Genomic DNA, 391,383 nt, shown 5'->3' with positions numbered 1-391,383 from the left:
ACTGGCTCACCTGGCTGGCGATCTCGCGGATCGAGATCGAGAGCTCCTCGGTGGCGGCCGCCACCGTCTGCACGTTCGACGAGGTCTGCTGCACCGCCGAGGCGACGCCAACCGATTGCTGGGTCGTCTGGTTGGCAACAGCCGTCATGGACTGGGCGGTGGCTTCCATCTCGGTGGCCGCCGAGGAAAGCCCCTGCGTCAGCGCCGACACGTTCATCTCGAAGCGCTTCGTCAGCTGGTCGAGCAGCTCGGCCCGACGGGTTTTGGCATCAGTTTCCAGTGCTGCCGCCTCGTCCGCCTGCTTCTTGGCGATCAGTGCATCCTTGAACACCTGCACGGACCCGGCCATGACCCCGATCTCATCCCGGCGCGACGCGCCCTCGATCGGCACGCTGAGGTCGCCTCCGGCGAGCGCACGCATGTTCTCCACCAATCTTTGGATCGGTTTCGAGATGCTGCGGCCAAGGACGAAGGCGATGAGCAGGAGGAGCGCTGCAGCACCAGCGACGAGTGCCAGGAACAGGTTGCGATAGGAAGCGGCAAGGACTGCGAGATCATCGATGTACACGCCACTGCCGATCACCCAGCCCCATTTGTCGAAGTTCGCCGCATAGGAGAGCTTGGGAAGAGGCTCCGGCTGGTTCGGCTTCGGGAAAAGATAGGCGACGAAGCCGCCGCCGGCCCGACCCGCATTGCCGATCTCCTTGAGGAATGCAACGCCATTGGCGTCCTTCACCGCGGAATTGTCCTTTCCTTCCAGGGTCTTGCTGAAGGGATGCATCAGCATCACCGTCTGATAATCCTGGATGAAGAAATATTCAGAGCCGCCATAGCGCAGAATGCGCAGCGTCTCGGAGGCGCGCTTCTTCGCTTCGTCCTCGGAGAGCTCGCCTCGCTTAGCGCGGGCTTCGAAATCGGCCACGATGCTGACGGCCGTCTCCACGAGATGCTTCAGCTCACCCTTCTTCTGCTCGGTCAGAATGGTCGAGATCGTGACGGAACCGAAGATCGCGAGAGCAATCAGGGCCACGATTCCCGCCGCGATGCCGGCATAGAACCGGCCCGCAACGCCGGAGAGCGAACGCGTCAGCGTGTTTCGAATGGTAGAACTCTTATCAGTCATTTTTCTTTGTGAACCTGCCCGCATCACCACGGGGGGCGCGTGCCCCCACGACACGCTCTACCAGGCCCTCAAAGTCTGAAAGAGATTTAAGCTATGTCAATAAGTGGAAACACTTATGCATACTGTGGATATTATTAACCTATTGTTAATAATTCAGTATTGTGTGGTCTTGGCTAAGAATATTGGCCTTATACTAAAGAAGAAGCCGCGGACCTATTCATGTCCGCGGCTCGTTGCATTGAAGGCAATCGCAAAACGGCGGCGGTGTCTTACCGCCCCCAACGCAGGACCATCGGGTCGACCCGTCGGGCGACCTCGATCAGGCCCTTGCGGGTCTCCGGATGCAGGGATTGCAGTGGATGGCGCACGGTTTCCGATCGAATGACGCCGCCTTCCTTCATGAGTACCTTGGCGGCAAGAAGTCCGCATTGCCGGTTTTCGTAGTTGATCAGCGGAAGCCAGCGTTCGTAAGCCGCCGCCGCCTCTTCCTTGTTGCCCGCCACGTATGGATCGATGATCTTGCGGATGCCGTCCGGATAGGCTCCGCCCGTCATCGCGCCCGTAGCACCGGCATCGAGATCGGCCATGAGGGTGATCGCTTCCTCGCCATCCCACGGACCTTCGATGGCATCTCCGCCAAGGGCGATCAGATCGCGCAGCTTGGACGCGGTGCCGGGCACCTCGATCTTGAAGTAGGATACGTTGGCGATCTCCTTAGCCATGCGCGCGAGGAAGGGCGCCGACAGGGAGGTGCCGGCCATGGGCGCGTCCTGGATCATGACCGGAATGCTGATGGCATCCGAGACCCTGCGGAAGAACTCGTAGATCCCGGCCTCCGACACCCGCAGCGTCGCACCGAAGAACGGCGGCATGATCATGACCATGGCGGCGCCTGCCGCCTCTGCCCGCTTGCTGCGCTCGACGCAGATCTCGGTCGAGAAATGGCTGGTGGTGACGATGACCGGAACGCGCCCTGCGACGTGATCGAGCACCGTCGTCATCACGGCCTCACGTTCGCTGTCGGTCAGCACGAACTGTTCGGAAAAGTTCGCGAGGATGCAGATGCCGTCGGACCCCGCATCGATCATGAAGTCGATGGCGCGCTTCTGCCCTTCGAGATCGAGCCTGCCGTTGTCGTCGAAAATGGTGGGGGCCACCGGAAATACGCCGCGATAAGGGCGTGAGGCAATCTTGCCGGACGAGGACATATTTTCTCCCTTCGGTATCTACTGTGCCGTGTTCAATGGTTGTCGCGCGGAACGGGCGAGCCTGTCCGTCCGACGAGAAAGTCCAGATCGACACCTTTGTCGGCCTGCAGAACGTGGTCGATATAGAGCTTGGCCCAACCGCGATCCGCATGAGGCGCCGGCGGAACCCAGGCGGCGCGCCGGCGCTCCATCTCCTCGGCCTCGACGTGAAGATGCAAGCTGCGAGCTGCCACGTCCAGAGTGATCAGATCACCGTTCTGCACGAGCGCCAGCGGGCCGCCGGCCGCCGCCTCGGGCGCCACGTGCAGCACCACCGTGCCGTAAGCCGTGCCAGACATGCGTGCATCCGAGATGCGGATCATGTCACGGACGCCCTTCTTGAGCAGCTTCTGCGGCAGCGGCATGTTGCCGACCTCGGCCATACCCGGATAGCCTTTCGGGCCGCAGTTCTTCAGCACCATGATGCAGGTCTCGTCGATGTCGAGATCCTCGTCGTCGATGCGATGATGCAGATCCTCAATGGTCTCGAACACGACCGCACGGCCCGTATGCTGCATGAGTTCGGGAGACGCAGCCGACGGCTTGATGACGGCACCGTTCGGCGCAAGGTTGCCCTTCAGGATCGCGATGCCGGCTTCCGGCTTGAAGGGCTCCTCGAAGGTTGTGATCACCTCGCGATTCCAGCACGGCGCGTCCTTCACGTTCTCCCAGATCGGCTTGCCGTTGACCGTGAGCGCATCCTTGTGCAGCAGGCCGCGCTCGCCCAGCGTGCGCAGCACCACCGGCAGGCCGCCGGCGTAGTAGAAATCCTCCATGAGAAAGCGGCCGGAGGGCATGAGATCGACGAGGCAGTGAACGTCACGCCCGAGCCTGTCGAAATCGTCCAGCGTCAGGTCGCTGCCGACGCGGCCTGCAATGGCGAGAAGATGCACGACCGCGTTGGTCGAGCCGCCGATGGCGGCCAATGTGCGAATGGCGTTCTCGAAAGCCTGGCGGGTCATCACCTTTGACAGCACAAGATCTTCGTTCACCATCTCGACGATGCGCCGCCCGGCCATGCGGGCGAGATGATTGCGCCGTGCGTCGGCTGCCGGGATCGCGGCGTTCTCCGGCAGGCCGACGCCGAGAGCCTCGACCATGGACGCCATGGTGGAGCCGGTGCCCATGGTCATGCAGTGACCGGCGGAGCGGTTCATGCCGCCTTCCGCCTCATGGAATTCCTGCAGCGTCACCTCGCCGGCGCGCAGCTGCTCGCTCATGGAAATGATGTTGGTGCCCGAGCCGATATACTTGCCGCGATAGACGCCGCGCAGCTGCGGGCCGCCCGACACGCCGATGGTGGGCAGATCCGCCGAGGCCGCGCCCATCAGCAGGGCAGGGGTAGTCTTGTCGCAGCCCATGAGGAGAACGACGCCGTCGAGAGGATGGGCGCGGATGGCTTCTTCCACATCCATGGCGGCGAGATTGCGGAACAGCATGGCCGTCGGGCGCATGGTGACTTCGCCGAGCGAGGAGACGGGGAATTCGAGCGGGAAGCCGCCGGCATCGAGCACGCCGTATTTCACATGCTCGGCAATAGTGCGGAAATGCGCGTTGCAGGGCGTCAGCTCCGACCAGGTGTTGCAGATGCCGATGACGGGCCTGCCTTCGAACTGGTCCTGCGGGAAGCCGCTGTTCTTCAAGAAAGAGCGGTAATAGAAGCCCATCTTGTCCTGACGGCCGAACCAGGCTTGGCTGCGCAGCGGGCGTTTCTTGTCTTCGGTCATTTCCTCGGTGCCTTCGAAACTGTGTAGCGCCCCGCCGGGCGAGGCATATTAAGAACGCGACTTTGGTTGAATAGGCGCTCAGTTTGATTCATATAATAGTACTAATAGTCAGCTGATAAGGCTGCTAAAGTCGAAGAGCAACGACAATTTTAGGGAGAAAGCTCATGAAGGCCCGTCATCTTCTGACGACAATCGGCATGGCTGCGCTGATGCTGTCCTCAGGCGCCGCCTATGCCCAAAACAAAATGACCATCGGCTTCTCTCAGGTCGGATCGGAATCCGGCTGGCGGGCCGCTGAGACGAAGGTCTCGAAAATTGAAGCTGAGAAGCGGGGCGTCGAGCTGAAGATCTCCGACGCCCAGCAGAAGCAGGAAAATCAGATCCGGGCCGTGCGCTCCTTCATCGCCCAAGGCGTGGACGCAATCTTCATCGCACCCGTCGTGTCCACGGGCTGGGACGCGGTCCTGAAAGAGGCCAAGGACGCCAAGATCCCGGTCGTGCTGCTCGACCGCTCCATCGATACGAAGGACGAGTCTCTCTATCTCACCGCCGTGACTTCCGACACGGTCTATGAGGGTAAGGTCGCCGGCGAGTGGCTGGCTAAGGAGACCGGCGGCAAGTGCAACGTGGTGGAGCTGCAGGGCACCGTCGGCTCGAGCCCCGCCATCAACCGCAAGAAGGGCTTCGATCAGGTCGTTGCCGCAAATCCCGGCATGAAGATCATCCGCACCCAGTCCGGCGACTTTACCCGCACCAAGGGTAAGGAAGTGATGGAAAGCTTCATCAAGGCCGAAGGCGGCGGCAAGAACATCTGTGCCGTCTACGCGCATAATGACGACATGGCGATCGGCGCCATTCAGGCCATCAAGGAGGCGGGCCTGAAGCCCGGCAAGGATATCAAGATCGTCTCCATCGACGCCGTTCCGGATATCTTCAAGGCCATGGCCGACGGCGAGGCCAACGTCACGGTCGAGCTGACGCCGAACATGGCCGGGCCTGCGCTCGACGCACTCATGGCCTTCAAGAAGGACGGCACGGCACCGAAGAAGTGGATCCAGACGGAATCCAAGGTCTACACGCCCGAGACGGCGAAGGCCGAATACGAGAAGCGCAAGGACCTCTACTGAGATCTGCAGGTAATCGGGGCAGCAGGCGGGCGATCGCCTGCTGTTTCGCGTATCGACCGGCGAGGATTTGATGTCATCAGCGACAGACCAGCCCGAGCTTCTCGAGATCAGAGGTCTCACGAAAGGCTTTCCGGGCGTGCAGGCGCTCGATCACGTGGACTTTACGCTGCATGCGGGCGAGATCCACGGCCTGCTCGGCGAGAACGGGGCCGGCAAGTCGACGTTGATCAAGGTGCTGACCGGCGTCTTCAAGCGCGACGCCGGCACCATCCGCCTCGACGGCCAGGAGATCGAAGCCCGCGATCCTGCCGACGCGCTCTCACTCGGCATCGGCACCGTCTATCAGGAGGTCAATCTTCTGCCGAACCTGTCGGTGGCGGAAAACCTCTTCATCGGCCGTCAGCCGCACCGCTTCGGACTCGTACGCACCGGTGAGATGCGCCGCCGCTCCGAGGAGCTTCTGGCAGGCTACGGCCTCGACATCGATGTCGCCAATCCTCTGAGCACCTATTCCGTGGCCGTTCAGCAGATCGTCGCCATCGCCCGCGCGGTCGACCTCTCGGCCAAGGTGCTGATCCTCGACGAACCGACGGCGAGCCTCGACATGCATGAGGTCGAGACTCTTTTCAGGATCCTGAGGGATCTTAAGAGCCGCGGCATCGGGATCGTGTTCGTCACACATTTCCTCGACCAGGTCTATGCGGTCTGCGACCGGATCACCGTGCTCCGCAACGGACGTCTCGTGGGCTCCCGTCCCATCGCCGAGTTGCCGCGCATCGAGCTCGTCTCCATGATGCTCGGGCGCGAACTCGCCGCGGAAGCCCTCCATCGCAACCAGCGCGCTGCCGTCACCGGAGAACCGCTGGTCGCGTTCAAGGATTACGGCAGGCGCCGCCTCCTGGAGCCGTTCGATTTGGCGGTGCGTCCGGGCGAGGTGGTGGGGCTTGCAGGTCTTCTCGGCTCCGGGCGAACGGAAACGGCCAAGCTGGTCTTCGGGATCGAGCGCGCCGACAGCGGGCAGGCCTTTGTGGACGGAAAGCCCGTGCGCATCGCCACGCCGCGCGATGCCGCGCGCCTGCGCTTCGGCTTTACGCCTGAGGATCGCAAAACGGAAGGCATCGTGGCGGAATTGTCCGTTCGCGAAAACATCATCCTGGCGCTTCAGGCGCAACGGGGCTGGCTGCGCCTGATCCCACGGCGCAGGCAGGAGGAGATCGCCGATCGCTTCATCAAGCTCCTCGACATTCGTACGCCGGATGCGGAAAAGCCTATCGGGCTTCTGTCAGGGGGCAATCAGCAGAAGGCGCTCCTCGCCCGGTGGCTCGCCACTGAGCCGCGCTTCCTCATTCTCGACGAGCCGACGCGCGGCATCGACGTGGGGGCGCATGCGGAGATCATCCGCCTGATCGAGCGCCTGTGCGAGGATGGGCTCGCCCTTCTCGTCATCTCCTCGGAGCTGGAGGAGATCGCCTCCTACAGCGACCGTGTCGTCGTCCTGCGCGACCGGCGGCACGTGCGCGAACTCTCGGGATCCGAGGTGAGCGCCAATACCATCATGACAACCATCGCGGGCCATTGAATGAGCGGCATGATTCAAGTTAGTCGCCCTCGCACCCTTCCGAAGGGGCTTCCGCAGGTCGCGGCGCTCCTTATCGTCTTTCTCGTCAACTGGCTCGTCTTCCGCGACTTCTTCGCCCTGCGCCTGCAGGACGGGCGGCTCTTCGGCAGCCTCATCGACGTCCTGAATCGTGGAGCCCCGGTCGCCATCCTGGCTCTCGGAATGACGCTTGTCATCGCGACCCGCGGCATCGATCTCTCCGTCGGCGCCGTCATGGCGATTGCCGGTGCGATGGCCGCGACATTGACGGCGCAGGGCTATCCGCTCCCTGTTGCTTTGGCCGCCGCCGCCGGTATCGGCCTGGCCTGCGGCCTGTGGAACGGCTTCCTGGTCGCCGTGCTCGAAATCCAGCCCTTCGTGGCGACCCTGATCCTGATGGTGGCCGGGCGCGGTTTCGCGCAATTGATCACCGAGGGACAGATCATCACCTTCGTGAGCGAAGGCTTCGCCGCCATCGGCGGCGGCTCCTTCCTGATGCTGCCGATGCCGGTCGTGATCGCCATCGTGATGCTGATCATCACGCACTTCATCGTCCGCTACACAGCCCTGGGTCTCTTCATCGAGTCCATCGGCGCCAATGTCCGCTCGAGCGCCTATGCCGGGATCGGCACCAAGGTCGTGACGATCGCGGTCTATATGTGGTGCGGCCTGTGCGCGGCGATCGCCGGACTGATCGTGACAGCGGACATCCGCGGAGCGGACGCCAACAATGCCGGGCTCTGGCTCGAGCTCGATGCGATCCTCGCCGTGGTGATCGGCGGTACGTCCCTGTTCGGCGGCCGCTTCAGCCTCGGCCTCTCCGTCGTCGGGGCTCTGATCATCCAGGCCATGAACACCGGCATCCTGCTGAGCGGCTATCCGCCGGAATACAACCTCATCGTGAAAGCCATCGTGGTGCTTGCCGTGCTCCTCGCCCAGTCGCCGGTTCTGTCGGCCCTCCGTTCCGTCTGGAAGGCAAGAGCATGATCAGGCGTCATCTTCCCGTCCTCATCACGCTCGCCGTCTTCATTGCGGGCTATCTGATCTGCCTCGCGCAGTTTCCGAGCTTCGCCTCGACCCGGGTGATCGGCAATCTTCTGACCGACAATGCTTTCCTCGGCATCGTGGCGGTCGGTATGACCTTCGTGATCCTGTCCGGCGGCATCGATCTCTCGGTCGGCTCGGTTGTCGCCTTCACCGGCGTGTTCCTTGCCGTCACCATCGAGAAGTACGGCGTCAATCCTTACGTCGCCTTCGTCCTCATCTTAGGCATCGCGGCCCTGTTCGGGGCCGGCATGGGATTCCTGATCCATACATTCCAGATTCCGGCCTTCATCGTCACTCTGGCCGGCATGTTCCTGGCGCGCGGCCTGTGCTTCGTGCTCACCACGGATTCGATCCCGATCAATGCGCCCGCCTACGGCCAGATCACCGACATCGCCTTTGGCCTGCCAGGTGGCGGCCGGCTGACCTTCATCGCCATGGTCATGCTGCTGACCTTCGTGGTCGGCATCGTCCTGGCGCATTACACCCGCTTCGGCGCCAATGTGTATGCGCTCGGCGGCAACCGGACCTCCGCGGAACTCATGGGAGTGCCCGTGGGGAAGACGACGATCCGCATCTATATGCTGTCCAGTTTCCTCGCGGCCTTGGCCGGAATCGTCTTTTCCTTCTATACCTCCGCGGGATATTCCTTGGCGGCGACCGGCGTCGAGCTCGACACGATCGCGGCGGTGGTCATCGGCGGCACCCTGCTCACGGGAGGCTACGGAACGATCATCGGCACGCTCGTGGGGGTGCTCATCCAGGGATTGATCCAGACCTACATCACGTTCGAGGGGACTCTGAGTTCGTGGTGGACCAAGATCGCCATCGGGGCTCTGCTGTTCGCGTTCATCGTATTGCAGCGGGGCCTGTCGGCGGCGTCGCTTCGAACGCGGTAGAAGAAGGAGAATGGTGTTGCTGAACGATGTCCAGAGGCCTGCGAGAGCGCGATCAGCCCACGATCTCGTCGCCCATGGGATCGGCCAGAACATCATGCAGGGTCGTTTCCCCATCGGCAGTACGCTCCCGGGCGACGCGGAACTGATGGAGCTGTTCGGAGTCTCGCGAACGGCTCTACGCGAGGCGATGAAGACCTTGGCTGCGAAGGGCCTGATCGAGTCGAAGACAAAGGTCGGCACGAAGGTTCTCGACCGCAACAACTGGAATATGTTCGATGCCGACATCATCGAATGGCATCTCGAGATGGGGGTCGATGCCCGGTTCCTCGGGTGGCTTTTCGAGATCCGGCAGATGCTCGAGCCCCTGGCCTGCGCCACCGCGGCCGTGCGGCGCACGGAGGAGCAGCTCAAGGAGATGCACAGGGCGCTCCAGGCCATGTACCAGTGCGAGAGCAGCCGGCAGGGCTTCACCAAGGCCGATCTCGCCTTCCACCAAGCCATTCTGGAAGCGTCCGGCAATCCCTTCCTGCAATCGATCGGGTCAGTCATCGGCGCGGCGCTCGCCACGTCGTTTACGATCAGCTCCCCGGTATCCAGCGACGAGCGCTTCCGGGAGGTGATGCGCCAGCATCAGGCGGTGTTCGACGGCATCCTGCAGGCCAATCCCGCGGCTGCAAGCGAAGCCATGTCCGACCTGATCCTGCAGGCAGCCGAGCGGGTTCAGATCAAACATGTGGAAAGCTCCCTGGCGAACGTCCAGATCCATGCCTTCACGGGAGTGGAATGAGGGAGCCGGTGATGCACTCCTGCCAGAGAAAATCACAAGCTTTGACGCTCATCAGAAGCCTTGCTGGACAAATTAGTATTATAGTATGATTTATAGGCTGGCGTGAGAGATCTAACACTCCGCCGGCGAAACGGGGAGGTGGGGCTGTCCTAAGGACAGGCTCTGCCTTAATCATAGGATCCGAAGGGCCTGCCGGAAGGGACCGGACGCTGCAAGCCGACTGAAGGCACAGAGCCCTGGAATGAAGAATACGGAATATGCGCCGGGCGAAATGATGCCGCTCCGGGCATGGACGAGAGGGAGAACGACCTTGAAGACATTCACGACCACATTGGCGGCCGTGGCTCTTGGAGCCTTCGGCATGCTTGGCGCCGCCCAGGCGCAGGATAAGGGCACGGTTGGCGTGGCCATGCCGACGAAGTCGTCCGCGCGCTGGATCGACGACGGCAACAACATGGTCAAAGCGCTCAAAGAGAAGGGCTACAACGTCGATCTGCAATACGCGGAAGACGATATCCCGAACCAGCTCTCGCAGATCGAGAACATGATCACCAAGGGCTCCAAGGTCCTCGTGATCGCGGCCATCGACGGCACGACTCTGTCCGACGCGCTGCAGCAGGCTGCCGATAAGGGCATCAAGGTCATCGCCTATGACCGCCTGATCCGCAATTCCAAGAACGTCGACTACTATGCGACCTTCGACAACTTCCAGGTCGGCGTGCTCCAGGGCGGCTACATCGAGAAGGCGCTCGGCCTGAAGGAAGGCAAGGGCCCGTTCAACATCGAGCTGTTCGGCGGCTCGCCGGACGACAACAACGCCTACTTCTTCTACAACGGCGCCATGTCCGTGCTCGAACCCTACATCAAGAGCGGCAAGCTCAAGGTTCAGAGCGGCCAGACCGGCATGGATAAGGTCTCGACCCTGCGCTGGGACGGCGCGGTCGCCCAAGCCCGCATGGACAACCTTTTGTCCGCTTTCTACACCGACAAGCGCGTCGATGCCGTTCTCTCGCCCTATGACGGCCTGAGCATCGGCATCATTTCCTCGCTCAAGGGCGTGGGCTATGGCACGCCGAAGCAGCCGATGCCGGTGATCACCGGTCAGGATGCGGAAGTGCAGTCCGTCAAGTCGATCCTCGCCAAGGAGCAGACCTCGACGGTGTTCAAGGACACCCGCGAACTTGCCAAGATCGCGGCCAACATGGTTGACGCCGTGCTCTCGGGCAAGCAGCCCGAGGTCAACGACACCAAGACCTATGAGAACGGCGTGAAGGTGGTCCCGTCCTACCTGCTGAAGCCGGTCAGCGTCGATGCCTCGAACTGGAAGGAAGTTCTGGTCGGCAGCGGCTACTACAAGGAAGACCAGTTCAAGTAAGTGACGGGCTTCAAGAATGGACCCTGCGTGCCCGCGCAGGGTCCTTGCTCATTTCTGGAAGGCTCTTGCCTGAGGTCATGCGATGAATGCGATCCTTGAGATGCGGGGGATCACCAAGACGTTCCCGGGCGTGAAGGCGCTCGACAACGTCAACATTACGGTCAAGGCCGGCGAGATCCACGCCCTGGTGGGCGAGAACGGCGCCGGCAAGTCGACGTTGATGAAGGTCCTCAGCGGCGTCTATCCGTACGGCTCCTATTCCGGCGAGATCCATTACGAGGGCGAGGAGCGGCGCTTCTCGGGCATCGCAGACAGCGAGAAGCTCGGTATCATCATCATCCACCAGGAGCTCGCCCTGGTGCCGCTCCTGTCGATCGCGGAAAACATCTTCCTCGGCAACGAGCAGGCCAAGTACGGCGTCATCGACTGGTCGGTCGCATTCGCGCGAACCAAGGAGCTGCTGAAGCTCGTGGGCTTGAATGAATCGCCCGAGGAGCTGATCACCAATCTGGGCGTCGGCAAGCAGCAGCTGGTCGAAATCGCCAAAGCCCTCTCGAAGCGGGTGAAGCTCCTCATCCTGGACGAGCCCACCGCCAGCCTCAACGAGAAGGACAGCGACGCGCTCCTGAACCTGCTGCTCCGGTTCAAGGAGCAGGGCATCTCCTCGATCCTGATCTCGCACAAGCTCAACGAGATCTCGAAGGTGGCCGATTCCATCACGGTCCTGCGCGACGGCGGCACGGTCGAGACGCTCGATTGCCGGGCCGAGGCCGTCAGCGAGGATCGCATCATCCGCGGCATGGTGGGTCGCACCATGGAGGACCGGTACCCGAAGCGCGAGCCGAAGATCGGCGGGCCCATCTTCCAGGTGGAGAACTGGTCCGCCTATCACCCGCTCCACAACCACGTGCAGGTGGTCAAGAACGTCAACCTGAACATCCGGCGCGGCGAGATCGTCGGCATCGCCGGGCTGATGGGGGCAGGGCGGACCGAGTTCGCCATGAGCCTGTTCGGCCGCAGCTACGGCCAGAACATCTCCGGCCGAGTGGCACTGCACGGCAAGGAGATCGACGTGAGCACGGTCGAGAAGGCCGTTTCCAACGGGATCGCCTATGCCACCGAGGACCGGAAGACCTACGGCCTCGTCCTGGCCGAGGACATCCGCAAGAATGTGACGCTCGCCAACCTCGAGGGCGTCTCCAAGAACCTGGTCATCGACGACATCCAGGAGCTTGCGGTCGCCAACGACTACCGTGGCAAGATGCGAATCCGCTGCTCCAATGTTTTCCAGGAGGCCGTCAATCTCTCGGGCGGAAACCAGCAGAAGGTGGTCTTGAGCAAGTGGCTCTTCTCCGACCCGGAGATCCTGATCCTGGACGAGCCGACCCGCGGCATCGACGTCGGCGCGAAATACGAAATCTATACGATCATCAACAGGCTGGCCGATGCCGGCAAGGGGGTTCTCATGATATCCTCGGAGATGCCGGAATTGCTCGGCATGTGCGACCGGATCTATGTCATGAACGAAGGCTCCCTGATCGCCGAGCTCGACATTGCCGAGGCATCCCAGGAAAAGATCATGCACGCTATCGTTAAGTCGGGGAGACGCTGAGATGGACACGAGAACCGCTGACGAGATCCAGGTTCCCCAGCAGAAGACGTCGTGGACGGCGTTCGTCAAAACCCATTTCCGCGATTACGGCATGCTGCTGTCGCTGCTGGTCATCATGCTGTTCTTCCAGGTGGTGACCGACGGCACGCTCCTGCGGCCGCTCAACCTTACGAACCTGGTGCTGCAGAACAGCTATATCGTCATCATGGCGCTGGGCATGCTGCTCGTCATCGTGGCTGGGCATATCGACCTCTCGGTCGGCTCCATCGTCGGCTTCGTCGGAGGCCTCGCGGCCATGATGATGGTGCGCTGGGGCTTCGATCCCGTGACGACCACCATCGCGTGCCTCGTCGTCGGCGGCCTTATCGGCGCCGCTCAAGGCTATTGGGTGGCGTATTTCAAGGTGCCGTCCTTCATCGTCACGCTGGCCGGCATGCTCGTCTTCAAGGGCCTGACCCTGGCGCTTCTCGGCGGCATGTCGGTCGGTCCGTTCCCTGTGGTGTTCCAGCGCCTGAGCTCCGGCTTCATCCCGGATGTTTTCGGCGGCGAGGGCTTCAACTACACGGCGCTGTTCCTCGGCGCCGCCAGTGTCGCGGTGATCATCTATTTCAGCTTCCGCAGCCGCGCCAACCAGCTCAAGCACGCCGTTGAGACGGCGCCCTTCGGCCTGTTCGCCTTCAAGAACGCGCTCCTCGCCGTTCTCGTGGTCGCGTTCTGCTACCTGATGGCGACCTATCGCGGCCTGCCGAACGTACTCGTCATCATGGCGCTTCTGATCGCGCTCTATGCCTTCGTGACCAATCGCACCACGATCGGCCGGCGCATCTATGCCCTGGGCGGCAACGAGAAAGCGGCCAAGCTGTCCGGCATTAAGACGGAGCGCCTGACCTTCCTCACCTTCGTCAATATGGGCGTTCTGGCAGGCCTCGCCGGCCTCATCTTCGCTGCCCGCCTCAACACCGCGACCCCGAAGGCGGGCCTAGGCTTCGAGCTCGACGTGATCGCGGCGGTGTTCATCGGCGGCGCCTCCGCCACCGGCGGCGTCGGCAAGGTGACCGGCGCGGTCATCGGAGCCTTCGTCATGGGCGTGATGAACAACGGTATGTCGATCCTCGGCATCGGCATCGACTACCAGCAGGTCATCAAGGGCCTCGTGCTGCTCGCGGCCGTGTCCCTCGACGTCTACAACCGGAAGAAGTAAGCGGACTTCCTCCTACAGCACTCAGCGGAACGGCGAGCCTCGGGCTCGCCGTTTCCGTTTCAAGCATCGCTGAAAGAGGCAGTCTTAGCGGGCTTCCGCCGACATGCCGGCGGCTTCCGGGACTGGGCTCTTGGTCAGGGTCATCTTGCTGCTGCCGCGGTCGCAGGAGACCGTCACGAAGCCGTCCGAAGCGTTGATGCGAACCGTGACCACGTCGCTCGTGCTGACAAGCTTGACCGGCTCCTCGTCCACGTCCTGAGCGGCCTCGTTGATGATGGACAGGCACTCGCCGAAAGGCATGGATGCAATCCGGGTATCGGCCGACTGAGCTGCAGAGCCGGCAGCGAAGGCACCCAGGGTGCCGAGCATGATTGCAACCAAAATGGAGCGCATGGCCCAATTCTCCCAACGCTCGGAGATCACCACGCCCGAGAGTTTTCCGCTGTGTCCTATCGCACAGGGAAGGAACGTGCCTCACCAGGGCCCGTTCCTCGTTGTCAATGTCGCAGGGGAGGGTGGCCGCCGTCAGGACCGATATCGCATGGCCAATGTTAGAGAAGGATGAAGAAGCTCAGCCGCTCGATCCCTTTTGATGCCCCGACATCTGACGCCCTCGTTGCTCGGCCCTTTCCAGAGCTTCGGCCAGAAGGCGGCGACTCTGCATCAAGGCGTGTTCATCGGGCATCGCCGCACTCAACGTGGCGAGGATCCGCTCGGCCTCCATCTCGTGACGGGTCTCAGGCATGACGATCTCCAGCAAGCTATGCTGATGCAATCGCCTGGGCATTTCCAAGTTCCTGCAGGGCACGCCGGCTGGAGGAGGGAACATATTTCCGACGTAATAGCGTTTATCTTGATTGCCATTGCCCGACCGCTTCGGGGACTATGTTCCTGAGGCAAAACCGATTAGTGCTTGATCTCTCACATTGCACGTTCACACATGATTCATCCCAAGATTGTCAGGGATGGTCCCATGACGACCAGCGGACCAGACCCTCTGAAGGACGCTCTCGCTCTCCAGGCTCGGGTGAGGGGCTTGCAGGCCCTGCTTGAATTGCAGCTTTGGCAGATCGAGTTGCTCAACAACCGGCTCTATTCGCACGAACCGGGCGGCATCGCGGCACGGCGCCTGCTGGCCATCAAACGACGGGAGTCCGACCGGGACGGGTTCAAGGTGCCGAAAGGCGTGAACGATCCCTGATGCGGCGATCATGCGAGAAAGGCCCGATGCTGTCACCGGGCCTTTCGCTTTTCAAAGACTGCGCTTGATCAGTTGAATTTGTAGTTCACGCCGGCGCGGAACACGCCGAATTCCGCATCGCGGTCCACGTTGACGCGGCCGCCGCGGTCGTAATTGTCCTTCGTATCGAGATCGACGTATAGACCTTCGACCTTGGCAGTGAAGTTGTTGGTGATGGCGTATTCCAAGCCGCCGCCCAAGGTCCAGCCCCAGTTGATCTCGTCGCCACTGTGATAGCCGAGCAGCGGGTCGTAGCCCCGGTTGCCGCCGATATCGCCATAGGCGAAGCCGCCGGTGCCATAGACGAGGGCGCGGTCGAAGGCGACGCCGGCGCGGGCGCGGATCGTCCCGAAGAAGCCGTCGGACTCGCCCGGATAGTAGATGGTGCCGTAGGACGCGCCTTTGTTGCCGACGGCGGCATATTGCAGATCCGTCTCGGCGCCGGCCACGAACATGCCGAACTGGTAATTGTAGCCAGCCTGGGCGCCGCCGACGAAGCCGCCGCCGCGGCGACCGCTGACCGTGCCGAAGGCCGGGTCGTAATAGCGGCTGTCACCCGCATTCCAGCCATAGCCGGCATTCAGACCGGCGTAGAAACCCGTCCAGGTGAAGACCGGAAGCGCATTGTAGGCCGGAGCCGGAGAATAGCGGCCCGGCAGGTCAGCCGCGTGGGCCGTCGAGGCCGCAATGGCGAGAGCCGCCGTGGCAGCGAGCAGTCCAAGAGCAGAGGTACGCATTACTGTATTCCGTGCTTAACGACAGAGGTCAGATAGGCATTTATTGCCTGTCACGGATCTAATAAGGGGTGACGAGAGATTGTTGCAATATCGGCGGCGGTCACCATTCGAAACATGATTGACGGATGATGAACGTTTACTGTCCGTCAACCATGACAGCCATGCCCGACTTGAGATCATGAGCCGAGTATGCGCAGATCATAGGGTGAAGTTCGGCCGCGAGGCCCCAAAGCAAGAGACAAAACTTGGCCTCGCCTTTTCGAGGCGAGGCCTTTTTGTTTTGCCCTTGATCCTCAGGAATCGTTCAGGTTCGAGGCCCAGGCGAGAGCCCGTCGGGCAATCACGTCCACATCCACACTCATCGGCAAAAGGTCCGGATCGAGAGCGGCAATGGGGAACCAGTTTGCCTCGAGGGCATCGTCCCCTGCGACGGGCTCGCCTGCGATCCAACGGCAGAGCACGGCAATCAGAATGTAGTGCTGCTGGAGATCGCCGGATGAATCCCGCACCAGGATATCGAGGGTGGTGAGCACGTCCCGGGCTTCCGCACGGATGGCGGTCTCCTCAAGAAGCTCCCGTGCGGCCGCGTCCTTGACCGTTTCGCCGAACTCGATCTTGCCGCCGGGGAAACCCCAAAGGCCGGCATCGGGTGGGTTGGCCCGCCGAACGAGCAGGGTATGACCGTCACGGATGACGACGGCGATGACTGCAGGGATGGGTGAGAGGGACATGAAAAAGGCCCGACCGAGGAAGGCCGAGCCTTAACGCATGGGATCGCGGCTGGGTAGCTTGTTCAGCGACCCGACCGGTTCAACGCAGACTGCAGGGGCTCCAGGCTCTTGGTGAACCAAAGTGCCGTGGTCTCGGCGATATCCTTCCACTGGGCGGAAACCGCCTCGTAGGCTTGGTGCGTCGTCTGGCTCTGTGCCTTGAAGACCTCAGGCAGAGGGGAGGGGCTGATGGCCGAGCGCCAGAGATCGAGAGCCACATGGCGCTGCGTGTTCACGGCCTCGATGATCTTGTCGTTCACTTCGAGAGCGCCCTTGGCCGATGCGGCCACGGCCTCGCTCATGGCTTGGCGGAGGACGTCACTCTGCTTCTTGGCAGATGAGAAGATGGCCCCTGCCTCCACGGGAGCTGCGGCAGTTGCAGGAAGCGAAATGGGCTTCGCCTCTGTGACGGCCGCCACGGTCTCGGCTGCCGGGATGGCTGCCATCTCGACCAGATCGTCGGCCTTCTGCACGCTCTTGTTTGTGCTCTTGGCTCTGGGCTTCTTCACTTCCGCCATCGTGACGTCCTCGCAAGGGTTAAGAGAGAAGGAGGTTACTTCTTGGATCCCGGCTGCTTCATGGCCGATTGGGCCAGGGAGCCGAATTCCTTCATCTGGGTCTGCATCGCCTCGAACTGGGTCCGGACGAACTCGGCCTGGATCTGCATAGCCTCCTGCATGTCCTTCGCACGCACCATCCTCTGGGCGAGATCGAAGGCGGCCGAGAGGTTCTGCTCGGTATAGGCGAAGGTCTTGCGCGCGGCGTCCTTGGCACTGGCCTGGACGGTGTTCGCCGAGCCTTCGAACGTGTCGGCGGTCTTCTGAGCGGCGCTCATGAAGCCATCGATGGCCTTGCGGGCCTGTTCGACGCTTTTCTCGGCGAAATCGCGCATCTCCGGGGGAATTTCATAACCTTGGGTCGGGTTCGTGGCCATGGACTGCTCCTTGTCGTTAAGGCATTTGTGCAGTGCAATATCACATTGTGCGCTGCAAAATCAACTCCCTCATGCCTCGTCTTATTAAGGTTACCTGAAAGTAAAAGGATTCAAGTGTTCCGCCTTGCATGCTTGACCGCGGATATTAGTCTAGAAGCTCTCCCAGAGACGCCTCTGAGGCAGTTCACAGCAAGGGCCGTTGATGACGGGTGGTTCCAACCCATTTGAAGCGCTGATCGCGCGGCTCGCTGCCGAGCCGGATCTGGGCTTTTTGGCCCGGCCCGGAGCAGGCGTGCTCGTCTGGGATCAGTCCGGGGAGAGGCTGCTCTGGACATCGCCGGCCGCCGAGGGATTGCGTAACGCCTTTGCCGACGAGGCCGGCCAAGTGATCCCAGGCTTCCGAGCCCATGATCGCATCAAGGCCCTGGCCGGCGGCCTCGCGCCACGGCAAGGCGCCCGTCAGGAGCGCCTGCGGCTCGACCCGAGCCGCCCCTGGCTGCCAGTCGCAACCCTGTGTCGCCTAGCGTTCCTGGAGAGCGGGGAGGTCGTTCTCGTGACGGCATTCACGGGACCGGTGCCGAAGGCGTCGGCGACCCCTCGTCCGGCCCAGCAGGCTGAACCTGTCGGTCCGGAGCCCGTGGCACAAGCCGAAGCCGAGGCGGCTCCTCAAGCGGAGACGCGTCCCGGTCCGATCCGTTTCATTTGGCACACGGATGCGGCAAGTCGTTTCACCGATGTCTCACCCGAGCTTGCCCAGGCCGTCGGCGCCACGGCCGGCACTATCGTCGGATTCACCTGGGAGGAGGTGGCCCGCTCGGTCGTCGAGGATCCCGACGGAGTCGTTGCAGACCTCTTTGCTCGCCGCGAAACCTGGAGCGGGCGCACGATCCTCTGGAGCATCGACAATTCGCGTCAGCAGGTGCCCGTCGATTGGGCCGGCATGCCGGTCTTTGGTCCGGGCCGCGAACTCATCGGCTTCCGGGGCTTCGGTCTCCTGCGCATGGATGCCATCCAGGAGCGGGAGGCTCCGGACGAGGCCTCGAGCGCCGCCGCGGATCTGATCGCGCAAAGCCTGGTCAATGACGAGACGCTGCCGTTCCGCCCGCCCGAGGAAATGCCCGCAGAAGAGCCGGCGGAAGCCGAGCCATCTGGGGAGGAAAACTGGTTCTCGAACCTGCGTGATCAGGTGGCTGAAGCGCTGTCCGGCAGCAATCCGCCTGAATCGGAACCCACGGGACGGAACCGGTCCGCCGAGAAACCGCCTCAGACATCGGGCCTCTCCAATGCGGAGCGCAACGCCTTTCGCGAGATCGCGCGCGCTCTGGGAGCGCGCCTCGAACAGGACACACCTGCCCGGGATGACGCCGCTTCCGACGAGGTGGCGCCTGCGGCCGAGATCGAACCGACGCTTTCGCGCCAGCCGGAAACCCCGGATAACGGCGACCGGGTGCTCGACCGCCTGCCGATCGGTGTCCTGGTTCACCGCGGCGAGGCTGTCCTGTTCGCCAACCGCTTCCTCCTCGACCTGACCGGCTATGACGACGTCGAGCAGATTCGGACCGATGGAGGGCTCGTTCATCTGTTCCGCGGCTCTCCGGCGCTCGGCGGGACGGGCCAGGAGGACTCAGCCCTTGCGCTCACGAGCCGCCGAAACGAGAACATCGCCGTGACCGTGCGCTCCTCGTCCGCCGAGTGGAACGGCGAGCCGGCGGACCTGATGGTCATCCGCAGGATGTCCAGCGTTGAAGCTTCGCCGCCCTCACGAGAGAGCCGGGTCCATGAGCTCGAGGCGATCCTCGACACGGCGACGGACGGCGTCATCGTGCTGAACGAAACGGGACGTATCCTCTCGCTCAACCGCTCGGCCGAAGCGCTCTTCGGCTATGACGAGCAGGCGGTGGCGGGCGATGCGATTACCGTGCTTCTCGCCCCTGAGAGCCACATGGTGGCCCTCGACTATCTTGAGAGCCTTCGTTCTCCTGGGGTTCGGAGTCTGCTCAACGACGGGCGCGAAGTCATGGGCCGGGAGCGCCAGGGCGGCTCGATCCCGTTGTTCATGACCATGGGCCGCTTGGGCGACGGGCCGGACCGCCGGTTCTGCGCCGTCCTTCGCGACATCACGGCCTTTAAGAGGGCCGAGGGCGAGCTGATCGGCGCCAAGCACGCGGCCGAGGAGGCGAGCGCCCAGAAATCGGACCTTCTGGCCAAGATCAGTCATGAAATCCGGACGCCGCTGAATGCGATTCTCGGCTTTGCCGAGGTCATGCTCGAGGAGCGGTTCGGGGCCATCGGTAACGACCGTTACAAGGAGTACCTCAAGGACGTCCACGTTTCTGGTTCCCATGTGATCAGCCTCGTGAACGATCTGCTCGATCTGGCGAAGATCGAGGCTGGCCGGCTGGAGCTGTCCTTCACGGGGGTCAGCCTCAACGAACTGGTCTCGTCCTGCGTGACCCTGCTCCAGCCGCAAGCCGCGCGAGACCGCATCGTCATGCGCATGAGCTTCGCGCCCAAGCTGCCGCCGGTTGTGGCCGACGAGCGCTCCATGCGCCAGATTGTGCTCAATCTCGTGTCCAACGCCATCAAGTTCACGGATGCGGGCGGGCAAGTCATTGTCTCCACGGCCATGACTGACCGGGGCGAGGTGGCTTTCCGGGTGCGCGATACGGGCATCGGCATGTCGCCGGAGGAGGTTGAGGCGGCTCTTGAGCCGTTCCGCCAGCTTGCCACGTCGCGCAAGCGCGGCGGCACGGGTCTCGGATTGCCGCTGACCAAAGCGCTCGTCGAAGCGAACCGGGGGGCGCTGCAGATTGCGAGCCAGCCGAGCGAGGGAACGCTCGTCGAGGTGATCTTCCCGCCGACGCGGGTTCTGGCGGAATAGTGGCTCGCTTCACTCTCCGCCGCGCCGCTCTTCCGGATATGACAGCCATCGCGCGTCTGAACCGCCACGTGCGCAAGACTTGCCTCCCTTACCTGCCGGATCTGCATACACCGGATGAGGATCTGGCCTTCTTCCAGGAGCAGGTTTTCCCGACATCCGAGGTCTGGATCGCCGAGGCAGGAGTGCAGCTGATCGGGTTTGCCGGAGCCCGGCTGGACTGGCTCGATCATCTTTATGTGGACCCGGATTGGCATGGCCAGGGTGTCGGATCGGCTCTCCTGTCCGCGGTCAGCGACAACCGCGCCGAGCTGAACCTCTGGACGTTTCAAGAGAATGCCCAAGCGCGCCGCTTCTATGAGCGACAGGGCTTCGGCCTGATCGCCTTGACCGACGGTTCAGGCAATGAAGAGCGTTGTCCGGACGCCCATTATCGCTGGATACGTCATCAATCTAGGCCGGATCAGCGATAGAGGAATTTGGTAGGGCGCTTCGCCCGTGGCTGCATTGCGATCGATCAACGGCAGCGGAGCATATTGTGGTTATGAGAGGCTGCGATACCTACTGACCTTGTATTCCCCCATGGGACGAAGGATTGTCATGTCTACCTATCGCCTCGACAAGCTGTTGGCTCCCCGCTCCATCGCGGTGGTTGGGGCAAGCCCGCGTCCCGGCTCACTCGGCCTGACTTTCTTGCGCAATCTCATCGCAGGCGGCTTCGGGGGCGAGCTGTTTCCCGTCAATCCGCACCATATCGAGGTCGAGGGAAGGCCCTGCTTCGCCTCCCTGTCCCAGCTCCCCGAAACACCGGACCTCATCGTCGTCGCGGTGCCGCCGGAGAGAGTGCTCGGCGTGATCGAAGAAGCCGGGCAGATAGGGGTGAGCGCCGCCATCGTGGCTACGGCGGGAATGGGATACGGGCCGGGCTCGCTGGGCGACCGGGTCAGGCTTGCGGCACGCCTGCATGGCCTGCGCATCGTCGGCCCCAACTGCATCGGCGTGCTGGCCCCACGCGCCAAGATGAATGCCAGCTTCGCAGCTCACAGCGTCAAGCCCGGGGACCTCGCTCTCGTGTCGCAATCGGGCGCGGTAGCGGCGGGTTTGGTGGAATGGGCGGTGCAGCGGCAGGTGGGCTTCTCGGCCATCGTTTCGCTGGGCGACAAGGTCGACGTGGATTTCAGCGATTGCCTGGATTTCTTCTCCGCGGACAGCGGCACCCGGGCGATCCTCCTCTACATCGAGTCCATCGACAACGCGCAGAAGTTCATGTCGGCCGCCCGCGCCGCGGCGCGCGTGAAGCCGGTGGTGGTCATCAAGGCCGGGCGGCATGCGCCAGGGGCGAGGGCGGCTGCAACCCACACAGGGGCGCTCGCCGGCTCCGACGCCGTCTACGATGCCGCGTTCCGCCGAGCCGGGCTGCTGCGGGTGCTCGATCTCGATCAGCTCTTCGCCGCAGCGGAGACGCTCGGACGGCAGAAGCCGTTTCCTGGCAGCCGATTGGCAGTTCTTACCAATGGGGGTGGTATCGGGGTTCTCGCCGTCGATCGATTGGTCGATCTCGGCGGGACGCTCGCTACCCTGTCGGAGAAGACGCGCAGTTCCCTCGACGCCATCCTGCCGCCCACCTGGTCCCATGCCAATCCCATCGATATCATCGGCGATGCCGATCCCGCCCGTTATGCGGGCGCCCTCGAGGCGCTGCTGGCGGATCCCGAGAACGATGCCGTTCTGATCCTCAATGTGCCGACGGCCATTGCGGGAGCCTCCGACGTGGCCGCAGCCATTGCCGATGTGGTCAGGCGGGACCGCGCCCGGGGCTATCGCCAGAAGCCGGTTTTTGCCGCCTGGATCGGGGAGGATCCGGACTCGGCCCGCGTCTTCGAGGAGGCCCGGATTCCTCACTATGCGACCGAGGCGGATGCGATCCGTGGCTTCATGCAGCTCGTGCGCTACCGGGAGGCGCAGGACGAGCTGATGGAGACACCGGACAACCTGCCCCATGACTTCGAACCGGAGACGGAGGCCGCCCGGGCTGTCGTCGAGCATGTGCTGGCGCAGAACCGCCGCTGGCTCGATCCGCTCGAGGTCAATGCATTGCTCCGGGCCTACGATATTCCGACAGCCCCGGTGACCCTCGCCACTACGCCGGACGAGGCGGCGGAGGCCGCCCGGCCCGTCATCGCCGAGGGCGGCACGGTGGCGGTCAAAGTTCTCTCGCCCGATATCGTGCACAAGTCCGACATCGGCGGCGTGAAGCTCGACCTGACGACCGAGGAGGCGGTGCGAAAAGCCGCTGCCGAGATCTTCGAGCGCGCCGCCCGCCTGAAGCCGCAGGCTCACGTGACCGGCGTCACCGTCCAGCCCATGGTGCGGCGGGCCAAAGCCCGCGAACTGATCGTGGGCCTTGCCGACGATCCCTCCTTCGGTCCCGTCGTGCTCTTCGGGCGCGGCGGCACGGCTGTGGAGGTGATCAACGACAAGGCGCTCGCCCTGCCGCCGCTCGATCTCAAACTTGCCAACGACCTGATCGCCCGCACGCGTGTGTCGCGGCGCCTGAAGGCCTATCGCGACGTTCCGGCAGCCGACGAGGGCGCGATCGCCCTCACCCTGGTGAAGCTGGCGCAGATGGCGGCGGATATCCCCGAGATCCGCGAGCTCGACATCAATCCGCTGCTGGCCGACCAGACCGGCGTGATCGCGGTCGATGCCCGTGTGGCGGTCGCACCCGAGACCCGAAAGGGCAGCGGCCATCCGCGCTTCGCCGTAAGGCCGTATCCGAAGGAGTGGGAGCGCACGATTAGGCTGCGCAACGGGCGAAGCGCCTTCGTGCGGCCCGTGCGACCCGAGGACGAGGAGGAGTTCCGGCGCTTCTTCGGGAAGATCACCCCGGAGGATCTGCGCCTGCGCTTCTTCGCACCCGTGCGCGACTTCAGCCACACCTTCCTGGCCCGCCTGACGCAGCTCGATTATGCCCGCGCCATCGCCTTCGTCGCCTTCGATGAGGAGACAGGCGAGATGATGGGCGCGGTCCGCCTCCACGCGGATGCCAACCACGAGACCGGCGAATACGGCATCCTGCTCCGCTCCGATCTCAAGGGGCTCGGGCTGGGCTGGGAGCTGATGCGTCTGATGATCGAATGGGCCAAGGCGGAAGGCCTGCGCGAGATCGACGGGCAGGTCCTGCGCGAGAACTCCACCATGCTCGACATGTGCCGCAGCCTCGGCTTCTCCATCCGCGTCGATCCGGACGATCCGGAGCTGCGCCTCGTCACCCTGCCGATCGCCTCGATCCACGAACCGGAAAAGCTCGCCCAGCCGGCGTGAAACGAAAACGGCCCGTCTCAAGGCGGGCCGTGTCCTGCATCGGATGATGCGAAATCCTAGTCGTGACCGTCTTCGAGCCCGCCGATATGCTTCTGGGCGTAGAGCTCGATGCCGACCTGCTCGACGAGGTTGATCTGGGTCTCGAGGAAGTCGATATGGCCTTCCTCATCGGCCATCAGTTCCTCGAACAGGTTCTTCGACACCCGGTCGCCGATGCTGTCGCAATAGGCGGCGGCCTCGCCGTAGAGATTGCGGGCGTCGTACTCCGCCGCCAGGTCGGATTCGAGGATTTCCTGGATGTTCTGGCCGATGCGCAGGGGATCGAGCACCTGCAGGTTGGCGAAGCCCTCGAGGAAGATGATGCGCTCGATGAAGCGATCCGCGTGGTGCATCTCCTCGATGGATTCCTTGCGCCAGGTTTTCGCAAGCTCCTTGTAGCCCCAATCGTCCAGCAGCCGGTAATGCAGCCAGTATTGGTTAACCGCCGTCAGCTCGCTGCGCAGGCCGCGATTGAGATACTCGATTACCTTGGGATCACCCTTCATCCTAACCCTCTCGTCCAAACGGCGCCGGACGCGCCGGATCACTCTTTAGAGGATTTATGAACTAGGGTGAAAGCTCTTTTCTTCAAAGGGTGGGTTCGGCAGCGGCTTTTTCCAGCACGGTCGGGCAGCAGCCGCGGTTGCAGGCCGCGATGGGCTCGACGCCCGCATCCAGCAGGGCCTGGTCCATGATGGCGCGGATCGTCCGGGCGCAGCGCCCGCAATTGGGGCTGCAGCCGAGGCAGCGATAGACCTGCGCCGGAGTGCGGGGGCATTCCGGTCCCGGCTTCAGGCACGCTTTGACATCACCGTCGGAGAGGATGTTGCAGGAGCAGACGATCATTTGTTGTTCTAGTTTAGAATGACTAAAAACTACGTGTGATTTCAAAGACTTACTGGAAAATGAGATCAGACGCCAGCTTTATTCCCTGTGCCCAGATGTCACGGCCAAGCCGGGGCGCTTATCCGAGGCGCTTGAACAATCCGGGATAATCGAGAACGAAGCCGTCCTCATCAACGGGAAGATCCGCGGCAAAGCCGCTCTCCAGGCTTTGGAAACGGTAGAGCGAGCCTGCTTCGAGCGCCGTGTAGCGCTGGTTTTCGGGCGCAACGGTCAGATGAGGCACGGTGATGTAGCAGAGGCGGATGTCCATGCGCTCGCCGGTCTCCAGATCGAGCCGACGGATGGGCAAGGTGTTGGTGAGCGGCGTCGCCTGGATGTCGACATCGATGCAGCCCTGGAGATCCGGCCGGTCTTTGCCGTTCTCCTGCCACGAACCTTTTCCGTTACTTTCGAGATGCAGCACATGGCCCGAGGTGGTTCTGATGCGAACCTCCTTCGTGTGCCACAGGGCGTCCAGCTTGAGGTGGTAAGAGAGGCCGAAATCTGTCTCGTCGTCTTCGGCGATCACGACACCCGAAATGTGGAGCCCGCCATCAGCCGGGCGGATGTCCACATGCTCCATTCCTGCCGCGCAGCCGGCCCAGGCCGACCAGCGGATGGTGCGGAAAATCAGTGTCGGGATGGACATGCCTGTAAGCCCCGCGGGTAGTGAGGTTCTGGGACGAACAATATGGCTCAGCTAGGGAGCCTGTCGACTCCGGTCAGCTTTTCTCAGGGATCGAGGTCATCGGACTTCTGCACGATGGCTGTTGTCGCAACCATGGCGACAAGTGCAGAGACAATTGCGAGCGTCGTGAGATAAGGATCAAAATATAGAATACTTTTGGCCATTGCCATCGAGTATTCTTTCAAAAAATTAGTGGAAGGGCTGCCCCAGATATATACATGAGTAACGAACCTGGTGATCCCCGGCGTAAGCAGTATCGAGAAATAATGTAGGATTACGATAAGGAGGCCCGATATTATTGCCTTCCTATGCGTCGAGGCTGATAGAACATATTTCGGAATAAAGATTGCTCCGATAACGAGAGAAACGAGGTAAAAATTCGGGAGCTTGATCAATAGATATTTCGTAATGTCTTCCCATTCGAATTGCAGCTCCATTGCCCAAATGTCGAGGAAGATCACAGTCGTGACGACGCCCGAATGCAGAGCAGCAAAAAGAGTTGCTGCCCGGTAAACGGTGCTTGCACTTAGGAGCGGGACGAGGAAAACAAAGATACCAAAAAGCAGGATTCCAACGACCAGAGGCAAACTGCTCGCGTAAAAGCCGGACATAGTTCCCCTCCTCTTGGAGGGAATATATGTGTTAACGTTGCATATCTGTCAGTGCTCAGTCGCACACCACGATCACATGCAGCCGCCGCGGGCCATGAGCGCCGAGCAGCAGGGTCTGCTCGATGTCGCCGGAGCGGGATGGGCCGGTGATCCAATTCACCGTGCGCGGCATGGCGCCCTTGCCGTAGGCGAAGCGGACCCGGTTCCAGACGGATTCGTAATCGCTCGCGATGTCCTTGGCCGAGACCACGATGATGTGGTTGTCGGGCAGGAAGTTGAGGGTCGAGGGATTCTCGGGGCCCGACACCATGGCGAGCGTGCCGGATTCTGCGATGCCCCCGAAGGCATGGCTCACCGCATTGAGATCGCGGCCTTCACTCGGCCCATGGGCGATCTCGAGCGCCGTCTCGGACCAGGGCATGGCCTTCAGGCGTGGATCGTCGCCCATGCGCAGGGTCGCTGGCAGGTTGTGGTTGCGCAGGAACAGGGCAATGGATTGCGGCACCTCCGCCGGGGAGGCGACCTCCGTGACCGTGGCCAGCGCCGTCTCGACCATGGTCTTGAAGAGGGCAATCCGCTCCTCGCCCGCAACCTGTCCGCGCTTGGGGATCACACCCTTGGGCGCACGCTCCAGGCGGTCCGCCACGATCTGCTGCCGGATCGTCTCGCTGCCTTTGATGCCAAGCGAACGGCGGATATTGGCGAAGATGTCATCGCGGGCGCTCATGCGCGGGCTCCCCGGCGCTCGCGCTTCCAGCGCTGCTGGAACGTCTCGCCCTGCGGGGCCGGGAAGTCGCGGTACTTGGTCCAGCCCTTGGCCATGGGCAGCCAAGAGAAGCGGCCGCGCTGGCGGCCCGCTAGGGCGAGCGCGCCCATGGCCGCGCGGGTCGCCAGCCGGTAGAGGGCAGGGCGGCGGGCGAAGAAGCCCCAGAGCTGGAGGCCGGAGCGGACGGTGGCCGGCGTCAGGTGTCGCTCGAATTCCCGCTCCCGCCAGTGGCGCATGAGCTTGGGCAGGGGAATGCGCACCGGACACACGCTCTCACAGCGCCCGCAGAAAGTGGAGGCGTTGGGCAGGTGGCCCGCCTTGTCGACGCCGATCAGCGAGGGAGTCAGCACCGCGCCCATGGGGCCGGGATAGACCCAGCCATAGGCGTGCCCGCCGACCGCATGATAGACCGGGCAATGGTTCATGCAGGCGCCGCAGCGGATGCAGCGCAGCATCTCCTCGAAGCTCGTGCCGAGCATGGAGGAGCGGCCGTTGTCGAGGATGACCACGTGGTAGTTCTCGGGCCCATCCGCATCGGCGTTGCGGCGGGGACCGGTGGAGAAGGTGGTGTAGACCGACAGCTCCTGGCCCGTGGCCGAGCGGGCGAGCACGCGCAGGAGCTGGCTTGCATCCTCGAGGGTCGGAACGAGCTTCTCGATGGAGGCGAGCACGATATGGGTCTTCGGCAGAATCTGGGTCAGATCGCCGTTGCCCTCGTTCGTCACGATGATCGAGGTGCCGGTCTCGGCGACGAGAAAGTTGGCGCCGGTGATTCCCACATCCGCGGCAAGAAACCGCTCGCGCAGCACGGCGCGGGCTTCGGTGAGAAGCTGCACGGGCTCCGAGAGGTCGCGTTTGGCGTCGAGATGGGTGTGAACACGCCGGAAATCCTCCTCCACCTGGGTGGCGTTGAGGTGGACGGCGGGGGCGATGATGTGGCTCGGCAGCTCGCCCCGCAGTTGGATGATGTATTCGCCGAGATCCGTCTCGACCGGCCGGATGCCGTTCGCTTCCAGGTGATGGTTGATCCCGATCTCCTCCGAGATCATGGACTTGCCCTTCGTGACCGTCTTCGCGCCTGCGTCGCGGCAGATGCCGAGAATGATGTCGCGGGCCTCGTCGGCGTTGCGGGCGAAATGCACATGCCCGCCGGAGGCCTTCACCTTCTCCTCGTAGGCTTCGAGGTAGAGGTCGAGATGCTCCAGCGTGTGGTTCTTGATGTCCCGCGCCGCATCCCGCAACGCCTCGAATTCCGGCAGCTTGGCGGCCGCCATCTGGCGCTTGTCGATGAAGCCCTGCTTCACATTGCCGAGCGCCTTCTGCAGCTGACCATCGTTCAGCGCCTGCGCGGCATTCTGCTTGAACTGGGGAGAAGTGGAATGAACGGTCATGATCGACATCTACTTGACGGCGGCTGCTTTGGCGACACCGATCGGCGGTTCGTCGGTCATGCCGGCGAGAATCTCCGCCACGTGGCGCACCTGAACCGGCGTGCCGTCGCGGGTGAGCTTGCCGGCCATGTTCATGAGGCAGCCGAGATCGCCCGCGAGCAGGGTGGGCGCATGGGCCGCCTCGACGTTCTTGGCCTTAGCATCGACGATGGCACCCGAGATGTCGCTGTATTTGACGGCGAATGTGCCGCCGAAGCCGCAGCAGACGTCGCTGTCCCTCATCTCGACGAGGGACAGGCCCTCCACGCTGGCGAGAAGCCGGCGCGGCTGGGCCTGCACGCCGAGTTCCCTGAGGCCCGAGCAGGAATCGTGATAAGTGACGGTTCCATCGAAGGAGGCATCGACCTTGGTGACCCCGAGCACGTCGACGAGGAAGCTCGTCAGCTCGTAGGTCTTGGCCGCGAGCGCATCGGCCTTAGCGCGCCAGTTCGGATCTTCCTCGAAGAGTTCCGGGTAGTGGGCCTTGATCATGCCGGCGCAGGAGCCGGAGGGAGCGACCACGTAATCATACCCGTGAAAGGCGTCGATCACCTGCATGGCGAGATCCCGCGTCGTACCGCGATCGCCCGAATTGTAGGCCGGCTGCCCGCAGCAGGTCTGGACGGGAACATCGACGACGCAGCCGGCATCCTCCAGAAGCTTGACGGCGGCAAATCCCACGGAGGGGCGCATCAGGTCGACGAGGCAGGTAACGAAAAGGCCGACGCGGGTCTGTCTCGGGGCCATGTTCACGGTTCTAAGATCTCGCATGATTTTTGAGATCGTACCATGAACGTAAATCCGCCAGGGTCAAGTGTGGCACCGTCAGGCCTGTCATGTGGCAAAGGAACAGCCGGACCTCTGGGCCCGGCTGCCATGTTCGCGGTGCGATCCAACTATGAAATAAGCAGAAAATCGGACGCGCGAAGCTCGACAGACCCGGCAAGAGAGGCAAACTGCACCGCCTCGGACGCGCCGTTGCCGTCCGCGTCATAGAGAAGTGCGCCTTCGTCCTGATCGTAGAGAATATGTTGGCTCGACGTCGCCGCTTCTGCGCCAAGAGCAAACGCGTCGTCGCTCAGCAGATCGCCCGGGCTGCCGCTCAAGGCGGTGAAGGCACCGAGGCTCAGTTCGAAATGGTCGCCCTGGTCGAGAGCGCCGTCGACGTCAGGGACATAGTTGAAGTCGGATACGACATCGACGCTGCCATCGAGGCGGTCAAAGCGGAACGTATCCTCGCCAAAGCCGCCAACAAGCTCATCATTCCCGTTGCCTCCGATGACGGTGTCGTTGCCGAAGCCGCCGCTGACCTTATCGACACCGTCACCGCCGTGCAGGAAGTCGTTGCCGCTGTCGCCGTTGATCTTGTCGCCGCCAGTGCCGCCATAAGCCTGGTCGTCGTCGCTGCCACCGTGGAACAGATTACCGGAGTTGCCGCCGTGAAGCTCGTCATTCCCCTCGTCCCCGTAGAGACGGTCGAAGCCATCGCCGGACGTGTGGATAATGTCATCGCCGGCTTTGCCGTAGACGGTATCGCTTCCGCCACGCGCGTCGATCACGTCGCCGGAATCCGTACCGGTCAAGCTCTCATCCGCATCCGTTCCGACGATCGGATCCTGGTGCGGTGCGGGTGGCTCAGCAGGGGGATCCGTGGGACCCATGAGGCGGGAAAGCATGTCGGATACAAAAGGTATGCCGGACAGCTTGGACAGGTCAGGCGTATCGATATTGGCCATACGGTCTTTGATGTCGTCGAAGATACTCAACATCTCTATCGCTCCTTCGATTGCCGGATTGAGCACCTTTGAGCGCTCGGCATGAGGAGCCAACAGACGAACCAATATATAGTTTCATATGGCTCAGTCTCAGGTGCCGGTGTTCTGGCTTCGATCCCACAGCGTAGAGACAAAAAAACCTGGCTCCGCCTTGCCGTTGCGACGGAAGCGGAGCCTTTGGATACCTGCATTGCACAACGTGCAATGCGAGCTTTACCGTAGCCTTTACTGCGTCTTCTTGCCCGAAGCGTCGAATTGCTTGAGATAGGCCACAAGGTCGTTGATCCGCTGCTCGTCCTTGAGGCCGGCATAGACCATCTTGGTGCCGGGGATTTTGGCGCGTGGGTTCTGGATGTATTCCTTGAAGGTCGCCTCATCCCACGTGATGCCGGAATTCTTGTTGGCTGGCGAATAGTTGTAGCCTTCAATGGATCCCGAGTGGCGGCCGAAGAGGCCGTTCAGCACCGGGCCTACGGCATTCTTCGCGCTTTCTCCGACTTGATGGCAGGCCCGGCATTGCGCGAACACCTTCTCGCCGGCGGCCGCATCCTGTGCCTGGGCGGACCCGATCCCGGCGAGAAGCAGGGCAGCGGATAGAACGAAGGAACGCATCAAAAACTCCTTTGCTGGACACCTGTCCCATCTTAGAGACATTCTACATTATTGGAAAAAGTCACCAGGGAAAGCCGCCTTATTGTTAAGGTAGCCATTCCTTGAACGCAGCGACGATTCCTTGAGGGAGGGTGCCATGACCATTGCATTTCCGAAACCGGACAAGGCGGTTCTGGCGCGCCGGAAGGAGATCGTCGAGGGTTTGGGACGCCTTGTCGCGTCCGAGGCGCTGATCGTATCCGAGGACGAGCGCCGCGCTTTCGAGACGGACGGGCTCACCGCCTACCGCCAGATGCCGCTCGCCGTCGTGCTGCCTTCCACGACGGAGGAGGTCTCGGCCATCCTGCGCTTCTGCCATGAGCACGGCGTCAAGGTGGTGCCGCGCGGGGCGGGAACCTCGCTCTGCGGCGGCGCGATCCCGCAGGAGGATGCCATCGTGCTCGGTGTCGCCAAGATGAACCGGGTGCTGGACGTCAATTTCGAGGGACGCACGGCGCGGGTTCAGGCAGGGATCACCAATCTCGGCATCAGCCAGGCGGTGGCCCATGAGGGCTTCTTCTACGCGCCCGATCCGTCGAGCCAGCTCGCCTGCACGATTGCCGGCAACATCGCCATGAATTCGGGCGGGGCGCATTGCCTGAAATACGGCGTGACCACCAACAATCTTTTAGGCGTCACCATGGTGCTCCTCGACGGCACCGTTGTGGAGATCGGCGGCGAGCATCTGGACAGCGCAGGTTACGATCTCCTCGGCCTCATCTGCGGGTCGGAAGGCCAGCTCGGCGTGGTGACGGAAGCGGTGGTGCGGATCCTGCGCGCCGCGGAAGGCGCGCGCCCGGCTCTCTTCGGCTTCGAGAGGGCGGAGGATGCGGGCGCCTGCGTGGCGGCGATCATCGGGGCAGGCATCATTCCGGTGGCGCTCGAATACATGGACAAGCCGGCGATCCAGATCTGCGAGGCCTTCGCCCATGCGGGCTATCCGCTCGACGTGGAGGCTATGCTGATCGTAGAGGTCGAGGGCTCGGACCAGGAGATCGACGACATGCTCCGGCGCATCGTCGCCATCGCCGAGCCGTTCAGGCCGAAGACTATGAAGGTCTCGCAATCGGAGGCCGAGAGCGCGGCGATCTGGAAGGGCCGCAAGTCGGCCTTCGGGGCCACCGGGCGCGTGGCCGATTACATCTGCATGGACGGCACGATCCCGACCGGCCAGTTGCCTTACGTGCTCAAGCGCATCGACGAGATCGTGAAGTCCTACGGGCTCGGCGTCGCCAACGTGTTCCATGCAGGCGACGGCAACCTGCATCCGCTCGTCATGTTCAACACCAACGTGCCGGGCGAGATGGAGAAGGCCGAGAAGGCCGGCGAGGACATCCTCAAGCTCTGCGTCGAGGTCGGAGGCTGCCTCACGGGCGAGCATGGGGTCGGCATCGAGAAACGCGATCTCATGACCTACCAGTTCAACGCGGTGGATCTGGAACAGCAGATGCGCGTGCGCGGCGTGTTCGATCCCGGCTGGCTGCTGAACCCGGCGAAGGTGTTCCCGCTCGAAGGAAGGTTCGCCGCGTGACGACCCATGCCCCCCGCGACGAGCAGGACGTTTCCATCATCATCCGCGAGGCCGCCGACACAGGTACGCTTCTGAATGTTTCCGGCAACGGCACGAAGGCTCCGATGGGCCGGCCGAACCAGACCGACGCCTCGATCTCGTCGTCTGGCCTGACCGGCATCACGCTCTACGAGCCGGCGGAGCTGGTGATCTCCGCCCGCAGCGGCACGCCGGTGCTGGAGGTCATGCGGGTGCTGGCCGCCAAAGGCCAGGAGCTGCCGTTCGAGCCGATGGATTACCGCGCGCTCCTCGGCACGAAGGGCGAGCCGACGATCGGCGCGGTGGCGGCCATGAACATCTCCGGCCCGCGCCGCATCATGGCGGGCGCCGCCCGCGACAGCCTGATCGGCGTGCGCTTCGTCAACGGGCGTGGCGAGGTGGTGAAGTCCGGCGGCCGCGTGATGAAGAACGTCACGGGGCTCGATCTCGTGAAGCTCATGGCAGGCTCCTGGGGCACGCTGGGCTTCCTCACCGAGGTCACCTTCAAGGTGCTGCCCAAGCAGGAGCGCATGGCGACCCTCGTCATCCGGGACCTCGACGACCGCCAGGCCATCGAGGCCCTGTCGACGGCTCTCGGATCACCCTTCGACGTGACCGGCGCCGCGCACGTCCCGGCGCGCAACCGGAGCGGCGGCAGCACGCTGATCCGGCTCGAGGGCTTCAGGGTCTCGGTCGATTACCGCATGAACGAGCTCAAGCGCCTGCTGAAGCGCTTCCGGTTCATGGATATTCTCGAGGGCGTCGGGGCGGAGGCGCTCTGGCAATCGGTGCGCGACGCGACGCTGCTGACGGATCAGGGCAATCGGGCGGTCTGGCGCGTGTCCACCGCGCCCCCGAAAGGGCCGGATCTGGTTGCCCAGGTTGCGCGGTCGCTCGATGCGCAATGGTTCTACGACTGGGGCGGCGGCCTCGTCTGGATCTCGACGCCGATCGACGGCGATGCGGGTGCCTCGGTCCTGCGCGAGGCGACCAGAATCTTCGGCGGACATGCGACGCTCGTGCGCGCACCGGCCGAGATCCGCTCGACCCTCGACGTGTTCGAGCCGCAAACCGACGCGCTGATGACGCTCACCCGCGGCATCAAGGCGTCGTTCGATCCGGCCGGCATTCTCAATCCAGGCCGGATGTATGCGGGGATCTGAGATGGCAGGCACCGTATCCCTCGCGCCGCAGGCAAGGACACCGAGCGGCGCGCGGACAATGCTCGTCGCCGGCATTGCTCTCGCGCTCATCGTGCTCACCGCCGCCATTCTTCTGATGATGGGCCGCACGCCGATCTGCACCTGCGGCACCGTCGAGCTGTGGCACGGGGCCGTGAAGGATTCCGGCAACTCCCAGCACCTGACCGATTGGTACACGCCCTCTCACATCATCCACGGTTTTCTGTTCTATGCAGGAGCTTGGATGATCGGTATCCTGCGTGGAAAGGCGCTTCCGCTCGGTGTCGCGCTGCTTCTCGCCATCGGCCTGGAGGCCACCTGGGAGATCGCCGAGAACACCGATGCTGTCATCGAGCGATATCGTGCCACGACCATCGCGCTCGACTATTATGGCGACAGCGTCATCAACTCGGTGTCGGACACTCTCGCCATGATCGCCGGGTTCGTCCTGGCGCGGCTCTGGCCAGTCTGGCTGACGGTTCTCGTGGCGGCGGTCATGGAAGCCTTCGTCGGGTTCTGGATTCGCGACAACCTGATCCTGAACGTCATCATGCTGATCCATCCCGTTGACGCCATCAACCGATGGCAAGGGGCGATATGAGACAAAACGATGCAAACCAATTTCACGCCCGATCAGCTCAGAGATCCCGCCATGGCCAGTTCGGAGGAGATCCTCCGGACCTGCGTTCATTGCGGCTTCTGCACCGCTACCTGCCCGACCTATCTCCTGCTCGGGGACGAGCTCGATTCCCCGCGCGGGCGCATCTACCTGATGAAGGATATGCTGGAGAGCGGAAAGCCTGCTTCTCCAGAGGTCGTGAAGCATATCGACCGCTGCCTCTCGTGCCTGTCCTGCATGACCACCTGTCCGTCCGGCGTGCATTACATGCACCTGGTCGATCATGCCCGCGCCTATATCGAGGCCACCTATACGCGACCCTGGCACGACCGGCTCCTGCGCTGGGTTCTCGCCACGGTGCTCCCCTATCCGAACCGCTTCCGCTTCGCGCTGGGCGCGGCGATGCTGGCCAAACCCTTCAGGGGCGTGATCGGTGCGCTGCCGCTCCTTGGCAATCGCCTGCAGGCGATGATCGATCTGGCACCCGTGAAGGCTCCCGCCCGCTCGCCTTTCGACCAGCCCGGCACCTTCAAGGCGCAGGGGGAACGTCGAGGCCGGGTCGCCATCCTGTCCGGCTGCGCTCAGCCGGTGCTCAAGCCGGGCTTCAACGAGGCGGCCGTCCGGCTCCTCAACCGCCATGGCGTCGAGGTCGTCCAGCCTAAGGGGGAGGGGTGCTGCGGCGCGCTCGTCCACCATATGGGCCGCGACGAGGATGCCCATGGCTTCGCCAAGCGCAACATCGACGCCTGGGTCGCCGAGATGGACGGGGAGGGGCTCGACGCCATCGTCATCACGGCCTCGGGCTGCGGCACGACGATCAAGGATTACGGCTTCATGTTCCGGGAGGATCCGGGCTATGCCGAGAAGGCAGCTCGGGTGTCCGCCATCGCCAAGGACGTCACTGAATACGTCACCTCCCTGAAGCTCATGGAGCCGGTGCGGGAGACGGACCTGGTGGTGGCCTACCATTCCGCATGCTCCATGCAGCACGGACAGGCGATCCGCACCGAACCGAAGACCCTGCTGAAGCAGGCGGGCTTCACCGTGAAGGATGTGCCGGAAGGGCATATCTGCTGCGGCTCCGCCGGCACCTACAACCTGCTCCAGCCGGAGATCGCCGCCCAGCTCCGGGCCCGCAAGGTGGCCAATATCGAGCGCACCAAGCCCGATCTCATCGCCACCGGCAATATCGGCTGCATGACCCAGATCGGGAAGGGCACCGAGATCCCCATCGTCCATACGGTCGAGCTTCTCGACTGGGCGACCGGCGGCCCCATGCCGGAAACCCTGGAGGCGGCAGGGTTCCAGAAGCGCCCCTCCGGGCCGTTAACCATCGCAGCAGAGTGAAGCTGCTACATTCTTACGCAACGAAATTTTATTTCCAAACTGCTCCCATCTGAGCTAAAAGTTAGGAAAGTGTAAATTTCAGGGGCGTAAGGGCCGGCACATGTCTTCGGGTTGGACGTCTTTCAGAAACCGGTTTGGCAGGAAACAGGATGAGGCTGGCACCAGCGCCCTGCCTGAGGGGGCCAGGGCCGTCGAGGCCGCGGTGGCGTCTGTTGCGCCAGCGTCGGAAAAGGGCGAGACGATCGTCGTCCGGCCCAACGGAGCGCTCGATTCCGTTGGCCAGAAGAACGAGCTGATTCGCGTCCGATTCGCCAACATGATCGACCGGCTGGAGGAGATCCGCAGCCTCAAGGAGGATTTCACTCTCCTCAACGAGCCGGTGAACGATCTCATCCGCAGCTATCCGCAGCTTCAATCGCGTCTCCTCGAAACCGAGGCGGTGCTCAAGCAGGAAACCGAGACAACCTTGGCTCTGCGCCGGGAGCTCGGCGATCTCAGCAGCCTCCATGCCCGGACAGTGGACGACCTGAATGCTGCCGTGTCCCAGCTGCGGAAGGCGGAAACGAGGCTCCGCGACCAGGATTCCTTCATCGAGGATCTGCGCCTCAACGTGAAGGACAAGGAGGCGATCGTCGCCGACCTGGAGAACCAGCTTGCCATCGAGACCGAGCGCGCCCGCAACATCACCGAGGAAAATCAAGCCCTGCGCCTGGAAGCCCAGGAGGCCGACCAGACGGTGGCCCGCGCCGAGCGCGAGCTTATCGAGACCCGCGAGCGCAACGGCCTGCTCGATCACGAGGTCAAGCGCTTGCAGAAGGTGGCGGAGGAGCAGAACTATCGTCTCTCCAGCCTGACCAACCGCTACGGCGAGCTGGAAAACCAGCTCGAGGCCACCCGCCAGCGCGCTTCCGAGCTCGAAACCAAGCTCATGGCCGAGCAGGTGTTGCGCCAGCGTCTGGAGACCCAGATCGACTCCGAGCGCTCAGCCCACCAGACCGATCTCTCGGCGCTCGACATGAAGATCGAGGGTCTGAACTCGCGCCTCTCCGCCACGGACAAGATCCTGACCCATACCCGCGATCAGCTGCGCGACAAGAACGAGGCGCTGCGCGGGGTCGAGCGTACCCTCAAGGAGACCACGATCGAGAAGAACACCCTCGACCGCCGTCTCGAAGCGACCCAGCAGGAGGTCGAGCGCCAGGTCGCCATGGTCAACGAGCTTCAGCGCTCGCGCATCGAGCTGCAGGAGCGTGTCGAGATGCTCAACAAGGCCATCGCGGCCAAGGACTTTCAGATCGAGAGCTCCGACAACAAGCTGGCGAGCCTCACCGAGCGCATCGATCAGCTCACCAAGCGCTTCGATCAGGAGCGCAGCACCCTGGAGGCCGCCAACCGCCGCCTCACGGAGGAGCTGCAGAACGAGAAGGCCGAGCGCTCCCTCGTCCAGGGTGCACTCGAGATCGCCCGCGAGAGCCGCACCAAGATCCAGAAGAAATACGTCGCCCTGCGCAAGAAGACACGTCTCGACACGCAGGAAGACGACCCGACGCTCTTCGACGAAGACGAGGTCGAGACCAATGTCCGGCCTCTGAAATCGCCGGACGCGGAGTAGAGCGTTGGCTTCCATGGGCCCCGCAGAGATGCGGGGCTTTCTTTATGGGCAGGGTTCGTCACACCTGTCTTTGAAGTGCATACCGGGACCAGCCGAATACGTCGTCACTTCCATACGTGATGTGAGACCGATGCGTGTGGCGCCTGCAAGGCATCCAACGACCAGCTTCCTGCACCGAATGCGACGAGGAGCAGGAAGCCGCCTGCAATCGAGAGATCCTTGGTAAAGTGAATAAATTCGCTGATCTCCCCGATGTTCCTATGGAAGAGGAGGGCTGTCAGGAGACAGAAGCCCGCAAGCGCCAGCGCAGCCAGACGCGTTTTGAAGCCCGCAGCGATCAGCAGGCCGCCACCCAGTTCCGTTACAATCACGAGAGGCAAAAGCTGTCCCGGTACGCCATGGTCTTCCATGTATTGTACCGTTCCCTCGTAAGTCGCGATCTTGCTCCAGCCTTCGACAATGAAGATGAAGGCCAGCATGAGCCTCGCCACCAACACCACCGGCGCCTGAAGCTTGATCATCGTGATCGTCCCATAACGGGGCTGGTTCCACTTGCGTGGAAGCAGCTCTCTTCTTTGAAGGACTGCTCCTTTTCGACGGCTGACCGCATCCTATTCGCCAACAACCGAAAGGCACCGGAGGCCGGGCGCCCTGGCGAGATGATCGTCAACCTCCCGCCGCTTCACCGCGGGGCGGCCTCAATAGCCTCGGCCAGATCGCGGTATTCCTCGCATTCGGTTCCACACAAGGCCTGGATGATCTGCAACTGCTCCCGCGCGAGATCGAGCTTGCCCTGGATGACATAGGCTTCGCCAAGGTACTCCCGCACCTGGGCATATTGCGGGTCCATGGCGACGGACTTGAGATAATAACCGATTCCCTCTTCGGTTCGTCCGAGCTTTCGCGTGATGTATCCGCGGTAATTGAGCGCCTTCGGCGTATCCGGATTCTTGACCATGTCGAGCACCTCGAGCGCCTCATCGAAGCGCTCGGCCTGCGCGAGAGCGAAGGCGTAATCCGTCACGGCCTCGTCGGTCAAAATCTCGCTCCGAACCTGCACGCATCGACGGGACCTCTGGCTATAGATCTGGCCCCGCGGACACGTCGTCATGTTGGTGTCGCTGCTGCGTCCGCCCTGGCTGCCGTCGCTTCCACCCCCGGCGCTGCCGCCCCCGGAGCTTCCGCTTTCGCCTGCGCCCATGGCAGGCGTGAGAAAGCACGCCGTGCCAATCGATACAACGAAAGCTCCTGCCAACAAGCCGAGACGGTGTATTGCTTCACTGCGAGGTTTCATGGCGCTCTCCTGTGATGGATCGTCCGGTTTCTCAAAGACAGCGCGGCCCTGGGCCTTATTCCACCTGACGGCCCGTGATCGCATTTTCCTGATGAATTTATCTGCACTTTGCTCTTTGGCGCATCGCAGATCCGCCCGGGTCCTGCCATCCAGTCTCCCTATCGTCTTCTCCCATAGATTTTTGCCCAATTCAGGGCGCCTCCGATCGCCAGGGGAGTCCGCGAAACGGTTCGACAGCCCTTGGCGAATGCGCCTTTGCGCGCCAATTTGGGCTCACCTCGATTCGCCTCGACGGCCGCATGACGGCCGGCCCGGCGGCATTCCTCAAGCGCAATCAAAGGATCCCAGCGATGGCCCAGCATCCTGCAATCGCCCCCAACCGCGTCGCCGTCGTCACAGGAGCCGCGAGCGGCATCGGGCTTGCGGCGGCCAGGCGGTTCGCGGAGCTCGGCATGAAGGTCTGCCTGGTGGATCTCGACGGCGAGGTGCTCCGGCGCAGCGCGGAGGACGTGGCGCGGGTTGCCGGCAGACCGGAGAACGTGCTGGCGGTCGCGACCGATGTCGGCCGACTGGAGGATGTGGAGAGGCTCAGGGAGAAGGTCTATGGCACCTTCGGCGAGGTGGCCGTGCTGATGAACAACGCCGGAACCGAGGGCGGCGGAGAGATGTTCGGCGATCTGCAGCGCTGGCGCGCCATTCTCGAGACCAATCTCTGGGGCGTCATCAACGGCGTGCAGGTCTTTGCACCCTCCATGATCGACCAGAACGCCCCTTGCGCGATCATCAATACGGGTTCCAAGCAGGGCATCACCACGCCGCCCGGCAACACCGCCTACAACATCTCCAAGGCCGGGGTGAAAGTCTTCACCGAGGCTCTCGCGCACGACCTGCGCAACCGGCCCGACTGCCGGGTGAGCGCGCATCTCCTCATCCCTGGCTTCGTCTATACGGGCTTCACCAAGGCGAGAGGCATCACCGAGAAGCCGGCCGGCGCCTGGGAGCCGGAGCAAGTCGTCGACTTTCTGCTCCCGGCCTTGGAGCGAGGCGACTTCTACGTCCTCTGCCCCGACAACGAGACGACGCGGGAGATGGACGAGAAGCGCATCCGCTGGGCCGCCGAGGACCTGATCGAGAACCGCCCGCCGCTCTCGCGCTGGCATCCCGACCACAAGGACGCTTTCGCGAAGGTGATGGAAGGCTAAACGGGGTTGGAGCCCTCATCCGTGAGCTTCGATCCGGCAGCCTTCCGGCATCAGATCAGGGCAATCCTGGACGGCCATGCGCGGGCCTTCGATGTGCCGCAGGAGCGGCACGCGCTTCTGCGGCGTCAGATCGCGAACGGGCACGACCTTCACTCCCGCGGCACGCTTCCCGGACATGTCACCACATCGGCGTTCATCCTCGATCAAACGGGCGAGCGGATCCTCCTGATCCATCACCGCTCCCTGGGGCGCTGGCTCCAGCCCGGCGGCCATTACGAGCCGCCGGAGGATCTCGCAGGCTCCGCCCTGCGCGAGGCGATCGAAGAAACGGGGCTGCACGGCCTTGTGATCGACCCCTGGCATACGAGATCCGGCCTGCCCGTCGACATCGACAGCCATCGCATCCCGGCACGTTCCGAACGGGGTGAGCCGGAGCACTGGCATCACGATTTCCGCTATGTGCTAAGAGCAGAGGATGGTGATGTTCTTCGGCCGGATCTGCGGGAGGTGCATGGCGCCGCGTGGCGCGATCTTCACGACTTGGGCGGCATCGCCCCACAGGCCCTGCGGAATATGCGGGAACTCGGCCTTGTCCGCCCCTGACAAAACCGGGGGCCGTGCTTACATCCCTGCCAGCAAGCCTTGAAGGAGACATGCCATGAACGATCAGGAACGCCAGGTCATCAGCGACATCTTCCGACGCCTCGAGCAGGTGGCGGACCAGCCGCGCGATCCGGAGGCCGAGCGCTTCATCGCCGAAAAGCTGCGGCAGCAACCCTATGCGCCCTACGCCCTGGCGCAGGCCGTCTTCGTTCAGGAACAGGCCCTGGCCAATCTCCAGGCCGAGAACGAGCACCTGCGCGGCGAACTCGATCGGGCGAGCCGCCAGCCGCAAACCGGCGGCTTCCTCTCCAGCATCTTCGGCGGCGGTCATGCATCGCGTCCGCCCGGACCTGCCTACAACACGCCGCCGGCCCGCCAGGCCTCGCCCTGGGGCCAGCCTCAAGCCCATCCGCAGCAGCATCACGGCGCCCCGCAAGGTGGCATGATGGGCGGCGCACCCGGCCCCTGGGGCGGCGGCATGATGCAGCGCGGCGGTGGAGGCAGCTTCCTCGGAACCGCTCTCTCGACAGCAGCGGGCGTGGCCGGTGGTGTGATGATCGCCAACGCCTTGACGAACGCCTTCAGCGGCGACAACAATCCCCTGAGTGATGTCGCGTCCGCGGCCGGTCTCGGCGGTGCCGATAAGGCGGCCGATGCGGGTGCGGCCGATGCGAGCAATGCCGGCATCACGGACTCGCTCTACCAGGACGCGAACCAGCAGGAAAACCAGGGCGATTTCTCCGACTTCGGCGGTGATGGCGGAGACGAAGGCGACTGGGCCTAATAGACCCGTCATCTGTATTTGGAAGCGCCCGCCGACAGGCGGGCGTTTTCGTTTTAATGCCCGGCCGTCTTCGAGAAGAGATTGATCACCAGCACGCCTGCGAGAATGAGCGCCATGCCGATGAGCGCCGGCGCATCGAGCGGCTGGCGGTAGAGCAGCACACCCACGAGAGCGATCAGCACGATGCCGACGCCGGACCAGATCGCATAGGCGATGCCGATGGGGATCGTGCGCATGGTCAGGGACAAGCAATAGAAAGCAACCCCATAGCCGACGAGTACGATCACCGAGGGCCAGAATCGCGTGAAGCCCTCTGCCGCCTTGAGAGCCGAGGTCGCGACGACTTCACTGACGATGGCAGCGAAGAGATAGACGTAGTTCATGGCATCTCTCATGCGTCCGATGGTGCTGCTTACATCGGACAGCGGGCGATTCTCAAAAGAGAATGGCCGGGACATGCCCGGCCACCACGAACGACGATGAGCGTCGAGAGTGTGCGATCAGATCACGATCACGGGTGTTCCGACCCGCACGCGATTGTAGAGATCGACCACGTCTTCGTTGAGCATGCGGATGCAGCCGGAGGAGACCGCCTGGCCGATGGTGTGCGGCTCGTTGGTGCCATGGATGCGGTAGAGCGAGGAGCCGAGATAGAGTGCCCGGGCGCCGAGGGGATTGTCCGGGCCGCCTTCCATGAAGCGGGGAAGGTCGGGGCGGCGGCGCAGCATCTCGGCCGGCGGGCGCCAAGACGGCCACTCGCGCTTCATGGACACCGTCTGGCGCCCGCTCCACTCGAACCCTTCGCGGCCGACGCCGATGCCGTAACGGATCGCGCGGCCACCCGGCTGCACGAGATAGAGGAATTTGTTGTTGGTATCGACCACGATCGTACCCGGACGCTCAGCGCCTCGATACGACACGAGCTGGCGCTGGAACTCGGGCGCAATCGCATAGTCGATGCTGTTGTCGTAGCCCGTGTCGTTGCCGTAATCCTGCGGCAGGGAGGCCACCGTGCTGCCGGTGGAGCGGACGTCGTAGGGATAACCGGCCATGCGCTCGGCACGATAGGCCCGCGCAGCCGGGCGCGTCACGAGAGGATAGCTCTCGGCATAACCGTCCTCGGCGCGGGCATAGGGATAATCGTACCCCGGTGAGACATAGGTGTTGCCGTAGAAATTGCCGTTTCTGTAGACCGGCTGGGCGGAGGCCGCGGCGGGCAGGAGGGTCGCCAGAAGCAGTGCAGAGCAAGGGATCCAAGCGCGCATCGAAGTGTCCTGTCTAGGTGTTTTGCAGAATAAACGGGAAGCGCGGCTTTTGTTTCCGCCAAGCTCGCTGAATTTAAGCTGAATCCTGAGGATCGCTTTCCTGTCGATACCTTAGAAAGAGGGGTGAAGCCGTGCGGAAAGTGCTGTAAAAGCCTCCATTCTTGACGGCGCTCATCCCGGACGCCTGCTCCACATCGTCGTGACATCATGAAATTCGGTCCCGCCCTGCGGGCGGCCGCGGGCATCGCGGTTCTGTCCATCATGGATGCGGTCATCAAGGGGATGTCCGCCTATTATCCGACCTTCCAGGTCGCCTTCCTGCGCTTCATGTGCGGAAGCCTCGTCGTGGCCGGTGTCGTGGCCGTGCTGCGGCCCGGCTGGCCGAACCGCGAGACCGTTGCGGCCAACGCGATCCGCTCCGTGATCGCGGTCGTCACGGCTTTGAGCTTCTTCTACGCCCTGGGGCAGTTGCCGCTCGCCGAGACCCTCGTCCTGTCCTTCCTGTCGCCGATGTTCATCGCCCTGTTCGGCATGCTGATGCTGCGGGAGCGGGTCGATGCCCGGATCGTCGGCGCCATTGCCATCGGGTTCATCGGGACCCTCGTGGTCGTGTTCGGGCAGACGGAGGAGACCGGAGCGGCCCGGTCCTGGACCGGCGTCGCGGCGGCCCTGGTCTCGGCGATCACCTACGCCCTGAGTCTCGTGCTGCTGCGCCAGCGCGCCCAACGGGACAAGTTCCTGCACATCGTCATCTTCCAAAATATCGGGCCGTTCGTCCTGGTGGCGCCGTTCGGTCTCTGGGCGTGGCAGCCCCTGGACTACGCGCACCTGGCCTGGTTCATGCTCATGGGTGTGCTGGGCGTGATCGGCCACGTGCTCATGGCGACCGCCTATGCCAAGGCCGAGGCGGCGCGGCTGGCGCCGCTCGAGTACACCGCCCTGATCTGGGCGGTGCTGATCGGCTACGGGGTGTTCAGCGAGATCCCGACCTGGGCGACCCTCGGCGGCGGCGTCCTCATCGTCGCCGCGGCGATGCTCACGTCTAGGCGCTAAGCGGCCTTGCGGGCGGCCGCGTCGAAGATCATGCAGGTTTCCGTGCCATGGGCGAGGAGCCGCCCCTTGGCATCGAAGAGCTTGCCCTCGGAGGTTGCCAGCGTACCGCCGCGATGGATGAGAACGCCCTCGCAGGTGACCTTGCCCGTGCCCGGCAGGATCGGCCTGACGAAGTTCAGCTTCATTTCAACGGTCGTGTAGCCCTGGCCGGCCGCCAGGGTGGTATGGACCGCGCAGGCCATGGCGCTGTCGAGGATGGCCGAGGTCCAGCCGCCGTGGATGGTGCCGAGCGGGTTGAAGAAGGCCTCCGTCGGCTCCCCCTCGAAGGTGACGCGGCCTTCCTCCACATGGGTCATGTACACGTTGGTCGAGCGCGAAAAGGGCGGGGCCGGATGGCGGCCCTCGAGCATGCTGCGCAGGAAGGCGAGACCCGGCTCGGCCGTCAGGACGTCCCGCGATACGATTCCGTGAACCCGCTCGAGCATCGAGGCCTCCATCTGTGCAGATGCACAGTACGGCAGAGCTCGCACCGGCGCAATGGTCTAAGCAGGGTAGGCAGCCTTCCGGAGGGCCCGCATGGCCCGGCGCGCTTCTTCTGCGTTCGTGTCCTTGAGTTTTCCTTCCAACTCGGTTTGGGCGCTTTGCCAGAGAGGGATGGCCGCCTCCAGAATGGCCTGTCCGGCCGGCGTCAGCCGGTGCCGCAAGCCTCGGCCGTCGCCGGCCACAGGCTCGATCCAGCCGTTCTGGGCCAGAACCTTCAGATTGCGCACCAGGGTCGTGCGTTCGAGCCCCAGCCTTTCGGCGAGCACCGTCTCGGAGGCCGTCGTGCCGTGGCCGATGGCGCCGAGGATGCCGAACTGGGGCAGTTTGAGGCCCAAGGGGCGGAGCGCCGCCTCGTAGGTCCGGCTCAAGAGCCGGGCCGTCATGCGGGCATGGAGGGCGAAACAGGTCTTGCCGATGGCTTCCAGGTCGGTCATGAAACGATCATGGACCGCTCCTAAGAGGGGTCAAGGGTCACTTTCTGATGCTGACCCAAAGTCAGGCGTCTTGACTCCCTCCACGGATATGCCTATCTCGCCGCCAGCGTTAGCACTCGCCAAGGGACAGTGCTAACAGCGAAGAGACCAGGTGCGGCCAAAGGGGCTGCACCCATCGTCAAAGGGGAAGTTCCATGAAGTTCCGTCCGCTGCACGACCGCGTCGTCGTCCGCCGCATCGAAGCCGAAGAGAAGACGGCCGGCGGCATCATCATCCCGGACACCGCCAAGGAAAAGCCGCAAGAGGGCGAAGTCATCGCCGTCGGCCCCGGCGCCCGTGACGAGAGCGGCAAGGTTGCTGCCCTCGACGTGAAGGCCGGCGACCGCGTGCTGTTCGGCAAGTGGTCCGGCACCGAGGTGCGGATCGACGGTCAGGATCTCCTGATCATGAAGGAATCCGACATCATGGGCATCGTCGGCTAACCGGCCGCCATCGCCCTGACATCAAGAATTTTCCAATTTAACTGGAGGCTTAGCCCATGGCTGCCAAAGACGTTAAGTTTTCCTCGGACGCTCGCGACAAGATGCTCCGTGGCGTCGACATCCTCGCCGATGCCGTGAAGGTCACGCTCGGTCCCAAGGGCCGCAACGTGGTGATCGAGAAGAGCTTCGGCGCTCCGCGCATCACCAAGGACGGCGTCACCGTCGCCAAGGAGATCGAGCTCGCCGACAAGTTCGAGAACATGGGCGCCCAGATGGTGCGCGAAGTGGCCTCGAAGACCAACGACATCGCCGGCGACGGCACCACCACGGCGACGGTTCTGGCCCAGGCCATCGTCCGTGAGGGCGCCAAGGCTGTGGCCGCCGGCATGAACCCGATGGACCTCAAGCGCGGAATCGACCTCGCCACCGCCGAGGCCGTGAAGGACATCCAGTCCCGCGCCAAGAAGGTGAAGTCCTCCGACGAGGTCGCCCAGGTCGGCACCATCTCGGCCAACGGCGACAAGGACATCGGCGAGATGATCGCCCATGCCATGCAGAAGGTCGGCAACGAGGGTGTCATCACCGTCGAGGAGGCCAAGACCGCCGAGACCGAGCTCGACGTGGTTGAAGGCATGCAGTTCGACCGCGGCTACCTTTCGCCGTACTTCATCACCAACGCCGAGAAGATGGTGGCCGAGCTCGAGGATCCCTACATCCTCATCCACGAGAAGAAGCTCTCCTCGCTTCAGCCCATGCTGCCGATCCTCGAGGCTGTCGTTCAGACCGGCAAGCCGCTGCTGATCATCGCCGAGGACGTGGAAGGCGAGGCTCTCGCCACCCTCGTGGTCAACAAGCTCCGTGGCGGCCTGAAGATCGCCGCCGTGAAGGCTCCGGGCTTCGGCGACCGCCGCAAGGCCATGCTCGAGGACATCGCCGTCCTCACCGCCGGCCAGACGATCTCCGAAGACCTCGGCATCAAGCTCGAGACCGTCTCGCTCCCGATGCTCGGCCGCGCCAAGCGCGTCCGCATCGAGAAGGAAAACACCACGATCATCGACGGCGCCGGCCAGAAGACCGACATCGAGGCCCGCGTTTCGCAGATCAAGGCGCAGATCGAGGAGACCACCTCGGACTACGACCGTGAGAAGCTGCAGGAGCGTCTGGCCAAGCTCGCCGGCGGCGTCGCGGTGATCCGCGTCGGTGGCGCGACCGAAGTCGAGGTGAAGGAGAAGAAGGACCGCGTCGACGACGCTCTGAACGCCACCCGCGCTGCGGTGGAAGAGGGCATCGTTCCCGGCGGCGGCACGGCTCTCCTGCGCGCCAAGGCTGCGGTCTCCAAGCTCCAGAGCGACAATGCCGACGTGAATGCCGGCATCAAGATCGTGCTGCGCGCCCTTGAGGCTCCGATCCGCCAGATCGCCGAGAACGCCGGCGTCGAAGGCTCGATCGTGGTCGGCAAGATCAGCGACAACACGAAGTCCGACACCTTCGGCTTCAATGCCCAGACCGAAGAGTTCGTGGATATGCTCCAGGCCGGCATCGTCGATCCGGCGAAGGTCGTCCGCACGGCTCTGCAGGACGCGGCCTCGGTCGCCGGCCTGCTCGTCACCACCGAGGCCATGGTCGCGGAGGCTCCCAAGCGCGAATCCGCTCCGGCCATGCCGGGCGGCGGCATGGGCGGCATGGGCGGCATGGACTTCTAAGTCCCGCCTGAACGGCTCTGACTTAACGGAAAGCCCCGGAGGAAACTCCGGGGCTTTTTTGTTGCTACGAGGTCCGAGGTTTCTGTTGTCAAGCTATATGATATAATATAAAAATTAGGACAGAATTCAAAGGAATTGCCCGTGACTGTCTATGTGATCGACCCTTCTAACCCACTCACCACCACGGGAGACTATAAGCATGCGCTTCAGATTGATGAGGGCGATACGGTTCTTTTAGCAGAAGGTGCCCATATCCGGGCGTTCGGCTACATGGCGAATAGCATCAACGCCTCCGGCCGGGTCACTGTGTTTATCGATGGACGAATTCATTGCGCTCAGTCCATCGGGATTGCCATGGGCGGCACGCTTTCAATCGGCCAGTCCGGGAGCGTTCTAGGGGTGGAGGGAGTGCTCCTCGGAGGAGTCGATGACCTCAGCAGCATCGTCAATAATGCGGGCATAATCTTTGGAGGTGATGCCGGCATTTATGTCGAGGCGAAGCAGGCCGTCATCAACAATTCCGGCACGATCACAGGCGGCGGTGGTATCTGGACCTATCCCACAAACAGCGGCACCGCGTCCCTGACGGTCACCAATACCGGTGTGATTGAGGGAACAGGTGGTTGGGCGATTTCCGGCAGCGCTCATGGGAAGAACGTCGTCATCAATTCGGGCCTCATCAAAGGGTCGGTGTTCCTCAGCTTTGGCAACGATGTCTATGACGGACGCGGCGGCAGCATCACGGGCGACGTCCATCTTCTCAGCGGCGACGATGTCGCTTTCGGCGGTGGAGGCTCTGAGACATTCCATATCAAGGGCGGCACGCACTTCATCGACGGCGGCGCCGGCATCGATACTATTCGCTTCGATCGTCAGGCCTTCGTGGATCTGCGGGTCACCGATGAGCAGAAGACATCCGAAACGGCGTGGGACACCATTCGGAACGTCGAGAACCTGATCGGCAGCCGTTTGGCGGATCGTTTGTACGGGAGCGATGATGACAACACCCTGGCTGGAATCTATGGCAATGATCTGCTCGAGGGCAATGACGGCAATGATCTGCTCATCGGCGGGGCAGGGAATGACTCCCTTTCCGGAGGCTTCGGGGCCGATGTCTCCGAATACAGCGGGAACTTCGCGGATTACACCATTCGCAAGCAGGCTGATGGCAGCTATTCGATCGTGGATAATAGCACTGGCCCGAACGACGGCTCCGACGTTCTGATCGGGATCGAATACGCTCAATTCGCCGACCGTACGATTGCCCTGACAGCGACGACCAACTCCGCGCCAACCTCGCTCAGCCTCGACGACACGAGCATCGACGCAAGCGCCAAGCCCGGCGCGCTCGTCGGCCGCCTGAGCGGCGTCGATCCGGATGGTGATGCGCTCGGCTATCACCTCGTCACCAACCCCGGCAGCCATTTCCGCATCCATGGCGACCAGCTCATCGTCGACAAGGCTTTCGCCTCCACGGACACGGCCTTCGACATCGTCGTGCGGGCGAGCGACCCCAAGGGCGCATCGCTCGACATGCATTTCATCATCACGGTGACGGCCAACGGCGTGACGGTCCTTCCCTCCGACGGCCCATCGGAGCCCAGCGCATACCCGGAGGCGCGCGTGCTGCGGGGCGGCAAGCGCGCCGATATCCTCGCTGGCGGCGATGGCGACGACCATCTCAATGGCAGGTTCGGCAGGGACAAGCTGACGGGCGGTTCAGGCGATGACGTGTTCGCCTTCACGACCAGGCTCAGCAAGACGAACGTGGACCGGATCCTCGATTTCACGTCTTCAGAGGATACGATCCATCTCGCATCGAAGATCTTCGGCCGGCTCGATAAAGGCGCGCTCTCGCAGGAGGCGTTCCACGTCGGAAGGAAAGCCGCCGAGGCGGACGATCGCATCGTCTTCAACGCCAAGACAGGCGCCCTGTCCTATGACGCGGACGGTTCGGGCACGAAATATGCAGCGATCAAATTCGCGCAGCTTAAAACGAAGACGCTGCTGACGGCCGACGACTTCTTCGTCGGGTAATCGTTTCGTCGTTCGTCAGCCCCAACGAAAAGGCCCCGGAGCGATCCGGGGCCTTTCGCATTGAGAGGCGGATGATCGATTATGCCGCCTTCTTCGTCAGGCCTTCGGCCTCCAGCGCCTGCTGCACGCTCGGGCGCGCCGCAATGCGGGCCTGGAAGGCCTTCAGGTTCGGGAAGGGCGAGATGTCGACGTTATGGAAGTTCGTCCAGTTCACGACCGTAAAGAGATAGGCATCGGCGATCGTGAAGGTCTCGCCCATCAGGTAGGGCTGCTTGGCGAGGATCTCGTCGAGATAGGCGAAACGCGTGGCGAGGCGCTCCTTCGTGGCGGCCTTCACCTCATCCGGCGTGGCCGGGTTCCACAACGGGCCGAAGCCCTTGTGGATCTCGGTGCTGATGAAGCCGAGCCATTCCAGGAGGCGGTAGCGCTCCTGGGTGCCGTGGGCCGGCGCGAGATCCGTCCCGGGCTGCTGATCGGCCAGGTACTGGACGATGGCGCTGGCCTCGGTGAGCACGGAGCCGTCCTGCAGGCCGAGAGCCGGGACATAGCCCTTCGGGTTGATGGTCGCGTAATTCGCTCCCGATTCCGTGGTGCGATTGGCGAGATCGACCTTCTCCAGGCTGACGGGAATGCCGGCCTCGCGGGCGACGATATGGGGCGCGAGCGAGCAGGCGCCCGGATAGTAATAGAGCTTCATGGGTCTTCTCCAGGGTGAAGGGGAATCAGGCTGCGGCCTTGAGAGGGGATGCAGCAGGGGCGAGCGCAAGAGGGCGGGAGGGCTTCAGGGCGTAGGCTCCGTCACCGAGAAGGGCCTGTGCAACGGACAGGACGATCAGGTAAAGCGGGTATTCCCAGCCGCCGCCTTCCGCCGAGAAGACCCAGCCGTTGCCGATATGGACCCAGGTGGCGCCGAACAGGACCGGCAGCAGGCTCAAGGCGACCCAGCGGCTCTGCACGCCGAGCACGAGCAGCACGCCGCCGACGAACTCGGCGAAGAACGTCGCATAGGCGAGGGCGCCGGGCAGGCCGAGAGACTCGAAATATTGCGCCGTGCCTGCGAGGGTGAAGGTCATCCATTTCAGGACGACGCTGTGGGCGATGTACATGATGCCGAGCGAGACGCGCAGGAGCAGTGCCGCATAGTCTGAACTGGAGGGATAGGCGTGTGACATTGCAATTCTCCATGCAAGTGCATAGACTTTTGATGCAACTGCATGGATCTGTCAATTTATATGCATATGCATAGAAACCAACTGAGGTTTGCCCGGATGCAAGAACCGTCTGCCGCCGTCATCAGGGCCTGGGGCCGTCTGATCCGTGCCGAGCGCACGGTGGTCGCCCGCATCGAGGCGGAACTCAAAAGGGCGGGCTTCCCGTCGCTGCACTGGTACGACGTGCTGCTGGAAGTGAAGCGCGGGCCCGGCGGGCGGCTCACGCCGCGCGAGATCGAAGAGGCTGTGCTGTTCGAGCAGTACAACCTCTCGCGGCTTCTCGACCGCATGGAAGCCGAGGGCTTGGTGCGCCGCATCCCGTTCCCGGGGGACAAGCGCCGTCAGCTGGTCGAGATCACCGACGAGGGACGGGCGCTGCAGGAACACATGTGGCCGGTCTACGGCGCCGCCATCAACCGGTACTTCGGGGACAAGCTCGGAGAGAAGGAGGCCGGACAGCTGTCGGCCCTGCTGCTCAAGCTGTTGCAGTCCGAGAATACCTGACGTTCAAAGAACGAACTGGACCGAAGGGCGTTCATGAGAGAAGACGGCTAAGTTCCGGCGACCGACGAGGGATTCTCCGTGATACCAAGCTCCTCTTCCTTCACCTTCCCGCGGCGCAGCATTCTTGCCGGCCTTCTCGTCCTTCTCGCAGCCGTTCAGGTCGCGGACTGTCCTGCGACACAGGCACAATCGGCACCGACGTCGCGCTCCAGCTCCACGTCCATCCGGACGCCGGATTTCGACGAGAGCGTGCGCTGGTACCAGGACACACTCGGGTTTCGGCTGATCGGCAGTCAGAGCCTCGTTCCCGGGCGCCGGGCCGTGCTGGAGCGGAGCGGCTTCCTGTTGGAAATCACCGAGGTCGATCACCTGTTGGCGGCCAATCAGGATCCACACGCGACGGGCAACGTCGCGGCGACCCCATTGCCGGTCATCAGTTTCCTCGTGCCGGATGTGGACAAGGAGATCGAGCGCCTGCGGAAGGCCGGCGTGGAAATTCTCCAAAGTCCCGAGGACGAGCTCGACGGCCGCTATCGCACGGCGCAGATCCGCGACAACGGCCGCCATCGGATCGAGCTGCGCGAGCCCATCGACGAGAACGGCTTCAACGCCATGGGGCGCTGACGGAAATTTTTCGCGACCGGGAATAAGGCCGAGCGTGGCGTGTCTCTGAAGTTGTGGTCATCGACCTCAGGAGGACACCCATGAAGCTGTTTCTGCGTCCGGCCATCCTGGCAGGAGCCCTCGTCGCCGCATCCATCGCGTTCGCGCAATCTGCCGCTCCTGCGAAGGTCGCGGATACGAGCAAGGGAAAGGCTCTCGTCGATGCCAAGGGTATGACCCTCTACACCTTCGATCGCGACACCGCCGGCAAGTCGTCCTGCAACGGCCAATGCGCCCAGAACTGGCCGCCGCTCATGGCGGCCGCGGGCGCTGCCGCGTCGGGCGAGTGGAGCGTGATCACCCGCGACGATGGCTCCAAGCAATGGGCTTACAAGGGAAAGCCGCTCTACCTCTGGGTCAAGGACACCAAGCCGGGTGAAGTCACGGGTGACGGCGTCAACAATGTCTGGCATGTCGCGGCGCCTTGAACTTGCAGGGACGTTCGGTTCGTCGTTGAATGGCCCTGCCAGCTGAGAATTGACCTTGGACGAGATCGCTTCCCTTCTCGAGCCGCAGATCCCAGGCTTGCGACGCTACGCCTGGGCTCTTCTGCGCGACTGCGAAGCCGCGGACGACCTCGTCCAGGACACCCTGGAGCGGGCGATCAGCCGCTGGAGCCAGCGGCGCGACGGTGATCTGAGGGCCTGGCTCTTCACGATCCAGCGCAACCTGTTCATCAACGGCGTGCGCCAGCGGAAGGTTCGCGGCACGCGCGTGGGTGAGGAGGCCCTGAACGATGTTCAGGCGCCCGACATGAGCCCGGAAGCTCATGCCGGACTGCACGATGTTCTGAGAGGGCTCGATGCTCTGCCCGAGGAGCAGCGCTCCATCCTGCTGCTCGTGGGCGTCGAGGACCTGTCCTACGAGCAGGCCGCACAGGTGCTGGGCATCCCGCTCGGCACGGTGATGTCCCGCCTGAGCCGGGCTCGGGCGCACCTGAGAGAGTTCATGGAGAACGGGCGCGGCGCCGTTCTGAGGAGAGTGAAGTGACGGGCGAGCGACCCATCGGTGAGGACGATCTGCAGGCCTTCGTCGACGGCAGGCTCCCGCCTTCGCGGCGGGAGGCGGTGAAGGCATATCTCGCCGACCATCCGGCAGCGGCCGCGCAGGTGGAGCGCGAAACCGAGCAGCGCGAGGCCTTGCGGGCGAGGCTGTCGTTCAAGGCTCGGGAGCCCATTCCGTCACGCCTGCGTATCGCCAATCTCATGGCCGACCGGCAGCGTTCATCGCGGATCCGTCCCGCCGCCATCGCGGCCGCATTGGCGTGGCTTGCGGTCGGCGGGATCCTTGGAGGTTGGGGCGGGGTCTGGTGGGCTTCGCGTTCTCAGAGGCAGGCCGAGGCCATGAGCGTTGCCGACAACGCCATTGCAGCGCATCGCATCTATGTCAGCGAGCGGTTGCACCCCGTTGAAGTTCCCGCCGATCAGGAAGCGCATCTCGTGCAGTGGCTCTCGCGCCGCGTCGGCAAGCCATTGACGGCTCCGAACCTGAATGCCCAGGGCTATCGTCTGATCGGTGGGCGGCTGCTGCCCGACAGCGGCGCCGCGGCCGCGCAGTTCATGTACGAGAATACCGGCGGCAACCGCCTCACGCTCTATGCGCGTTCGGGAGGAAACGAGACGCAGACGTCCTTCCGCTTCGAAGAGCAGGATGAGGTGTCGGCATTCTCCTGGATCGACAGGGGCTTGTCCTACGTGGTCTCGGCCAAGGCGGACCGGTCCCAACTGCTGACGATTGCAGAGACGATCTACCAGCAGTTCGAGGCCGCAAGCGACCCGGCGAAGGGTCGCTTGTAGCACCGATCGTCGTGCTCAGCCGAAGACGGCCGGATCAGGGCCGACACGCCCCGAGGCATCGTCGAGCGCTTCGATCGCGCGCATGTCTTCAGCATCGAGCTTGAAGTCGAACACGTCGATGTTCTCGCGCATGCGAGCGGGCGTCACGGTTTTCGGGATGACGACGAGGCCGTTGTCGAGATGCCAGCGCAGGATGACCTGGGCCGGCGTCTTGCCGTATTTGCGGCCGATCGCGGCAAGTGTCTCATCGGCCATGAGGGTCCCTTGGCCCAGCGGGCTCCAGGATTCCGTGACGATCCCATTCTTGGCATGGAACGCCCGCAGTTCCTTCTGCTGGAAGCGCGGATGCAGTTCGATCTGGTTGACGGCAGGCGTCACGCCGCTCTCGTCGGTCAGGCGCTGCAGATGCTGCACCATGAAGTTCGACACGCCGATGGACTTGGCGCGCCCGTCCTGCTTCAGCTTGATCAGCGCGCGCCAGGTATCGCGATACGCCTCGCTGCCCGCGACAGGCCAGTGGATGAGATAGAGATCGACCTGGTCGAGCTGGAGGCGCGCCAGGCTCTCGTCGAAGGCACGCAATGTCTCATCGTAGCCTTGACGATCGTTCCAGACCTTCGTGGTGATGAAGAGTTCCTCACGCGAGACAGGCGCCGCCTTGATGGCCTGTCCGACGCCTTCCTCGTTGCCGTAGATGGCCGCCGTATCGATGGAGCGGTAGCCTGCCTTGATGGCCTCGCCGACCGCGCCCGCGGCTTCCTCGTTGGTGACCCGCCAGACACCGTAGCCGAATTGCGGCATGGCGTTCCCGTCGTTCAGGCGGACAGTGGGGGTAGTCGACATTGGCTGCTCCCTTGATCGTGCGGCAGGTAGGTAGGGCTCGTTGAGGCTAAGCAAATAGTGATTGCCTCCGGCCGGCGCCATGCCGGAACCGGCATGGCCACCCTGCGTTGCAGGCTTGGCACCTCACTTCCTTGCAACGGGAGCTCGCCTTGTCCATTCCAGAAGCGCGGAAGGGCACGCCCGATCCGACCCTCGACCAGGCCGAGTTCCGCAAAAGGTTCCTCCAGCAGTTCGAGGATCCGGCCTACGAGCCTCTAGAGGACGAGCTCCAGCGAATTGCCGATGCCGCCTGGGATGCCTACAGCCATCATCGGAAGAGCCCCAAGACTCGCAAGGCGGGTCCAGGCTTTTCCGATCCCGATTACGATCTCGCTGTCGATTGGATTGCTGCAAAGGAAGCGATCGATCTCGCGCAGAAGCGGCATGAAGACAAGGCGGGGCCGGCCCGATTTCTCCTCGTCTCGGCGTCATCCCGCAGCGAGCACACTTGTCCGGGCGAGATGTCGAAAAGCTATCGCCTCGTGGAGATTGCCCGTCAGGTTCTTGCCAAAGCCGGAAACGCCGAAGTCGACGTGCTCGAATTGAGCCGCCTTACGTCCGAGTACGGCCGTCATATCCATCCCTGCAAAGCCTGCTTCTCGACGGCGGCCGCTTTGTGCCACTGGCCCTGTTCCTGCTATCCGAACTACTCGCTTGGCCAGACGCAGGACTGGATGAACGAGATCTATCCGAAATGGGTGGCCGCCCACGGCGTCATGATCGTCACTCCGGTCAACTGGTATCAGGTCTCGTCTCCGTTGAAGCTGATGATGGACCGGCTCGTCTGCGCCGATGGCGGCAATCCGGACCCGACTTCGACTCAGGGCAAGAAGACGGACATCGCAAAGGATCTCGAACTGAAAGGCTGGGACTATCCCAAGCATCTGGCCGGCAGGCTCTTCTCCGTGATCGTTCACGGCGATACCGAAGGTGCCGGTAGCGTCCGCCACAGCCTCTCCGACTGGCTGCGCGCCATGGACCTCGAGCCTGCGGGCGGGGCGGCAGAGTTCGACCGCTATATCGGCTACTGGAAGCCTTACGCCACCAGCCACGAGGAACTCGATCAGGATCAGGCGGTGCAGGACGAGGTGCGAAACGCCGCCTGGACACTGCTGGAAGCCGTGAGTGCCAAGCGAGATGGAAGGCACGTCGCCGCGGGAGAGAACCTGAAGGAGCCGCGGCAGAAATGAAAAAGCCGGCCCAGAGGACCGGCTTTCGCATTTAGTCAGATTCGGCTTCTCACCAGCTGGTGAGAACCGAGCCCTTGAACTTCTCCTCGATGAACTGCTTCACCTCGGGCGTGTGATAGCTCTCGACGAGGGCCTTCACCCAAGGCTTGTTCTTGTCCTCGCTGCGCACGGCGATGAGGTTCACGTAAGGACCCTTCGGGTTTTCGCGAGCAATCGGGTCCTTCACCGGATCCAGGCCGCCCGACGTGGCATAATTGGTGTTGATGATGGCGGCATCCACGTCTGCGAGCACGCGCGGACCCTGGGCCGCTTCGATCTCGACGAACTTGATCTTCTTCGGATTGTCCGTCACGTCGAGCGGGGTCGGCTTATAGCCCGTGCCTTCCTTCAGTTTGATCAGGCCCTTGTCCTGCAGAAGGATGAGCGCACGACCGCCGTTCGTCGGATCGTTGGGGATTGAGATGGTCGCCCCGTTCGGCAGAGCGTCGAGGCTCTTGTGCTTCTTCGAGTAGATCCCGATCGGGAAGTTCACGGTGAGTGCGACGCTCTCGATCTTGAAGCCGCGATCCGCGACCTGGTTGTCGAGATAGGGCTGGTTCTGGAACGAGTTCGCCTCGATGTCGCCGGCGGCAAGCGCCGTGTTCGGCACCACGTAGTCGGAGAACTCGACGATCTTGATGTCGAGGCCCTTCTTGGCCGCGATCGGCTTGACCGCTTCCAGGATCTGCGCGTGCGGACCGGGCGTCGCGCCGATGCGGATGGTCTGCGTCTGCTGTGCGAAAGCGGGCAGGGCGGCAAACGACAGGAGGGCGGCGAGGCCCAGCTTCTTCAGGGACATGGTGGTGCTCCTTGTGCGATGTTTTTATGAAAGTTAGGCGTGACGGATGCGCTTGTTGAGGCGGCGTGCGAGGCGGTCCCCGATGCTCTGCACCGCTTGGACCAGGACGATGAGCACGACCACGACCGCGAGCATCATTTCCGGCATGAAGCGCTGGTAGCCGTAGCGGATGCCGAGATCGCCCAGGCCGCCGCCGCCCACGGCGCCGACCATGGCCGAGAAGCCGAGGAGCGACACGACTGCGAGCGTCAGGCCGAGCGCGATGCCGGGCAGCGCCTCGGGGATCAGCACCTTGCGCACGATCTGGATCGGGCTGGCGCCGAAGGCCCGCGCCGCTTCGATCAAGCCCTGATCCACCTCGCGGATCGCCCCTTCGATGAGGCGCGCGATGAACGGAGTGGCGGCAATCGTCAGCGGCACGATGGCGGCATTGGTGCCGATGGACGTGCCGGCGATCAGTCGCGTGAAGGGGATGATCGCCACAACGAGAATGATGAACGGGGTCGAACGCGTCGCGTTGACGATGACGCCGAGCACCCGGTTGACCCAGGGCGCGGCGAACAACTCGCCCTTGCCGGACGTAGCGAGAAACACGCCGAGCGGCAGACCGAAGATCGTGGCGATCAGCGCCGAGACGGCAACCATGTAGAGGGTTTCGCCAGTGGAATTGGCGATGAGGCGTATCATCTCAGGCGACATAGCCGAGAACCTCCGTGTCGAGACCGTGCTTGTTCAAGAAGTCGAGGGTTGCGGCGAGGGACTGCCCTGGCACCCCGACCACGAGGGTGCCGAAGGGCCGGCCGGCGATTTCATCCACCGAGCCCGACAGGATGTTGGTCTCGATGTTGAGGTCGCGGGCAAGCCGCGCGAGAACCGGATCCGTCGCGTGCGGGCCGCGGAAGCCGATGCGCACGACCGCTTGGCTGCCGGGTGTCGCCTCGGACCGGAGCCTGCTCTGTACATAAGGCGGAAGCGCGCGGCCGGATTCGTCGGCCAGAAAGGAGCGGGTCACTTCGTGCTGGGGACGGGTGAAGATCTCGAACACGTCGCCCTGCTCGACAATCCGCCCGCCTTCGATCACCGCGACCTCGCGGGCGATGTTGCGGATCACGGCCATCTCGTGGGTGATGAGCAGGATGGTCAGGCCGAGCTCGTCATTGATGCGACCAAGAAGGTCGAGGATCGAGCGGGTTGTTTCCGGGTCGAGAGCCGACGTGGCCTCGTCCGATAGGAGGACTTTGGGCTTGGTGGCCAGAGCACGGGCGATGCCGACGCGCTGCTTCTGGCCGCCGGAGAGTTCGGACGGATAGCGGTTGCGCTTGTCGGAGAGGCCGACGAGGGCCAGAAGCTCCTCCACGCGGGTCTTGATCTCGGCCTTATCGTAACCGGCCACTTCGAGCGGCAGCGCGATGTTCTGGGCCGCCGTGCGCGAGGACAGCAGGTTGAAATGCTGGAAGATCATGCCGATGGAGCGGCGGGCATGGCGAAGGGCAGCTTCGGGGAGCGCAGCGATGTCGGCGCCGTCAACGATGACCTTGCCGGAAGAGGGCTTTTCCAGTCCGTTCACCAGGCGGATCAGGGTCGACTTGCCGGCACCGGAACGGCCGATCACGCCGAGGATGGAGCCCTGAGTGACGGCGAGGTTGATTTCCCGAAGAGCCGTGACAGGTTGGCCGTCGCGCCCCGGAAAGGTCTTCGATACCTTCTCCAGCCGCACGATGGGCTCCGCCGGGATCAGGCGCTGGGCAGTCTGGCTGCCGAGATAGCCGAGAGGGGCGTTCATGAAGTCGCCTTTGCAGTGACGTCAGGGATGTCGATATGACACATGAAACATCCCGTTCTGTAAGTCAATTGTTTCGTTCTTTAAATAGGACAATCTGTTTTGAAGAACATATTGAGCCTTCTAGCGAGCTGTCGCTGTCCTCACAAGACTGCTATCGCTTCGAACCAGGGGAAGTTCCTCCTTTCTTTCGCCACAAGCGCCGTTGATCCGGCTGCTTCGGGTTTGTATGGGCCGGGCAGGGTTCTCGGTAGGAGATGTGTATGATCAAGGCGAGCATTGCGCTGGCACTCGTAGGGCTCGGCGTCCTCATGGCTTCCCTGTCCGGGGCGGTCGGGGTTCCGTTCTATCTGCCCCTCTCGACCTTGGCCTTGGCCGGGATCGTCTTCGTCGCGAAGGACATCCCGAAGTTCCTGCGCATCTTCGTCGTGATGCTCTCGGCAACCCACCTCGTGCTCGTCGCACTTATCCTCGGTGCAACCGCAGGGGTGATCACGGGCGACTACACCGGATATGTTCCGCCGCCATCGGCGGCGCTCGGCGCCACGGCCTTCGGAGCCATCATCTATGGCCTGTCCTACGTGCCCGTCGTCCGCACCATCTGCCGCATCACCGATCTTTATCTCGCCTCCCAGGCCGACAGCGTCATCCGCATCCCCTTCATCGGCCTCGTGCGGGCGCGTGAAGGCGTCATCGGCACCTGGATGATCGGCATCCTGATTGCGATCAACCTCGCTCAGGTCGCGCTGAACGTCCGCCTCAGCTTCTTTTCGCGCGACATGTTCAATGCGCTCGAGGCCAAGGATGCCGCAGCCTTCTGGTATCAGCTCTTCGTCATCTTCACGCCGCTGGCCGCCGTGTTCGTGGCCATCGCCCTGACCGAGGTGCTGCTGCAGAACGTGCTTACCATCCGCTGGCGCGCCTTTCTCAACACCTATTATCTGCGTGAGTGGCTCGGCGACGGGACCCATTACCGGATGCAGATCATGGGCCGGGGCGCGGACAACCCGGATCAGCGAATCTCGGAAGACCTGCGCAAGTTCGTCGAGAGCACCTATTCCCTGTCCGTCGGCCTCATGAACCAGGCCGCAACCCTCGTCTCCTTCGTGGCCATCCTCTGGACCATCTCGGCCGGGTTCACCTTCCCGGGCACCAATGTGGAGGTTCCGGGTCTGCTGGTGTGGGTCTGCGCGGCCTATGCCATTCTCGGCACCTGGGTGACGCATCTCATCGGTCGGCCGCTGATCGCCCTGAACTTCGAACAGGAGCGCGTGGAGGCGAACTACCGCTTCTCCCTGGCACGCCTGCGCGAATACACGGAGCAGGTCGCGCTTCTCTCCGGCGAGCCGGCCGAGCGGGAGGGCTTGGGACGGCGGTTCGGGCAGATCGTCGACAACTACATGCGGATCGTGGTGCGCCTCATCAAGCTCAATACCTTCACCTCGGCCTATTTCCAGGCCAACGTGGTGGTGCCCTATATTCTGACTGCGCCTTACTACTTCATCGGGAAGATCTCCCTGGGCCAGATGCAGCAGGTGGTCGGCGCGTTCTCGCGGGTGGAGTCGGCGCTCACCTATTTCATCACGATCTATACGACGCTCGCCGACTACAAGGCCGTGCTCGACCGTCTCACCACCTTCGAGGGCGCCATCGCGTCGGCCCAGCGCGTCGGCGGCGAGAGCAAGCTGGCGATCACACCGAAGGCGAGCCGGGAACTGCGTCTGGAGGATCTGGACGTGCGCCTTCCGGACGGCAGCGCCCTGCTGCGCGCGGACGCACTGGCCTTCCGGCCGGGCGAGCGCACCCTGATGACGGGTCCGTCGGGCTCGGGCAAATCGACCCTGTTCCGCGCCATCGCGGGCATCTGGCCCTTCGGCGAGGGGCAGATCCTCGTGCCGGAGGGGCAAAGCATGATGCTCCTGCCGCAACGCCCCTACATTCCCATGGGGACGCTGCGCGATGCGGTAACCTATCCGGGCAAGATCGACGCCTATTCGGACGCCGAGATGGCGGAGGCCCTGCGCACCGCCAGGCTCCCGCAGATTGCGGATCGGCTCGACGAGGAGCGCAACTGGGGCCAGACCCTGTCCCTCGGCGAGCAGCAGCGCCTCGCGGTGGCCCGGGCGCTCCTCGCCAAGCCGGACTGGCTGTTCCTGGACGAAGCCACGGCCGCCCTCGATGAGCCCACGGAGGCGGAGATCTACCGGATCATCAAGGAGAAGTTGCCGAACACAACGGTCGTCTCCATTGGCCACCGCTCGACGCTCGCCGCCTACCACGACCGACGCATCGACATGAAGAAAACCGAAAGCGGCCTTTCGACCCCGGTCGATCTGCGCCAGGCCGAGCCGGCGGAGTAGGTCGAGCGCTTTCAACAACTCCTCTCGCGTCATCACCGCCCCCGGACGTGTTCCGGGGATCAGTCTCGGTGATCCCGATGATGTGAGGCGCAGCGCTTTTCCGATCGGGATGGCCGGGATGGGCCCGGCCATGACGAGGAGGATGTCGGGATGGCTGAGAAGCCATGGCGCAGGTCTGGCGAGCGCGGGCATCTTGCTGTGTTGCTGTCAACGAGCCAGCACCTTCAGGCCCAGGGCTGGTGAGCCCTGAGCCGGAAGGACGATCGAGGGTGGCGCGAGTGGCAGCCCGGCTCGATGATGATGGTGGGAGATGGAAGAGCCGGACGGCGCCTCGCGCACGGTTCTTTTCAGGCGGACCAGCTGGGACGACACCCAAGGTCGGCCTCCTGCGCTCCCAGGCGTGCGAGGCCTGCCGCAGGACCGTGCCGGCTCCCGTCACTGCGACGCCTCGCGAGCGCGCCCCTCGCAGGAACCGATCTGCACAAGGGTATAGCTCAGATGCAACCCTGTGTCAAGAACAAAGTGAGAACATTACGGTCTCAAACATCACGGTCTCACGCCTGCTCACCGCTCCTGCTACCCGTCCCATCATCACCGGCCTTGTGCCGGTGATCCCAATCCGAGAGGCGCCGTGCTCCCCAGCATCGGGATGGCCGGGACAGGCCCGGCCATGACGGCGAGGGTATTCCCGCGGGGGAACTCTTTCCGGCCATAACGAGCCGGGAATGACAAGAGCAACAAAAAAGCCGGCGCGAGGCCGGCCTTTTTGTTCGATCTCAGGGAATGGCTTAGAGCGAGCGCTCCAGGATCAACCGTCCACCGTTCTGGGTCTGGATGATCAGGTTGCGGCCCTGGATGTCCCACTTGCCGGAGGAGCGGAGCGCCACGAGGAAAGCCTGCTCGAGGGCCATGGTGGTCTTGTCGCAGCTCTTCTTCGTCAAGGCGAAGGGACCGACGGCCAAGCCCTGCTCGCGCAGGGGATAGGCCGCGGTGGCGTAGGTGTTGCAGCCGCTGAAACCCGTGGCCCGGAGCTGGTCGTCGAGCTTGAAACTCGGACGCTCCCCGGTGAACGGCTTGCCGTTCAGGCTGACGGCCACCCAGGAGGAGTTCAGCGGGAAGACCTTGCCTCCCTCACCCGGCTGCGGGACCTTGTTGTCCACCTGACGGGTCGGGCCGGCCGGCCGGCCGAGCGTCGCCGCCGTCTGGGCATGAGCTGCAGACACGGTGGCGAGGGCCGCCAGGAGTGTTGCAAGTCGAAGGGCGTTCATCGGGACCTCTTCATCGAAAAACGCAGGGACCATAAGGGGCCTTGAGCGCCGAAGCAACGCCCAAGGTGATGTTGTCCTGTCGCTGCGCATGAACCACGTGAAACCTGAAATGTTCGTGAAAGCGACACCGCAACCGCCCTATCCGATCCGCCGCAGGAGCCGCTCGGTGAGGGCATTGGTGGGACGGAACAGGTAGTCGAAGGCACGCACCGAGATGTCCTGCGCGCCGATGCCCTGCAGGGCCGCCACGATCTCGAACACCGTCGCGGCCCGGCAATGCAGCACGACCTCGCGGCCCAGGGCATTGCCGTAGGGGAGGGAGGCGCCGTGATCCCTCGCAAGCGCCACGAGGGCGGAGGCCCGGGCCGGATCGAGCGCCGCCCGCACTTCGCGGCTGGTGCGGGCCTCTTCCTCGGCGGCGATGCGCGTCAGCACGGCGGTCGCGGCAGCCTGGGCCCGGTCCGTCCAGGGGGCGCGGACCGAGGCCACGAGATTGGCCTCGGAGCGCAGCATCACGCCGTCATCGAGGATCTTCAGGGCATTCGCCGAGAGCGTCGCCCCGGTCGTGGTAATGTCGACGATGAGCTCTGCGGAACCGGCGCCCGGCGCGCCCTCGGTGGCGCCCAGGCTCTCGACGATCCGGTAATCCGCCACGCCCTTCTCGGCGAAGAAACGGCGGGTGAGGTTCACGTATTTGGTTGCCACCCGCATCTTGGTGCCGTGGCGGGCGCGCAGATCGGCCGCCACCTCGTCGAGATCGGCCATGGTTCGCACGTCGATCCAGGCCTGCGGCACGGCGACGACCACGTTGGCATGGCCGAAGCCCAGCGGGGTCAGCATCTCCACCGCCTCGTCCGCGTCGGCGATCTGCTCGCGGATCAGGTCCTCGCCGGTGATGCCGAGATGGGCCGTGCCGCTGGCGAGCTGGTTGACGATCTCGGAGGCCGACAGGAAGGCGACCTCCACGTCGGGCACGCCCGCGAGGGTTCCGCGATAGTCGCGGGCGCCGCGGGACTGGGTGAAGACGAGGCCGGCCCGGGCGAAGAACGCGGCCGCGTTCTCCTGCAGGCGCCCCTTGGAAGGAACGGCCAGGATGAGAGGGGAATCGGTCATCACGGCCTCCCCACGATGCGGTCGAGCCAGAACGAGCAGCCGACCGCCGGGATCGGAGCCACGGCTCCTAGATGCTCGAGCAGTCGGTCGTAGCGGCCACCGCCCACGATCGGCTTGCCGTCGCCACGGCGCGGGTCCTGCACCTCGAAGATGAAGCCGGTGTAGTAATCGAGATTGCGGGCGAAGGTCGCGGCAAAGGAGAAGGCGCCCACCTCGAGCCCGCGTGCCGCCATGAAGCCGGTGCGCTCCTCGAAAAGGCTCAGTGCCCCGGTGAGATCGAGCCCCACGTCCCTGGCGAGGGTCCTGATCGCGTGGGCCGCCTGATCGGGATCGCCCGCAATGGTGAGATAGCGCTCCAGGATCTGCCGCGCCTCCTCGGACAGGCCGGTCCGGTTCGCCGCGCGGGCCAGGAACCGCTCGGCGATCTCGCCGGCGCTGCGCCCGCCGACACGGGCAATGCCGGCAATCGACAGGATGTCCTCCACGAACGCCTTGGCGGCCTGGGGCGCTTGGCCTTCGATGGCGGCGAGAAGGCCCGCATGCTCCTGGGAGCCCGGCCCGTCGGAGTCGCTCAGGCTCGCCAGGCCCTGGCCCGACACGATTGCCCGGATCACCCGCCGTTTCGCCGCGGGGGCGATGCCCAGGGCATCGATCAGCCCATGGAGAAGACCCATGTCACCGAGCTTCACGATGGGTGCCGGACTGCCGATCTGCTTGAGGCCGTCCAGGGCGAGGGCGAGAATCTCGGCATCGACGGCGGACACATCCGTTCGGCCGATGGATTCGAGGCCCGCCTGCAGGAACTCGCCGCTCTCGCCCGCACGCATGCGGAAGACGGGACCGCCGTAGGAATAGCCGGAGGGCTGGGCGCCATGCCGGGAGAGATGCTGAAGGCAGACCGGGATCGTGTATTCGGGCCGCAGGCACAGCTCCGTGCCCGAGGCATCCTGCGTCACGAACATGCGCCGCCGGATGTCTTCGCCGGAGAGATCGATGAACACGTCCGCCGGCTGCAGCACCGGCGGCTCGATCCGCGCATAACCTTCACGCTCGAAAAGCGCGATCAGCGCAACAATGGCATCCGTCTCCGTCACTGGCCCCGCCCGATCCTTGTACCGGCATGCTCTCTAGCAATGCTGAGGCACGAAGGCGATTGTTTTTGAACGGAAGGGTGAATGGGACGGCAGCGGAAATCCGGGATCCGGCGGTAAAGCGAGATGTTTCCGCTCGCGTCATCATCGGCCTCGTGCCGGCGATGTCGACCGAAGAGGGCGGGGCGCTCCCCAGACGCGAGATGGCCGGGACTGATCCCCGGATCAAGTCCGGGGACGGCCATGACGGAAAGGCGGTCTTCAACGATTGCGGCCTAGTGCTTCCCGGCCGTGTCGCTCTTGGCCGGGTCGCTCTTGGTCGTGTCGCTCTTGGCAGCCTTGGCCTTGGTCGTCCTGCTCTTGCTGGTGTCGCTGGAGCGCTGGACGTATTTGACCTTCTTCGGCTCGGACGTGCCTCCCCTGTCAGCGCCACCCTCGTCGCCGACGAGGCTGGCAGGCAGAAAGTGGCGGGCGGCCTCCGTCACCACGCCGGCAACGGCGCCGGCGGCGGTTTGCGTCAGGTCGGCGGTCTGGGAGCCTGCATCCGCGACAGCCGCGCCGGCCTTCTTGGCCGTGCGGGTCCTGGTGAGGGCGGCTGCAGCCGCGCCGGCCGCGGCGATCAGCGCGTCGGCAAGGATCTCACGGCCGAGGTTGGTGTTGATCAAGTCCATGAGGCCGGACTTCTTCGCCGATTTCGCCAGCTTAGAACCCGCGCTCTTGCCGGAATCCTTTTTTGCTTTGGATGTGCTCTTTTTGTCTTTGGCCTTCGCCATAGTCATCTCCTGATGGTCAAGCTTGAGAGACAACCCCGATGAAACCATAGGGGTTCCCAAAGGCCAAGCTTATCCGAAGTGACGGCCCAGAACCTCGCGCACGGCCTTCACCAGATCCGCTTCAGGCGCCGAGAACTGCGCCGGGCGGGCGGCCTTCCATTCCTCGTTGGAGGCGATGGCCTGAGCCGCCATGGCCCCTTCGATCAGGTCCTTGATCTCGACCTCGCCGCGCTCGCGCTCATTGGAGCCCTGGATCACCACGCAGGGGCTCTGACGCCGGTCGGCATATTTCATCTGCGCCTTCATGCCCGAGGAGCCGAGATAGAGCTCGGCGCGGATGCCCGCCTGGCGCAGGGTCGAGACCATGCGCTGGTAGGCGGCGACCTGGTCCTTGTCCATGACGAGCACGACTACCGGACCGGGCTTCTCGGCCCCGGCGACGATGGGGCTCTTGACCATTTGCAGGGCCGAGAGAAGGCGCGAGACGCCGATGGAGAAACCGGTAGCCGGAACGGGCTCGGAGCGGAACCGGCCCACGAGGCCGTCATAGCGCCCGCCGCCGCCCACGGAGCCGAAACGAACGGGGCGCCCGTCCTCGTCCTGGACCTGGAACGTCAGCTCCGCCTCGTAGACGGGACCGGTGTAGTATTCGAGGCCGCGCACCACGGAGGGGTCGATAGTGACGCGATCTTCGTAACCGGAAGAAGCGACCAGGGAGGCGATCTCCGCCAGTTCGTCCGCGCCTTCCAGGCCGCGGGCGGAGGTGCCGACCACCTTGCGCAGGTTTTCGACGGTGGTCGCATTGTTCGCGCCTTTGGCATCCGTGAAGGCGAGCACGCGCGCGATGGCGTCGGGCTCGAGCCCCGCACCCTTGGTGAAGTCGCCGCTCTCGTCCTTGCGGCCGGCGCCGAGAAGCTGGCTCACGCCCTCCGGGCCGAGGCGGTCGAGCTTGTCGATGGCGCGCAGCACGGTGAGGCGCTGGCCCGCCCTGTCCTCGCCGCCGAGTCCGATGGCCTCGAGCACACCGTCGAGGACCTTGCGATTGTTGACCTTGATGATGAAGTCATCCCGCTTGAGGCCGAGCTTTTCCAGCGTGTCGGCGGCCATCATGCAGATCTCGGCATCCGCCGCGACGGAGGCGGCACCCACGGTGTCGGCGTCGAACTGCATGAACTGACGGAACCGCCCGGGGCCCGGCTTCTCATTGCGGAACACCCAGCCGACCCGATAGCTGCGGTAGGGCTTCGGCAGGGCGTCGAAGTTCTCCGCCACGTAGCGGGCGAGCGGCGCGGTCAGGTCGTAGCGGAGCGACAGCCACTGCTCGTCGTCGTCCTGGAACGAGAACACGCCCTCGTTCGGCCGATCCTGATCGGGCAGGAACTTGCCCAGCGAGTCGGTGTATTCGACGAAGGGCGTCTCGACGCCCTCGAAGCCGTAGAGCTCGTAGGAGTCGCGGATCGCCGCAAGCATGCGCTCGGTGGCGGCGAGATCGGCGGGAGTGCGGTCGGCAAAGCCGCGCGGGGCGCGGGCCTTGATCTTGTCGGCCTTGGACATGGATTTTACAGCAGCCGTTGGTTGGGAAAACGTGCTGCGGTCCTACTCCCTAGGGCCGGGAGGGGCAAGAGATGTTGGTGTATATGCAACATCAGCCGTCATCCCGGACGGAGCGTAGCGAAGATCCGGGATCGCAAGACGAGTGAAGCGCGGGAACACCTCTCCCACTGGGAGAGGTCGTGCCGGAGGCGCGGGTGAGGGGTTGCGCCATCTCCGGATAGACCTGTAACCCCTCACCCCAACCCTCTCCCTCAGGGAGAGGGAGTCTACCGTTTCATCCAGCACCCGATCCCGGATCGGCTTACGCCGTCCGGGATGACGTTGCTCGAGAGATGGCTCTTAAGCCACCGCCCTGATCACCTTGGTCAGCTTGTCGACGATCTCGCCGATCTGCTCCTCGGTGATGACGAGCGGCGGGGAGAGGGCGATGGTGTCGCCGGTGATGCGCATCATCAGGCCGTATTCCTGGAACGCGCGGTCCATCGCCTCGAAGGCGCGCTTGCCCACCGCGTCGGGCCGGGAGGCGAGGTCGATGGCGCCCACGAGGCCGATGGTGCGGATGTCGAGCACGTTCGGCAGGTCCTTGAGCGAATGGATCGCGTCAGCCCAGACCGGCTCCAGGGTCTTGGCGCGCTCGAACAGCTTCTCGTCCCGGTAGATGTCCTGGGTCGCAAGCGCCGCCGCGCAGGCCAGCGGGTGAGCGGAATAGGTATAGCCGTGGAACAGCTCGATCATGTGCTCGGGGCCGTTCATGAAGGCATCGTACAAACCTTCGCGCACCAGCACGCCGCCCATGGGCACGGTGCCGGAATTCACGCCCTTGGCGAAGGTGATCATGTCCGGAATGACCCCGTAGCGCTCGGCGGCGAACGCCGTTCCGAGGCGGCCGAAGCCCGAGATCACCTCGTCGAAGATGAGCAGGATGCCGTGCTTGTCGCAGATCTCGCGCAGGCGCTTGAGATAGCCTTTCGGCGGGGGCAGCACGCCCGTGGATCCCGCCATCGGCTCGACGATCACGGCCGCGATGGTCGAGGCGTCGTGGAGGGCCACGATCCGCTCCAGCTCGTCGGCCAGATGCGCGCCCCATTCCGGCTCGCCGCGGGAGAAGGCCTGCTCGGCCCGGTTATAGGTATGCGGCAGGTGGTCGACGCCCGCCAGGAGAGAGCCAAAGAACTGGCGGTTCTTGACGATGCCGCCCACCGAGATGCCGCCGAAGCCGACGCCGTGATAGCCGCGCTCGCGGCCGATGAGGCGCGTCTTGCTGCCCTGGCCCTTCACGTTCCAATAGGCCAGCGCCACCTTGAGCGCCGTGTCCACCGCCTCGGAGCCGGAGTTGCAGAAGAAGACGTGGTTGAGGTCGCCCGGCGCGAGCTGGGCAAGGCGCGACGCGAGGGCGAAGCCGCCCGCATGGCCGAACTGGAAGGCCGGCGAATAGTCGAGCTCCTGTGCCTGGGCCTGGATGGCCGCCGTGATCTCGTCCCGGTTATGGCCGGCATTGCAGCACCAGAGGCCGGCGGCACCGTCGATTACTTCCCGGCCATCAGGGGTGTAGTAGTACATGCCCTTGGCGCGGGCGATCATCCGGGGACGCTGCTTGAAGGAGCGGTTGGCCGTGAACGGAAGCCACCAGGCATCCAAATCGTTTGGTGCGATGAGGTCGTTGGCGGCTCTGGATGTCTGTGCGGTCATCATGGTCCCCGAAGTGTCTGGCACGAAGGAACCTATCAGCCGTTTTCAGGCGCCGCAAAAAGAACTTTCGGCAAAGCCATGAGCCGGAGGCAACCCTCGTCTCATCCCGTCATGGCGCGGGCTTCATAGCCGGCAGCGTCGAGGGCGCGCGCCACCTCGACACTCTGAGCCTGGGTCGTGACATGGACGCGCCCGTGCTCCAGATCCACCTCCACCCTGGCGCCGGGATCGAGGCGTTGAATCGCCCGGGTGACCGAATTGACACATCCCTGGCAGGTCATGCCGTCGACCTGCATCAGCAGATCCTTGCGGGGCTCTTCCATCGGTCAACCTCTTTGAAATTCCATCAGGATTCTGCGCAGGCAACGCGCGACCGCGAAAAAATGTCCATTGCGGGAATGCGAAACTTGCACCGCGATTCGCGCTGATTCATTGTCTGTTAACACACTGATTCGCGCATATTCGCCGAGCCAGGGGAGCGGGGGCACCCATGGTGACGAACAAGAAAAAAATTCCAGTCCTGAGGGACAGGAAGGCGGCTCTTCTCGCCTTCACACCAGCCTTTCTGACGGCTGCCGCTTCGGCCTCTGTGCCGATGGAGGCGAGCCTTGTCCTGCCGGTTTTCGGCTTCCTGGTCATGGCCGTCTTCTTCGGCCTTGTCTTCCTGTGGTGGCAGGCCGAGACGGAGCGGCAGAACCTGGCCGTGCAGCTCGCGGGCCTCACGCAGGAAGACCAGGCGCCGGCCGTGCCGCTGGTTCTGCGCCCGCCCGTGCGGGCAGGCAGCCCGACGGCCGTTCTGCGGGAGCTGGCGCTCTCGGCCGGCGCGGAACCGAGCGTGGAGATCGGCGCGCCGCCGCTCGCTCTGGCGCAGACCGTCCGCTTCCCCGAGCCGTCCCTGCTGCCTTCCATGCGCAGCTCCTCGACCGCGGAGATCGGCCGCATGCGGTTGGTCACCCAGGCGTACGAGGCCGATCGGATCGAGCTGCATCTGCAGCCCGTCGTGTCTCTGCCGCATTGTAAGATCCGTTTCTATGAGGCGCTGGCGCGGCTGCGACTGGCAGACGGCACCCTGCTGGGACCGGCTGAGTTCCTGCCGGTCCTCGAAGCGTCCGGCCGCGCGTCGGATTTCGACCGCCGGGTTCTGATCCGCTCCATGGCCATTGCCCGCCATCTCGTCGCCCGCGGCAGCGAGGCCATCGTGGGGGTGAACCTTACGGCGCATTCCATCGCCGAGCCCGGGTTCCTGTGGTCGCTTGCAGGCCTTATCGACACCAGTCCCGATCTTCTCGGCAAGATCGTCCTGGAAATGCCCCAGCACAGCTGGCGTCACCTCGATGCGGATCTCAGGGCCGCGCTCGCCGCGTTGCGCGAGCGGGGCGTGCCGTTCTCCCTCGACCGCGCCGCCGACCTGCGGTTCGATCCCGAGGCGCTGGCCGAAATCGGCATCCGCTTCATGAAGCTGCCGGCCGATCTCATGATCAAGGCGGCCGAGCAGGCGGATGGCCGCTATGCCGGTCCGGAACTCGACGTACGCGATTTCGCCTCGGCGCTGCGCCGCCAGGGAATCCGGCTCGTCGCCGAGCGGGTGGACGCGGACGACATGGTCCCGGTGCTCTGCGATCTCGGCGTGCCGCTGGCGCAAGGCTTCGCCTTCGCGGCTCCGCGTCCGGTCAAGCCGGAGATCGCCGGCGAGCAGGCGCCGCCGCGGCCCTTCGGCCTGGATGATGCCCCGACCCTTCTGCGGCGCGCCGGGTGACCTGGGCGGCGCAAGGGCCTGCCCGCCCGGTTTCGTCATCAGCGATCGGACCCAAAATTGGATTTCCACTTTTGGGATCGAATCCGGTGCTCATCATCTTGACTTGTGCATCATTTGGCGCGGAAAACCGGGCCCACTTTTCACCAACGTGGCCCTTCGGGTCCGCACGATGCGCTAGTGAGACCCCATGACCGCCCTGTCCCGCCCCGCCCACGTCGAGGGCCTGCAATCTCTCGCCGATCGCTACGATCTCGTCCTGTGCGACGTGTGGGGCGTGCTGCATAACGGCGTCAAAGCCTATGAGACAGCGAGCGATGCGCTTACCCGCTTTCGCGCCAAGGGTGGGCGAGTCGTCCTCGTCTCCAATGCGCCGCGACCCGGGGCCTCCGTCGGGACGCAGCTCGACGGCTTCGGCGTGCCGCGCACAGCCTATGACGCCATCGTCACCTCCGGCGACCTGACGCGGCTTGCGATCCAAGAGCGCATCGACCGGATCGTCCATCATATCGGTCCGCCTCGCGACATGCCGATCTATGCCGGCCTCGATGTGCGCTTCGGCTCCATCGACGAAGCCGATTACGTGATCTGCTCCGGCTTCGACAACGACGAGGAGGAGACGGTCGAGGATTATCGGGCGCAGCTCGAGGCCATGCGCCGGCGGGGCCTCCTGATGGTCTGCGCCAATCCGGATCTCATCGTCGAACGCGGCACCATGATCCTGCCTTGCGCGGGGACGATCGCTCTGGCCTACGAGGAAATGGGCGGCAAGGTCTTCTATGCCGGTAAGCCCCATGGACCCGTCTATGACCGGGCTCTCGCGGTCGCGGCTGAACTGACCGGTCGTCCCATTCCAAAGGCCAGGGTGCTCGCGGTCGGCGACGCGATCCGCACCGACATCGCGGGCGCCGTGGGCTTCGGCATCGACTCGCTGATGATCGCCCGCGGCATCCACGCGGAGGAGCTGGGTCTTCACAATGGCGGTCTGGTCTCGGATCACGTGCAGGACTGGGTCGACCGGCAGCCCGTCAGGCCGACGGCCTTCACGGAAGTCCTGTGCTGGTAGGATCGTCAGGGATCCTTATACGGAGGTCTCGCTCCTTCACAGCGAAGCTGCGCCGAATTCCAGATCCCGCCTGCATCGATGCATGAATCGGCCCGGCCGGCTTCGGTGTAGTTCCCCCATATGAAGAGACCAGCCCACAGAAGGCCAAAGGTCGCCAAAACGGCTGCAAACGCTTTCAGCATCAGCCTCTCGGGCATTTGCCAGGGACTTGTAACATAATAAGCCTGCGGCTTGGGAGAGTCGAGGGAGCGGGCTTGACCCGTAAGACGCTTTTCGACAGGGTCGCGCCCGCACCGATATCCGCCAGATGAGTTCCGAGGTTTCTCCCCGATGCCTACCCCGTTCGCGATCTGCCGCGATGGCGAGCCCGTGCCCGAGAGCCTCAAGGGGGCCATGGCGGCCATCGGCAATTTCGACGGGGTGCACCGGGGGCACCAGCACCTCCTGAAGATGGCTCAGGCCTCCGGCCGTCCGTCCGCGGCCGTGACCTTCGAGCCGCATCCACGCACCTTCTTCCAGCCCGAGAGGCCGCTGTTCCGCCTGACGCCCGAGCCGGTGAAGCTCAAGATCTTCGCCCGCCTCGGCCTCGACGGCGTCTTCCAGAGGCGTTTCAGCAGTGACCTCGCGGCCCTCACGGCGGCTGGCTTCGTGGACCTTCTGGCGCAGGACCTGCAGCTCTCCGGGGTAGTGATCGGCCACGATTTTCATTTCGGCCGCGGGCGCGAGGGTAATCCGGCGCGCATGGCGGAGCTCTGCCGCGAGCGGGGGCTCGACTGCCTGATCGCTCCGGCCATCGTCGAGGGAACGGAGCCTGTTTCCTCCAGCGCCATCCGCGCCGCCCTGGAGGAGGGCGACATCGCCACGGCCAACCGGCTCCTCGGCTACCGCTGGTTCGTCCAGGCAGAGGTGCGCCACGGCGACAAGCGTGGGCGGGTGCTCGGCTACCCAACGGCCAATATGCGCCTTCCCGACGATTGCCGCCTCCGACACGGGATCTACGCCGTCAGGGCTGCGGTGGCCGGCAGGCCCGTCGACGGCGTCGCCAGCTTCGGCCGCCGTCCGACCTTCGACAACGGCGCTCCGCTCCTCGAGGTGCATCTCTTCGATTTCTCCGGCGATCTCTACGGGCAGAGTCTCGACGTGGAGTTCGTCGGCTGGATTCGCGGCGAGGAGCGCTTCGAGGGCATCGAGGCGTTGATAGCCCAGATGGATCGGGATTCCGTCAAGGCGAAGCGGATGCTTGCCGAGGACAGGACGGTGTCGATGATCGGATGACCGCGTCTCAGACGGCGGGCTTCAGCGCCTGTGCGGCCATGGCGTAGCCGCCCATGGCGCCGTCGACGAAATGGATGTGGTCGCTGCGGGTGGCTGACGGCACGAAGCAGGTCATGAGGGCGGCCTCCTGCCGGTGCAGGCCGTAATGGGCGATTCCCTTCTGGCGCCCCTCCATCAGCACAGCTTCCAGCCGGTCGGCGAGGGCAGGGGTACAGTCGAGGGTCATGCGCAGGCCGTCGTCGAACTTGCGGAAGTCCGTGTTCTCCACGAGCTGGTGCCGGTAACGGGCCGGATCGAATCGGCCGACCGTCCATCCGAACCGGAAGATCAGGAAGGAGATCAGCCGTCCGCCCGCCAGCTTCGCCAAGGCTCCGAGACGCGATCCGTCCTTCTTGACCGTTTTCGCCTCGATCCCGAAGCCCTTGAACGGCGTGGTCAGGGGCGGTCCATTCTCGGGCATAGGCCGGCCCGCTTCCCGGCCCTCGGCCAGGGACAAAACCTGCCCGACAAGCGCGTTGAAGGCGTCCATGCTCGCTTTTGGCTCCGGAAGCAGGATCAGGGACAGAATGACGCCGCGCTGGGGGGTGATCTCGTCGAAGCGGCAGGTCAGTCCCGTAAGGTCGGGCAGGGTGCCGGGCTGTGCCGGAGGAAGGGTGAAGGCGCCCTCTTTCATCCGCTGTTCGGCATAGGCGAGGCCGCCGCCCGAGAACATGGCATAGGAGACGTCGGAAGAGGCCGCGAAACGGGCGATCCGCACGTCATGGCCCTGGGCCCGGATCTCCGCAACGGGAACGACGGCGATGCGCAGCTCGAAACCGAAGGAATCCCGCACCCAGGCTGCCACGGCGGCAAGCGCTTCCCGCGCGAGATCGGATTGCGAGGCGGGCAGGGCGAAGCTCGCCCCGTCGCCCCCGAACACGAAGGGAAACTCGCTCGTGCCGAGCTTGTTGGAAACGGCCGCGATGACCGAGGCCGCCGCCGTGTTGACCTCCTTGTAGCGCCCGGCCCCGATGGCGGAGGTCGAGCGCACGATGTCGCTGAGGCCGAGCACCCAATCGTCCGGCACGGGCATGTAGAGCCCGGGATCGGTCAATTGGGAGAAATGGTCGAAGACGGGCAGGCGGGCGTAGAAATCCGACTCCGCCCCGTTGCCCATCTTGCGGCTAGTGGTGTCCATGGTGCGGCCTCAGCCCACCACTTCACCCTCCGGCGCCCCTCGTCCCAGCTCGTCCGGCAGCGGATCGCCTTCGGCGATGAAGCGCATGGAGACCGAATTCATGCAGTAACGCTCGCCGGTCGGCGGCGGGCCGTCGTTGAACACGTGGCCGAGATGACCCTCGCAGCGGGCGCAGCGGATCTCGGTACGGACTATGCCGTAGCTGGTGTCGCGAACGAAGGCGATGTGCGAGCGGTCGATGGGATCGAAGAAGCTCGGCCAGCCGGTGCCGGATTCGAACTTGGTGCCTGCGTTGAACAGGGGCAGCCCGCAGAGGCGGCAGCAATAGGTGCCCTTCTCCTTGGCCTCGTTGAAGATGCCGCAGAAGGGCCGCTCGGTGCCGTGTTCGAGCAGGACCCGGCGCTCCTCGTCGTCGAGGTTCGCCACCAGGGCATGCAACTGCTCGGAGCTGGGCGGGGTGAGGTCGAAGCCGGCCTTGGAGCGCCGTTCGGCCGTAGAGGTCGAGTCTGCCATGGGTCAATCCTTCCTGCCCTCGGAATGCTTGTGAGACTATAGGGCCGGTTTCTGCCCATAAATAGGGATCCAACCCGGCAATCACCACGCTTTATTATCCGGCTCGGCGCTGCTAAAAGGCTCGTCATGTCCATGGCTTCTCAGGCTCCGCTGGCGGCCCGCATAGGCGCTGCGCGAATTATCGGCCCGGCTTTCGCATGACCTGCGAAGGTCCGGGATCCTAGCCGTTCGCCCCCGACAGAAGCCCGATGCGCCCGCCTGATTTACGGGCCACACAAGACCGATTGACCGTTATGACCGACAAGCCCGAAAGCGCCGCCCGCGACTACTCCGAAACCCTGTTCCTGCCTCAGACCGAGTTCCCCATGCGGGCCGGCCTGCCGCAGCGGGAGCCGCAGCTCCTGCAGCGCTGGAACGAGAACAGACTCTACGAGCGCCTGCGCGAGGTCCAGAAGGGCCGCCCGCGCTTCGTGCTGCATGACGGCCCGCCCTATGCCAACGGCAACATCCATATCGGCCATGCGCTCAACAAGATCCTGAAGGACATGGTGGTCCGCTCGCAGGGCATGCTGGGCTTCGATTCCAACTACGTGCCCGGCTGGGACTGCCACGGCCTGCCGATCGAGTGGAAGATCGAGGAGGAGTATCGCGCCAAGGGCAAGAACAAGGACGATGTGGACATCGTCGAGTTCCGTCGCGAGTGCCGGGCCTTCGCCGAAAAGTGGATCGACGTGCAACGCGAGGAGTTCAAACGCCTCGGCGTCGAAGGCGACTGGACGAATCCGTACCAGACCATGTCCTATGACGCGGAAGCGCAGATCGCCCGCGAGATCATGAAGTTCGCGGTGAGCGACCAGCTCTATCGCGGTTCCAAGCCGGTCATGTGGTCCTCCGTCGAGAGAACCGCGCTGGCCGAGGCCGAGGTCGAGTATCACGAGAAGACCTCCACGACGATCTGGGTGAAATTCAAGATCACCAACACGCTCGACGGTGATCTCGACGGCGCATCCGTGGTGATCTGGACGACGACTCCCTGGACGATCCCGGCCAACCGCGCCATCGCCTATGGGGAGAACATCGCCTATGGCCTCTACGAGGTCACGGAGGCGGCGGAGGACAATTGGGCCAAGGTGGGCGACCGGCTCGTCATCGCCGACAAGCTCGCGGCCGATGTCTTCGCCGCCGCGCGTGTCGCCGAATACAGGCGCGTGAAGGACGTGCTGCCGGTGATGCTTGAGCGCTGCGCGCACCCGTTCCGCGGCCTTGAGGGAGCGAACGGTTATTGGGATTTCGGCGTGCCTGTGCTGCCGGCCGATTACGTGACCGACGATGCCGGTACGGGTTTCGTGCACACGGCTCCCGGCCACGGTGCCGACGACTACAACACCTACGTGAAGCACCGCGATGTGTTCGCAGCCTGCGGCACGAAAGAGGTGCCGCACACGGTCTCGCCGGATTCGTCCTATTTCCCCGACGTGCCGTTCTTCGCGGGCGAGCGCATCTACGACGACAAGGGCAAGGATGCAGGTGCCAACGAGGCGGTGATCAAGAAGCTCGTCGAGGTCGGCGCGCTCATCGCGCGCGGGCGTCTCAAGCACCAGTATCCCCATTCCTGGCGCTCGAAGGGGCCGCTGATCTTCCGCAACACGCCGCAATGGTTCATCTCCATGGACAAGCCGCTCGACGACAAGGGCGACACCCTGCGTCAGCGCGCGCTCCATGGCATCAAGACCGTCGAGTGGGTGCCCGAGACCGGCGAGAACCGCATCACCGGCATGATCGAGAACCGGCCCGACTGGGTGGTGTCGCGCCAGCGCGCCTGGGGCGTGCCGATCGCAGTGTTCGTGAGGAAAGGCACCAACGAGATCCTCAAGGACGAACGGGTCAACGATTCCATCGCGGAAGCCTTCGAGAAGGAGGGCGCGGATGCGTGGTATGCGGATGACGGTTCGCGCTTCCTGAAGGCCGGCGGCTACGATCTCGATGATTTCGACAAGATCAACGACATCCTCGACGTGTGGTTCGATTCCGGCTGCACCCATGCCTTCGCGCTCGAGAAGCGCGAGGATCTGAAGGTGACGCGCAAGGTGGATGGCGGGCCCGATCAGGTTATGTACCTCGAAGGCTCGGACCAGCATCGCGGCTGGTTCCATTCGTCCCTGCTCGAGAGTTGCGGGACGCGTGGCCGCGCGCCCTACGACATCGTTTTGACCCACGGCTTCGTCCTCGACGAAAAGGGGCAGAAGATGTCGAAGTCGCTCGGCAACGTGGTCGCGCCGCAGAAAGTGATCCAGGATTCCGGCGCCGACATCCTGCGCCTATGGGTGGCGGCGTCCGACTACTCGGACGATCTGCGCATCGGCCCGGAAATCCTGAAGACCTTCGTCGAGACCTATCGCAAGCTGCGCAACACGATCCGCTGGATGCTGGGCTCGCTGGCGCATTTCCGCGAGGCGGACAAGGTTGCATACAACGAGATGCCGGAGCTGGAGCGCTTCGTCCTGCATCGCCTCGCCGAACTCGACGGCGAGATGCGCGAGGCTTACTCCACCTTCGACTACAAGCGGGTGATCGCGCTTCTCAACTCGTTCATGACCACGGATCTGTCGGCCTTCTATTTCGACATCCGCAAGGACGCGCTCTATTGCGATCCGATCTCCGGCAAGGTGCGCAAGAGCGCGCTTACCGTGATCGACCAGACCTTCCGCTGCGTGGCGACCTGGATCGCGCCGATCCTCGCCTTCACGGCCGAGGAGGCCTGGCTCGCGCGTTACCCGCAAGCAGAATCGGTTCATCTGGAAACCTTCCCGCAGGTACCGGCGGAATGGCGCGACGAGGCGCTTGCCGAGCGTTGGGCGAAAGTCCGCCGCGTGCGCCGCGTGGTCACCGGTGCGCTGGAGATCGAGCGTGCGCAGAAGCGCATCGGAGCGAGCCTCGAGGCGGCGCCTGTCCTCCACATCGCCGACCGGAGCCTGTTCGAGGCCGTCCAGGGTCTCGACCTCGCCGAGATCTGCATTACGTCCGGCATCCAGGTGGTGCAGGGCGAAGGCCCTGCCGAGGCCTTCCGGCTCGAGGACGTGAAGGGCGTGGCCGTCGTGCCGGCTCTCGCCAGGGGCCGCAAATGTGCCCGCTCCTGGAAGGTCACGCCGGATGTGGGCACCGATCCCGATTATCCGGACGTGACGCCCCGCGATGCGGCGGCCCTGCGCGAATGGGATCAACTGAAGGCGGCGGCCGAATGAGCAAGTCCGACGACACCAGTGCACCGCTGACCGATGCCGGGATGACGTCTCAACCCGGTGCGCCGCGACCACGCGCGGCCGACCGGGCACGGGCTCCGAAAGGGGCGGGCAGGAGGCGTGCTGCCCAGAAGGGCCTGTCGGTCGCTACGATCCTGGGCTTCTCCGCGGCCCTGATCACCCTCCTCCTCGATCAGGCGACGAAGCTCTACACCCTGTTCATCTACGACCTGCCCGTGAAGGAGCCGGTCGCGTTCGCTCCCTTCGTCAACCTGATCGTGGTGTGGAACCGGGGCATTTCCTACGGTCTGTTGCAGCAGAATTCCGAGCTCGGCCGCTGGGGGCTGATCGTCATCTCCGTCCTGGCCGCCATCGGCCTGTCCCTTTGGATCCGCCGTACCTCGGCCAAGCTGCTCGCCGTTTCCCTGGGCCTCATCGCGGGGGGGGCGATTGGCAACGTCATCGACCGGCTGGCCTACGGGGCCGTGTTCGATTTCATCCAGATCCACGTGGGATCCTGGTCCTGGTACGTCTTCAACGTGGCGGATGCCGCCATCGTTGCGGGGGTGGTCGGTTTGCTTTATGACTCCTTCGTCCTGGAGGGGCGTCGGGCGAAATAATGATATTGCGTGGCGGCTTCTGCCATATGTTCGCCAGAATGAGCGATCAGGCCTTCCGGCCACAATGAGAAACGAATGGTGGGTGCCATGAAGGGAATGAAAATCATAGGCCGCGCGGGGGCCTTGGCGCTTCTGATCGTCGCCACCGGCGCTTCGGCCCAGGAAGGCGAGGCGGTGAAGAGCATCCTCGGCGCCATCGGCATCATTCCCAAGGAAAAGGCGCCAATCACCTACAACGAGCGCGCTCCGCTCGTGCTTCCGCCCAAGATGGACCTGCCGGCTCCGGCCCCGGGCGGCGGTGCCGAGGCGCGCAATGGCAACTGGCCCAAGGATCCGGACGTGGCTGCGCGCCGCAAGGCTGCGGCAGAGGCCCGCACGCCCTATACGAGCTCCGAATACTACAAGAACGTGGAGGGCAAGCGCCTCTCCATCGAGGAGATGCGTGCCGGACGCAATCCCAATGCCTCGGCCGGCCCTCAAATGCCCGTCGGTCGTCAGGCCGATATCAGCCGCATGAGCCCCGACGAACTGCGCGCCTTTTCGAAGGATGAGAAGCCCGAGTTGCAGGGCAACGGCCTTGACCGCCGCTACCTCAGCGATCCTCCGAGCGACCTGCTCAGGGCCCAGGGCGGCGGACGGCTCAAGGCCTCTGCCGAACCGGTCGTGTCGGGTGATCCCGACAGCCCGTCGGCCTATCTCCGCCAGCAGCAGAGCAGGCAGTAAGCATTGTCTCTTCCCTCTTTCTTCAGGCGAACGGGTTTACCCGCTTCGCCTGAAAACGTTATGGGGCTCTCAAAAGCCAAGCCTGTTCTGACGTTCCGAGCAGAAGGTGCCGCACAGGAAAGATCAGCGGCCTCGCTTGCATAGCCTCCTAATTTGACTATCCCGTAGGAATCATCCTGCGAAACGATTTGATGTCGCCAAGGTTGAAACGTCATGGACACTGCCTCAAAGCCTCTTCTTCGCGCCGACGCCGCCTCCTTCGGGCGGGCGGAAGGCAGTGGTCCGAACTTATCGTCCTTCACGCTCGACAATGGACTTGATGTCGTGGTCATTCCGGATCGCCGGGTTCCCGTCGTCACCCATATGATCTGGTACCGCAACGGCTCCGCGGATGATCCGCTTGGACAATCGGGCATCGCGCACTTCCTCGAACATCTGATGTTCAAGGGCACCGAGAAGCATCCGGCCGGCGAGTTCTCGAAGGTGGTCTCGGGTCTCGGCGGACAGGAGAATGCATTCACGTCCTTCGACTACACGGCCTATTTCCAGCGCGTCGCCCGCGAAAACCTGAAGACCATGATGGAGTTCGAGGCTGACCGCATGACGAACCTCCTCCTGGAGGAATCCGTCATCGGCCCGGAGCGCGACGTGGTGCTGGAAGAGCGCCGCATGCGTGTTGAGACCGATCCGTCGGCTCAGCTCTCGGAAGCGATGGCGGCGTCGCTCTTCGTTCATCATCCTTACGGCATTCCGATCATCGGCTGGATGCACGAGATCGAGACACTCAATCGCGACCATGCACTCGACTACTACCGACGCTTCTACACGCCCGAGAACGGCATTCTCGTCGTTGCAGGCGACGTGAACGAGGACGAGGTGCGCCGCCTGGCCGATGCCACCTACGGCCGCATCGCGCCGCAAGGCAAGCGCCCGGTGCGCGTTCGTCCGCGCGAGCCCGAGCCCGTGGCGGCGCGTCACATCACCGTGGCCGATCCGAAGGTCGAGCAGCCGACCATGCAGCGGCTCTATCTCGTGCCGTCCTGCCGCACGGCCTCGCAGCGCGACTGCTATTCGCTCGAGCTTCTTGCCGAGGTGATCGGCGGCGGCCCGACCTCGTATCTCTACCGCAAGCTCGTGATGGAGCGTGGCATCGCCGTGAATGCCGGCGCTTGGTACATGTCCTCCGCCATGGAGGATACGCGCTTCTGCGTCTATGCGGTGCCGGCCGAAGGCGTGTCGCTGCAGGCTCTGGAAGAAGTCGTCGATCAGGTGCTCAAGACGATTCCCGCCGAGGCGCTCGATTCGGATTCCATCGAGCGGGCGAAGACGCGCCTCGTCGCCGAGACGATCTATTCCACCGACAGCCAATCCTCTCTCGCCCGCATCTACGGCTCGGCGCTCGCCATCGGCGAAACGATCGAGGAGGTGCGGCGCTGGCCGGTCGAGATCGAGACCGTTCTGAAGGACGATCTCGCCTCCGCGGCCGAGCGCTATCTCATCCCCCGCCGTTCCGTGACGGGCTATCTGCAGAAGCCGGCCTCTTAAAGCCCGCCTGCACAAGAACCGAGGTAATCATGACAGCTTCTGTCGAAACCATGTCCTCGTCTCCGACCACGGTGAATGCGCTGACCTCAGCCCGTGGGGTCGAGGCATGGCACGTCGAATCCGACGTGGTCCCGCTGATCGCCGTCTCGTTCATTTTCGAAGGCGGTTCGGCGCACGATCCTGCGGACAAGCCCGGCGTGGCGCAGATGCTCGCGCGCCTGCTCGATGAAGGTGCGGGCGAACACGATTCCGACGCGTTCCAGGAGCGTCTGGCAGCGCGCGCGATCGAGCTGTCCTTCAATGCAGGAAACGATGCTCTCGGCGGTTCCCTGAAGACTCTGGTCAAGCATGCGGACGAAGCGTTCGAACTGCTGCGCCTCGCTCTCGCCGAGCCGCGCTTCGATCAGGATTCCATCGAGCGCGTGCGCGCTCAGACCATCGCGGGCCTCAAGTACCAGCAGAACGATCCGGGCGTCATGGCAACGCGCCGCTTCTTCGAGGAGGGCTTTGCCGGCCACCCCTACGGCCGCCCGACCTCCGGCACGCCGGAGAGCGTGGCGGCGATCACGCGGGATGATCTCATCGCCATGCACAAGGCGATCATCGCCCGCGGACGTGTGAAGATCGCCGTCGTCGGTGCGATCAGCGGCGACAATCTCGCAGCTCTGCTCGACAAGGTATTCGGCTCCCTGCCTGAGGCAAAGGCGCTCAGCATGATCGAGCCCGCCTCGCTGCAGAAGCTTGGATCGCGGATCGTGGTGGATCTCGACGTGCCGCAATCGGTCATCCGCTTCGGCATGAACGGCATTGCCTGGCGTGATCCGGGCTTCATCCCGGCCTATGTGCTCAACCACATCCTCGGTGGCGGCGCTTTCACCTCGCGCCTGTTCCAGGAAGTGCGCGAGAAGCGCGGCCTAGCCTACAGCGTCGGCACATCGCTGGTGAGCTATCGCTCGGCGAGCATGACCTGGGGCTACACGGCCACCAAGAACGAGCGCGTGGTCGAGGCCCTCGACGTCATCGCCGACGAGATGGCGAATCTGACGAGCGAAGGCCCGTCCGACGAGGAGCTGCAGAAGGCGAAGGATTATCTCGTCGGCTCCTATGCGCTCGGCTTCGACACCTCGACCAAGATCGCCCATACCTTGGCGCAGATTGCCTTCGAGGGTCTCGGCATCGACTATATCGCCCGCCGCAACGGTTTGGTCGCGGCCGTCACGCAAACCGACATCCGCAAGGCCGCCGAGCGCATCTTCGGCGACGGCCGGATGCTGACGGTGATCGCTGGACGCCCGACAGGGGTGTGACGCCTCATCTGCGGATGCGGGCCTGTCCTAAGCGTCCGGTCTGAAATCCGCGTCCGTCGTCATCACCGGGCTTGTCCCGGTGATGACGATCGCATGAAGTGCCGAGCCCTTCCTCATCGGGATAGCCGGCACAAGGCCGGCCATGACGCCGTAGCATGTCGTTCCCGACCAGCCACCGAGAGCGACGCCTCAGGCTCATTGCCACGACCCTAGCCTCAAGGCCCTCTCTGCCCTAATCTTTCGCTCCTGCTTTGAACGAGTCGGAGTAAGCTCATGGTCCTGCAGCAATCGATCGATCTTGCCCTTGAAGCCAATATCGGGGGAGGCGGTCTGCCGCAGGCGGCGCTCGACGAGGCGCTCGGGCTCGTGGGCGATGCCATGAAGCGGCTGGCCGAGGACGATGCCTCCGGCCGGCTGCCGCTGCTCCACATGCCGCGCACCACGGACGATCTGGCGAGCATCCGCGAGGCGGCCGCCTTTCTGCGCGACGACGCGACGGATGTGGTCATTCTCGGCGTCGGAGGATCGAGCCTCGGCGGGCAGACCCTGGCGCAGCTGAAGGATTATGCGGTGCCGGGCACGGGCCGCTTCACCGAGAGCCCGCGCATCCACTTCCTCGACAATCTCGATCCCGTCACCTTCGACCGCGTCCTGCACAAGCTGCCGCTTTCCTCGACGAAGTGGGTCTCGATTTCGAAGTCCGGCGGCACGGGCGAGACCCTGATGCAGACGATCGCCGTGCTCACGGCCCTGGAGAAGGCGGGTCTGCATTCGCACCCGAAGGATCTGTTCCTGGGTCTGTCCGAGCCGCGCAAGAACGGCGGCAAGAACGCTCTGCGAGATCTTCTCGAGCCGGAGGACGTCCGCTTCCTCGAACACCACACCGGCATCGGCGGACGCTATTCGGTGCTGACCAATGTGGGCCTCCTCCCTGCCGCTGCGCTCGGTCTCGACATCGCGGCGATCCGTCAGGGCGCGGCGGATGCCTACGAGCCCTTCCGCAACGGCGCTGCGGCCAAGGATGCTCCGTCGGCCCTGGGCGCTGCGCTCAACATCGCCGCCGCCAAGGCGGGCAAAGGCATCGCGGTGACCATGGCCTATGCGGACAGACTCGAGCGCTTCACCCGCTGGTGGGTCCAGCTCTGGGCCGAGAGCGTCGGCAAGGACGGCAAGGGCACGCAGCCCGTTGCCGCCATCGGACCGGTGGACCAGCACAGCCAGCAGCAGCTTTATCTTGCCGGGCCCAACGACAAGCTCTTCACGGTGCTGACCACCGGCGTGGCCGGGAAGGGGCCCGCAATGGACGGCGGCCTAGCCAAGCGCGCGGGCCAGCCGGACTTTGCGGGCAAGACCATCGGCGATCTCGTGGCCGCCCAGGGCCGGGCCATGGCCGACACCTTCGCCAAGAATGGCCGTCCGACCCGTCAGATCCATATCGAGACCCTGAACGAGCGCGCCTTGGGCGAGCTTCTCATGCATTTCATGCTGGAGACGATCCTAGCCGGCTATGCCATGGGCGTCGATCCGTTCGACCAGCCTGCCGTCGAAGAGGCCAAGATCCTGGCGAAGGAGTATCTGGCGCAGGGGTAAGGGATTATCCTTCCATGTCATGGCCGGCCTTGTGCCGGCCATCTCGATAAGGAGAGGCTCGGCGCTTCATGCGATCGGGATCACCGGGACAAGCCCGGTGATGAAGGCAATCGGTATGGCCATCCTGGGTCCGATCCCGAATCGGCTGCGCTGTCCGGGACGATACGTGAAGTCAGCAGGGGAATAACGTCGCGCGTTCTGGTTTCCGCCGCCTTCCGCCCCTATCTTCTCCTCTTCGATTCTGAAGGTCAGACGCTTCGCATGCACGTTCGCCGCCTCGATCCCATCCTCGTCGACCGCATTGCTGCGGGCGAGGTCGTCGAGCGCCCGGCGGCCGCCGTGAAGGAGCTTGTGGAGAACGCGGTCGATGCGGGCGCAACCTCCATCGAGGTCACGGTCGAGGCCGGTGGGCGGCGCCTGATCCGCATTGTCGATGACGGCCGCGGCATGACGCCGGAGGATCTGGAACTGGCGGTCGAGCGCCACGCCACCTCGAAGCTGCCGGACGGGGATCTGTTCTCGATCAACACCCTGGGTTTCCGTGGCGAGGCCCTGCCGTCCATCGGCGCCGTCGCGCGCCTGTCCATCGTCACCCGCACGGCGGAGGCCGAGACCGGCTCATCCATCGTCGTGGAGGCGGGCGTCAAAGGTCCCGTCCGCCCGGCACCCGCGCCGAAGGGCACCCGGGTCGAGGTGACGGATCTGTTTGCCGCCACGCCCGCGCGCCTGAAGTTCCTGAAAAGTGATCGCTCGGAAGCGCAGGCGGTCGCCGAGATCGTCAAGCGCCTCGCCATCGCCCACCCCACGATCCGCTTCACCCTGTCGGGTGAGCACATCACGGCTTTCACTTATCCGCCGGAGGAACCCGGCGAGCATGGATTCCTGCGCCGCCTCTCGCGGGTGCTCGGGGCGGAGTTCCACGAGAACGCCATGGCCATCGGCGTCGAGCGCGAGGACGTGCGGCTCACAGGCTTTGCGAGCCTGCCGACCTATCACCGCGGGACCGGGGCGGCGATCCATTTCGTGGTCAACGGGCGGCCCGTGCGCGACAAGCTGCTGCTCGGCGCCGTGCGCGGCGCCTATGCGGACGTGATGGCCTCCGATCGACACCCGGTGCTCGCCATCATGATCGACCTCGATCCGCGCGCGGTGGACGTCAACGTGCATCCGGCCAAGACGGAAGTGCGCTTCCGCGACCCTGCCTTCGTACGAGGCTTCGTGGTGGGCGCGCTGAAGGAGGCGATCACCCGCTATGCCTTCCGCGCCTCGTCCACGGGCGGAACCCGCACGTTGGAAAGCCTGCGCCCACAGGGTGTGCTGCCGTCGCGTCCGGCCTATCCGCACCGCACGCACGCGATCCGTCCGACCAGTGCCTTCGCCAGTTGGCAGGCGCCGCTCGATGCGCCAGAGCGATCCCACACGCCTGGCTCCGGCCTTGCAGAGCGGCAGACGAGCCTGCCCGATCTCGCAAGCCCCTCTGCCGACAGCCGCGCGACCCTTCACGAGATTGATCCGGAAACGGAGGAGGCTCCTCTCGGCGCCGCCCGCGCGCAGCTGCACGGGACCTATATCGTTGCGCAGACGCAGGACGGCATCGTCATCGTCGATCAGCATGCGGCCCATGAACGCCTCGTCTACGAGCGACTGAAGCGCGAGCGTGCCTCCTCCGGCATCGCCCGGCAATTGCTGCTGATCCCCGAGGTGGTCGATCTCGATCCCGTGGACGCGGATCGCGTACTGGCAGAGGCTTCTTCCCTCGAGAGCCTCGGCCTCGTGGTCGAGCCCTTCGGCCATGGCGCTCTGCTCGTGCGCGAGGTGCCCTCCGCTCTCGCTGGCGGGCGCATCAAGGCGCTGGTGCAGGACGTGGCCGATGCCCTGGCCGAGTGGGGGCAGGGAGGTGCGAGTCCACTGGAAGAGCGTCTCGACGCCGTTCTCTCGCGCATGTCCTGCCACGGTTCCATTCGTGCCGGACGGCGCATGCGGCCCGAGGAGATGAACGCCCTGCTGCGCGAGATGGAAGCGACGCCGCTCTCGGGCCAATGCAACCACGGGCGGCCGACTTACGTCGAGCTCAAGCTGACGGATATCGAGCGGCTGTTTGGGCGGCGCTAGGAAACACGGCCGCCGGAATCCGCGTTCTCAGTGTAAGGCGTGATACTGCGCTGAAGTTGCTAGAGCTGAGCTCGGTTTCCGTCCCGTACAGCCTCGCTTTAATTGGCCTTCGTCATCACATCAGCGTGACGGGCATCGAACGGTTACAAGCAGCACTAATTAACCTCAGGCCAACCCTTCGAAACAGGAGAATGGCAATGAAGGTCGCGAGAATCGTTGGTGTCTCTCTCCTCGGTGCCGCGCTGGCGGTCGGCGGCGCCTTCGCGCAGGGCAAGAAGTGGGAAACCGTCAAGATCGCCACGGAAGGCGCCTATGCGCCGTGGAACTTCACGGGTGCGGGCGGCAGGCTCGAGGGCTTCGAGATCGACCTCGCCAACGAGCTGTGCGCGCGCATGAAGGTGAAGTGCGAGATCGTAGCGCAGGACTGGGACGGCATCATCCCGGCGCTCCAGGCCAAGAAGTACGACGCCATCATGGCCGGCATGAGCATCACGGACGAGCGCAAGAAGACCATCGACTTTTCGAACCCCTATGCCGCCGGACCCAACGGCTTCCTCGTTCCCAAGGATTCATCGCTCGCCAAGATGCCGGGTACCGGCCAGGCCTTTAATCTGTCGACGCAGCAAGCGGCCGCCGAGAAAGCCATCACCGAATTGAAGCCGCTCCTGAAGGGCAAGACCATCGGCGTGCAGACCTCGACCATCCATTCCAACTTCGCCGACAAGTACCTGAAGGATGTCGCCGAGATCCGTGAGTACAAGACCACGGAGCAGCATGATCTCGATCTCGCGGCCGGCCGCATCGATGCGGTGCTGGCGGATGCGACGGCCTTAAGCGGAACGCTGAGCAAGCCCGAGTTCAAGGACTTCGCGCTGGTCGGTCCGTCGATCACCGGCGGCCTCTTGGGCCCCGGCGTCGGCGCAGGCTTACGTCAGGAGGACGCCGATCTGAAGGCCATGTTCAACGATGCGATAGCGGCCGCCAAGGCGGACGGCACGATCAAGAAGCTGTCCGAGAAGTGGTTCAAGATCGACATTACGCCAACGACTTGAACGGCCTAGCAAACTGATGAAGCGGGGTTCGGTCAGACCGTGGTGCGGTAGAGCTTGAGATCCTTGCGCGCCGGAGCGGACGCGAGATGGGCCGGCATGGCTGCCTGGTCGAGGCAATCCTCGAACCGCAACGCCTGGTCGGCATGAACGGCCGGGGTCATGTCGGCCTCCTCGGCGCTGAACGCGACGCCTGCGAAATCGCCATGGCGCCAGCACACCCGTGCGCGACGGACCTGCAGGTCATGGGCGGCGATGTACAGCTCGAAGGTTTCCGGCAGGTCCATGTGCCGCTTGACCGCAATCCTCGCCCCGCCGGTCGAAATGTCCTTCACCATGCAGGAGATCATTGCCTCGGGCCCCAGCATGATCTTTGCCGGGTGATGCGAGGGAAAGCGTCTGGCTTGCCGACGGTTATCGAGGGCGGTGGCGGGAACCATGAAGCGACCTTAGGTCAAATGGCCAATGAAGCTTTGCATTAACCATTTGTTAACCGACTTCTCAAGCCCCTCCTAAGAGGTATTCGCCTAAATGCTAAGGCTTTTCCCGTACATCATCGGGACGGGCCCTTCCGCTCGGCCGAGGCCGCCCAGATGTTCAGGTTGCCCTCGCCGGCGTACCGATCGATCTCGGCAAGTTCCTCGGCCGTGAACGACGGGTTCTTGAGCGCCCCGACACAGTCGACCACCTGCTCGGGGCGGCTCGCGCCGATGAGCGCCGAGGTGACGCGCCCGCCGCGCAGGACCCAGGCGAGAGCCATCTGGGCCAGGGTCTGACCGCGCCGCTCGGCGACACCGTTGAGACCACGGATGCGGGCGATGTTGTCCTCGTTGAGGAAGCTTGTGCGCAGGGACTTGCCCTGGGCCGCGCGGCTCTCCTCCGGAATGCCGTTGAGATATTTCGTCGTCAGCATGCCCTGCGCCAGGGGCGAGAACACGATCGAGCCCATGCCGAGGTCGTCGAGCGTGTCGAGCAGCCCATCCTCCTCGATCCAGCGATTGAGCATGGAATAGCTCGGCTGATGGATGATGCAGGGCGTCTTGAGCTCGCGCAGGATGGCCAGCGCCTCGCGGGTGCGCTGGCTGTTGTAGGACGACAGGCCGACATAGAGCGCCTTCCCCTGCCGTACGGCGGAATCGAGCGCCAGCATGGTCTCTTCGAGCGGCGTGTCCGGATCGAAGCGGTGAGAATAGAAGATGTCGACATAGTCGAGCCCCATACGCTTGAGGCTCTGGTCGAGGCTGGAGAGGAGATATTTGCGGCTGCCCCATTCGCCATAGGGGCCGGGCCACATGCGGTAGCCCGCCTTGGTGGAGATCACCAGCTCGTCGCGCAGCCCGTGGAAATCGTTGCGCAGGATCTCGCCGAACAGGGTCTCGGCCGAGCCCGGGGGAGGGCCGTAATTGTTCGCGAGGTCGAAATGCGTGATGCCGAGATCGAAAGCCGTCCGGCAGATCTCCCGCGCGGTCGCCGCCGACTTGTCCTCGCCGAAATTGTGCCAGAGGCCGAGCGAGATCGCCGGCAGCATCAGCCCGCTGCGGCCGCACCGATTGTAGATCATCTCGTCGTAGCGGTTCTCGGCGGGCAGGTAGGCCATTGATTCCTCCGGGGACTTTTCTGCAACAGGCTGATACCTGTGTCGTGCGGGCGCTAAATCCAGTTGCTCAAGCAAAGCGCGTGATGACGCTGATGCCAAGGCCCTCGAACCGGTCCATGGCCATGAGCGCGGCGGGCGCTTCGTCGAGGCTGATGTGCTTGCCGACGAGCTTCTGGGGCGTGAGCTTGCCGGTGCGGATCATGGCCATCATGTCCTGGTAGCGGAAGGCCTGCATGCCGTGGCTGCCGTAGACCTCAAGCTCATGCGCGATGATCTGCGCCATCGGCACCGATGCACGGGCATGCTCTCCCACCATCAGGCCGACCTGCACGTGTCGCCCGCGACGGCGCAGATTGGCGATCGAATTGAAGCAGGTCGCCGGATGGCCCAGCGCATCGATGGACACATGCGCGCCACCCTTGGTGATCTCCCGGACGGCGCCGACCACGTCCTTGCCGTCGCGCGCGTTCACCGTCGCCACGGCGCCCATCGCTTCCGCGAATGCGAGCTTCTCGTCCGTGAGATCGACGGCGATCACATTCGCCCCCATGGCGGTGGCGATCATGATCGCCGACAGGCCCACCCCGCCGCAGCCGTGCACGGCCACCCATTCGCCGGGCTTCACGCGGCCCTGGTCGACGATAGCGCGGAACGACGTGACAAAGCGGCAGCCGAGGCTCGCGGCGGTGGCGAAGTCGAGTTCCTCCGGCAGCGCCACGAGGTTGGTGTCGGCGTAATCGACCGCCACATATTCGGCAAACGAGCCCCAGGCGGTGAAGCCCGGCTGGAACTGCTGCTCGCAGACCTGGTGGTTGCCGGAATGGCATTCATGACAATGGCCACAGCCGCCGACGAACGGCACCGTGACCCGGTCACCCTTCCTCCAGCGCGTGACTTGGCTCCCGGTGGCAAGCACCGTACCGGCAAGTTCGTGGCCCGGCACATGCGGCAGCACCACGTCGGGATCGTGCCCCATCCAGCCATGCCAGTCGCTCCGGCACAGGCCCGTGGCCTCCACCTTGATCACCACGCCTTCCGCCGACGGTGTCGGATCCGGCACGTTCTGCACGCGCGGCGGCTGGCCGAACTGCTCGAAGAGAACCGCTTTCATGGGAGGCCTTCCGTGCGCAGGAGGAGAGAGGGCCGGTATAGCGGGCAGACGCTGAGGGGACAATTGCAGAGGGCCTGCAAGGTGAAGAACGTTAGGCGCGATACCGCCCGAACACCACCTGGGTCTCCCCATAATCCCGCCGCTCGATCTCCTCGAAACCTTCCGGCAGCGCAACCTCGGTGCCCTGCGCCTCTTCCACGATCACCAACGCATCGGGCGCGAGCCAGCCACCCTCCGCACAGGAGCGCAAGGCTTTGGGCGCCAGGTCCCGGCCGTAGGGCGGATCGCAGAAGACAATCGAAAAGGGAGCGTTGGGAGCGGCGTCTCCCATGCGGGTGGCGTCGCGGCGGAAGAGGCGGGTGGCGCCGCCGGCGCCGAGGGCTTCCACGTTCTCGCGGATGATGCCGCGGGACTGCGCGCCGTCGTCCACGAAGAGCGCGAAGGCTGCGCCGCGCGAGAGCGCCTCCAGCCCTAGGGCGCCGGTGCCGGCGAAGAGATCGAGCACGCGTGCGCCCTCGATGGGGTCGTCATAGCCGTGCTGGAGGATGTTGAAGAGCGTCTCGCGCAGGCGGTCCGAGGTCGGGCGGATCGCATCCGAACTCGGCCCCTTGAGCGAGCGGCCGCGCCAGCGCCCGCCCACGATTCTCATGGCTTAACCCTCATCAACGGCGGCCGCGCGGACCGCCCTTGGACCCACCGCCTTTGAAGCCGCCCTTCGAGGCTCCACCTTTGGATGCGCCTCTCGGACCGCCCTTGAAGCCGCCGCCCCTCGGACCGCCCCGCGAGGGTGCATCCCCGCGCGGAGGCCCGCGACGGGGACGGTCATCGTCACCGCGGGCGCGGAAAGGACGATCGCCCTGCGGCTTGCGCGGACGGTCGTCGCCTCCCTCGCGGGAGCGGAACGGGCGCTCACCTTGCGGCCTGCGAGGACGATCCTCGGCTCCTTCGGAGCGCGCACGGAAGGGCCGGTCTCCGGCTGGACGCCGTGGCCGCTCGTCATCCCGACGCGAAGGGCGTTCGCCCCCCTCGCGGCTGCGGCGGACCGGAGCCGCATCGCGGTCGTCGCGGCGGCGCTGGCGAGGATCGCCAGCGGCAGCGCCACGGCCCCTGCGCGGAGCAGGCGCTTCCTCGTCCTGAGGCTGGCGCACGAGGCGCTCCACCACGACCTTGCGGCCTTCTCTCGACGCGATCGCGCCGACACGCTCGCGCTCGCGCTCTGCGCTGGCCGCACGCGCTTCCTTCGGATCGGCTCCGCGGCGTGGAACCTTCCGGCGCGGAGCATCCTCGTCCGTCTCGCCGGCGCGCCACACGCTCGTCTTCACATCGAGGCGGGAGGGGCGCTTCCTGGGCTCCTCGTCCTCGCGCTCGAGACGGTCGGCACCACGGCCGCGCGACGGCCGCTCATCATCGGTGCGGCGGCGGCGCGGACGATCTTCGTCCCGGTCGCGGCCGAAGCGGGCAGGACGCTCGCTGCGCTCGTCACGGTCCTGCTGCTTCGGGGAGCCGAAGGGGGCGATGGGCTCGCGCACCGGGCTTTCGAAATCGACGCCGGCTTCGGCCGCGAGCGCGTCCCCGAGCTGATCCTTCAGCACCTTGGTGCGCACCTCTTCCACGAGGCCGACCTCGAGATCGCCGAGCTGGAATGGGCCGAAGGACATGCGGATCAGACGGTTCACCTGTACGCCCATATGCTCGAGGATGCGCTTGATCTCGCGGTTCTTGCCTTCGCGCAGACCCATCGTGATCCACGCGTTGTCGCCCTGCACCCGGTCGAGACGCGCCTCGATGGGGCCGTAATCGATGCCGTCGATGGTGATGCCGTCGCGTAAGCGGTCGAGATCCGCCTGATTGATCTCGCCATGGGCCCGCACCTTGTAGCGGCGCAGCCAGCCGGTATCGGGATGGGCGATCACGCGGGCAAGGCCGCCATCGTTGGTCAGCAGCAGTAGGCCTTCCGTGTTGATGTCGAGCCGGCCGACCGCCACAACCCGGGGGAGGTCCTCCGGCAGGTTCTCGAACACGGTCGGGCGGCCTTCCGGGTCACGGGCCGTGGTCACGAGGCCACGCGGCTTGTGGAAGAGCCACAGGCGCGTGCGCTCCTTGGCGGGCAGGGGCTCGCCGTCCACCGTGATCTTGTCGGCCGGCGTCACGTTGACCGCCGGGGATTCCAGCACCTTGCCGTTGAGGGTGACGCGGCCCTCCGCGATCAGCACCTCCGCATCGCGGCGGGATGCGATGCCGGCACGGGCAATGACCTTGGCGATCCGATCCTCGGTGGGCTCCTGCGGCTCGGCCTGCACCTCGGGGCGGTCTTCGCGGGTGCGCCGCGGACGATCCTCCGAGGCGCGATCGAAGCGCCGTGGGCGCTCGTCGCCCGACCGGCCGCGGAAAGGCTTGTCGCCACCCTCGCCACGGGGGCGGAAGGACTTCTTGTCCCCGCTCTCGAAGCGGCGGGGCCGCTCATCGCCGTCGCGGCTGCGAAATGGTCTGTCGCCGCCCTCACGGGGCTTGCGCGGGCGGTCGTCGTCACCTCGGGCGCGGAAGGGGCGGTCGCCCCCCTCGCGGGGTTTGCGGAAGGGCTTGTCCCCGGAAGTGCGGCTGCGGTCGGAGCGTCCGGAGGAGCGGCCCTTGCGATTATCGTCGTTGCGGTCGGTCATGGGAGCCTGATAGCAGAGGAGGACCAGAGAAGCGAGGACTAAGGAACGAGCCGATTGACCGATAACGCCAATCAGGAACCGCTTGATCCGGGACGGCTGGATCCCTTGAGCGTGGCCTTCGACGAGGCCCGTGCCGCGGCCGCCCGCGGGGAGGTGCCGGTGGGAGCCGCCATCGTCAAGGACGGCCGGGTCATCGCCATGGCGGGCAACCGACCGCGGGAACTGCGCGACCCCTCGGCCCATGCGGAGATGCTCGCCATCCGGCGTGCCTGCGAGGCTTTGGACGACGAGCGGCTTTCCGGCTGTGACCTCTACGTCACGCTTGAGCCCTGCACCATGTGCGCGGCTGCCATTTCCTTCGCCCGCATCCGGCGCGTTTATTATGCGGCCTATGATCCGAAGGGCGGCGCGGTCGACAGCGGGGTGCGCTTCTTCGACCAGCCCACCTGTCACCATGCGCCTGAGGTCTACGGAGGCATCCGGGAAAGGGAGGCGGCGGCTCTGCTGAAGGAGTTTTTCGAAGGGAGACGGTGAGGGGGCGAAAAGCCCGGAGCAGATGGCTCTGGGCTTTCCGTCTTCATCGATGATGAATTAGCGATTGGTGTCCGTGGTGCCGGTGCGGGAAACGCTATTGCCGCGCTCGTCGTCCACCTCGACTTCGGTCTTGCGGACCGTGTCGGAGATCGTCTCGGTGCGCTGGTCGGCTTCCTTGCGCACGACGACCTCCTCGACCACGCGGGCCTCCTTCGAGACCACCGCTTCCTCGGCCCGTTCCTCCATCTCGATGGTGCGCTCGCGGAAGAGATCGCCATCATTGAGGGTCCCGGCGCGCACGGAGCCTTCGACCGGACGGCGCTCCACTGCTACACGTTCCTCGGAGAGGGTCACCTGCTCCTGGACGGGGCGCTCGATCACATGAGAGCGGATGCGCACGCGGCCGTGGCTGACTTCGCGCTTGCCCACGTGCAGCTCTTCCTCGGCCACGGGAATGACCTCGTCGCGGCCGGTGCTGCGATCCTGGGCATAGAGGCGATCGTCTTCCATTCTGTCACGGTCGCGCATGTCGCCGCCGCTCGGGAGGCCTGCGCTTCCCATCATGCCGGCGGATGTCGTCGCGCTTCCGGTACCGATATCGGTGACGCCGGAGCCGTAATCGCTCCACCCTTCCGAACGCCACGCATTCTGCCGCTCATCGAGATCGAGGACGTTGTCGTTGTCGAGAATGTCGACGACGCGATCGACCTCATCGTCGTCGCAGCGCACCGCAATCAGAGCGTGGCCACGGCGGACGCCCTCGGCATAGGCGTGAGCGTCGTCGCGAGGCACGCCGTTGCTGGTGAGATAATGCTCGACCCGATCGTGATGCGCCCCGCCAGAGCTTTCGTCGAAGCTGCTGGTTCCATCCCAGAACCGATTGTCACCTGAATTGCTGAACAGGCAGATCTTGCCCTGCGAGATCCCGGATTGCTCGAGCTCGCGGACAATAGCGGAAGCTTGAGAGTCGCTGCCGAACAGGCAGGTTACAGTTTTAGCCATGGCAAAAATCTCCAGAAAGCACGCAGAGGATGCAGCGCGACTGTTAAGCGACAGGTCTTTCGAGGAGCCGTTGCCGCGTCAGCAGAAGATCGCGGAACCGGCGCACTGACCTACCAATAGCGTCTCTGCCGACTTCGTTCCCCGCAGCATGCACAAACACGCGACAATTCACGTGCCGTTGTTCGTTTCATCATCGTCGACCGGGATATGCTCAACGATGGCTCGCTGCTTGCGAAGCTCGACCGGAACTTCGACAGCTTCCGTCGTCGTCCTTTTGCGCACGTGCAGCTCCTCCTTGAGGACGAGCCGCTTCTCGACGACCAGAACTTCCTCAAGAACAGGGATGATCGTCACATCGCCCTCGGTGCGGATATCCGGTGCCCGATCGACCATGCGGTCAATGGGAACCCGCGTCACTTCGACGGTTTCTCCATCGAGCGTGGCCTTCGCCAGCTCCGTCTCGACTTCAGTCGTGGTGCGGACACGCACTCGGCCCGTGGTCACCGTACGCTTGTCGAGGCGCACTTCCTCTTCCACAAGAGGAATGACCTCGGTTTCCGAAGACACATCCCGCACATCAAGCGGATCAGCTTTAAGGTTTGTCATGAAAATGGACCTGTCTGGACCGGTGAACGTGCCGCCGATCAGACAGGTTCCTCAGGCAACAGCACGAATGACCGATGCGGCGCAGAAGGTCCTAGCTCTGCAGGAAGCCCTGCAGGGCTTCCAAGGTCGCGCTTGGATTTTCTTCCGCTACGAAGTGTCCTGATGTCACACCGATGCCGGTCGCTCCAGGAGCGAAACTCTTGTGCCAGATTTCGAGCGGCTGCTGCCTGTCGCCGACAGGGCCGCTGACGAGATAATAATCGCTCCAGACCACATAGGTCGGGCACTGGATCGTCTTGCCGGCGGCAAGGTCCGCTTCGTCAGCCTCGACGTCCCGGGTGGCACCGGCCCGATAATCCTCGCAGAAGGCATGGATGCGGCCGGGTTCGTTGCAGCTCTGCCAATAGGCGTGCAGTGCGCGAGGGTCGAAGGCGCTGAGATCGCCCGCGGCCGACCATTGCCGCATCAGGCCCTCGAAATAGGGGATCGGGTCGCGCCCGATCTCTTCTTCCGGCTTTGGATAGGCTTGTGAGAGATAACCCCAGTGGACTTCCGGAATCGTTCCAGCATGCATCTGCTCCCACACATGGTAGGTCGGCAGGATGTCGAGAAGGGCGAGCCGCTCCACCCGACCGGGATGGTCGAGCGCGAGCCGGTAGGCCACGCGGGCTCCGCGATCGTGTCCAGCCACGGCGAAATGCACATGCCCGAGCGCCTCCATCACTTGGACGACGTCTCGACCCATGGCGCGTTTGGAATAGGTCTCGTGCTTCGGATCGCCCTTGGGTGCAACGGACCAGCCATAGCCGCGCAGATCCATGCAGACGACCTTGTGGGTCTCGGCCAATGCCGGCGCGAGGTGGTGCCACATGGCATGCGTTTGAGGAAAACCGTGCAGCAGGACGAGCGGTTTTCCGCTGCCTTTCGAGCGCGCGAAGATGCGCCCGACCTCCGTGTCGATCCAGTGGCTTTCGAAATCGGGAAAGAGATCGTCGCTCATGGATGCCGCTCGCTGGTTGCAAAAAAGAATGCTGAGAAGCTAGAGCATTCTCCTGCGAAAGGGATGAGGCAACTTAGGAAAAAAAAGAGTTACAACTATCAGTGGAGAAACTTCCGTTTCGTCATCCTCCAATGGAATCAGGCGTCACTCCGCTCCGCTCGCGTTCGACCGCGCGCCAGCCGATGTCCTTGCGGCAGAAGCCCTCCGGCCATTCGATCCTGGCAACCGCTTCATAGGCCTTCCTTTGCGCGTCGGAGATCGTGCGGCCCAACGCCGTGACGTTGAGCACGCGTCCGCCATTGGCAACGATCCTGTCGCCGTCGCGTTTCGTGCCCGCGTGAAAGACGATGACGTCGTCAAGCTCTTCAGCCTTGTCGATGCCGCTGATGGTCGAGCCCTTCTCGACCGCACCCGGGTAGCCTTGAGCCGCCATGACGACGGTGAGCGCCGCCTGTTCGGACCATTGCAGCGAGATGCTGTTCAGCACACCGTCGCAGGCGGCGAGCAGCGCCGTCACCAGATCGGATTTCAGGCGCGGCAGCAGGACCTGGGTCTCGGGATCGCCAAGCCGGGCATTGTACTCGATGAGCTGAGGGCCGTCCTTGGTGAGCATCAATCCCGCATAAAGGATGCCGGTATAGGGCGTGCCGCGTGCCTTCATGCCGGCCAGCGTCGGCTCGATGATCTCGCGCATGGCGCGGGCCTGAAGCTCGGGCGTCATCACGGCTGCCGGCGAATAGGCTCCCATGCCGCCGGTGTTGGGTCCCTTGTCGCCGTCGAAGACGCGCTTGTGGTCCTGCGCCGTGCCGAAGGGGATCGCGTGCGTGCCGTCGCAGAGCGCGAAGAAGCTCGCTTCCTCGCCCTCGAGGAAAGCCTCGATCACCACCTCGGCTCCGGCCGCGCCCAAACCGCCGCCGATCATCATATCGATGGCTTCCTCGGCCTCTTCGAAGGACGTGGCCACGACCACCCCCTTGCCGGCGGCAAGCCCGTCCGCCTTCACCACGATCGGCACCCCGTAATTGCGAATGTAGGTTTTGGCTGCGTCCGCGTCGGTGAAGCGCCTGTAGGCAGCGGTGGGGATGTTGAACTCCGCGCAGAGATCCTTGGTGAAGGCCTTCGAGCCTTCGAGCTGGGCGGCGGCCCTGCTCGGCCCGAAGGCCTTGATGCCTGCAGCCGTGAGATCGTCCACGAGACCGGCCACCAGGGGGGCCTCCGGTCCGACCACGACGAAGCCGACCTGCATCACCCGGCACAGATCGATCACAGCCCGATGGTCCGTCACATCGAGCACCACATTGGTGCCGTGCTGCGCCGTGCCGGGATTGCCGGGGGCGACGAGAAGCTTGTCGCAGAGAGGGCTCGCTGCGAGGCTCCTGGCCAATGCGTGCTCGCGTCCGCCCGATCCGATGAGAAGGATGTTCATGCCTGCCGCCTTGCTGTGACAGGCTGCTCTTAACCGGACGGAGGCTCGCCTTCAACTGGGCATCGTCTCGCCGACATTCTCAACCATCCCTCGCGCTCCCTTGCGGGGACGGACCCCGGGAAACACCCGAGATCCGTCGACGCGAGAGCTGGGCGAGCCTCAAAGGACGAAGAAGTCCGTCTCGGTCAGCTTGAGATCCCTGGATAACGTGGCAATCTGGATGGCTTCCTTGCCCCCCTTGCCGTCGGCGTCGTAGGACAGGGCTCCTGTCTTCTTGTTGTAGATGACGTGATCGTTGCCGTCGTGCGCCTTGGCGCCGATGTGGAACTCCTTCTTGGCCAGCACACCCTTCTTGGTAAGGCCCTTGAAGGCCCCTTTCGAAAGCCAGATCGTGTCGTCGATCACGGAGAAATCGGTGATCTTGTCGCTGTTCTGCTTCTTGTTCAGGGCATTGGTCTTGGACAGCTTCTTGTCGAACACGAACACATCCTGTCCCGCTCCGCCGGTGAGCACGTCGTTGCCGAGCCCTCCATAGAGCATGTCGTTGCCGCCGTTGCCGTGCAACGTGTCCTTGTTCGCAAGGCCCTTGATCACGTCGTTGCCGTCCCGGCCGCTGAGGGAATCCCGTTTCGGGGTGCCGATCAGAACGAGAGGATTGGCTGGTTCTGTGGGATTGGAAGGACCCGTAGGCTGGGTGGGACCGCCAGGATCGCCGGCTGTGTCGTTCACATCCGTGATGTTGATCGTCACCTTTTTGGACGTTATCCCGCCAAAGGCATCGACCGCTTCGATGGTGATCGTGTGCTGACGACGCTGCGTCTCGTAGTCGAGCGCCTTGATCAAGATCAGATGGTTGCCGTCGATGTTGAAGTAGCCGTGGTAATCCGAGATTCTGAACGTAACGGCGTCGCCGTCGGCATCATGCGCGGACAGATCCGCCACGATGGTGTTCACGAGCGTGTTTTCGGCGACGCTCGTGTTCGAGATGGTGATGGAATCGGGAGCCGTGTTGGTCCCGACCGTACCGTCTGCAAATTTGAGCGTCTTGATATGCTTGAGCGTATCCTTGCCTTCCGCGCCGGTCTTGTCCTCGACGAAGATGACACCGCTTTGATCGCGCGTGATCGTGTAGTTGGATTTGCCCTTCGTGTAGACGGCGGCGTTGAAGTGGGAGTCGTTAAAGCCGTCCCCGCCGCCGACGAGCGTATCATTGCCTTGTCCGCCTAAGAGGGTGTCGTCACCCCTGCCGCCGGTCAGTGAGTCCGCTCCTTCCCCGCCTAGAATGGAATCTGCCCCGTATCCGCCGCGCAGATCGTTCCCGTCGTCGTTCCCCATGATCGTATCGTTGAAAGGGGAGCCCAGGATGCCGGCGATGTTGATGAAGTGATCTCCCGCGGCGTCTCCGGTGTTCTGGTCCTTATGGGCCATGTGAACCGTCAGACCGCTCGACGCATTCTCGTAGGAGGCGATGCTCGTCCCGTCGCTTCCATCCAGTGTGTCCCTTCCGGCGCCTCCAAGCAGGAGATTGAAGCCTCCACCTGCGACAAGCAGGTCCTCGCCTTCGCCACCTCGGAAGTAGTCGTCGGCCGTGCCCCCAAGGGCCGTGTCGTTGCCTTGTCCGAGTTCGATCGACCCGGAGGCTTTGCCGCCTTGGCTGCTGTCGTAGAGGTCCTTTCCTCCGCCCAAGTCGACCGTCATGGGACCATTGCTTGTCAGGGTATCCTTGTTGATGACGATGTCATCGCTCATTGCGCTCGCAATGGCGTGGAACCCGCCCGAGATCGTGCCTTCGTTCGTGATGTTGAGCGGACCGAAGTGATAGTCCTGGATGTAATTGTGATGGATCCCGAAGCGATCGCCGTGAATGATTCCATTGTTCATGTTCACAACGGTCAGGGCTCCCGAGCCCTCGATGGCGTCGATAGAACCAATGATCGAGCGATGGTTTTCGACGGTCGCCGACATGGCGTAATAGAAGCCAGTATCGCCACTGACCCGTCCTGTTGCGCCGACGATCATCTTGCCGCTGGAAATGGAAACGGCTTCACTGCCGGTGCTGGAAACGGACCCGTTGACCGTGACCTCGGTATATCTCGATGAATTGACGATAAGGATCCCTCTATCAGAGGCGGTGACGCTGCCCGACTCTTTCACCAGGACATAGACATTCGCTTCGGAAGTTGGCGTGAAATTCTGAGTGCCGGTCCGTTGATCCTCGATGGTATAGCGTAAATCGATGGCCATGATTGGCTCCCCTTGTTGCTACAAAACATGACGGCAATGTTATTTCGTAAAGTAAGTTCCATCGGAGCGCGCAAAGAGGATGCCTGTAACGACCGTTACGTGCGAAACCGCACATGAGCCTGCGACCGGAAGGCTGTGCGCAGTGCGTTTCGGACCCTTGGCAGACCTGGGGCAGGGGGATTAGGTTCTCGTCATGTTCGCAGCAAAAGCTCCCTCGAATGCTCCCGAATGGTCGGTGTCCGATCTGGCGGGCGCCCTCAAGCGCACCCTGGAAGATGCGTTCGGCCACGTGCGCCTGCGGGGCGAGGTGTCGGGCTACCGGGGCCCGCATTCATCGGGGCATGCCTATTTCTGCCTGAAGGACCAGAATGCCCGCATCGATGCGGTCATTTGGAAAGGGGCATTCGCCAAGCTCAGGATCCGCCCCGAGGAGGGGATGGAGGTCATCGCCACCGGGCGTATCACTACCTTTCCGGGCTCGTCCAAGTACCAGATCGTCATCGAGACGCTTGAGCCCGCCGGCATCGGAGCGCTCATGGCGCTGCTCGAGGAGCGCCGCCGCAAGCTCAATGCGGAAGGGCTGTTCGCCCAGGAGCGCAAGCGCCGGCTACCCTTCCTGCCGCAGGTGATCGGCGTCGTCACGTCGCCGACCGGCGCGGTGATCCGCGACATCCTTCACCGGCTGGAGGACCGTTTCCCGCGCCGGGTGCTGGTCTGGCCCGTGCGCGTGCAGGGCGAGACCTGCGCGGTGGAGGTGGCGGCCGCCATCCGGGGCTTCAATGCGCTGGAACCCGGCGGTCGGATCCCGCGGCCGGACGTGCTGATCGTCGCCCGCGGGGGCGGATCCATCGAGGATCTGTGGGGCTTCAACGAGGAGATCGTGGTGAGGGCGGCGGCCGAGAGCGGCATCCCGCTCGTCTCGGCGGTCGGCCACGAGACCGATTGGACCCTCATCGACCATGTGGCCGACATGCGGGCCCCGACGCCCACGGGGGCCGCCGAGATGGTGGTGCCGGTGCGGGTCGAGCTCATGGCCGCCGTGAACGACCTTTCCCGGCGCCATGTGGAGGCGGCCCTTCGCTTCGTGGAGCGCCGCCGGTCGGATCTGCGCGCCACGGCCCGGGCCCTGCCGACCCCCGAGGCCCTGGTCTCGCCCAAGCGCCAGCGGCTCGATCTTGCCGCCACCAAGCTCTATCCGGCGCTGGCCCGCAACGCCCGCGGCCATGAGGAGCGGCTGCTCAAGGTGGCGCGCCAGCTCGCCCATGTCTCGCCGGTGGCCAACGTCGCCCGCATGCGCGCAAGGCTCGATGCGGTGGGGCCGCGCCCCTACAACGCGGTCTGCCGCTCCGTCCTGCTGCGCGAGGAGAGCCTGAAGCAGATCGGCCGCCGCCTGGTGGTGTCCCGGGAGACGCTGCTGCGTGCCGAGCGTGCCCGTCTTGCTCAGTCTCATGAACTTGCGCAGCGGGTTGCCGAGCGCCTCGGGCCGGCACTGCAGGGCCAGATCGCCCGCAAGGCCGACAGGCTGGAGGCCGTGTCCAAGCTCTTCGATAGCCTGAACTACAAGTCCGTGCTCAAGCGCGGCTTCGCCCTCGTCCGCGATGCGGACGGGCAGCCGCTCAATTCGGCGGATGCGGTTCTGGACGGCCAAGCTCTCGTGCTCGAATTCGCCGATGGCAAGGCGGACGCGACCGGAGGACGGATCGGCACGAGACCGCGGGTGGCCAAGCCGAAGCTCGTCGTGGCGGAGGAGCAGGGTGCCTTGTTCTGATTGAGGAGTGGAAATCGTCGTCGAGCCTGCTTAAGTGGAAGAAGGCGCAACGCATTCCTTGATGTCATCGATGTTGAACAAGATCGAACGCAGCGGCGGCGAAGCCGTCGTGCAATATCTCGACAGCAATCTCCGGATCGTGAAGCCGGGGGCCTATGTGCGCTGCGCAGTGACGGGCGTCGAGATCCCCCTCGAAGAGCTGAAATACTGGAGCGTCGAGCGGCAGGAGGCCTATGCGTCGCCTGAGGCCGTGATGACGCGCATCACCGGCGGGATTGCGCCCCGGAAATAGCACCGCCCCTCAGGCGACATGCAGCCGCCTTTCGTTGATGCGGCGCAGGAGCAGGTTGCGCAGGCCCGCCTCGTTCTCGATCCGAAGCCGCACCGGCAAGACCATCAGGTCCGCCCAAGGCTCGGCATTCCTCACCGCAGCCACCCGGGCAAGATCCTTTTCCGTCGTCACGGCCTGAAGCCCGCGTGCCGCCGCCTCACGGCGCAGTGCCGTCAGTTCGGCCGCCTTATAGCGATGGTGGTCGGGAAACGAACGGGCGGCTTCGACAACGGCGCCGCAGGCGCGCAGGGTCTCGAAGAATTTTTCGGGCCGCCCGATGCCCGCAAAGGCCAGCACTCTTTTGCCTTTGAGGAACTTGGCGGCCTCCAGGGCCGGCTCGAGGGTGGCTTCGAACACGCGCTTGTCGCGCCGTTCCGCCTCCTCGGCAATCCGCCGCCCCGGCGCCCCCTGGCCGATAACGATGACCGCATCGACCTTGGGCCACTGCCACGCCATGGGTGCGCGCAGCGGCCCTGCAGGCAGAGGCAAGCCGTTCCCGATCCCGGTCGTCCCGTCCACGACCGCGATGGCGCAATCCTTGATCAGGGAGGGATTCTGGAGCCCATCATCCATGACGACGACCGTTGCTCCGATCTCGTAAGCCAACCGCGCTCCGGCAGGGCGGTCGCTGGACACCATGGTCGGCGCTATGCCGGAGAGCAAGATGGGTTCATCGCCCACGTCGAAGGCCGTGTGGTCCGCCCGGACCTGTGCCGGGCCGCGTAGGGAGCCGCCATAGCCCCGTGACAGAAACGCCGGACTCTCGCCCGCGGCATTGAGGAGCCTTGCGACGGCAGCGGCCGTCGGCGTCTTGCCGGCGCCACCCGCGGTGAAATTCCCGATGCAGACGACAGGAAGATCCGCCCTCTCTCCGTGCCGCCGCATCCGACGCGCCGCGATGGAGGTATAGAGAGCGCCAGCCGGGCGCAGCAGCCTGGCCTGGAACGAGAGGGAGGGCTCCCACCAGAAGCGCGGTGCGCGCATCAGCGGCGCGCTCCCAGCTTCGCCTGCACGATGAAGGGCTCGACCGATTGCATGGTCCGGTCCACGGCGCCGCCGAGGGCCTGCACGGCCTCTCCCGCCTTGCGGGCCATGTCGCGCGTGAGGGCCACGTTGTTCAGCATTTCGTTGACGGCCCGTGCCAGGGTGGCGCTGTCCTTCACCATCACGGCGCCCCGCGACCGGTCGAGGGCCTCATAGATCTCGGCCGCGGTATGAACATGGGGGCCATGCAGGATGGCCGCACCCAGCTTGGCCGGCTCGATCGGATTATGTCCGCCGATGGGCACCAGAGTGCCTCCCATGAGGACAATCGGAGAGAGGCGGTAGAACAAGCCCATCTCGCCGATCGTGTCGATCACATAGACGTCCGTCGCCCGGTCGGGGTGAATGCCCTCGGAGCGCCGGCTCGCCCGCAATCCGGCCTGCCCGGCGAGGCCGGCAACCTCCGGCCCACGATGAGGATGCCGTGGGGCGATGATGGTGAGCAGGTGAGGGTAACGCTTGGTCAAGGCGCGGTGCACGGCGATGATTGCACTTTCCTCGCCGTGATGCGTGCTGGCGGCAAGCCAGACCGGACGTCCCGCGATCAGCCCCGACAGATGCGCGACCACCCGCGGATCGGCCGGCGGAGGAGCGGCGTCGAACTTGATGTTGCCCGTCACGATCACCCGAGGGGCGCCGAGCCGCGCCAGCCGCTCGGCATCTTCGGCCGTCTGGGCAAGGCAGAGGGCAAACCGCTCGAGAAGGCCTCTGATGATCCCCGGCATCTTCTGCCAGCGCCGATACGATCGATCCGACATGCGGCCGTTGACCATGACGAGCGGGATCTCGCGTTCCGACAGCGCCATGATCGTGTTCGGCCAAATTTCGGATTCCGCGATCAGGGCGAGGTCGGGCTGCCAGTGCTCCAGAAAGCGCTTTATATAACGTGGCACATCGAGCGGAACAAACTGGTGGATCGCACCTGGCGGAAGGCGCCGGGCGATCAGAGAGGCGGACGTCTTCGTGCCCGACGTCACGAGGACCGCAAGGCCGCGCTGGGTCATTCGCTCCACGATGGGCAGCAGGGACAGAGTCTCGCCGATGCTGGCACCGTGAACCCAGATCAGATGGCCTTTAGGCCGCTGTCGGCTCGGATGCCCCTGACGCTCCCCGAGCCGCGTTCTGTCCTCGCGCCCCTTGTGCCGGCGCCAATAGAGGAGACCGAGCACGGCCGGCTCCATGACGGACACCAGGGCACGGTAAGTCTTGAAGATGATCGGGAAGCTCATGCCCGGGAGCCTCCCATGAGCAGGGGACCAGTCTTGGCACCCGGATCCCGAGACCCGACGAGGGCATAGGCTTGCTCGTGTACACGGTCGAGCTCCCGCTCGACCCTTGTTCTCAAGGCTTCCAATGTCCGTTCGTCCGCGTCCCGCGGCACGTGGATCTGATCTCCGAGCACCATCGCTCCGCGGCCGAAGGGCAGACCGATGCTGGCCTTGTCCCAGCTGTCGAAATCGATGCGGCGGCTCGTGACCACGGCCACGGGCACGATGGGACGGCCGGACAGCTGAGCGAGAGTAACGATGCCTTGGCCGCAGATCCGCGAAATCTTGGGGATGTCGGCCGTCATCACCACCATCTCGCCGTCGCTCAAGGCCCTCAGCATAGCCCGCATGGCCTGAGCGCCGCCCTTCTTGCGGATGTCGCGGCCGCGCGCGCCGGAGCCGCGGATGGCCCGCACTCCCAGATGGCGCAGCGCGATGGCGTTGAACTCCCCGTCGCCCGAGCGGGAGACGAGGCTGGCGGCGCGGTCCTGCGGCCTCTTGGCGAAATGGATCATGAAGTGCTGCCCGTGCCACATGGCGGCGATCACGGGCATCTCGATCCGGTCATAGGCATCCGCCGGTTCCATGACGAACCGGTTCGTGCGCTGCACGAACTTGAGATAGCCCGCGACAAGAAAGCCCAGGGTTTCCTGGACCGCCCGCGATCGGATGATGCGCTTTGCGAGACCCATTGCGACTTAAGGAATCAGCCGTTCTGCGGATCCAGCAGGCGGTGAAGGTGAACGATGAAGTAGCGCATCTGCGCGTTGTCCACGGTTGCCTGCGCCCGGGCCTTCCAGGCCGCGTGGGCGCTGGCATAGTTGGGGAAGATGCCGACGATGTCGAGCTTGGAAAGGTCCTTGAAATCGACGGATTCGAGGCTGGTGAGCTCGCCGCCGAAAACGAGATGCAGGAGTTGCTTGCCAGGCGTGTCGGTCATGGTGATAGGGCTCTTCTGACGAGGGTTGGAAGGATCGATTTGGATACGAGCCAACGGTGTTCAGGCTCTCATGGCTCCAATAGCACGAGGATGCAACCGTGACGCAACGGCAATCATCTCCTCATGGAGCGGTAGAGGTTTGTTGTAGGTCGGAGCCGAACCATCGAGGCCGGTCAGGCGTCCGCCCGCCTCCTGCAGGACGAGATCCGCGGCGGCAATGTCCCAATCCTGAGCATTGGCCGAGACGAGGCCGATATCGATGGAGCCTTCCGCCACCCGCGCGAGCCTCAACGCCAAGGACGGCACCTTGGGCAGGCGCTCGACCGGCCCCATGTGGCGCTCGAGCCGATCCACGAGAGGCTTGGGGCCCGCGACCCGGGCGCCCTGAACGTCCTCGGCCTCGGACATCCGAAGCCTCTCGCCGTTGCACCAGGCGCCTTCGCCGAGCCTCGCTTCATAGAGGCGGTCATGGATCGGAGCATGAAGGATGCCGAGAACGGGCCTGCCGCCCTTCACCAGGGCGATGGAAACGGCCCAGTCCGGGTGGCCCGACGCGAAGGCCCTGGTGCCGTCGATGGGATCGACGATCCAGACATAGTCCTGCTCGAGCCGCGCCGGGTCGTCGGCCGTTTCCTCGGAGAGCCAGGCGGCTGTGGGAAAAAGCCCGGAGAGATGGGCCTTCAGGAACGTGTCGAGGGCGATATCCGCTTCCGTCACCGGGGAGCTGTGCCCCTTGTACCAGAGTTTGGCCGCGGTCTGCGCACCGGCGCGGAAATAGGGCAGGGCCAATTCTCCCGCCTGGCGAGCGGCATCCCGCACGGCGGGTGCGAGGGACGAGACTGAGCGGGACAAGGGAGACGGCATCGAAGCTGAGATGGAGACCATCGGCAGGAGATACCATATCCCGCCGTCCCAAACCTATCTTTTCGCTGCATCTACGAGATAAGGCAGTCCAGCGTCATGGCGGCGAACAGGATCAGGCCCGCATCCCGGTTCGAGCGGAAGAGACGCAGGGCGCCGGCCCCATCGGACCGGTCAATGCGGGCCACCTGCCAGCCCAGGTGAAGGGCAAAGAGGCTCAAGCCGATGAAGGAGGGCAGCCGCGCCTCGGCCAGAACCAGGGACGCGGTGATGAACAGGATGGTGAGGGCATAGCAGATGCCGACCCCGAGCTTCACGGCCTCGCCGAAGAAGCGGGCCGAGGATTTGATGCCCACGACCTCATCGTCCTCGATATCCTGCAGGGCATAGATCGTATCGTAGCCCACCACCCAGGCGATGCTGCCGGCATAGAGAAGGATGGCGACCCAGCTCAAGGACCCGAAGGCGGCCGCCCAGCCCATGAGGGCCCCCCAGGCGAAGGCGAGGCCGAGCACGATCTGCGGCATCCAGAAGAAGCGCTTCATGAAGGGGTAGAGCGCGACGACCCCGAGGGATGCGAAGCCGGCCGCGATGGCGAAGGCGTTGAACTGAAGCAGGACCAGCAGGCCGACGAGACCCTGGAGCGCGAGGAAGGCCAGGGCCCCTTTCAGCGTGACCTGGCCCGAGGGCAGGGGGCGCTGCCGGGTGCGCTCGACCCGGGTGTCGAGGTCCCGGTCGACGATGTCGTTATAGGTGCAGCCGGCCCCGCGCATGGCGACGGCGCCGATCAGGAAAAGGAGGCAGTGCACCGGGTTCGGCCAGGGCTGTCCCGCCGCGATGGCGGCGAGGGCCGCCGACCACCAGCAGGGCAGGAGAAGCAGCCACCAGCCGATGGGCCGCTCGATGCGGGCGAGACGCAGGTAAGGCTTGAGGCCCGCGGGCGCCCATCGCTCGGCCCAATGGCCCTTGACGGCATCGGGCAGGGAGGGCGCTGCGGGACGCTCCATCGCTGAACGCAGCCGAACTTAGAGAGCGCCCTTCGGGATGCTCAAGGTACCGGTCAGGCCGCCGCCCATCTTGCCGGCGGGACCGCCCTGCTGGGCCTGCTGCTTGGCGCGCTTCTCCGCCTCGGCCATCTTCGCGGCGGCGCCGCAGGCTTGGCCCTTGAATTGCTGGGAGCGCTTGTGGTCCTCGGCGAAGCTCTGGACCAGCTGATCGGGAACCTGGCACCAATCCTTGTTGTCGGTCATCCATTTCTGACCGGCCGTGCCGTTCGTCACCAGCTTGGTGAAGATGGAGCACGCCGCGCGCGGGTCGATCTGCTTGTTCTTGCCGCCAGCGGTGAGCTTGTTGATCTGCTGGATGAGGCCCTGGCGCTCCTGCAGAATCTTCTGTCCATCCTGGCAGGCGCTCGACTGCGCGAAGGCAGGAGCCGCCCCGAAAACGCCAGCGACGGCAAGCGCAGCCAGGATGTGCGAACGGATGTGCGTCATGCCAAAATTCCCTCAAAGAGCGCGCGACGTCTCACGCGCCTGCGTTCTGTTAACAGGTTCAGGGCCTTGAGGCCAAGAGGCGAATGGTCGCCTTGGGCATAAGCTGTGCCATACGGCACCTGAATTTCAAGTGACCGGGACGGCCCACCCCTCTCCCTTGGGGCGGAGGAACTTGATAGAGGGGGCGTTCAGCGCATTGCCGGAAAAGGGTTCCATGGCCGAGTACGACTTCAACGCTCCCCGCCTGTTCGTCGATGCCCCTCTCCAGACCGGGGCCAGGATCGCCCTCGACCGGGGGCAGGCCAACTACCTCTTGAACGTCCTGCGCCTGAAGGCCGGGGAATCGGTCCTGATCTTCAACGGACGGGACGGGGAGTGGCGGGCCGAGGTGGCGGTCGAGGGGCGCAAGGCCGCCGATCTCGTCTGCGCGGAGCGGGCCCGGAACCAATCGTCGGCTCCCGATCTCATCTACGCCTTCGCGCCGCTCAAGCATGCCCGGCTCGACTATATGGTCCAGAAGGCGGTGGAGATGGGAGCAGGCGTCCTCCAGCCCGTTCTGACCCGCCGGACCCAGGCCTCCCGGGTCAACCTCGATCGCATGCGCAGCAATGTCATCGAAGCCGCCGAGCAATGCGGGATCCTGTCAATCCCCGAGGTGCGGGAAGAGGAGAATTTGGAGCGGTTTCTCAAGGGTTTGGAGAAGGATCGCCTGGTTGTTTTCTGCGACGAGGACGCCCCCGTTTCCAACCCTGTGGAGGCTCTGGCCAAGCTTGGGAACAATCAAGCTGGTCTGGCCGTTATCGTGGGCCCCGAAGGGGGGTTCACCGATCAGGAGAGAGCGCTTGTCGCCGCCCACGAAAGATGTGTTTGCGTATCGTTGGGTCCGCGAATCCTGCGAGCTGACACAGCCGCTGTGGCCGCGCTGGCGATCGTTCAATCCGTGCTTGGCGATTGGAACTGACCTCATCGTCCGACAACGTCTTAAGCCGATCCGCCTCTAGCTTCAGAAGCTTAGCAGTTTCGCGCCGATTCGCCCCATTCTGGCCCTATTGAGCCGGAGTTTGGGCGCAGTCGCCGCAGGCCGATCGCATGCGTGAAAGGTCATTTCTGAATAAGAACAGAGGACACCAAGGAAATGAGCTGGGACTTCAAGTTCGGCATCGAGGAAGAGTATTTCGTCAACGACGCGCCGAGACGGGACATCGCCAAGGGGCGGATCAAGGAATTCTTCGCCGCCTGCCGTGACCAGATTTCGGGCGACATCCAGCCCGAGATGCTGGAGCCGCAGATCGAGATCGCCAGCAAGCCCGCTCTCGAATTCTCCGATGCCCGCACACAGCTTGCCGAACTGCGATCGTCGGTCGGGTCCGTCGCCCGCGATTTCGGCCTGTCCATCATGGCCTCCGGCACCCATCCGCTCGCGGTCTGGTCCCGCGTGCGCCCGACGGCCCAGCCGCGCTACGGGAAGGTCATGCACGACCTGCAGATGCTCGGCAGCCGGAACGTGCTGTGCGGCATGCATGTCCACGTGGAGGTGCCGGATCTCGGCATGCGCGTGGACATCATGAACCGGATCCAGCCCTACTTGCCGCTGCTGCTCGCGCTCTCGACCTCCTCGCCGTTCTGGCAGGCGCAGCGCACGGGTCTCCTCGGCTATCGGCTCGCCGCCTATCGCGAGCTGCCGCGCACGGGATTTCCGGACCTGTTCGAGAGCGAGCAGGACTACCAGCGCTACATCGACACCCTCGTGGCCGCCCGCGCCATCGAGAATTCGACCTATGTCTGGTGGGTGATCCGGCCGTCCCTCAAGCACCCGACCCTCGAGCTGCGCGTGGCCGACAGCTGCACCCGGCTCGACGACACCATCGCGATCGCCGCCCTCTATCGCTGCCTCGTCCGCCGCCTGAGCCTGGACACCACGCTCAATGCCGGACAGACCGGCGCCTCGCGCGCCATCAACGACGAGAACGGCTGGCGGGCGCAGCGCTACGGCATCCACGGCAGCTTCGTCGACGAGAAGACCCGCACCGCCAAGCCCGTGCGGGAGCTTCTCGACGAGACCCTCGATCTCGTGGCCGAGGACGCCAAGGTGCTCGGCTGCCAGCGGGAATTGGATCTCGCCCGCTGGATCGTGGCCCGCGGCACCAGCGCCGACCAGCAGTTGACGCTCTACACGGAAGCGGTCGGCCGCGGCCTGTCGAACCGGGATGCGCTCGCCGGCGTGGTCGACTGGCTGAGCGCCGAGACGACGGGAGAGACAGCGATCCGGCATTGATGAGGGCGGGCACCGCCCTCATCGTTTTATACCTTGGTCCCTCATTGCGCCTTGGCCTTAAGCCCCTTATTGAGTCCCGACGCTTAAGTCGGCGCGCCTTGAACGCGCTTTTTGATGAGGTGATGCATGGCGCGGGACGTATCCGATACGACCCCCATCGGTGCACGGTCGGAGCTCGTGGATTGGATCGCCTCCGGCGAGAAGCCGCGCGAGACCTGGCGGCTCGGCACCGAACACGAGAAGATTCCATTCTACACGGCCGATGCCTCGCCCGTTCCCTATGACGGGAACAGGGGCATTCGCGCCCTCCTGGAAGGCCTGCAGGCGCGCACCGGCTGGGCGCCGATCATGGAGCAGGACCATCCCATCGGCCTTGCCGACGAGACCGGCGGTGGGGCGATCTCCCTGGAGCCCGGCGGACAGTTCGAACTGTCGGGGGCCCCGCTCAGGACGCTGCACGAGACCGCCCGCGAGACGGCCCAGCATATTGCCGACGCGAAGGCCGTCGGCGAGGGGCTGGGCCTGAGCTTTCTCACGCTCGGGATGAGCCCGCTCTGGACGCGTGCCGAGACCCCGGTGATGCCGAAGGCGCGCTATCGCATCATGACGAGCTACATGCCAAAGGTCGGCTCGCTCGGCCTCGACATGATGTACCGCACGTCCACCGTGCAGGTGAACATGGACTATTCGTCCGAGGCCGACATGGTGAAGAAACTACGCGTGTCGCTGGCGCTCCAGCCCATCGCCACGGCGATCTTCGCCAACTCACCCTTTACCGAGGGCCGCCCCAACGGCTATCTGTCCATGCGCTCGCAGATCTGGCGCGATACGGACCGCGACCGCACCGGCATGATGGCCTTCGCGTTCGAGGACGGTTTCGGCTACGAGCGCTACGTGGACTGGGTGCTCGACGTGCCGATGTATTTCGTCAAGCGCGACGCGACCTATCACGACGTGGCGGGTTCGTCCTTCCGCGACCTCTTCGCCGGCCGGCATCCCCAATTGCCCGGCGAGCGCGCCACGCGCTCCGACTGGGCGAACCACGTCTCCACCGTGTTCCCGGAAGTGCGCCTGAAGCGCTATCTCGAAATGCGCGGCGCGGATGTGGGCAGCCTCGAACATATCGTGGCTCTCTCGGCCTTCTGGACCGGCCTTCTCTACGACGAGGCCGCTCTCGACGGGGCGTGGGAGCTGGTGAAGGACTGGACGGCCCAGGAGCGCGAGCAGCTGCGCGCCGACGTGCCGAAGCAGGCCCTCAAGGCCCGCATCGCAGGCCGGACCGCGCAGGACGTCGCCCGCGACGCCCTGGCGCTTTCCCGCGCCGGTCTCCAGCGCCGCGCCTGTCGCGACGAGGCGGGCCGTGACGAGACGGTGCATCTGGCCTATGCGGACGAGATCGTCGCCTCCGGTCGCACGCCGGCCGAGCGCCTGCTGGAGCTGTATCACGGGCCCTGGGGTGGGTCGGTCGTGCCTGCCTTTAGGGAACGTGTGTTCTAGAACGAGAAGAGCGACGGGGTTTCCGTCGCTCTTGTCCGCTGAAGGCTGAAGATTCCTCGCCTTCTGTCGCAATATTTGAATCGCCTGTAGGGGTCTTTTCTTATCGATCATTTTAACATAATAACGTTCATCGCATCATTCGGTCCAAACGACTCTGCCTTGAGGCCCAAGGCAGGTGTTCTCATCCAGGACCAAAACCCTGCAGGGGAGGTGAACGATGGCTGGTCCGCAGATCCTTAATTTTGAATCAGGTTCCATTCCTCGAAAGCCTGGGCAGCCGGTCTTCCTCGACCAGGGCAATGACGCAGTCGTCGTGGAAGGAGACTACCCCCTTCAGTTCCTCGATGTCTATTTCACCTCCTCGGAGGCAACCGATGCTCTCAATGTCCGTGTCGCAGCGGGGGAAGTCGAGTTCCCCGACGGACTTGAGAAGGGCAAGAAGATCGTCGTCTCCGGGGTCGAAGTTGGCGTCATCTTTGATGCTGATCAATACACCCTTCTATTTGATTTCAACGAACATGCGACGGCCGAGCTGGTTCAGACCCTGATCCGTTCGCTGACATACACGGACACATCGGCCGAAAACGGCTTCACGAGTACGAGGTATCTGACACTGACCCTCGCGGACAGTCACAATAATTCTTTTGGATTCGAGATCGCTGTCGGCGACAGCATTCAAGGCACTAACGCGAGGGAGACATTCACGTCGAATGCAGGTGTGATCAGCACCGGAGACGAGCTGGATGGAGGAGACGGGGATGACACCCTCAGCCTGACCGGTGGCGGATCGTTCTATCTTTCTCTCATGAGCAAGCTCGCGGGTATCGAGACCATTGAGGGATCATCGGAGGACGATTCTATTTTGATCGGCAGCGAGCAGTTGGCGGGTCTTCGGCAGATCGATGGCAAGGGTAGTGGAACTGGAGGAGATAAGCTCTTCATCTATGGCGGGGAAATCGATCTGACCGCTAAGACAATTTCAGGCTTCGATATTCATCTCGGATCCGATAATGCCGAGATTACGGTCAATGACTTCAATCTGGCGCAGCATGTTTACGGGTATGAGACGGACAACGACACGCTGATCTTGCAAACCGGAACGCTTAGCGACGACCAACGCCTGCTTTTACATCGCCATGGGATCGATACGATCACAGCAGGCGGTCAAACGACGACGCACTATGCTCCCGAGCTCACGGCCTTTGGAGACGCTAAGGTCCATGCAGAACGGGGCAAGTTGACGTTCCTCGATGTCGGCCGCAATGCCGTTCTCATCGTGGACGATGGGCTCCTAACCTATCTTTCGATTGGCCTTACCGGCGCTCTCGACCCGCTGGAGAAGATGGGTGTCGATGCGTCCGGCGGCGTCGGGCTCATGGATTCCGCGTCATCCGGAAGGGAAGTCTACGTTGACGGGATTCATATCGGTGAGCTGTACGAGACCGGCCATCAGCTCGATTTTTACTTCAACGAGGATGCAACGACGGCGCGCGTCCAGAAGGTGATCCGATCTCTCACGTATCGCAACGACAGCGAGGGTGGGGCCGGAACACGCGCGATCACCTTCACCATTGACGATGTCAGCGGCCGCGAGACGATGCTTCACTTTAGCATCGATCTTGCGGCGAGCGTTCCTCCCGAGCCGAACAAGCCGCCGACCGATATCGCGCTTCAAGGGACATCCGTTCTCGAACTGGCGGCGAACGGCAGCAAGGTCGGCGACCTCTCGGCCACGGATTCGGCAGGCAGCAGCTTCACGTTCCAGATCCTCAAGGCGGACGGGACCTGGGGCACGACGGACGGGCGCTTTGCGATCGAAGGCAATCAGCTGAAGGTGGCGAACGGTCTTCTACTCGATCACGAGCAGGCGAAATCCCATGCGATCAAGATCAAGGTCACCGATGAAGGTGGTGGCAGCTACGAGAAGGACTTCGTCATCACAGTTGGCGACGTCAATCCGGAGACTGCCAATGGGTCGACTGGCAGCGACTCGCTTGTCGGCGGTTCGGGCGACGACGTCCTGAACGGCATGGCGGGAGCGGATCATCTGGTGGGCGGCGCCGGGAACGATACTTACCACGTCGACAATGCCGGTGACCGCGTGATCGAGACTGCCACGGGCGGCACGGCCGATGAGGTCCGCACCACCATCAGCTACACCTTAGGCGACCATGTGGAGCGTCTCACGGCGAGCGGCTCCGGGGCGATCGACCTCACCGGCAATGCCCTGTCCAATGGGATCAAGGGGAATGCCGCCGGCAACAGGATCGATGGTCGCACGGGCGACGATACGCTCGCCGGCGGTGCGGGCAACGACATCCTGACGGGCGGCAACGGCAAGGACGTGTTCCTGTTCGATACGGCCCCGTCAAAATCAGGCAACAAGGACAAGATCATCGACTGGAGCGCGAAGCACGACACGATCCAGCTCGAGAACGCCGTCTTCAAGGCCTTGAAGAAGACCGGTTGGCTCAAGAAGGCTTATTTCGTCAAGGCGGCCAAGGCGCTCGATGGCAACGACCACGTCGGGTACGACGCAAAGACGGGCAATCTGTGGTACGACCACAACGGCAGCAAGGCCGGCGGTCAGATCATGTTCGCCCATATCGGCAAGCACAAGCTCATCGCTTCCAACGACTTCCTTGTGATCTGATCTCAGGCCGCCCTGGCGGTCGCGACGCGGTTGCGGCCGTCCTGCTTGGCCTTGTAGAGCGCATCGTCGGCAAGGGCGATCAGGTCCGCCGGACCGATGCGGGATCGGTCCAGGCTCGGAACGCGGGTCGCGCTGCCGATGCTCACCGTCAGGATGCGCGACGGGAAGCTGGCCTCGTGGCGCAGGCGAAGCGCCTCGACCTTCACGCGGATGTCCTCGGCCACGGCGGTCGCGCCGGCCTCGTCGAGATCCGGCAGAAGGACCACGAGTTCCTCGCCGCCGTAACGGGCCACCAGGTCGCCCGGCCGGCGGGCTGCGCTCGCGATCGCCTTGGCGATGGTGCGCAGGCATTCGTCCCCGGCCTGATGGCCGTAGATGTCGTTATAGGCCTTGAACTGATCCACGTCGACGAGGAGCAGGGACACGGGCGACTTCTCCCGCGAGGCCCGGAGCCACTCCGTCTCGAGCTGCTTGTCGAAGAGGCGCCGGTTGGCGAGGCCCGTCAGGCCGTCGGTGACGGCGAGCACCGAGAGTTCCGCCTCCACCTCCTCGCGCCGGCGCAGCTCCCTGGAGAGAGCCCAGCCGAGGGTGGCCAGCGTGGCGACGAGCAGGCTGATGACGACGACACGGAAGACGAACTCCCGATTCCAATTCGCCAGAGCTTCATCCCGGCTGACGGACGATAGAACGCCGATAGGAAAGATGTGATTGCGATAATAGCCGCCCATGCGGGCGATCCCGTCGACCGGGGAGACGTACTCGTAGGCTCCCGAACCGACGGCTGCCTGGAAGCGGGGCTCGTTCGATATGTTGGATCCGATGACGCGCTCGATATAGGGATAGCGCGAGAGGAGCGTGCCGTCCTTGTGAATGAGCGTGATGCTGCCCTGCCGGCCGACATCGAAGCGGCCGAAGAAATTAGCGAAATAGCGGGGTGGAACACTGACCTGAACGACACCGCCGAAGCTGCCGTCCGGCTTGTCGATGCGGCGGGAAAGGGTCAGGACCCAGTCGCCGCCGAGCGGGTCACGGATCAGCGGGCCGAAGAACCAGTCGCTGCTGGGAGATGCCTTGTGGTGCTGGAAGAGAACGTGGTCCTTGATGTTCACCTTGCCGCGATGCCCGGGCAGGGAGCTGGTCAGGAGAAACCCGTCGTCCTCGTAGACCGAGAGAGACTTGATGCGCTGCAGGGATTGAACCCGGTCTACGAGGAAGGAATCGAGCCTCTTGACCGCATTGGGCAGAACGCCGCCGGTTTCGATGCGGTCCACCACGTCCACCAGCAGGGCATCGGCCACCTCGAAGGTGTCTTCCGCGTGCTGCACCAGCGATTTCGCCAGATTGAGGGTTTCCGCCCTGATCCGGGCGGTTTCCTGCTCCCGCTCGTTCCAGTCGCGCCAGCCCTCCAGGCCGAGGATCACGAGGCAGACCACGACGACGAAGGCCTTGAGCCCTCGTGCCGCCGATTTCGGCCTGATGTGAGCGAATACAGTCATGACCCCCCAACCATAACTGCCGGGGCTAGCCTGAAGCTAACTTCAGGCCGAGGATGCCCGATACGATCAGCCCGATGCAGACGAGGCGCATCACCGTGGCGGGCTCGCTGAAAAGGTAGATGCCCAAGAGCGCCGTGCCGACCGTGCCGATCCCAGTCCAGACCGCATACCCGGTTCCCACGGGGAGGGTCTTCAGCGCCAAGCCGAGCAGCACGACGCTGATGACCATGCTCAAGGCCGTCAGAACGGAAGGAAGGGGGCGGGTGAAGCCGTCGGTGTATTTCAGTCCGATCGCCCAGCCGATCTCGAACAAGCCGGCAAGACCGAGCCAAGTCCATGCCATGACAGGACCTCCGTCATTGGCAGGGCCGTCCCCACCGGGTCATGAAGGTGCGAGGTCGTCCTCACCCCTCCAGATATACAGGGCCGGGAAAACCTTCTCAATAGAAGCCAGGCGCGGCCAAAAGTCAGTTTGTCGGCTTAGTTACCGGCCTCTTCCGTAGGCTGCCCGGAGCGCCCGAGCGAAGCGAGGGGGTTGAAGGGAGCGTAGATCTGATGCTTCCACGCGTCACCGCAATTGATGCAGATCGACCGAATCATGTGGTTGCTCTGCTCGAGCCGTCTGAGCAGCTTCTGCTGCCGCTCCGTCGCTTCGTTGGCCTCCGCCTCGTAGCCGGAAGGGCGGACGGTCAGCTGGAGGGGTTTGCTCTCGGGCTCTCCTTGAGCAACGCCGGGCCCGGCCAGGAGCAGGAGGCTGACGGTCAGGGCAAGGCGGGTCATTCAGGCTCCAGCGGCTAATGTGGGCTTCGACCGACTGGACCTTAAGGGACAGTGTTTCGTCAAGGCGCAATAGCCCGCATGAGACCTTTGGCAGCGCCGGGGACTCGAAATTTCCCTCCGGCGCTGCTCCGTTACGTCCAGCCGCGCCGGTCAGATCTGCCGCACGGCGCCCTTGGCGGCGCTGGTGGCGAGCATCGCGTAGGCCCTGAGGGCCGCCGAGACCTTGCGCTTGCGCGGCTGAGCCGGCTGCCAGCCCTTGGCCTGCTGCTCGGCGCGGCGGCGCTCCAGTTCGGCCTCGTTCACGGCGAGCTGGATGCGGCGGTTCGGGATGTCGATCTCGATCCGGTCGCCGTCCCGCACGAGGCCGATGGCGCCGCCCTCGGCAGCTTCCGGGGAAACGTGGCCGATCGAGAGGCCCGAGGTGCCGCCCGAGAAGCGGCCGTCGGTAATGAGCGCGCAGGCCTTGCCGAGGCCCTTCGACTTCAGGTAGCTCGTGGGGTAGAGCATCTCCTGCATGCCGGGACCGCCGCGGGGGCCCTCGTAGCGGATGACGACCACGTCGCCGGCCTTGACCTTGCCGTTGAGGATGCCGCTGACCGCATCGTCCTGGCTCTCGAAGACGATGGCCGGGCCGGAGAACTGCAGGATGCTCTCGTCGACGCCGGCGGTCTTCACGATGCAGCCGTCGAGCGCGAGGTTGCCGAAGAGCACCGCGAGGCCGCCGTCCTTCGAGAAGGCGTGCTCCTTGTCGCGGATGACGCCGCCCGCGCGGTCCATGTCCACGCTGTCGTAGCGGCTTGCCTGGCTGAAGGCTGTCTGCGTCGGCACGCCGCCGGGCGCGGCGCTGAAGAATTCGTGCACGGCATGTGAGTTGGTGCGGCGCAGGTCCCAGCGGTCGAGGGCGGATTTCATGGTCTCGGCATGGACCGTCGGCACGGAGGTGTCGAGGAGGCCGGCGCGGTCGAGCTCGCCCAGGATGCCCATGATGCCGCCGGCGCGATGCACGTCTTCCATGTGAACGTTGGCGACCGCGGGCGCGACCTTGCACAGCACCGGCACCCGACGCGACAGGCGGTCGATATCCGCCATGGTGAAGTCGACCTCCGCCTCGTGGGCGGCGGCGAGCAGGTGCAGCACCGTGTTGCTCGAGCCGCCCATGGCGATGTCGAGGGTCATGGCGTTCTCGAAGGCCGCGAAGGACGCGATGGAGCGCGGCAGCACGCTCGCGTCGTTCTGTTCGTAATAGCGGCGGGCGAGGTCGACGATCAGGTGGCCGGCCTCCACGAAGAGGCGGCGTCGGTCGGCATGGGTCGCGAGCGTCGAGCCGTTGCCGGGGAGCGAGAGGCCGAGCGCCTCGGTGAGGCAGTTCATGGAATTGGCCGTGAACATGCCCGAGCACGAGCCGCAGGTGGGGCAGGCGGAGCGCTCGATGATCTTGATGTCCTCGTCGGCGATCTTGTCGTCGGCGGCCGCCACCATGGCGTCCACGAGGTCGAGCTTCTTGGTCACGCCATTGAGGACGACCTTGCCGGCTTCCATCGGGCCGCCGGAGACGAACACGGCCGGGATGTTGAGGCGCATGGCGGCCATCAGCATGCCGGGGGTGATCTTGTCGCAGTTGGAGATGCACACCATGGCGTCGGCGCAATGGGCGTTGACCATGTACTCGACGGAATCGGCGATCAGTTCCCGCGACGGCAGGGAGTAGAGCATGCCGTCGTGGCCCATGGCGATGCCGTCGTCCACCGCGATAGTGTTGAATTCCTTGGCGACGCCGCCGGCCTGTTCAATCTCCCGCGCCACGAGCTGGCCAAGGTCCTTCAGGTGGACATGGCCCGGCACGAACTGGGTGAAGGAGTTCACCACGGCGATGATCGGCTTGCCGAAGTCGGAATCCTTCATGCCCGTGGCTCGCCAGAGGCCGCGGGCACCCGCCATGTTGCGGCCGTGGGTGGTGGTGCGAGAACGATAGGCTGGCATGGTTTCCCCTAAAACTTTGCCGCCTTGTTCGACTGAAATTGCGAAACTTGCAAGAAAATTTGCCATTCCTTGTGGTCGCGCCTGCTTTGCCGCAATGGAATTGCTAATAAGCCGAAAGCAGGAATGCGGCTGAAGGAGCAGAGAAACCATGGAGCACCCGACATCCAGCCACGATCTGCGTCGGGTCGTTGCCATCGTGGCGGCGCTGAACCTGGGCTATTTCGGGATCGAGTTCGCGGTCGCGCTCGCCATCGGGTCGGTGTCGCTCTTCGCCGACAGCGTCGACTTCCTGGAGGATGCCTCGATCAACCTTCTCATCCTTGCCGCCCTAGGTTGGGGACCCAGGATGCGGGCGCGGATCGGGATGGTGCTCGCCGGGATCATCCTCGTTCCGGGCCTCGCGACCCTCTGGACGGCCTGGCAGAAATTTTGGGAGCCGATCGCGCCCGATCCGGTGCCGCTGACGCTGGCCGGGGCAGGGGCGCTCATCGTCAATCTCGCCTGCGCGGTCCTTCTCGCGCGCTATCGCCATCACGGCGGCAGCCTGACGAAGGCGGCCTTCCTGTCCGCCCGCAACGATGCCGTCGCCAATGTCGCCATCATCGGAGCGGGTCTGGTGACAGCGGTCACGCTTTCGGCTTGGCCGGACCTGATCGTCGGCCTCGCCATCGCGGCGATGAATGCCGATGCCGCGCGGGAGGTCTGGGAGGAGGCCCGTCAGGAGCACGGGGCTGCAACGCCTTGAGCCCGAAGAACGTTGTCCTGCTCAAATCCCCGCAGGCGCATCGTGCGGAAAAGTGGACCCGGTTTTCCGCATCAACGATGCGCCATTTCAGGAACTGAGCATCGGGTGGATCCCAAAAGTGGTGTCCACTTTTGGGTCCGATGCTCGAACGAGGCAGGACCGCGCCATGCTGACGAAAGAAGAACTGGATGCCCCGGCCCATCTGCAATACGAGCCGATCGGCCCGGCCGGCCAAGGGCATCCGAGCGACATCCGGGAATTCGCCTCCCTCCGCGAGGCCGTTCACTGGGCCATGAACAACGAACCGCCGGCCGGCATGGAACCGGTCATCCGGGCCGCATCGGGCGCCGTGCTCGGGCCGCGGCACCTGGAGGAGCTCTGGTCGAGCCTGCAGGGGCCCTAAACCCACCCCAGGCTCACGGCGCCGACGGCCAGATACCGCCCCGTCTTGGCGAGCGCCACGAGCGGGATGAAAACCCGCAGGGGCTCCCGCATCACGCCCGCCACGATGGTGAGAGGATCGCCGATGACCGGCAGCCAGCTCAGAAGCAGCGTCCAGCGTCCGTAACGGTGGTACCAGCCTTCCGCCTTCGCCATCTGCTTGCGCTTGACCGGAAACCAGGCGCGGTCTTCGAACTGGGCGAAGAAGCGCCCCAGGAACCAGTTCACGACGGAACCGAGGATGTTGCCCACGCTCGCCACGAGAATGAGGAGCCACCAGGGGTAATGTTCGGCCACCAGCATGGCGAAGAGCACGGCTTCGGACTGGAACGGGAAGATGGTGGCCGAGAGAAAGGCGGCGGCGAACAGGGCGCCGTATTCGGCAAGATGCGGCATGAGATGAGAGGTCGGAACGAATGAAAGGGCGCAGGCATTCAGGCTTCACGCTGAAGTCTGAATGAGACGGGATCTATCACGGTTCCAACATTCGGCCGAGCCGAACCGCGTGACGCGGCTCGGCGATCAGAGGCCAAACCGCTTCGCCGGCACTACATCCGATCACTGAACGTGCCATGCTGCGCCCGCGGGTTGAGGCGCGCGAAATCCTCTCCCTTGACGTGAACCAGCGTGGCGTGATCGCCGCCTTCGAAATAGATGTCCGGCTGGCGCTCCATGCTGTTCTCGACGATGACATCGAGGCCGTAGCAGGTGCCGACGGGCGGAACGGCGCCGCGGTCGCAGTCGCGGAACACCTCGACGATCTCGTCCTCGGAGGCCAGGCGCAGCTCCTGGCCCAGCTCCATCTTGAGATCGGACAGACGCAAATGATGCGAAGCCGGCAGAACGGCGAGCATGTAGCTCTGCCCGTTGCTGAGCATGATGCCCTTGGCCATCCGGTCGCCCGGAACGTGCCCCGCATGGGCCGTGCCGAGCGACGTCATGGCCGGCTCGTGCGGGATCAGGTCGTAGCTGATGCCTTGATCGGACATGTAGCGCTGAAGGGTGGGCGCGATCGTCATGACAACCTCCTGTGAGACGAGGACGCTCGCATGCCGGGAGGGCGGCTGAACTGACACACCGTCGCTTCGGGATGCGCAGTTGCTTGGGAACGCCTCGATGGTACACCTCGGGCGGATCGCCTTCAATCGACTGACGACCGTCGCGGCAAATAATGCTGGCTGCGGCAAAGCTTCAGAACGGTGCTCCCGTCCGAGCACTTGCACCATCGTCCGCGGTTCACTACGAACGGCGCAAGCCCGTGCTCGAGGCAGGCTCTCCAAGCTCCTCATGAGCGGAGGTGCCGAAGACTTTCTCTCAGGGAACCTCTCTTGGATCAGTTCGACGTTGTGGTGATCGGCGCCGGGGCCGCCGGAATGATGTGCGCGGCGGAAGCCGGCAAGCGCGGCCGTTCCGTGCTCGTCCTCGACCATGCCGCCAAGCCCGGCGAGAAGATCCGCATCTCGGGCGGCGGACGCTGCAACTTCACCAATCTCAACGCTGCGCCGGCCAACTTCATCTCGCAGAATCCGAGCTTCGCCATTTCGGCCCTGCGCCGCTACACGCAGCGCGACTTCGTCGCCCTCGTGGAGCGATATGGCATCGCCTATCACGAGAAAACCCTGGGTCAGCTTTTCTGTGACGGCTCGTCGAAGCAGATTATCGATCTTCTGCTGAACGAGATGTGCCAGGCGAAGGTGGAGCTTCGTCTGTCCACCTCGGTGGAGAGCGTGGAGAAAGTGCCGGAAGGATTTGCGCTGAAGCTTTCGCACGGCGCGGTCGGATGCCGATCCCTCGTGGTGGCGACGGGCGGGAAGTCGATCCCGAAGATGGGCGCTACCGGGTTCGGCTACGATCTCGCGCAGCAGTTTGGCCTGAAGATCGTCGAGACGCGTCCGGCGCTCGTACCGCTCACCCTGGAGCCGACCATGCTGGAGCGTCTCACCCCTCTGGCGGGCGTGTCGGTCGATGCGGTGGCGGGCTGCGGGAAGACGACGTTTGCCGAGGCGATGCTCTTCACCCATCGCGGATTGAGCGGTCCCGCGATCCTGCAGATCTCCTCCTATTGGCGCGAGGGCGACGAGATCGTGCTCTCCATGCTGCCGGGCGTGAACCTGTTCGAGGAGCTGCGCGCCGCTCGCACGCAGAACGGGCGACAGGCGCTGCAGACTGCTCTGTCGGTCTTTCTGCCCAAACGTTTGGCGCAACTCGTCGCCGAGACGGAGAAGGGGCCCGTCAATCTGGCCGATTATTCCGACAAAAGGCTTCGCGCCGTCGACGAAGCGGTCAACCGGTGGCGCTTCAAGCCGGCCGGCTCGGAAGGCTACCGCACAGCCGAGGTGACCCTCGGCGGCGTCGACACCCGCGAACTCGATTCCCGGACCATGGAAGCCAAGGCGGTGCCCGGCCTCCACTTCATCGGCGAGGTGGTGGACGTCACCGGCTGGCTCGGCGGATACAATTTCCAATGGGCGTGGTCGTCCGGCTGGTGTGCCGGCCAGGCGGTTTGACCCTCGCCAAGACGGCAACCCCACTCGCCCGGTCAAGGGACACGGTGCCTGTGCTCTCCGGCAGCCCTGTGCTATGCTTCCCGGGGGCTGAACTCACTGGGAGGGTTTCATGCAATCGGGCATGGTCCTCATCTGGATCGGCGCGCTGCTCATCGTCGGCGGGATCGTGCTCGCGGCAGGCCAGGTGCTCTGGAAGGGGCGCCTGAGCGACCCGCATCGCATGAGCTCGACTGGCACCGGTGCGACTCTGGAACCGCGGGAGCGACCTCGCGCCCTGCACCCCAAGCACCATTGGCCCAGCATCGTCCTGGTCGCGCTGGGCATCGTTCTCATGCTGGCCGAAGCGGCCGTCTGACGGTCGAAAGGGCTGCTCTAGAACCAGCGCGAACATCTCGAAAGGAGTAGAGCGGAGCGGTTTTTGCCGTCGGGCGCTTGCGTAAGGCTGCGGTTCGGGCAACGATCCGGGCCATGAAGCCGCTCTCGATCCTCCTGGCTGCCGGCCTTCTCCTGACGCCGCTGTCCGCCGGCGCCTCTCCCATGCTGTTGGTGGACGCCTCCACGGGCGACGTTCTCGCCGCCCAGGAGGCGACGCGCTCGTGGCATCCGGCATCGCTCACCAAGATGATGACGGCGCATCTGGCTCTCACGGCCGTCAGGTCCGGCCAGGTCAGCATGGACACGTCCGTGGTCCTGAGCCCGAAGGCGGCTGCCCAGCCCCCCTCGAAGCTCGGCGTTCCGCCGGGCACGTCGCTCCGGCTGGAGGACGCCCTCACGGTCATCATGGTCCGGAGCGCCAACGACGTGTCGGTCGCCATCGCAGAGGCGATCGGCGGCAGCGAGGAGGCCTTCGTGGCGGCCATGAACGCGGAGGCCCGGCGCCTCGGCATGACGGGGACCCGGTTCGTCAATCCGACCGGTCTGCACGACGACCGGCAGGTGACCAATGCCCGGGACATGGCCGTGCTCATGCTGGTGCTCCTGAGCTATCATGCCGATTACATGGACCTGCTCCGGACGCCGTCGGTGACGGTCAACGGGCGATTGCTCAAGAACACCAACAAGCTGGTCGACGAATACGCGGGCCTCGAGGCTTCGAAAACCGGCTTCGTCTGCGCATCCGGGTTCAATGTGGCCGTCTCGGCCCTGCGCGGGAACCGGCGCGTCATCGGCGTGGTGCTCGGCTCGCCCAGTGCGGCGACGCGCACCCTGGTCATGCGGGAGCTCCTCAATACGGGCCTCGTGGAGACAGCGAGCCCCGTCGGCAATCTCCGCACCATGAGGGCCGCAGGACCGGCGCCTGCGGCAGACCTCCGCCGGCTCAAGTGCGGCCGGCAGGATCCTGCGCGCCTGGAGGCGAAGGCCGCCGGCACGGGAACGAAGCGCACGGAGGTTCAGTCGCTTCGCTGACGAACGGGCGGCTGATGCAGGTCTGCGACGGCATAGAGCGTCATCGGCTCGCTCAGTCCCTTGAGGGCATGGTTGCCCCGTTCCTCCAGATGCAGATTGGATCCGGCGACGAGATCGCGCACCGTGCGTGACACCAGCACATCGCCGCCATTCGCCCGGGAGGCGATCCGGGCCGCGATATGAACCGCGATGCCGCCGATATCGTCGCCCTTCATTTCGATCTCGCCGGTATGGACGCCGCATCGGACATCCAGGCTCAAGGGACGAAGGGCGTCGATGATCGCGCTCGCGCATCGCACGGCGCGAGCGGGTCCATCGAAGGTGGCGAGAAATCCGTCGCCGAGCGTCTTGACCTCGCGTCCCCGGAACCGATCGATCGCCTCGCGGGCGATCCGGTCGTGCTCGCCAAGAAGAGCATGCCAGCGGCGGTCGCCCATCGCTTCCGCTATCCGGGTCGAATCCACGATGTCCGTCAACAGAACCGTGGCCAGAACGCGATCCGGTTCGCTCTCGCCATGCGTGCCGGTGAGAAACTGCTCGATTGCGTCAACGAGCGGGTTCACGTCGCCGGCCCACATCACATGGTCCCTGCCAGGGAACTCGACATAGCTCGCCCCTGGTATGTTGGCCGCCAAATAACGTCCTCCCTCCACATTGACACGCGTGTCGCCCGAGCGATGCAGAACGAGCGTCGGCACGCGGATCGCGGGCAGGATATGGCGCACGTCGATCTGGCTGTTCATCCGCATCAGCGTGATGACAGCCGAGGGGCTGGCACCCATCCGTTCGAAGCGCGCCCACCATCGCTTGAAACGCTCATCTGCCATCCGCGACGGTGCGAAGGTGCTGAGACTTTCACCCTGTCCCCAGGTCTGATCGATCCTTTCAAGGAACGTCTCGAACCGGTCCGGCGGCAGCACCCATGTGTGGAAATCCGCATAGGTGCCATAGAGGATCAGGGCATGGGTCCGTTCAGGATAGGTCGCGGCGAAGAGCATGCTCATCGCGCCTCCTTCGGATATACCGAAGAGTGCGGCTCTGCTGCTGCCCACGGCGTCCATGACCGCGCGCACATCGTCCATGCGCTCCTCGAGGGTTGGAAGATGCCCCAAGCGGTCCGAGAGCCCGGTGCCGCGCTTGTCGAAGAGGATCAATCGGCTGAAAGCTCCCAGGCGCGACAGGAAATGAGCCATGTTCGGCTCATCCCAGTAGAGATCGAGGTTGGAGATGAAGCCCGGGACGAAAACCAGATCGAGCGGTCCCTGGCCGATCACCTGATAGGCGATCCGCAGATCGCCGCTTCTGGCGTAGTGCGTGTCGATCGGCATGTCCTGGCTCCGAAGCTGGCAGTCCGACACGATCGTCGGAAGCAGGGGGCGTTCAGGTTTGGTCCGATGCTTCCGACTTCAGGCGGCAGACGACGTATCGACCGGCAGGGACTCCAATGCGCCGGCCTCGTCGATGCGGCGTACGAGATCGTCCACTTCCTCTTCCGTCTGGTAGATGCCGAAGCCGAGGCGCAGCCGCTGACCGCGGACGTCGGTCACCACACGCAGCTCCGCGAGGTCGCGATAGATGGCTTGAGCCTCGGGCGTCTGGAAGGTGAGGAAGTTGCCGCGCCGCATCTCGTCCGCCGGTACCATGAGGGAGGCTTCCCCGAGCAGGGCGGACGCGCCGACGCGGCGCAGGAAATGGTGCTGCAGCGTCTTCGCGTGGGCGTGGATGATGCCCGGCGTGATGCCTTCGTCTGCCAGCCAGCGCATCACCGCGTTGAAGCGGTAGAGACCTGAGGGATCGAAGGTGGCGCCCATGAAGCGCCAGCCGTCGTCGCTGTAGCCCACCTGTCCGCTCTGCGCGTTGGTGAGATTGCCGAAGGCGGCGTACCAGCCGGTGTCGCGCGGGCGCAGGCCCCATCCCGGCGGGCAGTGCATGAAGCACGCGCCTTCTCCCGACATAGCGTATTTATAGCCGCCGGCGATGTAGAAGACGCGCTCGGCGATGCTTCCCAAATCCGTCGGCCGTGCCATGAAGCCGTGATAGCCGTCGATCACGATCATGGCGCCGTCGCAGGCGCATTCGGCAAGCCTGCGCCCGTCCGGCGCGAAACCAGAATTGAAGAAGACCTGGCTCACGAAAACGAGGTCGTAGCCATCTTGCGCGGCCGTGAAGAAACGGTCCTCGAAGGTCGTGAAGGGCTCCGCTGGCACGCGCGTGACCGCAACGATCCGCTCTTCCTCCAACCGCGCGATCTGGCGCGTGAAGGAGTGGAACTCGCCGTCCGAGGTCAGGATGCGGACCGGTCGGTCCGCCGGAAAGCAGGAGAGAATGCGCTTGAGGAATTCGTGCGTGTTCGGCGCCACCGCGATGGTCGAGGGGTCGGGCAGGTTCAGGTGTCCCGCCACATGGCCGCGATACTCGTCGAGGACAGGACCCAGGACATGTTCCCACTTGTCGTCGATGAGGCGGGCGGCATCGTCCCAGGCCTGGAGCTGTGCGTCGCGGGTCACGTCGGGCCAGGGATGGTGGCTATGAGCCGCGAAATGCAGGCGGTCAGGCTCGGTGTTGAGGAAGCGGGAGAAGTGCGAGCGAAGATCAAGCATGGCGCATCTCCCCCGTCATAGCTTGCCGCGCACGGACCAGAGTTCGGGAAAGAAGTAGCGCTCCAGCGCCTTGCGCAGGTAGGTCACGCCGGTGCTGCCGCCCGTGCCGCTGCGCATTCCGATGATCCGTTCCACGGTCTTCATGTGACGGAAGCGCCATTGCTGGAAGGCGTCCTCCAGGTCGACCAGCTCCTCGGCGAGTTCGTAGAGGTCGAAATGCTCGCCCGCATGGCGATAGATCTCCTCCCAGGCGGCCTCGACGCTCGCATTGGCCGTGTAGGGCTGGGTCACGTCCCGGTCGAGCACATCGGCCGGGATCGCATACCCGCGCCGGGCCAGAAGGCGCAGGGCCTCGTCGTAGAGGCTCGGCGCCCGATAGGCGGCCTCGAGCTGATCCGCGAGATCGCTCCGATGGCGGTGCGGCGCCATCTTGATCGCATCCTTGGCTCCGAGCTTGAACTCCACCAGGCGGTATTGCCAAGACTGGAAGCCGGAGGATTTGCCGAGCGCCGGCCGGAAGCTCAGGTAATCGGACGGGGTCATGGTGGAGAGCACCGTCCAGGCCTGGATCAGCTGCTCCTGGATCCGGTTGATGCGCGCAGTGCATTTGAAAGCGGGCTGGAGCTCGTCGGCCCGGATATGGGCCAGGGCCGTGTCGAGCTCCCGGTTCAGGAGCTTCAGCCAGAGCTCCATCACCTGATGGATGGTGATGAAGAGAAGTTCGTCGTGTTCGGCCGTCAGGGGCGATTGGGCGGAGAGGAGCGTGTCGAGCCGGAGGTAGTCTCCATAGCTCATTCCTTCTGAAAAATCGGTGTGAATCCCGTCTGTCGCTGCGGACAACGCCGTCTCCCTGATCTGCCTCCGCTTTGCCGCGGATTATTACGTTACCTTAGAAGAGTTCAACGAAAGTAGGACATTGCGACGGGCTTGTCACGTCGGGTGAGCCGGAATTGGCATTCGAACCCTAAGAGGGTAGGTTGCCCGCCCCGGATCGACCGTCTTTGGAGAAACCTTCGCATGACCGACACGCTTCCCGACCGCCTGTCCTCGAATCCGAACAGCCCCTACTACAACGAGGAGCTGCTCGCGAAAGGGGTGGGCATCCGCTTCAACGGGGCCGAGAAGACCAACGTGGACGAGTATTGCGTCAGCGAGGGCTGGGTCCGGGTCACGGCCGGCAATGCCAAGGATCGTTTCGGCAATCCCATGACGATCAAGCTCAAGGGCAAGGTCGAGCCTTATCTGCAGACGAAGGAGTGAGGATTTCCAGGCCTGTAGCTCGGGCTGGACGCACCGAAGAGCAGGGGCCAAGATCGGAATAGGCTTGTCGATCGGGGAGGACTGTCCTCGGGAAAGGCTTATCCTGAATGGCCGTTGGTCGGCGACGGACAATACTCGTGGTGGCGGGCTGGCTCCTCGGCGGGCCTGTCCTGGCCCATAGCTGGTACCCGACCTGGTGCTGCGACGATCACGATTGCCGCGAGCTGGTGGAGTCCAGAGGCGAGACCGTAACAGAAACCGCGGAGGGCTGGAGACTCTGGGACGGGCGCCTCATCGGTCAGGATGAAGCCAAGATGTCCCCGGACGAAAAATTCCACATCTGCGAAGAACCGAAGACCCGAGCCATCATCTGCTTCTTCGCGCCACAGGGATCGTCGTGAGAGCGGAAGGCCGGATTTTTCCAAAAAAGAAAGCGCCCGCTTGTGGGGCGCTTTAAGGTCCGACCCGTAGGGGCAAATAATAAGGTCGGTGAACCTACATATTCGTGGAGTATTTTGACCGAAATGTGACCGATCGTGACTTGAATTGGGCGTGTCAATAGAATTTCTGCGCTATCCTGACGCCCCAGATCGTTCATTTGCGAACGATTTGGACTTGATCGGACGAAGCACATGATTTATGCCGAGCTCACCGTAGGGGCAAATACGGTCCAGGGGGTCGCGAACACGGTCGTTTAAAGACCGGGCGCGGCCCTTTTCTTTTTTTGTCTATGGCTTCTCTTTATTTCTAGAAACGCCCGGCGGTAGGAGCCCTGTCCTTTACTTGGGCCTGCTGCGGGCTTCCTGCAGCCGCTCCATCGTCGCCTTGATTTCCTCGGCGGCTTTCAGCCCGCGGATGCCGATGACCCCACGGTCGATGCTCCTGCCGTTCTCGTCCTTCCGCCCGTTGAAGAAGACGTCCCTCTGCTCCTTGGACATCTTCAGGACCGTGCGGGCTTCGGTCTCGATCCGCCATTCCTCCGACCAGGTGCTGACAGGCTCGCCGGTGAACTCGGAGATGGCTTTGGTATCGCGGGAATAGGTCATCCCGTCGGTATGCCGGACAGGTGTGACAAGTCCGTTAATCGGAGGGAGCCGGCCCTGGCACTCTCGAAAGCCCGGCCTGCCAACCGGCAGCAATGTGGATCAGGCAGCCTTGGAGCTGGCAAATGGAAGAATCGGGGTCGCGTCCGTGGTTCTCAGAGCCTGGAGGATCTCAAGAACTCTGACCGGAGACGCCGGAGGGACGAAGACCGTGTGGGCAGAAGGCCTCTCGGCCGGATTGAGGGCTGTGATCAGCAGGGCAGGCCGGTCGGGATGAAGCCTCTGGTACTCGTCTTGCAGGATCCAGCCGCAGACGAGGCCCGGCAGGCTCACCTTGCTCACGAGCCAGTCGATCTCTTCCCCCTGCTGGCAGAGCTTTAACAACGCCCGCTCCCCGTTGGGAGCGGCAATCACCTCGAACCCGCTCATCTGAAGAAATTGAGCAAGGAGCTCGCGGGCAATCGCATCATCGTCGACGACAAGAACCGTGACCTTGGACTGAGAAGCGGAAAGCATTCCGGTTTCCCCCAGATACCAAACATTTTCCGCCTCCTCCGGTTAACGCAGTCTTAATGGCGGCTGCCCCTTCGAGGGATCGCCCCGAATGGTTGTGGTCCTGTTGGGAGGAACATCCGTGATGTGATGTCCCGAGATGTCGAACAGGTCATGGTCGGGACTTGGAGACAGCAGCCACGCTGAAACGGGGAGCTGATCGGACCGTTATCCTGGCGTGAATGCTTCCTCGGAATTGTGGAGAACAGATCATGCGTGTCTCTGATCTCAAATTTGCGGCTGCTGCGCTGCTGCTGACGATCCCGACGCTGACATACGCAGAGGAGGGCGGTGCAGCGGCCGGGGCGATTGCTGGCGGTGCCGCCGGAGCGGCTGTGGGCGGGCCTGTCGGGGCCGCAGTCGGCGCCGGCATCGGTGGCGTGGCCGGTGGTGCCGCGTCCGGCCCCGATCAGAAGAACGTGGTCATCGAGCACCGGGATGTGGGGACCACCGGCAGCACCGGATGCTCGACGACGACGCAGCAGAAGACCGACGCGTTCGGCGACACCACGACGAAGCAGAAGACCGAGTGCTAGAGCATCGGACCCAAAAGTGGATTCCACTTTTGGGATCCATCCGATGCTCCACTCTTTGATGTGCGCATCAGTCGGACGGAAAATCGGGTCAACTTTCCGTCCGATGCACTAGCGCATCTCATCCCTTCTGCTCGTTTCGCCGAACAGCGCTGGATCTCGATCCTGTCGTAGCGCACGGCGAGGCGCGGCTTACTCGATGAGGCGCGAAAGCACCTGATGGGCTGCCGTCACGCGCGCCTCATTGGGGTAGCCCTTGTTCGCCAGCATGACGATGCCGATCCTCTTCTCCGGAACGAAGGCCACATAGGCGCCGAACCCAAGAGTCGACCCGGTCTTGTTGACGATCACGTCCTTCCGCGGCGCCATGGGCGGGTCGATCGCGGTTGCCGGATGCACCTTCTGGTTCATCGTGTTGCCGGCGACGAGTGTGTCGAGCACCACGGGATAGGGATATTGCTCCCAGATGAGGTCCTGGATCAGCTCGCCCGAACGGAAGTAGCCGGTCTGCGTCGCACGCATGGCTCGGGCGACCTTCTCCGGCACGGGGCCAACGCCCATGTTCGCCTCGAGGAAGCGGGCCATGTCGACGGCGTTCGACTTCACTCCATAGGCTTCGTCCGCAAGCAGGGCTTGGGAGACGCGAACCGCTTTGCCGTCGCGGCTGTAGCCCCAGGCATATGATTTCATTTCCGCCACAGGAACGTCGATATAGGTGTGCTGCAGGCCGAGATCGCCGAACAGCCCGTCCGCCAGCGTTTTGAAGTCTGCTCCCATGGCGCGCGCGGTCACCATGCCCAGAAGGCCGATGCTGGGGTTGGCATAACTGCGCTGCGTGCCAGGCGCGGATTTCGGCTTCCATTCGCGATAATAGGCGATGAGCTGCTTCTGATCCTTCACGGTGTCAGGCAATTGGAGCGGGAAGCCGCCGGCCGTATGCGTGGCGAGATCCAGGAGCCGCACCCTGTCGAGGGCGCTGCCCTTCAGCTCCGGCATGTGCCGACCGACGCTGTCGTTCAGGGACAGCTTGCCTTCGAGTTCGGCATAGGTCGCCAGGGTTGCGGTGAACGTCTTGCTGATCGAACCGAGTTCGAAGAGGGTGTCGCGCGTGACGGGAACCCGAGGCTCCTTCGCGGCCAGACCATACTCGATGAAATGGCGCTCTCCGTCGATGGTCACCGCCACGGCCAGCCCGGGAATGCCGAATTGCTCGATGATCGGCTTCATCGCCTCGTCCACGGCCTGCCGCACTCTTGCACCCTGTTCAGGGCTGGCGACCAAGGCGGGGGACAGGAGCCCGGCCGTGCAGGCGAGAAGAGCGGCTGCAAGTCTGGAAGAACGTCGTGACAGCAAAGGCATCTCCTTGTGATTCGGCGGGCGCGCCCGTGAGGAAGACACGTTCTCGCTCACGTCGGCGAAGGCGAGCGAAATGATGCTGTAGAGTAAATAAGCGGTTATGACGGTTGGGTGCGTCGGGAAAGGCTTGTCTGGCTCACGATTCCATTCTTTCAACAAAGAACGCTGCGTTCCATCCAGAAAATCTTTGCTTTGCTGCCGACAACTTGAGATCTGTACTCCCATTCTCCTGGAGCCTGACAATGCGCTACGTGGCAACCGCATCGCTTCTCATCATCGCCTTGACGAGCCAAGCCCTTGGCCAAACCGGCCCTGCGCCGGCCGGTGACGCCGTGACCGCAAGCCGAACGGAAATGCGCGAGCTGATCGAAGCAACGCAGGCGGCCGCGAAGGCATCCCGCGAGAACGTCGACTATGCCCGCGTCGTCCCGGATCTTCTCTATCAGATCCTCGCCAAGCTCGATAAGATCGAGGACAAGCTCGACAAAGTCGAAACGACCCTGAAGGAGACCCAGGCCTCCGCTGCCAGAAGACGCTGAAAATGTTGCCGTTCAGGCCCGTCCGAGCGGCCCGTCGATGATGACGTGCGGGGACTGGCGTGAGCAATGCTCGATGCGGCCTTCCACCTTGTAGATGGTCTGGAGCAGGGCAGGGGTAATGACCGCAGCCACCGGCCCGCATGTCACCATGGTGCCGGCATCGATCACCATCACCCGGTCCGCCACGCGCAGGACCTGGTTGAGGTCGTGAATGGCGAGAATGACGCAGATGCCGCGATCCTTCGCCAGCGACCGGATCAGGGCGAGCACCTCCACCTGCCGGTGCAGGTCGAGGGCGCTCGTCGGCTCGTCGAGGAGCAGGATCTTCGGATCGCGCACCAGCACCTGGGCGAGAGAGACCAGCTGCCGCTGACCGCCGCTGAGTTCGTGTAGTCCCTTGAAGGAAATCGGCTCGATGTGCAGGTCGTAGAGCACGCGGTCGACCTCTTCGAGGTCCTCGTCGGTGACCTTGCGGCCCGCGCCCTGCTTGCGGGCGAGGAGGATCGACTCGTAGACGGTCAGCACCGTGTTCACGGACGTGTCCTGCGGCATGTAGCAGACATGGCCCGACCCAGGCTGGAGCGACCCGTCGTCGATGCGGATGGTTCCGGGGCCGTCGAGCAGGCCTGCAATGCGGCGGAACAGGCTCGACTTGCCGGCGGCGTTCGGGCCGATCACGGCCGTGACCTCGCCTCCCATCAGCACCGGCGTGGTGACGCCCGAGAGCACCTCCAGCTTCCCGTAGCGGACGCCGACATCGGTGAGTTGCAGGGTCGCTACCATGAACGCCTCCGGCTGGACATGATCAGGCTGAAGAGGAACGGCACACCCACGAGGGCCGTGATAATGCCGATGGGAAAGATCGTTCCCGGCACGATGGACTTGCTGATGACGGATGTGAGCGAGAGGATCGTCGCACCCGACAGAACGGAGGCCGGCAGGAAATAGCGCTGGTCTTCGCCCACCAGCATGCGGGCGATGTGGGGGCCCACGAGGCCGATGAAGCCGATGGTGCCGACGAAGGCGACGGGCACGGCGGCGAGCAGGCTAATGATCATCATGGTCTCGAGGCGCAGCCAGCGCACGTTGACGCCGAAGCTCGCAGCCTTGTCGTCGCCGAGGCGAAGGGCGGTGAGCGCCCATGCGCGGCGGATGAAGAGGGGGAGGGAGATCGCGACAACCGCCGTGGTGATCGCAAGTTTCGGCCAGGTGGCGCGGGTCAAGCTGCCCATGGTCCAGAACACCACGGCGGCGAGCGCCTGCTCCGAGGCGAGATACTGCACCAGCGCGAGCAGGGCGTTGAAGGTGAAGACGAGGGTGATGCCGAGCAGCACGATGGTCTCGACGGTGACCCCGCGCTTCTGGCTCATGAAATGGATGAAGAGGGCCGCCGCCATGGCCATGAGGAGCGCGTTGATCGACACCACGTAGTCGATGGCCCAGGGGAGGATGCCGACGCCGAACACGAGGGCGATCGAGGCGCCGAAGCTCGCCGCTGCCGAGATGCCGAGGGTGAAGGGGCTGGCGAGCGGGTTGTTGAGGATCGTCTGCATCTGCGCGCCGGCCGCCGAGAGCGCTGCGCCCACCACGACCGCCATGAGCGCCACCGGCATGCGGATGTCCCAGATCACCACGCTGGTCTGCAGCGAGACGTCAGGAGAGCCGACGAGCGCCAGCACGACCTCGCGCATGGTGTAGCGGGCCGGTCCCAATCCGAGATCGGCGATCACGGACAGGACCAGAACGAGGCTCAGCGCAAGAAGCACGAGCTTCTTGCGCTGGACGAGGACGCGGTAGGTGCCGCGTCCCTGCGGAACTGCAATGGCAGGCGAGTGGGCCAAGAGCCTATTCCTTGTCGGTCAGGGAAACCCAGTAGCCGGTCTTGTAGGGGACCGGGAGGAAGCGCTCGTAGAGCGTCTTCATGGTCGTCTCGGGATCTACGTCCTTGAACAGGTCCGGATGCAGCCACTTGGCCATGGCCTGGATGGCGATGAACTGATAGGGGCTGTTGTAGAACTGATGCCAGATGGCGTGGACCTGCTTGTTCTGCACCGCCTTCACGCCGGTATAGGCGGGGCGCTTCATCAGGGCGGCGAGCTTGTCCCGGGCCTTGGCCTTGTTCGCGCCGGAGCCGACGCCCACCCAGGCGCCGCCGGGAACGTAGAGCTCCCAGTTCGAGCCGGTGACGATGACCTGATCCGGATTGGCCGCGATGATCTGCTCGGGATTCACCACGCCGAACGTGCCGGGAATGATCTTGGCCGCGAGGTTCTGCCCGCCGGCAACCTCCACGAACTTGCCGAAATTCTCGTTGCCGAAGGACATGCAGCAATCGTCGGAATAGCCGGCCGCGCGCTCCACCATCACCACGGGCTTGGCGGGATTGGCCTTGGCGAGGCGATCGGTCACGAGATCGATCTGCGCTTTCCGGAACGCGATGAACTCCTCCGCGCGCGCCTCCTTGCCGAACAGCTTGCCGATGACGCGCATGCTCGCATCGGTGTTCTCGAACGGCTTCTCGCGGAAGTCGACGAAGACGACCGGAATGTCGATCTTGGCCAGTTTCTCGATGAGCTTGGCGTCGTCGGTCGCGGTCTTGGCCTCGATGTTGAGAAGGATCACGTCGGGCTTGAGCGAGACCGCCTGCTCCACGTCGAAGGTGCCTTCCTTGAAGCCGCCGAAGGTCGGGATCTTGTCGATCTGCGGATACTTGGCGAGGTAGTCCTTGTAGCCGTCGAGATCGGCCTTCTGCAGATCGTCGCGCCAGCCGACCACGCGCCGGAACGGCTGGTCCGTGTCGAGGGTGGCGACAAAATACATCTGGCGCCCTTCGCCGAGGATTACTTTCTCAACAGGTGCTTTTACTTGAACCTGGCGACCCGCGATGTCGGTCACCGTGATCTTGTCAGCCGCGTAGGATGACATGGGCAGGAGCCCGACGAGCGCCAGGGCGGCGCCGAAAACCAGCTTGGAGAGTTGCATGACGCGCCTCGCATGTGAAGGAAAGCGCGACTTCCCTATGTCTCCAATAGTTGCCGTGCAAGGAATATCTTTTAGAACTTCTAAAAGGAAGGTGAGTATTAAGGTAGTTTTTAATTATTCTATTCTATAGTTTATAATGATTATAGTTTGACGGTCTCGCGATTCATGCCTAGAGGAGCACCGAAACCACCTGAATTCACAGGCCCTCGATGAACTCGAACTACACCCTCCGGGACGAGATCCGCGACTACTGGTCCTTGCGGGCGCCGACCTTCGACGAACAGGTCGGGCACGAGATCTTCTCGGAGGCGGAGCGCCAGGCATGGCGGGATCTGTTCACGCGCCATCTCGGGCCCGGCAACGGCCGCAGGGCGCTCGATCTCGCCAGCGGCACCGGCGTGATCTCGCACCTGCTGCACGGCCTCGGCTTCGATGTCACGGGTCTGGACTGGTCGGAGCCGATGCTGAACCAGGCCCGCGCCAAGGCGGCCAAGCGCGGCGCCGACATCCGCTTCGTCATGGGAGATGCGGAACGCACCCTGGAAAAGCCGGAGAGCTACGACGTGCTCGTCACGCGCCACCTCGTCTGGACGCTCGTCGATCCCAGGGCCGCGTTCCGGGAATGGCATTCCCTGCTCAAGCCGGGCGGGCGCCTGCTCATCGTCGACGGCGACTTCGTGTCGGATACGCTCGTCAAGCGCGTGATCCGCTTCGTCGAAAAGCTGGTGCCGGGGCTTGCCGGAGCACCGCATGCGCCCAACGCCATGCGCGAGACTCACGAGCGCATCCTGAGCCGCGTCTACTTCTCCAAGGGAGCACGGGCGCAGGAGGTGGCGGCGCTGCTGCGGGAGGCGGGTTTCGCGCAGGCGATCATCGACCGCGACCTCAAGCCGATCCACCGTGCGCAGGCGAAGAACCTGCCGCTGCTCAAAGGTCTCGAGCGCGCGACGCAGCATCGTTACGCCGTTCTTGCCGTGAAGGCCTCAACCTGAAAAGCCGTGGCGTCTTGGACAAGTTCATGCTCTCCTGATGCGCCCTCTGGTGCCGCATCGGGAGAAGGTTCATGGGACGCCGCCTGACCAATCTTCTCGTCGCCTGCGTTGCGCTCACGGGCGGAAACGCTTTCGAAGCATGGGCGCAGCAGCCCTCCGGGATCGAGGTCGCAGCGCCCGAAGGCCTGCCACCCATCGGCAAATGGATGCTCACCGCGAAAGGCGTGCCCTCGGACTGGCTCGGTGAGATCTACCAGGGCAGGAACCTGCGCGAGCCGATCAACGTCATCATCGTCGATCAGGGCGCTTCGAGCGCCGAGGATGCGAAGGCGAGGCTGCTGGCCGCTGCTGCCCGCGCCGGTTATCCGATCCGTTTCGGCCATTCGACCGGTTACCAGGGCCTCATCGGCGGACAGCTCTATGCCCAACTGCCACAGGGACGGGACGATGCGTTTTCCAACGACATCTTCGAGGTCAGCAACAACCACGGCCGCATCTTCGGGCCACATCCGCTGGAACAAGGATATCTCTTCGCAGGTGCCTTCAGCCGCGAGGAGATCGACCCGTTCCGCGATCCCGGGCATCGTTACGGCTCGTTCAACCGGGCGCGGGATGATTTCACGCAACGGCTCGACCGCAGCACCGATTTCAAGGTGAGCCGGTTCGTCGATCTCGGCAATGCGCTGATCGGCGATCCGAAACTCACGACCGGCGATCACGACGGGATCGCCGTCGTCGTGCGAGTCGGGCCGTGAAGCAGAAGCCTGGAGGCATATCCGCGCGCTCCACGTCATCACCGGCCTCGTGCCGGTGATCTCGCTTCTCTAAAGCGGAGCGATTTTCCGATCGGGATGGCCGGCACAAGGCCGGCTATGACGTGGGAGTTTGTCATTCACGGGGCGCAGAGGGCTACCCCGCGAGAAAGCCCGACAGCGCTCTCGGATCCACGTTGCCGCCGCTGATGATGATGCCGACGCGCTTGCCCTTGCAGGGCACGAGACCGTGGAGGGCCGCCGCCGCCGCGAGGCAGCCGGTGGGCTCCACCACGATCTTCATGCGCTCGACGAAGAACCGCATGCTGTCCACGAGCTGTGCGTCCGACACGGTGAGGATGTCGTCGACGAGGGCCCGCATGATGGGGAACGTCTTGTTGCCGACATAAGTCGTTTGCGCGCCATCCGCGATGGTGGCGGGCACGGGGATCCTGACGATGGAGCCCGTGCGGAAGGATTGCTGGGCATCGTTGCCGGCTTCCGGCTCGATGCCGTAGATCCGGCAATCGGGCGAGAGCGCCTTGGAGGCGAGCGCCGAGCCTGCGAGCAGTCCGCCGCCGCCGACGCAGACGAGCAGCATGTCGAGCGGGCCGACCTCCTCGATCAGCTCCTTTGTGGCCGTACCCTGGCCGGCGATCACGTCCTCGTGGTCGTAGGGCGGGATGAGGGTCAGGCCGCGCTCCTGCGAGAGCTTGCGCCCGATGGCCTCGCGATCCTCCTTGTAGCGGTCGTAGAGTACGACCTCGCCGCCATAGCCCTTGGTGGCGGCGACCTTCATGGCCGGAGCATCCTGCGGCATGATGATGACGGTCGGCACCGCCTGCAACTGCCCGGCATAGGCGATGGCCTGGGCGTGGTTGCCGGAGGAGAACGCGACAACGCCTCGCTTTTTCGCCTCGGGAGACAGCCTCGCGATGGCGTTGTAGGCACCCCGGAACTTGAACGCGCCGCCGCGCTGGAAATTCTCCGCCTTGAAGAACAGCCTTCCGCCGGTGCGCTCATCGGCCGTGCGGGACGTGAGGACCGGGGTCCGATGGGCCACCCCGTTGATGCGCCACGCGGCCGTGATGACATCGTCGTAGGTCGGCAGATTCACCGAGACGGGGGCAACAGCTTCAAAGGCCTGCTGGGTTCGCGCGTTCATGGATCTCTCACGCTTCTTGGATTTACGGACAATCTCTTGCGCCTCCCATGCGCAAGGCTCAGCTATGAATTTTGTCCATAGCAATTCTGTGCAATCCTTGTCACCTCTGCGGCTTTTTTGAGAGTCCGGAGGTCTTTGGGGTTAGGCGAGGCAAAGTCCAGCGATGGCGGAACAGCAAACCGCGGCAGCCGTTCATGCTTATCAGGCATGAGAGGAGGCCCCCATGGAATTGTGGCAGATGGTTGTGGCAGACCACGCTAATATCGAGGAGCTCTGCCGCGAGGTGCTGCGCGCCACGGGCAGCGGACCCAACAGCCGCGCGGAGCTCTTCGCCGATCTCCAGGACGAGCTGGAACGGCATATCGCAGCGCAGCAGAATGTTCTCTATCCAGCCCTGTCAGGGCATGAGCGCACGGCGACCTATCTGGCCGCTCTCGAGAACAAGCAGGATGAGATCCTGCGTGAGCTCGACAGGCTCGCGGCCCGTCCCGACAAAGACAGCGCCGATTGGGCCTCGGATTTCAAGGACCTCACCGGCTCGATCCGGCATGCCTTCACCCTGGAGGAGAATGGCGTGATGATCGTCGCCCGCGGCGCCTTTTCGCCGGAGGAGCTCAAGCAGCTGTGGCGCCGTTACGAGCGCGAGCGTATTGCGTCCTATGAAGCCGAGCGCTGGCATCTGCCGCAATCCGTGATGCCGAGCCGCTACGGTCTCCCGACCGGAACCGTATTCGGCGTTCTCGGCGGACTTGCCGCCGTTGGCGCCGGTGCGCTCCTGTGGACCATGACCCGGTCCGGCCGTACCGGCTCGCGGCAGAACAGGCCCGTGCATGCGGCCCGCCGGCATCCCGAGCCGCCGTTCCCGCTCGAGAGCGGCGTCATCGACCGCAGCCTGGAAGGGTCCCGTGGCCGCACGACGGAGCGGACGCCCTCAGGAGCCCGGACTTACCGGGCAGCCGGCGCAACAGCTGCCGGCGCATCATCGAACCGGCCGGGCCATCAACCGGGGCAGGGATCCACCCCGGGGGACGATGCGCTCCTCCATGGCGGAGGCGGAACCGCTCCGGCGGCGGGCGGAAGTCCTTCGGATGACAACTGGTTCTCCTCCGCCCATCCGCCGCGGGCGCCTTCGGGGCTCTCGACCTCGTTGCAGCCGGGCGGAACGCTTCCGGCCGGCGGCCCGGCCTCTTCTGCCGGCTCGATCGGCACCGGCGGGGCTCAGACGGGCGGGGCGGATTCTGGAGCGTTGAAGCGCGAATAGAAGGCGAATCCACGCCTCGGCATGAGGGATTTCCCTCATGCCGTCAGGTCTTCGGCAAGGCGTAGGCGATCACGTGATCGCCTGCCTTGGTGCCGAGCGAGCCATGGCCGCCCGCCGCGATCCGCTTCCGACGACAGGGGGTGTTTCGCAAGGTTGCGACGCCAAGGGAGTAGCGATGCAGCCCTGCTATGCCTCCTTGACATTCGTACCCCAGCGCCGATGCAGGAAACGCTCCCAGGGCGAGAACAAGAGGCGATCGACGAGAAGCCCGATCACCACGATCACGATCATGATGCCGATCACCTGCTCCATGGCGTTCAGTTCGCGTCCGTAGTGCAGAAGGTGGCCCAGGCCGAAGCCGGTGAGGATCGTCACATAGATCTCTGCCGCCATCAGAGAGCGCCAGGCGAAGGCCCATCCCTGCTTCATGCCGCTGACGAGAAAGGGAAGCGAGGCCGGGAGGATGACCCGCGTCCATTTATGGAGGCCCTCCGAGCCCATGGTGCGGGCCGCGCGGGCATAGATGGGGGGAATGTTGCGCGCGCCGTGATCGGTCGCGATGATGACGGACCAGACCGTGCCCATGATCACGACGAACAGCATCGCGCCTTCCGTCTGGCCGAACCAGACGAGCGCGAGCGGCACCCAGCAGACGCTCGGCAGGGTTTGAAACCCAAGGGCGAGAGACCCGATCGTGTCTTCGAGAACCTGCGTTGTGCTGGTCAGCAGGCCGAGCGGCAGGCCGATGATGACGCCCGCGGCATAGCCGATCAGAAGGCGCTTGAGCGTCACCCAGGTCGATTCGGCGAGCGTACCGTCGAGAAGTGCGCCCCAGATGTATTCGGCCACGAAAACGGGCGAGGGGAGGAGCACGATGGACCAGCGTCCGCTGCGCACGGCGAGCTCCCACAGACCGATCAGCGCGGCAAAGAAGAGGAGGGCGACGGCCAGACGCTTCATTCGGAGACCGCCCCCTTCAGCGTGCCTTTGAGGGCAGCCGCGATGGTGGATGTATAGCCGGCGAGATCCCGGCTGTTGATGTCGCGTGGATGCGGCAGATCGATCCCGAAGATTTTCGCGATACGGCCCGGCGACGGCGACATGAGAACGACGCGGTTTCCCAGACAGACGGCTTCGCGCACGTTGTGCGTGACGAAGATGATGGTCTTGCGGCTTTCCATCCAGATGCGCTGGATGTCGTCGTAGAGCTGATCGCGGGTGAGGGCATCCAGAGCGGCGAAAGGCTCGTCCATGAGCAACACCTGCGGATCGGGCGCAAGCGCACGGGCCAGCGCAACGCGCTGCTTCATGCCTCCCGAGAGCTCATGCACATGCGAGCGTTTGAACTTCTCGAGGCCGACGAGTTTGAGAAAATGATCGGCGATGTCCCTGCGCTCGGCATTGGTCAGATCCGGCCGGAGTTTGAGCCCGAACATCACGTTCCCGAAGGCGTCGAGCCAGGGAAACAGCGCGGATTCCTGGAACATGACGAGACGTTGTCGGCCGGGACCCTCCACGAGCCTGCCGTCGGCGAGCACCCTTCCGGAATCCGGCATGGTCAGCCCCGCCATGATGTCCAGGAGAGTGGACTTGCCGCATCCGCTTGGGCCGATCAGGCAGACGAATTCGCCGCCCGCGACCGTGAGGGACACGTTGTCCAGCGCCTGCACGGCAGCGCGCGATGACGTGAAGCGTTTGGAGACGTTCTCCACGATGAGCTTGGCGGGCGCGGCCGTGATGGAATCGGCATGGGACAGCTCCATCAAGGCGCCTCGATCAGGCGGGACAGGTCGGGCGTATCGCGCAGGAAGCCGACCTGCTGAGCACTGGTCAAGAAGGCCTGGAACGCCTCGCGCGTGGTATCGGGCGTGATCACCATGCGGTTCCAGGCGCGCGCAACGAGTTCCGGCGACATGTCGAGACGGAACGATGCCTGCAGCTCCTCGCGAGCCAAGCGCTGCGCCTCGTCCGGATTCTTCTGGATCCAATCGGTGAGCTCACGATGGGCGGTCACGAAGCGCTTGGCGAGATCGCGGTTCTTGGACAGGAAGCCGGCGCTCGACACAAGGATTGTCGTGATGGCGTCCTTTTCCTCCACCAGCACCTTGCCGCCGGCCTCGGATTCCAGCCGCGACACCCAGGGCTCGACCGTCCAGACGCCATCGAGCTGCTTGCCCTGGAAGAGGGAGAGTTGATCCGGATTGCTGGTAGGCACGACAAAGGCATCTCCGCCGGTCTGGGTGATACGCAATCCGCCGGCGACGAGCCAAGCTCGCGCCGCCACATCCTGCGTGTTGCCGAATTGCGGCGTGGCGATGCGCTTGCCCCTGAAGTCGGCCGGCTTGGTCAGGGTGGAATCCCCCTGGACGACAAGGGCGGAGCCGCCGTTCACGGCGCCGCCGATGACCCGGACCTCGGCACCCCGAGAGCGGGCATAGGCGTTGAGCGCCGGGTTGGGGCCGACATAGGTCAAATCAAGCGAGTTGGCGAAGATCGCCTCCATGGCGCTCGGGCCGGCATTATAGGTGTACCATTCGATCTTCACCCCAGGGCCGAGCCTCTCCCCGAACCAACTGCGTCCCTGCCGCTCGAGGGCCCGGGCCACGAGGGCCTGCACATGGGTGATGTTGGGGAAGTGCCCGACACGAACCGTCGCGCTCTGCTGGGCGAAGGCCTGGGCATGCGCCATGGCCGTCAAAAACGCCGACAAGAGAAGAAGCCGCCATCCGTGCCGCATCGGGGTGTTCTCCAGTGACATCGATTCAAGGCTAGGAGGCCCATGCACAAGGTCAATGGGACGCCGCCGCTGAGTGTCGGCAAGCTCTGCTTTATGTCCGAGGAGAGGACATAATTCCTTAAGCTTGTCTGACTCGGCGGAAATCGTTGGTTTTTCAACAAAAAACTTGGTTTCAGCATGAAATCTTAACCGGTCGGTAACCATAACGGGCGCCGAATAATAGGCATTACGTAGCGTAAGAAATCCGCGACAGCCTGATCCGCCTCCTCCGACCATGTTCTGCGGTCCTCCGGGGAACCTGATGGTGATGCCGTCGCAGGAGCAGCATTGTAGGGTGAGGAGAACCAAGGATGGCGAAAGTACTTGTCGTGACATCGGGCAAGGGCGGTGTCGGAAAGACGACGTCGACGGCAGCGCTCGGCGCGGCGCTGGCGCAGAGCGGCCAGAAGGTCGCCGTGATCGACTTCGACGTGGGCCTGCGCAATCTCGATCTGATCATGGGCGCCGAGCGCCGGGTCGTGTTCGATCTGATCAACGTCATCAAAGGCGATGCGAAGCTCGAGCAGGCGCTGATCCGCGACAAGCGCGTCGAGACCCTGTCCCTGCTGCCCGCCTCGCAGACGCGCGACAAGGACAATCTCACCGAGGAGGGCGTCGAGCGCGTCATCAACGGCCTGCGCGAAAAGTTCGACTGGATCATCTGCGACAGCCCGGCCGGCATCGAGCGCGGCGCGACGCTCGCCATGCGCCATGCGGATGTCGCCGTCGTCGTGACGAACCCGGAGGTTTCCTCCATCCGCGATTCCGACCGCATCATCGGCATGCTCGATTCCAAGACCGAGAAGGCGGAAAAGGGCGAGCAGGTGGAGAAGCATCTCCTGCTCACGCGCTACGACAACGCCCGTGCGCAGCGCGGCGAGATCCTCAAGGTCGAGGACGTGCTGGAGATCCTCTCAATTCCGCTGCTCGCGATCATCCCGGAAAGCACGGAAGTGCTGCGCTCGTCGAACCTCGGCGCACCGGTGACGCTCGGCAGCCCGAATTCCGCGCCGGCCCGCGCTTATCTCGATGCCGTGCGCAAGCTCCAGGGCGAGACGATCGTCGAGGTGCAAAAGCAGCGCGGCCTGTTCAGCAAACTCTTCTCACGGAGGGCCGCATGAGCCTGTTCAGTTTCTTCAAGCGCAACACATCCGCGCCGGTTGCCCGCGAGCGGCTCCAGGTCTTGCTCGCCCATGAGCGCACCATTGTGGGCGGGGCCGAGTCCGATCTCGTGGCGATCCTGCGGGAGGAGATCATGGCCGTGATCGCCAAGCATATGGCCGTGCCGCAGGACAACGTTCAGATCAAGATGGATCGTGGCGCCTCCGTGTCGACCCTCGAGGTCGATATCGAGATCCCGACAGCCATCGCGGCCGGCCTGCGTCCGGCGGCGTGATCGGTGTCTTCTGGAGCGGCGCCGTTCGGAAGGAAGACGGGCCGCTCCAACTGCACTTCGCGCCGACGGGCATGTCTGTGTTCCGCCACGCGGCGGAGGCCCGGTTGCCCGCTTCGAGCGCCGCGCTACCTTCGCTTCATCTCCGTTCGCACGGGAGTGCTCGATGGGTAACGCATCCTGGCCCGAACTGCCGTATCCCGCTTGGCGGGATACGGCGGCGACCCTGCAGCTCTGGACACAGATCGTCGGCAAGATCCGGCTGTCGCTCTCGCCCTGGCTCAATCACGGCTGGCAGGTGCCGCTCTATGTCACCGCGCGGGGATTGGGTACGTCGCCCATGCCCGTCGGCGACGAGATCCTGGAAATCGAGTTCGACTTTATTGCCCATCTGCTGCTCGTGCGCACGAGCCGCGGGGAGGAGCGGCAATTGCCGCTGCAGCCGCAGAGCGTTGCGGATTTCTACTCGCGGCTTCTGACGATCCTGAGCGACATCGGCATCGAGGTTGTCATCAACGAGATGCCGAGCGAGGTGGCGGATCCCATCCGCTTCTCCGAGGATCGGATCCATGCCTCTTACGACCGCGATGCGGCACACCGCTTCTGGCGAGTACTCGTACAGGTGGATCGGGTGTTCAAGCTGTTCCGCAGCGGATTTTTGGGCAAGGTCTCGCCGGTGCATTTCTTCTGGGGCAGCTTCGATCTTGCGGTGACGCGCTTTTCCGGGCGGCCCGCGCCGCTGCATCCCGGCGGCGTGCCCGGGCTGCCGGATCCGGTCACCCGGGAGGCCTATTCGCATGAGGTTTCGAGTGCGGGCTTCTGGCCCGGCAGCGACGCCTTCCCGCATCCGGCCTTCTATTCCTACGCCTATCCGGAGCCGCCAGGCTTTCGCGAAGCCAAAGTGACATCCGTCGCTTCCTTCGACACGGCTCTCGGCGAGTTCATCCTGCCCTACGACGCTGTGCGCCAATCGGCGGATCCCGACGCCATGCTGCTCGACTTCCTCATCACGACCTACAATGCCGCCGCGGATGCGGGCCGATGGGATCGTGCCGCGCTCGAATGCACCATCGGCGCGCCCGCGCAGGTACGGGCAGTTTAGAGGCATGTCTTTCGAAAGGTGATGATGTTGCCGGTTCTCTCCACGGGTTCTCGGAAGAGATACGGGACTATCCGAAATTGCCGTTGAAGCCGCATTGCCTGCGTCGATTGCCACGCCGGCGCCACATACCCTGTCTAGCCCTAAAGCCAGAGCTAGGCTCCGTCGACAAGCGAATGTGCGAGGATCCCATGCAGGTTGGCGAGTTGTCCCGAACCCAGGCGCCGCGCGAACCGCGCGACAACGCGGCCCTTCAGGCCATGCGCATTCTTCTGGTGGTCGGTCTCATGAGTGCCGGCTGGCTGGCCCTGTGGCGGGCCCAGGGAGGCGGACCGGCTACGGAAGAAGGCATGGTGACCGTCGCTCCGCCGCAGACGATTACGGTGGAGCCGAGAGCCGCAACCCCGCCTGATCGCGCCGATCCCGTTCAGGTCGCCGATGCCGATCCCTCCGCGCCGACGGCCCTGCCCGTGAGGCGGCCCGCCGCTCCTGCGCCGGAACCGGACGAGGATGAATTGGAGCTATCCGCCGTCGAGCCCGGCATCGATCCCGCTTCCATCGGGGCCTCCCGCGATCAGTCCCTGGCGGTCCTGAAGCAGTTCGAGGCCGTCGTGCAGCAATCGTCCGCCGGCAAGCCCGCCAAGCCTCTGCCCGAGGCGCCTGCCGATATGAACGTGACGGGCACCGTGAAGCAGCAGGCGAGCCGAGCGGATTCCTTCGTTCCTGCCGGCGATCCTGAACCGACACTCGTCGATCTCAACAAGGGCACCATCGAGCAGCTGAACAGACTGAAGGGTGCCAGCTCGCTCGGACGCGCCATCGTCAGGGGCCGCCCGTACAAGTCGGTGGAGGATCTCGTGACGAAGCGGGTGGTGCGCCGCACCGCCTTCGAGCGGATCAAGGATCAGGTCACCGTGCAGTAGGATTCCCGACCTTGCCTCCGGCGAGTGCGTGACCCGCTTGCCAGGCTGTGACCAAAGGTGCTAAGCAGAGCGCATCTGACAGGGGTGCTCCGTATTGCCGGGGCTGAGATGGCGGCGCAAAGCCGCTGGACCCTCAAGCTGATCTGGGTAATGCCAGCGGAGCGAGGTGACGATGTTTTCCGGCGCACAGATTTCCCTCTACCCGATGACCGACGACTTCGTGGACGTCATCCTCGGCGCCATTGGGGCGCTTGATCCTTATCGCCCCAACTTCAGGATCGAGACCGACGACATCTCGACGCTGATCGTCGGTCCGCCGGAGCAGCTTTTTCCGGCCATGCGCGATCTGTTCCTCGCCGCATCGCGGCGCGGCGTGCATTGCGTGCTGGCCGCAACCGTCTCGCGCGGTTGCCCAGGCGAGCCCGATGATCCGATCTGCACGCCGCTTGCCGGCACGAGCCATGATCGGCCGCTCGCAGAGCGCATCGCAGCCGCCGTCCGGCACGTGGACGCAGCGCCTCAAACCGGCCAGATCGTGGCCGCGCAGTTCTCGCTCTATCCGTTGGGCAGCGGGCATCACATGGACGAGATCTACGGCTGCATCGATTTCCTGAAGGCATCCGGCGTCTTCGATCGCTCGAAGAATTTCTGCACCAAGCTGCGCGGCGATGCGGGCCCGGTCTTCGCCACCTTGAGCGAAGCTTTCCTGCGCTTCGGCGCACCGGAGGGCCATGTGGCGCTCGATCTCAAGGTCTCGGCGAACAGTCCGAGCAAAGCGTAATTCTTCTGGAAGTCTCCCCTCTCGCAACAAGGAGTTCGTCATGTCCGTGACCCGTGGCTGGACATTGAGGGAAACGCTCATCGTCACCGTGATCGGTGCCGTGTTCGCCGTGCTCTATCTCGGCTGGGTGCAGGTGTGGCTGGTCGCGCAGGCGGCCTTTGGCCCCCTGACGATGGATGTGTTCATGGGCTTCTGGTTCGTCGCTTCGATGGTGGCGGCCGCCATCATCCGCAAGCCCGGCGCCGCCTTTGCGGCCGAGGTGCTGGCGGCCGCCGTGCAGGTGCTTCTGGGAAGCCCCGCCGGCTTGCTGCTCGTGGTCAGCGGCATCGTCCAGGGCGCGGGCGCGGAAGCGGTCTTCGCTGCCACGCGCTGGCGCAACTACTCGCTGCCGGTGCTCATGGCGGCGGGCGTCGGCGCTGCGATCTTCTCCTATATCTACACCTGGATCCGGTTCGATTACGGCGCGCTGCAGCCGACGCTGCTCATCGCCATGTTCGTGCTGCGCTCCATGAGCGGCGCGCTGCTCGGTGGATGGCTCGCCCACGTCATCGTGCAGGCGCTCTACAGGACGGGCGCGCTCACGGGACTTGCGATCGATGTCGAAAAGCGCTCCGCTGCCGCCTGATCCTGCCGCGGAGTGGAGCGGGGTCGAGGTCCTCTATCCCTTCGCGAAGCGTCCTGCGGTCGGGCCTGTCGATCTCCAGGTCCGGCCAGGCGAGCGGGTTCTCCTCCTCGGCCCGTCGGGCTCCGGCAAGTCCACGCTGCTGCTGACGCTGACGGGCCTCATCCCCGACAGCATCCCGGCAGATGTGAAGGGGGAGATCCGCCTGTTCGGCCAGGATGTCGGCGCGCAGAAGCCGTGGGGCTGGGCGCGTCACGTGGCGCAGTATTTCCAGGACGCGGACCAGACGCTCTGCGGCATGCGCGTGGAGGACGAGATAGCCTTCGCGCTTGAGAACCGGGCGCTGCCGCCGGAGCGCATCGCACAGGCGATCGCGGAGGTGATGCGGAAGGTGGGTGTGCCGGAGGAATGGCGCCACCGCCGCTCGGCGCAGCTCTCGGGCGGCGAACGCCAACTCGTCGCTTTGGCGGCGACTCTGGTGCAGGACGCGCCACTCTTCGTTGCCGACGAGCCGACCGCGCATCTGGCCCCCGAAGCTGCGCGACGCCTGCATACGCTGCTCACGAGCCGCGAGGGCGGACACACCACCCTCATCGTCGATCACAGGCTCGATGGACTGATCGAGTCCATCCACCGCATGGTCGTGCTGGGCTGCGACGGCACCGTCATTGCCGAAGGCGATCCGCGCACGATCTTCCGCAAGGAGCGGGCGCTGCTGCAATCCCATGGCATCTGGTGTCCTGCCGCAAGCGCGCTCGATGCGGAACTCGCCCAGGTCGGGATCGCGGCACATGTGGCGCCGTTGTCGGTCGAGGAGGCGCTCGCGCATCTCGACCCCGACAACACATCTCCGGAATGTCTCGACAGGGCACGTCCCGCCGTCGAGGCCTTCATCGCCTCCGCCAAACCATCCGTTACGGTGCGCGATACGTCTGTGCTCGTAGGGCTGACGCGAGCTGATTGCGCGCCGTTCCTCGGCCCGACCGTGCTGCGCGGCGTCGATCTCGCCATTCACGAGGGCGAGATCCTCGGCGTTCTGGGCAGGAACGGTGCCGGCAAGTCCACGCTGGGCCTATGCCTCGCCGGCCTCCTGCCGCTGAGGTCCGGCAAGCGCGAAGGCCCGCCCGGTGGCTATGCCTTCCAGCGCCCCGAGAACCAGTTCACCGCCGGCACGGTACGCGAGGAGCTGCTCACCGCGCTACCGACGCGCATGAGTGCAGGGCAGAAGGCCGTGCATGCAGATGCCGCGCTCGAATCCTGGGGTTTGGCGAGCTTGGCACGGAACCATCCGTTCGAACTGTCGCAGGGCCAGAAGCGCAAGCTCGCACTGGCTTCGCTTACATTGTCCGATCGCTGGCCGCTGCTCGTGCTCGACGAGCCCATGGCCGGGCTGGATGCCCATGGCGCGGCCCTGCTCACGCAGGAAATCGTCGCATTGCGCGAGAGAGGTCGGACCATCGCACTGATCACCCACGACATGGATCTCGCCTTGAAGCTCTGCCCGCGATCTATCGTGATCGGGGAGGGAGGCGTTCTGGCGGATGGCCCCACGCAGGAGCTGATGAGCGATGCCGCTCTTCTTGCGCGTTCTGGGCTCACGGAGCCTGCCTCGGCTCCGGCGGCGCGCTGGCTCAAGGCCGCTGCCCTCCGGTTGGAGACAGCCGCCGCATGCTGACGTCCCTCAACCCGCTTGCGAAGCTTGCCGTCTGCTGCATCTGGCTCATCGCCGCCGTGCTGGTCTTCGATCCACGATTCCAGCTCGCGGCCATTCTGATGCCGGCGCTCGCGCTCGTCGTCCTCCAGCGGACCTCGCCGCTGGTCCTGCTTGCGCTGATGGTGCCGTTCGGCCTGTTCGGCTTCGGCTTTCTCACCACGAGCCTGCTGTTTCGCCAGGAGAGCGACTTCGCCGTCCGCATGGCAGGAGAATCTCTTTTCTCGTCGTCCGAATTCTCGGCAGGCACCACCCTGTTCCTGCGCGCGCTCGCCTGCGGGATGATCTCCGTGTTCTTTGCGCTCACCACCGACCCCGGCCTGTTCGTACGCGCCCTCATGCAGCACGCGAGACTGCCGCCGCGCATCGGCTATTCCCTGTTCGCCGCCATGCAGCTCGTGCCCGATCTGGCCGGTGAGGCGCAGCAGATGCGCCTGGCCCGCGCCATGAAATCCGGCGGCCGCCTGCGGCGGATCCCGAGCCCCTTCGAGCTTATGAGTCTCGTCATCCCGCTGCTCGCCTTCGCCATTCGCCGCGCCGGCCGCACGGCGATCGCCATGGAAGCCAGGGGGCTCAGTCCCGATGCTCCTCGCACTATCATGAACGCGCCGGAGTTTCACGGGCGCGATGCGGTGTTCGTCGCTGTGTCGATCACCGTGTTGGGCCTGTGTGGGCTCGCGACGCTTGGCGACATCTGAGCAGCTGTTCTGGCGAACAGAAGGATCAATATCGGGCAGCAAGTCGTTCGATTTTCGAACTGAATCAGAACATTATAAGCAGCGCTCATCATTTGCTATTGTCGGTCCAGCGGCGGTTTCCTCACGTCTGACAACGGTGCAATGATGAACGCGCAACCGATCACAACTTCATCTCTCAGCAGTCTCGGCTCGGATATCGTGCTCGGTGGTGGCGGCGCCGACCGGCTGACGGGCAGTGATGGGGACGATTGGCTGATCGGCCGCGAAGGTGGCGACTGGATCGAAGCCGGCGCCGGCGACGACGGCCTCGACGGAGGCGCAGGCGGTGACTGGCTCGACGGGGGTCACGGGGATGACATCCTCGTGGGCGGGGACGGTGACGACATCCTGTCGCCAGGTGCAGGAAGCAACACGATCCAAGGCGGCGGCGGGTCCGATCAGATCGACCTGCAGGGTCAAAACATTATCTCCGGCGGCGAGGGTGCCGATCGCTATCGCCTGTACGATTTCGCCGAAGCGGTGACTAGCCCGAGCATCATCAGGGATTTCGAAGTCGGCTATGGCGGCGACATCCTCGACCTCGCTTCCGCGATCGAGGGAGTCGATCCGCGCAACGATACCGAGTATCCCTGGCTCCTGGACCCTGTCCACCCGTTCACGAGCGGTCTCGTCCGTGTCGTGGCCTCCGGGAGCCACACTCTCGTGCAGGTCAATCTCGAGTGGATCGGCAAGGGACCAGGATACGGCACCGTCCTGTGGCTGGAGAATGTCGCGCCGGAGCAGTTGAGCGCATACAACTTCAATCCTGCCTACCATCCGCTCGGTCAGGGATCGAGCACGATCGGTACCGACGGGAACGATACGCTGGCAGGCTCGCTGGACCGCGATATCCTCTCCGGTCTTGGCGGACACGACAGCATCCAGGGCAGCGACGGCGAGGACTGGATCAGCGGCGGCGACGGCAACGACACTCTTTTCGGCGGTCTTGGCGCCGACACCATCCTGGGCGGCGCAGGCGACGATGCGATTCACGGCGACCCATTGTTCTGGGGCGGCGACCACTGGTCCCCGGCACCCAAGCCGGGCGGCGCCGACATGATCGACGGCGGCGACGGCAACGACACGTTCTACGAATGGCGAGGCGGTTCGAACACCATCAACGGTGGCGCGGGCGACGACGTCTTTCACTATGTGTCGAGCCAATCCGACTGGACCGGCCACGAATTCTACCCGGACGAGGCAGTCGATCGCCTCACGGGCGGCCAGGGCCGCGACACCTATCTGATCGGCTATTCGCCCAATTCCCCTGCCGATGTGATCACCGATTTCGCAACGGGCGCCGGAGGCGACATCCTTGATGTTTCGGGCTTGCTTGCGGGCCTTCCAGACTATGTTGGAGGCACCAATCCGTTCCTGACCGGACATCTTGTCCTGGAACAGTCCGGCGCGGACACGATCGTCAAGGCGCTGATCCGCCCCTATTTTGGCGCGGAGGCGCAACTGCAGCCTATCCTCACCCTGGAGAACATCCGCGTCGGCGATCTCACACCGGACAACGTCGTGCCGCCTTACGATCCGAGTGGAACATTCGGAGCCGTCAAGGGAACGGCGCATGCGGACATTCTCGACGGAACCATGTACCCTGAACTCCTCGAAGGTCTCGACGGTGACGACATCGTCCGCGGTCACAATGGGGACGATCGGGTCGAAGGCGGTGCGGGCAACGACTGTCTGGAGGGCGGGGCAGGGGCCGATACCGTCTATGGCGGCATCGGCGAGGATCGCGCCAGCGGCGGCGCCGGTAACGACACTCTCTACGGCGGAGACGGGAACGACCGGCTGCAAGGCGACAACGGCAACGACATCTTGGACGGCGGATGGGGCGACGATCTCATCATGGAGGTCGAGGGCCATCATGCTCTCGGGGCCAACGACGAGTACGTGTGGGGCGGCTCCGGCAACGACACCATCTATGCCGGAGCGGGCAACGACTACGTCGACGGCGGCCAGTCCGACGACATCCTGGTCGGCGGGACCGGCGACGATCTGCTCTTCGACAGCTGGGGTTCGAACCGGATCGACGCCGGTTCCGGGAACGACACGATTTCGTCGGTATCCGACAACTTTCCCGGCAGTTACACGGATGCCTCGATGCAGCCCGGCATCGACACGATCGTCGGGGGCGCAGGAGCGGATCGCTACATCCTCTCCTTCACGCCGACACGGGCTATGGTGGCCGATCGCGTCCTGGACTTCGAGGCGGGAGCGGGAGGCGACGTGATCGATATCTCAATCATCACACCGCGCCTGCCAGGCTATGGGGAGGGCGGCGATCCCTTCGCGGCCGGCCTTCTGCGCCTGACGGAGAGCGACGGCGACGTGCTGCTCCAGGCAAAACTCGCGGCGGGCTTCTCGACCGTCCTCGTACTGGAGAACAGCTCGCCGGAACTGATCTCGCCCGAGAACTTCGACTGGATGGCGTGAGGCACGGCGAGGCCGATCCAGGGGAGGTTGCCATCGGGATCATAGGGAAAAGCAGGCTCTCGAAGTAGAATTCGCGGCGCCGCCCATTCACGAGGCGCTCTCGGCCCGCTACAACTCCGTTTCATCTCCTCGCAATCCGGATCATGAGCCATGGCCGCCAGCGTCACCGACCGTTTCCTTCGTTACGTCGTCATCGACACTCAGTCCGACGCCACGTCTCAGAGCCAGCCGTCCACCGAGAAGCAGAAGAATCTCGGCCGCCTGCTGGTCGAGGAGCTCCATGAGATCGGGATCTCCGACGCGCATCTCGACGACCACGGCTACGTCTATGCGACCATTCCGGCGACGACGAGCAAGAACAACGTGCCGGTCATCTGCTTCTGCGCCCATATGGATACGGCGCCGGATTTCTCCGGCACCAACGTCAAGCCGCAGATCGTCAGGAACTACCAGGGCGGCGACATCCGGCTGCCGGGCGACCCGAACCAGGTCATCCGGGTCTCCGACCACCCGGTCCTGAAGGATCTGATCGGCCACGACATCGTCACCTCGGACGGCACGACGCTTCTGGGCGCCGATGACAAGGCCGGCATCGCCGAGATCATGGCGGCGGCCGAATTCCTGATCAACAACCCGGACATCCGGCACGGCACGATTCGCATCCTCTTCACCACCGACGAGGAGATCGGCCGCGGAGTCGACAAGGTGGATCTGAAAAAGCTCGGCGCCGATTTCGGCTACACGCTGGACGGCGAGACGGCGGGCACCATCGAGGACGAGACCTTTTCCGCCGATGCGGTGGAGATCGCCGTCAAGGGCGTGGCGATCCATCCGGGCTTCGCCTACGGCAAGATGGAAAACGCCATTCGGATCGCTGGCGACATCATCGCGCGTCTGCCCAAGGACATGGCGCCGGAAACCACCAAGGGCCGCGACGGCTTCATCCATCCGACCGGCGTCACCGGCGTGATGGAGAAGGCGAATTTGAGCTTCATCATCCGCGACTTCACGGAGGAAGGCCTCAAGACCAAGGAGGCGCTGCTGGAAAACATCACCAGGGACGTGATGCAGGCCTATCCGGGCTCCAGCTACACCTTCACGGTCAAGGAGCAGTACCGCAACATGAAGGTCGTGCTCGACAAGAACCCGGAGATCGTCGAGTACGCCGTGGAGGCGATCCGGCGGGCCGGCATGGATCCGGTGCGCGGCAGCATCCGCGGCGGCACGGACGGCTCGCGGCTTTCCTTCATGGGGCTGCCGTGCCCCAACATCTTCGCCGGCGGCCATGCCTTCCATTCCCCGCTGGAATTCGTCAGCAGCCAGGACATGGAAAAGGCAGTGACGACCATCGTCGAACTCGCCAAACTCTGGGAAGAGCGCGCGTAAGGCACGTTCCTGCCCGATCGCACTCATCCATCGCTCGGCCGCCGGCTGTTCCATGCACCGGCGGGCTTGCCGTCTCGGAGATGGGAGCCGATCTCGGCCATACGAGGCTTAGTCTTGGAAGGCCATCTCTCGTCGAACCTGGATGGTCATGGCATTGCCGCGCCAGACCACGTTCCTGCCCACCCAGGCATAGGTCCAGATTGCGGGAAGGACACAGTCCCTGACAAGGCAAACCAGAGGGTAGCGCCAGGAAACGTGCCAGCCCTTGCTTCGTGCCAGCATAAATTCGGCGCCATACCAGAGCACGGCCAAACCTGCGAGAGTTGCGAGCAGGTTGTAGTCACTGCTTTGCGCAGCATAGGCTCCAGCCAGCAATGGGAGCGCACCCCCGATCAGAATCTCGGGCGCGAAGAACAGCGGGAACGTGACCCGCCGCAGCCTTGCCCAGCGGATCTGGCGAATCCAGACCTGTCGGGCCGTTCGAGTTCCCAGAGGTTGCTCGAAAGGGGCTGATACCAGATGAACATGCAAGCCCGCCCCACGGACGAGTTTCGTCGCAGCCGCGTCTTCCGCAATTTCGGCTGCAAGCGTCCGGATGCCGCCTTGAGCCTCGAGGAAGCTTCGTCGCCAAAGCATGCTCTTGCCTTGAGCGAATCCGAGACCGAGACTCTCCCCCACATACTGCCAACGGGCTTGCAGGCTGTTCAGGAAGGCGCATTCGACCTCGGCCCAGAATCCGCTGGGTTGCGACCCGATGGGAGTTGAGCAGACGAGCCCCGTATCCGGCCTCCAGCTCGTCAGCAGCTGCTGGATATAGTCCTGGGGCATGAGAACGTTGGAATCGGCAAGGATGACCCATTCCGACCGGGCCGCTTCCCATCCTTTGACGCAGTTGTTGAGCTTGGGATTGGGGCTGATCCTGTCGTCGCCGACGAGAAGGCGGGATGCCACACCGGGATGGTCCGCCATCAGCTTGCGAATGAGCGGCACGACCGGATCGTCCGAACGCGCGACGCAGAAGATCAGCTCGTAGCGCGGATAATCCAGGACGAAGCCTGACGCCAATGTCTGCTCGATGCAGGGCTCCAGACCGCAAACCGGCCGGACGATGGTCACAGGCTCGACCGGCCCGTCAGGCGGAGGGAGCTTCGATGGAGCGCGGATCCGCAGCGCTGCGAGGATGATGCTGATCAGATTGACGAGCGACAGGATGAGGCACAAGAGCGCTGCTGCTTCGGTCACTAAGCCTCTCCTGGAGAGCCGGCATTGGCCGATCATGACGATCTGTGCTGGATAGATAGTCGCCTCGACAGTTGTGTGACTGTTATCTGTCAGATTTATTGCAATGCGATCTGGAGCTGCCTCCGCAAGAGAGCCCCCGGCAAAGCCGGGGGCCTTTGTTGTCAGAGCACGAAGTCGGCGGCCGCGAAGGTGTGGGCGCCGAGGGTCTTGATCGTGAAGTCGGCATACCCGTCGCCATTGACGTCGCCGGCCACGTAAGTGTTGCCGCTCGACTGGTAGGCCTTCAGCTCGCCGGCGACCTTGTGGAAGCCCTGGGCGCCGATGAACGTGAACGCCTGGTTCCCGGACACGCGCGTGCTGGCGTCGATCCCCGACAGGCTGATCTTGTCGGTGCCGTGAACAAAGTCGCTGACGGTGTCGCCGTTGGCTTCTGATGCGGTGTCGAACACGAAGGTGTCGTTGCCGGAGCTGCCCCAGAGCACGTCCCGTCCGCCATTGCCGTTCAGCGTGTCGTTGCCGGACGTGCCGTACAGCGTGTTGCTGTAGCTGTTGCCGACGATGGATTGCCCGGTGGGCGTGGTCGGCGTCGTGGGAGTGGTCGGCGCCGTGGTGCCGACGTCATTCGCCTCGGCCCGCTCGGTGGCGTTCGGCGTGCCGAAATTCTGCGTCACGAACACGACCTTGTAGCCGTTGATCGTGCCTTCCTTCAGGCCGATCCCCATCTCCTCGAACGAGCCGTTGACGATGTTGGCGTAGTGGCCCGGCGAGTTCATCAGGTTGGTGTGCAGTTGCCTGACGGTCGCCTCCGTCATCCCGCCGCTCACATAGGCGATGTTCTCGCCCCAACCCTGCCATCCGTAGCCGGCCGACGTCATGCGGGCGCCGGCGCTGGAGCCGTTCACGCCGGTGTGGGAGAAGGTGTCGGTCTGATCCATCCATGCGCTGTGCGCGTCGGACGAATCCAGAAGTTCGCCGTCGAAGGTGAGCGGCTTCACACCGGCATTGGCGCGCGCCTCGTTGACGAGCTGCAAAAAGAGAGTCTCTAAATTGGTTGGTGTCGCCATTCTTGAAATGCCCCTTGGAAGAATGTCTTAGGCTAACATTCCGCCGCAACGGATTGGTCTTTTCGGACGCCGGAATGCACGTTGGCGCATGGCCCGGCAATGTGTTGACAATGTGATCGGCGGCGCAGCGCGTTTGGCGGCCGTTTAAGAGTTTGTTCACCATAAGAACGAGAAATGGGACATGCCGCATGCGATGAGGGGGATCCTGCGTTAGGTTGAGGAGTTCCCAGGACAAACCATTCATTTCGCACGACATCGCGTGGGCACGATCCATTATGTTGCGTTTCCTCATTCTCCTTACCCTCGTTGCGGTTTTCCTCCATCTGTACGGGCCGGTTCTGTTCGGCCGGGCGCCGCTATTGAGCAAGCTGAAACGCATTCCGATCCAGATCGGCGTCTTCGTCGTTCTGGCGCTCACGACCATCAACGGGTTCCGCGGCGATCCGCAGGCCGCCGAGCCGCAAGTCTCCCCGGCAACGCAGGTGCCCGAAGTCGAGACGACCGCCGCCATCACGCAGCCCGTCGCCGTGGAGCCCCTACAGCCGAAGGATGCGGCGGCGGCCTGCGTCGAGCAGGCTTTGAGCGAAGCCCGCGCCACGGAGGACCTCGTCGGCCAAACCTGGCTCTCGTCCGTCGAAGGCTTTCTCGAGACCGCGCCCGGTGAGGTGACGGTGCAATTCGCCGTCGGCCCGAGGGTAGGGCCGCCGAAGGGGCCTCAATGCCGGTCCGAGGCGCGCCTCACCTGCGCGGTCGCCGGCCGGGATGTCAGGCCCGTCACGCCCGTTCACATGACGGGCGCGCAGATCGCCTGCTGAGGCGATCGGTCTCCATCGTCTGCGGCGTTTCGGCCGGAGCCAGGCGAGAACGATCAAGCAGAGTTCAACACCGCACAGGTGCCAAGTCCATGGACATGGCTCACGCGTCGGTTATGTGAGACCCCATGGGCGGCATCCATGCCGCCGACCTCACACCATGGGAGACCTGATCGTGATCACGACGACTCGCCGCCAAGCCCTTCTCGCTGCCAGCACCCTCTTGGCTGGATTAGGCCTGAGCTTGGCACCAGCCGCTGCCCAGACCTTCCCGACTCGCCCGATTACCATGGTGGTGCCCTTTGCCGCCGGCGGCTCCACCGACGTGGTTGCCCGCATCATCGCCCAGAAGATGTCCGAAGGCCTGGGACAGCAGGTGATCATCGAGAACGTGGCAGGCGCCGGCGGCAGCACGGGCGCGGCCCGGGTCGCCAAGGCGGAGCCCGATGGCTACACGATCCTCATGGGCACGGTGGCCACGCACGCGCTGAACCCGCTCATGCTCAAGCGCAAGCCCTATGATGCCGTCACGGACTTCACGCCCGTCTCCCTCCTCGTCCTCGTGCCCAACGTGCTGGTGGTTCACCCCAGCCTGCCGGCCAAGACGGTGCCCGAACTGGTTGCCTTGCTGAAGGCCGACCCGTCCAAATACAACTATGCGTCCTCGGGCGTCGGAACGCCGCTGCATCTGTCGGGCGAGCTGTTCAAGAGCATGGCCAAGGTCTCGATGCAGCACATCGCCTATCGCGGCTCGGGCCCTGCCCTGAACGACGTGGTGGCCGGCCAGGTGCCGATCATGTTCGACAATCTGCCGTCGGCCTCCGAGTTCATCCGGGCGGGCACCCTGCGCGGCATCGCGGTGACCACCAAGGAGCGGGCGCCGTCCTTCCCGGACATGCCCACCATCGCCGAGGGCGGGCTTGCCGGCTACGAGACCTATACCTGGAACGCGCTCTTTGCTCCGCCCAGCACCCCGAAGGCGGTGGTGGATCGGCTGAACGCCGAGGCGATCAAGGCCGTGAAGGACCCGGCCGTCCAGGAGCGGCTCAAGACCTTCAGCGCCACGGTGGTCGGCTCTACTCCGGAAGCCCTGGGCGAGCACGTCAAGACCGAGGTCGCCAAGTGGACCCCGGTCGTGAAGGAAGCCGGCGTCCAGATCGATTGATTCGGCCTTTGCTTACGACGCTCCTCCCGGCGACAGGCCCGTCGTCGGGAGGGCGAACGCCGCCGCGGTAATGTTGGATGAAACGCGCGCCGCTTCAGTGAAGCGCGGACATCATGCGCCGGATGGTCGCCTGGAGGAGCTCCAGGGCGGAGTCCCTCTGGTCGTGGCCGACGAGCACGGCAAGGAAAGCATCGCCCCGGCCCATCATCGCCGTCTCGAGCACGGCATAATAGGCGAGATCCCGGGTCCGGCCGCTGGCCTGATCCTGGAGAGAGCTGATCGCTTCGATGATCCCGAAAGACTGGCCGTTGCCGATGAGGTCGCAGGCCTTCCTCAACACGCCGAGGACCGTGGTTTCCATGACAGTGCCCCTCTACAGCCGGTTCGCCCCGGCCTCATTCTGTTATGATGGCGGTCGCCCGGGCGAGCCTGAGCGCCGGCCATGAGAATATCATAACAATTTGACGACGGTCATCCTTATTGTCGCGTCGGGCAGGGCAGGCGAATGCAAGCGCCCCGGCCCATGAGGGGCCGAGGCGCCCAAAGCACCGATCCGACGTTTGATGGAGCGTCAGCGCGCCTTCACCGCATGGTCGGGGAAATCGCTGAAGAGGCCGTCGACGCCGAGTGCATAGAAGGCCTTGTACTCCGCCGCCGGCTCGCCCTTGAAGTCGGACGTCAGGCGCTTCGGCTCGCTGCGGAAGGTCCAGGTGAACACCTGTAGGCCAGCCGCATGGGCGTCCTTGACGACGTTCGAGGGCTCCACGAGCATGCGGTCGCGCTCGTCGGTCGCGCCGTCGTTGTTGAGATCGTCGGGCTTGCCATCGTTGTTCCGGTCGACCTGCCGGCTCGCCAAGATGTACGGCTTCCAGGGAGCGACGATGTCCGCATAGGTCTTCACCTCGGCCAGGCCCTCCTTGGTCAGCAGGTCCTTGTTGGTACGCTTGTCGCCGATCACCACGAAGTCGTAAGGCTGCGCATAGGGAGCCTCCATCACCATGTTGCCGTCCTTGTCGACGTCGGCGCCGTCGACGAGCTGCGCCAGGCGCACGTCGATCCGGCTGTTCAGGTACCTGAGATTGGCGGTCTCGAAGCTCTGGATCACCACAGGCGCGTCCTTGGACGTCCAGCCGGCTTTCGTGAGCACGGCGACGAGGCGGTCCTCGATGGGAAGACCGAGCGCCGCGTGGAAGGTGGGGTGCTTGGTCTCGGGCGCGATGCCGATGGTGCGTCCGCGGGCCGCCGATTCCTTCTTCACCAGGTCGATGACCTCGTCCAGGGTCGGGATCTGGAACTGGCCGTTCTTGGACTGATCGCGGTCCGCCATGGCCTGCTTGGCGCGCAGCTGCTTGATCTCGGCGAGGGTGAAGTCGCCGGCGAACCAGTCGGTCGTGTCGACGCCGTCGACCTTGCGGGTCGTCTTGCGGGATGCGAATTCGGGACGGTTGGCGACATCGGTCGTGCCGCTCAGCATCGGCTCATGACGGGCGATGAGCACACCGTCCTTGGTGACCACGAGATCAGGCTCGACGAAGTCGGCCCCCATCTCGATTCCGAGCTTGTAGGCCTCCAGGGTGTGTTCCGGAAGGTAGCCGCTGGCGCCGCGATGGGCGACGACGATCGTCGGCTGGCCGCTCAGCGTCTTCTCCTGCGCCATGGCCGGCCCGAGCAGGGCTGGCAGCGAGACGGCGAGGGTGCTCAAAAGTGCAATGTGCTTCATGGATCCTGTTCCTCCTGGACCGGTCACCTGCCATTGGCCCATGACATCCCGATGACGGAACGGCTCGATCCTGACGACAGGCTTGCAGAGGAGAGTCTTACACTATCGTGGAGGACGGAATAGGTGGATCCGACCGCCGTTCATCGGCCGCATTCGGAGCTGCTGGATCCCGAAGCCGCCACTGGCAATCCAGTGGCGGCTTCGTCTCATGACAGGCGTGAACGTCAGATGATCGTCACGTCATTGATGTTGGTGATGCCCTGGACCACCACGATGTCGGCGTCAGCGCCGACAAGGGTCAGCTGAAGGTTGCCGCCGACGACCGCGTTGCTGGCCACGTCTGCGTCGATCACATCGAACTCGGCTTCGCTGTAGCCGATGATGAGATCGGTCTCCGTCACGCCGTTCGCGGTCGCGCCACCGAAGACGAATGTATCGCCGCCGAGACCGCCGGTCAGGGTGTCGTTTCCGGCGCCACCATCCAGAGTGTCGTTGTCGGCATCGCCGAGAAGGGAATCGTTGCCCGCGCCACCGGTCAGCGTGTCATTCCCAGCACCGCCGCTGATCTCCACCGCAACGGCGGCGTTTGTCTGAGCCGCGGCGCTGATAGAGTCGTTGCCCCCGAGACCATCGACATCGACGCGCTCGACATTGGTGGCATCGACCGTGATGCTGCCGAGATCGCGGAAGAACTGGAACCCGCCACCGGCCAAGGTCGTGACCGTCATGACCTCGGCGCCGTCCGACCCGTTGAAGATCAGCGTGTCGGTCCCGGCGCCCCCGTCGAACGTGTCGTCACCGTCGCCGGGATCCCACCGGAAGCTGTCGTTCCCGAGGCCGCCGGACGCGGTGTCGTCGCCCCCGTTGCCGAGCATCGTGTCGTTGCCGTCGCCGCCGTCGAGACTGTCGTTGCCATCGCCGCCGTCGAGATTGTCGTTGCCGCCGCCGCCGCCAAGACTGTCGTTGCCGGCACCACCGATCAGGCTGTCGTCGCCGGCGCCGCCGCTGATGTCCAGCACGACGGCGGCGTTGGTCTGACCGGAACCGTCGATGGTGTCGTTGCCGCCGAGGCCGTCGACCTCGACGCGCTCCACATTGGTCGTGTTGACCGTGATGTCGCCCACATCGCGGAAGAACAGGAAGCCGCCACCCGCCAGGGTGGTGATCGTCATCCGCTCGTTGCCGTCGGAGCCGTTGAAGACCAACGTATCCGTGCCGCCGCCGCCGTCGAAGGTGTCGTCACCGTCGCCGGGATTCCAGGTGAAGCTGTCGTTGCCTTCTCCGCCGGATGCGACGTCGTCGCCGGTTCCGCCGCGCAGGTCGTCGTTGCCGTCGCCGCCATCGAGGGTGTCGTTGCCGGCACCGCCCAGCAGGGTATCATTGTCGCTGCCGCCGAACAGGCGGTCGTTGCCGTTGCCGCCGTCGAGAGAATCGTTCCCTCTGCGACCGAGGAGGCGATCGTGACCGTTGTTGCCGAACAGCCGGTCATTGCCGTTGCCGCCATCGAGCGTGTCCTGGCCGCTGCCGCCGAGCAGCCAGTCGCGGCCGTCATTGCCGAACAGGCGATCGTTGCCGCTGCCGCCCTCCAGGGTGTCGTTGCCGCTGCGGCCAAGCAGGCGGTCGTGGCCGTTGTTGCCGAACAAACGATCGTTGCCGCTGCCGCCGTCGATGGTGTCATTGCCGCCCAGGCCGGACAGGCGGTCGTTGCCGCCTCTGCCGAAAATTCGGTCCGTGCCATTCGTGCCAATCAGAGTCTCGCGACGTCCCGTGCCAATAATGCGTGCCATTCGATCCTCCCGGTCATGGGAACTTTGCTTATGCGGAACTCAGACGCTCACTACACCTTTTGCAGTACACCTTTTTCAGTATGCGATCCTGTAGAGACGGGCATTCATTCCTTTCGATAAGTACATATTGAACGGAGCGATCTCTGAGCGATCATTCTCTGTTAAGGAATTCCTGGCCTCTACTAAGGAGCGCACTTCTCTTCATAACTCTTTTGGTCATGACGAAGCGTATTTATCTCGACATTACATGCGGGTACGCATCGAGATTGCGCAAAGACATATCGCGAGAATAAGTCCATTTAGCGTCAAAGGCCGAGCGCCCTTCGCGGACGCCATCCCGGCGCTGCGTCCGGTCGGCATCCCGGCCAGGGCTCACGGGATTGACAGCGGAGCGGTCCGAGCCGCACAGGGTGATGGCGCACCGGGAGGAAAGGTTTTGGTCAAGCGGATTGGTTCACAAGCCTGGCGGGTCCAGGTCTCGGACGATGGCGCCATCGTGGCGCTGGGGATTCGCGCCGATACGGGCAGGGAATACGAGGTCCTTCTCGGCACGGTGGATTCCACGCCCATCGTGACGGACCTGCTCAACGAGATGGTGCGCACCCATCGGGACAAGCCGCCTCGGACCTTTGCCGCGGACGCGGGGCCGAACCACGCCAAGAGCGTGCCGGTGCAGCCCCTGAGCACGCGGATCGAGCAGGGCGGCGACAAGCCCGTCCTGGTGCTGGATTTCGGCGGAACGGTTCTCAAAGTGGCGATCGATCCCGCCCAGCTCCGGCAGGCCCTGTCCGCGCCCGCGACCTAAGGCTGAACGGCGGCCGCCCGGGCGAGCGTCCGGAGGCGGAACGAAGCGCCACAGGCGCATGGCCGATGACGCTCCGATCCGGTGAGGCCTATCCCAGGGGGAAGAGGCTGTCGACATCGACGGCGGTGTTGACCGCCGTCTGATTGATCAGGTTGGTGGAGATCTGGAAGTTGAAGTCCGGCCCGCCGGATCCGGAATCGACGAGAGCATCGGGATCGTTGATGCCCGCTGCCTGAGCCGAACTCGCGTCGCCGTCCAGCGCCGTGTTGACGGCCGTCTGGTTGACGACGTTCGTGTCGAGCTGGACGTTGACCTCCGGTCCGCCGGAATACCAGTCCCAGCTGCCCCCAGTATCGAAGATCAAATCGGAATCGTTGATGCTGGCCGCTTGGCCGGACGTCGCGTCGGCGCCGACCCCGGTATTGGCGGCTGTCTGGTTGATGTCGTTAATCGAAATCTGAAAATTTGGCATGAGTGACCTCATCACGTCGGCGTTGCACTTTGTACCGCCCGAGACATCCTCTCAGTTGGCGATCGTCCAAGCTTGAACGACTTCTATCGCGATGGCTGTGAACCGCGTCACAGCCGTCGATCGTTCCGGTGAACTGGCGATGGCGGCAGGCGGCTCAGGGTCTCTGAGTGCTCGAGCCCAGCAAAAAGCCCTCCCAGAGGGCTGGGAGGGCTGGAGCGGAGCGCCGTCGGCTGGTGCTTGCGGCGCTCCGGGAAACGGCGGTCCTTAGAACACCGGGTAGTAGTCGTGGCCCATGTCGACGAGCGTGTCGCCGTCGCTGATGGTGGCCACCTGGGCCGAGGTGGCGCTGCCGCCGACGGCGTTGTTGACCGCATGCTGGTCGATGGTGTTGTAGGACAGCTGCTCATTGTAGCCGCCGCCGAACCAGCCGCCGCCGGCATCGAGGAGCTGGTCGGGGTCGGCGATGCCAGCCACCTGGGCCGACGTCGCGTTGCCGAAGAAAGCGTTGTTGAAGGCGTCCTGGTCGATGGTGTTGTCGGACAGCTGGAAGTTTTCCATGGTAGTTTCCTCTTCGGTTAAGCGTTGCTCTCAGTACCGCCTGAGATCTTCTCTCCGTTGGCGATGATTGGAATTTGCCTTACTTCCGAGGATCGGGCTGTGAACTGCTTCACACCTGCGATTTTTCTGAAAATTTTTCGATCAAGGGCCGGAGCAGGGGGCTGGCGCGGCGTCTTGCGCTGCAGAAGGCCGCACGGCGACGGCGGTGGAATGCGGCCTGATTGCAGGAACCAGCACCTCCCGTCTGAGTTCAGACCCTAGAGCATCGCGCGGACCCGAAGGGCCGCTCCGCGAAAAGTGGACCCGGTCTTCGCTGACGCGGCCCTTTGGGTCCGCGCTGAGCGATGCTCTCATTTATGGAGGAAGCATCGTGCGGGCCCTCTGGCCCCGCGAAAAGCGATGCCCATTTACTATGCCGGCGCATCGATCGGCGCGGACCCGAGGGCCGTGCCGGTGTCAGGCCAGGAGAGCACGATGGGAACTCGCAGTTGGACGGCACTGGCACTGGTTGCGCTTGCCGTCGTGGTGATTTTCTTCGCCCTGCGCGAAACGCATTCCGACCCGCAGAGCGCGCCGGGACGGGCTGCGAGCCAGGAGACGATCAAGCCGGTCCCGTCCAATCCGGATCTCGTCACGCCGCGCCATCCTGCCAATCCAGCTCCGACGCAGCCCTGACTTGACCTCAAGGCCGCGGCATTGAGGCTCACGCTCGCGATGGATTCCAATGGCCGAGGCGCCGGCTGAGCCAGTCCTGGGCGTCCTCCAGATCGGCGAAGGTCGGCCGCTCGATCCCGTCCACCGGGCCGAAGCCGGCCTCCAGATACCATTGCCCGTGAGCCACTTCGTTCTGCTCGGAGGGATGGGTCAGCACCGCCAGGACTCGATGCGCCTTGTCGAACACCAGCACGACCTCTTCGTCCCAGCCGTTCGCAACGCACACGGGTTGAAGGGCAAGGCTCATCGAGGTGCTTCCCTCTGAAGGTGCAGGTACGTGGGATCGAAGTCTCCCACTTCCCTCAACCTCTCCCAATCAAGAATGTTGAGCTGCTCGTCCTTCAGCTCGATGAGCCCCTCGCTGCGGAGCGCCTGCAGGACCCGGTTGATGTGCACGGTCGAGACGCCGAGGGCATCGCCGAATTCGGCCTGGGTGATCGGGAGCTCGCAGGCATGGTCCTCGGCCAAGCCGACGGCGCGCAGGCGCATCAGCATCTCGCACAGCACATGGGCCATGCGGTGATAGGCCTCGCGCCGACCGACATTCACCGTCCATTCCCGGAAGATCGCCGCGTCGACCAGGGTCTCGCGCCAGAACGCCGCGGCAAAGCGGTAATGTCTCCGGCAGAGGTCGTGCAGGATCTCGTGCTGGATGAACCCGACCCGGCAGGGGGTGAGGGTACTGATGCTGGTGTCCAGCACCTTCAGGTGCAGGCTCTGCAGGTCGGGGATGTCCCCCGGGACCGTGAAGGATACGATCTGGCGCCGGCCGTCTCCCGTGACCTTGTAGGCGCAGGCGAGGCCGCTCAGGATGAGGCAGCACCGGGAGGGCCGGTCGCCTTCGCGTACGATGTCCTGATCCTCCTTGAGCGCCGCCACCTGCATGGGTAGGCTCAGGAGCGCCTCGCGCTCCTCTTCGGTAAGCGTGAAGATGCTCTCCAGCTTGCTGATGAGCGGAGAGTATTCGTGAGGGGAAGAAGCGCGCATGACGGTGCTCCTCCTGTTTCAGGCGGGAGCACACGTCTCTCAGTCGTCAGCGCCCAAGATCGATTGCCGACAATGGGGAGAACTATGGCACGAATGTTAACTCTTGTCTTTAAGCCATGTTGGTTTCTTGAAGAACATGGCTGTCCAGCTCGACCTTCCCCGTTCATCATTTTTTCGCGTGAGGAGCGCCCTGAACGGTCACGTTCCCGATCTCGATGCTTTAGCCGATCTGCTCGAGGATGATGGCGCGGATTTCTTCGCGCGTGAGACTGCTTTGATGGGGCTGCCACGCCGTACCGGACTTGTGTGGTTGCTTCGAGGTCGAGGGCTGGAAGGATGCCTTGACCGGCTTCGTATGGGCGATCGTCTTCATAATGTCCTTGGGAGGGCTTCGGCGTCGGGCCGAGCCGATAGGGTTGATTGTCGATGGAGTCGCATGCGGTGCAAAGCGACGGATCCGCCGCGTCGTTCGACGCAGCGACCAAACTTCAAAGATGCGGAAAGCAGGCTCGGCGCTCGATCATGAGCTTCAGAGAGCAGGCCGAACATGTCGGTTGGATGATCGCAATATGGATCATGTTTCGCATAAAGGCAAGATGTAAAAGATAAAAAGAACAGAAAAAGAAAGAAAATCGCCTTGTAAAGACTCTATCGCCCGGTGTTTGACTTTCTGCCGGGCTGCATTTTCCCGTTGATCGGGCAGATTACTGTGTCATCCTGCCTTGTATTTGCCGCAAGGGTCGCCTAGATAGCCCTTATCGACATTTGGCCGGACAATCGGGCCGTTACGCCTTGGTCTTCCAGGCGCACGTTCAGACCCTCTTCCCAAACATCGACGAACCCGAGCGAGAGGTCGTGCTTTGCCCCCTTTTTGCTCACGTGCACTTCAAGCCTTACCAAGGATACTCCCATGATCACGGGCACCGTTAAGTTCTACAACGATCAAAAAGGCTTCGGCTTCATCCAGCCGGACGACGGCAGCAAGGACGTGTTCGTCCACGCCACCGCGCTCGAGCGCGCCGGCATCCGCGGCCTGCGCGAGGGCCAGAAGGTCTCCTTCGACACCGCAGAGGACCGCCGCTCCGGCAAGGTCGCCGTCAACAACATTCAGGGTTGATGATGGTTCGGCACTTCACACGAGTGCAGCCTATGGAGCCGCTCCCGAGGGGAGCGGCTTTCTTTTTTCCCACGCCATCCTCGGATGGCTGACGCGGCGAGGAAGTGATGAACACGTTTCGAAGGGCTCAAGCCAAATCGGTGATGTTCGTGGTGGATTACAACGATGCGCGCCGGGCCTATCTCTGGATCGACAATCCCGAAAAGGCCTCCGATCCGCGCGTCGTCGAAACGCTCGCACGCGCGCAGCAGGAGCAGGGCACCCTCCCGGGAGGCACCATCACCAGCATCAGGCGTGTCCGATAATCGGCACGCGGTGGTTTCCGCAACGTTCTTATGATCAGCAGGTGACATGAAAACCAAAGATTTCGGCGAGCGCCTCAAGACGGCCCAGAGTGCGAAGCAGGCCATGGTGGCCAAGTTCCGTCAGCGGCCGGGGCCGGACGATCCGGCGGTGGCCGAGCGTCAGGCCACCCGCGCCGCCGTCGCCGTCGCGCGGGACGCCCGCAAGGCCGAACGGGAAGCCGAGCGCCTGGCCGAGAACGAGCGCGCGGCCGCCGAGCGTGCGGCGCACGCGGCCGAAAAGGCGGAGCAGGAGAAACGCGCGGCTGCGGAACAGGAAGCCGACCACGCCAAGCGGGAGGCGGAAAGCAAGGCCGCGCGCGACGCTCGCTACGCGGCCCGCAAGGCACGTCAATCGTAGCGCCGCCGGCGTGCTTACCGGCCTGAACCGATGCGGCAACAACAGGAGACTGACAGATGATCCACAAATTCAAGATGCGGCAGATGGTGCAGCTGAAGCAGCCTGGTTTCACCGACACGCGGACGAACTCCAGCAATGTCTATGAGGTCGTGCGGCTCATGCCGGCCGATCAGACGGGAGAGTTTTCGTATCGGATCAAGTCGGGCCCCACCGAGCGGGCGGTTCGGGAAGGCGAGATCCGCAGCGTCTAGCCGCCGGGCTTCGGCACAACGGCTCGAGACCTCCACCCAAACGAATGACGCCGCGGGCACGACGTCCGGCCGGCGTCGAGAAAGGACATCCTTTGCAGGTTTTCGTCAGAGACAATAACGTCGATCAGGCCCTTCGGGCGCTCAAGCGAAAGATGCAGCGGGAAGGGATCTTCCGCGAGATGAAGGCGCGGAAATCCTACGAGAAGCCCTCCGAGCGGAAGGTCCGCGAGAAGGACGAAGCGATCCGTCGCGCGCGCAAGCTTGCGCGCAAGCAGGCGATCCGTGAAGGCCTGATCGCGGCGCCCAAGCGCCCCGCGCGCCCGGGGCGCGGACCAGCCGGCCTTGCCCGTCCTGCCGCACCGGCTCCGAAGCCCGCCCCGTAAACGCATCCGCGATCCCGCTGCGCCCGGACGCTCACCCCTCCGGGCGCCGGTCCGCGCCCCGGATCACGTTCCCGCGCCCGATCAGATCCGGCAGCGGGTTTTCTCGAGCGACGGCTTGCGGCTACACTCCTGGAACTGGCGCGACGCGTGCCAGCTCTTCCTTTGTCGGCTCCGCGCCGTCGATGGATAGCGTCCGGCGACACATAGTCCGCCGGACGCGATGACGCATCAGCCGCGCCGCGCCGCCTCGATCGCCGCGACGTCGATCTTCCCCATGTCCATCATCGCGTCGAAGGCGCGTTTGGCCTCGGCGCCGCCGGCCGCCATGGCCTCCGTCAGGACCCGCGGGGTGATCTGCCAGGAGATGCCCCACCGGTCCTTGCACCAGCCGCACGCGCTCTCCTGGCCGCCGTTGCCCACGATGGCGTTCCAGTAGCGGTCGGTCTCCTCCTGATTCTCGGTGGCGATCTGGAACGAGAAGGCCTCGTTGTGCTTGAACATGGGGCCGCCGTTGAGGCCGATGCAGCGGACGCCCGCAACGGTGAAGTCCACCGTCAGCACGTCGCCCTCCTTGCCCGACGGGAAGTCGCTGGGGGCACGGTGCACGGCATGCACCGCGCTGTCGGGAAAGGTCTCGGCATAGAAGCGGGCGGCCTCCTCGGCGTCCTTGTCGTACCAGAGGCAGATCGTGTTCTTCGCCATGGCGTGTTCCCTCGTGCTATGAGGCCGATTCTCCGGCCTCGTCCTCCGCTCCCGCGAGCTTAAGCCAGCGAGCCGCCTTTCTCCACCCCTGACGGATCCGCCCCGCTGCTTCCGGCTTGCCGGAACACGCCCTGCACCACGTTCCCGCGCCCGATCAGCTCCGGCGGCGGGTTCTCCCAATCGACCGCCTGCGGCGCCCGTCCGTGCTAATAGACCATCCAGCGGCCCTCAGGGTCCTGGTACATCCATCAGGTCGGCCTTTCGACGCTTCGCAGGAGAAGTCAAAGAAGTCTCGGGTTTCTGTCAGAGACTTAGACAACAGGAGCCTGAACCGTACAAACGACGCCTGTCGGGGCAAATGCAATGTCCACTTGGCCATCGAGGTCATTGGCCAGACTCCGCTCGATCAGGCGCGATCCGAAGCCTCGCCGGCGTGGCGAGACGACAGGCGGGCCACCGGCCTCCGTCCAGCGCAGGTTCAGCACGGGCGGTGCAGCGCCGTTCTGTACTGTCCATGACACATGGATCGTCCCGGTCTTATTCGACAAGGCGCCATACTTCACCGCATTGGTTGCCAGTTCATGCAGCGCCATCGCCAGCGCGAGCGACATGCGGGGCGTCACGCGCACATGCGGGCCGGCGATGTAGAACCGGTTTTCGCCTGAGATCTGGTAAGGCTCAAGAGCCTTCTCGACGACTTCCACCAGATCCGCTCCATCCCAACTCTCACGGGTGAGCACGTCGTGCGCTCGGGAGAGGGCAAGAAGCCGTCTCTCCAGCGCATCACGCGCATCATCCTTCGTGTCCGACGTGCGCAAGGTCTGGGCCGAGATGGATTGCACGGTCGCGAGGGTGTTCTTCACCCGGTGGTTCAATTCGTCGATGAGCAGGCGTTGATGCTCGGCGGCGCGCTTTTCCTTGTCGAGACCAGCCCTTAAGCGTTCCTCGCCCCGATGCAGGTCCTCGAGTCGCGCTCGCGCCTCGTATTGCCGCCGCCGCCCGCGCAAGGCGGACCGGGCGACGCTCACCAGCGTTCCTGGATGGAACGGGCGCTCCAGAAAGACGACGTTGCCGAGAACTTCGGACAAACGTGCCAGAGCTGGATTACGCTCGATGCCGCCGCCGCGGAGAGTGAGGAGCACGAAGGCAAAATCCGACCAAGGGGGCTGATCCGACAGCCAGCGGGAAAGGTCCTTCAGGTCTGTTGTCCGAAACGCTTCGTCGGTGACGAGCGCAAAGCCGGCGCCCCGCGCGATCTCGCGCACGAGCGCCGGCATGTCGGGACAGATTTCTGCCGTAATGCCGACGCTTTGCAGAATGTTCGCAGCGACAGCGGCATCACGTCCATGAGGCGCCAGGATGAGCGCGCGCTCCGAAAGCGAGTGGAGACAGTCTTTCATGCTCAGCGGTCTTTGAGCAGCCGGGCGCGGTCGCCATCGGCGAAGACCGGCGTGCCGCGCAGGATGCCCTGGAAGCCCTCCAAGGGTTCGCCTAGAGCAATGCCCTTGTCGGTGATCCGCATCTCGCGGATGGTGTTCTCGTGCGAACCGAACCGCTTCTTGATGATCGAAATCGCCCGCCTGACCTGACCGAATGCCTCGAAGTAGCGCAGCAGGATCACGGTATCGGCGAGGTACGTGACATCGACCGGGGACTTCATGTCGCCAACAAGTCCATGCTGCGCGACCGTCAGGAACGTCGAAACGCCCTGCCGGTTCAGGTATTGCAGCAGCTCGTGGATGTGCAGGGTCAGGAACTGCTCCTCCGGCATGGCAGCCTGATAGCCGTTGAGACCGTCGATGACGACCGTCCTTACGCCATGGCGATGGATCTTGGTCCGGACTCGGTCGGTGAATTCCCCAGGCGAGAGCTCGGCCGCGTCGACCTGCTCGATAAACAGGTTGCCGGAGGCACACAGCGCCTCCAGGTCGATGCCAATCAGCCTGGCCCGATCAATCAGGAGGCCGAGCTCCTCGTCGAAGATGAACAGTGCCGCCTTTTCACCGCGCTCTGCCGCCGAGATGGCGAACTGCACCGTCAGAAGGGACTTCCCCGTACCGGCTGGTCCCATCACCAACGTGCTCGAGCCCTGCTCGACGCCCCCACCGAGGAGCGCGTCGAGTTCCGAAATCCCGCTTGTGAGCACATCGCGCGCGAAGCCCGTCTTGTGCTCGCCGGAGACGAGGCGCGGAAACACTTGAACGCCTCCGCTGGCGATGATGTAGTCGTGGAACCCGCCCCGGAAGGACTGGCCCCGGTACTTGATCACCCGCAAGCGGCGGCGCTCGGCGCCGTAATTGGGCGTCAGTCCCTCCAGGCGGATCACCCCGTGGGCGAGGCTGTGCACGGTCTTGTCGTTGGTGTCCGTGGTCAGGTCGTCGAGCAGGAGAACCGTCGCGCCCTGACGCGCGAAGTAGTGCTTCATCGCCAGGATCTGGCGGCGGTAGCGCAGGGAGCTTTGTGCCAGAAGCCGGATCTCCGACAGGCTGTCGATCACAATACGGAGCGGCTTGGTCCGGTCGATTGTATCGAACACCGCCTTGGTGGTCTCGCCAAGTTCGAGATCGGACGAGTAGAGCAGGCTCTGCTGGTGCTCGTCGTCGAGCAGACTCTCCGGCGGCACGAGTTCATACACGTGAATGCCATTGCCGAGGGTCCAACCATGGGATGCCGCACCATCCCGCAGCTCTGCCTCGGTCTCGGACATCGTGATGTAGAGACCCGTCTCTCCGGATTGGGCCCCGTCGAGCAGGAACTGAAGGGCAATGGTGGTCTTGCCCGTGCCGGGGCTGCCCTCCAGAAGATAGACATGGCCGGGTGCCAAGCCTCCGACGAGAATGTCGTCGAGGCCCACAACCCCAGTCCGCGCTTTCAGCGTGGCCTGCGGCTTAGCGATCATGATGAAGTCCGATCTCGGCCTGAAGAGCGGCCGGAAGCGTGTGGGTCGGGATCAGTCCGAGCAGCCCTGAGAGCGCCTGCTCCGCGTACCAAAGGTCGTGCTGCTGCTGCCGATTGAGCCAGAACCGAGGCGTCGTGCCCGAAAGGCGAGCAAGGCGGGTAGCCATCTCCGGACTGATTGCAGCCTTGCCGGCAAGGACGCGGTGGAGGGTCTGGCGAGCGATTCGAAGCTCACGGGCGGCCTGACTGACGGACAGACCAAGGCCAGGCAGGATCCGATCCCGCAAGATCCATCCAGGGTGGAGCGGAGCCACCGGAAGAGGCTCTTGAGAACGGGGCATGATCCTGCCTCTGTGAAACCGATTGTCACGTTATGGGTGACAGGTCGCGAAAGACAAGGCCTGTCGCCGGCCCTAGGGCGACAAGTCCGTTGCAGCCCGCGATCCGGGTGAAGCGTCGTGGTTCTAAAACCTGCCTTCAGAGCCGAAGGACGGCTTCGGCGACAGAACTATCTCCAATCGATCACGTGTGCGTCCGGAACGGGTCAGCCTATGAAATTCGTTCACTGGCAAGAACGTCCGATATTCCTATCCGAAGCGGAAGTTCGCCCCCCGTCCGGAACGGGCCAGCAGCAGACCTGCGCTCAATCGATTTGATATGAATTGAGCATTCGCCGCCCGTTGATATCTGTATGGAACAGTCAGCAACTCCGGCATTAGAGATTTATGGATCGTACAGGAGCGCCATAGGATTTGACTCCGCGGACAATCACGGCTTGTCTTGATCGGTCCTTCTGGAGATCAACACTTGCTCGTTCCCTTCTACCAGGTCGATGCCTTTGCAAACCGGCGCTTTGGCGGCAACCCGGCTGCCGTCATGCTGCTCGAGCGCTTCGTCGACGATGCCTTGCTCCAGGCGATCGCGGCCGAGAACAATCTGGCTGAGACGGCCTTCCTCGTGCCCGACGGCGAGGACTACCGACTGCGCTGGTTCACGCCGACAGTTGAAGTCCCCTTATGCGGGCACGCGACGCTCGCCAGCGCTGCGGTCGTGATGGAGCGTCTAACACCGAACCGTAAACACGTGGTGTTCCATTCGGCCAGTGGTCCGTTGAGTGTGGAGCGCACTGCAATCGGCTACGTCATGAACTTTCCGGCCCGTGTGTCGGAGCCTGTCGAGCCGCCGCCCCTCCTGGCTGAGGCGCTGGGACACGTCCCTGAGGAAGTGGTGGCCGATCAATTCAATTATCTCGCCCTGCTGGAGACAGCAGATCAGGTACGCCGCCTGACACCGGACATTGCGGCGGTCGCTCAACTAGATCGCAGCGGTCTGATCGTCACGGCTCCAGGTGATGGCGGCTATGACTTTGTCAGCCGCTATTTCGCACCAGCCAAGGGCATCCCTGAAGACCCCGTGACCGGCGGTGCCCACTGTGCGCTCGCGCCGTACTGGGCCAAGCGGCTGAAGAAGACGGCATTCCGCGCGTTTCAAGCATCGCGGCGGGGTGGCGAAATCCTTTGCCGTCTGGTCGGCGAGCGCGTCGAGCTAGAGGGAAGCTGTGTGTTCTATCTCGAAGGGCGGGCCGAGATGGGAGATTGAACATTGGAAGGACTGCTTAGAGTCAAACTGATTAGTAGCGGATGTCGGTTCGAAGGTCCGCTCATCCCAGCACTGCGGAAGTACGGCTAAGGTCAGCCTCGTGCCAAAAACCGTCTCTTGTGGTCGTTTACTCACCACTACGGCTAGGGTTGTGCAGGTGACACAGGGTCTTTCACGGACTTCCGTCGATAGAACGCAATGAGGCGCCTCACTTCAAGGAAGCCACCTCTCAGCAAACTGTCAAGATTAATGTAGCGGGTCCAAGCAAATTGCCTGCGCCATCTATATGCCTCGCAAATAATGTTTACCCCGTTTGGAATGATGCCAACTCTCACAGATCTATGAACTTGGCACCATATTGCGTGTATATTTTTGTTTACTTTGGATGGAATAGAAAGTTTGCAAAGACTTCATTCTCAAGAGCGCCCCATACTTTGCTTGTTCATTTGAATATCAACTTTTCGTAGGAAAAACAGCTCAAAGGACTTTCCTCGTCAATACAGGTCATTGCATTGCAGCGAGATTCCCATGTTGCACCATTCTTCAATTCGAGCCTGCGTTATGGGAAATATAGACCTTGTGCGCCCACTCGGTTTAGCCGGCATTCGTTGCGCAGTAGCTGCCCCCCGGGGCCATCCGGTTCTCCACTCGCGGTTCGTTTGCAAGGCCTCCTCATGGGAGGAGGACGAAACCAATGCTGACGCACGAATTGAGGCTCTGCTGCGCTTCGGAGCGGCGCAGCGGGAGCCAGTGGTACTTTTCTACGAAGGGGATTCTCAACTGCTGCTCGTCTCCCGCCACCGGAAAGCACTTTCGCAGGATTTCCGCTTTGTCATTGCGGACTCCGCAACTGTCGAGGATCTGACCGATAAGGCGCGGTTTCAAGCACTTGCCTTGCGTCTGGACCTCCCGGTCCCAACCGCTCTCCTCATCAAGGCGTCGACGAGCAGCCCCTCCGATATTGACTTACGATTCCCGGTCGTCATCAAGCCTGCGCAGCACCGGGGGGCTTGGGCAGCTATCGAAGGAGCAGGCAAGGCGCTCGTCGTCAACACTGCGGAAGACCTAAAGAAGCTCTGGCCTCGACTGGCTGCGGCTGATCTGGACCTTATGGTGCAGGAAGCCATTCCCGGTCCGGAAAGCTGCATCGAGAGCTACCACGTATATGCCGACCAGAAGTGTGCAACGGTCGCTGAGTTCACTGGACGCAAGATCCGCACATTTCCTTTGTCCTGCGGCCACAGTACGGCTCTCGAAACAACGGATTGTGCTGACGTAAGGGCGCTGGGACAAAAGATCGTGCAAAAGCTCGGTCTTCGCGGCGTCGCAAAATTCGATTTCAAACGAGGGCCGAACGGTAAACTCCATCTCTTGGAGATCAACCCGCGTTTCAGTCTTTGGCATCACCTCGGGGCTATAGCGGGAGTAAACATCCCTGCCTTAGTGTATGCTGATCTGGCGGGTCTGCCGCGACCACAGGGAAGAACGGCTCGCGCTGGCGTGCGCTGGTGTAAACCTTGGGAGGACGTACGCGCCGCGCGAGCTTGCGGCGTACCCACCTTCGCCTGGCTGCTATGGACCCTGCGCTGCGAAGCCAAATCAGCTATCGCATGGGACGACCCCCTGCCACTGCTGCGAGGGGCTTTATCCAGACTCCCCTATCGGAAGGCTCATTGAAGGAGACACATTCCGCAACACGTAGGGCTTGTCCATGAGAACTGCCATCATCTCCGATATCCATTCCAATTTAGAGGCTCTCGAAGCAACCTTGCAGGATATTGCCGCGCATAACGTCGGATGTGTTTTATGTCTTGGGGATATAGTAGGATATAATGCGAATCCTATAGAATGCATTCAGCTGCTGCGGAAGCGCAATGTTCTGTGTGTGGCGGGTAATCACGACCGCGCCGTTGCAGGGCAGATCACCACAGAAGGCTTTGGCTACACTGCCGCAAGAGCCGTTGCTTGGACACGCCGCCACCTTGATGCTGATGCTCTCGCATACCTGTTTGCGCTGCCGACGGACCTTACCATTTCGAAGGCGCTTGTCGCCGTCCATGGGGCGCTTCACCCCATAACAGGACGAGAATCGGTCCGGCTTGACACTGATGAGCGGCGGCGCTTGAGCCTCAACGCCCTATCCGCTCATCCATCAGGAGCACGCATCTGTGCCTTTGGACACACACATCGACTTGGAATATACGAGCTTCGGGGCGGCGTCATACGTGAACTGACAGGAGATCGGGTTTTTCTTCGGGAAGACGGTTGGTATCTTGTGAATCCCGGAACGATCGGGCAGCCGCGCACCTCAGATCGAAGAGCCACTTATATGATCTTCGACTCAGCAAAAAGCGAGCTCACGACGCATCGGATCGTCTATGACACGAGGACCCCTTTCAGGAAGTCCCGAAAGGTGGGTTTGGTCCCTATCTGGGCAGCGTTCCCTCGACCTGTCGTCAATGCGATGATGCGGCTCCCAACGCCTGTTCGGACAAGCCTCAGACGAGGATTGGAATTTCTCAAGCTGGGAACGTCATGTTAACTGAGTATAGCTGGCAAGACGCCCGAGGCGGGTGGCTTCTGCTGCGCCGCATTAACGGCGTGCTTACCCGCCTGCACGATAGTGCCTGTCACCCCAAGGCAAAGGAGAAGCCATGAGTGACGTCGTTGGAATTCCGGGCAATCGGATCCGCTCGTTCGTGGAGCGCATCGAGCAGATCGAGAACGAGATCAAGGAGCTGAACGAGGCCAAGAAGGAGGTCTTCTCCGAGGCCAAGGGCGAGGGCTTCGACGTGAAGATCCTCAAGGAGATCATCAAGCTGCGCAAGCAGGATCAGGACGAGCGCGACGAGCACGACAGCCTGCTCGACGTCTACATGCGGGCCATGGACGAAGCCGGTCCCGCGCCTGTCGCCGAGGCGGCCTGATACCGCCCGAGAACATCCGACAATCGCGAAGGCCGCCTGCAACGAGGCGGCCTTTTTTATCGTCCAGCGCGGGGCGGAGCCGTCTGCCCTGTCATGCCATCGTCAGGCCGGCTCGGTGCCGGCCGCCTACGATTTCCTGCGCGAGGAGGCCCGCCCGTTGCCCGTCCGGCCGGTGCTGCCGCCGTTCTCGCCCGGCGCGCCGCTGAGCGCGCTCGTCAGGACGTCGCCTGCGGCCCCGATGGCGGCTGCGGCCACCTCCAGGGGAGCAGCCACGATCTCGGCCCCGAGGCTCCCGGCGGCCGACACGGCGTTCCGGCCTTCCTGCGCTCCGCCGCCTTTTCCCTGCTGGCCGCCCTGCGGCGCCTCGAGCACGTTGGCGACGGCCCGGAGGGCCTCCGCCATCACGGCCCGGGCCTGCGGGGAGGTCAGGGTCGTCTCGAGGGTCGAGAGCCACGCCATCGGGTTCAGCAGGCCGCCCTGCTGGCGCGATGCGGAGCGCGCCCGCGTCGTGGACCGCGATCCCGCGGAGGAACGGGCCTTCGCGGGAACGGCCTGCGACTTCGTCGCGGCGCGCGCGCTGGCCTTGGGCTGCGCACGCTTTCGTGCGGCCGTTCCTGTCTTGGACGCAGACCGGGAGGCGGATGTCTTCGACGCCTTCCGGCTCCTGCCGGGTTGTGACGTCCCGTCCTTCTTGTTCGTCGCCATCGTCAATTCCTCTTCTGGTGAATCCGAAAGCCGGCCGCGCCTCCGCACAGCCGTCCTCACCCATGACAATGACACCGTGTCCATTCAGTTCGCTCGTACGGACGATCGACGATGGGAATTCCTGTCGCGAAGGCGCGCGGGCCGGTCTGCCCACGGCCGCGCAAGCGCCGCCTCGGGTCAGGGAAGACCGCCGCGGAATGCCGCGCAACGATCCGTCAGCCGTCCCGTGGCGGAGCCTCAATCCCCCCGCCGGCCTCACGCGTCCGGCCGCCGGAACACGCCCTGGATCACGCTCCCGCGCCCGATCAGCTCCGGCGGCGGGTTCTCCCAATCGACCGCCTGCGGCGTGCGCCCGTGCCAATAGACCATCCAGCGTCCTTCAGGGTCCTGGTACACCCCATAGACCAGGTGGCCGCGCTCGCCGCGCGAGAAGCTGATGATTTCGCGCACGCCGCGCAGCACGAGCCACGTGAGGCCGAGGACGGTCGCCGGGACGGCGACGAGCCAGAGCGCCTGGATCGACTCGGACCAGGTGTGAAACTTCGAGAGCCAATCGGCGAAAGGGGAATAAGGCTGGTCCACGCGGCAACTCCCTCGGGTGAAGCGACCACCAGCACCGCTGGTGGTCGGGGAGTTCATAAGCCGCACAAGGACGACCGCGCTGCCCTTTAGGCTTTCACCCTGGACATGCGACAGCACCTCCCCGACCGTAAGGTTGGGAAGGCATCGTTGACGGCCGATACCGGCCGCCATGGGAGGGGTTATGAAGCCCCAGAGCCGGGGACAGTCGGCTCCGGTGACGACATAACACGGTTACAGGCGGGGGCGTCAATTGGATGGGCTGAATGCGAGTGACGGAGTTTGAGTTCTAAGCGGACACTCAGGCTTGTTCCGGCATGTGCCAGTAAGGGCGGTTCCGGTTCGTCAACCTCGCAAGAGCTCTTTATGGAACTGCTCTCGTCAGGGTACGCAGGATGAAGTCTACGCGTCCTTCTGACCCCAGTCCTTGTAGAGGATCTCGAGTCCATCGTTGGTCGTAACGTCGCTCATCGCCTTGCTCCTTCTCGCTGTGGGCGGAGCCCGCGAGGCCAGCCGGATCGCCGGCGCATCGCGGGCCACCCGAGGCCTAGTCCGCGCTACCGCAGCGCCGCGATCACCACTTCGGCCAGAGCCGCCGAGGATTGCGGGTTCTGACCAGTAAACAAGTTGCCGTCCTTGACGACATGCGTGCTCCAGTTCGGTCCCTGCTCGAAGTGGGCCCCCAGCTCGCGCAGCGTCTCAGCCAGCAGCCAGGGGGCGTTCTCGGCCGTTCCGAACTCAATCTCCTCCTCGTCGCTGAGCGAGGTCATCTTGCGTCCGGCGAAAGGCCAGCGGCCGTTCTCGTCGCGTACCGCGAGCAGCGCCGCCGGACCGTGGCAGACCGCGGCGATGACCTTCGACTCGCGGTCGGCCTCGAGCAGCACCCGGCCCATGTCGGGATCCTTGTAGAGGTCCTCAACCGGCCCATGCCCGCCGGGGACGACGATCGCGTCGTAGTGGCCGGCATCGATCTCGGCGAGCACCAGCGGGTTTTCGATCCGCTGCGCGTTTTGCGCGAGATAGGCGCGCATGCGCTCCGCCACCGCCTCGCCCACCGTCCGCGGATCGAGGCTGCGCTTGTCCATCGTCGGCACGATGCCGCCAGGGCTGGCAAGATCGACCCGGAACCCCGCGCGGATGAAGGCCTCGTCGAGGTCGACGAATTCCTGGGCCCAGACGCCGGATTCGTAGGCTGAGCCGTCGGCACGGGTCCAAGTGTCCGCGGCGGAAAGAACGATCAGGACATTTTTCATCGGTATTCTCCTGCTGGTTGCCGAATGACGACAGGTGGATGGGGCGAGCAGTCAGATGTTCTGGCCACCCGACACTTCGATCCGCTGCGCGGTGACCCAGCGGTTATCGCGGCCGAGCAGGCTCGCGATGGCCGGGCCGATGTCGTCGGGTACGCCGACGCGGCCGAGCGCGATCATGTTGGCGAAGGCCTCGTTGTATTCGGGCGTGTCGCGCACCGCCCCGCCGAGGAAGTCGGTCTCGATCGCACCCGGGGCAATGGCGTTTGCGGTGATGCCGCGGCTGCCGAGTTCTTTGGCCATGTAGAGCGTGAGTATCTCGATCGCCCCTTTCGCGGCCGAATAGGCCGAGAAGCCCGGATAAGAGACGCGGGTCAGGCCCGACGAGAAGTTCACGATCCGCCCGCCGTCGGCGAGTAGCGGGAGCAGCGCCTGGGTGAGGAAGAAAACGCCTTTCACGTGCACGTCGAAGAGGCGGTCGAACTGTGCCTCCGTGGTTTCGGCGAAGCTCGCCATCTCGCCGTGACCGGCGTTGTTCACCAAGTGGTCGAAGTTCTCGCGGTCCCACGACTGGAGTATCGCGCGAACACGCTCGACGAACGCCGGCAGCGCGGCGATGTCGCTGACATCGAGCTGCAACGCGGTGGCCCTGCGGCCGAGCGCTTCGATTTCCGCGACCACTGCCTGCGCCTGCTCGGCACCGCTGCGGTAGGTGAAGATCACGTCGCCGCCGCGACGCGCTATGCTTATGGCGGTGTTGCGGCCGAGGCCGCGGCTGCCGCCCGTAATGATCGAAGTGGTGATCATCGGTAGCTCCTTTCGTGGTGCTTGGGGTGTCGGCGACCCGCCGACGGGGTTTGGGGCCAGGCCTCAGGGCTCGTCGCCGAGGGCGGCTTGCGGAGTTGTGGTGCGCTGCATCGGGCGCTCGCTCGCGTGGGGGTGAAGTCGGACCATGGCGCGGCTGCACGCGCCCTCGCGAAAGAGTGCCCCGAGCGCTGCGAGCATGACCGCGAGCGCGGCGCCGCCGGCGACGATCATGACCAGGCTGACCGCACCGGAAGGCACGGACAGAGCCTGGACGAGGAAGGCGCCTACCAGCCCGCAGACCGTTGTCGTCGCGAACAGGGCGACTCCCGCGTTCAGCAGGCCGAGCGCGCGGAGCTGCATGTGGATGCGCCGTTCGGCGAGCGACAGGGCGCGTTCCGGATCGATGTAAAGCAGCGACAGCCTGTCGTCGTCCGCCGCGACCGACGCGCGAAACTCGCGCCATTGCGTGATCGCGAGATTGTAGCGCGTGGTCGCGCCGTTTTGGAGAATCGCGCAGGCGTTCGTCAGTATCGCCGGCCCGGTGATGAAGCTCAGCGCCGAAAAGGGGTCGTACGGCATGACCCTGCTCCTTCTGCACACGCGCGCTCACGGACCCGAAATTGCGGGCTGACCAGCGGACGTTCTCGATTGTTCGTGATGCTTGGCTGGCATACCCGCCGGCCAGTGCTCTTTAGCTGAGCTCTAAAATGGCTCATTCACAGTCGCGGCGGAAAGACTTTGTAGCTTTTTCGGCCATACCTGCTAGGTATGGCTGATGGAACTTCGCCATCTCCGGTACTTCGTTGCCGTCGCCGAGGAAGGCAGTCTGACGGTCGCCGCCGAGAAGCGCCTGCACACCGCGCAGCCTTCCTTGAGCCGCCAGCTACGCGACCTCGAGCTCGAGGTCGGCACCCAGCTGTTCGTCCGCACCTCACGTGGGGTTGTGCTCACGGCAGCAGGGCAGGCTTTCCTCGACCATGCGCGGCTGGCGCTCGGGCAAGCGGCCGAAGCGGTCGCCGCCGCTCGGCGTGCGGTCCGACCGGCCAAGGCCAGCTTCTCGGTCGGTTTTCTGACTGGCCAGGAAGTCGAGTGGCTGTCGCACGTGACACATGTCTTGCGCGATCAGCTCAAGGATATCGACTTTCGCGTCACCAGCGACTTCTCGCCCGCCATTGCCGCGGCCGTGCAGCGCGGTGAAATAGATCTCGGCTTCTCGCGCATCGAGCCCCAGCCCGACGTCACCTACAAGGTGATCGCAGAGGAGCCGATCGTGGCCATCCTGCCGTGCGAGCACCCGCTCGCCGAACGTTCCGAGATCGATCCGGCCGACCTCGATCAGGTTTCCTTCATCGGCTATTCGGATACCCCTCATGTCCTGCGGAGCATCGTCGAGCGTTACCTGCGCGAGCGCGGCGTGGCGTTGTCGCCGAGCCACTTTCTCGACGGATTTGCGACGGGCATATCGCTCGTCGCGTCGACAGGAGGCCTCACGCTTCTCCCAGCGTATGTCGAACCGCTGCTGCCCCGGTCGGTCGTGAGCCGGCCGCTGGCGGGAAGCCCTCCGATGATTGAAATCGCCGCCGGCTACCGAGCTGACAATCCGTCGCCCGTGCTGGCGAGCTTCTTGCAGAACATTGACCAGCTAATCGCTTCTCGTTCCGCCGTGATCAGGCGTAGTTTCCCGCCATAGTCACTCATGTGCAGCGGTTAACCGTTCGTACACTGCGTCGACATGGAAGTCCGATTCAAACGCCTATGAGCTTGTAAGAAGACGGTCGGCGGCCGGCCAGTTCCGATCGTTGTGGCCGCTGCAGTACAAGGGCCGCTTTGAGTCAAAAGCAGAAGATGTCAAGAATGTGGGAAGATCCGCTGACGGCCTCGTTGCGGACATCACTGATCTCGGCGTCTAAGTTGCCCCATCCTCCCTCGATCCGCCATTCCCGCACCTTCCAGCCATCGCGCTATTCGCGCCGGATGCGGGCCGGGCGTGATGCTTCCGTGAATGGCTGCGTTCGAGCGTGAAGCAGTCGTTCAGAGAGATCCCGCTCGGTGCCATTCACCGGCACAGGATTGGTCGTTACACTCTTTATTAGCGCACCGAAGACAGAATTGCGCGGCTGCACCAAACATCGTGAAATCGTTTTTCCCTGTTGTGATCCAGACTGTAAGATTTTCCCGTAAAAGGCCCAAAAATAACAATGTGGTTCTACTTGCTGGGAGTCTGACGTGCGGTCTCTAATGGGTGTCGTCGTTGACGAATTGTCTGTCGATACCAAGAGGATACGCACGATGAACGTACATGCCTCGCGCCGTCAGCTGCTGACGGCAGCAGCCGGTCTTGCCGCAACCACCGCCGTCGGTTCCCAGGCCTCGGCCCAGGACGGACAGAAGGCCTTCACGCCTGCTCCGATCCCGGACCTCGCCCCGCAGTGGAAGAAGCTCAATCTGGCCGAGATCCTCAAGCGCCCGGCGGCGTTCGTGTCGATCAGCCAGAACAACTCCCTCTATCGTCCCTGGGGTGCCCAGGCGGCCGAGCGGCAGTGGGAACGGGGAACCCTTCCGGCAACGGTGAAGGTGGCCGAAGCCGCCCGGCGAGCCGCCAACTTCAAGTCCTTCAGCTGGATCGGGTACTCGGTCTTCCGGGAAGACTACCCGCAATCGATCTTCGACAAGGTGCAGTACGAGACGTGGACCGAGGGTCTGAATTTCGACGAGGCGAAGAAGAAGGCCGACAATGAACTCGTCGACGAGCTGAAGGCGCTGGTCCAGCCGGGCGATCTCCAGTTCAACGAGCTTGCCCTTCAAACGGCCTTCGTCGGAACCCAGCTTCCCCTCGAACTCTCCCGCAAGAAGATCGAGGTGATCGTTCTGACGGGCATTCACCTCGACTGGTGCATCGAGGGCAATGCCCGAGCGGCCCGCGACAACGGATATCTCCCGATCGTCATCGGCGATGCCACGGCGACGCAGAAGCCCGAACAGCAGGCGGCCGCCTACGAGCGGATCAACAACTTCTTCGCGCCCGTGATCTCGTCCGATCACTTCGTCAGGCTCCTGTCCCAGCCGGCCTAGATCGTGCCTGTTCTCTCACAGGGCTGAGCCGGCCGCGAGCGACGGCCGGCTCTTCAAGGGAGTATCGCACCGCGAGGCTTTTTCGCTCCTCAAATCCCCCCACCACCCTCGAACCACCATTCCCGCACCTCCCAGCCGTAGCCTTCCTCGCGCTGGATGCGCTCGAGATGGGCGGCGAGCTCGTCGCGCAGCTCGTGCAGGGTGCGGCGGGGCTTGGGGGCGTCGATGGCGTATTCCTTCTCGTATTCATGCGCCGGCAGGGGCGGGCGGGCGTGCTTGTCGATCTCGCCCAGGGTGCGAGTGAGGCGAGCGAGCGGCTGGAGGGAGCGTTCGGCGCGCTCGATGGGCTGGGTCTCCAGAATCTGGGCGTGGCGCTCGGCGAGTGTCCAGAGCCGGTCGACGATCTGCTCGCGCCGCCCGGCCGGCGGGGTCTCCCGGCGGCCAGGGGGCGGGGCGGGCGCGGGCGGGAGCGCATCGGGTTCCTCTGCCTGCGGGGCCGGGGTGTCGCCTTCCGGCGGAGGCGTCGGTCCGGCCGGACGCTGCCAGCCCTCCTGGCGCGCATAGCGCGAGACGGTGCCGGCCGACACACCGAGCGTCCGGGCAATCTGCCGGAGGGAGAGAGCCGAGCCCTCCACCATCCCGCGCATCTCGGCCACGCATTCGGGTTCAAGCTTTTCGCGGTGAAATTCGGAGGATGACAAGGACGTCACGGCAATGCTCTTCGGTCAGAACAAAACATGAACATTATGACGTATCCAGGTCGATTGTCAAGGTTGCGCGGGAACCCGGCTCGTCGGGGAGTGGGACAGGGTCGGGCGGCGAGCGCGGGCGGTTTTTTCGTTTGAGAGGCCCGTTTGCAGGAACCTGGAACAGCTCGGCCAGTACCCGTCTTCCAGAACCACGACCCTCATCCTGAGGAGCAGACGTCGGTCTGCGTCTCGAAGGATGGTCCCGTGCGCGCTGGATCCTCCTTCGAGACGGCCGCTGCGCGACCTCCTCAGGATGAGGACGGAGGGTTCAGGATGAGGACGGAGGGTGATGACGCGGGGGAAGAATGGGCGCGTTAATCCCGCCCTTGATCCGGCCCGGGCTCCGCTCCGTCAGGACGATCATTCCTTCCGCAAGGGAAGTTTCAGGCTGATACGGCTGCAACGCCGTTCCAGTCTGTTGCAGCCCCGTATCGGGGGTGTTTCAGCCTGTGTTTCAGGGTCGGAAGCGGTTTTCGGGATGTTCCATCACCGATCCAACGGAAATCGATCAGATATCATCATTTGTGCTGATGCTTTGCCGGGCGTATTCGATTCCTCTGAAGAGGAATGATGCCATGAGTCACGCCACCGCCGCCATGCCCGCGCAGGATCTCAAGGGGATCGACGGGACGACGCTCGGGCTCTATGCCGCCACGGTGTTCCTGTGGGGCGTGAGCTGGATCGGGATCCGGGCGCAGCTCGGGGTGGTGGCGCCGGAGATGTCGGTGCTGTGGCGCTTCCTGCTCGCGGCCGTGCTCATGTGGGGCTGGGTGCTCGCTACCGGCCACCGGGTGCGCTTTCCGCTCGCCGATCACGGGCGCTTCCTGGCGGTGGGCTGCTGCCTGTTCTCGTTCAACTTCCTGTCGTTCTATTACGGCGGTTTGAGCGTGCCGTCCGGGCTGCTCTCGGTGGTGTTCTCGCTCGCCTCCGTGTTCAACCTGGTGCTCGGCTTCGTGATCTTCCGCCAGAGTGTCGAGCCGCGGGTGGCGCTCGGCGGCGTGATCGGGGTTGCGGGAATCGTGTTCCTGTTCTGGCCGGAGATCACCGGCGCGGGCTTCAACGCGGCGGCGCTGAAGGGCTTGGGCCTCTGCGTGATGGGCACCCTGTTCTTCTGCTCGGGCAACATGATCTCGACCGTGGTGCAGCGCCGGGGCGTGCCGCTGCTCTCGGCCACCGCCTGGGGCATGACCTATGGCTGCGCGGTGCTGCTGGCGCTCAACCTGGTGCGCGGCAACGCCTTCATCATCGAGCCCACGGTGAAGTATATCGGCTCGCTGCTCTACCTCTCCGTCGGCGCGTCGGTGCTGGCCTTCATGTCGTACCTCACCCTGCTGCGACGGCTCGGGGCCGCACGGGCGGGCTACGCCACGGTGCTCTTCCCCATCGTGGCGCTCACGGTCTCGACCCTGATCGAGGGCTATGTGTGGACGCCGCTCGCGGTGATCGGCGTCGTGCTGGCGCTGGCCGGCAACGTGCTCGTGCTGCGCCGGCCCGCCGCCAAGTAATCGTTATTTATTCGGCCGCCAGCGGCGCCATGGTGCGGGTCGAGCCGAGATTGTCGAGCGACTGCTTGATGTGGAAGCCCAGCGCGTCGGCGAGCGGGTTCTCCTCGCCGCGGGCGCGGATCAGGCCGATCTTGCACGAGGGCAGGGCCGGGAAGCCGTCGGACGGCCCGAGGATCCGCATGCCGGGTCGCACGGCGCTCTCCGGCAGGACGGAGACGGCGAGACCCGCCATCACGGCGGCGCCCACGGCCGTGGAATGCCAGCTCACATAGGCGACGCGGAACGGGCGGCTCGCGCTCTCCAGCGCTTCCGTGGCCGAATGGCGCCAGTCGCAGCTCGGGCGGCCGAGGGCCAGGGGAATCGGGCTCTCCTCGTGCACCCCGTGGCGCGTGGACGTGACCCACAGAAGCTGCTCGATGCGCACGATCTCGGACGGCCCGCGCCGGTCCACATGGGTGATGATGGCCAGATCCAGGTCCCCGTGCTGCACGCGCTCGATCAGGTTCGGCGTCGGCTCGCACATCACCGTCACCTCGGCCTTCGGGTTGGAGCGCGAGAAGCGGGCCAGGATCTCCGGCAGGTAGCGGTCGGCGTAATCGTCGGGGAGCCCGAGGCGCACGCGGCCGGTGAGCTCGTTGTCGTCGAAGGAGGCCATGCATTCCGCGTTGAGCCGCACGATCCGGCGCGCGTAGTCGAGCAGGCGCTCGCCCTCGTCGGTGAGCTTCGACAGGCGCCCGTCGCGCTCGAAGATCGCCTTGCCGACCCGGTCCTCCAGCCGCTTCATCTGCATGGAGACGGCGCTCTGCGTCTTGTGCACGATCTCCGCCGCGCGGGTGAACGATCCGGTGTCCGCGATGGCCACGAAGGTCCGAAGCTGGTCGATATCAAGCAGATGCATGGCAAGGCCCTCATCATCAATCATCTTGATGATACATATCTCAAACAATCGTTTCAAGTGATGAAAGGCATCTGGTACACCCTTCATATCCTGAGAAATGAATCAGGAGAATCAACGAGTTGAGTGGGAGCCCAATGGCAGGAGCTTCCAATCAACTCGCGGAACGCCGTGGAATATCTCTTGGAATGGATGCTGGAACGCCCTGGAACGCTCCAGCCTGCCGCCCTGGAACGCTCCTGGAACAGGTGCTGCAACATCCTGCAACATCCTGGAACACCTGGAACATCCTGGAACGCCCATTCCAAAGCGTTTCACGGCCGACGAACTGAACGTGAGAGCAAGGAGACCTCCGATGAACCGGTCCGCATTGTCGTCGATGACCTTCTCAGGAATGGCCGCTCTGGGGCAGTTCGCCCGTGCGCTCACGAATCTCGTCAAGGCGCTGCAGCACCGCCGAGAGGTCAAACACCTCGCCGAGTTCGACGATCGGATGCTGAAGGATATCGGGTTGACGCGTAGCGATGTGACGAGCGCGCTCGACGAGCCGTTCACGCGCAACCCGTCATGGGTGCTGGTTCGAACCGCGGAGCGACATTCCCGCGCCGAGAGGCCCGATCACTCGGCTCGGTCGGTCCGACCCGTGGTTCCCATGGTGACGCCGATCAAGCGCTGCGTCTAACGCTTCGACGGATCTGTCGTCCAGGCATCGCTGAAGATCGATTGGAGGGACGCGAGATATTGCTGCTGCATCTCGCGTCCCTTTTCCATCATTTCGTCGAAGGATGGAGGAGAGGGAGCTTCTGCCTCCGGCGCCTTCGGAGGCGGCGTCTTGAGAACGCTCGCCATCATGTCTTCGAACGGATTGGCATGCTTTTTCTCAGGGTTCGTCGCGGTCATCCATCCGGTCCAGATCTCCGCCCAGGGATTGCTGCTGCCCGGCTTCTCCGTCGCGTTCTCCTTAGAGGATGCGAAGGATTGAAGGGCATGGGCATGGGCCGTCATCCATTGCGCCATGCCTCCGGCCATGATGCCCGCCAGGAGCGGCAGCAATTGCTGCATGGTCTCAGCACTGATACCTGCATAGGCGGCGGCCTGATGCGCCACGCGGCGGCTGACCTCGTCGGAGCCGAAGAGCTGGTCCAGCAGCCGTCTGCCGTCCTGCTGCGCCTGAGGCGTGAAGGGATTGCCCGCGGCCTGCCAGAAATTCTGGAAAGCGCCGCTCATCATGGATTGGAAGAGGCGCGCCGGGTCGTTGGAAGCGGTGGCGTGCTGCAGCCCGATGGCGAAGGCCGGCATGAAGGCCGCCATCGTCCTCTGGGTCTGATCCCCTGACAGGTTGAACTGCTGCGCGAGAGCCGCGAGGGCGGCGCTGGTCTGAGCTTGGCGCATCAGATCGAACCAGTTGAACATGGCAGCCTCCTCGACAACGAAACGCCTACGCTTGAATTCTCACGCGGCTCCAACAGCTTGCCTCTCCAGGCGCCGGATTGTCCAGAACGCAGTGATGACGGCTGCGATTCCAAACACCACGGATCCCGCCCCGATTCCCAACAGCGCCCCCTTGGGACCGCCGATCTGAGCGCCGAAATAGGCAAACGGGATCATGCCCAGGGTGGCTCGCCCCCAGTTGAAGAAAGTGGAGAGCAGGGGATAGCCAAGATTGTTGAACGACGCATTGGCCACGAAGACGAGGCTGATAAAGAACCAGATGAAGCCGCTGAGCTGGCAGAAGAACTGGACAATCTCGGCCGTTTCCGGCGGCGCATTGAAAGCCTGGGTGAGCGGAACCCGCACAAGGAACAGGATGAGCCACATGCTGCCGACATAGACGACCGTAAAGGTCAGCGCGTCCTTGAGCGTCTGTCGCATGCGGTCGTAGCGCTGCGCTCCCCAGTTCTGGCCGAGCACGGGGCCGATGGCGCCAGCCAATGCGAAAACGCCAGCAAAGGACACCGGCGTGACCCTGTCGATGATCGCGGAGGCGGCGATCGCCTGATCGCCGAACTGCGCCATCACGCCCGTGAAGAAGGCATTGGCGATGGGAGCCGCGATGTTGGTGAGGATGGCTGGAACCGCAATGGAGAAGAAGGATCGCGCGTCGCCAGCGATCGCCCTCCATTCGGGCTTGACCAGAAGGCGGTGAGCGCGGGTGAGATAAAGAAAGCTCACATAAACATAGGCGACGCGCGCGATGTTGATGGTCAGTGCCGCGCCGTTGGCCTTCAGGCCCAGCCCGAAGATGAGAACCGGATCGAGAACGACCGTGACGGCAGCCACGGAAAGGCTGGCATACATGCTGCGCTTGGCATCACCCGCGGCACGCAGGACGGTGGAGAAAGCCATGCCGATGGCCATAAGAAAGTTCGTCGGCAGGGTGATCCAGAGGAAGTTCTTCGCGACCTCGTAGGTTTCGTCGCGCGCGCCCATCGTGCCCAGGATCAACGGCAGCAGAGGCAGGATGATCAGGCTCACGAGAAACGCGACCGCGGCCATGAGAATGCTGCACGACGTTGCGAGGCGCCGCGCATCGTCCGGCCGGCGCGCGCCGAGCGCGCGCGAGACGAGCGCTCCGATGGGGATCATCAGGCCCACATTGATCGAGACCGTGAAGAACATCACCACCGTGGCGAGGCCGACCCCGGCCGTCAGGCTCGGCTCGCGCAGCCAGGAGATGTAGAGCAGCGACACGAGATCGACGATGAAGATCGCAACGAGGCCGGCCGCTGCCGTGCCCGTCATGACGAGAACATGGCGCATGGTGGAGCCGACCACGAAGCGCGGGGCCTCGCTCGTCGCATCGACCTTCTTCACCGAGGCCTCAGCATCCATCACAACACGCCTTCACCGAGGATGTCTCGCGTCTCCGGGCTGAGAGCCCTGGCTCTGCCCGTGGGGACGGTAAGCGGTTCCGGGGCGATCCTGGCCCCCACTACGAGCTCCGCACCTCCCATGGTGCCGACTTCCTTCTGCAGCACGAGGCGGGCGATGTCGCGCTTGCGCACGTCGTTGGCCGCGGCGGCGGCCTCCTCGGGGGCGGTTCCGAGCTCCTCGAGCGCTGCCCGCCCGAAGACGATGGCGGATTCGAACACCTCGCGGATCTGATAATCCACGTCCCGGTTCATGAGTTCGATCGCATGGATCCGGTCGAAGGCGCGCACGAAGCTGCGGGCGTTCTGGAAGTTCTCATGGATGATCTCGATGATCTTCATCATCGCTTCCTGATCGTCGATGCAGATGCAGATCATCTCGGCCTTCTCGGCGCCAGCCGCACGCAGTACGTCGAGGCGGGTGCCGTCTCCGTAATAGACCTGGAGCCCGAAGCGTCCCGCATCGCGAATGCGCTCGACGTTCTTGTCGATCACGGTCGCTTCGACGCCCTGCGCCAGCAGAACCTGGTTCACGATCTGCCCGAACCGGCCGAAGCCGATCACGAGGACGCGGCTTTCGAGCTCGCTCTCATGGCCGGACGGCCCCTGCAGGTCCGGCTGCTCTTCGCTCTCGCTGCGATTGGCGTTCATCTTCTCGACGGCAGTCGACAGGAGCGGGCCCAGCAGCATGGTGATGGCCGCAAGCGCCGTGACCGGCTGCGCCTCGGCCGGCGACATCAAACCCAGTCCTGTTGCGACCGGGACGAGCACGAAGGCGAATTCACCCGCCGTGCACAGCAGCGTTCCCGACCGCAGGCCGTCGCTCCAGCTGGCGCCGAAGAGTTTCGACAGCAGGGTGATGAGAAGGCTCTTGCCGATGATGACGGCCGGTGCCGCAATGGCGAGGAGCAGCCATTGCTCGCGGACGAGGGCCAGATCGATCGACATGCCCACGCTCATGAAGAACAGGCCGAGCAGCATGCCGCGGAAAGGCTCGATATCCGCTTCGAGCTGATGCCGGAAATTCGATTCCGCCAGCAGCAATCCCGCCAGGAAGGCGCCCATCGCCATGGAGAGGCCGACCTCCTGCATGAGCAAGGCGGCGCCGAGCACCACGAGCAGCGCGGAGGCGGTCATCACCTCGCGGGCGCCGCTGCGGGCGAGGATGCGGAAGAAGGGATTGAGCCCGTAACGGCCGATCAGCACGACGGCCGTGATGCCGAGAAGCGCTTCTCCGACCCCCAGGAGGCGATCCATAAGGGAGCCTTGCTCCGCCGCGCCGGATGCGAGCAGCGGCAGGATGGCGAGCAGCGGCACGACGGACAGATCCTGGAACAGCAGGATCGCGAAGGAGCGCTGCCCGTAAGGCGTCTGCAGGTCGTTCCGCTCGCCGAGCATCTGGAGCGCAATCGCGGTGGCCGAGAGCGCGACGGCGACGCCGGTGACGAAAGAGGCTTCAGCCGAGAACCCGATGGCATAGGCCGCGGCGCCCAGGCCGAGTGCCGTGACGGTCAATTGGGCGAAGCCGAGGCCGAAAATGTCCCGCTTCATCTCCCAGAGATGGGACAGCTTCAGCTCGAGTCCGATGATGAACAGGAGTAGCACCACCCCCAATTCCGCGACTGTCGCGATGGTCTGCGGATCCTCCACCAAACTCAAGCCCGACGGGCCGATGGCGACGCCGGCGGCGAGATAGCCCAGGACGGCGCTCAAGCCCAGGAGACGGAACACGGGCACAGCCACGACCGCTGCGCCGCAGAAGGTCAGGATGGGTGGAAGGAAGCTGACGTGGGATGCGGTGGAGGCCATGACCGAGCTTGGGGGAGAAAAACTGTTTCACCTTTCTAGGGATTCTTATGGGCAAGGGCGAGCGTTTCTTGACGGGAATGGCCGCGCTTCGTGCATCACCGCACAGGTTCGGTCTTACATTCTCGACGTCATCACCGGCCTCGTGCCGGTGATCTCGCTTCTGTAGAGCGTGACGCCCTTCAAATCGGGATGGCCGGGACAAGCCCGGCCATGACGCTGGGGGTGTGACGAGATCTGGTGATCCCGATCCGAAAATCGCCGCGCTCTTCCGTATCGGGATGGCCCGGCCATGACGTCAGAGGGTATCATCCCGTCCGCGAAACTGCGTCGCTCCCGCTTGACAGGAGGGGGCTCGTCTCGCCACATCGCCAGATCATGACCAAGCCCTCTCTCGACATCCTGCTCTGTGCCCCGCGCGGCTTCTGCGCCGGGGTTGTGCGTGCCATCGATGCGGTCGAGAAGGCGCTCACGATCCATGGGGCGCCGGTCTATGTGCGCCATGAGATCGTGCACAACAAATATGTCGTGGAAAACCTGAAGCGGAAGGGCGCGGTCTTCGTCCGGGAACTCGACGAGGTGCCCGACACGAAAGCCCCGGTGATCTTCTCGGCCCACGGGGTTCCCAAATCGGTGCCGGAAATGGCTGCTTCCCGCAACCTTTTCGGAATCGACGCCACCTGTCCGCTGGTGACCAAGGTGCACCGGGAGGCGCAGGTCCACCACAAGCGGGGCCGCCATATCGTCCTGATCGGCCATGCGGGCCACCCGGAGGTGATCGGCACCATGGGGCAATTGCCTCCAGGAGCCGCCACCCTGGTGGAGACCCTGGACGATATCGCCCGGCTGAAGCCGGCGGACCCAGACAACCTGGCCTTCGTCACCCAGACGACCCTGTCCGTCGACGACACGCAGGACATGGTGGACGCGCTCAAAGCGCGGTTTCCCTCCATCGTGGGCCCGCACAAGGAAGACATCTGCTACGCCACCACCAACCGCCAGGGCGCGGTCAAGCGCGTGGCGCCCATGGTGGACGCCATGATCGTGGTGGGATCGCCGAATTCCTCCAATTCCCAGCGCCTGCGCGAGGTCGCCGAGCGGGAGGGCTGCCCCTTGGTCCGGCTGATCCTGCGGGCAGAGGACATCGACTGGGGCCTGTTCGGTAACGTCCGCAGCCTCGGCATCACGGCCGGCGCCTCGGCGCCCGAGATCCTCGTCGAGGAAATCATCGATGCCTTTGCGGAGCGCTACGAGGTGACAGTCGAGAGCGTGTCGACGGCGGATGAGAGCGTGTTCTTTCCTTTGCCTCGCGAGCTTCGTGAGCAGGCGGCGGAGTAAGCGGTGGCGGTCTATACGGAAGTCAGCGACGAGGATCTCTCGGCGTTCCTCGAAACCTACGACATCGGCACGGTGCTCTCCTACAAGGGCATCGCCGAGGGCGTGGAAAACACCAATTATTTCCTTCACACCACGAAGGGCTCCTACATCCTCACCCTCTACGAGAAGCGGGTGCGGGAGGACGATCTGCCCTTCTTCCTCGGCCTGATGCAGCATCTTGCCCTGAAGGGGCTCAACTGCCCGCTGCCGGTCAGCAACCGCCGGGGCGAGCCCCTCGGGCGGGTCGCCGGGCGGCCTGCCGTCATCATCACTTTCCTCGAGGGCATTGCGGTCCGCCGCCCCACGGCCCAGCATTGTGGGGCGCTCGGCGCCGCGCTGGCGAAGCTGCATCTGGCGGGCCAGGATTTCGCCATGCAGCGGCCCAACGCCCTCTCGCTCGAAGCCTGGGCGCCGCTCTTCGCCCAGGCCGAGGCCCAGGCGGACACGGTGCTGCCCGGCCTCGCCGAGCGGACGCGGCGGGAACTCGCGAGCCTGGAGGAGGCCTGGCCCCGTGACCTGCCGTCCGGCGTCATCCATGCGGACCTCTTCACCGACAACGTGTTCTTCATCGGCTCCGAGGTTTCGGGGCTGATCGACTTCTACTTCGCCTGCACGGATGCCTTCGCCTACGACGTCGCGATCTGCCTCAATGCCTGGTGCTTCGAGATCGACGCCTCGTTCAACCTGACCAAAGGCAAGGCCATGCTGGCGGGCTACCAATCGGTCCGGCGCCTGGATCCCGCCGAGGTGGAGGCCCTGCCGATCCTGTGCCGGGGATCCGCCATGCGCTTCATGCTGACCCGCCTGGTCGACTGGCTCAACGTGCCGCCAGGCGCGCTGGTGAAGCCCAAGGACCCGCTGGAATACGACCGCAAGCTCAACTTCCACCGCCATGTGAAGCATGCGCGCGAATACGGGCTCGACGCATGAGCGGGCTGGAACGCGTGACGATCTATACGGACGGCGCCTGCTCGGGCAATCCCGGGCCGGGCGGCTGGGCCGCGATCCTGTTCTTCAAGGGCAGCGAGAAGGAGATCTCCGGCGGGGAGGCTCACACCACCAACAACCGCATGGAGATCCGCGCGGCCATCGAGGGCTTGAACGCCCTCAAGCGTTCCTGCGCGGTCGATCTGTTCACGGATTCCCAGTATGTGCGCCAGGGCATCACGCAATGGATGCACAACTGGAAGCGGCGCGGCTGGCGCACGGCCGACAACAAGCCGGTGAAGAACGAGGATCTGTGGCGGGAACTCGACGCAGCTGCGTCCCGGCACGACGTGGCCTGGCACTGGGTCAAGGGTCACGCGGACGACCCGACCAATATCCGCGTCGACGAACTCGCCGTGGCGGCGATGAAGCCGTTCAGGAAACAGGGCCGGAAAGTGGGCGCCTGACATTCACACGTCATGGCCTCCCCGGACTTGATCCGGGGATCAGTGCCGGCCATCCCGTTTCTGTGAAGCTCTGCGCTCTTCCAATCGAGATCACCGGCACAAGGCCGGTGATGACGAGGGATATGGCTTTCCGTTGATGCCCCGAGAAGGATCAGAGATCCTTCAGGATATTCTCGGCGCCGGAATGCTGCGCCTTGGAGGGGGCGTCCTCCACGTTGAGCGCCTTCACCACGCCGTCGTCGACGACCATGGAATAGCGCTGCGAACGCGTGCCGAGGCCGAAGCCCGTGCCGTCCATGGACAGGCCGATGGCCTTGGCGAAATCGGCATTGCCGTCCGAGAGAAACTCGATCCCCTCGGCGCCGGAAGCCTTGCCCCAGGCGTCGAGCACGAAGACGTCGTTGACCGCGGTCACCAGGATGGCATCGACGCCCTTGGCCCTGATCTCGTCCTTCTTCTGCACGTAGCCGGGCAGGTGGTTGCGATGGCAGGTCGGGGTGAAGGCGCCGGGCACGGCGATGAGAACCACCTTGCGGCCCTTGAACAGATCGTCCGTGGTTTTGGCCACGGGCCCGTCCGGCGTCATGATGCGGAAGGTGACCTGGGGAAGACGTTCTCCAACCTGGATGGGCATGGGGTTATTCTCCGAACTGGGATCGATGGTGCTTCTCCGTAGAGCATCGGGTCCAAAAGTGAAATCCACTTTTGGGACCCATCCGATGCTCCAACTTTTTGATGCGCTAGCGCGGCAACCCATTCCCGTCGAGGCTGACTTGCGTCTCGACGGACTTTCCCCCTGCCACCAGGGTCAGGCGGAGGGAAACGGGCCCCGAGGCATCCTTGGGCTTCTCCTCCACGGTCACCGTGAAGCGGTTGGCGTCGTCGGGCAGGGAGGTCGAGACATACCAGTGCTCCGGCCCCTCGGCGAAGAGGGAGGGCCGGGCGCCCTCGGGCGCCCGGACCGTGATCGACAAGGCCGGCTTGTCCTGCGCCACGGGTTCGACGGAGAGGACGGACAGGTCTCCCTGAGCTCCCAGGGGCTGCGGGCGCGGCACCTTCGCCAGAGCGGCCTCGATGGCGCTCCGGTCAGGGCCGTCACCCGTCAGGTTCAGGCTCATGTCGGCGCGGGCCGGGATGCAGATGTCCTTGCAGACCCCGTATTCGGCCGACAGGACGAGCCTGACCGGCTTGTCCCTGTCCTTCGCCCGGACCAGGACCGGCAGCACGACCTTCTTGCCGTAGACATAGGACACGCCCGCGGCATCCTCGTGCCGGTAGGGGGCGGGGAAGCGGATCTCGGTGCCGGCCAGGTTCTCGGATCCCGACCAGTCGAACCGCGGCGGCAGGCCGGAATCGCCCGGGTTGCGCCAGTAGGTCTTGAAGCCCGGGTCGAGGGTGATCTCGATGCCCGCCAGCCAGACGTCGCCCTGCTGGCCGCCCGCGATCAGGCGGGCGCGGGAGTGAAAGCCCTGGGCCGAGGCGGATTGTTTGGCGGGTTGCGCGAGGATCGCGGTAAAGGACAAAATGAAAAAAATCGCGACCGATGCGGCGCGGAGCATGAATGCCATGGAACTGACACCTCCCTGACGCGCTTCCCTTATGCATTTATCTTCGGGCCTGCCATCCACGATCCTGTGATCGGGCGGAGGCTCCGGCAAGGCAGAATTTAGGATATGGGCTCTCACCTTCCTCCCTACGGTACCGAATCCCCTTACCTGGACGGACAGGTCCTCGTGGCCATGCCGGGCATGATGGACGAGCGCTTCGCGCGCTCCGTCATCTATGTCTGCGCCCATTCGTCGGAAGGAGCGATGGGGATCGTTCTCAACCGGCCGGCGGCCAATCTGAACATGCCGGATCTGCTGGTGCAACTGGAGATCCTTCCCGAAACCGACCGAATCCGACTGCCGCGGAGGGTCGGCAGCATGCAGGTGCTGATGGGCGGGCCCGTGGAGACGAGCCGGGGCTTCGTTCTCCATTCGCCGGACTTTCACCTTGCCCAATCGACCCTGCCCATCGACGACAGCGTCTGCCTGACCGCAACCATCGACATCCTGCGCGCCATCGCGGCCGGTCGCGGCCCCGAGAATGCGGTGCTCGCCCTCGGCTATGCCGGCTGGGGCGCCGGGCAGCTCGAGCTGGAGCTTCAGGCCAACGGCTGGCTCAACTGCCCGGCCGATGCGGAGCTGATCTTCAACACCGCCGCCGACCTGCGCTACGAGATGGCCCTGCGCCGGATCGGGATAGAGCCTGCCATGCTGTCCATGGAAACCGGCCACGCCTGATCGGCGATGGTCTAGGCCGCCGCAGGGGCCGCGCCGACGAGCTGGCGGGCCTGCAGCGTCGACATCGGCTCTCCGAAGACGGGACCCTGCGCGTATTCGCAGCCGATCTGGTAGAGCTCGATCGCCTCGGATTCGCTCTCCGCGCCTTCCGCCACGATCTCCAGGCCGAGCTCATGCGCCATCTTGACGATGGAGCGCAGGATGACCGGTTTGCCGGAGGCCATCAGGCGCACGAAGGATTCGTCCACCTTGATCGTATCGAAGGGAAACCGCTGCAGATAGGAGAGGGCGGAATAGCCGGTCCCGAAATCGTCGAGCGAGAGACCCGCTCCGAGATCGCGCAGCCGCGTGAGCATCTGGGCCGAGTATTCCGGGTTCTCCATCACCAGGCTCTCGGTCATCTCGATCTTGAGCGTGCCGGGAATGACGCCCGTGCGGGCGATGACCGTCTTCACGTCCTGCAGCAGGTCGTGGCGCAGCAGGTGATGGCTCGACATGTTGACGCTCGCAAAGATCGGCGGCTCGACCTCGAGCGCATTCTGCCAGGCGGCGAGCTCGCGGCCCGTCTGCTCCAGCAGGAAGATGCTCAGTTTGATGATAAGGCCGGTTTCCTCGGCGATCGACATGAAGTCTTCCGGACCGATGCGGCCGAGGCGCGGGTGATCCCAGCGCAGCATGGATTCGAAACCCGCGATGGTCCGGTCTTCCAGGCGCACGATGGGCTTGAACAGCACCTTCATCTCGTTGCGGTCGAGAGCGTGACGAAGGTCGGTTTCCATCGTGAAATGGTCGCTGCGGTCCGAGCGCATGGTGGGCCGGAAGACCTCGATCCGGTCGCCGCCATGGCGCCGCGCATGGGCCATGGCGATCTCGGCATTGCGCAGCACTTCCTCGCGCCGCGCCGCAATCTGCGGATCGTACAGGGCGATGCCGATGGAGGCGGTGAGGAAGATCTCGCGATCCGCGTAGGTGAACGGCGTCGTGACGACACGGCGCACCATGTCGGCGAAGGAGATGATGCGGTCCGGCTCGCGCTCGGAGAGCAGGATGATGGCGAATTCGTCGCCCGAGATGCGCGCGAGGGTGTCCTGGGGCTTGAGAAGCCGGCTCAGGCGGCGGGACAGGGTGAGCAGCACCGAGTCGCCGGCCGCGTAGCCTGCCGTGGCGTTCGCATCCTTCAGCTTGTCGATGTCGATGACGAGAACGGTCGGACGCAGCGCATCGTCCTGACCGGCGAAGGTGAGGGCCGCTTCCAGCCGATCGTAGAACAGCTGCCGGTTCGGCAGGCTCGTCAGGTTGTCGTGCACGGCATCGTACAGCAGGCGCTCCTCGGCGGTCTTGCTGTCCATGACGTCGGCCAGAGTGCCGACGATGCGCAGCACCTCCCCGTCCGAGCCGATCACGGGCCGCGCCTTCAGGCGGAACCAATGGTGGGCGCCGGACGCCGAGCGCAGGCGGAAGTCCTGCGTCAGGCGCCCGCGGCGCTGCTCGATCACCGCATCGAGGGCGAGGCGGTAGCGGTCCTTGTCGAAGGGGTGGATCAGGTCGAGCCAGGCCGAGGCGGGACCTTCGAGCGAGCCGCGCTTCAAGCCGAGCTGATGCTCCACCTCCGGGCTGACGAAGATGTTGTCGGAGACCACGTCCCAGTCGAACACGATGTCGCCGGCACCCGTCAGGGCCAGCGCCCGGCGTTCCGTGTCGTTCACGAAGCCGCGGGTGAAGGCGCCGCCGGCGAAGGCGTGCTGCATGACCGTGAAGCCGATGAGCATGACCACCAGGACGAGGCCGCCGACGAGGGCAGGGGGCACGAGATCCGACGAGAGCTGGCCGACGACCGTGAAGCTCGCCGCCGTCACCCAGGCGACCAGAAGAAGCCAGGTGGGAACGAGCATCACGGCACGGTCGTAGCCGTGCGTCGCCAGGTGGATCACCAGCACGAAGCCGATCCCGGCGACGGCCGCGATCGACATGCGGGCCACGCCAGAGGCCACCGGCGGATCGACGATGGCGAGCGCCACGAGGGCACCGAGGAAGGTGAGCCAGAAGGCGGTCACGTGGCTGTAGCGCACGTGCCAGCGGTTGAGGTTGAGATAGGCGAAGAGGAAGACGAGGAGGGTTGCGGCGAGCACCGCCTCGGCGCCGGCGCGATAGATCTGCTCCGTCGCCTCGGTGATCGGGAAGATGCGCTGGAAGAAACCGAAATCGATGCAGGCATAGGCCAGCACCGCCCAGGCGAGCGCTGCCGCCGCCGGAAAGATCAGGGCGCCCTTCACCACGAAGACGATGGTGAGGAACAGGGCCAGGAGGCCCGCGATGCCGATGATGATGCCCTTATAGAGGGTCAGCCCGTTGACCCGGTCCTTGTAGGCATCCGCGTCCCACAGGTGGAGCTGGGGCAGGTTGTTGGAGCGCAGCTCCGCCACGAAGGTGACGGTCGTGCCCGGATCGAGGGTCACGAGGAAGATGTCCGCATCCTCGCTGTCGTCGCGGTCGGGCCGGATGCCCTGGCTCGCGGTGATCGCTGCGATGCGGGTCGCGCCGAGATCAGGCCAGAGAACGCCGGATCCGGTGAGGCGAAAGTGCGGCGCGACCAGGAGGCGGTCGACCTGCTCGTCGGTGTCGTTGGTGAGCGCGAAGACGATCCAGTCAGGCCGGGTTCCGGCCTCACGTGCCTTCACGGCGATGCGCCGCACGATGCCGTCGCGCCCCGGTGCCGTCGAAATCCTGATCTCGTCCCCGTCCGAGTTGTAGCGCTCGATGGCCGGGGTGAGGTCGATGGCCTTCATCTTGGGATCGACGCGAACGGATTCCACCGCCCAGCCGGACGCGGGAAAAGCCAGCCCCAGGAATGCCGCCAAAAGAAGGGTTATGGCGAAAGATACGATCCGCAATGCTTCGGTCTTTCGTCCGGTACTAAAACAGTGGAACAGGATTGGTACCGGTCAGGAGCCTTGAGGGCAAGCTGGAGCCGGGGAGGCTCCGGACTTGTCCGCAGGACTCGTTCGTTATCGTTACTATGTGGCCATGAGACCAGTTTGCGGCGGGATTGAGGAGAATCGGCCGTGACCAAGGGGAAGGTCCGGCGGAAAAATTCAGCCCCGCAGCCCCGAGGCGATGGCGTCCAGGGCAGGCAGCTCCTTGATCGGGCCGATGGCCGCCAGAGTCGGAGCCCCCTGCAGAAGACGGCGTCCGGCCTCGCGGACATGCTCGACCTCGAGCGCGTCCACCTTCCTGACGATCTCCTCGCTGGCCACCACCCGGCCCCAGGACAGGAGCTGACGGGCGACGCGCTCGATCCGGCCGCCGGGCGTCTCCAGGGCCGTGAGGAGGGCCACCTTCATCTGCGCCTTGGCGCGGATCAGCTCGACCTCGCTGATGTCGCGGGTCGCCTGGGCCATGCAGGCGAGCGTGACGTCCATCAGCTCGCGCACGTCCGAGCCCGCCGTTCCGGCGCCGATGCCGAAGAGGCCGCAATCGGAGAAGGGCCAGTGGAAGGAATCGATGGAATAGGCGAGCCCGCGGGTCTCGCGCACCTCATGCCACAGGCGCGACGTCAGGCCGCCGCCGAGCATATGGGCGAAGAGATGGACGGCATAATAGCCGGGATCCTTGAAAGAGAGGCCCGGCAGGCCGAGAACCAGGTTGGCCTGTTCGAGCTTGCGGGAAATCCGCCTCTCGCCGCCGATGTAACGTCCCGGCTCCGGCTGCTGGGGGCTAACCGCAGGCATCCCGCCGAAGAGGCGTTCCGCCAAGTCGACGATCCGGGCATGCTCCACGTCGCCGGCCGCGGCCAGCACCATCTTGCCCGGTGAGTATTCGCGGGCGAGGAACGTGCGGATCGTCGCCTCGTCGAAGCTCTTGATGGTGTCCGGCGTGCCGAGGATCGGCCGTCCGACCGCCTGCCCCGAGAACGCCGTTTCCATGAAGGCGTCGTAGATCAGGTCGTCGGGCGTGTCCTCGACGGCGGCGTATTCCTGCAGGATCACGCCCTTTTCGCGGGCGAGTTCGCCCGCGTCGAAGGCCGAGTTGATCAGGATGTCGCCGAGCACGTCGAGGGCGACGTCCACGTTCTCGCCGAGAACGCGGGCCGTGTAGCTCGTGTATTCGACGCTGGTGGCGGCGTTGATGTCGCCGCCTACGTTCTCGATGTCCTCGGCGATCTGGCGCGCCGAGCGACGTGCCGTGCCCTTGAAGGCCATATGCTCGATGAGATGCGACAACCCATGCTCGTGCGTCTGCTCATGCCGCGAGCCTGTCCCGACCCAGACGCCGAGAGTCGCCGTGGCGATGGCGGGCATCCGTTCGGTGGCGACCATCAGGCCGTTGGACAGGGTCGTGATCTCGATCCGCTTCTCGTGGACGAAGTGCTGGTTCATGCGGCGGCGCCTTTGACCGCCCGCGCGCGCTCGCGGATGAAGCGCTCGACCGCAGCCTGGTCGTTGGGAAGAACCGTGAAGCTCTCCTTGCGCTCCATCAAATCAGCCATGTGCGGCGGAAGTGCGGGGCGAACCCCCGTCGCACGCTCGACCGCATCGGGGAATTTTGCCGGATGTGCGGTGGACAGCGCCACGACGGGCGTTTCGGGATCGTCCCTGAGCAGGGCGCGTCCGGCGCGGGTGCCCACGGCGCTGTGCGGATCGAGCACGTAGCCGGTGGTGCGGTAGGTCTCCGCCATCTCGGCGACCACGTTGTCTTCATCGACCGCCTGGGCGGAGAACTCCTCGCGAATGCGCGCGAGCGGCTCCGCGTCGATCATGAAGGCGCGCGATTGGTTGAGATTCGCCATCAGGCGGCGGATCGCGTCGCCGTTGCGGCTGTAAGCCTCGAACAGCAGACGCTCGAAGTTGGACGAGATCTGGATGTCCATCGACGGCGAGGTCGTGGGCTGGACGCCCTTGATCTCGTAGGAGCCCGAGCCGAGCGTGCGGGCCAGGATGTCGTTGGCGTTGGTGCCGATCATCAGCCGATCGACGGGAAGGCCCATGCGCTTGGCGACCCAGCCGGCGAGGATGTCGCCGAAATTGCCCGTCGGCACGGAGAACGAGACCGGTCGATACGGAGCGCCGAGCGCAACGGCGCCGGTGAAGTAATACACGGCCTGCGCGGCTACGCGGGCCCAATTGATCGAGTTCACGCCCGAGAGCTGCAGCTCGTCGCGGAAACGGGCATGGTTGAACATGCCCTTCACCATGGTCTGGCAATCGTCGAAGGTGCCCTCGACAGCCAGCGCGTGGACGTTCGGCGAGGCCACGGTCGTCATCTGCCGCCGCTGCACGTCGGAGACGCGGCCATGCGGGTAGAGAATGAAGACGTCGACCTGATCGAGGCCCTTGAACGCTTCGACCGCGGCGCTGCCTGTGTCGCCCGAGGTCGCGCCCACGATGGTCGCGCGGGCACCGCGGCTTTTGAGCACGTGATCCATGAGCCGGCCGAGAAGCTGCATCGCCACGTCCTTGAAGGCGAGCGTCGGACCGTGGAAGAGTTCGAGCACGAAGAGGTTGTCGCCGATCTGGGTGAGTGGGCAGACGGCCGCGTGACGGAACGAGGCATAGGATTCGTCGATCATACGGCCGAGCGCCGCCTCGGGAATGTCGCCGTCGACCAGCGGACCGAGCACGGCTTTCGCCACCTCGGCATAGGGCCTGCCGGCGAAACCCTGGATCGTGTCCGTGGCCAAGCTCGGCCAGGTGTCGGGCAGATAGAGGCCGCCGTCCCGGGCGAGGCCGGTCAGCAGGGCATCGGCGAAGCCGAGCGCCGGGGCTTCTCCCCGGGTCGAGACATGGAGCACGGTCGATCTCCTGGAAATTCGGCCGGACATTATGGTCATGGACCGGACACGGCAAGCCGCTTCTATCGCCGCATCACCCTTTGATGCGCCGCCAGGCGAAGGCTGTGAAGACGCCGATCAGGGTGAGGGCGATCCCGAACCATGTGACCGCGTATTGCAGGTGGTTGTTCGGCAGGGTGAGGGGGGTCTGGCCGCCCCGCGGCCAGTCGCCCGGGCTGGGGCTCGCATCCGCGTCGATCAGGAAGGGCGCGACACGCTCGAGCTTGTGAGCCGCGGCAATGGCCTGCGGATCGCGGGCGAACCATTGGTTGCGGGCCGGGTCGTCGTGCGGCGTGAACGGGTTACGGGCCTCCGGCGCGCGGACGAGGCCGGTGACCGTCACGTCGCCTTGAGGCTGGCTGTCCGGTCGGCGGGCCGGATCGCGCAGGTCCGTTGGCACGAAGCCCCGGTTGACCATCACGATGGCGCCTGATGCGAGCTTGAGCGGCGTGATCAGGTAATATCCCTGGAGCGGCGCGCCTTGGCGCTCGCCGGGGGCGAGGCCGTAAACAGGGGCTTCGAACGCGTGCAGGAAGGTGCCCGTGACCCGCACCTTGCGGTATTCGTCCTGATCGGCCCGCCAGGCGGCCCATTCCGCCTCCGGCACGATGGTGCCGGGATCGCCGTACGCGCGGGCCTCGATCTGCCCGATCAGGTCTTCTTTCCAAGCCTTGCGCTGAAGCTGCCAGGTACCGAGACCGATCAGAATGGCGAGCGCGACGAGCGCCGCTAAGCCGGGAAGGATCAGCGAGCGGCCTTTGCCGAGGGAGGCGGTCACTTCTGGAAGCGCCCTTCCTCGGCCTTGTGGTGGTATTGCAGGTTCACCAGAACACCCTTGAGCGGGCGGACCAGGGCAAGGCTCAGGACGATGCTCAGGGCCGTCCACATGACGAGATGGAGCCAGATGGGCGGGGAATAGGCGAACTCGGCCCACAGGGCCAGCGCCACCACCACGATGCCCACGATGGACATGACGAAGAAGGCCGGGCCGTCGCCCGTATCGGCGAAGGCGAGGTCGAGGCCGCAGACCTCGCATTTCGGCCGGACGCTCAGATAGCCCTTGAACACATGTCCCTTGCCGCAGCGGGGGCACAGGCCCTTGAGGCCGGTGGTGATGGGCGAGGGGGCGGACGGATCGTGAGCCACGGCTTTTCTCCTAAGGGCTGCCGGTCAACGAACTCCCGGGACAATGGTGCCGGGGAGCCCAAAAGCGAAGGGCGGCTTTTGAGGCCGCCCCTGCTCGATCGTGCTGCGGTGAGCGGGTCAGTGACCGCCGCCGGCCACCGGGCCGCCGTAGCCCCACACGTAGATGGCGGCGAAGAGGAAGAGCCACACCACGTCGACGAAGTGCCAGTACCAGGCGGCGAACTCGAAGCCGAGGTGCTGCTTGGGCGTGAAGTCGCCGCGATAGGCGCGCAGCAGGCAGACGGCCAGGAAGATCGTGCCGATGATCACGTGCGCGCCATGGAAGCCCGTCGCCATGAAGAAGGTGGCGCCGTAGATGTTGCCTTTAAAGCCGAAGGCTGCGTGGCTGTACTCGTAGGCCTGCACGAAGCTGAAGACGATGCCGAGGATCACCGTGAGCCACAGGCCCGCCTTGAGGCCCTGGCGGTCGTTCTCCAGGAGCGCGTGGTGCGCCCAGGTGACTGTGGTGCCGGAGGTGAGCAGGATCAGGGTGTTGAGAAGCGGCAGATGCCAGGGATCGAAGGTCTCGATGCCCTTGGGCGGCCACACGCCGCCGAGGGCCTCGATACGGGAGTAGAGCTGCGGGTCGCCGGCATAGAGGGCGGCATCGAAATAGGCCCAGAACCAGGCGGCGAAGAACATCACCTCGGAGGCGATGAACATGATCATGCCGTAGCGGTGGTGAAGCTGGACCACGCGGGTGTGGTAGCCGGAATTGGCCTCCTTCACCACGTCGGTCCACCAGCTGAGCATGGTGTAGAGCACGCCTATGATGCCGGCGCCGAAGATGAAGGGGCCGAGATGCATGCCCGCGATGGCGATGTCCTTCCACCAGGTCACGAACCCGGATGCCATCAGGAAGGCGCTGACCGAGCCGATGAGCGGCCACGGGCTCGGTTCAAGAATGTGGTAGTCGTGGTTCTTGGCGTGGGCCTCGGCCATTTCGTGTCGTCTCCGTGCCTCGAATGTGAACTCGCTTTATGACGTTTCCGCCCAGCTTGTCACGTCCCTTATTGAGCAATGGGTTTGGTGGATGATGTCACCTCCGCCACCGGCTTGCCTCCCTTGGAGGGGAAGTAGGTGTAGGAGAGGGTGAGGGAGGTCAGGTCCTTCACGTCGCGATCCTCCGCCAGGCGGGGATCGACGTAGAAGACGACCGCTGATTCCAGGGTCTCGCCCGGCTGCAGGGTCTGCTCGGTGAAGCAGAAGCATTCGAGCTTGGAGAAATAGGTGCCGGCGAGATCGGGCTGCACGTTGTAGGTGGCAATGCCCGTGCTCGGCTTGTCGCCGGTATTGGTGACCTTGTAGGTGACCGTCGTGGTTTCGCCGAGCCTGACCTTGACCTCGGGTTGCTCCGGCGCGAAGCGCCAGGCGAGGCCGGGAGCAACGTTGGAGTCGAAGCGGACGGCGATCATCCGGTCCGTCACCTGCGAGCCGTTGGCATCGCGCACGATCGGCGTGCCGCCGAAGCCGGTGACCTTGCAGAAGAGATCGTAGAGCGGCACGGACGCGTAGGCGAGGCCGACCATTCCCACGGCAATGCCCACGCAGGCGAAGGCCGTGCGGTGCATCCTGCGCTGGAGGGTAGATCTTTCTGCCATCGGTTCGATCTCACAAAGGCCGCTGAATGACGCCCGGTCCGAGCTTGGCGATCGTGACCACGTAGAAGATCAGCACGAGGGAACCCAGGATGAGCGCCAGAGCAAGCGAACGCTTGCGACGGCGCTTCTGTTCCTCGGTGGTCAGGCTATGGGGAGCTTTGTTATCGGCCATCCGATCACCCGAAAACCGGCCGGAAGAAGCCGAAGCCATGCTCCGCGAGAAGGGTCGCGAAGAGCAGGAAGAGATAAAGGATCGAGAAGCCGAAGAGCTGCTGGGCCACGCGCATGGCGGGTTCGCCCAGACGCAGGCGGTAGACCTGCACGGCCAGCGCCAGCATGCCGAGGCCGCCGATCAGCGCGATGATGGCATAGGCCAGGCCGCCGAAGCCGAGGGCCACCGGAGCCAGGCCCAGCGGGGCCAGGAGAACGGTGTAGGCCAGGATCTGGAAGCGCGTGGAATCGGGACCGGCCACGTTCGGCATCATGGGAATGCCGGCGCGCTCGTAATCGCCCGACTTCACCAAGGCGAGGGCCCAGAAGTGAGGCGGCGTCCACATGAAGATGATGGCGAACAGGACGATGCTGTCCCAGGCCACGTGGCCGGTGACCGCAGCCTGGGCGACGACCGGGGGGAGGGCGCCCGCCGCACCGCCGATGACGATGTTCTGAGGCGTCGAGCGCTTCAGCCACATGGAATAGACGACCACGTAGAAGAAGATGGTGAAGGCGAGCAATCCGGCGGCCAGCCAGTTGCTGGCAAGGCCCAGGATGATCACCGAACCCGCGGAGAGCGTCAGGCCGAAGGCCAGGGCCTCGCCGGGCTGGATCTTGCCGGCCGGGATCGGACGCTTGCGGGTGCGGGTCATGACGGCATCGATATCCGCATCCCACCACATGTTCAGGCATCCGGACGCGCCGCCGCCCACGGCGATCATCAGAAGCGACACGAAAGCCACGACCGGATGAACGTCCGGATGGCTCACGACCATCCCGACGAGCGCCGTGAACACGACGAGAAACATCACGCGCGGTTTGAGAAGGGCGAAGAAGTCGGACACGTCACCCTGCGAGAGGCCTGCCGTGGCAAGGGGCTCTGCTTGGGTTTCGGCCAGACTGTTCGACATGGTGCTCATAACTGATCGATCTTCCGAAATGCCGGGCGAGGCCAAAAGGCCTCCGGGTTGTCGGCTCCTCGCCGGAAGGCTTGTCTTTCCAAGCCCTCTGGGGAGGAGCGGGCGGCTGAATGCCGCCCACTCGCTGAAGGTTAGTGTCCGGTGTCGACGACGCGGGGCAGCGTCTCGAACTGGTGGAACGGAGGCGGAGAGGACAGGGTCCATTCCAGCGTCGTCGCACCCTCGCCCCACGGGTTGTCGGCAGCCTTCTCCTTGCGGATGAAGGAATAGACCACGCCGAACATGAAGATGAAGAGGCCAGCGAAGAACACGTAGGCGCCGATGGACGACACCATGTTCCAGCCCGCGAAGGCGTCCGGATAATCCGCATAACGGCGGGGCATGCCGGAGAGGCCGAGGAAGTGCATCGGGAAGAACAGCACGTTGGAGCCGACGAAGGCGACCCAGAAGTGCAGCTTGCCGATCCAGTCGGGCATCACGTAGCCGGTGATCTTCGGGAACCAGTAGTACATGCCCGCAAAGATCACGAAGACCGCGCCGAGCGACAGCACGTAGTGGAAGTGGGCCACCACGTAGTAGGTGTCGTGCATGTAGCGGTCGACAGGAGCGTTCGCCAGCACGACGCCGGTGACGCCGCCGACCGTGAACAGGAACACGAAGCCCACGGCCCATTGCATGGCCGCCGTGAAGCGGATGGAGCCGCCCCACATGGTGGCGATCCACGAGAAGATCTTCACACCGGTGGGAACCGCGATCACCATCGTGGCGAACACGAAATAGGCCTGCGTCTGCAGCGAGAGGCCGACGGTGTACATGTGGTGCGCCCACACGACGAAGCCGACCACGCCGATCGCCACCATGGCGTAGGCCATGCCGAGATAGCCGAAGATCGGCTTCTTGGAGAAGGTGGAGATGATGTGCGACACGATGCCGAAGGCCGGCAGGATCATGATGTACACTTCGGGGTGGCCGAAGAACCAGAACAGGTGCTGGTAGAGCACCGGATCGCCGCCGCCCGACGGCTCGAAGAAGGTCGTGCCGAAGTTGCGGTCGGTGAGCAGCATCGTGATCGCGCCCGCGAGAACCGGCAGCGACAGGAGCAGCAGGAACGCGGTCACCAGCATGGCCCAGGCGAACAGCGGCATCTTGTGCAGCGTCATGCCCGGAGCGCGCATGTTGAGGATCGTGGTGATGAAGTTGATCGCGCCAAGGATCGAGGCCGCACCGGCAAGGTGCAGGGCCAGGATGCCGAAGTCGAGCGCGGGACCGGGATGGCCCGTGGTCGAGAGCGGCGGATAAACCGTCCAGCCGCCGCCGAAGCCGAGCGAGCCCGGAGCGCCTTCGACGAAGAGCGAGCAGAGCATCAGGCAGAAGGCCGCAACGGTGAGCCAGTAGGAGATGTTGTTCATCCGCGGGAACGCCATGTCGGGGGCGCCGATCATGATCGGGATGAACCAGTTGCCGAAGCCGCCGATGAGCGTGGGCATCACCATGAAGAACACCATGATGAGGCCGTGGCCGGTCACGAAGACGTTGAAGGCCTGCGGGTTGGAGAAGTACTGCAGACCGGGCGCCTGGAGCTCCAGGCGCATGCCGATGGACAGAAGGCCGCCGACGATGCCGGCCGTGAAGCCGAAGATGAGATAGAGCGTTCCGATGTCCTTGTGGTTCGTGGAATAGAACCACCGGCGCCAGAAGCTCGGAAGGTGATCGTGGTGATCCGCGTGAGCGGCATCAGCTGCATGTGCCATGATGAGACCTCTGTGGTCCTTCTTACAATTACTGAGCGGTCGCGAACTTGAGCGGAGCCGGGCTCTCGGTCGAAGCATACTTCTGCTTCGCCTCGGTCAGCCAAGCGGCATATTGCTGCTCGCTCACGACGCGGACTTCGATCGGCATATAGGGATGGCCGTTGCCGCAGAGCTCCGAGCACTGGCCGTAGTAGACACCTTCCTTCTCGGCCTTGAACCAGACTTCGTTCAGGCGGCCGGGGATTGCATCGACCTTGAAGTAGAAGGAGGGCACGGTGAAGGCGTGGATCACGTCGGCCGAGGTCACCTGAACGCGAACCACCTTGCCGACCGGCACCACCATCGCGTTGTCGGCGCCCAGCAGGCGCGGCTGGTCGGGCTTCCGGTCCTTGTCCTCGGTGATCATGTTCGAATCGAACTTGAAGCCGCCGCCCTGATCGGCCGGGTACTCATAGCCCCAGTACCAGGAATAGCCGGTCACCTTCACCACCAGATCGGCCGGCGGCGGCACCAGCTGCTGGCGCAGGAGGCGGAAGGAGGGAATGGCGATCGCCACGAGGATGAGAACCGGAACGATGGTCCAGGCCACTTCGAGGAAGGTGTTGTGGGTGGTCTGCGAGGGAACCGGGTTCTTGCTCTCGTTGAAGCGGACAACGATCACAAGAAGCAGGGCCAGCACGAAAAGGCAGATCGCTGCGATCAGCCAAACCAGGTAGGTGTGGAAGTTGGACACGCTCTGTCCCAACTCGGTCACCATCTCCTGCATGCCGGTTTCCCAGGGGGAGGGCTGCCCGGCGGCGGCCCACGCCTCACTTATGCCCAACACAAGTGCGACCGCTGCCGTGGAGAGGGCGGTCACCGATCGACGTCCAGTCTCGATCCGCATCGGCGTTCCAAAGCTCCTAAAGATGTGATGGCCCAGGGCCATGAAAGCATCGGGGAAGGCGCGGGCGTGCGGAAGGCGGTGCCCGGCTTGCGCCATCACCTTTGATCTGCGTCAAAGATCACAGGACGCGCTGAAGCGCAACGGTAGAAGCGTTCCAAACTGTGCGTCATAACCGCCAAAACGCATTTCGGCTCTCCAAACGGCCCCTCTCGCTTGACATCGCGCCCCCTGCCATGGTCCCAACGGCCAAACTTGGACCGAAGCGGCTCCGGCCGCGGCCCTTTGAACAGGGCTCATGAATGGAGAAACCGATGGGCGCATCGCGTTGGGCTCGCCATTGTGCGGGGGCAATCCTGGGGCTGTCGGCCCTGCTCGGGGCCAGCGGCGCCAGCGCTCAGGGCATGGTCAAGAACACGTATGGCGAGTGGCAGATGCGTTGCGAGACCCCGGCGGGTGCCACGGCCGAGCAATGTGCGCTCGTGCAGAACGTCGTCGCCGAGGACCGTCCTAACGTCACCCTCGTCATTATCGTGTTGAAAACCGCCGACGGCAAAAGTCGCCTCCTGCGCGTCGTCGCGCCTCTTGGTATCCTGTTGCCGTCAGGACTGGGCCTCAAGATCGACCAGACGGATATCGGCCGCGCCGGGTTCGTGCGCTGCCTGGCCACGGGCTGCGTGGCCGAGGTCGTCATGGAGGAGAGCCTGATCAACCAGATGAAGACGGGCCAGGCGGCGACCTTCATCGTGTTCCAGACGCCTGAGGAGGGGATCGGGATTCCCGTGTCCCTGAACGGATTCGCGGCCGGGTTCGACGCCCTGCCGTAACAGACGAACGAGAATGTGGGGGCAATCATGCGTGATGGATTGAGCCGGAAGGCCGGATGGACGCTCGCTGTGCTCAGCCTTTCGGCCTTGACGGGCTGCGGCGCGCCGGGTGAGGGCGGCTTGGGCGTGGGCGAGATGCTGCTCACGGCAGGAACGACCCGACCGCCGGCCCAGCGGGTCGCGGTGGAGGATGTCTACTGCCCGACCATCGAAGTGATTGAGGGCGGTGCCGCCCTTCAGGTCCGCGGCGGGGAGGGTGGCTCGGTCCGAAGCCAGATTGCCTTGGGTGAGATCGCCCGCGAATGTATCGGCCAAGCTGATGGCTCGACCCTGGTCAGGGTCGGTGTCGAGGCTCGCGCCCTGGTCGGCGTCGGCGGATCGGCCGGTCGCTACAATGTACCGATCCTAATCGTCGTGAAGGACGGCTCCACCGTCTTCGCCAGCCGTTCGAGGACCGTAGCTGCCGCGATCCCGGCCGGCCAGACCCAGACGACCGTGTCGGTGGTCGAGGAGGGCATCGTGGTGCCCGCCTCCTACGCCAACAGCTTCGAGATCGAAGTCGGCCTCGGCGGCCGCGCGGCCACGGGCCGGCGCGGCTAATCTGATCAATAGAGCACTGCGGCGCCCGCTCTCTGATTGAGGGGGGCGGCCAGAACCTTGTCGATGCGGCGCTCGTCGAGGTCGATCACCTCGAAACGCCATCCCAGGGTATCCACGTGCTCGCCCGTGTTGGGCAGGTGCTGTAATTCGCTGATCACCAGGCCGCCGACCGTATGATAGCTGCGGGTTTCGGGGAGCGTGACCCCGAGAACTTCCGCCATTTCGTCGACCGGCATGGAGCCGGCGAGCAGCCAGGAGCCGTCCTCGCGGCGGATGGCGTCGGGCTCCGGCGCCTCGCCGTCGGACCGGAAGGCGCCGACGATGGCCTCGAGGGCGTCCGCCGGGGTCACGACCCCTTCGAAATGCCCGTATTCGTCGTGGACGATCGCCATCGGCACCTCCGCGTCGCGCAAGGTGGCAAGGGCGTCCAACGCATAGAGCGTGTCCGGAATGACCGGAGCCGGCTGAACGTGCCCACGGATGTCCAGGGGCTCCCCGGACAGCATGGCGGCCAGAAGCTCCCGCGACTGGACGACGCCGATCACGTTGTCGGGGGTCCCCTCGCTGACGGGCAGGCGGGAATGCGGGGTCTCGATCAGCAATTCCCGGATCGCCTCCTCGTCGTCGTCGAGGTCGATCCAGTCCACGTCCGTGCGGGGGGTCATGAGCCCGCGCACGGTGCGGTCCCCGAGGCGCAGCACCCCCGAGATCATGCGGCGCTCCTCCTCCTCGATGACGCCAGCGCTCTCGGCCTCGCCGACGAGCATCTTGATCTCCTCTTCCGTCACGGTCGTCCCGTCGGATTTGGCGCCCAGGAGGCGGAAGATCAGGCTGGTCGACGCGTTCAGAAGCCAGACGGCGGGCGCCGCGACCTTCGACAGCACCAGCATCATGGGGGCCATGGTGCAGGCGACGGCCTCCGGATTGCGCAGGGCGAGCTGCTTGGGCACCAGTTCGCCGATGACGATGGAGAGATAGGTGATGATGCCGATGACGATGCCGTAGCCCAGGGGCTCGGCCGCCCCTTCGGGCATCCCCTGAGCCTGAAGGATTTCGGTGAGCCGATGACCCAACGCCGCGCCTGAGAACGCGCCGGCCAGGATGCCCACGAGGGTGATGCCGATCTGGACCGTGGAGAGGAAGCGTCCCGAATCCTCCATGAGGGTCAGGGCCGTGTTGGCCCCGGAGCGACCCTGTTCGGCCATGGCCTTGAGGCGGGCCCGGCGGGCGGAGACGATGGCGAGTTCGGAAAGAGCAAAGACGCCGTTGAGGGCGACGAGAGCGAGGGCGATGATCAGTTCGAGCAACGATGCCAGGAGCTGCCGACCGGATCGGGCCGCGTTCTCCCCTTCTGTGGATGATGGGCTCTAACATGGAGTGCCACGGTCCTGCCGTCAATTAAGGCGGGGAGATATCCCGTGCGGCAGCCTGCTTTGTTGACAGGACCGGATTTCCTCTTCAGAGCTTAAACCCAGCCGATGATCCCCGCGGAAGAGACCGGACCTCAAGCGTCCGGCGCCGAAGGCGCAACCGCCCCGGAAACGCTCAGGCCAAAGGACCGCGCGGGAGCTGGCACTCTGGAAAGCGGCGACGTTTCGAAGCGTCGTCCACCGACGGGCGTAACCTTGAGCTTCGTGTTCCAAGGGAAATCTCTCAGGTCTCGGGACAGAGGGGGCGCACAGCAACGGGCCGCAAGGCTCGATGGAACGCGCACCTTTGAGAGAACCCGATGGCCGAGCCAGCGCATATCAACGAGCCGCTCCTGCAGACCCCGCTCCATGCCGAGCATGTGGCCCTTGGCGCCCGCATGGTGCCCTTCGCCGGCTACGACATGCCCGTGCAGTATCCCATGGGCATTCTGACCGAGCACAACTGGACCCGCGAGCATGCGGGCCTGTTCGACGTCTCCCACATGGGCCAAGCCTTCTTGGTCGCCGAGGACAAGAGCCATGAGACCGTAGCCCGGGCGCTCGAGGCGCTCATCCCCGCCGACGTCTTGAACCTGAAGCCCAACCAGCAGCGCTACTCGCAGCTGCTCTCGGACGATGGCGGCATTCTCGACGACCTGATGGTCACCCGCGTCGGCGCCCCCGGCCACGAGGGCTGGCTCTATCTGGTGGTGAACGCCTCCATGAAGGAGGCCGACTACGCCCATATCGAGGCACGCCTACCGAAGGGCGTCGCATTGAAGCGCAAGGACGATCTCGGCCTGATGGCCCTCCAGGGTCCCTCGGCCGAGGCCGTGCTCGCCAAGCTTGCGCCCGAGACCGCCGCTCTCCCTTTCATGATGTCGGCGGATGTGCAGATCGACGGCATCTGGTGCCATGTCTCCCGTTCCGGCTATACCGGCGAGGACGGCTTCGAGATCTCCTGCCACGGCAAGGACGCACCCACCCTCTGGAACAAGCTGCTCGCCGATCCGGAGGTGAAGGCCATCGGCCTCGGTGCACGTGACTCGCTTCGCCTCGAAGCGGGCCTGTGCCTCTACGGCCACGACATCGACACCACGACCTCGCCCATCGAAGCCGGCCTGATCTGGTCGATCCAGAAGCGGCGCCGGGAGGAGGGCGGCTTCCCCGGAGCCGAGCGCGTTCAGCACGAGATCAGGGACGGCGCCGCGCGGGTGCGCGTCGGCATCAGGCCCGAGGGCCGCGCCCCCGCCCGAGAGGGGACGGTCATCACCACGCCCGACGGGCGCGAGGTCGGCATCGTGACCTCCGGCGGCTTCGGCCCCACGGTCAACGGCCCGGTCGCCATGGGTTACGTGGCCAAGGACGTGTCCGCCATCGGGACGGACCTGCATCTCATCGTTCGCGGCAAGCCTCTGCCCGCCAAGGTCGCGGCCATGCCATTCGCTCCCCATCGCTACAAGCGCTGACATTTCACAAGAGGGAATTCATCATGACCACGCGCTACACCAAGGATCACGAATACATCCGCGTCGAGGGCGATGCCGGCATCGTCGGCATTTCCGACTACGCCCAGGGCCAGCTCGGCGACGTGGTCTTCGTGGAGCTGCCGAGCGTCGGCAAGGCCCTGTCGAAGGGCGATGAGGCCGCCGTCGTCGAGAGCGTGAAGGCCGCGAGCGAAGTCTATGCCCCGGTCTCCGGCGAAGTGGTCGAGGTCAACAGCGATCTCGAAGCCTCTCCCGGCACAGTCAACGAGGATCCTGCCGGCCGCGGCTGGTTCATGAAGATCCGCCTCACGAACCCGGACGAGCTCGACGGCCTCATGACCGAGGAGCAGTACCAGGAATTCGTGAAGTCGATCTCCTAAAGCGAGAGCACGGCCATGACGCACGAGTACAAGGCGACGATACGCTGGACGCGGGACGCGGACGAGGTCTTCTCCGACAACCGCTACAGCCGCGGCCACACCTGGCGCTTCGATGGCGGCATCGAAGTGCCGGGCTCCGCGTCGCCTTCCGTCGTGCCGTTGCCCCTCTCGCGGGAGGATGCGGTCGATCCGGAGGAAGCTTTCGTGGCGGCAGTCTCCAGCTGCCACATGCTGACCTTCCTGTCGATCGCCGCCAAGAAGCGCTTCGTCGTCGATGCCTATGAGGACGAAGCGCTCGGGGTCATGGCCAAGAACGGGAACGGCAAGCTCTTCGTGTCCAAGGTCACCCTGGATCCCAAGATCCAATTCTCGGGCGACAAGCTTCCGACGCCGGAACAGATCGCCGACATGCATCGCCTCGCCCACAAGGAATGCTTCATCGCCAATTCCGTTCTCACGGAGATTGTCGTGGCGGGCATTCCCTCGCACTAACGCCTCAAGGTTTTTCACCGATGCGCTATTTGCCTTTGTCCGACACCGACCGCGGCGAGATGCTCGCGCGGATCGGCGTCAACCATGTCGATGAGTTGTTCGCCGACGTGCCGAAGAACCTGCTCCTGAAGGAGCCGGTGGACCTGCCGCGCCGCAAGGGCGAGCTGGAGGTGGAGCGCATCCTCTCCCGCATGTCCGCAAAGAACGTCTCGGCGTCCTCCGTGCCGTTCTTCGTCGGCGCCGGCGCCTACAAGCACCATGTGCCGGCCACCGTCGATCACCTGATCCAGCGCTCCGAGTTCCTGACGAGCTACACCCCGTATCAGCCCGAGATCGCTCAAGGCACGCTGCAATATCTCTTCGAGTTCCAGACTCAAGTTGCCGCGCTCACCGGCATGGATGTGGCGAACGCCTCCATGTATGACGGCTCCACCGGCACGGGCGAGGCGGTGCTCATGGCGCATCGCGTCACCCGGCGCCGCAAGGCCGTGCTCTCCGGCGGCCTGCATCCCCATTACGCCGATGTGGTGAAGACGCTCTCCGACATGGCGAGCGACGAAACCGTCACCCTGGCGCCGGATGTGAACGGCACCGAGGACATTCTCTCGCAGATCGACGACACGACATCCTGCGTCGTCGTGCAGTCGCCGGACGTGTTCGGCAATGTGCGCGACCTGAAGCCCATCGCCGACAAGGCGCACCGGCATGGTGCGCTGCTGATCGCCGTCTTCACGGAAGTCGTGTCGCTCGGCCTCGTCGCTTCTCCCGGAAGCCAGGGCGCGGACATCGTTGTGGGCGAGGGGCAGTCCATCGGCAATGCGCTGAACTTCGGCGGGCCGTATGTCGGCCTCTTCGCCACGCAGTCGAAATACATCCGCCAGATGCCGGGCCGCCTCTGCGGCGAGACGGTAGATGCGGACGGCAACCGCGGCTTCGTGCTCACGCTCTCGACCCGTGAGCAGCATATCCGCCGCGACAAGGCGACCTCGAACATCTGCACCAATTCGGGCCTCTGCTCGCTCGCCTTCACCATCCATATGACCCTGCTCGGCGAGACGGGCCTGACGCGGCTTGCGCGCATCAACCATGCCCATGCGGTGAAGCTGGCGGACCAGCTTGCCACCGTGAAGGGCGCCGAGGTGCTCAACAAGACCTTCTTCAACGAATTCACCGTGAAGCTTTCCAAGCCCGCGGCCGAAGTGGTGGAGCGTCTTGCCGAGAAGGGCGTGCTCGCGGGCGTGCCCGTGTCGCGTCTCCTGCCGGGCGCCGGCCTCGACAACCTGTTGCTGGTGGCCTCCACCGAAGTGAACACCGATGATGATCGCGCGGCCCTTGTCGCCGCCTTGAACGAGGTTCTGTGATGTTGAACCGCCAAGGACGTCCCACCACCCCTCAGGCGCATGGCGTGGCGGATCCCGCCGCCGGCATGGGCGATCAGGCCGCCCGTCTGCAGGGCGATGCCAACCGCTCCAGCGGCTCCACCGCGGGCCACCACCCGACCTTCACGGGCAACAAGGCGCTGGCGCAGGTCGAACCGCTGCTCTTCGAGATCGGCCGCTACGACACGACCGGCGTCGATTTCGACGAGCCGGAGGATTTCGAGCCGCGTCTCGGCGGGCTGGAGCGCAAGGAGCCGATCGGTCTGCCGGGTCTCTCGGAGCCCGAGACCATGCGCCATTACGTGCGCCTCAGCCAACAGAACTACGGCATCGACACGGGCCTGTTTCCGCTCGGCTCCTGCACCATGAAGCACAATGCGCGGCTCAACGAGCGCATGGCCCGTCTGCCGGGCTTCTCCGACGTGCATCCGCTGCAGCCGGTCTCGACCGTGCAGGGCGCGCTGGAGCTCATGGACGAGCTCGGGCGCTATCTGATCACGCTCACCAACATGACGGCGGTCGCGTTGTCGCCGAAGGCCGGCGCCCATGGCGAGCTCTGCGGCATGATGGCGATCAAGGCCGCCATCGAGGCGAAGGGCGAGGGCGCAACCCGCAACGTGGTGCTCGTGCCCGATTCGGCGCACGGCACCAATCCGGCCACCGCCGCGCTCATCGGCTTCAAGGTGAAGCCGGTGCCGGCCCGCGAGGACGGCTGGGTGCATGTGGAGGACGTGAAGGAGCGCCTCGGCCCGGACGTGGCGGCGATCATGCTCACCAATCCCAACACCTGCGGCCTGTTCGAACCGCAGGTGGCGGAGATCGCCAAGGCAATCCACGATGCAGGCGCTTACTTCTACTGCGACGGTGCGAACTTCAACGCCATCGTGGGCAAGGCGAAGCCCGGCGACCTCGGCGTCGATGCCATGCACATCAACCTGCACAAGACCTTCTCGACGCCGCATGGCGGCGGCGGACCGGGCTCCGGCCCGGTGGTGCTATCCGAGCGCCTGGCTCCTTACGCACCCGTGCCGTTCGTGCGGATGAAGAACGGCAGCTTCGAGCTGGTGGAGCACAACGACGAGGCCGGCGGCCCCGCCGCCCCGTTCGGACGCATGACCGCCTTCCACGGCCAGATGGGCATGTATGTGCGCGCCTTGTCCTACATGCTGTCGCATGGGGCGGACGGCATGAAGCAGGCCTCCGAGGATGCCGTGCTCAATGCCAATTACATCCGCGCCGGCCTGTCGGACCTCCTCTCGCTGCCTTTCGGCAACAAGCCCTGCATGCACGAGGTGCTGTTCGACGATGCGTGGCTGAAGGACACGGGCGTGACCACTCTCGACGTGGCCAAGGCCATGATCGACGAGGGGTATCACCCGATGACCATGTACTTCCCACTGGTGGTGCACGGCGCCATGCTGATCGAGCCCACGGAATCCGAATCGAAGTCGTCGCTCGACCTCTTCATCGCGACGCTCCGTGACCTCGCCATGGCGGCGAAGGGCGGCGACAAGGAGCGCTTCACCGGCGCTCCCTATCACGCCCCGCGCCGTCGCCTCGACGAGACCCGCGCGGCAAGAAGCCCGGTGCTCAAGTGGACCCCGCCCGCGCCGGTGGCGGAAGCGGCGGAGTAAGCTGCTTAACCCTCTCCCCTTCGCGGGAGAGGGTGGCTTGCTTAAGCAAGCCGGGAGAGGGAAAGCTCGCACCGAGTTATGAATTGATCCGGCAGCGCTGCATCTGTAGCGCTACTTTTTTATGCTTTACACAGCCCCTCTCCCGACCCTCGCTGACGCGAGGGCCGCCCTCTCCCGCTAAAGGGGAGAGGGGTAGGACGCGCTTGGGATGGCCCGTACGGCACTCTGCAACTCCGCCATCCTGTTGATAACCACAGGCGCACCTGCCCGTCGCAGCTTCTCCGCGTGGTCCGATCCGCAATGCCCGCCGCCGGCGAACCCGATCACCCGCATGCCGGCCGCAAGCGCCGCCTGCACGCCCGCCATGGAATCCTCGATCACCAGGCAGTCCTCGGGCCGCACGTTCATTTGCTTCGCCGCATGCAGGAACAGGTCCGGCGCCGGTTTTCCCCGCGCGACCTGGGTCGAGCTGAAGATGGTGTCGAACAGGTCGGACAGGCCCGTGACGCGCAGGGACAGGGCGATGCGCTCGGGAATGGACGATGAGGCGACGCAGCGGGGGAAGGGGAGCGACAGGATGGCGTCCCGCACGCCCTCGATCGGCTTGAGGTCCGTCTCGAAGCGCTGGAAGAGGGTGCGGTTGAGCCGCTCGGTGAAATCGGCCGGGAGCCTGATGCCGCGTTCCGCCTCGATGCGCGCGATCTGGTCCTTGACGCTGACGCCGGTGAACTCCCGCGCCACGTCCTCGGCCGTGTAGGGCACGCCGCACGCGGTCAGGATTTCCGCATCGATCCGGCAGCTCAAAGGTTCCGAATCGACCAGGACGCCGTCGCAATCGAAGATCAGCAGCATAGTGTTCTCCAAGCAAAAAGGCCGCCCTTGAGGCGGCCTTGATGGGGTTCGTCCGGAACGAAGCCTTTACTGCAGCTTCGTGCGCACGTCGTTGAGGCTGGCCGTCACGAGAGAAACGGCGGTGGCGCCGGTGATCTCGTCGCGCAGGACGCGCTCGGAAGCCTTGATGGCGGCGTCCACGGCAGCGGCGCGCACCTCGGCGGAAGCCTGGGCCTCGGCCTGGGCGATCTTCGCCTCGGCGGTGGCCGTGCGGCGCTTCACGAAGTCGGCCATCTTCTCCTGGGCTTCGCGGGCGAGGCGCTCGGCCTCGTCGCGGGCGGTGGAGACGATGTCGGCAGCCTCGCGCTCGGCAGCGGCGCGCTTGGCCTCGTATTCCTTGAGCAGCCGCTCGGCGTCCTGGCGCAGGCGCTTGGCCTCGGCCAGTTCGTCGGCGATGCGCTTGCCGCGGGAATCGAGCTGGTTCATCACCTTCCCCGGAACCCCGTAATAGAACAGGATGCCCCAGAAGATCACGAAGGCGACCGCAACCCAGAATTCAGCGCTTTGAAACATGCGGACCTCCCGATCAGGCCTTGATCTGGTTGAGAGCGGCTTCGACCTTCTGCGGGGCCGGAGCCCTGCCGGTCAGGCGCTCGATGATGGCGGAGGCGGTGTCGCGGGCGATGGCGTCCACGTGGCTCATGGCTTCCGCCTTCTTGGACGAGATCGTGGCCTCGGCTTCGGCCAGGCGCTGGTTGAGGTCGGCCTCGAGCGCCTTGCGCTTGGCGTCGCTCTCGGCCGAGAGCTTGGCGCGGGTCTCTTGCGCGAGAGCCTGGGCACGGCCCTTGGCTTCTGCCAGAGCCTTCTCGTAGGCGGTGCCGGCTTCTTCCGCACGGGATTTCATGGCAGCCGCGTCGTCGAGATCGTTGGCGATCATGGCGCGGCGGTTCTCGATGATTCCGCTCAGGCGCGGGAGGACCAGCCGTGAGAGCAGGGTGTAGAGCACCACGAAGGTGATGGCGAGCCACAGGAGCTGACCACCGAAGGTTTCCGTCATGAAGGGCGGGAAGCCGACATCCTCATGAGCGCCGCCGTGGGCCTCTGTTGTGGCATTGGTCGTTTGAGCCTGAGCCATGGAGCAGATCCTAAAGGATAAGGAATCCTACAAACATGAATGACGGCGGTTCAATCCGCCGTCACCCTTGTCGAGGCGAAGCGCTTGCACGCCTCGACCTCCCGATCACCGTTATGAGATTAGGTGAAGAGCAGAACGAGAGCGACGACGAGGCAGAAGATGCCGAGACCTTCCGCGAGCGCCGCGCCGATGAACGCGCGGGCGAACTGGCCGTCGGCCGCCGACGGGTTGCGCAGAGCGCCGGAGAGGAAGTTGCCGAAGATGTTGCCAACGCCCATAGCGGCGAGACCCATGCCGATGCAGGCGAGGCCCGCGCCGAGGAACTTGAAAGCAACCGGATCCATTGTGATCTCCTTGGGAATACTGTGATCGGGAGGGAAGGTGTAACTCGGCGCAGACCTAGTGGCCCGGGTGCAGCGCGTCGTTGAGGTAGATGCAGGTCAACACCGTGAAGACGTAGGCCTGCAGGGCGGCGACGAGGAACTCGAGCGCCATGAGAGCAACCGCCATGAGGAGCGGCAGCGGAGCGAGGATCGTCAGGGCACCGCCGGCACCGAGCAGCGCCACGACGAAGCCTGCGAAAACCTTCAGCGCGATGTGTCCCGCGAGCATGTTCGCGAAGAGACGCAGGCTGAGCGAAATCGGGCGGGAGAGGAACGAGATGAGCTCGATGACCACGATGAAGGGCAGAAGCCATCCCGGTACGCCCGACGGCACGAAGAGGCCGAGGAAGTGGGTGCCGTGCTTCATGAAGCCGTAGATCACCACCGTGCCGATGACGAGCATGGCGAGCGCGAAGGTGACGATGATGTGGCTGGTGACCGTGAAGAAGCCCGGGATCATGCCGAGCAGATTGGCCGTCAGCACGAACATGAAGAGGGAGAAGACGAGGGGGAAGAACTTCATCCCCTCCTTGCCTGTCGCATCGACCAGCGTGTTCGCGACGAAATCGTGCAGGACCTCGGCCACGGACTGGGCACGGCCGGGAACGACGGCGCGCTTGCGGGTCGCCAGCAAAAGGCCGCCCACGATCACGGCGGCTGCGCCGATCATGAACAGGGATGAATTGGTGAAGTTGATGACCGGAATGATGGGCTTGATCTGGAATTGTTCGATCGGGCTCGCCATGATCCGCTCTCAAAGTTCGATGTTATCAAATGCCGTTCGGCGTTCGAAGGTCTGTCCGTCACCGCTTGTCGTCATACCGGGCGGACTTCACCATCCCGGCCGCTCGCATCAGGTTGAGCATCCCGGCGCAGAAGCCGAGTATCAGACAAACGATCAGGCCCCAAGGGGACAATCCGAACAGGCGGTCGACGATCCAACCCAGGATTCCGCCGGCCGCGACCCCTGCGACGAATTCGGCCGAGAGCCTGAAGGCTTGGCCGAGAGCGCTGGAATCTGACGTCGGGCGGGCGCGAGGCTCTGACTCGGCTCGATGCGCGGATGCTTGGGAGATCCGTGCGTCGAGAGACTTCAGTCTCGCTGACAGGTCGGCATCCTCGGCGCTGCCCGGTTTCCGCTCATTTCCACCGTTCCGCTCGTGAGGGTCCGCCATTGCGATCTCCTTTGAAGCGTTGCGGGAAAATGCTTGGAAGACCAGCCCCGAAAGCCGGGCGCACCATATGAGCGGGGGTCCCCCCTGTCAAGAACCGTCTGAAAACATCTAAGTAATTGATATATATGGAGTAACCGTGTTTTCAGGCGCCCCTGGGCCGAAAGCGCACATGTTTTTGAGGCTGAAGCAAGGCAGGGCTGAAAGCCTTAGGCTACCTCAAGAATGCGCTCGGCGCTCTGCAGGTCGACGGAGACGAGCTGGGACACGCCCCGTTCGGCCATGGTGACGCCGAAGAGACGGTCCATCCGGGCCATGGTGATCGGGTTGTGGGTGATGACCACGAACCGGGTCTCGGTCTGGCGGGCCATGTCCTCCAGCAGGGCGCAGTAGCGCTCCACGTTGGCGTCGTCGAGCGGCGCGTCCACCTCGTCCAGCACGCAGATCGGCGAGGGGTTCGTGAGGAACACGGCGAAGATCAGCGCCGTGGCCGTCAGAGCCTGCTCGCCGCCGGACAGCAGGGTCATGCTCTGGGGCTTCTTGCCGGGCGGCCGGGCGAGGATTTCCAGGCCCGCTTCCAGCGGATCGTCCGAATCGACCAGGGTCAGTTCCGCCGTGCCGCCGCCGAACAGGGTGGTGAACAGGCGCTGGAAGTGATCGTTCACCACGTCGAAGGCGGCCAGCAGGCGCTCACGACCCTCGCGGTTCAGGCTGCCGATGGCCTGACGCAGGCGCTTGATGGCCTCGACGAGGTCGTCGCGTTCGCCGGCGATGCCGTTGTACTTGGTCTCGAGCTCGGTCAGTTCCTCGTCGGCCCGCAGGTTGACGGCGCCGAGGCGCTCCCGGTCGTTCTTGAGCGAATGGAGCTTGGATTCGATCTCCCCGTGGGAGGGCAGCTCGACACCGTCCCTCAGGCCCGCGAGCTCGATGAGCCCTGCCGGTGTCGTCTCCAGGTTCTCGGCGATCGCGCGGGTGATCTCGGCCAGACGGGCCACGGCCGCCTCGTGGCGGGCCTGGGAACCGGCGCGGGCCTCGCGGGCGGCCGACAGGGCCTCCAGGGCGGCGCGGGCGGAGCGGTCCGACTCGGCAAGCCCCGTCTCGGCATCGGCGAGTCGGTCGGCCGCTTCCTTGCGCTTCGCCTCGGCCTCCTCGACCTCGGCCATGATGGCGCGGCGGCGTTGAAGATAGGTATCGGGAGCTTCCAGCAGTCGCTGATGTTCGTCCTGCGCCCGCTCCAGGCGCTCGCCGAGATCCTCGAACGCCTTGGCGGCGCGGGCGGCCCGCTCAGTCCAGAGGCGGATATCGGCGGCGATCGATTCCTGCCGGCGGCGGCGCAGCTCGGCCTCGTGCATGAGGGACTGCACGGTGGCGCGTGCCTCGGAGGCGGCCGCCCGGCGCTCGGCCACGCGGGTGCGCTCTTCGAGCAGGCGGCTTTCGAGATCGGGCGCAGGGGCAAGGTCCTGTAGGGCGCTTTCGGCATCCTGCACGCGCTCCAGCGCCTCCGCCTCGCTCTCGGAGAAGCGGGCGAGGCCTTCTTGAAGCGCTGAGCGGCGCTGGCCGAGCTCGGCCTCCTTGCGCTCGGCTGCGCTCAGCCGCGTGCGGGCGGCGTCGAGCGCTTGGCGGGTCTGGCGCGCGGCCTCGATGGCCTGCATCTCGTGGGAGGCCGCCTCGCGGACGGCCTCGAGGGCTGCCTCCGCCTCTTGGCGCAGGTGCTCGGCCTGCTCGCGCGCTTCCGCGGCCTCGCGCTCCAGATCGCCGAGGCGGTTCTTCTCCGCCAGGCGGCGGGCCGCCGGGGAGGGCGCTTCGGCGGCGGCCGTGAAGCCGTCCCAGCGCCACAAGTCGCCCTCCTGCGTGACGAGGCGCTGACCGGGCTTGAGAAGGCCGCGAAGGCGAAGCCCGTCGGCCTTGCCGACCACGCCGATCTGGCGCAGGCGCCGCTGCAGGGCCGCCGGAGCCTGGGCGAGATCCGCTAGGGAGCGGACGCCCTCCGGCAGGGCCGGATCGTCCTCGCCGGCATGGGTCTCGGCCCAATGGTGCGGGGCGGAAGGGTTGATCGAAGCCTCGAGATCGTCGCCGAGGGCTGCGCCCAAAGCCGTCTCGTAGCCCTTCTGGACCGTGATCTGGTCGACCGCCGGGGGCCAGAGATCGCCGGTGGCCGAGGTGACGAGCTTGGCGAGGGTACGCGCCTCGGTCTCCAGGCGCTGCGCCTTGCGTTCGGCCTCGTTGAGGGGCTGGCGCAGGCGGTGCTCGGCCTCGCGGGCGGCGGAGAGCGTCTCGCGCGCCTCGACCACCGCCTCCTCGGCGCCCTGTGCCGTTTCCTCGGCGATCGCCATGTCCTCGCGCAGGTCGTCGAGGGAAGGGCCGTCCTCGGGCGAGGCGGAGAGCGCCGCGATCTCGCGCTCGATCCGCTCCTTCTCGGCTCGGAAACGGGCGGCGCGCTCCATTTCCTCGCGCACGGCGCGCTCCAGGGCGGCGCGGCGGGCGTTGAGGTCGGAGGTCTGCGCCTGCAGCGCGCTCAAGGCCGTTTCGGCTTCCGCCAGTTCGGCTTCCGCCGTGCGGAGCCGCTCCTCGGCCTCGGCGCGGACATCGTCTGCCCCGTCGGTGGTGAGCGCAATCTCGGCGGCTTCAGACTGGAGGCGCTCGATGGTGGCCTCGGCGTCCGTGCGCTGCGCCGCCTCGCGGGCGATGTCGCGGTTGAGATCGCCGATGTGGCGTTCGAGCTCGACCACCCGCTCCTTGGAGCGGCGTTCTTCCGATTCGAGCTCGTTGCGGGCATGGGTCAGGCGCTGCAGGGCAGCCGCGGCGGCGGCTTCGGCCTGCCGCAGGGCCGGGATGCCATGGGCGGCGACCGCCTGGGCGGTGGCGGCCCGGGTCTGCTCCTCGGTGGCGTCGGCAACGGCCTTCAGGTCTTCGGCGACCTGGCGCTCGGCGGTGGCGGCCTGCTCCCGCGCCTCGGAGAAGCTGATGGCATACATCAGGGCTTCCAGGCGGCGGATCTCGGCCGAGAGGTTTTTGTAGCGGGAGGCCTGGCGGCCCTGGCGCTTCAGGCTCTCGATCTGACTCTCCAGCTCGCGGATCACGTCCTCGACGCGGACGAGGTTATCCTCGGCGGCCTTGAGGCGCAGCTCCGCCTCATGCCGGCGAGCATGGAGGCCCGCAATGCCGGCAGCATCCTCCAGGATGCGGCGGCGGGATTGGGGCTTGGCCGAGATGATCTCGCTGATCTGGCCCTGGCGCACGAGGGCGGGCGAGCGGGACCCGGTTGCGGCGTCCGCGAACAGGATCTGCACGTCGCGGGCACGTACTTCCTTGCCGTTGACCCGGTAGGTCGAACCCTCATCTCGCTCGATCTTGCGCGAGATTTCGAGGAGATCCGTGTCGTTGAAGGCGGCAGGCGCGGTGCGCTCCGCATTGTCGATGGTGAGCATCACCTCGGCCCAGTTGCGGGCCGGACGGCCGCCGGAGCCGGAGAAGATGACGTCATCCATCCCCGTGGCGCGCATGTTCTTGAAGGAGTTCTCCCCCATGACCCAGCGCAGGGCCTCGACGAGGTTCGATTTGCCGCAGCCGTTCGGCCCGACCACGCCGGTCAGGCCCGGCTCGATCAGGAAGTCGGTGGGCTCGACGAAGGTCTTGAAGCCTGCGATGCGAAGGCGCGTCAGCTTCATGGACGCGCCTTCCCGTCCCGCCTGCTAACGCATCGTGCGGAAAAGTGGATCCGGTTTTCTGCCTCGAACGATGCGCGCATCAAGGGAGAGGGCATCGGGTTGATCCCAAAAGTGGACACCAATTTTGGGCCCGATGCCCGAGGGGCAGGGTGATGGAGCTTATTCGCCCAGGAGAGGCTTGATGACCTTCTCAATCTCATCGATCGACAGGCTTCCAGGATGACGCTGACCATTGATGAAGAAAGTCGGCGTGGAGTCCACACGGAACTGCTCCATACCCCGGTTCTTCACCGCGTTGACTGCGTCATATAGTTTCTGGTCCTTGAGGCAAGCGTCAAATTTTTCCTGTGAAAAACCGGCCTGGCGCATGAGTCCGCGCAGGGCATCGAGCGGCTTGTCCACAAAGGCCCAGTTCCGCTGCTGCTCGAAGAGAAGGTCCGTGACCGGGTAGTATTTGTCGTTGCCGTCGCAGCGGGCGAGCATGAAGCCGGCCGTGGCGAGCGGATCCAGCGGGAATTCCCGCAGGACGAAGCGCACCTTGCCGGTGTCGATGTAGCGCTTCTTGAGCTCCGGCCAGGTGGTTTTGTGGAAGTTCGCGCAGTGGGAGCAGGTCAGCGAGGCGTACTCGATGATCGTCACCTTGGCGTTCTCCGGGCCCAGGGCCACCTCGCCCATTGGGCCCTGGACCGCGAGGTCCTGCACGGACACGTTCTGGGCCAGGGCCGGCAGGCTCGTGGCGAGATAGGCGGTCGCGGCTGCGGTTCCGAGAAGCTGAAGCGTCTGACGCCGGGTGATCATCGTGGGGTGGCTCCTGAAGAGATTTCGTCCTGCGGTAGAACGACTTGCGGTAGAATGACTTGGCCCGCGAGGCAAGCGCCGGCTATCTCACGCTTTCGTGCGTGAACCGGCGCTGACGATGGCCTGGCCCAGCCGGTCGAGCGCCGCCTTCAAGGATTCCTCCTCGATGGGCTGCACGGCCCGGTCCACCTTTTCCCTCTCCACAGGGGTGAGGGCGCGGGGGGCGGGACGCTTCTTCTCAACCCGCCGCACGGGCCCTTGTTTCAGCACCAGCTTCCCGATGCAGCGCCAGCCGTAATAGGTGTTCACCCGGTCGATGATGGTGGGAGCCTGGTGCTGGAGTTCGAGCGCGAAGGCGCTCTCGACCCGGATCACGAGGGTCGCCGGGTCCGGCCGCGTCTCCGGATCGGCATGCGGCGCTTTGCGTTTCCATTCGATCTTGAGCGGCTGCGTGAAGGCGGAAAGCCGCTCGCCGACGATATCCGGCCAGGCCATGATGATGTCGGACGTGGCAAAGCCCTGCGCCGCCAGGCTGGGGGACAGGCAGACGTCGAGAAACTCGGCGAGGGGGCGGGCGAGAGGCCGCGGTCGTCTCATGTTGAATGTCCAAAAGCCGCGTTGGAATATTCGGTGTAGAACGCTATTCCAAATCTCATGTTAACGCCCGCCGCGAGCGCGACCAAGCCCGATCCGCAGGACCTTCTCGCCTGGTACGACCGCCACCGGCGCGACCTGCCGTGGCGCGCCAAGCCCGGCGTGACCGCAGACCCTTACCGCGTCTGGCTGTCCGAGATCATGCTGCAGCAGACGACGGTGGCGGCGGTCAGGCCCTATTACCTGAAATTCCTGGAGCGGTTCCCGACCGTGGAGACCCTGGCGGCGGCACCGACGGAATCGGTCATGCAGGCCTGGGCGGGTCTCGGCTATTACTCCCGTGCCCGCAACCTCCATGCCTGTGCCAGGGCGGTTGTGGATAAGCACGACGGGCGCTTTCCAGGCACGGAAGCCGAACTCCTGAAGCTTCCCGGCATCGGCGCCTACACGGCGGCGGCCGTGGCGGCGATCGCGTTCAACGAGAAGGCGGCCGCGGTGGACGGCAACGTGGAGCGGGTCATGTCCCGGGTCTTCATGGTCGAGGAACCGCTGCCCAAGGCCAAGCCCCTGATCCTCTCTCTTACCGAGGCCCTGGTGCCCGAGGACCGGCCGGGCGACTTCGCCCAGGCCGTCATGGATCTTGGCGCCACCATCTGCACGCCCAAGCGCCCGGCCTGTGCCCTCTGCCCCTGGATGGTGCCCTGCCGGGCCCGGGCCGAAGGCCTGCAGGAGACCTTCCCGCGAAAGCAGAAGAAGGAGGCCGGGCAGCTGCGCAAGGGCGCGGCCTTCGTGGTGCTGCGCGCCGACGACACGATCCTGCTCCGTACCCGCCCGCCCCAGGGGCTTCTCGGCGGCATGGCCGAGCCGCCGACGAGCGCCTGGGAGCCCGATTACGAGCCGTCCCGCGCCGTGCTCGACGCGCCGATCGAGGCCCGCTGGCAGCGCCTGCCGGGCACGGTCCGCCACGTCTTCACCCATTTCCCGCTCGAACTCACCGTGCTGTTCGCCAAGGTGGCGAAGGGAACGCCCGCGCCGGACGACATGCGCTGGACCCCACGCCTTCAGCTGCATGAGGAAGCACTGCCAGGGGCCATGAAGAAGGTGCTGGTCCATGCACTGGGGGAGATTCCGGGCGGGAAGGCGAAGGCTTCCAGTCAGAAGCAGGTGAAGAGTGCATGACGTCGTTTGAAGGGCGACCGCGTGTTTCCCTTCCCCTTGTGGGGAGGGATCAAGGGTGGGGGTGTGAGCGATAGCCTATGAGGTCAGGCGCCGACACCCCCACCTCCAACTCCTCCCCACAAGGGGGAGGAGGGCCGGTTACGCCCGTCTCATCCGCCCACTAGCGCCTTCTGATTCTTCTTGAACAGCGCCGCCAGCGCATTCGCCACCCGCGTGACGTTGGGACGGTTCCGGCTGCGCCGATGCATGACGAGGAAGACGTCCTCGATCAGATCGCCCTCCGGTTTCGTCACCTGGACGAGGTCCGGGTCCGAATCGCCGAGCCAGCAGGGAAGAAAAGCCGCGCCGAGGCCCGCCTTGGCCGCCTGGTAGCGGATCGGCATGTCGCCGATCCGCGCCGCGATGGTGCGGCCCTGTGCGAACTCCGCCACATAGGCCGCCTGGCGGGACAGAGTCGGGTCCTCCGGCGGCGCGATCACGGCCGTGGGGTTTTCCGTCCGGGCATAGATGGCGAAGGCGATCTGACCGATCTTTCGGGCCACGAGATCGTCCGTGCCTTCCGGAAGACTGCGCATCCGCAGGCCGATATCCGCCTCGCCGGAGGCGAGATCGAGCCGGCGCCGGGTTGGGATGTAGGCGATCTCCACGGGCGCCGCGGCCTCGTGCAGCTCCGCCGCGTAGAGGGACAGGAACAGGGTCACCGAGGCGGTGGCCGTGATCCGCACCGGCGCGTTTGGATCGGGCCGGTACGCCGCGGCCGTTCGCGACACGATGGCGGCCGCCTCGCCCATGGGGCCTGCGGCTTCAAGAATGGCCTGTCCCGCTTCCGTCAGCTCGAGGTTGTTCGGCCCGCGCTGGAAGAGGGAGAGACCGAGCGTCTCCTCCAGCACCTTGATGCGCCGCGCGATGGTCGGCTGGCTCTGGCCCAGCGCCTTCGCGGCGGAGTTCATCGATCCATGAGCCACCACGGCGAGAAAGATCCGCAGGTCGTCCCAGGACGGGTCCGTGAAGGCGAGGTGGAAGGGATCGAGAGACGAAGAAGCCATGACAGAATGCTAAAGTGTGGGACCGGGTTCGGCATAGGGGTGTCTTCCGGCTCGGGGACAAGCCGCACTGTCGCTCAGACGCGATGCTCCCGCAGCCTGCCAGAAGCGTAAGGGAGCTGTTCAGTTCTGATGGGCGGGCTCTGTGCCAAGCGCCCGATCCTCTGTCGTCATCACCGGCGGTCGCAGACCAGGAAGGATAGCCTTCAGCTCAGTGCCGGCTTCGGCCTGAGCCGGCTCGCCGCCCGAGGGCGGTCAGGTGCCTGGATCGGCCTTGCGTGCAGGGGCGCCTCGCCCTCCGTCTCGCTCTGCCAGGGCAAGGCTCCCGCCGGAAGATACTGGCCCAGCCTGTCGAGGACGAGCATGGCGATCGTCACCACGGCCACGATCACGACGGCCACCGCGGAGGCCTGACTCGCGAGCCCGGCCTCTTCGAGATTGTAGAGCACCACGCCGATGGTCTCCGTGCCGGCCGACCAGAGCAGGGCCGAGACGGTGAGTTCGCTGAAGGCGAGCAGGAACGCCATCAATCCGCCGGCGACGGCGGCGGGAAGCAGCGAGGGCAGCACGATGTCTAAGAGCCGCTGCCCAAGGCGCGCGCCGTCGATGGCGGCAGCTTCCTCCTGTGCGACGTCGATCTGCTCCATTCCCGCCAGCACGGGTTTCAGCGCCACCGAGAGGAAGCGCGCGAGATAGGCGAAGACGATGATCCACGGCGTCGCATAAAGCGAGACGCCCACAAGCGGCAGCGGCTTGAGGAACAGCAGAATGCACGCGACGGCGAGGACGATCCCCGGAAGCACGTAAGCGATTTCGAGGAGGGACGCCGCGAGAATTCGCGCCCGCCCCATCAGGCGGATCAAGCCGTAGGCCATGGGAACGGCGAGTACAGCCAGCAGGAACGCCGCGCCGCCGGCATAAAGCAGAGAGTTCGTGAAGGCCCGGATCGTGACGTCCTGGCGGGCCAGCACTTCGACGAAGTTGTCGAGGGTGATCGTCGCAAGCGACAGGGGCATGCCGTAGGACGGAACGAGGGCAGAGGCCAGGAGCGACAGGATCGGCAGGGCGAGGGTCACGATGAGGACGAGGCCGACGAAGATTTCGGGCGCGATGCGCGTGCCGCCGAGGAGCCAGAACGGCTTCAGGGGCGCATCGTCCTCCAGGTGCACGCTGTCCTTGCGCGTGAGGAGCTGGCTTGCGGCCACGCAGAGGATCGCGATGGCTGCGACGAGCAGGCCGAGCGACGACACGTCGCCGATCATGTCGGTGCCGAAACTCGACAGCCGGCGATAGATGAGAACGGGGAGGGTCAGGTAGTTCACGGGCGCGCCGAGCAGCGCCGGAATGCCGAAATTGCCGATGCCGGCCACGAAGGCGAGCAGCCCCGCGCCGACGAGATGCGGGCGCAGCAGCGGCATCAGGTGGTCGGCAAGGATACGGAAGGGGCGTGCGCCGTCGATGCGGGCCGCCTCGATGACGGCCAATGGAATGCGCTTGAGGCCGGCGCTCATCACCACATAGACGAGCGGCGCATGGTGCAGCCCGAGCACCAGAATGATGCCGCCGCGCCCGAGCATCGGATTGGCGCTGCCGGCCTCCGGTGCGAGGCCGAGAGTGTTCAGGATGGGCGAGGTGGGACCTGCGAGATGCAGGAAGGCGAGCGCGATCACCTGGGGCGAGATCATCACCGACAGGACGAAGAGGAACGAGGCGATGCGACGTCCGCGGATATCGGTAATAATGGCCAGCACGAGCGCCATCGCGGTGCCGAGCGGCAAGGCCAGGAGGGTCGATAAGAGCGCCGTTTCCAGGGAGGCCTGAGCTGCCCGCAGGGCCGAGCGGCTGGTCAGCGCCGCGAGCATGGCGTCGGGATTGAAGACGCCGCCGGGAAAGAGCGCGGCCCAGAGCAAGCGCCAGGCGGGCAGCACGTCGAAGGCGAAGACGATCAAAGCGACAAGAGCGAGGAGGCCGAAACCTCCCCGCTCCAGGAACGATTTGCTTGGGATGCGATCTCTCACTGTCCGAAGATGTCGGCGAAGGCCGCCTTGTTCTTGGTCTCGTCGGCGAGCGCCTTGGCCGCGTCGAAGCTCATCACCTTGATCTGGTCGCGCGCCGGATAGCCGGCCGGCAGCGCGACGGCGGGATGGGCTGCGATGTAGCCCTGCTTCAGGGCGAGTTCCTGGCCCTCCTTCGAGAGCAGGAAGTCGACGAAGGCGCGGGCCGCTTCCGGGTTCTTCGTGCTCTTGAGGACGGCGACGGGCTCGGACACGGCCGAGACCCCTTCCTTCGGGAACACGAATTCAACCGGCGCGCCCTTGGCCTTCTCGCGGATCGGCATGTAATCGACGATCACGCCGTAAAGCTTCTGGCCGCCGGCCACCTGCTTGAGCACGTCGCCGTTGCCGCCGCCCGCGACGGCGTCGTTGTCCTTGAGCGCCTCGTAATATTTCCAGCCGCCGTCCATGACGCCCGTCAAGGTCGCCGCATGGATGAGCGCCGCGCCCGAGGTGAGCGGGCTCGGCATGACGAGCTGGCCCTTGACCTCGGGCCGGGTGAGATCCTGCCACGAGGTCGGCTTGAAGCTCGCCTTGGTGTTATAGGCGATGCCCGTGGTGATCAGCTTGGTGGCGAACCAGAACTTCTGCGGATCGTGCGTGCCGGCCGGATAGGCCGAGACGTCGGCCTTGTCGTGCGCCAGCAGGCGGTCCTCCTTCTTGAGACCCTCCATGGTGACGCTGTCGGCAATCAGCAGCACGTCGGCCTGGGGCTGCCCGGCCTCGAACTCGGCACTCAGCTTGGCCAGGATCTTCGGGGTGCCGTCGCGCACGAACGTGACATTGACCCCCGGGTGCTTCGCCTTGAAGGCGTCGATGGTCTGCTGGGCGTCGGTGTTGGGCTGGCTCGTATAGAGAACGAGGTTGCCGGAGAGCCCTTGCGCCTGCGCGAAAGCGGGCGCGAGAGCGACGAGCATGGGAAGAAGAATCCGCTTCATGGACACGGGGCAGTTCCTCGCTACTGATAAGGCTGTCCCGCGCTAACGGTCTTGGATGACGCCTCTGTGACGAAAAGCTAGCGCATCGTTCGGAAAAGTGGACCCGGTTTTTCGTCCAAACGATGCGCCAGCCCAGTGAAGAAGCATCGGGATTGATCCCAAAAGTGGTTTCCACTTTTGGGTCCGATGCTTAGTGCGCAAAGCAAAAAGGGCCAGCTTTGTGCTGGCCCTTCGATCAATCCAAATCGTCGCAAAGGTCAAGCGGCCATTTCCGCCCGGACCTTCGCTCGGAACTCGTCGATGGAGACGAGCTTGCCCTGCCGCTCCACGTGCCAGAAGGTCCAGCCGTTGCAGGAGGGGAAGCCTTGGGTCAGGGCGCCGATCTTGTGGATCGAGCCCACGATGGCGCCGAGCGCCAGGGTGCCGTCGGCGCGCACCACGGCCTTGTGACGGCGGCGCTCGTCCACCAGGGTCTCACCGGCCTTCACATAGCCGCTCTCGATGAGGGACAGGAACGGCACGCGGACTTCCGAGCGCTTTTCCGGCGCGGCCGCGATCGACACGTCGGAGAGCGGCTCGACCGCGTCGATGCGTGCCCGCGCCGCCTTGGCATAGGTCGAATCGCGCTCGAGGCCGATGAAGTTGCGGCCGAGCATCTTGGCGACCGCGCCCGTCGTGCCGGAGCCGAAGAAGGGATCGAGCACCACGTCGCCGGGGTTGGACGAAGAGAGCAGGATGCGTGCGAGCAGCGCCTCCGGCTTCTGCGTCGGATGGACCTTGCGGCCTTGCGCATCCTTCAGGCGCTCGTCGCCGGTGCAGATCGGGATGAACCAGTCCGAGCGCATCTGCACGTCTTCGTTGCCGGCTTTCAGCGCATCGTAATGGAAGGTGTAGCCCTTTGAATCGGCGCTCTTCGAGGCCCAGATCATGGTCTCGTGCGCGTTGGTGAAGCGCCGGCCCTTGAAATTCGGCATCGGATTGGCCTTGCGCCACACGATATCGTTGAGGATCCAGAAATCGAGATCCTGCAGGGCTGCGCCCACCCGGAAGATGTTGTGGTAGGAGCCGATCACCCAGAGCGTCGCGTTCTTCTTCATCACGCGGCGCACGGCGAGCAGCCAGGCGCGGGTGAACGCGTCGTAATCGGCAAAGCTCGCGAACTTGTCCCAGTCGTCGTCGACCGCATCGACGAGGCTCTGGTCCGGGCGCGTGAGCGCCTGCTCGAGCTGGAGGTTGTATGGCGGGTCAGCAAAGACCACGTCGACGCTCTCGGGAGGAAGCTTCTCGAGATTGGCGATACAGTCGCCGAGAAGAATCTCATTGAGAGGAAGAGGTTTCGGCAGAACGGAGAGGGGCGGTTTACGCCCCGTCCGAGGAGCCGGCGCAGACCGCCCGGTACGCGAGACATGGATCCGGGAGGCGGCGCCGGCAGCCCCGGTACGCAAGGTACCCATGGGTGATCACCGGTTACGCAACTGACACTCCGGATCATGAGGCGATAGGGTAAAGAGGAGGTTTCCAAACGCGAGAAAGTGCAAATATTTTGGATCGGCAAATCTTGCCTACGTTTTGAAAAGATTGAGCTTTTTCGTTAATCAGCGTTAAGGGAGGTTACAGATCCAGTAACCCTTGGCGCAACGGTGAAAAACTCATGCGATGGAACGGGCAGGGACCTTCGCTCGCGATGACCGTGAGATGCGCCTTCGTGCTGTAGCCCGCATTGTTGGCAAAACCATAGGCGGGATAAGCGTTCCCAAGCCGCGCCATCATGCGGTCGCGGATCACCTTCGCCACGATGGATGCCGCCGCGATCGAGGCGATGTGCGAATCACCCTTGACGATCGCCTCCGTCGCGCAGGGCAGGAGCGGCGGATCGTTGCCGTCGACGAAGGCGATGTCCGGTGTGCAGGGAAGCGCGGCCAGGGCCCGGCACATGGCAAGCAGCGAAGCCTGCCGGATGTTGATGGTGTCGATCTCCTGATGCGACACCGAGGCGATCCCGACATGGGAGGTCGCGAGGATCTCTGCGAACAGCGCTTCGCGCTTGGCTGCCGTCAGCGCCTTCGAATCGGCGAGGCCCTGCGGAACGTTGTCGAGGTCGAGCACCACGGCCGCCGACACCACTGGCCCGGCCAGCGGCCCGCGTCCGACCTCGTCGAGCCCGGCGATGCAGGTGAAGCCCTGCGCGCGGGCAGTGAGTTCGCGGTCGAGGCCGAGGCCGGTTCTGGAGGGGCGAATCGGGGTGGTCATGGTGGAGAGGCTTATAGGCGATCTGCCCCCTCTCGGGGACCGGGCCATTCCGCGCGGGCCATCGGGTCGACGACCGACATGCCGATGCCTTCCGTCGCCCGGGTCGGGATCGTCGAAGGATCGAAGCCGTCGAGGCAGAAGATGTTCACGCCGTAATGGTCGGGCGCCGCTCTCTTGCGGTGAAACGTATAGATGCCGCATCGCGAGCAGAAGTAATGCTTCGCCCGCCTCGTGTTCCACTGGTAGAGGGACAGAGCCTCCTCGCCCGACAGGATGGTCAGGGCGCTCTCGTGGACTTTCGTCATCAGGGCGTTCTTCTTCACGCAGAGCGAGCAGTCGCAGGTGGTCAGCTCGACGATCTCCGCATCGATGCAGAAGCGGACTGTGCCGCAATGGCATGACCCTGTGTAGTGCCCCACGATGCGCTCCGGCGTTCAGACCCAAAAGGACAGGGCACTATAATGATCGGGCACGGTGTGACCAGAGCGGTGCAACGCTTCCCGGACGAAGACCCTGGCAGAAGGCTCATTAAAACAAGCTCAATTGCCCCGTCTCCTTCGGCGGCACGGTGAACAGGTCCTTGCGCAGGCGCAGGTTCCGCTTGTTCAGCCCGAGCCGTTCGGCGGCGGTCTCGAATCTTCGGCCGAGCATCCAGGCGTAGGGGCCGATGCCGGACTGGCGTGTGCTCCACTCGGCGTCGTAGTCCTTGCCGCCGCGCGCCTCCTGCAGCAGCGTGAACACGTGCTTGAGCTTGTCCGGGTAATGCTCCGCGAGCCAGTCGCGCATCAGGTCCTTGAGATCGTGGGGCAGGCGCAGCAGCACATAGCCGGCCTCCTGGGCGCCGGCCTCGGCACAGGCCTTCAGGATGGCCTCGATCTCATGATCGTTGATCGCCGGGATGATGGGAGCGACCAGGACCGACACGGGAATGCCGGCCTCCGTCAGAGTCCTGATCGTGTCCAGACGCTTGGCTGGCGTGGCCGCGCGGGGCTCCATGCGGCGGGCGAGCTTCGGGTCCAGTGTCGTGACAGAGATCGCCACCTTGGCGAGCTGCCGCTCCGCCATCCGGCTCAGGATGTCGATGTCGCGGGCGACGAGAGCCGACTTCGTCACGATGCCGACCGGATGGTTCATCCGGCTCAGCACCTCGAGGATGGAGCGCGTGATGCGGAAGCGCCGCTCCACCGGCTGGTAGGGATCGGTGTTGGAGCCGAGCGCGATCGTGGTCGGCTCATAGTTGGAAGCCCGCAGCTCTTTTTCCAGCAGTTCCGCCGCGTTGGGCTTGGCGAAGATCTTGGTCTCGAAGTCGAGGCCCGAGGACAGGCCCTGGAAGGCGTGGGTGGGCCTGGCGAAGCAATAGGCGCAGCCGTGCTCGCAGCCGCGATAGGGATTGATCGACTTCTCGAAGAGGATGTCCGGCGAATCGTTCCTGGTGATGATCGTGCGCGGCTTCTCGACGATGACCTCGGTCGGCAGGCTCGGAAGCTCCTCCTCGATATCCCAGCCGTCGTCGAAGCCTTCGCGCTGTGCCGGCTCGTAGCGGCCGGACGGGTTGGCGGCCGCGCCCCGGCCCCGGCGGCGCTCCACCTCGACGCGATAGGCCGGATCGTCCATGCGCCGCCGCGCGGCCTCGGCCGCCTCCAGCGGCGTGCGCTTCACAGGCTTGGTGCGGAAGGGATCGCGGGCGGGATCTTTGGCGCGAGCACTCATGGCTGCCTCAAGCGAATCTGTCGTGGAGGCTTCAAGCTTAAGAACAAAACAGGAACAAAATCAAGAGCGCATCGGCAGAAATGTCCTAGCGACGGCCTGGGGAAGTGGGGCTATAAGGTTCGGATGATTACCGTTCTCGTCCGCGTCACTCATGGGCCCGAGGCCCTCGCTGCCACCTTGAGTGCCCTCGTTCCGGCCGTTGCCGCCGGGCTGATCGGCGATGCCGTCATCCTGGCTGAGAGGCAGGACGAGATCCTGGAAAAAGTGGCCGACGCGGCCGGCGCGACCCTGGTGGTGGCGCAGCGGGGCTCCTGGACCGAGGGAGCGAGGGCGGCGCGGCGCGACTGGCTCTTGTGCCTCGACGACGGCGACATCCCGCAGGAGGGCTGGATCCGGGTGCTCGACCGGTTCGTAGCCTTGTCCAAGCCCGAGCAGGGGCTTGCGAGGATGCGGCGTCGCCGGGCCGGCGTGGCGAGCGCACTCACCAACCTGTTCGCGGATTCAAGGGTGCGCGCCGGTGATCTCGTCCATCGCCGCGTGCTGATGAACGAAGTCCGGGCCCGCATGCCCGTCCGGCTCTCGGCCACCATCGAGCGCGATCCGGTGTTCGGCTGAGAGCCAGCCGATTGATCAGACGTCGATCCTGTAACCCAGATCGATGTCGCTCGCCGGTATGCCGCGGAGACCCCAGTTCTCCCGTTCGACTTCGATAAGGATGATCTTGATGTCGCTGGGCGGCACGCCGAAAGAGCCGAGTTCCTCTGCCATTGAAGCATAAAGCTCTCGCTTTGCCTCCATCGAGCGACCGGAGAAGAGGGTGACCTCCACGATGAGGTAGGAGGGGCCTTTCTCCGGCGGCGCAATCATCGCATCGTCATCGTATTCCAAAAGCCTAACGCATCGATCGTGATCGGGAATTCTGAGGCCGGTCTGCAGGGCGCGCTGCACGGCTTCAATGACTTCGCGCCGACGATCTCCGATCCAGCCACGGCGGGTTTCGATGCGTGTTGCTGGCATAGGCTCCAGACCTTGGATGATGACGCTTCGGGACGAGCATCATTCCGCGCAAAGAGCCCCTTGAACAGGGATTTTTTTTGATCTCAACGATCATGATCGTTTATGGTGATACCCGTCTTCGGCTGATCAAGCTTTCAGTTTGCCCCGTTTCAGATGCTCGTCGAGGCGCGGCATGATCTCGACGAAGTTGCACGGCCGATAGCGGTAATCGAGCTGGTTTTCCAGGATGCCGTCCCACGCATCCTTGCACGCGCCGGGCGAGCCCGGCAGCACGAAGATGAAGGTCGTGCCGGCGACGCCCGCCGTCGCCCGCGACTGGATCGTCGAGGTGCCGATCTTGTCGTAGGAGATGCGGTGGAAGACGGCGGAGAAGCCGTCCATGCGCTTGTCGAACAGGGGCTCGACAGCCTCCGGCGTCACGTCGCGCCCGGTAAAACCCGTGCCGCCGGTGGTGATGATCACGTCGATGGCGGGATCGGCAATCCAGCCCTGAACCCTTCCCCGGATCGCCGCGACGTCGTCCGGCACGATGGCGCGATCCGCGAGGCAATGTCCGGCCCCGGTGACACGCTCGGCGAGCGTCGCGCCCGACTTGTCGTCCTCCAGCGAGCGCGTGTCGGAGACCGTCAGCACCGCGATGCCGAGGGGGATGAAGGGAAGGGTGTCGTCGATGCCGGGCATGGAAGAACTCTGAGATGCGCGGTTTCTATGTAGCGCAGGAGGATGAGTGGTTCCATACGCATCGCTCCGACGTCATCACCGGCCTTGTGCCGGTGATCCCGATACGAAAGGTGTCGCGTCTTTGCGAATCGAGATGGCCGGGACAAGCCCGGCCATGACGTGGGATGTTCTGCAAGCGATCCCGGATCGGCTTCGCCGTCCGGGATGACGATCGTCTCTCGCCATTAAAGCTAAAGCCGGCTTGCCCGGAACGTATCGCAGGCCTGGATCTGTCCGGATTTCAGGCCCGTGGTGAGCCAGCGCATGCGCTGCTCGGAGGAGCCGTGGGTGAAGCTGTCGGGCACCACGCGGCCTTGGCTCTGCTTCTGCAGCCGGTCGTCGCCGATGGCTTCGGCCGCGCGGATGGCCTCCTCGATGTCGCCCGGCTCGAGGGACTGCCAGCGCTGGTTGGAATGGTGTGCCCACACGCCCGCGAGACAGTCCGCCATCAGCTCGACACGGACGGAGAGCTGGTTGGCCTCGGCGCGCCCGACCTGCTGCTGGCGCTCCTGGACGCGGGGCAGGATGCCGAGCTGGTTTTCCACGTGGTGGCCGACCTCGTGGGCCAGCACATAGGCATAGGCGAAGTCGCCGCCGGCACGGAAGCGTCGCTGCATTTCCTCGAAGAACGTCAGGTCGATGTAGACGGTCTGATCGAGCGGGCAGTAGAACGGCCCCATGGCCGATTGCGCGCCGCCGCAGCCGGACCGGGTGGCGTCCGAGAACAGCACGAGCTTCGGCTCCTGGTATGGCCGGTTAACCTGTTGAGGCATGACCGTCTTCCACACGTCTTCCGTGTTGCCGAGGACCGCGGAGGCGAAGCGGCCCATCTCGTCCTGCGGCGTACCCTGCCGGCCCTGCTGCTGCTGCTGGTAGCCGGAGCCGCCGCCCGTCATCATCTCGGCGCCGCCGATCAGGATGCGCGGATCGATCCCGAGCGCCCAGCCGACGAGGCCGAGGATCACGATGGTGCCGATGCCAAGCCCGCCCGCACCTCCGGGCATCCCCATGCCGCGACGGTCTTCCACATTGGACGAGGTTCGAAAGTCTTCCCAGCGCATGATCCACCTTCCAGCCGCGGCATCGACGTTCCGCAGGATCTTAAGGCGTAAGCATATGGCCCGGTTCCGGAAAGGGCCATGGGAGGATTCTTACTCCCGGCCGTCGAGGGCCCGTCGCAACGCCTGAAAATCGCGCCAGCCGAGCCGCTTCTGCAGGGGCTGGCGCAGGAGATAGGCCGGATGGAGGGTCGGCAACGCCCGGATCTCCCGCCCATCCTCGGTCTTGTAGGTGAACCAGCGGCCACGGGTGCGCAGGATGCCGTCCTTGACGCCGAGCAGGTTCTGGGCCGCGGGACCGCCGAGGCAGAGCACGATTTCAGGAGACGCCAGCTCGATCTGGCGCGCAATGAACGGCTTGCAGATGGCGATTTCCTGTGGCGTCGGCGTGCGGTTGCCCGGCGGGCGCCAGGGCACGATGTTGGCCACGTAAACTTGGCTACGGTCGAGCCCGATGGTCGCGAGCATGCGGTCGAGCAATTGGCCCGAGCGGCCCATGAAGGGCTTGCCGATCCGGTCCTCGTCCGCGCCGGGCGCCTCGCCGACGAGCATGACGCGGCCCTCCGGATTCCCGTCGGCAAAGGCCAGGTTCTTGGCCGAGAACTTGAGGGCGCAGCCGTCGAAGCCTGCGAGAATGGCCTCGAGCTCCTCCAGCGACTGCGCATGGCGCGCCTGCTCGCGGGCCATGCTCGCCACTTCCTCGGGCGCGGCCGCCGCCGCTTTCGGCAAGGCACGCGGAGAGGGAGCTGACGGAGACGGTGAGGGCTTGGACGGGGAAGGTTGAGGCTGAGCCGCGGCTGGAGCGCGCTCGGCCTTGGGCTCGGCAAAGCGGTTGTGCGGTGTCTCGTCGAGCGCAAGATCGACCCCCGCCTCCACGTGGAAGTCGAGCAGCGCCTGGAGAGCATCGCGGTCGGACGGGAGATCCTGCATAAGGTCTATGTAAGCATTCCAGGGCCTGTGGACAACTCAACGCGCGAAGGAACCGCCAGCTCCCGTCGTCACGAGATCAGGTCGAAGAGCGTCGGGCTCTCGTCGCGTCTGGCACCTTCGATGGCGAGGAGCCGGCGCTTGGTCGTTGCGCCGCCATTGGCCGAGAAGCCGCCGAGCTTGCCCCCGGCCGCGACCACCCGGTGGCACGGCACGATGACGGCGAACGGGTTGCGTCCGAGAGCCTGACCGATCGCCCGGGCATTGTCGCTGCGGAGCCGGGAGGCGATCTCACCGTAGGTCAGCACGCGGCCGGGCGGAATGCTGCGGGCGACCTCGTAGACACGACGGTCGAAATCCGGGACGCCGTCCATGTCCAGCGGCACGGCAGACAAATCGCGCGCCTCGCCGGTGAGCAGTGCCGTCACGTCGGCGACGATGCCCTGGATAGCAGGCGGCGGCGTGGCTTCGACGATGCCGGGGAAGCGCCGGGCGATGCGGGCGTGCATCCTGGCTTCCTCGTCCTCGGGAAGCTGAAAGCCCACGATTCCGCGCTCGTTCCAAGCGAGCCCGCACAGGCCGATGGATGTCTCGAACAGCGTGTAGAACGCCTGACGTTGGGACGGGTGATCCTGCATGCCTCTTTGTAAACCTCCCGCAGGAACTCGCCAACTCGGGAGGTCTTCGTCGCGCAGGGATCGGACGGATCGCGGCGCCTCAGTTGGAGACGGTCAAGGGCTCGCCCGCCGCCAGATGCGCGGCCGTCGGCGTGATCAGCCCGTCATCCGCCATGCGGGCCAGAACCCAGTCCCGCCGGTCCTTGGCCCGACTCCGATTCTCGGCCATGTCGAGGCGATAATGGTTGGGCGCCTTCGGCAGAGCGGCCAGATAGGCGGCTTCCGCAAGGGTGAGATCCGCCGGCTCCTTGCCGAAATAGGCCTGCGATGCCGCCGCAATGCCATAGGCGCTCCCGCCGAAATAGATCTGGTTCAGATAGATCTCGAGGATCTGATCCTTGGTCAGGTTCGCCTCGATCCTGCGGGCCAGGATCACCTCCTTGACCTTGCGCTCCAGCGAGCGCGGCTGGCCCGTCAGCAGCACGTTCTTGGCGACCTGCTGGCTGATGGTGCTCCCGCCTGCCGGGTTGATGCCGAGGCTGGCGATATTCTGCAGGGAGGCGCGCAGGATCGCCCGGGTGCTCACGCCCCCATGGTCGTAGAAATCCTGGTCCTCTGCGGCGAGAAAGGCCTTCACCACATGAGGCGGGATTTCGGACAGGGGAACGAAGCTGCGCTGCTGCAGCAGGCGACCGGCGTCGTCTCTCCGTACCAGACTGGGCGGCTGATAGCTCGCAAGCGTTGCGGCATCCGGCAGGTCCTGGCCGTAGCGCCAGAACAGCAGGCCGGTTCCGGCTCCCGCAAGGCCGAGAACGACAGCCGTCGCGGCCGCGCCGCTAACAAGGACCCGGCGCAGGCGCCCCGTGGCAACCTCGTAGGGAGCCGCCAGGAGATGGGCCGGGATGGCGAAGGCCCGCGACAGCTTCTCGATCATATCGGCGGAGAGATGCCGCTTCCGGCTCAGAATCTCGGAGGCGCGGGAGCGGGAGCCGAGCGTTGCGGCGACGTCTTTCTGCCCTTTCCCTTGAGCGCGCAGGGCGAGTTGCAGCACGCTGATCGGGTCGGCCGAGGGCCTTGGGCCCTGCTTCGCCTCGTAGGCGGCCACGAGAGCGGCCAGGACTTCGAGCCGATCCTCCTCGCGGGATCCCGGCTGGGCGCCCATGAGCGTCTCGATCTCACGCAGGGTTTGCTCGTAATCCGCCGGGGACCGGATCGGTTGTACGCTGACGGTCATCGCTCGTCGCTCCATGGGGTGCAAGGGAGTTCACGGCTTGGATCTGCACGATCTCGCGGGCGAAGTGGATCTGAACCAAAACCTCGCATTCCTCATCGGCAAGGGCGAGGTTGATGCAGCCCTTGTCTTCCCGGGCCATGGCAGGCCATTGCCGCACCAGCTCCGCTGCACTGCCCCAGGAGGCAGCGGACAACAGAGCATGGAGCGCTTTCAGGGAGGACTCCACTTCCGGATGAAGGGTCCAATAGGCTTCGAGTCTTGAAACGCCGATCACAAGCATGAGGAGAACCATAGATGTTCCCAATTTTGGGAGCAAGTGGAAATTTCCGCATGATGTTATGCGGAAAGAGAACTTTCAGCCGCGGGCCAATGAAGCTAGGAGAATGACTTGATTAGAACGACTTGAGAAATCGGCTGGGTCGTTCATATGTAAACTATCTAGCCGCTCGTGTGTTGAAGCCGCGTATCAGGAGGAAGCCATGGCCGATCTGCCCGCCCGTGAATCGATGGAATTCGACGTTGTCGTCGTAGGGGCGGGTCCTGCCGGTTTGGCGACCGCCATCCGGCTCAAGCAGCAGGCGGCCGAGGCGGGAGCGGATATTTCCGTCGTGGTGGTGGAGAAGGGCTCCGAGGTCGGTGCGCATATCCTCTCCGGCGCGGTGATCGACCCAATTGGCCTCGACGGCCTCCTGCCCGAATGGCGCAACGATCCGGATCGCCCACTTAAGACCGAAGTGACCGCCGACGAGTTCATGTATCTGGGACACGCGGGCGGCATTCGCCTGCCCAACGTGTTCATGCCCAAGCTCATGAACAACCACGGCAACTTCGTCGGCTCGCTCGGCAACGTCGCCCGCTATCTCGGCCGCAAGGCGGAGGAGCTCGGCGTCGAGATCTATCCCGGCTTCCCGGCGGCGGAGGTTCTGATCGAGGACGGCAGGGTGGTGGGGGTGGCCACCGGCGACATGGGCATCAGCCGCAACGGCGAGCCCAATGCCAACTTCACCCGCGGCATGGAGCTGCGCGCCAAGTACACGATCTTCGGCGAAGGGGCGCGGGGCTCGCTCACCAAGCAGATGGTCGAGCGTTTCGGCCTGAACCAGGGCCGCGACCACCAGAAATACGGCATCGGCATCAAGGAGCTTTGGCAGGTCAAGCCGGAGAAATTTCAAGCAGGTCTCGTGCGCCATTCCATGGGCTGGCCGCTGCCCAACAATTCCGGCGGCGGGTCCTGGCTCTACCATTTCGACGACAACCTCGTGTCCGTCGGCTTCGTGGTGCACCTCAACTACAAGAACCCGACGCTCTCGCCGTTCGACGAGTTCCAGCGCTTCAAGACCCACCCGATGGTGCGCGACGTGTTCGAGGGCGGAAAGCGCATCGGCTACGGGGCGCGGGCCATCATGGAAGGCGGCTGGCAATCGGTGCCGCGCCTGAGCTTCCCGGGCGGCTGCCTCGTGGGCGACTCGGCGGGCTTCGTGAACGTGCCGCGCATCAAGGGCAGCCACAACGCCATCCTGTCGGGCATGCTCTGCGCCGACCACGTCTTCGCGGCTCTGCAGGCGGGCCGGGCCAACGACGAGGTTGCGTCCTACGAGGAGGCCTGGCGCTCCTCGCCCATCGGCTACGATCTCAAGCGCGTGCGCAACGTGAAGCCGCTCTGGTCGAAATACGGAACGGCGGCCGGGGTGGCGCTCGGCGGCCTCGACATGTGGCTCACCGAGATCTTCGGCTGGTCGCCCTTCGGCACCATGAAGCACGGCAAGCCGGACCATGAATGCCTGCTGCCGCTCTCGTCCGTGAAGCCGATCAAGTACGACAAGCCCGACGGGGTGCTGACCTTCGACAAGCTGTCCTCGGTGTTCCTGTCCAACACCAACCACGAGGAGGACCAGCCGGTCCATCTGAAGGTGAAGGACATGGGCCTGCAGAAGGGCTCGGAGCACGATGTCTTCGGCGGCCCCTCCCAGCGCTACTGCCCTGCGGGCGTCTATGAATGGGTCGAAGGCGAGGGGGGCGTGCGCTACCAGATCAACGCCCAGAACTGCGTCCACTGCAAAACCTGCGACATCAAGGACCCGAACCAGAACATCAACTGGGTCACCCCAGAGGGCGGCGGCGGGCCGAACTACGTGAACATGTGACGCTGCCCTTTTCTTTCCCTCACGCGCCTTTTACGGCTGCAGCGGCAATTGTCCCCTTGCGGCCATAGGAGGGAGGCGCCATTCTCCGGCCTGATTTGGCGCACATCTCCTCCATCAAGAGATGCTGCGATTTTTGGAGCCGCGCTTCGTGCCCACCTTGAAAAAGTCTTTTGCCCCTAAGGGCCTGCCTGCCCTGATGTTGATGGCTGCCGGTCTCTTGGCCGCTCCGGCCGTTGCTGCGAACACGGAAGACGAGATCCTGCGGCCTGCCCAGAGCCTGGAGGGCAATTTCCTGTCCGCCTATGTGGCAGGCTCCGCGCGGGACACCGAGGCGGCGACCATTTTCTTCCGCGAGGCGATCCAGGAGGATCCCCGCAATCAGGAGCTTCTGGAGCGGGCCTTCGTGGCTTTCCTGGCCAACGGCTCCATGACCGAGGCCATACGGGCGGCCGAGCGCCTCTCTGCGCAGGACGGGTCCAACAACCTGGCGCAGTTCGCCCTCGCGGTCCGCGCCTTGAAGAGCCAGAAATATGCCGATGCCCGCACCCGCCTGTCCAAGAGCGGCCGTGGCCGTCAGGCGGACCTGACGGCCACGCTTCTGACCGCCTGGACCTATGCCGGCTCCAAGGACGGCAAGCAGGCGCTCGCCACCGTCGACAAGCTCAAGAACGAGCGCGCCTTCGACCAGTTCAGGGAATACCACGCCGCTCTCATCGCGGACGTGGTGGGCAACCCGACCGAGGCCGAGAAGCGTTTCAAGGCGGCTTACGAGGGCGAGCGCAACACCCTGCAGGTGGTCGACGCCTATGGCCGCTTCCTGGCCAAGCGCGGCCGCAAGGACGAGGCCCTGAAGATCTACAAGGCCTTCGACGAAGTGGCGCCGCGTCATCCCATCGTGCGCGCCGCCGTGAAGGCGCTCGAAGAGGACAAGCCGCTCCTGCCGCTCGTCACCACCGCGCAGGACGGCGCGGCGGAGCTGCTCTACGGCCTCGGCGTCGTCGGCAATACGCAGGGCGACGAGCTCACGGCCATCATCTATCTGCGCCTCGGTCTCGACCTGAAGGCCGATCATCCGCTGGCCCTCGTCACCCTCGGCGACGTCTACGAGCGCCTGAAGCAGTACGACAAGGCGAATGCGATCTTCGAGCGCATCCCCAAGGACTCCCCCGTGCGGCCGAGCGCCGACATCTCCATCGGCCACAATTACGAGCTGATGGGCCGGGGCGACGACGCCATCGCGCATCTCGAGAAGCTCATGAAGGAGCGTCCCGACGACGTGGAGGTCGTCATGGCGCTGGGCAACGTGCAGCGCTCGCGCAAGAAGTTCGCCGAGGCGGCCGAGACCTACGACAAGGCGATCAAGCTGATCGGCCAGCCGGAGCGCGGCCACTGGATCCTCTACTTCTACCGCGGCACGTCCTACGAGCGCGCCAAGCAGTGGGACAAGGCCGAGGCCGATCTGAAGAAGGCGCTGGAGCTCGTTCCCGAAGGGCTTCCGGCCGGTCGGGCGCAGGTGATGAATTATCTCGCCTATTCCTGGGTCGACCAGAACATGAACATCGAGGAGGCCTTCAAGATGCTCACGAAGGCCGTGGAGCTGGCGCCCCGCGACGGCATGATCATCGACTCGCTCGGCTGGGCCTATTACCGGATGGGCCGCTATGACGACGCCGTGCGCGAGCTGGAAAAGGCCGTCGAGCTGAAGCCGGGCGATGCGACCATCAACGACCACCTGGGCGATGCCTATTGGAAGGTCGGGCGCAAGCTCGAGGCGAAGTTCCAGTGGGACCACGCGAAGAACTCGGATCCGGAGCACGAGGAGCTGGTGAAGATCCTCAAGAAGATCGACAACGGTCTCGACGAGGAACCGAAGCCGGCCGCCGCCGAGAACGCTCCCGCGCCGCAGCCGGAAGCGCCGAAGCAGAACGGCGGGTGATCCTTACATTCTCACTCAAACGCTCATGGCCGGGCTCGTCCCGGCCATTTTTGTTTGGGCTCACTGCTATCCACTGTCATCCCGGGGCCGCGTAGCGGAACCCGGGATCCATAAACACGCCGTCTCAAGCAGAGGCGATCAGCGTCACACGTCATTCTGCAATGTTGGCGTTTATGGATTCCGGGCTCGCCTGCGGCGCCCCGGAATGACAGTGGAGCGGGACACGCAACTCTTCCCATCTGCTCCGCTCTCGGGCATGGAAGCGCCATGCCTCAGCCGCTCGCCACCCGCGCCCCCGCCAAGATCAATTTGACGCTCCACGTGCTCGGGCGCCGGGCGGACGGCTATCATGAGCTGGAGAGCCTTGTGGCCTTCGCCGGCACGGGGGACGATCTGCGGCTCGAGCCGGGGGCAGGGCTGGCGCTTCGGGTCAGCGGACCGACCGCCTCTCTCGCCGGCAGCGGCGCCGACAACCTCGTCCTCAAGGCCGCCGGCCTCCTGGCCGATCATGTGGAAGGCCTGCAGCTCGGCACATTCCATCTCATCAAGCGTCTGCCGGTAGCGGCAGGCATCGGAGGCGGATCCTCGGACGCGGCGGCGGCCCTGCGGCTCCTGGCCCGCCTCAACGGCCTGCCGCTGTCCCATCCCGCCATCCGTGCGGCGGCCCGCCTCACGGGCGCCGACGTGCCCGTCTGCCTGGAACCGAGGGCGCGCATGATGCGGGGAGCAGGCGAGGAACTCGGGGCCCCGCTGAACCTGCCGCGCCTCTTTGCCGTGCTGGTCAATCCGCGCGTGCCGGTGGAGACGCCGGCGGTGTTCAAGGCGCTCGGGCTGCAGCCGGGCCAGAATCTCACGGGAGCGACGCATCCGCTCCTCGCGCGCATTTCGCTCGTTGAGACGTTGAAACGTGCTCGCAACGATCTCGAACCGTCGGCCCTGCGCATTCAGCCGCTGATCGGCGAGGCGCTCGGCCTGCTCCGGCATACGACGGGCTGCCGCCTGGCGCGCATGTCCGGATCGGGCGCGACGGTGTTCGGTCTCTACGACGATTGCACGAGGGCGGCCGAAGCGGCAAAGGCCGTCAGGCGCGTCCGGCCGGACTGGTGGGTGAAGGCGACGAGCCTGCGGTAAAACTGATTCTTCTCCGTCATCCCCGGGCTTGTCCCGGGGATCCACGTCTTTGCGACGCTGCGGTTCCCAAGACGTGGATGGCCGGCACAAGGCCGGCCATGACGTTCGTTATGCCGCTTACCACGCCGGGATGATGGCGCCCTTGAAGCGCTCTTCCAGGAACTTCGCGACCTCGGGGGACTGATAGGATTCCACGAAGGTCTTGATCTCCGGACGGTTGTCGCCCTGACGAGCGGCCACGAAGTTGGCATAAGGGTTGCCCTCGCGCTTCTCGACCGCGATCGTGTCCTTGCGGATGTCGAGGCCCGCATTGAGGGCGTGATCGGTGTTGATCACGGCCGCATCGAGGTCGGGCAGGGCGCGGGGCAGCTGCGCCGCGTCGAGTTCCGAGAACTTGATGCCCTTCGGATTCTCGGCGATGTCGAGCAGGCTCGGCGACAGGCCCTGGCCCTCCTTGATCTTGATCACGCCTTGGGCGGCGAGCAGGTTGAGCGCGCGGCCGCCGTTGCTCGGATCGTTCGGGATGCCGACCTTGGCGCCCTTCGGCAGGTCGGCGACGGCTTTCACCTTGGTGGAGTACAGGCCGATGGGCTGGACGAAGGTGAAGCCCACCGGGACGATCTTGTAGCCGCGGGCCTGGATCTGCGCATCGAGATAGGGCTTGTGCTGGAAGGCGTTGGCATCGAGGTCCTTGCGCTCCAGGGCCTCGTTGACGAGGGCGTAGTCGGAGAAGGGCACGAGTTCGACATTGAGGCCCTTGGAGGCCGCGACCTTCTTGACCACCTGCGCCACCTCTTCCTCGGCGCCGGACATGACGCCGACCTTGATGCTCTTCTGCTGGGCGGATGCCGGAAGCACGGCGGCCAGAGCGGTACCGAGCGCGACGGTGGCGGACAGGAAGGTGCGGCGGGTGAAAACGGACATGGGATGACCTTTCGGGCAAAAAGGATCCGCGCTTCGACTCGAAGCCGGACATGTGGTTCGGGGGTGATGGAAAAGATCAGGCCGTGGCGCGACAACACCGCTCGGCCCGCGGGGGCCGAAGGGTAGGCATGGATGCCGTCATGGAAGTCAGGCGCGTCATAGCCGGTCAATCCTCGTGAACCACGAGGCGGAGGCCGCTCGTGGCGCTTTAGCCTTTGATCACGCGGGGCAAGCTGCTCGTCTCAAATCGCCGCGGCCTTGAAGCAGCCGGAGCCGTCTCAAGACAAGAATCCTTCTATACCGACTGGTTTTTAAGTCAATCAATTTGTTCTGTAAAAAGAACAAGCCAGGTATGCGGGCAAGGCTTAGGCCTATGAGACATCGGGTCCGGCTGCGTCATCCGGGCGCTAGGCCATTTGGCCGAAAAGACAGCCTCTTTATGCTATGTTACACAATAACAAACGATTCTGTGTGTCGGCTTCGCAGCAGGCCTTCAAGACCAAAGAGAGCAGGGGCTAACCGATGAGCAGTTCAGGGCAAATCTTCGAGTGGGAAGGAATCACCCAGCCTTCCTATTGGGGCGGGCAAATCCTGGCTCCCACTGGCCTCAAGGCCATGGATCAGATCGTGGCCACCGGCGCCAACACGGTCACAATCATTCCCAACTTCTTCCAGGCGAACAAATTCAGCAACTCGGTGGCGTTGAGGGAAGGCGACCCGACCAATCCTTGGGACAACGAGAGTGATACCTTCGCGCAGGTTAAGCAATCCATTCTCGCGGCCAAGGAGCGCGGCCTCAAGGTTGTGCTCAAGCCCCATCTGGAAACCAGTCCAACTCGCGTTTGGCGCGCAGAAATCACGCCCGGAGGTGCGGACTTTAGCCAAGCCAAAGAATGGTTCGCCAGTTACAAGGCCATGATGGTCGAATACGCCAAGGTCGCGCAGGAAGCCGGCGCGGAGATGATCTGCGTCGGCACCGAGATGAACAGCATGATCGATCCGACCAAGGTCTGCAGCGACGGCAAGTCCTATACGCAGAAATGGGTCGAGATCATCGATGCCGTGCGCGCCGTCTATTCCGGCAAGGTCACCTATGCGGCTACCTATGACACGGTGATGAAGGTCGGCTTCTGGGACAAGGTCGATTACATCGGCACGGACGCCTATATCCCGTCTTCGCTCGTCAATAATCCGACCGTCGATCAGATCGTCGATGCCTGGGTCAAGCCGCATTTCAATTCCTGGGTCCGAGATTTGCACGGGGGCAAATCCGTCGTCGATTATTACAAGGCGCTCTCCGAGCAGTACGGCAAGAAGGTGATCTTCACCGAGGTCGGCTACAAGAGCATGGACGGGGCGAACAAGGATCCCGGTGTGTTCGGCGGCAGCGGGACATACGATCCTCAGGAACAGGTCGACTGCTACGAGGCTCTCTACAAGGTGATGGAGAACTACGGCGGACAATGGCTCGCCGGATCATTCCTCTGGAGCTACTATTCCTTCGAAAATCCGATGACCGAACGGGACGTCCCGTGGACGGACTACACCACGCAGCACAAGCCTGCCAACGCCGTGGTGACCAGTCATTATTCAGGCCCGGCCCATGGAACCGGACTCGTCTGGAACGGCACGAACGTCACCGACAAGCTCGATGGCGGTTATCACAACGACACCCTGAACGGCGGCGGCGGCAATGACATCCTCTGGGGCGGCGCGGGACACGACCGGCTCAACGGTGGCCTGAGCAACGATACCATCGACGGCATTGCCGACGAAGACACCGCGGTCTTCTCCGGCACCCGCGCCGACTATGAGATCTACACGCTCGGCAATGGCCGGTTCGTCGTCAAGGACACCCGCCAGAACGGCGACGGCACCGACGAACTCCGCAACGTGGAGAAGGCGAGCTTCACGGATGCGACTGTCGACCTGAACACCATCTCGGGAACGCCCCCGGAGAACACTTTGTCCATTGCGGCCGTTCAGGCCAGCAAGCGCGAGGGCGCCGCAGGCACGACGACGGACTTCACCTTCAAAATCATCCGCTCCAGCGACGTGGGTGAATCGACCATCAAGTGGCGGGTGCAGCTTCCGGCCGGCACCGTCCGGGCCAATGACTTTGCCCTCATGACCGGCGAAGCCTTCATGGGCACGGGTGCGATCGAGCAGACGATCACCGTGAAGGTCAGAGGCGACGTCATCTCCGAGGCGGACGAGACATTCACCGTCGAACTCTACGAACCGAGCGACGGCGCCACCGTCGGCACCGGCAGCGTGAGCGGCACGATCCTCAACGACGATGCCGACAATGCCCCGACAGACATCCGGTTGAGCGGCACAGCGGTTACCGAACTCGCCGAGGCAGGATCGCTGGTCGGCACGTTGTCAGTTTCGGATATCGATGAGGACGAGGCACACAGCTATTCGATTGTGAATTCGGACGGGCGGTTCAGGATCGAAGGCAACAGGCTCCTGGTCGATAACGGCTTCAGGCTCGATCACGAGCAAGCATTCTCGCACAAGCTCACCATCCGGGTGACCGACAAGGCCGGCGCAACCTATGTGAAGGAATTGGAGGTCCATGTCGGCAACAGGGATCCGGAAGCGACCGAAGGCAGCGCGGCCGATGACGTGTTCTTTGGCGGCGGCAGCAGCGACACGCTCGGCGGCGGAACAGGCCATGATCGCTTGTTCGGCGGGGTGGGAACCGACAGCCTTAAGGGCGACGGCGGCAATGACATCCTCTCGGGCGGCGCCGGAAAGGACACGCTCACCGGCGGCAAGTGGAGCCGGGCGGACGCGAACAAGGATGCCTTCCTGTTCGATTTCAAGGTGACCCGAGGCAACGCCAAGAGCCACGCCGATGCGGTCAAGGATGCCCAGTTCAAGTACGACGCGTTCTATTTCGACGATGCGGCCTTCGGCAATGCGGCCATCGCCAAGTACCTGAAGGGCCAGAACGCCGCGCTCGACAAGGCCATCGTTATCAAGAAGGGCTGGTTCGCTCTCGGCGAAGCGAAGCAGAAGGACGACTTCTTCATCGCCAAAAAGGTAAACTCGAAGACGTATAAGCTGTTCTTCGATGCCGACGGCTCGGGCGCGAAGCACAAGGCCCTGGAGATCGCCACCGTCACCTACGACAAGAAGGTCGGCGGCGAGATCGGCTACAAGGATTTCCTCCTCGTCTGAGGAAATCGTACCCGCTCAATAGGCGCGGGCGATGCAGAAATCGACCGCGTCGAGGAGGGCCTGCTTCATCGGGCCCGATGGAAAGAGGGCGAGCGCATCGCGGGCCATGGCGCCGTAATGGCGGGCCCGCTCGACCGTGTCCTCCAGGGCCCGGTGGCGGCGCATGATGGCAATGGCCTGCTCGAGATCCGCATCCTCGATCTCGCCCTGTTCCAGCACGCGCTTCCAGAAGGCGCGCTCCTCGTCGGTGCCGCGGCGGAAGGACAGGACCACGGGCAGGGTGATCTTTCCTTCCCGGAAGTCGTCGCCCACGTTCTTGCCGAGCGTCGCGGCCTTGCCGCCGTAATCGAGAGCATCGTCCACGAGCTGGAAGGCGATGCCGAGGTTCATCCCGTAGGAGCGGCAGGCGGCCTGCTCGGCCTTGGGACGGCCGGCGATGACGGGCCCGACCTCGCAGGCGGCGGCAAAGAGCTCCGCCGTCTTGCCGCGGATCACGGCGAGGTACTCGTCCTCGGTGGTCTCGGTGTTCTTGGCGGCGGCGAGCTGCATCACCTCGCCCTCGGCGATCACGGTCGCGGCGGCGGACAGGATGTCGAGGGCGCGCAGCGAGCCCACCTCCACCATCATGCGGAAGGCCTGGCCGAGCAGGAAGTCGCCGACGAGCACGCTCGCCTCGTTGCCCCACTTGATTCGGGCCGCGATCTTGCCCCGGCGCATGTCGCTCTCGTCCACCACGTCGTCGTGGAGGAGGGTGGCGGTGTGCATGAACTCGACGGAGGCCGCGAGCTTCACGTGCCCGTCGCCCTGGTAGCCGGACAGATCGGCTGTCGCCAGGGTGAGCATGGGCCGCAGGCGCTTGCCGCCGGAGGAGATGAGGTGGTTCGCCACCTCCGGGATCATCGTGACCTCGGAGCCCGTGCGCGACAGGATCATCGCATTGACCCGTTCCATGTCGGAGGCCACAAGGGACACGAGCTTCTCGATGCTCGCATTCTTCTCGGGATGCTTGTCTTCGAACGGAACGACGACGCCCACGTCTCACTACCCGGGTTGCCGGCCGGCTTGGCCGGTAGGAATATCAGTCACCGTGGCATGGCATTTTCCATGCTGCAATGCAAACGCTTACCGCAAGGGAAGGATCTCAGCCCGATGGTCGAAATCGTCCGCACCAACGACCTCGTTCTGATCGGCTTCCTACAATCCCTCCTGGAAAACGCCAACATCCCCGTGCTCGTGGCCGATATGCACATGAGCGCCCTGGAGGGCATGATCGGCGCCTTTCCGCGCCGGATCCTCGTGCCCCAGGATCATCTGGCCCAGGCGCGCCGTCTGATCGCCGAGGCCGGCCTCGCGGCCGAGTTGCGGCATGAATGAGGTGACGGACGATCTCCTCCTCGGCGGGCGCATCCGCCTCGCCCAGCCGAAAACGGGGCATCGGGCAGGCACCGATGCGGTGCTGCTCGCCGCCTCGGCGCCGGTGAGGCCCGGTGACGTGGTGGCGGATGTGGGCGCGGCGACGGGTGCCGTCGGTCTCATGGTGGCGGTCCGGGAGCGGAGTGCCCGCTTCGTCTTCGTCGAACGGGATTCTCACCTTGCCGCCTTGTGCCGTGAGAACTGCCGGAACAACGGCATCGAGGGCGCGATTGCTGTCGCGGACGTGCTCGACAAGGCCTCGCGCCAAGCCGCGGGCCTGATCCCTGAGAGCGCGGATCTCGTCCTGACCAACCCCCCGTTCCTCGAGGAGGGGCAGGCGCGAATCTCGCCCGACCAAGGCAGGGCGGCGGCCCATGTCCTGCCGGCGGGCGGCCTGGAAGCCTGGCTCAAGGCCTGCGCGGGGCTCTTAAAGCCGAAAGGGCGCCTGATGATGATCCACCGGGCGGACCGGATGGCCGAATGCCTTCATGCTTTGGAAAAATGGTTCGGAGGCCTTGAGATCCGCCTCGTCCATCCAAGTGCCGACCGCCCTGCGATCCGCTTCCTCGTCTCTGGCATCAAGGGCAGCCGGTCGCCCCTGAGCATCCTGCCGCCAGTGATCCTGAACGGGCCTGACGGCCGCTTCACCCCGCAGGCTGAGGCGCTTCATCGGGGCGAAGCCACGCTCCTATAAAAAGGGCGCCTTGCGGCGCCCTTAGGATTTACCAGCGGCCCGGCCTGCGCACTGTGCGGCAGACCTCGATCGGGCGGCGTACCCAGCGGTAGCCGTTCCAGACGCGGCGGGGCTCGACCCAGCAGCGGCGCACCGTGCGAACCGGCCGATAGGCCCGGTACGGACGTCCGTAATAGGGGCGCCCGTAATAGGGACGTCCGTATTGGACACGCACGACCGGACGGGGACGGCCGTAATAGCGCTCGACCACCGGACGATAGCCATATCCGTAGCCTGGATAATAGGGCTGCGCCTCGGCCGGCTGCACCGACAAAGCGCCGAAGCCCAGCGCCGCAAAACCAAGAAGGCCGAACATCAGCTTACGCATTCATTCTCTCCTCAACTCCGCCCCGACACCAGTTGCAATGGTGTCACGACCGGGCTGTTGTCCATGATGAAGATTTAAACCGTCTTAACTGAACGCAGCCCGACAATTTCCCTAACGGTATGTTCATCTTGGGAAGCCGGGCCGTGCACCCTACATAACAGCCATGGCTCAAACATCGTTCTCGTCCATGGTCCCGGCTCGTCTGCAATTCCTCCTCCCTGCCAAGTTTCGCACCTATACCCATCCCATCGTGCCCGTGGTGCGCCTCTCGGGGCCCATCGGGGCCGTGATGCCCCTGCGCCAGGGGCTTGCGATGCAGAGTGTCGCGCCCCTGCTGGAGCGCGCCTTCTCGGTTCCGGGCGCGAAGGCGGTGGCGCTGGTCATCAACTCGCCGGGCGGCTCGGCCGCGCAGTCGCATCTGATCTTCAAGCGGATCCGCGCCTTTGCCGAGGAGAAGAAGCTCCCCGTCATCGCCTTCGTGGAGGATGCGGCGGCCTCCGGTGGCTACATGATCGCCTGCGCGGCGGACGAGATCTATGCCGATCCGGCCTCCATCGTCGGGTCCATCGGGGTCGTCTCCGCGAGCTTCGGCTTTCACGAGCTGATCGAGCGCATCGGCGTCGAGCGGCGGGTGCACACGGCCGGCAAGAGCAAGGCGATGCTCGATCCGTTCCGGCCAGAGAACCCGGACGACGTGGTGCGCCTGAAGGGGCTCCAGCGCCAGATCCACGACGTGTTCGTCGGCCTGGTGAAGGACCGCAGGGGTGAAAAGCTCAACGATTCCTACGACGATCTCTTCTCCGGCGCCTTCTGGGTCGGGGCGGAGGCGCTCGACCTCGGCCTCGTCGACGGGCTCGGCGACATCCGCACCATCCTGCGCCAGCGCTTCGGCGACAAGGTCCGGTTCCGCATGATCGAGCCAGCCCGCCCGCCGCTGCTCGGCCGCCTTCTGGGCCGGCGCTCGCTCGGGCAGAGCAGCCTCATCGATCCCGGCGAGATCGTCGGCGCCCTCGAGGAGCGGGCCGCCTGGGCGCGGCTGGGATTGTAACCACCCTCCGTCTTCCGGGGCGCTACGCAGCCCTCCTCCCCGCAAGGGGGAGGGGATTACGTGCGACGCTTGACTTGGACGGCCCGTCATCCCAAGGGTTCGCCTGACATTTCTTGAGACAAACCGGACGCCGACATGACGAGCGAACCCGCGCATATGAACCCTGCGCGCTCCTTCCAGGGCCTGATCCTCACGCTCCAGCGCTACTGGGCCGAGCAGGGCTGCGTCATCCTCCAGCCCTACGACATGGAGGTCGGTGCGGGCACTTTCCATCCCGCCACCACCTTGCGGGCTCTGGGCCCCAAGCCCTGGCGCGCGGCCTATGTGCAGCCCTCACGCCGCCCCAAGGACGGGCGCTACGGCGAGAACCCGAACCGGCTCCAGCATTATTACCAGTTCCAGGTGATCCTGAAGCCGAACCCGCCGAACCTGCAGGAGCTCTATCTCGGCTCGCTGAAGGCGATCGGGATCGATACCTCCGTCCACGACATCCGCTTCGTCGAGGACGATTGGGAGAGCCCGACGCTCGGCGCCTGGGGCTTAGGCTGGGAATGCTGGTGCGACGGCATGGAAGTGTCGCAGTTCACCTATTTCCAGCAGGTGGCCGGCTTCGAGTGCTCGCCGGTGGCCGGTGAACTGACCTACGGCCTCGAGCGCCTCGCCATGTACCTGCAAGGCGTGGAATCGATTTACGACCTCAACTTCAACGGGCTCGACGGCGACCAGAAGGTCACCTACGGCGACGTGTTCCTGCAGGCCGAGCAGGAATATTCGCGCCATAATTTCGAGTATGCCGACACGGAGATGCTGTTCCGCCACTTCCGCGACGCGGAGGCCGCCTGCCGCAAGTATCTGGAGGCCGGCGAGCCGAAGCCCGGGTCCAACGACAACCGCCACCTGATGGCGCTGCCGGCCTACGACCAGTGCATCAAGGCCAGCCACGTGTTCAACCTGCTCGACGCCCGCGGCGTGATCTCCGTCACCGAGCGCCAGAGCTACATCCTGCGCGTCCGCGAACTGGCGAAGGCCTGCGGCGCCGCATGGCTGAAGACCGAGGGCGGAGGCGTGGCGGCGTGAAACACCACCGTATTCCCTCCCCCTTGAGGGGAGGGCTAGGGTGGGGGTGTCGGCTCTGCAAGACCAAGCTCCAAGCTCCCATGCTCCGAACGACAAAAGCAGGAACACGTCGCTCTAGAGCCCTCCGCAGACGGATGACGGATGCCGAGAGGCGTCTCTGGTGGCACCTGAAGCGTGTTCCGCTTGCCGCTACTCATTTCCGCAAGCAGGCGCCGGTCGGCCCATATGTGGCGGACTTCGTCTGCCACAGCGCCAGGTTGATTCTGGAAGTCGATGGAAGCCAGCACGGGTTTGAGAGCGGTCTTCAATCCGATGCGGCGCGAAGCGCGTGGCTGAGAATGCAAGGCTACAAGGTTCTTCGATTTTGGAACCATGAAGTGATGAACGAGATCGACGTCGTGCTCGACACGATCTATGCGGCTCTTTACACCGCACCCTCGACCGGCGCTGGCGCCGACACCCCCACCCCTAACCCCTCCCCACAAGGGGGAGGGGAATAGAGCGGCGAACCACCGATGCCCGATCTTCTCCTCGAACTCTTTTCCGAAGAAATCCCCGCCCGCATGCAGCGCCGCGCGGCGGAGGATCTGAAGAAGCTTGTGACCGATGCGCTCGTGGAGCGCGGCTTCCTCTACGAGGGCGCGAAGGCCTTCGCCACGCCGCGGCGGCTGGCGCTCCATGTGGCCGGCCTGCCCGTGAAGGGCCAGGACGTGCGCGAAGAGCGCAAAGGCCCGCGCGTCGGCTCGCCCGATGCGGCGATCCAGGGCTTTCTGAAGGGGGCAGGGCTCGCCTCCATCGAGCAGGCGAGGATCGAAAGCGATCCCAAGAAGGGCGAGTTCTACGTCGCCGTCATCGAGAAGCCCGGCCGCTCGACGCCGGACGTGCTGGCCGAGATCCTGCCGGGCATCATCAAGAATTTTCCGTGGCCGAAATCCATGCGCTGGGGCGCGGCCTCGCGCGAGCCCGGCTCGCTCCGCTGGGTGCGCCCGCTCCATTCCATCATCTGCACCTTCGGGCCCGAGACCGAGGATCCGGAGGTGGTGCGCTTCGAGGTCGACGGCATCGCGTCGGGCAATGCAACCCGTGGCCACCGCTTTCTTGTTCCTGATTTGTTCCACGTGAAACATTTCGGCGATTACGTTCAGGGGCTGGAGCGCGCCAAGGTCGTGCTCGATGCCGATCGCCGCAAGGACATCATCCTGCACGACGCCAAGGATCTCGCCTTCGCGCAGGGCCTCGACCTCGTCGAGGACGAAGGCCTTCTGGAAGAGGTCGCCGGTCTCGTGGAATGGCCCGTGGTGCTCATGGGCTCCTTCGACGAAGCCTTCCTCGACATCCCCCCGGAGGTGATCCGCACCACCATCCGGGCGAACCAGAAATGCTTCGTGCTGCGCCAGCCATCCCCCTCCCCACAAGGGGGAGGAGAGCAGGGCGCGCTTGCGAACAGGTTCATCCTTGTCTCCAACCTCGTCGCGGCCGATGGCGGCGAGACGATCGTCGGCGGCAACGAGCGCGTGGTGCGCGCCCGTCTCTCCGACGCCAAGTTCTTCTGGGAAACGGACCAGAAGGTGAAGCTGGAAGACCGGCTGGAGAAGCTGAAATCAATCGTGTTCCACGAGCAGCTCGGCACGCAATACGAGCGCGTGGAGCGCATTGCAGCGCTCAGCAAAGAGCTCGCGCCCATGGTCAGCGCCGATCCTGAACTTGCGGAGCGCGCCGCACGCCTCGCCAAGGCCGATCTCGTCACCGAGATGGTGGGCGAGTTCCCCGAGCTGCAGGGCCTCATGGGCCGCTACTACGCGACGCTGCAGGGCGAGCATTCGTCCGTCGCGGCGGCCATCGAGGAACACTACAAGCCGCTCGGTCCCTCCGACCGCGTGCCGACTGACCCAGTGTCGGTCGCCGTCGCACTCGCCGACAAGATCGACACCCTCGTGGGCTTCTGGGCCATCGACGAGAAGCCGACGGGATCGAAGGATCCCTATGCGCTGCGTCGCGCGGCGTTGGGTGTGATCAGGCTGGTGCTGGAGAACAATCTCAAGCTTTCTCTCACCAGCCTGCTTGCGAAGCCTTTTGCCAGGACAGCCAATGCGGCTCTCTTCGCGGAATTTCTCAAAGCGAAGGAGCTTGTCGACGCTATTGAGCAGAGCCCGTTTGCTCCTGTCGTTGAACATCCTTCCGTCGCCGAATTGGCTGCAATCTTCCGGCAACGGCAGATTGTCGAAGGTGAGACGCTTGCGCGTCTCATGCATGCTCGCGCATTGGATCTCCTCTCCTTCTTCGCCGATCGCCTGAAGGTCTATCTCCGCGACCAGGGCGCGCGGCACGATCTCATCGATGCCGTGTTCGCGCTCGAAGGGCAGGACGACTTGCTCATGATCGTCCGCCGCGTGGAGGCGCTGGGTCGCTTCCTCGACACCGAGGACGGCCGGAATCTGCTCGCCGGCTATCGCCGCGCGGCCAACATCCTGCGCATCGAGGAGAAGAAGGATGGGCGCCCCTACGACGAGGCGCCGGACCTCCAGATCGTCAACGACCAAGGCCAGATCGAGGAGAAGGCGCTCGCCGTGGTTCTCGACGGAGCGAAGCGCGAGGGCGCCGCTGCGGTCGCGGCGGAGGATTTCGAGGGGGCAATGCGCGCCCTGTCCCGCCTGCGCCAGCCTGTCGACGCCTTCTTCGACAAGGTGACCGTGAACGCGGACGATGCAGGCCTTCGGGCGAACCGCCTGCGGCTCCTCAACAGCATCCGCGAGGCGACCCGCACGGTGGCGGATTTCTCGCACATCGAGGGCTAGTCCCGTCCGCCGAAAGGGCATCGCCCTGCGGTAGGTCGGTCCAGGAAACGACGAGGGTTGCGCCGCGCGCATGCGGCGGCCCTCCCGGGTTAATTCATGTTAAGGTGTGGCCTGAGGGGCACAGCCAATCGGACGCCCAGGCTCTAGGTAGGCGGCAACCGTTTCAATTCAGAAGACCGAACATGATTCGACGCCTCCTGATCGCCGCTCTTCTGGGCGCGCCCCTCGCTGCCTGCCAGACCGCCCAGCAGCCGGTCGCCACGGCGGACGATTCCGCCTGGTATGTCGGCATGATGCCGGACAAGCCGCACAACATTCCGCTGGTCGACCGGCGCAAGATGGACGCGAAATACGCCCGCCAGACGGTGGAGTACAAGGGACCCGAGAAGCCGGGCTCCATCGTGGTCGATATCGACGAGCGCATGCTCTATCTCGTCCAGCCCGAGGGCAAGGCGATCCGCTACGGCGTCGGCGTCGGCAAGCAGGGCTTCTCCTGGCGCGGCATCGCGACCGTCGGTCGCAAGGGCGTCTGGCCGAACTGGTCGCCCACCAAGACCATGGTCGGGATCAAGCCCGAACTGCCGCGCTACATGGAAGCCGGTCTCGACAATCCGCTCGGCGCCCGCGCCCTCTATCTGCACCAGAACGGCGCCGACACGCTCTTCCGCATCCACGGCACCAACGAGCCGTGGAGCATCGGCGAGCAGGTCTCCTCAGGCTGCGTGCGCATGCTCAACGAGGATGTCGCCGATCTCTACGAGCGCGTCCCCGTCGGCACCACGGTCTACGTGAAGCGCAACGGGCGGTATCGGGTCTGAGGCCGCACGACATCGCAGGTTTAGACCCGCCGGGGCCTCTGCTCCGGCGGGTTTTTCTTTGGGGACTTATCGGGCATCCGGACGGAGAGGCACAGTGTCGCGCCTCCGTCTTCAGACGAGGAAGAAATCCTTGTGGGTGAGGGCCGAGCCTTCGCCGTTCTGGAGCTTCACGGTGGCGATCTCCAGGGCCTTGTGCTTCGCGCCCGAGCCGTCGGCATCGAAGAACAGCTTATACGTCTTCGAGTTTACCTTTTTGGCGATGAAGAAGTCGTCCTTCTGCTTCGCTTCGCCGAGAGCGAACCAGCCCTTCTTGATAACGATGGCCTTGTCGAGCGCGGCGTTCTGGCCCTTCAGGTACTTGGCGATGGCCGCATTGCCGAAGGCCGCATCGTCGAAGTAGAGCGAGTCATAGAGGGGCCCGAAGTCGACGATCGTGTCCTTGTTGTTCGCCACAGTCCTGGCCGTGAGCTTGATATCGAACACGAAAGCGTCCTGGCCCGAGCCGCCCGTCAGAGCATCCTTGCCCGCCTTGCCGAGGAGAGTGTCGTTGCCCTGGCCGCCCGTGAGGCGGTCGGCTCCGCTCGTCCCCAGCAGCACCTGGGATGTCGGCTGCGGGTTCGGGGGAGGCGTGACGGGAGGCTCCGGGGGCGGCTTCGGGCTGGCCAGATCGATCGTCTCGCCGCTGATGGCGAAGCGGACCGCCTCGACATTGCGCAGCACATCTGCGCCGTCTCCGTTCGCAACCAGATCCGTGACGGTGAACGAGCCGTCCGAGTTCGCCACGATGGTGTAGCTGCTGCGCGTGCCGAAAAAGACCGCCGTGTCGCGTCCGGCGCCCCCATCGAGGACGTCATTGCCGGCTCCGCCGTTCAGGCTGTCGTCCCCGGCTTCGCCGGAGAGCATGTCGGCTCCACCGCCGCCCCTCAGCTCATTGGCCGCCGCGCTGCCCGTGAACCTGTCGCTTGCAGATCCGCCGACGAGATTCTCGATCCCGATGAGGATGTCGTTGCCCAGCCCCGTATCCTGCAGGACCTCAAACCTCAGGTCCACGATCGCGCTGTTCGCGCTGCTGAATTCCGCCGTGTCGTTTCCGTCGCCCCCATCGAGGACGTCGTTTCCTGCACCGCCGATCAGCGTATCGTTGCCGCCCCTGCCGGTCAGGCTGTCAGCGCCGCCAAGGCCTTTCAGGACATTGTCGACATCGTTGCCGCCGATCGTGTCGTTGCCCGCGGCGCCGGTCACGTTCTCGAAGTTCAGAAAAACGTCGGACCCCCAGGCATTGTCCTGCGTAGTCGTCAGGTTCAGGTCGACCGTTACCGCGACGTTCGGATCCGTCGACAGGTCGTAGGTCAGCGTGTCGATGCCGTCTCCGGCGTCGATCATGTCGTTGCCGAGACCATCGGAAAACGTTTCGTTTCCGGAGCCGCCGAATGCCCTGTCATTCCCGGAGCTCAGGAGGACGGTTCCCGCGATCGTTCCCGAACGGCCGTCGAACAGGTCATCCCCGTCGCGCATATCGATGTGGCCCGTGATGGCGCCGCGATTGACGAAGACATTGCCTGCCGCGTTGCCCAGAAAGGCCAAGCCATCGGCTTGGATCATGCCCGTATTGGTCACCACGGTGGAGAAGCCGGTGCCTGCAGCCAGGACAATTCCGTATCCGGTAGCCTTGATGGTGCCACTGTTGGTGATCGTGCAGTCGTTCCCGATGATCACCATCCCGTCCCTTGCCTGCAGTGTCCCGGCATTTCCGATGATCGTACCATGCCCGAAGGTCCGGATGCCTTCGTCCGCTGTGATCGAGCCGGTATTCACCACCACGCTGCTGCCGTCGCCGATGCTGATGCCGACCTTCGTGGCGGTGATCGTGCCATGGTTGACGACGTGGGCCTGCTTCTGCAGGGCAATGCCATAACCATTGGTCGCTGCAATCGAGCCGGCAGAAGAGATCGTGACGTTATAGGAATTCCGTGTTGTCGATGGATCGTAGATTCCGCCGCTGGCGGTCAGGGAGCCGTGAACCGTGATGGTGCCCCCGAAGCCTGCCGTGGCGTCGATAGCGAAGCCTGTGCCGTTATGGGGGCCCGCGACGATGATCCCCGGATTGACGGTGACCGAGCTGTGATCGGCAGTCAGGGTGAAAGTCGTAAACTGGTCGGCGGTGATGACGAATGGGGAAGGCACGCAGGTATCCTTTGAAACCACCTTTCTCCTAATAAAGTTGCAGATGCCGTGGAACTCTCGCTTTCGAGGGTAACGTAGCGCGACTGTTCCCAGAGCGCTCATGAGCCAGGACGCCGCAACCGTGGCTGTTCAGCTTGCGTTTGGGCTCTACATGCTTCAAGCCAACACCTGCGCTGCAGCAGGGCGTATTCAGAGCCAGGGGATCGAGCGATGACGCAGTGGGTCTATACCTTCGGGGACGGTAAGGCCGAGGGCCAGGCGGGGATGAAGAACCTGCTGGGCGGCAAGGGGGCCAATCTGGCCGAGATGTCCAATCTGGGACTGCCGGTGCCTCCGGGCTTCACCATCACGACCGAGGTCTGCACCTATTACTACGACCACGGCCGCTCCTATCCGGAGGAGCTGAAGGGTCAAGTCGAGAGCGCCCTCGCTTACATTGGCCGCCTCACGGGCCGCACCTTCGGCGATGCCGAGAACCCGCTGCTCGTCTCCGTCCGCTCCGGCGCCCGGGCCTCCATGCCCGGCATGATGGACACCGTGCTCAATCTCGGCCTCAACGACGTCACCGTCGAGGCGCTGGCCAAGGGCGCCGGCGACGAGCGCTTCGCCTATGACAGCTACCGCCGCTTCATCACCATGTATTCCAACGTGGTGCTGGGCCTGGAACACCATCACTTCGAGGAGATCCTCGACGAATTCAAGGACCGCAAGGGCTACTCGCTCGACACGGACATGACGGCCCAGGACTGGAAGGCCATCCTTCCGCGCTACAAGGCGCTGGTCGAGAAGGAGCTGGGCAAACCCTTCCCGCAGGAGCCGCAGGAGCAGCTCTGGGGCGCCATCGGGGCCGTGTTCGGCTCCTGGATGAACAACCGCGCCATCAAGTACCGTGAGCTGCACGCCATCCCGGCGAGCTGGGGCACGGCCGTGAACGTGCAGGCCATGGTCTTCGGCAATATGGGCGAGACCTCCGCCACGGGCGTGGCCTTCACCCGCAATCCCTCCACCGGCGAGAAGGAGCTCTACGGCGAGTTCCTCATCAACGCCCAGGGCGAGGACGTGGTGGCGGGCATCCGCACCCCGCAGGACATCACCGAAAAGGCGCGGATCGCGTCCGGCTCCGACAAGCCTTCCATGGAACGGGCCATGCCCGAGGCCTACAACGAGCTGGTGCGCATCTACGGCATCCTCGAGAAGCATTACCGTGACATGCAGGACATGGAATTCACGGTGGAGACCGGCAAGCTCTGGATGCTCCAGACCCGCAACGGCAAGCGCACGGCGAAAGCCGCGCTGCGCATCGCCGTGGAGCTGGCCTCCGAGGGCCTGATCACCCAGGAGGAGGCCGTGACCCGCGTGGAGCCGGCCGCCCTCGACCAGCTGCTTCACCCCACCATCGACCCCAAGGCCGAGCGCAAGATCCTGGCCACGGGCCTGCCTGCCTCGCCCGGCGCGGCCTCGGGCGCGATCGTGTTCAACTCGGACGATGCGGAAGCCGCCAAGAAGGCCGGCCAGAAGGTCATCCTGGTGCGCGTCGAGACCTCACCGGAGGACATCCACGGCATGCATGCGGCGGAAGGCATTCTGACCACCCGCGGCGGCATGACTTCGCACGCGGCCGTGGTCGCCCGCGGCATGGGCAAGCCCTGCGTGTCGGGCGCAGGCTCGATCCGCGTGGATTATGCTGCACAGACGCTGACCGTCGCCGGCCAGACCCTGAAGAAGGGCGAGATCATCACCATCGACGGCTCCAACGGCCAGGTGCTGCTGGGCCAGGTGAAGATGCTGGAGCCGGAACTCTCCGGCGAGTTCGCAACGCTCATGGGCTGGGCCGACAAGGTGCGCCACATGAAGGTGCGCGCCAATGCGGAGACGCCCCTCGACGCCAAGACCGCGCGCAATTTCGGCGCGGAAGGCATCGGCCTGTGCCGCACGGAGCACATGTTCTTCGAGGGCGACAGGATCGTCGCCGTGCGCGAGATGATTCTCTCCGATGACGAGGCCGGCCGCCGTGCTGCGCTCGCCAAGCTGCTGCCGATGCAGCGCAAGGACTTCGTGGAGCTGTTTTCGATCATGAGCGGCCTGCCGGTCACGATCCGCCTGCTCGATCCGCCGCTGCACGAGTTCCTGCCGCATTCGGAAGACGAGATGGAGGAGGTGGCGAAGGCCATGAACGCCTCCGTCGACAAGCTCAGGCACCGCGCCCGCGAGCTGCACGAGTTCAACCCGATGCTCGGCTTCCGCGGCTGCCGCCTGGCTGTCGCTTATCCCGAGATCGCCGAAATGCAGGCGCGCGCCATCTTCGAGGCGGCCGTGGAAGCAGGTCGCACGACGGGCCAGCCTGTCGTACCGGAGGTCATGGTGCCGCTCGTCATGACGAAGGCGGAACTCGACCTTGTGAAGGAGCGGATCGTCGCCATGGCGGAAGCGGTGGCCCAGGAAAGCGGCGTGACAGTCGAGTATCAGGTCGGCACGATGATCGAGCTGCCGCGCGCGGCCCTGCGGGCCGGCGAGATCGCGGAATCGGCGGAGTTCTTCTCCTTCGGCACCAACGACCTGACGCAGACGACGCTCGGCATCTCGCGCGACGATGCGGCCTCGTTCCTTGGCCCTTACACCCAGAAGGGGCTGCTGCCGGCCGATCCGTTCGTCACCATCGATCAGGAAGGCGTGGGCGAACTGGTGAAGCTGGCGGTCGAGCGCGGCAAGAAGACCCGTGGCGATATCAAGCTCGGGATCTGCGGCGAGCATGGCGGCGATCCGGCGTCGATCCACTTCTGCCAGTCGGTCGGGCTCGACTACGTGTCCTGCTCGCCGTATCGCGTGCCGATCGCACGGCTTGCCGCCGCGCAGGCGGCGCTCGGCAACAAGGCCGCGAGCCAGGCTTAAATGGCCCTGTCTCGCGTGCGTCTTCTGTATATCGGGGCGGTGCTGGTTTCCGGCATCGCCATCGGGTTCCTCATGTGGCGGCAGCCCCACCTGCAGCAGTCCGCCGTTCCGCCGGCGGCCTGGCCTTTTGCCGTGTCGTTGATCCTGGATCTCGTGATCGGCCAGCTCGCTGCTCAGGGGAAAGCCGAGCCGCTCACCATGACGGACCGGTTCGTTGCGGTGATCGGTGCTGGCCTGATCGTGACCGCGATGATAGCCTTGGGCTAACGATAGCGAAGAGGGGCAAGGATGGCGCTGCAAAAGGGTTCATGCCATTGCGGCAAGGTCGCGTTCGAGGTCGAATTGGACCTTCAGCAGGCCCTCGAGTGCAATTGCTCGCATTGCAGCCGGAAGGGCTATCTCCTCACCTTCGTTCCCCATGAGACCCTGACCGTTCTGCGTGGAGAGGAGAGCCTTTCCACCTACACCTTCAACTCGCATACGATCCGGCACCGCTTCTGTGCCACGTGCGGCTGCGCGCCCTTCGGCGAGGGCCGGAAACCGACCGGAGAGGCGACGGCGGCGATCAACGTTCGCTGCCTTGAGGACGTCGATCTGTCCCAAATCAAGATCATCCCGGTGGACGGGCGGAGTTTCTGAAACGGGCTGGCCTGCCTGGTGCTCGCCGAGCCTGACCAAAGGGCAATTGAAATGAAACTAGATATCATTTACATTGCTCCTTCTCGCTAGCGCGGGCAGCTATTTTTGGTCAGGACAGAAGAGGCGGGGGCGGCTCGAAGACCGACGCTGCCTTTGCGAAAGCTCAGGATGCCGGAGAGTTTGAGCGTTACGAAGGATGACGTCATTCGTGACTTGCGCGGCGCCCATGCTGCAGCCAAGGGCTTTGATGCGCCCGATGCATCAAGTACGCAGCTTCTCTCCATCCTTCAGCAGGGACCTGGCTTCTTTTGTTTTCTGCGTTGCCCGGGTGATGTCGTCGCGCTGACGAACAATGCGTTTCGGCAACTCACCGAGGGCCAGGACATTGCCGATTGCGCCCTGGACGAGACGCCGCTGGCTCACTGGCCCGGCTTTCGGGAGCACCTCGACCAAGCCCGTGCCGGCCTTGCACTCTCAGGTCCCTTACGGGTGTCCATCCTTTCACAAGCGGATCCTGGGAGCGTGGCCGAGGAGCGCTTCGTCGAGTTTTCGTTCCAGCCCATCTGGGGAGGGGGCAGGACGCTTCTCGGAGTGGCCGTTCAGGGCCATGATGTGACCGGGCACGTTCGTCGGGAGCAGGAGCTAAGCACCAGCAACGCCCGATCGGAGGCGGTTCTCGAGGTTCTGGGCGACGGCTTCGTCGTCTTCGACGAGGAATTCCGGGTCGTGAAGCTGAACCCTGCTGCGCTCAAGTATGACGGGCGTCGGGCCGAGGAGATCATCGGCAAAATCCAATGGGAGGCATGGCCCACGTCGGCAGGCTCCGCGTTGGAGGCTGCCTATCGAAGATGCCTCGCAGAACAGGTGCAGATCTCGTTCGAGCGCCGCTATCTTGGGTTCGGGAAAGACCGGTGGCTGGAACTGCGTGTCTGCCCGGTTCCGGGCGGCATCGTCAGCTTCTACCGGGACATCACCGAGCGGAAGGCTTCCGAGGAGGCGCTGCGCGCCAGCGAGGAACGGTTCAGGGCTCTCGTCGAGGCCGTTCCCCATCAGGTGTGGGAAGCCGGGCCGGACGGATCCGTCGAGTGGTCCAACGGGCGCTTTCCCGAATATCTCGGCATCACGCTCGAGGATCTGGCGAACGGCGCCTGGGAGCACATCGTCCATCCGGACGATTATCCGGTTGTCGCTCGAGCCTGGCGGCAGGCCCTGCAGGCCGGGATGGTGTTCGAAAGCGAGATCAGGCTGAAGCGGGCACGCGACAAGACCTACCGCTGGTTCCTGTCGAAGGCCGTTCCCGTCCGGGATCCCGACGGGGATGTCATCCGATGGATCGGCACGAATACCGATATCCACGACCAGAAAATGGCCGCGGAGGAGCTCGTCCATCTGAACGCCAGATTGGAGAAACGGGTCGAGGAGAGCACACGCGACCGGGATCGCCTCTGGCATCTCTCGACCGACCTTATGGTTGTTGCCGACCTCAAGGGAACCATCGTTGCGGCCAATCCGGCCTGGAGCCGCATGCTCGATTGGAAGAACGGCGATCTCATTCAGGCATCCGTCCTTGAATTCATCCATCCGGAGGATCAGGGCGATGCTCGTATGGCTGTCAGACAGCTTGCGCGCGCTCTGACCACCTGCAGCTTCCAAAGCCGGCTTAGCCACCGGGACGGGTCTTACCGCTGGATCGCCTGGACGGCCGTGTCGGACGAGCACTTCATCCATGCGGTCGGCCGCGACATCACCGCCGAGGAGGAGGCTGCTCAGGCGCTCAAGCAGGCCGAGGAAGCGCTGCGCCAATCGCAGAAGATGGAGGCGGTGGGCCAGCTGACCGGCGGAATCGCTCACGACTTCAACAATCTTCTGACCGGCGTGATCGGCAGCCTGGATCTCATCCAGACCCGCGTGGCGCAGGGGCGGTCAGGCGATATCGGACGCTATGTCGATGCCGCCATGTCCTCGGCGAACCGGGCTGCGGCGCTCACGCATCGCCTTCTCGCCTTTTCCAGACGCCAGCCGCTCGACCCGAAGCCTGTCGATGCGAACGGCCTCGTGGCATCGATGGACGAGCTGTTCCGGCGCACGACGCGCGAGACGATCCGGGTCGAGCTGCAGGCGGGCCGTGATCTCTGGCTGACTCTCTGCGATCCCAACCAGCTGGAAAGCGCATTGCTCAATCTCGTGATCAATGCCCGCGATGCCATGCCGGACGGAGGCGCCATCGTCATCGAGACGGCGAATGTGGAGCTCGATCAGGCCTATGCGGCCACGCAGCAGGATGTGAAGCCCGGGCAATATGTTGCGCTGTCGGTCTCCGATACCGGATCCGGCATGTCGGACGACGTGCTCGCGAGGGTCTTCGAGCCCTTCTTCACCACGAAACCGATCGGTCAGGGCACGGGCCTCGGCCTCTCCATGGTCTACGGATTCGTCAGACAGTCCGGCGGACATGTCAGGATCACTTCGGAGACAGGTCAGGGCACGACCGTCAAGATCTTCCTTCCCCGGTACCTTGGAGAAATCGAGCCTCAGGACCCGTCCGCCACGAATGCATTGGCGGCCCGCTCCAAGGCCCACGAGACGGTGCTCGTCGTCGAGGACGAGAGTGTCGTCCGCGACCTCATCGTGGAAATGCTCGAGGAGCAGGGCTACTGCGTCCTTCAGGCCGAGGACGGTCCGCAGGGCCTCGGGATCCTGCAAACCGGGCAATCGATCGATCTTCTCCTCACCGATGTGGGCCTGCCCGGCTTGAACGGACGGCAGTTGGCCGATGCCTTCCGGGCGGAACGGCCGGATCTGAAGGTGCTCTTCATGACCGGCTATGTGGAGAGCAATCTTCTCTCGGCCGGGTTCCTGGGGCCCGGCATGGAAGTCATCGCCAAACCCTTCACCCTCGAAACTCTCGCGACCCGGATCGAGGCGATCATTCGCGGCTCGTGAACAATAAAGGTCTGCCCGCGGTGGGCAGACCCTTCTGGATCGACGGTAGAGCAATTCAAACCGCAACGGCTCCCGACCGGCGCAGACCGACGAACTGGAACTCCGCGTACATCAGCACCACGAGGGCCTGCGCGATCACGAAGGCATAGCCCGCGCTTGTGGGCGCCACCCAGCCGCTCGCCAGGAGCAGCGCGCTGTCGATGACCCAGAGGGCATTGCCGAGGATCACCGCCCAGGCCACGGGTTTCTGGATTTCCTCGCGCAGGCCGAGCCAACCGATGAAGGCTGCGTAGGGCAGGAGAACCAGGCCTGCGACGCGCAGAAGCATTTCCGGCAAGCCGAAGATGCCGCTCAATGCACCGGCGCCGATCAGCAGCATCAAGCCGAAGGCAGCGCTGGTGGTGGCATCGGCCACGAGGGCTTGGCGAAGAAGCGGAGAGGATTGGATCGTCATCATGGCTGTCTCCTTGAGGTTGACCGGTTGAGAGCCTCAACCTGGTCCCGAGCATTTCGGAAGGAGCGCGCACAGTCGATTACCTCGGAGGTCATGGAAGATGATCCCGCCTCACGGTATGGTCCGCTCATGAAATCAGCGAGCACCCAACCCGTGAACACCGACCGACATGTGGGCGATTACCTGCGCGAGTGGCGCCAGCGCCGGCGCCTCAGCCAGATGGATCTCGCGCTCGAAGCGGAGATCTCCACCCGCCATCTGAGCTTTCTCGAGACCGGCCGCTCGCAGCCGAGCCGCGAGATGGTGCTGCTCTTGGCGGAGAAGCTCGACATGCCGCTTCGCGAGCGCAACATCATGCTGGTCTCGGCCGGTTTCGCGCCGGTCTATTCGCAGCGCTCCCTCGACGATCCGGCTCTCGCCAGCATGCGCCACGCCGTCGATCTCGTGCTCAAAGGGCACGATCCTTATCCCGCGCTCGCCGTAGACCGGCATTGGTCGCTCGTGTCCGCGAACGATGCTCTCGTGTCCCTGATCGGCGATGTCGATCCGGCGCTGATGAAGCCGCCGGTCAACGTGCTGCGCCTGAGCATCCATCCTGCAGGTCTTGCGCGGCGCATCGTGAACTTCACCGAGTGGCGCAACCACCTGGTCCACCGCCTGCATCAACAGGTGGATGCGACAGGCGATGCGGTGCTGGCCAGCCTCATCGAGGAACTGCGGTCCTACCCGACGCCCGATGCGGCAGCGCGGGCGCCGAAGTCGAACCATGACTATGCCGGCATCGTCGTGCCGTTTCAGCTCACGACGGGGGAGGGTGTGCTCACCCTCTTCAGCACCACCACGATCTTCGGCACGCCGGTGGACGTCACCCTGTCGGAACTGGCCATAGAGGCCTTCTTTCCGGCCGATCCCGAGAGCGGTGCGTCCCTGCGGCGTCTCGCCGAGAAGCGTCAAGCTGCCGCAGCGGCAGCCGGATAATGGCTGCTCTGCCTTAACCACCCGTCAACCTTAACCCGCGATAACTTTACGACATTGGAGCCCTCCTGCTGGATGCTCCGGATTGTGTCGAGTTTTTGCAGGGTGTTGCGCGTGCGTCTTCCGTATCGTCGATCTCGGGTGAAATGGATCTGCGCCACGACGGCACCCTGGGCGCTGGCGACGGGATTGCTGATCTCGTTCACGGCATCGGCCAGCAACGATCTCCATTCCGGCGTGAGCTTCACGCCGCGCAGCGCCACCGCCCGTCTCGTCGAGACCGCCCTCATTCCGCCCACCGGCACCTCGCTGGCCGAAGGCAGGCTCGGGATCGAACGTGACATTCTTCGAACCCTGCCGCGATACGACCTGCCGGAGGAGGCTGCCGATTCCGTGCCTCTCAAGGCCGACAGGAAGGCCGATGCGGGTCCCGATGCCGTCGTGGACCGCTCGCTGAAGGGCAACCCGCTCGTGGCTCCGCATGCGACCCTGTCCCGGCGCGCCAACCAATTGCGTCCGACCCTCAATCAGATGGGCAGCACAAAGCTGCTCTACAGCCGCGACGAGCGGCTTCTGCCGCCGACCGTCCTCATGGAAGGTCAGCTCGAAGCGCCTGAGACGGAGCAGGTCTTCGAGCCCTGGGAGGCGCCCGAATACACCACGACGCGTCAGGCTACCTCCGTCCAGTCGCCTGCGGCCGCTGCCGCGGGCTCCACGGGGGCCGCGGCAAGCCCGACAACCCCCATGGTGAAACGTGCGATCGCCCTGTCCTCGACGACGCCGGCCCCGGTCGAGGCGACGCCCGTCGAGATCGCGGCCGCTCCCGTCTCTCTGCAATCCCCGCGTCTCGACCGGGGCGGCTATGGCGACCTGTCCATCCTGCCCAAGAGCGACGACCCGGATCGCCCCCGCTATGTCGACTTGATCGATCCGGACAATGTGAGCAAGGAGCAGCGCTGCCTTGCGGAAGCCGTCTATTTCGAAGCCCGAAGCGAGCCCGTGGAAGGTCAGGCGGCAGTCGCCCAGGTGGTGCTCAACCGGGTGAAGAGCGGGCTCTACCCGTCCAGCATTTGCGGCGTGGTCTACCAGAACCGCCACCGCCATCTCGCCTGCCAGTTCACCTTCGCCTGCGAGGGCAAGTCCCTGCGCATCCGCGATACCGAGTCATGGGAGCGCGCCAAGAGCGTTGCCGGGGCCGTTCTCGAGGGCAAGACCTACTTGGCCGATGTGGGCGGGGCGACCCATTACCATGCCAATTACGTTCGACCCAACTGGGCACGCCGCCTGAAGAAGATGGACGTGATCGGACGGCACATCTTCTACAAGCTCAAGCCTGGCCAGACATAAAATTTCTCCGCTCGTGCGCTTCGGCACCTCAAAAAATGTAATAGAGTACTAACAAGGTCGAGGCGAAGCGTCGAAGGCGAGGATATCGTGGCGAGCATCCGAGGTTCTGTTCAGGGGGCGGGCTATGGCAATCCGTATGTGGATTCCCTCGTCTGGGGCGACACCGCCTGGAATGCTGCCAGCGGGCCGATCAAAGTCTGGTTCGGCCAAAGCGGAGATTTCGCGGCAGCGAGCGCCGTCCACGGCCCCAGTGACATCCTGACGAGCGGCGCGTCGGTCAAGAACTGGACCGCCGCCGAGAAGGCCGCCTTCGACTACGCCACCCAGATTTACGAAAGCGTCTGCGGGCTGACATTCGAGCTCGCCGGTTCCGCCGCCGAGGCCGATATCGTCTGGTGGAAGACCTCGTTGGGGGGCGACACGCTCGGCCTGCACGAGCTGCCGGACAAGGACCAGATCTGGGGATATTTCGACCCTGCACTGCCGTCCTGGAGCAGCCTGTATTTCGGGGGCGACGGACTCAACACGGTGATGCACGAATTCGGTCACGGCATGGGCTTGGCCCACCCGCACGATGGCGGCACATACGGAGACGCAACGAATTTTCCGGGCGTCACGGACCCCTATGCAGTCGGGCCAAATGGTTTGAACCAGGGCATCTGGACGGTCATGTCCTACAATCCCGGATGGGCTGAGACGGGATACGATCTGTCCTACGGCAACCAGGCGGGGCTCGGCGCCTTCGATATCGCGGCGCTGCAGGCTCTCTACGGCAAGAACATGGAAGCGGGCCGCGGGAGCGATGTCTACACGCTGCCGACCTGGAACCTGAAGGTCGATGAGCGGGGATGGTTCTGCCTCTGGGATGCAGGGGGGCGGGACACGATCACCGCCGCTCAGGCATCTGCCGGCGTCGTCATCGATCTTCGCGCCGCCACCCTGCTGCAGGGCGATCCCCACGCGGGTGGTTTCGTCTCCCGCGAGAAAGGGGTCGCCGGCGGGTACACGATCGCAAACGGCGTGATGATCGAGAACGCCACCGGCGGAGGCTTCGCCGATCGTCTCCAAGGGAATTCCACCGCAAATGTGCTGCGCGGTGGTGGCGGTGCCGACACCCTTCTTGGAGGTGCAGGCAATGACACCCTTCACGGAGGATCAGGCAACGACAGGCTGTCCGGTGGCGTGGGCCAGGACGTCTTCGTGTTCGAGAGCAAAGCCGACAAGAGCAGGAACGTCGACCGGCTCGAGGATTTCAATGCGGCCGACGATTCGATTCGGCTCGACAACAAGATCTTCAGCGCACTGGGTTCCGGCGGCGCGTCGAAGCCCAAGGCGTTCAAGGCCGACATGTTCGTGAAGGCTGCGAAGGCGCAGGATGCCGAGGATCGGATCGTCTACAACAAGCAGACCGGAGCGCTCTTTTACGATGCCGACGGCTCGGGTGGCGCTGCCCAGGTGAGAATCGCCACTCTCGGCAAGCATATGAAGCTCGGACATCAGGATTTCTTCGTCGTCTAGGAGCAGGGAAGAGCGACTCGGGGCTGACTTTTCTGCCGGCACCCATCACAAAGCGTCATACCAAAGCCTACAAACTTTCAATGTTGCCGATGGGCGACTTGGGCTAGTCTGCGCACCCCTGCTTCCCTGAAGGGCCGTGTGCATGTCCGCTTCTCCCGCTCGATCCCGCGTCTCGCCGGAACTCATCGTCGTCGCCGGCTGCCTGATCGCCCTGATCACCTTCGGCCCGCGGGCATCCTCCGGCCTGTTCCAGCTGCCCATGATCACGGAATATGGCTGGGGCCGGGATACCTTCGGCTTCGCCATCGCGATCCAGAATCTGCTCTGGGGCCTGGGCCAGCCGTTCGCCGGCGCGGTTGCGGATCGCTTCGGAGCCTTCCGGGTGCTCTGTGCCGGGGCGCTTCTCTACGCCCTCGGCCTCGTTGCCATGGCCTATGCCACCACGCCCGGCATGCTGCATCTCGGCGCCGGCGTGCTCATCGGCTTCGGCCTGTCCGGCTGCTCGTTCAATCTGGTGCTCGGCGCCTTCGGCAAGCTCCTGCCGGAGCAATGGCGGCCCATGGCCTTCGGCGCCGGCACGGCGGCGGGCTCCTTCGGCCAATTCCTGTTCCCGCCCATCGGCAACGTGCTGATCGATGCCTTCGGCTGGCAGCAGGCGCTGCTGGTCTTCGCCGCGAGCGTCCTCCTCGTCATGCCGCTTGCCATCGCACTCGCCACCCGGCCGACCGGAGATGCCGCCCAGGCCGGAGCGGCCGCGGTGCCGAACCAGTCGATCCGCCAGGCGCTGACGGAGGCTTTCCAGCACCGCTCCTACGTTCTGTTGGTGCTGGGCTTCTTCACCTGCGGCTTCCAGCTCGCCTTCATCACCGTGCACCTGCCGGCCTACCTGAAGGATGCGGGCCTCTCGGCGGCCGTCGGCGGATGGACGCTGGCGGTCATCGGGCTGGCCAACGCGGTCGGCTCCCTGGGCTCGGGCTGGCTCTCCACCCGCATGTCGAAGCGCTGGCTCCTCGCCTGGATCTATCTCGGCCGCTCGGTGGCGATCGCCGCCTTCATCCTGATCCCGGCCACGCCCGTGACCTCGATCCTGTTCGGCATCTCGATCGGCCTGCTCTGGCTTTCCACCGTGCCGCCCACTTCCTCCCTCGTGATGCTGATGTTCGGCACCCGCTACATGGCCATGCTCTACGGCTTCGCCTTCTTCTCGCACCAGGTCGGCGGCTTCCTCGGCGTGTGGCTCGGCGGGCTGCTCTACGAGATCAACGGCAATTACAGCATGGTCTGGTGGCTCTCGGTTCTGCTGGGCCTCGCCTCCGCGTTGATCAACCTGCCGATCAAGGAGCAGCCGGTCGTGCGCGAGCCGGCCTTGCAGCCTGCGGAGTAAGCTCTGTCCTGCTGCGAAGGGCTAAGGCCTTCACGCTTGCCCTGAACCTCCGCCGCGCCACAAATGGGCAGGGGAGGAATCGGCATGAGCACGTTCAGGGCCGTCGTCATCGACAAGATTGAATCCGGGCAGACCGTCGAGATCCGCGCGTTCGATGAGGCGGATCTCATGGACGGCGACGTGACCGTGCGCGTTTCACATTCGACCCTGAACTACAAGGATGGCCTCGCGCTCACCGGCAAGGCGCCGGTGGTGCGCCGCTTTCCGATGATTCCGGGCGTCGATCTCGCAGGCATCGTGGACACCTCCTCGCATCCGGATTTCCGGCCGGGCGATGCAGTGGTGCTCAACGGCTGGGGCCTAGGCGAGACCCATCTCGGCGCCTATGCGGAGAAGGTGCGGGTCAAGGGCGATTGGCTGATCCCGCTGCCCGGAGGGCTGTCGCCGGAGCAGGCCATGGCCGTCGGTACGGCCGGTTATACCGCGATGCTCTGCCTCATGGCCCTGGAGCGGCATGGGCTTCGTCCGGATCGCGGCCCCGTCATCGTCACGGGCGCCGTCGGCGGCGTCGGCTCGGTCGCCGTGGCGCTCCTCGCCCGGGCCGGATGGCATGTGATCGCCTCGACGGGGCGGCCCGAGGAGGCCGACTACCTGAAGGGTCTCGGTGTGGCCGAAATCCTCGACCGCAGCGAACTCGCCGGTCCCGGGCGGCCGCTCGCCAAGGAGCGTTGGGCCGCAGGGGTCGATACGGTCGGCTCCACGACGCTCGCCAACGTGCTGTCCATGACGAAATACGGCGGCGCGATCGCCGCCTGCGGCCTCGCCGGCGGGATGGACCTGCCGGCGACCGTCGCGCCCTTCATCCTGCGCAACGTGGCGTTGCTCGGGGTCGATTCGGTGATGGCCCCGAAGGCCCTGCGGGTGGAGGCCTGGAACCGGATCGCCCGCGAGCTCGACCACGAGACGCTCGCGGCCATGACCTCGACGATCCCGCTCGATCGTGTGCTGGAAGCCGGCAAGGAGATCGTCGAGGGCAAGATCAAGGGCCGGGTGGTGGTGGCAATAAGCTAGCCGATAAACCGCGGTTTAGATCCAAGCCCGCGTCTGAAAGAATGCGATAATTCCTCTCACGTCATGGCCGGGCTTGGCCCGGCCATCCCGATTGGAGAGGCTCGCGCTCGGCTGAAGCGGGATCACCGGCACAAGGCCGGTGATGACGGAGATGGAAAGCTCATCAACCGTTAAGCGACCGGCGCCGGCGCAGGAGCCTTCTTCCCGGCTCCCTCGATCCATCTCTTCTGCTTGGTGATCTCGGCCGCCATGAAATCCATGAAGGCGCGCACGCGGGCCGATTGGCGCAGGTCCGGATGGGTCAGGAGCCACAGGCCCGCCGAGAAATCCGGATTGATATCCGACAGCCGGACGAGATCCGGGTTCGAATCCGCGATGAAGCAGGGCAGGGGACCGATGCCGGTCCCGGCCTGAACCGCCTCGGAGAGACCGAGCACCGTGTTGACCTTGTAGACGATGTTTTCCGGCGTCACGTGCTCGCGCACGAAGCGGGCAACCTTCATGGTTGCCAGGTTGTCGCCGAGCGCAACCCAGTGATGGTCGAACAGGTCGGTGAGGCTGACATCGCCGGGGCCCGAGACATCGGGGAAATCCGCCACCCGCCCGTAGACCGCCCAGGCAATCGTCGCCACCCGGCGTCCGACGAGGGTTTCCGGCGGGTCGTCGGTCGCGCGGATCGCCACGTCAGCGTCGCGCTTGGACAGGTTGAGCGCCTGATTGGCGAGCACCACGTCGAGCCGCATCTCGGGACAAGCCGTGATGAAGCGGGCGAAGATCGGCGTCAAAAGGTGCACGAGCAGCGTATCGTTGGTCGTGACCCGCAACTCTCCGGTGGGAGCGACGGCCTGTCCGGCGAGCTTGCGCGTAAAGGCGGTGACGTTCTCGTCCATCTGCTCGGCCAGCGCCGACATCTCTTCCCCGGCGGGCGTGAGGACATAGCCCGTCCGGTGGCGCTCGAAGAGCTTGACCCCGAGATTGTCTTCCATCTGGCCGAGCCTGCGGAAAACCGTCGAGTGGTTGACGCCAAGCCGCTCGGCGGCACCGGCCAGGCCGTTGGCCTCGGCGATGATCTTCACGAGCCTGAAATCGTCCCAGTCGAGATGCTGCTGTTTGGTCATTGCTTTTGCATTCGCGCAAGAGAGACCGTGCAAATCTAACACTGGTTTTGCAGCAGGGAAAGCTTATCCTCCATCCCGTCCAACAACAGCAGGCGACGCACTCCCACCCCACTGCAAGACGGGGCGGGGACCAGACGCGCTGCGCCTCATTCCAACCAATCGGAGTTCACATGACCAAGGTTCTGGTTCTGTATTATTCGTCCTGGGGTCACATCGAGCAGATGGCCTACGCCGCCGCCGAGGGTGCCCGCGAAGCCGGCGCCGAAGTCGTGGTGAAGCGCGTGCCGGAACTCGTCCCGGCCGAGGTGGCGCAGGCCGCCCATTACAAGACCGACCAGAAGGCTCCCATCGCCACCGTCGACGAGCTGCCGGAATACGACGCCATCATCTTCGGCACGCCGACCCGCTACGGCACCATGACGGCGCAGATGAAGAACTTCCTCGATCAGACCGGCGGCCTCTGGGCACAGGGCAAGCTGATCGGCAAGGTCGGCTCGGTCTTCACGTCGACCGCTACCCAGCACGGCGGCCAGGAAGCCACGATCCTCACGACGCTGCCGGTGCTGCTGCACCACGGCATGGTGGTGGTCGGCCTGCCTTACTCCTTCCAGGGTCAGATGGGCGTCGACCAGATCCGCGGCGGCTCGCCCTACGGTGCTTCCACGATCGCTGCCGGCGACGGCTCGCGTCAGCCGACCGAAATCGACCTCGACGGCGCTCGCTACCAAGGCCGGCACGTGGCCCAGATCGCCGCGAAGCTCGCTGCGAAGTAAGAAGTCCAGCATCGGCGGAGCGGCTCAACGCTCCGCTGCAGCGCGCCTCAGGCGGTCGTTGATAGCCTCGCCCAGGCCGTTCTCCGGAACGGGGCTCACCGCGATGGTCGCGGCACCGGACGCGTCGAGCTGCCTGAGATAGGAAAACAGATGAGCGGCGGCCTCCACGAGGTCGCCGCTTTGGCTGAGATTCAGGGTGGCCTGCGCGGTCTCGATGCCGAGAGGGGTCTCTGCGCCGAACAGCAGCGCGGCCTCTCCGGGTTGAACGCTTGTCGCATTCAGGCGCACCCGCGCCCGCGGCGCGTAATGGGAGGCGAGCATGCCCGGAGCGAGCGGATTGGAGCCTGCTTCCGGGCCGGCTTCGAGTTTCCTGCCGAGCAGCGCCTCGATGGCCTCCCGCGGCACGCCGCCCGGTCGGAGCAGGCGCGGCACACCACCCAGGCACGACACGATGGTCGATTCGAGGCCGACCTGGGACACGCCTCCGTCGAGTACCGCATCGATGCGCCCCTCGAGATCGCCCAGCACATGGTCGGCATCGGTCGGGCTCACCCGGCCCGAGCGGTTGGCCGAGGGAGCTGCGACCGGGCGGCCGGTCTGTTCGAGAAGCGCATGGGCGAGGGGATGGGCCGGCACCCGCAGGCCGATGCTGTCGAGGCCCGCGCGGGCGAGATCGGAGATGGTGCAGGTGCTGGCCACCGGCACCACGAGGGTCAGCGGACCTGGCCAGAAGGCCTCTGCCAGGCGCGCCGCCGTCTCGTCGAAGATGCCCTGGTTCTGGGCCGTCCGGAAGCTGTCCACATGGGCGATCAGAGGATTGAAGCTCGGCCGATCCTTGGCGGCATAGATCCGCGCCACCGCCTCCGCATCCGTAGCGTCCGCGCCAAGGCCGTAGACGGTTTCCGTCGGGAAGGCCACGAGGCCGCCGCGCCGCAGGATGGCCGCCGCCCGGGCGAGACCCGCCGTATCGGCCGCAAGCCGCTCCGTTTGGCGCATTGACCCGAGATCGTTCACGTCTAAACTATCCTTTGCCCGTTGGGATTTGCCTTGCCGGGCGGGTTTAACGGCGCGAGAACTCGCGTCAACATGTAAAGCCCCGTCACTCGAGAGGAAACGTTGATGACCTACCGCGCGCCAGTTCCGGACATCGTCTTTACCCTGCGGCATGTGGCGGGCCTCGACAGGGCCGTGGCCGACGGCGTCTACGGCGACCTCTCCGCCGATCTGGCCGAGGCTATCCTGGAGGAGGCGGGCCGCTTCGCCAACGACGTGATCGCGCCCCTCAATCGGGAGGGCGACCGGCACGGTGCGACCTTCAGGGACGGCGTCGTCACCACCGCACCGGGCTGGAAGCAGGCCTACAGGGCCTGGACGGAAGCCGGATGGAACGCGCTTCCCGGTCCGGTGGAATATGGCGGCCAGGGACTGCCGACCCTGCTCAATTCGGCCTGCGTCGAGATGTGGAACTCAGCCTCCATGGCCTTCGGCATCGGTCCCGTGCTCACCATGGGGGCCATCGAGGCACTGTCCACTCATGCCACGGACGATCTGAAGAGCCGGTATCTCGACAAGCTCGTCTCCGGCGAATGGACCGCGACCATGAATCTCACGGAGCCGCAGGCGGGCTCCGATCTCGCGGCCCTGCGCTCCCGGGCGGAGCCGGCGGGCGACGGTACCTATCGCATCACGGGCCAGAAGATCTTCATCACCTACGGCGAGCACGATCTGACCGAGAACATCGTCCATCTCGTGCTTGCGCGCCTGCCCGATGCGCCGGCCGGCACGCGGGGCATCTCGCTCTTCCTGGTGCCGAAATTTCTGCCCGACGGCACGCGCAACGACGTGCGCTGCCATTCCATCGAGCACAAGCTCGGCATCCATGCCTCGCCCACCTGCACGATGATCTTCGGCGACGATGGCGGCGCTGTCGGCTGGCTCGTCGGCGAGGAGAATCGCGGTCTCGCCTGCATGTTCACGATGATGAACAACGCCCGTCTGGCGGTCGGCCTGCAGGGTGTGGCGATCGCCGAGCGCGCCTACCAGCAGGCGCTTTCTTATGCCAACGAGCGCCGGCAGGGCCGCGCCATCGGGGCGGCGGAGGGCATGAGCCCGATTGCCGTGCATCCGGACGTGCAGCGCAATCTGCTCACCATGAAGGCGCTCACCGCTGCAGCCAGGGCGATCTGCTACATGACGGCGGAAGCCATCGACCGTGCGCATCTCGAAGAGGACCCCGCGCGCCGGAAGAAGGCGAACGAGCGCGCGTCCCTGCTCACGCCGGTGGCCAAGGCCTTCTCGACCGATATCGGCATGGAGGTGGCCTCGATCGGCGTGCAGGTTCATGGCGGCATGGGTTTCATCGAGGAGACGGGCGCCGCGCAGCATTTCCGCGACGCGCGCATCGCGCCGATCTACGAGGGCACGAACGGCATCCAGGCCATCGACCTCGTCACGCGCAAGCTGCCGCTCGCCGGCGGCGAGACGGTGCGGGCGCAGATCGCTTCCATGAGGGCCACCGTGGCGCGGCTCCTGAAGGAGGCGACGCCCACCTTCGGGGCGACCGCTCCGCGCCTGCGCGACGCCATCGAAAGCCTGGACCGGGCCACGAGCTATCTTCTCAAAGCCGTCTCGTCCAACGCCCAGGGGGAGGCGCTCGCCGGCGCGACCCCATACCTGCGTCTCTTCGCGCTGGCGCAGGGCGGCACGGCTCTCGCCGAGATGGCGCTCGCGGCTCAAGGGCAAGCGGCCGCTGGTGACGGCGACCCGGCCCATGCCGGCCGCATCGCGCTCTGCCGCTTCTTCGCCGAGAACATCGCCGTCGGCGCCAAGGGACTGGAGGAGACGGTGATGAGCGGTGCAGGCTTCCTGCAGGATGCAACCCTGGCATTGGCGAGCTGATCTCATGAGTCTCAACGGGAAAACCCTCTTCATCACCGGTGCCTCGCGCGGCATCGGCCTCGCCATCGGGCTCCGCGCCGCAAGGGATGGTGCGAACGTGGTCATCGCGGCCAAGACCGCCGAGCCGCATCCGAAGCTCCCAGGCACCATCTACACGGCCGCGGAAGAGATCGAGGCGGCGGGCGGCAAGGCGCTGCCGCTGGTGGTCGACGTGCGCGACGAGGACGCGGTGAAGGACGCAATCGACCAAACGGTCGCGACCTTCGGCGGCCTCGACATCGTGGTCAACAATGCGAGCGCCATCAGCCTCACGTCGACGCCGCAGACCGACATGAAGCGCTTCGACCTGATGCACCAGATCAACACGCGCGGCACCTACATGGTCTCCAAATATGCCATCCCGCATCTGGAAAAGGCCGAGAACCCGCACATCCTCATGCTCTCGCCGCCGCTCGACATGAGCGAGAAGTGGTTTGCACCGCATCTGGCCTATAGCATCGCGAAATACGGCATGAGCCTGTGCGTCCTGGGACTGGCAGGGGAACTGCGCGGGAGGGGCATTGCCGTCAACGCCCTCTGGCCGCGCACGACCATCGCCACGAGCGCGGTCAGGAACCTGCTCGGCGGTGATGCGCTCGTGCAGGCAAGCCGCACGCCCGAGATCCTGGCCGATGCGGCCTATGCGGTCTTCCACAAGCCCTCCAGGAACTTCTCGGGCCATTTCCTCATCGACGACGTGTTCCTGGCGGGCGAGGGCGTGACCGACTTCGAGAAGTACCGGGTCGATCCGAGCCAGCCCCTCGCGCCGGATTTCTTCGTGCCCGACGACACGCCGCCCCTGTCATCCCTGCGTTAAGCGGATCGGCTTCACTTCGGCCGGGAACGACATCTCCCACGTCATGGCCGGGCTTGTCCCGGCCATCCCGATTGTGTGAAGCGCCGTACCCCTCCGATCGGGATCACCGGCCTTGTGCCGGTGATGACGTTGAGAATGTCATCCCCGGTAGGCGAAGGACCGGGAATGACATCGAGGGCTTGTGGGATTACAAGATCGGCATCGATCTGAAATGATATGACTTCCAAGGGGCGAGAGCGCGTATGATTGTGATCCACAAGCCGGCGCAGGCCAGGGGACCGATGGGCGAGTCCCTCGACCGCGAGGTTCTGCCGCCAGGCCAGCCGATTCCCCAGGATGCCCTGTGGATCGACCTGATCGATCCGAGCCGGGAGGAGGACAGGCTCGTCGAGGCTCATCTCAATATCGAGATCCCGACCAGGGAGGAGATGGCCGACATCGAACCCTCCGAGATCCTCTATCACGAGAACAATGCCCGCTACATGACCGCGCGCGTCCTCTGCAGCTCCGACACGGACAGTCCGAAGCTGATCGACGTGTCCTTTATTCTGACGGAGAAGGCGCTGGTGACCGTGCGCTACGGCGAGCCGCGCTCCTTCAGCATGTTCATGGCCCGCGCCGTGAAGCCCGGCGGATGCCGGCACCAGCCCGAGGCCGTGCTCGACGGCTTGCTCGAAACCATCATCGACCGCGCAGCCGAGATCCTCGGAGCCGTCGGCTCACGCATCGATCGCCTGTCGCAGGCGATCTTCGACAACGAGAAGCAGGGTGCGCGCCGGGCGGCCTCCTACCGGTTTGCCCTGAGATCCATCGGCCGCAAGGGCGACATCATCTCCAACGTGCGCGAGAGCATGGTGTCGGTGGAGCGCATGCTGCTGTTCCTCTCCGCCAGCATGCCGCGGCCGCAGAAGACGGCGGGCTATCAATCCGAGTGGCGCACGGCGCTTCGTGACGTGCAGTCCATCGAGGAGCACGCGACCTTCCTCTCCACCAAGGTCCAGTTCCTGCTCGACGCCACGCTCGGCTTCGTCACCATGGAGCAGAACGACATCATCAAGATCTTCTCTGTCATGTCGGTGATCTTCCTGCCGCCGACCCTGGTCTCGTCGCTCTACGGCATGAACTTCAAGATCATGCCGGAGCTCGAATGGGAGTTCGGCTATCCCTGGGCGATCACCCTGATGGTGCTCGCCGCCGTGCTACCCTATCTCTTCTTCCGCTGGAAGCGGTGGCTTTAGGAGAGTGCCATGTGCGGGCGCTATGCGATCACGCTCCCTCCCGAGACCTATCGGGACTTCTTCGGCTATGCCGAGCAGCCGAACTTTCCTCCTCGCTACAACGTGGCTCCCACCCAGCCCGTGCCGATCGTGCTGGAGGACCGGGGCGAGCGGCATTTCATGCTGGTGCGCTGGGGCTTCCTGCCGTCCTGGGTGAAGGACCCGAAGGATTTTCCCCTCGTCATCAACGCGCGCGGCGAGACCCTGGAGACGAAGCCGACCTTCAAGGCGGCCCTGAAGCGCCGGCGCTGCATCTTCCTCGCCGACGGCTTCTATGAATGGCGGCGGGAGGGACGGGAGAAAACGCCGTTCCTGATCCGCCCGCGCGGCCGCAAGCCCATGCCGATGGCGGGCCTGTGGGAGACATACAGCAGCCCGGACGGCGGCGAGATCGACACGGCCGCGATCGTGACGACCGATGCCAACGGCACGCTCTCGGCCGTGCACGACCGCATGCCGGTGATCCTCTCCGACGACGACATCGCCGCGTGGCTCGACGTGCGCGACGAGCGCGCCGACGTGATGCGCCTCGTGCGCCCCTGTCCCGACGATTGGCTCGACCTGGTGCCGGTTTCCAGCCGCGTGAACAAGGTCGAGAACGACGATCCGGGTCTCTTGGAACAGTTGAATCATCCGGAGCCCGCGCCGGTGCGGGAGAAGAAGCCGAAAGCCAAGAAGCCGCTCTCCAGTGACGAGGACGAGCAGGGGAGTTTGTTTTAGGCGAAGCGGATCGCGCCTTCACCACGGCTCGCACCAGCTGCCGCTCGTGGCGCGACCGCTACATCAACGCGAGTTCTGTTTCGCCGTCCGTGTTACGACTGAACTTCCGGGCGGAACTCTGCCACGCTGCCGCTAATGATCCCGCAATCGATCCGGAGGGCGGACCGCGCGTTGACGTCCTGGTACACGACGCCCTGGGATCGCGCAAACAGAGCGGCTTCGACCCGATTGCGAACTCGAATCTTCTGCATGACGCTCGTGACGTAGTATTTGATTGTGCCTTCACTCAGGTCGAGCTTGTTTCCAATTTGTCTGTTGCTGAGGCCGCCAGCCAGCATCGACAGGATTTGCCGCTCTCTCGGCGTGAGGATACTCAGGCGATCCCTCGGCTTTATCATACCAGGGTCGCTCTGCTTGTGCATCAAGAGCCTCAGCGCAAGAGTCGGTGAGATGCAGCCTATGCCCTGGTCTAGTGCTCGCACTGCATCGACCAGTCCGCTGCCGCTCGTGCTTTTTGGAAGATAGCCGTGCAGCCCTCTCATGATGGCATCGCAGATCCGATCTTCGTCGGACATGTCTGAGAGAAGCAGTATTTTGATCGATGGGTAGCTGGCCACAAGCGCATCAAAGATTTCGAGCCCATCATTCGGCTCACTCATGCCGATGACGATCAGGTCTGGCGCATTTTCCTGAGCTATAAGCACTGCATCTTTCTTTGATGCTCCTTGTCCGACGACTTCAATATCCAGCTGCGTATCAAGAGTATGTACGATGCCATCCTGAAAGAGGGGCTGATCGTCCACGATACTCACCCGGATCTTTTTTAGCATGAGATTCCCCCCATAATGAGCTTATATCGAGCGTGCGCATCCGATTGACGCAGTGAGCGCCATCATTGCTCATTAAATCTCTCGATATTGAAGTTTTGCCCGTTTTAAATTTTTTGTCGTCTTCAAGAATCGCAGAAGAAAGCCTCGCCGATTGTGACACGTTCGCCGATTACTGCGATCATCTCCCCGTGATCTTAGGCTAGAGTTATTCTAATGATGATGTCCATCTTCAGGCGAAAGAACAATATGAATGAAGAGGAATAAGAACCTTGTAGGATGGCGAAAAAGTGTTAGCCCAAACGATCGAAGCGACTTCACTGAGCCTACAATAGGTTCTCAGCGAGAAGCGACGGGAGGACTAAAAGACTGCCGTGGGTCTTTACCCATGTCCAAGAGACCCCAGTATAACGGGATCCATCGGATGGCCTGCCGCTAATATAAGCGCGCGATCGGTTTCTATGAACCAAGCTGTTGTCGGATTGCCCGCGAAAGCCCGGGCGCCATCAACCAAAGTCCGACATGGCAATCAACTTTGGTCCTAGTAAGTAAAGACTTTCGACAAAGGCAGGTTGGACCTCAGTCACAATAGTAAACACCGAGTTTTTCAGACCATGATGATTGTGTCTTTCTCAATGGCACACGGTTGAGGGCTTTATCATGGTTTCCTATATTCGCTCGGATCTGGACTTCATCCTCGCTCAAATCAAGATTGCAGAGGCTCACGCGGCGTTCGAGCGGGGCGTGTCGACGGGAGACCCATCGAACCCGGCTCGGCCTTTGTTCGGCGCCAATGGTTCCATCCCGGCCTACAATGTCGCCTGGGGGCTGCGGACAGTCGACGGCACGTATAACCACCTGCTGCCCGGCCAGATCGAATGGGGCGCCTCCGACAACGAATTCCCGGAGCACCTCGGCACGGATTTCAAGACGATCATGGTGCCGGCCGGCCCGGGCGGTCAGCTGGTGCCTGTCAGCTATGCGCCGGGCGCCGACAATGACGGCCCCGGACCCGCCGGGCCGAGCGACGTGTTCGACCCGACCGTGCGCACCATTTCCAACCTACTGGTCGATCAGACACTCGGGAATCCCTCGGCTATTTTGACGGGGTTGCAGCGCGCCGGCATTGTGCCGCCTGAGCAGCAGATGGCGGTGACAGGAGAGATTTCTGCAGCCTACCAGCCGCTCAAACCTTTGTTCAACGCAGTCGGATTGGCCGAACGCGAATATGCAGCAGCATCCGCTGCCGCCTCCGCCAGCCCGAACAATCAAGCGCTCCAGGAGCAAGCAGCAACCAAGCTTCAAGCGCTGAATGAAGCCAAAGCCAATCTCGAGGCGGCCGACGACGAGCTGATGACGCTCCTGGAGACGAATGGTATCGAGCTCGACGGCGCGAACATCAAGATCACCAACGCGGCGCCGGACGAGGGTCTGTCGGCACCGTTCAACTCCTGGTTTACGCTGTTCGGCCAGTTCTTCGACCATGGCCTCGATCTCATCGCCAAAGGCGGAAACGGCACGGTGTTCATCCCGCTCATGCCGGATGATCCGCTCTATGTGCCAGGTGGCACCACCAACTTCATGGTGCTGACACGTGCCACTCTGGCCGGACCCGGTCAGGACGGGGTCATGGGCACCGCTGATGACACCAACCGTCCGGTGAACAACACGACATCCTACGTTGACCAGAACCAGACTTATTCCTCGCATCCGTCGCATCAGGTTTTCCTGCGCCAGTATGAACTAAATGCAAACGGCGATCCCGTATCCACTGGCAAGCTCCTTGTCGGCAGCGCTGGCGGCATGGCGACTTGGGCCGATCTCAAGGCACAGGCGGCCGATCTGCTCGGTATCCAGCTGCTCGATTCGAATGTCGGCAATATCCCGTTGCTCGCCACCGATGCCTACGGAGAGTTCATCCGCGGCCCCAACGGTTACCCGCAGATGGTGACGACCAACGGGTTGGTCGAAGGCGATCCGAACGCCAATGGGGGCTTGGGCGTCCTCGTGCCGTCCAACGCGATCCTGACTGGTCATGCCTTCCTCGCCGATATCGCTCATAACGCAGTTCCGTCAGGGCTTGCGGACGGCGATATCGAGATCGGACTCGAGAACCCTGGCAACGAGCCGGGCGTCTATGACAATGAGCTGCTCGATGCGCACTTCGTGGCAGGCGACGGCCGCGCCAACGAGAATATCGGCCTGACAGCTGTCCATCACGTCTTCCATTCGGAGCACAACCGGCTGGTCGAGCACACGAAAGCTGTCGTGCTGGCCGATGCGCAGGAGATGCTCGACAACGGCGCGTCTCAGGCGGAAGCCGTCGCATTCCTGAACGAATGGCTCGTGAACGACGTGACCGAGGTTCCTGCCTCCGCCACCGGCCTTGTCTGGGATGGCGAGCGCGTTTTCCAGGCCGCAAAGTTCGGCACCGAGATGCAGTACCAGCACCTGGTTTTTGAGGAGTTTGCACGCAAGATCCAGCCCAACATCAACGTGTTCCTGGTGCCGGACGGCTTCGACACGACGATCGACCCGTCCATCGTGGCCGAGTTCGCCCACGTGGTCTACCGCTTCGGCCACTCCATGCTGAACGAGTCGATCGACCGTTTCGACCCGAACTTCAACCCGGATCACATCGGATTGATCGAGGGCTTCCTCAACCCGATGCAGTTCCAGAACAATGGCGGCACGACAGCCGTTGATGCCGATATTGCGGCTGGCGCCATCATCCGCGGCATGACCCGGCAGGTCGGTAACGAGATCGATGAGTTCGTCACCGGCGCCCTTCGCAACAACCTCCTAGGCTTGCCGCTCGATCTCGCGACGATCAACCTGGCCCGCGGTCGCGACACCGGCGTTCCGTCCCTCAACGAGGCACGTGCCCAATTCTACGCCGCCACCAACCAGGATGCGCTGCTCAAGCCGTATGAGAGCTGGGTCGACTTCGCCGGACACCTCAAACACGAAGCGTCGATCATCAACTTCGTCGCAGCCTATGGAACGCACCCGCTGATCGCCGGTCAGACCACGATCGAAGGCAAGCGCGACGCCGCGATGACGATCATCTTCGGTCAGTCGTTCGGCGGCCTGCAAGTCCCGGCCGACGCGGCCGACTTCCTCAATGCGACCGGTTCGTATGCCGGCGGCTCTCTCGGCGGCCTCAACGACATCGACCTCTGGATCGGCGGACTAGCGGAAGAGATCATGCCCTTCGGCGGCATGTTGGGCTCCACCTTCAACTTCGTCTTCGAAGTGCAGATGGAGAAGCTTCAGAACGCGGACCGCTTCTACTACCTGCAGCGTCTCGATGGCCTGCACCTGTTCGGCGAAATGGAGAACAACTCCTTCGCCGCCATGATCATGCGCAACACGGACGCGACACATCTTCCCTCAGATGTGTTCTCGACCCCGGGCCTGATCCTCGAGGTCGATCAATCCAAGCAGTTCAATGACATCGACGGCGATGGCGATTTGGAGAATGCCGATCCAACCGGCGGCGGCGTCCTGACCCCCCTGGTCGTCCGTAACAATCCGGCTACAACTGGCCCAGACACCAACTACCTGAAATACACCGGAGGCGATCACGTCGTCCTTGGTGGCACCAACGCAGCCGATACACTCATTGCCGGCGACGGCGACGACACTCTCTACGGCGACGGCGGGAAAGACCGGCTCGAAGGTGGATTTGGTAACGACATCATCAACGGCGGGGATGGTGACGACATCATCGTGGACAGCGGCGGCGATGACAACATCAAGGCCGGTGCAGGTAACGACGTGGTCCATGCCGGACCGGGTCTTGACCTGGTGATGGGCAATTCCGGTCAGGACTTCATCTTCCTCGGCACGGACATGGGCTCGGAAGTCTTCGCCGGTGAAGGTGACGACTTCATCTATGGCAACAAGAACGCCGAGCGCATCCTCGGCAACGAGGGTAACGACTGGATCGAGACCGGCACCTTCGACGGTGCCCCGGGCGACAACTTCGACGAAGTGTTCGCACATGACGGAATCGACGGGCATGACGTGTTCCTCGGCGACGGCGGCTTCGACGAGTTCATCGGCGAGGGCGGCGACGACATCATGGTGGGCAGCGCAGGCCGCGGCAAGATGGCCGGCATGTCCGGCTTCGACTGGGCGACCTACAAGGACAATACCCTGGGGGTGAACGCCGACCTGTCCATCCCGATCGTCTTCGACGAGAGCCCGACACTTCCCCAGAACGCGGCGCTCGACGAGTATGCGTCGATGGAGGGCCTGTCAGGCACCCGCTTCAACGATACGCTGTCGGGCTCCGATGCTGTGGCGGCCGATCGTCTTCCTGCCTCTCAGGGCGGTACGGAAGGCTTCGCCGGCAGCGCTCTCAATGCGGAAGGGATTGCGCTGATCAACGGTCTGCAGGAGCTCCTGGGAGCGGGCGTCACCTCCTTCAGCGCGGGTGACATCATCCTGGGCGGCGATGGCAGTGACCGAATCACCGGTCGCGGCGGCGACGACATCATCGACGGCGACAAGTGGCTCGACGTGCAGATCGGCGTCTTCGCTCCGGGAGATACGGAGCATACCGGCCAGCCGATCGAACTGCACAACAGCATGACGACGCTGGCAGCCAGGATGTTCTCAGGCCAGATCAACCCAGGTCAGCTCTCGATCGTCCGTACGATCAGGACGGACACGACGGCCGGCGACATCGATACTGCGGTCTTCTCCGGCGCAAGGGCCGAATACGACATCGACTTCAATACCGACGGTACCGTCACCGTATCCCATATCGGCGGTCTCGCAACCGACGGCACGGACACGGTCCGCAACGTCGAACGCCTTGAGTTCGCAGACCAGACCATCTCGCTGGTGGCGCCCACGCTGGATCTTCATGGTGATGTGACCACCACTACCACAACGCCGGTTCCGCAAGCCTACCGCGACACTTTCGACACGGCTGCGCATAACAATAGCAACGGCTCTGTGAGCTGGGCCGCAACACCCTGGGTGGAAGCCGGGGACGACGGCGGCGTAACGACAGGTCAGATCCAAATCGACAACAACAACTCGAACGAGCTGCGCTTCGTCGCTGGAGACGGCGCGTCGATCACGCGTACCGTCAATCTCACCGGCGTGACGACCGCGGTGCTGTCATTCGATTATGACCGGTTCAACAACTTCAACAGCATCGACCCCGGCGAGACTCTTCAGGTGCAATACTCGCCGACGGGATCGTTCGCGGCCGGAAACTTCACGGTAGTCGAAACGATCGGCAGCAACTCCGGTGGCCTGGATGGTGCAGATACGGCCAATATCAACCTGAACCTTGCGGGAGCAACGGCGAATGCTGCCATCCGGTTCGTCGTGACGGGGATCAGCGGGGCCGGAGAAGAGATCCGGATCAACAACTTCAATATCGCGACGACGACTTCGACGACCACCACGACGCCCGGCGCGCCGGGTAACAACTACGAGACCAGCTACACGGAAAATGGCGCGGGCGTCGCGATCGCCGCCGGCGCACGGATCGCCGATGACGGGACGACCATCGCCTCGGCCCGTGTTGTCCTCACCAACGCCAGCGCAGGTGATGTCCTGTCGGTCGCAGGCGGGCTCCCGGGCGGCATCACGTCGTCGCTCGACGCTTCCGTTCCCGGGCAGATCACCCTGATCCTGACCGGAAACTCCTCGATCGCCAACTACCAGACCGCGATCCAGCAGGTGCGGTACTCCAACAGCTCGGACAATCCGGCTGCGGCCGACCGCATCCTTCAGGTCACTGTCAATGACGGCCTGCTCAATAGCGCAGTCGCCACCGCGACAGTTCACGTCACGCCATCGAATGATGCGCCTGTGGGCAATGCCGACACGGTCATCACGAACGTGGCTGCCGGCGTGAGCTTCTCGATCGCCCAGTCGGCGCTGTTGGCCAATGATGCGGATCCGGAGGGCTCTGCCCTTACCATCACGGCAGTCAATGGTTCGACGGGCCTCAACGCCCCAGCCGTCCTTGGGGTTGGCGTGATCAACGTCGCGGACAATGGGACACCCAACGGTTCCTTCAACTACGTCGTGAGTGACGGGACACTGACGGATCCTACAAACACCGTGAACATTACCCGGGTTGCCGGCACCATCAATGGCGGTATCGGCAACGAGATCATCATCGGCGATGCCGCCGGAACGACGATCAACGGTGGAGGCGGCAATGACACCATCAACGCCGGCGATGGCGGCGATACGATCAGCGGCGGCACGGGCAACGACACCATCCTTGCAGGCACCGGCAACGATACGATCATCTGGAATGCTGCGGGTGCAACGGATGGCTTCGACTTGGTCAACGGCGAGGCCGGTGGCACCGACACCTTTATCGTGAACGGAGCTGTCGGAACGGCCGAGACATTCCGCATCTATGAAAGGACAGCGGCCATAGCGGCGGGGGTTCCCGTGTCCGGAGCCACCACTGAGATCGTCATCACCCGCACAGTTGGGCAGACGACGACGGTTGTTGCGGAACTCGACAATATCGAGGAGATCAGCGTCAACGGGCTCAATACCACTGCCAACAACGGCAACAATCCGACACAGCCGGACGGTGGGGCGAGCGCTGGCGACGCCATCCAGGTGATCGGTAACTTCAACGGCACCAGCCTCAACTTCAGCACCATCACCATCGACGGCAACGCTGGTGACGATACGGTGGACATCTCCGCGCTCCAGTCGGCGCACCGGATCGTGTTCCGCTCGAATGGCGGCAAGGACACCATCGTGGGCACCCTGCGGGCTCAGGATGTGATCGAGCTGCCCCCGGGCAAGACACTCGCCGACTACACGGAAGAGACCGACAGCCAAGGCGTCACGACGCTGAGGAGCGCAGACCATCGGATCACCTACACGTGCTCCGAGCGCCCGATCGTCCGAGAGTGCACGGACGAAGAGCCTACAGTGGAAGAACCTCCGGTCGAGGAGCCACCGGTGGACCTGCCTCCGGTCGTGGTTCCGGGAGCTGAAGGGCCGGTTGATAAAGTCGAATGGGGCGGGCGCGGCCATGATCGGCTCTGGGGCCAGGACGGCAACGACCATCTCTACGGCAAGTCCGGTCATGACCGGCTCTGGGGCCAGGATGGCCACGACCGCCTTGATGGCGGAGACGGCCACGATCGGCTCTATGGCGGAGCGGGTCATGACGGGCTCTACGGCAAGTCAGGTCACGATCGGCTCGAGGGCGGTCACGGCAATGACCATCTCGATGGCGGCAGCGGCAATGATCGCCTCTATGGCGGCTCGGGTGATGACAAGCTCTACGGCGGCTCTGGCGATGACTGTCTCTTGGGCGGATCCGGCCACGACGTTCTGAAGGGCGGGTCTGGGCAGGACAAGCTCTCGGGCGGTTCCGGGCAGGACACGTTCGTCTTCCAGAAGGGCGGTGGTTCAGACACTGTCACGGACTTCCGCACCGGCCATGACCGGATCGATGCGAGAAGCCTGTCCGGGGTCGACAGCCTGTCCGATCTGCACGTGGTGCAAGTCGACGAGGACGTGATGATCGCCCGCGGCTCCGACATCCTCGTCCTGAAGGGCGTCACCGCATCCGATCTCGACAACAGCGACTTCATCTTCTGATGCGGTTGGTCTGAGATCGCGAGGGCCCCGCCGGGAGTGTCACCCCCAAATTCTCCCGGCGGGATCTCACGACATCCTGACACGAACTCCTTCAACTTTGAGGCGACCCGCCGCAAGGGCGCGAACATCCGAGGCCTTTCGATGACCAACCGGCTCAACAATCGTCTCAGTTTTTTGACCTCCGGCCGCGGAGCTTTCCTGGGCGTAGCCGTACTGAGCGGCCTGATCAACATCCTCTATCTGTCCGGTTCCCTTTACATGATGGAGGTCTATGACCGGGTTCTGCCCAGCCGCAGCATCCCGACTCTCGTGGGCCTCTCGGCCATCATCCTTGCCCTGTTCCTGTTCCAGGGGCTGTTCGACACGCTGCGCGGGCGCATCTTCGCTCGCCTCGGCGCCGCCGTCGACGAGGATCTGAGCCAGCGCATCTTCCGCTGCCAGGTGGCCGCCCCCCTGCGCGGGAAGGCCGACGGCGACGCTCAGCAGCCGCTGCGTGATCTCGACCAGATCCGGGCCTTCTTGGCCGGCGGAGGCCCCTCGGCTCTGTTCGATCTGCCGTGGATCCCGCTCTACCTTGTCATCTGCTTCGGCTTCCATCCCCTGCTCGGCTGGGTCACGGTGGGCGGCGCCTCGGTTCTCATCGTCATCACGATTCTCACCGATGCCCTGACCCGCAAAGCCTCCAGGGCCGCCGTCACCGCAGCCAGCCTGCGCAACGGCATCGGCGACGGCGCCCGCCGCAACGCGGAGGTCGTGCATGCCATGGGGATGGTGCCCCGGCTCGGGGCCCTGTGGGGCGACGCGAATGCGCAGTATCTTGCCTATCAGCAGAAAACCTCGGATGTCGCCGGCGGCTTCGGCGCGCTGTCGAAGGTGATGCGAATGACCCTGCAATCGGGTGTGCTCGGCGTTGGCGCCTATCTGGTGATCGACGGCCAGGCCACCGGCGGCATCATGATCGCCTCGTCGATCCTCGTCTCGCGCGCCCTGGCTCCCGTCGAGCTGGCCATTGCCAACTGGAAGGGCTTTGTCGCGGCGCGCCAGGGCTGGGCGCGCATCCAGGCCGTGCTCGCCGATGACCGTTCGGAACTGCGACCGCTCCAGCTTCCCGCCCCCAAGTCCATGCTGTCGATTGAGAATGCAGGCACCGGGGCTCCGGGAGGGCAGAGGTTCGCGATCCAGGACGTGGCGTTCCAGCTCAAGGCGGGAAGCGGATTGGGCATCATCGGCCCGAGCGCCTCCGGAAAGTCGTCTCTCGCCCGCATGATCGTCGGCGTCTGGCCCACCTGGCGCGGCAAGGTCCGCCTCGACGGCGCGGCGATCGAGCAATGGCTGCCGGAGGACCTCGGCCATCACATCGGCTATCTGCCGCAGGATGTCGAGCTGTTCGCCGGAACCGTCGCTCAGAACATCGCGCGCTTCGAACCCAATCCAACGTCGGAGGCCATCATCGCGGCGGCCAAGTCCGCCAACGTCCACGAGATGATCCTGCAGCTTCCGGACGGTTACGAAACGCAGGTCGGCGAGGCCGGGGCTGCTCTGTCCGGCGGGCAACGGCAACGCATCGCTCTGGCACGGGCGCTCTATGGCAATCCGTTCCTGGTGGTGCTCGACGAGCCGAACTCCAACCTCGACAGCGAGGGCGAGCAGGCGCTGACGGCCGCCATCATGAGCATCAGGGCGCGAGGCGGCATCGTCGTGGTGATCGCCCATCGCCCGAGTGCCCTTGCCGGGGTTGATCAGGTGCTCGTGATGAGCGAGGGCCGGGTGCAGAGCTTCGGTCCCAAGGATGAGGTGCTGAGCAAGGTTCTGCGGCCCGTGTCGGCCGCACCGCCTGCAGAGCCACGGATGCCCATTGTTACCCCGTTGAAAGTCGTCGAAGATCTGGGAGTTGCCTCATGAGCCCCGCGCAGCCTGCAAGCGCTCGCACGTCGATCCGTCGTCATACTTTGCTGGGCTTGTCATCCGCATTGCTCCTTGTGGGCGGCCTCGGCGGCTGGGCCGTGGTGACGGAGCTGTCCGGAGCGGTTGTCGCGCCCGGAGCGGTCGTGGTCGACAGTCACGTCAAGAAGGTTCAGCATCCGACCGGAGGCGTGGTGGGCGAGATCCTGGCCCGCGACGGGGATCGGGTCCGCTCTGGCGATGTGGTGATCCGGCTCGACGAGACGGTCGCCCGCGCCAATCTTGCCATGGTGTCGAAGAGCCTCGACGAACTGGCCACGCGGCAGAGCCGGCTGGAAGCGGAGCGCGACGGCTTGGACCGGGTCGCCGTTCCGGCGGCGCTGAAGAAGCGCCTGAACGAGCCGGAGCTCGAGCGACTGGTGCTGGGAGAAGTTCGTCTGTTCGAGTCCCGCCGCGAGGCTCGGGACGGCCAGAAGGCGCAGCTCAAGGAACGGATCTCGCAGCTGCAGGAGCAGATCGACGGCCTGGATCTCCAAGCGGCGGCGAAGGCCGATGAAATCCAGCTCATCCAAAGCGAATTGACCGGCGTCGAACAGCTCTGGCGCAAGAACCTTGTTCCCATCACCCGGGTGACGGCGCTCAAGCGGGAGGAGACCCGCCTGCGCGGCGAGCGTGGGCAGCTCATCTCAAATGTCGCGCAGGCCAAGGGCCGGATCAGCGAGACGGCGCTGCAGATCCTGCAGATCGATCAGGATCTCAGGAGCGAGGTATCGAAGGAGCTGCGCGAGGTTCAGGCCAAGGTTGCGGAGCTTGTGGAAAGACGGGTTGCCGCCGAGGATCAGCTCAAGCGGATCGACATCAGAGCGCCGCAAGATGGGTTCGTGCATCAATCGATCGTGCACACGGTGGGTGGTGTGATCAATGCCGGGGAGCCCTTGATGATGATCGTGCCCGAGGCTGACGAGCTGTCGATCGAGGTGAAGGTGTCACCCCAGGACATCGATCAGCTGCAGCCTGGGCTCGATACGGTCCTTCGGCTCTCCGCCTTCAACCAGCGCACGACACCCGAGCTCAAGGGCCGGGTCAGCCTGATCGCGGCCGATCTGGTGACGGACCAGCGCTCGGGCATCCAATATTATCCGGTGCGCGTGGCCTTCGCCGACGGGGAGCGGGATCGCCTGGGTGCGCTCAAGCTGGTTCCGGGCATGCCCGTGGAGGGGTTCATCCAGACCGGCTACCGCACCGTCTTCTCCTACCTCACCAAACCCATCGCGGACAACATGGCAAAAGCCTTCCGGGAAGAATAGCTGTTGTGCGAACCGGAGCCGATCCTCCGGTCTGCCTGCCGCAACAGATCGTTGCCATGTAACTCTATCTCGGCAGATGCGTTCAGGGTCTCAATTTATGTGCGACGCGACAGCTTCTTCGCCACGTCGCGCCTCAGAATCCCGACCACCTCCAGATGCGGCGAGTGCTTGAACTGGTCGACCGGGATCACGCGTTCCAGGCGATAGCCGCCGGCCATCAGGATCCCGGCATCGCGAGCGAAGGTGGCGGCGTCGCAGGAGACGCTCACCACGAGCGGGACCTTCGACACGGCGAGCTGCTTCACCTGTGCCTCCGCGCCCGCGCGCGGCGGATCGAGCACCACGGCGTCGAAGGCGTTGAGCTCGGGCGTCAGGAGCGGCCGGCGGAAGAGATCGCGCGCTTCCGTCGTGACGCGACGCAAGCCCGGCGTAGCGCGTGCGGCCTTGTCGAGCGCCGTCATGGAGCCCTTGTCGAACTCCACCGCGTGGACGTCTGCCTTCTCGGCGAGGCGGAGCGCGAAGGGGCCCGCTCCGGCAAAGAGATCGGCGACACGCTTGGCCCGTGCGCAGGCCTCGGTGACGAAGCCGGCGAGCGTTTCCTCACCAAGCTTCGTCGCCTGCAGGAACGAGCCTGCGGGCGGAACGACGGCCGTGCGGCCCATCGCGATGGCGGGAGGACGCCGCTCGACGATCACGTCGCCGTGGATCGACAGGCGTGCGAGATCGAGGCTATCCGCAAGATCGATGAGGCGCAGACGGTCCTGATCCTTCAGGGGACCGTAGCCGCGCACATCCACGTCGAAACCGGTCTGCGTTGCGGTGATCTGGATGTCGAGCGGCTTGCGCGGCCCTTTCAGGTGCTCGCCGATGGCGCGGGCGATGGCGGGCGCCTGCTCCTTCAGGGCAGGTTCCGTGATGGGGCAGAACGCGATCTCGACGATCTGGTGGCTGCGTGGGGCCATGAAGCCCACATGCATGGCCCGGTCGGGAAAGCGCACGTGCAGCGTGACACGACGGCGTCCGTCGCCATGAGCGTCGATGAGCGCCTCGACCGGCGCCTCGATCCGCGCTTGGCGCAGGGTATGGACGAGCGTCTCCTGCTTCCAGGCCTGATAGAAGCCGTGCTTCATGTGCTGCGTCGCGCAGCCGCCGCATTCATCGAAATACGGGCAGAACGGCGCCTCGCGCTCGGGCGACGGAACATCGATGCTCACAAGGCGGGCATGTGATCCATCACGCTCGATGGTGACGGTCTCGCCCGGCAGCACTTTCGGCACGAAGACGGAACCGGACGACGTCTCCGCTACGCCGTCGGCTTTCGCGCCGAGGCGCTTGATGATGACCTGTTCAGCCAATGCGGGCTCCCAGCAAGAATTCACGATTGCCGTCTCCGCCCTCGATGGGCGAGGGAACGAGCCCGATCACCTTGAAGCCAAGCGACGTCACGAAGGATGAGAGGTCATCGCACACGGCGCGATGCACCGCCTCGTCGCGCACAATGCCCTTCTTCACATGATCGCGGCCGGCCTCGAATTGCGGCTTCACGAGAACGGCGAGCTCCGCGCTGGGCTTCAACAAGGCGACAGCGGGAGGCAGGACGAGTTTGAGCGAGATGAAGCTCACATCCGAAACGAGAAGGTCGGGCGCCTGCCGGATGAGATCCGCCGTCAGCGAGCGGGCATCCGTGCCCTCGAAATTCGTCACCCGCGCGTTGCCGACGATGGTGGGGTGGAGCTGGCCGTGGCCTACATCCACCGCATAGACATGGGCAGCGCCGCGTGTGAGCAGCACTTCCGTGAAGCCGCCCGTGGAGGCGCCGATGTCGAGGCAGATCCTGTCCCTCGGGTCGATGTGGAAGGCGTCGAGGGCGGCCGCCAGCTTCACGCCGCCGCGGGACACGTAAGGGTGCGGCTGCTCGGCCGTGATCACGGCCTCCTCGGGCACCGCATCGGATGCCTTGCGGATGACGAGGCCGTTCACGGTCACGAGGCCTGCCGCGATGGCCTCCTGCGCCCGGGCGCGGCTTGCGAAGAAGCCGCGCTCGACCAGGACCACATCGGCGCGCTTGCGGGTCATCGGGGCCTCGCATTCATCTGAATCACGATCCTTTTATGGGCAGGAACCAGGTTCGCCCTAGAACATCTTCCGTTCACAAGTCTTCAAAGGCCAACGGAGGTCCCATGCTCAGCCGTCGCCATCTTCTGACAGGTGCAACCCTGCTGGCCGCCAGCGCTGCCATTCCCCGCGCCTGGGCGCAAGCCCCGTCCGGACCCTTCAAGCTCGATCCCCTGCCTTATGCGCCGTCCAAGAACGAGCCGCATATCGATGCCCAGACGATGGAAATCCACCATGGCAGGCACCACGCGGCCTATGTCAACAACCTCAACGCGGCGCTCGCCCAGAACGCCGAGGCGGCCAAGATGCCGCTGCAGGACATGCTGGCGAACCTGAGCAAAGTCCCTGAATCGATCCGCACGGCCGTGCGCAACAACGGCGGCGGGCATGCCAACCACACCATGTTCTGGCAGATCATGGGCGGATCCGGTGGCGAGCCCTCGGGCGACCTGAAGGCGGCCATCGACCGGGACCTCGGCGGGTTCCAGAAGTTCCAGACCGATTTCAACACCGCAGGCGAGCGGCAGTTCGGCTCCGGCTGGGTCTTCGTGACGGTCACCCGGGACGGCAAGCTCGCCCTCGTGGCGAAGCCCAACCAGGACACGCCCCTCATGGACGGTCAGCGCGTCCTGATGGGCAACGACGTTTGGGAGCACGCCTATTACCTGAAATACCAGAACCGCCGGCCGGACTACCTCAAGGCCTGGTGGAACGTGCTCGACTGGAACAGGATCGGCGAGCGCTACGCTGCGGCGAAGGCGGGGTCACTGACGGTTTGACGGAACGACGGGCATGTCATCACCGGCCTTGTGCCGGTGATCTCGCTCGTGTGAAGCGCGGCGTTCTTCCGATCGGAATGGCCGGCACGAGGCCGGCCATGACGCGCGAAAAACTCTAAGCCCGCGCCTTGCGGGCCTCTTCCTGGCCCAGCGCCTCGAACACCTTGGTCACGATGCCGGCGGAATCGAGACCGGCCTTGGCATACATGCGCTCGGGCTTGTCCTGGTCCTGGTAGATGTCGGGCAGGACCATGGAGCGTACCTTGAGGCTGCCCCGGTCGAGCGCGCCCTTGTCGGCGAGAAGCTGCAGCACATACGAACCGAAGCCGCCGATGGAGCCTTCCTCGACGGTGACGAGCACCTCGTGGTCGCGAGCGAGCCGCAGGATCAGCTCCTCGTCGAGGGGCTTGGCGAAGCGGGCATCCGCCACCGTGGTGGAGAGCCCGCGCGCCTCCAGCTCCTCGGCGGCCCTCAGGGCTTCCGCCAGGCGGGTGCCGAGGGACAGGAGGGCGATGCGGCTGCCTTCCTTGACAATCCGGCCCTTGCCGATGGACAGCGGAACGCCGGCTTCAGGCATGTCGACGCCCACGCCCTCACCACGCGGATAGCGGAAGGCGATGGGACCGGAATCGTAGGACGCGGCGGTTGCGACCATGTGGACCAGCTCCGCCTCGTCGGCGGCCGCCATCACCACCATGTTGGGTAGGCAGCCGAGATAGGTCACGTCGAAGGAGCCCGCATGGGTCGGGCCGTCGGCGCCCACGAGGCCGGCGCGGTCGAGGGCGAAGCGCACGGGCAGGTTCTGGATCGCCACGTCGTGCACCACCTGGTCGTAGGCGCGCTGCAGGAAGGTGGAATAGATCGCGCAGAACGGCTTGTAGCCCTCCGTGGCCATGCCGGCCGCGAAAGTCACCGCGTGTTGCTCGGCGATGCCCACATCGAAGGTGCGGGTGGGGAATTCCTTACCGAACAGGTCGATTCCGGTGCCTGACGGCATGGCGGCCGTGACGGCGACGATCTTGTCGTCCTTTTGCGCCTCCCTGATCAGGCTCTCGCCGAACACCTTGGTGTAGGAGGGGGCGTTTGCCTTGGCCTTGGTCTGGGCACCCGTCACCACGTCGAAGGTGACCACGCCGTGATACTTGTCGGCCGCAGCTTCGGCGGGCGCATAGCCCTTGCCCTTTTTGGTGACCACGTGAACCAGGATCGGACCGGTCTCGGTGTCGCGAACATTCTTCAGGATCGGCAGCAGGTGGTCGAGATTGTGCCCGTCGATGGGACCGACATAGTAGAAGCCGAGCTCCTCGAACATGGTGCCGCCGGTCCAGAAGCCGCGGGCGAACTCCTCGGCACGCTGGGCCTTCTCGTAGATGAATTTCGGCAGCTTCTTCGCCAGCTGCTTGGCCGTCTCGCGGATGCCCCGATAGGTGCCGCCGGAGACGAGGCGTGCCAGATAGGACGACATGGCGCCGGTGGGCGGGGCGATCGACATGTCGTTGTCGTTGAGGATGACGATCAGGCGCGAATGCATGGCGCCGGCATTGTTCATGGCCTCGTACGCCATGCCGGCCGACATGGCCCCGTCGCCGATCACGGCGATCACGTTGTTCGTCCTGCCGTCCAGGTCCCGCGCCACGGCCATGCCGAGCCCGGCCGAGATCGACGTGGACGAGTGCGCTGCGCCGAAGGGATCGTACTGGCTTTCCGAACGCTTGGTGAAGCCGGACAGCCCATCCGCCTGGCGAAGGGTCCGGATCCGGTCCCGGCGGCCGGTGAGGATCTTGTGCGGATAGGCCTGGTGGCCCACGTCCCAGATCAGCCGGTCGCGGGGGGTGTCGAACACGTAATGGAGCGCCACCGTCAGCTCGACCACGCCGAGGCCCGCCCCGAGATGTCCGCCCGTGACGGACACCGCGCTGATTGTCTCGGTCCGCAGCTCGTCCGCCACCTGCCGGAGCTGGTTTTCGGGCAATTGACGCAGATCGTCCGGGGTCTTGATGGTGTCGAGGAGAGGTGTGGACAACGTTGTTCTCGCCAAGCTTCAGCCGGAGGCTATCTCATGGAGATAAGGTCGGGGACAGCCTGGGTCAAACAAGAACCCCATGGCTGTCCTGGCCAGCTTGACTATTCCGCCACATCCAGCGGAGCCGTGCCGGAAGCTGCGCCGTCGGGGCCGATGGTGATCTTCTCGATGCGGGCTTCGGCCTTCTTGAGGAGCTGCTCGCAATGCTTCTTCAGGGCCTCGCCGCGCTCATAGATGGCAATCGAATCCTCCAGGGGCACGTCGCCGCGCTCGAGGCGGCGGACGATGTCCTCCAGCTCGGCTAGGGCCTTTTCGAAGGGGAGGGTCTTGATGGAGGCGGTGTCGGTCATGGGTTATCCGTGTCTGTCCTTGCGCATCTCACGATGGAATTGCGGCATCGCTTGGTCGGCGCGCGAGGAGTCTCTGATAGACGAGACCGATGCCGATGAGAACAAGCCCGAGCCCGATAAATGACAATGCCCGCATGACGCCCTCCAGATTGGCGAGGTCGACGATGAAGACCTTGAGGACCGCCAGCACAAGATAGACCGCCGAGACCAGCCGGGCGACGCGGCTGTTGAAGACGAAGCCGAGGCCGAGCAGGAGAATGCCGATGACGAGCAGGGCCAGAGAATAGCTCCATTGCTCGCCCTGGGTGAACCCCTGCCAAAGCGCGAGCTGCGGACCCGCGGCGATCCGGCGGATCGCCAGGCCCACATAGGCCGTGAACAGGAGCAGGCTCAGGACGGCCGAGGACAGGCTGTAGAGGCGCGGCCGAGCGTGCCGTTCGAGGAGGGCCAGTCCGGCGGCGAGGATCGCCGGCAGCAGATAGGCCGGGATCAGGGCGTTGAAGAGCGGCCCGCCGAGGATCTCCTCTTCGGTCAGCAGGGGATTGGCGACGAGAAGGAGCCCGCCCGCGCAGAGGAGGAGGGAGAGGGTTTTGATGATCAGCGAGCCCCAGCGATAGACCGGATCGGACTGCCTGATGTCCAGGCGCGTGAGGACGATCGCGAAGACGAGGCCTTCTGTCGCAACGAGCCCGATCTCCAGAAGGTCCGTTGTGGCTGCCAGGGGATCCCCGGAGCGCAGCGCGTGACGGATCTCGAAGAAGACCAAGAAGGCCGTAAAGGCGATGCCGAGGCTCTCCGTCAGCCGCACGGTCCAGTCGCGGCCCGTGCGCTGGAGAAGGCGGCTCGCGGCCAGGAAGGCGAGGGCCGGAACCCCGTAGCCCCAGAGGAGCCAGTTGACCAAGACCGGACCGGGATCGCCGCCCACGATGGTCGGATCCCAGATCAGCCTCCCGAGGATGATCAACCCGATGGCGCCGACCGCGTAGCGCAGGGCAGGAATGGCGATCCTGTCCGCCACCCAGGCCGTGCCCAGAGCCGTCAGGGCGAAGGCGACGGTGAGCATGCCCTTGTCGAGCGCGAAGGTCAGGCCGAGCGCCAAAGCTGCGAGAGCCGCCGAGACGGCCGCACCGAGAGTCAGGCGGATCGAGCCCTCCTGTCCGGAGGCTTGCCGGTTCAGCCAACCGGCTGCGGCGATGAAGGCCAGGGCCAGCCCGCCTGCGACGAGGGCGAAGGACAGGCTCCGCTCGAACTCCGCTACCCGCCAATAGGCGGCGATGAGCGCGAGCAGCGGGCCGACGGCGGCCGTGCCCGCGTACCAGGCCGTCGCAGGCAGGCTCGGATGAGGAGAGCGTACGGCCCGGAGCAGGCCGGCGCCGGCAATGATCGCCGGCAGCAGAAGAGCGAGGCCGAGATATGTCCCGACGGCGTGGGGCCTTACGGCGAAAGCATCGCCGCTCTGGTAGAAGAGGCTCTCGGGCGCGGCGCCGATATCGAACGCGATAGGCCAGACGAGAAGGGCGCCGGCGACCGTGAGGGCTGCCCAGGCGGTCGCCGGAGCGGCCGGCGGGAAGCGGATGCCCGACGCGAGCAGCACGAGCGCCATGGCGGCCACGAAGATCGGGCGGCCATCCCCGGCGATGACCGACCCGGAAATGGCGATTCCGGCCAGGGCGAAGGCGAGAAGTATCCCGCTGGCGGGCCAATCGATCTTGGCCTCGGCTTCCGGCGCATGGCGGTAGGGGAGAGCCACCAGGAACAGGGCGACTAGCCCGGTCTGGACCACCAGATGCACCATGGCCGGCAGGGCATCGTTCCCGTCGATGATGAAGATAAGGAACGTCCAGGCGAGCACCCCGATGGGCGCGGCAAGCGCCAGCCAGCGCCAGAGGCGCAGGCGGGCGACCCCATAGGCCGGCAGCACCACGAAGGCGAGATAGATCACGAGTGCCCAGGGCTGGGGCTCGTCCGACGAAACCAGAAGCGGGCTTCCGATGGCGCCGAGCAGCCCCAGGGCCGCGAGGATCGGGCCGTGCAGGGTCGCGGCGATCATGGTCAGGACCGCCACGAGCCCCAGGAGTACGAAGGTGGTTCCAGGTCCGATCAGGCCATAGAGCGCATAAGCCGCATAGGCCGAGGCGAAGGCCGTGCAGGTGCCTGCCGCCGTGAGAATGGCCGGCACGTTGGCGGCCGACAGAGCCGGCAGCCGGATTCGGTTCTCCCGCCGCATCCACTCGCCGGCGCCGATGAGAGCGAGCGCAAAGAGAAGGCCGAGCGTGATGCGGGTCCCTGGGCTGAGCAGGTTCTGCTCGATCGAATAACGCACGAGAAAGATGCCGCCGAGCGCGAGGGCGACGCCCCCGACCCAGACCGCCCAACGGGCGCCGAGTTTCTCCTCGAAATCCCGCGTCTTTGCGGCGGGCTGCTGCGGCGCCGCGGCCGGAATGGCAGGAACGGGTGCGGTCGCCGGGGCAGGCCCCAGTGCCGGTGCGAGTTCCGGCTCCGGCTCGACGGGCTGCTCGACGGGTGCTTCCGGGAGCGGGGCGCGATCCGTGGACGGTGCCGGCCGGCCCGCCTGTGCCTTGATCAGGCGCAGCTCGCCTTCGAGCGCGGCGATGTGCTGTTGGAGAATGGCGAGCTTGCTGCGCGCGTTGAGACCGAGGACCAGTCCGGCGATGGCGCAGACCGGAATGCTGAGGACCAGCAGAGCAAGCAGGACCATGTCGTCCAAGGGGAGGCCTCCGATCGTGCATTAGCGCGGCGGCCGTCCCGGGCGGAATCGGCTATCGGCAGCTAAGCTGTAACATAAAGGGTGTGCCCTCCATAGCCTCGGCGCCTCGGCCGATTCCGCGGATGGCGTCGACCATCCGGCCCCGGCGGCCGAGGCGATCGTCCGCCAGGGAGATGAAGCGCGCGTTCGGGGTGGCGCTGGGGGATGCCTGCCGGAGAGCCTGGGCGATTTCGGTTTCGTCCCGTTCCGGCGCGAGGGCGCAGGCCGCGATATAGGCCGCCGCGGTGGAGCGGCTGATGCCGGCCCAGCAATGGAGGACCAGGGGGCTGTCCCGGCCCCAGGCATGGACGAATGCGAGAAGCTTCTCGATGTGCTCCGCGGCCGGCAGGACATAGCCCTCCAGGGGCTCCACGATGTCGCTGACGCCGATGAACAGGTGGCGCTCGGCGGCGATCGTATCCGGGCGCCGGACCTCGGCGCCGGCTCCCATGAGGCTCACCACATGGCTGGCGCGGGTCACGGCCACGGTGTCGTGCAGGCGGGAGAGGGGGCAGACGTGCAGGGTGGGCATCGGTCCAGGTCTCAGGAGTCGCGGGCAGGCTTACACGATTCGCGCCGCTTCATGAGGACGCGGTCATGGCTCCCGTCACCTTCTCCCGATACCGGTCCTCGGCCTGCCCCACGGGCCACGGCTCGAGAAGACCCAGCACGGCCCGCGGCAGGGGCTCGGGGCGGCCGAAGAACTTGATCGCCTCCTCGCGGGAAAAGCCCGCGAGATGGGTCGCTTCCAGGAAGGCCGCCTGGCGGTCCGCCTGCTTGATGAAGCGCTTGAGCGCCGCAGCCGGCTGGGCGGGCAGGCCGAAATGCAGATGGATCGCTCCGAGCAGGCCCGCCTCGATGGCCTTGTAGGCATCGCCGATCACGGCCTTGAAGGGCGAGATGATGTCGCCGATCACGTATTCAGGCGCATCGTGCAGCAGCACCGCGAGGCGCCACTCGCGCGGCATTTCCGGGTTCGTGTGGCTCGCGATGGCCTCCACGAGCAGGCTGTGCTGCGCCACGGAGAAGATGTGCCCGCCGACCGTCTGCCCGTTCCAGCGGGCGACGCGGGCGAGCCCGTGGGCGATGTCGTCGAGCTCGACGTCGAGCGGCGAGGGATCAAGCAGGTTGAGGCGGCGGCCGGAGAGCATCCGCTGCCAGACGCGGGGTTCCTTCGGCATCAGAGCGTCTCGGCGAGGGCTGCGCATTCCGCGTGGCGATAGCAGCCGGTCAGGTGGTCGTTCGTCATGCCCACCGCCTGCATGAAGGCATAAACGATGGTAGGGCCGACGAAGTTGAAGCCTTCCTTCTTCAGGGCCTTCGAGATCCTGCGCGAGACCTCCGTCTCGGTGGGCACGTCTTTTCGGGTCTGCGCGTTGGTCTGGACCGGCCGCCCGTCGACGAAATCCCACAGGAACCGCGAGAAGCCGCCGCGTTCCTGGATCACGAGCCAGGCGCGGGCCCCGGCAATCGTCGCCTCGATCTTGGCGCGGTTGCGCACGATGCCGGTGTCGAGCATCAGCGCCTCGACCTGCGCCTGGTCGAAACGGGCGATCACCGCAGGGTCGAACCCGGCGAAGGCGCGGCGAAAGTTCTCGCGCTTGCGCAGGATCGTGATCCAGGACAGGCCGGCCTGAAAGCCGTCGAGAATCAGCTTCTCGAACAGGGCGCGGTCGTCGAATTCCGGCACGCCCCATTCGGTGTCGTGATACGCGACATAGAAGGGATCGGTGCCGGGCCACCAGCAGCGGGTCTTGTGGTCGGGATGCAGGATCAGTCCGTCGGTCATGGGACGTGTGTAGCGGGCCTGCCGGCAAACGGGAAGACGGGCAGCCGGTCAATCCGCTCAGGAGGACGACAGCGGCTTGCGGTAATACACGACCCGCTCCGTTTCCTCGAAGCCGAGGGCCTGATGCATCTCCTGCGAGCCGGTGTTCTCGAGAAGAACGTCCGATGCGAATTCACAGCATCCGAGACGCCTCGCCCAAGCCTCGACGGCGCGGCACAGCATGCGGGCGAGCCCCCGGTTGCGGTACTCGGGCTCCACGTAAATTCCTTCGAGGAAGGCCACCGGGGACGTGCTGCAGCCGTTCACGTAGTCATAACGCAGGGCTGCCTCGGCGAAGCCGGCAGCCGTGCCGTCGGGCAGGCGCACGAGGAAGGCGGCGGCCTTCCTCTGCTCCCAGAGCATGGCCTGCGCTTCGGAGAGGTGGTCCTGCACCGGGGCCTCCGGCCAGAGGGCGTGACGCAGGACGGCCCATTCCTCCAGGGACTGGAGGGTGCAAGTCTCGATCCTAGGGCCGTTTTCGTCATTCACGGGGCACGGTTCCGCGCGCATCGACCAGCTCCGCCATTCGGTGCGAGGAATCGTCCTGGGACAGCCGCAGGCCTGCCGAGACGCCGAGGCGATCGGACTCGGGACGATTCTGGCTCACCTTCCACTTGCCCTCGATCCGGGTGATCTCGATTTCCACGCCGACGATTCCCTTGAGCTGTGCGGCCACGAAGGAGGCCGGCGCATCGCCCACGGCCCAGGGCTCCGCCCGTGGGGCCTCCTGGAGGTCCGTCATGGCGGTGATCTGCTGCCGCAGCCAGTCCGGATCGTCTTTGACCTTCAGGAGCCCGTGGGCCTGGACGATGGCGTAGTTCCAGGTCGGCACGACCTTTCCGTGCTCGCGCTTCGCCGCATACCAGGACGGGGTGATGTAGGTCTCGGGCCCCTGGAAGACCACGAGGGCCTCCTGCTCGGAATCGACATTCCGCCACTGGGCATTGGCGCGGGAGAGATGGGCCTTGAGGGTTCCGAGCGCCGACGCCGAGGCGTCCAGCACGAAGGGAATGGGATTGGCCTCGATTCCTGCGCTGCCGAACGTCACCAGCAGGCCGAGCGGATGGGCCCTGATGAGAGCGTGTTGGACCGCGAGATCGTCCTCGCGGAAGTGCGGCGGCTGGTACATGGCATTCCCGATCGAGCAGACCGGGGATGCTAGCGCTTCACGAGGGTTCGGACCAATCAAAAATCCCGATGCCCTCCATCACGCCAGGCGATGGACGTCAGGACCCGGTCCGGAGCAAGCGCAGCTTGTCGGCCAGTTCCGTCCAGCGATAGGGCTTGCTGATGAAGGAGACGCCCGCGCTCAGCCCGTCGGAGGGCAGGGCCGACATGGGATAGCCCGAGGCGAGCAGGATCTTGAGATTGGGCCGCATCTCGCTGGCCCTTCTCGACAGCTCGACCCCATTCATGCCGTTGGGCATGATCACGTCGCTGAACAGGACATCGATCGACGGATTGCCGTCGAGGACCTTGAGTGCCTCGTTGGCATCGGTCGCCGTCACGACGTCATAGCCCAGACTGTCGAAGATATCGCTCGCGACTTCCAGAACGGCCGGCTCGTCTTCGACGATCAGCACGGTTCCTGCGCTGTCCCGGGCCGGACGTTCCATCTCGGTCTCTTCTTCAGATACATGGTCTCCGTTCTCCTGGGCCGGCAGCAGCATGGTGACCCTGGTACCCTGGCCGGGAGTGCTTTCAACCTTGATCGTCCCGCCCGACTGGGTCACGAAACCGTAGACTTGGCTCAGTCCCAGGCCCGTGCCTTTGCCGATCTCCTTGGTGGTGAAGAATGGCTCGAAGACCCGATTGACGATGTCGGGCGTCATGCCGAAGCCGGTGTCCTGCACAACGATAGAGACATACTGGCCCGGCTGCAGGGTCGTTGCCGCAGCATCATGATCATCCAGAACGACGTTTCCCGTGACGATCTTGAGGGAGCCGCCATCCGGCATCGCATCGCGCGCGTTGACGACGAGGTTGAGCAGCGCCGATTCGAATTGCGGCGCATCGACCGAGATCCACCGAATCCGCGGCGCCAGCGAAAGCTGCAGCCTGATCATCTCGCCGCAGGCCCGGCGCAGAACCGCCTCGAACCCTTCGATGAGCGTATTGGGATTGTGAGCATTGGGCTGCAGGGGCTGACGGCGCGAGAAGGCGAGGAGTTGCTGCGTGAGCTTGGCCCCACGCTCGGCGGCGCGCTGCGCGCTCTCGATCAGCTTGATGTCACGGGGATCGCGCGCATTGCGCGTCAGGAGATCGAGATTGTTGACGATGATCGTCAGCAGATTGTTAAAGTCGTGCGCGACGCCGCCGGTGAGCTGGCCGACCGCCTCCATCTTCTGCGCCTGGAAGAGAGCCGCCTGGGTCTCTTCGAGCGCCTCCTGAGCCTTTCGGCGCTCGGTGATGTCGCGGGTGATCTTGGCGTAGCCGATCAGCTCGCCCTGATCGTTGCGGATGGGATCGATGACGACACTCGCCCAGAAGCGGGTTCCGTCCTTGCGCAAGCGCCAGCCTTCCGCCTCGAACTTGCCCTCCCGCGCGGCCGTTTCCAGCGCACGCCGCGGCAGTTCCGTCGCCAGATCCTCGTCGGTGTAGAATTGGGAGAAATGCTTGCCGAGGATTTCGCTTTCCGCATAGCCCTTGATGCGCTGGGCTCCGGCATTCCAGTTCGTCACGTGGCCCTGTGGGTCGAGCATGTAGATGGCATAGTCCGTCACGCCCTGGACCAGCAGGCGGAACCGCTCCTCGCTTTCCTTGAGGGCCTCCTGAGCCTTCTTCCGCTCGGTAAGATCGCGGGTGATCTTGGCAAAGCCGATCAGGTCGCCGCGAGGGCTGCGGATGGGATCGATGACCACATGGGCCCAGAAGCGGGTGCCGTCCTTGCGCACGCGCCAGCCTTCCGCCTCGAACTTGCCCTCCCGCGCGGCCGTCTCCAGCACGCGCCGCGGCAACTCCGTTGCGCGATCCTCTTCGGTGTAGAATCGCGAGAAATGCTCGCCGATGATCTCACTTTCCGTATAGCCCTTGAAGCGCTGGGCGCCGGGATTCCAGCTCGCCACGATCCCGGTCGGATCGAGCATGTAGATGGCATAATCGGTGACCGCGTCGACGAGGAGCTGAAAGCGTCCTTCTTGCGACGGTTTCGTATCCCCTGGCACTGCATTCATCCAGAAATTCCCCAGCAGGGCCGTCTGTGCGTTTCTTCGGCACATGGCTGGGCCCAGTTGCATATAACCCCTGCGGGGTTCCCGCGGTTCCTCGATCCTGGCTGGAACTTAAGAGGGAACGTCCACATCCCCCGGGAACGGAAAGCGGATCCAGGAGGGCTTTTCGAGCCGCACCGGGATGCCGCCGGCCCGGATGGTCTCGCCGGCTTGAAGCGCATCGGCCGCCCGGTCGAGGCGGATCATCAGCAACCCGCGGCCCTGCGCGCCGGTCCCGGTTGTCCCCAAAGCCTTCTGCCCGGCCGTGACCTCGACGCCCACTTCCGCCGCGAACCCGCCTTCGTATAGGGCCGGCACGATGCGAGTCCTGGCCGTGCCCCGATGCTGCATGCGCGAGACGACCTCCTGGCCGACATAGCAGCCCTTGTCGAAATCGACGCCGTTGAGCTGGTCCATCAGCGCCTCGTGCGGGAACGCGTCCCCGAACAGGAAGTCGCGGCCGCCCTCCGGCACGCCGAGCGCGATGCGATGCGCGTGATAGGCCTCGGGCGGGTCCCGGCCGAACTCCGCCGCATCCTGGGCGGCCACGATGGCACGCCAGCCGAGATCCGGCAGGCGCGGGTCCTCGACCACGAGACCGGCCTCGTCGTCCGGTTTCGGCTCAACCCACCCGGCCACGAGGTTCAGCGAATCCGAGAGATCCTCGATCGCCACCTTCGCCCGCAGCTTGTAGAAGCCGAGCCGCTTGGCGAGATCGGGAGCAAAGACCTTGAGCACATCGAGGTAATAGCCCCCGCCGATCTCCTCAGGGGCCTGGAAGACCAAGAAGTCGAACAGAATCTTGCCCTGGGGCGTCAAAAGGGCGCCGAGGCGCGCGGTGTGCGCTGACACACGGTCCAGATCGCAGGTGATGAGGTTGTCGAGAAAACTCTTGGCGTCCTCGCCCGAAACCCTTACCACGCCCCGGTCGGCCAGATGGACTGACGGCATGTGCCCGCTCCCCTTATCCGAATACAAGCGTGACATATGCCCGTTCCGCAGCGGCCTCAAGGGATGAGATTGCCATGCCCCAGACCTTCGACCTGATCCTCAAAGGCGGCATCGTCGTGAACCACGATGGGCGCGTGGAGCGCGACATCGGGGTGCGCGCCGGCCGCATCGCCGCCATCGGCGACCTGTCGCAGGCCTCCGCAGCCAGAGAGATCGATTGCCGTGGCCTCCACATCCTGCCGGGCGTGATCGACACCCAGGTGCATTTCCGCGAGCCAGGCCTCGACCACAAGGAAGATCTCGAATCGGGCTCCCGCGCGGCCGTCATGGGCGGCGTCACGGCGGTGTTCGAGATGCCCAACACCGATCCGCAGACCACGACGCCGGAAGCCCTCGCCGACAAGGTGCGGCGCGGCCATCACCGCATGCATTGCGATTTCGCCTTCTGGGTCGGCGGCACGCATGAGAATGCGGCCGACGTGCCGGAGCTGGAGCGCCTGCCGGGGGCGGCCGGCATCAAGGTGTTCATGGGCTCGTCCACCGGCTCGCTCCTCGTCGAGGACGACGAGGGCATCGCCCAGATCCTGCGCCGCACGCGCCGCCGCGCCGCGTTCCATTCCGAGGACGAGGCAATGCTGCGCGAGCGGAAGGGCCTGCGGGTCGAGGGCGACCCGCGCTCCCATCCCGTCTGGCGCTCGGCGGAAGTCGCCTTGACCTGTACGCAGCGTCTCGTGCGCATCGCGCGGAACACGGGCGCGCGCATCCATGTGCTGCACATCACGACCGCCGAGGAAATGGCGCTGCTGAAGGATCACAAGGACCTCGTCACGGTGGAGGTCACGCCGCATCACCTGACGCTGTCAGGGCCGGAAGATTACGAGCGGCTCGGCACATATATCCAGATGAACCCGCCCGTGCGCGACGAACTCCACCGCGCCGCGCTCTGGCAAGGCCTCGACGAGGGCATCGCCGATATTCTCGGCTCCGACCACGCGCCGCACACGCGGGAGGAGAAGGACAAGACCTATCCCAACACACCTTCCGGCATGACCGGAGTGCAGACGCTCGTGCCCGTCATGCTCGACCATGTGAATGCGAGCAGGCTCACCCTGGAACGCTTCGTCGACATGACGAGCGCCGGCCCGAAGCGCCTCTTCGGCATTGCCAACAAGGGCCGCATCGCGGTGGGCTACGACGCGGACTTCACCGTGGTCGATTTGAAGCGCACCGAGACCATCACCAACGCCTGGATCGCCTCGAAGTCGCAGTGGACACCCTATGACGGCAAGAAGGTCACCGGTTGGCCCATCGGCACGGTCGTGCGCGGCAACCTGGTGATGTGGGACGGCTCGCTCGAGACGCCGTCCAAAGGAGAGGTGGTGCGGTTCGAGGAGACGATGCGTTCAGAGTGAGCCGCATCTCGTCGTGCAGGTCACTACTTCACCCAAGCCATGTTCTGAAGCACGACGCGATAGCCGTCCGGATCTTCAAAGGTCACGCCTTGGCGATCCCAATAGGGGTTGAAAGACGAAACCGGCGAATATCCGTTGTCCCGCATGCGTTGAACGGCGGCTTCCCACTCCGCATGATCCGGCAGATAGAACACGAGCAGATTGTCCTGCGTGGGAGCCCGCCCTGCGGGATGATCAGGGTGAGACGTGAATTCCAGATGCCAGGGAGCCTGAGGATGGCCGAACATCCGGCCATCGAACCCATCGTGATTGTTAAAAGCCGCGATAATCTCGAACCCGAGACCGTCCCGATAGAAGCGGACGATGTCATCGAGACGATCCGTCGGCCGCGCAACCCGCAGTGTGACGCCCTTCTTCATATGAAAGGCACAGCCCTCAATGCTTCAGCGCACCCACCATGGAGAATGCGCCGCTGCGGATCTTGTCGACGAGGGTGGATGCATATTCCGCAACGGCATCTTCGCCATAGGTAGCGACGAGTTCGGTGAAAGCCGCGAAGAGGGCCGCCTGCGCCATGCAATCGCCGTCGAGCCCGTCGAGCTCGGCCTCGGCGAAGGCCTCGGTCACATAGCTCAAGGCCGCCTGCTTGATGGCGCTGAGTTCGGGCAGCTCGTCGAGAGGGACGTCGTTGTCGTTCATGATCCAAGCCCCTTTGAAGGGGCGGCGCGCGAGTTCGGTTGAATCGTTTCTAGACGTCGCGCCGACCCGCCGCCAGCATCACCTTGCAAGGAGGTTAACGCGAGAGGGGGCGGGTCGAAAAATGTGGATAAGAGGCATCCCTGCAACACCCGACTCGCACCGCAGCCACACCCTCCGCGTCATCACCGGACTTGTGCCGGTGATCTCGACACGAAGAGCGTCGCGCCTCAACAAATCGAGATGGTCGGCACGAGCCCGGCCATGACGTCCAGAGGATATTCTCAAGGAGCTTGCTTTTTGCCGCAGCATCACCCGCCGTAGCGCCCTGTGATGTTGCGGGCGAGCTGCTCGCCCTCGGCCAGGAAGCGGACGGACGCCTCCTGGGCGGAGGGGGTGCAGACCCGGTAGGTGAGGGCATAGGCCTGGTAGCCCTTGTTGTAGGCGCCGGCGAGGCGCTCGCGCCGGCCGGGTGTGGTCCCTTCCGCCTCGAGCAGGACCTGCATGCGTTGCGCCCATTCCCTTCCGTCGGGCGCGCTGCAGAGGGGGCGCAGCAGGGCAAGCGACCCCATGATCTCGGCAAGCCGCAGCAATTCCTTCTCGTAGGGCGCGGGCGGCGGCTCGACCGCCGGAGCGGGCTCTGCCTGCTGCTGCTGCGGCGGCGGCTGACCCGCCGCCGGTCTCTGCGATTGCGGCTGCTGGGGCCGGCGCTGCTGTTGCGGCGGCTGCTGCGGCCGAAATTGCGGCTGGGGCTGGGGCAAAGGCCTGTATTGCTGCTGCGGGACGGGTTGTCCCGGCTGCGGCCGGGGCGGAACGCCGAACAACCGCTCGAAGAAGCCCTGGGCCGCCACGGGTTGAGGCAAAGCGAGCACAAGGGCCGGAAGGACGAGAAGCAGGCGCGTGCGCTTCATGGCTCTGCGTCCCGACGGGCGAGCCTGAAAGCCTGTTCCAGAATCCCGGTGAGCCCTGCCGTCATCGGCAGATCGGCGATGTCCCGTTCCGTGACCCAACGGATTTCCTTTGCTTCCGGACCTGTCTGGGGTTCGCCCGAAACCCAGCGGGCGGCATGGGCGGCGATGACGACGTGATGCTTTATATGGCCTTTCTCGTCCCTTTCAATGAATTCTACGGGGGCGATCAGGCCAATGAGCCTGGCCTCAACCCCGACCTCCTCACGAAGTTCCCGAAGCGCGGCCTCGCCCAGGGTCTCGCCGGTCTCCACGAGGCCGCCGGGCAGGGAGAACAGCCCCTCGCTCGGCGGCTTGCCGCGGGCGGCGAGCAGGATGCGACCGTCCCTGATCACCGCCACCGAGGCGGTGAGGATCGGACGGGAGGGGTAGAGCCGGTCGCTGGTCATGGGAGCGCTGTCCGGGTCGGTGGTTCGTCCGCGGCCACATAGCGGGCGCGGGGCCGGATGAGGGCCGCCTGGCTGCGCTGCTCGATGGCATGGGCGAGCCATCCGGCCGTGCGTCCGATGGCAAAGACCGTAAAGGCAGCCCCGACCGGCAGTCCATAGGCCCGCTCCATCATGACGAGAGCCACATCGACGCTGGGGCCGCCGGAGGCGTTGGCGATCGCCTTCAGGGTTGTGGCGTCCGAGGCCAGCAGCGGCAGGTTTTCCAGAAGGGCCCGGGCGCGCGGGTCGCCGTCCGGATAAAGCCGGTGCCGGAAGCCCGGTGATGGCGCCTGTCCAGGAGCGTCCAGGAAGGCCCTGACCCGCTCCGTCATTCCTCCGTGATAGGGGCCGCTCAGGGCTACCAGACCGGCGATCACGGCGTTTCGCAGGGAAGCGCCGGTCGAAGCCGTGACGCGGACGGCGAAAGCCGAGGAGCTGAGCTCGTGGTCGGCGCACAGGACGAGGGCGCGCCGGATCGCGTCGGTTGCCTGCGAAGGCGCCTTCCAGGCATGGGCGAGGTGCTCATGCAGCCGCTCGATGCCCGGATCGATGCCGGTGGCAGCGGCGGCCATCAGGCGCAGGATCGCGGCCACCTCCGCCGCCCGGGCTTCCCTGCGCGCCGGTTCCGCGAGAAGGCGGACGGCCTGCGCGACGAACCGGTGGGGGCCGACGGCCGGTCCCGGCAGAGGGGCAGGGATTCGGGAAGGACTGTTGAAGGGATCCTCGATGAGGCCGCTGACCAGAATTCGTGTCGTCTCCTCAAGGGTGGCGGTGCGGGACAGGGCGATGGCGTCCTGCCCGCGATAGAAGAGGCCTCCGTCCTTGATCTGCGTGATACTGGTCTCCAGCACCGGCAGCCCCCAGTCGAGGGCCGTCGCGGCCGCGACGGCGGGACGGCGGAAGCGCGCCTTGCGCTCGACCAGGGTCTCCACATCCTCAACCGCATAGAGCCGCTGCCGCGGATCGTGCGGCGAGGAGAACGAGCGGATCAGGCCCCGGCTCACATAGGCATAGAGGCTCGCCCGGCTGATGCCGAGACGGGACGAAGCCTCGTCGGCGGATGCGAGATCGAGGGATTCCATGCTCATATGTTGATATGTTGATTCAAGATTGACGGTTCGGCAAGGCCGGCGTGAAGCTCCGTCCAGCACAGGAGAAGCGCATGACGATCGGACTGGACGACGTGGTGGCGGCCGAGACGGCCCTGAGCCATGTGGACGGAGAGGCGGGCCGCCTGATCATCGGCGGGCACGATCTGGAGGAACTCGCCGGTTGCGTCGCCTTCGAGGACGTGGTGGCGATGCTTTGGAGCGGCCTCGTGCCGGACATGTCGGCCGATCCCAAGGCATCCCTCGGCAGGGCTCGGGAGAGAGCGTACGCCCACTTGGCTCCGCTTGCGCCCCGGCTCGCAGGGCTGACGCCCGTCGAGGGCATGCGATTGCTCCTATCGAGTCTTCCCGACGCGGAGGAGGACCTTCCTGCCCTGGCGGCCGGTGCCTCCGGCGTTGCGGCAGCCATGGCCGTGCGGGGCGCGCGGGGCCACGCGCCGGTGGAGCCCGACGCCTCCGCGGGCCATGCCGCCGACATCCTGCGCATGATGCGGAACACACCCGTGGCGGCGGATGAGGCCAAGGCCCTCGACACCTATCTCGTGACGGTGATCGACCACGGGCTCAACGCCTCGACCTTCACGGCCCGGGTGGTCGCCTCGACCCAGGCCGGCATCCCGTCCTCCGTCGTGGCCGGGCTCTGCGCCCTGAAGGGGCCGCTGCACGGCGGCGCGCCCGGTCCCGTGCTCGACATGCTCGATGCCATCGGGTCTCCCGAGAACGCCGAGGCCTGGCTCGACGAGGCCATGGCCAGGGGCGAGCGCCTCATGGGCTTCGGCCACCGCATCTACCGGGTACGCGATCCGCGGGCGGACGTGCTGAAAGCCGCCGCCGGACGGCTGAAGGGCAGGGGCAACCGCATCGCCTTCGCGGAGGCGGTCGAGGCCACGGCCCTGAAGGTCCTGGAGCGCCGCAAGCCCGGACGCCGGCTCGATACCAATGTGGAGTTCTACACGGCGATCCTGCTCGACGCCCTCGGCGTCCCGCGCGAGGGCTTCACGCCGCTCTTCGCCGCGGGCCGCACCGCGGGCTGGGTGGCCCATGCCATCGAACAGAGCCGCACCGGCCGCATCATCCGGCCGCAATCGCGCTATGTGGGGACCTGGCCTGCCGAGGCGGCTTGAGGAACTCTATTCGGCACTCGCCTCCGGCCGCTGAGCCAAACAGGGGTCGAGAACGATGAAGTCCGGGTTCGGCCGGCTGTAGCCGCCGGCGACCGTCACCACCTCTCCGACCTTCATGTCGTTGGTCTGGTAGGTGACGCAGAGCACCTTCGGATCGGGCGCGGTGCCGCACAGGCCGAGATAGGCCAGCGTGCCGTCGAAATGCACGAGGGCAAGCGGCCCCGTCACGCTGAAATCGACCCGGGTGGCACCGGTTTCGCGGTCCTTGGTCAGTTCCCGAACCTCATGGCACCGCGCCTGGTAGTCCGGCTTCATGTCTGGGTCGGCGAAGGGATTCTTCTCGGGCGCATCCTGACCCCGTGCGTCCTGCATTAGGCCGATGGCCAACACGGCAATCGATGTGTGTATCAGACTTCGTGCCAGGGGCCGCAGGAGCATGATCCACCCGCCTAAAGCATCGGCTCGAACCGATGCTTCCTTTCTTGATGAGCGCATCGTTGAATGCGGAAAACCGGAACCACTTTTCCGCACGATGCGCTATACGTGCTGGCCGCCGTTGATGTGGAGCTCCGCGCCGTTCACGTAGGAGCTCGCCTCGGTGCAGAGGAAGTAGATGGCCTTGGCCACCTCGTCCGGGGTGCCCAGGCGTCGCATCGGCAGCTGCTCGACGATCTTCTCCGTGCCGGGCGAGAGGATCGCGGTGTCGATCTCGCCGGGAGAAATGGCATTCACGCGGACCCCAAGGGGCCCGAAATCGGCCGCCATCTCGCGGGTCAGCGCCGCGAGCGCCGCCTTGGACGTGGCATAGGCCGCGCCCGCGAAAGGATGGACGCGGCCGCCCGCGATGGAGGTCACGTTGACCACCGAGCCCTTGGCCTTCGTGAGCTCGTCCTGCAGGCCGCGGGCCAGCATGATCGAGGCGAAGAAGTTCACCTGGAACACCCGCAGCCAGTCCTCGTAGCTCGTGTCGAGGGTGCCGAGCCGGGAGCCGCCTTCACCCTTGGGCGAGATGCCCGCGTTGTTCACGAGCGCATGAAGGCAGCCGCCCTCGGCGGCGAGCCGATCCTTGACCTCGGCGATGGCCCGGCGGGTGTCTTCCGCGTCGGCCAGGTCAACCTGCAGGTGATCCTCCGGCCCCATCTCCCACGGGCAGTTTTCGGGGAATCCGTGCCGCGAGCAGGTGATGACCCGCCACCCGGCTGCCGAGAAGCGCTTGACCGTGGCATGGCCGATGCCGCGGCTCGCGCCGGTGAGCAGCATGATGCGGCGGGAATTGGTGGGAGAGGAGGACATCACGGTTCCATTAAGAAGGTTGGGATCATCTAGCGACCCGGTCCATGCTTGAGCCTGTCCTATTCAAGCTCGCAAGGCCCAACGCGATGAGGTCCCAACCCAGTTACATAAATTTCTGGGTCGAGCCAGAATTGAATTGTCTCATTGGCGTAGACATCGTCGAGCCCGCTGGTCGAAGTGAAGGGCAGGCGAGCTTCAGTCTGTCCAGAACGTACAATCGCGATCCGTCCTTGATTTTGGAATTCAACCCAGATCGGCGTGGTGACCCCATCCAACGACCCACCGTAGCAACTGAGTTGTCGCAGCCCATCTTCTCGGAAGAAAACGGGTTTCTTGCTGGAGGGCAGCCAGCCGCCGAGCCATGCAATACCTAAGGCAAACAGCAAGATTGGTCCGATCACGATCGATCGGAGCAGCCATCTCAGAAATACGTTATCCGCTATCAAACTCGCTCTGCCAGACAGGATGAAGATATTACTTACGGATAAAGCCGCACCTTCCGCCAGCCCTCGCCCTCGCGGGTGAAGGCGACCCGGTCGTGGAGCCGGAACGGCTTGTCCTGCCAGAACTCGATGGATACCGGTTCGATGCGGAAGCCCGTCCAATGGGGCGGGCGCGGCACCTCGCCGATGGCGTATTTGGCCGTGTGGAGCGCCACGGCCTTTTCCAGCGCGAACCGGCTCTCCAGCGGGCGTGACTGCTGGCTCGCCCAGGCGCCGATGCGGCTGTCCCGCGGGCGGCTCTGGAAATAGGCGTCGGCCTCTTCGTCGGTTACCAGGGTCACCGGGCCGCGGGCCCGCACCTGGCGGCGCAGGCTCTTCCAGTGCAGGACGAGCGCCGCCTTTCTCTGACCCAAAAGCTCTTGGCCCTTGTTGGATTCCGTGTTGGTGTAGAACACAAAGCCGTTCTCGTCGAAGCCCTTGAGCAGCACCATGCGAACATTCGGCAGACCGTCCGCATCCACCGTCGCCAGCGCCATGGCGTTCGGATCGTTGGGTTCCGAGGCCTCGGCCTCCGCCATCCAGGCCTTGAAGAGCGTGAAAGGCTCTTCCGACTCAGTGAAGTCACCGGTTGTTAACGGGTTCAATGTTGTATCTCGTTCTGTGACTTTTGGTTCTGGGGGATCCGACGCGTGACGTGGATCAATGCGCGCCGTTATAGATCAGAAGCTGGCCGGAGCGAAGCCATGAAGCTGTTGGCGGCCGGCCTGATTGCCCTGTCCACGGGCGCCTGCAGCTTCTCCCTCGGCCTCTCCGCCCTGGACGACGAGGAGCCCAAGGCCACCGGCGCCATCGCCGCGAAGGCGGTCACCTCCCTGTCCGCCGATCTCGACGACGAGGATTGGCGCCGGGCCAAGGCAGCCCTCGCGGTGGCCCTCGATCCGCAGGGAGCCGGCACCCACGTGTCGTGGGACAATCCGGCCACGAAGATGAAGGGCACCTTCACGCCCATGGGTGCTCCCTTCGTGAAGAACGACGAGATCTGCCGCGCTTTCTCGGCGAGCTTGAGCGGCCCGTCCCCGGCCTCCCTGCAGGGCACGGCCTGCCGGCCCTCGGGCGGCGAATGGGCGATCAAGGACGTCAAACCCCTCAAGGGCCAAGCCAAAGTTTAATTTCGCAAGGTCTAGCTCTTACAGGGGAGGGCGTTGCAAACGGGCAACACTTCGCCCATATGACCGTCAAACCCGTTGAGCTCCAGCGCATCGTGCGGAAAAGTGGGTCCGGTTTTCGCTGACGCGGACCTCCGGTTCCGCCCCGAACGATGCGCGAGCTCAGAGGATGAGCATCGGAATGGATCTCAAAAGTGCAAGTCCACTTTTGGGTCCGATGCTCTAGGCTCCCACTCCGACGGTTCATGGATTCCACGATGCGAAACCCTTACGACGTTCTAGGCGTATCCCGCTCCGCGAGCGAAGCGGAGATCAAGAAGGCGTTCCGCAAGCTCGCCAAGACCTATCATCCCGACAGCAACAAGGACGATCCCAAGGCGAAGGACAAATTCGCCGAGGCGAACGCCGCCTACGAGATCCTCGGCGACGCTCAAAAGCGAGCCCAGTTCGACCGGGGAGAGATCGACGCCGAGGGAAAGCCGCGCTTCCAGGGATTCGAAGGCTTCGGCGGGCGCGGCGGCGCGCGGCCGGAGGATTTCTCCGGCTTCAGCGGCTTCTCCGGCTTCGGAGGCGGCTCGCGCCGGTCGAACCGGAGCACCTTCGGGGCGGATCTCGGCGAGGATGTCTTCTCCCAGTTTTTCGCCGATGCCTTCCGCCAGGGCGGCGAGAGCCCGCGCCAGCAGAATCGCGGTCGCTCCCAGAAGGGCGAGGACGTGTCCGCCACCCTGACAGTGACCCTGGAGGAGGTGGCCCAGGAGGCCAAGAAGCGCATCCGGCTCTCCACCGGGCGCGACGTGGACGTGGTGATCCCCAAGGGCGTGAGCGACGGCCAGGTGATCCGCCTGCGCGGCCTGGGCCAGGGGGCTCCGGGAATCGATCCCGGCGATGCGCTGCTCACGATCAATTTCGCCCCGCATGAACGCTTCACGCCGGAAGGCTCCGATCTGCGCCTGCGCCTGCCGGTCGAGATCGAGGAGGCGATCCTCGGTGGACCGGTGCGCGTGCCGACCCTGACCGGCTCGGTGGAGATGAAGATCCCGCCCATGACCAATTCCGGCCGCACCTTCCGCCTGCGCGGCAAGGGCCTGCCCACCAAGACCGGGCACGGGGATCTCTTCGTGACGACGGAGATCAGGTTGCCCGAGGTCGTGGATGAGGAACTAATCGACTACGCCCGCAAGCGCTCCTCGAGCAAGGCCAAGTAAAGACCAAGGCCAAGTAAAGATTGGTCTTGGAAGGTCTGCTCCCACCGGGAATAAAACCCTCCAACGTCATGGCCGGGCCTGTCCCGTCCATCCCGATCCTGTGGAACGCGGCGCCTTTCTCATCGGGATCACCGGCACAAGGCCGGTGATGACGTCGTGGAGATATCGCTTCAGGCGGCCGGATCGCCACAAGCGTGATCAACAGGTCTTCCCCCCTGACGCCGCGTCGGCTAAAGAGGCCGTTCTTTCTTGACCTGTCCAGCGACGATCTAGGTGAATCATGGCGGAGACGAAGGCCACCGGCATCCTGGCCGGTAAGCGTGGCTTGGTGATGGGCGTGGCGAACAACCGTTCGATCGCCTGGGGCATTGCGCAGGCTGCCCGCCAGCACGGAGCGGAACTCGCCTTTACCTATCAGGGCGACGCCCTGAAGAAGCGCGTCGAGCCCCTGGCGAAGGAACTCGACGCCCATGTGGTCGGCCATTGCGACGTGACGGACGGCGCCACCATCGATGCGGTGTTCGACGAGGTGAAGCGCCTCTGGGGCTCCATCGACTTCGTGATCCACTGCATCGCCTTCTCGGACAAGGACGAGCTCACGGGCCGCTATGTGGAGACCTCCGAGGGCAACTTCACCAAGTCGCTCCTGATCTCCTGCTATTCCTTCACGGCCATCGCCCAGCGGGCCGAGAAGCTGATGAACGAGGGCGGCTCCCTCGTCACGCTCACCTACTACGGCGCCGAGAAGTGGATGCCGCACTACAACGTCATGGGCGTGGCGAAGGCGGCGCTCGAGGCCTCGGTGCGCTATCTCGCGGCCGATCTCGGCCCCAAGAACATTCGCGTGAACGCCATCTCGGCCGGCCCGATCAAGACGCTCGCCGCCTCCGGCATCGGCGATTTCCGCTACATTCTCAAGTGGAACGAGTACAACTCGCCGCTCCGGCGCACGGTCACCATCGAGGAGGTCGGCGAGACCGCCGCCTATCTCGTGTCCGACATGTCCCGCGGCATGACCGGCGAGATCCTCCACGTGGATGCCGGCTACCACGTGGTCGGCATGAAGAACCCGGAAGCGCCGGACCTCTCCCTCGACAAAGAGTGACCTAGCCCATCGTGTCGCTTTAGCGTATCGGACCGAACCCGTGACCCCGTCCCGCCCCACGATCTACTTCATTCGCCACGGCGAGACGGACTGGAATCTCGAGGGGCGGCTCCAGGGCCAGAAGGACATCCCGCTCAACGATGTCGGCCGCGTCCAGGCCGAGGAGGCGGCGCGCAAGCTCAAGGCCCTGGCGCCCCATGTCGAGGATCTCGCCTATGTGGCGAGCCCCATGACGCGCACCCGCGAGACCATGGAGATCCTGCGCCGGACCCTCGGTCTGCACCCCGAGAGCTACAGGCTCGACGAGCGTCTCGTCGAGCTGACCTTCGGCACCTGGGAAGGCATGACCTGGAAGGAAGTGCGCAAGGCCGAACCGGCCCTGGCGGCCCTGCGCGAGCAGGACAAGTGGCATTACGCGCCGCCCGGCGGCGGCGAGAGCTACGCCATGCTGGTCGAGCGGGTCCGCCCGATCCTGGACGATATCACCCGCGACACGGTGGTCGTCGCCCATGGCGGCGTCGCCCGCGCCTTCCTGTCGCTCTGCTGCGGCGTCTCCTCACGCCAAGCCGCCAGCATGGACATCTGGCAGGGCAGGGTGCTCGTGATCGAGGGGCGCCATCACCGCTGGGTGTGACATTGACACCCGCTCCGTCATCACCGGCACGAGACCGGCCATGACGCGAAGGAGACAAAAGCGCTTCAAACGAGGGCTCTCGGTCCCTGTGCTAGTCCTTGCAGGACAACCTTCGCCGCGCTCCTGCGTTGTCAGAATATGCAATACATCTGCGATGCTCCGGGAGCGAAGACCTGGTTTCGGATCGAGACCGAGGGCGAGGCCGCCCTCGAATCCGACACGATGAGCCACGCCGTCGAGAAGCACTTCCGTCACGCCTGGGAGGCGGCCGCCAACAGCTATCGGGCGGCCTCGAGCCCGTTCATCGAACGGAACATTGGTCTCAAGGCGCATGTGCAGCGCGCCATGCCGCTGTTCCTGACCCTGCGAGACGCTGAGGGACAAGCCCTCGCCACCGCGATGCTGCCGCCGGGCGGCGAGGACGACCGGCATTTCAGGATCATCATCGTCGGTCCCGAGAACCGCGATCCCTATCCCGAGCACGGCGAGGCCATCCACGCCCTCGGCCAGCATTTCGGCCTCACCCTCGACCGCGACCGCTGCTTTCCCTATCGGTGATTTGATCCCAACCTGGCCAGGACGTGACACCCGACCGCTTTGGTTCTAAGACGCGTTGAACCTCGAAGAAGCGCCATGTCCCACAACACGTTCGGCCACCTGTTCCGCGTCACCACCTTCGGCGAAAGCCACGGGCCCGCCCTGGGCTGCGTGGTCGACGGCTGCCCGCCCATGATCCCGCTCGAGGCCGCCGAGATCCAGGCGGAGCTCGACCGCCGCCGCCCCGGCCAGTCGCGCTTCACCACCCAGCGCCAGGAGCCGGACCAGGTGAAGATCCTGTCCGGGGTGTTCATGGACGAGCGCACGGGCCGGCAGGTGACGACCGGGACGCCGATCGCGCTGATGATCGAGAACGTGGACCAGCGCTCCAAGGATTACTCGGAAATCAAGGAATCCTACCGACCGGGGCATGCGGATTTCACCTATGACGTGAAGTACGGCATCCGCGACTATCGCGGCGGCGGACGCTCCTCGGCCCGCGAGACGGCGGCGCGCGTGGCCGCGGGCGCCATCGCCCGCAAGGTGCTGCCCGGCATCACCATCCGCGGCGCGCTCGTGCAGATGGGGCCGCATGTCATCGACCGCGGCAACTGGGATTGGGACGAGGTGGCGCGCAACCCGTTCTTCTGCCCGGACGCGAAGGCGGCCCAGTTCTACGAGGAATATCTCGACGGCCTGCGCAAGGACGGCTCCTCTATCGGGGCGGTCCTGGAAATCGTGGCCGAGGGCGTGCCGGCGGGTCTCGGCGCGCCGATCTACGGCAAGCTCGATTCCGATCTCGCCGCGGCCCTCATGTCGATCAACGCGGTCAAGGGCGTGGAGATCGGCGACGGCTTCGCGGCCGCAAGCCTGCGCGGCGAGGAGAACGCCGACGAGATGCGTCCCGGCAACCAGGGTGCGCCCACTTTCCTGTCGAACCACGCCGGCGGCGTGCTCGGCGGCATCTCCACCGGTCAGCCGGTGGTGTGCCGTTTCGCCGTGAAGCCGACCTCGTCGATTCTCACCCCGCGCGCCAGCGTCACCCGCACCGGCGCCGAGGCCGAGGTGAGGACCAAGGGCCGGCACGATCCCTGCGTGGGCATCCGGGCCGTGCCGGTCGGCGAGGCCATGGTCGCCTGCGTGCTTGCCGACCATCTCCTGCGCCACCGCGGGCAGGTGGGGCAGGGAGCCTCCTGGCCGTTCGAGGCGTGACATCATCCGGCCGCTATCAGCCTCATCTGCAGGTGAAGGAATAAGGAAAAGCGTAGGCACAAGGCCGGTGATGACATGGAAGATTGTCCGGCGCCCGGCGACAGCAATTCTGCAAAGGCTGGAGTGCGCATTTTAGTTTTACTAAAATCCCGATTTCGGCTAAGCCGTCCGCATGAAACTGGCCGAGTGGTTATCCCGCAATGGTGTATCCCGCGTCGCCTTTGCGCGGCGGATCGGCGTCACCCCTGGCGCCGTGACACAGCTGTGCAATTACGACCAAGCCTGGCTCTCCCGGGACACGGCCGAATTGATTGCCCGTGAAACCCGGGGGGCCGTCACGCCCAACGATTTTCTGCCCCAATCCGCCAAGGAGGCCTTGATGCCCCATTCCGTCACCGAAGCCATCGAGGCTTTCGCCCGTGGTGAAATCGTCATCGTCACCGACGACGACGACCGCGAGAACGAAGGCGATCTCATCGTCGCCGCCTCCCTGTGCACGCCGGAGAAGATGGCCTTCATCATTCGCAACACCTGCGGGATCGTCTGCGCGCCGCTCACACTGGCGGAGGCCCGCCGCCTGCGGCTCGACCCGATGGTGGCCTCGAACGACGCTCCGCTCGGCACGGCCTTCACCGTCTCGGTCGACGTGAAGCACGGGCTGACCACGGGTATCTCCGCCGAGCAGCGCTCCAACACCGTGCGGGCGCTCGCCAACAACAATATGGGCGCGGCCGATTTCGTGCGGCCCGGCCATGTCTTCCCGCTCATCGCCAAGGACGGCGGCGTGCTGATGCGCTCGGGCCACACGGAGGCTGCGGTCGACCTGTGCAAGCTCGCGAACCTGCCGCCCGTCGGGGTGATCTGTGAACTCGCCAACGACGACGGCACGGTGATGAAAGGCGCACAGATCGACGCCTTCGCCGAGACGCACAACCTCAGACGCATCTCGGTGGCGGATCTCATCGCCTACCGTCAGGCGCGGGAAAAGCTCGTGGAGCGCATCGCCACCTTCCCGGTGGAGACCCAGTGGGGCTCGTTCACGGGCTATGCCTATTCGACGCCCTTCGACAGCGTGCAGCACATCGCCCTCGTCCATGGCCGCATCGGCGATGGCACGAATATCCCCGTGCGCCTGCATCGCGCCAATGCCCTCACCGACGTGTTCGAGGGTGGCAGGACGGTGAACGCAGCCTTGCAGCGCTTCGTGAAGGAGGGCAGGGGCGTTCTCGTCTATCTCCGCGACGGCACCGCCGGCGTGCCGACCACGTCCTTCTCGGAACACGAGGAGGCGGGCTCGGAAGCCATGCGCTCCAGCCAGTGGCGCGAGATCGGCCTCGGCGCCCAGATCCTGCGCGATCTCGGTGTTGCGTCGATCCGCAATCTCGCGACCTCGAGCCGGTCCTATGTGGGCCTTTCCGGCTTCGGGATCGAGCTTTTGAGCGAAGAGCCAATCGAGTGCTGAGTTCGGCTGCCTAAAACCTCTTCCGTCATCACCAGCCATGACAGCGGAAGGGCGTGACGCGATAGGCGAGACCCTGCCTATGCCCCCGTCTCGCGCCCCATAAGGGCGTCGAGATGGAAGGCCGCCGATTTAGCCAGACCTTCGAGATCGTAGCCGCCTTCGAGAACGGACACGATCCGCTGACCGCAATGGCGGTCGGCGAGATCCATCAGCTTCTGCGTCGCCCAGGCGAAGTCCGATTCCATCAGGTTCAGGCTGGCGAGCGGATCGCGCCAATGGGCGTCGAAGCCCGCCGAGATGATGATCAGGTCAGGCGCGAAGGCATCGATGCGCGGCACAATGACGTTGTCGACTGCATCCCGGAACGCCTCGCTGCCGTCGCCCGCGTTCAGGGGCGCGTTGACGATGGTGCCGTGCTCGCCCGTCTCCGAGAGGGCGCCGGTCCCGGGATACAGGGGAGCCTCGTGGGTCGAGCAATAGAGCACGCTGGCATCCGACCAGAAGATGTCCTGCGTGCCGTTGCCGTGGTGGACGTCCCAGTCGAAGATCGCGACCCGCTCGGCGCCGTGGCGCTTCTGAGCGTGTCGGGCCGCGATGGCCGCGTTGTTGAAGAAGCAGAAACCCATGGCCCGGATACGCTCGGCATGGTGCCCCGGCGGCCGCATGGCCACGAAGGCATTGGTCGCGCGGCCCGACATGACCTCGTCCACCGCCATCACCGCGCCGCCGGCGCCGCGCAGGGCCGCCTCGTAGGTGCCCGGCGACATCACCGTATCCTCGTCAATCCTGACTAACCCTTCTCGGGGGCTGATGTCGCGCAGCCGGACGACGTATTCTTGCGGATGCGCGAGGGTGAGGCTTTCCATCTCGGCCATGGGCGCCTGCTCGCGAACGAGGGAGGTGAACCGCTCCTTCTCCAAAGCACGCTCGATGGCGCGGATGCGGTCGGGCCGCTCGGGATGCCCAAGCGGTGTCTGGTGATCGAGGCTGGCCGGATGGGCGATGTAGAGCGTGGACATGGGCATTCTTTAATCAGGAGCGCCGCAAGTGTCGCAGCGTCACGAGCGGCTGTCTATGTTGTTGCGATGCAACACTTTCCGAGGCGGAGCCGTGCCATGGTGTGTTTCGATTCGACTTAACGACGTCACGGCCTATAACCCGGCCTGAAACGAAATTTTGTCTCGCCCCAAGCCTTGAGTCTGCAGAGCTATACACGATGCGCCTTTTCCGTCTGCCCCTCCTTTTGGCAATGATCACGGCTCTGGCCGGGTGCAATTTCAAAGGCGTCCCGGATCCCCAGGTCTCGGCCCGGGATACCGAGTGGATGGCACAGGTTCCGAAGGCCGAGGAGGATCCCCGGTTCGGGCGTTACATGATCGACGATCCGACCGGCGAGGCGCCGGGCACGATCGTGGTCGATACCAAGGAGCGCCAGCTCTACCTCGTTCAGCCGAATAGGAAGGCGATCCGCTACGGCGTCGCCGTCGGCGACGAGGCTTATGGCTGGACCGGCACGGCCACCATCGCCCGCAAGGCGGAATGGCCCGATTGGCATCCGCCGGCCGAGATGCGGGCCCGGTGGCCGCACGTCCAATACACGAAGGGCGGGCCTGACAATCCGCTCGGCGCGCGGGCGCTGTATCTCTACGAGGGCAACAAGGACACGCTCTACCGCATCCACGGCACCAATGAGCCGGAGAAGATCGGCCATGCGGTGTCCTCGGGCTGCATCCGCATGCGCAACATCGACGTGATCGATCTCTACAACCGCGTCGCCCTCAACGCCAAGGTCATCGTGCGCTGACGCGAGCGAGACGCAGGGAACATGAAAAGAGCGCCTCAAGGGCGCTCTTCTCGTTTCAGGATCAGGGTTGCTCAGCCCAGCACGGCTTCCTTGCGCAGGATCGCGGGAAGCTCGGAGATCTTCGGGCGGTTCCGCTGCCCCTTGGCGGCCTGAACGGCGGCCGCGAGGGCCGGCAGGGCGACGGCCTTGAAGGCCGGGATGGAGCGGGCGGCGTTCTGTTCGTCCCGTCGGAGATCGCGGTCGGAAGCGTGCTGGGTCATGGATCCTCTCTGGAAAATGCAGGCTGGTTCGACAACCTGCCCTTATGATCCGGCTGCCTGTGACTGCTTTGGGGCAGACCTGTGATCATGTGCTGGCTTGGCTGCAGATGAACGAGTCAAGGTGAATGAAGCCTTAACGCTGCAACATTCCTGCGGCCGGCGCGGCCTGCTCCTGTGTCTCGTGGGATCTCGGCCGCAGGGCCAGGATCGAGACCAGGACGAGCGCGCCGATCATGCCCACATGCTCGCCGGCCGTATGGAGCGCCGTGATGGCCCGCTCGCCCTCGAGCCGCCAGAAGGCGTGCACGATCAGGATGGTCAGGAAAGTGAAGATGCCGAGCGCCCCGGCGCCGAGCCAGGTCCAGCGGTTGGCGATGATGAGGGCCGATCCGGTCAGCTGAACGACAATCGTGAGGCTGTTGAACAGCCAGGCCGGTTCCAGGCCGAAGTGGCGCATCTCCGCCACGCCGCCCGGAAAATCCAGCAGCTTGATGAGCCCGCTGGCCCAGAACGGAAAGGTGAGCAGGACTCGGGCGGCGATTTCCGTTCCCCGGCTTGAGAGCAGCGCATTAATCCAGCGTGGTGTCATGATAGCTTCCCCTTGTTGACGTTCGGTCAGGCGGGGACGCTTCTAAGGTCAAGCTTCGCTACAGGCTGTGCGCACCCGCACCTTTGGCGAAAGCCTCGCCGTCCCTCAATCCCATCTCGTAGGCCTTCCGGATGCCGGACGGATTGGTGATGTCGAATTGGCCGATGGGCACGGGTTCGGAGGGTTGGATATAGGTGCGGCCCTTCACCTTCGGGAAGGCGCGGTAGAGACGGGAGAGAATGACCAGGGTTCTGCCTCCCTGCGCCTCGACCGGCAGCAAGGGCTCCGTCGGCACGTTGTCCACGAGGCCTCCGTCGAGCGCCGCCATGCCGCCCACAAGGCCCACCGGCATGAAGGGCGGCACGCTGGCGCTCGCCATCAGGGCGGCGGACAGTTCCGCCGGCGAGGCGAGATCCTGCACCCGGATGAATTCGGGACGGAAGCCCAGAGCGCGTCCGCCGCGCGGGTGGACGGGAGAGCGCCACTTCTTCTCGATCTGGTAGGTGGCGATGCCCAGCGGAACGGCAAGCGAGAGAGGCAGGCGGCGCGGCTTGCGGGCGAGCCCGATCAGGACGCTCGGACCCTGATTCAGGCGCTCCAGGGCGGTCTCGTCGATGATGGCTTCGATCAGGCTGCGATACATGAGCGAGACCGGCCAGGGCGAGCCCTCGCTGCGCCAGGCCCGCCACTCGAAATTGCGGCGCCCCAGGCTGCAGCCCTCCGCCACCATCTCGTTCACCTGCCGTCCGAGCCCGAGCAGGCTGTAGCACGCCGACCAGGCGCCCGCGCTCACGCCAACGACCATCTCGGGCTTCAGACCGAGCAGGGGAGCCGCCGCTTCCCAGAAGCCGCCCTGCCAGTAGCAGCGGTTGCCGCCGCCCGCGAATGCCACCGCGTCGAACATCGATGATCCTATCGGGATTTGACGGACGGCGTGTCCTCCTCGGCCCGCGCCCGCTCGCGCCAGGCCAGAACGATGCGCTCGAGATCGGCGAGATCCTGGGCCGGGAGCGTTCCCAGCGTGCGCATGACATAGGCGCGCTGCGCGGCGATCCCGCGATTGGCGAGGTCGCGCCCCTTCGCCGTCAGGTACAGGGCATTGGAACGCCGGTCGCCGGGGATCGAACGTCGCTCGACGAGACCCGCCTCGACCATGCGGTCGAGAAGCCCAGACACGTTGCCCTTGGTCACGTAGAGCCGTTCCGCCAGTTCCTGCTGGCTCATGCCTTCGCGCTCCGTCAGCGTGGAGAGCAGGTCGAACTGGGGAATCGACAGGCCCAATTCCTTCAGCTCCGCGGCGACCGCATTGGTGGCGCGGCGGTTCAGGCGGATGAAGCGGAACCAGATCCGCAAGGGATCGGCGGTTTCGACCGGGGCAGGTGCTGGCGAAAGAGACGTCAAAGGCTTCGAACTCCTGGTACAGGCCAATAGTTTATATTGAAACGATTTCGCCCGTCACCCCTGTGGACGAGGGGAGGCGGGCGTTTACCAAGAAATTGCTCGGGATCGACGCGATGGGGGAAGTTTTTAGGACGATATGTTCTATTGTTGAGCCCCTATGCTAAGTACGGGATAGTATTCCTCTGAAGGCTCGATCATGACTGCCTCTCTCCGCGCCGATGAACCGCTTCCCGCACCGCAGAGCTCACCGATGGCCTTCTCGGGACAGGGCCGCGAGTTTCTGAGGCTTCTGATTGCCGGAAGCCTTTTCCAAATACCGACCTTCGGCTTCTATCGCTTCTGGCTGATCACCAAAGTGCGCCGCCACCTGTGGGCCAATACGCAGATCGAGGGCGAGGCTTTCGAGTATACCGGCACGGCCAAGGAACTGCTCATCGGCTTCCTCATCGCTCTGGCGGTTCTGGCGCCGCTTTACATCGCCTACGCGATTCTCGGTGTCGTTCTCGAGGAGCAATATGCATTCGCCAGCGTGCCGCTGGTCGTCATCATGTATGTGCTGGCTCATTTCGGCAGCTATCGCGCCCGCAAGTACCGCGCGAGCCGCACCGTGTTTCGCGGCATCCGGTTCTGGATGAAGGGATCGGGTTGGCCCTATGCCTTACGGGCCGTCCTGTGGGATCTCGCGACCCTTCTTACCCTCGGTCTCGCACTGCCATGGGCGATGGCCTCCCTCGAACGCTACAGGATGCGCAACACGTATTTCGGCAGCATCCAGGGCGATTTTGCCGGAACGGGGTGGTCGCTTTTCAAGCGCGGGTGGTGGATCTGGGTGGCTGGACTCGCCGGTCTAGCCGGCGGCGCCTTGCTTGCCATTGTCCTTGCCACACTTTCGCTTGGACAACACGAAGTCCTGCTGCATCTCGCCCTCTTCCTGTTGATCCTGATCGGTTTGGCCCTCCTGCCGCTCTTGCTGGCGATCTTCACGCGCTGGCACATCGACGGCCTGCGCTTCGGTGACGTCGCGGCGGCAAGCAGCTTCCGGGCTGGCACCTATTATGGCCTGTTCTTCAAGCTGATCTTCTCGTCGCTCGGCTTCCTGCTCACGTTCGGCATCGCGGTCGGAGCCCTCGGCTTCCTCTTCGCCGGCGTCTTCAAGGAGGCGATAGCGGCCGCAGAGGGCTTGTCCTGGATTTCGGTGGGGGCCGGCGTTCTCGTGGCCATCGGCTATCTCGTCGCGCTGCTCGGACTCGGCGTCCTGCAGCGCTACTTTCTCGGGCGCGGCCTGTGGGCTGCGATCGTGGCTTCAACGACGATCATCAATCTCCAGTCCGTCGACGCGGCTGTCGCAGCGGGCCAGCCGGCCGGCGTTCTGGGAGAAGGACTGGCCGACGCGCTCGACTTCAATGTCGGCATATGAGGTCGGACATGGCGAATGCGGTGTTCTATGACGGCGAAAGCGCCCGCCGAAGAGCGGTTTCCCTGATCATCACCGCCTCCGTCATCGACATTCACGAGGGCTCCGAATGGATCGCGTCCTGGCCGGCCGGAGAGGTGAGGCAGCGGGAAGCGCCCGACGGCATCCTGCGGCTCACGCGCAGCGATGCCTCCTCCCTTGCACGACTTGATGTCGCCGATGCAGAGCTCCAAGCCACTATCCGGCTGAACTGCCGGCATCTCGACGATTCCGATCGGCGCGAACGCACAGGGCGGATCCTGGTCTGGTCTGTGGCGGCGGCGATATCGATTCTTCTCTGCGTCTTCCTGCTGCTTCCCATCCTGGCCGAGCGGCTGACGCCGCTGGTTCCGATCTCCTACGAGCGCCGTCTCGGCACGGCCGTCGACAATCAGGTGAGAGCGATCTTCAAGGGCAACATCTGCGAGGAGCCGCGCGGTCTCGCGGCTCTCAGGTCGCTTGTGGCGCGTCTTCAAAAGGCGCGGCCGGGCGGTCCTGCTGTCGATGTTGCGGTGCTCGATTCCGGCGTGCCGAACGCCATCGCGCTGCCCGGCGGGCGGATCTATCTGTTCAGGGCTCTTCTGGACAAGGCGGAATCCGTCGACGAGATTGCCGGCGTGCTGGCCCATGAAATGGGCCATGTGGCGCATCGCGACGGCTTGCGCAAAATGATCCAGGCGGGCGGCACGTCCTATCTGCTCGGGCTCTTGTTCGGCGATGTGACGGGAGGCGGCGCCATCGTGTTCGTCAGCCGCTATCTGGTCGACAGCGCCCATTCCCGCGAGGCGGAAACAGCGGCTGACGATTTCGCCGGAAGAACCATGGTGGCCCTGGGGCGTCCGGCCCACGCGGTAGCCCTTCTGCTCAGGCGGATCGAGGGCGACAAGGAGGAGGACGGGAACGATTTCAGGATCCCGGCTTTTCTCTCCACCCACCCCGTCACCGACCAACGGCTGAAAGCTTTGGAAAAACAGGTGCCATCCCAGCCCGGCGAGCCGCTTCTTACCCAAGAGGAGTGGCGCGCTCTCAAAGAGATTTGTAAGACGACCTGATGCGCCGTCTCATCATCGAAGAACCGGTCTCCCGTCCGGCGAAGTGGTCTCCCACGCTGGCATGGTTTGCGCTCGTCGTGACCGTGCTGGCGGTGCTGATGATCCGCTTCAATCGGATTGACTATCAATCGGGCTTCATCGCGCTCGGCGCAGGCATCGCCATTGCGCTCCTGGCCGTGGGCATGTCCTTCATGGGCTTCATTCGGATCTGGCAGGAGGGCCGGCAGGGGCTGGGAAGCGCCATCAAGGGGCTCATTCTCGCGGCGTTCGTTCTCGCCTATCCGGGCTTCTTGGCGCTCAAGGCCGCAACCTTGCCGCCGATCGCCGATGTCAGTACCGACACGGACGACCCTCCCGCATTTTCGCGCTCGCGGGCCGCCCTTCAGGCCCGTGACGGTCGCGTGCCCCCTGACGTTTCGCCGGAGGCGCGCGAGATGCAACGGTCGTCCTACGTGCAGATCGCGCCGCTCACGCTGGATATCGGCCCGGAGGAGGCTTTCGGCATCGTGCAGAAGGCGGCCCAGAATCTCGGCTGGCAGGTGATTGAGGCCGTGCCGCCCGGCGGGCGCGTCGGACTGGGACGGTTGGAGGCGGTCGACCGTTCGCTCCTGCTCAAGATGCCGAGCGACATCACGGTGCGGGTCCGCCCGCGCGTCGACGGCACGCGCATCGACATCCGCTCGGCCTCGCGCTTCGGCGGCCACGATCTGGGTGCCAATGCGGGCCATATCCGCGACTTCCTCGAAGAGGCATCCAACCTGGCGATCGCAGTGCGGTAAGAGACGTTTCATAGCTCTCTCACGTCATGGCCGGCCTCGTGCCGGCCATCCCGATGGTGTGGAGCGCGGCGCTTCGGTCCTCTCCCTGCGCTGATCAAGCCAGTCGGTATTCGCTGTCCAGGGCCGGGATGCCGTCCACCGCGGCTTGGCCCTTGGCCACCAGATCTTCGAGATGCGCGAAGACCGAAAGTCCTGCAGCTCCGACCAGGGCCGGGTTCAGGCCCTGGTAGATCGCCGCCACGATCTCGGGGATGGTCCGGTCGCCGGCCTTCAGCCGGTTGAGGATCGAGGCTTCGCGCTGGCGCCGATGGTGGATGAGGGCGCGCACGAAACGCTGGGGCTCCTGCACCGGGCCGCCATGACCCGGCCAGTAGAGGGTCTCGTCACGGCCCTTCAGCTTGTCGAGGGAGTCCATGAAGGCGCTCATCGATCCGTCGGGCGGCGCGACCACGGTGGTTGACCAGGCCATCACGTGATCGCCGGAGAACAGCGCCTTCTCCTCCGGCAGCACGAAGGCGAGGTGGTTGGCCATGTGCCCGGGCGTGGCGAGCGCCTCCAGGGTCCAGCCGGGTCCCTCGACGGCATCGCCCTCGCGCAGTTCCCGGTCTGGGGTGTAATCTCTGTCGGAACTGGCCTCCAGGGAATTGACCTCGCCGGAGCCAAGGGGCCTCGCGCTGTGATGGGGGGCGCAGCCGACGATCTCGGCTCCCGTGGCATTCTTGATGGCGCGGGCGGCGGGCGAGTGGTCCTTGTGGGTGTGGGTGACGAGGACATGGGTCACCGTCTCGCCCCGCACAGCATCGAGGAGCGTCTCGATATGGCCGGGCACATCGGGCCCCGGATCGATGATGGCGACGTTGCCTGAGCCGACGATGTAGCTGCAGGTGCCCGTGAACGTGATCGGCCCGGGATTGTTGGCGACGATTCGGCGGACGAGGGGGCTCACGCGGACGCATTCCCCAGGCCGGGCCGGTGGGCGGATGTCGAAGGTGAGATCGTCGGCCATGCAGGAATCCTCATGGAGATGGTTGCGGGCATCTGGCGCTTCCTAACCGACCGCAAACCGCCTGCAAGGTTTTTATCCTCTCGGCCATTGGACCAATGGGTGTCCACAGTACCGGGAAATGCCCGAATGCACGGCTTGAGGCACGGGCCGGACCTCCCTATAAGGCTTGATGAGCCGCCGCGCGAATGGCGGAACGATCTGGAGATTCAATTCATGACGACCGGCGTCTCTTCGCTGTCTTCTCCGTCGACCCTCGTCGGCCTCCTCTGGCCGTCCCGGGACGATGCCCGCTTCGCTGCCCTTCGCGCCCTCGTGCTGATGGTCGTCGGCACGGCGCTTCTCACAGTTTCCGCCAAGGTCCAGGTGCCGCTGCCTTACGTCCCGATGACGCTGCAGACCCTGGTCGTTCTGCTCATCGGCGCCTCCTACGGTTGGCGCCTCGGCGGCGCGACTGTGGCTCTCTACCTGGCTGAAGGCGCCATGGGTCTGCCGGTCTTCGCCGGCCCGACCGCCGGCATCGGCTATCTGATGGGGCCGACCGGCGGCTTCCTCTTCGGCTTCCTGGCCGCCGCAATCGTGATGGGCTTCATGGCCGAGCGCGGCTGGGACCGTTCGCTGCCGCGGGTCATCGTGATGATGACCATCGGCCATGCGGTGATCTTCGCCTTCGGCCTGGCGCAGCTGTCCCTGGTGATGCCCTTTGCGAAGGCCTGGACCGTGGGCGCCGCTCCGTTCGTGGCCGCGACCCTCGTGAAGACGGCCCTGGCCGTGGCCCTGATGCAGGCCGCCTGGTCCGTGACCCGCCGCGGCGGCAAGGCCTGATCGGGCCTCAAGCCCATGCCCTTCGGAAGCCGCCTTCGGGCGGCTTCTTCATGTCTGGGAGCAGGTCGGTGGCGATCAGCCGACCGAATGCACCAGCCGCAGCTTGGGCTTGGCCTTCGCGGTGCCGTAGAGGAAGGTAATGTCCGCCCATTCCCCGTCGCCGCCGTTTTCCTCGATGCGATAGCCCATCTGCTTGGCGATGGCTTCGACCTGGCTCAGGTTCGAGCGCGCGATCCAGCGGGAGAACTCGCTCAGACCCTGGTCCATCAGAACGGCAATCATGCCGATCTCGACGCCCTGATCGAAATCTTCGCTGCGGCCGGGAAAACGCAGCCGCAAACCGTCATCCAGGTGGATATGTCGCATAGCGGGAAGCCCCCATCGTTCGCCCTTTCCGGGCACCTTTTGTTTGAATGTATCAAGAAACGTCCTGTGCCGGAAGGCGGCATGGACGCGCATCTGCAACGTCCCCGGCCGGGCGGGAACCTGCCCGGCGAGCCGCTCATTAGCCCCACGATCAGCTTGAACGGGAGGGCTCCCATGGCCGAACGCAGGATCTCCGCCTTCTTCGACACCTACGACGAAGCCGCGCGGGCGGTGGAGCGGCTGGAGGCGGCCCGTCTTCCGAATTTCGAGATCAGCCTCGTGTCCAACAATTTCGACGATGCCCATACGCATCACGCGACGCGCTCCTTCGACGAGGACCGGACGTCGCACGAATTCGCCGGAGCGACGGCGGCGGCCGGCACGGTCGCCGGGGCGGGAGCCGGTCTCCTGGCCGGGCTCGGCACGGTGGCGGTTCCGGGCTTCGGGCCGGTTATCGCTGCGGGATGGCTCGTCTCGACCCTCGTGGGCGCCGGCGCCGGGGCTGCCGTGGGCGGTCTCGCGGGAGCCCTGGCCGATGCTGGATTGAGCGACGAGGAGGCTCAGGATTATGCGGAGGGCGTTCGCCGCGGCGGCGCGCTGGTCACCGTGAAGGTCGACGAGGCGCAGATGGACCGGGTCGTGCGGATTCTCGACGACGAGGGCGAGATCGAGCCGAGCGAAGAGGCGAGGGCGGCCGATGAGTCTCCGGCTCCTCCCATCGGGGCTGCGGCTTCCACGACAACGGGATTGATGACGGACCTCATGCCGATCCCCCTCGACGACGATGTGGACGACCACACGCTCCATGTCGACGTGCAGGACGAGCGCCTTCGCCGCTCGACGGGCACGCGGTCCGAATAGAAGGAAGGCGAGCGGCGGAACATGCCGCTCGCCTTCCACGTCTTCAACCAACGTGATCAGGCCGTGCGGCCGATGCGCAGGATACGATCCAGGCTCCATGCGCCGCCGCCGGCAGCGGCGATGAACAGGAACACGAAGCAATAGAGGATGGCCGCGTCGCCGCCGTTCAGAACGGGGTAGAAGCTGCGCGGAGCATGGGCGATCCAGTAGGCGGCGGCCATCAGGCCCGAGAGGACGAAGGCGACCGGACGGACGAACAATCCAGGGACCAGCAGCGCTCCGCCCACGAGTTCGAGAGCCCCGGCGATCCAGGACAGGCTGAAGGCCGCGGGCGCGGGATTGGGAGAAACCGGGAAGCCGAGAAGCTTCTGCGTGCCATGCGCCATGAAGATGAGGGCGGCGACGATGCGCAGGATGCTGAGAAGGCGCGGCGCCCAAACGGTCTCGAGCTGAGTGGTGTTCATCAAGGGATCTCCAGGCTTCAGGGAAAGCTCAGCGGACGGCTCGGCCGGTTCCGCCATGAGTGCCGTTGCGATACAAGGTCGGCCTCGATATTCCCACCCCTTAAGGCGAAGCTTCCGGTAACGAATTGCTTACCACGTTCCCAACACGGTTTGATCCCGAGCCCGGCATCGGCGTTTCTCCTACGCCAACAGAACAGGAGGCTTCCATGACCATCCTCGATCCGAAGACCGGGCAGCTCGTCACCATCGATCTCACCTCCAAGCCGCGCCGCGCCCACCAGAATTGAAGGGAGTGCCGGCGCGCCGCGCGCTATCACTCCAGATCATCACAAATACTGTCCCACTCCCTCTTATTTGATCGTCCTCTCCGCTGACCGAATGCTTGAAGTGCCTTATTTTACTTGAGGCGGCACGAGGCTGTGACCCAACGCACATCGCGAATGCGACAACGCGTCGACAGTGGAAGGGCCGGAACCCTTGCTCCGCAACGGCATTGGCTAGCAGGAATGGATTCTATGCGAGCGCCAAGGCCAGGTTTGTTGGCTTCTTGATCAGCAACCGGACCGTTGGCGCTCCGTTCTTTTGAAGAGATCGATACGTGAGGAGAGTCGAATGGCTCTGACGGGACGCTTTAATCTTCGCAAAACCTTGACCGGCCGCATCGTTCTTCAGGTGGAGGAGGAGGTGACCGGATTCTGGAGCCGGATGTTCGGCAAGACCAAGCTGCACCGCCGCTGGCGCGATGCGAACGTGCTGGATCTCGCCGCGCCGGAGCTGCGAAGCCTCGTCGATCTCCGCTTCCGTCCCCGATACATGCCTCAGGCGAGCGAGGCCCCGCAGGACTGGCCGAAGGCGCCGCGTCAGCTCGAGGCGATCCCGGCCCAGACCCTTCATTACGAGACCTACCAGGAAGACGGGCGCTTCTCGACGCATTGAGGGGCGTCGTCACCCCTCGGCTAGTTGGCCCGAGCAGAGCCCGGCCCTGGTTTGCCGGACGGCGTTCCATCAGGGTTCATCCCATACTTCCTGTAGGTCGCCTGCAGATCCTCTTCCTGCGCGGCCTTCATGCGAGCGTGGCTTTTGGCACTGAAAGCCTGATTAGATACATTCACGCCGACCAGCAGCGGAATGGATGCTGCGCCGGTTTTGTCCATTGATGCCGCCATCGCACCAACGCCTTGAACGGTGCCGAGAGCGCGTGCCTCGGCCTCCAGCTCGGCGTGGACCCTGGCGGAAGCCGATCCCGGCTCATCGCTGCTTGCGCGCTGAGAGGAAGCTGCCGTGGACACCGGACCGGGGCTTTGGCAACCGGCGAGGATCATGAGGAGCGCCACGGCAAGAGCGGGCTTCCTTGTTGCGGACGACATGGCGCGGACCTGTTGTGACGTAGCGTTATTCTGTCACCGTAACACGGTGCCGGCTTTGCCCTCCCCATCTGAATAGAGGGTTGCCGCCAACTTTGTTGGCGAGCCGAATGCAAATCGGGTGCGAAGGACCTGGAGCGCCGAGGCTGCAACGGAGAGCACCGCGCCAGGCGACGAGTAGCAATCCCGTGGCGAGCTCGTGTCGATTGCAGGAGGAAGGCTGCTCTGGAGGCTCTGCCGGAGGCAGAAGCGATTCTGTCAGGCAGGGATGATCTTCGGCAAGTAATGGTCGGAGTGGCAGGATTTGAACCTGCGACCCCCACGTCCCGAACGTGGTGCGCTACCAGACTGCGCTACACTCCGACACCGAAAATTCTCGGGAGGCCGGTCTTATAGCGGCGAGGGGGGAGCGCCGCAAGGGGAGAATTGAGCCTTTCTTGCAGATAGATTTGCGCCCGCAAAACGGTGTTGCCAGCCGCCATCGGGCCGATTATGTACACGCCACACCTATTGGGGCGTCGCCAAGCGGTAAGGCAGCGGTTTTTGGTACCGCCATTCCCAGGTTCGAATCCTGGCGCCCCAGCCACTCTCGAACACCATCGTTTTCTCACATCGCAAATCTCGCGGGCTTCTTCCTGCAGGGAAGAGCGGTCGCCTCCCTGGTCGGTCTACGAGGCCGATGAGCGCCGTCGCCCAGACGAACTCATTCAAACTCGCGTCCCGCTTCTCCGAAGTCTTAGATTTCACAAGACGTAGCTTTCTCTGCGGCGTGCGGTGAATGGCATCCGAGTGTCCGAGGGGTCCGGTCAAACGGCAAATCCGCCAATTGCTCAAGTGTCATGCGCTGGAGGGCCGGATGGGACAGGGGATCGTCGTTGCGATCGTCCACGTCCTGAAGCCGGGGACAAGCGTTGAAGAGCTGCTTTGCAAAGGTGAGGAGGTTTAACATTTCTGCATGATGCCTCTTCCCTCGACATCGCGGGATGGTTTTTCTCTGCGAATGGATATAGAAAAACTATATGAGAAACCTGAGCCGCTTCCATCTTACGGGTCTGCGCGCCGTGGAGGCGGCGGGCCGGCTGGGTACTCTTCGCGCCGCGGCCGAGGAACTCGGCGTCACCATCGGGGCCGTCAGCCAGCAGATCCTGAAGGCTGAGGAGCAGCTTGGACGCCCCTTGTTCGAGCGCCTGCCGAAGGGGCTGAAGCCGACGCCATTCGGGCAGGACATCCTAAAATATCTGAGCGCCGGATTCGCCGAAATTTCGGCCGGGCTCGCCCTCGCCGAACGCCGTCGCGACGATGTGTTGACGGTGTCCGTCGCGCCTGTCTTCGCGAGCAAATGGCTGGTATGGCGCCTGAAGCGGTTCCACGAGCAATATCCCGACATCCGCATCCGCATCGACGCGGATGTGGCGCTCGTCGATCCGGGTATGTCCGATGTGGACGTGTGCATCCGGGTCGGCTGGGGCAACTGGCCCCATGTGAAAGCCGAGAAGCTGATCGATCAGCTGATCTTTCCCGTCTGTAGTCCATCGCTCGCCAAGAGTCTTCGAAAGCCGGCGGATCTGGCCAGCGTTCCCATCATCCGCGAGCCGACGCCCATGTTCGGCTGGAACGCCTGGCTGGGCCCGAATGGTCTCGATGAATCGATCCTCGGCAACGGGCCGGTCTTCTCGGACGCGTCGCTCTGCCTTGACGCGGCCGTCGCGGGGCAGGGGGTGTTTCTCGGGTGGGAAACTCTGGCCGGGGATGCCCTCTCGTTCGGGCGCCTGACGGCTCCCTTTCCGGACCGCTACGCCACCGGCATCGCCTATTGGTTCGTCACGTCCCGAACCTTGCCGCCGACGCGGGCGGTCAAGGCCTTCCACGATTGGCTGAAGGCCGAACTGGCCAGCATGGAGACCTGACCGTGCCGGGTCATTGGACAGGCAAGGTTGGTATGCTGCCTGACGCCATCTCATCGCCACATGAATGAGCGGCCGTGCCGACCATGCACGGCCGCTCCTGATTATCTCGCAGCCTTATCCGATCCGCGGGCGAAGCGGGGTCGCCGTGCCGAGGCCGAGGGCCAAAGGCTTTACCGCGAAGGCACCGTCGCCGATGAGAGCATGGGCAAGGGCCGCGAGAGCCAGGAAGGCGGGATATTCCCAGCCGCCATTGGGGGCGTTGAACACCCAGCCGTTGGGGGCATGCACGAGGAGCGCGCCCAGGAGAACCGGCAGGAGAACGACGGACACAGCGCGCCCGTAGAAACCCAGCAGGATGGCAAGGCCGCCGATCAGCTCGGCGAGGATGATGGGCCATGCCAGGAATGCCGGAAAGCCGACCTGGGTGAGAAAGCCGGCAAAGCCCGGAACCGTGAAGACGGCGATCTTCAGATAGGCATGGGCGATGAACATGATGCCGAGAGCCGCACGCAGGGCAAAGGCACCATAGGGAGCAAGGCGGGTATCGATCATGATTTTGTCTCCAGGACCCCTGTGGTCCGTGTGCCGAGAACCTGATCTTTTCATGAATGCAATGCAATAGACCGTCATGCATCAACATCATTGCAATTTAGCAATGAAGCGCGCCTGGCTGAATGCTCAACTCAGACCTGCTAGAGATGAGCAAATCCCATCGAGCTCTCTCGCCGATGCCCTAGTCGGGCGAGGATGTCCGCGGTGATCGTCCTTCGATCGGGTAAGCAGGATCGTTGTAGCCCGGCGTCGAGGGATGGCCGGTCGCAACGAGGCTGTCGACGAGCGCTTCGTCCTCGGCCGTGAAACGATAATCGAGCGATTCCAGGTAATCGTCCCATTGCTCCTCGGTGCGCGGGCCTGCGATCACCGCGGTGATGAAGCGGTTGTTCAGAACCCATCCCACGGCGAACTGGCCCGCGGTGATGCCGCGAGCTTCCGCATGGCGCTTGATGTCCTGAGCGATCCGAAGCGATTCCGGGCGCCACTCGGTCTGCATCATCCGGTTGTCCTGCCGGCCGGCGCGGCTCGTCTCCGGCGGCGGAGCGTCGGGGCTGTACTTGCCCGTCAGCACGCCGCGCGCGAGCGGGGAATAGGGCACGACGCCGAGGCCGTAATAATCGCAGGCCGGCAGGTGCTCGACCTCCGGCATCCGGTTCATGGCGTTGTAATAGGGCTGGCTCACCACCGGGCGGTCGATGCCGAGATCGTCGCAGAGACGGCAGATCTCGGCCACGCGCCAGGCGCGATGATTCGAGACGCCGAAATACCGGATCTTGCCCTGGCGCACGAGATCGCCCATGGCGCGCACCGTCTCCGCCAGTGGCGTCCCATGGTCCTCTCTGTGGAGGTAGTAGATGTCGATCCAGTCCGTGCCGAGGCGCCGCAGGCTCGCCTCCGCGGCCTCCATGATGCGTCGGCGCGAGAGGCCGCGCTCGCTGGGGCCTTGCCCGGTCGGATTAGCAACCTTCGTGGCGAGCACCCAGTGGGAGCGATGAGGATTGATCGCGCGACCGGTGACTTCCTCGGAACGGCCTTCGTTGTAGACATCGGCCGTGTCGATGAAGTTCACACCCGCCTCATGCGCCTTTGCAATGATGTGCGCCGAGAGAGCTTCGTCGGTCGGTCCGCCGAACATCATCGTACCGAGGCAGATCGGCGAGACTTTGAGGCCGCACCGGCCCAAATTGCGGTAGTCCATGCGAAGCTCCATCATCTTTGCGCGTCGGAAGATAGGGTGATTGCCCGACATCTCCATGGATGACGGTCATGAAGGCCACTCATCATCGGAGGTGAGAGTCCTGTCGATTCTCCTGAACGCCAAAGCGGCTGCACATCTCGCGCCGGATTTGAACGGCGAGCCGGGCAGGATCGAGATCAACGTCGTCTTCCGTCACCACGGAGCCCGCGGCGACATCGCGCGTCAGGCGGATTCCGTGGGCGAGGCCGATGGGCAGCATGCGTTCGGCCTTGCTGCGCTCGGCAGGCGCCAGCCGTCCATAGACCGTGTAGCCGCCTTCGCCATCGAGGTTGTCTCCAGCCTTGAGGTCGCGCTTGGCGACCGCCACCGTATCGCCGCGCCAGGTACGGCACGAGCCCGTCGGTTCGCCGCGCAGGGCGGCGCTCAGAACCGAGATCGACAATTCCAGGCCGATCAGATGGAAAGGCTTGTACATCGCCGCGTAACGGCCGGTCGCATCCGTGGGAAGGCCATATTGCTTGAAGCACGCGGCCGCGTAATCGTTGGGAGCCTTGAGCACCACGTAGACACCCCAGCGCAGATCCCGGAACACCGGCCTGCCGTCGCGTTCCAGGGAGGACACCACCTCCACCATGCCGTCCTGATCGAGCTGACCTCCGACAGCCCGCGGACGCAGGACATGCGCGAGATCGTCGACGCCGCAGGGCGGGAAGCGCAGGCCGTCCTCCGGCACGTGGAGGTCGCATGCATTGGCGATGGCGGCCATCTCGATGGCGGATTTGGTGCCGTCGAGAAAGGAATTGAACATCTGCGGATTCATGCCCGCCGCCTTGGCCTGCTCCGGCGTCAGGCCGTAATGCGCCCAGACGTCGTCCGGCGTGACCGTGTGATAGACCGGAAGGTATTTCGTTCCCTTGCCCGCTGCTGCAACCGTGAACCCGGCGGCGCGGGCCCAATCCACCATCTCGGACACGAGCGCCGGCTGGTCGCCATAGGCCATCGAGTAGACGACGCCCCGCTCCCGCGCCTTCGCGGCTAGCAGGGGACCCGCCAGGACATCGGCCTCCACATTGACCATGACGATGTGCTTGCCGGCCTCGATGGCAGCAAGCGCGTGCCTGATTCCCGCCTCCGGGTGGCCGGTCGCCTCGATCACCACTTCCACGTCCCCGGCGGTGCAGGCATCGGTTCCGTCCGTGGAAAAGCGCGTGCCGGCGATCCTCGCCTCGTCCCAGCCTACGGTCCGGCATGCCTCCCGCGCCCGGTCCGGATCGAGATCGGCGATCATGGCAGCCTCGAGTCCGGCAATGGTCGGCACCTGGGCGAGGAACATCGAGCCGAACTTGCCGGCGCCGATGAGCGCCACGCGGACGGGGCGACCGGCGTCGTGTCGTTGACGGAGCAGCGCAGACAGGTTCATGGCGTTCGAACTCCGGTACCGTGTTTTCGTGTCCGGTCAGGCTCAAGGCTGCGAGGATGCAAGTCAATGAGCGTCATCCTGGTGTGCGCGTCGGAAGCCTCTCGGTCTCGGAAACTTGATCGGACCGGCCGCGTGTTTCCTTGTCACGATGATCGCTCTCCGCGACTATCGGCGGGTCACATCGCACGAGTTCGGACATGGATCGTCGTCGCTTCATCGCACTTGCCGGGTTAACTGTTCTCGGGGGCTCCCGCGCCTCGGCTCAGCATACAGGGCACAGCACGCCGCTGCCCGAGGCCGCGCCTTCGCCGGATCCCTATGCCCGCCTGCAGGGAGGCGTGCCGCATCACCTGACGCCCGAACAGGAAGCCCAGCGTGTGACCGACAGCCCGGCTCCTGCCGGCCCGCAGCAGGGGCGATGGGTCTCTCGTGCAGCGTTGCCGATCCCGCGCAGCGAGATGGCCTGGGCGACGGTTCTCAACGACCGCATGCATATCATCGGCGGCTACGGGGAGGGGCGGGTCGACCGCGCCTATCACCACGTCTACGATCCGGCCTCCGACCGCTGGTTCAACGCCGCCCCATTGCCGCGCGGCGCCAACCATGTGGCGGTCGCGGCCGATGCCGGGCGGGTCTATGCCCTGGGTGGCTTCATCGAGCAGAACCGCAATCCCGATCAGAACGCTTATGTCTACGATCCGGCGGCGGACCGGTGGTCGCCGATTGCACCACTGCCTCGCCCCCGCGGCGCGGCTGCGGCCGTGGTGCTCGACGGCAGGATTCATCTGATCGGCGGCGCGTCGCTACCGGTTGCCGAGAGGGCCAGCGTCGGCTGGCACGAGATCTATGATCCGCAGGCCGACCGCTGGACCCAGGCCAAGGCCTTGCCCGGGGCGCGGGATCATGTGGGCTGTGTCGCACATAACGGCGTCATCCACGTCATCGGCGGGCGCTTCAACACCTTCGAGTACAACACCAACCTGCATCATGTGTATCTGCCGACCAAGGACACCTGGGAGGAGCGGGCGCCGCTGCCGACCGCCCGTTCCGGACACGGGCTGGTGGTCTACAGGAACCGGCTCTTCGCCATGGGCGGCGAGGCGGGGCGTATCGAGCAGGGAAGGCCGATCCAAGCGAAGGTGTTCGGCCAGATGGAAAGCTACGATCCTGGCAGCGATACATGGCAGCACCACGCGCCGATGACGACACCGCGGCATGCAGTCGGAGCAACCGTCATCGGAGACTGGATCTATGTGGCTGGCGGCGGTGCTGTCCTGGGCGGCTCGGTCCAGTCCGCCGTGCACGAAGCCTTCACGCTAACCTGATGGATCGTCACCGCTGCAATGCACCGAAAGCCGATAGGTCCGCCTCGGCCTGGGCGACCGAAACCGCCCCCGGCTTGAGCCCTTCCCGCGCCATGCGGGCTCCAAGTTCCGTGAAATAGGTGTTCGCCGGAACCGGTACACCGTGAAGGCGCCCAAGCAGCACGATCTCGCCGTTGAGATAATCCGTCTCGATCGATCCGGCGCCGCGCGCAAGGCTCTGTGTCGTGGAGCTGCCCAAGCGCTCGATTCCGGCGATCTGCCTCTGCTGCATCAGCTGGGCCCTGCGGGCATCGGCCGCGCCTACATCGAGCCACGGGATTCCGGCCGCCTTGTAGACGGTTTCCGCCTCGGCCCGAAGCAGCGCTTCGAGATGCTTGCAATCGGCATCCAGGCCGAGCGCGGCCTGCAGGATGTTGCTCAGGTTGAGAAGCAGCTTGCCGTATTTGCTCTGCATTACATCCGGCGAAACGAAGGCCGCGATGTTTGCGGTCTCCAGAGCTTGGGCGAGGGCCGTGTCGTGCGCGTTGCTGCCACCCGGGTAGCGCCCAATGTCGAAGATGCCGTGACGCGGCACGGAGAAAGCGCCGATTTCCCCGGGGCCTGAGATCGCGGCCGGCATCATCACGGTCACCCCATGCACCTCCGGAAAGAGGCGAAGGGCCAATCGCTCGTTGGTCACGCCGTTCTGAACGCAGAAGATGGCCTGCTCCGCAACGCCGGCAGCACGCAGGCGTTCCAGCGCAGCAAGCGTGTCCTGTGTTTTCATCGTCAGCAGGACGGCATCGTCGGAACGGAAATCGATCTCGGTGGGATCCGATACGCAGGGAAATCGTACCCGCTCGGTCTTCTCCGGAGTGCGCAGAAGCAGTCCATCGGTCTGAATAGCGTCGAGATGGGAGCCACGGGCAATGCCGATCACCTCCTGATCCGAGAGCGCAAGGGCCGCGGCTACGGTCCCGCCGATCGCGCCGACGCCATAGACTATGATCCGCATGATGTTCCTCGCTTTAAAGCTGGTCGGGAGGGCAAAGCGACCCCGGTACCATCTTTAGGCACGATATTCCGCTTCTTCCAGCATTGAGAAAGCGGCCTGCATCAGTCCCTCGCCGCCCACACCATGCCGCGCCTCAGGATGGTGCGCATCTCGGGCACGTCGAATTCCTTCGCCACGTGTCCGAGGGAGCTGTAGAATACGCGGCCCTGGCCGTGGCGGCGTTTCCAGACGACCGGCATGACGACGCCTTCGATCCAGGATGCGTGCTCGCCCGAGAAAGTCGTCGTGGCCAGGACCTCGTTCGACGGATCCACATGCATGTAGTACTGCTCGGAGTGATAGTCGAAGTCCTGAATTCCGTCCATCACCGGATCATCGGGCCGAGTGACCTTCACACGATAATCGATGATGTTGCCCGGATGGGCCACCCATTGGCCGCCGCACATGAACTGGTACTCGACCGCCTCGCGGAAGGCATCGCCCATGCCGCCGTGAAAGCCCGCGAGGCCGGTGCCGTCGCGGATGGCCTGAGAGAGGTTCGCCACCTCGTCCTTCTCGATCTTCGACATGGTGTAGATCGGCACGATGAGGCTCATCGTGGAGAGCTGAGGGCTGGCAAAGGCGCGGGTCGAGTTCTCCAGGTGCACCTGGAAACCCTCGTCCCGCAGCAGGCCGGCCACGATCGTGGAGCATTGCTCCGGCTCATGGCCGTGCCAGCCGCCCCACACGATGAGTGCTTCGCGCATCGTTCGTTCTTTCTGTCGCTTCGATCGATCTCAGGCGGCGGAAGCCGTCTCCGGCAGACCCTTCCAGAGAATCGCCGCATCGGCGTCCTCCAGAACGGCCGGCCGCTCAAGGGTGGTCGTGATCGCCCGAGGCTGCCCGGTGGCCGCTCCTTCGAGGATGGAGTGCATGACCTCCAGAACGTGCAGGCCGAGGCGGCCGCTCGAGCGGTGCGGGGTGCCGTTCAAAACGGCGCTCGCGAGATCGGCGAGGCCCAGTGCGCGATAGTTCGCTTTGTTTGGAATCTCGGGAGCCCAATTGGGCGAGCGCCAGTTGGGAGAACCCAGCGGCATCTCGCTCGAATCGACGGCGCGCCAGTCGCCGCTGCGCTCGGTGATCTCCACGTGGCCGCCGAAGAAGTTCGGATCCGGCACCCGCAGCGACCCTTCCGAGCCGTAGATCTCGATGGCCGGATGGCTGTGCTTCCACACATCCCAGCTCATGCAGAATGTCACCTGCGCGCCGGAGGCGAACTCGAGGAGCGACATCACGTGAGTCGGCGTCTCGACCGCGATCCGCTGGCCCTTGCGCGGCGATTCGGAGGTGACGATGCGCTCGGGATACCCGATGCTCGACATGGCGAGGACGCGCTGGACCGGACCGATGAGATTGACGAGGGCGCTCAGGTAATACGGGGCCATATCGAGGATCGGGCCGCCGCCGGGCTTGAAGAAGAATTCCGGATCCGGATGCCAGTGCTCCATGCCGTGGGACATGAGGAACGCCGTTCCGGACAGGATGTGCCCGATCTTGCCCTCGTCGACGAGGTTGCGGGCGAGGCGCCCGCCGGCGCCGAGGAAGGTGTCCGGGGCGCAGCCGAGGTGAAGGCCGCGCGCTTCCGCCTCGTCGACGAGGCGGCGGCCCTGCTCGAAATCGACCGCCAGGGGCTTTTCCGAGAAGACGTGCTTGCCGGCGGTGAGCGCCGCGAGCGAGACGCCGAAATGGGCGGCCGGCACGGTGAGGTTGACCACGAGGTCGATGTCGTCACGGGCGAGCAACTCGTCGACGGTCAGGGCCTCGATGCCATGCCGGCTCGCCTGCGCCTGCGCCACCTCCGGTCTCATGTCCGCGCAGGCACGGAGGGTGAGGCCGCGATAGGCGGGGATGTTCTGGAGGTAGATGCCTGAGATGTTGCCGCATCCGATGATGCCGACGTTGAGGGAGTTCATGATCCTTAATCCTCGATCGTGCGCAGGAAGGCGAAGCTGTTGCGGGCGGTCTCGGCCGGAGCTGCCGGCTTGTCGTGCTCGACCACCATCCATTCGGCGCCGGCATCGCGGCACACGCGCCACAGCTCGCGCCAGTTCAAGGTGCCCGCGCCGACATCGGCCCAGCCGTCCTGATCCTCGTTCTGCCCTGCAGGTGCGATGTCCTTCACGTGAGCGGCCGTGATCCTGCTGCGGTAGCGGTCAATCCATTCCTTGGGATCGGCATCGCCGCGCACGAGCCAAGCCACGTCGGCCTGCCAGGCCAGGGGGCTCGAGCCCGCAGCCTCGAAAATCAGCTCGAGAGCCGTCTTCGTGCCGTCCTTCGGCTTCAGCTCCCAGTGATGGTTGTGATAGCCGAGCCGAATGCCTTGCGCCTGAAAGCGCTCCGCGATCTGCCCCAGTTCAAGGCCGAGGGAACGCCAGCCATCGGCGGCCATGTCGCGCTCCTCGGGCGGAACGGCCGGCATGTAGAGATGGGTGAGGCCGAGAGTCCGGCATGCCTCGACGATCGCATCGGGCTTGTCGCGCAGGGCCGCCATGCTGACATGGCTGGACGAGGCCTTGAGACCGCGAGCATCGAGTTTCGTGCGGACCTCCGACGCCCGGTCGAGATGCGAGCCGACCGTCTCGACATGGCGATAGCCGGCATCGGCGACCGTATCGAGGATCAGGTCGAGATCCTCCAGGGATCGCAAGGTGTAGAGTTGAATGGAAAGAATGTCCGTGACGCTCATGGGGTCCTCAGGGTTCGGAATGGCAGGCGCGACAAGCCGCGCGGCGAGGTCTGTCGCGATGTGGCTGCGTTCACAGGCGCTCGCCGGTCTCGGCCGAGAAGAGCGACACCTGCGTGGGTTCGACATGGAGGGTCAGGGTCTCGCCCGGCGCGGCCCGGCGGCTGCCGGTGGTGCGGACCTGGACCGAGCCGATGGGGTCGCTGCACCAGATGACGGTATCGGCGCCCATAGGCTCGACGATGTCGACCTTGAAGCCCGGCCATATCCCGTTGCCGGCGATCTCCAGATGCTCCGGCCGGACGCCGAGCACGACCTCCTGTCCGGCGGACGGAGCCGTTGCGAACGGATAGGCGGACAGCGACAGACGGCGGTCGCCGGCGAGGAAGCTCAGGCCTTCCCCGGTGTTCTCGATCCGACCCTTGATGAAGTTCATCTGCGGCGAGCCGACGAACCCGGCGACGAACAGGTTGGCGGGCCGGTGATAGATCTCGTCCGGCGTGCCGATCTGCTGGATCTTCTGCTCCTTCATGACGACGATGCGGTCGGCGAGCGTCATCGCCTCGATCTGATCATGCGTGACGTAGACCATGGTGGTCTTGCCGAGCCTCGCATGCAGCCGCTTGATTTCGACGCGCAGCTCGTTTCTCAGCTTGGCATCGAGGTTGGAAAGCGGTTCGTCGAACAGGAAGACGGCGGCATCGCGAACCAAGGCCCGGCCGATGGCAACGCGCTGGCGCTGGCCGCCCGAGAGCTGGTCCGGGCGCCGGTCGAGGAGGGGTGTGATCTGAAGAAGTTCGGCCGCCTTGGCGACGCGCTTCTCGATCTCGGGCTTCGGCGTCTTTGCCATCTTCAGTCCGAAGGACATGTTCTCGCGCACGTTCATGCGCGGATACAGGGCATAGGACTGGAACACCATGGCGATGCCGCGGTCCTTGGGCTCCTCCCAGGTCACGTTCTTGCCGTTGATCCAGATCTGCCCTTCCGCCACATCGAGCAAGCCCGCGATGGCATTGAGCAGGGTGGACTTGCCGCAGCCCGACGGCCCCAGCAGGACGATGAACTCGCCCTCGCTGATATCGAGGGAAAGGCCGTCGAAGACCTGAACAGCCTCGAATGCGACGGTCACATCACGCACGGAAACGGTCGACATGCCTTATCCCTTCACAGCGCCGGCGGCGATGCCGCGGACGAACCAGCGTCCGGAGACGAAGTAGACGACGAGTGGAACGAGTGCCGCGAGCATTGTGGCTGCCATGTCCACGTTGTAGGCGCGCTCGCCCTGCGTCGAGTTCACGATGTTGTTGAGCTGCACGGTCATGGGCAGGTTCTCGCGCCCTGCGAAGGTGAGCCCGAAGATGAAGTCGTTCCAGATGCCGGTGACCTGCAGGATGGTTGCCACCACGAGGATAGGTGTCGACATGGGCAGGATCACCCGGAAGAAGATCGACCAGAACCCGCCGCCATCGATACGAGCCGCCTTGAACAGCTCGATCGGCAATCCCGCGTAATAGTTGCGAAACAGGAGCGTCATCGTCGGCAGGCCGAAGATGACGTGAACCAGAACGATGCAGGTGAGCGAGTTGTAGATCCCCGTCATCGAGAAGACGCGCACCAGGGGGTAGAGAAACACCTGGTACGGAATGAAGGCGCCGAGCAGCAGGATGCCGAACATGACGTTGGCGCCCTTGACCCGCCAGAACGACAGCGCATAGCCGTTGATGGCGCCGACAATGATCGAGAGGATCACGGACGGAATCAGGATGCGCACGGAGTTCCAGAACCCGACGCTGATGCCATTGCACTCGAGACCCGTGCAAGCGGAGGACCACGCCTTGGTCCAGGCCTCGAAGGTCATAGCGGCTGGCAGGGCGAGGATGTTGCCGAGTCGGATCTCTTCCATGGGCTTGAGAGACGTCACGACCATGATCCAGAGCGGCAGCAAGAAGAAGAGGGCTGCCGTGATCAGGAAGGCATAGACCCCGATGCGGCCGACCGTGAGATGGCGAGGGCGGCGGCCCTTCGGCACGGCGGTGCTCATGCATGCCTCCCTTGCGGACGGACGTAGCGGGCATAGACCCAGGGAGCCAGAACGATCACGACTGTGATCAGCATGATGGTCGCGGCCGCAGTCCCAAGGCCGATGTTGTTGCGCTCGAACAGATGATCCATGACGAACTTAGCCGGCACTTCGGTGGCGATGCCGGGGCCACCCAAGGTCATGGCGACGACGAGGTCGTAGAGCTTCACGACGCCGGTCGCGAGCAGCACGGTTGCGGTGACCACCATGGGACGCAGAAGCGGCAGAACGACGGAGGTATAGACCCGCCAGGTCGGAATACCGTCCACCTTGGCGGCTTTCCACAAGTCCTTGTCGACGCCGCGCAGGCCCGCGAGCATGATCGCCATGGTGAGGCCGGAGCCATGCCAGAGGCCTGCGATCACGATGGTGTAGATCGCCATCCTCTGGTTCACCAGCCAGTCGAACGTGAAGCTCTCGAAGCCCATGTCGCGCACGAGCTTCTGCAGGCCCAATCCCGGATTGAGGAACCATTGCCACGCAACGCCGGTGACCACGAAGGACATGGAGTAGGGATAGAGAAATACGGTGCGGAAAAGGCCTTCGCCGCGTACGTTCTGATCGATGAACACGGCCATGAGGAAGCCGATGATCAGGCAGCCCGAGATGAACAGGGCGCCGAAGATGACGATGTTCTCGGCGGATGTGAGAAACCGGTCATTGGCGAAAAGGCGCATGTATTGCGTCAGGCCGAACCAGTCGAGCTTGGGCAGAAGGGTCGAACTCGTGAACGAGAGCCGTACGGTCCAGAGCATGCAGCCGATATAGACGACAAGGACAACGAGCGCCGTCGGCAGGAGGGCAAGGGCTGCGGGCAGGCGCGTTCGCACGCTGCGTCGGGCTTTTGTGCCGCTCGAAGGGACACTGGGTGCGTGAATCGAGATTGTTTCCACCAGTCAGGCTCCATTGAGAGTATTCCAAGACTCAGTGATGGAGACCTCGCCCCGGCGTGACCGGGGCGAGGTGGCGTAACTTAGGTGGCGTCCCGCATGGCGCCGACGATCTTCTCGATGAAGGCGTCAGCCGACATGTTCGGGTTGTTCCAGTACTGCGTGACTGCGTCCTGCATGGCGCCCGAGAAATTCGGAGGGCTCAGAATTTCCATGCTTTCCACCTGGTTGGCCGGATTGCTCAGGATGGAGTGAGACTTCTGAGCGCAGGTGTCCATGGACGACACGTCCACATCCATCCGGACCGGAATGGAGCCCTTCTTCTTGTTGAACTCGATCTGGGTGGCGGGATCGAGCAGAACCTGGATCAGCTTGTTCTGGGTCTCAAGTGCCGCCTTGTCCTTCGTGGCCGGGAAGACGAAGACGTCTCCGCCAATCACGAGCTTGGGCTCCTGCCCGACGACGGTGCAGCCGTACTCCTTGCCGGCCGTCTGGCCCGCGGCGATGAATTCACCCTTGGCCCAATCGCCATTGAAGTGCATGGCCGCCTTGTTGGTGATTACGAGAGCCGTCGCGTCGTTCCAGTTGCGGCCCGGACTGGCCGGGTCGACGAGGCCGCGCATCTTGCCGAAGATCTCCACGGTTTCCTTGAACTTGGGGCTCTTCACCACATCCGGTTTGCGGGTGCCGTAGAGCTGGCGGAACATGTCGGCTCCGCCATGACCGACGACGACGGCCCGGAACAGGTTATGCTCCCAGGTGGGCTGACCACCAAGTGCAAGCGGAATGATGCCCTTCGCCTTCAGTTTTTCTCCGCTGGCGATCAGCTCAGGGAAGGTCTTTGGAGGCTCAAGGCCAGCATCGGCGAAGATCTTCGTATTGTAGAACATCCAGTTCTGGCCGTGAACATTGACCGGAACGGCGAAGAACTTCCCCTCGCGCACAGTCGCATCGACAATAGGCTTTGGCATGATCTGCCGCCATTTGCCGGCCTGTGCCTGCTGGTCGACGTCACGCACCAAATCGTTGCTGACCAACTCGTCGAACTGCTTGCCGGTGTTGAACTGCATCATGGTCGGGGGATTGCCGCCCACCATGCGGTTGATGCCGGCCGTACGGGCATTGACGCCGCCGGCAATAGCATTGTCGACCCAGGTGCCGCCGGCCTTGGTGAACTGCTCCGCGAAAACTCTCACGGATGCGGATTCGCCGGCCGACGTCCACCAGTGGAGAACCTCGGCCTTCTGCTGAGCATAGGCGGCGGTGCTCGAGATAAGGGCAATAGAAAGGGTATACGCGGAAACGCGTGTCTTCATGCTCATGGCTTCCTCCCAGAAGCGTTTTATCGATTTTTGTAATCGATTACATCTTGCGATATAGGTTGTAGGCGCTTTCAAAATTAGTCAAGACACTAGTTGAGGTAAGTTATAGCCTATGAGAGAAGGTAACATAACTTGCTGAGGGGCCAGAGGTAACCTGCATGAGCCGGAAAAGATGGCGCTCCGTGAAAGAGATACGCATCGCCGATGTAGCTCGACTTGCCGGAGTGTCGACGGCGACCGTCAGCCGCGTTCTGTCGGAACCAGGCAAGGTGAGGCAGAAAACGCACGATCTCGTGATGGAGGCGGTGCGCCACAGCGGCTACATCCCCAACAGCACGGCACAGAAGCTGCGCACCCGGCGCACCATGAACGTGCTGGTGGTGGCGCCGCGGCTCACGAACCCGGTCTTCGCCGAAGTCCTCCGGGGGGTCGACGATGAGCTGACGCAGTCGGGTTATGGGATCATCATCGGCAACCTCGACAATCGCAGAGAGCGCGAGGCTCGCTACGTCGATCTCGCCCTGTCCAGACAGGTGGACGGCATCCTCCTGCTGACCGGGTACATTCCGGAGAATGGCACTCGCGACATGAGGGAGTCCGGACTGCCGATCGTTGCCATCTGTGCGGCCATCGAGGACGATACGATTCCGAATGTGGTCGTTCAGGATCGTGAGGCCTGCCGCAGAGCCGTCGAGTACCTGGCGGGTCTCGGGCACCGCCGCTTCGGGTACATCTCAGGAACACCGAGTTCGATCATCGAACGCGAGCGGTTTCAGGGGTTTCGGGAGGGTATCGAGGCGACCGGCTTCGGTCACACCGATTATGTCCGCTGGGAGGGGACCTTCGTGTTCTCGACCGGCGTTGCCGCTGCCGAATCCTTCCTGAAAATGAAGGATCGCCCCACGGGGATTTTTGCCGCGTGCGACGAGAGCGCCATCGGCTTCATCAAGCGCGTTCGGGAGGAACGGGTCCGCGTGCCGCAGGACGTGTCGGTCATCGGCTTCGACGGGATCGAGTTTGCCGATTACACGGAGCCGACGCTCACCACGTTTCGGCAGCCCCTGCATGAGTTGGGGCGTGCAGGGGCCGACGTTCTGATGAAGCTGATCCGGAACCAAATGAAACCCGAGGACTGGGATGTCCGATTGCCTCTGACGTTGTTGGAGCGCGACACGACCGGACCGGTTCTGCACAAGGATTACAGATCTCTGCGGCGGTCCACCATCTGATGCCGCAGCCCATCGATAGATATCAGAACTTGAGGAGGATGCCATGCAGCCGGTCCGTTGGGGGATCTTGAGTACGGCGAAGATTGGCCGAGTGAAGGTTGTTCCAGGAATGATGAAAAGCCCGCTCTGCAATGTGGTTGCCGTTGCATCGCGGAATGAAGCATCCGCTCGCGATATGGCAACGGAATTGGGGATTCCGAAGGCCCACGGCTCCTACGAGGATCTGCTCGCCGATCCAGAGATCGAGGCGATCTACAATCCGCTTCCCAATCATCTGCATGTGCCGATGACCTTGGCGGCCGCTGCCGCGGGCAAGCATGTCCTGTGCGAGAAACCGATTGCCATCACGGCCGCCGAGGCGGAGCAACTCAGGCAGGGTGCATCGAAGGTTCTGATCGCGGAGGCCTTCATGGTCCGCCACCATCCGCAATGGCATCGCGTCCGTGAACTGATGCAGAGCGGCGATATCGGAGAGCTGCGCTCCATTCAGGTCATCTTTTCATACTTCAACGTCGATCCGGGTAACATCCGCAACAGAGCCGATATCGGCGGTGGTGGGCTCCTCGACATCGGCTGCTATGCCGTCGTCTCAGGCCGGTATATTTTCGAAGCCGAGCCCCAACGTGTCGTCACGCTCGTGGATCGCGATCCGGCATTCGGCGTCGACCGCACCACCAGCGCGCTCATGGATTTCGGCGCGGGACGGCAACTCGCCTTCACGGTTTCGACCCAGTCCGTGCCCTATCAGCGGGTCCAGATCCTCGGAACGAAGGGACGAATCGAGATCGAAATTCCCTTCAATGCGCCGCCCGACAGTCCGACTCGCATCTTTGTCGACGACGGTAGCCTGCATGGTGATCGCTCCGCCCGAGCCATCGAGCTTCCGGTTGTCGATCAGTACGGGCTCCAGGGTGAGGCCTTCAGCCGAGCGGTTCGGGGCGCTGCGTCTCTCGACTACGGATTGGAGGACGCCATCCTGAACATGCGGGTCCTGGATGCCTTACGACGGTCGGAAGCGTCTGCGGCTTGGGAAAAGATCTAGGATCAAGTCTTGCGTGTAGCCTGAAGGCTTAAGCCTGCAATGCCTTTGCGGTAACTCGTATAACTGTCTCATCCATCCGGGTGACCCGTCCGAGCCGCCTGGGTGCGTTGACTTGTGGCGCTGTGCTCGAAATTATTCTCATAGTCAAATGTCGGAAAACGCCGGTTTTTGATGTCGAGCTGCGTTAAGCATCCAGATTAGAGACAGGCAGATCCTGATGGTCATGAATCCGGCAATCGTCCCCTCGTCCCTGAAGTTCGGCACGAGCGGGTTGCGGGGGCTCGTCGTCGAACTGAACGGCGTTCCGGCTTTCGCCTATACCCGCGCTTTCGCCGAGATGCTCAAGGAAGACGGTTCCGTCGCGGCATCCCGGAATGTCGTGCTGGTCGGGCGGGATCTGCGCGAGAGCAGCCCGAGCATTGCCCAGCTCTGCTGCGCGGCTCTGCAGGAAGCCGGGCTTGTGCCGCTCGATTGCGGCGCTCTTCCAACCCCGGCGCTCGCCTATCATGGGATGCGATTCGGCATTCCGGCGATCATGGTCACCGGAAGCCACATCCCGGAGGACCGCAACGGGCTGAAATTCTACCGGGCTCAAGGCGAGATCGACAAGAAGGACGAGACCAGCATTCTGGCTTGGCACGCCAAACTGGCAATTACCGCCGTGCCAGAGGCGGCCCGTGCCATGCGCGCTGGAGCGCCGGATCTCGACCTGATCGCGGCCTATAAGGCTCGCTATCGGGAGTTCTTCGGGGCAGGGGCGCTCACGGGCCTCACCGTCGGGGTCTACCAGCACTCCTCGGTCGCCCGCGATGTGATCGTCGAGATGCTCGAAGCCCTGGGCGCTCGGGCGGTGCCGCTGGGGCGCGCCACGAGCTTTATCCCGGTCGACACGGAGGCCTTGCGCCAAGAGGACGAGGTCCTGGCGGGGCAATGGGCCGCCGAGCAGAGGCTCGATGCCATCGTGTCGACGGACGGCGACGCGGACCGGCCTCTGGTCTCGGATGCAAGCGGCCTCTTCCTGCGCGGCGACCTGGTCGGGGCGATCACGGCCAAGTCGCTGGGCGCGGATGCAATCGTCACGCCGGTGACCTCCAACTCCGCCCTTGAGACGTGCGGCGCCTTCCGGGCGGTCCTTCGCACCCGCGTCGGCTCACCTTATGTCATTGAAGGGATGGCCGAGGCGGGTCGGGCGGGCGCGCAGGCTGTTGTCGGGTTTGAAGCCAATGGCGGCGTGCTGCTTGGTTCCGACATCGTGCGGGAGGGCCGCCGGCTCGCCGCGCTTCCCACGCGGGATGCCATGCTGCCCATCATCTGCGCTCTCGGCGAGATCGTTGCCCAAAACAAGCCCCTCGCCGAGATCGGAGCGGCTTTCGCCTTCAAGGCTGCGGCCAGCAACCGTCTGCAAGACGTCGCAACGGATAAAAGTGCGGCGTTCGTTGCCCAGCTGCAGCAGGATGAGACGTTCCGATCCAATCTGATGGAGCCTTTGGGAGGCGTGGCCGAGGTCAATTCCCGCGACGGGCTGCGGATCATGGCGAACAATGGGGAGGTCGTGCATTTCCGCCCATCCGGCAATGCGCCGGAGCTGCGCGTCTATGTGGAAGCGGTGACGGCAGACCGTGCTGAAGGTTTGCTCGAATGGGGATTGGCCGTCGCGCAGAGGCAGGTCGCGGCAGCCCACGCCTCAACCGTTCAACGGGCCTAGACGGCTGGCCAGACTGTCCCGAATGCCGCGGATCATCAGCTGCAGCCGGAGCATCCGCTTGTCGACGAGAGTCGTATAGGTGGCGAGAAAGGCCAGGCTTCGACTGGTGAAATAGATCCGCCAGGCGAGGGGGGTATAGGGCTGGCGGGCGAGCCAGAGCGCATTCCTCACCCAATAGTAGTTCCGGACAGGCACGTGGACGGCAACCTCGCGCGGCCCGATCTGAACGGTCCCGCTTCCGAGCCGGTGTTCCACGGCGGCGGTGGGCGAGAGATAGCTTCTGTACCCGGCGGTACGGGCACGGAAGCACCATTCGACGTCGACGAGGTCGATGAAGAGGTCTTCCTTGAACGTCCCCACTGCCTCCAGGACAGACAGGGGTATCAGAGAGCCGGAAGCAATGATGAAGTCGCTGGCAACCGGTCGCGTCTCGTTGGCGAGGGAGAGCCGAGACAGGCGGAGCCCGTCGGCGCGATAGGCTCTCGTCTGCCGCTGGCTGTTGAGCTCGTAATAGGCCGGGCCAATGGCGGCTATTCTCCCTTGCCCTTGTTCGAGAGCCGTCAGGTTCTCCGTCAGGTCTGCCACCATCCCTGGGGCAAGGACCGTGTCCTGATCCAGCAGCAGAACATGGGTAAAGCCGTCCACTCGAGCTCGGGCGACGCCTTGGTTCTGTGCCGCAGCGATGCCGATATTCCTTTCATTGGCAATAACTTGACCTCCGGCTTGGGTGACAACTTGCCGGATGTCCTTGGCATTGGTTGATCCGTTATCGACCACTACAAGGTCCTGAACCTGCGGCAATGCCGACCCCAGAACCTGGGCGAGCAGAGCGAGCTCCGGATTATATGTCACCGCAACGGCCAATATGCGCATGGAGATTCCTTGGATCAGGCGCGCCGTAGTAATGTGATCTCGGGGAGCGGGCAAGCGGAGGCAGGGTAGCCGGATCCCGACCTTTCATTTGGGAATGTGCAGGGAGTGGTTCAGTTCATTAGAGACTATCTCCTGAGGCGTGTTTACTTCAGTGAGCTGCAAAAATACCTATGCCTTTCAGGGAGTTGATGCACCTCTTAAACGCGGCCGGGTCTATGTTGCTCCGAATGATCAGCCGGCAGGAAACGGCCAGGGCATCGAGGGTTGCTGGAGTAGAGCCGAAGAGGTATAGCGGCGTTCGAAGGAACTCCGGTCAGGCTTGCCGGCTGGAGGGGTCTTCCCTTGCGAAAGGCGCGGCACTATGGCGCTTTCCGGAGGTATGCGGTCTGGACCAATGCCCTTATAGAAGGGGCACGCTTCCCCACGAGCCTGAAGCCGAGATTTTCGATGCACAAAGATACGCTGCTGAAAAAGCTGAACGATAGAACCGCTGTGATCGGTATCGTGGGACTGGGCTATGTCGGTCTGCCGTTGTCCCTCCGGTACGCCGAGGTCGGATACAAGGTCGTCGGCTTCGACATCGACCAGAGCAAGGTCGACGTCCTGAAGCAGGGACAGACCTATATCGAGCATATCGGCTCCGAGGGGGTTGCCAAGGCGATCGGGAGCGGGTTCGAGCCCACTTCCGACCTATCCCGCGCCCGCGAGGTCGACGCGCTGATCCTGTGCGTTCCGACGCCCCTCAACAAATACCGTGAGCCGGACCTCAGCTACGTACTGAACACGGTCGATGCACTTGTGCCGCACATGAAGGTCGGCCAGGTCATGTCTCTGGAGAGCACGACCTATCCCGGCACTACTGAAGAGGAGCTCCGTCCCCGGCTCGAGAAGGCCGGTTTCACGGTGGGCGAGGATGCCTTCCTGGTGTTCTCGCCGGAGCGCGAGGATCCTGGCAATGCCAAGTTCAGCACGCACACCATCCCCAAGGTCTGCGGCGGCACCACGCCGTCCTGTCTCGAGGTCGGCCTGGCACTCTACGGCCAGGTGATCAACACGGTCGTTCCGGTGAGCTCTACCCAGGCCGCTGAACTGACCAAGCTTCTCGAGAACATCCATCGCGCGGTCAATATCGGCCTCGTCAACGAGATGAAGATCATCGCGGATCGGATGGGTATCGACATCCACGAGGTCATCCGGGCGGCCGCGACCAAGCCGTTCGGCTTCGTGCCCTATTACCCGGGTCCGGGCCTCGGCGGCCACTGCATCCCGATCGACCCCTTCTACCTGACCTGGAAGGCGCGCGAGTACGGCCTGCACACGCGCTTCATCGAGCTTGCCGGTGAGATCAACAGCACGATGCCCGAATGGGTCGTCGAGAAGATCGCCGATGCTCTCAATGAGCGTGAAAAGCCGATCCGTGGCAGCAAAATTCTCGTCCTTGGGATTGCCTATAAGAAGAATGTGGACGACATGCGGGAGTCGCCATCGGTCGAGCTGATGACGCTGCTTCAGGCGAAAGGAGCGGAGATCGCCTACAGCGATCCGCACGTCCCGACGTTCCCGAAGATGCGGCGTTATTCATTCGATCTCGAAAGTGTCGAGCTGACCCCGGAGGCATTGGCCGGCTACGATCTGGTGCTGCTGGCCACGGACCACGACAGGTTCGATTACGACACCATCGAGAAGCACGCGAAGCTCATCGTGGATACGCGTGGACGGTATCTCGGTGCCCGAAGCAATGTCGTGAAGGCGTGAGCTGCAAAGAAATCTAAGGTCTGTGACCATGGCCACCGACTGAGTGTTGGGTGCTAACTCAAGATGAAGACGTTTGGCGTCCCGGTTTGACCGTTTAAGTGCCGGGAAACGGGATTAAGGAAGCGATGTTGAGAACCGACGGTTCGGGGATATTGGAGGTATTGCGCGAGGTTCGCGACGGCTGGCGTTGGCGTGAGTTGTGGATGACGCTGGGTTGGCGGGATGTGCAGACGCGTCATCGGCGTTCGCGCATCGGACCATTCTGGAACACGCTCAGCCTCGCTTTCGTCGCGACCTGCATCGGTGGCCTGTACGGCGGGATCATGGCGCGTCCAATGTCTGACTATATCCCACATCTCGTCACAGGCTACATGATATGGACCTTGCTGCAGGCGCTCGTGATCGAGGGCAAGGACGCTTTCGTAAGCAATGCCTCCGCCATCCGGGAGATCGCGGTTCCAGCGACAGTTTATGTTTACAAGCTCCTCTGGAAAAACCTGATCATCTTTGGCTTCAATTCGCTTGTGTATGTCGCTGTTCTTGGTCTTTTTCGCGTATCTCCATTTCCGAATATCGTCTTCGTCCTGCCGGCGATGGCAGTGATTTTGTTGAACGGAATTTGGGTTGGCCTTCTCCTGGGGCTCGTTAACGTGCGTTACAGAGACCTGGGTCAATTGGTTCCGAACGCCATGCGCCTTGCCTTTTTCGTGACGCCGATCCTTTGGTATCCGGATAGCGTGAGCGGGCTGCGCACGATCTTCGTGGACTTCAATCCATTCTACTACTTCATCGAACTGCTGCGCGCACCCCTTCTTGGACAAGCGCCGAGTTCGCTGATCTGGACTGTTACCCTTGCGATTACGCTGATCGGGTGGGGCATCACAATGCCGGTCTATGCCCATTGGCGTCGCCGGATCGCCTTCTGGGTTTGAGGACAGATCATGGCTTTGATTAAGCTAGACAATGTAACACTGGAGTTTCCGGTTCAGGCCTCGAAGTCTGACAGACGCCGGTCGTCGTCAGACGAGAAACCTATCGGTGGTCAACTGTCGTCAGGGCAGGCGGGCCATATGGTGGTCCGTGCCCTCGACCAACTGTCGCTCACGCTCGGCCCGGGCGATCGCCTGGCGCTGCTGGGGCATAACGGTGCGGGAAAGAGTTCGCTTTTGCGTGTGATGGCGAGGCTCTACGCACCTACGCACGGTCGGGTAACCATCCAGGGGCGCGTCGCGCCACTCCTGAACCTTGGGTTCGGGCTCGACATGGATTCGACCGGCTACGACAATATTTTTCTTCGCGGGCTCTTTTTGGGGATGAGCAAGGCCGAGTTGAAGAAAAAGGCCGATGTCATCGCCGAGTTCAGCGAACTCGGAGACTTTCTCGATTTACCCATGCGTACCTATTCCTCCGGCATGCGGGCGCGTCTGGCCTTTGCCATCTCGACTCACGTCGAGACGGATATTTTGCTGCTGGACGAGGTTGTGGCTACGGGCGATGCCCGTTTCTTCAAGAAAGCGAACGAGAAGCTGGAGAGCTTTGCACGGGAATCAAAGCTTCTCGTACTGGCTTCCCATTCCAATAGGGTGCTGCGGGAAATCTGCAACAAGGGGCTCCTCCTGGAGCATGGGCGGATCAAAGCATTCGGGCCTATTGATGATGTCATCGAAGCCTACACCGCCTCCACAAATGCCGATGCTAAGGACGGGTGATCCTGTCATGCAGGCCGGAGGTGAGAGAGTGAAGGGCATGGGAGCTGGTGCAAACAGCTCGCTCATCTCGGCTTCACAAAGCTCAAGCTCTTGCTGGATCTGCTCGCGGGTTTTGAGCGGCAAGGTCTCGAACAGATGACCCAGGATGCTCTGCATTCCACATCCCGCGCCACTGATGACGGCGCTGTAACGGACGCCGTCTCCCTGCAGGAGCAAGTTCAAAGACAACGGCAGGAGATCGACGAGCTTAACGCCACGATCCGCGAGCTGCGAACGGAGATCAATGGGCTACGAGGTTCCCTGTCCTGGACAGTGACGAGTCCTTTGCGTGCGCTGGCGCGGCGTCTTCCCGGGGTGGCGGCTAGGATGCAGCGCGTTCTTGATCGAACAAAAGATGTCTTGGCGGTCAACCTGCCGAGGCGGGCCGGGCAAGCCCTGTTCGACAATCATTGGGAGGTGAGCTCCGAGATCGCAGTGCAGATATCGGCTTACCGCAACTATTCAGGCCGGCGGCGGGTCGTCTTCTATACGGCCATCTTCGGGGAATATGACAATCTGCTTCTCCCGGATTGCATCGATCCAGTTATCGACTACGTCTGCTTCACGGATCGTCCGCGCAATGATTACGGGGTCTGGCAGATGCGCACCGCGCCGTATTACCATCCCGATCCGACGAGGATTGCCCGCTGGGTCAAAACCCATCCGCACGAACTTTTTCCGACCCATGACATCGCGGTGTGGCTTGACGCCAATATTATCCTGAAAGGGAATATTCGTCCTTATGTCGAGTTGGTGGAGCGCCAGAACGCCGATCTCGGCTTGATCTCGCACCCGCATCGCGCCTGCTTCTATGACGAAGCCGAGGCCTGCAAGCGTCTCAAGAAGGATAACCTGAAGCTCATCGACCGACAGGTTGAAGAATACCGGAAGGGCGGGTTGCCCTTGAAGCAGCCGCTGTTCGAAACCGGCTTCATGATCGTTCCTCTGCGGAAGCGGGAGACCGGCGATGCGCTTCACCTCTGGTGGCAGCAGATCGACCGTTACAGTCGCCGGGACCAGCTTGGCCTGGCCTGGGTGAACTATCGATATCCGAATCTCAGCATCGTTTCGCTGCTGCCCCAAGGGTTTTCCGTAAGAGACCATGAAGATTTCGCATATTTCCGGCACAGTCTTGCACGATCCCTAACGATTCCAGATGCTCTCCGGCAACTCGGATCCGTTCGCGATCCAATGGCTGTCCTTCCGTTCGTTGAGGTCAAGAACCAGCGGCTGGCAGCACTGGCCGATGCTCCCATCGATGTCATTGTATGCGTTCACAACGCTCTGGAGGATGTCCGCCTCTGTCTGGAGGCGGCGTGGATGTGCCTGCTGCCGAGCCACAGGATCATCATCGTCAATGATCGATCGGATGGGGGGGTGACCTCCTATTTACGCGAATTCGCGAAGGGCAGGGATCAGGTCAGCCTCATCGAGAACGACGAGAACCTGGGCTATACGCGCTCGGCCAATCGCGGTCTTGCCGCCGGAACCGCGCCCTTTCGCATTCTCCTGAACAGCGACACCATTGTCAGCCCGAATTGGGCCTTGAAACTTCTCGATGCAGCGAGCCGGAGCGACAGGATCGGCATCGTGGGCCCGCTCTCGAATGCCGCTGGGGCGCAATCCATTCCCCGGATCAAGGCCAAAGGCAAGAACACGGCCATCAACCTGCTGCCGCCGGGTGTCGCACCTTCCGATCTCGACCTCGCCTGCGAGACCTGGAGCGATGCGGATCTCGTGCCCCGCGTGCCGCTGGTCCATGGCTTCTGCTTCGGCATTAAGAAAGAGGTCATCGAGAGCATCGGGTTCTTTGACGATGAGAACTTCAAACTCTTCTACGGCGAAGAAAACGACTATTGCTTCCGAGCCCTTGCCGCCGGCTTTGAACTTGCCGTTGCGACAAACACTTTCGTCTATCATCGCAAGTCGAGGAGCATCGATGAGGAAAAGCGGGTGGTGCACATGGCCGAAGCCTGGAAGCGCCTGCGGGATCTCTACGGCGCGGACCGGATCTTGGCGGCTTACCGTCAGGTCGAGGAGCATCCGCTACTAGAGCGGACGCGCAAGGAGGCCGAGCGCCATCTCCAGTCATCGCCGGGTGGAGGATCAAAGTCTGAATCCTCTACCTATAGTTGAACACCGCCGTAATGTGGCTTATTGCCCCTTGAGCTGGGGCCACGTCGGAAGCCGTGGACGATATTACCATTATAGGCTAGTACCCAGCCCGAGATAGTGAAAGTGGGGCGCCTGAGCCGGATGGCGAGGCATGTTCCGTAACGGGATGAACAAGGGCAACGTTATGGCAAAGAAATATTTGGTCACGGGAGGTGCCGGATTTATCGGCTCGGCGGTCGTTCGAAAGCTGATTTCCGACACGCGGCATCAGGTCCTCGTCGTCGACAAACTCACCTATGCGGGCAACCTCGACTCCCTTAATCCCGTTGCCAACAGCGATCGTTATCGTTTCGTGCGCGCTGATATCGCTGACGCCCGGCAGATGCAGACCGTGATCGGCGAGTACCAGCCGGACGTGATCATGCATCTTGCTGCCGAAAGCCATGTCGACCGCTCGATCGACGGGCCGGGGGAGTTCGTCCAGACGAATGTCGTCGGCACCTTCACGCTGCTGCAAGCGGCCCTGACCTACTGGAACAAGCTGGATGCTGCCCGCCGCGACGCTTTTCGGTTCCATCACATCTCGACCGATGAGGTTTTCGGCTCCCTGGGTGAGGAGGGTTTCTTCCACGAGGAATACCCGTACCAGCCCAACTCGCCTTACTCGGCCTCCAAGGCCGCATCGGACCATTTCGTGCGCGCCTGGCACCACACCTATGGCCTGCCGACGCTGATCACTAACTGCTCCAACAACTATGGGCCGTACCATTTCCCCGAAAAGCTCATTCCCCTCATGATCCTGAACGCGCTCGAGGGCAAGCCGCTGCCGGTCTATGGCAAGGGCGAGAATGTGCGCGACTGGCTCTACGTCGAGGACCATGCGGAGGCGCTGATCCTTGTCGCCGAGAAGGGTAGGGTGGGCGAGAACTACAACATCGGCGGCTGGAACGAGCGGACGAATATCGATGTCGTTCGCTCCATCTGCCAGCTCGTAGACGAGATGGCGCCGAGCAACGCGATCGGACCGCGGGAAAAGCTCATCTCCTACGTGACCGACCGGCCCGGCCACGATCTGCGCTACGCCATTGATGCCAGCAAGATCGAGCGTGAACTGGGATGGCGCCCGGCCGAGACCTTCGAGACCGGCCTGCGGAAGACCGTTGCCTGGTATCTCGACAATCGGGCTTGGTGGGAGCGGGTGCGCTCCGGTGTGTATCAGGGCGAACGGCTTGGGATTGCTGTCTAAGCTCAGGCTCACTGTTCAGAGGACGAGCTTGATTGAGCCTAGAGTTCAAGAGGACAACATAGGAAGGGAGTGACGGGGTGCTGAAAGTGGAGCCAACGGCGTTGGCGGATGTGAAGATTGTCAATCCGCAGCGCATCGGTGACCAGCGCGGCTTCTTTTCGGAAACCTACAACCGGCAGCGCTTTGCCGAAGCGGGGATCGACATCGAATTCGTGCAGGACAACCACTCTCTATCGGCCATCGCTGGCACGGTCCGGGGACTGCATTTCCAGAGCGAGCCGTTCGCGCAGGCCAAGCTCATCCGGGTTGTCCGCGGCCGAATCCTCGATGTCGCAGTCGATATCCGACGGTCATCGCCGACCTTCGGCAAGCATGTTTCGGTGGAACTCTCAGCTGAGAATGGTTTGCAGCTTCTCGTCCCGGTCGGCTTTGCTCACGGCTTCTGCACGCTCGAACCTAATACGGAGATCGTTTACAAGGTCTCCGGGTATTACTCTGCGGCGCATGACCATGGGCTGCGTTGGAATGATCCGGCGCTCGGGATCGAGTGGCCGGTCGCGCCGGCCGATGCGATGCTGTCGGACAAGGATAAGAAGCAGCCGCTGCTTGCTGAACTGGCGGCATATTTTCCATAGGATGATGATTGGACTTGGGGCTCCTTGCGGACGGGCCCCGGCATCCAAGGAGATGAAGTGATGAAGGGCATCATACTGGCGGGTGGCAGCGGAACGCGATTGCATCCGATGACGTATGTGACGTCGAAGCAGCTGCTTCCCATCTATGACAAGCCGATGATCTATTATCCGCTGACCACGCTCATGTTGGCCGGAATTCGCGATATTCTCATCATCTCGACTCCGGATGACCTCCCGCGCTTCCGGCAGCTTCTCGGAAGCGGTGAGCAGTGGGGCATTCGTCTATCCTATGTCGAGCAGCCCAAGCCCGAAGGCCTCGCGCAAGCCTACATCATTGGAGCGGACTTCGTGGCAGGTGGTCCCTCTGTGTTGATCCTCGGCGACAACGTCTATTACGGTCATGGTCTAACGGAGCTGCTGCGTTCCGCGGCGAGCCGCACGTCCGGCGCTTCGGTATTCGCGTATCATGTGACAGATCCTGAACGTTACGGCGTCGTCGAGTTCGACCGCAACGGGCGAGCGATCTCCATCGAGGAGAAGCCGACACACCCCCAGTCAAATTGGGCTGTGACAGGTCTGTATTTCTACGATCACCAAGTCGTCGACATTGCTGCAGGCCTCAAGCCCTCCACTCGAGGCGAACTTGAGATCACTGATGTCAACCGCGTCTATCTGGAAAAGGGCCAGCTCCAGGTCGAGCTGATGGGGCGCGGTTATGCATGGCTCGATACCGGCACACCAGACAGTCTCGTCGAGGCCGCCGAGTTCGTCCGTGCTCTCGAGAAGCGTCAGGGCTTCCGCATCGCCTGTCCGGAGGAGATTGCCTTCAGTGCAGGTTGGATTTCGCGTGAACATCTGATCGAGCAGGGAAGTAAGCTCTCAAAGAGCTCTTATGGACAGTACCTGTTGCGGCTCGCAGAGTAATCCATATCGACCATTAAAGTTTCTCAAGATTAGGGCGCAGGCAAGTGCATAAGGATACAGAGGGAAAGTACCAACGCGTCTCTGACAGCAGTGTGTCGCTCATCGTGGTGAGTTCCAACAGCGGACACCTACTTGTTGACGCAATGGAGTCGATCTTCAGTCAGACCGTTCCCCCTGATGAGATTTTGATCATTGATGATGCATCCGATGATGGCTCGCGTGACCTTCTTTCGAAATATCACGAATTCGCTAGAGTAGTGGTCAACGAGCATGCCCTCGGTATAGTTGAGAGTTTCCGTAAAGCGGTTTCACTCACCACAGGTGATTATGTCGCTATACTGCGAGCCGAGAATCGATTGCGTGCTGATTACATCGAGCAGATGCGCGAAGCGTTGAGCTCTAATCCAAATGCTGCGGTTGCATACTCGGACATCATGCTCATTGGTCCAAACGCGCCGACTTTGGCGGAGCAGGTTGGGGCGAAGCTTGCCGGAAGAAGCGGGAGCGACATGCAACCGATGTATCACTGGCAGGTTTCGGAGCCGACACAAACCGCGCTCGCTAACTTAGATAAGAACCGGTTTATTCACGAGACATCAATGTACCGGCGAACTGATTACAATTCCGTTGGAGGTTACACTCAAAGATTGGGACCGGAAGATCAGGACCTCTTCAAGCGAATGATTCTTAAGGGACGGAACGCCATACGAATTCCTCAACCTCTCGTGGAAGATCGACAACAGCCATCGACTCACGTCAACAATCTGGTGCTTATACAGCAGAGTATACAAGCACTGAAGCAATCATGCGAAGACAAAGATAAATTGATTGTATCTTTGCAGCAAAGATCTCTTGGATTGGAAAACGAAAAGAAAAATTTAGAGCGGTCTCTTTCTCAAACATCTGAGATACTATCTAATAGAGAAGAGATGCTTGCAAACACCAGCGAGGCACTGGCAAGAGCAAGGGGTGATCTTAAGAAAGTGCGAGCTAAGCGCGATCATTTTCGACACGAGTTGAAAATGCACCGAGCGAGCCTTTCGTGGCGGATTACGTCCCCTATACGCATCACTGTGTCTCGTTTTCCAACTGCAGCCAGAGTTGTTCGTAAGTTGGTCCAAATCGGATGGTGGACTGTCACGCTACAGCTGAAGAGCCGCCTTCATCAGCATCTATCTTTCCGTCGGAAGGTTCAAGTTATCGTTAAATCAGGGCTATTTGATAGGACGTGGTATCGCTCGCAAAAGAAGGGCTTAAAGGATCTGAATGCCGATCCAGTTCGTCACTACCTGGTTAGTGGGTGGAAGATCGGTCTGGATCCTCATCCGCTTTTCAGCACAAGTTGGTATGTTGACTCAAACCCTTATGCAGCCACGGATGATAACAACCCATTTGTGCACTATCTTGTCGAAGGTGGCTTCACGAACAAGGATCCAAATCCGTTTTTCTCTAGCAAGTGGTATCTGGAGCAACATCCAGATGTAAAACGGCGCGGGATTAATCCGCTTGTTCATTACATTCAGGAAGGTGCAAAAGCAGGCATCGCTCCATCAAGCGAGTTCGATGCTGACTATTACGTGTCTACCTACCCCGACGTTTCTAGAAGTGGTTTGCTTCCATTCGCTCACTATGTGCGAATTGGCTCGATCCAAGGGCGTGAGACGAACTCCAAGCTGAAGCAGGCAAATAGTGAGCGCCGCCGTGCTGCACTCGGGAAAAATCTGGACTCGATTTCTGCCAGGCAAGTTGCACTTGGCATCGTCACTTACAACAACTCGAAGGACCAACTGGCACGGGCATTGCGTAGTTGTGCGATAGCTCTTCGACGCGCTCATGTAAGTGACCGAAGCTCAGTTTACATGATTGATAATGGGCATGTAACCGAATTAGAGAATATCAATACTGCGCTCGATGTGCGAAAGATGCCGTCTCGAGGAAACATTGGCTTTGGCAGCGCGCACAATCTCCTGATGAAAGAGGCGTTCGAAAGCGGAGCAGACGCATATGTTGCGGTTAACCCGGATGGCGCCTTGCATCCGAATGCCTTGGCGGCGATGCTCCGGATGTCCGAAGCGGCGGCAGGGTCTGCGATAGTCGAGGCTCTGCAGGTGCCAGAAGAGCATCCAAAGATTTACGATCATTATAGCTTCGACACTCCATGGGCCTCCGGAGCATGCATGCTGCTGCCGAAGCGGATTTGGAATGCTATTGGTGGGTTTGACGATAGTTTTTTTATGTACTGCGAGGACGTAGACATCTCATGGAGGGCGCGCGCTGCTGGGTTCAGTGTGAAGACGTGCGTGAATGCTATGTTCTACCATCCTATCAACGACCGTGAGCCGGACAGGAATTCTCGAGAGAGGTTCCTGTCATCCGGGCTGATACTTGCTCATAAATGGGGCGGTGAAGCATTCAAACTGGGACTGTTGGCTGAGATGAAGCGTCTTGAGATGACGGCTCCAGACTTGTCGAATGTTGAGCCTCAAGGGGCTGACAGTAAAGTCGCAAACTTCAACCACTTGTTCAACTTTGCAGAAACCCGGTGGTAAAGATCCATGTCTTTCGAAATGCTTGATGTTGTAATCAGATTTCACGATGCCCGGCGGATGGTTGAACTTGACCGCTGTGTATTCTCGATCGCGTGTCAAAATTACTTCCCGTTGACGGCTCATGTTGTATGTCAACGATTTACAGAGAAAGAGTTAGACAGGGTTAAAGCTGAGCTTCAACCGCTCCTCGAACTGTCACCCGCAATGGCAGTGCGAGTACATAACATGACGGATGATTTTCCGCTCGACGCACGATCTCTACTGATAAATAAGGGCATTGCAGAGTCGAAAGGACGTTACTTAGCGTTTCTTGATTATGACGATATTATATATCCACAGGGATATACTTCCCTTATCGCCGAGCTTGAAGCGACGGGATGCGCAGTTGCATTTGGGAATATTAGATCGGCATACCTGACTGTTGATGACAATATTTTCATGACACTGTCGAAGAAAGAGGTGTTTCATGGAGCAGGCGTAATTGATCAACTAAGACGTAATTTCTGCCCTATCCATAGCTTTATCCTGGACAAATCGAAAATCGAGGAGAAAGACCTATATTTTGAGCCTGAATTGAATAAGCATGAAGATTATGATTTTCTTATCAGGATTTGTAGCAAGTACCCAGCAAGCTTTCGCACGCGTAGTCGCTTTGTAGGAGAATACAGTAAAAAGGATGACGGCAGCAACACAATCCTAGTTGCGTCTAGCGTCACCGACGAGCGTAAAAAAGAGTGGGAGATCGCAGACGAGTTTCTTGATCGACGCCGCCGTACAACCATTGTAAGCCCTGAGGTTCAACGGTCTCTCGGGATTGTTGAGCCTGATCCATCTCTGACAGTTGAGCAGCTAATCCAACAACACATTCCGTGAATGCTCAAGACGATCACGAGTGAGGATAAGGAAACTACCGAGTAATCATAAGCCGTCTGAGCTACAACTTGCACCGACCCTTCGATCCTACCGCCAAGTTTGAGATCGATTGGAGTGGTCGTCAGCGTAGCCAACATCGGTCTCTCATTCGTGTCTCGAGGCGCCCCGTATCTCGGAATGCTCGTCGCCAGGCGATGAATAATGGGGAGGTGGCCCTAGTTGTATCGTTATTTGTTTGCAATATGGCATCGCAAGGTAGATTTTACTGTGTTTTAGCCGTAGTGAGATGCATTAGACAGTCGCAACATGGTGGCCACGAAGTTCAAGATGTACAGTAAAAAAAACCTACTGGTATTTGGAGCGCCAGCCTTTCTCGTCGCAATGATTTGTGCATCCTTGTGGAAGTTGCCCAATAGTGCGCTTCTCACGTCACGTTGGATTTCACCAGTGGCTGACCAGATAGTCATCTACTATCTTGTTGTGTCCTGTCTGATATTTGGCATTTACGCATTCTCCCACATTGCCTCGGCAAGCTTTCCAATTCTTCTCGCTCTTGGCGCAACGACTGCTGTAGCCATTTTGGCTGGAATCGGTGTGTTCGCGACGGTTGTACTTGTTTTGTCTGGCGCGTTCGTCTTGGGAGCGATGGCTTGGAAATCGTCGGCGAGTGAAGATATTCCTTCCGCAGCAGTCTTTATTTCGACGGGGCTTGCCGCATATGGCATTCTGCTCTCGTTTACTGCCTGCTTTCCAATAAATACAAAGGCTTTATACTCCGCCTTTGTCATATTACCTTTCGGACTGATCCTCGTCCCTGGTGTTCGTAGGGTTTGTGCCGAGAGTCTGAGGCGTGTTTCTCAATCTCTATCTTGCCCTGCCGTGAGCGATCGCCGGGGGAGCATCCCGCTCAAATTAGGACTAGGAGCGCTTACAGTAGTCTTGGGAGTACATCTTCTCTATAGTGTGCTTCCGGAGCGGTACTACGACGCTCTCTCGATGCACCTTTACATACCCTCCTATATGGCTGCGCACGGCCGCTGGTCGTTTGACGTCAATGCATCGGTCTTCGCTCATGTGCCGTTATCGATTGACTTCCTCTATGCGATGTTATTTGGCTTGGGGGGCGAGGAAGCACTTCGGTTATATAACTTTTCTGTACTTGTGCTGATCTCAGTTATCATGTTCGAGATGCTAATGCGGGCGGTGAGCCGAGGCATAGCAACTTGGACAGTCATTCTTTTTGTCACTATACCGCTGACCTTTATCGAAACAGCTGCTCTTTTTGTAGAAAATACACTTGCACTCTGGCTACTGGCTCCTGCTTCGATTCTGATCACGTTTGCGCATCGCTTAGCGGTGCAACATTGTGCTGTAGTCTTAGTCCTGCTTTGTGCGGGCGTGATGGCGAAATTGCACGGCGTTGTTGCTGCGGGTGTGATTGGCCTCTGCATGCTCATTTGCTTCGCCAGGCTGCCGCAGACTACCCGCTCTTGGATCCAGTTGTTCTTCCTCGTTCTTGTAACAGCGTCGATAGCCCTATTCCCATACATCTATGCTTGGATAAGTACTGGAAACCCGGTATTTCCATTCTTTAATGGAATTTTTGCTTCCCCTTTGTGGCCTCCCGAGAATTTCAAAGACCCTAGGTATGTTGGCAGATTTGGCTGGCGGCTGCTCTGGGATGCTACATTCTATTCCAGGAGTTACTTAGAGGCATATGAAGGAGCGCTTGGACTAGGTGTCTTGGTGTTTTTGCCGGTGGGAATACTATGTGCGGCCGTACGTAGAACAACCGAAGATCTGCTTGTCCTTGTCATAAGTTTGGGGTTCATACTGATCATAGCTTCACAGACCCAATATCTTCGGTACTTTTATCCAGCTCTTCCCGTTGCATATTTCCTTATAGCAAGGGCGATCGACCAAGCTTCGCAACTTCCTGCCGGTAAGATTATTGCGATCTTGAGCGTAGGAGGGGTTGCGATCCTCAATTTGTATCTGATGCCTACCGCTGGATGGATTCTGTGGGATGCGAACTTCCGAGCGATTTTCAACGTGGAAGCCAAGCGCGAGCTTGAGGTGGACCAAGTGCCCGAGAAAATCGCAAATAGGATGCTTAATGAGCTGGCTGGGCCTAATGCACGCGTTCTTTACACAGCAGATCCTTTTGGCGCGCTCTTCTCTGGGACTGCCCTCGCTTCAACTTGGTACAATACCCAGTTCGCTGCGAGAATACCCAAAGCTAAAACACCTCAGAAGGTTGAAGCACTCTTCCGCGAGATGCAAATAGACTATGTCGTTCACAGGGTCAGCAACGCTACGCCATACCAAAGAGCAGCAGGTGAGTATTTGAGCCTTAAAGCTAGGGAGGTGGGACGCATAGGTAATCTTGTCATTTACGATGTCGGCCGGTTGAGATGAGTAGGTCATCGGGCTCGTTGGAACATGGCTATGCGGACGCTGACTGCACGTCACTTCCTGATTAGTTTATTCAATGGTATGCGAATTTCTGGATACAGTAGGGCTGGGAAACGGAACGCTGCACGCAATCTTGTCTCTGTATCGAGCGCTGACCTTTCGATGCTGCGACTATTGCTGAATCGGCGCCGTCCGAGTGCATCAGAGAGCAACTCGTTAGCTACAACAATCCTTTGATGTAAATTCGTGCGACTAGTGTGCAATGGGGGGCGCGGGCAATGAGGAGTGTACGAGATTCTCAAGAGGTTGCCTGCAGTGAATTTAGGCTTCTGGTGCTGTGTATTATTATGACTACGGGCTGGTTCAAATTGGAGACAAAAGTTGTCTGTTCACCTATCTAGCGATGCTGCTTTTTCCTCTCGATTGGCAGAGTTGGCCTTTGAGGGAACGTCCAACGCTGTCCCTGGGCCCTGGAGTGGTCATGTTCCGTTTATGAACATTATCGTCAATCTGGCCCGCCCACGCACCTATGCAGAGCTAGGAGTATATCGGGGTTGCAGTTTGCTCGCGGCCCTAACGGCAGCAAACAACGCTAAACTTGCGTTGCGAGCGTGGGGAATCGATACTTGGGCTGGCGATGAACATTCAGGAAGCTATGTAGGTGACGGCTTTTACCAAGAGGTCCTTGCTAAGACTTCCGAGCTGAATTCAGATACGCACTTGCTTCGGATGACGTTCGATGAGGCCCAACCGAAAATCGACGATGGAACGATTGACTTGCTCCATATCGACGGATTGCACACATACGAAGCAGTTAAGCATGATTTCGAGAACTGGCTTCCGAAATTATCAGACGCCGGCATCGTAATATTGCATGACACTGCCGAGTTTAAGGACGATTTTGGTGTTTACCGGCTTTGGGATGAGGTGCGTGGCCGGTATCCGAACTTAGCATTCACTCACTCGCACGGGTTGGGTGTATTGTTTGTCGGTGAGACTCGTACCCCAGACGTTCAGAGGTTGATTGATGCTTGGGATGATGATTTGTTCCGTGGCATGTTCTCAACTGTATGCCGGTATGCGGGCGAACTCAACAGGATCACGCAAGGGAGCGAGATAGTCGCCTGATTGCCTATTCATTGTAATTCTATGGAGGCGTTCCGGCGAAGCTGGCATTATCTAAATCAAAGACAATATGACAGATTGAGCGTGGCTGAGTGCAGTTGCTAAGATATTGGGAAGTATGGTCAGTGGCGTAACAGCACGTCTTTTACTAGGTCGGCAGAGATAAAGCCTGCAGCATGGCTCTGCCGCGAGTCAGCGTGGCCGCCAAGCCCGAGCGCCTGATCGGTGACAAGGCTTCCGACGGGGGCATCTTGTACCGCTGTGTCAAGGAGTGCCGCATCAATGTGTCATTCCTACTCGGCCAATCCCATCGTGCCATATACGCCTAATCTCACGGCCGCCCGCGCAACCTCGTCGAGCGCCTCTTACAACGCGCTATGATCGGTCGGTCGGCAACGATCGCAGGCTTCGCTTTGTCCGTTCTCACAACCGAGTGCAGCAGAGAACCTTCTGCCTAACAGGACCCACAAACTGGGAGCTATAGCGAAGATGTAAGCAGAAGGGACGCGCTCATTCAGGACCCGATCTCGTTTCGACAAAATGTCGTTTGTCATCGAGGAGCTTGCATGTAAGGAGCAGTTCGGCCTCGTTCTCTTGATTCAACAGCAACAGAAGGCTATCAGCATCCGAAAGTAAGTATGAAGCGTCATGATAGATCACTCTGGTATCTTTGTCGCCGTCGCGTGGCTATCTATCGCCTCGGCTGCGGGTGTGGGTATTTTCCTCGGGATAAAGAGACTCGCATCTGCACGCCCTATCGACTTCGATCTATCCGAGCTCCTCGGGCTATTTCCTATCGGATTTGCAATTACTTATGGAATATTCGTCATAAGTCATATTGCGAGCTTCGGAAAAAGTCTTGATGTGGGATTGTTCTCGCTTGTTGCGACAGTGATTTTTGGCATCGCTGGATTAGTTGTAATACTTATCAGAAAAGACATAAGTAAAACCTCGGCAGAAGATAAAAAAAACTATATAATATGTCTCTTCGTTGCCTTGTGCACATCAGTTGTTCCCCAGATTATGCTCGGGAGCTTGCCATTCGTAGTAAGCGATTCCTGGACGCATATCAGTTATATCAATCGTTTACTGCTTGAAAATTCAACAATGGTGAGTGGCGTTGCTATGCCACACGAGGTGTATGCTCTCAAATTCTCGCCGCATCATGCATTCTTGGCAACAGTTGGTAGGCTTTCACAAGCGCAAGCGTTGGATGTCTGGATCGGGGCGCGTTACCTATTTCCAATCTGGCTTATTTTGGCGTTCCTCTCCTTCATTGCCAAAGCTGCTCCAGATGTTCTCTCAAAGCCATGGCAAATCGGCGTTCTAGTATTCTTTTTTGCGGTTCTATTTCCGACGGAGGACGGAGTTTTCCGGGGTAGCGCCGACTATCGGATCCCAGCGTTCATTCTGATGTTCCTGCTGCTTCGCATTGGGTGGTCGCTCATCGTGCAGACGGGGGCGGACAATACGATAGCACTGACTAGCATGCTGCTGTTGTCGAGCGTGATCGCAGTGACCCATGTGCTGGAGCTTATGCTCGCCATTTTAATGTTGGTTCCATTCTCCATTGCGTTCTGGCGAAGATCGAATAACCGAAAGCAAGTCATCTTCATTGCCACATGGAGCTTCTGCTCAGTGGCGATTGCGCTGATCGTTGTGCGCGTGGCCTTCACTGGCTATCCGGTTCCGATCGAAAGGGCGACTACCTACGATCGCTTCCTCGAATTGTATATGGGGATGCTCAGTCATTGGATAGGATGGCCGGCGCTCATAGGAGCGGTCGCGGCTACTTTCTTCGTGCCAACAAAGTATGTGGCGTTGAAGATCTTTATAACAACAGCTTTGTTGACCGCCGTATCGACGAGCGCCGTGAATCCCGTTGTAGCGTACTTACTTGTCCCCTTGGTCGGCGCGAACTTGTTTTGGCGGACGATGTTCGTTTTTCCTATTTATATACCGCTGGCGCTCTCGCTGATCTATTTCATCTCAAGCGCGTGGAACTCTGCTGTAAGGGGGGATTTCGCACGGGTGGCTATGCAGGGGTGTTTCGGGGTAGCGCTGCTTACCGCTGTGGGGTTCCACCTTTATTATTGGTGGGGTTTCCATGGTAGAGTTTCCTATCTGCAATCGGACTCGATCTCACAGCTTCGACTATACCCTGCTCTATACGAACGGCTAAAAACATATAATTACAAAATAGTTCTTTCAGACACTTTCACGAGTGCACCAATTAATGCAGTGACATCCAACTACATCTACGCTCATCGTCCTTGGACTGAGGGGCCCGAGCCCGGACGCCTAGCAGTCGCGGCTAATATCTTACACGATCCTACTTCCACAGAATCCTTGATGGCAATTTGCAGGGCCAAAATCGATCTCGTCGTCATCAATCGCACTAGGCCTCCAGACAGATTAAAACCTGAACTAGATGAATATGCGTTCGTCCGAGAAGGATTCTACAAGGATAAAGTCGAATTTAAGAAGGTTTCATACCTCAGATTTGTCGGAAATTTTGACGGGGTAGACCTTTATGAAGTGTCGCGCCAAAGTATTTGCAGTCAATAGTCAGGTTCTCGTAAACGGATGTACAGGCAACGGCGGCACTCTCCAGCGAGGCAAACAAGTTATCTGTCTAATTAAATTTCCATCATCGTAGCCTGAAGGCTTCTCGAACAGGATCTGGGGTCTAGCATTCACCATCTTGTGTGAACCGGACCCCAGTCGACATGTGACACTCAGCATTAACTGATGGCGGTTCGCTTCGAAAGAATTGTAAACCGGGTATCTGCGGGTAGTTGTGCTATTAGTGGAAGGCCGACGGTTACCACGGACCAGATTGCGAGCTTTTTGGCGCGACCTAGTGACGGGTCTAGATTGATCCGCTCCCAAGTGCCTTCCTTCGTTAGGGTAGTGAGCGGCTGCGGCTTGCTTGCGTTGCAGCCAAGTGCTTCGGCAAGGTAAGTAATGCTCTTCTCGGAAAAATAGTGCACATGTGGGGTAAAGAAGTGTCTCTGCCACAGGCGGTCCCACAGCTTCGGAGAAAAATGGAGTTTCCCAATCTTAAAAAATATGCCCTCCGAAAAGGGGCAATTCACTACGATAACTCCATTCTCTGTAAGGTAATTCAGGCAGCTTTCGAGGACACCTGCTGCATCTGGGATGTGCTCAAGCACATCATTGAAGATGATGATATCGAATTTCTTTCCTGGCTCAATCGCATCGGGAAAGTAACCTTGAACAACCGGGAGTCCCTGTCTCTGGGCAGTCCGAGCCAGCCTAGGGTTGGGCTCAACGCCGGTCACGGCGAGGCCCGCGGCCTGGGCTTGTTTGAGAAATTGACCAGTTGCACATCCTATATCTAGGATACTCCGAAGATCTGGGCTGAAATTTCTTATCCTCGCAATGATCTTTCGGTAGTTTTTCTCACGAACTGGACGAAGAAAGTCGATATCGTCCTCTTTCTCCTCGACAGTTTCGCTGTCATGAATCTTAGTACTCTCAATGCGAGGCTCGAGATTCGATTGCCAGTGATCGCAGCGAGCGCAGTAGAAGGTCCAAGATGTGATCTTGCTGCTCATCTGGGACGAGCATATGTTACATTTCATGACAGACCTAAGGTTAGCAGTGGCAACTCTTGGAGTGGACCAAGAATTTAGATTGTGCCAGCTCGGTACTTATATCGCAGTTTGAGCGGTGGCCAGTTTCGAAGCCCGGCGAATGGCAGTACATCCTAGCGATCTCGCCTCTTCTTCAGGCGACTTGTATAGAATCCCTCCTTCGGGAAAGCGATACGGACAGGCACCATGAACGGCTGAAGTTTGGAGTGACAATGGCGCTTCACTTTTTGTCGCATGGCGGCTGCGTCAAATTCACCGGAAACGATGATATCCGCACAGACGATCTTTCCCGTGAGGACATGAGTTTCACCATAAACTACCGCATCGACAACTTCAGGTATCTCAAGAATGACAGTCTCAACTTCGGAGGGATAAACCTTCTGTCCTCCGACGTTTATCAAATCAGATTTTCGACCGAGAATGCGGAAATATTCGCCATCCTGCTCAACTGAGTCACCTGTGATCAGATATCCATCATCTGTGAAAGGACTGGGCGCATTCAAATAACCCAGCATTGCAGACTCTGCCTTGATCTGCAAAATACCGTCAACCACACGTGTTTGGTATCCTTCACCACCTAGCTTTACCCAGAGCGAGTCACTCGACCTTGATTTGGCGCGCATGACGCCAAGTTCGATCATGCCGTAGGTTTGGCGGAGTTCGAGATCTGGGAAGATCGACTTCAAGCTGGCAAGTGTAGTCTCCGGCATCGGCTCGGCGCCATAGGTGATCAGCTTCAGGCTCGATAGGTCATACTCCTCGTAGGCGCGGCTTATCAGGAGCATATTTAGAAATGTCGGTGTCGCTGGGAGTAACTCGATCCGATGCTGCTCAACAAGCTGGCAAATCTCTTGCGGGGTTCTAGTCTCCGGAAATACGACTAGGGTGCCGCTCGCGAGGCAGCCAAGCAGAGTATTCAGGCCGCCCCAATGATCGAAGAGAAGAAAATTCAGCGTTATAAGCCCAGGGCGTGGGTTATGGAACTTTGTGAGAAGTCGGGAGAAATCATGAACGACACCTTTTGGCTTTCCGCTCGAGCCGGAAGTGAAGAGCACGAGCCCTGGCACCGCTCGCTCCGACAAAATCTCAAACAGCCTATGGCTTTCGGCCTGAGGGTTTCCTGTCTTAACGACAGGATCGGAGGAAATTGCAGGTGCATCTCGTACATCGAGAACAAGGTGAGGTTCAATTTCGGTCAACAGATCCCCTACGTTTGTGTAGGTTGTTTCCGTGAGAGGGATCGTGATCGCGCGGCGAGCAATGAGCGCAAGTAGAAGCGGGATCGATCGGAACGAGAAGTCGCCGAGCAGAACGACGCGTGAACCTGCGTCGACACCGAGCTCATTGGCAAGCCACTCGACGTCTCGCTGGACTTGGTCAGCAAGCTCAATGTAGGTGAGGTACTGCCCATGCCATGCGAAAGCTCGCTCTCCACCACGCTCGCGAAACTTGTTTATCAGAAAGCTGATATCGCCGAAGTCAGTTGCCATCGTCGTTGCCGTATTTCACTCGTAGAGAAGTCGCAGGGACAAGAGTTCGTTAAAGTTATGGATTGATCAGGGCCGAAGCCCACGAAAGGCCGACGCCAAATCCACACAGAACAATCGGCCGATCTTTGCGGATTTTTCCAGCCTCTTGCGCTCTTTGAAGAGCGATTGGGACTGACGCAGATACCGTGTTTCCAAGAGTCCTCATATCGAATACGAGTTGCTCTGGGTTGAGACCTAGCGAGCGAGAAATGCCGTCAACGGCCACCTTGCTTGCTTGGTGAAATACGAACGATCCGACGTCCTCGATGCGAAGATTGTTTCGATCGAGCAGTTCGCGGACAGCCTTTGGGATCGTGGTGTTGAAGAAGGACAATACGCCGAGCCCATCCATTTCAATATGCTCGGCTGTGCGGGTATTTCCGCTCCGATCAGAAACCTCTTTTGCGGTGTCGGCGGAGCGCGGCAAACGGGTGCCGCCGGCTCGAACGATAAAGCGCTCGTACTGGGCTCCTGACGTGCCGAAGGAAACGTCAACCACATTGAGTCGGTTGTCAGCTATCTTCAGCTGATCATCGGTTAATCCAGATACGATTGTCGCGGCCCCGCCATCTCCAAAAAGGCAGCGACTGGAGCGATCCGCTGGGTGAATGAGGCGCGAGTAGGTATCCGCGGTAACAATGAGAACCCGTCGCGATGTTCCACTCTGTATGAGACCACGCGCAATACCTAGGCTGTATACGAAGCCTGAACATGCAAGGGTGATGTCGAAGGCCATGACGTGTGGTGAGAGGCCTAGCCTCTCGTGTAAAATGCACGAGTTCGGCGGTATTGGGTGGTCGGGCGTTTCCGTGCAAAAAATTATGGAGTCAATTTCCCCTCGGACCAGTTTGCCTCGCTGTTCGAGCGCAAGGCATGCACGGTAGCCTAGGTCCAAAGCTGTTTCGTCCGCCGCAGCGATACGCCGCTCTTCAACCCCTGTCCTATCAAGGAGCCGGACCATGTCCCAAGTTGGGTTCTCGCGTGCGAGGTCCTCATTTGTGATAACCCGCTCAGGCAGAGCATAGGCAATGGCCTCAATGCATACTTTGGTAGCCAGGGGGGGCTCGAGAGGATCTTTCAACCTGTTCATGCTTGCGAACAACTAGTTTGTGAGCGCGATTGTTGAAGCTGCGCGAGCTTGAGCTTCGCGCAACGGACCAACAGCACCATGCCCTGGATACATTGTGAGGTGATCTGGCAGATTCGCTAGGAGTTGAATGCTCTCCTGGATCTGTGCAACCGACCCTCCTGGCAGATCCGTGCGACCAGCTCCATTCGGGAGGAGGGTGTCGCCAGTGAATAGATGATCGCCCAGCCTAAAGCAGACGCTGCCTTTCGTGTGGCCAGGCGTCGCAATGCATTCGACCTGGAATTCTTTCACTACCAAACCGGTTTCTATGATATCCGCAAGGTCAGTGAAGCTGGACGGAAGCGATATCGATTGTCCTTCGCCAAAAAGGCTGCGGTAAAGGTTCGCCTGACGAAGCAAGCTTCTATCAGCTCCATGAAGATAGAATGGGAGGTCGGCAAAATGCTCCATCAGTCTACACACAGCACCAATATGATCATAATGGGCATGTGTATTGAGGATGGCCAGTGGTACTAGCTTCCGAGTGCCAATGACATCAAGAAAGCGCTCGGCTTCCGCTCCAGGATCAATTACGAGGGCATGGCGGCTGATGCTCTCTACGATATAGCCATTCTGCCGCCAAGCTCCGGTCGTGATTCTGTGGATGTTCGAAATCACGTTCACGATACGCCCCCAAAATAGATAGTTTGGCCCGTAATGTTGCGGGCGTTTGGCGAAGCAAAGAAGTTCACTGCGTGAAGGACATCCCGGACGCTCAGCAGAGCGGGTTTAATAAGCTGCTGTTGTTTGGCAGCAAGAGCTTCCTGAGGTAGAGCATCGACCATACCGGACTCGCCGACGAGCGACAGCCCAAGACAGTTTATTGTGATGTCATCGCTGGCGCATTCACGCGAAAGCGTGATGCAGAGATTCTCCAGTGCCGCTTTGCTGGCGTTATAAGATGCGCCACCTACACTGGCCAGCGGTACATTAATAGAGGAAAAGTTGATTATTCGCCCGAACTTCGTGCGCTTCATCAGCCTGATTGACTCGCGCATTACAATAAATGCACCTACCAAGTTAGCCTCTAGGACATGCATAAAGTCGGACGCCGGGGTGAGCAGGCCGAGGCGTGATGAACTCACGCCCGCGTTATTGACGACAACGTCGAGACGGCCGTGTGTCGTCACGATCTCATTGAGCATTTTCCGCACGGCCGCTTCGTTCGCAACGTCAAGTAATACATGGCGATATCGCTTGTGCTCAATCAACTGCTGACCACTACGCGAACAGCCGTAAACATAATCGCCTTCAGCCAATAGAGCTTCTACGAGACCTCGGCCGACTCCGCGGCTTGAGCCGGTAACCAACACAATCCTAGGATTTCTAGGGATTTCGTGGGAATTGAGGGTCTCAGACATATTTTAGGCGGCTGCAGTGAGATTATCCAGATACGAAGCTAGGCTTCCGACGCTCTGAAATGGGTTCTCGGCCGAAGTGAATATCGACTCGTCTGCCAGAGCGATCGACTTGCCGGTTTCGTCGAAAACGACCTGCTCGATAGCGACGACGAGGTTGACCAAGGTAAGGGAGTCGACGCCGCCCTTGGCGTCAAGGAGCAGGGTATCAGGGCTTTTCGAGACAGGCGGTGCGTCGGGATTCTGGGCATTGATCTCGTCAATCGCCTTATAAATAAGTTCAAGGGAACGCATACGTTTTGTCTCCAGCAGTGGTCAAAGTTGAGTTTAAAAGTAGTCGATATCAGCGAGCGTCATGTATGTCGACCCATACCCTTTCAGCCACGCTAGATCTCGGTTCCGTGGTAACAGGAAGATCGGTGTGGGGTGCGGGAGGTGATTGTCTGAAATAGGAATGAGAGGTCGGGCTACCAAGCGTGCGAGCATTGGATTAGCTGGATTTACCATTGTGAACACCACATCGGCTCCTTCATGGATGCCGATCCGGGATAAGTAAAGCCAGAGAACTCCTCGCAAGCTTGAGTTAATATGATTAGAAAAGGCAACGTCCATAAGTATAATAAAGTTTAACCCAGATAAAGTAAGCTTTCTCCAAACAAAATATCCTATTGCCTGATCGCGCACGCGGACAGTAACGATGTTTCCGTTGAAAATTGGTCCTTCTTGAAAGCGCCACCTAAGGAATGCCTGCGAGCGCTCAAAGTGAGGCCCGGCAACAGCGCGAAAACCGTCAAGAATACTTTCCAATTCACTGTCGGAAGGCAGGCCAGTATCAAAACTAATTCTATTCAACTTCTGCCCAATGGCCGCGGCGCCACGCAGCGTAATGCGCCAAGGAGCTGCAAGTGCTTCAAGGGCCTCAGGGAGTTCTCGCCCTGCAACCTTGCTGGCAAGTTTGTGGAACCGTATTGGGATACCGTAGGCTTTGAGATTGAATGCTACCGGGTAACGTAAAAACTTGCGGTAAAGGGGGTCACTCGTTTCATTGGACGTATGAACGAGAAGATCGATCTGCGGAGCCTTGGATTGCCCGCGGACAAGCGACATAAAGTTGAGTGCGGATCGATGGCCCGGTTCGAGAAGGAGATCGGCAACCAGCCCTGCACGACAAGTTGTTGCTGGTTCTGGGCGAAAAACTCTTGGCATGATGACGGACCGGCCGACAATCTTGCCCTCGTTATAGAGGTTGACAGAGATCGATGGACCGTCGTGACCCTGCCCATGCTTCCACCAAAAATGGTCGGGGTCAGTCGTAGTAGGGTCGCTATAGGTCGTTTGAGCTAGAGCAATGTGATTCGATATCGTCTCTATCTCAATTGGCTCGACACGAACGTCCAGCATCTACATCCCGCATGGCTTTGATCCGCGGCTCTTTTGCCTGATCAAGGCTCGGGGCGCAAGCCGAGCCGATCTCAAAAGGTGGTCGGCGAAATGCTAAGGAGTGCGGAGGCGACTAGTTAACGAAAGACCGTGTTCTCGTCGAAATGCCGCAACCTTTTTCTCAAACTCTGACTGGGTTTGCCAGCCTCGACGCTCATAAAGCAATGGACCTCGATGAGGCCGATCTGAGGTAGTTGCAGCCGTCAAAGCCTGAATTTGTTGTGTTCCTCGTGTAATATAATGAATAAAAACGAATGGAAGTAATCCGATGAATGTCTTTCTTTGGCTCTTGTACTCCGTGCATAGCTTCAGATATTTGAGGCGCCGCGTTGCTGGAATTCTGAATTCTTTGACTGATCCCGCTTCGGCAATGGGATTGAGAGCTGTGTAGGGAAAGAATACTTTGTTGTTGCTGTTATAAAGTGGAAATTGGTAAACGTGACTCTCCCGGCCCAATGCTCGACCGATTGCGACGGCCAGAAGTGCGGCGGCATCATGATCCGGATGTCCTCCCTCCCAGCTTGGCGCATAAATTGAGTTTATGGCAAGCAGATCGCCATTCTGGTTTAGGGCGGCGAGGATCGCATCGAAAACTGTCTTTAAGTTCTCTGCCAGACCTTGGTCTTCAATCGCCTTTGAGGTGCCTAAATACCAGATTCGTTCGGATGCGACACCAAGCTGCGTAAGGACTTTTGAGCTTTCGCCGTTGCGCTGGTCCGTCGTGGCTCGACCGTATGCCCCATTCGTTAGAAATATGATGATAGGTGTTCTTCCCAAGGATAACGAAGTATCAATGAGGAAGAAAGCTCCAAACTCGTCATCCTGGTGTGGGAGCAGAAACAAATCAAAATCGTCTTCGCTGAAATTTTGCATCGGATCAACTTTACGTTATGACCAGCGCGATGCCAAACATCATCAAAGATACTCCAAGAAAATACTTGAGGCTCAGCGGCTCTGAATAAATTGCCCAACTCAACATAGGCAAGACGATGATCGACAACGAAGCAAAAGGGTAGGCGATTGTCAGTGGCACTCTCGATAACAACCAAATCCAATAAATCATCGAGAGCCCATAAAGTGCCCCAGTCGCCCAAAAGCTTATGCTGAATGGGAGTCTCATTGCCGTGTCAATAAGGGAGGCAGAACTCGCGAGTTCCTTTGCGACGTATTTGAATGCAATCTGCCCCAGAGCCATGAACAAGACATAGCCTAAAAGGAGCAATATATTGCCCAGATCTAGTTTCAAGGTGAGCCTCATGCATGGAAATTTGAGCAATTAACCTAGGTTGAGTGGTGACCTGGGATTTGATTGACCGAGCCCGAACTCGATATCGCGCTCTATAGACAACGCTATATTGGTGCAGTGCAAAAACTGAGTGAAACGGTCGGGCTTCGGTTTGCCTGAGACGAACGCGGAGTGCTTGGTATTGTGCTGATCGTCGTGATCGTGAAGCTATCCCACGTAGGGATCGCTGGAATCGGAAAATGTCTCAGCTTTAGCAAAGGCTTGGCCTCGCAGTGGTTTGGGAGTGATTTGCAATGCTGGCATCGACTGCAGAGGGTCTTTAGGCACATTGTTGATGTCATATGCCAGCGCAGCAAGCAGGAGTTGAGCGCCCAGGATCACCATAAGAGCGACCAACATAACTGTTCCAGTGGGCGTAGGGCTTCCGGAGAAGCCAGCGTTGATCCAGTTGTAGGCACCATATGCAGTGCCTGTAATAGTTAAAACCGATCCTAACATCGACTCTAAGGTGGCCGGGCTAATATCCCGAAGGATATAATTATAGAAGAAGCGTTTAAAAAAGTTGACTAGGTATCGACTCGGGAAATCAACTAGAACGCGAGATATCTTCAGGTTGCTCGTCTCATTCCCATATACCGAAGGCATAGGGGTGTCTCGAACTACCGCTCTTATGCTGCTCAGGCGAAATAGCATGTCCGACTCAAAGAAATATCGTTTTGCGACTTTGTCGAAGTTTATCATTCGCAAGGCAGTTGAGTGTATCGCTGTATAACCATTCGTCGGATCCATTATATTCCAGTACCCAGTAGAACATTTGTTCACCAGCGATAGGACCGCATTGCCGAAGATTCGCATTGGCGGCATGGTTTGTAAGTATTCGATCTCGTAGAAGCGGTTTCCCTTTGTGTAGTCGGCCTCTTTATGCAGGATAGGCGCAATTAGAACATCGATGTAGCCAGGATCCATCTGACCGTCGCCGTCCAATTTGATGCAGATGTCGAAGTTTTCCGCTAGCGCGGCCTTATAACCTGTTGCGACAGCGCCACCAACGCCCTGGTTTTGATCGTGAAATACAACTTTGACGGTTGAGCTATCTGGAAAATGCTCCTGGACGATCTGTCCACTTCCTTGCGGGCACTTGTCATCGATCACGAAAATCTTGTCGACCCGGCCGATCAATTCACTCACAACAGTGAGAACCTGAGCACGAACTTTATAGCACGGGATGATCGCAGCAGTTTTCATCGGTCTGGACGGGGTTCACGAATATACAATTTTATTTCATGAGGCTGGATACACGTGCAGGTAATCGCTTTCAACCACGAACTTATGGGCAAATGGCAGGACACCATCTTCTAAGAAGTCATACATGCCATTCAAGTTACATAAAAAACGACTGTGTTCTCTGCCGCTTCGATAAATGGATCGCTCGTAAAGTCGGTATTGTGTTGGAAACTAGCCGCCTCGATAAGGCGGCTTTCGGTTGCCAGACCATACAGATACTAAACTTTGCTGTACGGCGTACGAGGATTCGCCACAGGCCCTCGCGGAGAAATCAGTCTGACTGGTAATGGGGCTCGCTGAGAGGATCCAAGCCTCCGGGGACTTGATCGTCTCCGACTGAAGCAGGACGCAAAAGAGGAGGCGAAGCTGAACTCGACGAGGTTGTCGTACCTATTGCCGAGCAGTTCTCGATCTGAATATGGGAATTCTAATCTCTGAGCGCACATTAGAGAGAAGCTTTTTTAATTGCGACGAGTATGAAGGCAGAGTGGAAGTCTGGGCAATCCCGAGCCTGGCTCTATTTCCGGATTATTTTCGCCTTTGCCCACCTTATGATCTTTAGCACCTTCCAAGGCAGCACCCTCTCGACCAGGTAAACACGCCAGGCAAACATCCTTTCCCGGACCCGATAGCGCCTCATGAGGAAGGTGGAGACCGGCTGCGTCGCCAGGAACTCGACTGCCCTCATCTTCGGGAAGGGGCTGAGAGTGTTCTGGCCTGGGAAGGTGCGGGCGGTCTCGGCCGCGATGGCCTCGAGGGCGGCCAGGTACTGCTCCATCGAGTAGTCCCGGTGGCGGGCAAAGGCCGCCTGCGACAATGCGACCAGCCGGTCCGCCGTCAGCCCCTCCAGCAGGTCCACCACGGCCTCGGCCGAATACGCGTCGAGCAAAAACCCGTCCACCCCCGGGCGGATCACCTCCGCCGGACCCGGGGCATAGCTCGTGGCGATCACCGGCACGCCGAACGAGAACGCCTCCAGGATCACGTTGCCGAACGACTCCTTCTTCGACGGCAGCAGCACGACCGAGGCCTCGCCGTAGAGGCGGGTCTTGTCGGTGACGTTGTAGAGGATCTCGACCCAGTCGCGCACCCCGGCTTCCTCGAGCAGGGCGAGAAAAGCCGGCAGGTCGGGAGAGTTGGGGCCGTCGGTGGTGAAGAGGCGCAGCCGCTCCAGGCCGCGCGCCTGCATCAGCCTGGCGATCGGCACCAGGCGCTCGGCGCCCTTGGTGTGGAAGTCGATGCGCCCGACGTAAGTCGCGAAGCGGTTCTTCTCTGGATCGTAGCCGTTGTGGGAGCGGGTCTCCACCGGCAGCCGGATCTTGGTCAGGTCGTGGATCCCAAGCTGGCGGTGGAAGGCCATGTCCATGTCGGACAGGCACAGGATGCGCGAGACCCGGTAGCTGTCGAGGTAGTCCTGGTCGGCGAGCGCCAGGGTGTCTTGCAGGATGAACGACAGCTGACCCGACGCCATGTGAAGCAAGGGAAGACGCGAAAGCTGTCGGTAGATGTTGGCCGGGAACTTGCGGATGATGTTGTTGGGAGTGATCACCACCGTGTCGGTGGCGTGACAGGTGCCGAGGAAGGCGAGCACCCCTTCCGGATCGTCGGAGGCGGACAGGGTGCCGGGCAGAGAGCCGGTCGGGTCACCTTGGACGGCCAGGCAGACGTGGCGGATAGGCCGGCCGGCCGCCGCCTTCACCGTGTTGCGCACACGCCCCGGAATGCCGCCGATCTGACCGGGATCCTGCACCAGGTGAATGATCGTCTTCAGCCGGAACGGCATCGTATCGTGCAGAGCCGTGTAGCGATCGAGCCGATCCTGGTCGCTCAGCGATGCATCCTCGCGAACCACCTTAAGGAGATTCCGGTGCAGCGTTTGAACGTACGTGTCATTGATGCCGTAGCGTTCCTTGAGAACTTGGTAGTTCTGTATTCGCGCGGCGATCTCATGCAAAAGGATATTCTTGGCGAGCGTCGACTTGCGAGACGTGGCGATGAAGTAGAACGGCGCGGTATCCTCGATCTTTACCCGGTCGAATCCTCCCAGGAGGATCCGCATGTTGAGGCGCACATCTTCGCTTCGACCCTTGATGTCATCACGGGTATGCAGGACCAAGGCTTCGCGATTGTAGATCTTGCCGCCGATCCCTGAGAGAATGCGTGAGATCGTGTCGCTGGAGATCGGCCGCTCATTGTCGAAGGATTTCGGAAAGATCCGCAACGGTCCGATCATGAAGGGCGTGACGATCATGTCCAGGCCAGGCGCCAAGCGCCGTGCCAGGGTCATGAGTGCCTTCGGGTTGATGAGATCGTCGCCATCGACAAAAGTGACATAGGGGCTTTGGGCGTTGCTGGCGATAAATTGCCGCCCAACCGATGGCGAGCCGAAGTTGGTCTCGGCCAGTTGGGCCTGAAAGTTGCGCTTCTTCGAGATCGGATGCTGCGCGATCAGAGTGGCGGTCCCATCGGTGCTGGCATCATCGAAGAGAATGACATGGATCAGCGACTCATCGAGCCGGGAGAGACGATCGAGGAGGGGGTTGATATTCTCCCGCTCGTTATGAGTGGTGACACCGACCGTCAAAATGGGATTCATGCAGGGATCTCTACTGGTCGTGGCAAGGCTGCCGCAAGGATAGGGCCGTTCACCAGCTCTGCTTCCGGGTCGCCTGAATGAGGAGGGTATCCGAGGAGATGTCTCCTCCCGTTTGCTCTTAAGCGTGGTTCATGAAAGGTCTATAGATTAAAGCATTGCTGGAAGACGCCTTATTGCGTTTCCCCATGAGCCGTCAACTTCGGGTAGGGCGGTCCCCAGGGGCATATCGGCTGAAATGAGGCTGCCGAACGTCGCCCGGCGCTATTGGCGGGGCTTTCTGCTCAAACCTGCCTTCAGGGAGCGCAAGGGCTCTGTCACCCGCCAGGAAAAGGAGCTTTCCAGCTCATTGATCTGGGATTTCAGCATGGCGATACGGCGACGGGCCGAAGCCAGTTTGTCGTTCAATGTCCGGATAGCCTTGATCTTCGGAAAAGGGCTGAGAGTGTTCTGGCCTGGGAAGGTGCGGGCGGTCTCGGCCGCGATGGCCTCGAGGGCGGCCAGGTACTGCTCCATCGAGTAGTCCCGGTGGCGGGCAAAGGCCGCCTGCGACAATGCGACCAGCCGGTCCGCGGTCAGCCCCTCCAGCAGCTCCACCACGGCCTCGGCCGAGTACGCGTCGAGCAAAAACCCGTCCACCCCCGGGCGGATCACCTCCGCCGGACCCGGCGCATAGCTCGTGGCGATCACCGGCACGCCGAACGAGAACGCCTCCAGGATCACGTTGCCGAACGACTCCTTCTTCGACGGCAGCAGCACGACCGAGGCCTCGCCGTAGAGGCGGGTCTTGTCGGTGACGTTGTAGAGGATCTCGACCCAGTCGCGCACCCCGGCTTCCTCGAGCAGGGCGAGAAAAGCCGGCAGGTCGGGGGAGTTGGGGCCGTCGGTGGTGAAGAGGCGCAGCCGCTCCAGGCCGCGCGCCTGCATCAGCCTGGCGATCGGCACCAGGCGCTCGGCGCCCTTGGTGTGGAAGTCGATGCGCCCGACGTAAGTCGCGAAGCGGTTCTTCTCTGGATCGTAGCCGTTGTGGGAGCGGGTCTCCACCGGCAGCCGGATCTTGGTCAGGTCGTGGATCCCAAGCTGGCGGTGGAAGGCCATATCCATGTCGGACAGGCACAGGATGCGCGAGACCCGGTAGCTGTCGAGGTAGTCCTGGTCGGCGAGCGCCAGGGTATCTTGCAGGATGAACGACAGCTGACCCGACGCCATGTGAAGCAAGGGAAGACGCGAAAGCTGCTCCTGGATGACGGGAGAGAAGGCGCGGATGACCGAGTTGGGGGTGATCACCACCGTATCCGTGGCATGACACGTGGCCAGAAAAGCTAGTATCTCGGCTTCGCTGTCCTCAGCGTAGTAAGTGTTGGGCACCGCGGCCGAATCGCGCTTGGCGGAAAGGCAAGCGTGGTGGATCGGGCGGCCGGCTGCCGCCTTTACCGTGTTGCGCACGCGGCCGGAAATGCCGCCGATCGCCGAAACGTCCTGCACCAGGTGAACAATTGTCCGAAGCTGAGAAGGCTCGGACGAAGTTGAATCAGCTGCCTTTCCGATGAAAGTCATGCTTGTATATGGTCCTTGGAGTCTGACACAGGCGTTCGAGCGCGGTCCCGGCCCAGGAACCCGGTTTCCGTGGACTTGCGCTTTTCTGTTGCCACACCCTGAAGGTGGTAAACTTTGCTGTGTGGCGTGTAGACGATCCGTTGCTGGAGATGGCGCCTGATGAAGTCGCACAGGATCCAGTCAGAGCGGTAGTGCGGGGCATTGCCGCTGTCCAGACCTCCCGCGGCCCTGATCGCTTCCGGCCGCACGAGACCGCAGAACAGAGGCGCGTAGGTGAGTTCGACGAGGCCATCCTCATGATCGAAGGCCAGATCGAGGATGTTGCTGTGATGCAGCGAGAGGTTGATGTCGCACTCGAAGTCTCGCGCCGCTCCGGGCATGTGAACCTTGGTGATTTTATTATTGGCTGGAAGAACCTGCCGCGGGACAACCATGCCTGCATCGTCATGCTTGAAGAACACATAGCGCAATTCATCGAGCCAATCAGGTGTCGCCAGAGTGTCGTTGTTGAGGATCATGATTTTTTCGTCACGGTCCATGACTTCAGCCAATCCTCGGTTCACGGCGAAGCTGAATCCAGACTTTTCGTCTTCCCTGATCAGGCGTACGTTCTCAAACAACCTCGGCAACTTCTCCAATTGCGCATAGGTTTCCTCAGAGGATCCGTTGTCCACGATCAGAACATGGTAAGGCGTTGGCGTATGCTCTGCGATCGACCTCAGACACATCTCGAGTTCCCCGGGAGACTCGTAATTGGGGATGACGATTTGAACCAGCTCGGCAGGCAGGCTGGCCAGTCGCTTCTGACGCTGTCGACGTGCTTCGCGGCTGATGGAAAATGCAAGATGTTCCTGCTCATCCGTTGTCGCAAACGGCTGCGACCATTCCGAACGTTCCATAAGCTTCGCCCGAACGGCCCGAAGAGCAGTGTCCTCAGCCACCGTAACGACGCTATCCGCCTTCACTCGAAAGGAATGACCGAGCAGGCAGGGAACGGCAAGTGGTGTTGCGACCTCAGTCATTCTGAGGATGAGATCCCACCCGACGTATCGCTTCAGGGATGGATCGAACCATCCCACTTCCCGCAATAGATCGCGCTCATGAAGGAGCGTGATCGGCGCAATGTAGTTTCTGTTCTCCAGAAGCGAGCGGTTGAAGGGCGCAAACCGGATGCCCTTAAAGGCGTGACCCAGCCGGGCATTGGGTTCGAACTTGTCCCACATGACTTCGGCGCCATAGGAGAGCCGCGCACCCTGCGATCGCATCTGATTCAGGAGGATGAGCAGGCAATCGGGATCCCACTGGTCGTCATCGTCAAGGTATGCGATCACCTGACCAGCCGCATGTTCGATTCCCGTATTGCGGGCAATTGCAACTCCAACAGGCTCATCGAGGCGGATGAACCTGATGCGACTGTCGCTGAACTGTCTCACCACACCTTCAGTCTCGGCATCATCGCTTGCATCGTCGACGACGATCAACTCCCAGTTCTCGTAGGACTGCATGAGAACCGAAACGATCGCGTCGCCAAGAACAGCTGCGCGATTGCGCGTCGGCATGACGATGCTGATCAGCGTATCCTGCGGGGCGGTCGAATAATCCGCGGCCAGCTTTCTCTTGGTGTTGTCCATATAGGCGACAACCCGCAGATCGCTTTCCCACAGCTCCGGACCGATGGTGTCGGGCATGATCATGGTCCGGCGGAGATAGTCGTCAAAGGTGTTGTAGAGTTTGTGCAATCGGCTCTTGATTTGGTACGGGGCCAGGTACTGCGTGGGCGGCACGCGGCAGAGGATCGGGGAAGCCGTCACCCGGAAGAGATGTCCTTGAGGCACGTGGGCATGACCCGGATAGCGGAGATTTTCGAAGGACGGACCGGGATGCTGACCCTGCTTCATCCCGGTCTCACGGTAGAACCGATATGCCTCGTCGAGGTCTTTGGGAGCCTCGGGATAGCGGGCCACGTACCAAGGCCCATCGAAGAGCTGCCGGGCCGGTTCCAGTCGCGGGGGCTGCTCTTTCTCGGCTCCAGGCGATTTGGAGGCCTTAACAGATTTCGGTTCCGCAGGAGACGAGGCGGCGGCAAGACGTTCCGCAATGGCTCTCGCGGCTTGGTCAGGCAGCAGGGATCTCGTCCACTGCCGGGCAGGCTGAGGAATGAGAAAAAATGCCGATCTAAGGGCGCGTCGTATCATCACTGCCTGTGCGTCATAACCGGATAAATGCGTTATCCGTGAGAACTCTCAAACGCAACCTCATGTGACAAGATATCTTGAAAGCTCAGTAGCCAGCTCCCGCATCTCCTCGGAAGAGAGTGCTGATGCCCAGCCTGTTGGAGCAATCGGCTCAGGTTGCAAGGGCGCAGACTGCAAGCACTGAGAGTGCACTTTGGCGATATTGGACAAGTCTTTTCCATATTCTCAAGATTATAAGTCAGTAGAATTCTTTTCGCTCAAGCTTGATGCAGGCTCGGTTTCTGCGTATGAGCAGGGCAAATTACGTTATAAAGTTAAGATATGGTTCACTCGCGGCATCACCTTGTTCCAGAGATCCAGGGCCTTCGTGCCGTGGCGGTGCTGGCTGTCGTGATCTATCACCTCTGGCCCAAGATCTTGCCCGGCGGGTATGGGGGCGTCGATGTCTTCTTCGTCATCTCGGGCTACCTGATTACCGGCTCGCTGTTCAAGGAGTTCGACGGCACCGGGGGCATCGACATTGCAGGCTTCTATGCCCGCCGGATCCGGCGCCTGCTTCCGGCGGCCACCGTTGTTTCCTTGGCCGTGGCGTTGTCCATCCCGTTCTTCCCGCAGGCTCAATGGTCCGACATCGCCAAGAGCCTCGTGGCGAGCGCCCTTTATGGTCAGAACTGGTTCCTGGCTGCCCAAGCCGTCGACTACCTGGCTGATGACGCTAAGGGACCGATGAACCACTTCTGGTCGCTCTCGGTCGAGGAGCAGTACTACATCGTCTGGCCGCTGATCCTCCTGCCGATCCTCCACTTGGCGCGGCGGACCGCCTTGAGCCCCCGGACGGCCTTCGGCTGGTTCGTGGGCTTGATCGGGCTTGGCTCGCTCGCCTACTCGGTCTGGCTGACGCCGCTTAATCCGGGCGTGGCCTATTTTGCGACGACGACCCGGGCCTGGGAACTGGCCCTGGGTGGCATGCTGGCTGTCTGTCCGGTACGGAATGCCCTGGCTCAGCCCACACGGGCGGTGCTGGGGCTTGTTGGGTTGGGGGCGATCGTCGTCGCGTGTCTGGCCTACAGCGATGAGACGAGCTTTCCCGGCTATGCAGCGCTCTTGCCCACCCTCGGAGCGGCAGCGGTGATCCTGTCCTGTCGCGCCCCGGCGTCTTGGTCGGTCGGGAGGATCCTGAATACACGCGCCTTCCAGTATCTCGGCGACATCTCCTACTCGCTCTACCTCTGGCATTGGCCATTGATCGTACTCTATGGCACGGTCTCAAGCCGGGCGATCGGCCCCCGCTCGGGGATCGCTCTCCTCGTTGGCTCTGTGGCGCTGGCTCACCTGAGCAAGATCTTCGTCGAAGATCCATTCCGAAGCGCACGCTTTGCCGTCGGACGCACCCTCATGGCCGGGGCAGCAGCAATCGCGCTCCTGGTGATGGTCGGGACGATTTATCTCGCGCGAGACGCCAGTGAACCAATCACAGTTGCCGGGACGGAAGCTCCGCGGGGGGCGCTGGCGATGAGGGATCCCCACTATGATTGGAGGAGGGAGGATCCTTCCAAGATTGTGCCGCGACCTGGGAAGGTCAAAGCGGATGTGTCATCCGCCTATCGGACTAAGTGCCATCAAACCATTCAGGGCACTGAGGTGCTGACCTGCGACTATGGAGATCCCGCGCGCCGGACGAAGATCGCCATGGTCGGAAATTCACATGCTACACATTGGTTTCCTGCCTTCGAGGAACTCGCGCGCACTCGGCCGATCTACTTCCGTGGCATAGCGAAGTCGGCGTGCATTTTCTCGTTGGAGCCGATCTACAATACTGATCTGAAGCGCTCTTATACGGAATGTGCGGAATGGTCGAAGAATGTTGTCGATTGGCTCTCGCGGGAACGTCCGGATGTCGTTCTCATTTCTCATTCCCCAGCGGACAAAAATGCCACGCCTGAGCAGCTCGCCGCGACTTGGAAGGTGTTGCTTGAAAAAGGACTGGACGTTCGCCATGTTCGAAACATCCCCTGGATATCCTTTGATCCCGGTAGATGCCTTGAGGGCACCAAGAACTGGATAGCGGACTGCATACCGGCGCGCAAAAAAGTCTTGCGACAGGATAATCTATATTTCGTGGCAAAGATGTTGAACGTAAAGATTTTGGATTTCTCTGAATATTTCTGCGATGGGAATCATTGCCCTATCGTGATCGGTGGAGTCCTCGTTTACCGAGACAGTCACCACATGACGGCGACCTACGCGCGGACTCTGAGCAAATCCATCGAAGAACAATTGCTTGGTACTCTTCAGCAATCTCTCGCCAATTAAACTGCGACCCTGTTCCGCTTGAAAAGTGTGTCGCCAGCAAGCATCTTATGTTATATCAGAAGTGAAATACACGATAGATTCTACGTTAACCTTGTAACAAGAGGCGGATGGTGGAGGACAAAAGCAACCTCATCCTTCCCGTCATCCTCTGCGGCGGTTCCGGAGCGCGCCTTTGGCCAACCTCCCGAGACGGTAAGCCAAAGCAATTCATCGACCTTCTGGGTGACTATTCGACTTTCCAGATGGCCGTCCGGCGTGTTGTCTCGCACGAGATCTTCTCGCGCCCTAGCGTCATTCTGGGGAGCGCCACCCGATTCATCGCCGTCGAGCAGCTGGCGCAGATCGGAGTCGAGGCCGATATCATCCTTGAGCCGATCCAGCGGGACTCCGCTGCAGCCGTTGCAGTCGCGGCGTGCCGTGCGGCGCGTCGCGATCCCAAGGCAATCGTCCTCATTGTCGCGTCGGATCATGTCATCGAAGATGACGCTGCTTTCGCTGCGTCATGCGAGGCCGCTATCGAGCCGGCCCGACAGGGGCATATCATGGCTCTGGGCGTGGTGCCGCACCGTCCGGCGACGGGCTATGGCTATATCCGCCTTGACAATCCCATTGGAGACACAGGCGCTTTCAAGGTCGATCGCTTCGTCGAGAAGCCCGATGCGCGAACTGCGCAAAGCTATGTCGAGCAAGGCTTCCTCTGGAACAGCGGGATCTTCCTGTTCCGAGCCGATGTGATGCTGGAGGAGCTGGAGCGCTTCCAGCCGGCAACCCTCGCGGCAGCACGGAAGGCGCTTGAACACGCCGTCACCGATCTGGATTTCATCCGCCTTCACGAGGCCTCTTTGAGGCTCGCTCCCAAGACTTCCATCGATTACGCCGTGATGGAGCATACGGAGCGAGCAGGTGTCCTGCCGGTCTCTTTCTCCTGGTCCGATATCGGCACGTGGGAGGCTCTGTGGGACGTATCGACCCGGGATCGGAGCGGCAATTGCCTGCGCGGCAACGTGGAAGTGAGCGAGACTCGCAACAGTCTCGTCATCAGCGACGACATTCTCACGACCGTGGTCGGCCTCGACGACGTCGTGGTGGTCACCAAGTCCGATGCGGTGCTCGTTACTGCGCGTCATCGCTCGGAGCTTGTGAAGGATCTCGTGACTTCACTGCGCGCTCAACAGCGCCCCGAAGCCAGCGAGCACATCCGCATGGAGCGACCGTGGGGCTGGCACCAAAGGGTTGATCGAGGCGCCCGTTTTCAGGTCAAGCGAATCGTGGTGAAGCCGGGTGGAAGCCTTTCGCTACAGAAGCATCATCACCGCGCGGAGCACTGGGTTGTCGTGCATGGGATCGCGGAGGTGACCATCGAAGGGAGTGTCACGCTCGTGCGTGAGGGTGAAGCGGCCTATATTCCAGCCGGGGCAATCCATCGCCTCGCCAATCCGGGTCGCATCCCCCTGGAGCTCATTGAAATCCAGGTCGGCAGCTATACCGGCGAGGATGACATCATCCGTGTCGAAGACACCGATGGACCTTGACCGGCAATGCCCCGGCGATCTTTTCCCGCTCTCGCGTGTTGAGTCTCCTGTGCAGCTGGCAGGAGGATCGTGCGGGCATGGGGCCGAACGGGGACATTCTGGATTGCCTGATCGTCGGGGGAGGGCCGGCGGGGTTGACGACGGCGTTGTATCTCGCCCGCTTCAAGCGCCGCTTCCTGGTGGTGGACAGCGGCACGCCGCGGGCGGCCTGGATTCCCACCAGCCATAACATCCCGGTCTTCGCGGAGGGCATCTCCGGCCGGGACATCCTGGCCCGCGCCCGGGCCAATCTGGAGCAATACGGGGCTGCGATCCGGACGGGGCGGGTGACGGGCCTGCGCAAGCAGCCGGACCGCTTTATTGCGGTCGTGGAGGACAACGAGGGCGGCACGAGCCAGATCGCGGCCCGGCGGGTGGTGCTGGCCACGGGCTCCGTCGATATCGAACCCGATCTGCCGGACGTGCCCAACGCCGTGCAGCGCGGGCTCGTGCGCTACTGCCCGATCTGCGACGGCTACGAGTCTCGGGATCGCAAGATCGCCGTCATTGCCTATGGGGCTCACGGGATAGGGGAGGCGGTGTTCATCGCCCGCACCTATTCCCGCGACGTGACCTTGCTCACGTTAGGGCAACGCCTAGAGCTGGATTCGGAGCAGCGGGCGAGGCTCAAGGAGCACGAGATCAAGATCGTCGAAACCCCTGTCGAATCCCTCGACATGGAGGGCGATCGCATTTCCGCCGTGCATATGGGCGGCAAGGAGCACCGCTTCGACGTGCTCTACTCGGCTCTCGGCCTGAAATATCGCTCGGATCTCGCAATCTCGCTCGGCGCCGAGAGTGACCCTTCGGGCAGCCTCATGGTCGACAGCCACTGCCAGACGACCGTCAAGGGTCTCTACGCCGCCGGCGACATCGTCCGAGGCCTCGATCAGATCGTGGTCGGCATGGGCCATGCGGCCCTCGCCGCCACCCACATCCACAACCATTGCGAATTGCCGACGGAGGACGAGCCCGACGGGGCGTGATGCCGCTGGCAGCGGAAGCCGGCTTCAGCTCTAAGAGTTAACGTCAAGATCTCTTGCTGAGTATGAGCGGCCCGACTGCATCGCACTTATGTCGCAGGGGCTAGGGAGAACCTTTTCCTGTCTGTCAAAACGCGATATTACATTCCCTTAGGGAAGGACCGTATCTTGTTTTCCGCGGTCCGACGGGGCGACCAGACATGGCTACGAACGGCGATGATATCGTCAGTGCTTACGGCTATCAGATCAAAGGCGTGAGCTTCGATGGCGGCGCAGGCCGCGATACCTTCCAACTCCTGGGTGGCGGGTACTTCGACATCTCGCAAGCAGCCGCGTTCACCAACTTCGAAATCATTCAAGGGGGCGCAGGCCGGGATGATATTCGCGTCAGCGGCAGCCAGATCGCCACGGTCGAAAGCATCGACGGTGGGGACGATCTAGACAGGTTGTCACTTGTCGGTCCGACCTTGAACCTGACCGGGAAATCCATTCTCGGTTTTGAGCGTATCGACCTGGTCACCGCCGGAACGACCGTACGGAGCGATAGCCGCGCCATAGCTCTCCTGTTAAACGGGCAGGCAACCGACAACGACGGGGTGATCCTCGAGAACGTCACATTGACCCAAGTCGAGCGGGAGATCCTACTCGACAACGGCATCGACCGGATTACCGATGCATCCGGTGTTACAACCATCAACGACGCCGCCCACCTGACGGGCCTAGCAGGGGACCGGGTCACCGTCACGGGCGGCGGCCAGTACACATTCCTCGATTTGGAACGCGATGCCGTTGTCGCCGATGATCGGGGGACGATCCAATCACTCCGTGTAGGCTTCAACAACTCCATTCAGCACAATGTGCTCGGGATCTTCTTCCTGACGGCTTCTGGCCGGGTCACCTATGAAACCGTCAGTCCGTGGATCAAAGCGGTATACGTCGACGGGATGCTGATAGGCTCCGTCGAGAGCGACTTTGGTCTCTCGTTTACGTTCAATGCCAACGCGACGCCTGAACGCGTCACGGAAGTGCTCCGGGCGATTGCATTCCGTGGCGATGGTCTGGGGTATCTACCGGTGGCCAAGGCGACGGTCGATATCATCATCACCGATGCCGGTGGGCGCGTGACGCAATCCTCGGTGATGCTGGAAAATGCCAACGACGCCCCGGTCGGCCTTGATCTCCTCTACGGCAGGATCGCCGAAGGCTCCAAAGCAGGTTGGTATGTGGGGCAGTTGACAGCGGGCGATTACAATTCGGGTGATACACCAAACCTTCGTTACTCCCTCATCGATGATGCAGGCGGCCGCTTCAAGATCATCAACGGCAATCTGGTCGTGGCCGACGGGGACAAGCTCGATTACGAGCAGGCCAAGACCCATCAGGTGATCATCCGGGTCACGGATCAGAGGGGTCTCTACCAGGAGAAAGCTTTCACCGTCAGGGTGACAGACGTCGCCAAGGAGAAACTCACCGGCACCAGCGGCGCAGACGTTATGGTCGGAGGTCGCGACCAGGATACCCTTTCCGGTGGAAGCGGCGATGATAGACTGTCAGGTGGAGCCGGAGAGGACTCCCTGAATGGCGGCTCCGGCAAGGATGTGTTGAAAGGCGGCGGTTCCGCGGACAAGCTCTACGGCGGCACGGGCGACGACATCCTCTACGGTGGTGACGGCAAGGATTATCTGCACGGCAATGCTGGCAAGGACGCGTTCGCATTCACGTCGAAGGCCACGGGGTCAAACATCGACCGGATCGCCGACTTCGACGTGAAGTACGATCTGATCTATCTCGACAACAGGATCTTCACGAAGCTCGGAAAGCAAGGTTCCGAGGCTTTTCCTGCCAGGCTGGCGGCGAAGTTCTTCACCGTGGGCGATAACGCCAGGGACAAGGACGACTATGTCATCTATGACAGGAAAAGGGGCGTGCTCCTCTACGATGCCGATGGTACAGGCTCCAAGTACATGGCCGTGGAGGTCGCGACGCTGTCCAAGAACCTGAAGATATCAGCCTCGGACTTCTTCGTGATCTGATGCTAGACTTGTGGAGGTTGAGGATAACCTCCACACAGCTCTTCGAGCTTGCGTTGAGACACCACCTTCGGATCGGGTGAAAGACGTCAGCTTTGCTCCCTCACGAAAGCGCCCTGGCCAGAAGCGGCAGGCTGATGTCCATGCGGTAGTCGACCGAGGAATGGTCGTCGTGGAATTCCTCGTAGGTGTGAGGAATGCCGGCGGTCTCGAGCTTCCGGCGCAGGATCCGGGAGCCGTAGACCATGTTGTACTGGTCGATGTCGCCGCAATCGATGTAGAAGGCCTTCAGCTTGCGCAGGTTCTCCTGGCACTCGGAGCGGTCGACCATACGCAGGGGATCCCAGCGCAGCCAGTTGGACCAGCGCTCCTCGATGATCTCGCAGGTCTGGAGATCCACCGGGAGGCGGACGCCGTAGAACTGGCTCGGATCCGGGTCGAAGCTCGCTGCCTGGGCGAGCAGCATCAGCACATGCCAGTCCTTGTCCTTCGCCTTCGGACCGGCCTCGAATTTGCGCAGGAAAGCCTCGATGGACATGGTGTGATCAACGAGGTGGCGCAGCGCTCCGGCGAACTCGCCGAGGTGATACAGGTATTCGAAGCCCACATCGCCCGAATGGGAAGCCGCCGCTGACCAAACGGAGCCCCCATGCCGCAGGGCATGGACCATGGCGCCGTAGCCGCCCGAACTCTTGCCGAACACGCCTCGGCGCCCGTCTCCGCCGCAGCCGAAGCGCTCCTCAACGAAGGGGAGCATCTCGCGGATGAGGAAGGTCTCCCACGGACCCATGGCGGCACTGTCCACATATTGATTGCCGCCCAGGCGGGTGAAGCAATCGGGAAAGGCCACGACGACCGGGGGCATGGCACCCGTGCCGATCAGCCGGTCGAGGCGCTCCGGCACGTTCTCGCCGTAGTTCTTCCAGTTCGTGTGGGCAGGGCCTCCCGCCGTGTAGCCGACGAGATCCACGAGGAGAGGCAGATTCCGGCCGTCATGGCCCGCAGGCACATAGACGTCGATCCGACGGCGGGAAGGGTCCCCGAGAAGGTTGTTTTTGAGGCATTCGCCGTCGAGCCAGAGGCTGTGCACCGTGCCTGCCGGCACATCATGGTCTTTACGCATGGTCATCCTCGTCCGTCGCCATCGGGAATGTTTGGCGGCCAAAAGAGCACTTGTCCAGAATCCGGGCTCTCGCGACGGTTAATAAGTCCTTCTCTCACCTAGCCATTCCGGTCGCCGCGGGTCTACGGTGCGGGTCGATAAGTCAAAACCTGGGGGATTATTCATGACCGACAGTTTCCTGCCGCGGTGGAGCCTGAAGACCGAAGGCGTCATCATGCCGGATGAGCGGCTGCCCACCGGCCAGATGATCGTCGTGGGCCTGCAGCATGTGGTGGCGATGTTCGGCGCGACCGTGCTCGCGCCGATCCTGATGGGCTTCGATCCCAATGTCTCGATCCTGTTCTCGGGCCTTGCCACCATCATCTTCTTCTTCGTGGTCGGCGGCCGGGTGCCGAGCTATCTCGGCTCGAGCTTCGCCTTCATCGGACCCGTCCTTGTCGCCACCGGCGCGAGCGTCGGCAGCCCCAACCCGAACATTCCACTGGCGCTCGGCGGCATCGTCGCGGCCGGTGCGCTCTATTTCCTGATCGGCCTCGTGGTGCAGATGGCCGGCCACCGCTGGATCGAGCGGCTGATGCCGCCGGTGGTCACGGGCGCCATCGTGGCGGCCATCGGCCTTGTGCTCGCACCCATCGCGATCAACAGCGCCTCCGGCGTGACGCCGGACAATCAGGCCGGCAGCGACTTCGCCCGCTGGATCGCCCTCGCCACCGTCGTGGCCGTAGGCCTCGTGGCCGTCTATGCCCCGGGCACGGCGCGCCGCCTGCCCGTGCTGATCGGCGGTGCCGCCGGCTACCTGATCTACTACATCTGCGCCAATGTCCTGGGCCTCGGGCAGCCCATCGACTTCGCCAAGATCGGCCAGGCCGCCTGGTTCGGTTTGCCGAGCTTCCAGAGCCCCGTCTTCGACGCCCGGGCGATCAGCCTCATCGCGCCCGTGGCGATCATCCTCGTGGCGGAGAATCTCGGGCACATCAAGGCCATCGGGGCCATGACGGGCCGCAACCTCGACCCCTATCTCGGCCGCGCCTTCATGGGCGACGGCCTGGCCACCATGCTGTCGGGCTCTGCCGGCGGCACGGGCATGACGACCTATGCCGAGAACATGGGCGTGATGGCCGTGACCCGCATCTACTCGACGCTGGTCTTCGTCATCGCGGCCGGGTTCGCGCTCCTTCTCGGCTTGTCGCCCAAGTTCGGCGCCTTCATCGGCACCATTCCGGGGCCGGTGCTCGGTGGCCTGTCTATCGTGGTGTTCGGCCTCATCGCCGCGACCGCGGGCCGGATCTGGGTCGAGAACCGGGTCGATTTCTCAAACCCGCGCAACCTCATCACCGTGGCGGTCGCCCTGGTTCTGGGAGCCGGCAACTTCAAGCTGAACGTCGGAGGCTTCACCCTGGACGGCATCGGCACGGCCACCTTCGGGGCCATCATCCTCTATCACATCCTGCGGATGTCGCCTGGGACGGCCGAACGCCCGCACCCGGCGGAATAAAGCTCCGTCCCTTCGCAGGAACACGCCTTTCGGGCCCGCGTTGAGCCACAACGCGGGCTTCGATTTTGCGCGACCTGTCCTCCATCATGGTCGGGGGCCCGCATCCTCTTCTTTCACGGAACGATGCCATGAGCTCCGAACAGAAACAGACCTTGCCGCCCCAGGTCCAGGACCAGCAGCCCGGTCGCGAGACGGAGATGAATCCGCGGCCGGATTACGAGCCCCGTTATCCCGGCAGCGGCAGGTTGCGGGACAAGGTTGCCCTGATTACCGGCGGCGACAGCGGCATCGGGCGCGCCACTGCCGTTCTCTTCGCCCGCGAAGGTGCGGATCTGGCCGTCCTTTACCTGAACGAGGGCGAGGACGCGCAGGAGACGAAGCGTCTGATCGAGCGGGAAGGGCGCGCGTGCCTGACCATTGCCGGCGACGTGGGCGATCCGAATTTCTGCCGTTCGGCCGTCGATCAGGTCATCGAGCGCTTCGGCAGGCTCGATGTGCTCGTCAACAATGCGGCCGAGCAGCACCCGAAAAAGGAGATCGAGGAGATCACCCCCGATCAGATCGACCGCACCTTCCGCACCAACATCTTCGGCTATTTCTACATGGTGCAGGCTGCCATGCCGCATCTCAAGAAGGGGGCTGCGATCATCAACACCACTTCGGTGACGGCCTATCGCGGCAGCTCCGACCTGCTCGACTACAGCGCCACCAAGGGGGCCATCGTGGCCTTTACGCGCTCGCTGGCGCAAAAGCTTGCGGGCGAGGGCATTCGGGTCAACGGCGTGGCGCCGGGCCCGATCTGGACGCCGCTCATCCCATCGACGTTCCCGGCCGAGAAGGTGAAGCAGTTCGGCGCCAACACGCCCATGCAGCGCCCGGGGCAGCCGAACGAGGTGGCGCCGTCTTTCCTGTTCCTGGCATGCGAGGATTCATCCTACATCACCGGCTCGGTCCTGCATCCGAACGGCGGTGATCCGACCGAGGCCTGAAACGACAACGGCGGCTCGAAAGAGCCGCCGTTGTCGTAAGCATCCAAGGCTTGTCAGCGTCTGCGACGGACGCGAACGGGGACGAGGCTTTCCGATGACGTTGTCCAGGCGAAGAAGAGCATGACGGCCGAGAGCGAGCCGCCGATGAGGAAAAGTACTTCTGCGATTTCGACCTGAGAGGCCGCACCGGTAATGGCTGCAAGGGCAGTAACAACGGCAAAGATACAAAATGCGCGAAGGGCAACTGAACGAGTCATCGACCATCTCTCCCAAGTGAACTGGAAAACGTACGGGCTAGGGGCAGGTTCCATGCGAATAAAAGCCTGCCGGAATACTTTTGAATGGCTGATGAACACAGTTGACGATGTTCCGGGCGTGGAACCCTACAGTCGCGCTTGGCGTTGTTTGAACATCGTCGGCTCTCGGCCGATTGTTCAGTTAGCGAGGTAACACCATGCTCGGTTGGGCAGTCA

370 protein-coding genes, 2 tRNA genes and 2 riboswitches (1 of these 374 only partly in view) are annotated in these 391,383 nt (G+C 63.5%); of the genes, 171 read left to right on the top strand and 201 right to left on the bottom strand.

All coding sequences use genetic code 11. From position 1 onward, the window contains the following. From VB672_RS04495 to VB672_RS04485, 3 genes are all read right to left on the bottom strand, one after another. On the bottom strand, positions 1–1,123 hold a 1,123-nt coding region (locus VB672_RS04495), incomplete at its 3' end, for a cache domain-containing protein (protein WP_329782971.1). A gap of 269 nt (positions 1,124–1,392) precedes the next feature. Next, positions 1,393–2,331, bottom strand: a complete 939-nt coding sequence (locus tag VB672_RS04490; protein WP_329782970.1) for a dihydrodipicolinate synthase family protein — start codon at positions 2,329–2,331, stop codon at positions 1,393–1,395. Positions 2,332–2,363: 32 nt separating this feature from the next. Next, positions 2,364–4,097, bottom strand: coding sequence for an IlvD/Edd family dehydratase (locus VB672_RS04485; RefSeq protein WP_329782969.1), 1,734 nt, complete (start codon positions 4,095–4,097; stop codon positions 2,364–2,366). Positions 4,098–4,261: 164 nt separating this feature from the next. Here VB672_RS04485 and ytfQ point away from each other — a divergent pair, with 164 nt between their 5' ends. From ytfQ to mmsB, 8 genes are all read left to right on the top strand, one after another. Beyond that, positions 4,262–5,224 (top strand): galactofuranose ABC transporter, galactofuranose-binding protein YtfQ, encoded by a 963-nt coding sequence (ytfQ, locus tag VB672_RS04480; protein ID WP_329782968.1) that lies wholly within the window; start codon positions 4,262–4,264, stop codon positions 5,222–5,224. A gap of 70 nt (positions 5,225–5,294) precedes the next feature. Beyond that, the gene (ytfR, locus tag VB672_RS04475; protein WP_329782967.1) at positions 5,295–6,803 is read left to right on the top strand and encodes a galactofuranose ABC transporter, ATP-binding protein YtfR; all 1,509 of its coding nucleotides are present in this window, start codon (positions 5,295–5,297) and stop codon (positions 6,801–6,803) included. Continuing rightward, a complete protein-coding gene (gene ytfT, locus VB672_RS04470) occupies positions 6,804–7,808 on the top strand; it encodes a galactofuranose ABC transporter, ATP-binding protein YtfT (protein WP_329782966.1) in 1,005 nt (334 codons plus the stop codon). Beyond that, entirely contained in the window at positions 7,805–8,764 is a 960-nt protein-coding gene (gene yjfF, locus VB672_RS04465; RefSeq protein WP_442931904.1) for a galactofuranose ABC transporter, permease protein YjfF, read from the top strand. The genes ytfT and yjfF overlap by 4 nt, the downstream gene beginning before the upstream one ends. A gap of 16 nt (positions 8,765–8,780) precedes the next feature. After that, a complete protein-coding gene (locus VB672_RS04460; protein WP_329782965.1) occupies positions 8,781–9,551 on the top strand; it encodes a FadR/GntR family transcriptional regulator in 771 nt (256 codons plus the stop codon). A 361-nt stretch (positions 9,552–9,912) separates the two neighbouring features. Then, a complete protein-coding gene (gene chvE / locus VB672_RS04455; protein WP_442931910.1) occupies positions 9,913–10,926 on the top strand; it encodes a multiple monosaccharide ABC transporter substrate-binding protein in 1,014 nt (337 codons plus the stop codon). An 82-nt stretch (positions 10,927–11,008) separates the two neighbouring features. Then, entirely contained in the window at positions 11,009–12,538 is a 1,530-nt protein-coding gene (gene mmsA / locus VB672_RS04450) for a multiple monosaccharide ABC transporter ATP-binding protein (RefSeq protein ID WP_329782963.1), read from the top strand. Positions 12,539–12,629: 91 nt separating this feature from the next. Beyond that, positions 12,630–13,739: a multiple monosaccharide ABC transporter permease gene (gene mmsB / locus VB672_RS04445; RefSeq protein ID WP_442931909.1), complete on the top strand. Its 1,110-nt coding sequence runs from the start codon at positions 12,630–12,632 to the stop codon at positions 13,737–13,739. A gap of 84 nt (positions 13,740–13,823) precedes the next feature. Here the strand turns inward: mmsB and VB672_RS04440 are convergent, their stop codons facing one another. Next, complete coding sequence (locus tag VB672_RS04440; protein WP_329782961.1) at positions 13,824–14,132, bottom strand: hypothetical protein; 309 nt, start codon at positions 14,130–14,132, stop codon at positions 13,824–13,826. A gap of 178 nt (positions 14,133–14,310) precedes the next feature. Then, complete coding sequence (locus tag VB672_RS04435; RefSeq protein ID WP_329782960.1) at positions 14,311–14,499, bottom strand: hypothetical protein; 189 nt, start codon at positions 14,497–14,499, stop codon at positions 14,311–14,313. A gap of 213 nt (positions 14,500–14,712) precedes the next feature. On the opposite strand from VB672_RS04435, the gene VB672_RS04430 reads away from it, so the two are divergent. Then, positions 14,713–14,940 (top strand): hypothetical protein, encoded by a 228-nt coding sequence (locus VB672_RS04430; RefSeq protein WP_329782959.1) that lies wholly within the window; start codon positions 14,713–14,715, stop codon positions 14,938–14,940. Positions 14,941–15,008: 68 nt separating this feature from the next. On the opposite strand, the gene VB672_RS04425 is transcribed toward VB672_RS04430, so the two are convergent. The 4 genes from VB672_RS04425 to VB672_RS04410 form a co-directional block, all read right to left on the bottom strand. Continuing rightward, positions 15,009–15,716: an outer membrane protein gene (locus VB672_RS04425; RefSeq protein ID WP_329782958.1), complete on the bottom strand. Its 708-nt coding sequence runs from the start codon at positions 15,714–15,716 to the stop codon at positions 15,009–15,011. 293 nt (positions 15,717–16,009) lie between these two features. Further along, entirely contained in the window at positions 16,010–16,447 is a 438-nt protein-coding gene (locus VB672_RS04420; RefSeq protein ID WP_329782957.1) for an NUDIX hydrolase, read from the bottom strand. A gap of 62 nt (positions 16,448–16,509) precedes the next feature. Beyond that, positions 16,510–17,004: a phasin family protein gene (locus VB672_RS04415; RefSeq protein ID WP_329782956.1), complete on the bottom strand. Its 495-nt coding sequence runs from the start codon at positions 17,002–17,004 to the stop codon at positions 16,510–16,512. A gap of 35 nt (positions 17,005–17,039) precedes the next feature. Further along, positions 17,040–17,420 (bottom strand): phasin, encoded by a 381-nt coding sequence (locus tag VB672_RS04410; protein WP_329782955.1) that lies wholly within the window; start codon positions 17,418–17,420, stop codon positions 17,040–17,042. Between the two features lie 202 nt (positions 17,421–17,622). Between VB672_RS04410 and VB672_RS04405 the strand changes: the two genes are divergently transcribed. From VB672_RS04405 to VB672_RS04395, 3 genes are all read left to right on the top strand, one after another. Further along, on the top strand, positions 17,623–20,301 hold the full coding sequence (locus VB672_RS04405; RefSeq protein WP_329782954.1) for a sensor histidine kinase: 2,679 nt from the start codon (positions 17,623–17,625) through the stop codon (positions 20,299–20,301). After that, positions 20,301–20,771: a GNAT family N-acetyltransferase gene (locus VB672_RS04400; protein WP_329782953.1), complete on the top strand. Its 471-nt coding sequence runs from the start codon at positions 20,301–20,303 to the stop codon at positions 20,769–20,771. Before VB672_RS04405 ends, VB672_RS04400 begins: the two co-directional genes overlap by 1 nt. Positions 20,772–20,898: 127 nt before the next feature. Next, entirely contained in the window at positions 20,899–23,622 is a 2,724-nt protein-coding gene (locus VB672_RS04395; protein ID WP_329782952.1) for a bifunctional acetate--CoA ligase family protein/GNAT family N-acetyltransferase, read from the top strand. Between the two features lie 56 nt (positions 23,623–23,678). On the opposite strand, the gene bfr is transcribed toward VB672_RS04395, so the two are convergent. From bfr to VB672_RS04350, 9 genes are all read right to left on the bottom strand, one after another. Continuing rightward, a complete protein-coding gene (gene bfr, locus VB672_RS04390) occupies positions 23,679–24,167 on the bottom strand; it encodes a bacterioferritin (protein ID WP_329782951.1) in 489 nt (162 codons plus the stop codon). A gap of 82 nt (positions 24,168–24,249) precedes the next feature. Then, entirely contained in the window at positions 24,250–24,507 is a 258-nt protein-coding gene (locus VB672_RS04385; protein WP_329782950.1) for a (2Fe-2S)-binding protein, read from the bottom strand. 118 nt (positions 24,508–24,625) lie between these two features. Next, entirely contained in the window at positions 24,626–25,195 is a 570-nt protein-coding gene (locus VB672_RS04380; RefSeq protein WP_329782949.1) for a putative glycolipid-binding domain-containing protein, read from the bottom strand. 83 nt (positions 25,196–25,278) lie between these two features. Continuing rightward, entirely contained in the window at positions 25,279–25,845 is a 567-nt protein-coding gene (locus tag VB672_RS04375; RefSeq protein ID WP_329782948.1) for a hypothetical protein, read from the bottom strand. A 55-nt stretch (positions 25,846–25,900) separates the two neighbouring features. Next, a complete protein-coding gene (locus VB672_RS04370; RefSeq protein WP_329782947.1) occupies positions 25,901–26,572 on the bottom strand; it encodes a LutC/YkgG family protein in 672 nt (223 codons plus the stop codon). Next, positions 26,569–28,002: a LutB/LldF family L-lactate oxidation iron-sulfur protein gene (locus VB672_RS04365; protein WP_329782946.1), complete on the bottom strand. Its 1,434-nt coding sequence runs from the start codon at positions 28,000–28,002 to the stop codon at positions 26,569–26,571. Before VB672_RS04365 ends, VB672_RS04370 begins: the two co-directional genes overlap by 4 nt. A 9-nt stretch (positions 28,003–28,011) precedes the next feature. Next, positions 28,012–28,788, bottom strand: a complete 777-nt coding sequence (locus VB672_RS04360; RefSeq protein ID WP_329782945.1) for a (Fe-S)-binding protein — start codon at positions 28,786–28,788, stop codon at positions 28,012–28,014. Positions 28,789–28,937: 149 nt separating this feature from the next. After that, positions 28,938–29,882, bottom strand: a complete 945-nt coding sequence (locus VB672_RS04355; protein ID WP_329782944.1) for a calcium-binding protein — start codon at positions 29,880–29,882, stop codon at positions 28,938–28,940. A gap of 159 nt (positions 29,883–30,041) precedes the next feature. Then, positions 30,042–30,428, bottom strand: a complete 387-nt coding sequence (locus VB672_RS04350; RefSeq protein WP_329782943.1) for a c-type cytochrome — start codon at positions 30,426–30,428, stop codon at positions 30,042–30,044. Positions 30,429–30,564: 136 nt separating this feature from the next. Between VB672_RS04350 and VB672_RS04345 the strand changes: the two genes are divergently transcribed. From VB672_RS04345 to VB672_RS04325, 5 genes are all read left to right on the top strand, one after another. Next, positions 30,565–31,998, top strand: a complete 1,434-nt coding sequence (locus VB672_RS04345) for an FAD-linked oxidase C-terminal domain-containing protein (protein WP_329782942.1) — start codon at positions 30,565–30,567, stop codon at positions 31,996–31,998. Further along, positions 31,995–33,179, top strand: coding sequence for a glycolate oxidase subunit GlcE (gene glcE / locus VB672_RS04340; protein WP_329782941.1), 1,185 nt, complete (start codon positions 31,995–31,997; stop codon positions 33,177–33,179). The genes VB672_RS04345 and glcE overlap by 4 nt, the downstream gene beginning before the upstream one ends. Before the next feature lies 1 nt (position 33,180). Further along, entirely contained in the window at positions 33,181–33,798 is a 618-nt protein-coding gene (locus VB672_RS04335; RefSeq protein ID WP_442931903.1) for a DUF2585 domain-containing protein, read from the top strand. 9 nt (positions 33,799–33,807) lie between these two features. Next, entirely contained in the window at positions 33,808–35,163 is a 1,356-nt protein-coding gene (glcF, locus tag VB672_RS04330) for a glycolate oxidase subunit GlcF (protein ID WP_329782940.1), read from the top strand. Between the two features lie 202 nt (positions 35,164–35,365). Further along, the gene (locus VB672_RS04325; RefSeq protein ID WP_329782939.1) at positions 35,366–36,775 is read left to right on the top strand and encodes a chromosome partitioning protein ParA; all 1,410 of its coding nucleotides are present in this window, start codon (positions 35,366–35,368) and stop codon (positions 36,773–36,775) included. Between the two features lie 104 nt (positions 36,776–36,879). On the opposite strand, the gene VB672_RS04320 is transcribed toward VB672_RS04325, so the two are convergent. After that, positions 36,880–37,296 (bottom strand): DoxX family protein, encoded by a 417-nt coding sequence (locus VB672_RS04320; protein ID WP_329782938.1) that lies wholly within the window; start codon positions 37,294–37,296, stop codon positions 36,880–36,882. 161 nt (positions 37,297–37,457) lie between these two features. Further along, positions 37,458–37,976 carry a tetratricopeptide repeat protein gene (locus VB672_RS04315; protein ID WP_329782980.1) on the bottom strand — a complete coding sequence of 173 codons (519 nt, stop codon included), beginning with the start codon at positions 37,974–37,976 and terminating at the stop codon, positions 37,458–37,460. Positions 37,977–38,419: 443 nt separating this feature from the next. On the opposite strand from VB672_RS04315, the gene VB672_RS04310 reads away from it, so the two are divergent. The 3 genes from VB672_RS04310 to VB672_RS04300 are packed head-to-tail and all read left to right on the top strand — an operon-like array spanning position 38,420 to position 40,658. Further along, a complete protein-coding gene (locus VB672_RS04310) occupies positions 38,420–39,271 on the top strand; it encodes an SDR family NAD(P)-dependent oxidoreductase (RefSeq protein WP_329782937.1) in 852 nt (283 codons plus the stop codon). A gap of 21 nt (positions 39,272–39,292) precedes the next feature. Then, a complete protein-coding gene (locus VB672_RS04305; protein ID WP_329782936.1) occupies positions 39,293–39,874 on the top strand; it encodes an NUDIX hydrolase in 582 nt (193 codons plus the stop codon). Positions 39,875–39,929: 55 nt separating this feature from the next. After that, positions 39,930–40,658, top strand: a complete 729-nt coding sequence (locus VB672_RS04300; protein ID WP_329782935.1) for a DUF2076 domain-containing protein — start codon at positions 39,930–39,932, stop codon at positions 40,656–40,658. A 53-nt stretch (positions 40,659–40,711) separates the two neighbouring features. Here VB672_RS04300 and VB672_RS04295 read toward each other — a convergent pair whose 3' ends face one another. Then, positions 40,712–41,041 carry a DMT family transporter gene (locus tag VB672_RS04295; RefSeq protein WP_329782934.1) on the bottom strand — a complete coding sequence of 110 codons (330 nt, stop codon included), beginning with the start codon at positions 41,039–41,041 and terminating at the stop codon, positions 40,712–40,714. A 117-nt stretch (positions 41,042–41,158) separates the two neighbouring features. After that, positions 41,159–41,923, bottom strand: coding sequence for a L,D-transpeptidase (locus VB672_RS04290; RefSeq protein WP_329782933.1), 765 nt, complete (start codon positions 41,921–41,923; stop codon positions 41,159–41,161). A 207-nt stretch (positions 41,924–42,130) separates the two neighbouring features. Between VB672_RS04290 and VB672_RS04285 the strand changes: the two genes are divergently transcribed. Continuing rightward, entirely contained in the window at positions 42,131–42,976 is an 846-nt protein-coding gene (locus VB672_RS04285; protein WP_329782932.1) for a DMT family transporter, read from the top strand. On the opposite strand, the gene VB672_RS04280 is transcribed toward VB672_RS04285, so the two are convergent. Continuing rightward, positions 42,973–43,461, bottom strand: a complete 489-nt coding sequence (locus VB672_RS04280) for a PaaI family thioesterase (RefSeq protein WP_329782931.1) — start codon at positions 43,459–43,461, stop codon at positions 42,973–42,975. The genes VB672_RS04285 and VB672_RS04280 overlap by 4 nt on opposite strands. A 57-nt stretch (positions 43,462–43,518) precedes the next feature. Continuing rightward, a complete protein-coding gene (locus VB672_RS04275; RefSeq protein WP_329782930.1) occupies positions 43,519–43,953 on the bottom strand; it encodes a MarR family winged helix-turn-helix transcriptional regulator in 435 nt (144 codons plus the stop codon). A gap of 194 nt (positions 43,954–44,147) precedes the next feature. On the opposite strand from VB672_RS04275, the gene groES reads away from it, so the two are divergent. The 3 genes from groES to VB672_RS04260 all read left to right on the top strand — a co-directional run bounded on the left by groES (position 44,148) and on the right by VB672_RS04260 (position 48,175). Beyond that, positions 44,148–44,435, top strand: coding sequence for a co-chaperone GroES (groES, locus tag VB672_RS04270; protein WP_173946442.1), 288 nt, complete (start codon positions 44,148–44,150; stop codon positions 44,433–44,435). Between the two features lie 56 nt (positions 44,436–44,491). After that, complete coding sequence (groL, locus tag VB672_RS04265; protein WP_329782929.1) at positions 44,492–46,138, top strand: chaperonin GroEL; 1,647 nt, start codon at positions 44,492–44,494, stop codon at positions 46,136–46,138. 141 nt (positions 46,139–46,279) lie between these two features. Next, the gene (locus tag VB672_RS04260; protein WP_329782928.1) at positions 46,280–48,175 is read left to right on the top strand and encodes a calcium-binding protein; all 1,896 of its coding nucleotides are present in this window, start codon (positions 46,280–46,282) and stop codon (positions 48,173–48,175) included. A 79-nt stretch (positions 48,176–48,254) separates the two neighbouring features. Here VB672_RS04260 and gstA read toward each other — a convergent pair whose 3' ends face one another. Continuing rightward, positions 48,255–48,872, bottom strand: coding sequence for a glutathione transferase GstA (gene gstA, locus VB672_RS04255; RefSeq protein ID WP_329782927.1), 618 nt, complete (start codon positions 48,870–48,872; stop codon positions 48,255–48,257). A 25-nt stretch (positions 48,873–48,897) separates the two neighbouring features. Further along, positions 48,898–49,347 carry a DoxX family protein gene (locus VB672_RS04250; protein ID WP_329782926.1) on the bottom strand — a complete coding sequence of 150 codons (450 nt, stop codon included), beginning with the start codon at positions 49,345–49,347 and terminating at the stop codon, positions 48,898–48,900. 96 nt (positions 49,348–49,443) lie between these two features. Between VB672_RS04250 and VB672_RS04245 the strand changes: the two genes are divergently transcribed. The 5 genes from VB672_RS04245 (at position 49,444) to VB672_RS04225 (ending at position 52,349) form a co-directional block, all read left to right on the top strand. After that, a complete protein-coding gene (locus VB672_RS04245) occupies positions 49,444–49,890 on the top strand; it encodes a MarR family winged helix-turn-helix transcriptional regulator (RefSeq protein ID WP_329782925.1) in 447 nt (148 codons plus the stop codon). A gap of 78 nt (positions 49,891–49,968) precedes the next feature. Then, complete coding sequence (locus VB672_RS04240) at positions 49,969–50,514, top strand: VOC family protein (RefSeq protein WP_329782924.1); 546 nt, start codon at positions 49,969–49,971, stop codon at positions 50,512–50,514. Positions 50,515–50,594: 80 nt separating this feature from the next. Next, entirely contained in the window at positions 50,595–50,981 is a 387-nt protein-coding gene (locus VB672_RS04235) for a hypothetical protein (RefSeq protein ID WP_329782923.1), read from the top strand. 55 nt (positions 50,982–51,036) lie between these two features. Next, positions 51,037–51,543, top strand: coding sequence for a sigma-70 family RNA polymerase sigma factor (locus tag VB672_RS04230; protein ID WP_329782922.1), 507 nt, complete (start codon positions 51,037–51,039; stop codon positions 51,541–51,543). Further along, positions 51,540–52,349, top strand: a complete 810-nt coding sequence (locus tag VB672_RS04225; RefSeq protein ID WP_329782921.1) for an anti-sigma factor family protein — start codon at positions 51,540–51,542, stop codon at positions 52,347–52,349. Before VB672_RS04230 ends, VB672_RS04225 begins: the two co-directional genes overlap by 4 nt. Before the next feature lie 15 nt (positions 52,350–52,364). Here the strand turns inward: VB672_RS04225 and VB672_RS04220 are convergent, their stop codons facing one another. Then, entirely contained in the window at positions 52,365–53,192 is an 828-nt protein-coding gene (locus VB672_RS04220) for an aldo/keto reductase (RefSeq protein WP_329782920.1), read from the bottom strand. A 149-nt stretch (positions 53,193–53,341) separates the two neighbouring features. Between VB672_RS04220 and VB672_RS04215 the strand changes: the two genes are divergently transcribed. Beyond that, positions 53,342–54,421: a flavodoxin family protein gene (locus tag VB672_RS04215; RefSeq protein ID WP_329782919.1), complete on the top strand. Its 1,080-nt coding sequence runs from the start codon at positions 53,342–53,344 to the stop codon at positions 54,419–54,421. A gap of 49 nt (positions 54,422–54,470) precedes the next feature. On the opposite strand, the gene VB672_RS04210 is transcribed toward VB672_RS04215, so the two are convergent. From VB672_RS04210 to VB672_RS04200, 3 genes are read right to left on the bottom strand one after another with little or no spacing between them, the layout of a single operon-like run. Beyond that, positions 54,471–55,259 (bottom strand): MetQ/NlpA family ABC transporter substrate-binding protein, encoded by a 789-nt coding sequence (locus VB672_RS04210; RefSeq protein WP_329782918.1) that lies wholly within the window; start codon positions 55,257–55,259, stop codon positions 54,471–54,473. A gap of 33 nt (positions 55,260–55,292) precedes the next feature. Beyond that, on the bottom strand, positions 55,293–55,958 hold the full coding sequence (locus tag VB672_RS04205) for a methionine ABC transporter permease (RefSeq protein ID WP_329782917.1): 666 nt from the start codon (positions 55,956–55,958) through the stop codon (positions 55,293–55,295). Then, entirely contained in the window at positions 55,948–57,042 is a 1,095-nt protein-coding gene (locus VB672_RS04200; protein ID WP_329782916.1) for a methionine ABC transporter ATP-binding protein, read from the bottom strand. The genes VB672_RS04205 and VB672_RS04200 overlap by 11 nt, the downstream gene beginning before the upstream one ends. A 260-nt stretch (positions 57,043–57,302) precedes the next feature. Between VB672_RS04200 and VB672_RS04195 the strand changes: the two genes are divergently transcribed. Beyond that, the gene (locus tag VB672_RS04195; RefSeq protein ID WP_329782915.1) at positions 57,303–59,399 is read left to right on the top strand and encodes an ABC transporter ATP-binding protein/permease; all 2,097 of its coding nucleotides are present in this window, start codon (positions 57,303–57,305) and stop codon (positions 59,397–59,399) included. Positions 59,400–60,187: 788 nt separating this feature from the next. Here VB672_RS04195 and VB672_RS04190 read toward each other — a convergent pair. The 7 genes from VB672_RS04190 to VB672_RS04160 all read right to left on the bottom strand — a co-directional run bounded on the left by VB672_RS04190 (position 60,188) and on the right by VB672_RS04160 (position 67,210). Next, entirely contained in the window at positions 60,188–60,667 is a 480-nt protein-coding gene (locus VB672_RS04190; RefSeq protein WP_329782914.1) for an META domain-containing protein, read from the bottom strand. Positions 60,668–60,805: 138 nt separating this feature from the next. After that, on the bottom strand, positions 60,806–61,780 hold the full coding sequence (hisG, locus tag VB672_RS04185; RefSeq protein WP_329782913.1) for an ATP phosphoribosyltransferase: 975 nt from the start codon (positions 61,778–61,780) through the stop codon (positions 60,806–60,808). Continuing rightward, positions 61,780–62,874, bottom strand: coding sequence for an ATP phosphoribosyltransferase regulatory subunit (locus VB672_RS04180; RefSeq protein ID WP_329782912.1), 1,095 nt, complete (start codon positions 62,872–62,874; stop codon positions 61,780–61,782). Before VB672_RS04180 ends, hisG begins: the two co-directional genes overlap by 1 nt. Before the next feature lie 272 nt (positions 62,875–63,146). After that, positions 63,147–63,542 carry a hypothetical protein gene (locus VB672_RS04175; protein ID WP_329782911.1) on the bottom strand — a complete coding sequence of 132 codons (396 nt, stop codon included), beginning with the start codon at positions 63,540–63,542 and terminating at the stop codon, positions 63,147–63,149. 171 nt (positions 63,543–63,713) lie between these two features. After that, positions 63,714–65,198: a histidine--tRNA ligase gene (gene hisS / locus VB672_RS04170; protein ID WP_329782910.1), complete on the bottom strand. Its 1,485-nt coding sequence runs from the start codon at positions 65,196–65,198 to the stop codon at positions 63,714–63,716. 339 nt (positions 65,199–65,537) lie between these two features. After that, complete coding sequence (locus VB672_RS04165) at positions 65,538–66,887, bottom strand: aspartate aminotransferase family protein (protein WP_329782909.1); 1,350 nt, start codon at positions 66,885–66,887, stop codon at positions 65,538–65,540. 101 nt (positions 66,888–66,988) lie between these two features. Then, the gene (locus VB672_RS04160) at positions 66,989–67,210 is read right to left on the bottom strand and encodes a heavy-metal-associated domain-containing protein (RefSeq protein WP_309086741.1); all 222 of its coding nucleotides are present in this window, start codon (positions 67,208–67,210) and stop codon (positions 66,989–66,991) included. A 167-nt stretch (positions 67,211–67,377) separates the two neighbouring features. On the opposite strand from VB672_RS04160, the gene VB672_RS04155 reads away from it, so the two are divergent. The 3 genes from VB672_RS04155 to VB672_RS04145 all read left to right on the top strand — a co-directional run bounded on the left by VB672_RS04155 (position 67,378) and on the right by VB672_RS04145 (position 70,981). After that, positions 67,378–68,643 (top strand): EAL domain-containing protein, encoded by a 1,266-nt coding sequence (locus VB672_RS04155; RefSeq protein ID WP_329782908.1) that lies wholly within the window; start codon positions 67,378–67,380, stop codon positions 68,641–68,643. 187 nt (positions 68,644–68,830) lie between these two features. Further along, entirely contained in the window at positions 68,831–69,706 is an 876-nt protein-coding gene (locus VB672_RS04150) for a TIGR01459 family HAD-type hydrolase (RefSeq protein ID WP_329782907.1), read from the top strand. A gap of 330 nt (positions 69,707–70,036) precedes the next feature. Then, positions 70,037–70,981 carry a bifunctional riboflavin kinase/FAD synthetase gene (locus VB672_RS04145; protein WP_329782906.1) on the top strand — a complete coding sequence of 315 codons (945 nt, stop codon included), beginning with the start codon at positions 70,037–70,039 and terminating at the stop codon, positions 70,979–70,981. Positions 70,982–70,988: 7 nt separating this feature from the next. Here VB672_RS04145 and VB672_RS04140 read toward each other — a convergent pair whose 3' ends face one another. Further along, positions 70,989–72,158, bottom strand: coding sequence for a DUF3095 domain-containing protein (locus VB672_RS04140; protein ID WP_329782905.1), 1,170 nt, complete (start codon positions 72,156–72,158; stop codon positions 70,989–70,991). 9 nt (positions 72,159–72,167) lie between these two features. After that, positions 72,168–72,671 (bottom strand): peptide-methionine (R)-S-oxide reductase MsrB, encoded by a 504-nt coding sequence (gene msrB / locus VB672_RS04135; RefSeq protein ID WP_329782904.1) that lies wholly within the window; start codon positions 72,669–72,671, stop codon positions 72,168–72,170. A 293-nt stretch (positions 72,672–72,964) separates the two neighbouring features. On the opposite strand from msrB, the gene ileS reads away from it, so the two are divergent. The 8 genes from ileS (at position 72,965) to VB672_RS04095 (ending at position 84,859) form a co-directional block, all read left to right on the top strand. After that, positions 72,965–75,913 (top strand): isoleucine--tRNA ligase, encoded by a 2,949-nt coding sequence (gene ileS, locus VB672_RS04130; RefSeq protein ID WP_329782903.1) that lies wholly within the window; start codon positions 72,965–72,967, stop codon positions 75,911–75,913. A gap of 149 nt (positions 75,914–76,062) precedes the next feature. Then, on the top strand, positions 76,063–76,530 hold the full coding sequence (lspA, locus tag VB672_RS04125) for a signal peptidase II (protein ID WP_329782979.1): 468 nt from the start codon (positions 76,063–76,065) through the stop codon (positions 76,528–76,530). Positions 76,531–76,617: 87 nt separating this feature from the next. Then, positions 76,618–77,253, top strand: a complete 636-nt coding sequence (locus VB672_RS04120; protein WP_329782902.1) for a hypothetical protein — start codon at positions 76,618–76,620, stop codon at positions 77,251–77,253. A 213-nt stretch (positions 77,254–77,466) separates the two neighbouring features. Continuing rightward, positions 77,467–78,798: a M16 family metallopeptidase gene (locus tag VB672_RS04115; RefSeq protein WP_329782901.1), complete on the top strand. Its 1,332-nt coding sequence runs from the start codon at positions 77,467–77,469 to the stop codon at positions 78,796–78,798. 29 nt (positions 78,799–78,827) lie between these two features. Then, complete coding sequence (locus VB672_RS04110) at positions 78,828–80,105, top strand: M16 family metallopeptidase (RefSeq protein WP_329782900.1); 1,278 nt, start codon at positions 78,828–78,830, stop codon at positions 80,103–80,105. A 273-nt stretch (positions 80,106–80,378) separates the two neighbouring features. Continuing rightward, positions 80,379–81,695 (top strand): glucose-6-phosphate isomerase, encoded by a 1,317-nt coding sequence (locus tag VB672_RS04105; protein WP_329782899.1) that lies wholly within the window; start codon positions 80,379–80,381, stop codon positions 81,693–81,695. Positions 81,696–81,956: 261 nt separating this feature from the next. Next, complete coding sequence (mutL, locus tag VB672_RS04100; protein ID WP_329782898.1) at positions 81,957–83,807, top strand: DNA mismatch repair endonuclease MutL; 1,851 nt, start codon at positions 81,957–81,959, stop codon at positions 83,805–83,807. 197 nt (positions 83,808–84,004) lie between these two features. Continuing rightward, a complete protein-coding gene (locus VB672_RS04095) occupies positions 84,005–84,859 on the top strand; it encodes a transporter substrate-binding domain-containing protein (RefSeq protein WP_329782897.1) in 855 nt (284 codons plus the stop codon). 32 nt (positions 84,860–84,891) lie between these two features. Here the strand turns inward: VB672_RS04095 and VB672_RS04090 are convergent, their stop codons facing one another. The 5 genes from VB672_RS04090 to VB672_RS04070 all read right to left on the bottom strand — a co-directional run bounded on the left by VB672_RS04090 (position 84,892) and on the right by VB672_RS04070 (position 90,221). Further along, complete coding sequence (locus VB672_RS04090; protein ID WP_329782896.1) at positions 84,892–85,296, bottom strand: PilZ domain-containing protein; 405 nt, start codon at positions 85,294–85,296, stop codon at positions 84,892–84,894. 113 nt (positions 85,297–85,409) lie between these two features. Next, the gene (gene mgrA / locus VB672_RS04085) at positions 85,410–86,453 is read right to left on the bottom strand and encodes an L-glyceraldehyde 3-phosphate reductase (protein ID WP_329782895.1); all 1,044 of its coding nucleotides are present in this window, start codon (positions 86,451–86,453) and stop codon (positions 85,410–85,412) included. A gap of 67 nt (positions 86,454–86,520) precedes the next feature. Further along, positions 86,521–87,564 carry a zinc-dependent alcohol dehydrogenase family protein gene (locus VB672_RS04080; RefSeq protein WP_329782894.1) on the bottom strand — a complete coding sequence of 348 codons (1,044 nt, stop codon included), beginning with the start codon at positions 87,562–87,564 and terminating at the stop codon, positions 86,521–86,523. A gap of 91 nt (positions 87,565–87,655) precedes the next feature. Then, positions 87,656–88,213 carry a 16S rRNA (guanine(966)-N(2))-methyltransferase RsmD gene (gene rsmD, locus VB672_RS04075; protein ID WP_329782893.1) on the bottom strand — a complete coding sequence of 186 codons (558 nt, stop codon included), beginning with the start codon at positions 88,211–88,213 and terminating at the stop codon, positions 87,656–87,658. 13 nt (positions 88,214–88,226) lie between these two features. Continuing rightward, on the bottom strand, positions 88,227–90,221 hold the full coding sequence (locus VB672_RS04070) for a pseudouridine synthase (protein WP_329782892.1): 1,995 nt from the start codon (positions 90,219–90,221) through the stop codon (positions 88,227–88,229). 54 nt (positions 90,222–90,275) lie between these two features. Between VB672_RS04070 and VB672_RS04065 the strand changes: the two genes are divergently transcribed. Then, positions 90,276–90,755 (top strand): nucleoside deaminase, encoded by a 480-nt coding sequence (locus VB672_RS04065; RefSeq protein ID WP_329782891.1) that lies wholly within the window; start codon positions 90,276–90,278, stop codon positions 90,753–90,755. Positions 90,756–90,812: 57 nt separating this feature from the next. Here the strand turns inward: VB672_RS04065 and VB672_RS04060 are convergent, their stop codons facing one another. From VB672_RS04060 to VB672_RS04040, 5 genes are all read right to left on the bottom strand, one after another. Beyond that, positions 90,813–91,757 (bottom strand): YsnF/AvaK domain-containing protein, encoded by a 945-nt coding sequence (locus tag VB672_RS04060; protein ID WP_329782890.1) that lies wholly within the window; start codon positions 91,755–91,757, stop codon positions 90,813–90,815. Positions 91,758–91,925: 168 nt separating this feature from the next. Beyond that, on the bottom strand, positions 91,926–92,363 hold the full coding sequence (locus VB672_RS04055; RefSeq protein WP_329782889.1) for a YsnF/AvaK domain-containing protein: 438 nt from the start codon (positions 92,361–92,363) through the stop codon (positions 91,926–91,928). Positions 92,364–92,454: 91 nt separating this feature from the next. Then, positions 92,455–93,363: an alpha/beta fold hydrolase gene (locus VB672_RS04050; RefSeq protein ID WP_329782888.1), complete on the bottom strand. Its 909-nt coding sequence runs from the start codon at positions 93,361–93,363 to the stop codon at positions 92,455–92,457. Positions 93,364–93,484: 121 nt separating this feature from the next. Beyond that, positions 93,485–94,789 carry a phosphoribosylamine--glycine ligase gene (purD, locus tag VB672_RS04045; RefSeq protein WP_329782887.1) on the bottom strand — a complete coding sequence of 435 codons (1,305 nt, stop codon included), beginning with the start codon at positions 94,787–94,789 and terminating at the stop codon, positions 93,485–93,487. Positions 94,790–94,948: 159 nt separating this feature from the next. Then, positions 94,949–97,033: a cadherin domain-containing protein gene (locus tag VB672_RS04040; protein ID WP_329782886.1), complete on the bottom strand. Its 2,085-nt coding sequence runs from the start codon at positions 97,031–97,033 to the stop codon at positions 94,949–94,951. A gap of 193 nt (positions 97,034–97,226) precedes the next feature. Here VB672_RS04040 and xseA point away from each other — a divergent pair, with 193 nt between their 5' ends. Together xseA and VB672_RS04030 are read left to right on the top strand one after the other, a co-directional pair. After that, positions 97,227–98,801: an exodeoxyribonuclease VII large subunit gene (xseA, locus tag VB672_RS04035; RefSeq protein WP_329782885.1), complete on the top strand. Its 1,575-nt coding sequence runs from the start codon at positions 97,227–97,229 to the stop codon at positions 98,799–98,801. 70 nt (positions 98,802–98,871) lie between these two features. Further along, positions 98,872–99,093, top strand: coding sequence for a DUF2093 domain-containing protein (locus tag VB672_RS04030; RefSeq protein WP_329782884.1), 222 nt, complete (start codon positions 98,872–98,874; stop codon positions 99,091–99,093). A 9-nt stretch (positions 99,094–99,102) separates the two neighbouring features. On the opposite strand, the gene lpxK is transcribed toward VB672_RS04030, so the two are convergent. The 7 genes from lpxK to VB672_RS03995 all read right to left on the bottom strand — a co-directional run bounded on the left by lpxK (position 99,103) and on the right by VB672_RS03995 (position 104,738). Further along, positions 99,103–100,116 (bottom strand): tetraacyldisaccharide 4'-kinase, encoded by a 1,014-nt coding sequence (lpxK, locus tag VB672_RS04025; RefSeq protein WP_329782883.1) that lies wholly within the window; start codon positions 100,114–100,116, stop codon positions 99,103–99,105. Further along, positions 100,116–101,405: a 3-deoxy-D-manno-octulosonic acid transferase gene (locus VB672_RS04020; RefSeq protein WP_329782882.1), complete on the bottom strand. Its 1,290-nt coding sequence runs from the start codon at positions 101,403–101,405 to the stop codon at positions 100,116–100,118. Before VB672_RS04020 ends, lpxK begins: the two co-directional genes overlap by 1 nt. Then, positions 101,402–102,136 carry a lysophospholipid acyltransferase family protein gene (locus VB672_RS04015; protein ID WP_329782881.1) on the bottom strand — a complete coding sequence of 245 codons (735 nt, stop codon included), beginning with the start codon at positions 102,134–102,136 and terminating at the stop codon, positions 101,402–101,404. Before VB672_RS04015 ends, VB672_RS04020 begins: the two co-directional genes overlap by 4 nt. 14 nt (positions 102,137–102,150) lie before the next feature. After that, on the bottom strand, positions 102,151–102,384 hold the full coding sequence (locus tag VB672_RS04010; protein ID WP_329782880.1) for a DUF4170 domain-containing protein: 234 nt from the start codon (positions 102,382–102,384) through the stop codon (positions 102,151–102,153). Positions 102,385–102,444: 60 nt separating this feature from the next. After that, positions 102,445–103,248 (bottom strand): inositol monophosphatase family protein, encoded by an 804-nt coding sequence (locus tag VB672_RS04005; RefSeq protein WP_329782879.1) that lies wholly within the window; start codon positions 103,246–103,248, stop codon positions 102,445–102,447. A gap of 71 nt (positions 103,249–103,319) precedes the next feature. Then, entirely contained in the window at positions 103,320–104,252 is a 933-nt protein-coding gene (ubiA, locus tag VB672_RS04000) for a 4-hydroxybenzoate octaprenyltransferase (RefSeq protein ID WP_329782878.1), read from the bottom strand. 18 nt (positions 104,253–104,270) lie between these two features. After that, positions 104,271–104,738 carry a hypothetical protein gene (locus tag VB672_RS03995; protein ID WP_329782877.1) on the bottom strand — a complete coding sequence of 156 codons (468 nt, stop codon included), beginning with the start codon at positions 104,736–104,738 and terminating at the stop codon, positions 104,271–104,273. Positions 104,739–104,952: 214 nt separating this feature from the next. Between VB672_RS03995 and VB672_RS03990 the strand changes: the two genes are divergently transcribed. The 4 genes from VB672_RS03990 to VB672_RS03975 all read left to right on the top strand — a co-directional run bounded on the left by VB672_RS03990 (position 104,953) and on the right by VB672_RS03975 (position 111,163). Continuing rightward, positions 104,953–105,699, top strand: a complete 747-nt coding sequence (locus VB672_RS03990; protein ID WP_329782876.1) for a 16S rRNA (uracil(1498)-N(3))-methyltransferase — start codon at positions 104,953–104,955, stop codon at positions 105,697–105,699. A gap of 174 nt (positions 105,700–105,873) precedes the next feature. Next, on the top strand, positions 105,874–107,013 hold the full coding sequence (locus tag VB672_RS03985) for a carboxylate-amine ligase (protein ID WP_329782875.1): 1,140 nt from the start codon (positions 105,874–105,876) through the stop codon (positions 107,011–107,013). A 126-nt stretch (positions 107,014–107,139) separates the two neighbouring features. Then, entirely contained in the window at positions 107,140–108,510 is a 1,371-nt protein-coding gene (locus VB672_RS03980; RefSeq protein ID WP_329782874.1) for a glutamate--cysteine ligase, read from the top strand. A gap of 217 nt (positions 108,511–108,727) precedes the next feature. Next, on the top strand, positions 108,728–111,163 hold the full coding sequence (locus VB672_RS03975; protein WP_329782873.1) for a M10 family metallopeptidase C-terminal domain-containing protein: 2,436 nt from the start codon (positions 108,728–108,730) through the stop codon (positions 111,161–111,163). 2 nt (positions 111,164–111,165) lie between these two features. Here VB672_RS03975 and VB672_RS03970 read toward each other — a convergent pair whose 3' ends face one another. The 4 genes from VB672_RS03970 to ilvD all read right to left on the bottom strand — a co-directional run bounded on the left by VB672_RS03970 (position 111,166) and on the right by ilvD (position 115,419). Beyond that, positions 111,166–112,659, bottom strand: a complete 1,494-nt coding sequence (locus VB672_RS03970; protein WP_329782872.1) for a sensor domain-containing diguanylate cyclase — start codon at positions 112,657–112,659, stop codon at positions 111,166–111,168. 25 nt (positions 112,660–112,684) lie between these two features. Next, a complete protein-coding gene (sugE, locus tag VB672_RS03965) occupies positions 112,685–113,002 on the bottom strand; it encodes a quaternary ammonium compound efflux SMR transporter SugE (RefSeq protein ID WP_329782871.1) in 318 nt (105 codons plus the stop codon). 137 nt (positions 113,003–113,139) lie between these two features. Next, the gene (locus VB672_RS03960; protein ID WP_329782870.1) at positions 113,140–113,439 is read right to left on the bottom strand and encodes a hypothetical protein; all 300 of its coding nucleotides are present in this window, start codon (positions 113,437–113,439) and stop codon (positions 113,140–113,142) included. Between the two features lie 150 nt (positions 113,440–113,589). Next, the gene (gene ilvD, locus VB672_RS03955; RefSeq protein WP_329782869.1) at positions 113,590–115,419 is read right to left on the bottom strand and encodes a dihydroxy-acid dehydratase; all 1,830 of its coding nucleotides are present in this window, start codon (positions 115,417–115,419) and stop codon (positions 113,590–113,592) included. Between the two features lie 148 nt (positions 115,420–115,567). Between ilvD and VB672_RS03950 the strand changes: the two genes are divergently transcribed. Continuing rightward, positions 115,568–116,164, top strand: a complete 597-nt coding sequence (locus VB672_RS03950) for a cation transporter (protein ID WP_329782868.1) — start codon at positions 115,568–115,570, stop codon at positions 116,162–116,164. 166 nt (positions 116,165–116,330) lie between these two features. Further along, a complete protein-coding gene (locus VB672_RS03945; RefSeq protein WP_329782867.1) occupies positions 116,331–116,567 on the top strand; it encodes a hypothetical protein in 237 nt (78 codons plus the stop codon). Here the strand turns inward: VB672_RS03945 and VB672_RS03940 are convergent. Beyond that, a complete protein-coding gene (locus VB672_RS03940) occupies positions 116,564–117,001 on the bottom strand; it encodes a YqaA family protein (RefSeq protein ID WP_329782866.1) in 438 nt (145 codons plus the stop codon). The genes VB672_RS03945 and VB672_RS03940 overlap by 4 nt on opposite strands. 152 nt (positions 117,002–117,153) lie before the next feature. Next, positions 117,154–117,624, bottom strand: a complete 471-nt coding sequence (locus tag VB672_RS03935; RefSeq protein ID WP_329782865.1) for an aminoacyl-tRNA deacylase — start codon at positions 117,622–117,624, stop codon at positions 117,154–117,156. 309 nt (positions 117,625–117,933) lie between these two features. On the opposite strand from VB672_RS03935, the gene VB672_RS03930 reads away from it, so the two are divergent. The 3 genes from VB672_RS03930 (at position 117,934) to VB672_RS03920 (ending at position 120,519) form a co-directional block, all read left to right on the top strand. Further along, a complete protein-coding gene (locus VB672_RS03930; RefSeq protein WP_329782864.1) occupies positions 117,934–119,112 on the top strand; it encodes an NAD(P)/FAD-dependent oxidoreductase in 1,179 nt (392 codons plus the stop codon). Between the two features lie 109 nt (positions 119,113–119,221). Further along, a complete protein-coding gene (locus VB672_RS03925; RefSeq protein ID WP_329782863.1) occupies positions 119,222–119,467 on the top strand; it encodes a hypothetical protein in 246 nt (81 codons plus the stop codon). 113 nt (positions 119,468–119,580) lie between these two features. Further along, entirely contained in the window at positions 119,581–120,519 is a 939-nt protein-coding gene (locus VB672_RS03920) for a D-alanyl-D-alanine carboxypeptidase family protein (RefSeq protein ID WP_329782862.1), read from the top strand. Here the strand turns inward: VB672_RS03920 and VB672_RS03915 are convergent. The 3 genes from VB672_RS03915 to kynA form a co-directional block, all read right to left on the bottom strand. After that, a complete protein-coding gene (locus tag VB672_RS03915) occupies positions 120,504–121,847 on the bottom strand; it encodes an adenylate/guanylate cyclase domain-containing protein (protein ID WP_329782861.1) in 1,344 nt (447 codons plus the stop codon). The two genes, VB672_RS03920 and VB672_RS03915, sit on opposite strands and share 16 nt — an antisense overlap. Positions 121,848–121,925: 78 nt before the next feature. After that, complete coding sequence (locus VB672_RS03910) at positions 121,926–123,119, bottom strand: aminotransferase class V-fold PLP-dependent enzyme (protein WP_329782860.1); 1,194 nt, start codon at positions 123,117–123,119, stop codon at positions 121,926–121,928. Positions 123,120–123,134: 15 nt separating this feature from the next. After that, positions 123,135–123,959 (bottom strand): tryptophan 2,3-dioxygenase, encoded by an 825-nt coding sequence (gene kynA / locus VB672_RS03905; RefSeq protein WP_329782859.1) that lies wholly within the window; start codon positions 123,957–123,959, stop codon positions 123,135–123,137. 177 nt (positions 123,960–124,136) lie between these two features. Between kynA and VB672_RS03900 the strand changes: the two genes are divergently transcribed. Together VB672_RS03900 and VB672_RS03895 are read left to right on the top strand one after the other, a co-directional pair. Then, entirely contained in the window at positions 124,137–124,379 is a 243-nt protein-coding gene (locus tag VB672_RS03900; RefSeq protein WP_329782858.1) for a DUF3297 family protein, read from the top strand. Between the two features lie 107 nt (positions 124,380–124,486). Next, positions 124,487–124,780, top strand: a complete 294-nt coding sequence (locus VB672_RS03895) for a hypothetical protein (RefSeq protein ID WP_329782857.1) — start codon at positions 124,487–124,489, stop codon at positions 124,778–124,780. 378 nt (positions 124,781–125,158) lie between these two features. Here the strand turns inward: VB672_RS03895 and VB672_RS03890 are convergent, their stop codons facing one another. Further along, on the bottom strand, positions 125,159–125,425 hold the full coding sequence (locus VB672_RS03890) for a DUF7696 family protein (protein WP_329782856.1): 267 nt from the start codon (positions 125,423–125,425) through the stop codon (positions 125,159–125,161). Positions 125,426–125,524: 99 nt separating this feature from the next. After that, positions 125,525–125,938, bottom strand: coding sequence for a response regulator (locus VB672_RS03885; protein ID WP_329782855.1), 414 nt, complete (start codon positions 125,936–125,938; stop codon positions 125,525–125,527). 248 nt (positions 125,939–126,186) lie between these two features. Here VB672_RS03885 and VB672_RS03880 point away from each other — a divergent pair, with 248 nt between their 5' ends. Further along, the gene (locus VB672_RS03880; RefSeq protein ID WP_329782854.1) at positions 126,187–126,510 is read left to right on the top strand and encodes a hypothetical protein; all 324 of its coding nucleotides are present in this window, start codon (positions 126,187–126,189) and stop codon (positions 126,508–126,510) included. A gap of 189 nt (positions 126,511–126,699) precedes the next feature. Here the strand turns inward: VB672_RS03880 and ampC are convergent, their stop codons facing one another. Beyond that, positions 126,700–127,866, bottom strand: a complete 1,167-nt coding sequence (gene ampC, locus VB672_RS03875; RefSeq protein WP_442931902.1) for a class C beta-lactamase — start codon at positions 127,864–127,866, stop codon at positions 126,700–126,702. A 239-nt stretch (positions 127,867–128,105) separates the two neighbouring features. Here ampC and VB672_RS03870 point away from each other — a divergent pair, with 239 nt between their 5' ends. Then, the gene (locus VB672_RS03870; protein WP_329782852.1) at positions 128,106–128,402 is read left to right on the top strand and encodes a hypothetical protein; all 297 of its coding nucleotides are present in this window, start codon (positions 128,106–128,108) and stop codon (positions 128,400–128,402) included. A gap of 12 nt (positions 128,403–128,414) precedes the next feature. Here the strand turns inward: VB672_RS03870 and VB672_RS03865 are convergent, their stop codons facing one another. From VB672_RS03865 to VB672_RS03855, 3 genes are read right to left on the bottom strand one after another with little or no spacing between them, the layout of a single operon-like run. Then, a complete protein-coding gene (locus tag VB672_RS03865) occupies positions 128,415–129,185 on the bottom strand; it encodes an ABC transporter ATP-binding protein (RefSeq protein ID WP_329782851.1) in 771 nt (256 codons plus the stop codon). Beyond that, complete coding sequence (locus VB672_RS03860) at positions 129,179–130,243, bottom strand: FecCD family ABC transporter permease (protein ID WP_329782850.1); 1,065 nt, start codon at positions 130,241–130,243, stop codon at positions 129,179–129,181. The genes VB672_RS03865 and VB672_RS03860 overlap by 7 nt, the downstream gene beginning before the upstream one ends. A 4-nt stretch (positions 130,244–130,247) precedes the next feature. After that, complete coding sequence (locus VB672_RS03855; RefSeq protein ID WP_442931908.1) at positions 130,248–131,327, bottom strand: ABC transporter substrate-binding protein; 1,080 nt, start codon at positions 131,325–131,327, stop codon at positions 130,248–130,250. A 266-nt stretch (positions 131,328–131,593) separates the two neighbouring features. On the opposite strand from VB672_RS03855, the gene VB672_RS03850 reads away from it, so the two are divergent. Continuing rightward, positions 131,594–132,376, top strand: coding sequence for a class I SAM-dependent methyltransferase (locus tag VB672_RS03850; RefSeq protein WP_329782848.1), 783 nt, complete (start codon positions 131,594–131,596; stop codon positions 132,374–132,376). A 71-nt stretch (positions 132,377–132,447) separates the two neighbouring features. Next, the gene (locus VB672_RS03845; protein WP_329782847.1) at positions 132,448–133,131 is read left to right on the top strand and encodes a hypothetical protein; all 684 of its coding nucleotides are present in this window, start codon (positions 132,448–132,450) and stop codon (positions 133,129–133,131) included. A gap of 154 nt (positions 133,132–133,285) precedes the next feature. On the opposite strand, the gene VB672_RS03840 is transcribed toward VB672_RS03845, so the two are convergent. Continuing rightward, a complete protein-coding gene (locus VB672_RS03840) occupies positions 133,286–134,293 on the bottom strand; it encodes a threo-3-hydroxy-L-aspartate ammonia-lyase (protein WP_329782846.1) in 1,008 nt (335 codons plus the stop codon). Positions 134,294–134,516: 223 nt separating this feature from the next. Here VB672_RS03840 and VB672_RS03835 point away from each other — a divergent pair, with 223 nt between their 5' ends. Beyond that, positions 134,517–135,554: a hemerythrin domain-containing protein gene (locus VB672_RS03835; protein ID WP_329782845.1), complete on the top strand. Its 1,038-nt coding sequence runs from the start codon at positions 134,517–134,519 to the stop codon at positions 135,552–135,554. Between the two features lie 186 nt (positions 135,555–135,740). Here the strand turns inward: VB672_RS03835 and VB672_RS03830 are convergent, their stop codons facing one another. From VB672_RS03830 to VB672_RS03820, 3 genes are read right to left on the bottom strand one after another with little or no spacing between them, the layout of a single operon-like run. Beyond that, complete coding sequence (locus VB672_RS03830; protein WP_329782844.1) at positions 135,741–136,514, bottom strand: ABC transporter permease; 774 nt, start codon at positions 136,512–136,514, stop codon at positions 135,741–135,743. Then, the gene (locus VB672_RS03825) at positions 136,511–137,317 is read right to left on the bottom strand and encodes an ABC transporter ATP-binding protein (protein WP_329782843.1); all 807 of its coding nucleotides are present in this window, start codon (positions 137,315–137,317) and stop codon (positions 136,511–136,513) included. Before VB672_RS03825 ends, VB672_RS03830 begins: the two co-directional genes overlap by 4 nt. Beyond that, positions 137,317–138,291 carry an aliphatic sulfonate ABC transporter substrate-binding protein gene (locus VB672_RS03820; RefSeq protein ID WP_329782842.1) on the bottom strand — a complete coding sequence of 325 codons (975 nt, stop codon included), beginning with the start codon at positions 138,289–138,291 and terminating at the stop codon, positions 137,317–137,319. The genes VB672_RS03825 and VB672_RS03820 overlap by 1 nt, the downstream gene beginning before the upstream one ends. A gap of 350 nt (positions 138,292–138,641) precedes the next feature. On the opposite strand from VB672_RS03820, the gene minD reads away from it, so the two are divergent. From minD to pepT, 10 genes are all read left to right on the top strand, one after another. Beyond that, positions 138,642–139,451, top strand: coding sequence for a septum site-determining protein MinD (minD, locus tag VB672_RS03815; RefSeq protein ID WP_329782841.1), 810 nt, complete (start codon positions 138,642–138,644; stop codon positions 139,449–139,451). Continuing rightward, positions 139,448–139,726 carry a cell division topological specificity factor MinE gene (gene minE / locus VB672_RS03810; RefSeq protein WP_329782840.1) on the top strand — a complete coding sequence of 93 codons (279 nt, stop codon included), beginning with the start codon at positions 139,448–139,450 and terminating at the stop codon, positions 139,724–139,726. The genes minD and minE overlap by 4 nt, the downstream gene beginning before the upstream one ends. Positions 139,727–139,889: 163 nt before the next feature. Further along, positions 139,890–140,825: a DUF5996 family protein gene (locus VB672_RS03805; protein WP_329782839.1), complete on the top strand. Its 936-nt coding sequence runs from the start codon at positions 139,890–139,892 to the stop codon at positions 140,823–140,825. A 188-nt stretch (positions 140,826–141,013) separates the two neighbouring features. Continuing rightward, positions 141,014–141,745, top strand: coding sequence for a helix-hairpin-helix domain-containing protein (locus VB672_RS03800; RefSeq protein ID WP_329782838.1), 732 nt, complete (start codon positions 141,014–141,016; stop codon positions 141,743–141,745). A 70-nt stretch (positions 141,746–141,815) separates the two neighbouring features. Further along, a riboswitch (TPP riboswitch) is annotated at positions 141,816–141,927 on the top strand. Next, positions 141,918–142,526 (top strand): YkoF family thiamine/hydroxymethylpyrimidine-binding protein, encoded by a 609-nt coding sequence (locus VB672_RS03795; protein ID WP_329782837.1) that lies wholly within the window; start codon positions 141,918–141,920, stop codon positions 142,524–142,526. Its footprint overlaps the riboswitch before it by 10 nt. A 40-nt stretch (positions 142,527–142,566) precedes the next feature. Further along, positions 142,567–143,151, top strand: coding sequence for an ECF transporter S component (locus VB672_RS03790; RefSeq protein ID WP_329782836.1), 585 nt, complete (start codon positions 142,567–142,569; stop codon positions 143,149–143,151). After that, positions 143,123–144,823: an ABC transporter ATP-binding protein gene (locus tag VB672_RS03785; protein ID WP_329782835.1), complete on the top strand. Its 1,701-nt coding sequence runs from the start codon at positions 143,123–143,125 to the stop codon at positions 144,821–144,823. The genes VB672_RS03790 and VB672_RS03785 overlap by 29 nt, the downstream gene beginning before the upstream one ends. Beyond that, the gene (locus tag VB672_RS03780; protein ID WP_329782834.1) at positions 144,817–145,557 is read left to right on the top strand and encodes an energy-coupling factor transporter transmembrane component T family protein; all 741 of its coding nucleotides are present in this window, start codon (positions 144,817–144,819) and stop codon (positions 145,555–145,557) included. The genes VB672_RS03785 and VB672_RS03780 overlap by 7 nt, the downstream gene beginning before the upstream one ends. Positions 145,558–145,701: 144 nt before the next feature. Next, positions 145,702–148,041 carry a calcium-binding protein gene (locus VB672_RS03775; RefSeq protein ID WP_329782833.1) on the top strand — a complete coding sequence of 780 codons (2,340 nt, stop codon included), beginning with the start codon at positions 145,702–145,704 and terminating at the stop codon, positions 148,039–148,041. Between the two features lie 150 nt (positions 148,042–148,191). Beyond that, positions 148,192–149,427 (top strand): peptidase T, encoded by a 1,236-nt coding sequence (pepT, locus tag VB672_RS03770; protein ID WP_329782832.1) that lies wholly within the window; start codon positions 148,192–148,194, stop codon positions 149,425–149,427. Positions 149,428–149,535: 108 nt separating this feature from the next. Here the strand turns inward: pepT and VB672_RS03765 are convergent, their stop codons facing one another. After that, entirely contained in the window at positions 149,536–150,705 is a 1,170-nt protein-coding gene (locus tag VB672_RS03765; protein WP_442931901.1) for a ceramide glucosyltransferase, read from the bottom strand. A 125-nt stretch (positions 150,706–150,830) separates the two neighbouring features. After that, positions 150,831–151,733 (bottom strand): CAP domain-containing protein, encoded by a 903-nt coding sequence (locus VB672_RS03760; protein WP_329782830.1) that lies wholly within the window; start codon positions 151,731–151,733, stop codon positions 150,831–150,833. A 275-nt stretch (positions 151,734–152,008) separates the two neighbouring features. Between VB672_RS03760 and VB672_RS03755 the strand changes: the two genes are divergently transcribed. Beyond that, positions 152,009–152,548: a hypothetical protein gene (locus tag VB672_RS03755; RefSeq protein ID WP_329782829.1), complete on the top strand. Its 540-nt coding sequence runs from the start codon at positions 152,009–152,011 to the stop codon at positions 152,546–152,548. A gap of 166 nt (positions 152,549–152,714) precedes the next feature. Next, on the top strand, positions 152,715–153,710 hold the full coding sequence (locus VB672_RS03750; RefSeq protein WP_329782978.1) for a Bug family tripartite tricarboxylate transporter substrate binding protein: 996 nt from the start codon (positions 152,715–152,717) through the stop codon (positions 153,708–153,710). 94 nt (positions 153,711–153,804) lie between these two features. Here VB672_RS03750 and VB672_RS03745 read toward each other — a convergent pair whose 3' ends face one another. From VB672_RS03745 to VB672_RS03735, 3 genes are all read right to left on the bottom strand, one after another. Next, positions 153,805–154,071, bottom strand: a complete 267-nt coding sequence (locus tag VB672_RS03745; protein WP_329782828.1) for a hypothetical protein — start codon at positions 154,069–154,071, stop codon at positions 153,805–153,807. Between the two features lie 210 nt (positions 154,072–154,281). Next, positions 154,282–155,430, bottom strand: coding sequence for a glycerophosphodiester phosphodiesterase (locus tag VB672_RS03740; protein ID WP_329782827.1), 1,149 nt, complete (start codon positions 155,428–155,430; stop codon positions 154,282–154,284). Positions 155,431–155,654: 224 nt separating this feature from the next. Then, the gene (locus tag VB672_RS03735; protein WP_329782826.1) at positions 155,655–157,217 is read right to left on the bottom strand and encodes a calcium-binding protein; all 1,563 of its coding nucleotides are present in this window, start codon (positions 157,215–157,217) and stop codon (positions 155,655–155,657) included. A gap of 436 nt (positions 157,218–157,653) precedes the next feature. Between VB672_RS03735 and VB672_RS03730 the strand changes: the two genes are divergently transcribed. Continuing rightward, positions 157,654–158,022, top strand: a complete 369-nt coding sequence (locus tag VB672_RS03730) for a hypothetical protein (protein WP_329782825.1) — start codon at positions 157,654–157,656, stop codon at positions 158,020–158,022. An 88-nt stretch (positions 158,023–158,110) separates the two neighbouring features. On the opposite strand, the gene VB672_RS03725 is transcribed toward VB672_RS03730, so the two are convergent. Both VB672_RS03725 and VB672_RS03720 read right to left on the bottom strand, forming a co-directional pair. Then, a complete protein-coding gene (locus tag VB672_RS03725; RefSeq protein WP_329782824.1) occupies positions 158,111–158,494 on the bottom strand; it encodes a hypothetical protein in 384 nt (127 codons plus the stop codon). Positions 158,495–158,758: 264 nt separating this feature from the next. Continuing rightward, positions 158,759–159,052, bottom strand: a complete 294-nt coding sequence (locus VB672_RS03720) for a hypothetical protein (RefSeq protein ID WP_329782823.1) — start codon at positions 159,050–159,052, stop codon at positions 158,759–158,761. Positions 159,053–159,526: 474 nt separating this feature from the next. Between VB672_RS03720 and VB672_RS03715 the strand changes: the two genes are divergently transcribed. After that, the gene (locus VB672_RS03715) at positions 159,527–159,727 is read left to right on the top strand and encodes a hypothetical protein (protein ID WP_329782822.1); all 201 of its coding nucleotides are present in this window, start codon (positions 159,527–159,529) and stop codon (positions 159,725–159,727) included. Positions 159,728–159,755: 28 nt separating this feature from the next. Here VB672_RS03715 and VB672_RS03710 read toward each other — a convergent pair whose 3' ends face one another. The 3 genes from VB672_RS03710 to VB672_RS03700 form a co-directional block, all read right to left on the bottom strand. Continuing rightward, entirely contained in the window at positions 159,756–160,013 is a 258-nt protein-coding gene (locus tag VB672_RS03710; protein WP_329782821.1) for a hypothetical protein, read from the bottom strand. After that, on the bottom strand, positions 160,010–160,753 hold the full coding sequence (locus tag VB672_RS03705) for a Crp/Fnr family transcriptional regulator (RefSeq protein ID WP_329782820.1): 744 nt from the start codon (positions 160,751–160,753) through the stop codon (positions 160,010–160,012). The genes VB672_RS03710 and VB672_RS03705 overlap by 4 nt, the downstream gene beginning before the upstream one ends. 220 nt (positions 160,754–160,973) lie before the next feature. After that, positions 160,974–161,126, bottom strand: a complete 153-nt coding sequence (locus tag VB672_RS03700) for a hypothetical protein (protein WP_329782819.1) — start codon at positions 161,124–161,126, stop codon at positions 160,974–160,976. A 537-nt stretch (positions 161,127–161,663) separates the two neighbouring features. On the opposite strand from VB672_RS03700, the gene VB672_RS03695 reads away from it, so the two are divergent. The 5 genes from VB672_RS03695 (at position 161,664) to rpsU (ending at position 163,206) form a co-directional block, all read left to right on the top strand. Continuing rightward, entirely contained in the window at positions 161,664–161,870 is a 207-nt protein-coding gene (locus VB672_RS03695; protein WP_329782818.1) for a cold-shock protein, read from the top strand. A 107-nt stretch (positions 161,871–161,977) separates the two neighbouring features. After that, positions 161,978–162,175 (top strand): hypothetical protein, encoded by a 198-nt coding sequence (locus tag VB672_RS03690; protein ID WP_329782817.1) that lies wholly within the window; start codon positions 161,978–161,980, stop codon positions 162,173–162,175. Positions 162,176–162,221: 46 nt separating this feature from the next. Next, positions 162,222–162,572 (top strand): DUF6481 family protein, encoded by a 351-nt coding sequence (locus VB672_RS03685; RefSeq protein ID WP_329782816.1) that lies wholly within the window; start codon positions 162,222–162,224, stop codon positions 162,570–162,572. A gap of 56 nt (positions 162,573–162,628) precedes the next feature. After that, the gene (locus VB672_RS03680) at positions 162,629–162,823 is read left to right on the top strand and encodes a hypothetical protein (protein ID WP_329782815.1); all 195 of its coding nucleotides are present in this window, start codon (positions 162,629–162,631) and stop codon (positions 162,821–162,823) included. Between the two features lie 92 nt (positions 162,824–162,915). Further along, entirely contained in the window at positions 162,916–163,206 is a 291-nt protein-coding gene (gene rpsU, locus VB672_RS03675; RefSeq protein WP_329782814.1) for a 30S ribosomal protein S21, read from the top strand. A 228-nt stretch (positions 163,207–163,434) separates the two neighbouring features. On the opposite strand, the gene VB672_RS03670 is transcribed toward rpsU, so the two are convergent. From VB672_RS03670 to VB672_RS03655, 4 genes are all read right to left on the bottom strand, one after another. Next, the gene (locus VB672_RS03670; RefSeq protein WP_329782813.1) at positions 163,435–163,908 is read right to left on the bottom strand and encodes a VOC family protein; all 474 of its coding nucleotides are present in this window, start codon (positions 163,906–163,908) and stop codon (positions 163,435–163,437) included. A 311-nt stretch (positions 163,909–164,219) separates the two neighbouring features. Then, a complete protein-coding gene (locus tag VB672_RS03665; protein ID WP_329782812.1) occupies positions 164,220–165,308 on the bottom strand; it encodes a sensor histidine kinase in 1,089 nt (362 codons plus the stop codon). Positions 165,309–165,310: 2 nt separating this feature from the next. After that, on the bottom strand, positions 165,311–166,807 hold the full coding sequence (locus VB672_RS03660; protein WP_329782811.1) for an ATPase domain-containing protein: 1,497 nt from the start codon (positions 166,805–166,807) through the stop codon (positions 165,311–165,313). Next, positions 166,797–167,147 (bottom strand): HigA family addiction module antitoxin, encoded by a 351-nt coding sequence (locus tag VB672_RS03655; protein WP_329782810.1) that lies wholly within the window; start codon positions 167,145–167,147, stop codon positions 166,797–166,799. The genes VB672_RS03660 and VB672_RS03655 overlap by 11 nt, the downstream gene beginning before the upstream one ends. A 466-nt stretch (positions 167,148–167,613) precedes the next feature. Between VB672_RS03655 and VB672_RS03650 the strand changes: the two genes are divergently transcribed. From VB672_RS03650 to VB672_RS03640, 4 genes are all read left to right on the top strand, one after another. Then, a complete protein-coding gene (locus tag VB672_RS03650) occupies positions 167,614–168,405 on the top strand; it encodes a PhzF family phenazine biosynthesis protein (RefSeq protein WP_329782809.1) in 792 nt (263 codons plus the stop codon). A 750-nt stretch (positions 168,406–169,155) separates the two neighbouring features. Next, positions 169,156–170,082 carry a carboxylate--amine ligase gene (locus tag VB672_RS03645; protein ID WP_329782808.1) on the top strand — a complete coding sequence of 309 codons (927 nt, stop codon included), beginning with the start codon at positions 169,156–169,158 and terminating at the stop codon, positions 170,080–170,082. Between the two features lie 34 nt (positions 170,083–170,116). Further along, a complete protein-coding gene (locus VB672_RS22595; RefSeq protein ID WP_442931900.1) occupies positions 170,117–170,947 on the top strand; it encodes a metallophosphoesterase family protein in 831 nt (276 codons plus the stop codon). A gap of 112 nt (positions 170,948–171,059) precedes the next feature. Further along, positions 171,060–171,332: a DUF2312 domain-containing protein gene (locus VB672_RS03640; RefSeq protein ID WP_203441360.1), complete on the top strand. Its 273-nt coding sequence runs from the start codon at positions 171,060–171,062 to the stop codon at positions 171,330–171,332. 126 nt (positions 171,333–171,458) lie between these two features. Here VB672_RS03640 and VB672_RS03635 read toward each other — a convergent pair whose 3' ends face one another. The 5 genes from VB672_RS03635 to VB672_RS03615 all read right to left on the bottom strand — a co-directional run bounded on the left by VB672_RS03635 (position 171,459) and on the right by VB672_RS03615 (position 175,252). Continuing rightward, positions 171,459–172,037 (bottom strand): hypothetical protein, encoded by a 579-nt coding sequence (locus VB672_RS03635; protein WP_329782807.1) that lies wholly within the window; start codon positions 172,035–172,037, stop codon positions 171,459–171,461. Between the two features lie 255 nt (positions 172,038–172,292). Next, entirely contained in the window at positions 172,293–172,619 is a 327-nt protein-coding gene (locus VB672_RS03630; RefSeq protein ID WP_329782806.1) for a hypothetical protein, read from the bottom strand. Between the two features lie 554 nt (positions 172,620–173,173). Beyond that, the gene (locus tag VB672_RS03625) at positions 173,174–173,869 is read right to left on the bottom strand and encodes a type 1 glutamine amidotransferase domain-containing protein (RefSeq protein WP_329782805.1); all 696 of its coding nucleotides are present in this window, start codon (positions 173,867–173,869) and stop codon (positions 173,174–173,176) included. 51 nt (positions 173,870–173,920) lie between these two features. Then, entirely contained in the window at positions 173,921–174,673 is a 753-nt protein-coding gene (locus VB672_RS03620) for an SDR family NAD(P)-dependent oxidoreductase (RefSeq protein WP_329782804.1), read from the bottom strand. Positions 174,674–174,736: 63 nt separating this feature from the next. Next, on the bottom strand, positions 174,737–175,252 hold the full coding sequence (locus tag VB672_RS03615; protein ID WP_329782803.1) for a hypothetical protein: 516 nt from the start codon (positions 175,250–175,252) through the stop codon (positions 174,737–174,739). A 196-nt stretch (positions 175,253–175,448) separates the two neighbouring features. Between VB672_RS03615 and VB672_RS03610 the strand changes: the two genes are divergently transcribed. Beyond that, a complete protein-coding gene (locus tag VB672_RS03610; protein WP_329782802.1) occupies positions 175,449–176,363 on the top strand; it encodes a LysR substrate-binding domain-containing protein in 915 nt (304 codons plus the stop codon). 599 nt (positions 176,364–176,962) lie between these two features. Next, positions 176,963–177,745: a cysteine hydrolase gene (locus VB672_RS03605; protein ID WP_329782801.1), complete on the top strand. Its 783-nt coding sequence runs from the start codon at positions 176,963–176,965 to the stop codon at positions 177,743–177,745. Positions 177,746–177,834: 89 nt separating this feature from the next. On the opposite strand, the gene VB672_RS03600 is transcribed toward VB672_RS03605, so the two are convergent. Then, complete coding sequence (locus VB672_RS03600; protein WP_329782800.1) at positions 177,835–178,455, bottom strand: hypothetical protein; 621 nt, start codon at positions 178,453–178,455, stop codon at positions 177,835–177,837. A 614-nt stretch (positions 178,456–179,069) separates the two neighbouring features. Here VB672_RS03600 and VB672_RS03595 point away from each other — a divergent pair. Further along, positions 179,070–179,999: a DMT family transporter gene (locus tag VB672_RS03595; protein ID WP_329782799.1), complete on the top strand. Its 930-nt coding sequence runs from the start codon at positions 179,070–179,072 to the stop codon at positions 179,997–179,999. A gap of 7 nt (positions 180,000–180,006) precedes the next feature. Here VB672_RS03595 and VB672_RS03590 read toward each other — a convergent pair whose 3' ends face one another. Next, positions 180,007–180,897, bottom strand: a complete 891-nt coding sequence (locus VB672_RS03590) for a LysR substrate-binding domain-containing protein (RefSeq protein ID WP_329782798.1) — start codon at positions 180,895–180,897, stop codon at positions 180,007–180,009. A gap of 352 nt (positions 180,898–181,249) precedes the next feature. On the opposite strand from VB672_RS03590, the gene VB672_RS03585 reads away from it, so the two are divergent. Continuing rightward, a complete protein-coding gene (locus VB672_RS03585; protein WP_329782797.1) occupies positions 181,250–181,576 on the top strand; it encodes a DUF1127 domain-containing protein in 327 nt (108 codons plus the stop codon). On the opposite strand, the gene VB672_RS03580 is transcribed toward VB672_RS03585, so the two are convergent. From VB672_RS03580 to VB672_RS03570, 3 genes are read right to left on the bottom strand one after another with little or no spacing between them, the layout of a single operon-like run. After that, positions 181,573–182,307, bottom strand: coding sequence for a DUF937 domain-containing protein (locus VB672_RS03580; RefSeq protein ID WP_329782796.1), 735 nt, complete (start codon positions 182,305–182,307; stop codon positions 181,573–181,575). The genes VB672_RS03585 and VB672_RS03580 overlap by 4 nt on opposite strands. 39 nt (positions 182,308–182,346) lie before the next feature. Continuing rightward, entirely contained in the window at positions 182,347–183,726 is a 1,380-nt protein-coding gene (locus VB672_RS03575; RefSeq protein WP_329782795.1) for an MATE family efflux transporter, read from the bottom strand. Further along, positions 183,726–185,573 (bottom strand): monovalent cation:proton antiporter-2 (CPA2) family protein, encoded by a 1,848-nt coding sequence (locus tag VB672_RS03570; protein WP_329782794.1) that lies wholly within the window; start codon positions 185,571–185,573, stop codon positions 183,726–183,728. The genes VB672_RS03575 and VB672_RS03570 overlap by 1 nt, the downstream gene beginning before the upstream one ends. A gap of 375 nt (positions 185,574–185,948) precedes the next feature. Here VB672_RS03570 and ispH point away from each other — a divergent pair, with 375 nt between their 5' ends. The 3 genes from ispH to rnhA are packed head-to-tail and all read left to right on the top strand — an operon-like array spanning position 185,949 to position 188,341. Beyond that, positions 185,949–186,908, top strand: a complete 960-nt coding sequence (gene ispH, locus VB672_RS03565) for a 4-hydroxy-3-methylbut-2-enyl diphosphate reductase (RefSeq protein WP_329782793.1) — start codon at positions 185,949–185,951, stop codon at positions 186,906–186,908. 3 nt (positions 186,909–186,911) lie between these two features. Further along, positions 186,912–187,877, top strand: coding sequence for a homoserine kinase (locus VB672_RS03560; protein ID WP_329782792.1), 966 nt, complete (start codon positions 186,912–186,914; stop codon positions 187,875–187,877). Beyond that, the gene (rnhA, locus tag VB672_RS03555; RefSeq protein ID WP_329782791.1) at positions 187,874–188,341 is read left to right on the top strand and encodes a ribonuclease HI; all 468 of its coding nucleotides are present in this window, start codon (positions 187,874–187,876) and stop codon (positions 188,339–188,341) included. The genes VB672_RS03560 and rnhA overlap by 4 nt, the downstream gene beginning before the upstream one ends. Before the next feature lie 151 nt (positions 188,342–188,492). On the opposite strand, the gene VB672_RS03550 is transcribed toward rnhA, so the two are convergent. Both VB672_RS03550 and VB672_RS03545 read right to left on the bottom strand, forming a co-directional pair. After that, entirely contained in the window at positions 188,493–188,975 is a 483-nt protein-coding gene (locus VB672_RS03550; protein ID WP_329782790.1) for a peroxiredoxin, read from the bottom strand. A 106-nt stretch (positions 188,976–189,081) separates the two neighbouring features. Continuing rightward, positions 189,082–189,909, bottom strand: coding sequence for a protein-disulfide reductase DsbD domain-containing protein (locus VB672_RS03545; protein ID WP_329782789.1), 828 nt, complete (start codon positions 189,907–189,909; stop codon positions 189,082–189,084). A gap of 105 nt (positions 189,910–190,014) precedes the next feature. On the opposite strand from VB672_RS03545, the gene VB672_RS03540 reads away from it, so the two are divergent. After that, on the top strand, positions 190,015–190,626 hold the full coding sequence (locus VB672_RS03540) for a YqgE/AlgH family protein (RefSeq protein WP_329782788.1): 612 nt from the start codon (positions 190,015–190,017) through the stop codon (positions 190,624–190,626). 11 nt (positions 190,627–190,637) lie between these two features. Here VB672_RS03540 and VB672_RS03535 read toward each other — a convergent pair whose 3' ends face one another. From VB672_RS03535 to coxB, 11 genes are all read right to left on the bottom strand, one after another. Next, positions 190,638–193,517 (bottom strand): EAL domain-containing protein, encoded by a 2,880-nt coding sequence (locus VB672_RS03535; RefSeq protein ID WP_329782787.1) that lies wholly within the window; start codon positions 193,515–193,517, stop codon positions 190,638–190,640. 201 nt (positions 193,518–193,718) lie between these two features. Continuing rightward, entirely contained in the window at positions 193,719–195,002 is a 1,284-nt protein-coding gene (locus VB672_RS03530; RefSeq protein WP_329782786.1) for a M16 family metallopeptidase, read from the bottom strand. Then, positions 194,999–196,414: a threonine synthase gene (gene thrC / locus VB672_RS03525; protein WP_329782785.1), complete on the bottom strand. Its 1,416-nt coding sequence runs from the start codon at positions 196,412–196,414 to the stop codon at positions 194,999–195,001. The genes VB672_RS03530 and thrC overlap by 4 nt, the downstream gene beginning before the upstream one ends. Positions 196,415–196,487: 73 nt before the next feature. Next, positions 196,488–197,231, bottom strand: a complete 744-nt coding sequence (locus VB672_RS03520; RefSeq protein ID WP_329782784.1) for an SURF1 family protein — start codon at positions 197,229–197,231, stop codon at positions 196,488–196,490. After that, positions 197,228–197,599, bottom strand: coding sequence for a DUF983 domain-containing protein (locus tag VB672_RS03515; RefSeq protein WP_329782783.1), 372 nt, complete (start codon positions 197,597–197,599; stop codon positions 197,228–197,230). The genes VB672_RS03520 and VB672_RS03515 overlap by 4 nt, the downstream gene beginning before the upstream one ends. 117 nt (positions 197,600–197,716) lie before the next feature. After that, a complete protein-coding gene (locus tag VB672_RS03510) occupies positions 197,717–198,580 on the bottom strand; it encodes a cytochrome c oxidase subunit 3 (protein ID WP_329782782.1) in 864 nt (287 codons plus the stop codon). 68 nt (positions 198,581–198,648) lie between these two features. Further along, positions 198,649–199,239, bottom strand: coding sequence for a cytochrome c oxidase assembly protein (locus VB672_RS03505; RefSeq protein WP_329782781.1), 591 nt, complete (start codon positions 199,237–199,239; stop codon positions 198,649–198,651). Between the two features lie 10 nt (positions 199,240–199,249). Further along, positions 199,250–199,411 carry a hypothetical protein gene (locus tag VB672_RS03500; RefSeq protein WP_329782780.1) on the bottom strand — a complete coding sequence of 54 codons (162 nt, stop codon included), beginning with the start codon at positions 199,409–199,411 and terminating at the stop codon, positions 199,250–199,252. Between the two features lie 4 nt (positions 199,412–199,415). Beyond that, positions 199,416–200,372 (bottom strand): heme o synthase, encoded by a 957-nt coding sequence (locus VB672_RS03495; RefSeq protein ID WP_329782779.1) that lies wholly within the window; start codon positions 200,370–200,372, stop codon positions 199,416–199,418. Positions 200,373–200,503: 131 nt separating this feature from the next. Next, complete coding sequence (gene ctaD / locus VB672_RS03490; RefSeq protein ID WP_329782778.1) at positions 200,504–202,123, bottom strand: cytochrome c oxidase subunit I; 1,620 nt, start codon at positions 202,121–202,123, stop codon at positions 200,504–200,506. A 28-nt stretch (positions 202,124–202,151) separates the two neighbouring features. After that, on the bottom strand, positions 202,152–203,009 hold the full coding sequence (coxB, locus tag VB672_RS03485; RefSeq protein ID WP_329782777.1) for a cytochrome c oxidase subunit II: 858 nt from the start codon (positions 203,007–203,009) through the stop codon (positions 202,152–202,154). A gap of 311 nt (positions 203,010–203,320) precedes the next feature. Between coxB and VB672_RS03480 the strand changes: the two genes are divergently transcribed. Then, positions 203,321–203,833: an invasion associated locus B family protein gene (locus VB672_RS03480; RefSeq protein ID WP_329782776.1), complete on the top strand. Its 513-nt coding sequence runs from the start codon at positions 203,321–203,323 to the stop codon at positions 203,831–203,833. Positions 203,834–203,860: 27 nt separating this feature from the next. Further along, positions 203,861–204,433: a hypothetical protein gene (locus VB672_RS03475; protein WP_329782775.1), complete on the top strand. Its 573-nt coding sequence runs from the start codon at positions 203,861–203,863 to the stop codon at positions 204,431–204,433. A gap of 5 nt (positions 204,434–204,438) precedes the next feature. Here VB672_RS03475 and VB672_RS03470 read toward each other — a convergent pair whose 3' ends face one another. Further along, on the bottom strand, positions 204,439–205,740 hold the full coding sequence (locus VB672_RS03470) for a hemolysin family protein (protein ID WP_329782774.1): 1,302 nt from the start codon (positions 205,738–205,740) through the stop codon (positions 204,439–204,441). A gap of 171 nt (positions 205,741–205,911) precedes the next feature. Beyond that, a riboswitch (glycine riboswitch) is annotated at positions 205,912–206,004 on the top strand. A 158-nt stretch (positions 206,005–206,162) separates the two neighbouring features. On the opposite strand from VB672_RS03470, the gene gcvT reads away from it, so the two are divergent. The 5 genes from gcvT to gcvPB are packed head-to-tail and all read left to right on the top strand — an operon-like array spanning position 206,163 to position 211,214. Next, a complete protein-coding gene (gene gcvT / locus VB672_RS03465) occupies positions 206,163–207,311 on the top strand; it encodes a glycine cleavage system aminomethyltransferase GcvT (protein ID WP_329782773.1) in 1,149 nt (382 codons plus the stop codon). A gap of 23 nt (positions 207,312–207,334) precedes the next feature. Continuing rightward, positions 207,335–207,709: a glycine cleavage system protein GcvH gene (gcvH, locus tag VB672_RS03460; RefSeq protein WP_329782772.1), complete on the top strand. Its 375-nt coding sequence runs from the start codon at positions 207,335–207,337 to the stop codon at positions 207,707–207,709. Between the two features lie 15 nt (positions 207,710–207,724). Next, the gene (locus VB672_RS03455) at positions 207,725–208,201 is read left to right on the top strand and encodes an OsmC family protein (RefSeq protein WP_329782771.1); all 477 of its coding nucleotides are present in this window, start codon (positions 207,725–207,727) and stop codon (positions 208,199–208,201) included. A 20-nt stretch (positions 208,202–208,221) separates the two neighbouring features. Beyond that, entirely contained in the window at positions 208,222–209,562 is a 1,341-nt protein-coding gene (gene gcvPA / locus VB672_RS03450; RefSeq protein WP_329782770.1) for an aminomethyl-transferring glycine dehydrogenase subunit GcvPA, read from the top strand. Next, the gene (gene gcvPB, locus VB672_RS03445; protein WP_329782769.1) at positions 209,562–211,214 is read left to right on the top strand and encodes an aminomethyl-transferring glycine dehydrogenase subunit GcvPB; all 1,653 of its coding nucleotides are present in this window, start codon (positions 209,562–209,564) and stop codon (positions 211,212–211,214) included. Before gcvPA ends, gcvPB begins: the two co-directional genes overlap by 1 nt. Before the next feature lie 177 nt (positions 211,215–211,391). Here gcvPB and VB672_RS03440 read toward each other — a convergent pair whose 3' ends face one another. The 9 genes from VB672_RS03440 to VB672_RS03400 form a co-directional block, all read right to left on the bottom strand. Next, positions 211,392–212,066: an HAD family hydrolase gene (locus VB672_RS03440; RefSeq protein WP_329782768.1), complete on the bottom strand. Its 675-nt coding sequence runs from the start codon at positions 212,064–212,066 to the stop codon at positions 211,392–211,394. Positions 212,067–212,132: 66 nt separating this feature from the next. Beyond that, the gene (locus tag VB672_RS03435; RefSeq protein ID WP_329782767.1) at positions 212,133–212,618 is read right to left on the bottom strand and encodes a F0F1 ATP synthase subunit B family protein; all 486 of its coding nucleotides are present in this window, start codon (positions 212,616–212,618) and stop codon (positions 212,133–212,135) included. 13 nt (positions 212,619–212,631) lie between these two features. Beyond that, entirely contained in the window at positions 212,632–213,180 is a 549-nt protein-coding gene (locus VB672_RS03430) for a F0F1 ATP synthase subunit B family protein (protein WP_329782766.1), read from the bottom strand. Positions 213,181–213,299: 119 nt separating this feature from the next. Then, positions 213,300–213,524: a F0F1 ATP synthase subunit C gene (locus VB672_RS03425; protein ID WP_009764739.1), complete on the bottom strand. Its 225-nt coding sequence runs from the start codon at positions 213,522–213,524 to the stop codon at positions 213,300–213,302. 55 nt (positions 213,525–213,579) lie between these two features. After that, on the bottom strand, positions 213,580–214,308 hold the full coding sequence (locus VB672_RS03420; protein WP_329782765.1) for a F0F1 ATP synthase subunit A: 729 nt from the start codon (positions 214,306–214,308) through the stop codon (positions 213,580–213,582). 58 nt (positions 214,309–214,366) lie between these two features. Continuing rightward, positions 214,367–214,738, bottom strand: coding sequence for an AtpZ/AtpI family protein (locus VB672_RS03415; RefSeq protein WP_329782764.1), 372 nt, complete (start codon positions 214,736–214,738; stop codon positions 214,367–214,369). A gap of 206 nt (positions 214,739–214,944) precedes the next feature. Next, positions 214,945–218,403, bottom strand: coding sequence for a chromosome segregation protein SMC (gene smc / locus VB672_RS03410; RefSeq protein ID WP_329782763.1), 3,459 nt, complete (start codon positions 218,401–218,403; stop codon positions 214,945–214,947). A 159-nt stretch (positions 218,404–218,562) separates the two neighbouring features. Continuing rightward, positions 218,563–219,201: a DsbA family protein gene (locus VB672_RS03405; protein ID WP_329782762.1), complete on the bottom strand. Its 639-nt coding sequence runs from the start codon at positions 219,199–219,201 to the stop codon at positions 218,563–218,565. Positions 219,202–219,288: 87 nt separating this feature from the next. Beyond that, positions 219,289–219,798 carry a DUF721 domain-containing protein gene (locus VB672_RS03400; protein ID WP_329782761.1) on the bottom strand — a complete coding sequence of 170 codons (510 nt, stop codon included), beginning with the start codon at positions 219,796–219,798 and terminating at the stop codon, positions 219,289–219,291. 57 nt (positions 219,799–219,855) lie between these two features. Between VB672_RS03400 and mutY the strand changes: the two genes are divergently transcribed. Continuing rightward, positions 219,856–220,974: an A/G-specific adenine glycosylase gene (mutY, locus tag VB672_RS03395; protein WP_329782760.1), complete on the top strand. Its 1,119-nt coding sequence runs from the start codon at positions 219,856–219,858 to the stop codon at positions 220,972–220,974. 149 nt (positions 220,975–221,123) lie between these two features. On the opposite strand, the gene VB672_RS03390 is transcribed toward mutY, so the two are convergent. The 7 genes from VB672_RS03390 to VB672_RS03360 all read right to left on the bottom strand — a co-directional run bounded on the left by VB672_RS03390 (position 221,124) and on the right by VB672_RS03360 (position 228,873). Beyond that, complete coding sequence (locus VB672_RS03390; RefSeq protein ID WP_329782759.1) at positions 221,124–222,020, bottom strand: LysR family transcriptional regulator; 897 nt, start codon at positions 222,018–222,020, stop codon at positions 221,124–221,126. Between the two features lie 203 nt (positions 222,021–222,223). Next, on the bottom strand, positions 222,224–224,035 hold the full coding sequence (locus tag VB672_RS03385; RefSeq protein WP_329782758.1) for an ABC transporter permease: 1,812 nt from the start codon (positions 224,033–224,035) through the stop codon (positions 222,224–222,226). Next, on the bottom strand, positions 224,032–225,009 hold the full coding sequence (locus VB672_RS03380; RefSeq protein ID WP_442931899.1) for an ABC transporter substrate-binding protein: 978 nt from the start codon (positions 225,007–225,009) through the stop codon (positions 224,032–224,034). Before VB672_RS03380 ends, VB672_RS03385 begins: the two co-directional genes overlap by 4 nt. A 257-nt stretch (positions 225,010–225,266) precedes the next feature. Beyond that, positions 225,267–226,463: a site-specific DNA-methyltransferase gene (locus tag VB672_RS03375; protein ID WP_329782757.1), complete on the bottom strand. Its 1,197-nt coding sequence runs from the start codon at positions 226,461–226,463 to the stop codon at positions 225,267–225,269. A 157-nt stretch (positions 226,464–226,620) separates the two neighbouring features. After that, positions 226,621–227,259, bottom strand: a complete 639-nt coding sequence (locus tag VB672_RS03370) for a ribonuclease HII (RefSeq protein ID WP_329782756.1) — start codon at positions 227,257–227,259, stop codon at positions 226,621–226,623. Positions 227,260–227,270: 11 nt separating this feature from the next. Continuing rightward, positions 227,271–227,678 carry a GFA family protein gene (locus tag VB672_RS03365; RefSeq protein WP_329782755.1) on the bottom strand — a complete coding sequence of 136 codons (408 nt, stop codon included), beginning with the start codon at positions 227,676–227,678 and terminating at the stop codon, positions 227,271–227,273. 109 nt (positions 227,679–227,787) lie between these two features. Next, complete coding sequence (locus VB672_RS03360; protein WP_329782976.1) at positions 227,788–228,873, bottom strand: PA0069 family radical SAM protein; 1,086 nt, start codon at positions 228,871–228,873, stop codon at positions 227,788–227,790. A 219-nt stretch (positions 228,874–229,092) separates the two neighbouring features. Between VB672_RS03360 and VB672_RS03355 the strand changes: the two genes are divergently transcribed. Next, entirely contained in the window at positions 229,093–229,584 is a 492-nt protein-coding gene (locus VB672_RS03355; RefSeq protein WP_329782754.1) for a hypothetical protein, read from the top strand. A 15-nt stretch (positions 229,585–229,599) separates the two neighbouring features. On the opposite strand, the gene VB672_RS03350 is transcribed toward VB672_RS03355, so the two are convergent. The 7 genes from VB672_RS03350 to VB672_RS03320 form a co-directional block, all read right to left on the bottom strand. Next, entirely contained in the window at positions 229,600–229,986 is a 387-nt protein-coding gene (locus tag VB672_RS03350) for a tautomerase family protein (RefSeq protein ID WP_329782753.1), read from the bottom strand. Between the two features lie 126 nt (positions 229,987–230,112). Next, positions 230,113–230,667 (bottom strand): molybdenum cofactor biosynthesis protein B, encoded by a 555-nt coding sequence (moaB, locus tag VB672_RS03345; RefSeq protein ID WP_329782752.1) that lies wholly within the window; start codon positions 230,665–230,667, stop codon positions 230,113–230,115. Positions 230,668–230,897: 230 nt separating this feature from the next. After that, a complete protein-coding gene (gene ypfJ, locus VB672_RS03340; RefSeq protein ID WP_329782751.1) occupies positions 230,898–231,767 on the bottom strand; it encodes a KPN_02809 family neutral zinc metallopeptidase in 870 nt (289 codons plus the stop codon). Between the two features lie 90 nt (positions 231,768–231,857). Continuing rightward, on the bottom strand, positions 231,858–232,694 hold the full coding sequence (locus VB672_RS03335; protein WP_329782750.1) for a uracil-DNA glycosylase: 837 nt from the start codon (positions 232,692–232,694) through the stop codon (positions 231,858–231,860). 68 nt (positions 232,695–232,762) lie between these two features. Next, positions 232,763–233,329, bottom strand: a complete 567-nt coding sequence (locus tag VB672_RS03330; protein WP_329782749.1) for a methylated-DNA--[protein]-cysteine S-methyltransferase — start codon at positions 233,327–233,329, stop codon at positions 232,763–232,765. Between the two features lie 79 nt (positions 233,330–233,408). Beyond that, positions 233,409–234,542: a transglycosylase domain-containing protein gene (locus VB672_RS03325; RefSeq protein WP_329782748.1), complete on the bottom strand. Its 1,134-nt coding sequence runs from the start codon at positions 234,540–234,542 to the stop codon at positions 233,409–233,411. Then, the gene (locus VB672_RS03320; protein WP_329782747.1) at positions 234,484–234,834 is read right to left on the bottom strand and encodes a hypothetical protein; all 351 of its coding nucleotides are present in this window, start codon (positions 234,832–234,834) and stop codon (positions 234,484–234,486) included. Before VB672_RS03320 ends, VB672_RS03325 begins: the two co-directional genes overlap by 59 nt. A 187-nt stretch (positions 234,835–235,021) precedes the next feature. On the opposite strand from VB672_RS03320, the gene VB672_RS03315 reads away from it, so the two are divergent. The 3 genes from VB672_RS03315 to VB672_RS03305 all read left to right on the top strand — a co-directional run bounded on the left by VB672_RS03315 (position 235,022) and on the right by VB672_RS03305 (position 239,753). Continuing rightward, the gene (locus tag VB672_RS03315) at positions 235,022–236,686 is read left to right on the top strand and encodes an electron transfer flavoprotein-ubiquinone oxidoreductase (protein WP_329782746.1); all 1,665 of its coding nucleotides are present in this window, start codon (positions 235,022–235,024) and stop codon (positions 236,684–236,686) included. 148 nt (positions 236,687–236,834) lie between these two features. After that, positions 236,835–238,622, top strand: a complete 1,788-nt coding sequence (locus VB672_RS03310) for a tetratricopeptide repeat protein (RefSeq protein WP_329782745.1) — start codon at positions 236,835–236,837, stop codon at positions 238,620–238,622. Positions 238,623–238,889: 267 nt separating this feature from the next. Beyond that, on the top strand, positions 238,890–239,753 hold the full coding sequence (locus tag VB672_RS03305; protein ID WP_329782744.1) for a 4-(cytidine 5'-diphospho)-2-C-methyl-D-erythritol kinase: 864 nt from the start codon (positions 238,890–238,892) through the stop codon (positions 239,751–239,753). A 117-nt stretch (positions 239,754–239,870) separates the two neighbouring features. Here the strand turns inward: VB672_RS03305 and VB672_RS03300 are convergent, their stop codons facing one another. Beyond that, positions 239,871–240,677, bottom strand: coding sequence for a MetQ/NlpA family ABC transporter substrate-binding protein (locus VB672_RS03300; RefSeq protein WP_329782743.1), 807 nt, complete (start codon positions 240,675–240,677; stop codon positions 239,871–239,873). A gap of 522 nt (positions 240,678–241,199) precedes the next feature. On the opposite strand from VB672_RS03300, the gene VB672_RS03295 reads away from it, so the two are divergent. Then, positions 241,200–243,866 (top strand): glycoside hydrolase family 113, encoded by a 2,667-nt coding sequence (locus VB672_RS03295; RefSeq protein WP_329782742.1) that lies wholly within the window; start codon positions 241,200–241,202, stop codon positions 243,864–243,866. Positions 243,867–243,881: 15 nt separating this feature from the next. Here the strand turns inward: VB672_RS03295 and VB672_RS03290 are convergent, their stop codons facing one another. Continuing rightward, entirely contained in the window at positions 243,882–244,901 is a 1,020-nt protein-coding gene (locus VB672_RS03290) for a polyprenyl synthetase family protein (protein ID WP_329782741.1), read from the bottom strand. Between the two features lie 114 nt (positions 244,902–245,015). On the opposite strand from VB672_RS03290, the gene VB672_RS03285 reads away from it, so the two are divergent. Beyond that, positions 245,016–245,240: a putative signal transducing protein gene (locus tag VB672_RS03285; protein ID WP_329782740.1), complete on the top strand. Its 225-nt coding sequence runs from the start codon at positions 245,016–245,018 to the stop codon at positions 245,238–245,240. Then, on the top strand, positions 245,233–245,973 hold the full coding sequence (locus VB672_RS03280; protein ID WP_329782739.1) for a tRNA1(Val) (adenine(37)-N6)-methyltransferase: 741 nt from the start codon (positions 245,233–245,235) through the stop codon (positions 245,971–245,973). Before VB672_RS03285 ends, VB672_RS03280 begins: the two co-directional genes overlap by 8 nt. 28 nt (positions 245,974–246,001) lie before the next feature. On the opposite strand, the gene VB672_RS03275 is transcribed toward VB672_RS03280, so the two are convergent. Further along, positions 246,002–246,340 carry a hypothetical protein gene (locus tag VB672_RS03275; RefSeq protein ID WP_329782738.1) on the bottom strand — a complete coding sequence of 113 codons (339 nt, stop codon included), beginning with the start codon at positions 246,338–246,340 and terminating at the stop codon, positions 246,002–246,004. Between the two features lie 163 nt (positions 246,341–246,503). Between VB672_RS03275 and VB672_RS03270 the strand changes: the two genes are divergently transcribed. The 5 genes from VB672_RS03270 to VB672_RS03250 all read left to right on the top strand — a co-directional run bounded on the left by VB672_RS03270 (position 246,504) and on the right by VB672_RS03250 (position 252,078). Further along, positions 246,504–247,388 carry a S49 family peptidase gene (locus VB672_RS03270; RefSeq protein WP_329782737.1) on the top strand — a complete coding sequence of 295 codons (885 nt, stop codon included), beginning with the start codon at positions 246,504–246,506 and terminating at the stop codon, positions 247,386–247,388. A 135-nt stretch (positions 247,389–247,523) separates the two neighbouring features. After that, positions 247,524–248,465, top strand: coding sequence for a glycine--tRNA ligase subunit alpha (locus tag VB672_RS03265; protein ID WP_329782736.1), 942 nt, complete (start codon positions 247,524–247,526; stop codon positions 248,463–248,465). A gap of 134 nt (positions 248,466–248,599) precedes the next feature. Then, positions 248,600–248,965: an endonuclease domain-containing protein gene (locus VB672_RS03260; protein ID WP_329782735.1), complete on the top strand. Its 366-nt coding sequence runs from the start codon at positions 248,600–248,602 to the stop codon at positions 248,963–248,965. A gap of 15 nt (positions 248,966–248,980) precedes the next feature. Continuing rightward, positions 248,981–251,260: a glycine--tRNA ligase subunit beta gene (glyS, locus tag VB672_RS03255; protein WP_329782734.1), complete on the top strand. Its 2,280-nt coding sequence runs from the start codon at positions 248,981–248,983 to the stop codon at positions 251,258–251,260. A gap of 182 nt (positions 251,261–251,442) precedes the next feature. Next, complete coding sequence (locus tag VB672_RS03250; protein ID WP_329782733.1) at positions 251,443–252,078, top strand: L,D-transpeptidase; 636 nt, start codon at positions 251,443–251,445, stop codon at positions 252,076–252,078. A gap of 111 nt (positions 252,079–252,189) precedes the next feature. Here VB672_RS03250 and VB672_RS03245 read toward each other — a convergent pair whose 3' ends face one another. Beyond that, complete coding sequence (locus VB672_RS03245; protein ID WP_329782732.1) at positions 252,190–254,262, bottom strand: calcium-binding protein; 2,073 nt, start codon at positions 254,260–254,262, stop codon at positions 252,190–252,192. 210 nt (positions 254,263–254,472) lie between these two features. On the opposite strand from VB672_RS03245, the gene ppdK reads away from it, so the two are divergent. From ppdK to VB672_RS03225, 4 genes are all read left to right on the top strand, one after another. Continuing rightward, positions 254,473–257,151: a pyruvate, phosphate dikinase gene (ppdK, locus tag VB672_RS03240; RefSeq protein WP_329782731.1), complete on the top strand. Its 2,679-nt coding sequence runs from the start codon at positions 254,473–254,475 to the stop codon at positions 257,149–257,151. Beyond that, the gene (locus tag VB672_RS03235) at positions 257,152–257,418 is read left to right on the top strand and encodes a hypothetical protein (protein ID WP_329782730.1); all 267 of its coding nucleotides are present in this window, start codon (positions 257,152–257,154) and stop codon (positions 257,416–257,418) included. 21 nt (positions 257,419–257,439) lie between these two features. Beyond that, a complete protein-coding gene (locus VB672_RS03230; protein ID WP_329782729.1) occupies positions 257,440–257,790 on the top strand; it encodes a GFA family protein in 351 nt (116 codons plus the stop codon). A 180-nt stretch (positions 257,791–257,970) separates the two neighbouring features. Continuing rightward, positions 257,971–260,733, top strand: coding sequence for a PAS domain S-box protein (locus VB672_RS03225; RefSeq protein ID WP_329782728.1), 2,763 nt, complete (start codon positions 257,971–257,973; stop codon positions 260,731–260,733). 55 nt (positions 260,734–260,788) lie between these two features. Here VB672_RS03225 and VB672_RS03220 read toward each other — a convergent pair whose 3' ends face one another. Then, the gene (locus tag VB672_RS03220) at positions 260,789–261,190 is read right to left on the bottom strand and encodes a hypothetical protein (RefSeq protein ID WP_329782727.1); all 402 of its coding nucleotides are present in this window, start codon (positions 261,188–261,190) and stop codon (positions 260,789–260,791) included. A 126-nt stretch (positions 261,191–261,316) separates the two neighbouring features. On the opposite strand from VB672_RS03220, the gene VB672_RS03215 reads away from it, so the two are divergent. The 5 genes from VB672_RS03215 (at position 261,317) to acuI (ending at position 267,482) form a co-directional block, all read left to right on the top strand. Further along, positions 261,317–262,165 carry a helix-turn-helix domain-containing protein gene (locus tag VB672_RS03215; protein WP_329782726.1) on the top strand — a complete coding sequence of 283 codons (849 nt, stop codon included), beginning with the start codon at positions 261,317–261,319 and terminating at the stop codon, positions 262,163–262,165. 111 nt (positions 262,166–262,276) lie between these two features. After that, entirely contained in the window at positions 262,277–263,509 is a 1,233-nt protein-coding gene (locus VB672_RS03210; RefSeq protein ID WP_329782725.1) for a cell wall hydrolase, read from the top strand. Positions 263,510–263,596: 87 nt separating this feature from the next. Then, a complete protein-coding gene (locus VB672_RS03205; RefSeq protein WP_329782724.1) occupies positions 263,597–265,027 on the top strand; it encodes a M10 family metallopeptidase C-terminal domain-containing protein in 1,431 nt (476 codons plus the stop codon). 142 nt (positions 265,028–265,169) lie between these two features. Further along, positions 265,170–266,411 carry an MFS transporter gene (locus VB672_RS03200; RefSeq protein ID WP_329782723.1) on the top strand — a complete coding sequence of 414 codons (1,242 nt, stop codon included), beginning with the start codon at positions 265,170–265,172 and terminating at the stop codon, positions 266,409–266,411. An 84-nt stretch (positions 266,412–266,495) separates the two neighbouring features. After that, complete coding sequence (gene acuI / locus VB672_RS03195; protein ID WP_329782722.1) at positions 266,496–267,482, top strand: acrylyl-CoA reductase (NADPH); 987 nt, start codon at positions 266,496–266,498, stop codon at positions 267,480–267,482. Positions 267,483–267,652: 170 nt separating this feature from the next. On the opposite strand, the gene VB672_RS03190 is transcribed toward acuI, so the two are convergent. After that, positions 267,653–268,600: a LysR family transcriptional regulator gene (locus VB672_RS03190; RefSeq protein WP_329782721.1), complete on the bottom strand. Its 948-nt coding sequence runs from the start codon at positions 268,598–268,600 to the stop codon at positions 267,653–267,655. Between the two features lie 170 nt (positions 268,601–268,770). Here VB672_RS03190 and wrbA point away from each other — a divergent pair, with 170 nt between their 5' ends. Then, positions 268,771–269,373: an NAD(P)H:quinone oxidoreductase gene (gene wrbA / locus VB672_RS03185; RefSeq protein WP_329782720.1), complete on the top strand. Its 603-nt coding sequence runs from the start codon at positions 268,771–268,773 to the stop codon at positions 269,371–269,373. Between the two features lie 24 nt (positions 269,374–269,397). Here wrbA and VB672_RS03180 read toward each other — a convergent pair whose 3' ends face one another. Further along, positions 269,398–270,369 carry an L-threonylcarbamoyladenylate synthase gene (locus VB672_RS03180; protein ID WP_329782975.1) on the bottom strand — a complete coding sequence of 324 codons (972 nt, stop codon included), beginning with the start codon at positions 270,367–270,369 and terminating at the stop codon, positions 269,398–269,400. 123 nt (positions 270,370–270,492) lie between these two features. On the opposite strand from VB672_RS03180, the gene VB672_RS03175 reads away from it, so the two are divergent. The 4 genes from VB672_RS03175 (at position 270,493) to VB672_RS03160 (ending at position 275,124) form a co-directional block, all read left to right on the top strand. Next, positions 270,493–272,271: an acyl-CoA dehydrogenase gene (locus VB672_RS03175; RefSeq protein ID WP_329782719.1), complete on the top strand. Its 1,779-nt coding sequence runs from the start codon at positions 270,493–270,495 to the stop codon at positions 272,269–272,271. 4 nt (positions 272,272–272,275) lie between these two features. Next, positions 272,276–273,127, top strand: a complete 852-nt coding sequence (locus VB672_RS03170) for an SDR family oxidoreductase (protein ID WP_329782718.1) — start codon at positions 272,276–272,278, stop codon at positions 273,125–273,127. A 242-nt stretch (positions 273,128–273,369) separates the two neighbouring features. Further along, positions 273,370–274,365, top strand: coding sequence for a magnesium transporter CorA family protein (locus tag VB672_RS03165; RefSeq protein ID WP_329782717.1), 996 nt, complete (start codon positions 273,370–273,372; stop codon positions 274,363–274,365). Positions 274,366–274,374: 9 nt separating this feature from the next. Next, complete coding sequence (locus VB672_RS03160; protein WP_329782716.1) at positions 274,375–275,124, top strand: SOS response-associated peptidase; 750 nt, start codon at positions 274,375–274,377, stop codon at positions 275,122–275,124. A gap of 92 nt (positions 275,125–275,216) precedes the next feature. On the opposite strand, the gene VB672_RS03155 is transcribed toward VB672_RS03160, so the two are convergent. After that, on the bottom strand, positions 275,217–275,954 hold the full coding sequence (locus tag VB672_RS03155) for a response regulator transcription factor (RefSeq protein ID WP_329782715.1): 738 nt from the start codon (positions 275,952–275,954) through the stop codon (positions 275,217–275,219). Positions 275,955–276,611: 657 nt separating this feature from the next. Between VB672_RS03155 and VB672_RS03150 the strand changes: the two genes are divergently transcribed. The 3 genes from VB672_RS03150 (at position 276,612) to VB672_RS03140 (ending at position 286,771) form a co-directional block, all read left to right on the top strand. Then, entirely contained in the window at positions 276,612–283,562 is a 6,951-nt protein-coding gene (locus VB672_RS03150) for a peroxidase family protein (protein WP_329782714.1), read from the top strand. A gap of 141 nt (positions 283,563–283,703) precedes the next feature. Beyond that, positions 283,704–285,464 carry a type I secretion system permease/ATPase gene (locus tag VB672_RS03145; protein ID WP_329782713.1) on the top strand — a complete coding sequence of 587 codons (1,761 nt, stop codon included), beginning with the start codon at positions 283,704–283,706 and terminating at the stop codon, positions 285,462–285,464. Continuing rightward, positions 285,461–286,771: an HlyD family type I secretion periplasmic adaptor subunit gene (locus VB672_RS03140; protein WP_329782712.1), complete on the top strand. Its 1,311-nt coding sequence runs from the start codon at positions 285,461–285,463 to the stop codon at positions 286,769–286,771. Before VB672_RS03145 ends, VB672_RS03140 begins: the two co-directional genes overlap by 4 nt. A 95-nt stretch (positions 286,772–286,866) precedes the next feature. On the opposite strand, the gene VB672_RS03135 is transcribed toward VB672_RS03140, so the two are convergent. Together VB672_RS03135 and VB672_RS03130 are read right to left on the bottom strand one after the other, a co-directional pair. Beyond that, the gene (locus VB672_RS03135; RefSeq protein WP_329782711.1) at positions 286,867–288,126 is read right to left on the bottom strand and encodes a class I SAM-dependent RNA methyltransferase; all 1,260 of its coding nucleotides are present in this window, start codon (positions 288,124–288,126) and stop codon (positions 286,867–286,869) included. Then, the gene (locus VB672_RS03130; protein ID WP_329782710.1) at positions 288,119–288,847 is read right to left on the bottom strand and encodes a TlyA family RNA methyltransferase; all 729 of its coding nucleotides are present in this window, start codon (positions 288,845–288,847) and stop codon (positions 288,119–288,121) included. The genes VB672_RS03135 and VB672_RS03130 overlap by 8 nt, the downstream gene beginning before the upstream one ends. 104 nt (positions 288,848–288,951) lie before the next feature. Here VB672_RS03130 and VB672_RS03125 point away from each other — a divergent pair, with 104 nt between their 5' ends. Beyond that, positions 288,952–289,665: a superoxide dismutase gene (locus VB672_RS03125; protein WP_329782709.1), complete on the top strand. Its 714-nt coding sequence runs from the start codon at positions 288,952–288,954 to the stop codon at positions 289,663–289,665. A gap of 115 nt (positions 289,666–289,780) precedes the next feature. Here VB672_RS03125 and dxs read toward each other — a convergent pair whose 3' ends face one another. The 10 genes from dxs to ygfZ all read right to left on the bottom strand — a co-directional run bounded on the left by dxs (position 289,781) and on the right by ygfZ (position 300,793). After that, entirely contained in the window at positions 289,781–291,688 is a 1,908-nt protein-coding gene (gene dxs, locus VB672_RS03120) for a 1-deoxy-D-xylulose-5-phosphate synthase (RefSeq protein WP_329782708.1), read from the bottom strand. 101 nt (positions 291,689–291,789) lie between these two features. Next, entirely contained in the window at positions 291,790–292,038 is a 249-nt protein-coding gene (locus tag VB672_RS03115) for an exodeoxyribonuclease VII small subunit (RefSeq protein ID WP_009764792.1), read from the bottom strand. Positions 292,039–292,066: 28 nt separating this feature from the next. Further along, complete coding sequence (locus tag VB672_RS03110) at positions 292,067–294,757, bottom strand: DUF2339 domain-containing protein (RefSeq protein ID WP_329782974.1); 2,691 nt, start codon at positions 294,755–294,757, stop codon at positions 292,067–292,069. A 61-nt stretch (positions 294,758–294,818) separates the two neighbouring features. Further along, entirely contained in the window at positions 294,819–295,337 is a 519-nt protein-coding gene (locus VB672_RS03105) for a tyrosine phosphatase family protein (RefSeq protein ID WP_329782707.1), read from the bottom strand. A gap of 49 nt (positions 295,338–295,386) precedes the next feature. Next, positions 295,387–295,986: an HD family hydrolase gene (locus VB672_RS03100; RefSeq protein WP_329782706.1), complete on the bottom strand. Its 600-nt coding sequence runs from the start codon at positions 295,984–295,986 to the stop codon at positions 295,387–295,389. Next, complete coding sequence (locus tag VB672_RS03095) at positions 295,986–296,594, bottom strand: DNA-3-methyladenine glycosylase I (protein ID WP_329782705.1); 609 nt, start codon at positions 296,592–296,594, stop codon at positions 295,986–295,988. Before VB672_RS03095 ends, VB672_RS03100 begins: the two co-directional genes overlap by 1 nt. A gap of 57 nt (positions 296,595–296,651) precedes the next feature. Next, positions 296,652–297,098 (bottom strand): aminoglycoside 6'-N-acetyltransferase, encoded by a 447-nt coding sequence (gene aac(6'), locus VB672_RS03090; protein WP_442931907.1) that lies wholly within the window; start codon positions 297,096–297,098, stop codon positions 296,652–296,654. A 16-nt stretch (positions 297,099–297,114) separates the two neighbouring features. Further along, entirely contained in the window at positions 297,115–297,762 is a 648-nt protein-coding gene (locus VB672_RS03085; protein WP_329782703.1) for an FMN-binding negative transcriptional regulator, read from the bottom strand. A gap of 97 nt (positions 297,763–297,859) precedes the next feature. Further along, a complete protein-coding gene (locus tag VB672_RS03080; protein WP_329782702.1) occupies positions 297,860–299,806 on the bottom strand; it encodes a hybrid sensor histidine kinase/response regulator in 1,947 nt (648 codons plus the stop codon). 108 nt (positions 299,807–299,914) lie between these two features. After that, positions 299,915–300,793 (bottom strand): CAF17-like 4Fe-4S cluster assembly/insertion protein YgfZ, encoded by an 879-nt coding sequence (gene ygfZ / locus VB672_RS03075; protein WP_329782701.1) that lies wholly within the window; start codon positions 300,791–300,793, stop codon positions 299,915–299,917. A 74-nt stretch (positions 300,794–300,867) separates the two neighbouring features. On the opposite strand from ygfZ, the gene VB672_RS03070 reads away from it, so the two are divergent. Further along, positions 300,868–302,205: a dihydroorotase gene (locus tag VB672_RS03070; protein ID WP_329782700.1), complete on the top strand. Its 1,338-nt coding sequence runs from the start codon at positions 300,868–300,870 to the stop codon at positions 302,203–302,205. Between the two features lie 23 nt (positions 302,206–302,228). Here VB672_RS03070 and VB672_RS03065 read toward each other — a convergent pair whose 3' ends face one another. The 5 genes from VB672_RS03065 to VB672_RS03045 all read right to left on the bottom strand — a co-directional run bounded on the left by VB672_RS03065 (position 302,229) and on the right by VB672_RS03045 (position 305,379). After that, positions 302,229–302,624 (bottom strand): VOC family protein, encoded by a 396-nt coding sequence (locus tag VB672_RS03065; protein ID WP_329782699.1) that lies wholly within the window; start codon positions 302,622–302,624, stop codon positions 302,229–302,231. Between the two features lie 16 nt (positions 302,625–302,640). Further along, a complete protein-coding gene (locus tag VB672_RS03060; protein ID WP_329782698.1) occupies positions 302,641–302,904 on the bottom strand; it encodes a hypothetical protein in 264 nt (87 codons plus the stop codon). 308 nt (positions 302,905–303,212) lie between these two features. Next, a complete protein-coding gene (locus tag VB672_RS03055) occupies positions 303,213–303,812 on the bottom strand; it encodes a TIGR02301 family protein (protein ID WP_329782697.1) in 600 nt (199 codons plus the stop codon). Beyond that, positions 303,809–304,258, bottom strand: a complete 450-nt coding sequence (locus VB672_RS03050; RefSeq protein ID WP_329782696.1) for an NUDIX hydrolase — start codon at positions 304,256–304,258, stop codon at positions 303,809–303,811. Before VB672_RS03050 ends, VB672_RS03055 begins: the two co-directional genes overlap by 4 nt. Beyond that, entirely contained in the window at positions 304,255–305,379 is a 1,125-nt protein-coding gene (locus tag VB672_RS03045; RefSeq protein WP_329782695.1) for a citrate synthase family protein, read from the bottom strand. The genes VB672_RS03050 and VB672_RS03045 overlap by 4 nt, the downstream gene beginning before the upstream one ends. 80 nt (positions 305,380–305,459) lie before the next feature. On the opposite strand from VB672_RS03045, the gene VB672_RS03040 reads away from it, so the two are divergent. After that, positions 305,460–306,530, top strand: coding sequence for a citrate synthase/methylcitrate synthase (locus VB672_RS03040; protein WP_329782694.1), 1,071 nt, complete (start codon positions 305,460–305,462; stop codon positions 306,528–306,530). Between the two features lie 6 nt (positions 306,531–306,536). Here the strand turns inward: VB672_RS03040 and VB672_RS03035 are convergent, their stop codons facing one another. From VB672_RS03035 to pdxH, 4 genes are all read right to left on the bottom strand, one after another. Further along, positions 306,537–306,917 carry a hypothetical protein gene (locus VB672_RS03035; RefSeq protein WP_329782693.1) on the bottom strand — a complete coding sequence of 127 codons (381 nt, stop codon included), beginning with the start codon at positions 306,915–306,917 and terminating at the stop codon, positions 306,537–306,539. Between the two features lie 150 nt (positions 306,918–307,067). Next, positions 307,068–307,790 (bottom strand): SDR family NAD(P)-dependent oxidoreductase, encoded by a 723-nt coding sequence (locus VB672_RS03030; protein WP_442931906.1) that lies wholly within the window; start codon positions 307,788–307,790, stop codon positions 307,068–307,070. A gap of 92 nt (positions 307,791–307,882) precedes the next feature. Continuing rightward, positions 307,883–308,224, bottom strand: coding sequence for a hypothetical protein (locus VB672_RS03025; RefSeq protein ID WP_329782691.1), 342 nt, complete (start codon positions 308,222–308,224; stop codon positions 307,883–307,885). 77 nt (positions 308,225–308,301) lie between these two features. After that, the gene (gene pdxH / locus VB672_RS03020; RefSeq protein WP_329782690.1) at positions 308,302–308,910 is read right to left on the bottom strand and encodes a pyridoxamine 5'-phosphate oxidase; all 609 of its coding nucleotides are present in this window, start codon (positions 308,908–308,910) and stop codon (positions 308,302–308,304) included. Between the two features lie 99 nt (positions 308,911–309,009). Here pdxH and VB672_RS03015 point away from each other — a divergent pair, with 99 nt between their 5' ends. The 7 genes from VB672_RS03015 (at position 309,010) to ribB (ending at position 315,587) form a co-directional block, all read left to right on the top strand. Next, the gene (locus VB672_RS03015) at positions 309,010–309,435 is read left to right on the top strand and encodes an RT0821/Lpp0805 family surface protein (RefSeq protein WP_329782689.1); all 426 of its coding nucleotides are present in this window, start codon (positions 309,010–309,012) and stop codon (positions 309,433–309,435) included. 254 nt (positions 309,436–309,689) lie between these two features. Next, complete coding sequence (locus VB672_RS03010) at positions 309,690–310,637, top strand: J domain-containing protein (RefSeq protein ID WP_329782688.1); 948 nt, start codon at positions 309,690–309,692, stop codon at positions 310,635–310,637. A gap of 280 nt (positions 310,638–310,917) precedes the next feature. Then, complete coding sequence (gene fabI, locus VB672_RS03005) at positions 310,918–311,742, top strand: enoyl-ACP reductase FabI (RefSeq protein ID WP_329782687.1); 825 nt, start codon at positions 310,918–310,920, stop codon at positions 311,740–311,742. 40 nt (positions 311,743–311,782) lie between these two features. After that, a complete protein-coding gene (locus VB672_RS03000) occupies positions 311,783–312,376 on the top strand; it encodes a histidine phosphatase family protein (RefSeq protein WP_329782686.1) in 594 nt (197 codons plus the stop codon). Between the two features lie 138 nt (positions 312,377–312,514). Continuing rightward, a complete protein-coding gene (locus tag VB672_RS02995; RefSeq protein WP_329782685.1) occupies positions 312,515–312,934 on the top strand; it encodes a hypothetical protein in 420 nt (139 codons plus the stop codon). Positions 312,935–313,009: 75 nt separating this feature from the next. Continuing rightward, positions 313,010–314,125, top strand: a complete 1,116-nt coding sequence (gene aroC / locus VB672_RS02990) for a chorismate synthase (protein WP_329782684.1) — start codon at positions 313,010–313,012, stop codon at positions 314,123–314,125. Between the two features lie 172 nt (positions 314,126–314,297). After that, the gene (gene ribB / locus VB672_RS02985; protein ID WP_329782683.1) at positions 314,298–315,587 is read left to right on the top strand and encodes a 3,4-dihydroxy-2-butanone-4-phosphate synthase; all 1,290 of its coding nucleotides are present in this window, start codon (positions 314,298–314,300) and stop codon (positions 315,585–315,587) included. A gap of 77 nt (positions 315,588–315,664) precedes the next feature. Here the strand turns inward: ribB and VB672_RS02980 are convergent, their stop codons facing one another. After that, on the bottom strand, positions 315,665–316,606 hold the full coding sequence (locus tag VB672_RS02980; protein ID WP_329782682.1) for a histone deacetylase family protein: 942 nt from the start codon (positions 316,604–316,606) through the stop codon (positions 315,665–315,667). Between the two features lie 197 nt (positions 316,607–316,803). Between VB672_RS02980 and VB672_RS02975 the strand changes: the two genes are divergently transcribed. Further along, the gene (locus tag VB672_RS02975) at positions 316,804–317,391 is read left to right on the top strand and encodes a L,D-transpeptidase (protein ID WP_329782681.1); all 588 of its coding nucleotides are present in this window, start codon (positions 316,804–316,806) and stop codon (positions 317,389–317,391) included. Between the two features lie 71 nt (positions 317,392–317,462). Here the strand turns inward: VB672_RS02975 and VB672_RS02970 are convergent, their stop codons facing one another. The 4 genes from VB672_RS02970 to VB672_RS02955 form a co-directional block, all read right to left on the bottom strand. Then, positions 317,463–317,651 (bottom strand): hypothetical protein, encoded by a 189-nt coding sequence (locus VB672_RS02970; RefSeq protein WP_329782680.1) that lies wholly within the window; start codon positions 317,649–317,651, stop codon positions 317,463–317,465. Positions 317,652–317,784: 133 nt separating this feature from the next. Continuing rightward, positions 317,785–318,240: a DoxX family protein gene (locus VB672_RS02965; RefSeq protein WP_329782679.1), complete on the bottom strand. Its 456-nt coding sequence runs from the start codon at positions 318,238–318,240 to the stop codon at positions 317,785–317,787. A 58-nt stretch (positions 318,241–318,298) separates the two neighbouring features. Then, entirely contained in the window at positions 318,299–319,144 is an 846-nt protein-coding gene (locus VB672_RS02960) for a patatin-like phospholipase family protein (protein ID WP_329782678.1), read from the bottom strand. 8 nt (positions 319,145–319,152) lie between these two features. Then, positions 319,153–319,641 carry a MarR family winged helix-turn-helix transcriptional regulator gene (locus tag VB672_RS02955; RefSeq protein WP_329782677.1) on the bottom strand — a complete coding sequence of 163 codons (489 nt, stop codon included), beginning with the start codon at positions 319,639–319,641 and terminating at the stop codon, positions 319,153–319,155. A 196-nt stretch (positions 319,642–319,837) separates the two neighbouring features. Between VB672_RS02955 and VB672_RS02950 the strand changes: the two genes are divergently transcribed. The 3 genes from VB672_RS02950 to VB672_RS02940 are packed head-to-tail and all read left to right on the top strand — an operon-like array spanning position 319,838 to position 322,925. After that, a complete protein-coding gene (locus tag VB672_RS02950; protein ID WP_329782676.1) occupies positions 319,838–321,058 on the top strand; it encodes a DUF898 family protein in 1,221 nt (406 codons plus the stop codon). An 8-nt stretch (positions 321,059–321,066) separates the two neighbouring features. Beyond that, the gene (locus VB672_RS02945) at positions 321,067–322,146 is read left to right on the top strand and encodes a M48 family metallopeptidase (RefSeq protein WP_329782675.1); all 1,080 of its coding nucleotides are present in this window, start codon (positions 321,067–321,069) and stop codon (positions 322,144–322,146) included. Continuing rightward, complete coding sequence (locus tag VB672_RS02940) at positions 322,146–322,925, top strand: DUF1499 domain-containing protein (RefSeq protein WP_329782674.1); 780 nt, start codon at positions 322,146–322,148, stop codon at positions 322,923–322,925. Before VB672_RS02945 ends, VB672_RS02940 begins: the two co-directional genes overlap by 1 nt. A gap of 94 nt (positions 322,926–323,019) precedes the next feature. Here the strand turns inward: VB672_RS02940 and VB672_RS02935 are convergent, their stop codons facing one another. Continuing rightward, a complete protein-coding gene (locus VB672_RS02935; protein ID WP_329782673.1) occupies positions 323,020–323,931 on the bottom strand; it encodes an MBL fold metallo-hydrolase in 912 nt (303 codons plus the stop codon). A gap of 213 nt (positions 323,932–324,144) precedes the next feature. On the opposite strand from VB672_RS02935, the gene VB672_RS02930 reads away from it, so the two are divergent. Next, positions 324,145–324,753: a biotin transporter BioY gene (locus tag VB672_RS02930; protein ID WP_329782672.1), complete on the top strand. Its 609-nt coding sequence runs from the start codon at positions 324,145–324,147 to the stop codon at positions 324,751–324,753. 75 nt (positions 324,754–324,828) lie between these two features. Here VB672_RS02930 and VB672_RS02925 read toward each other — a convergent pair whose 3' ends face one another. Next, a complete protein-coding gene (locus VB672_RS02925; RefSeq protein ID WP_329782671.1) occupies positions 324,829–325,212 on the bottom strand; it encodes a hypothetical protein in 384 nt (127 codons plus the stop codon). Between the two features lie 81 nt (positions 325,213–325,293). Between VB672_RS02925 and VB672_RS02920 the strand changes: the two genes are divergently transcribed. After that, positions 325,294–325,980 (top strand): hypothetical protein, encoded by a 687-nt coding sequence (locus VB672_RS02920; protein WP_329782670.1) that lies wholly within the window; start codon positions 325,294–325,296, stop codon positions 325,978–325,980. A gap of 56 nt (positions 325,981–326,036) precedes the next feature. Here the strand turns inward: VB672_RS02920 and VB672_RS02915 are convergent, their stop codons facing one another. After that, positions 326,037–326,444, bottom strand: a complete 408-nt coding sequence (locus tag VB672_RS02915; protein WP_329782669.1) for a DoxX family protein — start codon at positions 326,442–326,444, stop codon at positions 326,037–326,039. Between the two features lie 612 nt (positions 326,445–327,056). Between VB672_RS02915 and VB672_RS02910 the strand changes: the two genes are divergently transcribed. Then, positions 327,057–327,380 carry a hypothetical protein gene (locus VB672_RS02910; protein ID WP_329782668.1) on the top strand — a complete coding sequence of 108 codons (324 nt, stop codon included), beginning with the start codon at positions 327,057–327,059 and terminating at the stop codon, positions 327,378–327,380. A 20-nt stretch (positions 327,381–327,400) separates the two neighbouring features. Here the strand turns inward: VB672_RS02910 and VB672_RS02905 are convergent, their stop codons facing one another. Together VB672_RS02905 and VB672_RS02900 are read right to left on the bottom strand one after the other, a co-directional pair. After that, positions 327,401–327,766: a hypothetical protein gene (locus tag VB672_RS02905; protein ID WP_329782667.1), complete on the bottom strand. Its 366-nt coding sequence runs from the start codon at positions 327,764–327,766 to the stop codon at positions 327,401–327,403. Positions 327,767–328,094: 328 nt separating this feature from the next. After that, positions 328,095–328,171: transfer RNA gene (locus tag VB672_RS02900), tRNA-Pro, on the bottom strand. A 148-nt stretch (positions 328,172–328,319) separates the two neighbouring features. Between VB672_RS02900 and VB672_RS02895 the strand changes: the two genes are divergently transcribed. Both VB672_RS02895 and VB672_RS02890 read left to right on the top strand, forming a co-directional pair. After that, positions 328,320–328,394 (top strand) — tRNA-Gln (locus VB672_RS02895). A gap of 433 nt (positions 328,395–328,827) precedes the next feature. Next, entirely contained in the window at positions 328,828–329,715 is an 888-nt protein-coding gene (locus tag VB672_RS02890) for a LysR substrate-binding domain-containing protein (RefSeq protein ID WP_329782666.1), read from the top strand. 114 nt (positions 329,716–329,829) lie between these two features. On the opposite strand, the gene VB672_RS02885 is transcribed toward VB672_RS02890, so the two are convergent. The 3 genes from VB672_RS02885 to VB672_RS02875 all read right to left on the bottom strand — a co-directional run bounded on the left by VB672_RS02885 (position 329,830) and on the right by VB672_RS02875 (position 332,888). Next, a complete protein-coding gene (locus VB672_RS02885; protein ID WP_329782665.1) occupies positions 329,830–330,267 on the bottom strand; it encodes a DoxX family protein in 438 nt (145 codons plus the stop codon). A gap of 181 nt (positions 330,268–330,448) precedes the next feature. Next, complete coding sequence (locus VB672_RS02880) at positions 330,449–331,468, bottom strand: aldo/keto reductase (protein WP_329782664.1); 1,020 nt, start codon at positions 331,466–331,468, stop codon at positions 330,449–330,451. Between the two features lie 82 nt (positions 331,469–331,550). Continuing rightward, positions 331,551–332,888 (bottom strand): NAD(P)H-dependent oxidoreductase, encoded by a 1,338-nt coding sequence (locus VB672_RS02875; protein ID WP_329782663.1) that lies wholly within the window; start codon positions 332,886–332,888, stop codon positions 331,551–331,553. A 197-nt stretch (positions 332,889–333,085) separates the two neighbouring features. On the opposite strand from VB672_RS02875, the gene VB672_RS02870 reads away from it, so the two are divergent. Then, positions 333,086–334,213, top strand: coding sequence for a Kelch repeat-containing protein (locus VB672_RS02870; protein ID WP_329782662.1), 1,128 nt, complete (start codon positions 333,086–333,088; stop codon positions 334,211–334,213). Positions 334,214–334,220: 7 nt separating this feature from the next. Here VB672_RS02870 and VB672_RS02865 read toward each other — a convergent pair whose 3' ends face one another. From VB672_RS02865 to VB672_RS02830, 8 genes are all read right to left on the bottom strand, one after another. Beyond that, positions 334,221–335,207: a ketopantoate reductase family protein gene (locus VB672_RS02865; RefSeq protein WP_329782661.1), complete on the bottom strand. Its 987-nt coding sequence runs from the start codon at positions 335,205–335,207 to the stop codon at positions 334,221–334,223. Between the two features lie 101 nt (positions 335,208–335,308). Beyond that, positions 335,309–335,953, bottom strand: coding sequence for a ThuA domain-containing protein (locus VB672_RS02860; protein ID WP_329782660.1), 645 nt, complete (start codon positions 335,951–335,953; stop codon positions 335,309–335,311). Between the two features lie 30 nt (positions 335,954–335,983). Beyond that, positions 335,984–337,159: a Gfo/Idh/MocA family protein gene (locus VB672_RS02855; RefSeq protein WP_329782659.1), complete on the bottom strand. Its 1,176-nt coding sequence runs from the start codon at positions 337,157–337,159 to the stop codon at positions 335,984–335,986. A gap of 5 nt (positions 337,160–337,164) precedes the next feature. Then, positions 337,165–337,932 (bottom strand): sugar phosphate isomerase/epimerase family protein, encoded by a 768-nt coding sequence (locus tag VB672_RS02850; protein ID WP_329782658.1) that lies wholly within the window; start codon positions 337,930–337,932, stop codon positions 337,165–337,167. Between the two features lie 70 nt (positions 337,933–338,002). After that, positions 338,003–339,082 carry an ABC transporter ATP-binding protein gene (locus VB672_RS02845; protein ID WP_329782657.1) on the bottom strand — a complete coding sequence of 360 codons (1,080 nt, stop codon included), beginning with the start codon at positions 339,080–339,082 and terminating at the stop codon, positions 338,003–338,005. Between the two features lie 3 nt (positions 339,083–339,085). After that, positions 339,086–339,970, bottom strand: a complete 885-nt coding sequence (locus tag VB672_RS02840) for a carbohydrate ABC transporter permease (RefSeq protein WP_329782656.1) — start codon at positions 339,968–339,970, stop codon at positions 339,086–339,088. Continuing rightward, entirely contained in the window at positions 339,967–340,839 is an 873-nt protein-coding gene (locus VB672_RS02835) for a carbohydrate ABC transporter permease (protein WP_329782655.1), read from the bottom strand. Before VB672_RS02835 ends, VB672_RS02840 begins: the two co-directional genes overlap by 4 nt. A 143-nt stretch (positions 340,840–340,982) precedes the next feature. Further along, a complete protein-coding gene (locus VB672_RS02830; protein ID WP_329782654.1) occupies positions 340,983–342,221 on the bottom strand; it encodes an ABC transporter substrate-binding protein in 1,239 nt (412 codons plus the stop codon). 182 nt (positions 342,222–342,403) lie between these two features. On the opposite strand from VB672_RS02830, the gene VB672_RS02825 reads away from it, so the two are divergent. From VB672_RS02825 to VB672_RS02815, 3 genes are all read left to right on the top strand, one after another. After that, positions 342,404–343,450 (top strand): LacI family DNA-binding transcriptional regulator, encoded by a 1,047-nt coding sequence (locus VB672_RS02825; RefSeq protein WP_329782653.1) that lies wholly within the window; start codon positions 342,404–342,406, stop codon positions 343,448–343,450. 43 nt (positions 343,451–343,493) lie between these two features. Continuing rightward, on the top strand, positions 343,494–344,492 hold the full coding sequence (locus VB672_RS02820) for a Gfo/Idh/MocA family protein (RefSeq protein WP_329782652.1): 999 nt from the start codon (positions 343,494–343,496) through the stop codon (positions 344,490–344,492). A gap of 235 nt (positions 344,493–344,727) precedes the next feature. Then, positions 344,728–346,197, top strand: coding sequence for a phosphomannomutase (locus tag VB672_RS02815; protein WP_442931905.1), 1,470 nt, complete (start codon positions 344,728–344,730; stop codon positions 346,195–346,197). Here VB672_RS02815 and VB672_RS02810 read toward each other — a convergent pair. Further along, the gene (locus VB672_RS02810; RefSeq protein ID WP_329782650.1) at positions 346,177–347,070 is read right to left on the bottom strand and encodes a glycosyltransferase family 2 protein; all 894 of its coding nucleotides are present in this window, start codon (positions 347,068–347,070) and stop codon (positions 346,177–346,179) included. The two genes, VB672_RS02815 and VB672_RS02810, sit on opposite strands and share 21 nt — an antisense overlap. Positions 347,071–347,517: 447 nt before the next feature. Here VB672_RS02810 and VB672_RS02805 point away from each other — a divergent pair, with 447 nt between their 5' ends. The 12 genes from VB672_RS02805 (at position 347,518) to VB672_RS02750 (ending at position 365,023) form a co-directional block, all read left to right on the top strand. Next, positions 347,518–348,825, top strand: a complete 1,308-nt coding sequence (locus VB672_RS02805) for a nucleotide sugar dehydrogenase (RefSeq protein ID WP_329782649.1) — start codon at positions 347,518–347,520, stop codon at positions 348,823–348,825. A gap of 125 nt (positions 348,826–348,950) precedes the next feature. Further along, positions 348,951–349,757 (top strand): ABC transporter permease, encoded by an 807-nt coding sequence (locus VB672_RS02800; protein ID WP_329782648.1) that lies wholly within the window; start codon positions 348,951–348,953, stop codon positions 349,755–349,757. 9 nt (positions 349,758–349,766) lie between these two features. After that, positions 349,767–350,534: an ABC transporter ATP-binding protein gene (locus VB672_RS02795; protein WP_329782647.1), complete on the top strand. Its 768-nt coding sequence runs from the start codon at positions 349,767–349,769 to the stop codon at positions 350,532–350,534. A gap of 135 nt (positions 350,535–350,669) precedes the next feature. After that, a complete protein-coding gene (locus tag VB672_RS02790; RefSeq protein ID WP_329782646.1) occupies positions 350,670–352,709 on the top strand; it encodes a glycosyltransferase domain-containing protein in 2,040 nt (679 codons plus the stop codon). Between the two features lie 163 nt (positions 352,710–352,872). After that, entirely contained in the window at positions 352,873–353,934 is a 1,062-nt protein-coding gene (gene rfbB / locus VB672_RS02785) for a dTDP-glucose 4,6-dehydratase (protein ID WP_329782645.1), read from the top strand. A 77-nt stretch (positions 353,935–354,011) separates the two neighbouring features. Further along, the gene (gene rfbC / locus VB672_RS02780) at positions 354,012–354,569 is read left to right on the top strand and encodes a dTDP-4-dehydrorhamnose 3,5-epimerase (RefSeq protein WP_329782644.1); all 558 of its coding nucleotides are present in this window, start codon (positions 354,012–354,014) and stop codon (positions 354,567–354,569) included. A 60-nt stretch (positions 354,570–354,629) separates the two neighbouring features. Next, positions 354,630–355,493, top strand: coding sequence for a glucose-1-phosphate thymidylyltransferase RfbA (rfbA, locus tag VB672_RS02775; protein WP_329782973.1), 864 nt, complete (start codon positions 354,630–354,632; stop codon positions 355,491–355,493). A gap of 92 nt (positions 355,494–355,585) precedes the next feature. After that, complete coding sequence (locus VB672_RS02770; RefSeq protein WP_329782643.1) at positions 355,586–358,042, top strand: glycosyltransferase; 2,457 nt, start codon at positions 355,586–355,588, stop codon at positions 358,040–358,042. A 6-nt stretch (positions 358,043–358,048) separates the two neighbouring features. Further along, positions 358,049–358,915, top strand: coding sequence for a glycosyltransferase family 2 protein (locus tag VB672_RS02765; protein ID WP_329782642.1), 867 nt, complete (start codon positions 358,049–358,051; stop codon positions 358,913–358,915). Between the two features lie 306 nt (positions 358,916–359,221). Beyond that, positions 359,222–361,333, top strand: coding sequence for a hypothetical protein (locus VB672_RS02760; protein ID WP_329782641.1), 2,112 nt, complete (start codon positions 359,222–359,224; stop codon positions 361,331–361,333). 489 nt (positions 361,334–361,822) lie between these two features. Then, a complete protein-coding gene (locus VB672_RS02755) occupies positions 361,823–362,458 on the top strand; it encodes a class I SAM-dependent methyltransferase (protein WP_329782640.1) in 636 nt (211 codons plus the stop codon). Positions 362,459–363,103: 645 nt separating this feature from the next. Next, complete coding sequence (locus tag VB672_RS02750; RefSeq protein WP_329782639.1) at positions 363,104–365,023, top strand: hypothetical protein; 1,920 nt, start codon at positions 363,104–363,106, stop codon at positions 365,021–365,023. A 176-nt stretch (positions 365,024–365,199) separates the two neighbouring features. Here the strand turns inward: VB672_RS02750 and VB672_RS02745 are convergent, their stop codons facing one another. The 13 genes from VB672_RS02745 to VB672_RS02685 form a co-directional block, all read right to left on the bottom strand. Next, positions 365,200–366,036, bottom strand: a complete 837-nt coding sequence (locus tag VB672_RS02745) for a class I SAM-dependent methyltransferase (RefSeq protein ID WP_329782638.1) — start codon at positions 366,034–366,036, stop codon at positions 365,200–365,202. 152 nt (positions 366,037–366,188) lie between these two features. Next, positions 366,189–367,565, bottom strand: a complete 1,377-nt coding sequence (locus VB672_RS02740; RefSeq protein WP_329782637.1) for a long-chain fatty acid--CoA ligase — start codon at positions 367,563–367,565, stop codon at positions 366,189–366,191. A 55-nt stretch (positions 367,566–367,620) separates the two neighbouring features. Beyond that, on the bottom strand, positions 367,621–368,694 hold the full coding sequence (locus VB672_RS02735; RefSeq protein ID WP_329782636.1) for a 3-oxoacyl-ACP synthase III family protein: 1,074 nt from the start codon (positions 368,692–368,694) through the stop codon (positions 367,621–367,623). Positions 368,695–368,706: 12 nt separating this feature from the next. After that, a complete protein-coding gene (locus tag VB672_RS02730) occupies positions 368,707–369,357 on the bottom strand; it encodes an MBL fold metallo-hydrolase (protein WP_329782635.1) in 651 nt (216 codons plus the stop codon). Then, positions 369,354–370,094: an SDR family NAD(P)-dependent oxidoreductase gene (locus tag VB672_RS02725; RefSeq protein ID WP_329782634.1), complete on the bottom strand. Its 741-nt coding sequence runs from the start codon at positions 370,092–370,094 to the stop codon at positions 369,354–369,356. The genes VB672_RS02730 and VB672_RS02725 overlap by 4 nt, the downstream gene beginning before the upstream one ends. 3 nt (positions 370,095–370,097) lie before the next feature. Beyond that, on the bottom strand, positions 370,098–370,385 hold the full coding sequence (locus tag VB672_RS02720) for a hypothetical protein (RefSeq protein ID WP_329782633.1): 288 nt from the start codon (positions 370,383–370,385) through the stop codon (positions 370,098–370,100). 33 nt (positions 370,386–370,418) lie between these two features. Continuing rightward, the gene (locus VB672_RS02715) at positions 370,419–371,492 is read right to left on the bottom strand and encodes a hypothetical protein (protein WP_329782632.1); all 1,074 of its coding nucleotides are present in this window, start codon (positions 371,490–371,492) and stop codon (positions 370,419–370,421) included. A gap of 93 nt (positions 371,493–371,585) precedes the next feature. After that, entirely contained in the window at positions 371,586–372,404 is an 819-nt protein-coding gene (locus VB672_RS02710; protein WP_329782631.1) for a PIG-L deacetylase family protein, read from the bottom strand. Between the two features lie 10 nt (positions 372,405–372,414). Then, positions 372,415–372,777 (bottom strand): hypothetical protein, encoded by a 363-nt coding sequence (locus tag VB672_RS02705; RefSeq protein ID WP_329782630.1) that lies wholly within the window; start codon positions 372,775–372,777, stop codon positions 372,415–372,417. Positions 372,778–372,984: 207 nt separating this feature from the next. Then, positions 372,985–374,022: a glycosyltransferase family 2 protein gene (locus VB672_RS02700; protein ID WP_329782629.1), complete on the bottom strand. Its 1,038-nt coding sequence runs from the start codon at positions 374,020–374,022 to the stop codon at positions 372,985–372,987. 556 nt (positions 374,023–374,578) lie between these two features. Next, positions 374,579–376,657, bottom strand: a complete 2,079-nt coding sequence (locus tag VB672_RS02695; RefSeq protein WP_329782628.1) for a glycosyltransferase — start codon at positions 376,655–376,657, stop codon at positions 374,579–374,581. A 261-nt stretch (positions 376,658–376,918) separates the two neighbouring features. Continuing rightward, on the bottom strand, positions 376,919–378,139 hold the full coding sequence (locus VB672_RS02690; protein ID WP_329782627.1) for a glycosyltransferase family 4 protein: 1,221 nt from the start codon (positions 378,137–378,139) through the stop codon (positions 376,919–376,921). A gap of 68 nt (positions 378,140–378,207) precedes the next feature. Continuing rightward, positions 378,208–380,175 (bottom strand): glycosyltransferase, encoded by a 1,968-nt coding sequence (locus VB672_RS02685; protein WP_329782626.1) that lies wholly within the window; start codon positions 380,173–380,175, stop codon positions 378,208–378,210. Between the two features lie 552 nt (positions 380,176–380,727). Between VB672_RS02685 and VB672_RS02680 the strand changes: the two genes are divergently transcribed. The 4 genes from VB672_RS02680 to VB672_RS02665 all read left to right on the top strand — a co-directional run bounded on the left by VB672_RS02680 (position 380,728) and on the right by VB672_RS02665 (position 387,306). Further along, positions 380,728–382,719 carry an acyltransferase family protein gene (locus VB672_RS02680; RefSeq protein WP_329782625.1) on the top strand — a complete coding sequence of 664 codons (1,992 nt, stop codon included), beginning with the start codon at positions 380,728–380,730 and terminating at the stop codon, positions 382,717–382,719. A 107-nt stretch (positions 382,720–382,826) separates the two neighbouring features. Beyond that, complete coding sequence (locus VB672_RS02675; protein WP_442931898.1) at positions 382,827–384,251, top strand: mannose-1-phosphate guanylyltransferase/mannose-6-phosphate isomerase; 1,425 nt, start codon at positions 382,827–382,829, stop codon at positions 384,249–384,251. A gap of 77 nt (positions 384,252–384,328) precedes the next feature. Further along, entirely contained in the window at positions 384,329–385,276 is a 948-nt protein-coding gene (locus tag VB672_RS02670) for an NAD(P)/FAD-dependent oxidoreductase (protein WP_329782623.1), read from the top strand. 197 nt (positions 385,277–385,473) lie between these two features. Next, the gene (locus VB672_RS02665; protein ID WP_329782622.1) at positions 385,474–387,306 is read left to right on the top strand and encodes a calcium-binding protein; all 1,833 of its coding nucleotides are present in this window, start codon (positions 385,474–385,476) and stop codon (positions 387,304–387,306) included. Positions 387,307–387,406: 100 nt separating this feature from the next. On the opposite strand, the gene VB672_RS02660 is transcribed toward VB672_RS02665, so the two are convergent. After that, positions 387,407–388,426: an alpha/beta hydrolase gene (locus VB672_RS02660; RefSeq protein ID WP_329782621.1), complete on the bottom strand. Its 1,020-nt coding sequence runs from the start codon at positions 388,424–388,426 to the stop codon at positions 387,407–387,409. Between the two features lie 163 nt (positions 388,427–388,589). Here VB672_RS02660 and VB672_RS02655 point away from each other — a divergent pair, with 163 nt between their 5' ends. The 3 genes from VB672_RS02655 to VB672_RS02645 form a co-directional block, all read left to right on the top strand. Beyond that, positions 388,590–389,921: a solute carrier family 23 protein gene (locus VB672_RS02655; RefSeq protein WP_329782620.1), complete on the top strand. Its 1,332-nt coding sequence runs from the start codon at positions 388,590–388,592 to the stop codon at positions 389,919–389,921. Between the two features lie 128 nt (positions 389,922–390,049). Then, entirely contained in the window at positions 390,050–390,910 is an 861-nt protein-coding gene (locus tag VB672_RS02650) for an SDR family oxidoreductase (protein WP_329782619.1), read from the top strand. A 454-nt stretch (positions 390,911–391,364) separates the two neighbouring features. Next, positions 391,365–391,383: the beginning of a DUF1328 domain-containing protein gene (locus VB672_RS02645; protein ID WP_009494036.1), read on the top strand. 155 nt of this gene lie beyond the right edge of the window; the window shows 19 of its 174 coding nt (coding positions 1–19); it begins with the start codon at positions 391,365–391,367; its stop codon lies beyond the right edge, outside the window.

Origin of the sequence: Microvirga sp. CF3016, from assembly GCF_036314085.1 — a bacterium.
Lineage (GTDB): Bacteria > Pseudomonadota > Alphaproteobacteria > Rhizobiales > Beijerinckiaceae > Microvirga.
The sequence above is the reverse complement of the archived record's forward strand: the minus strand, read 5'-3'. Positions and strand labels throughout refer to the sequence as shown.

Coding starts and splice junctions, on each gene's coding strand:
- VB672_RS03545 (WP_329782789.1), bottom strand. CDS start 189,909: ATGGCATTCATGCTCCGCGCCGCATCGGTCGCGATTTTTTTCATTTTG.
- VB672_RS04020 (WP_329782882.1), bottom strand. CDS start 101,405: ATGAGCTTCCCGATCATCTTCAAGACTTACCGTGCCCTGGTGTCCGTC.
- VB672_RS02950 (WP_329782676.1), top strand. CDS start 319,838: ATGACTGCCTCTCTCCGCGCCGATGAACCGCTTCCCGCACCGCAGAGC.
- VB672_RS04280 (WP_329782931.1), bottom strand. CDS start 43,461: ATGCTCGAGCGGGTTCACGGAATCGTATCGCGGGACGTCCTGACGGCC.
- VB672_RS02655 (WP_329782620.1), top strand. CDS start 388,590: ATGACCGACAGTTTCCTGCCGCGGTGGAGCCTGAAGACCGAAGGCGTC.
- rfbB (WP_329782645.1), top strand. CDS start 352,873: ATGGCAAAGAAATATTTGGTCACGGGAGGTGCCGGATTTATCGGCTCG.
- gcvPA (WP_329782770.1), top strand. CDS start 208,222: ATGCGCTATTTGCCTTTGTCCGACACCGACCGCGGCGAGATGCTCGCG.
- coxB (WP_329782777.1), bottom strand. CDS start 203,009: ATGCGGATCGAGACTGGACGTCGATCGGTGACCGCCCTCTCCACGGCA.
- VB672_RS04010 (WP_329782880.1), bottom strand. CDS start 102,384: ATGACCGACACGCCTGGCAAGCAACTCCTGCATCTCGTTTTCGGCGGC.
- hisS (WP_329782910.1), bottom strand. CDS start 65,198: ATGTCCAAGGCCGACAAGATCAAGGCCCGCGCCCCGCGCGGCTTTGCC.
- VB672_RS03110 (WP_329782974.1), bottom strand. CDS start 294,757: ATGGTCCTGCTTGCTCTGCTGGTCCTCAGCATTCCGGTCTGCGCCATC.
- VB672_RS03105 (WP_329782707.1), bottom strand. CDS start 295,337: ATGCCCACCCTGCACGTCTGCCCCCTCTCCCGCCTGCACGACACCGTG.
- VB672_RS02885 (WP_329782665.1), bottom strand. CDS start 330,267: ATGATCGATACCCGCCTTGCTCCCTATGGTGCCTTTGCCCTGCGTGCG.
- pepT (WP_329782832.1), top strand. CDS start 148,192: ATGGCCGCCAGCGTCACCGACCGTTTCCTTCGTTACGTCGTCATCGAC.
- VB672_RS02970 (WP_329782680.1), bottom strand. CDS start 317,651: ATGACCCAGCACGCTTCCGACCGCGATCTCCGACGGGACGAACAGAAC.
- VB672_RS04190 (WP_329782914.1), bottom strand. CDS start 60,667: ATGAACGCCCTTCGACTTGCAACACTCCTGGCGGCCCTCGCCACCGTG.
- VB672_RS02650 (WP_329782619.1), top strand. CDS start 390,050: ATGAGCTCCGAACAGAAACAGACCTTGCCGCCCCAGGTCCAGGACCAG.
- VB672_RS03325 (WP_329782748.1), bottom strand. CDS start 234,542: ATGACCGTCAGCGTACAACCGATCCGGTCCCCGGCGGATTACGAGCAA.
- rsmD (WP_329782893.1), bottom strand. CDS start 88,213: ATGAGAATCGTGGGCGGGCGCTGGCGCGGCCGCTCGCTCAAGGGGCCG.
- VB672_RS03050 (WP_329782696.1), bottom strand. CDS start 304,258: ATGACCAGCGACCGGCTCTACCCCTCCCGTCCGATCCTCACCGCCTCG.
- VB672_RS02845 (WP_329782657.1), bottom strand. CDS start 339,082: ATGTCGACCGTTTCCGTGCGTGATGTGACCGTCGCATTCGAGGCTGTT.
- VB672_RS03305 (WP_329782744.1), top strand. CDS start 238,890: ATGCCTCAGCCGCTCGCCACCCGCGCCCCCGCCAAGATCAATTTGACG.
- gstA (WP_329782927.1), bottom strand. CDS start 48,872: ATGAAGCTCTATTACTATCCGGGCGCCTGCTCGCTCGCGCCCCATATC.
- VB672_RS03040 (WP_329782694.1), top strand. CDS start 305,460: ATGACGATCGGACTGGACGACGTGGTGGCGGCCGAGACGGCCCTGAGC.
- VB672_RS03015 (WP_329782689.1), top strand. CDS start 309,010: ATGAAGCTGTTGGCGGCCGGCCTGATTGCCCTGTCCACGGGCGCCTGC.
- VB672_RS03840 (WP_329782846.1), bottom strand. CDS start 134,293: ATGAACGCGCGAACCCAGCAGGCCTTTGAAGCTGTTGCCCCCGTCTCG.
- VB672_RS03655 (WP_329782810.1), bottom strand. CDS start 167,147: ATGCCCCGTTCTCAAGAGCCTCTTCCGGTGGCTCCGCTCCACCCTGGA.
- VB672_RS03725 (WP_329782824.1), bottom strand. CDS start 158,494: ATGCCAAATTTTCAGATTTCGATTAACGACATCAACCAGACAGCCGCC.
- VB672_RS03440 (WP_329782768.1), bottom strand. CDS start 212,066: ATGCTGCTGATCTTCGATTGCGACGGCGTCCTGGTCGATTCGGAACCT.
- VB672_RS02725 (WP_329782634.1), bottom strand. CDS start 370,094: ATGTCTGAGACCCTCAATTCCCACGAAATCCCTAGAAATCCTAGGATT.
- VB672_RS03175 (WP_329782719.1), top strand. CDS start 270,493: ATGACCTACCGCGCGCCAGTTCCGGACATCGTCTTTACCCTGCGGCAT.
- VB672_RS03625 (WP_329782805.1), bottom strand. CDS start 173,869: ATGAAAAATGTCCTGATCGTTCTTTCCGCCGCGGACACTTGGACCCGT.
- VB672_RS03890 (WP_329782856.1), bottom strand. CDS start 125,425: ATGACCTATTCCCGCGATACCAAAGCCATCTCCGAGTTCACCGGCGAG.
- VB672_RS04285 (WP_329782932.1), top strand. CDS start 42,131: ATGAAATTCGGTCCCGCCCTGCGGGCGGCCGCGGGCATCGCGGTTCTG.
- VB672_RS04415 (WP_329782956.1), bottom strand. CDS start 17,004: ATGGCGGAAGTGAAGAAGCCCAGAGCCAAGAGCACAAACAAGAGCGTG.
- smc (WP_329782763.1), bottom strand. CDS start 218,403: ATGAAGCTGACGCGCCTTCGCATCGCAGGCTTCAAGACCTTCGTCGAG.
- VB672_RS03940 (WP_329782866.1), bottom strand. CDS start 117,001: ATGCCGCATCTTGCCGAATACGGCGCCCTGTTCGCCGCCGCCTTTCTC.
- VB672_RS04120 (WP_329782902.1), top strand. CDS start 76,618: ATGAAGGGAATGAAAATCATAGGCCGCGCGGGGGCCTTGGCGCTTCTG.
- VB672_RS03405 (WP_329782762.1), bottom strand. CDS start 219,201: ATGATCACCCGGCGTCAGACGCTTCAGCTTCTCGGAACCGCAGCCGCG.
- mgrA (WP_329782895.1), bottom strand. CDS start 86,453: ATGGCCTACCTGCCCGCCGAGAACCGCTACGACGAGATGATCTACAAT.
- VB672_RS03740 (WP_329782827.1), bottom strand. CDS start 155,430: ATGAAGCACATTGCACTTTTGAGCACCCTCGCCGTCTCGCTGCCAGCC.
- VB672_RS03980 (WP_329782874.1), top strand. CDS start 107,140: ATGGCGCGGGACGTATCCGATACGACCCCCATCGGTGCACGGTCGGAG.
- VB672_RS03420 (WP_329782765.1), bottom strand. CDS start 214,308: ATGGCGAGCCCGATCGAACAATTCCAGATCAAGCCCATCATTCCGGTC.
- VB672_RS04345 (WP_329782942.1), top strand. CDS start 30,565: ATGACCATTGCATTTCCGAAACCGGACAAGGCGGTTCTGGCGCGCCGG.
- VB672_RS03960 (WP_329782870.1), bottom strand. CDS start 113,439: ATGACCCGCCTTGCCCTGACCGTCAGCCTCCTGCTCCTGGCCGGGCCC.
- VB672_RS04275 (WP_329782930.1), bottom strand. CDS start 43,953: ATGACCGACCTGGAAGCCATCGGCAAGACCTGTTTCGCCCTCCATGCC.
- VB672_RS02820 (WP_329782652.1), top strand. CDS start 343,494: ATGCAGCCGGTCCGTTGGGGGATCTTGAGTACGGCGAAGATTGGCCGA.
- VB672_RS22595 (WP_442931900.1), top strand. CDS start 170,117: ATGAGAACTGCCATCATCTCCGATATCCATTCCAATTTAGAGGCTCTC.
- VB672_RS03085 (WP_329782703.1), bottom strand. CDS start 297,762: ATGTACCAGCCGCCGCACTTCCGCGAGGACGATCTCGCGGTCCAACAC.
- VB672_RS03180 (WP_329782975.1), bottom strand. CDS start 270,369: ATGCGCCAAACGGAGCGGCTTGCGGCCGATACGGCGGGTCTCGCCCGG.
- VB672_RS03505 (WP_329782781.1), bottom strand. CDS start 199,239: ATGGCAGAAAGATCTACCCTCCAGCGCAGGATGCACCGCACGGCCTTC.
- VB672_RS03835 (WP_329782845.1), top strand. CDS start 134,517: ATGGAATTGTGGCAGATGGTTGTGGCAGACCACGCTAATATCGAGGAG.
- VB672_RS02755 (WP_329782640.1), top strand. CDS start 361,823: ATGAACATTATCGTCAATCTGGCCCGCCCACGCACCTATGCAGAGCTA.
- VB672_RS03830 (WP_329782844.1), bottom strand. CDS start 136,514: ATGAAGCGTCTGGCCGTCGCCCTCCTCTTCTTTGCCGCGCTGATCGGT.
- VB672_RS02890 (WP_329782666.1), top strand. CDS start 328,828: ATGAGAAACCTGAGCCGCTTCCATCTTACGGGTCTGCGCGCCGTGGAG.
- VB672_RS02720 (WP_329782633.1), bottom strand. CDS start 370,385: ATGCGTTCCCTTGAACTTATTTATAAGGCGATTGACGAGATCAATGCC.
- VB672_RS02905 (WP_329782667.1), bottom strand. CDS start 327,766: ATGATCCTCGCCGGTTGCCAAAGCCCCGGTCCGGTGTCCACGGCAGCT.
- VB672_RS04095 (WP_329782897.1), top strand. CDS start 84,005: ATGAAGGTCGCGAGAATCGTTGGTGTCTCTCTCCTCGGTGCCGCGCTG.
- VB672_RS03380 (WP_442931899.1), bottom strand. CDS start 225,009: ATGAAGCGGATTCTTCTTCCCATGCTCGTCGCTCTCGCGCCCGCTTTC.
- VB672_RS03355 (WP_329782754.1), top strand. CDS start 229,093: ATGATTACCGTTCTCGTCCGCGTCACTCATGGGCCCGAGGCCCTCGCT.
- rnhA (WP_329782791.1), top strand. CDS start 187,874: ATGAGCGGGCTGGAACGCGTGACGATCTATACGGACGGCGCCTGCTCG.
- glyS (WP_329782734.1), top strand. CDS start 248,981: ATGCCCGATCTTCTCCTCGAACTCTTTTCCGAAGAAATCCCCGCCCGC.
- VB672_RS02870 (WP_329782662.1), top strand. CDS start 333,086: ATGGATCGTCGTCGCTTCATCGCACTTGCCGGGTTAACTGTTCTCGGG.
- VB672_RS03480 (WP_329782776.1), top strand. CDS start 203,321: ATGGGCGCATCGCGTTGGGCTCGCCATTGTGCGGGGGCAATCCTGGGG.
- VB672_RS02740 (WP_329782637.1), bottom strand. CDS start 367,565: ATGGCAACTGACTTCGGCGATATCAGCTTTCTGATAAACAAGTTTCGC.
- sugE (WP_329782871.1), bottom strand. CDS start 113,002: ATGGCATGGACTTGGCTCGGTCTTGCCGGCTTGTTCGAGATCGGCTGG.
- VB672_RS03825 (WP_329782843.1), bottom strand. CDS start 137,317: ATGGAGCTGTCCCATGCCGATTCCATCACGGCCGCGCCCGCCAAGCTC.
- VB672_RS03820 (WP_329782842.1), bottom strand. CDS start 138,291: ATGCGGCACGGATGGCGGCTTCTTCTCTTGTCGGCGTTTTTGACGGCC.
- ribB (WP_329782683.1), top strand. CDS start 314,298: ATGAAACTGGCCGAGTGGTTATCCCGCAATGGTGTATCCCGCGTCGCC.
- VB672_RS03425 (WP_009764739.1), bottom strand. CDS start 213,524: ATGGATCCGGTTGCTTTCAAGTTCCTCGGCGCGGGCCTCGCCTGCATC.
- VB672_RS03065 (WP_329782699.1), bottom strand. CDS start 302,624: ATGAAGAAGGGCGTCACACTGCGGGTTGCGCGGCCGACGGATCGTCTC.
- VB672_RS03780 (WP_329782834.1), top strand. CDS start 144,817: ATGCTGACGTCCCTCAACCCGCTTGCGAAGCTTGCCGTCTGCTGCATC.
- VB672_RS02735 (WP_329782636.1), bottom strand. CDS start 368,694: ATGAACAGGTTGAAAGATCCTCTCGAGCCCCCCCTGGCTACCAAAGTA.
- VB672_RS03030 (WP_442931906.1), bottom strand. CDS start 307,790: ATGCTGCTCACCGGCGCGAGCCGCGGCATCGGCCATGCCACGGTCAAG.
- VB672_RS04490 (WP_329782970.1), bottom strand. CDS start 2,331: ATGTCCTCGTCCGGCAAGATTGCCTCACGCCCTTATCGCGGCGTATTT.
- VB672_RS03950 (WP_329782868.1), top strand. CDS start 115,568: ATGGAGCACCCGACATCCAGCCACGATCTGCGTCGGGTCGTTGCCATC.
- VB672_RS03280 (WP_329782739.1), top strand. CDS start 245,233: ATGAATGAGGTGACGGACGATCTCCTCCTCGGCGGGCGCATCCGCCTC.
- VB672_RS02925 (WP_329782671.1), bottom strand. CDS start 325,212: ATGCGCGTCCATGCCGCCTTCCGGCACAGGACGTTTCTTGATACATTC.
- VB672_RS03660 (WP_329782811.1), bottom strand. CDS start 166,807: ATGATCGCTAAGCCGCAGGCCACGCTGAAAGCGCGGACTGGGGTTGTG.
- ctaD (WP_329782778.1), bottom strand. CDS start 202,123: ATGGCACATGCAGCTGATGCCGCTCACGCGGATCACCACGATCACCTT.
- VB672_RS02850 (WP_329782658.1), bottom strand. CDS start 337,932: ATGAGCGTCACGGACATTCTTTCCATTCAACTCTACACCTTGCGATCC.
- VB672_RS03475 (WP_329782775.1), top strand. CDS start 203,861: ATGCGTGATGGATTGAGCCGGAAGGCCGGATGGACGCTCGCTGTGCTC.
- VB672_RS03190 (WP_329782721.1), bottom strand. CDS start 268,600: ATGACCAAACAGCAGCATCTCGACTGGGACGATTTCAGGCTCGTGAAG.
- VB672_RS03200 (WP_329782723.1), top strand. CDS start 265,170: ATGTCCGCTTCTCCCGCTCGATCCCGCGTCTCGCCGGAACTCATCGTC.
- VB672_RS03320 (WP_329782747.1), bottom strand. CDS start 234,834: ATGGTTCTCCTCATGCTTGTGATCGGCGTTTCAAGACTCGAAGCCTAT.
- minD (WP_329782841.1), top strand. CDS start 138,642: ATGGCGAAAGTACTTGTCGTGACATCGGGCAAGGGCGGTGTCGGAAAG.
- VB672_RS03500 (WP_329782780.1), bottom strand. CDS start 199,411: ATGGCCGATAACAAAGCTCCCCATAGCCTGACCACCGAGGAACAGAAG.
- VB672_RS04350 (WP_329782943.1), bottom strand. CDS start 30,428: ATGCGTTCCTTCGTTCTATCCGCTGCCCTGCTTCTCGCCGGGATCGGG.
- VB672_RS03580 (WP_329782796.1), bottom strand. CDS start 182,307: ATGTTCAACTGGTTCGATCTGATGCGCCAAGCTCAGACCAGCGCCGCC.
- VB672_RS02830 (WP_329782654.1), bottom strand. CDS start 342,221: ATGAGCATGAAGACACGCGTTTCCGCGTATACCCTTTCTATTGCCCTT.
- VB672_RS04315 (WP_329782980.1), bottom strand. CDS start 37,976: ATGGGCGCAGGCGAAAGCGGAAGCTCCGGGGGCGGCAGCGCCGGGGGT.
- VB672_RS02675 (WP_442931898.1), top strand. CDS start 382,827: ATGGTGGAGGACAAAAGCAACCTCATCCTTCCCGTCATCCTCTGCGGC.
- VB672_RS03390 (WP_329782759.1), bottom strand. CDS start 222,020: ATGGCTTCTTCGTCTCTCGATCCCTTCCACCTCGCCTTCACGGACCCG.
- VB672_RS04220 (WP_329782920.1), bottom strand. CDS start 53,192: ATGTCGACTACCCCCACTGTCCGCCTGAACGACGGGAACGCCATGCCG.
- VB672_RS03315 (WP_329782746.1), top strand. CDS start 235,022: ATGGCCGATCTGCCCGCCCGTGAATCGATGGAATTCGACGTTGTCGTC.
- VB672_RS03155 (WP_329782715.1), bottom strand. CDS start 275,954: ATGCTAAAAAAGATCCGGGTGAGTATCGTGGACGATCAGCCCCTCTTT.
- VB672_RS04370 (WP_329782947.1), bottom strand. CDS start 26,572: ATGAGCGCCCGCGATGACATCTTCGCCAATATCCGCCGTTCGCTTGGC.
- groL (WP_329782929.1), top strand. CDS start 44,492: ATGGCTGCCAAAGACGTTAAGTTTTCCTCGGACGCTCGCGACAAGATG.
- ytfR (WP_329782967.1), top strand. CDS start 5,295: ATGTCATCAGCGACAGACCAGCCCGAGCTTCTCGAGATCAGAGGTCTC.
- VB672_RS02965 (WP_329782679.1), bottom strand. CDS start 318,240: ATGACACCACGCTGGATTAATGCGCTGCTCTCAAGCCGGGGAACGGAA.
- VB672_RS02805 (WP_329782649.1), top strand. CDS start 347,518: ATGCACAAAGATACGCTGCTGAAAAAGCTGAACGATAGAACCGCTGTG.
- VB672_RS03715 (WP_329782822.1), top strand. CDS start 159,527: ATGGGAACTCGCAGTTGGACGGCACTGGCACTGGTTGCGCTTGCCGTC.
- xseA (WP_329782885.1), top strand. CDS start 97,227: ATGTTCGCAGCAAAAGCTCCCTCGAATGCTCCCGAATGGTCGGTGTCC.
- VB672_RS03165 (WP_329782717.1), top strand. CDS start 273,370: ATGATTGTGATCCACAAGCCGGCGCAGGCCAGGGGACCGATGGGCGAG.
- VB672_RS04205 (WP_329782917.1), bottom strand. CDS start 55,958: ATGTCGCCTGAGATGATACGCCTCATCGCCAATTCCACTGGCGAAACC.
- VB672_RS03130 (WP_329782710.1), bottom strand. CDS start 288,847: ATGACCCGCAAGCGCGCCGATGTGGTCCTGGTCGAGCGCGGCTTCTTC.
- VB672_RS03495 (WP_329782779.1), bottom strand. CDS start 200,372: ATGAGCACCATGTCGAACAGTCTGGCCGAAACCCAAGCAGAGCCCCTT.
- ileS (WP_329782903.1), top strand. CDS start 72,965: ATGACCGACAAGCCCGAAAGCGCCGCCCGCGACTACTCCGAAACCCTG.
- VB672_RS03160 (WP_329782716.1), top strand. CDS start 274,375: ATGTGCGGGCGCTATGCGATCACGCTCCCTCCCGAGACCTATCGGGAC.
- VB672_RS02715 (WP_329782632.1), bottom strand. CDS start 371,492: ATGCTGGACGTTCGTGTCGAGCCAATTGAGATAGAGACGATATCGAAT.
- VB672_RS03435 (WP_329782767.1), bottom strand. CDS start 212,618: ATGTTTCAAAGCGCTGAATTCTGGGTTGCGGTCGCCTTCGTGATCTTC.
- VB672_RS04040 (WP_329782886.1), bottom strand. CDS start 97,033: ATGGCCATCGATTTACGCTATACCATCGAGGATCAACGGACCGGCACT.
- VB672_RS04145 (WP_329782906.1), top strand. CDS start 70,037: ATGCCTACCCCGTTCGCGATCTGCCGCGATGGCGAGCCCGTGCCCGAG.
- VB672_RS03695 (WP_329782818.1), top strand. CDS start 161,664: ATGATCACGGGCACCGTTAAGTTCTACAACGATCAAAAAGGCTTCGGC.
- VB672_RS03080 (WP_329782702.1), bottom strand. CDS start 299,806: ATGAATGCAGTGCCAGGGGATACGAAACCGTCGCAAGAAGGACGCTTT.
- VB672_RS02930 (WP_329782672.1), top strand. CDS start 324,145: ATGACGACCGGCGTCTCTTCGCTGTCTTCTCCGTCGACCCTCGTCGGC.
- VB672_RS04030 (WP_329782884.1), top strand. CDS start 98,872: ATGTTGAACAAGATCGAACGCAGCGGCGGCGAAGCCGTCGTGCAATAT.
- VB672_RS02995 (WP_329782685.1), top strand. CDS start 312,515: ATGCAATACATCTGCGATGCTCCGGGAGCGAAGACCTGGTTTCGGATC.
- mmsB (WP_442931909.1), top strand. CDS start 12,630: ATGCTGCTGTCGCTGCTGGTCATCATGCTGTTCTTCCAGGTGGTGACC.
- VB672_RS03360 (WP_329782976.1), bottom strand. CDS start 228,873: ATGGACGATCCGGCCTATCGCGTCGAGGTGGAGCGCCGCCGGGGCCGG.
- VB672_RS02915 (WP_329782669.1), bottom strand. CDS start 326,444: ATGAACACCACTCAGCTCGAGACCGTTTGGGCGCCGCGCCTTCTCAGC.
- VB672_RS04360 (WP_329782945.1), bottom strand. CDS start 28,788: ATGGCCCCGAGACAGACCCGCGTCGGCCTTTTCGTTACCTGCCTCGTC.
- VB672_RS03705 (WP_329782820.1), bottom strand. CDS start 160,753: ATGCGCGCTTCTTCCCCTCACGAATACTCTCCGCTCATCAGCAAGCTG.
- VB672_RS03230 (WP_329782729.1), top strand. CDS start 257,440: ATGGCGCTGCAAAAGGGTTCATGCCATTGCGGCAAGGTCGCGTTCGAG.
- VB672_RS03070 (WP_329782700.1), top strand. CDS start 300,868: ATGCCCCAGACCTTCGACCTGATCCTCAAAGGCGGCATCGTCGTGAAC.
- VB672_RS03665 (WP_329782812.1), bottom strand. CDS start 165,308: ATGAAAGACTGTCTCCACTCGCTTTCGGAGCGCGCGCTCATCCTGGCG.
- VB672_RS02860 (WP_329782660.1), bottom strand. CDS start 335,953: ATGCGCGAAGCACTCATCGTGTGGGGCGGCTGGCACGGCCATGAGCCG.
- moaB (WP_329782752.1), bottom strand. CDS start 230,667: ATGCCCGGCATCGACGACACCCTTCCCTTCATCCCCCTCGGCATCGCG.
- VB672_RS03010 (WP_329782688.1), top strand. CDS start 309,690: ATGCGAAACCCTTACGACGTTCTAGGCGTATCCCGCTCCGCGAGCGAA.
- VB672_RS03570 (WP_329782794.1), bottom strand. CDS start 185,573: ATGGCCTCCACCGCATCCCACGTCAGCTTCCTTCCACCCATCCTGACC.
- VB672_RS02765 (WP_329782642.1), top strand. CDS start 358,049: ATGTCTTTCGAAATGCTTGATGTTGTAATCAGATTTCACGATGCCCGG.
- VB672_RS04430 (WP_329782959.1), top strand. CDS start 14,713: ATGACGACCAGCGGACCAGACCCTCTGAAGGACGCTCTCGCTCTCCAG.
- VB672_RS02935 (WP_329782673.1), bottom strand. CDS start 323,931: ATGGCCGACGATCTCACCTTCGACATCCGCCCACCGGCCCGGCCTGGG.
- VB672_RS04015 (WP_329782881.1), bottom strand. CDS start 102,136: ATGGGTCTCGCAAAGCGCATCATCCGATCGCGGGCGGTCCAGGAAACC.
- groES (WP_173946442.1), top strand. CDS start 44,148: ATGAAGTTCCGTCCGCTGCACGACCGCGTCGTCGTCCGCCGCATCGAA.
- ilvD (WP_329782869.1), bottom strand. CDS start 115,419: ATGCCAGCCTATCGTTCTCGCACCACCACCCACGGCCGCAACATGGCG.
- VB672_RS03895 (WP_329782857.1), top strand. CDS start 124,487: ATGGCCGTTGGTCGGCGACGGACAATACTCGTGGTGGCGGGCTGGCTC.
- VB672_RS03925 (WP_329782863.1), top strand. CDS start 119,222: ATGCAATCGGGCATGGTCCTCATCTGGATCGGCGCGCTGCTCATCGTC.
- VB672_RS03590 (WP_329782798.1), bottom strand. CDS start 180,897: ATGCATCTGCTTGATATCGACCAGCTTCGGACCTTCGTGGCCATCGCG.
- VB672_RS04320 (WP_329782938.1), bottom strand. CDS start 37,296: ATGATCAAGCTTCAGGCGCCGGTGGTGTTGGTGGCGAGGCTCATGCTG.
- VB672_RS02680 (WP_329782625.1), top strand. CDS start 380,728: ATGGTTCACTCGCGGCATCACCTTGTTCCAGAGATCCAGGGCCTTCGT.
- VB672_RS03235 (WP_329782730.1), top strand. CDS start 257,152: ATGGCCCTGTCTCGCGTGCGTCTTCTGTATATCGGGGCGGTGCTGGTT.
- VB672_RS02800 (WP_329782648.1), top strand. CDS start 348,951: ATGTTGAGAACCGACGGTTCGGGGATATTGGAGGTATTGCGCGAGGTT.
- VB672_RS04060 (WP_329782890.1), bottom strand. CDS start 91,757: ATGGCTAAAACTGTAACCTGCCTGTTCGGCAGCGACTCTCAAGCTTCC.
- VB672_RS03350 (WP_329782753.1), bottom strand. CDS start 229,986: ATGCCAGCAACACGCATCGAAACCCGCCGTGGCTGGATCGGAGATCGT.
- chvE (WP_442931910.1), top strand. CDS start 9,913: ATGCTTGGCGCCGCCCAGGCGCAGGATAAGGGCACGGTTGGCGTGGCC.
- VB672_RS03975 (WP_329782873.1), top strand. CDS start 108,728: ATGGCTGGTCCGCAGATCCTTAATTTTGAATCAGGTTCCATTCCTCGA.
- VB672_RS02710 (WP_329782631.1), bottom strand. CDS start 372,404: ATGCAAAATTTCAGCGAAGACGATTTTGATTTGTTTCTGCTCCCACAC.
- VB672_RS04380 (WP_329782949.1), bottom strand. CDS start 25,195: ATGTCCATCCCGACACTGATTTTCCGCACCATCCGCTGGTCGGCCTGG.
- VB672_RS02670 (WP_329782623.1), top strand. CDS start 384,329: ATGGGGCCGAACGGGGACATTCTGGATTGCCTGATCGTCGGGGGAGGG.
- VB672_RS03170 (WP_329782718.1), top strand. CDS start 272,276: ATGAGTCTCAACGGGAAAACCCTCTTCATCACCGGTGCCTCGCGCGGC.
- VB672_RS04300 (WP_329782935.1), top strand. CDS start 39,930: ATGAACGATCAGGAACGCCAGGTCATCAGCGACATCTTCCGACGCCTC.
- VB672_RS03910 (WP_329782860.1), bottom strand. CDS start 123,119: ATGCTTGATCTTCGCTCGCACTTCTCCCGCTTCCTCAACACCGAGCCT.
- VB672_RS03370 (WP_329782756.1), bottom strand. CDS start 227,259: ATGACCACCCCGATTCGCCCCTCCAGAACCGGCCTCGGCCTCGACCGC.
- VB672_RS03615 (WP_329782803.1), bottom strand. CDS start 175,252: ATGCCGTACGACCCCTTTTCGGCGCTGAGCTTCATCACCGGGCCGGCG.
- VB672_RS03970 (WP_329782872.1), bottom strand. CDS start 112,659: ATGACTGTATTCGCTCACATCAGGCCGAAATCGGCGGCACGAGGGCTC.
- VB672_RS03250 (WP_329782733.1), top strand. CDS start 251,443: ATGATTCGACGCCTCCTGATCGCCGCTCTTCTGGGCGCGCCCCTCGCT.
- VB672_RS03720 (WP_329782823.1), bottom strand. CDS start 159,052: ATGGAAAACTTCCAGCTGTCCGACAACACCATCGACCAGGACGCCTTC.
- VB672_RS04105 (WP_329782899.1), top strand. CDS start 80,379: ATGGTCCTGCAGCAATCGATCGATCTTGCCCTTGAAGCCAATATCGGG.
- VB672_RS03640 (WP_203441360.1), top strand. CDS start 171,060: ATGAGTGACGTCGTTGGAATTCCGGGCAATCGGATCCGCTCGTTCGTG.
- VB672_RS02945 (WP_329782675.1), top strand. CDS start 321,067: ATGGCGAATGCGGTGTTCTATGACGGCGAAAGCGCCCGCCGAAGAGCG.
- gcvH (WP_329782772.1), top strand. CDS start 207,335: ATGACCACGCGCTACACCAAGGATCACGAATACATCCGCGTCGAGGGC.
- VB672_RS03585 (WP_329782797.1), top strand. CDS start 181,250: ATGAACCGGTCCGCATTGTCGTCGATGACCTTCTCAGGAATGGCCGCT.
- lpxK (WP_329782883.1), bottom strand. CDS start 100,116: ATGCGCGCACCGCGCTTCTGGTGGGAGCCCTCCCTCTCGTTCCAGGCC.
- VB672_RS03915 (WP_329782861.1), bottom strand. CDS start 121,847: ATGCCGATCGACACGCACTACGCCAGAAGCGGCGATCTGCGGATCGCC.
- VB672_RS03510 (WP_329782782.1), bottom strand. CDS start 198,580: ATGGCCGAGGCCCACGCCAAGAACCACGACTACCACATTCTTGAACCG.
- VB672_RS03140 (WP_329782712.1), top strand. CDS start 285,461: ATGAGCCCCGCGCAGCCTGCAAGCGCTCGCACGTCGATCCGTCGTCAT.
- glcF (WP_329782940.1), top strand. CDS start 33,808: ATGCAAACCAATTTCACGCCCGATCAGCTCAGAGATCCCGCCATGGCC.
- VB672_RS03055 (WP_329782697.1), bottom strand. CDS start 303,812: ATGAAGCGCACGCGCCTGCTTCTCGTCCTTCCGGCCCTTGTGCTCGCT.
- VB672_RS04405 (WP_329782954.1), top strand. CDS start 17,623: ATGACGGGTGGTTCCAACCCATTTGAAGCGCTGATCGCGCGGCTCGCT.
- VB672_RS02880 (WP_329782664.1), bottom strand. CDS start 331,468: ATGGACTACCGCAATTTGGGCCGGTGCGGCCTCAAAGTCTCGCCGATC.
- VB672_RS02700 (WP_329782629.1), bottom strand. CDS start 374,022: ATGAAAACTGCTGCGATCATCCCGTGCTATAAAGTTCGTGCTCAGGTT.
- VB672_RS04245 (WP_329782925.1), top strand. CDS start 49,444: ATGCAAGAACCGTCTGCCGCCGTCATCAGGGCCTGGGGCCGTCTGATC.
- ygfZ (WP_329782701.1), bottom strand. CDS start 300,793: ATGCCGTCAGTCCATCTGGCCGACCGGGGCGTGGTAAGGGTTTCGGGC.
- VB672_RS03335 (WP_329782750.1), bottom strand. CDS start 232,694: ATGCAGGATCTCCCGTCCGACCGCGATGCTCTCCAGGCGCTGCTCGAC.
- VB672_RS04250 (WP_329782926.1), bottom strand. CDS start 49,347: ATGTCACACGCCTATCCCTCCAGTTCAGACTATGCGGCACTGCTCCTG.
- VB672_RS04005 (WP_329782879.1), bottom strand. CDS start 103,248: ATGCCGTCTCCCTTGTCCCGCTCAGTCTCGTCCCTCGCACCCGCCGTG.
- aroC (WP_329782684.1), top strand. CDS start 313,010: ATGTCCCACAACACGTTCGGCCACCTGTTCCGCGTCACCACCTTCGGC.
- VB672_RS03430 (WP_329782766.1), bottom strand. CDS start 213,180: ATGGCTCAGGCTCAAACGACCAATGCCACAACAGAGGCCCACGGCGGC.
- VB672_RS03685 (WP_329782816.1), top strand. CDS start 162,222: ATGAAAACCAAAGATTTCGGCGAGCGCCTCAAGACGGCCCAGAGTGCG.
- gcvPB (WP_329782769.1), top strand. CDS start 209,562: ATGTTGAACCGCCAAGGACGTCCCACCACCCCTCAGGCGCATGGCGTG.
- VB672_RS04310 (WP_329782937.1), top strand. CDS start 38,420: ATGGCCCAGCATCCTGCAATCGCCCCCAACCGCGTCGCCGTCGTCACA.
- bfr (WP_329782951.1), bottom strand. CDS start 24,167: ATGAAGGGTGATCCCAAGGTAATCGAGTATCTCAATCGCGGCCTGCGC.
- VB672_RS03935 (WP_329782865.1), bottom strand. CDS start 117,624: ATGACGATCGCGCCCACCCTTCAGCGCTACATGTCCGATCAAGGCATC.
- VB672_RS04440 (WP_329782961.1), bottom strand. CDS start 14,132: ATGCGCTCCATTTTGGTTGCAATCATGCTCGGCACCCTGGGTGCCTTC.
- VB672_RS04140 (WP_329782905.1), bottom strand. CDS start 72,158: ATGGACACCACTAGCCGCAAGATGGGCAACGGGGCGGAGTCGGATTTC.
- VB672_RS04290 (WP_329782933.1), bottom strand. CDS start 41,923: ATGCGCGCTTGGATCCCTTGCTCTGCACTGCTTCTGGCGACCCTCCTG.
- VB672_RS03710 (WP_329782821.1), bottom strand. CDS start 160,013: ATGAGCCTTGCCCTTCAACCCGTGTGCGTTGCGAACGGCTGGGACGAA.
- VB672_RS03990 (WP_329782876.1), top strand. CDS start 104,953: ATGGCCGAGTACGACTTCAACGCTCCCCGCCTGTTCGTCGATGCCCCT.
- VB672_RS04070 (WP_329782892.1), bottom strand. CDS start 90,221: ATGACCGACCGCAACGACGATAATCGCAAGGGCCGCTCCTCCGGACGC.
- wrbA (WP_329782720.1), top strand. CDS start 268,771: ATGACCAAGGTTCTGGTTCTGTATTATTCGTCCTGGGGTCACATCGAG.
- VB672_RS03595 (WP_329782799.1), top strand. CDS start 179,070: ATGAGTCACGCCACCGCCGCCATGCCCGCGCAGGATCTCAAGGGGATC.
- VB672_RS02760 (WP_329782641.1), top strand. CDS start 359,222: ATGGTGGCCACGAAGTTCAAGATGTACAGTAAAAAAAACCTACTGGTA.
- VB672_RS03150 (WP_329782714.1), top strand. CDS start 276,612: ATGGTTTCCTATATTCGCTCGGATCTGGACTTCATCCTCGCTCAAATC.
- VB672_RS03735 (WP_329782826.1), bottom strand. CDS start 157,217: ATGGCACGCATTATTGGCACGGGACGTCGCGAGACTCTGATTGGCACG.
- fabI (WP_329782687.1), top strand. CDS start 310,918: ATGGCGGAGACGAAGGCCACCGGCATCCTGGCCGGTAAGCGTGGCTTG.
- VB672_RS03455 (WP_329782771.1), top strand. CDS start 207,725: ATGACGCACGAGTACAAGGCGACGATACGCTGGACGCGGGACGCGGAC.
- VB672_RS03100 (WP_329782706.1), bottom strand. CDS start 295,986: ATGCCGAAGGAACCCCGCGTCTGGCAGCGGATGCTCTCCGGCCGCCGC.
- VB672_RS04365 (WP_329782946.1), bottom strand. CDS start 28,002: ATGACCGTTCATTCCACTTCTCCCCAGTTCAAGCAGAATGCCGCGCAG.
- VB672_RS04055 (WP_329782889.1), bottom strand. CDS start 92,363: ATGACAAACCTTAAAGCTGATCCGCTTGATGTGCGGGATGTGTCTTCG.
- VB672_RS03795 (WP_329782837.1), top strand. CDS start 141,918: ATGTTTTCCGGCGCACAGATTTCCCTCTACCCGATGACCGACGACTTC.
- VB672_RS02940 (WP_329782674.1), top strand. CDS start 322,146: ATGCGCCGTCTCATCATCGAAGAACCGGTCTCCCGTCCGGCGAAGTGG.
- VB672_RS03265 (WP_329782736.1), top strand. CDS start 247,524: ATGACGAGCGAACCCGCGCATATGAACCCTGCGCGCTCCTTCCAGGGC.
- VB672_RS02920 (WP_329782670.1), top strand. CDS start 325,294: ATGGCCGAACGCAGGATCTCCGCCTTCTTCGACACCTACGACGAAGCC.
- ampC (WP_442931902.1), bottom strand. CDS start 127,866: ATGCCTTTGCTGTCACGACGTTCTTCCAGACTTGCAGCCGCTCTTCTC.
- VB672_RS03995 (WP_329782877.1), bottom strand. CDS start 104,738: ATGACGCACATCCGTTCGCACATCCTGGCTGCGCTTGCCGTCGCTGGC.
- VB672_RS03220 (WP_329782727.1), bottom strand. CDS start 261,190: ATGATGACGATCCAATCCTCTCCGCTTCTTCGCCAAGCCCTCGTGGCC.
- VB672_RS03900 (WP_329782858.1), top strand. CDS start 124,137: ATGACCGACACGCTTCCCGACCGCCTGTCCTCGAATCCGAACAGCCCC.
- VB672_RS03865 (WP_329782851.1), bottom strand. CDS start 129,185: ATGGTAGCGACCCTGCAACTCACCGATGTCGGCGTCCGCTACGGGAAG.
- VB672_RS02960 (WP_329782678.1), bottom strand. CDS start 319,144: ATGTTCGACGCGGTGGCATTCGCGGGCGGCGGCAACCGCTGCTACTGG.
- msrB (WP_329782904.1), bottom strand. CDS start 72,671: ATGGCAGACTCGACCTCTACGGCCGAACGGCGCTCCAAGGCCGGCTTC.
- VB672_RS03275 (WP_329782738.1), bottom strand. CDS start 246,340: ATGCGTAAGCTGATGTTCGGCCTTCTTGGTTTTGCGGCGCTGGGCTTC.
- VB672_RS04160 (WP_309086741.1), bottom strand. CDS start 67,210: ATGGAAGAGCCCCGCAAGGATCTGCTGATGCAGGTCGACGGCATGACC.
- VB672_RS02980 (WP_329782682.1), bottom strand. CDS start 316,606: ATGTCCACGCTCTACATCGCCCATCCGGCCAGCCTCGATCACCAGACA.
- VB672_RS04050 (WP_329782888.1), bottom strand. CDS start 93,363: ATGAGCGACGATCTCTTTCCCGATTTCGAAAGCCACTGGATCGACACG.
- VB672_RS02855 (WP_329782659.1), bottom strand. CDS start 337,159: ATGAACTCCCTCAACGTCGGCATCATCGGATGCGGCAACATCTCAGGC.
- VB672_RS04375 (WP_329782948.1), bottom strand. CDS start 25,845: ATGTCCGGCTTTTACGCGAGCAGTTTGCCTCTGGTCGTTGGAATCCTG.
- VB672_RS03785 (WP_329782835.1), top strand. CDS start 143,123: ATGTCGAAAAGCGCTCCGCTGCCGCCTGATCCTGCCGCGGAGTGGAGC.
- VB672_RS03610 (WP_329782802.1), top strand. CDS start 175,449: ATGGAACTTCGCCATCTCCGGTACTTCGTTGCCGTCGCCGAGGAAGGC.
- VB672_RS03760 (WP_329782830.1), bottom strand. CDS start 151,733: ATGGCGACACCAACCAATTTAGAGACTCTCTTTTTGCAGCTCGTCAAC.
- VB672_RS02875 (WP_329782663.1), bottom strand. CDS start 332,888: ATGAACCTGTCTGCGCTGCTCCGTCAACGACACGACGCCGGTCGCCCC.
- VB672_RS04195 (WP_329782915.1), top strand. CDS start 57,303: ATGATCAAGGCGAGCATTGCGCTGGCACTCGTAGGGCTCGGCGTCCTC.
- VB672_RS03295 (WP_329782742.1), top strand. CDS start 241,200: ATGAGCAGTTCAGGGCAAATCTTCGAGTGGGAAGGAATCACCCAGCCT.
- VB672_RS03690 (WP_329782817.1), top strand. CDS start 161,978: ATGAACACGTTTCGAAGGGCTCAAGCCAAATCGGTGATGTTCGTGGTG.
- VB672_RS03765 (WP_442931901.1), bottom strand. CDS start 150,705: ATGATCGGCCAATGCCGGCTCTCCAGGAGAGGCTTAGTGACCGAAGCA.
- VB672_RS03285 (WP_329782740.1), top strand. CDS start 245,016: ATGGTCGAAATCGTCCGCACCAACGACCTCGTTCTGATCGGCTTCCTA.
- VB672_RS03745 (WP_329782828.1), bottom strand. CDS start 154,071: ATGGAAACCACGGTCCTCGGCGTGTTGAGGAAGGCCTGCGACCTCATC.
- VB672_RS03855 (WP_442931908.1), bottom strand. CDS start 131,327: ATGTCATCCTACGCGGCTGACAAGATCACGGTGACCGACATCGCGGGT.
- VB672_RS02660 (WP_329782621.1), bottom strand. CDS start 388,426: ATGCGTAAAGACCATGATGTGCCGGCAGGCACGGTGCACAGCCTCTGG.
- ypfJ (WP_329782751.1), bottom strand. CDS start 231,767: ATGCGCTGGGAAGACTTTCGAACCTCGTCCAATGTGGAAGACCGTCGC.
- VB672_RS03330 (WP_329782749.1), bottom strand. CDS start 233,329: ATGCAGGATCACCCGTCCCAACGTCAGGCGTTCTACACGCTGTTCGAG.
- VB672_RS03850 (WP_329782848.1), top strand. CDS start 131,594: ATGAACTCGAACTACACCCTCCGGGACGAGATCCGCGACTACTGGTCC.
- VB672_RS04080 (WP_329782894.1), bottom strand. CDS start 87,564: ATGAAAGCGGTTCTCTTCGAGCAGTTCGGCCAGCCGCCGCGCGTGCAG.
- VB672_RS03415 (WP_329782764.1), bottom strand. CDS start 214,738: ATGGCGGACCCTCACGAGCGGAACGGTGGAAATGAGCGGAAACCGGGC.
- VB672_RS03550 (WP_329782790.1), bottom strand. CDS start 188,975: ATGCCCATCCAGGTTGGAGAACGTCTTCCCCAGGTCACCTTCCGCATC.
- VB672_RS04090 (WP_329782896.1), bottom strand. CDS start 85,296: ATGGTTCCCGCCACCGCCCTCGATAACCGTCGGCAAGCCAGACGCTTT.
- VB672_RS03670 (WP_329782813.1), bottom strand. CDS start 163,908: ATGGCGAAGAACACGATCTGCCTCTGGTACGACAAGGACGCCGAGGAG.
- VB672_RS04200 (WP_329782916.1), bottom strand. CDS start 57,042: ATGAACGCCCCTCTCGGCTATCTCGGCAGCCAGACTGCCCAGCGCCTG.
- VB672_RS04410 (WP_329782955.1), bottom strand. CDS start 17,420: ATGGCCACGAACCCGACCCAAGGTTATGAAATTCCCCCGGAGATGCGC.
- VB672_RS02790 (WP_329782646.1), top strand. CDS start 350,670: ATGACCCAGGATGCTCTGCATTCCACATCCCGCGCCACTGATGACGGC.
- VB672_RS03575 (WP_329782795.1), bottom strand. CDS start 183,726: ATGGATGCTGAGGCCTCGGTGAAGAAGGTCGATGCGACGAGCGAGGCC.
- purD (WP_329782887.1), bottom strand. CDS start 94,789: ATGAACATCCTTCTCATCGGATCGGGCGGACGCGAGCACGCATTGGCC.
- VB672_RS04165 (WP_329782909.1), bottom strand. CDS start 66,887: ATGACCGCACAGACATCCAGAGCCGCCAACGACCTCATCGCACCAAAC.
- VB672_RS04155 (WP_329782908.1), top strand. CDS start 67,378: ATGGTGACGAACAAGAAAAAAATTCCAGTCCTGAGGGACAGGAAGGCG.
- VB672_RS02910 (WP_329782668.1), top strand. CDS start 327,057: ATGGCTCTGACGGGACGCTTTAATCTTCGCAAAACCTTGACCGGCCGC.
- VB672_RS03145 (WP_329782713.1), top strand. CDS start 283,704: ATGACCAACCGGCTCAACAATCGTCTCAGTTTTTTGACCTCCGGCCGC.
- ppdK (WP_329782731.1), top strand. CDS start 254,473: ATGACGCAGTGGGTCTATACCTTCGGGGACGGTAAGGCCGAGGGCCAG.
- VB672_RS03790 (WP_329782836.1), top strand. CDS start 142,567: ATGTCCGTGACCCGTGGCTGGACATTGAGGGAAACGCTCATCGTCACC.
- VB672_RS02865 (WP_329782661.1), bottom strand. CDS start 335,207: ATGCGGATCATAGTCTATGGCGTCGGCGCGATCGGCGGGACCGTAGCC.
- VB672_RS04115 (WP_329782901.1), top strand. CDS start 77,467: ATGGACACTGCCTCAAAGCCTCTTCTTCGCGCCGACGCCGCCTCCTTC.
- yjfF (WP_442931904.1), top strand. CDS start 7,805: ATGATCAGGCGTCATCTTCCCGTCCTCATCACGCTCGCCGTCTTCATT.
- VB672_RS03400 (WP_329782761.1), bottom strand. CDS start 219,798: ATGAGACGACCGCGGCCTCTCGCCCGCCCCCTCGCCGAGTTTCTCGAC.
- VB672_RS03920 (WP_329782862.1), top strand. CDS start 119,581: ATGAAGCCGCTCTCGATCCTCCTGGCTGCCGGCCTTCTCCTGACGCCG.
- VB672_RS03270 (WP_329782737.1), top strand. CDS start 246,504: ATGGCTCAAACATCGTTCTCGTCCATGGTCCCGGCTCGTCTGCAATTC.
- ubiA (WP_329782878.1), bottom strand. CDS start 104,252: ATGGAGCGTCCCGCAGCGCCCTCCCTGCCCGATGCCGTCAAGGGCCAT.
- VB672_RS04235 (WP_329782923.1), top strand. CDS start 50,595: ATGAAGCTGTTTCTGCGTCCGGCCATCCTGGCAGGAGCCCTCGTCGCC.
- mutY (WP_329782760.1), top strand. CDS start 219,856: ATGTTAACGCCCGCCGCGAGCGCGACCAAGCCCGATCCGCAGGACCTT.
- hisG (WP_329782913.1), bottom strand. CDS start 61,780: ATGACCGATTCCCCTCTCATCCTGGCCGTTCCTTCCAAGGGGCGCCTG.
- VB672_RS04385 (WP_329782950.1), bottom strand. CDS start 24,507: ATGATCGTCTGCTCCTGCAACATCCTCTCCGACGGTGATGTCAAAGCG.
- VB672_RS03945 (WP_329782867.1), top strand. CDS start 116,331: ATGCTGACGAAAGAAGAACTGGATGCCCCGGCCCATCTGCAATACGAG.
- ytfT (WP_329782966.1), top strand. CDS start 6,804: ATGAGCGGCATGATTCAAGTTAGTCGCCCTCGCACCCTTCCGAAGGGG.
- VB672_RS03635 (WP_329782807.1), bottom strand. CDS start 172,037: ATGGCGACGAACAAGAAGGACGGGACGTCACAACCCGGCAGGAGCCGG.
- VB672_RS04295 (WP_329782934.1), bottom strand. CDS start 41,041: ATGAACTACGTCTATCTCTTCGCTGCCATCGTCAGTGAAGTCGTCGCG.
- VB672_RS03620 (WP_329782804.1), bottom strand. CDS start 174,673: ATGATCACCACTTCGATCATTACGGGCGGCAGCCGCGGCCTCGGCCGC.
- VB672_RS02750 (WP_329782639.1), top strand. CDS start 363,104: ATGATAGATCACTCTGGTATCTTTGTCGCCGTCGCGTGGCTATCTATC.
- VB672_RS03215 (WP_329782726.1), top strand. CDS start 261,317: ATGAAATCAGCGAGCACCCAACCCGTGAACACCGACCGACATGTGGGC.
- VB672_RS03805 (WP_329782839.1), top strand. CDS start 139,890: ATGGGTAACGCATCCTGGCCCGAACTGCCGTATCCCGCTTGGCGGGAT.
- VB672_RS03605 (WP_329782801.1), top strand. CDS start 176,963: ATGAACGTACATGCCTCGCGCCGTCAGCTGCTGACGGCAGCAGCCGGT.
- VB672_RS03060 (WP_329782698.1), bottom strand. CDS start 302,904: ATGAACGACAACGACGTCCCTCTCGACGAGCTGCCCGAACTCAGCGCC.
- ispH (WP_329782793.1), top strand. CDS start 185,949: ATGACCAAGCCCTCTCTCGACATCCTGCTCTGTGCCCCGCGCGGCTTC.
- VB672_RS03880 (WP_329782854.1), top strand. CDS start 126,187: ATGCGTGTCTCTGATCTCAAATTTGCGGCTGCTGCGCTGCTGCTGACG.
- VB672_RS02975 (WP_329782681.1), top strand. CDS start 316,804: ATGCGCCTTTTCCGTCTGCCCCTCCTTTTGGCAATGATCACGGCTCTG.
- VB672_RS03775 (WP_329782833.1), top strand. CDS start 145,702: ATGAACGCGCAACCGATCACAACTTCATCTCTCAGCAGTCTCGGCTCG.
- VB672_RS04150 (WP_329782907.1), top strand. CDS start 68,831: ATGACCGCCCTGTCCCGCCCCGCCCACGTCGAGGGCCTGCAATCTCTC.
- VB672_RS04425 (WP_329782958.1), bottom strand. CDS start 15,716: ATGCGTACCTCTGCTCTTGGACTGCTCGCTGCCACGGCGGCTCTCGCC.
- mmsA (WP_329782963.1), top strand. CDS start 11,009: ATGAATGCGATCCTTGAGATGCGGGGGATCACCAAGACGTTCCCGGGC.
- VB672_RS03095 (WP_329782705.1), bottom strand. CDS start 296,594: ATGACCGACGGACTGATCCTGCATCCCGACCACAAGACCCGCTGCTGG.
- VB672_RS03885 (WP_329782855.1), bottom strand. CDS start 125,938: ATGCTTTCCGCTTCTCAGTCCAAGGTCACGGTTCTTGTCGTCGACGAT.
- acuI (WP_329782722.1), top strand. CDS start 266,496: ATGAGCACGTTCAGGGCCGTCGTCATCGACAAGATTGAATCCGGGCAG.
- ytfQ (WP_329782968.1), top strand. CDS start 4,262: ATGAAGGCCCGTCATCTTCTGACGACAATCGGCATGGCTGCGCTGATG.
- gcvT (WP_329782773.1), top strand. CDS start 206,163: ATGGCCGAGCCAGCGCATATCAACGAGCCGCTCCTGCAGACCCCGCTC.
- VB672_RS02795 (WP_329782647.1), top strand. CDS start 349,767: ATGGCTTTGATTAAGCTAGACAATGTAACACTGGAGTTTCCGGTTCAG.
- VB672_RS02695 (WP_329782628.1), bottom strand. CDS start 376,657: ATGAATCCCATTTTGACGGTCGGTGTCACCACTCATAACGAGCGGGAG.
- VB672_RS03680 (WP_329782815.1), top strand. CDS start 162,629: ATGATCCACAAATTCAAGATGCGGCAGATGGTGCAGCTGAAGCAGCCT.
- VB672_RS04420 (WP_329782957.1), bottom strand. CDS start 16,447: ATGTCCCTCTCACCCATCCCTGCAGTCATCGCCGTCGTCATCCGTGAC.
- VB672_RS04175 (WP_329782911.1), bottom strand. CDS start 63,542: ATGGACTTGATCAACACCAACCTCGGCCGTGAGATCCTTGCCGACGCG.
- VB672_RS04485 (WP_329782969.1), bottom strand. CDS start 4,097: ATGACCGAAGACAAGAAACGCCCGCTGCGCAGCCAAGCCTGGTTCGGC.
- VB672_RS03540 (WP_329782788.1), top strand. CDS start 190,015: ATGGGCTCTCACCTTCCTCCCTACGGTACCGAATCCCCTTACCTGGAC.
- VB672_RS02810 (WP_329782650.1), bottom strand. CDS start 347,070: ATGCGCATATTGGCCGTTGCGGTGACATATAATCCGGAGCTCGCTCTG.
- mutL (WP_329782898.1), top strand. CDS start 81,957: ATGCACGTTCGCCGCCTCGATCCCATCCTCGTCGACCGCATTGCTGCG.
- minE (WP_329782840.1), top strand. CDS start 139,448: ATGAGCCTGTTCAGTTTCTTCAAGCGCAACACATCCGCGCCGGTTGCC.
- VB672_RS03375 (WP_329782757.1), bottom strand. CDS start 226,463: ATGGGTACCTTGCGTACCGGGGCTGCCGGCGCCGCCTCCCGGATCCAT.
- VB672_RS03115 (WP_009764792.1), bottom strand. CDS start 292,038: ATGACCGACACCGCCTCCATCAAGACCCTCCCCTTCGAAAAGGCCCTA.
- VB672_RS03845 (WP_329782847.1), top strand. CDS start 132,448: ATGGGACGCCGCCTGACCAATCTTCTCGTCGCCTGCGTTGCGCTCACG.
- VB672_RS03985 (WP_329782875.1), top strand. CDS start 105,874: ATGAGCTGGGACTTCAAGTTCGGCATCGAGGAAGAGTATTTCGTCAAC.
- VB672_RS03045 (WP_329782695.1), bottom strand. CDS start 305,379: ATGGAATCCCTCGATCTCGCATCCGCCGACGAGGCTTCGTCCCGTCTC.
- VB672_RS03700 (WP_329782819.1), bottom strand. CDS start 161,126: ATGAAGACGATCGCCCATACGAAGCCGGTCAAGGCATCCTTCCAGCCC.
- VB672_RS03125 (WP_329782709.1), top strand. CDS start 288,952: ATGCTCAGCCGTCGCCATCTTCTGACAGGTGCAACCCTGCTGGCCGCC.
- VB672_RS02840 (WP_329782656.1), bottom strand. CDS start 339,970: ATGAGCACCGCCGTGCCGAAGGGCCGCCGCCCTCGCCATCTCACGGTC.
- VB672_RS04335 (WP_442931903.1), top strand. CDS start 33,181: ATGGCAGGCACCGTATCCCTCGCGCCGCAGGCAAGGACACCGAGCGGC.
- VB672_RS02665 (WP_329782622.1), top strand. CDS start 385,474: ATGGCTACGAACGGCGATGATATCGTCAGTGCTTACGGCTATCAGATC.
- VB672_RS04110 (WP_329782900.1), top strand. CDS start 78,828: ATGACAGCTTCTGTCGAAACCATGTCCTCGTCTCCGACCACGGTGAAT.
- rfbA (WP_329782973.1), top strand. CDS start 354,630: ATGAAGGGCATCATACTGGCGGGTGGCAGCGGAACGCGATTGCATCCG.
- VB672_RS02745 (WP_329782638.1), bottom strand. CDS start 366,036: ATGAGCAGCAAGATCACATCTTGGACCTTCTACTGCGCTCGCTGCGAT.
- VB672_RS03530 (WP_329782786.1), bottom strand. CDS start 195,002: ATGAACCAGCACTTCGTCCACGAGAAGCGGATCGAGATCACGACCCTG.
- VB672_RS03300 (WP_329782743.1), bottom strand. CDS start 240,677: ATGTCCGTTTTCACCCGCCGCACCTTCCTGTCCGCCACCGTCGCGCTC.
- VB672_RS04210 (WP_329782918.1), bottom strand. CDS start 55,259: ATGTCCCTGAAGAAGCTGGGCCTCGCCGCCCTCCTGTCGTTTGCCGCC.
- VB672_RS03870 (WP_329782852.1), top strand. CDS start 128,106: ATGCGCTACGTGGCAACCGCATCGCTTCTCATCATCGCCTTGACGAGC.
- VB672_RS03755 (WP_329782829.1), top strand. CDS start 152,009: ATGTTGCGTTTCCTCATTCTCCTTACCCTCGTTGCGGTTTTCCTCCAT.
- VB672_RS03260 (WP_329782735.1), top strand. CDS start 248,600: ATGACGGATGCCGAGAGGCGTCTCTGGTGGCACCTGAAGCGTGTTCCG.
- VB672_RS04395 (WP_329782952.1), top strand. CDS start 20,899: ATGTCTACCTATCGCCTCGACAAGCTGTTGGCTCCCCGCTCCATCGCG.
- VB672_RS03800 (WP_329782838.1), top strand. CDS start 141,014: ATGCAGGTTGGCGAGTTGTCCCGAACCCAGGCGCCGCGCGAACCGCGC.